Consider the following 461,373-nt stretch of genomic DNA (forward strand, 5'->3'; position numbering starts at 1 on the left):
ATGCTCCTCCAGCTCTCCGTCTTTTTCCCTGAACGGATCGGTCAGCACCTCCGTTAATTTTTGCTTCAAGAGCGTTTACACAAAATTATTGACAGACCCAAGATTGATGGTATTGCTGAGTTTTACACAAATGATTTAAATAGTGCAATGGGTTTTGAAATGGATCTTGTAGAACATCCAGACCTTGAATACTATCGTTCTAATATTATTCCTAACTCGTTTGGAGAAATATCTCATAATGTAAGTGAGGATTTTCTTGAGGCAATTCTGGAAAAACCAATTGGCCCTAGTAAATACGATTATTATGAAAGATGATATACTGTCGCTACTATACTCATAATAATTCAACTTAAACCAACAAAACTCAAAAGCCCTGCCAGCCTAATGGCTGACAGGGCTTTTGTAAATACTATCCTTTTAATTTTAGAACAATGTCAAATATTGATCTCTTTCCCACTGGTGGACTTGCGTTTTGTACATATCCCACTCAATTTCTTTCAGCTCATAGAAGTGAGCCAGAGCGTGCTCGCCGAGCGCGCTGCAGATGACATCGCTGCGGAGCAGCTCATCCAACGCTTCTTTAAGATCAACTGGCAAGCTAGGCACGCCGGATTCGATGCGCTCTTCTTCAGTCATAATGTAGATGTTGCGGTCTGTTGGAGCTGGAAGAGCTGTTTTGTTCTTGATTCCATCAAGGCCAGCTTTCAGCATAACAGCAAGTGCCAAATATGGATTAGCAGCAGGGTCTGGGTTACGCACTTCAACGCGCGTGCTCAGTCCTCTTGATGCTGGAATACGAATCATTGGCGAGCGGTTGCTTGCGGACCATGCCACATAGCAAGGCGCTTCATATCCTGGCACAAGACGCTTGTACGAGTTGATTGTTGGGTTCGTGATCGCAGCCATTGCGCGAGCATGCTCCAAAATACCTGCCATATAATAACGAGCGGTTGCGCTAAGGCCCAGCTTGTCGCTCTCGTCATAAAATACGTTAGTGCTGCCTTGGAACAACGATTGGTGGCAGTGCATACCCGATCCGTTAACGCCGAACAATGGCTTAGGCATAAATGTAGCATGCAGGCCATGCTCTCTCGCAATCGTTTTAACAACGAGCTTGAACGTTTGAATTTGGTCAGCCGCTTTAATCGCGTCTGCGTATTTAAAGTCAATTTCATGCTGTCCTGGAGCAACCTCATGGTGAGATGCTTCGATTTCAAAACCCATTTCCTCCAGCGTCAACACGATTTCGCGACGACAGTTTTCGCCCAAGTCCATAGGTGCAAGGTCAAAGTAACCGCCTTGGTCATTCAGTTCCATTGTAGGCTCGCCACGCTCATCGGTTTTGAAAAGGAAAAATTCCGGTTCAGGACCGACGTTCATCGCCGTATAACCCATTTCTTCCGCTTCCTTCAGCGCACGTTTCAGAATACCGCGCGGGTCTCCTGCGAACGGTGTGCCGTCAGGCATATAAATATCACAGATGAGACGAGCTACACGATCTTGTGCAACCCATGGGAATACGACCCATGTATCTAAATCCGGGTAAAGGTACATGTCAGATTCTTCAATACGTACATAACCTTCGATGGAAGAACCGTCAAACATCATTTTATTATCAAGCGCTTTATCCAATTGGCTCATTGGAATCTCAACGTTTTTAATCGTTCCCAGCAAATCTGTAAATTGAAGGCGAATGAATCTTACGTTCTGTTCCTCGGCAATTCTCTTGATATCCTCTTTAGTATAGCTCACTAAAAGTCATCTCCCTTGTTTGCTTGATTATAATCGTACGATTGCACCCTAGCGCTTGTGCAAGAAACGCGACAGCTGACCCTGTATAAGCGAGGCCTGACCAGGCCGTTTCTCCAATAGCTGCTGCTTGAGCATGCGGTGAAGCTGGGCATCAGACAGTTCCTTGCGTGTAACCTCCGACTGCTCGCTAACGATAGTCGCATCATCGGATTCTTTGGAAACCGGATTCATAACCTGCTTAATTCCGGCAATATTGACACCCTTCTCAATCAACGATTTAATTTCCAACAGCCGTTCCACATCATTAAAGGAAAAAAGCCGTTGGTTACCAGCCGTTCTCGCCGGTACGATCAGCTCATGCTGCTCGTAATAGCGGATTTGGCGGGCGGTCAAATCAGTTAGCTTCATTACAATGCCTATTGGAAATAAGGCCATATTTCTACGTATCTCGTCAGCCATATCACATCAACCTTCCAGTCGCTCATTTACATCTATTTTAACGTCCTACCAAGGAAGTGTCAAGTCATGTGAGGTTTAATTACAATTAATCCATTTTCAACGAGACGCTTCAGTGCCGTCAAAATACCGAATTTCGCGTGGGCAAACGTAAGCCCACCCTGCATGTAAGCGATATAAGGCTCGCGAATAGGCGCATCTGCAGATAACTCGAGGCTGCCGCCTTGAATAAACGTTCCTGCCGCCATTATGACAGGATGTTCATAACCAGGCATGTCCCAAGGCTCTGGTGTAACATGGGAGTCAACTGCCGCTGCCTGCTGAATGCCCTGTACAAAAGCAATCAGATGCTCTGCGCTGCCAAATTTGACTGCTTGAATTAAATCCGTACGCGGCGTATCCCAGTGAGGCTGCGTATCAAATCCAAGCTGCGTGAATAATGCAGAAGCAAGCACGCTGCCTTTAACCGCTTGTCCCACTAAATGAGGGGCCAGAAACAGCCCTTGGTAAATCGAGCGCAGCGTCCCAAGCATAGCGCCTACCTCGCCACCAATTCCTGGAGCGGTCAAGCGATAAGCTGCCGCTTCAACCGCTGCCGCTGTTCCAGCAATATAGCCGCCGGTCGAGGCAAGGCCGCCGCCAGGATTTTTGATCAATGAACCTGCCATTATATCAACTCCAACCTGGGTCGGCTCCAAAAGCTCGGTAAATTCACCATAGCAATTGTCTACGAACACCAGCACATCAGGCTTGATCTGCTTGACACGGCTCGTTATTTCACCAATTTGCTGCACAGTAAAAGAAGCACGCCAGCTGTAGCCGCGAGAGCGCTGGATGCCAATTACTTTAGTTTGTGCTGTAATGGCTGCTTCAATTCCTGCCCAGTCAAGGCCGCCGTCATCCAGCAGCGCCACCTCATTGTATTGGATGCCAAAATCCTGCAAGGAGCCTTTTCCATCGCCCGGCTTGCCAATGACTTTATGCAGCGTATCATAAGGCTTGCCTGTAACGTATAAAAGCTCGTCTCCTGGTCTTAATACCCCGAATAAGGCACAGCTAATCGTATGTGTCCCAGATACAAAATGCGGGCGAACGAGCGCCGCCTCCGCACCGAAAATATCTGCATATACCAAATCAAGCACTTCACGCCCACGATCATTATAGCCATAGCCAGTGGAGCCGCTAAAATGATAGTCGCTGACCCGATGCTTCTGAAAAGCCTGAATGACCTTCCACTGATTGCGTTCCGCAATGCGGTCAACCGCCTTCATTCGATCGCCTGCAAGCTCCTCAGCTTCCTCAGCAAGCTCCTCAAGCCGTTTCCATACCAAGTCTTCTTCCTTGCCGCTCCGTCCATTTTCAAATCCGCTATTTCCGTTCATTGCTGCTGTAGTCTCTCCCTTTTGTCGATCGGCTCCGAGGCATCCTTATACGATATAAGGATGCAGGCGGTGCCCATTCACTTCATAATCCTGTTTGCTTAGTTGAATCGTCAGACGAAGCAGTTCTCCCTCTTCGCCGTCCACCTCTTGCTCAATTACTTCCCCCGTACGATAGGCAAGCGCGATTAAATCGCCTCTGGAAGCTGGCAGCGCAAAAACAATGGTATCCCCCATCAGCTTTTCCTGAATCGTATCGCAAAGCAGCTTCAAGTCGGCTTCCTTGTACGCATTAATGATTAGAGAATCTCCACCAGAACGAAGCGTGTAGGCTTCCTCAGGCGAACAAAGATCGATTTTATTATAAATCGTCAGCGTCGGTTTGCCTGCAGCCCCAAGATCGTTCAGAATGCGGTCTACAACCGCCATTTGCTCATCGCGCATCGGCGAACTGCTGTCTACAACATGCAGCACTAAATCCGCCTCGTTCACTTCCTCAAGCGTCGCGCGGAAAGCGGCAACGAGATCATGTGGGAGATTTTGAATAAAGCCTACCGTATCAGTCAAAATTACTTCGCGGCCGTTAGGCAGCTCAAGCGTGCGTGAAGTTGGGTCTAGTGTGGCGAACAGCTGATTCTCCACATATACATCGGCATCCGTCAACTGACGCAGCAGCGTCGACTTGCCCGCATTCGTATAGCCGACTAGCGCCACTTGAATGATGCCGGATTTCTTTCTGCGCTCGCGGTACAAATGCCGATGGCGAACAACTTCGTCCAACTGGGCTTTAAGATCAGAGATACGCCCCCGAATATGGCGCCGATCTGTCTCCAGTTTGGACTCGCCGGGACCGCGCGTACCGATGCCGCCGCCAAGACGCGACAAGTTTTTGCCGTGTCCTGACAAGCGCGGCAGCAAATAACTGAGCTGTGCCAGCTCAACTTGTATATTCCCTTCGCGCGTTCCCGCACGCTGGGCAAAAATATCTAAAATAAGCTGCGTCCGGTCTACAATTTTCACATCCAGCATCTCTTCGAGATTGCGCACCTGCGCCCCGGAAAGCTCTTGATCGAAAATAGCAGTCGTCGCACCCATTTCATCGGCCACCAGACGAAGCTCCTCCGCCTTGCCTTTGCCGATAAACCATTTTGTATCAGGCTTTTCACGGTTTTGCGTTAATGTTGTAAGCACTTCAACGCCTGCTGTTTCAGCAAGCTTCACCAGTTCCTGAAGCGAATGCTCCGGGTCACTGGAACCGCGTTTAATTTGTTGTGTAACCAAAGTGACCAATATAGCCCGGTCCTGGATGTCAGTCTGTGTATCGTGCGTCTTTTCTCGCATATGTTTACCCTCTCAATCATTCATTGTGGCTCCATCAAGCTTTCGGCTCCCATTTGAAGTCCTCTGGCCTGATGGTCAATAGCTCTTGCTTTGGCGGTACACCGCTTGCATAATGATTCAGAAGCCGCACCGCCTGATGGCGAATCGCCTTTTCCAAAATATTTCTAACGTATCTTGCATTGCTGAAGGAAAAAATGTCATTTTGTTTCTCCGTCATTAAATGCTGCCTTAACTTAAATATGGACTGCTGCGCCAAATGATAATCACGATCCTTGGACATCAGCTCGGAAATTTGAATCAATTGGTCCACCGAATAGTCAGGAAAATCAATCTGAATCGGGAACCGCGAAGGCAAGCCGGGATTCGTCAGTAAAAAATGCTCGATCTCGGCCGGGTAGCCGGCAAGAATCAGTACAAAATCATTGCGCCGGTCTTCCATGCACTTCACAAGCGTATCAATCGCTTCTTTGCCAAAATCCTTTTCCCCGCCTCTGGCTAGACTGTAAGCCTCATCGACAAACAACACGCCGCCCATGGCCTTGCGTACCAAATCGCGCGTTTTCTGAGCCGTATGGCCAATGTATTCGCCTACAAGATCAGCACGCTCTACCTCAAGCAGATGGCCTTTCGACAGCACGCCCATTTTTTGAAACAGCTTGGCGACGATGCGCGCAATCGTTGTTTTTCCGGTACCGGGATTGCCTTTGAAAATCATATGATACACATGCGAGCCGCCAAAAAGACCAGCTTCCGACCTCATGCGGCTTATATAGAGAAGGGCATAAATTTCATAAATCAGCGTTTTCACATTTTCCATCCCGACCATTGGCTCAAGCTCTTTCTGAATTTCAGCAAAATGGTCGCTCGCAGGCAAAGGCTTCACCGCTGACAAAGACTCGCTTTCAGTGAGGGGCGCAGAAGCTGCGACTGCATACGTCTCATGGCTTCTGAGAATAACGTTAATTTGCCTTGAAGGCCTGGGTCCGCTATTTGTGCCCGATTTGACATGTCCGCTCATCTGACGCATCACCTATCCTTCGCACTTGTCATTAGGAATGAGCGCATTTGCATAAGCGCCGCATTCAAGCAGGAACCGCTCCCATGCAGCAGTCTCGCTGCTTGGGCATTGTTCCGCTTTACAAGTGTATTCAGGCATAAACGGTCCTATTAACAGATTTTATAACTATACCTGTCATAGGATCAGCCCAGCCAGAGCATCAGGGCGTCAAGCTTCCATTTCGTATAGGCCAGAACCTCGCGTCCTTCAGCGTTCCACGGCTTCAATACCTGTGATGGTGTACCCTCAGCTTCAACTGACGCATAGTTCAAAAATTGCGCAATTTCCAGTGCCCTAGGCGCATGGAATTGATGGGTAATAATTAAAGCGCTCGCAAAACCTTCGCGCTCCATAATGGTTTTGCTGAACAGCAGATTTTCATACGTGCTCGTCGATTTGTCCTCCAGCAGCACCTTGTCCTCTGGAATGCCTTTATTGACCAGATACGTCTTCATTCCCGCCGCTTCTGTCACAACTGCGCCCCCTGCATCAAGACCACCGCTCATAATGAGCTTGTCCACCTTGCCTTGCTCATACAGCTTATACGCTAGGTTCAGACGCTCTTTAAGCGCCGGACTTGGCACATTGTCCCAAAGCGCGGCGCCGAGCACGATACCGACATCCGCTTTCTCGCGCTCTTTAGGAGCATTATAACTGTTAATAACCCATAACACATAACCACACCAGAACACCCCTGCAACGATGCACCAGGCCAACATACGAAACAGGAGCAGCCCCGGACGCTTATTCGTCCGCCGCTTGCGCCGGCTGCTCCTTGTCCTTAGCATTTGCTTCATGACTCGCTTAACTCTCCTGTCTTCTCCGCCAAACTTTTGCGATGCTTCAAGCTAAGCGTAAAATAACGGAAACGCCCATTGCGTATATTGGACAGCAGCCTGCCGGCTGTCTTGCGTGCCATAGCAGCCTCCTTGCCTGTTACATCGCCTTGACGCAGCGCATCCTCAAGCTCATCCTCATCGAGCAGAAACACTTCACCGCTTGGCAGCACGACCACATCAAGAAACAGATCGTCAAACCAGGGAACCTGTTGATCCGTCAGTCCCTGTGTCTTGCAAATGTCAATGTACCACTGCACAACACGGCCCTTGTCATCAAACATCGTCGTCACGACAAAATGCTCGCCACGAGGAAAATGCTGCATCCACAAATAACCTCGATCTGCCAGACAAAGCCGGCGTCCGTTGTACTCTTTCCAAAGCGGCTCACGCAATTCGTGAATGCGGTAAAAGGTTACCAAGCCTCGGAACTCATCATTGTCCAGCGTGATGCAAGAGTAGCTCTTGCGCAAAATGCGACGCCAGTTCGCACGGTCAGAAAATTTTCGTTTCATACGGAACGTACCTTTCCGTTGAGATAAGCCCTAAAGTAACGGCTTTCGATGGTAAAGGATAGCTTTGTAAAAAGCTTACCATAACCAGCCGCTCATCTCCACCCGACTTGAAAAATAAACCAAGCTTAGCCTTTTTACACTGCAAAATCGCCGCCCCAGTAACGGGACGGCGATGGCAAAGCTATTTTTCCTGGATGATTACATTTTGAATAATGATTTCTTCAAGCGGCTCATTATTTTCAACTGGCGTCTTCGCAATTTCAAGCACCGTGTCCATACCGCTTACAACTTTGCCGAAAATGGAATAATTCGGGTTCTGATTCAAATTCTCGGAGCCAGAGCCTGTGCAAATGAAAAATTGGCTGCCGCCGGTATTCGGCTTTCCAGCATTCGCCATTGCAACGATACCAGACTCATACTTAATTTCCGTATCCAGCTCGTCGGGAATCGAATAACCAGGCGTCCCAACACCATTGCCTTGCGGATCGCCACCCTGAATCATAAACGACTCAATAATGCGATGAAACGTCAAACCGTCATAAAAGCCATGGCGAGCCAGAAATACAAAGTTATTTACCGTAATAGGCGCTTCGTTCGCATACAGCTTCACAGTAAAATTCCCTTTATTCGTTGTAAAAACGGCGGAATACGATTTATTGAGATCCAGTTCCATCTCCGGCATGCGCTCCCAGCGCATCACCTTCTCGGCATTGCCTGATTCCGCCGCCGTTCCTTTACCGGTCAAGCTTCCTTTCGCTCCACAGCCGGCAAGCAATGTCATTATGAGAAGTGCCATTACAAAAGCACTGCATACCGACCACTGTTTCCTGCTCATTCCTGTAACCAGCTCCTTACGTATTGCCGCTTGCTACCCGGCTTCGTTAGTCGTTCCATCCCCTTGGGCGGGGTCCGGCGTCGCGTTCGCCGGATTATCCCCTCCATCTACATTGCCGCCATTTTGCCCACCCTCCTCAACTGGAGGGCTAGCCATGTTATCCGTAGGCTCGGGACTAACTGTCCCTGGGTCGACGGTTTCAATTGGAGGTGTCTCCATGCTAGGCGTCGGGGTTGGCGTCATACCGCTGTCAGGACTAAAGGATGGCAGTTCAATCCCCCCTTCATCAGGATCAAGGGAATCCATCGGAACGTCTGGAACATCAATGACCGTCTCGGGAATTTGTACGGTTATCGTCTCAGACTGCTTGCTTGTCAGATTGTTTTCCGCATCGATTGCTATGACATAATAGTCGTACGTCATGCCTGGTGCAACGGACATATCATCAACGGTTGTTCCAGCAGCATCAACAAACAAGCTGAAATCCGCTTGATCCATCGCTTTGCGATAAACCTTATACGAAATGTTGCTGCTTGCTGCCCCTTGCCATGACAAAGCAACTTTCATTTGCTCTGGAACAAACACAGCGTTAAAATTCGTTACTGCACCGACATCTTTAACCGGCTCTTTCACGCCCTGTGGCTTCTTAAAGCTGGACTTCGGCATGTCTGCCATCGCCTGCTTCATAACCTTGGAGAACATGGCAGCCGACTGGGCACTGCTCTTCTTGAGCACATGCTGCTCATCTGTTCGATCGTAACCCATCCATACAGCGGCTGTCCACTCCGGTGTATAGCCTACAAACCAAGCATCACGGTTTGCGCTGGAGTTAAAGCCGGGAATACCGTGCTGGGTCGTGCCCGTCTTGCCGGCAACCGGGCGGTCTATTGCCGCACCTGTTCCCGTACCTCCGGATTGGACAACGGTCTGCAGCATTTCAGTCATATACCAAGCGGTATCCACATTCATAACCTGCTCAGTTGACGGAGCGTTGTACGTATAGACAGCCGTATTGCTGCTCGTCGTAATTTCTCTAATGGTATGGGAAACAACGGTTTGTCCACTATTGGCAAAAGTACTGTAAGCTGTCGCCATTTGCAGCGGTGTAACACCTTCCGTCAATCCGCCAAGCGCAATCGCAAGATTGCGATCCTGGTCGCTCAGTTCAAAACCAAGCTTTTTCGCAAATTTCACGCCGTTGCTAACGCCAATTTCATTCAGCGTCCATACGGCAGGCAAGTTGCGGGAATGCTTAACCGCTTCCTGCATCGTAATCGGCGTTGCACCTCTTGAATCTTTAGGACAATAGTTGCCGAAGCACGTTTTATCATTTTTCAAAACCGTCCACGGGAAATATTGACCGGTTTCCAGCGCCGGGCCGTAAGAAGTAATCGGCTTGAACGCCGATCCCGGCTGACGCGGCAATTCGACGCGATTCAAGCCTTTGCGTTCATAATCGCGGCCGCCTGCGATGGCTTGGATAGCCCCGTCCCGATGGTCGATAATAACCATTGCGCCTTGAACCTTCTTATCGTCGACGCTTTCCTCGAAGTTGGAGTCGTCGGCAAATTCTTTCTCAACGACGCTTTGCGCTGTTGGGTTGAGCGTCGTATAGATCCGGTAACCGCCAATACGCAGATCCGTTTCGGTCATATCCGGCATAACTCTCAATGCTTCTTCTACTGCGTAGTCAACGAACGCTTTATAAGGCTCGTCCTTGCTTTGCTCTACGGTAGGCGGAGTCACGTAATCGACGGCCTTCGCCTCGTCCATTTCGTCCTTCGTAATGTAGCCCTGATCGTACATCAGCTGAAGCACAACTCCACGGCGCACCTTGGAGCCTTCCGCATCATTAACCGGGTTGTAGCGGCTTGGCGCTTTCGGCATGCCGGCGAGCGTCGCCATTTGCCACAGCTTCAAGTCTTTCAGCTCGGTATTGAAATAATATTTTGCAGCTCCCTTGACGCCGTAAATGCCTTTGCCGAAGTAAATCCGGTTTAAATAAAGCGTCAATATTTCTTCCTTCGTATTGTTGTTTTCCAATGCGACAGCAATCGAAGCTTCCGTTGCTTTCCGGAACAACGTTTTATCCGAGGATAAAAACATATTTTTAGCTAGCTGCTGGGTAATCGTACTTCCGCCCTCGACCGCGCTGCGAGCGATAACGTCCTTGACGAGTGCCCGGCCAATTGCAAAAAAGTCGATGCCGGCATGCTCGTAAAAACGCTGATCCTCCGTCGCCACTACGGCGTTCATCATTTCTTTCGGAATTTCATCATATTCGGCAATTTCACGATTTTCTTCCGGTGTGGACAATCGAGAAATTTCATCTCCATTCGCATCATAAACAATAGATGCTTCGCCCATAACCATCATATCGGCTCTTTCCTTCAGCAGCCGCTCACCATTCAAAATAATAAGCGAATACCCGATGATCCCGCACACGATAGCTATAACTACAGTGAAAAATAACAGGAAAAACCAGGTTTTCCCCGACATTCTTCTTTTCTTCTTAGGCCCCGTTTTCTTCTCAGGTTGTGTTCTTTGCCTGCGATCAGCCATTGTGACTCCCCTCCTGCGCTTCTTCTTAGAAGCTGTCTGTCTTCTTATTTATACCCCTGGAATGAAAAGGACAACCCCTGTTAAAGCGGGCTGCCCTTTCCTTCCGCTATCTAGTTAAACGCAGATCGCTATTAGAAAGTTTCACTAATAACGTGCGCCTTACGAGTCAGAGCTGCTGTTGTCCTGCATGAGAGATACATTTCGCTGCGGAGTAAACGTCGAAATGGCATGCTTGTACACCATTTGTTGACGGCCTTCGCTGTCAATAATAATGGTGAAGTTGTCAAACGCTTTAATAACGCCCCGGATTTGGAACCCGTTCATCAGGAAGACTGTAACGGGAATGTTATCTTTACGCAATTGGTTCAAGAACGTATCTTGAATGTTGATGGATTTGTTCATTGGACGTTACCTCCGTCTACAAAAGATTGATTAGAAGTATATTCAAGATGGACTTGAAACTTTCCTGCTATTATACCATGAATCCGATGCAAATTGTTGTGAAAATTTTCCCCCATATCGATCCATTCGATATCTTTCATGTGACGAAACCATGACAATTGGCGCTTGGCAAAGCGTCTCGTGTCCCGTTTCAGCAAAGTTACCGCAGCCTCAAGCGTACATTCTCCCCGTAAAAATGACGCTATTTCCTTATAGCCGAGTCCTTGCATAGCTACAGCATGAGGCGGAACGCCGCGCGACAGCAGCGCCTTCACTTCCTCGACCAGCCCCTGCTCCAGCATTTGGTCAATTCTCAGCTCAATCCGGCGGTACAGCTCCGCCCGATCCATCGTCAGCCCGATGATACACAATTCGTAGGGGGATTCTTTTTTCTGACCCTTGAGCTGCTCTGATTGCTTGATTCCTGTTAAATGAAACACTTCAAGCGCGCGTATGACGCGCCTTTGGTCATTCGGATGCAGGCGTTCCGCGGACTTCGGGTCAATAAGCGCAAGCTTCGCATGCAGCGCCTCAGCACCGTGCGCAAGAGCAAACTGCTCCTGCTCCTGGCGAAAGGCCTCGTCTGAGCCGCTCTCTGAAAATTCAAAGCCGTAGCATACGGCTTCCACATATAGTCCCGTGCCGCCAACGATGAAGGGCAGCTTCCCCCTAGCAGCAATCTCTTCAATGCTGCTTCCGCAGCCTGCCTGAAAGTCTGCCACCGAATAGGGGTCATCCGGATCGCGAATATCAATTAAATGATGCGGGATGCCCTCTCGCTCTTCCAGTGGAAGCTTCGCTGTTCCAATGTCCATGCCGCGATAAACCTGCATCGAATCGCCCGAAATGATTTCCGCCTGCCAAGCTTTGGCCAGCTCTAGGCTTAAATTGGTTTTGCCAACTGCCGTAGGGCCAATTAATACGAGCAAAGGCTGCTTTTTGCCCAGCGCAGTTACCCGCTTATTCTCTTGTTCTGGCAACCTCTATCACTCCATAAGCAATTTTTGAAGAATGTAAATGCCGCCGCTCAAAGCCGAGTCTTGCAAACTCCTCGCTATGGCGGTGCTCCTTAAGCACGACGGTTTTGCGCGCCACTCGCAGTGCTTCGGTCACTGCCTCGATAGACAAGGCGTTGTCATTGACCAATTGGCGCAGCGGCTGAATCGAGCTCGACTCATGAATCGGCTGCCGGAACATCGGGTCAAAATACACGACGTCGACGCTTCGATCCGGCAGTTGCCGCAAGTAGTCCAGATGGTTCATGCTGATCATTCGGATTCTGCGCATCGCCGCATCCACATCAGCAAGCCCCGATTCGTAGACGGCAAGCCCTTCGCGCACCAAGGCGCATAGTACCCGCTCGCTTTCGATGGCAGTTACTTGTCCGGACGTACCGGCCGCATAAGCGAATACGAGCGAATCTGAGGCGAGTCCAGCTGTACAATCTACTATCGTATCGCCTTCCTCGCAGCCGGAGAGCGTAATGAGCGGATCTGTTTCTCCCCTTCGAAGCCGCTTGACTCTTACAAAAGCCATACTGGGATGAAAAAATAACGGCGTATCCGTCTGTCCTTCATAATACCTGACTTCGCGATCCGTCACAACAAACAGGCGAATCTCGGCCATTTCGGCGCCGATTTGCCGCAGCGTCATTCGGCCCCTCGCCCGATAAGGGACGGACAGCTCGCCTGCAATTCTTCTCGCCTTGGCGACCGTCGCCTCAGACGGACGATCGGCGGTTGTCACGATCATGACATCACCCGCTTAAACATTTTTTCGAGCTGATAGGTGGACATATGCACGACTATCGGGCGTCCATGCGGGCAAGTATACGGTTGATGGCATGCACCAAGCCGGGAAAGCAGCGCTTCTCCCTCTTCCCTTGTCAGCCTGTCATTCGCTTTAATAGATGCCTTGCAAGAGCACATAATGGCCGCCTTCTCGCGCAGCTTGGCAATATTGATTGATTTGCGCTCGGCCAGCAGCAAATCGGCCATCTCTTCAATAATATCCTTCTCCTCGCCATCCGGCAGCCACTGCGGATACGCGCGTACAAGAAACGTTTGGGAGCCAAATGGCTCAAGCTCGACGCCCGCTTCGTTAAATAGGGGCAGCAGGCCGCGCAGCTGCTCTGCCTCACCCGGCGTAAACTCCAGCGTAAGCGGCACTAGCAGCTGCTGGCTAGCAGCCTCGGGCATGCCAAACTTGGCGTAATAATATTCATAATTGATCCGTTCATGCGCCGCATGCTGGTCAATTAAATACAGTCCTTCCTCGGATTGCGCCACAATATATGTGCCATGCAGCTGGCCAATCCAATGCAGCTCGGGAAAACCCGCTTCATTGGCTGCTGAAGGCTGCTCCGGAGCAGTCGGCACTTGGCCTCCTTGACCGAAATGAATGTCGGGCAAGGAGGCCGTATGAACAGTAGCAGCAACTCCACTGCTTAAATCAGCAGTTGCAGCCCCTGAGCTTTCCAATCCGTTGCCGGGCTCGCTTCCGTTAGCCACAGTCTGCGAGCTAGCCGTGCTAGCTGCGTCTTGGCGTATCCATGAAGGCTCGGATGGAAGCGGAGCGTCTTCGCTTTGCGAAGGAGAACTATTCGCCGCTGCACGTGCAAGGGGCTGCACAGCCTCAGAGGCAAGGTTCCCCCATGCTGTGCTTGCTTCACGCGCCAAGCTATTTCCAGTTTGGGCAGGCTTGTACAAACGTTCAGCCGCATCCTTCGGCACAAATTCTCTGGAAGCACCTTGGCCAAATGGGGAATAAGGCGCTTGTGCTATCGACCGCTCCCCTTTGTTTTCCTTCTCTGGTACAGGCGGTGTTTTGGGCTCCGGACGATGAAAGGACATGGCGCCCTGAACGAATACAGGACCTGACCTTTTCTGATTATGTATAGAATCCGGACCAGGAATGTGACGTTCTTTGCCAAGTGCAGCCTGAATAGCCGACTCAACGAGCGTCCGCAGCTCTGCCTCCTTGCTGAAGCGAACCTCCATTTTGGAAGGGTGTACGTTTACATCAAGCAAGCTCGGATGCATGCCAATTTCAATAATCGCAAGTGGAAAACGATTGATAGGCAGCAGCGTATGGTAAGCCTGAAGCATCGCCTGATTAACGGCATGGCTGCGAATATACCGCCCATTTACAATGACGGTTATGCCATTGCGATTCGAACGTGTCAGCTCAGGCTTGGAAATATAGCCTAACAGCTCATAATCCGGGCTTTCGCCTTGTATCGCCATCATTGCTTTGGCCGTATTCGAGCCGTAAATAGCAGCAATAACCTGCAGACGGTCGCCTGTACCGAGCGTTCGCAGCAGCGTATTGCCATTGTGCTTTAGTGTAAAAGCAATACCGGGATGCGCAAGCGCAATGCGGTAAATATAATCTGAAATATGTCCAAGCTCGGTTTGCACCGCCTTCATATATTTCAACCGGGCTGGCGTATTGTAAAACAAGTCGCGCACCGTCATATCCGTACCTTGCGGCGTAGCAGCCGGAATACTGGCCGTAATCGTCCCGCCTTCAATGCTCAGCTTATGCCCTAAGCCAGTCTGTCCGGTAGAGGACAAGCATTCCAGCCGTGATACGGCCGCGATACTTGGCAGCGCCTCGCCGCGGAAGCCTAGGCTTGCGATGCGGAACAAGTCGCTGCTCGTTGCAATTTTGCTCGTAGCGTGGCGCTGGAATGCCGTTTCGATTTCTTCAGCGGGAATGCCCGAGCCATTGTCTGTCACACGGATAAGGTTCAAGCCGCCCTCTTCCACTGTGATGTCGATTGTGGAGCTGCCGGCATCGACAGCATTTTCGACTAGCTCCTTAATGACAGAAGCAGGTCTTTCTACCACTTCGCCTGCGGCAATCTGGTTCGCGAGCTGCTCGTCCAGTACGAGAATTTTACCCATATCTGTTTTCCTCCTTCCCACACGGACACGCCGCTTCTAGTCGTTCATTTTGCGTTTCATGTCATTTAGCCACTGCATCGCCTGCATTGGCGTCATATTGAACAGGTCGAGCTTGCGCAGCTGATCAGCAAGCTGCTCGGATTTGGGGCTGCCTTTACGGCGGCCCGAATCAGCCTGCGCGGCAGCTGGCTCATCCCAAATGGACAGCTGAATGGCCGCCGCAGTTTCGCGAACACCAGCATTCGATGCTTGGCTGGCCGAAGGATCGAATGCAGATGGAATGCTGCTATTTTCATGGTCGGAAGCATTTGACAAAGTATCACCAGACTGCAAGGCTGCATACGAATACTCTGGTTTATTTTTATTAGAAGCGGATTTCTCCTCAGCAGTGCGACTATCTGTTTCAACAACAGCAGCTGTGCTCATCTTGATACTCGCATTTTTTTCAACCAATGCATCCGAAACTTCCAATAGCTCATAGGATCGGGAAATAATGGACTCCGGCAAGCCAGCAAGCTTTGCGCAATAAATGCCGTAGCTCGTCCCTGCTGCGCCGGGTATCATCTTGCGCAAAAAGGTAACATGATCGCCGCTTTCCTGTACCGCCATACATGCATTGGTCAGCTGAGGCAAGGAATCCTCCAAATGCGACAGCTCGTGAAAATGGGTCGATACGAGCGCCTTGCAGCGAATCTGATGATGCACATATTCAATAACCGCTTGGGCTATGGCCATGCCTTCGCCCGTAGAAGTACCGCGCCCAAGCTCGTCAATAATGACAAGGCTGTTCTCCGTTGCCTTCTCGGTCATAATTTGAATATCCTTCATCTCCACCATGAACGTACTTTGTCCGCCAATCAGATCATCCGCCGCGCCAATCCGCGTGAAAATCCGGTCGGTCAGTGGAATTTGTGCCGATTTTGCCGGAACAAAGCAGCCGATTTGCGCCATAATGCCTATCAAGGCCACTTGGCGCATGTAGGTGCTTTTGCCCGCCATATTCGGTCCGGTAATGAGCAGCATCGAGTTATGCTCTTTATGTAGCTGCGTCGCATTTGCAATGAACGCTGCCCCATTTTCCATAACGGCCTCCACAACGGGATGCCTGCCTTCTTCGATGACCATATCGAACGAATCGGTAATCGAGGGGCGGGTAAATCTGCGCTCTGCGCTGACCGTCGCAAATGCCTGATACACATCAAGCTCTGCTATGGCTTCAGCAAGCCGCTGCAGACGGTGAAGCTGCCCTGCTAAATGCTCGCGAAGCTCCAGAAAACGTTCATATTCGATATCGACCATCTTTTCCTCGGCCTCAAGAATTAGGCGTTCCTTTTCCTTCAGCTCCGGCGTTACGAAACGCTCGGCATTGGAAAGCGTCTGTTTTCTTTCGTAGCGGCCCTCCGGCAGCATCGCGAGATTGGCTTTGGAAACTTCGAGATAATAACCGAATATTTTATTGTAGCCGATTTTGAGCGAGCGAATGCCAGTTGCTTCGCGCTCTGCGCGCTCCAGCTCGGCGAGCCATTTTTTTCCATTGGTACTAGCTTCTTTAAGCTGGTCCAAATAATCATCGTAGCCTGCACGAATAATTCCGCCTTCGCGAATCGAGACTGGCGGCTCGTCTACGACTACTGTCGCAATCATATCTGCCAAATCAGCGCAATCGTCCAGTCCGTCAACCAGCTTCTGCAGCCGCTGCGAACCCGAGGCTTTGCATAGCTGTACTAGTTGCGGAACGCGCTGAATCGACGTTTTGAGGGCATTCATATCGCGACCGTTGGCACTGCCAAACGCCACTCTTCCGACCAGACGCTCCAAATCATAAATATCATTCAGCTCAGAGCGAATATCATCGCGCAAAATCAAGTTGCGGTACAACGTATCCACCGCATCCAGCCTTGCTTCAATCGCGTTGCGCGACAGCAACGGCTTGTCGATCCAGCGGCGCATCAGCCTTGCACCCATTGAGGTTTGACTGCGGTCCAGCAGCCAAAGCAGCGAGCCCTTCTTCGAGCGGTCGCGCACAGTTTCAGTCAGCTCCAGGTTTCGGCGGGTATAATGATCAAGGATCATATATTGACCCGGCTCATAGCTGCGAATTGCGCGAACATGACCGAGGGAGCGCTTTTGCGTATCATCCAAATAGCCAATTAGCAGGCTCACTGCGCGCATGCATGCTTCATTCAGCTGTACAAGCTCCTGCTTTCCGAACTGGTCGAGCAGCTTTTGCTCCGGCACAGGCTCGCGCTTTGTCAGCAATATCGGGCGATTCCAAGCATCTGATGCTTGCAGCTTGTCCAGCAATTCCTCATCGCCAACAATTTCCGCAGGCTGATAAACGTTAATTTCATCGATCAGCGCTTCCATCTGAAGCGGGAACGAAGTGACGTACAGCTCGCCTGTAGACAAATCGCATGAGGAAATCGATACTTTCCCGTTTAAAAGAGCAATCGCTGAAATAAAGTTATTCGTTTTATCCGCGAGCGCTTTCGACTCCATGACCGTTCCCGGGGTAATGACCTGAACAATTTCACGTCGTACGACGCCTTTGGCAGCCGCTGGGTCCTCGACCTGCTCGCAAATGGCAACCTTGAAGCCTTTTTCAACGAGTCTTGCGATATAGTTTTGCGCAGAATGATAGGGTACGCCGCACATTGGAATTTTTTCCGTGCCGCCTCCTTCTCTTCCGGTTAGTGTAATTTCAAGCTCTCGCGAGGCCGCAATCGCGTCTTCAAAAAACATTTCATAGAAATCGCCCAGACGAAAAAAAAGAAACGCATCCTTCGCTTCTTCTTTAATCGCAAGGTATTGCATAATCATCGGGGTATAGCTTGCCACTGTTGCCCCTCCTTTATTGTGGTAAGCGAACGCGGGCGTTCGCAATCTATGTTTATCGTATCATCAGAGCCGCAAATTTCGCCAAATCTCCGAAATTCTTCCGAAATTCTAATGAAGCAACTTTCTACTATTATATCAAGCGTTGGCTTTCCGCGCCAACTTGTCTATTTTTCCTGATGTTCATATAGGGAGATAAACCGGGGAAATTAGCAAAAAAAGAGTGAAATGAAGCGAGAAATAAGAAGAGAAATAAACAGTGAGGCAAGGGGGAAAGGGCCTGTTTGCTTGGGAAACAAGCCGGGGTGAAAGTGCAGGATAGCTCTTTTGTCGGATAAGCTTGGGAAATAGAAGGCAATTTGAAAATAGTGAATTCGCTTCGTTGGTTTGGGGAAATTTTGTGGAGCTAATAAGCTGGCAGCGCTTTGTCGCTACGTTATGTGGGCACCGTACAGGCTGGATTTCATGTCAGCTTCGTTTGCTTCCATTATAGAGCTGAGGTGAAGCATGTAATGAACATTAAAGATTAAATAATAAAAATTATGTCGTCTATTTGTTTCGCGGCTTGTTAGAAGCTGGAGCTGGCATAGGGATGCGCCATTTGTGGCGGATGTCAGCCCGCTCATCCCAGGTTATGCCGCGCCGCGCTGCATCGAGCAAAGGCTCGATATCGGCCGCAAGGGCCGCATAGCTTGGCGTCGCCGCCAGCGCTGAGGCAAGCGGGTCCAGACACCCGGCCAGCTCTGCTCGGTCGCCGGAGTAGAAGGCTTCGACATACCGCTCGTCAAGAGCCGGTATGTCGGTGAGGACTCTAGTCTCGCGCGCGCATAGCAGCGCGAGCGCGAGCGCGGCTTTTGCCGCTGCTGGCGAGATGAGCCAGCTCGGCAGCGTGCGGTATTCGAAGCCGCCATGCGTCTGCTGGCGGTATTCGCCAAGGGCGCCGTAACGGGGGCGTCTGCCCCGGCCGGCCGGGTCTTCGACGAGCGCGAGCGGAAACGCCGCGTAGCTGTCGAGCAGCCGCAGCAGTCGGCTGGATAGCGGCGTGCCGCTGAGATGGATGTGCCCGCCGAGCGGCAGCCCCGGCACGGGCATGGCTCCGGCGACCCAGCAGAGGCTGGGGTCGCTTATGCGTTCGGCGGCGCGCAGCAGCAGCCGACGGAGATGCGCGGTCAGCGCGGCCGGGCTTTCAGCCGGCTCGGGCCGCAGCTCGGCGACGGGATAGACGATCCGTCGCCCAATGAGCATGGCGTCGCTGCCCGCGGCCCCTTGGGCGCCATCGCCAAAAAAGCGCGAAGCCGGCACGATCCGCCCATCCGGCCGCACCAGCGCAAACTCCGGGTCGGCGCCCAGCATCAGCTTGGGCGCCGTTCCCGGCATAGGCGCTGCTGCCGCCTCATACCAGGCGGCCATCCGCGCCAAGCCCACTGCGCGCAGCTTCGCATCGCGCACAGCCCCCGCTGCGCGGACGGCGGCACGCCCGCCTTCGCCCAGCACAACCTCGGCCTCGCCCATATCGAGGCCGAGTGCATACAAAGCGGCGACTGCGGCGCGGATGACCCGCCGCAGAGCCGCATCCCGCGGCCATGGCACTGCCGCATGGCCGCCTGGCTCCGCCCGCAGCAGCGGCTGCCCCGCTGCGGGCCTGCCCCACCGATCGAGGCGCTGCAGCTCGATCGGCTCCAAATGCGCAATAGCGACCTTATACAATCGGTCGCTATCTCCCAGCTCCTGCCGCCGGAGCAAGCCTGCCCGGCGCAGCCTTTGCTGCTGCTCGGCGGCAGACATCGCCGCAAAGCCGATCTCCCCCTCATTCAGCAGCCAGATGCCGCTTGGCAAAGCAGGCAGCACCTGCTTTTCACAGCCTTCACGTTTTTCACTCATATGCTGTTTTTCCGCAATTACCTTCTGTTCCCTCAAGCCCCGCTTTTCTTTAACGCCCTGCTGTTCCCACCTACTCTGCCCTTGCCCGCTCTCGCCTTGCTGACCTGTCTCTCCCTGCTGACCTGTCTCTCCCTGCCTAGATTCACTACCCTTCTTTTTCTCAGCAACACAGCCGCTCACGATAACCGCGTCCCCAGCCTTGACCTCTGCAAGCAGGCTTGCAGTTGGAGCTGATTCAGCGGCAGCGGCATTCTCTTTGCCCGCCAACTCCAATCGCCCTGTACTGCTGTTCCACAGCCATACTGCCGCCATCTCATTGCTCCTTTCTACTAAAACCCACTCACCCTACTCAAACCTGGCTTATAGGGCATACGCCCGATTATGTTTAATTCCAACAAAAAGAGGGCTTTCGCCCTCAAGTTTGCGGACATCGCCGCATATCATACCGTACAGAAGCCGAGGCACAATGGAGTTAAGCTACCGTGGAGAAGATTTAAGCTTCCGTGCCGGGAAGTTTCAATCCACATAAGCCACATGGCCGTCAGGCTGCCAGATTAAAGCTCGTCGTCGAGCAAATCCGGATCAAGATCTTCGTAGTCGTCATCGCCGAGACCGAACTCGTATTCCTTGGCATCAAGGCCGTCCAAACCTCCAGGGATACAAGCAACCGTCACTTTTGTCTCGGCAACCAGCTCTACCGAAAATTCGCGTTCAACCCGGATGACAACGCCGGAGCCGCTCGATGAAACATTCGCTTCGATACAATTCGGCTCCTGAAGCGCGTCTGCTGAAACTTCCACGGTTGTAGCGCGATGCTTCGGATCGACAAACGAAAGCGGAACATTTTCTACATAATGAACGGATTCCTTCGCAACCTCGGTTTGCGAGTTTTTGCTGTACGAGTACCAGATGTTAATGTCGTAAGTACCGATGACCTCAATCCCATCGCCCGAACGAACCGCTTCATATTGATGGTTGATAATCCATGCGCCCAAAATACTGGTCGGATGTTGAGGCGGCGTAACGGTATGGGTTACAGTGGAAAACTTACGACCTTTGCCGCAGACAGCTTTGGTGATAATTTCTCTGTACTGAAGCTGTTTATCTGCATTAGCCATTGATTTAACCTCCTCCATGCAATCATTCACTTAAAGTGTATGCAGGACGTGGGCGAATGTTGATAAAACGAATGCAGACAAAGAGAGATTGTTTTAAAAAACACCCACAAAACCCGCTGCAAAACGTAAATCCACGTTTCCCCAAGACCTTCGCTCCCCATTTCCCCGCCTTTAGTTGGCCGCTATATACGAGCAGCTTGCGGGAGGCTCGCCGCAAAATCTTTTTTCACCCTTGCAGCTCCCGCTCCTATTACGAAAGCGCCAGCTAAAATCGAACTATACTCATAGTTATGAAGGTGCCCTAGCCATTATGCCAAAGCCTGTATTTGTACCTATTGTTATCTACGAACTAGCTCAAAAAATGACATAAAAAACGTTTTGCCATATGCCCTACTGCTCACGATATCCCGCCATCAGCCTGCGCTCCAGCGCCGAAACGGCTTTGTACATAACCGTCGCAACCGCAGCAATTACAAGGAGGCTGGAGAGAACGAGCGTAAAGTTGAACACTTGGAAGCCATAAATAATTAGGTAGCCCAGCCCAAGCTTCGCCACGAGAAACTCGCCTACAATAACGCCGATCCATGCCAAGCCCACATTCACTTTCAGCGTCGAAATAATAACCGGGAACGAAGCTGGCAAAATCACGCTGCGAAAAAGCTGTGACCGCCCCGCTCCGAACAGCCGGACGACTTTAATATAGCCTGCATCCACCTCACGAAACTGGTTATAGATGTTCAAGGTTGTAATAATAACCGTTACCGACAAGGTGACCGCTACAATGGAGAGAAAGCCAGGACCAAGACAAACGATAAAGATTGGCCCTAGCGCTACCTTCGGCATGCTGTTCAGCACGACCAAATAAGGGTCCGCAACCCGCGATACAAAAGGGAACCACCACAGCAGCGCCGCAAGGAGCGTGCCCAGCAGTGTGCCCAGTGCAAATCCGACAATCGTTTCTGATACGGTCACCCCGATATGCGGCCAGATTGAGCCGTCCGACATCGTCCCCCACAATTGATGGAACATCTTCGTTGGATAGCTGAACAGCAGCGGATCAACCCACCGATTACGTCCCGCGGCCTCCCACAGCCCAATAAAGAGTACTAAAATAATGAACTGCGTCACTCCGACTAACGCCGTCGTCCTTTTTGCCCGCCGCATATAAGCCTGGTGCAGCCAGTCTAGCCATACTGCTCTACCCTCTTTTACATCAGAAGGCAATTGTATCTGTTCCTGCCCTACTCGCTCCGGCTTACTATCTGTGTGTTGCTCCCTTTGCTGATTTGAACCCCCGTCATCCTTCATTGCTCTCGCTCCCTTCCCAGAGGGTCTTCTCGGCAGCGTCCAGCTCTGCCCATAATTGATCGAACAGCGGCTGAAATTCCGGCAGCTGTCGAGCTTTCATCGGTGATGCCTGCCGGATTGAATCGGGTATCGTCAGCTCGTAGCGAATTCGACCTGGATTTGCTGCCAGTACTATGACGCGATCACTCATCGCCACCGCTTCAGATAGATCATGCGTGACGAGCAGCGCCGTTTTCCCAAGCTTTCGCAGCGTTACCTGCACCAAATCCTCCAATTGAAGCTTAATGTGCAAATCCAGCGCAGAAAAAGGCTCATCCAGCAGCAATACTTCCGGCTCAGTTGCCAGCGTCCGCGCCAAGGCGACCCGCTGCCTCATACCGCCCGACAGCTCATGCGGATAACGGGCTCCCGCTCCGGGCAGGCCGAGCTCAGCCAGCAATTCAGCTACGGTTTCAAGCGCAGCCTGCGTCTTATTCCCCGTCAATTCCAGCCCCAGCGCCGCATTATCCAAAATCGTCCGCCATGGAAACAAATAATCCTGCTGGAGCATATAACCGACAAGGGTTGACGGTTGTTTAACCTGTCGATTGTTCAGGAGCACTTCGCCGCGTGTCGGTAAAAACAAGCCCGCCAGCATGCTGAGCACCGTCGTTTTTCCGCATCCGCTTGGGCCAACCAGACTGACGAACTCGCCGCGCTGAACGGTCAAGTTCATATCCTCCACAGCAAGCGAGGCGCCCTTGTCATTCACATATACATGAGTCACTTGCCGCAGCGTAAGCGCGGGGTCACTATTCGCCATCTTTTTTCCTCCTCGCAGCCATCGCTACTTCACGGCTTCAATCGCAGCTTCCGCAAAGGCCGTGTTTACGATGGCATCATGCTCGGTTCGCGCCTTCAGTTCGCCGGCCGAGGTCATGACGTCCAGCAAATTGTTCCATTCCTCCTGGTCAATAATCGGGTCGGTCGCGAAAGAGCCTTGCTGCTTATAACGATCGATCGAGCTAATCAAAATGCCGCGATCTACATTTTCAAAATAAGGCAGGACAACGTCCGCAATGGTTTCGGCACTATTTTCAGCCACCCATAATTGTGCCCGATGAATCGCATTGGTGAAAGATTGCAGCGCCGACTTGTTTTTGTTTGTAAAGCTTTGCTTCGCCATATAAACGGTGTACGGCAAATGCCCGCTCTCCGCACCAAAGGAAGCCACAACCTTGCCACGGCCCTCTTTCTCAAAAATAGAAGCCGTCGGCTCAAAAAGCTGCACGAAATCGCCTGTCCCTGAAGCATAAGCTGCCGAAATATTGGCAAAATCGACATTTTGGATCAGCTCCAAATCCTTCTGCGGGTCAATTCCGAATTTTTTTAGTGTAAATTCTCCAGCCATCTGCGGCATTCCACCCTTCCGCTGTCCAAGGAAAGTTTTTCCTTTCAATGACTGCCAATCAAAGGTGGGCTCCGGCTCGCGAGCAACTAGAAACGTCCCATCGGTCTGCGTCAATTGGGCAAAATTGATGACCGGGTCCTCAGCTCCCTGCTGGTACACATAAATCGAAGTTTCCGAGCCGACAAGCGCCACATCGATTACGCCCGACAGAAGGGCCGTCATCGTCTTGTCACCGCCAGCCGTTGTTGTCAGTTCAATGTTCAGCCCTTCCTCTTCAAAAAAGCCCTTCTCCAGCGCTACATATTGTGGCGCATAAAAGAGAGAGCGCGTGACCTCGCCGACTTTCAGCGTTGTTTTCTCGCTTTTGCCGCCGCAGCCTGCCAGCGCAGCGGTTGCAGCCAGCGTGACAACTAGCAGCAACGTTGTCCATCTTCTCCTCATCTTTCTTTCTCCTCCCGCTATTTACAGCTTGCGTGTTGTACTCCAGCCTATGCGTGCATATCGTCGGCGGTGATTGCCGCTAACGGCTTTTTGGGCATGAAAAAGCCGTTATTCCACCTGCTCCGGAATAACGGCTCTACTAGGGCATGTATGTGAACGCAAGCGAGCTATATCTCGAAAGAAGCCAGCGTTCAAACGTCTTCCCTCTACTACCGAGAATGGCACAACTCATAAATGTGAACCTACTTACCAAAAGGCAGCTTCATGCTGCTCTTTTTGGAGCTTTGCTCCCTGCACAAACAGACAAAAATAGACTTGGAGGACGCAGCAGCCGCTATTTGTACCGAATCACTGGTTTTGGCACAGGCTGCGGACTCAGGAGCCGCTAATGCGCTGCCCATCGTCATTTTGAGAGGATTATGAAGGTAATAGCGGCTCTCCTGTCCGCTTAAGGCCCAAAATGGGAGTGAAATCCAGAATAACGGAAACTCAGTCCTTCAAAAAAGGAATAAGTTTCCAAATATATATATCCTAAGCCACAGTGGTCTCTGTGACTGTACTCTAAGTAACAATCGCATGCTGTGCTTCCTTAAGCCTTGAACAGTCAGAGGAGATTGGTCTCGAATACGTACTTAGCAAGGTGCAGCAGGAAGAGCTTCCGTTTGCATACACATCATCGGAAGCAATAAAATAAATTTGCATTTTATATAAATTAATAAACATTTCAATCCACGCTCCCGCACGGGGAGCGACGGTGGATGGATCACGATTGAAGAATACGCCATCAAGTTTCAATCCACGCTCCCGCACGGGGAGCGACTGACTATTGCGCAGGCGGGACATGAGACAGGATGGTTTCAATCCACGCTCCCGCACGGGGAGCGACCCGGCTTTTGAACCAGTTAACGCAATTCCACGTGTGTTTCAATCCACGCTCCCGCACGGGGAGCGACTTAATGCAGGGGATGCAACACTACCTTTTCAGCCGAGTTTCAATCCACGCTCCCGCACGGGGAGCGACGAATGAGATGGCGGACCTTAATAAAACCGAGCAGGTTTCAATCCACGCTCCCGCACGGGGAGCGACTCAACTCGTGTGGACCACACGTATAAACCAAATAGTTTCAATCCACGCTCCCGCACGGGGAGCGACCGTTATGGCGCGAACATCCCGCAACGGAGATGCAAGTTTCAATCCACGCTCCCGCACGGGGAGCGACTTAGCGGCCAGCGCAGACGGACGCGGTAAACTCCTAGTTTCAATCCACGCTCCCGCACGGGGAGCGACTCAATCTGTTCGTGCTCTATTTCTTCTACTTTAAGTTTCAATCCACGCTCCCGCACGGGGAGCGACATATAAGGACGCAGTCGAACGCGTAAAAGCGCTAGTTTCAATCCACGCTCCCGCACGGGGAGCGACGTTGTCCGTTCCGCTCGTAACCGATATCGTAATTGTTTCAATCCACGCTCCCGCACGGGGAGCGACTAACGTACCTAGTGTAAATATGAGCATGTCACCCGTTTCAATCCACGCTCCCGCACGGGGAGCGACGGGGAGAGGTTATGAATATACCAGCCGATCTAAACGTTTCAATCCACGCTCCCGCACGGGGAGCGACACAACCTCCCTCCTCTTCCATGTATTGACGGGGGGTTTCAATCCACGCTCCCGCACGGGGAGCGACGGGATATTCTTGACATACATCCTCATATGGTGTAGTTTCAATCCACGCTCCCGCACGGGGAGCGACATGGAGTATCATTTTATTGAATGGTTGATTATAGAGTTTCAATCCACGCTCCCGCACGGGGAGCGACCTCCATCATTTCAATTTATTATCATCGACGACAAGTTTCAATCCACGCTCCCGCACGGGGAGCGACTTCACACAGCGACCGTCAACAACCGCACGATTACGGTTTCAATCCACGCTCCCGCACGGGGAGCGACTCGAACGCACGTTGATGTTACCGCCTTTGACGCAAGGTTTCAATCCACGCTCCCGCACGGGGAGCGACAATTACACGCTGCCCGTCATGGGTAGTAGTAAGTTGTTTCAATCCACGCTCCCGCACGGGGAGCGACCAGTTTTTTTTCGCACTTGTCGCTGGTTTTTTCCGTTTCAATCCACGCTCCCGCACGGGGAGCGACAGCACCCTCAAAAACTCCTTACCTAGCAAGGAAAAAAAGGCCCATTTTCGCGAACCTCATTTTCCTCTCCCTTATCCACCCGTTTAGCTAATCCAAAATCCGCATTACCCCTTACGGGGAGCGGAGTGCGAACGTGCCGGGGTTTTCATGGGAGCTTCCGGTTCGCGTGGAGGTAAGTCGCTTCCTATAATAGCACGGCTCCCTTCCCCCACTAACCAAACCTTCCTTACCAGCTACAACTATTCCCTTACTAAAGCTTATAAATCTCGCTATACTTCTTCTCCAAATATTTCACCAAATATTGCGGGTCCAGCGGCTTGCCGGTTACATTTTGGATCAACTCGGAAGGTGTTCTGAGCTTGCCGTATTTGTAAATGCGTTCGCTGAGCCATTCTTTGATCGGCAGCAGATTCCCTGTGCTTACAAGCTCCCAGAAGTTCGGCAGCTCGCGCTCCAGTGTATCGGCGAATTGCGCTGCATACATGTTGCCCAGAGAATAGGACGGGAAGTAGCCGAATGCGCCGCCGGACCAGTGTACATCCTGCAGGACGCCTTCTGCATTCGTCGGTGGTTCAATACCCAGATATTCCTTATATTTATCATTCCAAATAGCGGGAAGATCCGCGGCCTTCGCGCCTTCGTTAAATATCATTTTCTCAATTTCATAGCGGATAATAATATGAAGATTATACGTCAGTTCATCGGCTTCAATGCGAATGAGTGACGGCTGAACGACGTTATTTCCCCGATAAAACTGATCCAGCGTCACATCAAGCTGACCCGGGAACTGCTGCTGCAAAGCGGCAAAATTATGCTGCCAGAACGGCTTGCTGCGGCCAATGACATTTTCCCAGAAACGTGATTGCGACTCATGGATGCCCATCGATGTGCCTGTGCTTAGCGTCGTTCCATCCAGCTCAGCCATAATATTTTGCTCATACAGCGCATGGCCACCCTCGTGAATGGTGCCGAACAAGGCGCTCGTCACATCATCTTCCAAATAACGTGTCGTAATTCGCACGTCGCCTGTGTTGAGTCCTGTTGCGAATGGATGCGTGCTTTCATCAAGTCTGCCCGCTTCAAAATCGTAGCCCATCTGCTTCAAAATCCGCAGGCTGAACGCTTTTTGAGCTTGCTTATCATAGTTTTGACGCAGGAAGGACGTATCCGGTTGATGCTTGGAAGCCGCAATTGCTGCTGCTAGTGGAACCAGCTGCTCGCGCAAGCCGCCGAACACTTTGTCCAGCTCCTTCACGGTCATGCCCGGCTCATATTGGTCAAGCAGCGTGTCATAGCGGGTTTCTTTCGGCCCCCATAAGTCGATAAACTGCTGCGTATAATCGATGACTTTTTCCAAATAAGGCTGGAAGCCCTCATAATCGTTAGCTGCCTTCGCTTCTTCCCATTTGGATTCTGCCTGGGAGCAAATAACGACATGCTCCTCATAAAGCTTCGGCGGAATTTTGACGCTGCGGTCGTATTCTTCCCTCGTATCGGTTACAAGCTTGCGCTCTATTTCGCTTAGTTTGCCAAACGTTTCCGGCTGTTCCAGCTCACTCAGCCATTCACCTAATTCAGGCGATGTGGAAAGCTTGAACATGTCGCCGGACAAAGATCCGATGACCTCCGAACGCATATCCATGCCTTTGCGCGGAGCGCCGGTGCGCAGGTCCCAATACAGCACGCCTAGCGCCTCACCGTAAGCTTTCAATTTTTTCACCGTTTCCAGAAACGGAGCAAGTGCCTTCGAATTATGTACGGTCATTTCTCATCACCCTTTCCAAATAAATAAAAGATCAGCCTGTTTCACCATAAAATGAGCGATTTCAGCAAAAGAATAACGTCATTCCTTCATCTTTCATCTGATCTTAACTTGATCTTAACGATTACTGTACGTATAATCAACTTTAATCTAAACATCATTAAAGTGCGATTTGAAATGGAAGAGAGGCATCACCTATGTTTATAACTTTTTCGCCATCGGCAGTTGAGCAGCTTTCTCCTTATTTAGAGGACGGCGTTCATCAGCTTAAGCTGCTGCATGATACAGAAGGCTGCGGCTGCGTTGTCAGCGGCGTCCCTGCCCTCCAGCTTGTAAAGGAACCTAGTTCAGACGACCGATTAACACAAGGTCAGCCCTTCTCCTTTTTGTATGAGCCCCGCCATGAAGTTTTTTTTGAGCCTCAACTGCGTATCGGTTACGATACAGATCGTGGAACATTCAGTTTGAAAAGCGACGGACAAATCTATTCCCTTAATTTGCGATTTCTGACGGCCTGAAGGCTCCAGCCTATGCACACTGTGTTTTATGAGGATTCAACTAAGATTAATCTGCAACACCAGATATAGGAGGAGCCTATGAACAACGTTGATCAAATCATGAACGATAATACAGCTTTTGTTGAGCGCAAAGATTATGAGCAATACATAACGAGCCGTTTTCCCGATCGAAAAATGGTTATCGTCACCTGCATGGATACGCGACTCACCGAAATGCTGCCTAAAGCGATGAACCTGCGCAACGGAGACGCCAAAATTATTAAAAACGCTGGCGGCATCGTCACCCAACCGTTCGGCAATATTATGAGGAGCGTCTTAATCGCCATCTACGAGCTGCAAGCCGATGAAGTGTTTGTTATCGGGCATCATGGCTGCGGCATGACCGGGCTTAATCCCGAGGTCATCGTCCAGCATATGACGGATCGCGGCGTACCTGAGCAGACGGTTGAAACGCTGAGGCATTCCGGGCTCAATTTTATGCGCTGGCTGACTGGATTCGACAATGTGAAAGAAAGCGTGGAGAAAAGCGTAGGCATTATCCGCAACCACCCTCTGCTTCCGCCAAACGTTCCCGTTCATGGCATGACGATAGAGCCGGAAACAGGCCAACTTGATCTCATTGTCAACGGCTATGACAAGCTGAAGCAGCCATAAACGCAAGCCTTTCCTAAATAAACCTATTGATTTGAAAAAGTAGCCGTTCCCGCACAAAAGGGAAGTTGAACCGATAGCTGCCTGCGCACAATCATTCAACGATTGTGCGTGGACGGCTTCTTTGTTCTCGCGGCAATCGCTTCTGCTCTTGCGGCAATGACATCGCTGCGATCCCGCAACGTATGACGATGGATAAGCGCTTCGTCTGTCATATCGCTTGGCAACCCCCACTGCTTCTGGGTTATTCCTCTTTCCGTGCATTCCTGCTCACATAACACTTGCAGTTCAGCATCGACAATCTCGAGAGTCATATCTTGATAGACAGGCGAAATGACATCTTCCTGAGGCTTGGCCCTCGCGAGCACAGCTTCCAGTTCCACAACTGCCTTAGCGCCATTTAGTCCGAGACTGTCCAGAGCTACGGCGGTCAGCTTGCCGAGCGCTTGCTCGTACATTTTTGCTGCGCCTGCGAGATTGCCCCGCCGCTCATGATATTGGCCAACAGCCAGCTGGATCAGCCCTACCCAGATTAACGCCCGCTCATCTTCTGGATGTTCCTTCCAATACTCCTCCAACAGCTCATGGCATTCGAAAAAATCTCGCGTTGCATGAAACTCAACTAAATACGATACGTAATGTCCTGGATATTTCATACCAATCTTTCCCTTCTGCCTTTCTCCTCATTGTAGCGTTTTGTGTTGAGGATGTGCAACTGACTAATCAGGCCACAGCGAATGCCATTCAAACGATAATTTCTCTGGCGATCATGCAACAATATTCGCCCAAGCTCAGTCTAAATAAAATACGGCTACCAATACTTTACAATGGAATGAATTAGATTTATTTTTAAAAAAAAAGCAAGTGGATAACTTTAACAGATTTTTTATAAACCATAGATCCAGGTGATACAGGCACGATGATCGGAGCTACTGCTTCAAGTAATTTTAAATAAAACTTTATTATACGATGACAATATGAATAATAAGGCCAAGATAACCAGCTGTTTTCGATGCATTAATGGAAACAGCTGATTTATTTTTTAGACTCATTGACTGTTTTAGTAGCTATCGATCATTTTATGACGTGCCCTAATTTCCGTAGACGGTTGAACTTATAAAAATATAGCTAACGATAAAATAGAAAGCTACATATTCTCGTCATGCTACCTACTAACGAAAGCTATATAAAGTAATCATTCTGCCAATGTGCCAATGTGCTAACATGCTTTATTTTTTAATCCCTCGAAATTGCTCCTCTGATGCTAGTTAATGGATTTTTCAATCATACGGTTTGTACTTATGCCTTTTCTTTAAAAGAATAGTGTAAAGCACAAAGAAACCGACTCCCTCAAGAGCAGGTCTCTTTGGCTTAGCCATCTTTCAATATAAAAAGCCTCTAGACTTACTGTTCCTATAAAAAAAAGACGCTCCCAGCAGCTTAAGCCGCAGGAGCCTCTGTAAAAGCACACCTAATCTATTCGTTATCAGCTAAGTATTTGCTCCATCCTTCAATAGATCGAGCCTCTCCTCAGCGCTGATCTTTGGGCAAGTACTGCAATACCCATGCACCTGCTGTCCCTCCCGCCGCAGCCGGTAAGCTAAGCAGCAATATCGCCGTAAAAGAACCGAAGCCCCTCCATATTGGCGATGCTGAAATTCTTTAAATGAAACATCCAGCGGATTACCATGCCTTTTTTGGAACAAAACATGCCGGTCAGCCTTTATAAGCTGCAATCGCTGTTCCGTTTGCCAAATACTCGTATTGTGCTCGAGTTGGGCATAACATTTTTGAACATAATGCGAAATCAGCGACCACATGACGCTAACCTTTGCTCCAGTATGCGAGGATACCGCCGTCAAAATCTTTTCCGTATGCTGAAGCAAACGATCTGTCCAATTTTCAACCTCTACTTTGCGTTGTTCCAGCTCAAAAACGGGCGGCCATGGACGCACGGCCAACGTTGCCTGATACTCCATCGCTGCTAGATTCATTATTCGAAATCGCACATTTGCAGCCGATGTTTCCAGTAGACAGTCAAATAAACTAACAGCAGACAGCATGCCCATAAAAAATACAGCGTAACGTTTGGCAAACAAGGTTCCTACTACAATACCACCCGGATCTCCCAATTGTCTGGACTGGAGCTTCATAATGTGAGAGCATTTAGCAGGATCTAGAAGCTCTGCAGCAGAGAATGGATAAGCTTCTTCCGCCAATTCCCCTATGGATATCCGAAAATGGTCTTGTAAAAAGTTAGCCGCCTGTTCCCGCTGAGAACAATCCTCCATCTTCTTACTCAATCATCTTCAATACTTCATCTATGATTTGTCCGCGTCCAATGACGCCCCAGCCTTTAAAGAGCCAAAACGAGTCTGTTTCATACACCTTATTGTTTTGCACCGCAGAAACCTTATTCCAAAAAGAGCTATCGTTGATGCTCTTGAGATTATCCTGTCCATTAGGATCAACCTCAAGCACGATATAATCGGCGTCTAAGCCCGAAATCACTTCTAAAGACAGCTCGCCGCGCTGCTCCTCAGGCGTCAATGACGTTTTCGTAAAGCCGAGATCGTGGTACAACAACGTATTTGTTGGATGGCCTTTTTCCGCATAAATTTGCAGGTTTTTCTCTCTGACTCTTAAATAAGCAAGGTTATGGTTGTCGATAGCCTTAATTTTCTCACTGGCTTGTTTAGTCTTTGCATCAAGCTCGGCAATTTTCACTTTAGCCAAATCCACTTTGTCGTACAATTCGGCCACCTTCAATAAATCCGCAGTCCAGTAGGTCGTATCATCGCCATACTCCAGCCACTCCGTACCAAGCACAAGCGTTGGCGCGATCTTTGCCAGCTGATCATACGTATTTTCCGCGGTCCGGCTCTCTATGAGAATGACATCCGGCTCCAGTTGAACAATTGCTTCCAAATTGGGACTATCCGCAGAGCCTACTAATTGTACACCTTCCAGCTCGCTTGCCAAATAAGGCAGGTAATCTCCACCATAACGGGTCTCTACATTTACGCCAACTGGTTTTTCGCCGATAGTCAGCAGATGATCGATATAAGCAGCGGAAAGCACGACTATTTTGTCGATCTTAGCTGGAACGATGGCCTCCCCTTTTAGGTGGGTAACGGTTCGAGTCGCTTTTTCCACAGGTTGATTTGCAGATTGATTCGTTTGTTCAGACTCGCTCGCTTGACCTTCTGCTTTACCGCAAGCCGTCACTGCAAGCAGCAGCATAGCCCATAATACGAGGTACATCATTCGGTGCTTATTCATTTGTTGTTAACCCTCTCTTTATAGTAATAATAATCATTATCACTAATCATAAAGAAAGGCCCTTCCAATAACCATGGATTATTCCATGCGATTAGGTTGGATCATTTCATTCTATTATTCCCAGCTTTAATGCTGCATAGTTCATCGCCCACATTCTCCCGGAAGGGCCCAGCGCTTTGAAAAATAAATCACTAGCATCATATACATGATGGCGACGTACCGCATCAAGGGATTGCCACTCTTCCGATTGAAGCAACTGCTGCAAGCGCTTCTTCGAGCCTTTAGTTGGATCAGCCATCAGAAAAATATGCTGTGAATTAAATAATGGCAGTTCATTCAGCTGGATATCGAGTGCCCATTCGTGAGCAGGGAACCGATCCGGAAGCGTTAAACCCAGATCATCATAAAAAAGGCTGCCCGTTTGATTTTTTCGCCCATATACCCGATAAAAGTTCTGGCTCACCCTTATAAAATAAACGCTCTGTTCTCCCAAGCAGGCCTTCATTCGTTCCTTCAGCTTTTCCGTTCTCTCGCCATAGCTGCTTATCCATGCTGCGGCCTGCTGCTCTCTGCCTAATAGGCCAGCAAGCTGCTCCAGCGTCTGTCCATACTTGTTCGAATGCTTTAGTACGGCAGTTGGCGCAATCTGATTTAGCAGCTCATCTCGCTCCAGACGATCACTTGTCAGCATCAGATCCGGCTTTGTTCGGAGCAGCTTATCGTAATTCGTGTGACCGCCTTGGAGCATAGAGCTTTGCTGGCTGTACGCATTCAGCCTCGGAATGGTGTAGGTGGAGGAAACCCGGTCCGTATAGGACAGCGCAGCAACTGGCTTATAGCCAAGCGTGATTAGATGGTCATCCAGTCCATAATATAAAGCCGCAATGCGATGGCATTTATTTTTAATATATAAGGTAGGAGCAACGCCTTCGGCTTTTTTGAAAACTCTGCTGAAATAATGCTCATCCTTGTAACCGACCTGCTCAGCTACACGCTTAGCTTTCATCGAGGAAACTAATAATTGCTTTGCTTTAGTAATCCGTTGCTTCATAAGATATTCGGTAGGTGTGGTGCCCATTTGGTGTTTAAAAATTTTCGTAAAATGATTCGGACTGAAGCCTGCCATTTCCGCCAATTGGCTGACCTGCAAATCCTTCGTGTAATTTTCATTCATATAGGCCAGCACCTGCTCCATGCCTACAGTCTGCTGCTCCGCTGGTTTGCTTGTGCCCATCATCAGCAACAGCAGCTTAGAAAGATTGTAGTGGATCGTATGACTCTCTTGTACTCTGGCTTGCCGATTTAATTCAAACAATTGCTGAATTAGCCCTTCAACCGCAGCAAGATCGTCAACTCCCTCCATCTTCCCCTTCAATGGAAATATAGGCCGCTTCACTGACCAGCCTTCTCGCTGCCTGCTCAACTGCATACAGGAGAACACGATCAATGAATACTGAATCGGATCGGTGGAGTCCGAATATCCTTCGACCATCATTTCAGGCTGTAGAAAAAATAAATCGCCTGGCTTGACTTGAGCAGCATGACCGTTCATTTTCATTAAGCCCTTGCCAGCAGTTACATAGACTATGGCATAGGTATGGATAATTTTAGGGGTTAATGGATCGTCCGCTTGACCCCGAAAAGAATAGCAGTGAACCGAAGTAAAAATCAGTCTCTTTAACAAATTTGCTAGATCATTCATGAGCCGCGACGCCGCCAACCAAAAACGCGTACATGCACAATGCCCTTCGTCACCCAATGGGCTAAAATATACAGCACAATAAATAGAATTAGGAGCGGTTTAAAAAAGAACACCGCCACTAGCCAGCTGACGAGAATCTGCCAGCGTTTCATGCGCCGGATAACCTTCATTGGTGCTAAAAAAATACGGTACAGCTTATGGCTGTTTTGCAAAGCATTCAAATATTCATCCTGATATTGCTTATCCTCTGGATTGAGCCTGACGGCACTTTGCATATACTTTTCCTGCAGCGTATAATCGCCGCGGTGGCCTGCCGCCCAAGCGAGATGCAGCAGCACACCTGGATCTTCCGCCTCGATCTGAATAGCCTGCTTGTCCAGCTGCTCCGATTCCTCAAAATGACCCAGCAGCGCTTCCGTATAGCTCAGCACAGCCAAATAAAGCGGCGAATCCGCATTCAGCTGGAGCGCTTGCAGCAGATACTCCTTCGCTTGCTTTAATTTTCCCATTTTGTTCATTTGACTAGCAAGCAAATAGTAGTAATGGGCTCTGTATGGTTCAATTCGCAAAGCTTCATAAGCAGCCTCAAGAAAGGCATTCACATCATCCATATCGTAATAGGTGACAACCCGCACATACCAAGCATCCGTATGGTCCGGATCTCGCTTCAACACTTCACCGGACCAATACAAGCTTTTCTCGTAATCTTCCATTAATAAATAAATCTGTGCTATAAGGGCTAATGCATCTGTATCTTCCGGGTTATGGCGCAAAAGCTGCTCCGTTTGCTCCAGAGCTTCCTTATACCGTTTCCACTCGATCAGCTGATATACAGCAGCATAAGTATTTTGCTCAAAATCTCTGTCTTCCGCCAAAGCTTTTCCTTGCTCCTTCCTGCTATTTAATGCCGTGCTTCTTCATATAATCTAGCACAACCTGGTAATCACGGTTTACATCACTGAAGGTCGCATAGTTTTTCGCGGTGGAGAACCATTCCAGTGTTGTCGCTTTGCGGGATTTTACTGCAGCTTTCACATCATTTTGAGAAATAGGCTGCACTTCACCCGTCTCCAGCATGCGCTCCATCGCCGATTCCACCGCATCGCTAACGACCTGCTCCAAATCAGCTCCGGAAAAATATTTCGTCTCGGCAGCAATCCGCTCCAAATTCAGCGAATCCATCGGCTTGCCTTTCAGCTTCAGCCCCAAAATCGTTTGGCGCTCCGCTTCCTCTGGCGGCGGTACAAAGACAAGGTGATTAAAGCGTCCGGGACGTCTGAGAGCGGAATCCAAATACCATGGCGTATTGGTTGCGCCAATTACAAATACGTTCTCGTTCTCCGCTTGCAGACCGTCCAGCTCTAGCAGCAGTTGGTTGACCAGCATGCGGTCGTGATGCTGGCGCATTTGGTTCCGGCTGCCGCCCATTGCATCAAGCTCATCTATGAAAATGACACAAGGCCTGCACTGGCGCGCTTTTTCAAAAAAGTCATGCAAATTATGCTCGCTCTGGCCTGTGTACATTGAAAGAATCGCCTGCAGCTCAATATGGATAAAATTTGCTTCAATTTCGCCCGCCACTGCTCGTGCCAGAAACGTTTTGCCACAGCCTGGAGGTCCAAACAGCAGCAAGCTTCCTCCAGCTGATTTGCCATAGGCGGCAAACAATTCCGGCTGCTTTAGCGGCAAAATGAAGTTCATGCGAATTTTCTTCTTAACATCCTCTAGTCCGCCTACATCATCGAACGTTTCCGCTGGCTTATCCGACTCGACAAGCGATTGATCCTCTTGATTGAATTGAATAAGCTTTAGATTTTTGCGCCTTTGCGCTGCGAGATCATCAAAATCAGACATTAGGCTCTCTCCTCTACTAATCTAGCATGCTGAATTTACGCTATTTATCCAGAATAATGAAATATATTGTCGTTTGCAAGGGAAGTGGGCCATTCTACTCTTCCTCCACTACCTCTTCCCATGCAGCATCCTGCCCCTGCCTTTCAAACGCCGAGCCAAGCTCCCCCTTAAAAGGCACTAATAAACTAGCATCCCGGTCTACCATTTCATAAACCTGCACCCTGAAAATATTATCGGCGTTAATATAGCTGTCTTCCTCATCGCCTGCGAACAAACGCCAGCCGCTGTCCTGCTCATTGTCGCCAGCTTCACGGTACATCCAGCACACGGCATCGCCCTGCTCCAAGCATCTCCTAGAAACGAGCGCCATTTTTTCGCCATCCGCAAGCCATCTTTCATCGCCTTCCCGCAGGATCGTTCTGGCAATATGCTGCGGCTCGAACATTAGGCTGTCTCCTAGCTTCAAGGTTTTCAAATAGACTGGCTGGTTCGTCAGCACCCCGGTGTATTGCTCAGTCGCTTGGTTAAAGCCTGTAACCTCCACCCACATCCGTTCGGCTCTCGGCTCATTTTCACCCGGGTTTGCCAGTGTAAAATGCAATCGGACCCGCCTACCTACTTCTTGCGACCGTCGCTCCTTCGCAGGCGGGATAAAGAAGCTGTCTGGATACAGCTTGCTTGTCTGCTCTACATCTTCAAGCGTCCATTCCATCATTCATTCCCCTTTCTCTCTTATATTCTTCATATCCCCAAAAGGCTTCCTCTGTTCCGCCGTCCTCCAGCAGGATCATTACCGCATAAGAGATGATGCTCAGCCATTCCTCCATCTCCTTCGTTTGCTCTGCCGTAATGATGCCGTTACTCCGCAGCATGCCATCCGGCTCTACCGCCCAGGCTCTGCCCAAATGGCAAATGCTCCATAAACAGGCCATGATTTCACTGCTGACCGATTTACTCGCTAATTCGGGCGACAGCACATCAAGGATTGTCATTACCTCATGAAAATTATCCTCTACGAGCTGACCGCTAAAGGGGCGGAGCATGCCGAGAAACCCTTTCGTCATTTTCTCCTGCTCGATATCGTCAAACGCAAAGGCATGGCATTTTAATAAGAGTAAAGCGTCTTCCCTATTCATTGGCCTCTCCTTAACTTTCAAGCTTCGCGCTGAAATAGAATTGTTTTTATAAAAAAAGCTGTCCCCGCACCAATCAGAAAGTTGTGCTGTGAGCTGCAATAGCCCCTCAGTTCCATTCTTGTGCTTGGACAGCTTTATAGGTTTCGGGCAAAAGGAAGAGGCTTAAAGCTCTTTCGACGCCTGCTCCAAATATTTCGTTAATTGCGAATAATCAGGGGTATCCTTTTCCTGAATTTTTATCGTTTTTCGTTCCTCAGGCCCTTCAAACAGCTCCGCTGGCAAATCCAGACTCGCCGTGTTGAAAATCGTGAAGGAAACCGCTTTTTTGGAAGGCGAAATGACCGCCGCATACTTGCCATTTTTCAAAAAGTGAGGTTTCTTATATTGCAGCCGCTCCTGAACGTCAGGAATGACCCCGTGTACGAGGCTGCGCAGCTGATTGGATATTTCCACCTGCCAAGGCACATCCAGCGCTTCTATAAAAGCAGTAATTTCTTCTGTTTTCGACAAAACGTTTCCACCTCTCGCCTATCAGATGAATTTCGACAATGATTCACAAGCTTGTTTTTTCCTGCTGTCGTTCCCTGAGTGTATTATGCAGGATTATGGAAGCGATGTCCATATTCGTGTATTTACGTTCCGCAATAAGTGCGGTAAGCACGGCCTGAAGGCTCAGGCAATGTCGCATATTCAGCCTGCTTTGGAGAATGTGCATACGGATCAGCTAGCACCTCAAGCAGCCGCTCCATTACACTGTAATCGCCTTTTACCGCTGCTTCCAGCGCCTCTTCTACCCGATGATTGCGGGGAATTACGGCAGGATTGCTGCTGCGCATGAGCTGATCCGCTTCCTCTACGGACTGCTCCTGCCTGCCCAGCCTATTCTGCCAGCGCTCATGCCACTCTGTATATTCGGTGCTGCTAAACAGAGCCGAGTCATCCGGCTTGTTAAACGTTAACGCCACAAATGTATTCGTATAATCCGCGCCATGCTTCTCCATCAAAGTGAGCAGGTCTTTCATCAGCTCGTCGTCCTGCTCCTCCTCATTGAAAATACCCAGCTTTCCACGCATGCCTGCAAGCCAATGACGATGGTATTGGTCTGTAAAATCAGCTAAAGCTTGCTCGGCAAGCTTTAGCGCCTGCTCCTCATCATCATGCAGCAGCGACAATAGCGATTCAGCTAATCTTGCCAAATTCCAGACCGCGATGTAAGGCTGATTTCCATAGGCATAACGCCCCTGACTATCGATGGAGCTGAACACTGTCGCCAGATTAAAAGCATCCATAAAAGCACATGGGCCATAATCAATCGTTTCGCCACTAAGCGCCATGTTGTCCGTATTCATGACGCCATGAATAAAACCGACGAGCTGCCATTTGGCAATCAGCGATGCCTGACGCTTAATTACTTCCTGCAGCAAGGAGAGATAGCAATTGTCATCCCCAGCAATATGCGGAAAATGTCTTTGCACGGTGTAATCCGCCAGTGCTCGCAGCTCCTCTGCTGTTCCCCATTGCGCAGCAAATTGAAACGTTCCGACACGGATATGGCTCGCCGCTACGCGGGTTAAAATAGCACCCTGCTGCGTATCCTCTCGGTAAACAGGCTCGCCCGTTTTCACGACCGCCAAGCTGCGGGTAGTGGGAATACCTAGCCCATGCATGGCTTCGCTAATGATGTATTCACGCAGCATCGGCCCAACCCCCGCACGGCCATCTCCACCGCGAGAATAGGGCGTGCGGCCTGCGCCTTTTAACTGAATGTCGACTCGCTCGCCTGAGGGTGATATTTGTTCGCCCAGCAGCAAAGCCCGTCCGTCACCCAAGCGGTTAAAATGTCCAAATTGATGCCCTGCATAAGCCTCAGCAAGCGGCAAAGCACCTTCGGGAATTTGGTTGCCTGCAAGCATGGCGACACCTTCATCATTTTGCAGCCCCTCAGCATTTAACCCTAGTGATGCAGCTAACGCTTCATTGCATACAATCAGCTCCGGTGAGCGCACTGGGGTTGGGTTTGTTGCTGTAAACAATCCGTCTGGCAACCTTGCATAGCTGTTGTCAAAGTTCCATCCGATATATATATTGGCTTGCTTCTCGCTCATATTCGATCGCCTACTTTTTCATCAATTTGCATGCTTCTTCATTATACTACATCTTGAAACTACATCCTGCATTCCCGCTTAGCCGCTTATGAATTAGCCAGCCGCCTTCGTCTCAGGATATAATTAACAATATATCATAAAAGATATGAGCATTTCATAATGAGGAGTGAAGCATACTTATGGACCAGCAGCTTCTGGCACAAATCAACCTTTGGCATGACGAAGAAGCATTCGAGAGCATCGTTGATCGATTGCAGCAAATCCCTGAAACCGACAGAGATTATGAGGTCATCATCCAGCTTGCCCGCGCCCTTAACAATACAGATCGTTACCGTGAGGCACTACAGCAGCTTTCCTTAATCGCCGAGCCAGGCAAAAACGACCCTTTATGGCATTTTCGCCAAGGCTATGCTTATTATTTTCTAGCGCGTTATGTGGATGCCTTACAAGCTTTTGACCTGTCCAGCCGCTTGGACCCCCAATCGGAACCAACCTTGGAGTTTTTGGAGTGGACCAAGCCGCTCGCTGAAAAAATGGTGCTCCAGCATAAGCGCTATGTAGAGGAAAGCACAGCGGTCGGGCAAAATCGCGGCACCGGGAATGACGCGCCCTTTGCCTCGTTCGATTTACAAAGCTTTTGGGAGGACAGCGATTACGCCCGCAAGTCTTATGTGCTGCCCCCTCCAACCACTGAGCTGATCTCATCCATTGAGCAGGAGCTTGGCTACAAACTGCCAGCCTCCTACATTGCTCTCATGAACAGCCAAAACGGCGGGGTTCCCGTCAATTGCCGTTTCCGATCGGAGGAGCCGACCTCCTGGTCAGAGGATCATGTCGCGATTACGGGCATTATGGGCATTGGACGCAATAAATCCTACACGCTTGGCGGAGATTTAGGGAGCCGGTTCATGATCGAAGAATGGGGCTATCCAGACCTTGGGATCGTCATTTGCGACTGTCCATCCGCAGGCCATGACGTCATTATGCTGGATTACCGCTTCTGCGGGCCAGAAGGCGAACCTGCCGTCGTTCACGTTGATCAAGAGGACGAATATAACATTACTTATTTGGCATGCAGCTTTGAGCAATTTATTATAGGGCTCGTTCACGATGACGTGTTCGATAGATCTGCTGAGGAGAAGGAAGCGGATCTGGTGAAGGTGGCTGAAGGCGCATTTTCCCCTTTATTGACTGAGCTTTGTGCTGCTGTGACGGAAACGGATAATCTGGAAGGAAAAATCCGGTCGATTTGCACCCAGATTACCGAGGAGAAAGGGTATTTCGTCTTTCAGGCTGACGAGCTGTCTACCTTGATGTATGATTTGCAATTTTGGCTCTATACGAAAACTTATCCGAATCCTGCACGGAAAAAATATATTGACGACTATGATAAGTTGATCGCATTCGGCGAAGGCGAGTTTAGCACAGGCGGCTATGCGCCAGCCTTTATTACGGACTGGCTCGATGATCGCATCAAGCTGGGAAAAATCATCGTAATGGATCGTACACTCGCCATGACGGATGAAGCTATCGAGCAGGTGCTTGAGCAGTTAAACGACTATGCAGTTCCTAACAATAAAGCAGTGCTTCATACAGAGTCTGACGGGATTACAGCACAATTGCAGCCTTTTATCTTTATTGACCACGATAATAAATCATGGTCTGTTATTCTAAATGCCGGTACCTACAAACAGGAACTGTTTGATACGAGGGTGGATGAAGGTTTTGAAGGCAGCGGCTATGACTGGAGCTCGCTCGCCGCTGTATTTTTGGAGGAAAAAATGCCTGAGCTTGCCGAGCATATCCACTTCGACTCAGAGGCAGATATGTTCTGCGTGTACGCCAGCAATCGGGAAGCCATGGTGAGTTTTGCATTGGCCTTCAAAGCAGCTTGCGAGGATCATGATTTAATCAGCGATCTATTTACTCGCGCCGAGCTGGATTAATTTTATGTAACGACTTGCCTTTATTATTAAGCGTTGCTAACTCCCTTTTGTTTCATAATCGGTAATCCAAAAATGCCCGATGCGCTCCTATAAAGAAGCCTTCGGGCATTTTTCCTAGCTTGTTAAGTTTATTTAGTTCGTTTTGCGAGAATTATAATATAGCTCCGCTCACCAAATTTCCTTTATACCACACGGCCTGCCGCTGCGCTTTTCGGGTAATAGCCTCCGCCGAGCAGCTTGCGTGAAGCAATACAAAACTGGCGGCATCGCCAACCTTAGGCCAAACCTGCTCGCCTTGAGCATTGAGCGGTGTAATTCCGCCTGTAATTAAGGCAAGAGTCTGGGACAAGGAGGCTTCCTCTTGGCAACCATACAATTCTGCGAATCGTCCTGCCTTATCCAGCAAATCCCCGCTCCCAAATGGCGACCAGTGATCCGTGAGACTATCGGTTACCAGCTTCACCTTTACGCCTTGACGGCTCAGCATTGGTAGCGGCATATTCATTTTCCCAATCGGTACCGTGGAAGCGATGGACATGCCAAGCTGAGCCATCCGCCCAGCCATTTCTTTTGTCTCCTGCGGCTCAGCGCCTGCAAACCAAAAGGCATGACTTACGGTTACTTTTCCGTGCAGATCCGCTTCTTCAGCCAGCTCCGCTAGGCGGTTCAAAGTTTGCCGACCAGCTTCGTGTCCATCATGCAAATGAATATCGATGCCCGCACCATGATAAACAGCCAATTCAATGATCGTTTGCAGCGATTTTTCGATATCGCCATCTACTGTATACGGATCTACCCCACCTACATGGGTAGCGCCTTCAGCCAGCGATTGTTTCACGAGCGCAACCGAATCAGAGCGAAGCAGGCCATGCTGGGGAAAAGCTACAATTTCGGCCGAAATTTTACCAGAAAACGTCTCCAAAGCTTGCTTCGTAGCTTCTAATCGCTTGAGTCCACTGACGGGTTCAATATTGCAATGGCTGCGCACATGCGTGGCGCCAAATCGTTGAATCAATGACAAAATACGCTCCGCTTGCAGCTTAGCCGTCGGCAGCAGCTTGGGTAATAAAACCTTTTCTTCCTCTATCCGTTCGAAAATACTCGCTACAGGCTTAACCGCTTTCCATGGGCCGCCAAAATAGGTTTTGTCTAAATGAATATGACCTTCTTCAAACGAGGGCAGCAGCAATAATCCTTTTGCATCATATTTCGGCAGAGGGCTGATTAGCTCCACTCCATCCTCCAAAATTTCAGCAATGGTTCCGTCTTCTATCCGCAAATGGCAGCTGCGTGTCTTAGTGCCTGCTATCTGGCCAGCCTCAAACTCATACCCTTGCTCCAGCCTTGCATTGGTTAACCAATAAGATGTATTCACCATGTCAGCCCCGCTTTCCTATCCAATTAAAACTATGGTAACATAGCATTCACTATACTAAAAATATTTAAAAAATTCGTTTTCCATACTTTTTTCGTTTGGAATGGGAAGGATTAACCGAATGGATATTCGCCAGCTTCGTTATTTCATCGCGATCGCAGAAGAGAAACAAATTACAGCGGCCGCTGAAAGGCTGCATATGACACAGCCTCCGCTTGGCCAACAGCTGAAAGGGCTGGAGGAAGAGCTCGGGGTACAGCTTTTTGTAAGAAGCGGGAAATGGCTGGAGCTTACTGACGCTGGAGAAGCGTTATATAAACGCGCCATATTTTTAACAAAAGCGCTCGAAGAGACCAAGCTGGAGGTGAAGGAAATTGGCAGCGGCACGCGGGGCAAATTAATGCTGGGTATTAATACGCTGTCATCCGTCATTTTGCCACAGGTGCTGCACGAGTTTAAAGAAGCTTACCCGCTTATCACTTATAAAATCCAGCAAAATGAATCGGCCCAAATTGTTCGGCTGCTCAAGGAACGTTCCATTGAGCTTGGAATCGTGCGGCTTCCGCTGGAGCTAGTTGAATTCGAAGTGCTGGAGCTTCCTTCGGAGCCCTTTTATTTCGTGACCGCGAGCAATGTCCTGCACCCCGCAGACAAATGCTCCTACCGTGATATTCAGCGTTATCCGCTTATTTTACCTAGTGCGGAAGGGCTTGGCCTATATAAAAGCATTATTCAGCAATTTACCGAACGCGGCTTGCATGCCAATGTAATAGGAGAATGCTCCGATATTTCCCTATTGTTGAAGTGGGTAGCCTACGGGGATGGAGCAACCATTGTGCCGCAGTCCGTTCTTGAGCTGCATCAAGGCTATAACATTCAATCGTTTGCCATATCAGACAGTGAACTGCATTTTGCCACCGGACTCATCTGGCTAAAAGACCGTTATTTGACCAAAGCGGCACAACGCTTTATTGAATTAATGAAGCAGGAAATCGTTCATCTTCGATTGTGATTTTCCCATGCTCCAGCACCATAATACGGCTGCACATAAGCTGTACGGCTGCCAAATCATGCGAAATAAACAAGCAGGCAAAACCAAGCTGCTGCTGCAACCTCTGCAGTAGCTTTAAAATCTGGGCTTGGATAATCATATCCAGGCTTGCGGTCGGCTCATCCAAAATAATAAAGTCAGGCGCAATGCTGATCGCCCTGGCTATGCATACCCGCTGCTTCTGGCCTCCGCTCAGCTCATGGGGATATTGCCGCATGACGCTAGCTGGAAGTCCAACCCTATCAAGCAACAGAGCAGCCGCTTCATCCCGTTTATATCGGCTATCACCTAAAAATGCAGGTGCTTTGTCCTTGAATATATCGAGCGGCTCCATTAACGAATCCACAATCATCAGCCTCGGGTTCAAACTAGCTGCTGGATTTTGAAATACCGCTTGAATACGTCCGCTTATGAACGACCTCGCAGCAGCTTTCCGGTTATGCAGCGGCATTTGCTGGAATAGGAGCTGGCCTTGGTCAAGCGGCTCCATAAGCATCAAGCATCTAGCCAATGTGCTTTTACCACTGCCGCTCTCACCGACCAGCCCTAAACATTCCCCTGCTTTCAGCGTAAAAGATACTTGATCCAGCACCTTCATGCCTTTGCCTTTCGGGTATGTTTTGACTAGATTTTGGGCGACGAGCAAGCTATTCGCTCTGCTGGCCTCTAGACTTCCCCCCTGCTCCCGCATCGTTTGCTGGGCGTCTACTGGCTGTAACTGTAGCATCAGTTCTCGTTCAGACTTTACGGTTGGTGATGACCATGAGCTGGGCTCAGCCGCAAGAAGCTGCTTCGTATAGGGATGGGTTGGCGCTTCCAGCACTGCCCGCACATTACCCGATTCCAGCATACAGCCCTCGCGCATAACAGTCACTTCATCCGCATAACGCCTGACATGCTTTAAGTCATGTGTAATAAACAGAATAGCGCAGCCGATTCGTTCCTTCATCTCCATGAGCAAACGGAGTATTTCCTCTCCCGTTGCATAATCCAGCGCAGTCGTTGGTTCATCGGCAATAAGCAGCTTTGGCTTAAGCAGCAGCGCTGCTGCGATGGAGACCCGCTGCAATTGTCCGCCACTCAGCTCAAAGGGATAGCTGTTATATACGCGCTCTGCCGGCAGACGCACCTCGCCTAAGCTGGACAATATTTGCACTTTCCGCTCCTTGCGGCCTAAGCGGCTATGCGCTTGCAGCGTCTCATCCAGCTGCTTCCCGAGTCGAATAAAGGGACTGAACATGCCCGCATAGTCTTGAAAAATATAAGCAATCTCCTTGCCCCGCAAGCTGCTTAGTTGTTGGGCTGGAAGCTCTGAAAGAGATTGCCCCTCGAACAAAATCTGCCCTTTCGTCACGCGCACAGCATGAGGCAGCAAGCCGCCAATCGCGAGGCCGGTCAGCGTTTTTCCGCTGCCGCTTTCACCAATTAAAGCAAGCCATTGCTGCTTTTCAATAGATAGATGAAGGTCATGAACAAGCTGCTGCTGCCCTGCGTTTAAGCTAAGTCCTGTTATTTTCAATATGCTCATTGCTTGTTCTCCTTTACTCTCTGCTACGTTTCACATCCAGCCGATCACGTATCCGGTCACCCCACGCATTGGACAGTAGGACAACGAGCATAATGGCAAGTCCCGGTGCTAGCATTAAATAAGGGGCCTGGTGAAAATAGGCGCGGCCTTCATTCAGCATCGCTCCCCATTCTGGTGATGGCGGCTGAACGCCAAGTCCAATGTAGGAAAAAGACGCAATCATCAAAATGACTTTGCCCACATCCAGCGAAGCAATGACGATGACGTTACTGAACGTTTGCGGCAGCAAATGCTTGATCACGATATGGAGCGGGCTTAGTCCGTTCAAGCGGGCAATCGCTATATAATCCTTATGTTTTTCAGACCTAACACTATTGCGCACGATGCGCGAGTAAGCGATCCATTTGACCGCCGCAATGGCAATGATTAGATTGTATATATCCGGCCCTAGCAGGCCGCTTAACACAATGGCAATCATGAAATCCGGGAAGGCGAGGAAGGAATCCGACACCCGCATAAATAGGCGATCCACGAAGCCGCCCGCATATCCCGACAGCAGACCAACAGGAATACCGATACTCAGCGCTGCCACAAGCACGATCAGACTCGCGCCGATCGTATTCCGCCCTCCAATGAGCAGGCGCGAAAACAGATCTCTGCCCAGTCCATCTGTTCCGAGCCAATACTGTGCGCTCGGCGGCAGCAAGCGATCATGAAGATTCACTGCATACGGATCATGCGGAACGAGGAACACCGAGAAAACAAGCACAGTAAAGAACAGCAGGGCCATATATCCTGCAAGGCTTACCTTTTTCATCGGCTCTCCCCTTTCAAACGCATTTCCGGGTTTAGAGCATGATTCACCAAATCTACCAGCAAATGAATAAGCGTCACGGTAATTCCCATCACGACCATATAACCTTGAATGACCGGATAATCTCTGCTCTGAATGGCATCCACAATGAATTTGCCCATGCCCGGATAAGCAAACAGCACCTCAATGACAACCGTGCCGCCAAGCAAGCTGCCTATGCTGACACCGAACATCGTCACAACGGGCGTAAGCGCATGGCGAAAAGCATGGCGGAGCAAAATTTTTCTGCTGCCAATGCCGCGCGACCGTGCTCCCCTTATAAAATCCTGCGTTAAGCTGTCCATAAGACTGGAACGAATCAAGCGGACATAAACGGCTGACATCGTCAGACCGAGCGTCAGCGAAGGCAGCACAAGATGCCAGGGCGTCCCCGTTCCCATGGACGGCAATAAGCCCGACCTTACGGATAGCCCTTCTATTAAAAGAAGCCCTAGCCAAAAGCTAGGGCTAGAAGTACCCATTACAGCAAGGAGACGGCTTGCGCGGTCAATGAATCGGTTGGGATAAAGGGCCGACAAAGCGCCCAGCGGCACCGCAATGAGCAATAAAATGAGCAGCGAGCTCCCGGCAAGCAGCAGCGTTGCTGGCATTTTACGAAGCAGTTCCTCGCTTACGGGCCGATTCGTCATGTACGACTTTCCCAAATCGAGTTGTGCCAGCCCGGCAAGCCAGTTGCCATACTGAACCAATACTGGCTCGTTTAGTCCCAGCTCTTCCCTCTGTTGCTTGATTTCTGAGCTTGTGATGGCAACGTCATCTGAGCGAAGCATTTGCTTAACGGCATCTCCCGGAGCAAGCTTGACGAACACGAAGCTGACGAAGGAGAGCAGCAAAATAAACAGGACAAGCTCTACACCCCTTTTCCAAACGATGCTCATTTCCCTTCCACATCCAATTGGTTCGTCAGCATATAATATTCGCTTTTACTCGTTACCCAGTTTTTCACCTTATCCCGGTACACAACGAGCGTATTCGGATGTACAAGGTAGGAATAGTACGTTTCTTCATCAATACGGGTAAGCGCCTGTTTGATTAAAGCATTGCGCTCATTCACGCCCACCGTTTGATCCAGTTCCTCAATCCAAGCGCTCAGATCTTGGTCGTTGATTTTACCGAAATTCAGCGAGCCCTCCGGCTTAAAGGCTACATTTAGAAAATAACTCGCATCCCCGCGCGGCGCAATTAACGGACTGTAGGTGCCCAAATCCCAATCGTCCTTCTCGAGCAAATAATCCTCATATTTATCGACTTGTGCGATCGTAATGGCAATGCCTAGCTCCTTCGCTTGCGATTGCAGCACTTGCGCCAGCAATGGAAATTCCGCACGGGAAGCGTACGTTACCAGCTTGAGTGAAAGCGGCTGGCCCCCCTTGGTCACCTTGCCCTGCTCGACCTCATAGCCTGCTTGCTTAAACCATTTGCGAGCAGCGTCCACTCCGCTTTCCTTCGGGTCATAGGCGGGCACGAACGGAAATTGTGGCAAAAAAGGACCGCTGGCGACCGTCGCTTGGCCGCCCATAATGGCGTCCTTGAGTTCATCGCGATTGACGAGCGCATCGAAAGCTTTGCGAACGTAGCTGTTTTGAAAATCCGCATGGTTCGTATTGAAAATAAGCTCATGCGTCCGCAAACTGACGACTGAATCCAAATGCAGGCTGGCGTCGCTTTTCATCGTTTCGATGCTTTCTACTGGCGGCCGGTACACAATATCTGCATCCCCAGCCATAAGCGCTGACAAGCGGGCATTGGCATCTTCATTAAAGCTGAAGGTCGCATGGCTGAGCTTTGCTGCACCGTCCCAATATTCATCGTAGCGATCCAGCTTTAGCGAGCTGCCCGAAGTGAACGCGGCCACTTGAAACGGACCGGTTCCGATTGGCTTTTTATCCGGATCTGGTGCAGATACGTCAATAATCGCTGTATTCGGATGTACTAGCTCTGACGGAAACTGAGGAAACGGCTGCTCCGTCGTAATTTGCAGGCTTTGTCCGCTCGCCTCCATTTGCTTGATTTTCAAAACCTGCTTCACGCCCGGATTTTGCTCCATCGCCCGTTCTAGTGATAGCTTGACGGCATTTGCATCGAGCGCCTTGCCATTTTGGAACGTAACCTTTTCCCGGATTTTAAACGTCCAATGCTGCCCATCCGAGGTGCTCCACTCCTCCGCCAGCCAAGGCTGGATTTGGAGGTCTTCGCCCAGCTTGACCAGCGTTTCCACGACACCTGCTCGGAGCGGGGTATAATCCAGATGGGGGTCTATCGTTTGGCTCGCAAAGTTAAAAAGGAAGGTCAGCTCCTTCTCGGGCGGCTTGGCTTGTTCTCCGTTCGTGCTTGACCCGTTCGAACAGGCTGCCGCGAGCAGCAGCAAGCTAATGAGAAGAAATAAGGGGATGATTTTTCGCATAGGCAATGTAAGCTAACCTCCATATTTTCAAATGATACAAGATTACCTGCCTCATCGTACCTTAAGAAGCTATGAATGGTAATAGCCCGATCGAGCTATTGAAGCCCGGAAAATGTGACAATAATAAGCCAAGCCATCGTTCATTTACAGCACAAACATGCTGTGCTATGCTCAAATTTAGAGATTTTAAACTATGCAAAACAGAAAGGCGGCGTTCCATGATCCTCGTAAGCTCCTGCCTCGCAGGCATGAAGGTGAGATATAACGGGACGGATTGTTTAGACGAAACCGTTCGCAAGCTGCTGGATGATGAGCAAGCGATAGCGGTATGTCCAGAGCTGCTTGGGGGCTTCTCCACCCCTCGGGAATCAGCAGAAATTGTAGGCGGGAATGGGGAGGATGTGTTAGCTGGCACAGCCTCTGTCATCGACAAATCAGGTACGGACGTGACGGACCTCTATATAAAAGGTGCATATGAAACGCTTCACCAAGCGCTTGAATTAGAAGCCACAGTAGTTGTGCTTAAAGAGAACAGTCCCTCCTGCTGCAGTACAATGATTTACAATGGACAATTTTCGGGTGAAAAGAAAGCTGGAAATGGCGTGACATCAGCGCTGCTCCGCCAGCATGGCATCAAGGTCGTTTCTGAAGATGGGCTGCAGACTCTGACGCTCCCTTGAACATGAACGCCATTGCCTTTTGCAAAGGCTGATCACAATTGAATTTTTAATGCAGACAGGCTAACGTTTAGCCTATCAAGTTTTTATAAGCGTCAAGGAGGAGTATGTTATGCAATATGCAACATTCGCGGGCGGCTGTTTTTGGTGTATGGTTACCCCTTTCGAGGAGCTGCCAGGCATTCATAGTATTATTTCTGGCTATATGGGCGGTCATCAGGAGAATCCGACTTATGAGCAGGTGAAAACAGGCGAAACAGGACATGCCGAGGTTGTGCAAATTGCCTTCGATCCGCAGCTGTTTCCTTATGAGCGTCTGCTTGAGTTATATTGGCCGCAAATTGATCCGACAGATGAAGGCGGACAATTTCAAGATCGCGGCAGCCAGTATCGCACGGCGATTTTTTATCATAATGAAGAGCAGCAGGCTTTGGCGCTCGCTTCCAAGCAGGAACTGGAGAGCAGCGGACGCTTCGACAAACCGATCGTAACGGAAATTCGGGCGGCGGATACGTTTTATGTGGCGGAGGAGTATCATCAAAATTTCCACAAGAAAAATCCGAAGCATTACAAAGAGGATCGCGCACAATCAGGCCGCGACGAGTTTATTGAGCAAAAGTGGAAATAAAGCTTGTAATAGTGGCATGAACATCAAACACCTCGTCAGGAAATTGCTGGCGGGGTGTTTGGATTTACAGGCTTGCTTTCGTAGACCATACGTTAGACTGCAATGGAGTTCTCTCCTTGCTAGCCATTTGCCCGCTGCTGCTTATTAGCTACAGCGACAGCTTGGGCACAGCGCAGCATCAGCAGGCAAAAAGACCGGTTATGTCCAATATAAAAAGAGGACAGGTCATAGCGGTTCCGAGCCGGCTCGAACGTTACGAGCAGACGATGCTTCATCCGCTGCATCGCCAGCTGAATGAAACACTCCGTCTGCTCACAAGCCGGAAATGTAATATATGCGTACAAAGAATGATCCTCCGGCTCATCCAGCGCACTAACGCCAGCGCATGAAAACTCCGTCGGTATGCCCTGCTCTTTGAGCAGCGTGAGCGCAGGAAGCAGCTCCGCATCGATCGCGACATGCCCCAGCAGCAGCGTTTGCTTTGACCGCTTCGTTATTTTTTCACGCTCCAGCCAGCTGTGCAGCTCCCGCTCACGCTGCTGCCAGCGCTGTGCGGTATGCATGCTTATTACCTTTTCCGCTTCGCAGTCTAGAATTGTCTTCTGCGACATGCTTTCTCACCTTCCTCGATACATTTGGCATACGCCGAGTCTGCCCTTATCATTACTCAAAAAAGCTTACGTTACACCGCGATGATTTTCGGCTTATATTCGGTCAAGGCCTCTTGTATATGAGACTGGAGCAGCGAGCTGCCCTCAATAATCGCTTTACGCTTTGCCTTAAGCACGATTTGCTCCATATCCGCAAAGCTGCACCCAGCAAGCAGACTGGCGGCCGTATCATAAATAGGCTCCTGCTGTTCAAAGTCTCCAATTAACAACGATATATATTCGTACCTACTGCGATCATCCGGCATGCCGTAATGCATTTTCGTATCGAAGCGCCGCCATATCGCATTGTCCAGCTCCTCCTCCAAATTGGTTGCCGCAATAAAAACACTTTCGCAATCAAATTCGTCCAAGCATTGCAGCAGCGTATTAACGACGCGCGCCATTTCCTTCACTTCATCATTGTTTTCACGCGTCCTCGCTATCGCATCGAACTCATCGAGAAATAAGACGCAGGGCGTCGCTTTGGCGTAATCGAATATTTTGCGGACATTGCTCGCCGTCTCTCCTAGATGGCTGTGGATAATCGCATCGAGCCTGACCAAAATAAGCGGAACATCCAGCCGCTGCGCGATGTAGAAAGCAGTCAAAGTTTTGCCCGTGCCTGGCGGCCCGTACATGACAACTTTGTTCGGAATCGGCACATCATGCTCCTCAAACTTCTCCTTCATGCCCATAATCGTGAAAAACTCTTCTACGATTTGCCGATTCATCGGCGGCAGCACGATGCGTTTCACCTTTTTCGCACAATCCTTCGGGCTGTAAAAGCTAGCCATATCCGTTCCCTTGGCTCTTGGCAGGCGGTGATTGCCCTGATTTTTGCTCATATTGGGAAGCTCCTTCGTTTCATGTTACACACGAAAAGCCCGACATAGCGGTCGGGCCATTGCGCTAAATGGTGGCCTTGCGTTTAAGAAATCCAGAAGATGCCCTCCTGATCGATTTCAACCTGCTCCAGCTGCTGCTCGAAATGAGGATGCGGTGCAATCGCGGATGCTGGCCTCCAGCCGCCATTGCCGTCAGTGGCATACACATGCCACTGGCTTTGCTTCCATTGGAACTGGACGATAGGTGCTCCTGTCCATATCCGATTTTCAAAATCCGGAAGCTCCTCGGTCAAAGTAAGCCGATTACCCTCCCACTCATAGGTTAAACGAACAGCTGAACGCACATTCGGGGGGATTTTGCGGCTAATGTAGCCGTTCAGTATTTTTTCCAGCCTGCGGGTCGTAAATGGGTCCATGCCCTCCCCCCTTTCGAACAAATTTTCATTTCCTTTTATATTGGCTTACCTACGTTACCAGCTTGCTTTCTTGATGCCGGGAATTTGCCCTTTGTAGGCAAGCTCGCGAAATGCGATACGCGACACTTTAAATTTACGCAAGTAGCCATGCGGCCTGCCCGTCAGCTCGCAGCGGTGATGCAGCCGGGTTGGCGATGCGTCGCGCGGAAGCTTGCTCAGTCCGATATAATCCTTGTTGTCCTTGAGCTGCCTGCGAAGCTCGGCATAACGCGCAACCGTCCCCTGTCTTTTTCTTTCCCTAACTACTTTTGATTTTTTAGCCATTCTTGTCGTCTCCTTTTGTTTATTCGTAAACTTTACGATTTATTATAACGCATGGGCTAGGTTTTGGAAAGGGGGTATGAAAGCCTTATTGGCTCACATACTCCTCCCCCGCCTGCTGCACCCATTGCACGAACAGCTTTGCCCCTTCCGTCAGCACCTCTTCATCTATATCGAATAAGGGATGATGCACCGGATACACCGTTTTGGCTGTCGGGTTGGCTATGCCAATAAACGCGAATGCTCCCGGCACCTCGTGTACATACAGCGCAAAATCCTCCCCAGCAAGGCTAGGCTTGTCCAAAATAACAACCTTATCGTCACCCAAGGCGATTCGCCCAGCCCGAACAGTCAGTTGAACGGCTTCTGCATCATTAAGCAGCGGCGTTCCTAGCCGATATTGCGACGTATAGGTGCCGCCATATGTACTGGCTACGGCATCTGCTCTCTTTTCCAGCAACTGATGTATTTGTGCAGTCAGATCTGGGTGAAAAACGCGATACGTCCCGCTCAGCTTGCTTTCCCCCGCAATGGCATTAATCGCAGTACCAGCGTGCAACGTACCGAATGCGAACACCTTCGTCTCCCATGGATCCGTTTCCACTGCAAGCGCAAATTTAACATCAGAAACGAATTGCACCGCCATCGACAGCGCATCTACAGCCAAATGCGGCGTACTATGATGACCGTTCAATCCTTGAAAAGCGATATGGAAATGCGAGGATGCCGCCATAGCCTCCTTGCGATGAATGCCAACAACACCCGTAGGCAGCTCGGGCCATACATGCATGGCAAAGCATAGGTCAACACCTTCCAGCACCCCAGCCTCAATCATATCTCGGCCTCCGCTAATCATCCGCCCATCTATTGGGCTAGGAAGCGCACTTTCCTCCGCAGGCTGAAACACAAACTTAATCGTTCCGGACCATATGTCTCTGTGCCGACTGAGCGCCTTCGCTGCTCCGAGCAGCATCGTCATATGGGCATCATGCCCACAGGCATGCATAGCCCCTTCGCTTGTTGAACGATAGGCAAACGTATTTTCCTCCGTGATCGCCAAGGCGTCCATATCTGCTCGCAGTACGATCGTCGGTCCCGGCTTATCGCTGGTGAGAATACCTACAACGCCTTTGCCAAAATGCTTTCCGACATGCCGTTGAACCTGCAAGCCCCATTCCGATAAATAATCCGCTACCTTCTCTGCTGTTCGGTCCACCTCGAATAATACCTCGGGATGCTTGTGAAAATCTCTGCGCAGTGCGATCAATTCCTCCCGCAACGTGTCTACATAGGCAAGAGCAGCTTGTGCATTCATAATAATGGCCTCCTTATATAGAAATCTTTTTTTATCCTAGATCGACATACGCAAAAAAGCGGAAACATCCCTTGTAAAAGGATGTTTCCGCTTGTACGGTCAACTCTATTTTCAATAATAGGTATGCCCTAGCCATAAGTCAATGCCCGGTACATTTTAATACTGGCGAAAAGCAAGCACGGCGTTGACTCCGCCAAAGCCGTAGGAGTTGGACACCGCAGCAGCGGACTTCACCGCACGAGGATTTTTGACGACCAAATCTAGCTGCGCCTCTGGGTCGGGCTCGTCCAAATTCGTAGTTGGCGGCAGCCAGCCATTGCGCAGTGCTAGCAGCGTAATGGCCGCCTCAATAGCGCCTGACGCTCCAAGCGGATGACCGTACAAGCCTTTCGTGCCGCTGACGGCTACCGGATGATTGCCAAACACTTGGCGTATGACCCGCGATTCCGTCACATCATTGAGCAGCGTCGAAGAGCCGTGGGCATTGACATAGTTAATGTCCTCCGGCGCCATATCCGCGCTCGTCAGCGCCTGGCGCAAGGCCCGTGCTGCCTGCGTGCCGCAAGGCAGCGGTGCGCTCATATGATGCGCATCGTTAGTCAGCCCGAAGCCTGCTAGCTCGCCATATATTTTCGCGCCTCGCGCCCTTGCATGATGCTCGGCTTCAATGACGAGCACGGCGCTGCCCTCGCCCATGACGAAGCCGTCGCGATTGCGGTCGAATGGCCGGCTTGCCATATCCGGAGATTCATTGCGAGTAGACATCGCCCGCAACATGTCGAAGGCGCCGAAGGAGAGCGGTGCAAGCGGGGCTTCCGAACCGCCCGCCATAATGACGTCCGCTTCGCCGCGCCGGATTGCTTGCAGCGCCCGGCCAATGGCGACGGCACCGGACGCGCAGGACATCGCGTTCGTCTCATTTAAGCCCGTCATGCCAAATTCCATGGCAAGATTGCACGAGGCAGCGCCGCCGAAGACGGAAAATCCGAGCGTCGGCGATACGGCCCGGAAGCCGCCATTATGGTAGCGGCTGCACTGCTCTTCCGCATAGGCAATACCGCCCAGTGCGCTGCCCATAAATACGCCCGCCCGATCCGCATCGAGATCGGCGGGATTCAGACCAGCGTCGCGCAGCGCCAGAGCGCCGCTGGCAACGGCAAGCTGCGAATAGCGGTCCATGCGATGCGCACGCTTTTTATCCATATAATGCTCCGCTTGAAAATCTGGAATTTGTGCAGCTATTCGGCTGCGCAGCCCTTCCGGTACAAAACGCTCAATTTCCCTCACTGCGCTTTTCCCCCGAACTAGACCTTCCCATAGCTGCTCCACGCCTGCGCCAATCGGCGTTACACAGCCTATTCCCGTTATGACCGCTTTAATCGCATTAGCCATTGCGCCCACCTGCCTCTCTTTGTTGAAAAATGGCTTGCTCTGCTGCTTCGTTTGCAAACTGCTCAGCTACCTGCTCTCTCAGTGCCTCCCATTGCAGATCCGTCCATTGCTGGGAATCAGGGTGTTCTTCTTGTACGGCTTGTTTCTTGGCATCCAGCGCGGCTTCGAGCTCGGCCTGCTGCTTCAAGCCTTGCAGCGTTCTCTCCGCAATGGCATAAACGAACCAATTGCCGATAAAACTGGCGAAAAGCCTGCGGCTCCATGGAGGAGCATTCCAGCGATGCACGATCGATACGGAAACCTTCTCGCCAGCCGGTACAATGCGCCATTCCACCTCCATGCCTTTCGTCACACCGCGCACATGGCGGTAGCCAACCATCAGTTCTTCCTCGCTGATAACCATTTCACTTTCCCACCATACCGGCCACTGAAACCGTTTGAACGGCCGAACGGCAGCCATTTTGACGAGCCCACCCCGCTCGCTGCCGCCATAGCGGAACTGGATCTGGCGATAATGTGGAAGCAGTTGCGGCCAATTTTCGATTTTCCGTGCATAGTGGAACGCGGTCAACGGCTCACAGCGCATCGTTACCTCATTGTAGGTATGCATGTATTTCAGTCCTCCTTGTATGTACATCAATTTACAAGCAACCCTATCTTTACAAGCAATCGCCAATCACTGCTACAAGGCGGCTGCGGGCGGCTGGCAGCGAGCCAAGTCCGCGCAAAGCGGAGTGCCACAGCAGCTCATGCCTGCTCGTCCATTCGATCAGCTTCTGCAGCCGAATAGCTGGAGCGAAGCGGCTTTGCTGAATCGCTGCATAATGAACGAGCGGCGCATCGCTGCCGCTCTCCAGCGCTTGCAGCAGCAGCGGCGCAGCAAGCTCAGCACTGCTAAGCGCGCGGTAAATGCCTTGGCCTGTCAGCGGATCGTAATAACCTGCAGCATCGCCTATGAGCAGCAGCCCTCCTTGCTGCGTTGCCCGCACCCGGCGGTCAAACGGCCCACAAGCGAGCACCTCGCCTGTGCAAGCCGCCCCCTGCAAACGCTCCGCAAGCTCGGGCAGCTCTCTCGCTTTTCCCAGCAGCCACGCGCTGCGCCTCTCCTTGCTCGCAACAGGTGCAGCCCTGTTACCCGCTTCAGCATAAGCAGGAGCTTTTCCCCTTGCATTGACTTTGAACGATGCGGCTTCAAGCATCGCAATTTCCGTATCTGTATCTTTATTCGTATCCATATGACCAGCTACTTTCTTAACAGCACCGCTTTCTTTCAAGTCTGCGGCTAAAGCTGCCGCACTCCCGCTCCCTGACAGCTGCGCCAGCGTCATATTGGCTTCACCGCCGCCAATCGGTGCCAGCCCGACAACGATGCCTCGCCCGGTGAACAGCTCGACGCGCGGCTGCAGCTCCCGCACACCGCTCACCCGCGCTGTGAACGCTGTTTTGCGCAGCGGGCCGAAGCTGCTCAGCCCCGCGCAGCGGGCCACTGCCGAGCGAATGCCATCCGCGCCAATGACGAGGCGCGCCCGAAATTCCGCTGCGGTCCCCACTGCGGAATATGCGACGACGCCAGCCACTCGGCCCTTCTCCCAAATCAGGCGCTGCACCCGCATTTGTTCAATGACCTGCGCACCGGCCTCGCAAGCATGCAGCGCAAGCGCATAATCCAGCTTTTCGCGGGCGCAGGCCATTCCGAATTGGCCTGCGGGAAAAGCCGCCAGCAGCTCTGCCTTTCCGCTTGTCAGCCGCCAGCCATGAATGAGCGAATGCTCCATGCTGCTGCGGATCGCTGCGAATTTGCCGGCAGGCAGCACGCGCGCAAGCGCGGCGACTGCGCCTGGATTCAGCGACTCGCCGCAGGGTTTGCGCCGCGGGAGCGATTCTCGCTCCAGCAGCAGCACCTTTACACCCGAGGCAGCTAGCAGTGCTGCCAGTACGCTGCCGGCTGGCCCCGCACCGACAATGATAACGTCATGCATGGCATACTAGCGCCAAGCGAAATGGAAAATGCCGATGCACGACAGCAGCGGGAACACCTGCCTGTGCCAGCAGCTCCTTCGCTTCGCGCGCTGTATAGGAGCGCTGGACGGACATTGGCCCATCATGCTTCGTCACCGGGCTGCGCCAGATGAACTTCGCAAGCATTCGTGCGGACAGCAGCGCCAGCCGGTGCCGCTCCAAATCGGTGACGACCCATCCGACCCGCGCGACCCGATCGATTTCCCCCAGCATGCGGCTCGCTTCCCCATCATCCAAATGATGCAGCGCCAAATTGCTAAACACGATGTCAAAGCTGTTATCCTCAAATGGCAAAGCCGTACCATCCGCTTGCAGTACCTGAATGGCCTTTTGATGAGCGGTGCGTTTCCCCGCAAGCTCCACCATTTTAGGATGGATATCGACGCCGACAATTTCGACTGCCATACCGCGCTTGCTGCACCATTTCTCTAAAGCCATCGGAATATCCGCTAGCCCTGTCGCCACATCGAGCAGCTTTATTTTCACCCTATCGACTTGCACAGAACCAGGCCCTGACCCGGTCCATCCCCTCTGTTTTCCTTGCGAATTCTGCGCTGCTCCTTGCTCTAGTCCTGTTCTTTGCTCCAGTACTGCTCTTTGCTCTAGCCCCGCCCCTTGCCCAAATTTCAACTCCAGCTCCTGTGCCCGCCGCGCGATAGCCGTTTGTCTGAGCAGCCGCTCCAGATGCTTGAACAGCACCGGATTGCCGCCCAAATAACGATTGACCTGCCATACCTCGGAGAGACTCCTCTCCAGCTCCTCCAGTTCCACCTCTTCCTCGTCGAGCTTTTCCTTCGCATACAGCCGCTTCATAACTGCCACCTCCTGCTTTGCTGTCCTTATTGTTATTGTTTTCCACCTTTTTTATCCACCCATATTTATTTCATTTTTTTACCTGATGGAATAAGGCAGCTGTCTTCGCAACCTCCAGCCTCCCGTTGCGTCTAATAGAGTAGAGAAACTAGAGGAGAGTGATAGAACGATTATGAAATTCAAAATGAGAAAGCTGACCGCTTTGCTGGTGCTGCTTATGCTGAGCCAGGCTTTTGCTGCGGGAAGCAGCATGGCCGCGAGCTCCGCGACGAAGTACCGGGTGTATCAGAACGATGCGTCGCTCAAGGAGTTTGCAACCGAGAAGCAGGCGATTGCCTATGCCCAGAGCTTTGCCTACAGCCATGTCGAGCAAATAGCGGGCCGGGTGTGGGTATGGGACAATTTCCCGAGGTATAAGGTATATCAAGGCGGCGCCTCCAATCCCAAATGGGAATATCGCACCTACGAGCAAGCACAGGCCGCAGCGAAGCAGCTAGGTCAAGTACATATTCGAGATTTGCAGCAGCCGGGCTGGGTGTACGAATCTTATGCCAAATTCCAGCTCTATCAGGGCGAAAATACGAAAAACAGCTGGGGCTTTGCTACTCTTGCAGCCGCTAAGAAGGAAGCTGCCAATTGGGGCAATGCCCATATTATTAAACGTTCCACGAATGAGTGGGTATGGGACAATGTGACGGCGGCGCAAAAGAAAGAGCAGCGTGCAGGCAAAGCCGTGTACACGATCACGAAGGATGGCGGGCAAATTTCCGGCACCAAAACATACGCTTACCTCTATGACGCTGTTCAAGCAGCAGCTAAGCAAGAGGGCAGTGAAGTAACCAATACTGCGAAAGGCAAGGTCGTTTTCTCAAATGTACGCAGCTATGAAGTACAGCAAAACGGCAAAACCGTAAAAGCTTTTATTAGTATGGAAGCCGCGATACCCTTTGCCAAAAAATATGCAGGCGCCGATGTCGTATACAATAACGTCGTCTGGTGGACCAACAAGCCTTATTTATCCGTTTATCAAAACGATAAAATCATTAAAAGCGTACACACCAAAGAATCCGCCGTCACACTCGCCAAAAGCTACGCGAACGCCACCGTTCGTAACGCGGATGGACGAGTATTATGGAGCAATGTCACAAAGCTGATTTATATGGGCTGGAATGGCTCTTCGAACAGCCAGACGATTTTGGGGCATGTTGCGGGGACACAAGGGCTCGATATTGATTCACCGACTTGGTTCGAGCTAGGCGATGCGAGTGGCAAGCTGAACGATATGTCCGATGCGGCGACGGCCAGTACCTTGAAGGCGCAGGGCATTCTCGTCATGCCGCTCCTGCACAACCAGTTTGATAAAAAGATGACGAGTGCCTTTCTTGCCAATTCGGCAGCTCAGTCTGCTTTCATTAACAGCCTTGTCACCAAGCTTGCGGCCCTTCGCGTCTATGGACTCAATATTGATTTTGAAGAGGTAGCTGGGACAGACCGGGCAAGCTATACCGCTTTTGTCAAAGCGCTGACGAAAGCTGTTCATGCCAAAGGCATGAAAGTATCGATCGACCTGCCGCGCGGCAGCGCCAGCTGGAATCAGGCGACGGCGTATGACCACACTGCACTGGCAGGCATTGTCGATACGATTATTATTATGGCTTATGACGAGCACTGGAGCACAGGTCCGGAAGCGGGCTCCGTATCCAGCTTGGCGTGGGCTGAAGAAGGTGTAAAGCAGTTTCTTGATTACGGCATTCCCCGCAAAAAGCTGATGCTCGGCATTCCTTTCTACGTTCGCGAGTGGAAGCTGGACAACTCGGGTGCCCTCATCAGTAATCGTGCGATTTATATGAAGGAAGTGCCGCAGCTCATTAAAGATACGAACGCTGTAGCTACGCCGGATGTAGCATCCGGTCAAACGAAATACACGTATGTAAAAGATGGTTTCACCTACGTATTCTGGGCAGAGACCGCTTCAACCGTGCAAGCCCGCATCAATATGGCGAAAAAATATGATCTCGCAGGTGTTGCAGCGTGGCGCCTTGGCTACGAAAGCGCCGATTTGTGGACGATGATGCTGCGTTTGAAATAATTTGTTTTTTTTACTTAATTATTGAGAAAGGTCAAGCTACGGGCTAATAGTCCCTTGGCTTGACCTTTTTTTATGAAAACTGTATTAGTTTGGCTACACTTAAATCCTTGAAGCTGCTGGCCTATCATACTATACTACTCATCACATACTACCTCTACATGAGAATCCTATAACATCTTATATACATAAGCAGGAGAAGCCGCCCTCCAATTAGTTGGAGGGCGGCTTCTCGAGTACGGTTTTATATTAACCGTTCTAGGCTTCTCTTGATATCCTGACCGAATTCAACAAGAAACTATACTTGAATGAGAGCCTTCACAACACGTTTTACGGCATCATTGGCCGCTTCCTCGATCGAAGAGCTGTTTACAGCAACATCGATTGGCAAAAAGGCTTGGCCGATTATTTCTTGCGCAATGGCTTGATCGTTGTCGTTCGCAGAACCGGCCAGTACCAATGCAATAAGTCCCGCATCATTTAGCAATGTCGCATAACCCGCGATTTGCCGCACAGATTCTCCTAAGCTGTTATCGATTAGCATCGTATGATAGCCTCTCGCTACCAACCGTTTCTCGATTCCCTTCGCAAGAGCCAAGTTGCCCGAAACTGATCCAGGAAGCCAAAGCGTTAATGGCTGCTGTCCTTTTTGCTGGGCACGAACATCTCTTGTGATTTCCGTATCGATCTGGCCCGCACTATCAGAGCTTTGAAGAGCTTCGTCAATGACGCCGCAAGCGGATGTCATATTCGTTACACGATCGATGAGAATAAATCCACCGATGCTTTTATTTTTTTCAAACGCATCAAAAACAATACCATCCGATAATGAAATTTCACATTTAGCCACTTCATTCTTAACCACATGATCGGCTGTAACTGTATTGCCTGTATTAATATCAATTTTGTAATTAATCGCCGTCACAGTACCAGGAAGAACCTTTGTACCTACCTTCACCAGAGCATTTTTTCCCGGCGTCAGGACAGAATCATCCATCCAAAGAATCGTGGCGCTAAAGCTGTCGGCCTCTTGGAGCTGATTGTCCTTCGTAAATACACAACCTCGTGAAACGTCGACTTCCCGATCTAATTGAATTGTGACAGGTTGTCCGGCATGAGCCGAATTTCTGTCTTGGTCTGTTACAAAGATTCGTTTAACCTTCGCCTTCTCACGGCTAGGCAGAGTTGTCAGTTCATCGCCAACTGCGATGCTGCCGGCTTCAATCTGACCTTGGAATCCGCGGAATGTGTGGTCTGGCCTGCATACCCGCTGAATGGGCATCATAAACGGCAACACGACATCATTCGAATGAACATCAACACCCTCCAAATAGGGTAGCAAAGGAAGACCCTTGTACCAAGGCGTATTCGGCGATTTCTTCGTAATGTTATCCCCTTCTGTTGCAGAAACAGGGATCACCTGAATGCTTTCAAACTGGAATTCAGCGGAGATGCGAGAGAAGTCTTCTTTGATTTCATCAAAAATCTTCGTATCAAAATCCACCAAATCCATTTTGTTTACCGCCAACACCAGATGCTTAATCCCCATGAGGGCGCAAATCCGGGTATGGCGCTTCGTTTGAGTAATAATCCCTTTCGTTGCGTCCACCAGAATAATGGCAAGATCCGCAAAAGATGCGCCTACGGCCATGTTGCGTGTATATTCTTCGTGCCCCGGCGTGTCCGCTACTATGAACGAACGGTGATCCGTCGTAAAATACCGATAAGCGACATCAATCGTAATCCCTTGCTCACGTTCGGCTATCAGCCCGTCAAGAAGCAAGGAGTAGTCAATTTTGCCGCCGCGGCTGCCCAGCCTGCTGTCCAGCTCCAATGCTCTCTCCTGGTCGGCGAACAAAAGCTTAGCCTCATAAAGCATATGTCCAATCAATGTGGATTTGCCGTCATCCACACTGCCACAAGTAATAAATTTAAGCAGACTCTTCATCTTAGAAATAGCCCTCCCGTTTACGTCTTTCCATGCTTCCCGCTTCTTCCTGGTCGATCACCCTTGTTGTCCGTTCGGATGATACCGCACCAAGTGTTTCTTCAATAATAGCATCCAGCGTGTCCGCATCTGACTGGGCGCCGCCAGTCAGCGGATAGCAGCCTAATGTGCGAAATCTCATCTTCATCATTTCAATCTTCTCACCCGGCTCGAGCTTCATCCGCTCATCATCCGCCATGATGATCTGTCCATCGCGATTAACGACAGGCCTTTCTTTCGCTAAATAGAGCGGAACAATATCAATGTTCTCTCTGCGAATGTATTGCCAAATATCTTTTTCTGTCCAGTTGGAAATCGGGAATACGCGGATGCTTTCACCCTTATTAATTCTTGTGTTGAAAAGCTTCCACATTTCCGGCCGCTGGTTTTTCGGATCCCAGGCATGATTTTTATTACGGAATGAGAAAATCCGCTCCTTCGCACGTGACTTTTCCTCATCACGTCTTCCACCGCCAAAAGCAGCTGTAAATCCGTATTTGTCTAGGCCCTGCTTCAGGGCTTGGGTTTTCATAATATCCGTATAGGCGGAGCCATGATCGAAGGGGTTGATCCCTTGCTCAATCCCTTCCTGATTGGAGTGAACAAGCATGTTGATTCCGAATTCTTTCGCCTTGCGGTCGCGGAATTCAATCATCTCTTTGAATTTCCACGTTGTATCAATATGCATGAAAGGAAACGGCGGCTTCTCCGGATAAAATGCTTTCAGCGCCAAATGCAGCATCACGGAGCTATCCTTACCGATCGAGTACAGCATCACGGGATTTTCACTTTCCGCCGCTACTTCTCGAATAATATAAATCGCCTCAGCCTCGAGTTGATCCAGATGTGTCATTGCATCTATGGAATCAAGCATCAATTTGTCCATGAAAAAAGTGCCTCCCTTTAATCCTTACTAAATCTATAGACTATAATATATATCGTATCAGATTTTCACTTTTATGCAAAGTGGAATAAAGTGAATTCTTTTATTTTTTTAATCCATCCGTTTTCATCAAAAAGCACAATGGAACTACACACAATTGGATTGGATAATTCCATTTTAGAAAAAATGTAGGGATGATGTGCATCAAGCTATGATTTGCCGCGAATTATTGAAAGCTCTCGCTCGCTTTGAAGACGTAATTTTTTTGCACCTTACTTAACCACCTGCTCAAACGCCAGCCTCCCCAGCGGCAGCTCCATGAATTTCGCATAAGCTTCTGCACGCTGTTCAATGCCCTCCTTAAATTCATCAAGAGGCTCGAAGGGATGAATGACGACATCGACTCCCTTCTTCTTAACGGTTCGTTTCCAAGTGCCTACGACTTGTCCATTAACCACAACCATCGGCAGAAAAACGCCATTATTGCCAGGAACAATCCGCTGAGCAATTTCAGGCTTCAACACGGCGCTGCGTTCCTTGTAGCCTAAAATATATTCATCAAAGCCCGGCAGCAAATAAACGGCAGAAGCTTTGTCTTCCTGCTTCTCCTCCTTCGAAGGCCTCTTTTCCCCCTGCTCTGTCCAAGCACCATCTGTCTGCTTTACCATCCAATAGTCGCTGCCGTCGATTCGCTCCCTATCCAGCTGGCCTTTTATGGCTTCCAGTCCTTCCCTTGCATCGCCAAGCGTCATCCCTGACCACCAGGCAAAATCATGAACGGTAGCAGGGCCATGAGCGGTAAAATAGCGCAAAGCGAGCTTGGCAAGCGCATGTTCACGCGTCAATTGCTGCGCATCTGGTACCCATTCATCAAGCAAAACGAACGTTTGCTGCTTGCCGCTTATCGGTCCAAAGCAAATCAGCCCTTTATAGGCGCTATGCCATAAAATGTGATAACCCCGCTGGCTGTCCGTGCGTATGCCCGCCCGCTCCAATTGCTCTAGCAGTTCTCCGCGCGAAACCTGTACTCCCCCTTGCAGCCTGTTGCGAATCAAGCTTTCGCTGCGCGCAAGCGTAGCATCATCTAACTCCAGCTGCTCTCTCCGCCGTCTTGACTGCTGAAGCAAGCGTGGAGCAGCAAGGGACAACCGCCATAATACATCCTCTGTTGGCACAAAATGAATCGTTCCGCGCTGCGTCCAGGTCAGTACCATCTCGCGGTCCTTAATGCTCTGCTCCACCTTGGACAATGTCGCCCCAGGCGAGCGCAGGCCAATCGCCCACATGGCCTGCATATAATCCTGGGCCTGCACTGCACCGAGCTGCCCTACTACCTGTTTAGGCGACCAATTGCTTTCAGCTGATGCGATTCCTTGATTTTGCAGCCGAAGCCCTGCTATCCTGTTTATATTCATCCGGCACCCCTCTTGCACATAATGCGTACATTAATGCTTCCATTTTACCATAGGGTACGAACGGTGTTTCAGCTTGACTGAAACACGCTCATGCTTTTACGGATAAAAATGTTACAATTTCGATACATTTTCTGCATTTTTCGAAACAAGTACCCGTTATAATTCGTCATAGGGATCACATGAGGAGGCGTTTTTAAACATGAGGATGAAAAGGACAGGACAAGCTTTGATGGTTCTGCTGCTGCTGTTTGCCTTTGGCTGCACTGGCGCGCAGGAAACCGTATCGCCTATAGCGAGCCAATCGCCAGCAAGCAATACGAATACCGATGCTGCTGGGGAAGCGGGGGATACCGCCGTGCAGGAAACGTCAGGTACGGTTGACGATTTGCTTGTCGTAGCGAACCCTACGGCAGCCGTCGTGCTCGTAAATAAGCAATACAGCTTGCCAGAAGGCTACGAGCCGCAGGATTTGGTATATCCCGATGTAGCGTTCACCTTCACTGAGAAAATCGACAAGCGCATGCTGCGCAAGGAAGCGGCTGACGCTTTGGAGCAATTATTCGCCGGAGCATCTGGTGATGGCATTCAACTCGCTGGCGTTTCCGGCTACCGTTCTTATGATCGCCAGAAAACGCTGTTCGACAATTATGTGAAAAAAGATGGCGAAGAAGCCGCTCGCATGTACAGCGCTGTTCCAGGCACGAGTGAGCATCAGACCGGCCTTGCAATTGATGTTACGGGAGCGGATGGCAAATGTGCTGCGGAGGATTGTTTTGCGGGTACGCCTGAAGCAGGCTGGCTCGCTGATCATGCCTGGGAGTATGGCTACATTATTCGTTATCCCGAAGGGAAAGACAGCTTGACCGGCTACAAATATGAGCCTTGGCACATCCGCTACGTCGGCAAGGAGCTGGCTAAAGAGCTGAACGAGCGCGAAATTACGCTCGATGAATATTACAATGCGGTTCCGGTATCCGAGAAACGTTAATGAACATACAAAAAAGCGGCCAAGCGGCCGCTTTTTTTGTATGCTCCCCCCTCAAATTCTCTCAAATATACTGCTCGTCCGTTGCCAGAATAGAATCCAGCAGCCCTGGAAAACATAAGTCCAGATTATCCCGACGAATCGAATAATAATGCTGCTTGCCTTCAATTCGCGGCTGAATGATTCCTCCTTCGCGCAGTATTTTGACATGATGCGACAACGTCGATTTGGACAGATGCTCGACCTCGAAAGAAGAACAGTTTTTCTCTCCTGTCCGAGCCAAACATAAAACAATTTTAAGCCGCACAGGGTCGCTCAGCGCGTGAAGCACCGTTGTGAGCTTCATTTCATTGGCTTCTGGTACTCTCATCGTTCTCATACTGCCCAAGGTACCATATCCTGTGGGATGTTTCAATGCCCGATTTTCAAACTATTCCTTGCATTATTTCAGCGGGATGTGCTAAGCTGTCATCCGTTCGATGAACATCGAACTAAAAATCAAAACCTGCGTAATATGCACAAGAATTAGGAGCCATGATGATGACCAACACGACACACACAGCTGTTTTAGATGTTTATTTCCAACTTTTTGACGCCTCCCGCACGGACGAGCGGGCTATGGAGAAGCTGCTGGCTCTCTTCACACCTGATGTAGAGATTGTTTTAAATGGTACGAAACGTACCGGCTTCGAAAGCTTCATTAAAGCCTTCCACCAATTCAATAATGACATTAAGCATATGTGGGATAGCTGGGAGCTGCAAGGCAACGGCTCTTACCAGACGAATTGGGCGGTATGCGGTAAAACAGTCGAAGGCGCTGTATACGCAAAAACTGGAATCGATATCGCCAAACTAACAGACGACGGAAAAATCATATATTTGGAAAACGTCCAGGATGACAAAAACGCGTTTAAAAAATATGAATAAACAAACGAATCAGCCCTCTCGCTTTCCTCTTTGGAAACGACAGGGCTGATTCGTTTAAGGCTGCTAATGCTGCAAATCTAAATCCCAATCGAGATTTTTCCAATAACTGTAAGGATGGTAAAGGCTGGAGTATAGGTTTCTTAATATGCCCTCTTCAAAATCTTTACCGCTGCAAAATAGAGCTCCAACTGCGCAAGACAAGGCGAACTGCTCAAAGCTCGTAAAATATTGCCGTGCAAGCGAGGAGGATAATTTCAACCTCTCGAATACCTCCTCCTCCGTTAAATAGTCCAAAAATGCGCCTAGGCGGCACAACAGGACGTAATTCGCAATATGGTAACCGCGGATGCCTGCTGGTGGAAGCGTTAAATCATATTGCGCAACGATAGAAACAGAAGCCGACGAGGCAGCTTCTTCATCGGTTATTCCCTCCAGCATTCGGTCTCTTTCCCGAAGCGGCATCGCTGATATCATGCGTCTTTTATCATCAAATAAGGAAATGTCTACAATATCGCTTTCTAATTGATCAAGCTTTTTGTATAATTGAATTTTATCTGGAATTTCGAAATCATCACGCAAATAGATCCGGATTCCCTCTTTCTGACTTGCCCTCCTTACCCCTTGAGCAGCAGGCATACCGTAGAGCAGCTCTGGGCTGAAAGTCGCTTCACCGAGCTCTACCTTCTTCCAAAAATGCTGATCGCTGCACAAAACTTCCAAGTCATCGGCTGAGCCATAAGACGATGTCATACTTAGCGAAAGCTGCCAGAGACGTTGTTTGATCATAATAGGTTTACCTTTCTAATTTGTCTATATAGTAGATTAATGTGATTAGAAAAAGGATCGGCAAAACGATAAGCAAATATGGAATTATTGAAATATCCCATAGGAGCGAAAACACATGTATAACCAAGCCTACATTTACTAAAAAACCAATGCCAAAAAGAATGATTTTCGGCACAACTTCGCTATTCCTCTCCAGATAAGTCATAAAGTTTTCCTTTGGCGGCGGCTCGGGCCACACCAATAAATGCTCATTGCACTTATATAACAGGCCTGTCTCTAAGTCGCTTCCTTTCATTGCATACGGTAGAAGATTACTTGATGAACTTCCCTTATTCAGCTGATTCATGACGTAGAGAGATAAATTCAGGCCTTTGCGGGCTTCCGCATGCCACGCATCATTTTTAATGACCAGCTTAAAATCCGCAACAGCTTCTTCAAACAAACCTATATGGTGATACGCATACCCCCGATAAATAAGGGCATCCTCATGCTCTGGGATTCTATCAAGCATTCGCGTAAAAGCGCTAATAGCTTGCTCGTATTCTGACCGTCTATAATAGGCCATACCCAACAGACGATGAAGCACAGGATCATCTGCATACAGCAGCGTTGCTTCCAACCCAAGCTTGATACTTTCCGTATATTGCATTTGCTGAAGCAGTTGGAACACTTGAAACCGTAAATCAGCAAAATGCTCAAAATCACAAGCTGCATGAGGATCCAAGTAATCTAAGGACAATTCGTGGTCATACCGTATGAGTGCTTCCCAAGGGAAATTCGTTTTATCCAATAAAGAAAATTCCTCATTTAAATAGCTCCAAATCTCATGCGGCAAATGGCCGTGCTGCTTCAAAAAACGGAGAACCTCCGCTTCGACATTGTCGCGTTGAGCCAAGGAAACCTGCAGAAACAGTTTTCTCCATTCATAAATATCTCTTCGTTTAAAAACGTCTTTATAGAGAATGCTCAGCTGCTCATAAACCATATCTGAACGGCTCCTTGCATCTGCCAAAGGTTCCTCTAGATGAATATATTCATATCCAAATCCAGAGCCTTTATCTGTTGATCGGTATGCCGTTTCCTCTTCCTCTATTTCGACAATCACACTTTGCTCTTCACTGCTCTCCGTAAGTGAATCCTTGTCTAAATCGTGTGCAAAATGCTGTGTTTGAACCTTCTCTGCAAGCTTTAAAGCTTGTTCGTAGGCGCTTCTAAGCCGCATAAACCCAATCGGGTCATCTTCGGGATGGCATTTCTTAAGCAAGGCAGAATACGCACTGCGGATTTCTTTTTTATTACTCGTCGGATCAATACCTAAAATATCCCATTCAGTCATCGTTCAGGCCAATCCTCCACACTGCGCAAATGCTGTTCAAACGTTAGCGCTGCCTTATTGATTTCAAGCGGGTTCTGCCGATCTAAAACATGTTCAAACTTTTCGATTTCCAGAGCCAGTTGATGCCGTTTGTCCGACAGCATCTCTTCATACAATCGTTCACCCTTAGCCAGCAAAAACCGATTTTTATGATCTTCCCTAGGGTGAATTTTAAGTTTTTCTATTTCCTTCAAGCGAATGCTGATTTCTTCATCCGTTAAGGACGTATTGCTATTCATAATAATAAGGGACTTCTTCTCCTTCGTTATTCGCGAAACAACCTCGACCTCCAAAATCCCATTAATATCGTATGTAAATCTAACATCAATAACTGATTCACCCGCTCTTTTTGCCGGCGGGAAGTCGATTGTAATTTCGCCCAACTTTAGATTATTTGCCACTTTGCGACTTTCGCCTTGAAAAATATTAACTTTAATGACACTCTGACCTTCATGCACATTGCAAAATGTATCTACTTTACTAAATGGAATAACCGTGTTGCGTTCAATAATGGGAGAAAACCGCTCGCCTATTATTTCTATCCCTAGCGTATATGGACATACATCCGTCAGTACCGTTTCCCGCAGACTCTCATTACGCTCCTTCATCGCCGCATAAATGCCTGCACCTATACCGACTACCTCGTCAGGATTCAAATGACTAAGCGGAAGCTGGCCAAACAATCTTGCCGTGAACAATCGAATAACTGGCATTTTGGTCGAGCCGCCAACCAGAACGACATGATCGAGCTCTTCAGGAGCGATATCAGCATCCTTTAAAGCTTTTTGTAATGGCTTTTTAAGCTTAGCCAGCAATTCCATTGCCAGTTTCTCAAAGTCTTGTGCCGTAATCTCCAATGTGTAAGTCGTTTCATTAATGGTACAGGTCATTTCAGAGCAGTTCTGTGTCGTTAATGCTAGTTTGCAGGATTCTGCCTGCTTTTTAAGCATAGCGTACACTTTGCTCGTTTGACCGCCCAATTTTAATTGATGCTTCTCCAGAAAATAACGAATTAATGCTTCATCAAAATCCTCTCCGCCGAGAAAATTATCCCCTGCTACTGCTCGAATCTCCATAACATTATCAAACATATCGAGTACGGAAACGTCAAAAGTACCGCCACCAAGGTCGAAAATGAGCAACTGCTGTTCTTCCTCCACTTGATTAAGTCCATAAGCAACTGCTGCTGCCGTTGGTTCGTTAATAAGCCTCTCTACCTTCAAGCCCGCTAATTGCCCCGCCTCTTTCGTAGCGCGCCGTTGGTGGTCATTGAAATAAGCGGGTACGCTAATAATGGCTTCTGTAACTTCACTCCCCAGAAAGCTTTCCGCATCTGCTTTCAGCGCTCTCAATACAATGGCGGAAAGCTCTGTTGGCGTGAAAATATATTTCTCCAAATCGTAATTTTTCACTGTCCCCATATGCCGCTTGAATACAGCCGCCGTCAAATGCGGATGCGTGACCAGACGTTCTTTTGCGGCACTTCCCGTAATGATTTCTCCCGTTTCCAATACGCTTACAACGGAAGGCGTTAATTTTTCTCCTAAAGCATTAGGAATAATGACACACTCACCATTCACATAACAAGTAACAAGACTATTTGTCGTTCCCAGATCAATTCCGATAATCGGCACATTCTCAGCTCCATCAACATATAAATTCACCCATAAATACATAAAAAAATAAATGAAAAGACATCTTTAGCTAACAGTCTTTTTCTAGGATAAGGATACTTATCTCATTTATATCGGTTAAAAGGGTAAATTTGTTTGATGATAAAATCGAATGGAACTTAATATCCCTCTCAAAAAAATAATTTAGACATAATAACAATATATACATATGCCTCCATTTAAGGAGGTCATCATCATAAATTTCACAATTGCCTCCTTTTAAAAATCTTTCCCTTGGGCAACATATAAGCGCAACGGAATTAATGAATGAAAGGAGCCGCAAACGCATGCTGCTCGTTTATGCTGTCGCCCTACTGCTTGGAGGATTATTCGCGGTGAATGCCGTATTCGCTTATCAAAGCAAGCATATTGATCCCGTTTTCTGGGCCACGATTTGGTACCAGTTCAAGCTGCTGCCCGTCATTTTTGCTGCAAATGTCATGATTGGCTTCGGCGTCAAATTTATGTATAAAGGGTTTGGCAATTTGACCTTCGCCCTCACCTTGTCGAAAGGCATTGAAATTTTGGTCTGTGTCATCATTGGCATGATGTTTTTGCGGGAAATGCCCAATTGGAAAACGATCGCCGGGCTCGCCGTCGTCGTGCTTGGCTTCTGGATTACGAAGCTCAAATGAGTACTTTCTCTCCCAAGCATTACACGAGGAAAAAGCAAACAGCCTAAAGCCGCCCCCTTGCAGAAGGCATCAGCTTTAGACTGTTTCATTTATTATTCCATCATTATTCTTTCATAATTTCTTCATTCTGTACGCTGCTCTCGCTAATCAATTCGAATGCGGTACGGATTTTCTCAATGTAAGCAGCATCATTGCCGGTACACATAAAGCGAACGCTGCCGCTTCGTACGCCGCCTACCATGCCAACACGGCTTAGCAGCGCCATAAGACGTTTTACCGTTCCCACATTGCCATCTATAATTTGAATGTGCGGCGGCAATATTTCGCGGAGCAGCCCTTTGTAGAAAGGATAATGGGTACAACCCAGCACAATCATGCCATAACGGTCCAAATCATAGTCAGCAAGCTTGGAGCGGAAATAGTCGCTCATAATGCTTTTGTCAAACTGCAGCTCCTCACAATAATGGACGAGCTCTGGAAGGGGCAAGGAATCTACTATCCCCTCATCGTCCACACGTGAGACAAGGGCATAATATTTTGGCTGCTGAAGCGTCAACGGTGTCGCGAACACCAGCACCCTCTTCCCTGTCTTGCGGTTCATCTCAACGGCTGGTTTGACTGCCGGCTCCATACCGACAATAGGAAAAGAGTACATCGTTCGCAGCTCGGCAACAGCAATACTAGTGGCCGTATTGCAAGCTACAACCAGCGCATCCATCCCCTCGCCAACCATCGTCTCAACGGCCTCCAAAATATAGGCTCTGACTTCTTCCTTCGACTTCGTTCCATAGGGGACGTGCAAATTATCAGCCATAAAAAGATAATCCTGGGCAGGAAGCATTTGAATCGCCGTTGCCATGACGGTTAGACCTCCAATGCCCGAATCCAAAAATCCGATTTTCATTTTTATCGATCCTTAACTTATGTAATAAATACTAATACAAGCATAGCGCGATAGTTGGTTATAGGCAAGAGCAGCCAAGAAGATAATGCGCAGCTTTTCATGATGTAGCTTATAAATTTTTTCCATAAAAAGGACCAACCAGAAGTTTCTGATTGGCCTTTCTTTCCTATTCTATTTCATTGTACTTCTATTCTATTAATATACGCCTACCGCATTATAAGCTTGTTTAACCGATGCTACTTGCGTAGAAGTTGCGCCGTACAGCTCTGTTGCCGATTGGATGACTGCTGCACGCGTAGCGGAGAAATTAGAGAAGGTCGACAAATAGTACACCAGCGCATTGTAGTAAATTTGTACCGCTTGCTCCCTGCCGATACCCGTAACACTCACCCCACTGAACGTTCCGCCTTGTGCAAGCAAATAAAACGCCTTATTGTTAATGCCGCTATTGATATGCACGCCGGCATTGTCAGCGGAACCCGTATAGCGGTTGCTGTAATGTGCGGGCTGATTATACAAAGTCGGATCAGCAAGCGAGCGAATCGCATCGCCTGAAATGTTTGGCGTGTATACATCATCCCCGATCAGCCAGTTATCCCCTTCAATGGAATTGCCGATAATATCGGAGATCGATTCGTTAATAGCTCCCGACTCGCCGTAATACTCCAAATTAGCCGTATATTCGGTTACGCCATGCGTGAACTCATGACCAACTACATCCAAATCGCCAGACAACGGCTTAAAGGTTACGCCATCGCCATCGCCGTACACCATTTGTACGCCATTCCAGAAGGCATTGTTATAGTTCGTATAATAATGTACGGTGGAACGGAGCTGAAGACCATTGTTGTTCAAGCTGTTGCGGCCAAATTTCTGCCAATAATAATCATAGGTTTTTGCTGCATAAGCATGAGCGTCAACAGCAGCCCCATCCGTCCAAATGTTCGTTGATCGGGAGAAGAGCGTCCCCGGTAGCGAGATTCCATTATTTGCATTGTAGGTTGCAATGCCACCCCCGCGCGTTGCATCGTACAGCTGATAAGAGGAACCCACGAGCCTCGTTTCAAACGTTTTGCTATCGCCGTTCACACCTGTTCCCGAACCTGTTATTTCATGTAAAATATTATATTTAAACAATACGCTGCCTGTCTCTGCCGCGATAAAATATCTAACCCGCAGCGGCTCAGGCTCCAGCACGTTCACTTCTGTAATATAAGACAGCACCGGTTCGCCATCCTGCACAAAATAATATAATTCTGCTTTAGGAGTCGTTTGCGGCTCGCCAAGCGTTCCATACTCCTGCGATACATCAGCCTCGGCAGCGGCAATCGCATCTGCTTCGCTAATCGGAATGACCGGAGCGATCGTTTGCGGAAGCTTGTCCTGCACATTTTCAACAACGCTTCCAAGCAGTGAAGTCACTTGCCCCTCACTGTCAACATGAAGCGTTTGATCGGCACCATATACAGGAATGCCTGATGCATATTGGCTCAGCCTAAAATGGATCGTTCCCGTTGAACTATTGGTCTGCTGTTCTACAATACGGAAATGATCACGAATATTGCCCTCTTCGCCAACATTTAATTGGTCTCTTACACTTTCCAAATAGCCCCATACCTTTTCCTCAGGCGATACAGCTAAAGGAGCTACCCAATCAGGCGCCGTAATGAAAATTTGCGAGGAATCAGCGAAAAAATCACTTGAATCGTTATTTTCTTCCGCTGCGACAATCGAAGCGAATGAACCAAATACGAGCATACCTGCAACAATAGAAGCTACTTTCTTTTTCATAAAAATACACTCCTCCAATATGAATACTAGGTTATAAGCGCGAGCGAATTCCTGTTGATTGTTCATTCAGGCGGATGCCAAAGCTGTTATCTGGGATGAGAGACGATTGCGACGGACCGTTTACCTTTTTTTGCTGGCAGTCTAGTTAAAACCTATCACCCACCTAATAAGGAAATATTTGCAAACCCTTGGAGCTGATTTCATATTACTACGAGAGTCTATCATTTGTGAAGCTTTTTTTGAGATTTTTGGAAATTTCTTCTAACCTTCTATGTTAGATTACGCTAATTCATTTGCTCTTTGTCTCCCATAATCATGGCGTTTACTAAATCTATTCTTGTTTAATGGCAGTCTAGTTTAGTAGCAAGCTAATATAAAATAATATAAATAAAAAATAATTATCCCAAAAAAGGATTTTGGAAAACTTTGACGAATGTTGAAAGGTATAGAGAGACTATATAACTATAGATGGGAGTCCTATTCTTGCAAACACCGCCTAGAAGACCAGGAACGACGACCTATAGACCTGGGCAACCCTCGGCAGCGCGACCTACCAGTGCCCAAACAGGGCGGCCAGTTGCCAATCCGCGAGTTGCTGCCGGACAAGCAACTGCAGCAGCACGTCAAGCCGCTCCTCCAGCTGCTGGGCAACCCGCACCACAGGCTGCACCAGCAGCGAACAAGAATCAGCCAAAAAATAGGCTGGCCTTAGCGATTATATCGCTTATTTTTGGCATTATCAGCGTATTGCTGTGCGTTGGAGGCTTGTTTAGTTTTATCGGAACGGCACTAAATCCCTATGCCAGTGATACAGCTGGAATGGCAAGCGTCATAATTTCTGCTATTCTCATTTTCATTTTCAGCCTGCTCGGATTTATATTCGGTTTGGCCTCCAAACGTTCCTCCAGCGGCAAAGGCATGGCGATTGCAGGCATTATTTTATCCGCTCCTCCACTGTTTCTGACGGTGCTTGGCGTAGGTGGCTTTATTTTTGCTGCGATATTCGCAATGTACTAAGATAACACTTGGCAGTACTTCTCTTGAAATAAAACAAGCCTTCGCGTTCCATATGGAATGCAAAGGCTTGTTTTATTTATTGAGCTCGCTATAAATCCTTTAAGCTGCTATTGCTTCAAAATCCCCGGCAGCAATTCAATACCTCCAGGTGAACGGCGAGCCCAACGCTCGTCGTTCTTGTTGTTCCCAAACCATCATATTGGACCTTAAACCTCATGCGACCACCTTACCTTCAGGCTCTGGAACTATACAGCTTAGTTAACCTGCTCATGAAGCCTGCTTGGCAGCGGATTGTGCATTAGGAATGCTTTGCCTGCCTGGGCCTGCAACGAAGGCCGCCACAATGCCAAGAACAGCGAAGACAATACTTAGCATAAATCCATGGTTTATCGCGGTTCCCAAAGAATCACGCACGAAAGCAACAATATCTTGCGGAACATTGCCGGCCCCTCGTACAAGTTGCTCTGGATTCGCCAGCGTCGCAATCTGATCCTGTGGAATATGGTGCTCAGCCGCTCCATCCGACAGCAGCGTCTTCAAGTTATTGTTGACTATGGTCGCCATGATTGATGCGCCGAGAACGCCGCCAATGCTGCGCCAGAAACCAACGATGGACGAGCTAATACCGATGTATTTGCGTTCCACGCTTGCCGCCATAGCTGTCTGTGACATGCTCATCAAAGGGCCGATAGCTCCGAGCCCAAGCAGTATCATAAGACCCATCATATACCACTTGGAAGCATCATGGCTAACCGTACTGAGCAAGTAGCTGACGATAACTCCCGCTGTCATTGTGAAAGCAATAAGCGTTCGATAAGCAAATTTGGATTGCAAAAAGCCAAACAAAACCGCTCCGGATATTAACGAAACCATCATCGGAGTCAACAAAGCGTTGGAGTTTTCCTGCCCTAATACGGCAGTTGAGAAAATCGGCAAATAAGCAATGGCCGAAAACATAATCGCTCCCTGACAGAGACAGGCGAGACATAGCCCGACGACCATCCGATTTTTGAACAAAACTAATGGCAATATCGGCTCCTCTGCACGCAGCTCAACGGATATAAACAGCATGCCCACGATAATTGACACCGCAAACAGCGATAAAATTTGCCAAGACGTCCAGGCGTAGTCCTTCCCACCCCACTCCAAAGCGAGCATCAAGGAGATGGTGCAAATAATGAGGAAAGCCGTACCTAAATAATCGATTTTTGGCTTTCGCTCCGAACGGGATTCCTTGAGGGCAAAGAGCAATACAAGGAAGGACAAGATCCCAATCGGAACATTGACGTAAAAGCACCATCTCCAGCCCCACGCCTCTGATAACAGCGTCCCGATTTGCGGTCCTGCAACTGAAGACAAGCCGAAGATACCTGCAAAAACGCCGGCCATTTTGGAAGCTTGCTTCGGATCGGCAAATACCGTGTAAATAATCGTAAAGCTGATCGGCAGCAGCGCTCCCGCACCAATTCCTTGAATAGCACGGAACACGATTAGTTGGGTAATATCCTGCGCCATGCCGCATAAGGCTGAACCAAGGAGGAATATCGATATGCCAATGAGATAAAATAGTTTGCGGCCAAATAAATCGGACATTTTGCCAAAAACGAGCATCATGCTCGTTGAAGCGAGCATATAGGCGGTAAATACCCAGCTGACCTGCTCAAATCCGCCAATGTCTTTAATAATATGGCTCAGTGCCGCAGAGGTAATCGTGTTGTCGAGAGACGACATTAGCAGGCCGAGTGCCATTGCCAATACGATCAGCCCTGTTTTTTCCTTGTTCATGTTGAACCCCTTCTCCTTATAATTGAGCTTTCAGCTTTTGCAATCCTTCTACTAAAATTCGATGGGAGCTCTCCTGATTGGCAATACCGATTGTGATACACAGTTCTTGGGTGGCATTCATGTTGGGTTTCCAATTTGCATAATCAGCCGTTAATTGGGCAATCTCTTCCTCCTGTTTGGCAATCGTTTTCTCGAGCCATTGAATCACTTGCTCCTGATCTGCCCATTTTCCAAAAACGAGCCTCACCATAAAATCGGATTTCGTTTCCACAGCCTGGATATCGCTTTTTAAATACAGCATAAACTGTTCCCGGCCCGCTTCCGTAATCGTATACACATTTTTATTTGGCTTGCCATCCTGCAAAATGCTCTCCTTCGTAATTAATCCCTGCTTCTCCATCTTGCCGAGCGTCGGATAAATCGTCCCATAGCTGGCATTGTAAAAATACGAAAACAGCGTTTCAAATTTGTGCTTGATTTCGTAGCCCGAACAATTTTCATCCATTAAAATTCCTAAAATCACATCTTGGCTGTTCAAAAAATTCCCCACCTTCTTTGCAAATCTCTTTACGCAAGTTTATATTAACATAAAGTATATATCAGTTCAATATATGAATTTTAATCATATATCGATGAACAATATGAACAGTAGTCAAGCAGCTTCATGGCTAAATTCGTTATGCATTCAGCAGTCAGCCTTAAATTACAAAGCGGGAATCAGAGAGCCCGTACCTAATCGCTCATCCTTCCATTTGTTTCTTTTCCGCTAACCCCCTATAATCGAAAGAACGAGATGGATGAGGAAAGTAGGGAAAAACAGATGAACCTGTCATCACTGCTCCCGGCTATTGAGCCGCTGGACTTAAGGAGCTGCCTGGTGTCTTATAATGGCAAGCTTATTATCGAGCATTACCGAAATGATCGTACGAGAGAAGAAATTGCAAAAGTTAATTCCTGTACAAAAAGCGTCGTTTCTGCCCTGATTTGTATCGCGATGGACAAGCAGCTGCTGCCAGAGGCATCGACGCCAGCCGCTTTATTTTTCCCCCAGCTTGCCGAAGATTCTGACCCGCGAAAACAAACGATTACGCTGGAGCATCTATTGACGATGTCTGCCGGCTTCAACTGGACGGAGTTCGGCGGACAAAACTCCTTCCCCCGCATGACGCAAACGTCAAACTGGATTCAATTTGCCTTGGAGCAGCCGTTATCGGATGAGCCTGGCTCGCGCATGGAATACAACTCCGGCATCTCACAAATGCTGTCTGCCATTCTCGTACAAGCAAGCGAGATGACCACTGCTGCATTTGCCGAACGCTACCTGTTCCAGCCGCTAGGCATTTCCCAATATGAATGGGAGCATGATCCGCAGGGCATTCATACAGGCGGCTTTGGACTGCGGCTGCTTCCAGCCGATATGCTGAAGCTGGGCCAGCTGTATTTGCAGCAAGGTACATGGAATGGGCAGCAGCTTATCCCCCAAACTTTAATAGAGCGCTCCGTCTATCCTGCAATAGCCGCTGAATCTCCTCGCCCTGGCCAGTACGGCTGGCATTGGTGGGTCGATTCTTTTGCTGCAGGTTCGGAATCCGCTTCGCCTTCTGCTTTCGATTTTTATTATGCTTTAGGCTTCGGCGGACAGACGATTACCGTCATCCCCCGCCTCAATATCGTCGCAGTCGTCACCAATGACAGGCTAAAAAGAGGCAAGCCTCCCGCAGATGTTTTCCGTCATCACATTGCCCCGCTGCTCGCGCAGCAATAATTTAAAAATCAAGACAACTCCCCTGCGGGCGTTGTCTTTTTATGTCGTATAGTTTTCCAGGCGGCAAGCCATACTGGTAAATGTAAGAAACCAGGACATGGAAACTAGGTGAACGCACATGACAACCGAGAATAGCCATACGGGGACAAGCACCCAGGAAACGATGCCAACCGTACCACAAAGTGGTCAATCAGGCAGTGGCGATGGGAAGCATCCGCTCACCTCCATACTGGAGGATAATCTTCGTTATCTGGAATCTGTCTTTGACCGCAGCTCCGACATCATCTTTATGCATTGGCATTACGGTCCCGATATGTTGCATAAAGCATGCTCGATCTATTACAGCTCGCTTATTCAAGACGATACCATTAACTATATGAAAATATCGCTGCAAGATCTTGTAACGCATGAGGTCGGACCTGGAATGGAAGCTGGCATTGAGGACGTCCGCTTTTTTTTCGAGAATCATGGCCCTTCCGGTAAAAAAGTACAGCTCGTAAACGATTTAGATGCTGTCGTAGACGGTATTTCCAGCGGACAGCTGCTGATTTTATTCGACGGCTGGAATCAGGCACTCAGCTTTAAAGCCCAGTCCGTTGAGACAAGACAGGTCAATGAGCCCGTCAATGAATCGGTCGTGCAAGGGCCGCGGGAAAGCACCGTTGAAAACTTGCAGAAAAATTTAGGACTGCTGCGGCTGCGGCTGAAGACGCCAAAATTCAAAATTGAGCTAATGAGCGGTGGCGGCGATACCAACACAACCGTCGCCTTCGGATATTTGGAAGGCAAAGTGGATACTGAGATGCTCGCCGAGTTTAAGAAGCGAATGGAGCTCATTAAGACGGTAGATGTTTTGGAAACGTCCTATATTGAGCAGCTTATTGAAGATTCCAGCTACTCCCCCTTTCCTCAACATCGTTATACAGAAAGAACCGATATGGCTGTAGCCGGTTTGCTAAAGGGAAAAATCGTCGTGCTGGTGCAGGGAACAGGCGGCATGCTGCTTTGTCCCGGGTTGTTCACCGAGTTTTTCCAATCGAGCGAGGATTATTACCAACGGACGATCATCTCTACGATGATTCGCTGGCTGCGCATTCTCGCTTTTATTATCGCCTTATCGCTGCCAAGCATTTATATTGCGCTATCTACCTTTCATCCTGAGCTGATTCCTACCGTGCTTCTATTAGCAGTATTGAATGCACGCGAGGGTCTGCCGCTGCCAGCCTTTTTCGAAGCGCTGCTGATGGAGTTCTTTTTTGAGCTTATGCGTGAGGCAGGCGTTCGCTTGCCCCGGACTGTCGGCTCCGCTGTGAGCATCGTTGGAGCCCTTGTCATTGGAGATGCCGCGATTAGTGCAGGAATTGCATCACCGATTATGGTTATCGTGGTGGCGCTGACGGGTATCGCCTCCTTCTCTATTCCGCAATATGGCATCGCGATTGCGCTCCGTATTTTGCGGTTTCCGCTCATGCTTTGCGCTGCGCTGCTCGGGGGCTTCGGCATGATGATTTGCTTCTTGTTCATTTTGCTGCATCTGTGCAAGCTTAGGTCGCTTGGTCAGCCTTATATGGCTCCGCTCGCTCCTTTTCGGCTGGTCGAGCTTCGAGATGTCATTATGAGAATCTCGCTCAAAAAGCTGCTGCGCAAGCCGCAAAATTTGCATAAGCATTAAGAAGCTCAAAAAATCAAAGAGATGGGATCTGCATGAAAAAACAAACCGGCATTTTACTGATTGCCTCTCTATTCATGAGTTTCATGCTGCTAACGGGCTGCTGGAGCAAATACGAGCTGACCGAGCGCGGTTTTGTGATGGGCGTTGCCCTCGACGAAACGAAGGACGGAAAAATCGAAATGCTCACCCAAATTTATCGTCCCGCCTCCGTAGAAACCGGCAAATCCGCAACCACGCAAACGTCCAGCGTAAGCATTCATACGCAAGATGATACCGTAATGGAGGCGATACGCGATATTCCGATCCATTTGGGCCGTAAAGCCCAATGGAGCCATACGCGAGTCATTATCGTCGGTGAGAAGCTGGCGAGAAATCAGGATCTCGGAAAAACACTCGATATTTTTTATCGTGACCATGAACCGCGCAGCAGCGTCAAGCTGCTTATATCCAAAGGACCCGCTCACAAGCTGCTCGAGAAGCAGCCGCTCATTGAGCAGACGACAGCGCAGCAAATTCTTCGAACAGAAGAGTTCTCCTATCTCAATGCGGCGAAAACAATGGACACCTCCCTGCTCGATTTGCTTCTTCAACAGGAAAGCGCGCATCCAGACACGGTAATCTCCTATGTTTACAGAAATTCTAATCCGGAGCAGACGTTGTCCACAGCGGGGCTTGCCTTAATCAAGAACGGAAAAATGAAGAAGGTAATGCCTCCCGATAAGGTAGAGGGGCTGCTCGCTTTACGAAATGAATACCATTCCGGTGTGCTGGAGATTCCTTGCGAAGGCATGAAGGGCGAGAAAGAAACAGCGGAAGTGCTGGCTCTGCGTACAGCAAGCAAAGTAACAATGAAGGATGGAAATCCCATAGTCAGCTACCGAATTAAAGGGGAGCTAGCCATTACAGAGCTAAAATGCACAGCTATTGTTTCCAAAAAGGATGAGCAAGCCTTCCTCGAAAAATTTAGCGCTGCTCTATTGAGACAAACTTCAGCGACGTTAAAATTTTTGCAAAAAAATAAGCTGGAGGTTATCGGCATCGGCAACCAAATATACCGCCAGAGCCCGGGGGCGTGGCACAAGCTTCAGCCAGACTGGGATGAGCGCTTTGCGGAGCTGCCGATTGATGTGAAGGTAGAGTTTAAACTCGTTACGGGCGGGACGATGAACAGCAAACCTGCATCGTAGCAAGGCGGGAAGGATGATGTTGATGTGGGAGCGGGCACTGATTGCTACAGTTTTATTCGGGGGCATGCTGCTGTATGACAGCCTCACTCTACGCGGGAAGATGAAAGGCCCCGCAGTTTGGCTCTATTCATTTATTACAGCGGCATGCCTGTATATGAGTATAGATTATGTCTTGAACAAAGACTGGTTCGATTATTTCGACGTCGTTGAGCAGCTATTGGGCGGGCCTGCCAAACAGATTAGCAGCATGCTGGGGGTGAAAGGCTAGGTTGGGCGAGGAAAGGAGCAGAATCAGCTTGAATAAACAAAAGGTCAGTGCTTTTCAAATGGGCGTGCTTTTATTCGTATTCTTGACCGGCTCCTCGATTATTTTTGTGCCTGGCCCGCTGATTGGAAAAGCAGGTGCCGCCGCTTGGCTTTCCCTGCTGCTGTCTGGAGCGATCGGGTTTGGCATCCTAATGATGCTGCTGTATTTAAATCGCCGATTTCCCGGCCAGGATTACATTGATTACAGCCGCAAGATGATTGGCAACGTACTGACGGTGCTGTTAGGGCTGCTGACTATCTCGTATTTATTGCAAATGCAGGCAGCTATTGTTGTAGGCGTAGGCCAGTTCATGATTGGGGCGATGATGAGGGAAACACCGATGTACGCCTTTACTTCCCTTATTTTTATCATTTCTGCTGTGACGGCCCGCGCAGGAATAGAAGTGATTGCACGAATGTTCACTCTGATTATGCTATTAACATCCTTTTTCATTTTCATCGTACTGCTGTTTGCGATCCCTGAATACCGTCCTGAGCAGCTGCTTCCGCTGCTGCCTAAAGGACTGACGCCTGTAGCGGCTGGAGCTTATTATACGTTTGGCTTCCCGTTCTCCGAAGTATTTTTATTCGGCATGCTGCTGCCCTTCGCCGCAGGGCACAAGCTGAACAAGAAGCTGATGACGACGATGTCCATCTCCTTCGCAGCCAGCTTGCTAGTACTCTGCGCTGTGACGGTGTGTGCATTAATGGTATTCGGTCCGGTTGCAGGGGCGGGGCCCTATATGCTATTTTCCGTAGCCCGGCTTATTGAATTTCAGGAAATAATCCAACGCATTGAGTCCGTTATCGGCATGTCGCTCATTCTCGGCTCTTATATGAAAGCTACGCTTTCCCTCTATGTGCTCAGCCTCTTTATGGCCAAGCTTTGCGGCATAAAGGACAACAATGTCATCATTATGCCGCTGGCACTGGCGGGTTTTCTGATGGGGCTCGTCACTTATGACAGCAACACCCAGTGGGCTCGCATTGTCACAGAAATTCATCCGATATGGACGGGGCTGGTGCTGTTCGTTCCGCTGCTTGTGGTAATGGTTGTAGCAATGTTTCGCCCGACTAAGGCTTAGAGGAACGCAAAACTTCTTTGATATAACCCGCCAGCTCACTGGCTGCTTTCGCATGGGCTAATCTGCCGGGATGCTGTCTTGCGCCTAATGTGTCATCCGTCGTATTGGGAAGCTGAAAAATGGATACCTGCTTATCCCCTGTTTGCATCCGATAAGCATTTACAGCACGGTAGATAGCCGGCATCATCGGTTGACCCAGCATGCCGTAGGCCCATATGATAGGGGCATTTGGGTTATATTTTCTAATTTTGATTAGAAAGCTCACCGCTGCCTCCTCAATTGCCGCTAAATCCTCCTCGTCATACGTGCCATCAGCCTTTAACCGCTGTTTGTAAGCTTTGCCAGTAGCTGTATCTACCCATTCCGGAGAATGAAAAGCGCCGTCATCATTCGTTCCCAAATTCACGACGACGACATCCGGCTGCCAGGAGTCAAAATCATTTTTTTCGTGCGCGCCTAAAGCTTTATTGTTCTCCCCGGTAAGAAGACCGCAAACCTGTTCGTAATAATCAGGAAGATTGGCATGCGGGTTGTTATCCCAGCTCGTAAGTACGCCCCATCCGCTTTGTGAAAGGACACGGTAGTCAGCATTCAGCGCTTCCGCTGTCATCGCCGTATAATTGTCAATGGCGCTAAACCACATCGGAATCCAGTCCGTCTCCGCTTTCGCTCCGATGGTCCCTTCTCCAGAAGTAATGCTGTCGCCTATAAATTCGATGCGATAGGGTTTGGCTGCAATCGGTGTAAATTCACCGTCAAACTTCACAGCGTGAATCTGCAGGAGGCAGCCCGAATCCGCGCTCATCGCCTGTACATCCTTTACGATACGAACATTTTTAATGGCGGCCTTAGTCATGCCTCTAAAAATACAAATCCAGTACCTGCCCGCCGTTAACATTTGTCTGCTGACCGGCACACCGTTAATCAGGATGCTGATCCAAGGCTCATACTGGTCGTAATTCACCTCGACTTCAACCCAAAGCTCAGATCCTTGCGCATTTAATTCCACCGAGCTTCCCGTCCAAAATAACGTTAACGGATCAAGTTGGCCAGTCGTCCGGCCATGAACCTTAAGATGAGCGATTTCGGATAACGGATGTACCTTTAAGCGAACCACTTGTGGCATCACACACTCCTCCTCATTTCTATAAATTTTTTCGTAGATATCAATTTGATTATTGTGATTGTCCAAACCATCGCTGATTTTATGAAACCCATTCTTATTCCAAAATGAAGCCCCGTTATGGTTGCCAAGCTGAACACAAAGTCTGACTTTGTCTATGCACTGTTCTACCCATTCTTCTTCTAACAATTTCAATGCAAGCGTTCCGATTCCTGCCCCTTCATGCTCCTTATGAATAATAAGCAGTCCAATCCACGGATGATGATCATTAGGATTTTGCGGAAGATACGTCATAATTCCAACGCATTCGTTATTTTCAATCAAGTGAAACATTTTTTCGCCATGTTCGAGATTTTTCTTGTTTTCTTCCCTAATCTCTTCGTCCGTTTGGAGTCGTTTACCAAGGACTAAGAGATTAAACAGAGGCTGTGAATTCATAATCGCCTTTTGAATGTTTATACTTTCTGTCGAGAGCGGATCAGATACTAACTTTAAGTGAATCAGCTTCTACACCTTCTTTAGCTTAAAATAGAGCATATTCTCACGCTAGATTTTCCCATTTCGCCCACATCTCAGGCGGGTTCAATTCGTAAATTTCGTTTTCTCTGAACATGAATTGGTGCATGATAAATTCCCTGCGTATGGTGGCGAAATCTTCATGATAACTTTTAATGAATGCATTGATTTCCTTTTCGCTGTATTTGCGCCCGGTCTCAAGTCGAGACACTAGGTGCTCCAATACGATCAGCTTTTTCTTAAGCTGCGCGGGTACGTGCTTTAATTTATTGTCTAATGTGAAAAAGTTTTTAACGACAGACTGCTGAAGCCGCTTGTTTTTGTCATCCTCCAAAATATCCCCACCTCCTTTTACTTTTGTGTTTTTGTAAATTAACTCCGCAGCAGCAGTGGCACTACTTTTGATGAAGTAGTGATTTAAAGAAAAGAAGATCGTATTTTTATCTCTTCGCTCATTAATCAAGCTTGCTTCACGCAGCTTTGCAGCATGATGGGTTATCGTAGCTGGAGAGACACCTAGCTTTTCGGCTAAAACCTGGCCATTAAGCTCTCCTTCCGATAGCAAAATTAATAGTTTGATCCTGGTTGGATCTGCAAGCGCTTTATGGTAAGCGACTACTTTTTCCAATTGCATCTACTTCCACCTCCAGACCGAATGTCAGACGCGTCTTATTTAGCTCATATCTAATTTAATGATTATCTAATTAAATGATATCCTAATTAGATTCACAAAGTCAACAGGCTAGGACATTTATGTGAATCTTTTAGGCGGCCTGTTTTGCTTTTAGCTCTGATCGTTTACTATAAGAGTAGAATCCATTTCATAACCACAAATTAACCAACAGGTCGGAGGTACACTGCCGGATGAACATTCCTGAAGCCTTTATTAAGCCGTTTCCCGCTTATGAGGATGTTTTTTATGACGATATTGAAAAGCATCGCCAGCACTTTTTGCCCCTTTGCTCGATTCATTTAAAATGCATCGATCCCGAGCTTGATGAGTGGCTGCATATTATATCAGCCAAGGAAATTTATGATGGCTGTGTGGGTGACAGCACGAAAAACTACCATACCCTTTTCACGAAAGAAGATATGCTAGGTTTTGATGTAATAGATGGGAAATACAAATTTGAGGCAGACTGGAATTACTTCACCCTGCATCAGCAGGAGCATTCAGCAGACAGTGAAATCGATGAGGATTTGAAGGCTGCCTATGCGCAAAATGATTTGGATTATCATATCCGCAAGCAATTTTACCAAAACAATCAGAAGATTTACCCTTACTCCCGATTTAGCGAACAATTCACCTCTGCTGAGGAACTGCTAGCGGATTTTAACAAGAAGCAAGCGGATGGGTGGGGACTAAGCTATCCCGAAATTAATGGCATATGGGACGATATCGCGTTTATGTCCAATGAAGCCCAAGGATTTATGCAAAAATATAATGAATCGATAGAAGAGCTCCGCAAGTTTGAAAACACCAATCTATTTCATGTCCCCAAAAAAGCAAACGGGGAAGTCTTTGATTATATCGGCTCCTTAACCGGGTATTATTTTCAGGCTTATGGCGCGGATAATATATTTTTGTTCTATGATAAAGAGCTGCGCAAGGCTGTCATTTGTTTTGAATACACCTAAGCCAGCCCACTTCGTTCAGCAGCAAATGCGGCGACCTTCGCCTCCATCTGCTCTCTCGCATCAGCGAACTGCTTGTGTCGGTGGCCATTGGCTCCCGAAGGATGGGGAAATCCCCATAAGCAGCGCTTATCCTCTAGCGTATCCCCCAGTTCCTTGCTGCTAACAAGCTCTTTAAGCATCGTTTCCACCGTTTTGCCTAAAGGAATAATAAGCGGCTTATGCAACAGCTTTAGCTCAGCCTTAATAAATTTCAGCGCAAAATTATGCAGAAAAGCATTGCCGGCAAGCGGGGGCTTATGCCCCGTGTAGTTTTTCCCAGCTACAAATACCGGATATTTGAGCAGCGAAGTCGTATGCAGGAGCGGATTATTTTCAGCAAACAAAGCCTCGCTGTCTGGAAGTCCAAAATACTCCGGCAGCTTCAGGCTGTCCAGCATTTGCATCAGGTTGCGGCGCATCGCACCGGAAAATCTGGCGGCGATTTTGGCAGCTTTGCACACCTCGTCCGCCGATTTATTTTGCTCCAAAGCGAGCTTTGCCGTCCGGTAGGCCAGCTCCATCTGTGTCCAGCCGGGCGTGATGCCGACAATTAAAAGGCTCGCCGAGCTGTTCCGGTATTCATTATGCGGCGCGTAGAACATTTCAAGCTCTCCCTCACGGTCTATAAGCAAATCCGGAACGGGCAAATCAGCAGGCTCATATCGAGACTTCAGCGGCAGCGATTTAATAAACGGCTCATAGTGCAAATACTCAGTGGATAAAGACAATGGCAAACCTCTCCTCTCCATTCCGCTGTAACCCTCCTGCTTACTTCATCACCTTAAATGACACAGTTGTACCTTGGCCAGATACACTTTGAATAAACAAGCCTTGTCCATACATTTGCTTCAATCGCCGATCCACGTTTAGCAGCCCAATTCCCTGCTGCTCGCTGGAACTTCTATCCAATAGCTTATCCAATACCTCCGCATCCATGCCGACACCGTCGTCTATTATCGCAACCTCCACCTGATCATCGCGTTCGAACACTTGCACTGAAATACTTCCGCCCGCAGCACGCTTCATCACGCCATGCCTCACCGCATTTTCGACTAATGGCTGGATCGTCAACGGCGGAAGCATACTTTTCAGACTGGCCTCCACCTGCCAATGTAGCTGCAATTTATTGCCGAAGCGCTGCTGCTCAATATATAAATAGGAACGGACAAAATCCAGCTCCCGCTCCAGAGGAATCAGCTGCTCTGAATTTCTAAAATCAAAGCTCGACCGCAAGTAGTTGCTGAACTCCAAGAGCAGCACATGCATTTTGTCCAAATCAATTACACTCAGAGCCGCAATCGCATTCAACGAATTCAGTAAAAAATGGGGCTGGATTTGCGCCTGCAGCCAGGCCGCTTCCATACGAAGCCGCTCATTCATCGATCGATTCACATGGATTAAAGCCATTACCCGCGATTTCAGCTCCAGCGCATTAGACGGCTTCGTTACATAATCATTCGCTCCCGACTGGAAGCCTGCGGCAATATCCTCCGCCCGATTGCGTGCGGTCAACTGAAGAATCGGCAGCTCCGAGAGCGCATAACGCTCGCGAATGAGGCGCGTGAGCTCATATCCCGACATATGAGGCATCATAATATCGGTAATAACCAAATCCCACTTTCTCGAATCCAGCAGAGCTAGTGCTTCCTTGCCGCTTGTGAGCGACACAATGTCAAAATCTCGCACGCCAAGCATATTTTCGAGCACCTGCAAATTAACCGTGTCATCATCTACCACTAATATAGCTGGACGATCTTTCGCTTGGGTTGGTAGAGGCCTATCGCCAGTGTGCTCTAGCGATTGCTCCCCTAGATAGGCTGTGTTTGTGACATTGGCATCGGCATCGGCAGCGGCAGCGAGCATTTCCGCAGCTGGAACAGACGGCAGCAGCTCATGGTCATGGTCGCTACTCACTTCTACGGCAGCACCCATTTCTGCCAGCGGCAGCGTAAAAGTAAACATCGAGCCCTGCCCCGGCTGCGAACGGACCTCAAGCGTTCCGCCATGCAGCTCGACCAAATGCTTGCAAATGCTAAGTCCAAGCCCAATTCCGCCGCCAGGTGCAGCGGTCATGCCCGAATCTCCCTGCTCATACGGTTCAAAAATCGTGCGCTGCGTCTCCTCATCCATTCCCATGCCTGTATCGGCAATGCTTATGTACGCCATTCCCCCCTGCTGAACGGCATGAATCGCAATATGTCCTTCGCTCGTAAATTTAATCGCATTATGCAGCAGGTTAAACAAAATTTGAATGAGACGATTTTCATCCGCAAGGACATGGGGAAATACATCTGGAATCGTACTCGCGAGGCGAATAGGCTTGCCTTCCACCATATAATGGAGCATGTCGATTACGCCAGCAGCGACGCTCTGTACCTGCTGGCTGCCTCGATTCAGCCGAATACGCTGTTCTTTCAGTTGGGTCAAGTCTATCAGATCATTCAACATAAATGACATCCGGCGGCCGACCGTTAAAATAAGCTCCAATTGCTTCACGCTTTGATCACTGAGCGCCTGCTTGTCTCTATCCAGCACAATTTGCGTCATATTCAGCATGCCGTGCAGCGGATTTCGCAGCTCATGGGACGTGTTCGCCAGAAAATCATCCTTTTGCTTGTCCGCCTGCTGCAGCTCCTCGGATAACTGCTTCGACTGGGCGAAGGTATGAATGTATTGCTTAAACCAATACGCTACGAACCCGAGAAAAGAGACGACCAGATCGACTGGGTAGTAGGAGCTTTCTACGCCAATTGTATCCTTCGCAACGCTCCAAATGATATTGTTCGACATCGCAGCCACACCGAGCAGCAGCGCAATCGCATCCTTATCGCTTCTCATCGCGGTTCGCAAGGTGATGACCGGATTGACGAGGAAGGGAAGCAAAATATAAATACCGAGCAAGCCAGCTACCGCTAATACATAAGAGGCTGGCGCAAACAGCACATATACCGCAAACAACATGCCGAGCGATGTATACCAGCGAAAAATTCGCACATTCCGGTATTCGGTTAATAAGCGCTTCGTAAATTCCAGCATAAATATTGCAGCACCCATATAGGAAAGAAACTGGATCTTTAAGCTCCAATCATTGTTCATTGGCAGCCAGACCATCAGCAGCATATCATCCGATACTAGGAGCCAAAGTGCAGAGAAGAACATAGCGCCGGCGAAAAACAGCAACCCCCGCTGCCGCAAGCCAATAAAATACAAAATAAAAGCATACACGGTATGCAGTAAATAAATAATAACGACTATTATTTGCAAATGGAGGCTAACTGCCGTTTCCTTGCTTACCACTTTCTCCGTGCCAAATGAAATGAAGCCAAGAATGCCTCCCGAGCTCGCTGAATCATAGTTCGCGACTTGAATAGCAATATCGATCACTGGCTTGTCGGATATGAAGGACGCTGAATAAGGCACGTTGCGTGCTATGTAGCCTTCCTCCTCTGGTGCTGGCTGTCCTGCTTGAGCCACAAGCTCTCCGTCCACATACACGGCGGAAGCCGACGGAATGTTCTTCAAGCGGATGCCGTACGTTTGGCTTTTAACTGAATCGATGAATATACGCAGACGATACGTTCCGTAACCATACGCTGAATCCGCCTGCGGGGATAACACCGTATTCCAGTTTCCAGGCACCTGAATGAACGCCTGCCCTTTGGCTGCTTCCGCATTTTCTGGGCCGCGTATTCGTAATTGATGAGCATAAAATTCCCATTCGCCATCCAGCCTGATGGCCTCCGAGTCTGCCAGGTTATACCCCCGCAAATCCAATTGCCCTTGCACGATCGCAGGATGATCGGGAGGGAGGGTCATATAAATCCAAATTAAACGGATCGATATGAGCAGACAGAGGAACAGGCCGGTGACGAGAATTATTTTTCGTTTAGTTAGCATAATTTCACAGATATTCGACAGATTTTGCTGAATCCCTTCTCGTTAGCCTGCCTCCATTAGAATTACTTTTGACCTATTAATAAACAGCCGTTGTTCAATGAACCTTTACATCTGGAAGCAGCTTTTCATAAATGCTCCAGCCACTCGCTTCGCCTTTGTACGTATAACCACATTGCTTGTAGAAGCGGTTAAGCTTCTCATTGTTTGCGATACAATCCAGCTTGATCCGGTCTTTGCCGGAATACTGGATACCCCCTTCAACCCAAGCCATCATTTCGCTGCCAAGTCCCTTGCCGGAAAACTGACGATTAACGACTAACCGGTGCAAAAAGATCGCGCTTCCCTTGCCCACTTCCGTATCACCCCAAAGCTTACGATCCCATTCGCTAGGCTGCTGCTGTAAAATAACCGAGCCCGCGAGCCCCTCTTCCCCTGCTTTGCGAAACGCAAAAACCTCGCCACGCGCAATCGCTCCCGCAAGATTATGGCTATCCTCACCTTGAAGCAGGCCGCCCCACTGCGTGGAGCCCATGCTGCTAAGCCAGCGAGCCGTTTCCATAATCAGCTCACGTACCGCCTCCTCGTCCTCGGGACCCGCTTGAAAAGCATATATGTCGTCGTTAACGGACGGATTTAATATTTTTAAGCTTGCCATTGTGCACCTCGTTAGTAGAAATTTTTGTAGTTATAACTATGTACATGGAATAGGAGTTTACTATAACATAAGACGGTCAATGAATAAATTACTTATCCTTTTTGTCTGGCGTATCGTCTTTCTTCTCATCCTGTTTTTCAAGCTGCTCAGCAAATTGCTGTTCAATTTCCTCATTAATTTCTTTGATTTGCTGCTCGCTTAACTGATTGACTTTATTCAGTTCTGCCTCAATTTTAAAATCCTCTGCTTCTTCCTTGCCCATCAAACCTAAATGGCTTCTAATTTCCTGCAAATTTTTGTGGATGTGAAGGGTTTTGCGATAATTCAAAATCACTATAGCAAAAGTGATGCTCCAGATCAAAATCGCACCCATGGGCACCAAGCTTGAAAGGAGCAGTCCAATTAAGGTTAACACCACTATATAGAACATAAGCATTCACCTCAATTTCCTTTTGAATGTTAGTTTAACTTAATTTATATGCAGGAACTACCCCTTTCCTTACGGAGCAAAAAAAACGATAGCAGGCAAAAAGAGGCCACCGCCTCCTTCTGCCTGCTATCGTTCATCTTTATATTATGATGGCATGGAATACATAAACTATACGATCGTTTTATACTCGGTATTAACGGTAAACGTGTTCACGCCGGTATATTTGCCTGAAGCCGTTTCGGTTGTTTTCCCATTCGGGTACTCCACTTCAAACGTCACCGTATAGGGCACATCGATAACGCCCTGCAATAAAATAGCGGAAACCTCGATAGTTGCACCTGCTGGCAAAACGACTGGGACCTGCAGCGAAACCTCCTGGGACTCGTCTTGTGTCTTGGTTTCCGAATAGCTGCGCGAGCCCTCTACCGAGATTTTCACACCCGTATCGCCTACAAGCGGCAGCCCTGCTTTAAATTCAAGCGTTTCCGATACCTTGAGCCCTCTCTCCCATTTGAAATTATACGTATGGCTTTTGGAAAATTTCAATGTAACTTGCTGCGTTTGCTGAATATTCGAATGGTTGGTCACAAGCTGTTTGGCTGCTACGATCGGCACACTATTAATCACAATTGAGCTGTCCATTTGAAATTCCATTTTCTTGACCGTAATCTTCTTGCGATCGGGTACGAAAACCCATAATTCATTTATCTGACCGTGGCACCATTCCCACGTCACAAGCGAGTCGCCGCTTTTAAATGGGCCGTTGCCAGGAATATTGAGCTTCTGCTCCCAATCCACATAGCTGTTAATCGCATTGTGCGTTCCCGCAACATTGTCGTCACGCCATACCATGAGACCATTGACGTCCGCTTCTGTAACGAGCGCCTGATAAATCTTCGAGCCCTGAGTGGAGTCCTTTCTTCCAATGCACTTGCCCGTCGCTTTGTTAACGAGCGCATAGGCATTGTCATCTCCAGCGCGCACCTTTCTTTTTTCCCACAATTGATGTTCATTTCCGTACACCTGTGGCAATATCGTTATGCCTTCCCCACTCTCAGCCGCTGTAATAACAAGCAGCTTATTATCCGAAGTCCTCGCCTTAGAAACAATTACCTGATATTCAATTACATCCGCCATAACCTTCATCCACCTTCCACTCGATTTGATAAAGCTTCCCCGTAGTCATCTATTCAACGTTTGCAATCGTGGATGCTCGCAGCTCTTTGACTTCTTATCATTAGCTACATCTTGGAGTAGATCACTTAGAGGATCTAGCTACTACAGAATAAAGGTAGAATGTGTCAGGCGTATGGCAAAAAAATAGAAGGTATTAATTTTCATGATTGGTATAAAACTGGTACCCCGTTCTCCGCAAGGTACGAATTTCTCCTTCTTCTGGAGGCAAATGCAGCAGCGCCTGTCGCAAGCGTTTAATCGCATGATCCACAGCCCGGTCACTCCCATCATAGCCAATTCCCCATACCTGCTCGATCATTTGCTCCCGATTAAAAATTTGATTAGGATGCTCCATTAAAAAATGCAGCAGTGCAAAGTCTTTCGGCGTTATCGATAGACATACTTCATTCAAATAAACGCTTCTGTCGTTTAAATTGATTTTCAGACTGCCGTACTGGATCTGATTTCCCGCAATTAATGCATGCGTACCTCTGCGCAATACAGCTTGAATCCGTGCTACCACCTCCTGTGGCTCGAACGGCTTGGTGATGTAATCATCTGCGCCGCTGTTCAGCCCAGCCAGGCGGTCACCAATCTCCCCTTTAGCTGTGAGCATAATGACCGGACAGACGCTGCGCCGCCGTACTTCCTGCAGCACCTCCCAGCCATCCATTTCCGGCAGCATGACATCAAGCAAAATAAGCGCGGGCTGAAGCACGGCCAGCTTCTCCACCGCCTCTTTCCCTCGGTCAAAAATAATGCTCGCAAAGCCTGCCTTTCGTATATACGCCGCCAAAACGCGGGAAATAGCCGGCTCGTCTTCGACGATCATAATCGTTTGCAAGGTTAGGCCTCCTTGGGGGAGTAGGATTTCTTTTGGCAGCAATGGCAGGGTTGGCGTATGGATGAAGTTAGTTTCTCCAATCGATGCTTACTGGAATGTTTCAGCCCTTTGTGTTGTGCGAAAAATAGGCAGCCAATATACTAAGACTTTCCTCCCGTAATATCCCAGCTGTGATATCAGGCTTATGGTGAGAATTTTCAAATACAATTTGAGAGCAAGGACTTCCCTGCTCGCCCAATATACTGCACAACTCCATGTTGCTCGCGCTATAAACCAGTCGCCCCACATTTGTCCAAACCATCGCACCGCTGCACATATAACAAGGCTCACAGCTCGAATATAAGGTGTATTCATGCAAATCCGTAATGTGGGTTTCTTCGCAAAATCGCCGCAGCAGCCCAGCCTCTGCATGGAAAGTTGGGTCGGTTGCTGAATAAATTTGATTTTCATTTGTGAATACAATTTCCCCGTCTTTAACGAGTATGGCTCCAAAAGGTTCGTTTCCGTGCTCAACCGCAAGCTTAGAAAGCTTAATTGCTTCTCTCATAAAAAGCTCGTCTTGACTCATATTCATTTCTCCTTTTATGTGGCGTTCCATCACAATATAATCTTTGCCGCTTTTACTGAAGGTGGCGTCCGTTTTAGAAAGCCCGAATTTCTCATAAAACGTTGCTTTATCCATTCTTGCATTGCAATATATCCGTTTAACGCCTAGGCGCTCTGATTCACTGAGTGCGTAATTCAGAAGTTTGCTTCCATAGCCTTTATTTTGATGACGGGATAGAGTAGCAAATTTTCTAAACTGAGCCTGAACGCCATGAATAAAAATGGACACCACTGAGACCAGTTCTTCCTCTTCAAAAAGTCCATAGTGAGTGCCCTCGCCATCCTCTTTAAGCTTTATAAAATCAAAATCCTTATCCGGCCACATGACCTGATGACGCAATTGCCAAGCTTGCTCCTTCTCTATGATTCTAATTTCCAAGTTAAATCAAACCTTTCATTGAGCTCAAATACTATCTATTTTAACACATACAAACCATAAAAAAATAAGGAGCCTTCTTGGCCCCCCGCGTAATACTTAATTTATATGCCAATCCTCTTATCCGACAATTTCAATGATTTTAATATCATCAAACTTGCTAAGATCAATAAACTCGTGGTTTTCAAGCGCTATAAATGGTCGAGTCGGGTAGTTATAGTTGTTCAGCAAAATAGTTCCTCGTCTGTTGTCCGATAAAACAACCTCACAACCGATTTGGGTGGAGAGCAGCATATCCAGCAGCGTGAGCCCAATTACCGAATCAAAGCGATTTAAAATAATTTGTTGATGAATTTCTTCGATGGCTTCAAAAAATTGCAGCGCAGCCCTATAAGGTCTTTCTGAGATGATAGCCATATAGAAATCTGTCAAACCTACAATTTTGCTAAAACGATCCAGCTCATCCCCCTTCAGAGCACTTGGATAACCGCTGCCGTCCTCTCGTTCATGATGCTGAAGAGCGACCAGAGCAACCCGAGGTTCAACGTCCGATTGGAGTAGTAGCTCGTTTCCGAGAATGGTATGCTGCTTTAAAATCGCGTATTCATGAGTGTCTAACCTTGACTGTTTGGAAACGATTGCAGTTGGCAGCTTAACCAGTCCAATATCATAGAGACTCGCCGCAGTTGTAAGCATATCCAATTCGTTTTCTTTCAAACCAAGCCGCTTACCTAAGGAGGTCGCAATAACGGCCGTTCCTATACATTGCCTGTACCTGTAATCGTCCTGTTCCTTAAGCTCGGAAAATAACTGAAATAGATTATATCGCTTCGCTATTTCCTTTATAAAGGGAAGAACTTCCCGTTCAAGCTCCTCGACAGGAACAATTCCGTTTTGACGAACGAACTGATCCATATCGTTAAAATGCTGCTTAGCCCTTTCATATGAATCTCGGAAGGAGGGCTTTTGTTTCGGTGTATGATCAGAAATTTCCTGATTCAGCTCAGAAGCATTCGCATCGATAGTTGTGACTTCCCCGATTTGGATCTTAAATTTAGCAAGTCTCTCGGTGTGACTTTTTAGAAGAATAGTTCCCTTTCTGATTAAAAGCGTTCCCTTTGTATCGCGGATGCTTTTCGTTAGTATTTTACCGATTAATTGTTCATAATCTTTAACTAACAATGATAGTTCCTCCCTAAGTGGATTACCTATTCTCTAATATGGATTCCTGAATACAGGATAAAAAAATATTCGGAAATATATCTGGAATACATTAGAAAAATAATGAAAATGATCTTTAAGGATTATTTTTCTAAAATTAATCATTAGTTAGATCATGACTTTATAATCATACCCGTATTTATCCTTCTAGGTATTAAGACCCGATTCATAAATTAGAAAGCCTCTTAGTAAGTATGATTTCCAGAGGCTCATCTTCAAGTATTAAGCACCCTGAATCTCGATAACCTAATTTTCTATAAAAATGCTGAGCCTCTTCATTTGCTAAAGTAGAGGTCATAACCAAGTTAAAACGGAGCTTCTTCATTTCATCCTCCCAAAAAAGAACGGCTTTCTTCCCTAATCCTTTACTTCGATAGGTATCATCGATCCAAATCATATTCAAAAAAGGCGTGTTGTCCCAAAAATAGCTGTGCCGCATCCACCCAACGATACGATATTCTTCATTCTGCAAAATGTAGATCTCATTCCCTCTAATTTTCGGTAAGATTAAGTTTTCTGAGATGTGATGGTCATGTTTTCTAATATATTCGAAGTGCGAATCATTTGCAGCAATAATCCTCATTATAATTACTCCTCTAAACTATTTAATTACATTATTATACACCTGTTCACTTCCCTAGAGGACATCATATTAATTTTCTGCTCAAATAAAAAAGCTCCTGCTCAGACTACGGGCAGAAGCTTTAATACCATATTCTTGATCATTTGTTCTGTGGTGCATTCGTCAGCCAATCAGCCAATTCTTCTGTCTGCATTAATATCGACAGCGGGTCAATAAAATAAGAGCGAATGTTAGACCAGGCATAAAGTCTGCCATTTTTGACTGCTTCCAGCCGTCCCCAGATTGGATCCTCGCGAAGCTCCTCCAATGACCTCTCCGTAGTCAGGATGATATAGTCCCCGGCATATTGCTCCAATACTTCCATTGAAATATCCTTGTATTTATCTTCCTTAACTGCTTCATCATAGGCTGGGGGCGATACCCGTCCTAGATTCTCATAAATAACTTTTCCCCCACGGCCAAACTCACTGCCATAAATACTTAATGTTTTGTCTGTCTCCTGCATGATACTAAAGGTTGCATCTGCGGGTATCACTGCTTGGACCTTGGCACTCGCAGCCGCGATTCGCGCATTATAATCGGCTATCCATGAAGAGGCCTCCTCGTCCCGCCCAAGCAGATCTCCAAAGAACTTAACTTCCTCCTCAATGGATGTGAAGTTTCCATAGGGAATGGCAATCGTTGGAGCAATTTTACTGTACTTTTTATATTCTTCCTCCTCCGAGGTCATGACGACAATCAGATCAGGATTAAGCTCAATCAGCTTTTCAAAGGAAACATCACTGCCGGAAGAACCGACAATCTCAATATTGTCCGTTAAACCGTTGAAATACGGATTATCCATAATGCGTGTTGTAGAGGCGATTGGATTAGCCTTCACGGCTAGCAGACTGCTCAAATATTGAATCGCCACAATGCGTTCAGGCTTTTTGGAAACTTCCACTTCGCCGAAGGCGGTATTCACGATCTTGGTGTCTGTTATTGGCGTCGCTTTCTGAGTTAGTGCTGAAGAATTAGAGCCAGCAGCGGCGGTTTCCGATGGGGACTGCAGATTCGTATTTCCCCCTCCGCAAGCTGTAATCAATAAGGCCATACAGATAAGAAGTGCTGCCATCATATTTTTTCTGGATGTTCGGTACATGTAAGACTCTCCCTTTTCTTTATAGTGATAACAATTATCATTATCACTATAGCATGGAGCGATGGACTCTGACATGGATAATCCCCACTTTTTATATGGATTAAACCGAACACCCTCCTTATCCGACAGCTTTTTTTTGAAATGGCTGGGAGAAAGGCCAACGTTCTTTTTGAAAATGCGGTTGAAATAAAACACATCCTCATAACCTACACTCTGGGCAATGTCACCAATCGAAGCATCTGTGTTTTGCAGCATATGACATGCTTTTTCAATACGAAGCCCTATTAGATAATCAATCGGACTGTGCATCGTCAATTCCTTGAATCTGCGGGCCAAATATTGGGGATTGTAGCCAAACCTCTTCCCTAGCAGCTCCAGCGTCAATGGCTCATCCACATGCTCATGCATATACTGAGCTACTTGCTTAACAACCTCTGTAGGAAGCAGGTCCATTCCTAGCTGCTGCTTTTGCTGAAGCATTTCCAGAATAAATGGAAAGAAGAGTGTTTTCGCTAAAAATTTTTCTTTCTCCGTCGATCGATTCCATGCAGCCTCCATCCGCTGTAGAATCTGATAAAGCCCTATAGGCTGCGCGGGAGCAAAAGCAAATATTTGCTGAAACGGCGGGATTCCTCCCTTGTCCAGAAAATGCCTTCGGCGCAGCGGAAACTCGCCACGATAAAGCACCATATAATATTCCAAATATTCCGCTGCTTCAATATCCAGCCGCATTCCCTTGCAGCCATGCAGACAATGAAAATGTTCAACAGGATGAATAATTCCATCCATCCGTATCGTTGCTTTGCCTTTGTATAGAAATATAAAAGCACTTGCAGGCAAACGGTAGCCTATGCTGGACTCTCCCTCAGAAAGAGCATGCAGACGGATGTCAGCCAGTTCAATATGTAGGTGATTCCAAAGCTTGTACTCTTCTTGCTGCTTCATCCTATGACAAATACTCCTTCCGTAATCGCTTATTGATGCACGTTCTCTTTAGAAATAGACACTGGCTTCTATATTAACTTGGATGGCTGAGACTTGCATACCTGCCCTGAGTATAGCAGTTTCAGCAAGTCTCTTAAAGACTTCGCTCATATACTGTTATTCGACTACATTATTTAATAAAAATCTTCATTAATTTATTATAGATTGGATTAATCATATAACCGGTTGGATTAATCGAATACCTTTTGCCTCTATTCAGCTGGTTGATCTGTTCCAATTCATCGCTAGTAAGCTCAAAATCAAATATCTCGCTATTTTCTTTCATTCTTTTAGGGCTCGATGATTTTGGAATGAAAATAATGCCTCGCTCCAAGTGCCAACGTAAAATGACTTGCGCCACTGTTTTATGATGATAAGACGCAATTTTTTTTAACCCCGGATGCTCCAATAACGCTTTATTCCCTTGCCCTAGCGGCCCCCATGCCTCATGCAAAATCTGATGTTCATTAAGATATTGGTGCAGGTCATTTTGCGCAAACTCGGGATGCGTCTCAATCTGATTGATCATCGGCGGGATTGTGGCATGCTTCATTAAATGCTCCAGATGCTGAATCTCAAAATTTGCAACGCCAATCACTTTGATTTTCCCTTCGGAGTACAGATCTTCCATTGCTCGCCACGCTTCCAAATAATTTGGTGCAGCAAAATGAATCAAATACATATCCAGGTAAGCTACATTCAGCTTTTTGCAAGTTTGTTCAAAAGCCTTTATGGTCGCTTCATAACCAAGATCCGTATTCCACACTTTAGACGTGATAAAAAAAGCCTCGCGAGGCAGCCCGCTTTTCTGAATCTCTCTTCCTAAAGCTTGCTCATTGCCGTAAATTTTAGCGGTATCAAAATGCCGATATCCGATTCGAATAGCCTCGCTGATCGCCATCTCAAATTCTCGTTCTTTCGTTATTTTGTATACCCCAAACCCCAATTGCGGAATTTCAACGCCATTGCTCGCTTTTACTGCTCTATTTTCAAAAGTCATGTTATTGCCCCTTTCGGTTGTTTAAAATTAAAAGAGAGGAATGTAATATATTAAATATTCATTATATCTAGTTATCTCAAAAAAAGAGAAGGCAACCGTCGTTTAGTTCAAAAAGTCGGTTAACCTCACTTCTTTCAAATGATTGTGCATAGACATCTCAACGGTTTGTAGACTAAAGGCTATCTTTTGTTTGACTGCGTCGACTTCTTTTCCTTGCAGTGTGGTATCGGTATGGAGCTTGAACAGCGCTTTGCCAGGTTCGACTGCTAGAAAAACATCCAATAACGTAATTTCTGCTAGCGGCCTTGCCAGCAGTATGCCTCCCTTCGCTCCTTCTTTTGCAACCGTCAGCCTAGCATTATTCAGATTCCTGATGACCTTAACCGTTGTCGGAACCGGAATATTTAATTGCTCAGAAATCACTTTAGTGGACAAAAAATTAGAGCAGTTCTCCTCCGCAATGCTGTGAATATAGAGCAATATGGCAATTCCTTGTGATAGAGCTGTTGAGTATGACATTTTTAACTCATCCTAACTATTCAGCGATCTGATCATACTATATATCATTTATATTTAGTTTTCAATAAAACTTTTTAAGCAATTGAAGTTAAAGATGCGGAAGCAGCGGGCTATCGAGAAAATATCCTTACACAGACCACAGCTAGGGCTGTCTAATATTCAGCCCATTACTCCTCATTAATCCCTGTTATCACAATAGTAGGCTGCGTCTCTATGGAGACATTGCCTGCCAAAGCTCTGGAGATCATACAGGACTCTTCTGCCCGATGTGCCAGACGCTCGGCTTTCGTCCGCTCAGCCTCTGATGCATCCGCTTTGAGCACAATTCGCGGTTTGTGTATTATCCGTTCGTACGTAAATACATTATTCGTTACATCGACAATTGCTTCAGACTCCAGAGCCAGCTCCTGCGGTGTAAGATCCGAACGCTCGAGCATCGCTGCTAAGGTAATCAGATAACAGGTCGCTGCTGCCCCCAAAAGCATTTCGTCAGGGTTGGTACCTGTTCCTGGCCCTCCCATCTCCTGTGGAATCGAAATAATCGTTTTTAATCCGCCGGCATCGATATGTCCTTCACTGTTACGCCCGCCATTCCATACCGCTTTCAGATAAAAAGGATGTTTCATCTCCCTCATTCCTTTCAATATCTTCAATTCAATCTCGGATACATGGGTTAGATTGTTATTTCCATTCCATCCTATCATAACGCTCCCTGAGGTATAATTTCAAAACAGCGCAAAAAAGGCCGCCTCTATGAAGGCAGCCCTGTATTCCTGTTTTTCTGTTTTACCATCTAAAACACTTTCGTCGTCCAATTTTCGCAGTTCCACGTATCCGTCACAATATCGCGATAAAATTCGGGTTCATGGGAAATCAGCAAAATGCTTCCCTTATAGGCTTTAAGCGCACGCTGCAGCTCATCTTTGGCATCCACGTCGAGATGGTTCGTAGGCTCGTCGAGCACGAGCAAATTCGTCTCATGGTTGATCAGCTTGCACAAGCGGACTTTCGCTTTCTCTCCGCCGCTTAGCACCACGATTTTGCTCTCGATATGCTTCGTTGTCAGACCGCATTTGGCAAGAGCCGCCCGAATTTCAAACTGTGTAAAGGAAGGGAACTCGCTCCAAACCTCTTCAATACAGGTGTTGTTGTTCGTTTCCTTCATTTCCTGCTCGAAATAGCCGATTTCCAGCAGATCCCCTAGCCTTGCTGAACCTGAAATAGCCGGTATTTGGCCGAGGATGCTGCGCAGCAGCGTTGTTTTACCAATCCCGTTTGAACCGACCAACGCTATTTTTTGTCCTCTTTCCATGCTTAAATTCAAAGGCTTCGACAGTGGTGAATCGTAGCCGATGACGAGATCCTTCGTTTCAAAAATCACCTTGCCGGAAGTGCGCGCCGGCTTGAAGTTGAACTGCGGCTTCGGTTTTTCCCTAGCGAGTTCGATAACGTCCATCTTATCCAGCTTCTTCTGACGGGACATCGCCATATTACGCGTAGCCACGCTGGCCTTGTTGCGTGCAACAAAGTCCTTCAATTCCGAAATTTCCTGCTGCTGCCGCTTAAAGGCGGATTCAAGCTGTTGCTTTTTCGCCTCGTACACCTGCTGGAAATACTCATAATCCCCCACATAGCGCGACAGCGACTGATTTTCCATATGGTAAATCAGGTTAATGACGCTGTTCAAGAACGGAATATCATGCGAGATTAAAATAAAGGCATTTTCGTATTCCTGTAAATATCGGGTAAGCCATACGATATGCTGCTCGTCGAGATAGTTGGTAGGCTCGTCAAGCAATAGGATATCCGGTTTCTCTAGCAGCAATTTGGCGAGCAGTACCTTGGTACGCTGACCTCCGCTGAGATCATGAACATCCTTGTCTAAACCGATATCAGTAAGTCCAAGCCCGCGAGCCGTTTCATCGATTTTGGCGTCGATCATATAAAAATCCTGATTCGTTAGCGTGTCCTGAATCGTTCCGACATCCTCCAGCAGCTGCTCCAGCTCCTCCGGAGAGACATCACCCATTCTCCCGTACATATCGTTCATTTCCTGCTCCATATCGAACAGATATTGGAACGCACCGCGCAAAACATCGCGCATCGACTGTCCCTTTGACAGCACAGCGTGCTGATCCAGATAGCCCGTCCGCACGCGTCTTGCCCACTCAACTTTACCATCGTCCGGCTGAAGCTTGCCTGTGATAATGTTCATGAAGGTGGACTTCCCTTCACCGTTGGCCCCTATTAGACCGATATGTTCGCCCTTTAGAAGGCGGAAGGATACATCGCTGAAAATTGCCCGGTCTCCGAAACCGTGACTCAGCCGCTCTACATTTAATATGCTCATGAATAACACCTATTCCTTTATTAAAGTATTCTCGTCAAATTATAAAGGTTATAGCGCCACAACTCCATACCGATTTTAAAAATAATATAGAATCTGGGCCAAGGTGAAACGGCTTTCGCCGTCCTCTGGCGGCGCGGCGCGTTTCATTCCGAGAAATATAGAGAAAGGATGGAAAAATCATATACTTTCCTATATTTTAAAAAAACCAGAACCGCACACGCACGGTTCTTGTTTCTACCCGTCAAACACCCATTATTCCCCAATAAAACTCTCCACAACAAACGCCAACTGAGCGTCCAAAGACACAGGGTCGCTGAACATAAAGCCTCTGCCTTTTTCGCGGAAAACGCGATTGTTTTTGACTGCGTCCAGTTGCTCCCACATGCTGCCTTCAAAAACAGCCTCTGGATTGTCCTTGCCTGTCCACTCGTTAATAAAAATATAATCTCCTGCATATTCGGGCAGCAGCTCCAAAGACAGCTTCGCCCAGCCTGTACCGCTGTCGATCGCTTCCTTCTGAATAATGGGCGGCGCCTTCAACTGGAATTCCCCATAAATAATTTCGCCGCCTCTTCCCAGCTTATTGCCGTAAGCATAAAACTCTTTAGCACTGCCAGAGTCAAAGATAGCAACGGTTTTGTCACCCACAGCCGCTTGCACCTTCGGTTTGTAATCGGCTATCTTTTTATCCCAAGCCGTAATCCAGGCATTAGCCTGATCCTCCCGGCCCGTCATTTTCCCGAATTCCAGCAGCTGCTGCCTTACAGGCACGCCATAATCGACAACTACCGTCGGAGCAATCTGGTTCAGCTGCTCGAGAACAGCCGGGTCATTCCATACGATAATGAGATCAGGCTGCAGCTCCAAAATCTTTTCATACGCGATGCCATCGCCTATACTTTCGACCCCATCCAGCTTTCCTTCCGTATAGCTGTTGAAAGCTTCTTCCCCCGCACCAACCGGCTTAATGCCGAGCGCCAGCAAATGGCCAACAAAGGCGCCCGCTATGATAACGATACGCTGCGGATTTTTGGGAATTTTAACTTCGCCATTCACTGCCGAATAAGTCACCATTTCCGCTGCGCTCGCTGCACCACCGTTTGATGCTGAGGCCTGCACTTGAGCGTTTCCATCTGCCGTTGCTGCTGGTGCAGGTGACGCAACTGATCCATTATTGGAGCTGCCTGCTCCTGAGCAAGCGCTAAGTAGCAGCGTAAGACATAATAGTAAAGTGACCCCCATAGCTGATTTGTTTCTGTACATCGATAAATCTCCCTCTCTTTTATATCGATAATGATTCTCATATCCTCTACCAATATAACGTTGCAGCCTGCGCGGGAATAGGGACGATCCAACCCTAATGATAGGATAATCGAACCCTGCTTTCTTTGCTTTATCCTGATCCTTAAATTGCTTGGGAGTCATTCCGGTATATTTTTTGAAAATCCTCGTGAAATAGGATACATCTTCATAACCTACACTGGCAGAAGCCTCTTGCACGGTCATATCTGTTTTGCGCAGGTATTCCATGGCTTTGTTAATACGCTCTTTTATCACATAATCAATCATGCTTATGCCCGTTTCCTGTCTAAATTGTCTGGATACATAGGGGACGCTGTAGTGAAAAATCTGCGCAATTGATTCCCGGGTTAAAGGCTCCCTGTAATGCTCCTGAATATAACGAATGACCTGGGCTGCGAGATTAGGTCTTTTCATGCCAATTTGCTGCTGCTCCAGCTGCCATAGCAGTTCATAAACAAATTGATAAAACAACGTTTTAACATGAAATTTTTCTAACGTGCGCGAGCTCTGCCATTCTTTCAGCATATTATCCACCTTGTCAAATAAAACAGCAGAACGCAGTGGAGCCAAACTATATTGCAGTTGAAACGGATTATACCGCTCCATGAGATGCAGGATTTCCCGCCTGCCAGTCGATGGAATCGTTGCTCTATAAAAGATCAAATAATATTCAAACTCCGCTTCCGTTGGAAAAATATCCAGACAGGTTCCTTTTCCACCGTGCCATAAATGGAATCGCTTCGCGGAATGTTCGATCCCGTCCAGCAGCACCTGAGCCTCGCCGCGAATGGCATATAGGAAGACACTTGACGGAAATAGGTACGACCGCAATTCCTCGCCATGCATCATGGTGAAGTGCCTTACGTCAATAACCTTGATAGCAGCAGCATTCCATAGCTGGATATGCTCTTCCTCATTGATCGTGACAGTCAAGTGATAAGCCCCTTTTTATGTAGAATCTTATGCCGCATTTTTAATTATTGAGAACTATTATCAACAACGAAAATTATAATTCATTTATCCGCAAACCTCAATGGATTTGGCTGGGTGCAAACGAAAAAAGACCCCCTATCTCCTTGTCATTTCGTTATCTTGCTATTCCATTCCAAATTACACACAAATACCCCCGCTCACGGTTATACTAATCTTAGAGGTGAACGAGCATGTCCAATGAATGGAAAGCGAATCTGGATCAGATTCCTCGCAGTCTGCGCGATAAGGACGAGCCAATCCTTCCCGCACCTGTATCTGAAGAACAATGGCGAGCCATTGTAGGCAATGACCCTTCATATGACGGTCAATTTTATTACGCGGTCAAAACGACGGGCATCTTTTGCCGGCCATCCTGCAAATCTAGACCACCCAATAGAGAGAATATCGGATTTTTCCGAACCGCTGAACAAGCGCTGGCTGCCCAATTTCGTCCCTGCAAACGATGTAAACCGACTGGGCAACGATTGCCTGATGAAGAATGGATCGCGATGGTGACCGAATATATAGATCGAAACTACAAGGAAAAGCTAACGCTGGCTGCGCTTGCAGCCATTTGTCATGGCACGCCGTATCATTTGCACCGAACCTTCAAAAAAGTAACGGGCAAAACTCCCGTCGACTATATCCAGCAAATAAGAATCGAAAAGGCTAAGGCGATGCTTCTATCTTCTCCTGTATCCATTGCAGAAGCAGGCGAATGTGTCGGCTTGTCCAATACGCCATATTTTATTACCCTGTTCAAGCAGAAAACCGGATATACACCCGAAAGCTATCGACAGCAGCATAGCAAAGATGACATAACATAAATAAAGGAGATCATCCAAAATGACGAATTCAATTAATAGGGCCATATACTGGTCGCTGTTTAGTTATGAAAATTGGAATATGTACGTCGCTGCTACCGACGAAGGGCTTTGCTTTGTCGGTTCACAAAACCAGCCATTTGAAGAGTTGGCGAAATGGGCTGCATCGCGGTTTTCACATAGCCCTTTGATCCAAGATGATGAAAAGCTGCTTCCGTATAAGGCTGAGCTAGCCCAATATTTGCAAGGAACGCTTGAAAACTTTACAGTTCCTACCGTATTTCAAGGAACGCCTTTTCAAGAGGCCGTATGGCAGGCTCTTTGCAGCATTCCATATGGGCATACCTGGTCCTATTCAGATATTGCCAACCATATTCAAAAGCCTGCAGCGGTTCGAGCAGTTGGTGCGGCCATTGGCGCAAATCCAGTGCTCATTACCGTTCCGTGCCATCGCGTAATCGGCAAAAACGGGGCACTCACGGGCTATCGTGGTGGATTAGTGATGAAAACAAGATTACTGGAGCTGGAGGGTCTCCGCATCAATGGGAAAAAGAACATTCGACATGGCACAATATCGTTTTAGAAATGAGGTGTTAATTATGACAAAATGCCCATATTGCGATATCTCAAACAATGGAGATAAACACGAAATAATAATTAAAAATGATAGCTGTACCTACTCTCTTTTAGAAAATCAAGAAATAAGAGGTGCCGGAATCATTGTACCGCATATACACAGGGAGTCGGTATTTGATTTATCGGAAGAAGAATGGAATGCTACATATCACTTGCTTATCAAGGTAAAGCAGTATGTGGACCAAAATTATTCACCTGATGGGTACAATATCGGATGGAATTGTGGAGATGTCGGTGGTCAACATATTTTTCATGCTCATCTACACGTTATTCCTCGTTATTCCAATGAGAAGATGGCTGGAAAAGGGATTAGGTACTTATTTAAAAATAATCAGATAATCGATTAAGCTAAAACTCACCCTCTCATGTATATTGCCGGCACCCCTAAGCACTGCTCATAGTTCCATAACATCGCTTGTTATGCGAGATCTGTTCGTCTCAACCAGCTTNGATTATGCTGAAAACAAAATGGATGTCCAAAGGGCTGGCCTTTGTCTAAGAAAACTTGTCCATCACTTTTACCTTTTGAAATATCCAGGCCAATGACTGGATTCATGAAAAACTCACCCTCTCATGTATATTGCCGGCACCCCTAAGCACTGCTCATAGTTCCATAACATCGCTTGTTATGCGAGATCTGTTCGTCTCAACCAGCTTAAACATGGTTTCTATAAGTAGGGGGGCGATCAGTTTTAGCGACGGGTTACGGACCCAGGGGAACGACCGATCTGCCCCGGCTACTGACAAATACACCACCAAAATAAAAAGTGGTCAACCAGTAATAACTGGCTGACCTCATAATACGATGGGACCCAGGGGAACGACCGATCTGCCCCGGCTACTGACAAATACACCACCAAAATAAAAAGTGGTCAACCAGTAATAACTGGCTGACCTCATAATACGACAGGTAACGATAGTTTAGCGACCCCGTTGAGGTGTTTGCGAAGTTCGCAAGGAGCATGAACTGATAAAAAATAGGTCTTGTTTTCAAGGAGGTAAATCATGGATTACACTTCACTAATTGAAGCGGCGTTAATGGAGAAGCGGTGGCCTAAAAATACCATAGCAGCTGGTCGGCGTCATTCTGTTGGTCTTAAATCGGACGGCATGGTGACGGCTGTGGGCGATAATAAATATGGCCAATGTGATGTGAGCAGCTGGCGCGATATGGTGGCGGTTGCGGCGGGTAATGTGCATATGGCAACGAACACGGGTAATGCTCATACCATCGGGCTTATATCGGACGGCACGGTGACAGCTGTAGGTTGGAATAAGCATGACCAATGCGATGTAAATGACTGGCGCGATATTGTAGCGGTAGCAGCGGGTTGGCGTCGTACCATTGGGCTTAAATTGGATGGCACGGTGGTGGCCGTGGGTCGAAATAATGAAGGCCAATGCAATATAAGCGGCTGGCGGGATATGGTGGCGCTAGCGGCGGGTGACTGGCATACTGTCGGGCTTAAGTCAGATGGCACGGTGGTGGCCGTGGGTAATAATCGATATGACCAATGTAATGTAAGCGGCTGGCGCGACATAGTGGTGACGGCAGCGGGTTACCTTCATACCGTTGGGCTTAAATCGGATGGCACGGTGGCAGCTGTGGGTTGGAATAAGCATGACCAATGCGATGTGAGCGGCTGGCACAGTATGGTCGCGATTGCGACGGGGAGTAATCATACAATCGGGCTTAAATCGGACGGCACAGTGGCGGCTGTGGGTTGGAATGAGCATGGCCAATGCAATGTAAGTGGCTGGCGGGATATAGTGGCGGTTGCGGCAGGTTGCGCTCATACTCTTGGCCTTAAATCGGATGGCACAGTTGTAGCTGTGGGTGATAATGAATACGGCCAGTGCGATGTAAGCGGCTGGCATGGAATCCAACTTCCCGGCAATTAGTTGAACAGAATAAGGTGCAGTTACTAAGGTAGCTGCACCTTATTTCTATTAAGCTATCGAGAAAACGGGTCCCCTGACAGCAGGAGGACCCGTTTCAACTATTCTAGCGATGCTGCGGCAATTGCTCCGAATGCCCAATGAGAAGCTGGAACATCCTTCCATAACAACTGTACCGAAGCGTTCGCATTTGGCCTACCCAGCACCTTGTTGATAATGGTAGCTGCTTCCGCGCGTGTTAGCGCCTGATTCGGCTTGAACGTGCCATCGTTATAGCCGTTAATAAAGCCGTAGGACTGAACCTTCATAATATCGCTTTGCGCCCAATGCCCCGCTACATCGCTAAAACCTTTGCTGGATTGCGAGTCCGAATCGCTCACAAGCAATTGCGACACAAGCCGTGCCATCTCCGCACGCGTAACAGATTGGTCAGCTCTAAATGTCCCATTGTTATATCCCTTCATTAAACCGATCTGGGTCATGTCGGCTATATACTCCTTAGCCCAATACCCTGCAGCTACATCCGCGTAATTTATATTCGCCGTATCCGCCTTATGGCGCGTCAGTACACGGGACAGGATGGCGGCCATCTCCGCCCTTGTAATCCGATTGTCCGGCTTGAACGTGTCATCCTCGTAGCCTTTCATATAAGCGATGCCTAGACTAGACTGGTCCAGCCCCGATATATGAAGCAGCGTGAACAAGCTGAATTGGGTTACGGTAAATGCAAGCCCTTTGTCGCCCTGATCGTTGTAGGGTACGACAGTCCCCCTGAGCAGCTCCTTCGTTCCGTCGCTATGCTCGATATACACGGCTAGATTTTGCCACTCTGCTTCATCAAGCTTAATGCCCTTTAACGGTAAAATAATCGTAACTTCCGCATTTTGCAAATTAGTTTCAATGTTCATCGGACGACCAACAACCGTCGCCTCACCATCACCCGTGACAATGCTGACGGCTGCTTGGCGATTCGCCTGACCAGCAAGCTCCTGCTGCTTAACGACGTCCTTCATTGGTGCCAGCTTAAAATACAGCTCCTCCTGCAACCCCGCTAATGTGCCGCTGCCGACCGCAATAACAGCATTAGCAGTAGATAACTGCAGCCCAACCTCTGCTGTCGTCAAGGTTTTGACCGCATCCTTGGGAAGCTTAAACGCTGTTTCACCAACTTCATCCAGCGTGTCTGGAATGCTAATGTTCACAGCCTTCGCACCTGATGCCGCCGCGCTTGCCGCCGCTTTGCTAGCCTCCTCTGCTGTCAGCGCAAGCTCATCTTGCTTGCTGCCGCCCACCTGCTTCGTTCTGTTGATGGTCTTTTTGATTCCATTCCCTACCTCAACTGTAATTAGCTCCGATGATGGAGCCGTACCGTTTCCCCCCGATGCGGGAGGAGCATTGGTTGCGCCTCCCCCTCCGGCTGGTGATGGTGTTGGCGTCGCAGGTTCTATAGATGATGATGGTGTTGGCGTCACTGTTGGCTCCGTTGACGGTACTGTTGTCGGCGCACTGGTTGGCGTCGTTGTAGGCTCCGTCGACGGTACGATTGATGGCGTACTAGTTGGCGTTGCCGATGGCTGCGGCTGACCACTCACTGCAAACTTAACGCCGTCCAGCAGCATGTAATCCCCTGATTTTTTCATCGCTTTAATCGTATGAACGGTGTCAGCCAGGTCGGTCACGGCGTAAATCTCCTGCTGCGTCAATCGGCTTGCATGGACTGCGCTAACCGTTTGTTGGAAGATGTTATCGATGTAAATATCAACATCTCCCTGAACGGATGATTTTGGCGCAATCAAGGCAACACCTGTACCTGTAAACGAAAACTCGGCATAATCCCCATTGTTCATTGTACGGTGCAGATCGTTGTGGTAATCGCCACGGTAAGAGATGGCTAAGCTCACAGCTCCATCAGGCTGCGATGCCAAATATTCCTTCTTGATCGTAATGTCACTGCCCGACACGGTATAGTCCACACCAGCGGTGAGCATTGCATTGCCATTTTTCACACCCAGCAGATTGCTTCCATCGACCTGAAGCGTTGTTGTTATATCCGACTGCGCGGTTTTGTCAAAGCTGCCCGTATCCGGGGTAATCATATCCGCCATTCGGAATTTCAATTGGTCGAGCAGCATGTAGTAGCCGGATTTTTTGACCGCTTTGAGCGTATGCTCGCCCAGTGTCAGGCCTTCGGCAACAAATACGGTCTGATTCACCTGGCGGCTAGGATAATACGTGCTGACCGTTTGCTGGAATACGCCATCGATATAGATGTCCATATCGCCTTGGGACGAATCTTTTTCGGTTATGAACGTAATGCCTGTGCCCTCAAACGTATATTCCAAATAATCGCCCGTCGTCTCCGTGTAATGGACGTCGTCCTTATAATCACCAAGACCTCTGTTGCGACTATGCTGCCAGGCGCCCTTATACGACATCTCGCTGTCATCGTTGTTGACTGCCACATAGCGGCCTCTGGAAGAATCGCTAATGGCAACTGCCAGCGTTTGCTCAGCACCGCCACTGAAGGACAACGCCAAATTCGTCATGCCATTTGGCATTTGGGCAAGATAGCCCTTGCGTATCGTGAGCTGGTCGCCGAAAAGCTGGTAGTCTGTTCCCTCTTGCAGCGCTGTCGCGCCATTAGCAATTCCAGTTAGCGTATTGCCGTTCAAACTAACCGTCGTCGCAATATCTGCTTGTGCCGCCGCTTTATGATCAAAGCTTAGTGTGCTTGGGCTAATCGTACTGTTCTGCCCAGTGGTGTCGGTGATCTCGACGGCCAGCGTCTGCGGAGCCCCCGCACTAAAATCAAAGCGCAAGCTCGCTGTACCTAACGGCTGGTTGGCAAGGTAAGCCTTGTGAATGATCACATCGTTGCCGAATACGATGTAGTCCGTACCCTCTGTCAGTGCTGCTGCGTTGTTGCTAATGCCCGATAACGTGTTTCCGTTCAGCGTCAATGCCACAGCAACGTCGGCCTGCGCGGAAGCTTTTTTGTCAAAGCTCGCCTCTAACGGGCTAATCGTGCTGTTCGCCGCCGACGAATCGCTAACAGCTACAGCGAGCGTCTGCACAGCCCCTTCTGCGAACGAGAATGTCAAGCTTGTTGTACCAATTGGCTGTCCCGCCATATATTCCTTCTTCACAGTAATGTCATTGCCGGACACTGTGTAATCCGTACCCTCTGTCAGAGCTGCTTCGCCGTTCGAAATGCCGCCGAAGCCGCTGCGAGCTCCTGTCGTCGTAAAGATCAAGTCTGCCTGCTGCCCCGCTGCCTTGTCGAATCCGCCAACTGCTCCGCTTACAAGATCAGGCAATAGTACCCGCAGCTTGTCGAGCAGGAGGAAATAACCTGATTTTTTCACCGCTTTAAGCGTATGCGTGCCGTCAGCCAGTCCTGTAATGTTAAACACAGGCTTCTGCGCCAGCCTTCCGATATGGTACGTGCTGATCGTACGTTGGAATTGATCGTCGATATAAATGTCGATTGCACCCTGGGACGGGTCAAGCTCCGTAATAAATTCAATCCCCGTGCCTGTGAACGTATACGAAAAATAATCGTTGTCATTCGCTTCGGCATAGTGCACATCATCCATATAATCGCCGAGTCCACGATTCCAGCTGCGATTCCAACCACCTGTGTACACGATGGATGGATCATCATCGTTCAGAGAGATTGATCCGCCAACTGCTGTATCCTGAATGACAAGCGATACCGTCTGTTCCGCTCCCGCACTAAAGGTGAAGGTGAGTGCCTTCGTTCCCGCCTGCTGCGCAGCAAGCCACGGTTTCTTGAGCGTCAGCGTATTGCCGCTTACGGTATAGTCAGTTCCTGCTGCGAGCGTATTGCCATCATGCTTGACGTCTGTCAGCGTATTGCCATTGAGCGCCGTTGTGAGCGTTACATCCGTTTGCGCAGACGGCAACAAATCGAAGCTGACCGTTGACGGAGTCACCCGGCTGTCTCTAATGGTCGAATCATTAATCGCAATAGATAGCGTCTGCGGCAATCCGCCGCTAAATGCAAAGGAGAGATTCAGCGTACCAACTGCCTTGCTCGCCAAATACTCCTTTTTAATCGTCACCTCGTTCCCGTTCACCACATAATCCGTACCTGCCGTTAACGCTGTCCCGCCCGCCGAAATACTGGCCAGCGTGTTGCCATTCAGCGTCAATGTCGTTGTGACATCAGCCTGCTCGGATTGCTTTTTATTGAAGCTGGCCGTTGAAGGAGCGATGCTGCTGCTCTGTGCTGCCGCATTGCCTACATCGATAACGAGGTTTTGTGCGCCGCCGGCAAGCTCCTGCCCTCCATTGCGCGTCCAATCCCCCGTATACTTAAAGCCAGTATCGTCATCGTTAGCGATTGAAGTTCCGCCAAGCGACGTAACCTTCAGCAATCTCGAACCATGCGAAGCCAAATTTGCCGAACTGTAGCCTGAGTTAAATGTACCTAAATCCTGATGCGTCCACAGATCGCGTACCTTGGCTGGCCCCTCCAGTCCGATATCGCTCCAGTCCACGTTTACCGTTGCCGCCGAATTTCCCAGATTGAACAGTCCAACGGTATAGGTGCCATCGCCATTGTTGGCATACCATACTTGCTGCTCGGCAGCTGTAGATACGGGATGTCCCGGTCTGCCCGCCTGATTAACAGCGATGACCTCTTCATTGGTCAATAGCTCAAGTCCATAAGCATCGAGGTTGGTCATGTCATTGCCAATGTACAATTGCGCGGATGACAGTGCCCAGAACGACATGGCCGTTCTGCGCTCATCCTGCGTCAGGCCATCCATCGAGCCATTTCCAACATTCAAGGAATCGAAGTCATTCCAGCCGCCCGGCCCGGCATGGCGCCAAAATTGCTCGGCTTTCGGGAAGAGACGGGCAATGCTTGACCATACCGTCAAGCCGCCAGTGCCGCAATAACACTCCACATCCCAATCTACGCGCCAGCCGTTGGCGTATTTTTTCCAGTAATCGATGTATTTGATGTCCAGCGCCCATGAAAGCTCCAGCCAAATATTGTGCGGCTTAAGCGCCTGCGACCATGCTTTGACGTCATCGCGCGCATCAAGCGACAGGTCCGATATGCCAGAACCCGGCGTCACACTGTCGAACTTGAGGAAGTCAATTCCCCATTCGCCATATAAATTGGCAATCGAATCAATATACTTCTGTGCGCACGGCTGATTGAAATCGATTTTGTAGCCGAGACCCCAGTAGTCCGACTCTTGCAGCGGCTGCGTAGCAATATCCTGCATGGTGCAGCCCGGCGCATCGTAAATCGGCAAATCCTGATCATACGCCTGCGGCGACATGCCCGGAATACCGTACAACCCTACCTTTTGTCCGTTGTCGTGAATATGGTCGATCACTTCCTGCAAGCCGTTTGGATAAAGGGTCGTACTTGGAATCGGCCGCCCGTAGCCATCCATGTCACCGTTCCAGGCCGCATCGATATTAATGTATTCATAGCCGTAAGGCTGCAGCTTCTCGTGCATCGCATCGGACTGCGCCTTGATTTGATCAGCGGTAATCCAGTGGCCGTTGTTCGTATACACCTGCATGCTGTAGCTGCTCCAGCCCATATAAGGCTTCTGGGCAAGTCCATTGTCCGCAGCTTTCGCTACATTTCCGTAAGGCGCTACCAGTCCAAGCTGCATCGTGAGCAGAACGACAACGAGCAGCCAAGGCTGTATTTTTTTCATGAATGGGATCATAATTAAGCTCCTTTTTCAGAAAATAGGACCAGGCCATTATCTCGCAATAATAACCTGATCCTGTCCGTTCTATGTTGCTAATTAATCCGCTGTATCCGCTGTATTATTTAAACGACGCGTCATATGCTTTCTGCAAAATTTCCAGATAACGATCGATTTTCAGATCCTTCAAGCCTTTCACATAAGCGTCCCAGTCCTTCTCCAAGCTTTTGTTGCCGGTAATAAATTGCAAAGCGTTCTGCTCAATGTAAGATTTAATGTTCGTTTGCAAAATGCTTACTTCGTCCACCTCGTTCTGATCGACCCAGATCGACCACAGCGGGAACAGCTCCTTCGGCTCATGGCCTTGGTACAGCAGTGTCGCCTGATACAATCTGCGCTCGTAGCTGGCGGAATCATAAATATCCGTCCCTTGAACGAAGCTGTCCCGGTACTCCTTCGGCATATAGAAATGGGCGGTTCCGCTCCAGCCCGCGTTGCGAGGGGCTTCGCCTTCAGCGGCAGGAATCGTGGCAATTTGCGGTATTACGCCTTCGCCAAGCGCAACCTCGCCATCCTTCGGCTTTCTCCAGTCAATGCCTTCCATGCCGGAGGCGCCATTGGTCTGGCCTTCTTGCGTGAACATATAATCGACTAGCTTAATCAAGGCGATTTTCTGCTCTTCGGATGCTTTATTCGTAATGACAAACTTGGCGCCAGGAGCCACGCCTCCCCCATCATGCGTTGCATAGGAGCCATGTGGTCCAGTAAGCGGCGGTACCGGATTGTAATCGGCCGAATTTTTGTTGCCAGCGTCGATATTTATGAAAATAGCTGGGTGCATGCCCGCTCCCGCGCCCAAAATTTGCGAATCGCCGTTTTCGCCGATTTTTTTGAACGCTTCCGCGTTTTGCGCGAATGCGCCCGGGTCAATCAGCCCTTCATCATACAGGGATTTGATATAGCTCAGCCCTTCTTTCCATTCCGGCTTCACCGCCGCCGATTCCACCTTGCCGCCCGTCATGTTCAAATAGTTGCGATCATCATCGTAGACGAAGCCGTTCATTAGGAATGGAATAACACGTACGCCAAAATCCTCGATCGAGCCGCTGAGCGGCACTTCGTCGGCAACTCCGTTGCCATTTGGATCTTGGGTTTTGAACGCCTTCAGCACCGCTTTAAATTCCTCCGGTGTCTTCGGCATTTCAAGCTGGAGTTTATCCAGCCATTTCGTGTTGATCCACATTTTGTTCGGATACGAGCAATGGAAACATTGGCTGTATGCAACAAGACCATAAATATTGCCGTCAGGGGCAGTATTAAACGCTTTCAAATCTGCGTCCTTTTCCATGGCAGCTTTGATGTTCGGCGCATATTGCTCAATCAGGTCGTTCAACGGTACAATCACGCCCTGCTTGCCGTACTTCAATACATCAGCCTGCGAAAATTGATCGATATAGCCCGGAAGCATGTAAGCATCCGGATAATCGCCGCTTGCGAGCGAAATTTGGCGTTTTTCCTTTGCCCCGTCCGGTGGTGTCGTATCAAACTTAAACTTCATATTGAACTTCTCTTCAACGAATTTGGTGAACTTGTTAGTCGTCAGATCAATGCCCGACTCCTGCACGGCAAACATCGTAATTTCAACCGGTGCGGTGCTTCCCGTCTCTTCCGATTGCGAATCAGGCGCAGTCGTCGCGCTGCCCGCGGGCTTATTGTTCTGCGAGCATGAAGCAAGCATCATGCTAACTACCACTGCAATGGCGAGCAGGCCTAACAGTCTCTTCTTCATTGTTGTTCGCTCCCTTTTCATCTCATAATAATGGCTGTCTGCCTTGCATTCGCGCTTCCGATCCCAAGCCTCACCTCCCTTCATTCTCCAGTTGAGCATCAGCCCTTGACCGAGCCGACAAGCATGCCTTGCACAAAATACCTCTGTACGAACGGATAAATGATAAGCACCGGCAGCGTAGCTACGACGATCAGCGAGTATTTCAGCAGCTCGGATAGCTGCTGGCGCTCCACTTGCTTCAGGGCGTCCGTCACGCCTGCGGTATTATTCATAATGATGATGCTGCGCAGCACAAGCTGGAGCGGAAACAGATTGGCTGACTTCAAATAAATAAGCGCATCGAAATAGGCGTTCCACTGGCCTACCCCATACATCAAGAACAGCACGGCGAGTATCGGCTTGGACAAGGGAATGACGACGCTGCGCATAAACCGGAGATCGCTGCAGCCATCAATTTCGGCCGCTTCCATCAACTCATCGGGAATCGACGACTGGAAGAAAGAACGGGCGATGATCACCTGCCATACCCAGATCGCATTCGGAATGAGCAGCGCCCAACGCGAGTCGATCATGCCGAATTCTTTGACTACCATATAAGTTGGAATGAGGCCGCCGCTGAATAACATGGTGAACGTGATCAGCATCATAATAACGCCACGGCCAAAAAAGGTTTTGCGCGACATCGGATACGCGATCATAACCGTCAGCGCTACGCTAATCAGCGTTCCCGCCGTCGTATAGAACAACGAATTGCCATAGCCCGTCATAATTTGCGGGGTATTGAACAACACCTCAAAGCCGCGGAAGGAAATATCGACGGGCCACAGCCAGACACGTCCAGAAGTCACCGCGGCCGGGCTGCTGATCGAGCTGCTCAAAATATAAATAAGTGGATAAATGACTGCGAGCAGCACAAGTGAAAGCACCGTATAAATGATGAACAGGAGCAGCCTGTCACCAGCCGATTCTCTGATTTTCAGCCTGAACGGCCGTTGCTGCCCTGCTGGTTTTGTTGCTGCCATAGGCGTACTCCCCTTCTTCTACCAGATACTCGATTTCGTTAAGCGTTTGGCCAAGCCATTCACCGTAACCAACAACACCAAATTAATAAGCGAGTTGAACAAGCCGACTGCGGTTGCAAAGCTGTAATTGGCATTAAGCAGCCCAATTCGATATACATAAGTGGCAATAATTTCTGAATGAACCATATTCAGCGGATTTTGCAGCAAATATATTTTCTCGAACCCAATCGCCATCACGCTGCCCACATTCAAAATGAGGATTATCGTAATCGTCGGCAGCAGGCCGGGAATGTCCACATGCACAATCTTTTGAAAGCGCGAAGCGCCGTCCACCTTGGCTGCCTCATATAACGTTGGATCGATGCCCGCCAGCGCCGCCAAATAAATGACCGCCGAATAGCCTGCCGTCTGCCAAATATCAGACCATACATAGATGGAACGGAACATGCTGGCCTCGCCGAGAAAGTTGATGGAATCCAAACCAAAAAAATTCAGAGCCACATTGGCAAAGCCAAGCCGCGGCGCAAGAAACAGCATAATGATCGATACCATGACGACCGTCGAGATAAAATACGGCGCGAAAGTAACGAGCTGGACCAGCCGCTTGAATCTGCCACTGCCCACCTCATTTAACATAAGTGCCAGCAAAATCGGCACCGGGAAACCGGCGAGCAGCAAATAGCCGCTGACGAAAATGGTGTTTTTGACGAGCGGCCAGAACATTGGATTATCAAAAAACAGCTGAAAGTTTTTGAAGCCTACCCACGGACTGCCCCAGATCCCTTTAATGACGTTATAGTCCTTGAACGCCAGCACCGCATTAAGCATCGGATAATATTTGAATATAAGGAAAAACAACACCGGCGGTATAACAATCAAATAGAGCTGCCAATGTTTCCTTAAGCTTCTTGCCGCTTCCTCCGTCACTCTTCGCTTAACACCGCCGTTTAACATTTGATGCTCCAGTACAACCTCTTTCTCCAGAACAATCCCCCCTAAGTCACTGCCTGATGATGAATGATAGCGCTTTCTATACGCTTGATCATAGGGGATTCAGCCTCGCTTGCGACAGGTACACTTGCGTCGTTTAGCGTACAATAACGCCATTTTCAGGGGGACAATTGGCTGTGGGGCGTACATTTTGCGGCAGCTTCGGGGGAAGCAAGTGAGGATAGGCTTAATCTAAAGCAGTTGGTCTGAACTAACCTTTTGTCCTGACCTATTCAATAACAACGGACATACGAAAAAAAACCGGCTCAACCATCAGCCGGTTTACAAATTTTATTTTTTATATAGATCATAAGCCCTTTGCATAATCTCCACGTACCGCTGAATTCTCATATCACGCAAGCCTGCTACATAGCCGTCCCAATCGTTGTCTAAATCCCAATCGCCTGTAATGAAGCGCAATGTGCTTTGTTCGATATAATTAGTTAAATTCGTATGCAATATGCCAGCCTCGTCCGCTTCGGCCGGGTCCAGCCATAACATCCAGAAGGGAAAAATATCTTTAGGCTCATGCCCTTCATACAGCCTCGTGGCTTCATAGAGCCGGCGCTCATAGCCATCAGGCGTATACATATCGCTGCCTGCTACCCAGCTATCGCGATACTCCCGAGGCATATATAGATGCGCCATCCCGCTCCAGCCGGAATTGGTCGACTCTGCTTCATTGATTAGAATGAGGCTTGTGAACAACGGCTTGACGTCTGCACCAAGCGCCTGTTCCCCGGCTTGCGGCTTGCGCCAGCCAATGCCTTCCAAACCGTTTTGCGACGTCGTTTGTCCTTCTGGGGTGTACATATAGTTAATGATTTCGATTAATTTGCGCTGCGCCTCCTTGCTCGCCCGGTTCGTGATGACAAACTTGGCTCCAGGCTGCATACCGCCCCCTTGATAGGTAGCATAGGAAGCATAAGGTCCCGCAAGCGGTGGAATCGGCACATAATCGTTCATGCTCTCGCCTGCGAAAATAGCGGGATGCATCCCAGCCGCCACTCCCAGCATAGGTGCACCATCATTGTCGCCGATTCTTTTTAAAGCTTCCGCATTTTGAATAAAAGCTCCCGGATCAATCAGCCCCTCCTTGTAAAGCGATCTGATATAGGCCAGCCCATCCTTCCAACGCGGCTTATCCGCAGCCGTCTCAACCTTGCCACCTTCCAGCATTAAATAATGGCGATCCTCATCATAAATAAAACCGTTCATTAAATACGGAATAATACGCACGCCAAAATCCTCGGTCGAGCCGCTGAGCGGAACCTCATCAGCCAAACCATTGCCGTTGGGATCCGAGCTTTTGAACGCCTCGAGCATTTCCTTAAATGCCTCGGTTGTCGTCGGTACGTCCATCCCTAGCTTCGCGAGCCATTTGACATTTACCCACATTTTGTTCGGATAGGAGCAATGGAAGCATTCGCTGTAGGCTGGCAGCCCGTAAATGTTCCCATCAGGAGCTGTGCTGAGCGCTTTGAGCTCCGAATGCTCCGTCATAGCAGCTAACACATGGGGAGCATATTTCGCAATTAACTCATTTAAGGGCAGGATAATGCCTTGCTTGCCGTACTTCAGCAGATCCGATTGCGAGAATTGATCCATATAGGCAGTCAGAAAATAGGCATCCGGATAGTCGCCGCCTGCAAGCGATATTTGCCGCTTTTCCCTTGCCCCGTCTGGTGAAATAACTTCCCAATTGAAATGCACGTTAAATTTTTGCTCCAGATAACGAGTGAAATCATTTGTCTGAAGCTCAATTCCCGGCTCCTGCAAGGCAAATACATGCAGCTCTGTCGGCGCTTCCTCATGCGTGCCTTCATCTCCGCTCACAGGTTTACTCTCTTTAGCAGAGCATGAGACGAGGAGCAACAGCCCCACAAGCATAAGCACAAGGACAGCCATGCCGGTCCGGATCTTCATTTCTCCTTCACTCCCTCCACGCCTGATGGGCGCCTAGATATGAATGGACTGCCTATAGGAGCTTGGCGCAACGCCCATTACCCGCTTGAAAGCTCTGCGGAAGGAATGCGAGCTGTTATAGCCGACGCGCGAGGCAATTTCGTCAACTGTGCAGCCTTCTGTGCGCAGCAAAGAGGCAGCGCGCTCGATTCGGACCATCTCCAGGTAATCGGACACATTCATATCCGTCACCTCTTTGAATAGCTGTGAAATATACTTCTCAGGACGTTCAACCTTCTCGGCGATTCGGTATAAGGTCAGCTCTGAGTCGCTATAACTTTCGGCAATAAATCGTTTGATGTCACCCGCGGTCTGAATATGGGCACTATTTTTCTTGCTGTTAATAATGCCGCACAACGCTTCGATAATGCCGTTGATCTCTTGCTGAATATCCGGCAGCATATCTGCTGCCTGGATGCCAATCATTTGATTTTTCAACGTATGAAGCAGCTCCGATTGGACGAGCGCCTTCTGATCCAGCAGCTTGAGCAGCGTTCCCTTCAGCTCGCCGACAAGCTGCTGCTTCATTTCCGGAGACAGCTGGTGCTGATCCGAGTTTTTGTCCATCACCGTCGATACGATCCGCTTGGCTTCCTCCGGCTCTCCTGCACGAATCGTACTAATCAGCCGCTGCTCCATGTCTAGCGGATAATAATAGGTCGCCGTTTCCCGGCTGGAATCACTGAACCACAGTATGCTTTGCATGCCGGATAGCTCTGTATACTCCAGCGTTTGTCCGGCCTGCTCGTACGAATGGCTGACATCCATCAGCGTGTGGAAGCATTCTCCAAATGCAGCTGACAAGGAAACCTTGTATTCGGAGTAGGCTGTTCGTGCGAGCCCCGTCAGCCCTTCATCTAACCGTTTACGGAAATCGGTCCCGCTCGTCTGCTCCCCCTGCTCCAACCAGATCATAACTAAACGATCTGATCCAAGCTCGGTCATCAGCAAATTCCCCTCGGTTTCGGACAATGCCTGCTTCATAATCAGCCTTGCCGCAGAAAGCTCCTTTAATATATCGATGCTATCCATGCCAGAATAGCCGTTTATTCGCAATATACCCACGTAACCTTCCCCACCTGCAAGGCTAACGTCCGCTTGCGCCGCCGCAGCCGCAATTTCCTCCAGCGTATGAAATTCGCCTGCCAGCAGGCGCTTGAGAAAGCCGTCTCGAACGAGCGGCAGTTGACGCTCAAGCTCCAGCTCCAATTGCCGATTGCTCGTAATCATTTTCGAAATATTGCCCTGCAAAAAATCATATTCATTGCGCTCCGCCAAACCGTCCTTGCCGAAATGCTCCTTCATCACGCCAAGCAGCCGGTTAATTGGCACACTGTTGCGATAGGCGAGCAAGAGCCCCGCCAGCAGCCCAAGCACCAATGCAATGCCGGTTACCATCCAGGTCATATGCTTAATCTGATTTGCATTTTCCATTAGCACCTGACGCGGTATGCCTGCGCGATAAGTCCAGCCGCTCGTATCGGATTGAATCGTTATGACAAGATCGTCATGGTAAAATTGGCTGCGCTTCGTCTGATCAAGTTCAGTGGACGTGGACAGCTGTCTTGCCGCTGCTTCCGTAATTCCCCGCACCCCTATCGTATTTCCTTGCGCATCACTAATGTGAGCCCAGCCGCCGTAGCGGTCTTCCAGTCCAGCAAGCAGATTGGAAATATGCTCCTCATCGATCATAACAACGACTGTAGCTGGCGACGAGCCATTGAAGCTGTCGAGCGGCAGCGACTGCATGTAGGTGACGACCGAGCTTTGCTTCTTATTGCTCAAAAACGAACGGAGCGGCATCATCTCGCTGCTATGCGTTTTTCCGAGCACCTCATCCTTCCACTCATCGAGCGAAAGATCCGTGTAGTGGAAATTTTGGTAATAATGCTCTGGCCGGAAGTAGGCTGAGCCTTGGGTGAATATAACGTCATAATTTTTTAGATATATAAAATAATTTTGCAGAAAATCATTCGTCTGGCTAAATGGCGTAACCTGCTTCACCATGCTCCAGATACCATAGACGTTGATTTCGTCTCCCTTTTTCTGCTCATTCATGAGCTTATTCAGGTCGGGATTCAAAGCAAGCTGGCGGGTGAAGCCTTCCACCTCTACCATTCTTCGCTCCAATATTTCTTGGCTGCGCTGCAGCTGGGTCACGCTATTCTCGATGGAAATGGATTGCGTAACCGAAATCGAAGTGCGATACGACACATAACCCGCTATGCTTGGAATGATCAGTATAATTAAATAAGACACCAGAAACTTGCGAAAAATAGTCGTATATTTGGGCACAGCCAACCCACCCCTCTATATAATAGCGCTTTCATAAAAAGCGAAAGCATTGCCATCCCATTCTAAAAACGGCCGCACCTACATCATAACCTAACGAAGCGAAAAGACAACTACTTTATACTAAAGCGTAGTTGTCTTTTCTTTTATAGAATGGACTACCCAGGCTGCTGCTTTATTGCTCTACCGCCATACGCTCCGGTATTTGCAGCTCGGCATCAAGCCTGTAAGCCTGACCGGCCTCAAGCTCAACCTTCACAGCAAGCTCACCGAACCGAACGACCACCTGTGCCGAGGCATGTGCGTATAATGTAGCTTCTGTAAGCCGATTGTTGCCCCATGCGGCATCCACCTCAATGCTGCCTTTCGCACGCAGGCCCTTGAAGGAGCCTGACCGCCAAGCCGAAGGCAAGGCCGGGAGCAGATGAATGTTTCCTGCATGGCTATGCAGCAGCATATCTGCCACCGCCGCCGTACCGCCGTAATTGCCGTCAGCAATAAAAATATTCGTATCTGCCCCGGCAACTCCCGCCTTGGAATAGGTTAGCAGGTTATCAAAGCATAGCTCGCTAATTAGATGGGCAATATGCCACAATGCACGGTCGCCATCATACAGGCGGGAAAAGCCGGTTGCAAACAATACCGCCGTAAATTCAATATCCTCCAGCTCATCAGTCATACGACCTAGCAGCGTCTGCCTCGCGGCTGCGCTTAGCTCAGGCGTATCGCGCGGATTGATCTGGCTGCTTGGATAAAGGGCAAACAGATGGGCAAGATGGCGATGCTCGGGCTGTGCCTCTTCGTAATCCTCCAGCCATTCCTGCAGTTGTCCTCTGCTGCCAATCTTCAGTGGAGGCAGCAGGGAAATCGCATGCTCCAGCTTCGCTTGAAGCTCAATATCCGTTCCGAGTAATTTCGCCGCAGCCAGACAGAAGTCGAATAAATCCCGCACCAGCACCTGATCCATCGTCGAGCCCATCGACAGCTGCTGCGGTCCCTGCTCCCGATCCGCGGGATAAAAGCTGTTCTCAGGCGAGTTGGATGGCCCGGTCACAAGCCAGCCCTTGGCTGGATGGATGGCCATATAATCAAGGAAAAAGGCGGCTGCCTCCTTCATCACCGGATAAGCATGTTCCGTCAAGAAGGTGCGATCCAGCCCATATTCATAATGCTCCTTGAGGTGCATGGCAATCCATAATCCGCCTGTGACATTAAGCCCCCAGCCAGTCTCCCAGCCAGGTGCCGCGAAGCCCCACGCATTGGAGAATACATGAGCGACCCAGCCCTCGCAGTCGTAAAAATCCTTGGCAGCCAGTCTCCCCGCTTCCGCCAGCCGCTCAATGTAGTGCATGAGCGGAACATGGCATTCTGCCAAATTGACGATTTCCGTCGGATAATAATTCATCTGCGTATTAATGTCCAGATGGTAATCGCAGCTCCAGGCCATCCGGTTCGCCTCGCCGTCATTCCATATGCCTTGCAAATGCAGCGGCAGCGGCGAATTTGCGCGTGATCCGGCTATCGTCAAATAACGGCCATATTGGAAAAACAAAGAGATAAGCTCCGGATCGTCATGTCCCTCCTGCCGCAGCAGCCGCATGCGCTCATCCGTCGGAAGCGCAGCAGCCTCGGATGCTCCGAGGTCCAGAGCTACACGGGAATACAGCGAGCGGTAATCCGCTACATGGTCGGCTTTCAATTGATCATAGCCTTTGGCAATAGCGGCTGCGAGCTGTTCCCCGCTTCGCGCTTTCCAGTTCTCATCCGTTTGGCCGTAATCCGTATGCATGGCAAAATAAAGATAGGCTTCGTCTGCGCCTGTCACAACAAGCTTATCCGCCCTTGACTGGACGCTGCCGCCTTGTACGACCAGCTTCACCAGCCCGTCGCACCAAACACCGCATGTGCCGTCGCTATGCATATCCTCTATTGCTTGCCCACGAAAGGCGATAGAATCATCACCTACTGCGACTGCCGCAAACTGTCCTGAGCGGCCGGTAACCCTGAGCGTGAAGCTGACGCTTTCTGCCTGCTCGCCCGCAAACCGCGCTGCAACGATGCCGTCGACATTAGTTGCAAAAGCTTCGCGGGTGAACGTCTGGCCTTCGCTTGAATAAGACATCGCTGCCGTAGCTTGCTCCACGTCGAGCTCGCGAATGATATCTTCACTCTGATGTCCGAACCGCAGCACCATATCGCAAACGGAAAGGTTAGTGCCGAAATTTTGCTTCTTCGGCTGCAGTTGCTCCTTAGCGAGCCGATCTCCCTCATTATAATCGCCTCGGTAGAAGGCTTCCCTCATCCGGTTAAGCCCCGCTTTCCCTCCTCCGTTTCCGGCTATCCGCTCCTTCTTCCCAGACCAATACGTCAGCTCCGTCATACACCAAGTTTCCCGCTCGCTGCCGCCATAAATAACTGCGCCAATCCGGCCGTTGCCAATCGGCAATCCCTGCTTCCAGTCCTCCCCCGGACCGTCGTACCAAAGCTTCGCTTGACTCACTATGCATCACCCTTCAGCTATATCGTTATGTCCCATTAAAGATCTGCCCCTGCTAAGCCTCGCTTACAAATCGGTTGGTCAAGCTGCCTAAGCCTTCAATTTCAATCGTTACCGTATCGCCATGGCGCAAGTAAACCCGCTGCTCCTCTGGCAGGCCGAGCACAACACCCTCCGGCGTTCCGGTCAAAATAATATCGCCCGGCGACAGCGTCATATGCTGTGAAATATAGCTTACAATTTCGGCGCAGGAAAATATCATATCGCTCGTATGGGAATGCTGCCTGACCTCCCCATTGACGGTACACTTTATATCGAGCGCATTGGGGTCCAGGATTTCATCGGCTGTTACCAGATAAGGACCAAGGGGACTGAAGTCATCGCAGCTTTTGCCGAGCAGCCATTGTGCCGTCCGCATTTGAAGATCCCGTGCCGACAAATCATTGACACAGCAATAACCGAACACATGCCGGGGCGCCTCTTCCTCTCTAATGTATTTCGCCGTTTGGCCGATGACGATAACAAGCTCCGCTTCATAATCGACCTGTGTCGTTACCCGCTCCGGCAATGCAATATCCCTGCCATGACCAGTAAGCGTGTTGTTAAACTTGTTGAACAGAATGGGGTAGTCTGGAACCCGCGCATTGGTCTCCGCTGCATGCTTTCTATAATTCAAGCCAACGCAAATGATTTTGCCCGGACGGGTGACGCAAGGCCCCCATCTTACCTCGTCTTCAGCCAGAATAATTTCTCCACACGCCACACCCGGCTGCTCTGCCGCTTTCATGACGCGCTTTGCGTAAGACTCCAGCTGCGCAAGCGCCTGTGAACCGCCCGCAATAACCTGCATAACATCGGTTGGAACAGCGGCGCCCGGCAGCCATCGCAGTGCCGCTTGAATATCCAATATGCCCTCGTTCACCTTAAGACCGAGACGATACATTCCGTCCGTATCAATCGTTACCAGCTTCATTTTATCCAACCGCCTTTATAACAAAATGGTTTACGCATCGATTATGCATCCTTGCCGAAGACGACGCCTCCATCGATATACAGCGGAGAGCCCATCATGAAGGAAGACTCATCAGAGGCCAGAAATAATACCGCGCTCGCTACATCCTCCGGCTTACCCAATTGTCCGCCAAGCTGTCTCAGCTTGATGGCTGCAATTGCCGCATCCGGGTCCTCGTAGGAGCTTTTCAAATATTGCTCTACAAACGGCGTCATGATCGTTCCAGGCAGCACAGCATTCACCCGGATATTGTATTTGGCATAATCGACCTGCATCGATTTGGCGAGTGACAGCACCGCCCCTTTGGTAGCCGAATAGGAAGCTCTTCGCGCGAGGCCCATCTCCGCAATACAGGAGGACATATGAATGATATTGCCGCTTCTGCGTTCCATCATATAGGGCAGCACGTATTTGGAGGGCAGGAACACGCCGCGCAGATTGACCCGAACGACACGGTCCCAATCCTCCGGTTCTATTTCATGTATAGCCCCTACCCCGCTAATCCCTGCGTTATTGAATAAAATATCGATGACGCCATATGCCGCTATCGCCTGCTCTACCATGGAACGCACGGAAGGTGCGTCCGTCACGTCAGCGTGCAGGAACAATGCCTCACCTCCAGCAGCTTGAATCGCTTTGACGGTATCTCGTCCCTTTGCTTCATCAATGTCATTAACGATAACCGCAGCCCCTTCACTCGCGAACCGCTCTGCCGTCACTTTTCCGATGCCGGAGCCCGCTCCTGTCAACAGCGCTATTTTGCCATGCAGTCTCATCGCTTTGCTCCTTTCGGTTATCTGATGCGATATTGGTCAAAATAACGAGGAATAATCTCAGTCGAAGCTCCCGGCAGCTCCGGCAGCGCATAAAACCCATTTTTGACCGTAGCCGGCTCTACAAAAATCGTCCTGATCCACGGAATATACTCCAGCATGATCGCTCCAGATGTCGCTGCGACCAAATGCTGATGAATTTGCCCCATATCTCCCACATGCGGACAAATCGGGATATCATAGGATGCGGCAAGCCCCGCTACCTGCAGCCACTCCGTAATGCCCGCGACACGGGTCACATCGACCTGGCAATATTCAATCGCCCCCTGATGGATATAATCGCGGAACGCATATTTGGAATAGACATGCTCGCCAAGAGCGATCGGCACATTGAGCGCATCGGCCAGCTTCCGGTGGCCCATAATATCGTCCGGGTTAAGCGGCTCCTCCAGCCAAAACAGGTCGAATTGCTCCAGCTTTTTGCCCCACGTCATCGCCGTGTTGATATTCCATTGCTGGTTTACGTCTATCATAAAAATAGTTTTGTCGCCAATGGCCTGACGGACCGCCTTCACCCGCTCGTAATCCTCATGCGGATCGGCCTTGCCCACTTTAATTTTCACCCCAGTGAAGCCCTGCTCGACAATGTCCGTTACATCCTTCAGCAAACGCTCCAAAGACCAGTTCAGCCAGCCGCCATTCGTGTTATAAGCTTTAATTCCCGTTGACTTATGCCCGCCAAGATACTGCCACAGCGGTTTGTTCGAGGCTTTCGCCATAATATCCCAAAGCGCAATATCTACTGCCGCAAGTGCCATATGGGCAATACCCGCGCGGCCAATCCAATGCATTTTGCCGTAACGCAGCGTATCCCATATTTCCTTCACCATAAAAGGGTCCTTGCCGATTAGCTCAGGAGCGTAATAACGCTCGATTGTATCGACGATCATATCGTCACCATGCGCACAAGTGCCTGTGTAGCCATAACCAACATAACCTTCATCTGTAAAAATCCGAACGCCAGCCAGCCCCCAATGCTGCGCCACGTTAATCGCATCGGTTATTGGCGGATCAATCGGCACATGCAGCACGAATGTTTCTACTTTTGTAATTTTCATCTTCACATCTCCTGCCATGTCAGTTAGTAGCCTAGCGATGCGCCGCCTTCGACCGGAAGCGCCACACCCGTAATAAAGGAAGCTTGCTCTGATGCTAAATAGAGTACTGCCTGGGCAATCTCCGAAGAATGGGCCGGACGTCCGAGCGGGTGCATCTCGTCCAAAGTGCGCTGCGCTGCGGCAGGATCGGCCTGCTGCTGCACCCACTCTTCCAGCAGCGGCGTCATTACGCCTGCCGGACATACGCAGTTGATTCTGACGCCGCTTGGGGAAAAATCAAGAGCCAGCGATTTGGTCATAGCGATAACCGCCCCCTTGGATGCGGCGTATACGGCATTGTTCCGCTGACCGACTAGGCCATTGAGCGATGCCAGATTGACAATATTGCCTTTCGTGCTGCGTAAATGTGGGATGGCGTGCTTGATCATCAGAAAGACGCCCTTCACATTAACCGCATAGAGCCGGTCGAAAGCCTGTTCGTCGATGTCCTCTATGGGCTTGGGACAGATGATAGCAGCGTTATTGATGAGCACATCCAGCTGTCCATACGTTTGCAGCGTGGCCTCCATAAGCGAAGTGACCGAATCCTCCTGCGAGACATCGGCTTGGAGCGCCAATATTTTTGGAAGCCCTTTCAAAAATCTATATTTTTGCAGCAGACCTTCCGCCACTCGCTGAGCCTCCGAAGCATTCAAATCTGCTATGACAACATGCGCCCCTTCAGCGGCGAACATCTCCACACATGCCTCACCGATACCGGAGCCGCCGCCCGTGACCAGTACGACCTTTTGGTTAAATCGCAATAGCTTCCCTCCTTGGACGGGATCACATCTCGAAGCGTAGATCCTAAGCGTTTCTGTTGTTTTCTGTTGTTAATTTATCCACTCATATATCAATAGCGCTATGCTTAACATTGCAGTTATTGTATCATTGATGTAGATATTCGTATTTGATCAGGCATCCATTAATTTGACGATTCATCCGCTAATTTTCAGATGCTATAATCTAAAACGAGGTGCTCGCATGAAGCTTTTGAACGAGATGACCCCCTATGTCGGCGACTGCATGAATTACTTATATGATGGCAGCTCCAACGAGAAGCTCCGCGTCTGCAGCGTGTATGCATTTCATTTATTTACCGACGGACCAGGGGAGATGGAGATTAACGGAGTGCGTTACCCATTCGACAGCAGAACGCTTATTTTTCTGAAGCCGGATGAGCCCCATGCCTTTCATATTACGCCCAGCCAGCCGCTGCAATCCTATAATCTCTATGCCGATCTATGGGATGACAAGGAGCCGGTTTCCGTCAATCGAACCTTTATTTATGCGCCCGAACCGTTTGAGCTGCACGAAACCTCACGCAACCTTCCTTGTGACGAGCTGGACCGTTTGCCACGCGTCTATTCGCTGCAGCCCTATCCTGAGCTGTATGATTCGTTCGTTATGCTCGCCAAGCTTTATCATAATGCGGCGTTCTACCGGACAGAGATGATTAATAGTCTGTTCTATGCATGGATGCTGAACTGGTACAATACGGTTCACACGCATCAGCCAACCGATTACCGGATTGTCCGTTTGCTCAACCACTTGAATGACCATCCAGAGCAGCGCGAGCCTGTCGAAACCTGGTGGACATTTTGCGGCTTGAAGCGAACTTACTTCCACGCGCTTTTTCTGCGCGAGACCGGCCTAACACCGAAAGCCTACCATCATAAGCTTCTGATGAGGCGGGCCTCCAATCTCTTGCTGGAAACCGAGCTGAGTGTAACAGCCATCGCTGAGCGGCTCGGCTACCCCTCCATCCACCCGTTCACGCGCCATTTCAGCGCCTCCTATGGCGTCAGTCCTAAACAGTATCGACTGCAGCCGCAAGCAAGAGTAATGGTGCTCTAACGTTGGGGCTACCTGTCTTACGCGAATAGGCCACCGTTTGCGCGGTGGCCTGCTGCGTTGGTTTATTATTTAGTATAGAGCTGTAACGGTACTATACCTCATACAGCTGTATATGTGAGGACAATCGGATTGATTAGCAGCCCTCCACGTTTCCAAATAATCAGGTGCGGCAAAATAAATTAAGTACATATCCCAGTAATCTACGTTCAGCTTTTTACAAGTTTGTTCAAAAGCCTTCTTGGTCGCTTCATATCCAAGATCCGTATTCCACACTTTAGACGTGATAAAAAATCCCTCGCGCGATAGCCCGCTTTTCTGAATCTCTCTTCCTAATTCTGCTCATTGCCATAAATTTTAGCAGTATCAAAATGCCGATATCCGATTCGAATAGCCTCACTGATCGCCGTTTCAAACTATCTTGCTTTCGTTATTTTGTATACCCCAAACCCCAATTGTGGACTTTCAACCCTATTGATTGCTTTTACTACTCTCGTATCCAGTTCCCAATGTCCAAAAGCTTCTCGCTTGGCTCTAGCGGACCATCCCAATTGATAGAGCACTTCTAGCTGACTTCGCTCTCTTGTGGTAAGATGTTTGTAGCTCATGGCCGATTCTCTTGTGTAGGGGTGGTGTGATAACTTCATTCTACACACGAATCTGTCTTGGGTCATTTTTATGTGTCGCACTTCATATTACAATCCGTCTATTCATTCTTGGGGATCGATCATTTTGGAATAACGATGTTGCCCCGTTGCTTGCCCAGCGCCCCCCCAGCCTCACAAGCCTAATCCTTTGTTCCGGCCATAAAGCCGCGCCCGTTAGTGCCAATATAGACTTTTCCGTATTCCTGACGGTCCGCCACCATAACCTGAGGCTCATTTCCGATTTGCATTTGCGGCGAATTAATCTGTATCCATGTGCTTCCCATGTCATCCGAACGGAATATGCCCTTCATCCCGCCGACCTCTCCATATATAAAAGCTGCTGGCTGTGTCTGTCCCGGGGCCGCTTTGCCGAATGCAAACAATCTCGCTTCCTTAATCTGATCCAGCTTGGTAAAAGAGGCTCCTGAATTGGCTGAGACATACAAGCCATTGGCTCCTAAGCTAATCCAGAGCACGCCTTCCATTCCGGGAGCAGCCTCAACCTTCACAGGGCTTCCCCCTGGCAGCGGAGTTTGGTTAGCTATGGACCAGCTTTGTCCTGCGTCCGAGCTCACATGCAGATAGCCCGATTTATAGGCATAAAATTTGCTTCCGTTCACCCGATCAGCAGCTACGGGATGATTGTATGAAAATATCATACTCCCGCCCACCGTTCCCGTCGGCGCTCCCGTCATGGCCTCCCATGTAGCTCCCCTGTCAGTTGTCCTCACTGGACTGCCGGATTGGGGAAACCATAGGATCGTATTGAGGTCTGTAGCCGAATAAGCAAGTCTGCCCAGCTTAGAGCCCGCAGGTACGGGGCGGGCTTCCAGTGTTTGTCCATTATCCGATGAAACGAACATGCGGGTAACCGTTCCATACCAGTCATCACTCCCGATAAAGGCCACATATTGTGGATTAGCTTCGTGATAGTCGACACTAACCATCTCTCGCATCGAACTCATCTCCAGCCTCGTTGCAGGTGAAGCATTCACATCCATATGACGAAAGCCAATAACATGGGCTACGCCGGTGAATAGCGCCGCTCCGTCTGGCGGCGTAGCTCCTGTGAGGGCAACCACCTCTTCATGGCCTTTGGATAAGGTCTCCCATTTTGTCCACAACGTCCCAATGTCTCTTGTTCTGTAGACGCCAAACCAGTCAGCGGAATAAACGGTTCCGGCATGATGCGGGTCAAACACGACAGTAGAAGTGGCTGAAAAAAACATATTGGGCTGCCACCAACCGGGTTTGGAAGTTTGAGCCTTGTTCACTAACGTCCAGCTCTCTCCCCTGTCTATGGAACGGTACAGCGGAAGCTGGCCTCCGCTTGTCCTGACCGCTGCCAGGAGATGGCTATCGTTATGCGGATCAATATCAATGCCGTAATAGGACGTATATGCTGCATTAGGCGTAATATTGCTCCAGCTTCCGTCCTTATACCTATGCACTCCGTTATTAGGCGTGGTCACATACAACGACCCATCCTGCCCTGTGGCCAAACGAGCCGGATGGGTAGGGCTTCCCGGAATCAGATTCCAAATAGAGCCCTCGCCTCGTGTCTCATAAATCCCGACTCCCATTACACCGACATAGAGTGCTGTCTCCAGGTTAGTTGCCCCGGGAACGCTCCCGAAGATCAGGCTGCGAATCCCTTTGCCACTTGTCCCGGCGGGAACCTCATTTACTTTGGACCAGGTTTGTCCTGCATCCTGGCTTCTATACAACCCGTCATACCGGGTACCCGCATACACAATGTTAGATAGATTGGGGTGAACTGCAATACTCTCCCCCATGGCCCGCTCCACATTGCCATTAGCCTCATTGCGCTTATTCAAATTTGTTCTGGACCACGTATTCCCGCGGTCGGTAGATTTCAGAATATCACTTGGAGATGCACTCCCTGTTTTTCCAGCTGCTACATAGACGATATCAGGGTTTTGTGGATCAAGCGCAATACCGTCAATCCCATACAAATTGCTTTGCTCCGGGCCCAGTCCGTCCATTAGCGGAATCCAGCTTGAATCATTAGGGTCCAGACGGTATGCCCCGCCAACGTCAGTGCGGATATACACCAGATCCGGTTCAGACGGATGAATCACAATTCCTGTCACATACCCTCCTCCCCCGATCGATACATTCTTCCACGTATAGCTTTCCGATGATACAGCATACGCTGTGTTGCCGGGCAGCAACAAAACAACAAAGGTCAACAACGTACCAAGCATTTTTCTCCAGTCCAAATCGGTTCCCTCAATTCCTGCAATATTAGAACGCCAGCACGTTCCCTGCCAATCACATTATGCATACCTCTTTATATCGGTCTATTAACCCCAAACCCTACAACGGTTCCCTCGCCAACCTTGCTCTCAATATTCAGCCCTCGACCGTAAAGCCGAGTCAATCGGCTATGTGTATTCAACAGACCAATCCCACGATTTTCTCTGCCTGCCGGGCTTAGCAGCCTGCTAAGCTGCTCCTCATCCATGCCACTCCCCGTATCACTCACATAAAAAACCACAGTATCGGCTTCTTTCTCAATCCGAATCGTAAGCGTCCCGCCCTTGCGCTGGCTCAACAGTCCGTGCCTGACCGCATTTTCCACTAACGGCTGGATGGTAAGCGGAGGAATCGGCATTTCCTTATTAACGTCCGCCTGTACTTCCCACTCCACCTTAAGCCGCTCTCCAAAACGCTGCTGTTCAATAAATAAATAGTTTTCTACCAGCTCAAGCTCCCGTGACAGCGGTACAAGCTTTCCAGCGGTAAGAAAGTCAAAGCTAATACGCAGGTATGACGTAAACGCCTCTGCTAAGTTTCTCATCTTGTCCGCATCAATTTCGCTTAGCGCCAATATCGAGTTCAAAGCATTAAACAGAAAATGCGGCTGGATTTGCGCCTGCAAATAAGCAGCTTCCATGCTCAGCCGTTCATTCACCGCCTGCTTGAGCGAGGAAAGCGATCCCGCCCGATATCTCAGCTCAAGTGCATCTACGGGCTTGGTGACATAATCGTTCGCTCCTGCCACGAAGCCGGCATAAATATCTTCCGGCTCGCTGCGCGCGGTCAGCAAAATAATCGGCAGCTCATACAGCGTAAACCGCTCGCGAATTAATCGCGTCAGCTCGTAACCTGACATGCCAGGCATCATCACGTCTGCAATAACGAGGTCCCACTGCTCTAGGTGGAGCTTTTCTAATGCTTCCTGCGCGGAAAACGCCATTTCAATATGGTACATATCCGCTGATAAAATATGAACCAGCACCTTCAGATTGACGGGATCATCATCAACAGCCAACACACGAATCCGTTCAGCACTTCCTTCGGACTTGGCAGCAGGCGGATCGACTTCGGTTAAATCATAACGGGCGGCTGCCATGGCGTCCGCAGCTGCTGACAATTGTGCGCCGACAGACGCAAGCGTTTCTGCTTCCTTTTTCATATGAATCATCGGCCGAGGCAGGGCGTCCTCCACACGCTCATCAAACACCGACAATTTAAAGCTGAACATACTGCCCTTGCCTAGCTGGGATTGAACGAACAGCTCGCCGCCATGCAATTCGACCAAGTCCTTGCATATACTTAGCCCGAGCCCAATGCCCCCGACCCCAGAAGCTCCTTGCTCATAACGCTTGAAAGCACGCTTCTGCATCGCCTCATCCATACCTACTCCGGTATCCGTTACACGTATCCATACTTGTCCGTTTACGAGCTCAGCAGCCAGCTCTACGCTTCCCTCTTGGGTGTACTTCAGCGCATTATGCACCAAATTAATAATAATTTGCACTAATCGTTCTTCATCGGCATAAACACGCGGCAAATCTTCCTTTATGTCCATCCGCAGCTTAACCTTCGTCCCCTCGGTCAAAAACCGCAGCATATCCAGCACGCCAGCAGCAACGGACTGGATGTTGACCGCGGACATGCGAACTTGAATCCTTTTATCCTGCAGCCTGACAACGTCGAGCAGGTCCCCTAGCATGAGCGACATTCGGCGGCTGACCATAATAAGCAGCTCCATATCACGCTGGCTCTGCTCATCCAGCACATGTTTTTTTCTTGTCAGCACGCTTTGGGCAATGTTCATAATGCCGTGCAGCGGCGTGCGCAGCTCATGCGACGTATTGGCGAGAAAACGATCCTTGAGCTGGTTAGACTCCGCCAATTGGGCGTTGAGGGAAACATTTTCATGCCAATTGTGATAATATCTTTTAAACCAATGGGCCGAGAGAAGCTCGTAATTGCAGCAATTAAATCCACCGGATAAAACATATATTGCGACGTTCCGGCGTAATACACCGTTCCCCACAAAATATTATTAATGACACATACGACGGAAAATAACAGAAACAATGCGCCTTCTGCCTGATTTAACACCATTTTCATAAAATAATAGGTCGTCCAGAACAAAGGGAGGTAATACAGCAGCATGAATAGCCCCGATTCTATCGAATAAAGCACCGGCTCTAGCGGACCTATTGCGACAAAAATCGTATACGCCGCGAGTAGGCAGACGTAGCTATTAAACAACAGGCCTTTGCGGTTAACTCCAATAAAAGCCCTTCCCATCATGAGCAGAAAGAAAGAGAACCATGCGTACGCATAAGCTTTCAGCTTCAACGTCCATACAAATTCAGCAGGGATTAACTGGAATAAAAGCCCATGGTGATGGGCGGCAACCGTCATTGCCGATGCAATCATCATGAGAAAAAACATAATAAATTCGGTTTTCTGAACATTAATCAAATAAATGATCAACGCATATAACGCATGAAGCAGGAAAATGACAATGACGATTAGCTGAAAAGCACTGGAATAGGTATAGATTTGGTCAATCTCTTCTTCCGTGCCAATCTGTACAGAACGAATAATGCCGCCGTTCAGCGGCGCTTCATAATTGGAGGCTCGAACGAACAAATCCAGCTCCACTTGATTTTCACCGTCATAGCTCACCTTGAATGACTTATTTTCAGAAACATGTCCTTCCTGCCCCTCGGCAAGCTCGCCGAACTTGGCTAGCAGCTCCCCGTTAATCTCCACCTCCGAAGCGGTATAAATCGATTGAAACCACACGCTAAACGGCTCCACTAAAGGTCGATCGAGCAAAATACGCACATAATACGTTCCATATCCGTATGCCTCTTGATCAGCATGCTCAAAGGCGGCATTCCATTTGCCCGGCACCTGCAGCAGATGTCCCTGAACAGCGCTTTCAACATTAGACGCCCCAACCCATTGCCCCGCATAAAATAACCACTCTCCGTCCAGCGGGAACGGCTTGGATTCATCCAAATCTACACCGCGCAAATCCAGCACGCCTTGCTTTACCGTTGGCGGATTCTCTACGGTGAGCTGGTTTTGCCAGCTCCAGCGCACAGCAATGAGCAGCAAAACAAAAAATACCAAGTAAATCACATGGCTTAACTGAATCTGTTTTCTCAAAATGATTATAAACCCCTCATTTACCGTTACATTCTAATTCTCTCAAATATAGCTCATGCCGCCACAAATGAAAATAGTCCGAATCATCGTGCTGCCGAAAGCCATGCCTATAACCTTGATTCAGCAATTTCAATGAATGCAAAAAGGGAAGCACGATTCCTTCCGGCTTCCCTTTCTTTTTATGCTGCGTCAATCGCTACTGTCTTCCATTCGCTTCCTGACCGGTATCCATATCTCGCTTTTAAACGTCGCGGATGTGATGTCCTTATGCTCATTCCACAAAATCTCCGGCCCCTCTACTTGCTCATAGCTGGAAGACGGGAACCACTCCGAATAAAGCCGGCCCCAAATTTCTTGAAGCGTACCCGGGAATGGCCCGACTGCTTCAAATACAGCCCAGGATGATGCAGCAACCTCAATTTGTGAAAATGGCTCTGGACACGCGAGCGTTGTGGCCACGCCAATATAATGGTCCAGCTCGCCCTTCTCCTCCATCCGGCCTTCCGAGAAATTCGCCGAGCCGCTGATCATGCCATAGGGCTCGGTATTGGACAGCTGCTTGAGCGCAGCTATCTTTTGCTCATCCAAGCTTTGCCACATCGCCGCGATTTCCGGATTCACCCCGTTAAACTGGATGGGCACCCGCTTGTGAATGCCGACGATGCGAAAACCCGCTTTTTCCTCGATGCGATAATTCATTTCGACTCCTCCTTTAACGATTAGCTGGAAGGTCATGCGAGGGCAAACCTTTAACGATGGACCGCTGCTTCTTGCTTCGGATGGCGTAACCCCATGGTAAAGCTGAAACGCCTTCGTAAATGCGTCTGGTGATTGATAGCCATATTTCATCGCAACATCGATCACTCTAACCTGGCTTTGCTGCAGCTCAAAGGCAGCGAGCGTTAGACGCCTGCGGCGAATATACTCTGACATCGTAAGCCCGGCAAGGAATGAGAACATTCGCTTAAAATGATATTCCGAGCATAACGCCCGCCTTGCCGCCTCTTTAAAATCAATCTCCTCCGTCAAATGCTCCTCCATATAGGCCAATGCCCGGTTCATATGCTCAAGCATCTTGAGTTGCCCTCCCTTCCCCATTTGTAGAGTATCAAATTCGCCACGAAGGAGTCCGACAGTTCATGCACCAAATTGACGGGTTAGTTTAAGGATTTAACTGTCAAACGTAATTATAAGCCGCATATTTGATGGATTTTCCCTAGCAACCAAACGTTTGACGACATCCAAAAAAGCACGGCTACATTCCATATAATTTACAGTATCAATAAAAACTTTTCCGTCCATCGTTTCGTCTTCGAACTCAAACACTTGGTTCCAATCATATTCTAAGATTTCTTTGGCGGTAAACCAAGTAGTGCTATGGTACTCACCATATTTCATTTGAAGCCGAATTTCTGGACTAACATCGTCAGGCAATCCGCGCGGTTCACTGATAAAAGGCATTTGTTCAGAATTCCGAATATTAGCCAGAATGGCGAAGAGATAATAATTCCTATCTTTAAAAATCATATCCTCCCTCTCGACAACCCAAGGCGCCTCTTCGTTACGTTCCGGATAAAGAATGGCCCAACGGCTTTTAGTCCATTTATCAATTGAAATCCATATTCCTGTATCATCTAGGCCCGCATACCGATACATTTTTTGCTCTACGAAACAATGAATATCCGTCCCCATTTATTCCCTCCATATCTAAGGCTTCAAGTGTAACAAAAGATAATAATGCGCATAAGCCTTCTCGGACAGCTTGTCCTCATCCTCCCAAAACTGCTCTTCCTGCTCTTCGAGCGTATCGCCCTCCTCCTCTGTCAGCACCTTCGGAATGTCCCAAAGCGCTTCCAAACGCGGATCATCCTTATAAACATCGATCACCGCATAGCAGCCTGTGAGAATATCCAGCGCTTTTGGCGCTGTAATGGAATTTAAGGCACGAACGGCGTGTAAATAAGCTTCATATCCCCAGTTGCAAAAAAACTGCAGAAACCCGCCGTTATACATATCGGCTTCCAGCAGCCATAAAGCTGCAACTTCCTGCTCCGCCTCCGTTAAGGAGCCCCAATCTCCGCCAGCCTGATTTTTCTTATCCACAAATTGCATGGCAAAATCAAACCATACGTCCGAAACATTTTTCTCCACTGGACTTCCGCCTCTCCTATCCGTTTCCCCTCACCACTCCAAAAAACAATCCTCTATCAGCGCCTCAAACGAGTCTGCCAATGGCTTCATTTCCCCGTTATCGTGATAACAAATGAGAACCTGCCCAGCAGGATTAATGATAATAGGATCGCCTGAGCCATCCATCGATATGACATAACTGCTCTCCAAAACCTCGGCAAATGGGCTGCCTTCGTATTGTTCTCGAAAATCCAGCGTCAAATCGACAACCGTTTCTTTTCCTATGCTGGAGCCGTTGGAGAACGCATGTACAGCTAGACCTGCATACGCACCGCCAAACGTTTGGATAAAATGAATATAGTCCGCATGAAAGCTCACATTCAGCCGCTGCTGCGCACTTGCGATTTCTTCTTGGCTGGCAGCAATGCCAACTAACGTACTATTATCCTCCCGATGAAGGAACGCCTTTAGTCGTCCCATAAGCTTCTCATTCATATCATCCATCTCCTCCTTGCCGATAATAACTAGCTTTTAAGCCATATTAGCTTCTACCATTCCTGCTTCCTACTCACTCTGCTCTTGCTTCCTATTGTACCATCCGATTAGCGTATTCTACCAATTGTTCCTCCCCGATTTGCATTGGCCATGCGTTGCTATTAATCTTATATTTGAACAGCATTCACCTTTAATTCTAATAGACAAGGAGTCTACATAATGGATAAAAAACTGCTGAAAGCGCTCAAAAAGCTGTATAAATATAACAATTCCAAATACGATCGTGAGCGCAGCATCAGCCTGTATAACACGGATATTTTGGAGCCAAGCGAGCGCGAGCTGCTTGAACATCATAAGTGGGAAGCTAATAAAATCGAGCTGCTTACCCATGACGAGCTGAACCGCAAGCTCATTGCGCTTCAATCCACCGAATCATTTTCATGGGCCAGCATTGCTGGTATTTTCGTTGCTGGTGTGGGTGGAAGCTTTCCAGCAGGCATCTCCTCTTTAATCAACTATAAACAAATGATCCATATGCAGGAGCATCCTTATGAGCAGGCAGAGCGTTTCATGTGCTGCAAATATTGCGGATTCACCAGTGACCAGTACGAGCATATTGCCTATATTCGCTACGCCATTCATTTGGGTAATGCCTATGATTCAACAGTTGGCGCTTACGCCCATTTAACTGAGTTAGCTGAGCTGACTGCGCAGGGCCCAATTATTCCAACCACTGAGGATATGCAAAAATTCGTCCAGCTGCTGCACTTAATAGATGAAGCAGAAGTGGGTGAAACACCCGGCAAATTGGAGAAGCGCCTTACCGCAGCGAAGCTTCTGAAAGGAACGCCCGGGATGCGCCGCAGCATTTTGCAATCCCTCGCATGGGTAGGTATACTGCCCAATACGGTTCTCCCCCTCGCTCCTGACTCCTGGACGAATATCGAGGACGTTTTGAACGGCGGGCTCCAGCTAAGCAATACGAAAGGACGCTCCGATATGGAGATGCCATGGGCAGGCTGGAAGGGCGAGCTAGGCGTAGACTGGAATAAAGCGCATCAGCTGTTCGGGGAATATATTTAAGGCCAATAATATGCAAAAATATCAGGTAGCGACTAAAATATGCCGAGTAAGCAGGGGGTAAACATGCAGGTGCAACGAATAGAAAAAATGATTGCGGAGTGGGCGTCCGCAAACGCCGCTGCCATTGGTTTAGACCCGAATGCTATTCGGGCGTCATACATCTATAATCCTGGGGGCTTCGACAACTTGTCTATCCGTCTGACGGACGGCCGCACTCAGCTTCACGTCAAGCTGGCTCCACCTGACAATGCCCCGCGGCTGCGCCAGTGGGCTGGCGTCAGTGATTATCTTGCTGAGTCCTACACCGCGCCAAGCTTGGTCTATGAGATTGACCGCGAGATCGTGCCGGGATACCCCTATGGACTAGTATTTGAATATATCGCGGATGCGATCCCGCTTATGGAAACACCGAATCCCGAGGTTGCGCTAACGGGTGTCTTAGAGACCATTGCTAAGCTCCATTGCGACGAGCGTCTTCGTGAAATGCTGCCTCGAGCTGAGACTCGCACTTATGCGGAGGCATTTGAGGACGAGTAGATTTCCCGTTTTACGGAGGATCTCGACGGAATTCTAAGCTCGCGCGATTTGATCAGGGATTTCGTGTCGGACGAGACGATTTTGTGGTTCGGTGAAGAGATTGGGAGACTGAGGGACACCGTCCTGCGCACACCTGCATTTTTACTCCCTGCAAGCGATGTTGTTCATAACGACATGAACAGCAACAATGTACTGACCTCCAGCAGGCATGGCTTCAGAATAATTGACTGGGATGACCTATCCGGTCAGGGCGATGCGGCGATGGACTACTCGGTACTGCTTTGGCCACTATTGCATGATCCATCTTGCCCGTTATGGAAAGAAAAGGTGCTGGCAGGAGCAGGAGCTGAGGTTATTGAACGACTGGAGCTGTATTTTCGGGCGAAGCTTCTAGATGACGTTATTGACGTGCTGGCTGACTATGTCGAGGCTGAGCAGGTGCCGGAGCATCGGGAGGAAGCTCAGCGCAAGGCCAAGGCTATCCATCTTCATGCTTACCCGCAGTATCTCGCCAAATATGGCCCCGGTTAAAGCGATTGCACCGTGGTCAGCTCGTCCCCGCAAGAAAATAGATGTTTTCGTCTCATAGCGTTCTTCCTCTGTATAAGGCTATAATATAATCGAACACAAATGTTTATATTTTGTCATCGCGGAGGGCTTATGAAGCAGCTGTTCGAACCTGTTATTTTTCAAAATCAGCAGTCGCTCGTGTGGAATTATAATATGTACACGGATGACCACTACAAAGGTTATTACCACTGGCATCAATGCTGTGAAATCATGTACATCCATCGCGGCCAGGGGCATATTGTCGTCAACCAGCAAATGTACGATATTCGCGGAGGCATGCTGTTTTTCTTTCAGCCGTATCAGCTGCACCGCATTTATTCGGACGTATCGCCGGAAAATCCGTTTCAGCGCTCGATTTTTTACATTGACCCCCATGCTGCCGAGAAGCTGCTGCTCGGTTTTCCGAATCGCAAAACGATTTTTTCGGCGTTATGGCAAGGGTCAAACGATCGCTGCGGCTTTGATCTGAGCGAGCGTGCCACGGTTATGGAATGGATGCTCCAGGCTTACGACTGCACGCAACAGCCCAGTGGTTCTATTCATCGTGAAAATGTTGAAAATATAACAATGCTGCTGCTTCAGCTCGTAAGCTGCCTGGAGCTTGGCGACAGCACCCTGCTGCCTGCCGAGCAGCATCGTTCGCTGCGCTATTCCGAGCGCATGATGAGCTGGATTGAGGACCATTACCATGAAGAAATTCATTTGGAGCAGCTTGCGGCAGCTATGCATTTGTCCAAATCGTATATTTCCAGACTGTTTCATCAGGAAACGGGAAGCCGGCTTGTCGATTATTTGACCGCTCGGCGCATTAAACAGGCTTGCCGGCTGCTGCGCACGACCGATTTGTCTGTCGAGCAAATTGGCATTGCCAGCGGTTTTCCTAATGCCTCTTATTTTAACCAGCTATTCCGCAAGGCGCTCGGAACCACTCCGCTCAAATACCGCAAAAATCAGTAGCAACCCGTACAAAGTAAACCTAAGCGGCGCCAAAGCTTTGCAGCGCAATGACAAAATATAAACATTTCTTTATATTCAATTGCAACTTTCTATGTCTCATACGGGCTATACTCAGGTCACCACATATTCAAAGTGATGGAGGCCTGTACAATGACTACAACCTATTGGCAAGAAATAATGAATCGGCTGGATGGCAAGGCTGAGCGAATGGTTCAGCAGATCGGAGCGAAATGTCCGCATTTCGCTGGCAAGGACGGGAAATTTGACGATATTGGGTCCGACTGGTGGACGACGGGCTTCTGGCCGGGGCTGCTCTGGATTATGCACGATATGACGGGCAAGCCAGAATACAAGGATGCTGCTTGGCATTGGGATGAAACGCTAGAGCAATGGTTTATTAAGCCGACGGTTGAGCTGCATCATGATGTTGGCTTTCAGTTTTTGCCGACTGCGGTGATTAAGCATACGCTCACGGGCGATGAGGATGCTTTGCGCCGAGGAATCGAAGCGGCGAACTTCCTCGCTGCCCGCTACAACCCGGTTGGCAAATTCATCCGTGCCTGGAATGAGGACAAATATGGCTGGGTCATTATCGACTGCATGCTGAACATCTCCCTCTTGTTCTGGGCGAGCAAGGTGACCGGAGATCCGCGCTACAAGCATATTGCGATCAGCCACGCGGAGACGACGCTGCAATACGGCATCCGTCCAGACGGCTCAACGAAGCATATTATTTCCTTCGATGCTGAAACTGGCGCCTACCTCGAAAACTTTGGCGGTCAAGGCTATTCGCCGGAATCGTCGTGGAGCCGCGGCACCGCTTGGGGGCTGTACGGCTTTACGAATACGTATCGCCATACCGGAGATGAGCGTTTTCTCGATGCGGCGAAGCGGATCGCCCATTACTTTATCGCGGGCCTGCCGGGTGATCAGGTGCCGTATTGGGATTTCCGTCTCGGAGACGATGAGCGCCTGTTCCGGGATAGCTCGGCGGCAAGCATCGCCGCATCTGGTCTGCTGGAGCTGGCAGAGCTTGTGGCCCCCGGCGAGAAAAGCTTGTATGCGAATGCCGCGGAGCGGATTTTGCGTTCGCTGACGGAAAATTATGCGACATGGGAGCAGCCGGAGCATGAGGCGATTTTGCTGCACGGAACAGGCAGCGGCACCAGCTTTATCGATGTATCGCTTATCTATGGCGATTATTATTATGTCGAAGCGATTGCCAAGCTGAATGGCTGGAAGCACCGCATTTTTTAACGGCTGGCAGCCCTCCCCCAAAAAACGATTCGAATGAATCAAAAAGAATGCCCTCCGGACATTCATTGCAACGCCCACAAGGGCATTGCAATGAGCTTCCAGAGGGCATTTTACTTAAATAGGAGCGACAGCGAGAACAGGTGCGCCGGGTTTAACGCTAGCTGTTAAATAGTGTCGTCATTTCCGCAGCGCTGAGCGCTCGATTGTATATACGGAAATCGTCGAGTCCTCCATTTAAATACGGGTCTCCCGTATATTGCGAACGTCCCAAATAGTTAAGCGTCGTGTTGCCAAGACTGGAAGGCTTAAGCGTCATATTCGCATTGGTGCCAACGAGGACGCCATCTACATACAGACTTGCCGTATTGCCCGAGAGGGTAACTCCGACATGCTTCCATACCCCTGTCGGGAATGCCGTCGTCGTTGAAATTCGCTGTTCCCCTCCGCTGCCGCTATTCGTAATGGCAAATCTTAAGCCTGCACCGCCTGGACTTGGCGTTAAGAACATGTTGGCCGTTGTTCCTGTGCCAAAATCAAAAATTCGCGTCCAATCGGATACCGAATTCAGCTTCACCCAAGTCGCAATCGTAAAATCATTCAAGCTGCTTACGATGCCGGCTGGCAAGCTGCCGTAGCCAGTGGTACCGTTAAAATTGACCGCGCCCGACGCATGCCCTGCGGCCCAAGTGATGCCGCCGCTCAGCGTGGCTGTTTTTCCATTGCCTGATGCATCAGCGGCCGAAGCTCCGCTTGTTTCATTGAATAAATATTGGGCCACGACATCGCTGACTGTCCCGCCTCCGCCTAAATTAATCGTAAACGATTTGGTGACAGGCGTGCTTTGCGCGTCATAATCCCTCAACTGAACGGTGAACGTATAGCTGCCTTGCGGCGCATTATTGTCAATCGTTCCAGTTAAAGTGCCTTTGAAGCGATCTAACGTCAGTCCTGGCGGCAGCGAACCGCTCGTTACATTCCAATCATAGAATGGCACACCGCCCTTGGCAGTAAGCTGCTGCGAATAAGCAGCACCCTTCGTTCCGCTTGGCAGCGAGGTTGTTACGATGGACGGCGCTACGAACGGCGACAGGTTTTTATTCAGCTTCCAGCCCGCATTTTCAGCGATCAACAGGCTCAGCTTCGTCATCATCCAGCGCTGGGAAGGAAACTTGTGGTTTCTGCCTCCGCTTTGGCCGCTGATTCGATCCCAATAAAGGGAATTGGCATCCGAAATATGATAGCTGGAATCTAGCGGAACCGCGTTCCCTTGATATGCGATGACTTCTGCATCATTGCTGCCGCCGGCGCTATGGTAATTCACCATGCCGTTCCAACTGCTGTGGAAGGCAACCGCATGGCCAAATTCATGAGCGATTAAGCCTAATACATCGGTCTGGCAGTTTGAGGTACAAGCAGATCCCGGCATTTGAGCCAAATAATACTCTTCATCATTCAAAGAGGAGAACGGTGTAAACCCTGAGTAAAAGTCCAAAATCAGTCCATATGAGCGGTGAATCGGACCTTGAACCCCTGCCCGCTTGTGGAACTTGCCGTTATCTGCAGGATAGCCCGTAGAATATGGATCATTTAAGCCGCGCAGAAACACCCATACGCCGTTGTAGGCGGCATTGTTGGTAGCCGTAATGGGATTCAGCCAGTTGTCGCCCGGAATTGAAATATTTTCAGCTCCTGCAGCTACTGTGTCATAAGGCGTCTCATCAAAGAAATAAAACCAGTCCTTGATGCCCTGCTCCGTGGCAGCCTTCACCCCTGCATCGGCAAATATGCCCGTAATCGTATCAAAACGATAATCAAAGTTAATAGGCAGCGACGGTTCTGCATTATCATCCTGATCCAGCACCCGAATCGGAATCGTCTGCGTGCTCTGGGTATTATTGTTTTGGATGACCTGCATGCTCAGCGTATAATTTTCGATTTCATTCGGCCCGCCAATACGATCGGGGTGAATCTCTAATTCAAAGTCTAGCTGCTGGGATGCATTAGTAAAAGTTAACGTTTTGGCCGAGCCCGTTGCCGATAGCGTACTCGGCTTATTCATCATCAGCCTGGTCGTTCCCTGTGTACGCAGGTTAATCGTAACGGGGAAAACAGCGCTCGATGGCGGCTTAACCGTGAGCTTAACAGAAGGATTCGCAAGATATCCCTGCCAATCGACCAAGTCAATGCCGTTGTCATTAACGGTCCGCCCGAATATATCCACTACTTCCGCAAAATTGGCTGCCGCATACACCGGTTTTTGCGGAATCGTGCCTATTACGCCTAACAGCAAGGCCAAACAAACAACTGCTGACATCATTTTTTTAATGGATATGCGGTTCGTACCTCTTTTCAACATCGCCAAGCCTCCCTTTTATTTGTGGATTGCCTGCCTTCTGTGTATAATCCAGCCTAATCTGTTTCTGTCACGCGAATGACCTTCCACTGCTCAATGCCCGTTGAAGTTGTTGGCTTTGCTTTCATCGTTAGCCGAATTTTGGTCGTCGTCACCGGATCAAAGGTGGTCACATTATACTGGTCCGGCAAAACGCCATATGCAGACGGATTGGACACATGCGCCCAATTCGTCCCATCCCAATATTGGATGTAGAACGACTCCGGCAAATCAATGCCGTCATTATCATCAAACCAATACACTTCACTTGATGAAAGGGTAAAAGGCTGGTCAAAATCATACTGCACCCATTGCTCGGTTCCGTGCGTGTCCCAGTTGCCATATACCGGATGGCCTCGGTCTGCGGAGCTCTCCGGTTCGTACTCGTCATTCAGCCCTACCAAGCTCTCCCATGGCGAGACGTAGGAAGTCGTAATGCTTCCTTCAATCGCCACATTAGGGTTTGCGGGCTCTGGCGGATCAACAACTGGAGGCACTGGCTCATCTGCTGCAAGGCTGGCAATCTCAGCGGCAGACAAAGCGCGATTATAAAGCTTGATCTCATCCAAAATGCCATTCCAATACCGTTCATCGCTTTGAGACTTGCCAATGTAATGGTGCTCGCCCTTTAAAAGGGATTCGATCGCTCCCAGGGTCAAATTAGAGGTCCTCGCTACTTCCGTCCCATTTACATAAAGGACCGCCGTATTACCCGATGCTGTCACCGCCACATGCTGCCATTTTCCAGAGGTTATGCCGCCCCCTGAGATGATTGCTTCCTCCTTGCCCCCTTTTCTCGAAACCTTAAAGCTCAAGGCGCCTTGGGAATCTGTGGATAGTGCCATATACTTCGCATCCGATGTGCCAAAATCAAAAATCCGCGAGCTCGTGTCATAGACCGAATTCGTCACGCCAACTGAGCTTGGAGAATAGACGCTATCCGTCACATTCACCCATGAAGAGAACGAGAACGCTTTTGCTTTTTTTAGCATGTCACGTGGCAGTTCAACATAATTGGAAGCCCCATTTAAGGCTATCCCACCCCCTCTCGCCCCATCTGTTCTGCTTGCATGCAAGGTCGAGACATCGTGCCCCGCTCCCGAATAATCTAGGGCGATCTCCCCGTCTGCTTCATCAAACAAATAGCTTCCTAAAAGCTCGCCTTGGCCCACATTTAATGTGAATGTCTTTTGAACGGGGGTTCCAAGCTCATCGTAATCGCGAAGCTGTACCGTAAACGAATAGCTTCCTTCTGCTTGCCCAGACACTTTTCCCGCGATTTTGCCGGTGAAGCGGTCCAAGGTCAGCCCTTGAGGCAGCGAGCCATCTACAATCGTCCAATCGTAAAAAGGAACGCCGCCCTCCGCCTGCAGCTGCAACTCGTAATTTTTCCCCTGCTTCGCATTTGGAATCGGCATGTTTTTAATGGATGGGCTCAGGAATGGAGTCAGCTTATCGTTCAGCTTCCATCCTGCTTTTTCTGCAATCAGCAGCGTCAGCTTCGTCAGCATCCAGCGCTTATTGTGAAAAAGATGCGTCCGTCCGCCATTTTGACCGCTGATCCGGTCCCAATAAGGCTCCTCTCCCGGAATATGATAGGTGCCGTCGAGCGGAACGGGCCCGCCTTGATAGGCGACGATATTGTCTGCCGTGCCCCCGCTTCGCTTATAAGCAGCTACCCCTTTCCAGTTGCCGGAAAATACGAGCGCATGGCCAAACTCATGCATAATGAGGCCATACACATCGGTAGACGTATTGGACATTTCCGTGAGGTACCACTCCTCATCATCCATAGAGGTAAATGGCGTCGCCGTATCGTAAAAATCAAGAATCGTCATTAATGAACGATGAAGCTTATCCGGAATCGTAATGCCGCCGCGCTTATGATATTTTCCATTGTCCGTCGGAGCGCCTGTTGAATAAGGGCCACTCAGCCCTCTTAGAAAAATCCACATCCCGTTGAATGGCTCATCATTCGTTACTTCAATATGGCCGTCAAAGTTATCTTCGGGAAGCATGCTTACTTCGGAGTTTGCAGGAACGGTATCAAATGGCTCCATATCAAAAAAATAAAACCAATCCTTAATGGCCTGCTCGCCCGCCTCGCGGATAGCAGGATCACTAAAATAAGGCTGTATCGTATCGAATCGGTAATCGAATTTTAAAGGAAGCTCGGGCTCCTTCTCGTCATCCTGATCCAATACGCGAATAGGCGTCGTCTGCGAGCGAACGGCTCCTAGCGCATCGGTAATCGTCAGCTCAAGCGTATAATGCTCGATTTCGCCATTGCCGCCTATTCGATCCGGATGAATTTCCAGCAAAAACGGTTTGCGCTCGCCAGCAGTATCAAAGGCCAGCGTTTTTTGGGCACCTGTTGCGCTGAGTGTACTTGGCCGATCCATCATCAAGCGTGACGTGCCTTTAGCTTTAATGTCTATGGTGAGCGGATAAGCAGCATCGGCAGGCGGAATGACGTTCAACTTTACATAGGGGTTGGCAATATAGCCTTGCCAGTCAACCAGCTCCACACCGTAATGATTGACGGTTCTGCCAAAAATATCTTCGAGCTTCGCTTCGCCGCTCGTTGGTTCCGGCTGAACAGGCTTAGGCTTCGCAGCAGCGGGCATAGCAAAAAGCGAAACGAATAACATACAGCAAATGACGAAAGAAATCCCTTTTTTCATCAACAAGCCTCCCTCTACTTCCGCATATTAGCTTTCCCGAATCCACACCGCCATTTCTCCTTCACCACGATTCGCCCAAGCATAATAAGGGATAGCTTCAAATATCGCTCCTGCCCCGTTGCGCTATAAAGCTTCATTAAGGCAAGCTCTATTTCCTGATGTCCGGGATAGCCGCGCAGCTTGCCCTGCTCTTCGCCATACACCGAATCGATATGATCCGCCAGCTTGCAGGCGATATCCAGCAGCTTGCGCTTACACGTCGTCTCATAATAAGCAATAGCTGCTTCAATCAGATGGCCTGCGCAGTAGGTTTCATGATTATCGCGTTCATTCGTCCAGCGCTGGTCCTGATTATGAATCGTAAAATAAGTATTAAGATAGCCGTCCGGCTGCTGGGCTTTCCCTAGCAACTCTATCGTTTCATCCGCAAGCTTTTCCAGCTCCGCATTTGGATCGGCTTGCAAGCTGTAAGCGACAGCCTCTAGCCATTTGGTTACATCGCTATCTTGAAAAACATAACCGTAAAACGCTCCTTCCGCTTCGCCAGCCGCTATGCGGTAATTTTGCAGCGCATGGCTGGGAGAAGCGCCCTCAACCCGGTCATTGATGGCCTTCCATTGATAGGGAATGACCTCATCACGAACGAGGCTTCTATAATGGGACCAAAAGGGATCATGAATTTTGACCGACTTATATGAAACCTTTCGCCATTTTTCTGTGTTTTCAGTTATTTTCAACATTGCCACAGCCTTTCGTCCACATTTTGTAGACTTGCTCTCTCGCCTTTGGAATGCCCGGATGAAATTGAATTAAAGCGGAAGCCCGCACTTGCTGAACCTTCTGCTTCGCCTCTGCTAGTTTGGTAGCGCTTTGCTCGCCAAGCAGCCCAACATCTCTGCAAATGGAAGTGGCTGCAAGCTGTCCCTGGGCCATCGCTACAAGCGCACTTTCGACACCGGTAATATTGCCGGCTACATACAGCCCTGCCATAGGCGTCTGCATCGCTTCGCTATGAAGCGGAATATGGCCGCCGAGCTCTTTCATATAAACAAATGGACAGCCGGCCACCGAAGCTAGCTCAGCTAATGGATATAATCCGCCCGCAAGAGCGACGAAATCAACCGCTTCCTCCCGCTCGCTTCCGGCAATCGTTTCACCGCATCCATTTACGTCGGCAAGCGTCACGGATTCCACCTGATCTTTGCCATTGATAGCTACAGCCGTTGTCCGCAGCTTTAAGGGAATATCCCACAGCTTGATCCCTCTTCGCGGAAAAAAATGGGATACTACCCCCGCCATTTTTAGCGAATGGGCAGCTCGGCCTCCCATTCTCATAAACGCGGACGGGGCTAAATGGGACAAGCTGAGCAGCTTTTCTACATTTTCTTTAGGCAAAGCGTCTGTTCCAGAAAGCGGGCTTTGCGAAGGCAGCACGATGGCTGCAATGGATACCCCGCTTATAGACAGCTCACGAGCGATTGCCATCGCTAGCACGTTAACCCCGATAATAAGGCCGCGACGTCCGGGTTTAACGAAATGTACGTTAGCCATAACCTGCGCCGCGCCAATGGACATGACGCCAGGCAGTGTCCACCCGGGAGACGGCTGCGGAATTTCGGCACCGCCCGTTGCCAGCAATACGTTAGCTGCCGTGATGGAACCGTCTGACGTTCTAATCACCCAATGCTGATCGTTTTTCCACATGCCGTGAACCGATACGCCGCAGCGGATATGAACACCTAATGCGCAGCACTGCTCGATGAGATGATGGGCAACCTGCTTCCCTACCCACCAGTGGCCCTTCTCTTCATGAAACTGGCCGAGCATGCGTCCGCCGGGTTCGGGAAATTCATCCAATATGGTGACGGCTAGGCCGTGTTCGGCAGCTACAACAGCTGCCGACAAGCCAGCTGGCCCAGCACCGACAATAATGAGATCAGGCTCTCTCTCCTTCGTCATAGCAGCTTCCTCCCTGTTATTTCGTTTGGAAGCTGCAGCCCTTCAGCTATACACATTCCTTCTTCAAGCGGAGTAAGACAGGAACGTACCATTCCTTTTCCTGCTACGCTCAGCCGGCATTCCATGCAATGGCCAATGGCACAATAAAGCCCGCGAGCATGCCCCGATTCCTCATGCCTGCGCAGCGTGCGAATATCTGCTGCGAGCAGTGCCGCCGCTATTGGCTCTCCCTTTAGCCCTGTCATTGGCTTCCCATTAAAGGAAAAGGCAACAGGTTCATGCGGCGTCTGCCAACGGCCGAGTAACGGATGGTTCTCAATCCTTTCCATTACACTTCATCCTTTGCTAGCTGGCCAAACGTTATAGGCCGAATAGGCGGACGGTACGATAATAATTCAGCGTCTCGAGGACCATCTGGATTTTTCACATGAATCCATGTTTCTACAAGGGCTCGGCAAACCCGTCCCTGGCAAGCGCCCATCGTAGCCCTTGTTTTCATCTTCAATTGACGTGAAGTGCAGCATCCAGACGCATAAGCTTCTTCCAATTGCTCCATGGTCACTTCTTCACAGCGGCAAACGACTAAGGATGGATGCTTCATCGCAAAAGCCCCCCAAGCGTAAACGGCTTTCGACGTCCTCTGGCGGCAAAGCACCGTTTCGCGATGAAATATAGAGAAAGGATGACACTAGGATATCCTTTCCTATATTTCAAGGTGAAACGGCTGCCGCCTTCCTTTGGCGGCACAGCGCGTTTCAGTCCGAGAAATAGAAGAACAAGTATGGAAAAACTTATACTTTCCTATATTTCAAGGTGAAACGGCTGCCGCCTTCCTCTGGCGGCGCGGCGCGTTTCAGTCCGAGAAATATAGAGAAAGGATGGAGAAATCTCATATCTATCTATATTTTAAAAATAACGGATAGCGCATGTTTTTAATTCGGTATAGAAATCCAAAGCCGCTTGCCCTTGCTCGCGCGAATGCGAGCTGGAAAGCTTCATTCCGCCGAATGGGGACTGATATTCCACACCCGCTGTTTCCTGATTCACGCGAACCATGCCCGCCTGCGCTTCGTCCAAAAACCGATGGGCGTAGGATAAATTTTGCGTAAACAGCGAAGCGCTCAGCCCAAAAATCGATTGATTGCATAAAGCGATAGCTTCTTCAAAATCGGATGCCTGAAGCAGCGCTGCAACTGGCCCAAAAACCTCTTCCTGAATGAGAGGATGCCCCGCATCCAAGCCTGCGGCCACGATCGGCTGAATGTAATATCCCTCGTTTTGCTCAGCTGCAGCTACAGCTGGACCTTGGGCAACAATCTCCGCCTGCTGCTGGGCCATATGGACATAAGACATGACCGTTTCATACTGGCTTGCAGAAGCAACGGGGCCTAAATAAGCGGCAGGATCGAGAGCAGGTGCCAGCTTAATTTGCGATACTGCCGTGCTGAGCGCTTTCGTAAACGAAGCATAAATGCCTGATTCAACGATAATTCGGCTCGTTGCTGTACATTTCTGACCTGCCGAACGGAAGGCTCCGCTGACAATGAGCGGAATCGTCTTTTCAAGATCAGCATCGTTTAAAACAACAGCGGCATTTTTCCCGCCCATTTCGGTCTGATATTTAATATTTCGCTTGGCACAAAGCTGGGCAATATGAGTGCCCGTTGATGTGGAGCCGGTAAAGCTTACCGCATCGAGCGAAATTTGCTCTAGTAATACGTCTCCGATTTTGCTGCCCTTGCCAATAACGAGATTAATGACGCCTGCAGGAAGTCCTGCCTCTGCAAAAATCTCAATGAGCTTCGTTGCCGTTAAGGAGGCAAATTCCGCAGGCTTCCATATAACGGTGTTGCCGCAAATAAGCGCAGGCGCGATTTTCCAAATAGGTATGGCAACCGGGAAATTCCATGGGGTAATAATGCCCACGACGCCCAAAGGAACCTTTTTCGTATGCTGCAAAACGTTTGGCTCGCTCGAAGGTATGACAACCCCATTGGCTCGTACCCCTTCCGCCGCGTAATAACGGAGCAGATTTACTCCACGCATCACTTCGCCGCGCATTTCCGTAATCGGTTTGCCCATTTCCAAGCTTGCGAGATTCGCTACCTCAGCCAGCTTGGCTTCCAGTGCGGCAGCAAGCTTATACACATGCTCTGCTCGAGCAGCACCTGTTAAACGAGACCAAACTTCAAACGCTTTACGCGCTGCCTGCTGCGCCTGTATAACATGCGACTGATCAGATAGATGAAGAATGCCAACCTCCTCTTTGATGTTCGATGGATTTTTAACGACAGATTCGCCTGCTGCTGGCGTAATCCACTCGCCTCCGATCCAATTTCGACTGCTCTTCATTTTGCGATCCCTCCTGTTCGGACTAGGCTACTTTAAACTCATCATTCCGTTAATTTGCTGGCTGATTAGGTCTAACCGCGTATTCAAAAGCTTCTCTAATGAGCTGGTAATCTGCTTCTGGCAAAGGCAGGCGCGGCGGACGTGTAGGACCGACCGGGAATCCCGCCAACTCCATCATATATTTAATCGATTGAACGAGCTGAGGGCTGGCATCCATATGGAACAAAGGCAGCAGACGGCGATAAAGCGCGCTTGCCTCTTGCATTTTCCCTTGTCTGGCAAGGTTAAACAACTCTACGCCTTCCTTCGGCAGCGCATTGGGCACACCGGAAATCCAGCCTGTTGCGCCAAACAGCGGGCCTTCCATCGCCAAATCATCTACGCCGATCATAACTTCAAGATTGGTTTGGGCCAAAATATCATGCACGCGGCGGATGTCGCCGGAAAACTCTTTTACCGCAACGACATGATCAAATTTGGAAAGCTTCGCAAGAAACTGCGGCGTCAAATCTACTTTATAATCATGAGGATTGTTGTACGCTACAATTGGAAGTCCTACCTCATTCAGCGCTTCGTAATGAGCGACAACTTCATGCTCAAGCGGCTTGTAATTAATAGGAGGCAGCGCCATAACCCCTGCCGCACCTGAATCTTTGGCATGCTGAACCCATGCGACCGCCTGCTTCGTAGAAGGCGCGGCCGAACCAACAACGACGGGCACCCGCCCTGCTGCGGCTTCTATGACCGTCTCCACTACCTGTGCTCGTTCCTCATTGCTCATCGTTGCATATTCGCCAAGAGATCCAGTAGGAACAAGCCCGCTTATGCCATTTGCGATAAGCCAATCGCAATGCTCCGTCAATCGCTTATAGTCGACTTCATAGGAAGCAGTGAAAGGGGTAACGATTGCCACATAAACACCTTCAAATTTTGCCATTTCAAAATTGCTCCTCTCGAATATTAATCGTTTAGATTTTTGACCTTCTAAACCCTATATGCAAAAAGCAGCTTCATGCTGCTCGTTTCAGGTGGATGCTCCCTGCACGAAGACACAAAGATAGACTTCGTGGACACAGCTTGGAGGACACAGCAGCCGTTATTTCAATCGAATCACTGGTTTTGGCATAGTCTGCGGACTCAGGTGCCGCTAATGCGCTGTCCATCGTCATTTTCAGAGGATTATGAAGGCAATAGCGGATCTCCTGTCCGCTTAAGGCCTAAAATGGGATTAAAATCCAGAATAGCGGAACCTCAGTCCGCGAAAAAAGGAATGAACTTCCAAAACGGCGTATTCTGAGCCGCATTGCTCTCTGCAACTGTGTTCTAAGCCACAATCGCATACTGTGGTTCTTTACTGTGGTTCCTTAAGCCTTGAATTGTCAGAAGAAATTGGCATCGAATAGGCACAAAGCAAGGAGCAGCAGCAAGGGCCCCCTTTTTCATACACGTTCTAGTACAGTACGAATCCATCAGCCAGCGGATCGTTAGAATCGAGTACAAAATTCATAAAGCCCAGCACATAAGCACTTCCTGTTAGCTGTGGAATGACGGCTTTTTGCCCGAACGCACATATTTCCTCCTCCACGCTGCCAACTGCACGCGTTCCAGCGCTGCCTTCATAAACAACCTGCTGCCCGCGCTTCAGCAGCCCCTTATGGTTCAGAACCGTCATATGGGCGCAGGCCCCCGCTCCTCCGGGAGAGCGATCAAGCTGTTCGCCAGCAAATATGGACCAGCTGCGATAGACCGGATTAACCGAATCGCCCTCAGCCTTTTCATAAAAAAACACGCCATGAATGCCAGTAATCCCTTCCTGCACCGGGTGCTTAACCTCCAGCTTCGCTTCAATGGCTTTGCGGATTAACCCTCCGCATGCTTGAAGCTCAGGGATTGACCGTCTATCGCCAAGTCCGGCAGCATCGACAACCGCATAAAACTCCCCGCTGAAAGCAATATCGACACGTAGTTCAATGTCTTGGATGGTCAATGCAAGAGACTCCGCATAGACGAAACTCGGAACATTGTGGAAGGATACCGTTCGTACTTCCTGCCCTTCGCAGCTAGCAATAGCTTTTACCTTTCCCGCTGGGCAGTCAATTAATATACCTTCGGCGGCAATAGCCGCATCCAGCTGCCCCGTCGCAATCCATGCCGTTACGACCGCGAAGATTCCATGTCCGCTTATAGCTGCATATCCTTCTTGATTCAAAAACAACAAGCCGAACTGGGCTTCCTCCGATACGGGAGCTGTAACGATGGCGCCTGTCATGCCGTAATGTCCTCGCGGTTCAGCCATAAGCAGTTTTCTTATGGAATCATGATGATGCTTGAAAACTACCGACTTGGCTTGCTGTGAGGCGCCCGCCATTTGCGGCAGGCCGCCTGTCAGGATGCGAAGAGGCTCCCCGCCGGAATGCGTATCAATCGCTGCATACCATTTGTTAATTTCCATATCCAAGCCTCCATCAAACCAGCGTTAGAGCAAATTCAGAGTAGAATTAAAGCAAGAAAAAACCGCTACCCAGCTCATCCTGATCGTGAAAAACAAACTGGTGAAAGCCTGTTACCCAGGCTGACCCTGATATTTGCGGGATGACGGCCGGCAAGCCGCCTACCGTTGTTTCCTCCAAAATTTTAGCCCGGAACACGGAGCCTACAATGCTTTCATGCACAAATTCCTGCTCCTTGGAAAGCTCGCCCTTGGCATGCAGCACAGCTACCTTCGCCGAGGTTCCCGTCCCGCATGGCGAACGGTCAATTCCTCCCGGAGGCACGACGACCGTATTGCGGCAATGGGCAGCAGGCGATACGGGATCGCTGTAAAACTCAATATGGGTCAGCCCGCGAATGACTGGAATTTCGGGATGAACCACTTCGATGCTTTCGTTAATCGCCTCCCGAATTTTGATCGCCAAGCGGACGATTTCCGAAGCCCGATTTGGCACTAAGGGCAACTGCAGCAGACGCGCATCAACCAAGCCGTAAAAATTGCCGCCATACGCAATATCAACGGAAATTTCTCCAATTCCTTCCACTTGGAGCCGCACATCCTTTTTGTACAAAAAAGAAGCAATATTCGTGAACGTCACTTCTTTGACTTTTCCCTGCGCGATGTCAAGCTGGGCTTCCACAAGCCCCGCTGGCGTATCCAGCCGAATGACGTTTTTGCTTTCAGGGTAGATCCCGCCCTCAATCAGCGCCGTGCAAAGGCCAATCGTATCATGCCCGCACATCGGCAAATAGCCGCCCGTCTCAATAAAAACGACGCCGATATCGGCTGTTTTATCACACGGTGGAGTCAAAATACAACCGGACATCACTTCATGGCCCCGGGGCTCAAACATCAACGCTTTGCGAAAATGGTCAAAATGCTCGGACATATAAACCATCTTCTCGGTCATCGTGCTTCCGATCAGCTCCGGCGCTCCGCTCGTAACGGTGCGGGTCGGATTGCCTCCCGTATGGGTATCGATGGTGGTCACCAGTTTGGAAAGCTTCATAGGACTACCTCCTGATTAACGTCGCCACGACGGAATCGGTCATAGCGCAGCGGCTGGGCCGGAATGCAGGTCTCGGCTTCGCTTAACATTTCACTGATGACCTTCCCCGTAACCGCGGCGAGGCTGATTCCATCCCCTTCATGACCGGCTGCTACATAAAAACCTGGTATTTCGTCGATTGGTGAAACGATAGGCAAATGATCGGCTGTCCATGGCCTTAGGCCAGCGTACGTTCGAAGCATCGGAATATGCTCCATGACCGGAAAGAAACGGATCGCTCTCTGCGCAATAAGCCGAATGACCTCCTGATCCACGCGGGTATCCATACCGGCAAATTGGCGGCTCGATCCGATTAAAAAGTTTTGGGAAGCGGTTGGTTCGAATACGAGGGCAATGCCATACGCTTCGAACTTGGGATCTACTTGCCGCTTCCCGCCAAACTTGCTAATCAAATAGCCGAATTCCATCACCTTCCGTTTCCCAATGTTGGCTGAGCGGGCAGCGACGAGGATATGGCCTTTTCGCGGCTCAATTGGAATATCGATACCTACCATTTGTCCAATAAGCTTCGACCATACGCCAGCCGCATTAATGACGATTTTCGCTTTAATCGTGCCTGCCGCTGTCTCTACTCCCCGAATTCTCCGCTTCTCATCGAGCAAAATCGCTGTCACCGCCGTATGCGTTCGAAAACGGGCACCATGACGGCGAGCGGTTGCAGCCAAGGAGTAGGTTAGCAATACGGGGTTAACCGTAGAATCCGTTGCACACTCTAAACCGCCTAATAAATCCTCGGCCATATAAGGCCATTCGTCTCTGAGGTCCTTCTGATCGAGCATCCGAAAGGGGAGTCCTGCCTGCTTTTGCCGGGAAACCCAGCGCTCAGCAGCGATCATCTCTTCCTCCGTCTCGCAGACGAGAATGCTTCCGGGTGCCCGATACTCGAACTCCTCATCAAGCTCCTGCACCAGTTCAGCGACTAATTGCTGGGATTTCAAGGACATTTGGCTGTCGAAGCCGGGGTCTTTATCAATGGCTAAAATGTTGCCGTCGCATTTGGAGGAGGTTCCCCCCGCAATCTCCCCGCGCTCGACAACGAGAACGTCCATCCCTAATTTGGCCGTATAATAGGCGATGGCCATCCCAATGATGCCTCCGCCAATGATGACGACTTCCGCAGATTCAGCATGCATGGACGAGGCCACCTCCTTCTACATTACAAAACGATTAATTCCTTATTCGACTTCGTCAGCACTTCAATGCCTGTGTCTGTGATCAAAATATCATCCTCGATACGGACGCCTCCAAAATCAGGGATATAAATGCCAGGCTCGACTGTCAAAATCATCCCCGGCTGCAAAACATCATCCGACTTCTGGGAAAAGCCCATCCATTCATGGATTTCCAAGCCGAATGCATGACCGAGCCCATGGCCAAAATACTCCCCGTATCCGTAGCCAGCAATACAGTCCCGTCCCAGCGAATCGCCTTCTTTGCCCGTCATGCCTGGCCTTAGTCCATTTAAGGTGGTCTCGTTTGCTTCCAATACAATCTTATAAATTTCTTTATGCCGCTGCTCTGGCTTGCCGATAAACACCGTCCTTGTCAAGTCGGAGCAATAGCCTTCATAGCTCGCTCCAAAATCAAGGGTAACGAATTCGTTCGTTCCCAGCAGCTTGTCGCTCGCGAGCCCATGCGGCAATGCCGAACGCAAGCCGGAGGCTACAATCGTAGCGTAAGCCGAAGAGGTCGCCCCATTTTTACGCATAAAATATTCGAGCTCGGCAGATACGTCCTTCTCAGATAGGCCCGGCTTCATGAAGCCTAAAATATGCTCAAACGCCTTTTCCGTAATGTCGATCGCCTTGCGAATATGCCCTTGCTCGCGCTCATCTTTAATGCCGCGCAGCTTTTCAACGATATTTTGGGTCGGGACAAGCTCGAGTCCGTTAAAAGATTCCTCGTAGGCTTCATAGCCTGCCAATGTCACATGAGTTTTCTCAAACCCGAGCTTGCGGGCTCCCACCGCGTCCAGCTTTTCCCGAATAAGCTCAAATGGCTTGCCTGCATACTGGATAACCTCGTATTCAACCGCCTGCTGCGCCGCTTGACGCGTATAGCGAAAATCAGTGATTAGCAGTGCCTGATCCTTCGTAATCGCCACAAATCCCGCTGTACCCGTAAATCCGGTCAAATATCTGCGATTGTATGGACTTGCAATCAATATCCCGTCTAGCTGCTCGCGTTCCAGCTGTTCCCTAATCCTCTTGAGCCGCTGGGCTTCCATTTGCTTCACGCTCCCTCCAGTCCGATCTTTCATTCCGCGTCGCCTGTTCAACATGCTTTTAAATAGAGTCGCTTTGCACGCCCAACTGCTTATATTGCTCGCGATCCACAATTCTAAGGCCGAATACGCGGCGAATGCGTTTTCCTTCTTTGCCTTGGAATGTAACGGTTACCTTCTCGGCACCAGCAAGTGCTGCAGCCGGGAGCGGGAAGTTTACATTATAGAACTTATCCTCTTCCGTAAAACCTTCCTCCACCTCTGTCAGCAGCTCGCCATTCAAACAGACATCAAACTCGCAATTCGGCATCTCTTGTGCCGATGTATAAGTCACGACCAGCATCATTTCGTTTTCGGGCTTCACCTTCAAATCGAACGAGAACCACCCGCCTTGGCCCGCCATGCGGAATGGCCTGCGGTTCAACATGCCGACGCGAGTCGAGCTGTCGCCTTTAAAATCATGGTCACGCTCCGGCTGCATTTCTCCTGGCTGCGCATAATCAATTGTGCATTGCTCCAGCCTTTGCATCTTTTCCATCACTTTTCTGTAATCCGCTTCCGCTATTGCCCAGCCATCCGGCGTGAACAAGTCCCAATAAACGGTATAGGAACGGTCAACCATTTGGTAAAATGGCGCAAGCTCCACATTGCGGGGGTAACCGACCAATTTGCTTTGGAAAGCCAAGCTTTTGCCAGGCACAGCTTCCAGCCATGTATCCAGCGGCTTCTCTTTTGCCAGCAAAACAGGCGCATAAAGATACTCGGAAGCATGGGGATCATCATGGCTCCCCAGATCACCCGCAAGCAGCACAGGTCCATAAAAAATCGCTGCGCGATCGGCATTGTCTGCCATAGCCTCCAGCCTTAGCGACTTCGGAATAACAACCCGAATCAAGTCCCCGTCGATCCATAAACGGTTGATCGCAATAAAGGAGCCGGGGGATTGGTCAACCGCTATCGGTTCACCATTAATTTCAACGGAGACCCCTTGCTCCGCCCAGCCCGGATAGCGAATGTTGAGACTGAACTGCACAGGCTTCGCGCACGATAGTTTGAGCCCTATCACATCGTCCAACGGATATTCCGTCTCCTGCAGCAGCGTTACGCCCTTTTCCGTCCACGCCAGCTCGGAATGGATAAACTGGTTCACAAACAGTTGGTCTTCCCCTTTAAAATAAATCGCGCTGCCATAGCTGGCCTGGCTTTCCATTCCTGTGCCGATGCAGCAGGTGAAATCGTCGAATTTGTCATCAAAAATTTTATGCCCGCCCATTGCCAGCGACAAAAAATACGTCATGCCGCCAGACTCCGGATGCTGGGACGCGAGTATATGATTAAACAGCGCCCGTTCATAATAGTCGGCTTCCGCAGCTGATGCTTTCCACTCAAACAGATGCTTCGTCAGCTTCAGCATATTGTAGGTGTTGCACGTTTCCGTCGTTTGCGGCCCCAGCCTGTCATTAAACGAATCCGCATCGCCAAAATATTCGCCAAAGCTATTACCGCCATTCGCATAGGAATGGTGATGAACGACGCTGTTCCAGAAAAACTCAGCCGTATCCCGGCGCTTCTCGTCGCTAGTCCATTCATATTCCTTCGCTAGGCCAATCAGCTTCGGAATTTGGGTATTCGCATGCTTTCCGGGCAGGCAGTCCACATGCTCAGCAAGCGGATCAAGGACAAGCTTATGCCAAAATTTCTCGGCTAACGTTAAATATTTGTATTCATTCGTATCGGCATATAGATCAGCTAAAACCTCGTTCATGCCGCCATACTCGCAGATCATCATTTCTTCCATTTGCTCTGTAGACAGCGGGGCGAGAATCCCTTCAACCCAGTCGGCAAGCTTCCTTTCCACAACGAGCGCTTTCTCATTGCCGGTTAGCCGGTAAGCATCCCTCAGTCCCGCAAACAACTTATGCAGCGTGTACAAGGGCGCCCAGGCCCCATTCAAGTCAAATCCCTTGGATTGAATATTTCCGGAAGCCACTTCATGGAAAACTTCCTTGCCGCGCGGAATGCCAGAAACATAACCATCCCCATGCTTATTTTGGCAAAGCTCAAGCTCATCCGTTATATAATCGACTCTTTCCTTGAATTCCGCCTCTGCCAAAGAGCTATACATCATCGAGCACGCGGATAAATAATGCCCTAACGTATGTCCCGACAAGCTCTCTGCTTCCCAGCCCCCATATTGCGGCGCTCGCGGCTCAAGTCCTGCATATTCTCTAAATCTAGCCAGCAGTCTGTCTGGCTCAAGCTCCAGAAGATAACGGCGATTCGTTTCCATCGCATGCTTAAATGGCCCCTCCAACAGCTTAACCTCGCCTAATGCGAAAGCTTGAGCCGCTTGTTTAATTCTCATGCTTGCTTTCATTTGGTTATCACCCTTTCATACCGGTTAACGTAATACCTTCAATAAAATAACGCTGCCCTATAAAAAACACGATGATGACAGGCATAATGACAAAGGTGGAAGCAGCCATTAGCAAATGCCACTGCGCACTGTGCAGCGACTGAAACATTTGGAGGCCAAGCGCCATCGTAAATTTGCTTTCCTCGTTCAAATAAACGAGCGGCCCCATAAAATCATTCCAGGAATTCATAAACGAAAACAGTCCAATGACGATTAAAGCCGGCTTAGACAAAGGGATAATGATGCGGTAAAAAATAGTCCAGGGGCCCGCTCCATCGACATACGCCGCTTCATCCAAATCTTTTGGAATGCTCGAATAAAACTGTCTGAGCAGAAAAATATCAAACGCTGAGCCAAACCAGACCGGCATAATAAGCGGAAAATACGTATTAATGAGATCTACCAATCGCCAGCCAATAAAGGTAGGAATCAAGGTGACTGCACTAGGCAGCATCATGCTGGCTAACAGCAAGGAGAAAAAAATATTTCTCCCCGGCCAGCTCAGTCTGGCATAGCTATACGCGCCTAGAGAGCTGCTGATCAGCGCTCCTGCCAAGCAGCTCACCGTAATGGTCAGCGTATTTCGGAAAAAGCGGAAGAAATCGATTGATGTCAGCGCCTCCACATAGTTTTGAAATTGAAACGGGGCAGGAATCCACTTGGGCGGCATTTCAAAAATTTGCAACGACGTCATGAGCGAGCTGCGTATGAGCCAGAATAGCGGCAGCAGGCAGAAAGCGGCTCCTATGAGCAGGAAAAAATAGACGATTATTTGCGAAATTCGGCGGCTTCTCAGCATATGGGCTACACCTCGCTTTCATAAAATACCCATGATTTCGAAGTCCGGAAAAAAATCGCCGTCACGATGAGAATGATGATAAAGAGAATCCAGGCAATCGCCGAAGCATGCCCCATTTCCCCAAATAAAAAGGCCTCCCGATAAATGTAATAGTTATAGAACAAGCTCGCATTGTTTGGTCCGCCTTGTGTCATAATGAGCGCTTCGGTGAACACCTGAAAGGCGCCAATCGACCCCATAATCAAATTAAAGAAAATAATCGGCGTCATCATCGGTATCGTAATGTGCAGAAATTTGCGCATGGCGCCTGCACCATCGACGATAGCCGCCTCGTACAACGATCTCGGCACACCTTGCAAGCCCGCCAGAAAAATGATGATCGTGCTCCCCATTCCCCAAAGGCTCATAAGAACAATAGAAGGAACGACCGTCTCCTCTGAATAAAGCCAGTTTAAAGTTGGGAGATTGAGCGCTTCCAGAAAGCTGTTGAATAGTCCCAAGTCAGGACTGAACAACCAAATCCAAATCATTGAAGAAGCGACAGCAGGCACAATCACGGGCAAATAAAAGATCGTTCGAAAAATCGACTTGCCGCGAATAAACTCCATATTAAGCAAAAAGGCGACGATAAATGAAAACATAAGCCCGAGAGGAACTCTTAAAATCACATACTTAAAAGTAACCGCTAAAGAGTTGTAAAAATATTGATCCGTGCCATCAAAAAGCCTCGTATAATTGTCGAACCCGATAAATTTCGGCGTATTCACAATGCGATAATCCGTGAAGCTTAGCAATAAGCTTGATAGCATCGGCAAAATGGTGAAAGTGAGCAGGCCCAAAATGCTGGGCAAGGCAAACAGGATGCCAGCAAGCGCAATACGGCGTTTACGAGTGATAAAAAAAACCTCCTCTCCGGGCGAATGGCTATCCCCCTGGCTACCTTCCGTAATAGCCCTGAATCAGCGGCTCCACTTTAGGTTCAACCCCTTTTAACGCTTGCTCGGCCGTTTCTTTGCCCGTCCATACCAAATCAAGGGCAGGCGTGACAAGCGCATTGATTTTAGCTAGATTTTTCACCTCAAAGCCTGGCGTCCGTATGCCGTTCTCCAGCGTTTGCTTCATAAAGGATTCCGTATAGCCCTCTGGATGCGCCTTGTTTCCTGAAGCCCATTTGCTGATCAGCTCTGGATCGGTATACCACGCTTTTTTGAGCGGCATCCACAATCCGCCTGCGATCAGCGGCAGCACCGATTCCGGATCAGCCATATATTTATAAAGCAGCCATGCTTCCTCAGGATGTTTGGTTGAGCTGAATATGACCGTCGGTGCGCCATCCAGCAGCGTATTGCTATCTTTTAATTTGGGAAGAACGCCTACGCCTAGATTAAAGTCCTGTTCGGCGAATGCTTGCAGAGCCCAGTTTCCAGATACGGTCATGGCGACTTTTTTCGTCTGCAGCGCCATATCGGGAAGGCTTTTCGTTTGAAGCGGGGTTGGTGAAACATGGTGTACATACATCAGGTCAGCAAGCTTTTGAATTGCTTCGATCGCTTCCGGCTCCACTAGTCCAAAGCCCTTGCCGTCTTCCGTTAAGAAGTTGCCGCCATTGGACACAACCGCTGCCATCATGTTGTATGGATCATATTGAAAGCCGTACTGTTTGATTTTATTTGGATTAAAGGCAGGGTCCAGCGCATTTTTTCCCGTGTCATCCAGCGTTAATTTTTTTGAATATTCGATAAACGTATCCCAGTCCCATGCCTTGCCTGCTTCTGTCGGAGGCAGCTCCACGCCCGCGTCCAGCAGCATATCCTTGTTGTACATGAGTCCGTAGCCTTCTACTGCCGTGCTCATTCCGATCGTCTTGCCAGGCGCGTAGTCGTACCAAATTTGATCTAAATAATCTTCCTTCTTAAAATCGGGATCGCTTTCAATGAGCGGGGTGAGATTAAGCAGCTTTCCATCCTCTGCCCAGGTGAGCGCCGCGCCAGAAGACAAATAACCGAGATCGGGTGCCACATTTCCGGCTACCATCGTCGTCAGCTTCGTCAAATAATCCGATGGCACATGCATAGGCTCGACGATAATGCCCGTTTCTTGCTCAAAACGCTTAAGCGCCTCCGTAACCGTCTTCTTCTCGATCGTATCGCCCCAAAAGGAAAATTTAAGCGTAACCTGCTCGCCGTCTTTCGGTGGTTTTACGCCGGATTGATTTTCAGGAGACCCTTCATCGCTGGAGCAGGCTGTCAGTATGACTGTCATGGTGAAAACTGCCGACAAAGCTAATGCGGTTAAACGTTTAGCTTTCTTCATTGGCTCGCCCTCCATCATATTTACAAATGGTTTATAGTTTTATTGTAAATAAGAGCCGCTATAAAAAGAATTCGAACATTTTTGTATTGGTGGAGGATCTTCGCTTTTTCTATATAGGCAAATGAATTTTCACCACCGTGCCCTGTTGGGGCTGGGAATGAATGGTAACGCCATATGAATCTCCGTAGATAAGCTTTATTCGTTTGTCGACATTTTGAATGCCGATCGAGCTGCTTTCCGTTTCGGTCAAAGACGCAATTTGGCTCTCTGGAATGCCGATGCCGTTATCTTCGACCGTGAAGCAGCGCTGCTTGTCCTCCAGCCAGCCGCGAATGTGAATAAGCCCGCCGCGATGAATATGGGCAAAGCCATGCACGATCGCATTTTCAACAAAGGGCTGTAAAAAAAGCTTGGGCACCGTGTATGTATAAAGCTCGGGAGCAATGTCATAGGTAACGGCAAATTTCCCTTCAAAGCGTTGATCCGTGATAAAAATATAATGCTTGAGCCAATTTAAATCATCATTGAAATCGCCTATGTCCTGGCTATTTGCAGATGTGTATTGCAGCATCGCAGATAAGCTGACGATCATGCTGCTTAATTCCTTCTGATTATTTTCCAAAGCGGTCCAATTCATAATGTTTAAGGTGTTATACAAAAAATGAGGGTTAAGCTGTATATTCAGCGACATAATTTGCGTTTCTTTCTCCCTTAGCTTGACGATGTAATTTTCTTCGATTAATCGATTAATTTTCACATTCATTTGATTGTATTTATGAATCAGATAGCCCATTTCGTTATAGGACTCGACGGGAATTCTAGTATCAAATTCGCCCTCTCCTGTCTTTTTTATCGCTTTCAGCAGCTGATGAATAGGCTTCGTAATGGAGCTCGCGAATATATAAGCCAGCAGAAGCGATACGATAAGCAGAAATACAGCCAAGTACAGCGTATAGGATTTAATTTCCGGCAAAAAAGAGGCCATGAGCTTTCCTGGGGAAATCGTAATGCCCGATATCCAGCCCGTTACTTTAGACGTATCAAAGCAAACGATCAGCGGCTTTCCATCCTGCATAACGGTTATCGTGCCGCTTTTCATCGCTGCGATCTCATCGAGCCATGCGGGCTTGCCGAGGCGGGCTTCTTTAAACATATCCGTGCCAGATATGGGCTCGCCTTCCGCACTCAAAATAAAATAAGAAGCGCCATCAGCAGGAAGTGCTCCCGACAAATGTGCGCCGTACATCTCAGGATTATAGGTCACGACCAGCACCGGCAGCTCAGCCTTCCCTTGCAGCTCGATCACTTCGCTATTATTAATCTGAAACAACTTGAGCAGGCGTACACCCGACAATAGATGGGCATATTCTGGCGGCCTCACTTGGCTCGTTTTCCGGTCAAACATCCGATCGAATGAAAAAGTCGGCACCCATGCCATCCCCCCTTTTCCTGCCCATGCCCTTTGATATAAAGCGGTCTTATTAAAATCCTGATACGGAATAAAAGTAGACGTGCCGATATTCGCATAGCTCGTCATCAAATGAATCGAGTAGATTTGATTTAAATCGAGGAAATATTTGCTGATGACTTGATTCACTTTTTTCTCCATCGTAATCATGCTGTATTCGTCCTTTGGGTCCGCATGCAAGTATTGCTCATACAGCACCTGATCGGCGAACATGGCCAGACTGCTTTCTTCCACCCGCGAAAGCTCTTCATCAATGATTTCATTGTTCTGCTTCACGATCGAATAAAGGTTTTGCCGGGCAAAATCCGAAACAAATTCCCTGCTGGAATAAAAATATTTTGAGCTCAATATGACGAGCGGCAGCGTGACGATGAGCGCATAGGTGAGCAAAAGCTTAGACCGAAAGCTAAAATACTTTTGAAAGCGATGTAAAAAATAAGGCGTACGCAGCTAAACCCCCTCCTTTAACGAGAAGCAGATAAATGACGATATTCCTCTGGACTGCTGCCATATTCCTTGCGGAACAGCCGGATGAAATATTTTACATCCTTGTATCCGACGTTTTCGGCAATTTGGTACACCTTTTGCGAGGTTTGCAACAATTGTCCGGCGGCAGCCTTCATTCTCGTTTGCATAATATATTGGTTAATGGTCGTATGGGTATGCGTTTTGAATAACAAACAAAAGTAAGAAGCATTAAAATGAAATTTCGCAGCGATCGTACTGAGGGACAATTCTTCGTCATAGTGGTTTTCAATATAGGCTTTGCAGGCAACAATGATAGCTTCGCTGCGATAAGAGGTTCGATTATCCAAACAATCGGCCAACTCGAAAATCCATGCCTGAGCCGCATTTTTTAATTGCTCGACGGTATGGCATTGCAGCAGCGCTTCCTCCAATGCCGTGCTATTGAAAGAAAGCAGCCCTTTTTCCATTAAGCAGGAGGTTAAATGATGGATAGCAGCAGCGATGGCATATACTAGCTTTTCAGGCTGGGGGAAGCTGCTTGCGGTCGCTTGATTAATGATGGAATCCAAATACGAACGAATGCCGGGCTTATCGCCCGATACAACAGCGTCTGTCAAAAAACGCACCTCTAGCTTCAGCAGCGCCCGATGACTGCTGTCATTCATTTGCTCGGCTTCGAGCAGAACGCCTCCGCCCTTGTAAAATCGCGTTTGTAAGGCGAGATTAGCTTGTTTAAAAGATTCCCTGGCTTCATGCTCCCAACTGGTGAAGCTGCTCCCCAAGCCAAACGTTAATTCGGCTGCATGCTGGGCAGAGAAATGGCGGATGAGCATTCGCAGCCTGCCTTCCCATTCGGGGGTGACGATTGGTGCGTTTTCCCCGCTAATGATCATGGTGTGAAGCACCTTATCAGACTGGTAGAAAGCGAATGAAAATCCTTGCGCCTTCAAGGCTGCTTCCAGCTTCGCTTTGAGCTCACTCAGCATCCATTTGCGATCGCCAGTCCCGATTTTCGAATTCAGCACTGCGGCCATAACCATACCCTGCTTAACAGCGGGAAAGGCTCTTTCAAGCCGCTGATAATCGTCCTTATCCGGCAATCCTTCAAACAATTCGGCAAGGGAAGCCTCCACGGAGGCGAGGCGTATAGTGTGCATTTTATTTTCGGTTTTCGCGAGCAGCTGGACGATTTTTTGTTCTTCAACCGGCTTCAGCAAATAATCGCTAGCTCCTAATTGCAGAGCACGCTGCGCGTATTCGAAGTCCGAATAAGCGCTCATTATAATAATGCATTCGCTTCCCCCGCGTTCGATGAGATGCTCCATAAATTCGAGGCCATCCATAATCGGCATCTGAATATCTGTGAACACCAAATCAATGGGATGCACGCTCATGCTTTGCAGCGCCTCCGCCCCATCCATCGCATCATAAATGGTATATTCCGGCCTTAAATGTTTAAGCATTCGGGATAACCCTCTTCTGTGCTTTGGTTCATCATCCACTACTAAAACGTTCAACATCTTCCATCCCCCTTCATTTCAATAGCTTTTCTATAGCAATATCAACGGGATGTTTCTAGCTGTTTTCGTTTACACGTCCTATTCTATATACAATCTTAATAATTACAATAAAGATTCAGAAGCAATACTTTCATTTTTTCAACCAATTGCGTTTATAAGCGTTCCTTTGCCCGGTTATGCAAACAGCGAACAGCGGCAAGGCTGCGCACCTTATCCCACTCGGAGGGATGAAGATGCGGCTGCTTTGCCGCTGTTTTAGCTGATTGACTTGATTTACCTGGTGGATTGAACGCATACGTAGCTGCCTACCTGCCTGTCCTTATCCTTTAACCGAACCGAGCATAACGCCCTTGGCAAAATGCTTTTGCAAAAACGGATACACGAGCAAAATCGGAATCGTAGCAAATACGATGACCGCCATCCGAATCGTTTGCGGCTGAATCGCCGTCTCATCGAATCCGGTATCGCCGATCCGGCTTTGCGCCAAAATAACGATTTCCCGCAGCAGCACCTGTACCGGCCATTTATCGCTGTCATTAATATAAATGATGGCGCTGAAAAACTGGTTCCAATGCGATACCGCATAAAACATGCCAAAGGTCGCAATGGCAGGCATCGATAGTGGGATAACAATTCGGAACAGCACGCCGACATCCGTACAGCCGTCGATTCGCGCAGAATCCTCCAGCCCATCGGGAATTTGCTGAAAAAAGTTTTTCAGCACAATCAGATTAAACGCGCTTATGGCATTCGGGATCATCAGCGACCACAGCGTATTCGTCAGCCCCATGCCGCTTACGACAAAATAAGTCGGAATGAGCCCGCCGCTGAACAGCATCGTAAACAGCACCGCCATTAAAATCGGCTGCCGCCCGCGCAGCGTCTGCTTTGCAAGCGGATAGGCCATCAGGCAGGTCAACAGCAGATTGATGGCCGTGCCGAGCGTTGTCACATAAATCGAGACGAGCAGGCTGCGCATCAGCGTATCGGTCGAGAAAATATATTGATAAGCCGACAGCGAGAACGACTTCGGGAAAAGAATAAAGCCCCCTTTTGCCGCCTCCTCTGGACTCGTAAAAGATACAGCCAAAATATAAATGAACGGCAGTACCGTCACCAAAGCAATAATCGTCAGCACGATGAAATTGGCGCCGTCAAACAATTTGTTGCCCAGCGTATTGTCAACGCGAACATAAGACTGATCCTGGCTCATTGTCCTCTCCTCCTGCTCTCATAATGGCGCTAGTAAACCCCTTCCTGCCCAAACTTCTTGGCCATCCAGTTCGCTCCCAGCACCAGAATGAGGCCGATAAAGGATTTGAACAAGCCAACTGCCGCGCTGTAGCTGTACTGGGCCTGCGTCAAGCCTTTCACGTACACATACGTGTCGAATACTTCGCCTACATCGCGGTTCGTCGGAGCAAGCATGAGGAAAATATGCTCGAACCCGGAATCGAGAAACGTGCCGAGCCGCAAAATAAGCAAAATGACGATTGTGCTGCGAATAGCTGGCAGTGTAATATGCCACAACTGTCTTAGCCGATTGGCTCCGTCCATTCGCGCTGCTTCATACAGCTGCACATCAACACCCGACAGCGCTGCGAGAAAAATAATCGTGCCCCAGCCTACTTCCTTCCAGATCGACTGCGACATAATAATCGTTCGGAACCAGCTCGGCTCCAGCAAAAAGGCGATTTTATGCCCGGTTAGCGCAAACAGCATTTCATTGATAATGCCGCCTTCCGTCGTCAGTATAATGTAGAATACCCCTACGACGACGACCCAAGAGACGAAATGGGGAATATAGATCATCGTCTGCACAAACCGCTTGAAGCGCTCGACCCGTACTTCATTCAGCATTAAAGCAAGCACAATCGGCAGCGGAAAGAAGAAGACGATGTTGTAAACTGCCAGCAGCAGCGTATTGCGGAACAGCTGCCAAAACTGCGGCTCCGAGAAAAATCGTTCGAAATGCTTAAGTCCCGCCCAGCTGCTCCCCAGCACGCCCTGAAAGGGCTGATAATCCTGAAACGCGATAATGACGCCGTACATCGGGACGTATTTGAAAATGATGAAAAATAGTACGCCTGGAAGCAGCATCGCATACATCCATTTATCCTTGATCAGCTCTCGCAGCCACTCGCTGCGCCTGCTTACCCGCTCCTTGCCAAGCGTTGATCCGCCTGGCCTGCTACTGCTGCTGCCCGTCGTGCGGATTTGTGCGTTCATGCGCGTCCCTCCCTTGTTAGCCTCCAAGCTCTACGAAGGACGACTCATATTCCTTCACGACGGCATCGCCGCCAGCCTTCGCCCATTTGTCTACTTCCGCCTGAAAGCCTGCATCGTCAATTTGGCCCATAATATATTTCGTTTCCGCATCGCGAATAATGAGATCAAGCTCTACTCCACGTTCATTATACGTTGGCGAATTGAGCGTCAGCGCGGGATTCGGCACCGCATATTGAACGTTATCCCTCGCCATTTTTGTCCCTTTTAGAGCGATTGGCGTATCATCAATTTCCGGTACATTGTAGCCTTCAATGTTAAGCAGTCCGTCACGATATGGCTTGACCTCCCGCTGGAACAAAGCAAAATCTGTAAACTTCGTTTTAGTGCCATCCACAACCTCATAATGCTTGCCTTCAATGCCGCGCATTTGCAGCGTGGACATCGGCTCATCCATCAGCTTGTCGAGGAAGGTCAGCACGCGCTTCAGCTCCGCCTCATCCTTGACTGCCGATTTGGGAATCGCCAAAAATCCAAAGTTGCCCGGCTCGCCCGCGATGCGCGGACCATCTGGCCCAGCAAACGGGGCAATATCCCATTCTGCCGTCGGAATCGTATCCTTCATGGCGACAGAGTAGCTCTGTACATTTTGCGCCGACACATTCAACCGCATGCCGACCCTGCCGTCATACATCGCCTTATCCAGCTCCGTTACATCGTAGACGGCAAAATCCTGATTAATCAGCTTGTCAGCATACAGCTTGCGGAACAGCTGGAGCACATCCATATATGGCTGTGTCTTAAACTCCGGCGTGAATTTGCCGTTGTCCTCTCCCCAGCGATTGACGCCGCCAATGCTGACCGCCAGCCTTGTAATGACGGGCTGCGTTCCAGCGTTGTAATTTTTGAACAGCATCGTGCCGTAAGAATCCTGCTTGCCATTGCCGTCTGGATCACTTTCAGAAAACGCTTTCATAACGTTATACCAATCATCCATCGTTGCGGGTAGTGTTAGCCCGGCTTTATCAAACCAATCTTTGCGGTAGACGACGGCTGCCCGCCCAATGTCGCGGTAGTTCGGGATGCCGAACAGCTTTCCGTCAATTTTTATATTGTCATAGTAGCGCTGATCCTGCGCCGCCAAATTCGGATAATCCTTCAAATACGGCCCCAGCTCCCAAAACAAGCCGTTGCGCGCGGCATTCATTACGTTTGGCACATAGTTGACCTTTAAAATTTGCGGAAGCTCATTGGAAGCAATCATGACGTTGATTTTATCATCGAATGCTGCTTGCGGAATCCACTGAATCGCAAGCTCCGTATTCGTATACTTTTCAATCGCCTGCTCCACCTCATTGCCCTTTGCTGGAATATCGCCCACCTGGCGCAGCGCAATCGACAGCTTATATGGCTTGCCCACACCTGCATTTTCTCCGGAATTTTCCCCGCTGCTGCTGGCTTTCTCTCCTGTTCCCGCACAGCCCGCGGCGAGCCCCAGCGTCAATACGCCGGAGCAGATGAGGTTCACCCACCGCTTGCTGCTGCTGCTTGCTAAAGGCTGAATCGGCTTGCTTGTCATGAGTCGTCTCCCCTTTTAATTAGGAATGCTTGCCACAGCTTGCCTCTGCTGTTCTCTGCTGTTCTCTGCTGTTCTCTGCTGCTCTTTACAACCTTTTACTGCTTCGTTTGCGACGTGCGGTCCTGCAGCTGATGGACGGATACCGCTCCCCAGCTTAAATCCGGTACACGGTATTGCTCGATTTTATCCGGGTCCAGCTCCATCCCAAGCCCTGGCTTGTCAGCCCCTGGCACGATCAGGTAACCTTCCTCATAACGAACCGACTCCTTAACCACATCGCCGACATATAGCTCCGGTCCCGTCGGGTCCGACGTATAATTCAGATTGACGAGCGTGCTGCCGAGATGCGCCATGGCGGCTGTGCCGATCGACAGCTCCTGCGTCGTGCCCAGCAGGCAGCCTTTGCCAGCTACTTCCGCGGCTGCTGCCGCTTTCCGGGCAGAGGTCAGGCCGCCAATGAATATCGGCGAAATATTGAAAATATCTACGCTGTCCTGCCGCAGCATCTCATGCTGCTGGCGGAAGCTCCACACATGCTCGCTCACGGGATAATCCGATTTCATGCGAACTTGCCGCAGCCCTTCGAAATCATTTTGCGGAGCCGGGCTCTCGACCATTTCAAAGTCATAAGCAGATAAGCGGCGTATCGCCTTAAGCGATGCCTTCCAGTCCAGCAAATGGCTGAAATCGAGCGATTTAATTTTCACCCGTGAGCCGAACTCGCGCTGCACCCCGTCCAGAAACGCCTCATCCGCATCAAGGTTTTTGCCGACATACAGCCGGAATACGTCAAACCCCTGTGCCAGCCGCTCGCGGACGACAGCGATATTTTCCTCAACCTCCTCCATAAACCGGTGTCGGAAGATCGGAAAGCATACTTTAATTTTGTCCTGAATAGCCCCGCCCATAAATTCTGACACCGACATATTCAGTGCCTTCGCGCACAAATCATGCAGCGCGGCATCAATGCCATTGCGGATAAAATTACCTTTCTCGTAATAAAAGTTGGCTTCGGGAAAATGGCTTTTCAGCTCCATATTGATGCGCGACAGCTGGAAGGGATTTTGTCCGATCAGGATGCCCTTGAGAACTGTCGCCAGGTCATTCAAATCAATCGAATAATAAGGAAGATGGGAAAAATCCGACATTTCGCCGATGCCCGTCAAGCCTTCATCGGTCATTAGCTCCACTATGACATGCTTGCTGACAAAGCCGGTAGAACGCGGCACGCCAACGACGGTTAAGCGCAAATCAGACAGCTTCATGAATCGAAACACTCCCTTTTTTGTTAGGCTGTAGTCCTTCTTGAAGGGCAAGCAATGCCAAACCTTGCGTAAACGGTGTAATTTCATACGGGATTTGGTTATAGGCTTCGGCATCCGCCTTCACCGGGGTACCTGATGAGCCGCCTGTTACATAACCTTCTTCATCAATGCTTGCCACTACTGCATCAAGCGCCCGCTCCGCCACCTCGCGGTATTGCTCCGAAATGAGGCCTAGCCTGATCCCTTTCAGCAAGCCATAAGCAATGCCCGCGGTAGCGGACGTTTCTGTATACGTGTCCTTCCGGTTCAGCACTGTTCTCCACAGCCCTGAAGCCTCTTGCAGCTCAGCTAGCCTCTTTACTTGCGCATGGAGCGTTTCCAAAATCGCCTCCCGCTCCGCAAACTCGGACGGCAGCAGCTCCAAAATATCAACGATGCCCGCCGTCATCCACGCATTGCCTCGGCCCCAATGAACGCCGATCCACTTCCGCTGCTTATCGTTCCAGCCATGATAAAACAGCTTCTCTTCAGGGTCGAACAGCAGCTTGCAATGCAGAGCGAGCTGTCTTCCGGCTTCCAGCCTGAACCGCTCATCATGGAGGAGCGCTCCCCGCTGCGCCATATAAAGCAAGCTCATAAACAGCGTATCGGCCCACACCTGATCCGACCAGTCATTGTCCAGCACCGTATGCTCCAGAGCTCCTGAATCGGTGCGCGGCCCGCTATTCAGCAAATAATCGTCAAATGTCTGAAAAAAACTCGCATATTGGCCCTCATCGTCCTGATCCCGCAAATGCAGCATCGTCAGAAGCAGCGAGTTGGAGTTTACGCAAACTTTCTCAAAATGCGCTTTTATTCGCCCATCAATCCAGCCTTTCAGCATCAGGTCATAGGGTGCATCTCCCGCTGCCTCTCCTGCCTTCACTACCCCATAGAAGGCAACCCCGATGCTCCAATCCCAGCGCCGCCAGCGAATGCCTCCGGGTTCATCCGAAAAGGTATGGCTAAGCGCCAGCGTCCGCTCAGCGGTTCGACTTAGCAGCAATTGCAGTTCTGATCTGTTTTGCCCCGCCATTCAACTTCCTCCTTTTTGATTAAAATCCATTTAATGCGCTTACACAAGGTGAAACGGCTGTCTCCGTCTTTTGGCGGCGCGGCGCGTTACATTCCGAGAAATATAGAGAGGAGATGGGAAAATCATATACTCCCTATATTTTATAAAAAGAATTGCCCTTATACGGGCTGCAGCAAGCCCCATTCCCTCAGCATGCCTGCTACCTCTTCACATTCCTTGCTCGTTAATGTGCTGATAGGCGGGCGCACCGCTCTCGTTGCTATCAGCCCCAGCTGGTACATCGCTTCCTTGACTACGCTTACATTATTGCCGTTTCGATGGCTTTCCCTCAGCTGCTCGAATGGAAGCACCTCGCGCCAAATTTCCATCGCCCGCTCATAGTTTCCTGCATTCAGCGCCTCCAGCATCGCAAACGATCTTTGGGTATCCACATTGACCATTCCCGACGTAAAGCCCTTCGCCCCGGCCGCATAAAACGTCGGTGCCCACATTTCAGCCGTTCCGCATATCCACACGATGTCGTCCTCCACAGCTTGTACTGCGCGGCTAAAGGATGGCGGATGATTAATCGCATATTTGATGCCCACGACATTCGGTATGGCAGCAGCCTGTACAATCGCCTCATGCGTAATTTGCTCGCTGCGGATATAAAGCACCATGGGCAGCGAGGTTGCGGCCGCGATTTGCTTGTAATAATCGACTACGCCCTGCGCCAGCAAATAGGGATGAACTGGCTGATGCACCATAATGCCGTCGGCGCCGCATTTTTCCGCATGAAGGGCTAGCTCGGAAGCTGTACTCGCATCATAGCCCACCCCGGCAATGACCAAACTTTCGTGGTTAACGGTGTCTGTCACAAACCGCGTAACCTCCTTAGCCTCCTCCACGCTCAGCGCATAAAACTCGCCTGTGTTACCGCATGGATAAATCGCTTGAATGCCTTGGTCAAGCAAATAGCGAATGTTGCCTTGCAGCGATGTCCAATCAATGCCGAGCTGTCCATCAAATGGTGTCACATTAATCGCATTGATGCCTCTTAGTTTAGCTTTAATGCCTTCATGCATCGTCACAGCATCTCCTTTCTCTTAATCTTCTATTGTTTGCTCCAGCGGTTTGCCTGCGGAATGAAGATCAGCCATCGTTTCATCCCGCCCGCTGCCGAAGCTGCTATTGCTTGGTGCCTGTCCCGTCTACTCCCAGCATGCTAGCTCTTCGCTTTCGCCGCCGCCTTGCTTTCCTTCACAAACTCAATCGTCCGGCGAATATGCCCAATCATCAGCTTCTCGGCAAGATCAGCATCTTTCGCCACAATGGCCTGATAGATGGCATAATGCTCCTGAAAGCCCCGCTCCAGCTCATCCTCATGCGACAGCGCCTTTTTACGGAAGGAACGGTCAAAGGAATGAATCGCTTCAATCTGTTGAAAAATATAATTATTTTTCGCATACGTTCGGATCAATTTGTGAAAATGTCCATTAAGCGCAATGAGCTGCTCTGTATTTTTCGCTTCGGTATAAATGCGCATCTGCTCCGTTGTTTCCGTTAGCACACTGGCTTCCTCGTCCGTTATTTTGAGCGCCGCGAGCCTTGCGGCTACACCCTCCAGAGCCGATCGCGCCCAGTTGATTTCCTCAACCGAATTCATAATGTCGCTGGAGACGAACGTTCCCCGTCTGGCGCTTGTCGTAACAAGCCCCTCCTGCTCCAGCCTTCGCAGCGCTTCCTTCAGCGGCGTTGTGCTGATGCCGAACTGCTTGGCCAGCTCCCGTTCCTTCAAATGATGGCCCGCCTTATATTGCTCGGACAAAATCGCTTCCTTCAGCTTCTCGTATATGACGTCGCGAATCGAGCGCGTCTGCAAAGCTATATCTTCCTCTTGACCATGTATGCTCATCATTACCGCCCCCTAATTTTGCAGCAGGCCTCGCGCCTGTTTCTCAGGATTTAATAAATACGGTTTTGATAGAGGTGAAAAATTCTATCGCTGCCTGCCCTTGTTCCCGCGAATGCGAGCTGGACTGCTTCATGCCGCCAAACGGCGCTTGCAGCTCCACACCCGCACTCTCCGAATTGATTCGAATAAGGCCCGCATCCATGTCCTGAATAAAGGATAGCATATGAGCGATATTTTGCGTAAATATGGAAGCGCTTAAGCCAAATTCCGTATCATTTGCAATCGCTAACGCTTCCTCTATCGTATCAAATCGCATAAGCGCCAGCACTGGGCCAAAAATTTCCTCCCGCGCAATCGCCATACCCGCATCTACCTGATCAAAAATCGCTGGCTCAATGTAATAGCCTTCCTGATCAAGCCCTTCCGGCTGCCCGCCACCATGCAGCAGCAACGCACCTTCCTCTACGCCTTGGCGAATATAGGAAGCAACATTATTATATTGCTGCTCGCTGGCGCAAGGCCCCATCCATGTATCGGGCGCCAGCGCGCTGCCGACTTTAAGCTCCTTCGTTCGGGCCAGCAGCTTCGCCACAAAAGGCTCGAAAATATCATTCGCGATAATAACCCGGCTCGTAGCCGTGCATTTCTGACCGGTTGAGCGGAAGCCGCCGTTTACAGCCGCTTCTACCGCTTGATCGAGATCAGCGTCAGCAGCGACGATTAGCGGATTTTTGCCGCCCATCTCCAGCTGATATTTCGCTCCCCGGGCGAGCGCCGCCATGCCAATCCGTTTTCCCGTCTGGTTCGAGCCGGTGAACGTAATTCCTTGGATGAATGGATGCTCAGCCATCGCTTGACCAACGACGGAGCCTTTGCCCGTTACGAGATTGACCGTCCCGGCTGGAAAACCCGCTTCTGCCAAGCATTCCATCAGTTTGACAGCGGTTACAGCAGTTTCCGTAGCTGGCTTAAGCACAACCGTATTGCCATATATTAGGGCGGGAGCCATCTTCCAAAGTGGAATAGCTATTGGAAAGTTCCACGGCGTAATGACGCCGACGACGCCAAGCGGAACACGAGTTGTCAGCATAAGCGCTTCGCTGTCCGTTGACGGAATGACATCGCCTGTCTTGCGCATGCCCTCGCCAGCGTAATACCGCAATATCGCCACGCCTCTTGCCGTCTCGCCCTTTGCCTCTGGCAGCGTCTTGCCCATCTCGCGTGCCATCGTTTCAGCAACTTCATCGAGCCTTCGCTCAAGTGCCGCTGCTGCCTTAAACAAATATTCGCCTCTTGCCGGAGCGGCCAGCTTGCGCCATATGGGCTGGGCTTCTTTCGCGGCCAGCACTGCTGCATTCAAATCATCGGTTCCGGAGCTTTGCACCCAGCCGACAATTTCGCCTTTGGCAGAAGGATTCAAGCTCGCTTCTACTTCGCCCGACGAGGAAGATATCCACTCTCCCCCAATGTAATTGAAAGCGGTATGCGTAGACATAGTTACCAATCGCCTCACCTCTGCAATTTTATATTTGATATCTGATATATCAGATATTATATTGAATCTCTTTAATCGTCAACCCCTTTCACGAAAAAAAAACTCCCGCCAGCGAAATGGCAGGAGCTTCTTATCATTTTTCACAAGCTAATATTAGCTGCTTACGGCTATGCTTGAACAATTGCTATCCTTATTCAAATTCATGAATCCGATAGCCTGCACGCAGCGCGAGCGCTTGAAGCTTGCTAATCTCATCGGTAGGAACGGTGATCAGCACGTAGCAGTCACTATTAATATCCATGCAGGCGAGCGTGATCGAATGCACTTGAAGCAGCTTGAACATTTTCACTAAAAAATCGTAGGTTGGGATGATTTCTTCCACTTCATTTTCCCAATTCCACTCTTCTTCAGGCAGCAGCTGCTTTCTTGCAAGCAAATCTTCAATGACGCTAGCCACCTCATAGCTGTCCTCTTTCCAGTCGATTTCCCTTGCAAGACCTTCCGCTTGCAAGGAATCGACGAGCGCAAACCATGGAAGCTCAGGAATTGGGCAGCTAATTCCACGCTCATCCAGCCGATCAAACCACCGCACAAAATAGTCCTCTTCATGCAGCATAGCCTCAGTCACTTCGTCCACGATCTGCAACTGCCCAAAGGCCAGCCGTCTGCTCAGCTCCAGCAGCGCTGTGTTGCGAAGCTGCGGATCATCCTTTTCAGCCGGAGAGGCTTGCTCCAGCCTTTGCTGCTTCAATCCTTTTTTCCGCGCAAAACCGAATCCAAACCATCCCACACTGCTCGCCCTCCCTTTACAATCGGATTATACGTCTAAAACGCAAATTTCCGATAATATCCTCGAAGTCTAGCTCAAACGCATTCGGATCTCGATAATAGACCGCTGCCGCTGGCAAATAACCTACAACTGGGCCTGTTCCGCCGCATACTAGACTGCCTCCATCTCCGCCCTTTGGAAAAAACTCCGCATCCTTCAGCGTCATTTCATATTGATAAGGATCACCTGAGAAGCAAATGCCGAAAGCATTCGGCAGCTCCAAATCGTAAGGCCTGCTCTCGCCTTCGGCGAGCTCCTCAAAATGCCTGAGCTTCATCCCATAGTCAAAGCTGTCGCCCCATGGATACAACGTCCGGCAGCCGCCGCCGTAAAGATATTCCCACTCATCCTCCGTAGGCAGGCTAAAGCCGGATTGCTCGATTTGCTCAGCGACGCTATCCGCGTCCAGCTCATCGTTAAACAAATAAGCGATAATTTCCTCTCCATCGCGTACGAAGCGGAAATTTTGGTGACGCTCATATTCTGAATAGGTGCTCAGCTTGAATTTTTTCAATTCCTCCTGAAAATCTTCATCCTCCGCCAAATCCTCGTCATCAAGCTCTACCTCGTACCAGCCTAGCGAATGCGTCTCGCATTCGACGAGCAAAGCGCCAATTTGCGCCTCGCGGACCAGCGACATTTGATCACGAATAAAGGCATCCCGATCCTCTACGCCAAAATCATCTAGCGTCGCTTGAAAATCTTCAGCTGTTGCAGCATCCAAGCCTTGCTCCCAGCGATCCCAGCCCAGCGTCGCTTTATCTCCTGGCACATAAACGAACTTATAGCCCTCATATTCATAGACACCCGTTTCCATCCGGCTGCCATAACGTTCGAACGTTTCCAATCCTTTATATTCAAAGCCTTCCGGAAGCTTTTCCAGCAGCATTTTCAAGACAATTTCCTTCTCCTGGCTCGGCAGTCCGTTCCAGATCGATCGATTTAATGTTTCCATTGTGCGCCCACCTTTTCCATTAAGTTAACAATTTGCAATTATGAGCTACCAAAAAAGCGGTTATTTGTTGCAAAAGCGGCTCCTGCCCCTCCTCATAGAAAACGGCAACCTCCAGCCTGTAAGCATAATTAAACCGAATATATCCGCCCAAACGCTGCAAAAACAAAGTGCACGTATAGGCATTTTCAATTTGAAAATCCGGCTGGAAGCTTTCCTTGCACTCACGTGCCAGCTCCGGCAGCTCATATCCGGCCTTATCCGGGGCAAAATGAAAAAATTGATGCTTACGCGTTTGTGTCCATGGCTCAAAATAAGGCGGAGCCGCCGCTTCCTGAGCAAGCTTTTCGCTATAAATCTGATCCAGAAGCTCCGTATAGTCGGCATGCTCATTCGCAACCTCAGCATACAGCTCAATGATTTCCGAATGCCGCGGCAGCCAGAGAATGCCCTTTACATCGGAATGCACCGCGAGAAAATCGCCATCAATGGTCGTGCCAATCGACACGCATTCGGCAATTTGCTGCTGCGTAATCGGGGAGGCATCATTATGCTCCCAAAACTCCTCCTCGGCAAACGGCTCCAGCACGCCGGAATCCGGCACTTCAATATTAAACCAGCCGCGATAAGTGCCGGGCCCGTTAAGAGTCAAAAAGCGCACATACGCTTCAGGCAGTGTCAACTGCCGCTCCTGTTCCAGCTGATGCAGCTTCGCTGCCGATATAGGTGAACCATTAGTCGATACGATATACATGGGCAGGCCTCCTTTTATAAAAAACGCTTCATATAGCTCATTGCTCATTACTCATTTGCTCCCGCTCCTGCATGCGCTGCTCGCGTTGTATTAATAGGCGGCTTGCAGCAGCTGCTCCATAAGCGGCTGGCGCGTATCCTTCGTTTTGCGAGCTGCTGCTTTCAGCTTGTCGGTCCCGCCCCAGATCAAATAAATGAGATGCTCCACTTCATAATTTTGCAGCCCCGCCGCTTGCTCCAGCAGCAGCTCCAAATTGACTTCCTCTTCAAAGGCCGGCTTGATTTTGAGCTTGAGCTCCTCCGTGCTATGCAGCATGCAAACAACGAGCGTTGCAATAGAATCGGCATTAACACCATAGCGGGCCGCGAACTCGGCGGTAAATTTATTTTGTACGGATTGATGCTCTACATCAACCAGCTTCATATACTGCTCGACTAGCGAAAAATACCGTGGATCGGCTAGGCCCAAGCCGAAAACAGCATAGCTACCCGGCATGCAGCTTTTCTCATCCTCCGCATCGCCATACCATTCGAACTCCTCCATTGCCTCGCGCGCATATTGCTCCAGCTGCGAATGCAGCTCATCAAAGGCGAGTGCATTTGCAAAGAAACGGTGCGTATCCGATTTGGCCAGCCCTTTCAGCGGCAAATAGTGCTTCTCGCTCGACTTAAGCTTGATCTTATAGCTTTTGGGGAAGCCCTGCTGCAGCAATCGAAGGATGAACGACACCGCTCGTCCGTAGCTCTGCTGCTCCTCCTGCTTGATGACGATCGTAATCGTTGAAAATACATCATTAGCTTTACAATGTACAAACGCATCACTATAATCGCTATCTTCCTTCGGATAGGCGCCGCTGCCTTCTTCAAGCAGCTGTGTTGCTTTGTCGCTTCCTAGTTGCCGAGCACAATCGATAAAGCTGAGCCCTCTTGACTTGCTATAGCTTGGCTCGAAGCACAGAATAGCGACAGCCGCATAAAGCAGCAGCGTGATCAGCCCAGGCTGTACGGAGTCGTCAGCAGCCTCAGGCTTCAATATATACTGCTTCTGTCCATCCTCGCCCTCCTCTATGGCGAAATACGTAGGCAGCAGTTGGTTTTCCACCCAGGCTTTCAGCATCATAATGATATAGCTGCGATGTTCTTGGAGCGCTTCTTTACGGGATTTATTGAGCTCTAAAATTTTCTCGAATTTGGCAATGATCCATTCGCCGTCCAGCTGCGGGAAAAGCTGCTCACTCAGCAGGTGCCGCACCAGAAAAAACGTATCCAGCGGCTTCGTCGGAAATTTGCCGGCATCCAGCTTTTGCGCCACATAAGTTTGAATATGTCCCAGCAGCTCCTGCTTTTTCGCCTCATTCACGTATTCTACGAGCGTGAGCTCGAAGACGCTTTCCACAGCCCGGAACTTCCCGCAAAAAGTAAAGCGGTAATCCGTAACAGGTGAAGCCGCCAGCAATTCCAAACGTTCCCCGGTTGCTTCCGCCAGTTGAGGCTTAATGAGCGTCTGGATCTGCTCTATCGTAAACAGCGCATGCGGATCAGGCTGCTCATCCTTTTCATCCGGCCAACCAAATCCCAGATCGTGATCTACAATTTGTATAGGCTCCGCCGTACAGTCTATTAACGCGTAATCAGAGACGCCTACTTGCAGCTTCGTACGTTTAACAGTATCCGCTGCATCCTGCTTCTCCAATTGGTCGAACCATTGGTGAATCTCTCGTTTCATCTCATCTATTGCCGCTCGTTGTGCTGCTTCCATCCAACTGTTCACCTTCCACTTTCCATATTTAAAGTTAAAGCAATAACCGTTATGTATCCCATCCATTAAATACCCGATTTCATTAAACCTGAACAGCCCGCTTTTAAAAAAATGAAAGGGCACCCGCTGCGGGTACCCGGCTTTTAAGCACAGCTATGATTATCTTCAGGGGCATGCTTCCAGCGTCAACTGCAAACGAAGCTTGTCCTCTTATTTTATCTGCGGCAGATGCCGGGAACAATAAGTCTTATGGACGGTTTTCCCCTAATTGCTGGTAAAGAAGCCCTCAGCTTAGCTGCACAGATTCCAAGTTTGAACATGCTCGGTTTAATGATACAATAGGAGCGTAATTGACCAAGCTTAACCCCAACTCAAATCTACGAAGGAGTGACGTAAGTGGCTGTTCAGGCGTATTTGAATTTTAATGGCAACTGTCGTGAAGCGGTATTGTTTTATGCAGAGGTTTTCGGAACGGACAAGCCTGAAATTATGACATTCGGGGATTCTCCTCCAAATCCGGAGTATGAGATGCCGGAAGCAGTAAAACCTTTGGTTATGCATACGCGGCTGAAAATAATGGGCAGCACAATTATGTTTTCTGATGTATTTCCAGACTCTCCTTACGTTGAAGGCACAAACATCAGCCTCTCCGTCGTCAGCAAGGACCTTGAAGAACTGCAGTCAGTCTTCAACAAGCTCAAAGAAGGCGGCACTGTAGAGATGGAGTTACAGCAAACCTTCTGGTCTAAAGGCTACGGCAGCCTGAAGGATAAATTTGGCATTCAATGGCTCATCAACCAATCCGACGAAGAGCTTTAATCAAGCCTCATTCATAAGGCTTTGCATATAAATACCCGCCTGCCCTGTTTGGAGTTCGTCCAAGCAGCGGCAGGCGGGTATTTTTCTGACATTTACTTGAACGTTTGTGGTCTTGCACAGTGAGCAGAATATCGTATAGCCTCATTCCTGTTTCAAGGGAACGCTGAATTTAGCGTGATTTATCAAAAGCCGGTTTCAAGCTTTCGCCGACATCTTCAAGAAATGTGTCCATATGCCACTTCAGCCTCGTGCCGAGCTGCCTTCCATAAGGCGTTTCTGGCGGAAGAGCGCAGGGCCTCAGTCGATTTTAACCTTCCGCACTCTCGATTTTGCCGATGACACCTGTGAGCGATTCAATGTGCTCGGCGTTTGTCCAACCGGAGAGACCTCTTCTCCATACCATGAGCATCTGCCAGTCGACCTGCCGCGTTTCTATCGCCCAAAGCAGCTCGTTCGTCCGCATCGGCGTTAGCGGCATGCCGTTCTCTGCCGGTATCCAAAGTGTATCGTCCGAATTGGAGACGATCGGCATTGCTCGAACGTTGGAATAGGATGCGTCGTAGGCGTAACGGATCGGGCAGTCATCCGCCTCCAAAGCCTCCAAATACAGCCTGATATCGTCCAGTAATTTCTTTGCGGTTGATACATATTCCACAGGACCCTCCAGCAGCGGCGCTCCTCCCGCAGTAATGCTGCGGTCCGTCATTTCAAGCTCCGCATTTCTCAGCGCCGACCAGCTCCAATTCACTGGCGGGTAATCGTCCTTTTTCCACTGCACGCCGCGCGATTCGACAACCATACCGTAACGCCCCGACTTGAAATTGCGAGGATACACGATCCCATGGACCAAACTGGTATGGCCGATTGAATAATGGCTCCGTATTTTGTCCAGCTTTTTCGGCGACAGCGAAGCGCCCGCCGAAAAATGAGGGGTCCACTGATGCCGCGAGCAAAGCTCGCGCAAATACAGCTCGTCAACCCTGGCGTCGAGGCTGGACGGTTCCAACAACAGTGAACCGCCGTTAACGCCGAGATCGATTATTTCGCCGCTATCGTCTCCTTCAAGAACAATCATTTCCTCGACAAGCGGTACCTTCACCGCTTTAATCTTATCCACGCGTTGAACGGCTAGCTTCTGTATTTCCCGCAGCATTTCCTCCAGCAGATATGCCGACATTCCTTCCCTCGTATTGACGCTTTCGTATTTCGAGAAATAGACGGTTTTTTCGTTACGGGCCTTTATATCCAAATGAACATAAGCCTCCCAGGAACAACGATAACGAAACCACAATATTTTTTCATACAATGCCGTATCGGTTACGACAAGACTGTCTTTTGCACTGTTCATTAAGGATTGATCCAATACAGCGACGATGGTTTCGCTAGAGGGAATGCGATGCGCTCGCCGTATAGCCGGCTCCTTATTCGCCGGAATCTTACTCCAGTAATGCTTGTAGCCTTGCATATAACGGTCGAAAACCGCTCTCAGCTCGTTCTGCCATTCCATGCTTGTTTCGTCCACGATCCCCCCTCCTTTCGAACACTATACGGATAAAGAATTTTTACGATCGGCGCGTTTCTGACTCAGGTTTTGGAAATACGTGATAGAAAATGCGATAGCGATAGGAATGCTAATAAGCATAATCCACAACGTCATTCCTATCGCAATAATCGTAAAGCTTCTGGCCGAGCGAAGCGGGTTGGCAATCCAATAGCGGTAACGCACCTCGCCAGGTGTAAGATTCGATACTTGCTGAACCCACGCTTCAACTTGCGGGTGACCAGGATGCCGTTCCGAGCATTGCTTGAAATGCGCAATCGCTTGTTGGTAAAACTTACCCTTATACAGTATATTTCCGTAATGCAGGCTCATTTCCAAATCATTGGGATGCTTCTTCAAGTATTCCTTCAACAACGTATTCGGACTAATTTTCTTCTCTAATTGTGCGATCCTGATGCCCCGTAACAGTATTGCCGGATCGTTGTCGTTCAGTTTGGCGAGCACAAAGGTTTCGCTGAATAGACTGCGTAAATAATGGATATATCGTTCTTGGTTTTTGCGAACGCTATCGTGCGTGCCAACGACGAACTTGTTGAACGGATCGAGCTCCACAGCCGACTCTACCACCTGTACAGCCTCCTCAAGCCTGCCCAAATTTTGCAGCACGACTGCATGCTCCGCCAAAAATTCGGCGTTTTGCGGTTCAAGCTGAAGTGCGGTTACAATGAGCTTCTCCGATTCTTCCATCCTTCCTACTATCCGAAGCACATAGGAGAGGTAGGCATACGACCAACTGTATTCTGGATCGAGACGAATGCTCGTCCGCAGCAGCTTGCATGACTCGTCCAGCCGTTCCTTCAATCTTTTTTTCCAACTGACACGAAACCAAACTCTCTGGTATGGCTTTCTGCCGTAACGATATACTGCCTGTTCGCAGAATGTAACGGCCAAATGATAGTTGGATGGCGCATCGTTCGGGTCCAGCTCCAGGCTGCGCGTCAACGACTCTACCGATTCTTCGAATCTTGTAAGCTTTCTATAAATAAAGCCAAACAATCGATGCACATACAAATCGTCGGGCTGCTGCTTGATTAACAGTCTGCCAAACTCCAATGCCTCGCCGTATCTTGCTAGCTCGTAACAATTCCATCCGCAGGTGTACAAGGCGTCGTAATGCTCAGGATCGATTCGCAGCGCTTCGGCTGCTTGCTCCAACGCGGCCTCATGCTTGTTCATGTCCCAATAGTTTCTCGCAAGCTCCATTATCTTATCGATTTGACGTTCCTGATTTGTCATATGCTTATCTTGCCTTTCTGTTCCGTTAGTAAAATATCTAGTCCGTACGCGGCTTCCATTAAATCAATCTCCCGAATTGCCGCAGATAATGCTCCACCTCGTTGTAGATACCGCTCTGATTGGAATATTTGACGTAGTTTTTCGCCGTGCGTAGCCATTCCAGCGTCGTCGGACGAATTTCTCCGAGCGCCTGCTCCATATCCTTTATTCCGATCGGCCGCTCGACGCCCGTCTCGAGAATATGCTCCAGCACGATTTCCGTCGCTCTTTCGACGACGTTGTCGATATCGGCGCCCGAATAAAACTCCGTGGACGCGGCCAGCTTTGCGATATCCATTTGCTTGACGTAACGGCCATGCAGCTTCATTTCGAACGTACGTTTTCTCGCTTCCACATCAGGCGGTGCCACAAATACCATCCGATCGAACCGGCCCGGCCGCTTCAGCGCGCCGTCCACATCCCACGGCAAATTCGTCGCTCCAAGAATAAGCACTTGATCTGTGTTCGTATCGATTCCCTCCATCTCCGTAAGGAAGGTGTCGATCACGCCTCGCATCGAGCTGCTTGAAGATTTAGAACGATTGTATCCTAACGTATCGATTTCATCGAAAAACATAATGCTGGGCTTTTGAGAACGGGCCTTATCGAACATGTCTTTTAAGTTTCGTTCGCTGACGCCTATGTAAGGATCCAAAATATCCGTAATATGGACGGGAATGAAGGACGCCCGGCACTCTCCCGCCGTCGCTCTCGCGATATATGTTTTGCCACAGCCGGGCGGGCCATACAGCAGTACGCCTCCGCCGATTTTTTTACGAAACTTGGAAAAGAGCCCTTGATTGTAAAACGGACTAATAATGCGGATATGAATCGACTTCTTGAGCTCGGTCAAGCCTGCGACATCCTCGAACGTAATTTTGGGCACGCTGACCGCTTCCTGCTTCGGGTCCACTTGTCCACCGTCAATCACCTTCAATCCGATATGTCCCTTTGTTAAAAAAGACCTGCCGTCCGCTCCCGGCTGTTCGGCGATACCACGATCTTCGTCGTTTTCACCATCTTGTCCATCTTCCTCGAACTCTTCTTCATCGTCGCTTGCTACAATACTATCGGATTTGTCCGTCCATCCGCTTGCTGAATTCTGATTCTGTTCGCTCTTCGCTTCGCTAGCGGCAGCAGCTAGCGCCACCGCGCCACCTTGTAGGCGCATCGACGCATGAGTAAGCTCCTGCAGCAGTTGAGCGCGAAGCTCTTCTTGCCCCGTACAGCATGAAAGCCCTGCGGAATAAGCGCCAATTGCTTCCACGTACTGTCCGCCTGCGGCATATTCCATCCCCAGCCAATAATGGGTTTGAGGGTCTTCCGGTCTTTCGGACGCCATCTGGCGCAGCCAATCGATTTTGTTCATCTGTGTATGCTCCCCACTCCTGAAAAATAGTCTCTCTATATATGTCGTATACTTTCTGTCCAATTTCAATAGATGCACAAAAATGGACCTTAATTTCCACCTGAACTCCATCATCATTCAAAAGGATACAATAGCGTTTCATTCATGATTTCTGATTTTTTATACTTTCTATCTCAACTTAAGCAGCATGAAATCGGTAAACAAGCCTTGATATAGCTATCCTGAAAATGTGTTCACGTTTACCATAAGTAGAGCGCAAGTTTTTTCCTATTATTCGATCCATCTAATATTTATATCAACCTTTCGTATGAAGGTATAAGTAATATCGGTAAAATATGGATGTATTATTATATTAAATGACGAAGATGAGCGCAATACGGGGAAAACCTTCTTTTAGCTTCATTCAGGCCTCAAAACAAAGAGAAACCCAAGCGTCTTGAGACAAGACGTAGGGTTTCTCTACAATTTGACAAGAAAAGCCGTCAAAACGGCGACTTTTTTTGTTAGCACTATTACAGTACACTCGCTTCCAGATTCTGCTCTACAGCCTGTTTCTCCTCTTCCAATAAGCTGACTAACACATCCGATAGCATTTCAATCGTGTTGCCGCTGAGAAGATCGCCCACCATTGGCGCACAGCCAAATTCGCTAGTAATGCGATTACGGAGTTTAATAGCCATCATAGAGTCGAGGCCAAGCTCCGGAAGGCTGCGTGTCGTTTCAAGAAATTCCTGATCGTAGCGAAGCAGCTCCGCGATAATTGCCGTGAGCTGTGCCAATACAGCAGCCGCTCTTCCTGCTGGCTCTAATGCTGCCAATTTCTCTGACCAGTTAATGGTTTCCTCAATCTGCTGCCCCTCGCTGCGCGCCTTTTGTTCTAGCAGATTAAGCAGCGGCGTGTCCGGGTACAGCATGCGGACGGAATTCCATTCTGCGGAAAGCACAGCCACCTGAGCAATCGGTTGACCGAGCAAATGCTCCAGCAGTCGCTCCCCTTCTCCATCGAGAATGCAGTCTATTCCATTTTCCTGAAAATGGGCTGCTAAGTTCAGTCTGGTGACCATACCAGACAGCCATGGCCCCCAGTTAATGCTCATAGCTGGCAGCCCTTGACTAAGACGATAATGGGCCAATCCATCCATGAATGCATTGCCTGCGGCATAATTCCCCTGTCCCGCTGGCGGAAGCAGCGCGGCAATGGAGGAGAACATCACGAAAAATTCCAGCGGCTCGGAGCGTGTTGCTTCATGCAGATTCCAAGCCCCTTTCACCTTCGGTTCATAGGCTTCATCGAAAATATGTGCCGGCATTTGTCTCAGCAGCATATCTTGGACGGTGCCTGCACTATGAATGACGCCTCGAACTGGTGGGTGGCCACTGCTGATATAATTCTCCATAAAAGCTTTTAGGCTCTGCTGATCTGTAATGTCGATGCAAAGGGTCTGCACATAAACACCAGCAGCTTCCAGCTCGAGTACGAAAGCGATTCGCTCCGCTTGCACAGCCTTTGTCGGATCATCGGCAAGGTTCGCCAAATAGCCTTTCCATTCATGCCTTTCCGGCAGCGGGCTCCGACCGAGTAAAATCAACCTTCTAGCCCCCCGCTTGACAAGCAAGCGCGCAGCATTCTGGCCGAGCGAGCCGAAGGCGCCAGTAATGAGATATGCGCCGTCCTCACGGCAGCGCAGCGGAAGTGCCGTTCCTGGAATGCGAGTTGCCTGATTGAGGCGAAGCACATGGCGCCCACCATCCCGGAAGGCCAGCTGATCCTCGCGTCCCGCTTCTTCACTGACCAGCTCCCGAACAAGCTGCTGCGCCGCTTCTGCAGCGGCCGCATTCGGATCGATATCGCAAATGCCGCCCCAATAATCACGAAACTCTTGTGCGATCGATCGTCCAAGCCCCCATGCTGCGGACTGGAAGACTGCTGGCGGCTTTGTAACGGCGAGTTCATCCAAGCGATGGACGAGCTGTGCACCGCGCGTCAGCGTCCAGAGACGTACCCTCGCATGATGACTGGCTATGCTCTGCACCGCATAAAGCATGGAATAAAGGGATAGCGCTTTATGCGGTGTAAAGCTCTCATTCCCTTCCATCCATGGACTGCTCCAGCACCTGCTGCCCTGCTCAGCTTCCGCTTCAAGAGCATGCAAATGCATGCTCACCGGTTCAGGAATATCCAAATTCCAGGCATGAACAATGCCGCGAAGACGGCTTCCAAATGCCTGTAGTGCATCCTTCACCATGCTGTCGTAATGCTGCTTCGTGCCAGGGTGTATTTTACTCCCATTCAAAGCAGGCACAAAATGATATTCTCCTTCAACAGCGGGCCATACAATAACCGCCTCAAAATTCTGCTGTCGCAGTATTGTGCTTGCTGCCTCCGCCACACCGCTGTCATCGGCGAGAAACAGCCAGACATCCTTCTTTGTCACGCGCAGCGGCGAGTCGCTCAGCTCAGGAGCAGGCTGCCACTGCGGCTCATAGAACCAGCGCTTTAATTGTGCACTCCTGATCTTTCCTACTCCCGCATCCACCGCCTGTTTGACGAAGCCGAGAAACTCGGCTACCAGGCGTCCATCTTCGTCATAGACGCGCAGGTCTCCCTTTGTTATCTTATCGTTGCGCTCCGTCAATCGGCTGTGAGCCCATAGTTTCCCTTCTACCTTTCGATAAAAGCGAATTTCCCCAATTCGCACGGGCAGACGAAACTCATCTCTCGTTTCCTTTGGCGCCTCGCCTTCAAGCGGGAATTCAGCAGCCAGCATCGCCTGAAAACAGGAGTCCATTATCTGAGGATGGAAGATGTAACCCTCTGTCTCCGCTGCCGCTAGGTCCATTTTAATTTCTGCCCAGGCCTCATCCATTCCAATATAAGCTTGTTGCAAGCCTTGGAACATGGCTCCGTAATCAAAACCCATACGGTTTAAAATCTGGTAGGCCTGATCGCGCCCTACGGTACGGCGCATCGTTTGACTCGCAAGCTTCGGATTCTGCTGTGCCGCTGGCGCGACCGGCTGGAGCTGCCTTACCCGACCGGAGGCATGTAGCGTATATGGACTTCCTGACGTATCTGCCGCCGAATAAATTTGGAACGTGCCGTTCTCCACGTCGAGATAGTGCTGGGTAAGCATGACCGTGGAGAGCTGAGGTAGCGTAAGACTGCGGTGCAGTTCGATCTGCTCAAGCGCATACCCGCTTCCGCCCAAGGTGTGCTGAACCGCCGCCATTGACGCTTCAATATATGCTGCCGCCGGGAAAACCGTCTGATCCAGTACCCGGTGGTCACGCAAATAGGGAAAACGAATGAGCGAGACCTCACCCTCCCAAGCTGCCGCTGCGCCAAGCAATGGCCTGCCAAGCAGCGGATGATCACGCAATCCTAGACGAATTAGCCGGATGACCTCCGGCTCATGCCAGTAGGCCTCCTTCCGCCATGGATAGGCCGGAAGCTTCGTCCACTGCGCTTGCGGATAAAGGGCGGTCCAGTTCGGCTCAAATCCCCAAGCATAAAGCTCAGCAAGCGACAGCAGCATTGCTTCATGCTCGTCCTCCTTGCGGCGGATGGAGGCAACAGCCAAGGCCCGGCGGGCACCAAAGCATTCATTCAGCGCTCCAGTAAGAACAGGATGCGCTCCGATTTCCACAAAAACCGTATAGCCACTCTGCAGCATTTGTTCAATGGCCGGTGCGAAGCGCACCGGTTCACGAACATTGCGCCACCAATAATGAGCATCTACAGACGCGCCGTCAACAAGCTCAGCAGTGACGCTCGAAAAAAGCGGGACGGACGCTGACTGTGACGGAATCCCCTGCAGGCTGTCCAGCAGCTCCTCCTCAATCTCCTTCATGAAATGGCTGTGAAAAGGGGCTCGCACCTTCAATTTTCGGTTGAATAATTTCTGCTCTGCCGCCAAGGCCAAAACATTGTCCAATGACTGAATTGTTCCTGCAAGCGTGACCGATGAAGGGCTGTTAATCGCAGCAATGCTCACCGTTTCTTCAAAGTCCTCCACTAGCTTCTTCGCTTCCTCCTCGCTGGCGCCGACAGCCGCCATGCCGCCTCTTCCACTTAAGCGCTGAAGAAGTCGGCTGCGGTGGTAAACGATCTGAAGCGCATGCTTTAAGGGATAAACGCCCGCCGCATAAAATGCAGCAACCTCGCCTGCACTATGGCCTACGATGGACTCCGGCACGATTCCCCATGAGCGCCAAAGCTCTGCCAATGCGATCTGGAGAGCACAGCTGATCGGCATTGAAATTTCGGTTTCGTCCATCAGACTGTCCGCTTCATCCTTCTCGAGCTCAGCCAGCATCGACCAGCCGGCAATTTCTTCAAACAAGCGGTCACACTGCTCCATCGTCTCTCGGAACACAGGTTCAAGCTTCAGCAGCTGCCTTCCCATGCCGTACCACTGCGGGCCCATACCTGAGAAAACCCAAGCAAGCCGCGGCTTGTCGCTTGGCCTATTCATGCCGGTGATGACGCCCTGTGCCGCTTTTCCTTCGCCAGCTGCAGCCAAAAGCTCTGCCAGCACATCACTGTCTTTCGCAATACTCGCTTGACGGTGAGCGTGATGCTCGCGGCGCTCGCCAGCGCTCCAGCACAGGTCTTCCAGCGCTAAGCCGGGACTGCTAAGCCGATGCAAGTAGCTTTTGCTGAGCAACTGCAGTCCTTCCGCTCGCCTTGCCGAGAACGGCAGCAAATACGAGCGCTGTGCAGCAAATCCTTTTTGCTCCACAACGGCTGATGGACCTGCTGCTGCCCTTGTGTCAACATCTGCCGCTGCCTGCCGCTCGCCATCACGGCGATAGCCAGCTTGAACGGCTATCAAGGACGCCTCTTCTTGCGGCAAAATATCCTTTTCGCTCACAGATGGCTCCCGGACGATCACATGCGCATTTGTGCCGCCATAACCGAATGAATTGACTGCCGCAATGGCTTCACCGTCATGCGAAGGCCACGGCTCAAGCTTGACGGGCACGCGGATGCCCCATTCATCAAATCGAATGGCCGGGTTCGGATTATGAAAATGCAGGTTCGGCGGAATTTGCTTATGCTGGAGGCAAAGCACCGTTTTTATTAGACCAGCTACACCGGCCGCTGCTTCGGTATGGCCTATATTCGTTTTACAGGAGCCAATGAACAGCTTTTCCGATTCCGTCCGCCCTTCTCCATAGGCTGCGGCAATGGCCCGCGCCTCGATTGGATCTCCGACCGGCGTGCCTGTTCCGTGCGCTTCAACATATTGCACGTCCGCTGCAGAAATGCCCGCCTTGCCCAGCGTTTTTCGAATCAGCCGCTCCTGCGCCTCGGAGCTGGGAACGGTAATGCTAGCCGTATGTCCATCCTGGTTGACACTGCTTGCCATAATAACCGCCTGAATCGGATCGCCATCTGCTAGAGCATCCTCCAATCGTTTCAGCACGAGCATACCAACGCCTTCGCCCCGGACATAGCCGTCCGCAGAGTTGTCAAAAGTTTTGCACCGGCCTTCCGGCGACAGAAATCCGCCTCTGCTTTCTACCAGCGTGTATTGCGGGGTGAAAATCAGCACAACGCCACCAGCAACCGCAAGCTCACTCTCGCCCTTACGCAGGCTTTCGCAAGCCAAATGCAGCGAAACAAGTGAAGACGAGCAGGCTGTATCAATGGTCATGGACGGGCCGCAAAAATCATAAATATATGAAATCCGGTTTGAAATCATCGTGGTCATACTGCTTGCGGCGGTATACGGCCCGGCGTCCCGCTGGAATGGATCGCCGAATTGCAGCGCGTGATAATCGAGCGCGAATGCCCCTACGAACACACCTACCTCCCGGCCGCGAAGAAGGGCGGGGCGCTGCCCGCCGTCCTCCAGCGCTTCCCATGTAACCTCAAGCAAATGCCGCTGCTGTGGGTCCATATGATGCGCTTCATGCGGCGATATGCCGAAGAACTCTGGGTCAAACCGGTCGATGCCGTCAATAAAACCGCCGTGCCTAGTTACCATTTTACCCGGTTTGTCACGATCGGGATGATAGAAATCCGTGTTCTTCCATCGCTCTGGCGGAACCTCCACGATCGCGTCTGTACCATTTTTGAGCAGCTCCCAGAATTGTTCCGGATTGTTCACCCCGCCGGGAAAACGACATCCCATGCCGATAATCGCAATGGCCTCCTCATTAGTGTGAGTCTGCTCCTTCGCGAACTGCTGATGCTTTTGCTTAGACATCGTGATAGCCTTCCTTTCCAACCTCAAGTCGTTATCGGCGTCCATACCCGAATGGCAGGACTTGTATCTCCCTGCGGCCCTTGCATTAGGCTGTAGTCGAGCGCATATAAATTCCGCCATTCATCTACGGCAATTTTCGCTGCATTTACGCCCTCCGTTGAAGAAAGAAGCGCTCCCTGCCAGCTGTACACGTCAAGCAAATACTGACTTGCCTGATTTCCGCCGCCGGAATAAGACAGCACATACATATTGCCGTCCACATCGATATCTAGATCAATGTACGATATACCAGACGTCTGGCGAAGCTGCAGCACAGGGGACATAGCGAAATAATTCTGGCTGTTGCCGAACACGTCGAAGGCCTGCAGCCGCTTGTTCCCTGCCTCCAGTACGATAAGGGTACCGTCAGGTGCAGCTGCAACTGCTACGGGCTGCTGCATAAGCCCGGGCCGTGTCCCCACTCCACCGACCGAATAAGGTCCCGGAGCTGCGCTGTCCGCCACCGGCTGCGCGCTTAGCTGCACAATTTGCAGCATGCTTGCGGCTGTGCTGACTGCAGCCGCAAATCCAGCTGGATGAGCGGTCAAATCATCCACTGTACTAAGCGTTAAATACCCTCGGCACGTTCCCGTAGGGAACTGAAAAACGCCAGCATCTCCGAGCGCGATGTTCCTGAGCGCATATGGCTCCGTACGTGTATCGAAGAACAGATTATTATCACAGTTGTGGCCAGCTGCAATGGTCGTCATCGTATAGAAGCCGCATGATGCGGGCTTAAGCGAATGGGCAGGCGATGACGAAACCGAAATGGCTTGGAGCCTGTACATTTGCGCCCCTGCCCCGCCGCCGCTGCATGGCGCACACGTCTGGCCCGATGCCCTCCAGCCATACACAAGCGCCGAAGCAGCAGCATTAAATGAAATGCCAGTAAGTTGACATAGATTGGTTCCGACATTGCTGCAGTCCAAACTTGCAATCGTCGAGGGGTCTGCCTCAGTTGCCGGCTGCCAATTGAAACCCGCCTCAGGGCTAAAGGCCAGCGCCATCGTTTGCCGATAGCCCTTTGCTGCTGCAGCTGGGGCATTTTCTTGAATCACGATGCTGAGAGTGGAGGATGCTATTCCACTTGCTTCACCCTGCCCAACTAAAGCTCCAGAAGCGTCGTAGATGAACGCCTGCGCGGACACGGCAGCATTATGTGGAACATTGGCAAACGACGACTTTAACAGCGGATCACTCCAAATGCCGTTTATCAATCCGCTCTCTGTTTGCACATCGCCATTTCCTGTCCATTTAACTGTATATGAAGCAGCTGTAAGCGGCCATGTGCCATGGGCTGGGTCAGGATATACCTCAACCGTTGAAACCACGATCATATTCATGCTATAAACCTGCGCGAAAGTTGCAGGAACAGACAGTGTCTCTACCACACCGCTTACTGCGCCGCTCTGCAGAGAAGATAACATGCCCGCTAGCGGCCAATATGTGCTTTGGGCTGCCTGAATAAGAACATCGTCTTTGTATTTGAGACGCAGCGCAGCGAGCAGCTTAGGCAACGAGCCGCCGAACAACAGCTTGCCTGTCTGCGCACAGAGCAGATTGATTGCATCCAATGTTGAGACGGCAGATGACAAAATCCCTGCTGTCTTTTCCAATTCCATTACAATTCCGCTGTCGCTAAACAGCTCGTAATACCATGCCGCTGTCGCCGAAGTATACTCGCCGGCGGACTTCATGATCCATGGAACAGCGTAGCCGAGCACAGCTGAGAAAAAAAATGGCAGCGGATTGGCAACGCTGTTCCATCCAAGCGCACCCAATGTTCCGAAGGTAAGCCGGACAGATACCGCTGCACTCGGGATTTGAAATGACTGCGTCGTCTGCTGGGCAGCGGCAGGCATACCTGCTATCCCGAGTGTTGGCGGCACCAGTCCTATGAATTTCAACGTTGCTGTTTCAAAGGGCGAGCCTGATTGGAGTCTTGATGTCCATTCCCCAGCTTCAAGCGTAATGAGCGCACCGGAAGCATCGAGAAATTCCGTGTATAGACTGTAGAAAGCCGGAAAACTATTTTGCAGAACAATTTGGAACTGCTTCGATTGAGGGTCGGCGCTGACTGATTGCACCGTAATGCCGCATTGCGGCTGGAAATTATCCGCCGTCCACTGAAAACCAGCAGCTGGCGGAATAACCGGCTGATAAGCACCGGTGACGCCCTGCTGAACAGACCATAGCCTATTTAGCAAATTGTCGTCCTGTTTGACGAGTACAAGCGTTCCTTCAATAAGCGGGCCAACTGCCGAGGTGATTGCAGAAGACAGCGTATATTGATAAACGGCATTCGTGCCGAGCTTCCCGATCTGCTCTATTGTGGCCCAGCCTCCGCTAGACGAAGCCGGCCCCTGTTTGCTGATCGCTGTCGCGAGTCCATAGAGCAGATTGGTCTGGCTGTTGATCAAGCTGTTGACCTCGGTTTGAATAACCGGATCCGGTGAAGACAGCTCCGGATGCGCCCCCGCAAGCAGAACCGCGTAATCCATCGGTGCTGGGATGACCTGGCTTGCCATTTTATAGACCTCCTTATAGGTTTAATTGCACCAATGAAACGGGTCCGGCACACATGCTGGCGGCTTCGGCGGCGCAGCAGCCGTCATCATCTGCTCCCATGTAATATGCTGCGGAGGCAGCTGATTCAAATACTGCTTCAGCTTTTGCCCATTCGGACAAGTCGTCGTGCCGTCCATGACATCCTGAGTCATCTGTGTCGTAGCCAGCACGATTCGGACCTGTTCCAGCGTATGGGTATCATCGGGACGAATGACCATCAGCACCGATCCGTATATATGAAGCGTTTGATCTTCGTTTGCAATAATATAAAATTCCACATAGCCCTGCTGTAATTGTGAAGTATCCGTGCTGATATTACTTAAATGCCATTTGCTGCCCGGGATGATGACTTGGTCGATGCTTGCAGAGGATACGAGCGGATATCCCGCGCTGCTGAAAGCGTTTTGAATGTCAGAGGCCAAATTTTTCGCATCAAGCTCCTTGCTCATGGACTGAGGCAAATTAAACAGATGAACGCCAATCGGGCCGCCGGATACGTATAACTGCGTACCTATTTTGACTATGGAATAGATCGGATAAATGGGATTAGAAGCGTTTTTAATCGTCCAATAGCTGCCCAGCGTTACAACTGTCACAGTCGCCCCCGGGTCCAGCGGAAAATGGTTGGTTTGGAACTGGCTGCGCAGCGCTGCTGATATCGTCTGATTGTCCAGATCGACGGCATACGATGACGCCAGTGTAAAAAAAGGCCCTTCGTTCAGCGATACCGCTGCATTCGTTAATACAGCATTCTGCAGCTGCGCCTGCTGGAAAACTGCACCTTGAATATTGGCAAAAGCAAGCGAAGCCTGCTTCTTGTTAATCGATGGCGTCAAATACGTGCCGTTCAACGTCGCTGCGATCAGATTGGCTGAATCCAAATTGCAGCCGTACATCCGGGCCTGCGAGAAATCCATGCTGCCAAGATTGGCATTGGCGAGATCAGCTTCCTCCAGATCGGCGTTATCCGCTTTTGCCGAGCTTCCGTACCAGTTGACGCCCGACATATTGACCGCATACAGGTTCGCATCGGTGAAAATGGCATTAGGCATATAAGCCCCCGCTAGAACGGCAGCATCATTGCTTGATACATAAAGCCATACGTTCAGGACAGCCCCGCCGTTCGTAATGGTATATACCGTGTTGTTATCGGTGATGATCCAGTTCTGGCTCGGAATGCGGACCGTAATGGTCGCGGCTTTCGAAAGCGGATACCCTGCATTCTGAAAAGCCTGACTGATCGCAGACGTGACGGCGCCGCCGTTCAAATCGGAGATGAGCGAGGTGCTAAGCGTAAATGCTTCCTGCTTGGCTCCAAGCTGCGCACCCGTCAAGTTTGCGCCTGTCAGCGTCGCATTGGACAATGAAGCGCTGAACAGGGCGACCCCGTTTTGCAGGGAAGCATTGGTCAGTGTCGCGAAGCTGAGATCAGCGCCGGTCAGATTGCTGCCGTCCAGCAGTGCGCCGGTCAAATCCGCATGCGTGAAGGTTACGTTCTTTAACGAACATTTGTTGAGACGAACCTTTTGCATGCTAGCCCCCGTAAAGTTCGTTTGGGCATCGATGATGGCTGTCGTCAAATCCTGGTTGTTTAGTGTCGAATTAGTCAACGTAGCCCCCGGAATTTGAATGCTGTCCAGATTCGCCAGCAGCAGATTCGCACCGGTCAGGTCGGCTTTCGTCAGGTTGGAATGAATCAGCACCGTGCCATAAAGGTTTGCACTTGCCAGGCATGCTCCTGTCAGGTCAACTCCGTCTACAGAAGCACTAGACAGGTTGGCAGATGTAAAATCACAGCCAGCCAGGCTCGCATCGGAAAGCGATACAAATTTCATAGTGGCGTTGCTAAAATCGACGCTCACAGCCGTACATTTATCCAGAATGGCGTAGCTCATCGACGCGCTTGCAAAGCTCGAATAAGAAATAATCGTATCCGGTCCTTGGAATGTCGCTTCAAACAAGTTGCAGGAGTCTAAATTTGCACCGCTAAGATTGGAGCCAGAAAAATCAATTTGGCTGAGATCCGCTCCAGCTAAGTAAACCCACGACAAATCGGCCGAATGAATAACCGAGGCCTGCTGAATTTGCACCAGACCAGGTGTGATTGACTGCTGATGGAATAAAGCCGTCGCTGGCGGATTGTTCGATGCTATTCTGCTAATCGTGCCTCCGCTCATATTAATGTCATACTGTATGCCCGATACTTGCTCGACGAGCAAGACAGCATTGCCGCTTGAAACTAATGTAAACAGAGCAGGAGCCCCACTCCGATCCTCTGTTGCCGCATAACCGCTTCCAGCATAGACAACATATTTGCCATTATTGGCCTGCAGCCAAAAACCGGTACCCATATCCCCATAAGTATTGAATCGCTGGTCAGGAGAGGCGGCGGTAGCCTGGACAGCCACCAACTGAGAGGTAGATCCATCCAGGCTCATATACGTGCTTCCAGCTGTATCGCTGAATATCCATTTTCCAATAAATGTCATCATGGTCGAGGACATTCGGATTCCCCCCGCCGATTATTAATTAAGTTTGACTGCCTTCCTTGATTGAGACTTTACCGTTTGCGCCCGAATTACCGTTCACGCCAGGTGCTCCGTTCGTTCCGGAAGCTCCATTATCCGCATTGGACGGATTTTGCCCCGGTGCCGTGCCATTCGCGCCGCCTACCCCGCCTACGCCTGCAAAGCCCGCACTGCCTCCTTGCCCGCCAATAGCACCGTTTGATTGGGCAATAACCGGGACGGTAAGCGATGCGCTCACATAACGGACGGTAATATCGCCGCCGTTGCCGCCATTTCCGCCATACCCCCCGTTTCCACCGTTGCTCCCATTACCGCCATTGCCTCCTGTAGCTGGGGGTATGGAGCTGGAGCATTTGGAATTTTGCTGGCCTGCGCTGCCGCCGTTGCTGCCATTTCCGCCGTTTCCTCCATTACCGCCATTTCCGCCGCTGCCTCCTGCGCTGTAGATGGTAATGGGACTCTGAGCTACAATGGATTGACACTTGAAAATGAAATCGGAGGCTGAGGCGCCTGCGCTGCCCTGCTCGCCATTTTGACCCGAGCTTACCGCATTCTGTCCCTGCTGACCGTTCGTAGCACTGATACAATGCGGTGTATCCAATTTGTTATACGTCCCATTCGTGCCGTTGCTGCCGCTTGCGGCCGCACTCTCACCTTGCGCGCCATCCGCCCCATTGGTTCCGCTTGCCCCTTGAATGACAATATCGTAGCTTGCACTCATGATCTGCTGACCTCCTTATATATAAATAACGATTATTGCTGAGGGACGTTGTTAATATACACCGTTCCATTCGTGCCGTTTTTGCCGTTTGCCCCTGGCGATCCCGCCGTGCCGCCGCCGCCGTTTGGATTTCCTTGACCGCCGTTGCCGCCGTTTCCTGCCGCTCCTCCTTGGCCGCCTTGTCCTTTCGTCGGAACACCAAGGGAGATAGAGCCGTTCGGTCCAAGCGATTGATACGTACAATAAATATTTTGGCCATTGCCAGAATCACCGCCACTGCCGCCGTCCGCACCGTTGCCGCCTTGACCTCCTTTGCCTTGCGCGCCTGCCGAACAATGAGAGGTCGAGCTGCCACCCGTGCCGCCTACACCGCCAGCTCCGGCATTGCCACCTACGCCGCCAGCCCCGCCATTCCCGCCGCAGGACATTAGCGATATCGGCCCTTGCACAACAGTTAGAGTAGCTTTGACCACTTGAGAGTCAGAGCCGCGAGAGCCGTTGCCACCTTGCGTACCCGGATTGCCCGTTCCCCCCGTGCCGCCTTGTCCCGCTTGCGTATCGCAGGAATTTTTACCGTCAGAGCCTGCGCTGCCCTGGCTGCCCGGATTGCCGTTGCCGCCGTTGCCGCCTGCCGCCCCGCTTTGCCCGTCAGCTCCGATGCTTACAAAGCTGTTGGTCGGCTGCGTGTCCCCCAGCTGGGTACCGCCCTCTTCTTGAATAAGCGTATCCACAAGCAATGTGGCATTAGCCTGGCTAATGATTTGACCGCCCGGCTGAATCGTAATGGTATTAAAGCTGTAGGTGATCGGATTATCGCCATCGCCAGCCAGAATTAGCGGATTGCCTGGCGTGACAACGACATCTTGCCCTGCACAGACGGCAAGCTGCGCCGGAAAGAAATGCTTCTGCAGCACAGCCTTATAAGATTTGACTTTGCTCGAGTTGCCGTAGATATAGGTCTGATAGGCGCTGCAGACAGCCGATTTCTCAAGTACGGACAGCTCCGAGTAAGCCTTTTCATTCTTGCTTGCATCCCATTCTGCGAGCGCTTCATGATGCTCTTGAAGCGTATTGTTCGCGTAATGCTCGTCGGAATTCCCGCCAAATGCCTTGAAATCGTCAATAGATTCTACCGTTACATAGAACGGCTTAATAGCAGTGTCATGATTGGGATTGGCCGAGATGTACGTGCCGCCTCCGCTCGTTGTTAGCGTTCCTTGTTGTATAATCTCCTCGGTCAAATTGAATTTCGCCATAAAACGGTTGCGGATATCTTGTGCAGTCAGCATTTTTTAGTTCCTCCTAAGTTATCGGGCGTGCCCGCTAGTTTTTGATAAACGTATTGCAGGTCAGAATAACCGGTGCTTCGCAGATGATTTGGCCGCCTTGCTCCAGCGTCAGCGTATTGCATGTGACCGACACTGGATCGTGCCCTTGAGGGGATATAATAAGCGGGCTGCCTGCCGAAACGACTATGTCTTGAGTAGTGAAAACGCTTAAGCTCATTGGAAAATACCGTGCGTTCAAAATATCAGCGTAGCTCTGCACCTCGTTTTGTCGACCAGCCAGGCAGGCACGAAGCGCGTCATAGAGCTGCCGCTCATCCAACTCGGTCAGATCCTGAGTCTTCATGCCAGATTTGCTTGCCGGCCACGGCTTAGGAATATCAAGCTCCCCGCCGTTCGAATCGTTTGCCCCGATAATCGACTGCAACTGTTCCAAACTTTTCACAATAATCCTCTTGGCGGACAAGGCGGATTCATATTCCGGCCGCGTGGATAGATAGTTTGGCCCTGGCTTATCCCCTGTTCTAAGTGTGCCTTTGCTTACATCCGCTTCGGTCAAACCGAGTTGTTGCAGCGTTTGGCTAAATAAATCCCCCATGTTCATTCCTCCCGTTCCTCTGCCCATTAGTCTTGCAGACTGGCGCCATACAGCTATAGTATAAAAAGCTGTATGCGCTCAAGCTGCATCACATGCTCTTGCAATACTTCAATAGCTGCTATTAAAGCGAAGATTGCTCTTAGGTTACTGGAATGGAATAAACCTCAAGATTCGATCCGCTGCGGATGACATCATACGTCTGTGTCGAATCGGATACCTTCCAGTAGCCACTTGGATTTATCGTTTGGATCGTAGTCGGATTCGCCAGCGTAATGCCGTTTGCTGAGAAATCAGCCTGAACTGCCGCTACATTGGCATTATTGAAATCCGACTGGTCGCTAAGCGGCAAATCGAACAGCGGCGGAGTCGGAATCCAATGACTGATCGACGGCTCCGTCGTATTGTTCGGGCCGATAATAGGCTCGTAGTTCAGCGTATAGACATTGCGCCATACGTCAACGACAAGCTTCGCTGCGCTGATAAACTGCGGTCTCGTCGGCTGTAATTGCGAATCCGGTGTACGGACAAGGAACGTGCCGTCTGGGTTATAGATATCCAAAAAGTAGTCACTTGGCTCCTTGCCGCCGGCTACATAAGAAAGCACGTAGAGATAGCCTTTCGCTTCAACAGCTACATCCAAATACGTAATGTCGGTGCGGTTCTCAGGGTTGTAAAGCAGCATGAAGGACAAATAGCGATTGACGTTAAGAGTCTGGCTGTCCGCTGCATCGGTGGAGATGTAATACGATTGCGCGCCGTTCCAATCCTCTACCACCCAGCTGCTGCCCTTCGCGCGGACATCAACGGTCACATTGTTCAGCACATCAAATACGTTGAGAACCAGGTCGTTTTTCTTAATATTGTAAACTGCATTCTTGTTCGGGTCGGTAATCGTCCATGCCGCTCCAGAAGTTACGACCGTGACGTACGTACTGACCTCATGATTGCTCATTTGATCGCTTTCGTAGGTCAGGAACACACCTTGGAAAGCGAAGGCATTGATGATATTGTCCGAGAGTTGGCCTTGATTCAAACTCGCGACAAGAGATTCATCCAGATCAAAAATATGTGTAAGGCCATTTTCCTGAAACTGGAGCTGCAGCGCATCCGAGAATATGCCATTATCCAGGTCTGATGAATAGACCGAAGCCTCAAGCGTGAACAGCTTATCACCCAGGAAGCTGGAAACCGGATTGCCTTTCGTATCGAAAGCTTGAATCCGCTTATTAAGCGTTTCCAGAATAAGCACGCGACCGTCTGGTGTTACGGAGATGGATTTTGGCCCCTGCAGCAGCCCTTGGCGAACCCCAAGCCCGGATACCATCTGAGCGTCAGGCGCATGCGCATCATCGGTCGGCGCATCTGGAATTTGAAGAATTTCCATCTTGCTGTCTTTCCAGCTGACTGCAATGACCGCTCCATCCGGATGAACGACCATCGCGTCGATATTGGACAGATTGAACCGTCCCCAGCTCTTCAAATTCGGATCATTCAAACCGAATCCGCTTTCGCCGTCCATCAGGTTAACCTGGCGCAAATTCATTTGGCTATTGCGGGTATCTAGAATGAAATTGTTCAGGCTGACAGTCTCCTGTCCACTTCCATCTGGCTCAAGACCAAATTGGTCATAGGCGATATAAGGCTGCACCGTGAGTTGAACCTCGGACGACTTGTAGCGTGACTGCGGATCAGCCAGCACCGAGACGTTCTGGGCCATATAATTCTGACCTGAGGCGCTCCATACATAGCCAATCTGGTAAGCTTGGTCATTCAGCGTAATATCGACCGGCTTGCAAATGTAATGGCCGCCGCTGCTGCAGTCCAGACTGGATAGGGTGGCCGTTGGCAGATCACCGGCATGCCACACATGCTTGTCCGAGTTTTGGTCGTATATGATTTTCTCTTTGTAGTTGTACTGTGTATCCTGGGTAAGCGGCACTAGAATTTCGGTAATATCCGCACTCAGCGAAAGGGAAGAGGATCCACTGCTCGGGAAGGCGTCCATCCATTCACTCTGGTATTTGCCACAGAGCCAGACGTTGGCCGAATAGATGCCGGCTGTGATTTGAATGCTCCCGCCGACAGGCAGATCCGCGAAGGTCAGCTGCAGCGGCGTGTTCGAGGTTGTGGCAGGCATGTTGCCGCTAAGAACGAAGTTCGTGCCGCCCTTGTATTGCACCGTCACTTGGTAATGGTCAGACACGGCGGGCCATACGGCTGTCTCGGGATGCCCGGGCTCGCCATGGGTCGGATCCGGATGAAGCGTGAAATTCAAATTCATCGAACGGCAGATGTCAATGGAAAGAGTAGCCGGCGAGGACAGAATTTCTCCAGTCGTAACGGCCATTTCCGCAAAGTTGATCGCCATGTTGGCCGCACGAAGCGCCCAGCCGACAAACGGAACTTCATCCTCCAGCTCCGCAACCGTGATCTGGCCCGTTATATAAAGCGCCAGTTTCTCAAGCCCCTTAGCAAGCAGAATGCCGGCCATAGCGTCCGCAAAGCTGAATAGCACGGATTTTGCATTGGTTAAGGCTGCTGCTGTTGCAACGCCCCCGCCGACAATTGGGAAAGCAACCGCAAGGGCAGCTACGACATTTTCAGTGTCAGACACAAACTCATTAAACCATTTGGAGCTCGTAATCGCTGCCCCAGCAATTAGAAACACCGAAGGAATTCCGTATTGGAAAATACCTGTCAGTATTGCGCCTGAAGGGTCGACGTCTCCATCCCATTTTGAAGTGCCGAGACACCCGAAGAGCAGCTTAAGCTGAGTTGCTTCCTCCGGAAAGACGAACGAGAGCGTCTTCGGATCGGTCGGCATCGGAATGCCAAGAATCGTATTGACGGCGGATACGCTTGAGATATACTTCTTCTTGTCCGTCTCGAACCAGCTGGAAATCGAGGATGGCAGTTGATCCACCCAGCCTGACGGGTTGGAGATCGCATCCCCGTTCTCATTGAAAAATTCCGCATAGGCAGTCAATGTGCGCAAATACGTATTTTTCACCTGTATCGAAAACTTGCCGTCGTCGCTAAAGGAAATCGTATCGGCATAAACGCCTAAGCCGTGATGCGGGGTCTCTTCTTTTACCGTCCATTTGAACGTCTGATCTCCCACCGCTGCGAGTTTTGCACGGGACGCCGAGAACGATTTTTCAACCGAGCCCGTTGTGGATCCTCCATCCTGCTGGTAGGCCGTCTTGCCCTGATTGACCGTCCATGTCTGATTTTGAAGGGAATTGTCGTTGCTTGCACTTTGCATGGCGCCAGTCATTGGTGAGGTTGCATTTTGTACGGTTAAATCTGACCAGCTGTAAATGAGGATTGGATCCCCCGCTTTATGCGTACCCATGTCATAGCCATAAGTAAGCGGAGTGCCGTTCTGGTCAACCGAATTTGTAATTTTAGCCCAGCCGCCTGTGGAGGATGCAGGACCCTGTTTGCTGATGATTGTCGCTAGATTGTACACTTGGTTATACTGGGCCGGATTAACATTTTGAGGTGGTGCGATGTGATCGTTCATCACGATATTCGCTGTATAAGGCTTATTAGAGGATAGCTCTGGGTAGTGGAACAGAATCGCTGTTGCAATATCCCATGGGCTTAACAGATCTTCGGCATCAAGATTGACCTGAAGGGCATCAAAGGTGTTAAGCTGGGCGACACCAAGACTTGTTAGTTTGGGATGTAAATGCAGCGAGTTTGCGGCAAGCTTGCTCTTTATGTGATTGACTCGGTGTACTTTCGGAATGTGAAAGGAAACATGATGCAGCTTGGGGAGGTATACATTCGGATCGTGATCAGGAGAGGTTACACGGATGCGGGTTAGACGATCACTTTGGAACAGCGACTCGGAAATTTCAACAAAATGCGTGAATTTCTGTCTCTGCTGTTCAGGTATTAGTGCGAGAGCACTATTGGTCCGTGTCGAATCGAGCAGCGTCTGCGGCGTGTGATTGTGCAGCGCATACTTGTACTGCCCGATATGCAAGGTGAGCGGTACCTCCGTAGAATTAGATACGAGCTCAAAATGCAAGGTTTTGTTCATGGCTTCAGTCTCCTCTGAAAAATTAGTTATTTCCAAAAAAACTAGCATTTTCTGACTGCGCCATGCTGTTATGAAATTGGGGTGCGAATACTGACATCCGCCTTCTTCGTGGAAGAGTATTGCAGGTACTAGGAATGAAAGTCTCTTGCCCATTCGCAAGGAATATTATATCAAATTATATCGAATTTTGGAATAAAATATAAAAAATATCCTTGTAAATTTTTTACTATAATTCAACCCATACTCAGAAAGGCGCACAAAAAGACAGCTCTAAATACTTGCCGCTCTAGGAGCGTTTATTTTTGCATTGCATCCAATACCCGAAGCATCAGCCTATAGGACAAACTCGGAGTGGAAACCTGATTGACCGTACCTGTCAAATACAAATCCTTCTCTGGACAATAATACGCGAATGCTCCCGATAAACCGGAATGTCCGATTAGCTCTGGAATGGATCGCAGCGGCGAGAAAAACCTAGGAAGCTTGAATTTCGCGATTCCAATGCCGTACTGTAACGGAAAAAGATTTTATTCCAAACATAAAGCTCGCTCAAATCGTGTTTAGGAAATAATTCACCTTCAAAAAAAGCCCTCAGAAAGCGCATCAGCTCGTCTGCAGTGGAGACAATCCCTCCATCCGGTCCGAAGGAGGCCATGGCCTCTGGTACATGCAAGGAAGATTTTTTATAGTAAAGAGGCTTGGGAGTTTGATCATGGTTGTTTGTATAGATGTAGGTTTCGGATAAAGCCAAGGGCTCGTAAATGAACAACTTGAAAACATCTTCTAATTTACTATTCATTACGTTCTCGATAATCTTGCCAAGCAATTGATAGTTGGTATCGGAATATAATGCCTTGCCTTTCTTACCAGGCGGGAAGTGTGAATTCATTTGCTTCACGTCCTCCATCACCTTGTCGAACGACCATGAAGTATCGTATCCGGCAAGGAGTTCAACCTTTAGACTCTTACTGTTTTGTCTTACTTGCTCAAAGTAATCCGGCAGACCCGAAGTATGGGCCATCAATTGTCGAATCGTAATGTCGTAGGAATATTCGGTTCCTTGGTAGCGATGGATTCCCGAGAGAATCTCCTTGTCTAGGTAACGGCTTATTTGGTCAGTCAACTGGATTTTTTTCAGCTCTCTTAGCTTTAATATGGTTGCGGTTACAAAAAGTTTGGTCGTGCTCGCGATAAAAAACTGATTATTTTGATTCATATCGCCAGCCGCTCCGGTCCATATCAACTGTTTATTTCCCGATTCCATTCTCAGAACCGTCCCAAATATGTTTTTATGATCTACAGAAGAGACAAGAATCTCCTCAAGCTGTTGATGCAATCGTTTCTTTATTGAAACCAACTCCTTCCCATGCTAATTTATAACGTGTACTGGTTAAGCTTATGTTATAGATAGAAGCAAAATACTGGATAGTAGGGCAACCATTTATTTTGTCATCCCTTATGATACTGTTTATCGCTCATGCTCTTAAACTTTCACTTAAACTTTCTTTTAAATGTCAGAAAAATACCCGCATGCCCTGATTAGAATTCGTCCAAGCAGTGGCAGGCGGGTATTTTTTACTCGATACGATTAAGGCTGAAAAGACCTTGTGCTTTCCAACGTTCGCATAAAAGCCTCTATATTGTCTTTAATAAACCCCGTATTATCAAAACCGGCATTGGCAGTGATGTCCTTGATATCTTTGACGAACGCAGTCAAGCTGGCAGTAGAGGCCTTCTCGAATCTGTTCTCACCGGCAATGTCCCCGATCGGTTTGGCAGCTTCCTCTCTGTATGCCTTCAGCCAATCCGTATTTGTCGATGCTTTCTTAGCGAAGGTTTGCAAGATGCTGTTCCAGTCTTTTCCGTTCACAATTGCATCTTGCAGCTTGTCCAGCGTATTCGGCTCGAATTTCTTCATCATATAGTTCAAATCAATATAATCGTCTGGAGCCCCAATAGGCCTTTGCGGCGGGGTTTCGTAATGGAATTCATTCGTTTCAGGGTCTACCGTTCTCGTTTGGGAGATGGCGCCGATTTGACGAATCGTATTCATAAATTCCGCAGCTTCATCATCCTTCATATAGTTGTCCGCGATATACTTAGCTTGGGTAAGTCCCAATTCTAATAAGGCTGCTCTTTCCTCTTCTCCAGCTACATCTGTAATGATATTGGATTGAATGATGCCATAAACAGCTTCCCTCACCTCCGCGGGCTGATCTGTGAGAAGGCGGTTCAGCGAATCATTGATTTGCACAGTTCCAAAGTATTTAGCCGAATGATTCACAATATCAGATTGCGCCAACTGTCTGGCAGCCGGGCTGATCTCCACTGTATCGGTATCATGCGAAAGCCCGGGTATCGTGCCTGTAACCAAGGCCGGTTTATCGGCCTGCTGTTTCGAATTGGTGTATAAATTCAAGTCGTACTGGGTTGAGCTATAAATCCTCATCCTTAACGCACCCCTATTCCATTCATTTATTTCGGTTATTCACTTCTATTTATAGTATCGGAATATTCTTTTGTATTTTTTATATTAATTTACAAAAAAGGAGGTGAATAATTGGTAGATCGTAGATTCAATTTGTTAAAATGTGATAATATAAGTGGAGTCAATATTGGGCGGTGAGAAGAAAGAAATGGACAAATTAAAAAATAGCGGCTTTTATAAGCTTAAATTTTTCATAACACCGGAAGAGTTTAAAAGCATTTTGATGCTTTTTGAGCATAAGCAAGTGCAGTTCCATCGTACCGATTATGCCCAAACGAAGCATGATTACGATCTGGTGTATGCCGCTTATGAAGCTTTTTATAAATATTTTACGGCAGAGGAACAAAGAATGGATTATCACCCCTTCTTTGTTTATTCCATTTCTGTTAAGTCTGATCATGAAAGCACCGGTTTTTTTGCGAGAAATGAAGGTATCTCATTTCCCTACTACGGACAATGGTCGGAGGATGAGCTGCCTTGCATCATGCTTTCCTTTCCTAAAGGCTTTCAAATTAATATGGCGGATGAGCAAGGAAATTATTATTTTTATGAGGATATTCGGGAGCATCAGCCGTTAGCATATGCTTTTTTTAATGAAATCACAAAAGATATTAAAAAAATGACAAAACCGCTTCGTTTTTCGGTACATGCAGCAACAGCAGATGTTTCGCAAGAGCAAAAACCACCTGCGCGCATAAGCAAACATGCAATGACTGACTTGGTTAACTCTTGGATTTTCAAGAAATATAAGCTTATGATGAATGGCAAATAGGCTGCAACCGCTTAAAGCGGCTGCAGCCAGTGTTTATTTTTTACTATTTAAAGCCGCTCCGCTAAAATGCGAACCACTTTTTCCAAATGGTTGATCCAATCCGGATCTCCATCCCACAGTTCATACAGCTCGCGTTCCCCGCCCTTATTATCCAACACCTGCTGAACCAATTGCTTTAGCTCAAGCAGATCTTCCTTATTCCAGACGATCTCCGCCAAACCACTCAGTTCTTCGTACTGCGTCCTACCGTTTTCGATATAGACGCACACAATTTCTGCTAGAGCAATCGCTGTATTATCGTAAAGGAAATCCACCTCTTCCGGATCTTCCGCAAGGAATCCGAGATCTCTATAATGAGCTAGAAGCTCTTTCAATTTAATAGACTGGCGGTCCACTGCATATTTGCCTAAAGCATCAAGAACATCAAGACCTTCATCGCTTTCCAGCGCTGCTGTTCCCCAAGATCCCATCGTATTTCTCACCTTTCTATTCGTAATTCTACCATTTTAACATGGATTGGAATTGGAATTAATCACCCTTAAGCAACAATAATATGTTTGAATATGAGCAATTAGGCATACATATATCTACCAAAAGGTGGATAAGACGAGCGTTTATCATCTATTTTGCACTTAGGCGGTTGCTTCTGAGTTCCAGCAGCAGGAATCGTTTGCATAAAGGTCTCAGACTGCCGCTACTTTATTAAATAAACTATGGTATCTGTTAGCTCAGTGATGAATTACAGAACTCATATGTTTCAATTGAATGATTAGTAGTAAGTCGATTTGCAGGCTAAACGATGGCTTCAAAAGGGTTTACACAGTTGTATCCATAGATCTGCATGGGGTCTGAAAATTTGCCTTGCCCTCTAACACATCAGCTAAAAATGTTTTTGATGTTTGCAATTTTGCTTCTAGCTCCTGGATCTGTTGAATTTTTTCCATCACCAATACTTTCTTTTCTATATAGAAATTTTCGTTTTCGTTTATGAGCAGGATTAATTCCTGAATAGTAAAACTTACGGTGAGCAAAGTTTTCACATCCTCCAGAAAACCAATCACACCCTCATGATATACGCGATAATTATTTTCATCTCTTGATACAAACTGCTCCGGAATCAACTGTTTGCGTTCATAGAATCGCAAGGTGGATACTGGCAGCCCTGTCAACTTGGACACTTCACTCGCTTTCATAGCCTATTCCCTTCTGAACACTAGAATAATTTATATTTGCTATAAACCAAGGTTCATAGTTCATAATAAAAACATGATAACCAGTGACATCACTTATGTCAAAAAAACTGGTCACATCAAAAGGAGAGATTACATGCTGGAACATATCCAAAATAACGATTTTGTCAACATTATTACTGGCCGGCGTTCCGTACGCCATTATGATGAGCAGGTCAAGATTTCAAAGGAAGAATTGCATGATATCATTAATGAAGCAAGTTTAGCGCCTTCTTCTGCAAATATACAACCATGGCGTGTTATCGTAGTTCATACCCCTGAAGGGAAAAACAAGCTTCGGCCACTTGTACAATTCAATACGCAACAAAATGATACATCAGCCGCTATGCTAATTATTTTGGGCGATACTCAGAGTGAACGGTATGTAGAAGAGATTTATAATGCAGCTGTGGAACAAGGGAAAATGCCGAAGGAGGTGCGCGACAAGCAGGTAACACAAATATTAAGTATGTTTCCTCTACTACCTCGAGAAGTAAAGATTGAGGTGGCCAAAATCGATGCAAGTTTATTTGCCATGCAACTTATGCTGGTAGCCCGCGCGCATGGGTATGACACCAATCCTATGGCAGGTTTTGAACGTGATAAGGTTGTTAACACATTTGATCTGGACGACGAACGGTATGTTCCGGTCATGATCCTTTCAATCGGCAAGGCTCAAGAAGAAGGACATGAATCGGTGCGTTTGCCTAGTGAGAAAATTACCTTTTGGCGCTGATATCCATTTATTTTGGGAATTCTATGATAGATATATTCCTTAGCCCATTGATGTCGATATGTTGACTGATATGCAGCCGCAGGTATTAGGAACATTGCAAATCCTTATGGTTACAGGTATTTAAAACGGCTTCGACATTCAAAAGAACATAACAATACAAGGTATGTCCGGATATGACTTCATAGTCACCTTCGGCATAAGGGCGTCTGGGCGGGCTCGTTCACATTGCCCGCCTAGACGCCCTCTTTCATACACGCTATCCTTGCCTGTTAGCTTAACGAGCATACTTTGAACGCTAAGCCGTTGTTTTGGCAAATACGATAAAGAACAGCACTAGCTCCAGAAGCACGACCGTCGGCGGCACTACAACGAGCAAGTTCACGCTGAATAAAACAAGCAGCAGCAGCAACAGCAGCGAAATATGCTTCACGGTCGGGCGCAAATGCTCAAAGCGGTAGCTGTATAACACGCACATAACCGACAGAAAATAAATGAACACAGAGCCAAAAACAAATCCGAGCATAAAACCATATTCCAGTTTGTTCAAAAACACAAGCTGAATCGAAGCAGCGATCATGCAAAGCGACAAATAGATAAACAAGTGGCCGTAAATAATCGTCTGCCCTGCCGTTCGCTTCGTTTTGTCCACGTTTTTCTCCATGTTCTCAAAATATTGCCACCAAATCGCAATGACGAGTATAAAGGAGAGCGCAACGAATGCAATAGAAGTAAAGCTCATATCTCCGGCATCCAATATCGAAAGCAGGCTAACGACCGATTCACCGAGCAAAATTAGCGTAAACAGCGAAAAACGCTCCAGTAAATGCGGGGTATGGATTGGCGTGACAACGAGATGCTTGCGGCCAATTAACGGAACAATAATGTCCAAAATTATGCCCGCATACAAAATAGCGTAACGCAGCCACGAGTCAAAAAACAAGGAACAAGACGATATTGCTATCCCCAGCCAAAAATAGGTGCCGAAAAATCGAGCGGTTTGCAGCTTATGCAGCACCTCTGAACGCGCCGTCAGCAAATATTGCACGGCCGTTATAATCCGAAGCCCTATATATCCAATAAAAAAGGGCACATAATACGCGTCAAAATCAACATTCAAGCTTGCCGTCATAATCAGGACGAAGAACATTTGTACTACGATAAATAATCGGTGCTTGGGCGTATCCTGGCCAAAACGATTGTTGTACATCGTCTGTCCAACCCATGCCCACCAAATCGGCACAAAAATCAAGATGAATTTGGACAAATGCTCCCAAGTAATGCTGCTGTGCTCCACATGAAGCAGCACATGAGTAGCCTTGGAAACGGCCGCGACAAACAATAAATCATAAAACAGCTCCAGCCACGTTACTTTTTTCTCTGGCATCATCGCTATGATGTGCTCCTCTCTTGGCATTCGTTCAATTTCACTCTCTATCTCTACTTCGACTCAATTATTATAAACATCCAGCCGCTCATTAGGCAATAAGCGAAATAAGGCCTGGAGCAAATGCCCCAGACCTTATTTCCTATCTATCGTTTTGAGAAAAAGCAAGCGCCTTTAATCGTGGAAATTGAGCCCTGACGTCGTCGCCTTCACATAGCCATTGCGAATGACGAAATCGCCGAAATGCTCGCCCTGCTCGCGCTCTTTCGCGAAGCGGTTAATAATAGGCGTCAGCGTGCTGATGATTTCCGTTTCATCAATATTTTCTTTGTACATCTTATTCAAACGGTCGCCGTTGAAGCTTGCTCCCAAGTACATATTGTATTTGCCCGGCGATTTACCAATAAATGAAATTTCCCCAAGCGCAGGACGTCCGCAGCCATTCGGGCAGCCCGTCATCCGAATTACGATGGACTCGTCACGCAGACCCGCTTCATCCATAACCACATCGAGCTTGTCGATCAAAGTCGGCAAGTACCGTTCCGCTTCCGCCATGGCAAGGCCACAGGTCGGCAGCGCTACGCAGGAAATCGAGCTGCGGCGCAAAGCCGAATAATGCAAGCCATCTGTCAGCTTGTATTGCTCGATGAGCTCTAGGATTTTGCGTTTTTTCTGCGTCGTAATATTGGCAATAACAAGATTCTGGTTCGGCGAAAGGCGGAAGTCTCCCGTATGGATCTTCGCAATTTCACGCAGGCCCGTCATTAGCTTGTAGTCGCCTTCATCTTGAATCCGTCCGCTTTGAATGTAAAGCGTCAGATTCCATTTGCCGTTGGTGCCTTTAATCCAGCCGTAACGGTCGCCATTGCTGTCGAAGTGGAATTCGCGCGGCGCTTCCAGCTTCCAGCCCATTCTATTATGCAGCTCGTCAACAAACCAGTCCAGACCGTGGCGGTCAATCGTGTATTTGAAACGGGCATTTTTACGAACGGAGCGATTGCCGTAATCGCGTTGAATCATAACGGTCTTCTCGGCAACGTCAATCGTTTGCTCAGGCGTACAGAAGCCAATGACGCGGCCAAGCTGCGGATAAGTCGCCGTATCGCCATGTGTCATGCCCATGCCGCCGCCAACGGTTACGTTGAAGCCGACAAGCTTGCCATTTTCCAAAATCGCAATATAGCCAAGATCCTGGGAATAAACATCTACATCATTGGACGGCGGAACCGCCATCCCGATTTTGAATTTACGCGGCAAGTAAACCGGTCCGTAGATCGGCTCCACTTCGCCAGCAGCTTCCGAGCTTTCTACCTTCTCGCCATCCAGCCAAATTTCATGATACGCAGGCGTGCGCGGCGCTAGATGATTATTGATGCGTCTCGCCCACTCATTCACCTGCTCATGTGCTTCGGACAGATGCGGATTCGGATTGCTCATCACGTTGCGGTTAACGTCGCCGCAAGCAGCAAGCGTCGTCAACAGCTTGTCGTTGATCGTACGGATCGTCTTTTTCAAATTCCATTTCAGCACGCCGTGCATTTGGAAAGCCTGGCGCGTCGTCAGACGCAGCGTCCCATTGCCGTACTTGTGCGCTAATTCATCCATAACCAGCCATTGCTCTGGTGTGGCTACGCCGCCGGGCGCAACTACACGAAGCATGAACTGATAGGCAGCCTCAAGCTTTTGCTTCTCACGTTCATTACGCAAATCCCGGTCGTCCTGCATGTAGCTGCCGTGGAATTTCATCAACCGGTTTTCGTCTTCTGGCAGGCTGCCCGTAATTGGATTGCGCAAATTCTCTACGAGCGCTCCCCGCAAGTAATTGCTCTCAATTTTGATAATTTCAACGTCGCTCGGCGGGCCGCCGATCGGCTTTACGATTTGATCATTTGCCATTGCTGCTTTCTCCTCTCGCACTCGCTTTGGTCCGTTTAGTACACGTCGCGCTGGTAGCGCTGCTGCTGCTGCATATCGGCGAGATAAGCTTCCGCCTTCTCACGGCTGATGCCGCCTTCCTGTTCAATAACCGTGATAAGCGCGGAATGCACATCATGTGCCATATGCTTCTCGTCGCCGCATACATAAACATGGGCACCGGCTTGCAGCCACTCATACAGCTCCGCTGCTTGCTCCAAAATGCGGTGCTGCACATAAACTTTTTCTTCTGAATCGCGCGAGAACGCGAGGTCCAGCTTCGTCAGAACGCCGTCCTTCAGCATGCGCTGCCAGTCCGTTTGATAGAGGAAGTCCGTTACGAAATGGCGGTCACCGTAAAACAACCATGATTTCCCTTCCGCCCCCGTTTCCTCGCGCTCCTCCATAAATGCACGGAAAGGGGCTACGCCTGTGCCTGGACCGATCATAACAATCGGCGTTTCGGCGCTTGCCGGCAGCTTGAAATTTGGATTGTTTTGAATATAGATCGGCACCGTATCACCTGGCTCCAGGCGCTCTGCCGTATGAATCGAGCATACGCCGTAACGCTCACGGCCATTTGCCTCGTAACGCACAGCGCGAATCGTCAAATGCACCTCGTCCGGATTAGCCTGGAAGCTGCTTGCAATGGAATAAAGACGTGCGGGCAGCTTGCGCAACATGCCGACGAATGCAGCAGGCGTGAAGTTCCAAGGCGCAAAATCCTGCACCAGATCAAGCAAATCGCGGCCGTTGATATATTCCTTCAGCTCTTTCTCTTTGCCTGGCGCTGCAAGCTCCTGCAGTCCGCTGTTAGCCGAAAGCTTCGCAGCCTGCTCCAGCAGCGGCTTCGTCAATACTGTAATTTCATAATGCTTCAGAAGCGCTTCGCGCAGCGAGCCTTCTTCGCCTTTTTTATTAAATGGAACCTTCTCGTCCGCGCTCCAGCCTAATGCCTGAATGAGCTCATCGACTAGCTTCGGATGATTTTCCGGAAAAAGACCTAGGCAATCGCCGGGCTCATATTGCAAGCTTGATCCGTCAAGCGAAAGCTCCAGATGGCGCGTCTCGCGGTCTGAACCGCGTCCGTTCAAGTTAATGTTCGCGAGCACTTCCGCTTGAAACGGATTCGTACGCGAATATTCGGATTCAGCCATGCCAATCGAGGCAGTTGTGGATACAGCTGCTGGCTGAGCAGATGCCGATCCATTCACACGCTCGCTTAACGCAGCGGCAACCTGATTGAACCACTCTGCTGCCAGCTCATCATAATCGAGATCGCAGTCCACACGCGGCGTCAGGCGCTTGCCGCCCAGTTCTTCAAGACGAACGTCGAAATCTTTACCCGTCTGGCAAAAGAATTCATAAGACGTATCGCCGAGCGACAGAACGGAGAAATACAATTCATCCAGCTGCGGCGCTCTTTTGCTATATAGGAACTCATGGAACGATATTGCATTATCCGGCGGTTCGCCTTCTCCATGGGTACTTGCAATAATCAATAAATTTTCAACCTTCTTCAAGCCATTTGGCTTGAATTTGTTCATGGCGGACAAGGTAACCTGAAAGCCGTTTGCCTCTAGCTTGCTTGCAAGCTTGCCAGACAGACGCTGGCTGTTGCCTGTCTGTGATCCGAATAAAATCGTCACTTCGCGCGAGCCTGCCGGCTGGGCGGGTGCTGACAGCGCTTCCTCTGCTACAGCAAGCGCCGCGCTTAATTGCGGCTCTGCACTAATAGGGGAAAAAGCTGCTGTGCTCTGAACTGCGGACAAATATCCGCATAACCATATATGCTGCGATTCCGTCAAAGTTGGCAGAAGGCGGTTAAGAAGCTCAACCTGCTCCTGATTAAAAGGACTGTTCGTCACCTGAAGTTGCAACAAAATCCACCTCTCATAAACATGAAATCATACTGTTTTTAAAATATAGGAAAGGATATGATTTTCTCATCCTTTCTCTATATTTCTCGGACTGAAACGCGCCGCACCGCCAAAGGACGGCTTTCGGCCGTTTCACCTTGTAATCTGCGTTTACACACTTTAGTCCATCATTAATATTCAAACTAACATATTAAGTGCAATCGGGCAATGCACACATGATGACCTAATTTTTACCAATTCATCGTTTCGGAAGCAAAATACAGCTAAATCCGAGTAAAATGGGGGTAATTCACCCTGTTTTAGCTGTATAAATTAAGAATTATGATGATTTCTATTAGAAAAAGTGATAGACGATTATGATGTTTTTTTGCAAGGTGAAACGGCTGCCGCCATCCTTTGGTGGCACGGGGCGTTTCATTCCGAGAAATATAGAGAAAGGATTACATTAGGATATCCTTTCCTATATTTCAAGCGTAAACGGCTGTTGCCGTCCTGTAGAGGCAAAGCCACCGTTTCGCGATGAAATATAAGCCCATTATATGGGGTAACTTATACATGCTTATATTTCAAAAAAAACCACGCTTCTGGAGGAAGCGTGGTTGGATGGCCTAGGCCGGGTACTTTATGAAATCAGCCGCCGATATGGGACATCTCGATTTTAGCTGGCGACTGGGTACGGGTAGCCCGTTCCTCCGAATAACGATCATTGCGATTTGTCCAAATGCGGGCGATGGATTCACGAACCGACTCATCCGTTTCATCAGCTCGCAGCAGCTCCATTAAATCGTAGCCCTTCGAGGCAAACAGGCAGGTGTACAGCTTGCCCTCAGCGGATATGCGCGCCCGTGTGCAGGTGCTGCAAAAAGCGTCGCTTACGGAGGAAATAAAACCGATCTCACCCGATCCATCCTGATAGCGATAGCGGGAAGCAACCTCGCCTGCATAATGGGCTTCCACTGGCACAAGCGGCAGGTGTTCTTCTAGAAGCTGCAAAATCTGCTTGCTAGAAAAAACGTGATCCCACTTCCAGCCATTTGAATTGCCGACATCCATATATTCAATAAACCGCAAAATATGCCCCTTCTCGCGAAAATAAGCAGCCATCGGCCATATGTCCTGATCATTGGCACCCTTCTGGACAACCATATTGATTTTGACTGGCATCCCTGCCGCAGCTGCCGCATCAATACCAGCCAGCACGGCCTGCACGCCGCTGCGGTTTCCGTTCATTAATCGGAACCGCTCGTCATTTAGCGAATCCAGACTGACCGTTACCCGACGCAATCCAGCTTCCGCAAGCGCAGCGGCCGATTTGGGCAGCAGAACCCCATTGGTCGTCAGTGCAATATCTTCAACACCAGCGATTGCATTCAAACGCTTGATCAGCGTCGGCAAATCTTTTCTAAGCAGCGGCTCTCCGCCGGTAATTCTAAGCTTCTTGACGCCCAATGATACAAATATCTTTACGAGCCGTTCTATCTCATTAAAGCTAAGCACCTTGTCTTCAGCCAAAAAGGGATAGTCCTTGCCAAAAATTTCGGCCGGCATACAATAACGGCAGCGGAAATTACAACGGTCGGTAACAGATAGGCGCAGGTCCCGCAAACCACGGTTCAATTGATCCTTTATTGAATGCTCCAAGCTCCTCACCTCAGGTTATGCAAAAGAGAATGTTGTTAAATGATAGCTTCATACTTTACACTATGGTAAATAGCGAACAAGTTCCTTACATTATGAACAGAGGTCAAGTGTTTGTCAATGTTCCTGACATCAATGATTATGGAAAGCAAGGTGACGAAGGATGAACCTGGAAGCTATCGTGCTTGCCGGAGGAGAAAGCCGCCGTATGCAGCAGCGTAAAGAGTTGCTCCTTATTAATGGCAAGCCCGTTATTCAAATGATAACCGAGCAGCTTGCTGTTCTAACAGACCGCATTTCTATCATTACGAATGAGCCTGAATTATATCCCTTCCTTGCTCCCTCTATTACGATTAAACCCGATATTTTTCCTAGCCTTGGCCCGATTGCCGGTCTGCATGCCGGAATGAGCGACCAAGAACCGGACACGATTTACATAGTGGCAGCCTGTGACTATCCGCTGCTTACCGCTTTGCCTTTTATTGAAATGCTGGCCCTGCTTGGCAGTCATCCGACCAAAGATGCTGTCGTCCCGATTATCGACGAGCGAAGCCACCCTTTGTTTGCCGTCTTTCATGGACGAACGCTGGGCAAATGGGCAGCCGCGCTCTACAGCCGAAATCTGAAGGTCATGGATGTGCTTCCTCAATTGTCCATCATTCATTACCTGCCCAATAATCCGGCGATTGCTGAGCAATTCATTAATATGAATACGCCGGAGGATTACCAGGCCATTCTAATGAAAAAACAGCTTTCGCCGTAATGGCTACACCGTGCTGTATTGCGCTTGATGCAGTTTGCTGTAAATGCCGCCGGCCGCAACCAGCTCTTGATGTCTTCCTTGCTCAGCAATGCCGCTCTCGTCGACGACAATGATGCGATCCGCATTTTTGATCGTCGTCAGGCGGTGGGCAATGACCAGCGTCGTTCTGCCGACGGACAGGTCGGACAGCGATTTCTGAATCGCGACTTCCGTCTCCGTATCCAGTGCCGACGTCGCTTCATCGAGGATGAGGATCGGCGGGTTTTTCAAAAACATGCGAGCAATCGACAGGCGCTGCTTCTGGCCGCCCGACAGTTTGACTCCGCGCTCTCCAATAATCGTATCCAGCCCTTCGGGCATTTTTTTGATCAAATCTTCAAGCGATGCCCGGCGCGCCGCTTCCCAAATTTCTTCCTCCGTCGCCAACAAATTGCCATAAGCGATGTTTTCGCGAATGGAGCCCGAAAACAGGAACACGTCCTGCTGCACGATTCCAATATTTTTGCGCAGCGATTCCAGCTTAATATCCCGAATATCTTTGCCGTCCACCGTAATGCTGCCTGCGAGCACATCATAAAACCTTGGCAACAGGCTGCAAATTGTCGTTTTCCCCGCTCCAGATGGGCCTACGAATGCCACAGTCTCTCCAGCATTAATATCCAAATTAATTTTCTGCAAAATCATATTGTTTGTTTCATAACCAAAGCTCACGTCATGAAAACGAACATTGCCGACGACTTTTTTGAGTTCCGTTGCATTTGGCCGATCTTCAATGTCAGGCTCTGTATCAATGATCTCCGTGTAACGTCTGAAGCCGGCGATGCCTTTTGGATAGCTTTCGATAACTGCGTTGATTTTCTCAATCGGGCGGAAGAAAATGTTCGAAAGCAAAATGAACGCCATAAATTCACCCATATCCAGCTTGCCCTGAATAAAGAAATAAGCGCCGCAAATCATCACAAAAATCGTAACGAGCCGCATCATCATATAGCTGACGGAAATGCTTTTCGCCATCGTTTTGTAAGCGAGCAGCTTCGTCAGGCGGAAGTTTTGGTTGTCTACGGAAAACAGTTTTTTCTCATGCTCTTCGTTTGCGAACGATTGAACGACACGAATGCCGCCGACGTTGTCTTCAATACGGGCATTAAAGTTGCCGACATCGCCGAACAAACGACGGTACGTTTTGCTCATTTTGCCGCCGAAGACGATAATAAGCCAAGCCATAACCGGAATAATGATGAAGGTTATAAGAGCAAGCTCCAAGTTAATGTAGGCCATTAGCGAGAAGGAGCCGATAAGCGTCATAACCGCAATAAATACATCCTCCGGCCCGTGATGCGCTACTTCGCCAATATCGTTCAGGTCATTCGTAATACGGCCGATCAAATGCCCCGTCTTGTGATTGTCGAAGAAGCGGAAGCTAAGCTTCTGGATATGGTCGAACATTTTGCGCCGCATATCCGTCTCGATGTTAATGCCTAGCATATGCCCCCAGTAGGTAACTACATAATTAAGCGCCGTATTGAGCGCATAAACAGCAAGCAGCCCCGCACAAGCAGCAACGATCAGCGTCCAGTTCTGGCTGGGAAGCAAATCGTTAATAAATTGGCTGACCGCAAGCGGGAAAGCCAGCTCCAGCAATCCGGCAAGAATGGCGCAGCCGAAATCAAGAAAGAACAGTCCCTTATAGGGACGATAATACGAAAAAAATCGACGCAGCATTTCAAAATCACTCTCTCATCTCTAGATTAGGTTCACAAGCGTATTCCTGCTAATCCGAATCATCCCCATCAACCCATGACCCAATTATAACATGATTGCAGTGGACTGGCGTGTGAATCTCCCTATAGATTTCCAAAATGACCGTGCGCATCGCCCACCTTCCTGCCTTGTCCTTTGCTTAAACGATGAGATGTCCCTGACGATCTGCTGGCCCAATTGTCGCCTCAAGCCCGGAATGAAAGTTAAGGAAATCACTCTCTACCCCATCGCTGAAAATAACACCGTCGTCCGGCATTTGCGATGTGATCCGCAGCTTGCGCTGCCCGTTGATTTGCCCGAAAACGATCGAGGCTGCGGTCGTCCGGCTTGGAAATGGCTCTCTGACCGTAAAATAGAGCGAATCCGCCGACCAATCCAGCCGACCTTTCTCCTGTTCCTCAGCCGCGTCTAGATCTTCAGGCATGAGCGTCAGCGGCTGACGCGTCGCGCTGCTCACAATGCCGGCTGCCCCGGCAAGCACGCTTCGCAGCCAGCCGCTTGCGCCGAGGCCGGTCGATACAATAATGCCACTGGAGGACTGCTGCTCGGCATGCTCCTCCAGCTTAATTTCATACCGCGCCGACACATGGGTTTTGCGCCCGATAAACAAATCGTTAACGCCGTAGAGGCACTGGCCATTGTTGATCTGCGCCATTGCCAGTGTAACCGGCTGAACCCGGCGCTTCCCACGCAGCACCTCGGGAATAAGCAGGCGCAAATCTCCAACCGTGAAGGGCAGCAGCACGCCATCCCAGCGCTGCGGCTCCGGATTGACGCCAATGAGCGGCTGGCGGTCCAAATATTTGAGCGTACCCGCGACTAGCCCATCCGGGCCAATTGCGACAACGATATCGTGGTCGCCGAATAGGAAGCTGGGCACATGCTCGCGATCCAGCACTTGGACTCTGCCCTGCTGCTCCAGCTCGCTTACCGCCAATGAGACAGCATTTTGATACACTTCATTTTCCAGCCAATAGTCCCCAAAGTCCGCGCCAAGCCGTTCAATGTAAAACTTCGCCTGCTGCACCGTATTGTAGCGAACGAGCAGCTCCTCCAGCCTCGTCTTCCGCTTCACGACGATAAATTTTGCATCTGCACCCGCTGCCCGGCTCATCGTCCTGCCCCTCCTCTGGCTTCCGACTTGCCCAAGCTCGCCCCGTTCCCAGTCCCAGGAATCAGGCTTTGCAGCAGATCCGGCGAAATATTCAGCTGTCCAATCCGCTCCGCTTTTTCCGCCATCTCCTGAAATGCAATCGCAATAAGTTTATTCGAATCCATGCCCATATTTGTCATCGCTTGCAGCACATATGGCTGGGTATCATGTAGTGATTTCATAACAGCAGCGAGCTCATACGCCTTGGCATCCGCCTCAGACCGCCTGTTCGCAGCAGCGAGCTCAATCATCGCTTGCTTCTTCTCCTCAAGCTGCGTATCAAATTGCAGCTGCACCTCTTTAAGCTCGTTTTGCTTCTGGCGCACCGAGCGCTCCGCATCAAGCTGCGCTTCGCGAATTTGCCTCTTCTTCTGCTCAACCGCAATATCCGTGTTCAGCTCGTTTTCCTTCACGCGCCGCTCCTGCTCAATGGAGGAATTACGACGCACGTACAGCGCCTCATCCGCATCCTGAAGCATTTGCTCACGCGACTGCGCTTCAAGTGCCCGCATCGTCTCCTTGTTCGGCAGTACCGCCAAAATGGACAAGCCCATCAGCTCGATGCCCAGCTTAGCCAGCTCCTCATGCTGGCTGATCTCCTGTCTAATCATTTTCGCCAGCCGTTCGCTCGATTGGATCGCTTCCTTAAGCGGCAGCTGCGCCAGCTGTTTCTTCGTCAGCACCTTGGCAAGTTGAATCATGCGTTGGGACAGCTTGACCGGATCGTCGGAAATATAAGCTTTTTTCTTTATATTGTACGTATAATTCATAATTTCCATCATTTTGCGGTAGTCCACAATCCGGTAGGTCAGTTGTCCCTGCACCGTTACCGTCTGGTAATCGCGAGTAATCTCTTCAAACATAAACGACACATCGATCGAGGAAATCGGAATGACGACCACCGAGGACGCCCGCTCATAATAATAGAAGGACAGACCAACGCCCTCTTTCACAACCTTCCCGTTCTTCACCTGAATAATATAATCGCTCGGTTGAAACTTAACGAATTCAAATCCAAACATGGCTCGTTCCCCGCTCTCACTTTTAATAATGTCGATTTGATAATATCTAAATGATAATTGATAAAATCCATACTGTCAAACCGACATTATAAAAACAAGCCCCGCCGTCACAACCCAAGCGACGTTGGAGCTCTATAGCGAAAAGGTAACGGCTCTATAAAAAATACACCCAATAATGCAGCTGCGACTGCTCATCATGCGAGACAAAGCGCGGTCCAGTCGGCGTCTGCTCCAGCAGCGTATGCTTCTCATCAAACACCGGAACCGACAGAAACTGCTCCTTGTTAAAATAAAACAACAGCTGTGATCCATCACTTGCCGCCGCCACCTTAAACAGCGTATATGGCTTCGGCAGTGTTTGCTGCTCTCCTGAGCGATCCTCCATCCATACTTTGATGCGGGCGCCCGCATACGGCATCAACTCATCGACCAAGCGCTGCATCGCCATCATGAGACAGCTCCTGCTTCAGCATTTTTACGAGCCGCTTGCTCGCCGCAGTGCTGGCATTCCTCAGGACGCTTCAAATCCAGCTCCAGCCTATAGCCCTGAATCCAATCCCAAAATTCCGGGGGTGCCTGCTCCTCAATAAACAACAGCACCTCCTCATCCTTCTCCCAGTCGCTGTAGCCTTTCACCGCCGCATTGACGACCTGAAGCTCCCCCTCCTGCTTCTCTTCCAGAAACCAGGAGGATTTCTTAGCAAACAGCTGCTGGAGCAGCGCTTCAATTGATTTAGTAAATGAGCTCCCCTGCTCCTGCTTGCGGATGAAGCATAAATCCAGCATAAATTCCGATTTCATCGTCAATCCCTCCCTGAGCATCTATAAAATGAAGCCTGACCTGTAACCTTTAAGATTTGACCATATCGCCCGGCAGCCTATTTCTTGTGCTATGGTCGTTTTGAACATTTTGAGCGTTTTGCTGAATCAAGCGCTCAGCCTGACCAAGCTTCTCTTGATAGAACAGCCAAATGACGAGTATTAGGCTCGCCAGCGCAACCTCGGACAGCGCCATAAATCCAATGGCGTAATGCCCCGTCCATTTGAACAGCACGGACAGCAGCAGCGGCGGAAAAAATCCGCCAAGCCCGCCCATAGCGGAGATCAGGCCGTTTGCAATGCCCGCCTGCTTGACGAAATACAGCGGTACCAGCTTGAAAATCGTCCCGTTGCCTGTACCGGCACAAAGCGCAATAATGAGGCAGCCGACCGTATACATGCCGATGGATGGTGCGAACGACAGGACAACCGCTGACAGCGTAAGTCCGCCAAACACGAACATCAAAATCACAAATGGATTGAAACGGTCACCGAGCCAGCCACCGACAGGCCGCATGATGGTCGCCAGTACGATGAAGCCAGCTGTGCGCAGCCCCGCATCCACCTTGCTCAGCTCAAAATGCGAGACGAGGAAGTTTGGCAAATAGACCGTAAAAGCGACGAAAGAGCCGAAGGTAATAAAATAAAACAAACAAAGTGCCCACAGCTTTTCATTGCGGTATACCCCTTTGATCTGCTCCGACAAAGAAGCCATCACCTTCGGCTCATTGCGGTCTCCCAGCATAAAATTAATCAAGATGAATATGGCCAGCAGCACCAGATACAGCAGCACTGTTTTGCTCCACCCCAGATAGTTAGCCGCTACGGGAGCGGTAAAAGCCGTAATCGCCGTACCCAAATTTCCGATGCCATAAATGCCGTTCACAAAGCCATGCCGTTCCTTCGGGTAATATTTCGGCAGAGAAGTGACGCCAACCGAAAACACCGCGCCCCCGATGCCAAGGAAAATCCCGCCGATAATCAGATCGGCAAAGCTGTCTGCCAGGCTGACCCAATAGACGGGTGCAAGCAAAATGAGAAAACTAAACCCAAACAGCTTGCGCGCGCCGTAGCGATTTGTCCAATAGCCGACCGGAATCCGAAGCACTGAGCCGAACAGCACCGGAATGGCCGTCACCCAGGCAAGCTGGCCTGACGTCAGCTGGATATCCTCCTTAATAAACGGAATGAGCGATGAAAGAATTACCCAAACCATAAACCCAAGAATCAGGCTTCCCGTCTGAATGGATAGCTGCGTTTTATTTCCGTTCATCTGCGTACCTCCTTCTTATAAATCCATAGTGCAAGCGGGAATAGCAGCACATTCAGCAAAGCAAATACGAGGACAAGCTCATATTTTTCATGAAAATAATGATTAACGACATTCTGCGTACAGACGATATTCAGAAAAAGCACGACGCTCAGCAAAATGACGCCTCTGTAGCTACGTTTCATACCGCTTCACCCCTGTCGCATAAATCGCTCCACCTTCGATTTCAACCAATACCTCAGGCAGCGCTCTCCTCGGCGGTCCTGCTGTCGGCTTGCCCGATTGGGGGTCGAAAAAGCCATGATGGCAAGGGCAGACGAGCTGATCCTCCTCCCGGCTCCAGAACACCGGGCATTTCAAGTGCGTACAAGCATTTTGATAAGCCTTGTATTTATTGTCGCCCAGACGGATCAGCAGTGCTGATTCATGGTCGCCGGGGTAGTGGAATTCCACCGCCTCTCCTACTTTGAGCGCCTGCACATCGGCGATTTTCTTCTTCGGATGGCTGCTTTTTCCAAAGCCCATCAGCTCCTTTGCGGCAAGTCCGCCCCACGGAAGCGTGGACACGGCGAACACACCGGCTGCGCCAACCATCGTTTTCAGAAAGCCCCTGCGGTCCAGCTGGCGTTCATTGTTTTTGTGGATGTTATGCGTGTAATTATCCTCTTCAAATGGCACTTTATTGTTTTTGCCTGCCTCATTGTCCATTGCATCTGAGCCTCCTTCTACTAGCTAACCTTCTAAACAGCATGACAAGGTGAAACGGCTTTCGCCGTCCTCTGGCGGCGCGCGGCGTTTCAGTCCAAGAAATATAGAGAAAGTATGGCGAAAGCATATACTTTCCTATATTTTAAAAAATTAGATCCAGCTCTATCGTTTAAAATAGTTTTTGGACGCCCTGCAAAATGCCGGGAAGGCTGATCTTCACATTCGTCTCGCCTTCAAGCGGCTCGAACGGCTGGTGGCTGGAAACCCATTTGCCAAGTCTGTGGCGTTCCTGCTTCTCTGCCAGCTCCTCCTCGGTAATCCATTGCAGCGTATTGGTTGGGCAGACGGAAGCGCACATCGGCGGGATGCCTTCCTTCGTCCGGTCGTAACAGAGGTCACATTTATACATTAAATTTTGCTCTTCATCAAATTTCGGAATGCCGTAAGGGCAAGCAATCGTGCAGTTCTGGCAGCCGATGCATTTCTCGACAAGCGCGGACAGCACTGCGCCTTCCTCGGTAATTTGAATCGCTTGCGCCGGACAGCTTCTCGCACATGCCGGATTGACACAGTGCAGGCACATGAGCGGGATCGTCTGCCGATCCACCAGCGGGTTGACGTCATACACATAGTTGCGGTTGCGCTCGTCGTGTCCGCCGCATTGCGTACAAGCGGCGAGGCAGCTTCGGCAGCCGATGCAGTTGTCCATTTCGATATACAGCAGCTTCTTCATCGTACCGCCTCCTTTGCAGCGTCAGGCAATTTCGTGATTTGTGCGGCACAGACTTTAAATTCCGGCATACGCGACATCGGATCAAGCGCAGCAATCGTCAGCAAATTGACCGACTGCTCATAGCCATAGTGATAGGGCACGAATACGGTATCCTTACGAATCGCTTCAATCACCTTCACTTTATAAAAGCATTCGCCGCGGCGGGTGAACAGTCTGACAACCTCGTCATGTGCAATGCCATACTGCTGCGCCGTCTCGGGATGAACCTCGACGTACGGCTCTGGGCACATATCCCGCAAAAACGGAATCCGCCGTGTCTGATTGCCGGATAAATAATGATAGACGACCCGGCCTGTCGTCAGGCGGAGCGGATATTCCTCGCATGGCTCCTCCGCTGAAGGGCGGTATGGCAGCGCGCAAATTTTCGCCCGTCCATCGGGATGAAAATATTTGTGATCCTCGAACATATAAGGCGTTCCGGTATCCGCTTCGTCCTTGCAGGGCCAGAACACGCCATCCTGCCGGTCAATTTTGTCCCAAGTGGCGCCGTAATAGTCGGCGTAGCCGCCCTTGGAAGCGAGGCGAAACTCATCTGCAACCTGGCTTGCCGTCTGCAAATGCCGGAAATAGTCACCGCGTCCAAGCCGCTCTGCCAGCTCTACATGAATGAGCCAATCCGGCTTCGATTCGCCTAGCGGCTCCTGCGCCTTGTTGATTTTAATAATGCGGCCCTCCAAATTCGTCACCGTGCCTTCATCCTCCGACCACGTCACCGATGGCAGCACGACATCGGCAAATTCCGCTGATTCCGACAAGAAGAAGTCGGCGCATACCATGAAGTCCAGATCCTTCAATACCGAGCGCACATAATTGAGATGCGGCGCTGACACGGCGGGGTTCGAGCACAGCAGATACATGCCGCGAATCGTCTTCTGCTCCATCAGCTCAAACATTTCAAAGGCCGAGACGCCCGGCAGCGGCATTTCCTCCGGCGTGATGCCCCACACCTCGCATACCTCCTGCACATGCTTCGGATTCGTCAGCTTGCGATAGCCCGGCAGCAGATCGGATTTTTGCCCATGCTCGCGTCCGCCTTGACCGTTACCCTGTCCCGTAAGCGTCGCTACACCCGATTTCGGCCGTCCGATTTTTCCAGTAACGAGGCACATATTCGTGTAGGCCGAGACGTTGTCCGCGCCTTTAACTTGCTGCTCAATGCCTCTGGCGAACATGACGATCGCATTCGGCGCCTTGCCGAAAATTTCCGCTGCCCGTATCAGCTTCTCCGGCGCTACCCCCGTAATTTCACTCGTATATTCTGGTGTGAAAGTCTTCACAATCTCAAGCGTCTCCTCAAAGCCGCTCGTGTAATTAGCGATATATTCATGATCGGCATGGCCGTTTTGAATGAGCAAATTCACCATGCAGTTGGCAAGCGCCAAATCCGTCCCCGGCCTTAGATCGAGATGGACATCCGCCCTTCTTGCAATCGGCGTTTCCCTTGGATCGACGACGATAAGATAGCCGCCGCGGTTTTGAACCTCCCAGACACGGAACATGGAGGTTGGATGGCATTCCGCCGTATTGCTGCCCGCGATGAACAAGCAATCCGTCTGATGAATATCCGTCCATGGCAGCGTTGAGCCGCGATCAATCCCAAAACTCCGAAGGAAGCCCGCTGCTGCGCTTGCCATACAAAATCTTCCATTGTAATCGATGTATCTCGTTTGCAGCCCGACTCGGGCGAATTTCCCGGTCAAATAACATTTTTCATTCGTCATCGAAACGCCGCTGAATACGGACAGCGTGTCCTTCCCATATTCGGATTGTAGCTCCTTGAAGCGGCGGGCGATTAAATCATAGGCTTCGTCCCAGCTGGCTTCGCGGAAGCCTTCCTTCGTCCCTTTTTTCGAAGCGTCGTCCCGAATGAGCGGCTTCAGCAGCCGGTCCTGATGGTTCGTCTGCTGATAGGCGGTCACGCCTTTCGGGCACATTTTGCCGCGTGTGACGGGCCAGTCGTACCTTGGCTCCACGCCGATAATCGTATTTTTGTCGGTATCGACCCGCAAATTCATTCCGCACTGCATGCCGCAGTAGGAGCAGTGGGTTTTAACCAGCTTTTCCTTCGGATGATGCTTGTTCGCAATATTTTGCAGAAACTTATCCTTTAGCATGCTGGTTCGCCTCCTTGACCTTGATTTCATGTGTCGGAATGCCCGTAAAACGGGACATCCGGTATTTGCGCCTGCAAGGCAGACAAAGCTCGGCCAGATGGAAGCCTTCCTTCATCTCGAAGGAAATATCGTTTTGAGCCAGCACGTGAATGACATCGCTGGATTGCTCCGTCGATACGAAGCTGCTGCCGCATACTTTGCAGGCTTTCATTTGCTGCTCGCCGAAAGCTTCACGATAGTTTTTGGCGAGTACGCTCATCGGACGGAATGGAATATGCGCCAGCTTGCCAAAAGGCAAATAAATCAGCGTAAGGATGACCGACCATTGGTGGATTAGCGAGATAACCGGATGGCCCCAGCCATGCAGGAATATGTTACTGAACGTCAGCAGCAGCCCCGTAATGCTAATGAAGAGCAGCAAATACAGCGGCAGAAAATCATAGGTAAACGTCTGCTCAGCCTTCGCTTGCATATTGTTAAGCCTGCGATACAACGCCATGCACACCCCGGCAATAACCATAAAGGCGGTAATATTCAGCGCGTTGTAGAACAGAAAGGCGATCCAGCCGTCCGCCTTCACCTGCATCACATCAATACCGAAGGCGACGACGGTGTACAGGCCATTTTCCCCCATCGTAAAATACATCCATCCAAACACGAGCGGGAATGTGACGCAGCAGGATAGAATACAGCCCCAGCCGAGCAGCACATGCTGTGTCCAGCGGTAAACGCCGCGTTTGAAAATGAAACGGTAAGTTGCGAGATGCTCAACGGACGTTTGGGGCGTGCTTTTGCGAAACAGCAGCTTAAGCCCCTTCTTCATAATCAGCTTCGTTGGCGGACGCTCGGCCCAGGCGATAAAGCGGTAAAAAAATCCCCCGATAAAAACGAACGTGCCCACCATATAGCCATAAAGAGCAAGGTCGATATGGGTGAAAAATCGGGTGCCGACGTACACAAGAATCAGCAGCGCTACTACGGTCATGAAATACATTTTCGCAAATTTGGAAGCAAAGGCTCGATCCATGGCAAATTCTCCTTCTTCGATGTTTTCTGCCCTCATTAAATCATTCCGGCATGGTACATCGCTGTGATTGCCATCACAATAGCTCCTCTGTCACCTTTTGTTCAAAAAAAAAAAAACAATTTCCCTCAGCTCTTCGCAGCGTTAAGGAAAATTGAATTCAAAGTGGCTGCCGATGGCAGGCCTTTTAAGTTTGAGAGGCTGAGGCGGCGTCATACAAGCTGAGGATGCGCTCATATTCCTCAGGCGTGTTCACATTCGTCACACAACTGAGCTGTTCATCCGTCTGTTCGAGCTGCTGCGTATCTACACCGTAATAGCAAATCCGATTCAAAAACGTCATCACTCGGTATTCTTTTATATCGAGCAGCTTCTCAATTTCACCAGCGCTTCGCTTATCATAGACGCCATGCAGCGGATGCAGCTTGCCAGCCGCAGATGGAATCGCCGCCGCAGAGCGACGCTCCCGCTTCACCTTCCACAGCTGCTCGGCCACCGTACTTGAAATAAGCGGCATGTCGCAGCCCACGACCCAGATGTCCGAATGCGTCGCTAAGGTTAAGGCGGCATGCATGCCGCTAAGCGGACCTTTGCCTGGAATATAATCCGTAATGATGCGAATGCTGCTGCCTAGAATAGGCAAAAAGCTTCGCGGGTCATTCGTTACCAAAATGACTTCAGCGCAAAGCTGCTTCATCGTACGGATCTGCCGCTCAACAATGCTTTCGTTTACAAAAGGAAGCAGACCTTTATGGCGACCGCCCATTCTGCGGCTTTGCCCGCCGGCTAATATGGCTCCCGTCAGCATATATGTCCCTCCGTTCTGTAGTGGACACCCTTTTCTGGCTACATTATAGAAGTTTTTATAAGGCGATACTGTTACAAATATCACTCTCTTAGGCCTTATTTACAATTTTTATGGCCAAAGTGTGATTTTAGTCACTCTGACAGTGATGGACTTCTGTTACATTGGGAGTAAGCTATTTCAAGCGGATAGTCCCGCTATACTAGCAGCAAAGGCGGTAATTGGGGATGAAACCAATGACAGTTGCGAGACCTTACACACAAACGGTATACAATACGTTTTGTTTTTCAGAGACCAGTTTTGAGAAACTCAATGAAATTATGTATACACACCATATTCCGGCAGGCAGCCATATTTTCTGGGAGGGCGATGCCGACGACAAGCTCTATTACATAATGGAAGGCCGCGTTAAGCTGATCAAACACAATACCGCCGGCAAGGAATTTGTCTTCTCGCAATATCAAACAGGTGATATTCTGGGTCAGTTCGATCCTTTCAAGCCTACTTGCCACAGCTCAAGCGCAAAGGCCGTGCTGGACTGCACCATTGGGGTTATTCAAAAAAGCGATTTGGAAATATTATTGTGGCAGCATGGCGATTTGGCGATTGAATTCATGAAGTGGATGGGACTTATGCATCGCCTGACCCAGACCAAATTCCGCGACCTCGTCATTTATGGGAAGCAGGGAGCTTTAGCCTCGACGCTTATTCGGCTGGCGAACTCTTTCGGGAAGCAAACGGAGGATGGCGTGCTGATTTCTGAAAAAATAACGAATACCGAGCTTTCGGACTATATCGGCGCTGCTAGGGAAAGCGTCAACCGTATGCTCGGCGAGCTAAAAAAACAAGAGGTACTGTCATTCGATCACGGTTATATCGTGCTGAAAGACATTGATCATCTGAAATCGATTTGCAATTGCGAGCAATGTCCGAAGGAAGTTTGCCGCATATAATAAAGCCTTCCTGCAATGGTTCAACCTGTAGGAAGGCTTTTTTTCTATTCTATTCAAATGCAGTTATGCAATCTGAAGAACGCGCGGGAACAAAATATTATTTTCCAAGTGAATGTGCTGGAATAGATCGGTTTCTAGTTCCTCCAGCTTCTGAAAGGTTAGCGTATACGTGCGGCACGCCCCTTCAGGAAGCTCGTAATGATGCGTAACCGCACGCATTTCCTTGAGCAGATCGCCGACCTGGCTGTGCTCGGACTCAAGCTCCGTTATCGCCGCTGTCAGCTTCTGATGCAGCTCGGGGGATGGCTCCTGTTCATATTGGCGGATGAGTGGAAAGATTTGCTCTTCTTCGTCGATTAAATGCTGCTCCAGCTCCAGCTTCATTTCGTGGAACAGTCGGTGCAGCCGGGGCAGCACATCAGCCTGCTTGTGTCCATGCACCCGCAAAATTTTCGTCGTAAACTCGCTAAGCAGCGGAAGCTCCTGCTGGACATAGACATGATGCGTCTGAATCACATGCTCGATCAGCTCCGTATAAGATCTGCTGCTCCAGTCAATATCCTCGCCCTTATGCTTGCTGGCCTCGGCATAATTTTCATTGAGTGCGGATAAAAATAAAGCTGCATCCGTTCCCTGCTGCCGCAGCACCGTATGCAGCGAGCGATTGCCCCCGCAGCAAAAATCAATGTTATAGGCTCGCAGCAAGTTGCTTGCCCCCGGATAACGCGTCACTATTTCACCAATTTTCTCTGTACCGTTAAATATGGTCATTTGTCGCACCTCCATAAAATAATGTTGCAGCTCCTGCCTTTTAAGATGATGAAGCTTGAGCTGCTGTTAGTATAGCGCAGGCTGGCTAGCGTGTTTGTGATGAGGATCACTGCTTGAAAAATGGCAGCAGCGCTTCAGCCGCTCGCCTTCCCTGTCCGATACAATCCGGCAGCCCGACTCCCTCATAGCCGGAGCCGCATAATAATAAGCCGGGATGGCTAAGCGCCAGCCCCTCGCGCTGCTTGGCCAGCTGCTCCAGATGCCCCACCGGATACTGCGGCATCGACCGTTCCCACCTGGTCAGCTCCGTAAAAAGCGGCTCAGCTGCAATGCCCATTATCGCCTGCAAATCTTGGCGGACGGCGTCCAGCAATTGACGATCCGTGAGCTTCGTCCAGGCTTGCGCCCCCGCATGTCCGATATAAGCCCGCAATAAAATATGACCATTCGGTGCCGTATGCAGCCATTTCGACGACGTCCAGGTGCATGCGGTTATCATTCGTCCCTCGCTTCGCGGCACTACAAATCCGGAGCCGTTCAGCGGAAGCTTAATGTCCTGCGGCTTGTAGGCTAACGCGATATTGGCAACCGATACATAGGGAATGTCGCGCAGTGCCTGTAATTGTCCCGGCATCTTCGCTGGCATTCCCGCACTTCCTTCCAGCAAAATGGCCGCCTCGTAAGCAGGCAGCGCAATAATAACGCCTTCCGCCTGCAGCTCCTCCCCATGCTCAAGCCGAACCTGATAACCCCGCCCTTCCCTCTTCACTTCCGTGACCGCCTGTCCTGTCAGCCGGCGGATCGAGCTCAGTTGCTCGTCCAGACGCTCAACCAGGCTTCCAAGCCCGCCTTTAAACGTGAGAAATAGGCTGCGGCGAGCTATCTCCGGCAGCTCCTTCGGCATTTCACGCGCCTGCTTCTTGCTCGCGAGCATGCCTAAAATCAAGCTGCGATGCCGCTGCTCCAGCTGTCGAAATTGCGGGAAGGTCGCTTGCAGGCTGAGCGCTTTGGCATCTCCAGCATAAATGCCTGCCAGCAGCGGCTCCGTAACCTGCTCCAGCACCTCCCGTCCAAGCCGCCGCTCAATGAAGCCGCCCAAGGATTCATCCCCTGTCGCCTCCCGCTTCGGCAGCCATAAATCAAAGGCTGCACGCAGCTTGCCCAGCGGCGACAACAGCCCGGTTTTCATAAACGGAGTCACTTCCGTCGGAATGCCGAGCATAAGGCCCATGGGCATTTGATGCAGCCTGCCCTTATGCAAAATATAGTTCGCCCTCGCTTTCGGATTCGCCGCAACCAGCTCCGATTCAAGGCCAAGCTCCCTCGTCAAATCCAGTATGGGCTGCTTGCGCGCCATAAACGAATCCGGCCCCTGCTCGATGAGGAAGCCATCCCGGCGCAGCGTTTTTATTTTTCCGCCAAGGCTGCCGCTTTTTTCAATAAGGGTTATTTCTGCCGATATTTGCTGCCCATCCAGCAGCTTTCGCATGTAGAAGGCGGCGCTGAGGCCTGTTATGCCGCCCCCAATTATGATGATTTGCTTAGGTGCTTCTCCCACTTCTGCCATCCCCCTTCTTCCGTCCAGCTTACGATACCATGCGGGAAACGGAGCGGATGTGATATGCGTCATAGCTTGATAAATGGAATCGATGATCGACTAGACCTGTGACTAGCGTCACATAACGTCTAAATCGTCTAAGGTATAATGGAAAAAACGGAGGTGTACGGCGATGCAGCAGCAAATGGAGCTTTTGCGCCAAATTTCTTTATTTCGCGATTTGACGCCGGATGAGCTGGCCCGGATATGGGCCATCGTCATTCCTCGGTCATACCGCAAGCGGACCGCTATTTTTACGGAGGGCAGCCATAAAGAAGCCGTGTTTTTCGTCCAGAACGGGCTGATCAAAACATATAAAACCGATGAAAACGGCAATGAGCATATTATGTCCTTCCTCAAAACAGGGGATATGTTCCCTCATACCGGCTTTTTCAACCAGCACCCTTACCCGGCAACGGCCGAGGCGATTATGGAGACGCAACTGCTCGCCATTCCTATTCATGCATTCGAGCAGCTCATGATGAATACGCCGGCGATTGCGATTAAAGTGATGCGGGTGCTCAGTGGTAAAATTATAGAGCTTCAGGAAAAATTGCAGGAGCTAACTGGTCAAGATGTGCAAGACCGCGGCGTATCTTTCCTGCTCAAGCTTGCAGAAAATTATGGAACGGATCACGGCGGCATCGTCCATGTCGAGGTGCCGATGACCAATCAGGAGTTTGCCAATACGATTGGCACGACGAGGGAAACGGTCAACCGGCTCATTAACCAGCTGCGTAAGGAAGGGATTTTGGAGCCGCAGCGGAGCGGCTACCTGATTCATGACTATGAAGCATTAAAAACCTGGTCGCACAAGTGAAGGCGGTTAGCCTTACACTTGCGCGGCCTTTCTTTTTCCCCAGAATAAGGCGATGCCCGTCACCATAATCAGGCTTGCCGCCCAGACGGCTTCCTGTACGAATACAAGCGCCCCATGCCCCGTCCAATCGAATAAGCCTTGTAAAAATAACGTCAGCTCGTTCAGCATAAAACCAGCAATAAAGCTCATATAGCCAATATACGCTATCCTCCCCCTCCCATTCAGCCAGCCCTGCTGGAGAAAAAGCGCTAGGCAGAGGCAGCTTACAAAACCGAGCAGCGTCAGATGCAAATAGCCGATGACGATGCTGCGCGACTGATAAATCGCCTCCGCCAGCTGCGGTACGATAAGGCCCAGCTCAAGCGTCGCCTTAATCGCCGCGAGCAGCAGCGCAAGCACGAGCAAACGTGCCGCCCAGCCTGTGAATACGGCGGATAAGGCGAAGCGGGCTTTGAGCAGGACGGCGCAGAAAAGCAAAATAGCCGCCCACTGAATGACGGCAGCGAGCGCTGCGGCGAGCTGGGCGGCCAGCCCTATTTTCAGCCAGAGCACCGATAATAGAAATGCAGGCGGCATTGCCAGCGCGTACATCCAAAAAAGCAGCCTGACGATTTTCACAGAATAAGTGATTTGCCGCTGTTCCATCAGCCGCAGCAGCACCGCGAACAAGCCGAGCGTAAACCAACCGTTATATTGAAAATGCAAATAAAAATAAATCGCCGCTTCATACAGCGGACTGCCCTTCAATCCATTGGCACTCAGCATGGCAAGCCCCCAGGGGCCAAGCGAGGAAATGACGAGACAAAGCAGACTGCCTTTGACGAACAGAAAGGAGAGCGGCTGTCTTGTGCTTGGATGCGAGCCTGTTCCTTGTACTTGCTGCAATTCCGAATGCACTCCTCGTTCCGGTTTTGCTCCTTCTCTTGCAATTACTGCTAAGCGTCTCCATGCCCATCCGGCGAACCAGTAGGACAGCAAAATTTGCAGCGTCGAAAAGCTGATCGATACGGCGGCATATCCTTGGATACAGAACGCAAAAAACATTCCGGCTAGTGTCAGCTGTGTTATCACCAGCATCACGCGGATTTTCTTTTCCTTGAAGACGCCCCCTGCCCTGCCACTGGCTGAGTTAAAAAAGACAGCGAGAAACAATAAAAACAGCGCCATATATCCCCAGCCGAGCAGTGCCAGATGGGAATGGGCATGCAGCAAATAATCGTAACGCAGTCCAGGCAGCGAGACATATGCCATACTGCGCATCAGCAGGCCGGTTACCGCCGTTACGAGGAAATAACCAATCGTTAGATGAATCCAGCTTTTGGGCAAGCTTTCCCCCTCCTTCGTTTAAAATGGGCCGGCAAGCAGCGATTCGCCCGCTGCTTGCCAGCAAACCAGCATTCCACTTTCCAGCATTAGCGAAAGTCTAGCTTACGTCCGACTTATAGGATCGGCCCGTCGCCAAACCGATGACAAAAATAACAATGCCTACTACACCAAGCGCAAAAATCGTATCGCCGACAGCCCTCAGCCAGACGAGATTTTGCATCGTGCGGGTATGAAGGAATTCGGCAGAGCGCGCATACCACATCCCATGCTCCATGCTCGCCAGCGTTTGGAGTATTCCTACGGGCAGCAGGCTTGCCAGACCCATCATCATCAAGCCGATATTAAACGACCAGAAGGAAAACCTCAGCAGCTTCGTCCGCCATTCCTTCTCTCCGGTGAGCCCGCGCATACAGAACAGCATAAGCCCGATTCCAAGCATGCCATAAACGCCGAACAGAGCGGTATGTGCATGAAGCGCCGTCGTATTAAGCCCCTGCATATAATATAGCGCAATGGGCGGATTGATAAGGAAGCCAAAGAGACCCGCTCCGACCAAATTCCAGAATGATACGGCGACGAAGAAAAAGATCGGCCATTTATAGCGCTTTACCCACGGTTTTGCCCGGCCATGACGCAAATTTTCATAAGCCTCAAACCCAATCAATAGCAGCGGCACAACCTCTAGCGCACTGAACGATGCGCCGAAAGCGAGCACTCCAATCGGCGTCCCGGCAAAATATAAATGATGAAACGTGCCAATAATGCCGCCCGCGAGAAAAATAACGGTCGAGAACAGCACCGTTGCCGTCGCGGTTGCCGTGCGTATAAGCCCCATGCGAGAAAACAGAAATGCGATAACGACCGCAGCGAACACCTCGAAAAAGCCCTCCACCCATAAATGAACGACCCACCAGCGCCAGTAGGTCACAATGGTCAAGTGCGCCTGAGGCCCCCACATTAAGCCCGGAATGTAAAACGTCGGAATCGCAACCGAAGCGATTAGAAACAGCGTCAGCAGATGGCGGCTTTCCCCCTTCTTCTTCAGAGCCGGCCAGATTGCCCGCGCCATGAGGAAAAACCAAATAAATAAGCCGGCCGTCAGAAAAACTTGCCATGCCCGGCCCAAATCGACATATTCATAGCCCTGATGTCCAAAATAAAAATTATGCGTCGCGCTTGTAATATAGCCTTTGACCGCAAGCCATTCGCCCGCCATTGAACCGGCAACGATCAGCAGCAGGCAGCAAAACAGCACGTTCACCCCTAAACGCTGGAATTTGGGCTCATGCCCAGAAATCGCTGGTCCGATATATAGGCCGGTTGCGAGCCATGCGGTCGCAATCCAAAATACCGCGAGCTGCTGATGCCAGGTGCGCGTGACGCTATAAGGAAACCATTCCGCGATCGGGATGCCGTAAAAGCCATTCCCCTCCACCGCATAATGGGCGGTAATCGCGCCGAGACCTGCCTGGACGGCGATCAGCGTCGTCACTATCCAGAAATATTTCATCGTCGCCCGCATGGAAGGCGTCGATTTCACTTGCAGGAGCGGATCTTTCTCCGGTATATGCCCGCTCTCATCCTGCTCCTTGCTCCGCTGTACGGCGTAATACCAAGCAAGCGCCCCTACTCCGGCAAGCAGCAAAACCACGCTCACAATGGACCAAAGCAGCGACGCGCTGGTCGGTTCATTATCAATGAGCGGCTCGCCCGGCCAGTTATTCGTATACGTAATGTCTGAGCCTAACCGATTCGTCGAGGTTGACCAAGTCGCCCACCAGAAAAAGGCATTCAGCTTCTCGCGATCGTCCAGTGAGCCTACCGTATTGGCTGGCAGAGCGATTTGCTCGCGATACGCGGCCCATTCAGGTGCATCTCCGAATACACCTGAATAATAGTCGCCCAGTTCAGAAGCCGTCAACGCCCGCAATGAAGTAATCACAATGTCACCCGTCTCCGGATCATACGTATTCGTGCGGATTTCACGCTTGAGCGTGGCTTTAAGCTCAGCCTGCTGCTCCTCTGTCAGGTGGTCATAAGGCAGCTGGTATTTTTGCTGCGCGTTATAATCATTCATAAACACAAGCTGCCGATGCAAATAGTCGGCCGTCCAATCCGGCGCTACATAGGAGCCATGGCCCCAGATGCTGCCCAGCTCCTGACCGCCCATTCGCTGCCAGACCTGCTGGCCCTCCATAATATCGGCTTTTGTAAAAATCGCATCTCCCTGCTCCGTGACCACCCGCTCCGGAATCGGCGGCTTCTCCTGAATAATCTCTCCGCCATAATAGAGCAATACGCCAAAGGATAAAACAAATACGAGCGCCAATGCCGCCCATAGCTTTTTATAAGGCATGAACTCCCCGCCTTTACCTATTTATTTTAACTCGGTATATAAGCACAATAAGGATCACTCTCCAAATAATCGCCGGTGAGGGCATAGGCCCTCGCCCTTGAGCCGCCGCATATTTGCTTGAAGGGGCAGATTCCACATTTACCCTTTAAAAGCGATTTATCCCTCAGCTGCTTCATAATGGGCGAATGCCGGTAAATTTCCGCGAGCGGCCGCTCGCGTACGTTGCCGCATACGATTGGCAGAAAACCGCTCGGATAAACATCCCCCGTATGGCTAATAAAAACAAAGCCGTCCCCATCATTAACGCCTTTGGGAGCACGTCCCAGCATGTCGGCATGTTTGCCCATGCCCCCGCCCGCACCTGCGCTTCCGCTTCGACTACCGCTTGCGCTTGTGTCATGTTCCTCCACTTCCTCACCGGCGTGCTTTCGCTGTTCCAGCTGGTCCTGTTTTTGCTGCTTTTGCTGTTGCAAAAAAACTCTGCGATAATGCGGTGCCTCCGTCGCTTTCACCCCGTAAGGCATCATTCGCTGAGTCTGGCACAGCCACATCATCACAGCCTCATGCTGCTCCGGCGAAATCATGTCTGCCTCCATTCCGCGTCCCGTCGGTACGAGAAAAAACACGCTCCACAGGACGGCGCCCATTTCCTTCACCTTCTCGGCGATTGCAGGCAAATCACCAACATTGTAGCGCGACACGGTCGTGTTCACCTGCAGTGGAATTTGCTGCTCCTGCAAATACGCGATTCCTTTCATCGTCTGGTCAAATGAGCCCCTCGTTCCGCGAAAATGATCATGAATCGCCGCTGTCGAGCCATCCAGACTGAACGCCCAGCGCGACAATCCCGCCTCCTTCGCCTTGCAAATCGCCTCATACGTAACCTTAGGCGTAGCGCTAGGTGTCATCGAAACCGGCAGTCCCTGCTCCTCGGACGCATACTTCGCAAGCTCGAACAAGTCCTGCCGCATTAGCGGATCACCGCCTGTAAAAACAAATAACGGCCGTTCCATCGCCGCGATCTCATCAATCAGCCGCTTGCCTTCAGCAAGTGTTAGCTGACGGGGATCTGCCTTGTACTGCGCCTCCGCTCGGCAATGCAGGCATTTGAGCGCACAGGCGCGGGTCACCTCCCAAATGACGATAAATGGATTAACCTTATAATCGCGCTCCTGCTTGGTTAATGTCGTGCTCATGCTTCTCCCTCCTTTCCTTAGCAAATTAGAAACTGTCCTTATTTTAGAAAACATTCTGGAGCACAACTGTGCGTCCCGTCACATTCGCACGCGGCACCTTGCTTTATTGTTGAGGTATACCGTAGCACTTTAGGCATCTACTGGATTGAAAGGAAGGATGACCATGCTGAATGTGAGGCATATGATTATTGTGATCGCAATTCTGGGAGCAATCGCTGTTTTCTGCGCGTACATCCCTGCGGAGGAAAATGATGCGGCGGCAATCGCGGAAGCGGCGGAAACGTTGAATCAACCACCTATAGCACCGAGTATTCACCGGAAGGGAAGCACAGTGACGATTGAAATGACCGCTCAGGTAACCGACGTGGAAATTTCCAAAGGCGTCTATTACAATGCATGGACGTTCAATGGGACGGTACCCGGCCCGGTGCTGCGCGTGAACGAAGGTGACACGATTGATTTTACGCTAAAAAATATGGACCCGAATGTGCCCCATTCGATGGATTTTCACGCCGTTCATGCTGCGCCAAGCAAAAAATTCATCGATGTGATGCCGAATGAAGCGGGCCATTTCAGTTATAAAGCGGAGTCGCCAGGCGTGTTTATGTATCATTGCGGGACAAGCCCAGCGCTCGCCCATATCGCCAATGGCATGTACGGCATGATTATTGTGGCGCCTGCGGATGGTTATCCCAGCGATGCAGACATTGACCGGGAATATACGATTGTGCAAAGCGAGTGGTATAAGGAGCATGACTATCAAGCCTTTTTAAATGATGAGCCCACCTATGTCGTATTTAATGGCAATGACTTTGGACTTAAAGAGCAGCCTTTCCTTGCCAAAGTCGGAGATAAGGTGCGGTTTTATGTCAATAACGCCGGTCCCAACGAGGTCAGCTCGTTTCATATTGTAGGCACCCTGCTGGACCGGGTTTATATCGACGGCAATCCGCGAAATGTGCTGTACGGCCTGCAAACCTATTTGCTTCCGGCAAGCGGTGGTGCTGTTGTCGAGGTGACTGTAACTGAGGAAGGCGACTATCCGATTGTGACTCATCAGTTTAATGATGCCGCTAAGGGAGCTACCGCGATTTTACGCGTAACAAAAGATGGCAAGGATACGCATGAGCCAGCGATGAAGCATTAGCGCAGAAGCGCAATTTTCTGCTTCATGCCCTCTCTCGTTCGATTGACGATATTCGTAATCTCGCTGCGAGTCGGCTGCTCCAGATGAATGCCCACGACCACTGTAGCGGTTACGCCGAGAGTGCTTGCCGCCAGCATCGCCAGTTCCGCTGCCAGCTCTCCTTCCCGATGCCCTGGCAGTGTAATCGTTTCGCATTTGGGTGCAGCTAAATGAGCGCCCCATGCTGTCCAATATGCGGTAGCTGACGCTCCGATATGGGCGGCTCCCCCGGTGATGAGAAAGACTAGATCGCTGCCCATTGGCAGCACCCGAATGTCCACCTGCTGCTTGATTTGATGCTCCATTTGAGAATCCATATTCCCCTCCGGCTTGGCCGCGTGCAATTAGCGCGGCCTTTTTTATTTGTATAAGGCGAGTCTACAGCAAACCAGGCAGGATGGCTGTGACAGCCATCACCTGCAGCATCTCCGCCCTTCACGCACTTTTTCACAAAAAAACGCCCCTGCTTCACACAATGTGATGCTCGTCACAAAGCCGCCTCCCGCTTTCGATTATGCTTTAGACATAGCCAAAACCAATCTTTTCGAGGAGGAATGTTTTATGCAAGCTTTCACTGCAACTGTCAACGCTACGGAATATCCGCCGCAATTAAAGCACAAAGTTATTTTTCAAACGTTTCAGGAGCTAAAGCCTTCCGAAGCGATGCTGCTCATTAACGATCATGATCCCGTGCCGCTCCGCTTCCAATTCGAATCGATGTACAAGAACCAGTTTGATTGGGAATATATCGAGCAGGGTCCTGAACTATTTCGCGTCAAAATCGGGAAGCTTGCGCTGTAACAGCAAAAGCTTCGTAGAATAGCTTCGATAAGGAGGCAAGCACATGGCCGAAGTGACTATCGTCAATGAAAAAACGATTAAAATTGCGGTCCAGCTGGAGGATGCGCTGACCATGATCCGCGATGCCCAGACCCATATTACGGAATATGCGTTTGACATCGTCACCATGGTGGAAAAAATGCCGCAGTTCAACTATACGTATTTTTGCTTCTATGCTTACGACAGCGCCGCGCTTTTCGAGCGGATGCTGGATACGGATCCCAAGCAGTACACTTCCTTTTCACTCGATGCGCCGGATTCCTTTTTCTATGCTTTGTATGGAGGTATGACAGGACTTTACGAGGAAGCGAGGCTTTACCTTTAACGACTGGAGGAGGAGAGCAGCCATGCTAGCTAAGCAAACCCGAATTGTGGAGCTTGATGTTAGGCCTTATTTACGCCAAAAGCTGGAGCCCTTCCAGCTTATTATGGATCAGGTGAAGGAGCTGGAAACTCATGATGTGCTTGTGCTCCATGCTACCTTCAAGCCTACCCCGCTGCTTGGTTTGATGAAGGTAAAAGGCTACGCTAATAAAGTTCAGCAGGTAGGCCCTGAGCACTGGAGCGTCACTTTCGTCAACAAGAAAAATAAAAGCTTCCTGCAGGCATGGGACGCAGAGCCCGATGCGGCGATGGAGGAGGCTGTACGGGAAGAGGCAGCAGATACAGAAGCGGCAGCCTCCCCAGCTTCTTCAGAGCATTCCGGCAAAAAAATCATTCGGCTGGACAACCGCGGACTGGAGCCGCCTCAGCCGATGATTCGCACCTTGAATGCGCTGGAGAAGCTGGGCACCTGCGATGAAGTCATCATTCATAATGATAGAGTTCCCGTCTTCCTCATTGAGGAACTAAACTCGCTTGGATATGCCTTTACAATTGAAGAGCAGGAAGATGGCTCTGCACAAGTTTTCATTCAAAAAAGCTAGGAGGCCTCAGCTTATGTTGCGTCTCCCTTTTCTCTTTATCGCAACAGGCATCGCCGGGTTCACCTTGTTCCACCTCACCTCCCTGCTGTCGCTTGCCGACTGGACCCTAGATCCTGTTCGCGGGCCCACAGGATGGTTCAACATCCATCTCATCATCCTTGGCTGGGCAACGATGATTGCCATGGGCGCCGTGTATCAGCTCATTCATGTTATTTTACAATCAAAAATTTATAGCGAACGGCTCGCTTACGTCCATTACGGCTGCTTCACCGCCGGGGTATGCGGACTGCTTTACGGGTTCATTAAAGGCGAGGTTGCCTGGATTGCCGGCTTTGCGGTACTCGCTCTAATCGGTCTGCTGCTGTTCGCCTTTAATGTCACCTATACCCTATGGCGCGCCGCACAGTGGAATGCCATTACGCTCAGCACTGCTTGCGCCGTTTTGTATTTGACGCTGACGGGGCTGTCCGGCATGGGCATGGGACTGAACTTCGCCCTAAACGCCTGGAGCGGACTGCATGAACGTTTGTTCGGCGCCCATATTTGGCTCGGCACCTTAGGCTGGTTCGGGCTGCTCATTACCGGCTTCAGCTATAAAATGCTGCCGATGTTTTATTTGGCGCACAGCTTTCCCGCCCGCCTGTCCTATGTCACGCTCGGCTTATGGAATGCTGGCGTGCTGATGGGTGCTGCCTCCTTCCTGTTTGGCTGGGGCTTCTGGGCAAAATGGACTGCGCTGCTCTTTCTCGTGCTTGCGCTGCTTGCATACAATGTTCACCTTGCGCAAATTCGCAAGCATAGGCACAAGCGCCATCCGGGTGCAGGCATCGTATGGTCGGTGAACAGCTGCCGCGCTATCGCTCTGTTTGCCATCGGTGCGCTCATCTATACGGCGTTTTATCCACAGGCGTTCGAGTCTGCTGCGCTGGCAACAGCTGCGGGCTGGATTTATTTAGGCGGCTGGGTAGCTTTTATGATTTTATGCTACTTGTCCAAAATCGTCCCCTTTCTATGGTGGACGCAAAAATACGGCCCGCAGGTCGGCAAAACAGGCATACCTACCATGGCTGCTTTGCTGGGTGATAACGGCGTCAATCTTGGGCTTACCGGCATCGCTTTTTCCCTGCTGCTGCTGTTTGCGGGGCTGCTGCTTGGCCTGCCGTTTCTAGCGCTTGTAGGCGGGCTTGGCTTTTCTTTATTTTCACTCGGTTACATTTCATTAATCGCCTTGGTTTTTACACGGTAATGAACGGCACTTTGGAGAGGAGAGGAGCAGAATGGAAGAACGTACGAAGGAGCAAATATGGGAATTGCTGCGCAAGGTGCATGATCCCGAGCTGGGCGTTAATATTGTCGATCTTGGCCTCGTATACGACCTGAATTGGAAAGATGAGCATATTACAGTGGAAATGACGCTGACAACGACAGGCTGCCCGATGCATGATATGATCGCTGGCGGCGTCCGGCATGTGCTGCTGGGGGAGCTGGGCTTCACCTCCGTCGACGTTAATGTCGTCTGGGAGCCTGCATGGCAGCCTGCCATGATGTCAGAAGAGGCGAAGGAATTTTTAGGCTATTGCTAGGCGCAAGCGTAAACGGCTGCCGCCGTCCTTTGGCGGCAAAGCTACCGTTTCGCGATGAAATATAAGCCCATTATAAGGGTGATACTTATAAATGCTTATATTTCAAGCGTAAACGGCTGTCGCCGTCCTCTGGCGGCGCCGCGCGTTTCAGTCCGAGAAATAGAAGCACAGTATGGCAAAAACTTATACTTTCTTATATTTAAATAAATAGGCAAGCTGCTGATGACTCTCATCGCGGCTTGCCTATTCGTGCTGTTGTCCATTGTTCGTAGCACCACGAGCGTCTCACGGAGCGATACGAACTCTAGCGGGCATTTGCTTTAATTTACCTTTCCCCGCTTATACGCTTACGTCGGTTCCTCCAGCACGAATGCTCCCTTGCCGCGTTCCTCCCGTATCCAAGCTGCCATACCCGCGCTGTCCTCAACAGTGAATACCGGAAGCCCATCGAAACTCACCGGATACCATGATGCAACCGCAACGACCTGCTCTAATTGCATAACGAGCGCCTCATCCTCCTCCTTGCGGATCAAGACAATTTTTGGATAGCGCTCTTGTTTAAAGCCTTCGACAATGACCCAGTCCATTTCACGGAACTGCTGAAGCAGCTCATTCAGCGGCGTTGGCCTTTGCTCCATAATTGCCGTGCGATGCGGCGAGGTGATGGCGATTTTATGCGCACCCGCCTCGCGATGCTGCCATGTATCGGTACCCGGATGATCAATGTCAAAATCATGTCCGTCATGCTTAACCGTGCCGACGCGGCAACCGGCTTCGGCAAGCTGCTTGACCAGCGCTGCGGTCAGCGTCGTTTTCCCGGTATTTTTAAAGCCGACAATTTGAATAATGGAAGTTGGCAATGGTCCCTCTCCTTCTTTTTCTCACGCTGCTGTGATCCCTATCACTTCACGACTACCATATGTTGTATTACTATTAACTCCTGAAACTAAATGTAGTTATTCCAGTGGGAAGGAGAATATGATGCTGACCTTCTACCCCCGGTTCATCCGTACCTTTACAGATTTGCCCGGGCATCTCTCCCTGCTGATCCACGCCTGGAACGGCTGTAATATGCGCTGCTACGGCTGCCATAATGATGCGGAATTAATCGCGCAGAAGCCGATTCCGCACTTGTTATTAACCGCAGAGGAGACGCTTGATCGGCTGAGCGGCAGCGACGGGCTGTTCGACGCCGTGCTGTTCAGCGGGGGCGAATTTTTAATCGGCAGCGCGGCGGAGCTGGAAAGCTTCCTGCGGCGTGTACGCCTTATTTTCAGAGGGAAAATCATTATTATGACTAATGGCACGTTCCCAGGCAAACTGAAGCGTCTGCTGGAACTGGCGCTGATCGACGGCGTTCATATCGATATGAAGCTGCCCTTTCACCTGTTGGACCCTGCGGAGGATGCCGAGGTGTTCGAGGCGATTATCGGCGCCCAGCCTTCCGTCCGCTTCTGTCAGGACATCCTCGACTCCGTCGATCTCGTCATTCGCCACAACAGCAGGCTGAGCCAAGTAAGGACCGTTCGTTACCCGCTGCTGAGCGAGGAGTTTTTCGTCCAGATTGCCTCCTATGTTGAGCATTTGAAAGACAAGTATGACAGCATTGTACCTTATTCCCTGAATCCCTACCATCCACCGCAAAAATAGAACGGAGGCCGATGATGTTTAGCCAATCTACCGATATTATCCGCACGTTTACTTCCGGGTCCGAAACGAAGCAAGCCGACTATTTGAAAAGAGAGAACAGCAACTTCGTCTACTCGCTGCCGCTGCTGCGCCATAATCTGAACAATTTTGCCGAGGAGGAGTACTTGCTGAAGCATATTTTGCCGCCTGCTCTTACCGAGCTATACTGGGACGGAGTTGTGTACATTCACGACAAGCAGCTTAGCCCCTATTGCCTAAGTGTAGGCTGCAAAGATATTGCAACAAGCGGCATCCCTACACTGGCAAAAAATATGATGTCCTCGCACCCGACGAAAAAGCTGGAAACGCTGCTGCGTCATTTCAGCAATCTCGTCGTCCTGATGTCGCAGCAGGTGTCCGGCGCCGTCATGCTCTCGCAGATGACGACAGTGTCTGCCTCCTATCTCTATTATGAGGAGACGGTCAAGGGGCACATCTTTAAGGCAGAGGAGCTTCAGCAGCTGTTCCAAAGCTTGATCTGGGAAATGAACATGCCGCTGCGCGGCGGCTCGCAATCTGCCTTCACCAATATAACGCTGGAATTTGGCAAGCCTTCTGATGAAATCAAGGATGATTTTGTAGTCATTGGCGGCTCGCCGCTGGACAAGCGCTACAAGGAAATTCCATCCGCCTACTTTGACCGGATTAATGAGGCGGTGATTGCGGTGATGAAGCAGGGTACAGGCAATGGCATCCCGTTCACCTTTCCGCTCTTGACAGTGCCGATTGACGATCATTTTGACTACAGCAACCCGTTGTTTCTGGAGCTGCTGGACGGCATGTACCAATGGGGCGGCGTTTATTTCGAAAACTTCCGCAGCAAGCCGTTCGAAAGCGAGCATTATCGCCGTCTGAACCCTTATATTAAGCCGCGTGATCCAGAGGTCAGCCGCAGCCTATGCTGCCGACTGCAAATTGATTTAACGGTATTGTCACGTCTCGGAAGCGGGATTTTTGGCAGCTCCACTGGCTCTACCGGTGCCGTACAAGTTCTTAATCTAAACATGAACCGCGTCCTGATGGAATACGGCGGAAATGAAGATACGCTGCTTGCGAAAATGGGCGAGCTGCTGAACATTATGCAGGAAGGCCATATGGCCAAGCGGCAGTGGATTGAGCAAAACAAAGAGCTGTATCCGACCTTTTTCGCTTTAAACCGTGACTTGTCCAATTATTTCAATGTGTTCGCCGTTACCGGGATGCATGAGGGGCTAATCAATATCGGCTATGAGGGCGGGATGAATAATGAGGCAGGCAAGCAGCTCGCCCACCGGATTATGCAGTTTATGACAGAAACGATCAATACTTTTATCGTCCGCGATCAGGTCGCCTGCGGCATCGAATATGCACCGGGTGAAAATGCTGCCATCAAGCTGGCCCGCCATGATGTCAAATGGGCGAAAAACCATGACCGCACTATTTTTGTACAGGGCACTGGGGAAAACGTTTATTTGACCTCAGGCTGCATGCTGCCGTTCAGCGAGGATGACTTTCTGCGCCAGGTGGAGAACAGCGCCGAATTCCAGGCTTATGCGACCTCCGGCAGCATTTTGCACCATTTCCTTGAAACGAAGCTGGCTCCGGAGAGGCTGGCCGATTATTTAAGGAAAATTTTTGAGAAGCCTATTCAATATATTACGCTTACTCCGACTCTGACTAGCTGTCTCGCTTGCAGCCAGCAAATCGTCGCCGAGGACGGAAAAAACATCCACACCTGTCCCGTTTGCGGCAGCGACGATATCGCCACCTTCAGCCGCGTCATTGGTTATGTCAAAATGATTGCCCGCAAAAAGCTGGAGGTAGATGAGCAGGGCTACTATACAGGAGAATATAATTTTTGGAGCAATGCGCGGCGTTTTGACTGGAATACGCGCAAACGCATGAAGGAAGAGGCTGTTAACAGCGTTAGCACAGCCGCTGCCGTCTCTGCAGCAGACTCTTGATTTAGAAGATAGGCGCGTTAGAAACGTTAATTAGAGCTATAAAGGCTATGTAGGCTTAGAAGCTTTGCAGACTTTGCAAAAATAATAACCGTGTGTATACCTGCTCGGCAAACCACGCCTTGTGCCGATTACAGCCTCCCTTTCCCCTTTCGATTGATAGCGCTGGAAGGGGGAAAGGGAGCTTTTTCATAGCAGGTTTCCCCCTGCCTTACAACTTAGCAGCAGCAAGAGGAATGACCGTAACAAGCGTCCCCGCCTTGATGCCTGTCTTCGTAGGCGGAATGACTATCAGGCAGTTTGCATCCTTTAACGTAACCAGCGCGCTCGACATATCCATGCCCTCCTGCTTCACGTACACCAGTCCGTTGTTGAAATAACGAATGCCCCGCACATAACGGGGATAAGCATTTACCTTGTTATAATCGGCTGCAAGAAAAGCATCATGTGCTTGAACATCTGCCGCCTTGTGCTCCCCCTGCATCGCGAGCAAAACGGGACGCACCAATAATTCACAGCCGATAAAGCATGCTGCCGGATTGCCGGACAATCCAAAGAAAAGTTTGTTATTCCATACGCCAGCGCTCGTTGGGCTGCCTGGGCGCATCGCAATTTTATTAAACAGCGTTTCCCCTTCCCACAGCAGGAAAAAATCAGCGATAATATCATAATCTCCGACAGACACGCCTCCAGTTGCAATAACCATATCCACATCGCTTGCGAGCAGCTTGTACAGCATGTTTTCAGCGTTTGTATAATCATCAGCAATATGCTCCACAAAAAGCGGTTCAGCGCCGCATGCGCGCACTTGGGCCGCCAGCATATAAATGTTGCTGTTTCTGATTTTGGCGCCTTCCAGCGGATCATCAATGGACAACAGTTCGCTCCCTGTTGAAACGATGGCAACGAGCGGCTTGCGGTGCACGCGAACCTCCGCGAAGCCAAGTGCGCTCAGCAGTGCCATCTGCCCCGGTCCAATCGTCTCGCCCGCCACCAGCAGCAGCTCCTGAGCGCGCGCTTCCTCGCCGATTGGCGAAATATTCGCGCCGATCGGCACCGCTTTGCGCAGCTTGACATAAGGCCGGCCGGCTTCTGTGGCCTCCTCGGTCATTTCCAGCATGATGACGGCATCGGCACCATCTGGCACCATCCCGCCTGTCATAATCCGCGATGCTGTACCGGATGTAACCGTTTTTGTCGGCACAGTGCCGCATGGCAGCTGTTCTATGACTTCCAGCATAACAGGAAGCTGCTGCAAATCAGCCGTTCGAATCGCGTAACCATCCATGCCGGAACGGCGAAAATGCGGAATTGCTTCGCGCGCGCGAATATTCTCGGCCAAGCGATAGCCTGCTGCATCGGCCAGTGCTATTTTAACCGTACCCGATTGATGAACCCGTTCCAGCAAAGCCTGCTGCGCGTCGCCTAGCGTTACCGCTTTTCTCTGAAGTTTGCTATCGTTTGTTTCCTTGTGTATGTTCATTAGAAGCCCGTCCTTTCAAAAGCTGTTCTCGTTTATTTGAATGTACCAGTATAATGCGCCGAACCACTGTGAGATAGGTCACTAAAGAATAGCTTAGGAATGTCCAAATTGCAAAAAAAGACCAATCAGCCTGGAACTGATTGATCCCGTCTATAAAAAGCCGCTATAATTTACATATAAGAAATACAGTATGGAAAGGAAGTTGCTCTTTATGCTGCTTCATAAAGGAGAAACGCTGTTCCGCCAAGGAGAACTTGGGCCCCTCTACCATATTAAAAGCGGCATGCTCAAAATTATTCGCCTGCATGAGGATGGCAGTCCGATTCTAATGAATATTATTACCGCTGGCGAAACGATTCCCCATCATTCTCTCATCACTCAGCAGGCGTATCACGGGACAGCTGTAGCGCTGGTTACCTGCGATATTGAGGTGCTGCCATCGCAGGAGTGGTACCAAGCGCTGGAGAGCGAGCCGGAAAAATGCCGCGATATTGCGCTGCTGCTGCAAAACAAGCTGCGCATGATGCAGCAGCGCATCGATCAATTGACACAGGCCGCTCCAATTGATAAGCTCCGCAAGCTGGAGCAGTGGTTCGATCAGCATATTTCACCGGCTACCCTTTGCGATGTACTGACGCAGGATGAAATTGGTCAGCTGATCGGGCTGCGCCGCGAAACGGTCAATCGTCTTCTGCGGGCAAAGGCCGCCGAGAGCGCACTGAAAGAAGCATCCGTCTAATTAAACGGTATCGGCTGTTTCCTGCTGCTCTCCCTGCCCGTCGTTCAAGCTTTCTGCCGGGCCAAAAAACTCAAAATGAATATCGGAAACCTGAACTTCAAACACCCGCAAAGCGCGATTGATCATTTTCATAAACGGCTGCGGTCCGCAAAAATAGAAGCTGGCATCCGTCGTCGGAATAACTGTACGCAGCCATGGGAAATTGATCAGACCTTCCTTGTGGTAATCTTTAAGCGCCTTGTCATGCGCCGTCGGCTGCGTATAGCAGTAGAAGACGGACAACTGCGGATGACGGCCGGCAAGCGCCGATACCTGCTCCTTCATCGCATGCGTGTCACCATTCGTGGTCGCATGGATAAAGGTAACCGGGCGCTCTGGACTGGCTTCCAATACAGCATGCAGCATACTCATCATCGGTGTCAGCCCAACGCCGCCGCTAATGAGCACGACAGGCCGCGTATCCTCCAAATCAACGGTAAAATCGCCCGCCGGTGCTGACAAATGAACGATATCTCCCTCGCGCAAATGCTCATGCAGAGACACAGACACTTTGCCAGCAGGCCGGTCATCCTGCCCATCCTCGCGTTTGACCGAAATGCGGTAATAAGGCTTGCTTGGCGAATCCGATAAACTATATTGGCGAATATGGGTATAGGCATCATTCGGCAGTTCCCTTTTCATACTCACATATTGCCCAGCTTTAAAGCTTGCAATCGCACCGCCGTCCTCCGGAACGAGGTAGAAGGATGTAATGTTGTCGCTCTCCTGAACCTTTTTATTGACCACAAAAGCCCGGAACCCTTCCCAGCCGCCATGCTGCTGCTCCGCCTGCTTATACATCTCTTTCTCCACACCTATAAACGCATCGGCAATAAGACCATATGCTTCTGCCCACGCCTGCAAAATATCATCAGTAGCCGCATCGCCCAGCACATCCTTGATGGCAGCAAGCAAATATTTTCCGACGATCGGATAATGCTCTGGCAAAATCCCCAAGCTTCTATGCTTATGGGCAATTTGCTTCACAACTGGCAAAATAGCAGCCAAATTATCAATATGAAGAGCGGCAGCGTAAACCGCATTTGCGAGCGCCGCTTGCTGCTTGCCTTGTTTTTGATTGGCATGGTTGAAAATATGAAGCAGCTCCGGATGAGCCGCAAACATCGTCTCATAGAAACGCTTCGTAATTGTCGTGCCGTGGACTTCCAATACAGGAACGGTAGATTTAATTGTGGCAATGGTTTTCTCACTCAGCATCATCGCACTCTCCTCACGGGTCTAAGTATCCTTCAAACTTGATCTTCACCAGTATAAACAAGGAATACGTTTTTGATTGTGATTGAAATCACAATAAAAGATGCTGAATTGTGACAGTTGCCCAGGGATTAATCGACAAAAGCGAAAAACTAAGAAAAACGCCTGGCGGCAAAGCTACCGTTTCGCGGGTGAAATATAAGCCCATTATAAGGGTGAAACTGATAATAGTATTATATTTCAAAAAAATCCAGATAAAGCAAGGGCTTCAGCTGAATTTGAGCTTTTTTTCAACCTTATAGCGCCTTTTGTCACATTTGACGTCAATCATTCACGTTTTAGACAATCGTTAGACAAAGTTCTTTAAGGTTCGACTAAGGTTTTGTTTATATAATAATAACTATCAACCCCACAGTTGATCATATAACTAGGACAGGCCCACAGAGATGTGGGCCACTTTTTTTATTTAACCTTTACTCCAGATATTAAAATCAGGTCTGCCATCCTTCGACCAATGCAGCTGCTTGATGAATGTATGACGATTCGGATCATTTAGCGGGTCGCCCTCAATCTCCTTATAGGTGCGGGCATGGTACACGAATACATCCGTCTCGCCATCCTCCGCTACAGTGAAGCCGTTATGGCCCGGTCCATACTGCCCACGTTCCTCATCCGTCTTAAATACCGGCTCCGGCGATTTCGTCCATGAAGCCGCATCGAGCAGATCGCTATCCTCAGATGCCGTCAGCAAACCGACGCAATAATTAAAATCGGTAGCGCTTGCAGAATAGCTGATGAAAATGCTGCCGCCCCGTTTAATGATCGCGGGCCCCTCATTAACCAAATAGCCGATTTTTTCCCAATCGTATTCAGGGGTTGCGATCATAATCTGAGTCCCGCGAATCGTCCAAGGGTTTTCCATCGCCGCGATGTACAGGTTTGTATTTCCTTTGATCGCTGGATCATTTTGCGCCCAAACCAGATAGCGCTCTCCCTTATGCTCAAACGTCGTAGCATCCAGATTGAAGGACTCCCAGTTCATTATGATTTTGCCCTTCTCCGTCCATGCGCCCTCCAGCGGATTAGCGCTTTCATTTTCAAGCACATAGGTGCGGTGGGCAAAGCCTGCATCCGTCCGCCCCGAAGCAAAATAAATGTACCAACGGCCATTGATAAAATGAATTTCCGGGGCCCAAATTTTCTCGCTCATCTCGCCGCTTTCATGCTTGTGCCAAATTGCAGCCGGCTCCGCATCAGCAAGCCCCGCAATCGTCTGCGAGCGGCGCAGCTCGATATAATTATAATCCGGCTCTGTCGCCGTGAAATAATACCAGCCGTCTACATGCTTATAAATCCAAGGGTCTGCGCGCTGCAAGATAATCGCTTTCCCCTCATTTTGCGTGATTTGCGTTGTAATCGGCTGTAAACTCTTCGATGATTTTGTCTCCGCCGTCTTTTCTCCATTTTGCAACTGCATCATTCCAACCTTTCTCGTCAAGCTCACCCATTACGTATTTGGTCTGTGCATCGGTTATTGCTGTTTTGAGCTCATTGCCCTTCTGCACATTGGTGTCGGACAACAACGATGCGCGTAAATCAACCACAGCAAGCTCCAAATTATCCTCATAATAGCTTCTCCAGCTTGACGTTCAACTCCTTCTTTTCACCCTGCATCGCAATGTTGGTCAACATCTGCCTGAATGAGACTCCGCTTGCCATACAAAAGGTAAATGATGGCGGCTAAGATATTGAACAAACCGTCATACAATTGGAAAAGATAAAACAATTGGCCGAAGGGACGTTCATGGCGGTTATTGCTGAAACATTTGAATAAAATGACGGGCAGCATTGGACAGATAACGATTCCTGAGCCATACGATGCCGACATCCGATTGAAAATCCGTGTCCGTGATGGCCAGCATGCGAATCGTTGGCAGCGGAAAAGAAGCCATAACCGATTTAGGAAAGACGGTTACGCCGATTCCTGCTGCCACTAGCGCCATTATTATGGCGACGCTCGAGCATTCGCAGATGATTTTCGGCTCAAAGCCGTGGGCGCGGCACTCAATCATTACCTTCTCATGCATGGCCGTTGTCCGCTCTGTCTTAAGGGCAAGAAACGGCAAATCCTTAAGCTCGCTCATCTGCATCGATTGCTTTTGCGGATCTGTGCTCCACTTTGAAGGCAGCACCGCAACGAATGGGTCGGATGGCAGCGGCAATATCGAATAAGGCTGCGAATCAGAAGCTGATTCAAACGGCAGCCTGGCAACAACAAGCTCAATGCTGCGCTTTTCCAGCTGGCTGCCCAGCATATAATGATCGCCTTCCCAAATTTTGAACGTCACCTCGGGATGCTTGTCCCGAAACCGCTCAATGACAGGCGGCAGCAGCGAAATGCAGGACACGACCGAGCCAATCGGCAGTACGCCCTGAATGCCCGCATCGAGCTCGCGTACCTCCTGCATCGTTTCATTAAATTGATTAACCAAGCTTTCGGCCTTATCGCGCAGCAGCTCTCCCGCATGAGTCAGCACAAGGCTTTTGCCATTGCGGTCAAATAAAGTGACGTTCAGCTCCTGCTCCATTTGCTTTAATTGGCGGCTTAGTGGGGGCTGCTCCATATTCAACAGCTTGGCGGCGCGCGTAATTTGCCCCTCCTTGGCGATAGCCAGGAAGTATTTAAGCTGACGTATATCCATATGCATTCTCCTATACCTAAAAAGTATGATGATCCGATAAAACAGATATTATCAATATACTTCGTTAAGTGGTACGATTCAACTAAACGAATATTACGAATATATGTGGGAGGATTCTGAAATGAGCCAACCGATTGCCATTGAACTAGCAGCTACCAAAAAAACAAAGCCCCAATCCGATCAATTAGGGTTTGGAAAATATTATACCGATCATATGTTTATTATGGACTATGAAACATCGAAAGGCTGGCATAGCCCAAGAATCGTTCCTTACCAACCAATTACGCTCGACCCTGCCTCCAAGGTATTCCACTACGGACAAACGGTATTCGAAGGGTTGAAAGCGTATCGCACGGATAACGGCAGCATTTTGCTGTTCCGTCCAGAGGAAAATTTTAAACGGCTAAACCGTTCTAACGAGCGTCTGAGCATTCCGCATCTTGATGAGGAAATTGCGCTGGAAGCTTTGAAGCAGCTCATTGCTGTTGATCAGGACTGGATTCCTGATGAGGATAAAACGTCCCTTTACGTCCGTCCGTTCATAATTGCGAACGAATCATCACTTGGTGTAGCGCCTTCTCAAAACTATATGTTTATGATTATCCTTTCGCCGGTCGGCTCGTATTACGCAGAGGGTATTCATCCGGTGAAAATTTTTGTAGAATCCGAATATGTACGTGCGGTTAAAGGTGGCGTCGGCAATGCCAAGACAGCTGGCAACTATGCTGCTGGCTTGAAAGCCCAGGAAGAAGCATCAGCCAAAGGCTGCACGCAAGTATTGTGGCTGGATGGTGTTGAGCGCAAATACATCGAGGAAGTCGGCAGCATGAACGTCTTTTTCAGCATCAACGGCACGATTGTCACTCCGGCGCTGAATGGCAGCATTCTTGACGGCATTACGCGCAAATCGATTATTGAGCTGCTTAAATCGTGGAACATTCCTGTTGAGGAGCGCAAGCTGTCCATTGACGAGCTCGTGGAAGCTTATCATAATGATACGCTGGAGGAAGCTTTCGGAACAGGTACGGCAGCGGTTATTTCGCCAATTGGAGAGCTGCATTACCTTGATGAGCAGCTGCTGCTTCGCGGTGGCGAGACAGGCCCGCTGTCGCGCAAGCTGTATGAGACGTTAACAGGCATCCAAACGGGCGTCATTGCCGATCCATTCGGCTGGACCGTTGAACTGCCAAGTGCCCAATATACCGCTGGAACAAAATAAAACATAGCGGCGCTCATTTGGCGCACAGCATGCCCCCTATACACATAAAACGAACCCCGTGCATTCTTAACAAGATCACGGGGTTCGTTTTATTTTTTATATTTCCGTTTTATTTCTTATCGTATTCAGCGTATGTGGCGATTAACTTTCTCCTGACGAAGCAGCAAATACCTATCAATAGCTGCGATTCGTCAGCTGATCCAAGCTTTTGAATGTATAGCCTTGCGCCCTCGCGCCATCTATAATCGCCCCTAAAGCTTGGGCATTGTCGCTTGAAACCGAATGCAGCAATATTACAGCTCCCGGATGGAGCTGGCGCATCACTTGATCTAGGGCGTATGCTGCACCCTTCTGGCTCTTAATGTCCCAATCCTTGTAGGCAACCGACCAAAAAACGCTTGTATATCCAGCCTGCTTGCTGACAGCAAGCACCTGTTTGCTGAAAATCCCCCTCGGCGGCCGCAAATACGCCATTTGCTGCTGGCCGGTCAGCAGTGCCGACTGCTCCTCCACCTTTTTGAGCTCGGTCTGAATTTGTCCTGAGCTGAGCTGTGTCATATCCGGATGGCTCCATGAATGGTTGCCAACGATATGTCCTTCTGACGCCATACGTTTCACCAACTCCGGCTGATCCTTAATAAAATGGCCTGTTACAAAAAAAGCAGCAGGCACACCCTTCGCTTTTAGCGTATCCAGCACCTTAGCTGTATAGCCGTTTTCATAGCCATTATCGAAGGTCAAATACAGCTCCTTTTGCTTCGTATCGCCGAGGAAAATCGCCCCATTTTGCTGGACGATGCCTTTGAAACCTTCCTCATTTATCGAAGGCAGCTGTCCTCCAGCGCTTTTCTTAAACCCAAAATGATACACGCCCGGCTGCGCCATTACGCTGTCCATCCCCAGGCAGCCTAGCCATACAGCCAGACACAGGCTCAGCAGCCGGAGTGCTATTCGCTTCATCATGCTGTTCCCCCTCATTCATATGCTGCTTACTCGACCTTATGTTCTGCATCCAGCAAGCAAATTATGAGTGGAACCTTACATTAAATAAACGATAGCTTATCCGGGTTATACATCACATAAATTCGCTTTATACGGCTGCCTTCCTCCGTTTGCACCCATTCTAGGCACATGACCGCCTGAACCTCTTTTCCCCGGCGGAAAATGAGCGCTGGCTGTCCGTTCAACATAGAAATGGATATGTTCGTACCGTGCAGGCTGTGCGTGGACATTCTCCGCAGCAGTATTACAGCGCGGCGTGCGCTAATAACGGGCCGTCTCACTGCAGTAACTTTGCCGCCGCCGTCGGTGATAAACACAGCATCTTGACGCATCAGAGCAAGCAGCTTCCCAATATCGGCCTGTTCAAATGCCGCAACAAATGGCTCCAATGCTGCTGCGTCCACTGTTAGCTCTTGTTCCTCAGCATCCGATTGTGGAAGCAGGCGGTACTGGTCAAGCGCCAGCTTGGCACGACTTAAAATTTTGCGGCAGTTTGACTCAGACTTGCCTACCAGCTCAGCAAGCTCATCGTAGCCATAGCCATAGCCTTCACGCAGCACAAATACCGCACGCTCTAATGGGGATAAATGCTCCAGCATGACGAGCATGGCATAGCTGATCGTTTCCCTGCGCGCGAGCTGCTCCAAAGGCTCATCGCCATAATCGCCGCTCCATGGCTCCGGCAGCCATTCGCCGACATAAGCTTCTCGCTTGTGGCGGGCAGATTGCAGCACATTCATGCAGCGGTTGACCGTCATTTTGCACAGATAGGCTTTGACATTGCGCAGCGGAGAAGGCTCTGCCGACTGAAGCGTCACAAAAACATCCTGGACGACATCGTCCGCCTCCTGCCGTGATCCAAGCAGCTTGTATGCAAGCGAGCTAAGCAGCGACTTATAATCCGCATACCACTCTGCTACTTTCCACAACACCTGAGTATCCGCCATCTCGCTTCCAAAACTTCCTTTCCCGTAAACAAATAACCAAATTTATAATTTCCTATAACGTCCTTTTAGTCGAAGCAGCCGGGGAACATGCTAGTTGAAATGGCAATCCGATTCCAGCTGTTGATCGTAATAATCGCCAAAATTAATGCTGCATATTCCGCTTCATCATAATAGTCTCTCACGCGATTGTACAGCTCATCCGGCACTCCCGCTGAAGAAACCTGAGTCACGTGCTCGGTCAATTCCAAAACGGCACATTCCTTTTCCGTATAAATAGGCGCTTCTCGCCATACGCTTAGCAGCATAATTCGCTGCAAACTTTCGCCTTTGTTCATCAAATCCTCACTATGCATATCCAGACAAAAAGCACAGCCATTGATTTGCGACGCCCGCAGCTTAATAAGCTCATAGGTGATAGGATCAATGCCGGAGCTTGACGCTGCTTTCTCCAATTCCATCAACGCTTTAAATACTGCAGGGTTCGCCGTGCGATAGTTTACTCTTAATTTCATTTTAAATTCCTCCCAGTAGGTTGGTGTTTTTCGGTTCTCATAAGATAAGACAAAGAAGCCGCCCCTTTTGTGACAAGCATAAGCAAAAAAAGCCAAACTCTACGCATAAAGCGTAAAATCCAGCTTTTTTACTCTTATTTCCATACTCTGAAACAACATCGTTTGCAATGCTTGATTGCACAGAGGCCCGTTCGGTGCCCTTTCTTGCAAGCTATTGCTTCTCTAATCGGTAAGTATGGCCGCAGAAAGAGCATTTGAACAACATCCCAGTATCGCCCATGATCCAGCTGATGCGATCATCGTCCTCTGCTTCTAAATATTCGCGCCCCTGTTCGTCTCGATCTCCGGTTGCGAACAATCCGGTTTGATTGCCGCAAACACATTCAAAGGTTAGTACCACGGTTTGTTTCCCCTCCCCTAAACACAGTTGTTTCCTGCTATTTTCGCCAAAACTATTGACAATGATACATTTTGTATCATAAATTAATAGTTAAGCTTGTATTATTATTTCAGCTTTTTTGAAGGAGCCACTAAAAATGACGATGGGAGACCGCTTGAAGGAACTCCGCCTACAAAAAAATCTTTCGCAAGAAGCCGTTGCCCGTGCGATCGGGATCACCCGCTCCGCTTACAGTCATTACGAAATTAACAATCGCCAGCCGGTATATGAAACGCTGATTAAGCTCGCCTTCTTTTTTCATGTGACGACGGATTATATTATTGAAGGTGAGACCCGCCAGCAAGTGGCTGGGCTCGCCAGGGAAGAAACGCACGAGCTGCTGCAGCTGCTGAATCATATGGATGAAGACAAACGAAAAGCATCGATTCATAAATTGCTTAATGTCATTCGCGAGTCGGAGTAATCCTTTGCCGGCTTGCTGCCCTGCTGCTTTCTTTAGCGGCGAGCCGTCAGAACGGTCATCATCAGTGCAAGGATGGCAAAGCTCGCTGCATACCCGCCAATAATGTCCGTTGCGTAGTGGACGCTGAAATAAAGTCTTGAAGCGCCCATTAATACAATAAGCAATCCGGCGAGTACATAGCTGGCCCGCTTCATCGTTTGACTAAACCAGGCATCCCTTCCAATCCAAATAGCTGCAAGCCCATAAAGCGCCATCGCCATCATGGCATTTCCGCTTGGAAAGCTTGCGCCAGCTGCCTCTAATCCCCAAGCCTCCTCTGGCCGGCCCCGGTCAAAGGCCATTTTGGCCAACGTATTCGTTATGTATACAAGTCCAGTACCTACTATAATCGGAGCTGCTTTCAGCCAGCCGCTGCGCCAACCGAACCATAGAAAAAGCGCAAAAGTCGCTGCGATAATAAATAGAGAAGAACCCATATAAGACAGCGCCTTGAAAAAAGCCGTCCATCCTTCTCCCCGCATTTGCTCAGCGAATGCGGCTGTTTCTTTGTCGAGCTGTGACAGCTCTGGACGTGCTGCAATCGCTGTAGTTAACGCAAATAATACCAGGCTTGCGGCAAGCCCGGCGACCCATCCCCAAAATACCTTTCGAATAAATATCCTCTCCCAATTGCTTCAACTTGTTTGCTTCGCTATAATTAGCGTTGACCTTAATATTATAATACAAATTTTGAAATTGGGAAGGAACGCTAAAATCATGTACGTATCAGATAAATGGAGAGATTACGAGGTAATAGATACAGGGAATGGAGATAAGCTGGAGCGTTGGGGCTCTTATATTCTTCGCAGGCCGGACCCGCAAATTATTTGGCCAATAGCGAAGGAAGACGGCTTGTGGAAAAAAACAGACGGCCACTACCACCGCAGCTCCTCTGGCGGCGGCGAATGGCAGTTCAATTCCCAGCTGCCGGAGCGCTGGACCATATCCTATGGAGAGCTGTCCTTCCATATTAAGCCGACCAGCTTCAAGCATACGGGGCTCTTTCCTGAGCAAGCGGTGAACTGGAGCTGGATGATGGATAAAATCCGCACGGCGGACCGTCCGATTCGCGTACTCAATCTTTTCGCCTATTCCGGTGGAGCTACGGTTGCGGCTGCCGCAGCAGGCGCAGAGGTTGTTCACGTGGATGCTTCCAAAGGCATGGTGCAGTGGGCGAAAGAAAATGCCCAGCTTTCCGGGCTGTCCGACAAGCCGATCCGCTTCATTACCGACGATGTATTCAAGTTTGTTCAACGCGAGCAGCGCCGGGGCCGTCAATATGACGCTATTATTATGGACCCGCCGTCCTACGGACGCGGACCGAACGGCGAGACGTGGAAGCTGGAAGAGAACCTGTTCCCGTTCCTTGAGTTCTGCACGACGATTTTATCCGATAATCCATTGTTTATGCTAATTAATTCGTACACGACAGGTCTATCCCCATCCGTGCTGCATAATCTGCTTCATATGACGATGGCGAAGCGCTTCGGCGGTGCGATACATTGCGGCGAAATCGGTCTGCCTATTACTGCATCCGGACTGAACCTGCCTTGCGGCATATTGGGCCGCTGGGAGTCTGTCTAATGGCTGGCTACTCTCTAGATGGCATCGGCGAAATTCCGGTGCTGTTTGAAGACAATCATATTTTGGCAGTTGTGAAGCAGCCGGGCATTCCCTCCCAAGAGGATCACACGGGTACGCCGGATATGCTGACACTGCTCAAACGCGATTTAAAAAAACGCCACGATAAGCCGGGAAATGTGTTTCTCGGCCTTATTCACCGACTGGATCAGCCTGTGGGCGGCGCCATGCTGTTCGCCAAAACCTCGAAAGCGGCCTCACGGCTCTCCGAGGCAGTCCGCAGCAGAAATTTTGGCAAAACCTATGTGTGCGTCGTACATGGCAAGCCTCATGCGGCAAGCGGCAAGCTTCGCCACTTTATCCGCAAGGATGCGAAGCTTAATCAGGTGACCGTATTCAAGCAGGAAGCACCGGAAGCGAAGGAGGCTGTGCTCGAATATACGGTTATAGCCAGTACAGACCGTTATGCTCTCATAGCTGTCATGCTGCATACGGGACGGCCCCATCAAATTCGGGCGCAAATGGCCTTTATCGGCTGCCCGCTGGTGGCCGACCGCAAATATGGAGCGCCGCAAACGGGCGGTGTTAACGATATCGCGCTTTGGTCTACTTCCGTTTCGGTTTCCCATCCCATAACGAAGGAACACGTCTGCTTCCGCTCCATCCCTTATGGGTCGAAAGCTTGGGGCTGGTGGCCGCAAGCCGAGCTGGAAGCCGCAGCAGACGTCTACCTGGCTGAAGGAGAATCCGTCCATGCGCCGAAGGACTAAAATTCATCTCGCCGTCAATATGATCCTGCTGCTGATGGCAGCAGCAGGACTCCTTATTATTTTTTTCCCGCCGCTAGCAGGCTCATTACCGTTTACCGCTAACAGCGTCGATTCCACGATGCAAGTGGAGTCGGAATCGAGCGCCAGCGCACAATCGGCTACAGCTCCTAGTGCAACGACCTCCCCTGTGCTATCATCTGAGCCATCACCCGAGCCCACTACAACGCAGGAAGCCAGTGTTCCCCCATCCAGCCCTTCTAACAGCTATCAGGAAGCGCTATGGGTCGCCGTTGGCGATATTATGATGCATTCCCCGGAGCTGCCGGGTGCTTATAACAAAAAGACGAAAAGCTATAACTTCGATCCTTTCTTTCAAGATGTAGCGTCGATATTGAAAGAAGGCGACTGGGTTTTGGCGAATTTAGAAACGCCTGTAGCCGGATCCGCGTTCGCTTATACGGGTTACCCGACGTTTAATGCGCCCGTTGCCCTGCTCGATGCGCTGCAAAACGCCGGCTTCAACATATTGACCAATGCCAACAATCATATGCTCGACAAAGGCGAGAAAGGGCTGCTGCTGACGCTGAAGCATATGAAAGAGAAAGAGTTTATAATAAAAGGCTCCGCCGCCACACAAAAGGAAGCGGATACAAACATCATCGTCGAAAAAAACGGGATTCGCATGGGGCTGCTCGCTTACACGTATGGTACGAACGGCATCGCTATTCCTAAAGGAAAGCCATATATGGTTCCGCTAATTGATGAGCAAAAAATGATTGCCGATATTAAGAAGCTTAAGAAAGCAGGCGCCGATTTTGTTACGGTAGCGCTCCATTTTGGAACGGAGTACCAGACGAAGCCCAATGAGGAGCAGAAGACGCTTGCCCGCAAGCTGATTGCGGAAGGCGCCGACATTATCGCAGGCTCGCATACGCATGTCATTCAGCCCTATGAGGTGCTGGAGGCAACGGATGACGACGGCCGCGAGCGCCAAGGACTTATCATTTATTCGATGGGCAATTTTATTTCCAACCAGCGTGGAGACACGAAGGATTATGGCGTCATTTATCAAGTGCTTATTCGCAAAAATAACGGGGACGGCAGCATCCAGCTTGCCGATATTGAAGCCATTCCGACTTGGGTTTACCGCTACAAACCGGATCATAATTATCGCTATCGCATATTGCCTGTTGAGCAAACGCTTGCGGAGCAGTCGAGCAAGCTGCTTACACCAGATCTATATGCCTCTCTGAAAAAAAATCTCAGCCTGCTGCGCACCCGGCTCGAATCGATGTCCTAATCGCGGCTGTTCAGGGCAGAATGGGTAACAGGATAAGCAAACATAAAAGGGCGTTGCCGTCTTAGGACAGCAACGCCCTTTTTGTGCAGAATATAGCGGCGTCTTGCCTTAAGCCGCCTGTTCCACCTGCACCCTGCATTAGCGGAACTATCTATTGGCTACCTTGCCTAATAAGTAAACAAGCAGCTGCTGATTATGGGAGGAGATCCGGTCTAGCGCTTCGGAAATGAGCTTCGTTCGTACTTCCTTGCCACGCTGTGCCTCTGATTTCCCTTTGCCTGATACGGATACCCATACAATTCGTCTATCGGCTGTATCTCTTGTACGTACAATTAGTTCATTGCGCTCCATACGATCGAGCAAAGTAGTAATCGCTGCTGGAGTCGTTGCCAAATGCTGCAGCAGATCGGATGGCTTCATCGGTTGGTGTTGCAGCAATAAATCCAGCACATTCAGCTGGCCTTCCGTGAGCGGCGCCAGTCCCTCTTCCAGACCTGTCCTCCATTCTCTGCTTAGCTTCGTCCACAATCGAGTAAATTCATCAGAAACCATTCATACACCCGCTTCCTGTCCAATTTCTCTTTAATTCCAATTATACCATCCGAGATTGTCGAATAAAAGGTTAACCCGATTAATAATTTCCCTCACAAACTGCGATATACCCGAACGTTTTGACAAGAGTAGACATACAATGAATCTGGGCGCTTTCCCTATTTCGCCATCCTCACCTCATAAGGAGTGAACCTCAATGGACAACGAGAAAGCCGAAATTATTCGCAAAATTAAAGCTTATGGCATCATAAAAAACCCACAATGGCTCGATCGCCCGGATGAGCTCGTACCATTGTGGGTTATGTTGGATGCGATGATCCAGTTAATTGAACGCTTTGATCCGCCTAATCGCCCTTATGATTGAAGGACATCAGACGGACGGACAATGACTGCCGTTAAAACATCATTTTTTTCGAGCGGAACGATAGTCCGCCCTATCGATCTGCGATCATCTATCGGTGATTTCTCCGTCGTCATCGGCAGCTTAGCCCCAGATGAGGCTAGCGCGATGAGATCAATCGCATCCTTGCAATAAACGGCATAAACAAGTGCTGAGCCATTCGGCTTCACGCGCTTGCCTTCTTTAAATTCGAACGTCTGAACCCCTTTGCCGCCTCTGCCCTGAACAGGGTAATCCAGCAGCAGCGAGCGTTTGGCATAGCCAAGGTCAGAGATGACGAACAATTCTCCTTCATCCTCGCCTACCCAGTCTGCCGCAATCAGTTCGTCGTCTTCCTTCAGCTGCATGCCGCGCACGCCTCCAGCGACACGCCCCATAGGGTTTACTTCGCTTTCGGAGAACCGGATGCTCCAGCCTTGCTTGCTCACGAGCATCAGCTGCTTCGTACCGTCGCTCGGCAAAATTTTAATAACCTCGTCGCCTTCAGCTACTTTGCAGGCTGCAATCGCTGTCGAGCGCGTTGACATATAGTCCTTCAGCTCAGTCCGCTTCACCTGTCCGCGTTTGGTAACAAAGACGAGCGAAGCGCCTGGAACATTAAAGTCCTTCACTGGGATGACGCTAATGATCGCATCATCCTTCGGAATCGGAACGATATTGACGACTGCGGTCCCCGTATCCTTCCATTTGAACTCGGGAATTTGATGGACGGGCAGCGTGTAATATTGTCCCTTTTTCGTGAAGAGCAGCAAATTATCAATCGTGTTGACCGCGTACAAGCCGCGAATGATATCGCCATCCTTCACGCCCGCGTTGCCAACTTCACCGCCGGAGCGCGTAAACGAAAGCATGCTTGTCCGCTTCATGTAACCTTCATTGCTCAGTGTAACGAGCACTTCCTCAGGCGTTACCATCACCTCAAGGTTAACCTTAAGCTCTTCTACTTCTCCCTGGATGTCTGAACGGCGGTCAATGCCGAACTTCGCATGAATTTCCATCAGCTCATCACGAATGACACCGATCAGCTTCTTATTGCTGTTCAAGATGCTGCTCAAATAAGCGATGCGCTTCATCACTTCTTTATGCTCTTTCTCCAGCGACGTAATTTCCAAATTCGTCAGACGATACAGCTGCAACGTTAAAATCGCATCCGCCTGGCGCTCGCTGAACGCGAACTTCTGGACGAGATTTTGCTGCGCATCGGCACGGTTTTTGGAAGCTTTAATCGCCGCAATCACTTCATCAAGCAAATTCAGTGCCTTAACGAGACCTTCCAGCACATGGGCACGATCTTCCGCTTTTTCCAGATCATATTGCGTACGGAATGTGACAACTTCCTTCTGATGTGCAATATACGCATCCAGCATTTGGCGAATGCCGAGCTGCTGCGGCGTTTTATTAACGATAGCCACCATATTAAAGCTGTAGGCCACCTGCAAATCCGTCTTTTTGAGCAAATAAGCCAAAATGCCGTTTGCATCTGTTTCCTTCTTCAGCTCGATCACGATCCGAAGGCCGTTTCGTCCACTCTCATCGCGCACCTCGGCGATACCTTCGACCTTTTTCTCCAGTCGAATATTTTCCATCGCCGTCACAAGGCGTGATTTGACAACCTGATAAGGAATTTCGGTAATGACAATTTGCTGGCGTCCGCCGCGCATGTCCTCGATTGCTGTCTTGGCGCGCAAATAAATGCGGCCTTTGCCAGTCGCATAAGCATCGCGTATGCCTTCCTCACCCATGATGAGGCCGCCCGTCGGAAAATCAGGCCCTTTAATAATTTGCATCAGCTCTTCGAGCGTCGTCTCTGGGCGGTTCATAACGGTGATACAGCCATCAATAACTTCACGCAAGTTATGGGGCGGTATTTCAGTCGCAAAGCCGGCAGAGATGCCGCTGGCCCCATTTACGAGTAAATTGGGGTAGCGAGACGGCAGCACAACCGGCTCTTTCGTCGTATTATCGAAATTATCCTTGAACATGACCGTACGCTTATCAATATCTCTCAGCAGCTCAATGGCTAGCGGAGATAATCTAGCTTCCGTATAACGCATGGCCGCAGCGGGATCATCATCCATCGAGCCCCAGTTGCCGTGGCCGTCAACGAGGATATGCCCCATTTTCCAAGGCTGCGCCATCCGCACCATGCCCTCGTATATCGAAGAATCGCCATGTGGATGATAATTGCCCATTACATCGCCGACCGTTTTCGCAGATTTGCGATATGGCTTGTCCGGCGTATTGCCGGAATCGTACATCGCGTACAATATACGTCGTTGTACCGGCTTCAAGCCATCCCGTACATCGGGTATGGCACGGTCCTGAATAATATATTTAGAGTAGCGGCCGAAGCGGTCGCCCACGATTTCTTCAAGAAATGCTGGAAGAAACTGTTCCAAAATGCTCATGCTGCTTGCCTCCTATTCCTCATATTCCGCAAAATCAACATTTTCCAAAATCCAGCGCTTGCGTGGATCAACTTTGTCGCCCATAAGCGCAGACACTCGGCGCTCCGCCTTCGCAGCATCCTCGATCTGCACCTGCAGCATCGTCCGCGTCTCCGGATTCATCGTCGTTTCCCACAGCTGGTCGGGATTCATCTCGCCAAGTCCTTTATAGCGCTGAAGCTCAAAGTTTTTGCCGAATTCCTTTAAATAATTTTGCAGCTGCTCATCCGTCCATGCATAACGCACCGTCTCCAGCTTGCCGGATTTTCGCGTCAGCTTGTAAAGCGGCGGTTGAGCAATATATACGCGTCCGCTGTCTATAAGCGGCTTCATATAGCGATAGAAGAACGTTAGAAGCAGCACCTGGATATGGGCTCCGTCCGTATCGGCATCCGTCATAATAATGATTTTGTGATAGTTGCATTCCTCGGATTCAAATTCCGGGCCTACGCCCGCGCCAATAGCGGCGATAATCATTTTGTACTCGTCGTTTTTCAAAATATCATGCAGCTTGGCTTTCTCCGGATTCATCGGCTTGCCCTTGAGCGGCAAAATCGCCTGATGCTTCGAATCACGCCCCTGCTTGGCCGAGCCGCCCGCCGAATCGCCTTCGACGATAAACAGCTCATTGCGCGTAACATCCTTCGATTGCGCTGGCGTCAGCTTGCCGCCAAGATTGGAGCTTTCGCTCTTCTTCTTGCCGCTGCGCATATCTTCCCGCGCCTTGCGCGCCGCTTCCCGCGCCCTTGAAGCCTGAACAGCCTTCTTGAGCAGCAGCTGGGCAACCTGCGGATTTTCTTCGAGAAACACTTGCATTTTCTCCGTCACAATCGCATCAACGACGCCGCGTGCAGAAGCGCTGCCGAGCTGGTCCTTCGTCTGGCCGACGAACTCCACCTCAGACATCTTAATGTTGATGACCGCCATCATGCCTTCGCGGAGATCATTGCCTTCCAGATTTTTGTCCTTTTCCTTCAGCATCGCGGCTTTGCGGGCATAATCGTTCATGACGCGCGTATATGCGGTTTTGAAGCCCGTTTCATGCGTACCGCCGCCCCGTGTAGGAATGGCATTAACGAATGAAGCCAGTGTTTCCGTGTAGCCGTCATTGTACTGAAGCGCCACTTCAACCTCAATATCCTCACGCTCGCCAGTAAAATGAATGACGTCATGCAGCACCGACTTGTCCTCATTGAGAAACTCGACGAACTGGCGCGCTCCGCCTTCATAATGGAACACATCGAGCTTGCCGCTGCGATCATCCTTGATCGTCACTTTCAGCCCCGAGTTGAGAAAAGCGATTTCCTGCAGCCGTTCTGCCAGCGTATCGTAATTCAGCGTAGTTCCCGTCTGAAACACGCGTCCATCCGGCTTAAATGTAACCTTCGTGCCTGTCCGCGACGTCGTTCCCGTTACTTCAAGTCCCGTTGTCGGCTCGCCGACATGCTCCTTGCCATCCGCATCTACCCAATATTCGAACCGAAGCTTATGTATTTTTCCATCACGGAAAATTTCCACTTCCAGCCATTCGGATAGCGCATTCGTTACCGAAGCGCCGACGCCGTGCAGGCCGCCTGATTTTTTATATCCCCCGCCGCCGAACTTTCCCCCAGCGTGAAGGATCGTAAATACGACTTGCGGCGTTGGAATTCCGCTTTTATGCATCCCTGTCGGAATGCCTCGTCCATTGTCATAGACCGTAATGGAACCGTTTTTGTGCAAAGTTACCTCAATGGCGGAACAAAATTTCGCCAAATGCTCATCGACAGCATTGTCTACGATTTCCCAAACGAGATGATGCAGCCCTGAGCTGCTCGTAGAGCCTATATACATTCCCGGACGTTTCCGTACGGCTGTCAAGCCTTCAAGAATCTGTATATCATCGGCCTCATAATTCCGATCCGCGGCCGGTGCTTGTGTAAAAACATCTGCATGCTCTGCCATATGCGCCCCCCTTATCTGCAGCACTTGTTACATTGTTACCGTATCTTCAAGCTATTTTAATTCAAGATGTCCTGTTTAGTAAAGACGCTGAACGAGACAATAAGCCCCGCAATCGCCCAAATCGCAAGCACGATAAGGGAAAAAGAAAATGACATGCCCTCAATCGGCGGCGGCGAACCTTCCAAATATGTCGGCAAATTGAGGTTCACGGCGAATAAATATTTGGCATTTTCCCACGAGGAGGACATGCTCGAAAGAATTGTTCCGGCAATGACAGAAGCCATCATGATCACCATGCTTGCCGCCGTGCTTCTGACAAGAACCGATACCATCAAAGCGAGAATCGCTACCGTCATGGCGGACAGCCATACGAGTCCCGTCTGCATGAGCATGTACAGCCACTGAGGAACAATGTGCACAAAGCTCGTGTCGACCTCGCTGCCGTTGATCGTAAAACCGGTAAAGATCGGCAAGCCCCAGCCTCCATAGCCGAAGAACATGCCCGATATTAAATAACACAGCAGCACCATCACCCCGACAAGCAGCGATACATAAAGAGTAAGCGCCGCGAGCTTGCTGAACAGCACCTTCCATCTGCGGACCGGCTTGGTAAGCAGCATTTTGATCGTTCCGGTGCCGCGCTCGCCAGATACGAGATCAGAACCAATGGTCAAAACGAGCAGCGGAATAAACAACCCTACCGCATTATTCATAAATTCCCGAGTAAAAGTGACGCCATTCGGGCTGCTAGGATTGACATCATGATCCAAATAATATTGAAGCTGCTGTACCGCAATGCGCTGCTGCTTCTTCCATTCCTCAGGAATCCGATTGCTGGACAGCCTGTTTTGCATATCCGTAATTTGCTGCAGCACCTCGTTGCGCCAGTCGGCAAATTTGTCTTTATTGTTCTGTGCTACGGTTAACTGAGCATACGTGAACATTGGAATAATAACAAGGAGAACAAGGACAATGACGAGAAACCTTCTTTTTTTCCACATTTTCAAGGTTTCATTTTCAATAAGGAGCAGTAGTTTATGCAAGGCTTTTCCCCTCCGTCATGTTCAGAAACAATTCTTCCAGTGTAGGAGCCGCTTTGTGCACCCCTTCAACGCTTATACCTTCCGCTACCAGCCGGCTGACGGTACCTGCAATATCCTCTAGCGGCATCGTTGTGACGACGGCGCCCGGCATGCTCGCAAGCACGCTCTCATCAATACGGTGCTCCTCTTCCGAAACGATTGCGGCCTTGCCATCTTGCAGCAGCAAAGCAATGCCTTTCTCCCGAGGCTCCAGCTGCCATAATACATACGTTCCAGCCTGCTGAACCAGCTCGTCCACCGAACCGACGGCCAACACTCTGCCCTTGTCAATAATGGCCACTCTATCGCACATCAATTGAATTTCACTGAGCAAATGGCTCGATATGAACAGGCTAATGCCTTCTCCGGCAAGCATCCGCACAAACGCCCTCAGCTCCTTGATCCCAAGCGGATCAAGCCCATTCGTCGGTTCATCAAGAATAAGCAGCTTCGGACGTCCAAGCAAAGCTTGGGCAATGCCTAAACGCTGCTTCATGCCAAGCGAATATGTTTTGACTTTCTCATGAATGCGCTGCGTCAGGCTGACGATTTCGACGACCTCGCTTATTCTGGCCTCATCCACATCATCAAGCATATTGGCAAAATATTGCAAATTATCCCAGCCCGTCATATAGCCATACATTTCAGGGTTTTCTACAATGCTCCCGATATGACGGAGCGCCTGCTCCGGCTGCTTCTGGACATCATGTCCGCAAATCCGGATTTGCCCAGAGGTTGGCTTAATAAGATCGACCAGCATGCGAATCGTCGTCGTTTTGCCAGAGCCATTGGGTCCAAGAAAACCAAAAATTTCACCTGCCCGCACCTCAAAGCTGACATCGTGAATAATTTGCTTGCCGCGAATTTTTTTGCTTAAATTTGTCACTTGCAGCACTACATTTGACTGTTCCATAGCGCCTCCTTCTGCTACAACGCCTGCACGACCCGCTGCGCAATTTGTTTGTAACCTTCATGATTCGGGTGAAAATGGTCTGATGACAAGTAGCTGCCAATCCGTTCCTCAAACAAATCGAATGTCGGTACCATCGTCATATTTGAGTATTCATGAAGCATGTCATAGGCTTTCTCGTTCCACTTCTGAACCTCCAAGCTGCCATCCCGCAGCTCTTTTACATCAAAAAACGGATTATAGAGGCCAATATAAATGATGCGGGCATCCGGATTAATCCGGTGCAGCTCCGAAAGCACATTATCCAGCCGCTTCAAGCCTTCCTCAAGTCCCTTCTCCACCTGCGCGAGCGACATGTTTGGTTCAGCTGCTGCAGTTCCATTGGAATCCTGAGCGCCTTGCAGCGATTGAAACAGGTCGTTGCCGCCAATCGTCAGCAAAATGACATTTGCCTGCTGCAGCGCATAAGCCATGCCTTTATCCGTCTTTAAATTTTCCGCAAGCTGGTCGGCGCGCAGCCCGCTAATGCCCAAATTATTGACGAGCTCCGCCTGCTTGTCCGGATCAGCAGCCAAGCTGTCTACGACCTGCTTGACATAACCCCCGCCTGCCGAATCGCCAACTCCCTTGGTCAGAGAATCGCCTATTGCGACAATGCGAAGCTGATTTTTCTCAGCCGTCTGCTCTGGCAATGCTGTAACCTGCGGCTGTACGGATACAGAGGGAAACAGCTGATCCTTAATGGCATAGCCAATACCAACGAGCATCAATATCGTGATCAATAGGGAGCAGGCGCCAATCATAATGCCTAATCTTTTGGATGAACGCATCGCTTGTCTCTCTCCTTTTTCACAATCATTTACAAATTACAGGCAATGTATAAGTTTTTCGCTCCAATTGCCGTACACACAAGCCATTTTCAAACTTGTTTCATGTTCATACGTTAACCATAAAAAAGAAAAGGACTGTGATTATGAGCAATAATACACCAAAAGAGATGTATTTGGAAATGTTGAAAAAAGCAATATTATTTGAAATTTGGCTGGAGCGTGAGCCTGGCGCTACGAAGGAAAACCGCTTTTAAGGCCTCGATTGGCCCCTCATTGCACATAGTATGATTGGGCGTATTCGCATGAACCATCTGCATCAGCTTATGAATGCCGTCGTTAGCAACAACATCGAGGGCGATTTCATTGAAACTGGCGTATGGCGCGGCGGAACTTGCATTTTCATGCGCGGCTTTCTGAAAGTACATGGCATAACGAACCGGAAAGTGATCGTCGCCGATTCCTTTGAAGGGCTGCCAGCGCCGGAGGCCCGCTGTCCGATCGACGAAACCTCGAAATTTCACGAGCAGGACTTTTTGCGCGTTTCCTTGCCTGAGGTCGTCAGCAATTTTCAAAAATATGATCTATATGACGATGGCATTATCTTTCTTAAAGGCTGGTTCAAGGATACGCTGCCGGCGGCGCCAACGAATAAAATAGCGATAGCCCGCCTCGATGGCGACATGTATTCCTCGACGATGGATGCGCTGACTCATCTATATCCTAAAGTATCCATTGGCGGCTTTATCGTCATTGACGATTACTCCATTGGCTATTGCGCCGCAGCTGTTACCGACTTCCGCAATGCCTATCACATTACCGATCCGCTCGTGACGATAGATTCAACGGGCGTGTACTGGAAAAAAACAAAATAGGCAAGGTGAAACGGCTATCGCCGTCCTTTGGCGGCAAGGCGCGTTTCACTCCGAGAAATATAAGCCTAATGATAAGTGGGAAACTTATAAATTCTTATATTTCGAGAAGGAAGGGCTGCTGCGCCCATGCGATAACTGGACGCGGCAGCCCTTCTGCAGCCTATTCTCCGTATGTAATATGCAGCAGATCCGCCGCTTGGCGCGCCGTTTCCCGTGCCTGCTCTACATCTGCAGCCGTACTGAGCGCAACAGCCATCCGGCGTCCGACTTTCGTCTCCGGCTTGCCGAATACCCGCACCTGCGTATGCGGCAGCGCCAGCGCTTCCTGCACGCCGCCAATACGGAACTGATTGCTTTCACGATCCGCTTTGAGCGTATGCGAGGCACCTGGCGACAGCAGCCTGATCGTTGGAATCGGGAACCCCAATACAGCGCGAACATGCAGCGCAAACTCTGACAAATCCTGCGTCGCCATCGTAACCATGCCTGTATCATGCGGACGTGGAGAAACCTCGCTAAACAGCACGCCATCCTGCGTAAGGAACAATTCGACGCCATAGAGGCCATAACCGCCCAGCTCTTCGGTCACTTTGCGGGCAATGTCCTCCGCCTGCTCGATTTGCTCAGTGCTCATCGCATGCGGCTGCCACGATTCGATGTAATCGCCATCCTTCTGTACGTGGCCAATAGGTGCGCAGAAGCTCGTGCCTGATACGGAGCGAATCGTAAGCAGCGTAATTTCCGATTCAAACTTAATAAAGCCTTCGACGATAATCCGCTGCTTCTTCGCGCGACCGCCCTCCATAGCGTAGCTCCAGCAAGCTTCAATTTCCGCTTCACTGCGGCAGACGCTTTGCCCTTTGCCAGACGAGCTCATGATCGGCTTAATGACACATGGGAAACCTAGCGCTGCTGTCGCTTCACGCAGCTCCTCCAGCGTATCGGCAAAACGGTAGGCGGCCGTCGGCAAGCCAAGCTGCTCGGCAGCAAGGCGGCGAATGCCTTCCCGGTCCATTGTCAGCCATGCAGCGCGAGCCGTTGGAATGACGCGGAAGCCCTCCTGTTCAAGCTCCAGCAGCGTTTCGGTTGCAATCGCTTCAATTTCCGGCACGATATAGTCCGGGCGCTCCTGTTCAATGATTCGTCTTAGAGCCGCTCCATCCAGCATATCAGCTACATAAGAGCGATGAGCGACCTGCATCGCCGGCGCGTTCTCATAGCGATCTACCGCAATGGTCTCAGCGCCGAGACGCTGCGCTTCAAGCGCTACCTCCTTGCCAAGCTCTCCTGATCCGAGCAGCATAAGCTTGCGCGACGCTCCGGACAATGGTGATCCATACATAATAAAAAGAACCTCCTGGAAGCAAACCGGATAATTGTCGGCGGCTGCCTTAAGGGACAGCGATACCGATTCCGAATTGTTTTTTCTTCCATTGTGGAGGTTCCTGCACTAAAAATCAAGACCTTAACCGCTTTGATTCGACTTAAGCTGACAAGAAACGATATTGGGCTTCAATCAGCCCATTGTATATGCCCTTTTGCGCAATAAGCGCTTCGTGCTTGCCCCGCTCGACGATGCGGCCATGGTCCAGCACGATAATTTCATCGGCATTGCGAATCGTTGACAGGCGATGGGCAATCATGAAGGAGGTCCGTCCAGCAAGCAGCGCCTTTAGCGCCTCCTGGATTTTCAGCTCCGTATCGGTATCAATGCTTGCCGTCGCTTCATCGAGAATGAGAATGCGCGGATTCGCAAGCAATGCTCTGGCGAAGGAAAGCAGCTGGCGCTGGCCCATCGACAAAATGTTGCCGCGCTCCTCTACTTCCGTATCGTAGCCATCCGGCAAATTCATAATGAAATCATGGGCATGAACCGCTTTAGCCGCTTCCACAATATCCGCATCCGATGCATCAAGTCTGCCGTAACGAATATTGTCGCGAATCGTTCCCGAGAATATAAACGTATCCTGCATTACGATGCCGACTTGGGAGCGCAAGCTTTCAATCGTTACGTCGCGAATATCCTTCCCGTCGATCTTCACGCTGCCGCTAACGGGATCATAGAACCGGCAAAGCAGGTTGATGATCGTACTTTTGCCTGAGCCCGTATGCCCAACGAGAGCGATCGATTGGCCTGCTTTGGCTTCCAGGCTAATGCCTTTAAGTGCTTGGCGCCCTTTTTCATATTCAAAAATAATGTTGTCAAATACGACGTCGCCGCGAATATTCGGCAGTGCCTTCGCTGCGCCCTTCTCGTGTACCGTTGGCTCTTCATCGATAAATTCAAAAATGCGCTCGGAAGATGCCATTGCAATAAGCAGCTGGGAATACATTTGGCCAAGCCGGTTAATCGGGTCCCAGAAGTTGCCGATATAGTTGGCGAAGCCGACGAGCAAGCCGATTGTAATCGCACCTTGCTGAATCAAATGGGCGCCGTACCAGAACAAAATAAATGTCCCGATAGCTGACGTAATTTCAATAACCGGACCGAACGCTTGGTTGAGCGCCGAGGCCTTATTCCATGATTTCACATTGACCGTATTCATGTAGTCAAAGAAACGCATATTGTCTTTTTCCTGAACGTAGGCTTGCGTTACTTTCATCCCCTGGATGCTTTCGTTCAAGTGGGCATTAATTCGCGACTGCTTCATCCGAACGTCCTGCCAAGCAAAACGAATCCGCTTGCGCAGCGCAGTCGAAACGATAAACATGAGCGGTACCGTCACCATGATTGCAAGCCCCAGCTTGAAATTCCAGATCAGCAAAATGACAACAATCCCCAGCAGTTGCACGCAGTCCATCAGCAAGTTGACGACACCGTTCGTAAACAAGTCCTGAAGGGCGTTAACGTCATTCGTAATCCGCACAAGCACGGAGCCTGCCGGACGCTTGTCGAAGAAGCGGAAGCTAAGCTTCTGGATATGCTTGAACAGATCATGCCGCAGGTCATAAATGACCTTTTGCCCAATAATATTCGTGTATTTGATCCGGTAGCTGTTGGCAGCCCATTGCACCACATACAGCAAGAGCATTAAGCCGGCATACAAGTACAGCTTTGGCAAGCTTGCCGCGCCATCAGCTGGCTGAATGGCTTCGTCAATCGCGAGGATGACGAGTGCGGGAGTCGCGAGCCGCGTAAGCGTGCCAATAATCATCATGAAGATGGCCGGGATCAGCTGGCGCTTATAGGGCTTCATGTAAACGAACAATCTGCCCACCTGCGCCCAGTTAAACGGCTTCTCGATCGCATCATCATCTTTGTAAATAAAACGTTCTTTTTTATCGTATTTATCCGTGCCGGAAGTGCTGCTCATTATAGCGCCCCCTCCTTCCGCTGCGAACCCGCCTGCTCAAGCTCTTCGAGCGGAAAGTCGGCGTATTGAATTTTGTAAGTATCACGATAAGGGCCAGGCTGCGCAAGCAATTGCTGATGCGTGCCGCGCTGCACAATTATGCCTTGATCCAAAACGATAATTTCATCCGCATGGCGCAGCGAGGAGATGCGGTGGGCAATAATGAATGTCGTGCGACCCGCCATAAGCTCCTTGAAGCCCGCCTGAATTTCATGCTCCGTTTCCATATCTACAGCGCTCGTAGCGTCGTCCAGAATGAGAATATGCGGATTTTTAATAAGGGCGCGGGCAATCGCAATCCGCTGCTTCTGTCCGCCGGACAATCCCATTCCTCTTTCACCTACAATCGTATCGTAGCCTTCCGGCATTTCCATAATAAAATCATGTGCCTTCGCCAGCTTCGCTGCACGTTCAATTTGCTCATCCGTTACATCCTGCATGCCATATGCCAAATTCGTGCGGATAGAGGCGGAGAACAGGAACGTTTCCTGAAAAACAGGAGCCATCTGTCTGCGCAGGCTGTTCACGTCAATGTCGCGAATGTCCATGCCATCCAGCGTAATGCTGCCCTCTTTCACATTATAGGCGCGCATGAGCAGCTGGATAACCGTCGATTTTCCTGAGCCTGTAGCTCCTAGGAAACCGATTACGGAGCCCGCCGGGGCATCAATCGAAATATTCGTTAATGCCGGAGCATTGTCAGGATAATTAAACGTTACGTTGTTGAAACGGACATGCCCTTTAACCAATTGCTCGTCAAGCACGATGGCATGTTCGAGGTTTTTCACATGGACATGCTCGTTCAATAGATTCAGCACCCGTTCGCCGGAAGCTTTGGATTGCGTGTAGTTGTTAATATGGAACCCAATCCCCCACATCGGGCCGATAATGTACCAAGTTAAGCTGAAAAAGGCAACCAGCTCGCCTAGCTTGAGCTCTCCTCTAATGACGAGCATTCCACCTGCTAGAAGCAGAATAACTGCGCTTATGTTGGCGCATAATTCCATAATAGGGAAATAACGAGCCCATATTATTGCAGCACCGATCTGATTCGTCTGATAAGCTTCATTTTTCACTGAAAATTTGTTCACTTCATGCGGCTCGCGGGCAAAGGATTTCACCGTGCGAACACCCGTAATGTTTTCTTGAACAGCCGTCGTCAGGCTGCTGAGCGCGCGGCGCATTTCTTGAAAGGCCGGGTGGATTTTGCGCTCGAAGCGCAAAGCCGTAAACACGAGCAGCGGGATGGTAACCAAAGTAATAAGCGTCAGCTGCCAGTGGATGGACAGCATCATCGCTCCGCCGAATACGACCATCAGCACCACGTTCAAAATTTGGGCAAAGCCAAAGCCGATAAAGTTGCGAATCGCTTCCAAATCCGCAGTCAAACGCGACATGAGATCGCCTGTTTTCGCTTTGTCATAATATTGAAAAGATAGCGATTGCAACTTGTCATAACAAGCATTGCGAAGCCTAAAAGCTACTCGGTTGCCGAGCCTTCCTCCGAAAAAACCATGCAAAAATTGCATCAATCCCTTTAACGTCACAACCCCCACAACAGTTAGCGCTAACGCAGGCACCTTGCCATACTGCTCTTCTTTAATAACATCGTCGATTAAGATGCGAAGCAAATTCGGATATACGAGCCCGAGCGCTGTCGCAAACATCAGGCAGACGATGGAGGTCAAAAGAAATTTTCGTTCGACCCAGTAAAATCGTTTGAGTTGCCTAAAGACGTCCAAGCAAATCCCACTCCCTGTTCTTTTTTGTAAGCATGAATGAATATTATCAGCATCCTATGACAGGAGCAATCTGAGTAAATTTCCGTATATTACATTGAAACAGCCGATTAAGGCAATTTGGAAACACTAACTAACCTATGCTCAAGTATCGTCTTAAATCATCCCTAAAGTGTGCGTCTTACGCCATTTTTGCACAGAAACACACAAAACAAGCCTAAACAATTTTTCATAAATACTTATATTAAAAAAAATGCTTTCAAAGGCTCATACCCGCCCTTGAAAGCATTCAGATTATTATTAGATGAAAGCTTATGCAATTGTTGCGCTATGCAGATGAATCAATTGCTCATGCAGCTCGCGCAATTGCCCCACATCAGCATTGTCCGCTAGCGAGATGCGCTTGCCCTCTACATAGTTGACAACGTCTTGCTGAAGCTGCTCGCCTGACTGCTCGGCGTACTTTTTCCAAAGCGCGCTGTAGCGTTCGGTCCACTGTCCATTTTGGACAGCCATCCACTGCTGGAGCGATGGAATGAGCAGCGCCTCAAGCTCCTTGCGCAGCTGGCCTTTGCCGTCGCCTTCGAAAAATTGCCGCGGCGATTTAAAGCGGCTCCACAGCCATTTGCCGGTAATATCCGTCGTCGTCCAATCGACATCGATTTCCGGAGTAGGAATGGCCGCTGTCTCATACGGGATCGATTGATAGCCCGCCAGCAGAGCGGCAAGCTCCGACGCGCAGCTGTCAAATTGCTTGCGCAAAAGGCCGTTCAAAATTCGCTCCAGACGCAGCGAAGTCGCTTGCAGCTCCTGCGCCAGCTCCATCTGAATTTGCCGCTGCAAATCAAGCCAAGCCGTCCAAATCATCTTCTTCAAATCGCGACCATCATCCTGCAAGACAGAAGGATTAAAGGCGTAGTTGTAAAATTCTCCGAATCGAAGCTGCTGGCGCTGTACGACATAATAGAGCAGCTCGCTTAGCTCCTGTGCCTGCTGAGGCGGCGCCTCGCTGGACCGGTAGGACGCAAGCAGCAGCTGTGCCTGCTCTTGCAGCGCAGCCAGCTGGCTGCGTTCCTGCTCTCTCGTAGCCGCATCGCCTGTAGCACTGTTCAGCCAGCCATTTACGGTAGCCGCCGCCCTGACAATTTCCTGCTCCGCTGCGTCGATCGCAAGCCGCCCTAAATCCTCGCTCACAAAATGCAGGAAGGAGCGCTCGAACGCGTCAATGCCTGAGCGCGCTAACAGTTCGCCATCGCCGCTTTGCTTCGCGTCGAGACCATCCAAGCTTGAAACCGGATAAAGACGCGGCGAACGAATGCCGTGCTGAAGCAAATTAAGCTCCACATGCTTCAGGACGCCCGCAAGCTCCTCCTGATCGGCTGCCAAATCAGCCGCATTGACGAGGAAAAACATTTTATCGAGCTCGAACTGGTCCTTGACCCGCCCCAGCTGCATAAGAAACTGACGGTCTGCCTGTGAAAAAGCATGGTTGTAATAAGTGACGAACAGGACAGCGTCGGCATTTTTAATGTAATTGAACGCTACGCCCGTATGCCGGGCGTTCACGGAATCGGCTCCCGGCGTATCGACGAGAACGATGCCCTGCCGCGTCAGCTCGCAATCGTAATAAAGCTCGATTTCGCTGACGTAGCAGGAGCGAGATTCCTCCGCTACGAAGCGCTCGTATTCCGCTTGGGAGACGGTGAGGCGCTGGCCAAGCAGCGACTCATGCGCTTCCCAGCCTGCGCGTGCAGCACGCAGGAAGCTGTAGTGCGGCCGTCCGCCGGCGTGAATCGCATCCGGCGACAGGCGGTCGATCGCGCGCATAAGTGCGGCAGCGTCCGGCAGCGCAGCGTCAGTAGCGTCTTCGCCGAGCAAAGCGAGCGAATAGCGCAGGTCTTCCAGGACGGCGTCACGGGATTTCATGACGACGCCTGCCGTTCCATGCTCGCGGCCGCCCGATGGCGGCACGAGACGGTTGATCGCCGCCGTCGTCGGATTCGGCGACACCGGCAGTACCGGCTCGCCAATAAGCGCATTGGCGAGCGAGGATTTGCCCGCGCTGAACGCTCCGAACAGCGCGATTGTGAACCGGCTGCTGCGGAGCCGGTTCGCCTTGTCCTGCATCGCCTGCGCGGCCGCGGCTAGCGGCGCGTGCGGCGTCAGCAGCGCGGCTGCGCTGAGCAAGCGCGCTGCTGCGCCATGCTGCTGCGACAGCGCTTCGCCGCTGCCGAGCGCAGCTTGCGCTCGTGGCGCGTGCTGCGGCGCGCCACTGGCACTTGCGGCAGCAGCGTCGCCCGCTGCCGCCCTATCGCCGCGCTGCGCAGCTTCGCTCGCGCGGCGAGGCCCGGCGGCGGCATCTGCCGCGCCGCCGTCTACACCTGCGCGCGCGCTGGCATCCGCCGCTGCGCGCTTCGGCGCCGGCAGCGCCGGCCGCGCCACTGGCTGCGGCAGCGCCCTTACGACCTGCGCCGCATGCTGCGCGGCGCGCTCCGCCAGCGCCGCAAGCAGCCCTAGCGCCCCGGCTTGCGCATCAAGCGCCGCAAGCCGGCCTCTCACGTCTGCAGCGGCTGCCTCGCTCGCCGCTGCCACATGCGCCGTCAGCGCGTCAATCAGCTCATTGCCGCGCTTCCGGTAAAGCTCCTTCACCTCCGCGGCTAACTCGCGCGTATACGTCATCGTATATTCGTTGCCGAATACGGCTCCCGTATTTACGCGCTGAATGAGCCAGGAAGCATCCGGCTTCCAGCTAAACTGCTCGGCAAGCTGCTGCTCCAGCGTTTCCGCTGCGTAGCCGACTCGCTCAGCGGCACGGCGAAGCAAATCCTTTACATGCCAATCGACAGCCGCGCCCACTTGGCCAGCAAAATCATGGCAGAACAGCTCGGCACGCCGCTCCTGCTCAGCCGCCGTCTTTGCGCCCGCGAACAATAGCCCCGTCTTGAAGCCCGGCTTTCTGCTTTCCAGAAACGAATGCGCCAAATCACGCACCGGAGCTGGCGTAATGATCGCATTGTCTACCAGCGCCTGCATTTCACGGCGCAGCTCCAGACGCAGCCGTTCCGGTTCAGCCTTGAGCTGCTCCACCTGAACAGTCAGCTCGCCTTGCTCCGCCTTCACCCGCTGTGCTTCCTCTTCTCCGCCTGCCTCGGCAAGCAGCCGTTCCTTCTCCGGCTCATCCTGCATCTCGCACCATTTCAAATGCTCTGCTGCAAGATGGCGCAGCGAAGCGTCGACGCTGTAAGCAGCGAGCGGCTCACGCAATTCCTTCAGCTCGTCAAGCAGCTGCGTAAGCGCCTCCCATTCCTGATGCGGATGATCCGGCTGGCGCAACGACAAATAAACGATTCCCGCTGGCTCCAAATGCCATGCTTGAAACGCCTCTTCTACGCTTTTGCGGTAATCGGCAAACGTTAGCTCGCGTTCCCTGTGTTTATCAATCTGATTAACGATAAAATATAACGGCTTGCCCCAATCCTTAAGCTGCTTCGCAAACGCAAAATTAATTTCCGATTGCACATGATTGTAATCCATCACATAAAACACGACATCCGCCAAATGCAGCGCTGACTCCGTTGCCATCCGGTGTGCATCATCCGTAGAATCAATGCCCGGCGTATCCAGAAGTACCGTATGATTGCCTAATCTTTCTGTTGGATACGTAATCAAGACCGATTGGAACTGCTCCCCGTCTACGCAATAGCGATCCAGATCCTCCAAAGGCACACTAAGACTAGAGGCCTCGCCGTCCCTCTCCGTGATGATGCTTGCCAGCGCCTCTGCTCCGCCTCTTATGGACACTACGTTCGCGCTAGTCGGAATCGGACTGGAAGGCAGAAGCTGAGCCCCGCACAGCCGATTGATCAGCGTGGACTTGCCTGCGGAAAAATGACCGCAAAAAGCAACAGTAAGCCGACCTTCGGCCAGCTTACTGTTTACTTCCATAACTTGTTTGGCGTGCAGCGCATCACCTGCGTCCGCCATTTCGCGGGCCGCCAGGATTGTTGCTTCTTCAATGCGTTGTACCGTCATTTCAGCCATAACCTATGCAATTTCCTCGTCATCGGAAGGCAGGCAAATTTCGAATACATTGCCATGCTGCAAAATCATAATGTTACGCTCTTTTTCACGCATAACAACGACTTCCGGTTTTTGGCGCATACGCTCGATGTATTGGTCAGGCACGTCGCCGGAGCCGCTAACGGTTACGCCTTCCACTACGATATCTTCGTTTTCTTCTGGCGGGGAGCTAAGCACTTGCTCATAAATATCGGAGAAAAGCTCAAAACTATTTGTATACACAGAAATACACTTCACTGTCATCATCCTTCATTTTAAAAGTATTTGTCTCTCAGCCAACCTTATTTAGCCACTCTCTTAACAGTCTTCTTGTTTAAGCCTGGCTTCATACGTTGTTTTCCTTCTTTGCACATATCCAGCAGCGGACATACCTCGCATTGCGGGTTTTGCGCCTTGCAATGATAGCGGCCGAAAAAAATGAGCCGATGATGGGTAAGGGTCCATTCCTCTTTGGGAACAAGCTTCATGAGCCTCTTCTCAACTTCCAGCACAGAATCATCAGGCTTCGCTACCCTAAGGCGCTTGGATACACGCTCGACGTGAGTATCGACGGCAATTGCCGGCACATTAAACGCATTAGACATGACAACATTAGCCGTCTTGCGTCCAACGCCCGGCAGCTCGACCAGCTGCTCATGCGTGGAAGGAGTTTCTCCATCATATTTATCAATGAGAATACGGCACAATTTTTGAATATTGGAAGCTTTGCTTCGGAATAGACCGATTCTTCGAATATCCTGCTCCAGCTCCTCCAGCGGAACCGCCACATAGTCCTCTGGCTGCTTATACTTCTGAAATAAGTTAGCGGTTACTTTGTTCACCATTTCATCGGTGCATTGTGCAGACATTAGAACGGCAATCGTCAGCTCAAACGGATTAGAATGGTTCAGCTCGCAGTGTGCGTCCGGAAACATCTCCGCAAGAGTATCCAATATGTGTCGCATCTTCTGCTTCGCATTCATCGTCCTCTCTCCCATTCCAAACACTATCGTTCAAAGTGTAGCGAAAAACGTCCCGCCATGCAACTATAATCCACCATAAATATTGAAAAAAGCATAAAAAAACTGCCCCGTAGGGCAGTTTGTCACATAACCTTACCAATTTACACTTTTACAATTTCCACGGCTTTATTTTTGAAAGCATAAACGATGATCTGATCGCCGTATTTAATATCCTGCAGCGAAATCGTTTTCCCATCTTTTAGCAGCTTTGTTGAGCCTGTCACGTAAAAATAATTGGCGTTGTCGGCATCGGTCGTTTTGAGCGTCCACAGCTGTCCAGCCGTAGCGTCATACTGCCAAAATGTTCTCGTCTGGCCAACAGCGACAGTAACCAGCACGACATCATTTTCATTTTTGCTCAGTTGAATCCGGTCTCCAGTTGCAAGCGTCGACGTAGTCGCAGAAGTTGATGTGCCCTTAGTAATTAGGAAGGATTGGCCAAGTGCAGCCGTTGTTGTCTGGCCACTCTCATTGGTCAGCGTAATGCTGTTCGTGCCTACCGATTGAACGGTTCCATAAGAAACGACGATGGATTTCACGGCAGTTATTTGCTTGCCAATGTAGCTAACATTAATGAAAGTGCCCGGAACAAGTGTATCGATCGCCACTTTGCTTCCTGTCTCATTCGTAATGTCGATTCCCGACAGCACTAGATCTGTCTGGACATTTTGCGCATTAACGACCGTAACCTTTTTGGTTCCAGTGTTGACAGCACGTACTTCATATTGGATAGGACGATGAACCTGAATGAGCGTTGCCCGATCCTGATTCACATTCATAACCGTTGTAATCGTATCGCCAACTTTGAGATCAGTCAGAGATGCTGCTGCAATGCCCGGAACTTCTACCGTTGGCGCCGAATAAGTAACCGTAACATCTACGCCGCCAGGCACGCTCATCGTAACGGAATTGCTCGAAGCATTAATAGAGACGAGCTTGCCTGTATATTTGCTTGCAATCGACAAGGACACAACCTTATCGCCGCTGTAAGTAATCGTCAGTTTGCGGTTTTTAGTCAGCCAAGTGCCGATGTCCTCCAGCTTGATTGCATTGCCGTTGTTGTCAATTCTCGTTTTGTCAGTCAAATAAAGCGGATAGGCTTTTGACCCTGCAGAGTCAAAAACGACAAGGAATTTTTTGTCCGCATTATAGCTTTCCACCTGAGCACCAACGAGCGTCTGAACGTTGCGGTTTACGACCTCGATTTTTGTAATCTGGTCCTGGTCATTCGTTGTAATTTGCAGTTGATCCACATCTTTAATCAAATCGCCAATCGTTGGCCCAACGATGCCTTCGATTATAATTTCAACCGTGCTGCTCAAAAATTTGGAATTGAGCTTTCCAGCGCTGTCTTCATAAGTAAGGACGCTTGCATCGCCGGAAATAAACGTGCCTTTGAGCACAGCCGCTCCTGTTTGTTGGTCAACTGTAATTTTCAGCGCTTTAGGAGATGTACGGAACGTATCCTGCGTCACTGTAATTGCGCTGTTTTCTTTCAAGTCGCTAATGGCAATCGTCTTGCCAGACGTTTCGGTTAAGATAAGCGAGTCGTCATAATAAACCTCTACCGGCTTATTATCTATCCACACATACAGCATCTTCTGATCCGGCAGCACGCGGCCAACCGTACCTGTTATCGTTTTAATTTGCGGCTTGTCATCCTGGAGCTCCACGTAAGCAGCCCCGCCCGATTTCGTAATGACCGTTACATTTGCATATTGCACAAGATCTTTGGCTGCAATTGGCGTTTCTGAGTCATAACGATAGATGACCGTATCCGGGCTGAGCGTATACACAGCTGATTGAGACTTGCTATAAATCGTTATGCCCGTATCGCTTGCTTGCAGCAGCACACCCGTTGCTTGGCCTGCATATTCCACCGGATACAGCTTCTCAGCACGGCTGAACAGCGTTGCAAGGCTTGCACGGTTTACATTCGCTTTAGGGTCGAACTTGACGGCCGTTACCCCTTTAACCAAATCTAGTGAAACAGCCGCATTGACATAGCCACGGTAGCTGCTAGCAATTTGATCTGCATCATTAAACGATGAAACAGCGTTCTGCAGGCTGTCCGCTGTGCTCTTCTGGTTAATAGCACGAATGAGCAGCTTCGTCACCCATTCACGAGTGGCAGGGCGTTGTCCCCAGCCTACAGCTTGATCGCCGGAAGCGGCAAGCGCATATTCTTCAGCCTGATCCAGCAAGCCTTTATCGAAAGCAAGCTTCACTTCGCCTTTAAAGTCGCTCTTAACGACAAACGTTTCTGGGAAAGCAACGGTATCATCAGCCGGAGCTTCACTTGCTGCGCCAATAAAACGCAAAGCCATAAGAACGGCTTCCTGCTGCGTTACATTATCAGCCGGACGGAACAGGCCGTTAGAGCCATTAATGATGCCTTGAAGCGACAGCTTCGTAATATGCTTTTGCGCCCAGTGATTCGATGCAACATCGCTAAACGGGTTGGAGCTGACCGACGCCGCATACGAAATAGGGGCGGGAACCGCAAAAGGCCCCGCCAAAATGGAAAATGCAATTGTGCCTGCAATGATAGATTTAGATGATCGTGACAATGCCATCGTTATCGTTCCCCCCAAATAGTTTCAAAACGTATTAAATGGAATTTCTATTTTATTACACTCTTTTATTCATTATCTATCATTTTCTTTCTATCAAGCGTAAACGGCTGAAGACGTCCTCTGGCCGCTGAGCTACGGCTTTAGTGTTGGATGCTCAAGCTCAACATGGCCCATCAGCGTATCTGCGCTGTCTCCATCGACAAGCAAATCATAGGATTTTACAAAGTCGAACTGGAACAATGTTTTTTGGAGCGTCTCCAGCACTAATACTTCGCCAGGCGAACCAAGCCGGGACTCGTCAGACAGATGAAGATCAATCGTCACCTGTCCATCGCTTCCCAGCAACACCGATTTAATTTCGATCAGCTTCCACAGCGATACAGCGCCTTCGCCTTCCGCATGCTGCAGGGCTGTGATTGCGTTTTGAACTAACTCCAGATCTGAGCTGTATGCAACCTGAACCTGCTGCTCCACTATGCCATCCAGCTCTTCACTTCCCGCGTATACCTTTATTTCTGCTGTCTGTTTTTCAGGCTCAATTGACGGCTCAGCCGTCGGAGCAGCGGATGGCTGAATAGAAGGCGACGGGCTGCTGCCCGCGCCTGATTCAGCTGGCTTGTTTACCGCCGCACAGCCCGCAACGAGTCCAACTATACATAAAGTCAACATGAATCGGCTCACTGTTCGCAGCATCTGTTATCCCCCTGTCTCTACGATAGCTTCAAATAATCCTTGATTCCTGCTACAATTCCGGCAGCGATTTTATTTTGCACGGATTCATCAAACAGCTTCTTGTAATCGTCTGCGTTAGACAAAAATCCTGCTTCAAGCAAAATGGCCGGCATCGTCGTTTCTCTCGTCACATGCAAGCTCTGCTGCTTGACACCGCGATCCTTAAGGCCTGTTGCTTTCGCAAACTGCTTGTGTACCGCATCGGCAAACGCTTTGCTGCTAGCTCTTGTGTAGTAGGTTTCCGTGCCTGTTGCGGCGCTGCTCGGATTGCTATTGGCATGAATAGACAGGAATAGATTGGCTTTAAGATTTTCAGCAAACTTTACCCGATCCTCCAGCTTGACATAGTTGTCATCGGGACGGGATAAATACGCTTTTATTTTCGACTCCTGATCAAGCAGAGCCTTCACTTTCAAAGAAAGGCTGAGATTAAATTCTTTCTCCCATCTGCCGTTAATTCCTTTTGCTCCTGGATCAGAGCCGCCATGTCCCGCGTCAATTACGATAGAATAAACACCGTTTGCTGGCAGTGTCGGACCGGCAGTTGGCGTTGGCGTCGCAGAAGGCGTCGGTGTTGGCGTAGGAGTGGCTTGCACTGGCAGCGGATCAATGACATTGATGCGAATTTCGCCTAGCGCACTGTTCATCACATCCACATCGGCATCTGCTTTCAGATCAAGCACGATGCGTACAGTTGCCGGGCTTGACGAGAATAAGGAATAGCGGATACCGCTCAAATAAGGATGCTCGCCTACCTCGAGATTGATCTGTCCTGAGCCCAGCTGTGCTAAAAGCGTATCCGAATAGGAAACCTTTGGAATGTCCATTACGATTCGTTTCGGGCTTTCAAGCTTGAAAGGCTGATTATAGACAGCGCTTCCCTCGTAATGAATAATAATCACATTTTCATTGTCATACGAAATGTCTGTTACAACGCCATCAGGCTGTGTGACAACCGGATCTGTTGATGGAGTTGGTGTAGGCGTTGGCTCCGCTTCTTTAAACAATTGGACGGATTTTGTCGTTTGGTCCCAATTGACCTGCATTCCGAGAGATTCCCCAACGAATCGCAGCGGAATAAGGGTTGTCCCTTTTTGCAGCAAAGCTGGCGTATCCAGCTTCACCTGCTCATTGTTAACAAAAGCGACATCCTGGTTAATAGTAAGTACAATTGAATCAGAGCCATTATGTACAGTAACTGTCTGTGTAGCTGACGACCAGCCTACTTTGTAGCCGATACTCTCCGACACGAGCCGAATCGGTACAAGCGTATACTTGTTGTCTACGATTTGCGGCGCTACCTTCGAATCCAGTAAAGCCCCATTCAAATAAAGCTTTGGCACAACCTCGGCAGCATGTCCTGCACTAGAAAACAGCGTGAACAAAAACGACATGAGCAACAAAATCGGTACAAATTTCTTCATTTTCCACCTCGATGACTGAAATTGCCCTCATCGAATGGGGTGCATTCGACTTAAACAGACTAAAATATTAGACGCATAGCGTCAGAAAAAGTTGCGTATAGAGGAAAAAAGAGGACAATTTTTCCGACAGGAAATTGCCCTCTTTTTAAAATATAGGAAAGTATATCGTTTTTCCATCCTTCTCTATATTTCTCGTAATGAAACGGCTGTCGCCGCCAGAAGGCGGCAACAGCCGTTTTTTCTTATTTACAGCTTATGCGTGCGATTTTGCAGCGCGTTTTTGCTCGTAAGCTGTAATTTTATCTTCATGCATCAGCGTAAGGCCGATATCATCAAGACCTTGCAGCAAAAACTGGCGACGGTGCTCATCCAGCTCAAAGTTGATTTCCAGACCATAATCATCAGTCAGACGATTGTTTTCCAGATCAACATTCAGCTTGTAGCCATCATGCTTCGCCGTGCGCTGGAACAGATCTTCAACCTGCTCTTCGCTCAGCTTAAGCGGCAAAATGCCGTTTTTGAAACAGTTATTGTAGAAAATATCTGCATAAGACGGTGCAATAACGACTTTGTAGCCATAGTCGAGAATGGCCCATGGCGCATGCTCACGTGAAGAGCCGCAGCCGAAGTTAGCACGAGATATAAGAACGGAAGCGCCTTGATAACGAGGCTTATTCGGTTCAAAATCAACGTTTACTTCACCGTTCTCATGAAAACGCCATTCGAAAAATAGAAATTGTCCAAAGCCGCTGCGCTCAATACGCTTCAAAAATTGCTTAGGAATAATCGCATCCGTATCTACGTTAACGCGATCGACTGGAGCAACAATGCCCGTAAACTGTTTAAATGGTTCCATATCGGTAATACCCCTCTCACACGTCCTGATTAGTTCAATACTTCTGTTTTGACATTCCAATCACGCACATCTGTAAAACGGCCCATAACAGCTGCAGCAACAGCCATTGCTGGAGATACGAGATGCGTACGGCCTCCGCGGCCTTGGCGGCCTTCGAAGTTACGGTTCGATGTCGAAGCACAGCGCTGTCCTGGCTGCAGAACGTCCGGATTCATTGCCAGACACATCGAGCAGCCTGCTTCACGCCATTCGAAACCTGCTTCGATAAATACTTTATCAAGGCCTTCTTTCTCAGCCTGAATTTTAACGCGGCCCGAGCCTGGAACGACGATTGCTGTCACTTTATCACTAACTTTGTAGCCGCGAGCGATTTCAGCAGCAGCACGAAGATCCTCAATACGTCCATTTGTACAAGAACCGATAAATACATAGTCGATCTCGATTTCATTCATAGGCGTACCTGGCTTCAGATCCATATATTCAAGTGCTTTCTCAGCAGCTTTACGCTCATTTTCCGTAGGGAGCTGTTCTGGGTAAGGAACGGAAGAAGTAATATCCGTACCCATGCCAGGACTTGTACCCCAGGTTACTTGCGGAATCAGGGAATCCACATCAAAATCAACAATCGTATCATAAGTTGCGCCTTCGTCAGTGGACAGCAATTTCCACTCTTCTACAGCTGCATCATAATCTGCTGGAGCATATTCGCGTCCGCGAAGATAGTTGAAAGTCGTTTCGTCAGGAGCGATCAGACCTGCGCGAGCGCCGCCTTCGATCGACATGTTGCAAACCGTCATACGCTCTTCCATCGTCAGCGAGCGGATCGACTCACCTGTGTACTCGATAACGTAGCCGGTAGCGAAGTCCGTGCCGTATTTTGCGATAACGCCCAAAATCATATCTTTTGCCGTTACGCCCGGTTTGCGGTTGCCTGTGAAGCGAACTTCCATCGTTTTTGCTTTCGATTGCTGCAAGCATTGTGTTGCCATTACGTGCTCAACCTCGGAAGTACCGATACCAAATGCAAGCGCGCCGAACGCACCATGCGTGGACGTGTGGCTGTCGCCGCAAACGATCGTTTTGCCCGGATGCGTGAGGCCAATTTCAGGCCCCATAACGTGTACAACGCCTTGGTCAATATTGTCAAGATCAAACAGCTTTACGCCGAAATCCTTACAGTTTTGCGTCAGCGTATCGATTTGTTGCTTGGAAATAGGATCTTTAATATTAAAGCGGTCTTTCGTAGGAACGTTGTGATCCATCGTTGCAAATGTCAAATCCGGACGACGTAATTTACGACCAGACATGCGAAGGCCTTCGAAAGCTTGCGGCGAAGTTACTTCGTGAACCAGTTGAAGATCGATATAAATAATACTTGGTTTGCCTTCTTCTTGATTAATGACGTGATTATCCCAAATCTTCTCAAACATCGTTCTTTTAGCCATTAAATTCACCCCATCGTTCGACTTCTCTTCAAAAATGATGCTCTAAGCATAACATCTGGCACTTGATTGATCCAAGATATAATATCTATAATGTCTATAGGTAACAACTATAACGGTAAATGAAGAAGCTCTTCCCAGAAAAATAGAAAGCGAAGGATGCCCATGGAGCTCAGACAACTGCAGTATGTGCTGCAAATCGCAATTGAAAAAAACTTCTCCCGCGCAGCGGAAAAGCTGCATATCGCCCAGCCTTCGCTCAGCCAGCAGCTGTCTAAGCTGGAGCAGGAGCTTGGCGTGCTGCTGTTTCGGCGCACGACCAACTCGGTTGAGCTTACGCAGGCTGGTCAGGTATTTGTTGACAAGTCCCAAACGATTCTCGATGCGATTGAACAATTAAAGCAGGAAATGGATGATATGGCGCAAATGCGGCGCGGGCGGCTCGTCGTCGGAACGCTGCCGATTACGGGCTCGCATATTTTGCCGCTCGTCCTGCCGGTATTCGGCGCCCAGTATCCACAAATTGAAGTGGTGCTCGTAGAGGATACATCGGCAAAGCTGGAGCAGCTTACGGCAAGCGGCGGCACCGACCTCAGCTTGCTGTCCCTTCCGCTTGCCGACACCACACTTGCATGGGAGCCTTTAATGGAAGAAGAAATTTGCCTGGCGATTCCGCCGCAGCATCCGCTTGCGGAAAGCACGGAGCCTGTACCGATAAGCATATTGCGCAATGAACCCTTTATCGGATTAAAAAAAGGCCAGGGCTTTCGGCAAATTACGGTCGAGCTGTGCCAGGCTTCCGGCTTTACGCCGCAAATCGTATTTGAAAGCAGCAATATTGAAACCGTCCAATCGCTCGTCGCGGGCGGCATGGGCATCGCCTTCGTCCCGAAAATGCTGACACGGCAAAGAGGGAGCGAATTCGCCCCCATCTACTTGCCCCTGTCCCCCAAAGCGTCACGGACACTAGTCATCGCCAGCCGCAAGGGGCGCTACCTGTCCAAAGCTACGGAAGCCTTCATTCGAACGATGAACAAAACGATCGTCCATTATAAATAAATGATCCGCTAAAAAATGGTATTAAACAGAAACGGCTAGATGTAAAAAGGTTGGGCTGCCCGAGGGCTATTTAACCCCAACCTTTTCACTTCTCTTGACTTTTTATCCAAGCTTTTAATACAAATTTGGCCGACGATCTTCAAATACGGGGATTTTCCCGCGTACCGCATCAACGAGTGAAAGGTCGATTTCCGCATAAATAATCGCTTCGTCCTCTCCACCCTCAGCAATGGTTTCTCCCCACGGATCAAGGACGAGTGAATGCCCGAAAAAGCTCGTTTCGCCGCTTTGCCCTACCCGATTGCAGGCAATGACGAACATTTGATTTTCAATCGCTCTTGCGCTCAGCAGCGTTTTCCAGTGATGCAGGCGCGGATTCGGCCACTCAGCTGGAACGAACAGCAGCTTTGCGCCTCCAAGCGCCAGCTTGCGAGCAAGCTCAGGGAAGCGGATATCATAACAAATCATCATGCCGGCTTCCTGTCCGCCAAGCTGAAACAAACCAAGCTTATCGCCAGCTTGCAAATATTTTTCCTCATCCATTAAACGGAACAGATGGATTTTAGAATAATCCGCAATCGTTTCCCCCGCACGGTCGAAAGCAAAAATCGTATTGTAAACGCCATCCGCCTTGCTTTCCGCAATCGAGCCCGCAACAATATTTACTTGATGCTTAGCCGAAAAGGCTGACAAAAGCTGTTTCGTCCGCTCCCCATTCGCATCAGCCAGCGTTTCGATTTCCGTCAGCGCATAGCCTGTGTTCCACATTTCAGGAAACACGATGACATCAAGCTTGCGATCCCCGCTTACCGCTTGCTCCAGCATTTGCGCAAGCTTGGCAAAGTTCGCCTCCGGATTTCCTGCATTTATGTCCATTTGCAGCAGCGCAATGTTTAATTTTTCATTATTCATTTTCGTCAGGCCTCCTGTATGTTGCAACCATTCATTTTCCCTAATGATACCTTCACATGGTTCTGTGTCAAGATGGGGATGATAACTCAAGTACAATTACCAATCCATATACAGACAAGGAGCATGCATAACATGAAGCTGCAAAAATGGATAGCTGCCCTGTGCGCAGCTTGCTCATTATTTATTTTTGCCTCCACCGGATTTGCCCAGGAGACAGCAAAAGAGCAACATACGGTGGGACCCGTTCAAGTTTTTGATGTTAAAGCTGGCAAGGTCGTGCTGACTGTACCGAATGACAAGGACTATCAAAAGATGGCAAACAGCTGGCTTGGCTCCATTACAGGTCTTGCACCCCAATTAACGAATGACAACACCTGTACCTATGTATATCGCGTTCCTCTAGCTAAACCTTACAAGCTGAGCACGAACAATATTTCGCTCAATGCAACCGAAGTATTTTTGTTCGTATGCGAAGGCAAAGCGCCGCAGCTGTTAGTTTTTGATGATCAGCGCAGGCCGCTGCTGCTGTTATTTACAGCTGATATCGCAGCTTTTGTTAAAAAAGTCGGCATTCCGGCCGCTTAAGAATCCATTCCAACTGAATCACTCGACATAAATGGTTTTTGCGTGCTACAGTAATGCTTAACGGCTTATTGTTCATGAGCAACTATTGGATGTGGAGTGTGAATAAAATGGAAACAAAGCTGGAACAGCATATCATTAAACCAGCAGATCGTATGACTGGCTTGCCTACGCAATTTTTTGCTAAATTGGTTGCTAAGGCTAATGCCCAAGTCGCGAAAGGCCGCGACGTTATTAACCTTGGACAAGGCAATCCCGATCAGCCGACTCCGCCGCACATTGTGGCCAAGCTACAGGAAGCAGCCGCAAACCCCATGTATCACCGTTATCCGCCTTTTAGCGGCTACCCTTTTCTCAAGGAAGCCGTCGCAAAGCGTTATAAGGAAGATTATAACGTCGATATAGACCCAACGACAGAAGTTGCCATTTTGTTTGGCGGCAAGACAGGTCTGGTGGAACTTAGCCAGTGCCTGCTTAATCCAGGCGATGTCTGCCTCGTGCCTGACCCGGGCTATCCCGATTATTGGTCAGGCGTGGCGCTCGCCGGAGCGGATATGCATTTTATGCCGCTAACGGCGGAAAACCGCTTTTTGCCTGATTATGGCGCCATTGACGAAGCCGCCCTTAGGCGTGCTAAGCTCATGTTTATGAACTATCCGAACAATCCGACCGGAGCGGTAGCGAATGCTGAATTTTATGAACAGACGGTAGAATTCGCCCGCCGCACAGGCGTCGTTGTCGCAAGTGATTTTGCTTATGGCGCGATTGGCTTTGATGGCGAGCGTCCCGTCAGCTTCCTGCAAACGCCGGGAGCAAAGGAAGTAGGCATAGAGTTTTATACATTGTCCAAATCCTACAATATGGCGGGCTGGCGCGTAGGTTTTGCACTAGGCAACCCGCAGGTCATCTCTTTAATCAATCTTATGCAGGATCATTATTATTGCAGCCTGTTTGGCGGCATACAGGAAGCGGCTGCTGAGGCACTAACCGGACCTCAGCAATGCGTAACAGAGCTGAATGCCACCTATGAGCGCAGACGTGAAGCGTTGTTCGGCGCGCTGGATCGCATCGGCTGGAAAGCAGAGCGTCCAGGAGGCTCCTTCTTCTGCTGGCTGCCTGTTCCAGAAGGCTATACATCTGAATCGTTCGCGGATCTCGTATTGCAGGAAGCAGATGTCGTTGTCGCGCCTGGAGTCGGCTTCGGCACATTCGGCGAAGGCTATGTCCGGCTTGGATTGCTTACGAGCGAAGCACGGCTGGAGGAAGCGGTTGAACGTATTGGAAAGCTCGGCATTTTCAAAGCCTAACCGCCTGCAAATGCCTCTCTTTACAGCACCCGTCGATCATGATATGCTTACATCAACTGAACATGAAACGTTATGACGGGACCAGTAAGCTTGACTAGGTCGTGCCCAGAGAGTGAATTCCAGAGGCTGCAAGAATTTACCTCGACTGCTCGCTGAACCTGCCCCTGAACGGCCGATGATGAATCGGACAGCACCTCCTGTTACGAGGCCCAAGCAGGATTGTTTGCCTTAACCGGCCTACAGTCAATTAAGGTGGTACCGCGGAAGCATATAAGACTTTCGTCCTTTACGGACGGGAGTCTTTTTTATTTTGTCAGGAAATGGGATGATGGGAAAATGGCGGAACGAATCATTGTAAAAATCGGCAGCAGCTCGCTAACCTCCGAGGAAGGCGGACTGAACAAAGAACGCATCGCTTATTTTGTCTCCGAGCTTGCCGCGCTGCATGCAGCAGGCTGCTCGGTCATATTAGTCACCTCCGGTGCCGTTGCCGCAGGCTTTCGCCAAATAGGCTATGAGTCAAGGCCCAAAGCGGTTCACGAGAAGCAAGCGGCCGCCGCAGTTGGGCAAGCGCTGCTCATGCAAGCTTATCAGGAAGCTTTTAGCCAGTTCGGTATCGGAGCGGCACAAATTTTGCTGACGCGGGCAGACTTCTCTAACCGCAAGCGAATTCAGAACGCTTTGATGACCATTGAAGAGCTGCTCAGGCTGCGCACGATACCGATTATTAACGAGAACGATACCGTCGCAACCGATGAGCTGAAATTTGGCGACAATGACAATTTGTCAGCACTGGTCGCAACAATGACGAAAGCCGGACAGCTCATTATTATTACGGATATGGACGGCTTGTATACGGAAGATCCGCGGAAAAATCCGCAAGCAGTCAAAATCGAGCGAGTCGGCAGCATTTCCGCAGACATTATGAAATTCGCCGGCGGTGCCGGCTCAGCAGTCGGAACGGGCGGAATGCGCTCCAAAATTGAAGCCGCCCGAATTGCCATGCGCGGCGGCGTACCCGCTTTTATCGGGAAAGTGCAGCAGCCTGGCGATCTGTCGCTTGCGACAAACGGCTCCGGCAAAGGCACGTATTTCGATACGGAGATGCATAGCCTGCCGATGAAGAAGCAATGGCTGGGCTTCCACTCGATGCCTCAGGGCACGATTACAGTCGATGCAGGAGCTGAGCTTGCGCTGCTTACAGGGGGCAAAAGCCTCCTCCCTGCCGGCATTACAGGCAGCAGCGGAGATTTCCATCCCGGCGATATCGTGGAGGTGCTTAGCGCTGGCGGCGAAACGATTGGGCGCGGCGTCGTCAATTACGCTGCTTGGCAGACTAAGGCCGCAGCCGGACTTGGCAGCGAAGAAGTAAAGCGCAGAATTGACGTGAGCCGGATTGAAGTCATCCACCGGGATGAATGGGTTTCATTAAAATAAGCCCTTGTTCATTAATAGGGCCAGTCGTTTTTCATTACTTAATTATTAGGAGGAACAAACCTATGACAAGCGAAGTTGTCCAAAAAGCCACATTGGCAAAACGTGCTGCAAGTATTATGAACACCGTAACGACCGACCAGAAAAATGCCGCACTGCTTACGATCGCTGACGCTTTAATTAAGCATACAGCTGATATTATTGAAGCGAACAAGCTCGATTTGAAAAATGGAGAAGCAGCCGGCACTAGCCGCTCCCTGCTCGACCGTCTCGCTCTCGATGAGGCAAGAATTGAAGCAATTGCCCAAGCGCTCCGTGAAATCGCTGATCTGCCGGACCCAGTTGGCGAGCTGCTGGAGCAATTCGATCGTCCGAATGGGCTGCATATTGAAAAATCGCGTGTTCCGCTCGGCGTTGTTGGCATCATTTATGAAGCACGTCCGAATGTGACGGTCGATGCTGCCGGATTATGTCTCAAAACAAGCAACTGCGTCGTGCTCCGCGGCGGCTCGGCAGCACTTGAATCGAATCGCAAAATTATCGAGGTGCTGCGCCAGGCGCTTGAGTCGACGGCATTGCCAGCCGATGCCCTCCAGCTCATTGAAGATTCCGATCGCGCGTCGGTCAATGAAATGCTCAAGCTGAACGGACTGCTCGATGTTATTATTCCACGCGGCGGGTCAACACTCATTCGCACCGTCGTTGAAAATGCTACCGTTCCGGTTATTGAAACCGGCGCAGGCATTTGCCATACTTATATTGATGCGAGTGCAAACGTGGAGATGGCGGCCAGCATTTCGCTCAATGCCAAAGCACAGCGTCCATCCGTCTGCAACTCCATGGAAACGCTGCTTGTACACGAAGCTTTTGCCAGCGAGTCGCTTCTCTCCATTGCTGAGCAGTTTACAGCAGCAAAGGTGGAGCTTCGCGGCTGCGAGCGCGTTATGAAGCTTATTCCGCACGCCAAGCAAGCGACGAATGAGGATTACGCGACAGAGTATAATGACTATATTCTGAACGTGAAAATCGTAGATAATCTGGATGAGGCCATCGCTCATATTAGCAACTACGGGACGCAGCATTCCGAATGCATCGTTACCGAGGACGCAGGCAATGCAGCCCGCTTTATGCAAGAAATTGATGCGGCTGCCGTCTATCACAATGCTTCCACTCGCTTCACGGATGGCTTTGAATTCGGCTTTGGCGCCGAAATTGGCATTAGTACGCAGAAGCTTCATGCACGCGGGCCTATGGGCTTGCCTGCACTCACATCAACCAAATACCGGATTACCGGCTCTGGACAAATTCGCGGCTAATTAAGCGTTCACTTTACGATTTCGAAAATATGGGAGGAAACCGTTATGCCAATAGATACAGACACCAAGACGATTGATCGCATTCAGTCGCTGCAAATCGCTTTCTACGGCGCAGGCTCCATGGCGGAAGCCATCGCCCGGGGCATGATTAATCAGAACCTGACGCAGCCGAAACGCATTGCAATGCTCAACCGGCAAAATGCCGATCGTTTGAACGAGCTTAACAGCCAGTATGGTGTTCAGACGATTTTGCAAGGCTCCTCGAACGAAGCTTTTCTGAAGGAAGCCGATATTATTTTTCTCGCCATGAAGCCAAAAGATGCAGCCGAAGCCATTGCAGGCATTAAGCCTTTTATTTCGGAGCATCAGCTTATTATTTCGGTCATTGCCGGACTATCGATTTCTTCGATTGAGCTGCTTCTTGGCCGCAAGCTGCCTATCGTACGCACGATGCCGAATACGTCCTGCACGATCGGGCTCGGTGTTACAGGCATCAGTTATTCCGAAGCGGTGACGAAGGAGCAGCAGCTGCTGGCGGAAGCTATTTTCCAATCCGTTGGCATCACCTCCGTCGTTGAGGAGAACTATCAAGACGCCATTACCGGCGTATCGGGCAGCGGTCCGGCTTATGTGTATTATTTTATGGAATCGATGATTGATGCGGCGAAGGCAATGGGCCTTAGCGAAACGGCTGCCAAGGCGCTTGTCACGCAGACGGTGCTTGGTGCCGCGGAAATGGTCCGTGCAACTGGCGAGGAGCCTGCCGAATTGCGCCGCAAAGTGACATCCCCGAATGGGACGACGCAAGCAGCGCTTGAGCTGATGAGCCAGCAAGGTTTGGCTGAGACAATTGCTAGCGGCATGAAGCGTTCCGCCGAACGCGCAGCCGAAATCGGAGCCGATATTGAAAGGAGCTTGAAATAATGAGTGAATATTGCATTGCTACCTACCGCAGCTTTGACGATAAAGCGGATTTTGATAAAAAAGCGTTATCCATTGCCGTCGGCCTGACGGTTGGAAGCTGGACCGATTTGCCGGAAGCGCGCAAATCCGAAATGGAGAAGCATCTCGGCAAAGTATTGTCCGTTGAGGTGCATGAAGGCGGAGAAGGCAATCGCTACGCTGATATTCGCATCGCCTATCCAGATATCAATTTCAGCCGCGATATCCCTGCCCTGCTCGTTACGATTTTCGGCAAGCTGTCGATGGACGGACGCATTAAACTGATTGATATTGAAGTTTCACAGTCGTTCGGCTCTGCTTTTCCGGGTCCGAAGTTTGGCTTGCAAGGCGTTCGCGGCCTACTCGGCGTACAGGAGCGTCCGCTGCTGATGAGCATCTTCAAATCTGTTGTCGGCCATGATCTGGCGAACTTGCAGGAGCAGTTTTATAAGCAGGCGCTTGGCGGCGTTGATCTGATTAAAGACGATGAAATTTTGTTTGAAAATCCGCTGACCCCGCTGGAAAAACGCGTTGAGGCTTGTATGGAAGCTGCCGAGCGCGCCCAGCAGGAAACGGGCCAAAAGCTGCTGTATGCTGTCAATTTGACGGGCCCTACTTCGCAGCTTGCTTCTCAGGCGCGCAAAGCGATTGCTGCTGGAGCTAACGCCCTGCTCTTTAATGTGCTGGCTTACGGCTACGATGTGCTGCATGAGCTGAGCAAAGATCCGTCGATCAGCGTACCGATTGCTGCGCATCCGGCTATGGCAGGCGCGATGTATCCTTCGCCGCACTATGGCATTGGCGCTTCCGTGCTTCTGGGCAAGCTTATGCGCCTTGCGGGAGCTGATCTCGTGCTGTTCCCTTCTCCTTACGGCTCGGTCGTCATGCCGAAGGAAGAAAATCTCGCCGTCAAGGAAGCGCTGCTTGCCCCATCCAGCGAGCTGCTCACCAGCTTCCCTGTTCCATCCGCGGGCATTCATCCGGGCCTCGTGCCGCTTATTTTGCGCGACTTCGGCACCGATGTAGTCGTCAACGCTGGCGGAGGCATTCACGGCCATCCGATGGGCACCGCTGCTGGCGGACAAGCCTTCCGCCTCGCGATTGATGCAGCGATGAATGGCATTCATCTGCGCGATGCTGCCGCAGCTCCTGGCGGTGAAGCACTGCAAGCTGCTATTGACGCTTGGGGGATTAAAGAATGACAGCAGCAAAAAAACGCATCGTGTTCTGCGATTTCGACGGAACGATTACGGTAAATGATAATATTATTGCGATCATCCGCCATTTTAACCCGCCAGGCTGGGAGCCGATTGTGGAGCAGACGATTTCACAGCAAATATCCATTCGTGAAGGGGTAGGCAAGCTGTTCCGCCTCCTCCCTTCTTCTATGCAAAAAGAAGTTGTCCATTTCGGCATTACGAATGCGCGCATTCGCGAAGGGTTTGGCGAGTTCCTCTCCTACTGCCGGAAAAATGATATTGAATTTTACGTGACAAGCGGCGGCATAGACTTTTTCGTCTATCCGGTGCTTGAGCCATTCGATATTCCACAGGATCATATTTATTGCAATGGCCATGATTTTAGCGGTGCTAATATTGAAATTACATGGCCGCATCCGTGCGACGGACAATGCAGCAATGAATGCGGCATGTGCAAAACGACGATTATGCGCAGCTTCCCCGCTGAGCAATATGAACGTATTGTCATTGGCGACAGCGTGACGGACTTTGAAGGCGCAAAGCTGGCGGATGCTGTTTTTTCCCGCTCGCACCTGACGACGAAATGCCAGGAGCTTGGCCTGCCTCATTCCGAATATGAGACGTTCCATGATATTATTCGCGTGCTTGACAAGGGAAAGGATGAATCGTAATGACATTTGAGCAAATTACAACCGAGCAGAAACAGAAGGCGCTCGCTGATCTGCGTGAAGTAAAGGAGCTGTTTGCCTCGCGCGGCTGGTTCCCTGGCACAAGCGGCAATCTGTCCGTGCGCGTAGGGGATTTCGACCCCGAGCAGTTCCATTTTGCCATTACGGCAAGCGGCAAGGATAAGACGGTTCATACACCAGAAGACTACCTATTCGTCGATAAAGAAGGCAAAGCTGTCGAAGCGACTAAGCTGAAGCCTTCGGCGGAAACGCTGATCCACTGCGAAATTTACCGCCAGACGGGCGCAGGCGCTATTTTTCATGTGCATACCGTCTTTAACAGCGTCATCTCGGAATGGTTCTGGGATCGCAAATCCGTGCCGGTTGACGGCGTAGAATTAATTAAGGCGTTCAATATTTGGGACGAGGAAGCGCATATCGACATTCCGATTGTGTCCAACTTCGCCAACATTCCGCAAATCGTTCCTGAAGTAATGGAGCGCCTGCAGCCCGAAATTCCCGGCATTTTGCTGCGCAAGCACGGCATTTATGCTTGGGGTGCGAATCCGTTTGAAGCGAAGCGCCATTTGGAGGCGTTTGAATTCATTTTTGAATACGTGTATCGCTGGGAGCTGTTGAACGGCCGCAAATAAAGCGCTGTTTCAACGGTAGGCTATATTAGGATCATACTAATAAATAAGACTAAGAGCTGTCTCGATGCACACCCCTGCAGAGGCGGCTCTTTTTTCAAGACGTAACCAGCTGTAGAATGAATGAGCAATTTTGAAAAAAGCTTGACCTTTACGTTAGGGAAAGGTTCATGCTTAGTAAAGGAGGGATGACGGTGAAAGTATTTGAAGCTGCACGGCTGCTGGATACAACTCCGCGTACGCTGCGATTTTATGAGGAAAAAGGGCTCGTTACGCCCACGAAAGCGCGCGAAAACGGCTATCGCCTGTATAGTGAGGAAGATATAGAGCGGCTGCGATGGATTATTGCGCTCCGCGAGCTTGGCATGCCGCTGGCTGCCATTGGCGAGGTGCTGCAAACGGCACGCCAGCCTGATGATTTTCTGCGATTAGCCGATCGTGCGCGGGCTCTCCTCTATGAGGAATGGGTCGCAGCGGGGCAAAAGCTGCAGGCGCTTGATGATACGATAGCCAAATGGCGGAGCCAACCACAGCCTGAGCTTGGCGCCGCTGAGGATGCAGCGGAAAAGATGAAGCATTCCCGCTCCCAGCGAAGCAGCTGGAATGATCGCTGGGATTATGATCGTCTAGCGCTGGAGCATGGCGAGGCTGCCCCAATGGCTGCATTGGCAAAGGTGCTGACTCCCTTCAGCTATGAACAAGCGTTAATGAAGACGCTGGAATGGATTGATCCGATTGCAGGCGAGTACGGCGCCGAGCTTGGAGCGGGAACCGGCAATCTGTCTGTCAAGCTCGCAGAAGCAGGTGTACGCTTAACAGCAATTGAGCAATCGGTGCAAATGCTGAGCATTTTGCGCCGGCGTCTGCCGCATGTGGATGCAAAGCTCGGCAACCTGCTCACCATACCACTGCCGGATCGAGTATGCGCCTTCATTGCTTGCAGCTTTGCAATGCATCATTTGAATGATTCCCAGCAGCTGCTCGCTCTGGCTGAGATGGATCGAATTTTGCTGCCTGGAGGACGAATGGCCATTATCGATATTAGCAAGGATAGCGAAGCAGCAGCAGACTCAACTAAATTTGCCGCTGCCGGGCAGCCTCTTGCTGCAGCTATTGAGCCTTTCCGTTTGCATGAGCTTCAAAGCTGGCTCCAGTCGCGCCGCTACTCCATCTTCGTTGAGCGCTTGGAGAGCGCTGCGGTCATGCTTTTTGCGGTAAAATCGGAACAGTCATAATATACCGGCGTAGGCCCGTTATTTAAATCCATTCCTTTTGCTTTAGCAATTGCTGTGTCTCTTTCCATAGCCTAGACTGCATTGCAGGATCTCCGCCAGGGTGCACAGGAAGGATCGACTTGCCTGTCCCAACGTTATAATATCCGCCAGTAACGTCTTCATATTGCGTATCAACCACTAGGCGGGTAATAATCTCGGCACCTTTGCGCGGATCTCCAATTCGCAGCCATTTTAAAATTCGTTCAAGCAGCGGGGCAAACCAGAGCTCGCGGCCAAGTCCGGTTACATTAAATCCGGGATTGAGCGTATGAACAGCTACACTCGTGCCAGATAATTGACGGGAAAGCTCTCCTGCAAACATAATGTTCAACAGCTTCGTTTTTCCATAGATGGCTGACGAGCCCCTCGCTGTAAAATCAGCGGTATCCGTCAAATCTTCAGGCAGCGTCAGCACCCCATGATTGCGGGACGCTTCTGATGCCACATTGACAATTCTCGCTTTGTTTGAAGCCTTGAGCGACGGCAGCAAAATCTTCGACAATAGCCAGGGAGCCAAATAGTTGACGGCCATCATTTCCGAGAAGCCTTCGGAGGTGATCCGCTGTTTAAAAGCATGCAGACCCGCATTATTTACGAGCACATCGATTTTGGGATAGGTTGACTTGATTTCTTCCCCTATCCGTTTCACATCCGCCATAATAGATAAGTCACCGTAAAAAAAGACCATTTCTGAATGAGGCGCAACCTCATTAATCCTTCTGGCTGTTTCCTCCGCTCGTTCTCTGCTTCTGGCAGTTAATGCAAGCTTCATGCCGCGCTTGGCTAAATCCATGGCCGCAATCTGTCCAATGCCGCTGGTCGCTCCTGTTATGACAGCCACTGATTTCGTATCCATTCGTTTCTCCTCCATCACGCTGAATTTATTTTGACACCTTCTAGGCAAAATCATATAATTGACATAAATCAACTATATGATTTTATTTGATATATGTCAATTATATTCAAGTGTAAATCTATGGAGCCAACGGAGATGATTATTATGGACAATAACCCATCAGAGCAGCTTGCACCGAGAACACAGCTTGAGCTAAAGCTTGGTGAGCAGCTTAATGCGCTTATCAGCGCCTCCCACGCCTTGAATGTCAGAGCTGCTGCGCGGTTCGACTCTAGCTTGCAGCCCGCCGCTTTTTTAATTGTACGGTGGCTCCTCTCCTATGGGGCAACTAGCGCCACTGCTTTAGCCGAAGCAACAGCTATGGACCGCAGCTCCGTCAGCCGTCTGGTCAACCAGCTTAAGGGGCTGCACTATGTACAAAGTGAAACGGCTCCTGAGGATCGCCGCGGCGTACGCTTATCCTTAACCGAGCTTGGACGGGAACGAACTTTAGAAGCCTTGAAGGAAAAAGAATCCGCCTTCTATGCCAGCATTTCACAATGGGATGATGCCACGCTGCAGCATTTCACCGAAATGCTCCAAAATTTCAATAGCTACAATTTGAAATAGCACATGTACAATTGAAATAAACGATTAGACCAGCCTGACTATAAGAAAAATCGGTTGCCATGGACGAAAAAAATAGGCCAACCAGAAATCTGGTTGACCTATTAGAATAACAATACAGCTGGACCAACGCATTTTTATTGAAATAACGTTACTCGATAGCAGAAAATGTTTTGCCTAAACGAATTTAGTTCAACAAGCTATTCCCTTCATCCAATCCAAGCATGAGATTCATATTTTGCACTGCAGCCCCTGATGCACCTTTTCCTAAATTATCGTACCTTGAAATAATATTCACCTTGCCCTTTTGTCCAAAAACAAAAATTTCCAATCGGTTCGTGTTATTGCACTCCGAAATCATGAAGTGTCCTTCATCAAGGTTTGCTTCTGAATCGTATGGCATGACATGTACAAAACGCTCCGATTCAAAATACGCGGACAATGCTTCATGCACCTCTTTTGCAGAAGCGTTTTTGGACAAAATCCTGCTAATTAAGGGGACTGACATCGCGAGTCCTTGTGCATAATTAGCTTTTATGGGCGTGAATAATGGTTCATATAAAAGTCCTGAATACATCAACATCTCAGGTATATGCTTATGATTATGCTGCAGCGCATAATGCCTTGGAACATGGAGCTTTCTTTCAGCTGCTAATACTGAATTCTCATATTCCTCTATTCCGCTTTTGCCAGCTCCGGAATAGCCAGTCAAGGAATAACACGTTACAGGGTAATCTTCTGGAAGTATGCCTGCTTCAATTAGCGGTCTAATCGTAAGAATAAAACCAGTTGCATGACAGCCTGGAACGGATACTCTCGATGCGGACTGTATGAGTTCTCTTTGATTTTTCAACTCAGGCAGACCATATACCCAGCTTTTATCCGTTCTAAAGGCAGTGCTGGTATTAATGATTCTTGTTTTGTCATTTTTCACAAGCTCAATTGACTCTTTAGCAGCCGAATCGGGCAGACAAAGAAATACGATATCTGCACTATTAAGGAACTTACTTCGTTCTTCAGGATTTTTTCTTTTGTCAGAGTCAATTCTGAGAACTTCAATGTCCGACACCTTAGACAGATACTCAAAAATCTTTAAGCCCGTCGTGCCTTCTTGTCCGTCAACAAATACCTTATATGTCATAAAGCTCTCCCCTACCATGCATATATATTCTTTATAATGAATAATTATACACAGCTATATTGCTTTAATCAACTTTCATTTGCAAAGTTTATGACACGTCTTCCCCGATCCATCAATATGCTGCTTCCTCATACAAATTCGCAGGCAATGACTGCATGAACGGCGACCAATTGCCCGTCGTATAAAGGTGAAGCCGATGCATGGCCCGCGTACATGCCGTATAAAGAAGCTTGCGTTCGTTTTCCTGTCCATAAGCTTCGGGCGAAGCATCATAGATCAAAACTGCATCGAACTCGACACCCTTGGCGAGATACACGGGAATGACCATCACTCCTTTTTCAAAGCCCAGCGTCTCCTTCGTAATGAGCTGCAGAGCTGCGCCTCCATATATCCGCAACGATTCATGAGCCTCCCGGCTTTCGGCTGCGGTCTTCGTAATGACGGCGATGGAATCGAAGCCCTCAGCCCTGAGCGCTGCGATGTCTGCCATCATTTGCGCATCACGCTTCTCCTCGCTGGCCCTTCTCGTCAGAAGGGGCTTGTGGCCTCGCCTTTCAAAAGGTGCAATTTCTTCCCCGCCTGGAAGCATCGATCTCGTAAATTCAACTATCTCCCTGGTTGAACGATAACTGCGTACAAGGCATACTAGGCTCGTTTCGGCTTCGCCATAAAGGCGGACCAGCGGCGAGTCGGATGCGGACAAACTTGTAGCCTGCATGAAGATCGCTTGCCCAAAATCACCGAGCACCGTCATCCGAGCACGTGGAAACAGCTTTTTTAAATATTCATATTGAAAAGGCGAATAATCCTGACCCTCGTCTACGAACACATACCGGATTTCCTTGTTCGTCCGGACGCCTTCGATCAGTTCTTTTACATACAAATAAGGAGTCGCATCCTCGTAGAATAGCTCATTGCGAAGCAGCGATTCCTTCGTTTGCCTGCATATTTCAGGCCACAGCGGTGGGATGACAGCCCCATTCGTTTTCTCTTGATAAGCGGCTTCGTCAACAAACAGTTGGCCATATATGCCTTTAATATCTACGAACGAGAGCTTCTTCACCATTTTCCTTAGCGGTTTAAAGCATTCTTTCACGATCCTGCGGCGGTGCAGCTCTTCCTCCCTTGTGGCGAAGTCAAAGTCGCCTTCATCTTCCCGAAGCTTGTTGCTTATTTTCTCGCGAACTACCGCGTATTGTTCCGCAATGTCGAATACTTCCTTATCTTTGTGCAGCATTCCGAAAACTTCCGCGTACTGCTCGGCATCGAGATAATTCAGCTCTTCCTGCACCCAAGGCGCTTCCCGCTCCTTACGTTCCAGCAAAGCCAGTTCTTTCAGCAGCCATTCCTGTAAAAGTTCGATACGATTGAGCAACGGCTGAGAACGGTCATATTCGTAAAATTTCGCTTTTATTCGCTCTGCGGCAATCAGATCGCGTTCCCGAAACCGGATACCGTTGAATCGCATGCCTTTTTGTCCCAACCACACGCCATAGTCCTTCAGGGCTTGCAGGAAAACCTCGGAAGCTTTATATTCGATCCCCTGAAGTCGAGCCTCATACCCCGGCACCCCTTGTGCGGTCAGTACATATTCAATTTGATCAAAAGCATCCTCCGGCCGTAACGAAGAACCTAGCCAATAGTCGAGATATTCTTGAAAAGTCGTCTGCTGTATGTTCTCTTCACCAAGCTCCGGTAGGACGGTGGAGATATAACTGGTAAACATCGGATTCGGCGAAAAAAGAACGATTTGATCGGCCTTGATCGACTGGCGATGTTTGTACAGCAAATACGCCACTCGCTGCAATGCCGCTGAAGTTTTGCCACTGCCGGCCGCCCCCTGTACGATAAGCATCCGGCTTTTTTCATTGCGGATGATGATGTTTTGTTCCCTCTGTATGGTGGCCACGATACTCTTCATTTGCGAGTCCGCCCCTTTGCCGAGCACTTGCTGCAGCAATTCGTCTCCGATCGTCTCGCTCGCGTCAAACATGCTCTGGATTTGCCCGCTTTGAATCTGAAACTGGCGCTTGAGCTCCATCGTCCCTTCGATTTGTCCAGCTGGCGTGACATAAGACGCTAAGCCAGGGGAATAGTCGTAGTAAAGGCTCGCGATGGGCGTACGCCAGTCATAAATCAGAAAGCTCAAACCGTCATCGTCGATGAAGGAAGATACGCCAATATAGATTTGCTCGCTGAAGCCCAGACCATCCTCCTGAAAGTCGAGGCGTCCGAAATAAGGAGATGGATGCAGACGTTTCATGCTGTCCCATTGCTGCGCCAATAGCTTGCGGCCCCGCTCCCGTTCGGCCAATACCGCGGACTGCTGGTTAATCGTGTAGAAGGTTTCTTCGAAATCTTCTTGCGTGCTTGTGTTGATCGTAACCTCTTCCCAAAACCGCTTGCGGATGTCCGCAGCTTGATCGCGCAGCCCGGCAACCTCCGGCTCCAATTCAGCGATCCTCGCCTGCAGCTTGTTCCTGATCCATTCCAGTCTCTCCTGTTCTTGCCGCCAATCCTTCGTATCCATTCTCCTGAACACACTCCTTTTTCCGTTTTTCCGGGATAAAAAAGAGCATTGACAAATCAAAGTTCCAGATGTACAATTAAAGTGGGAATAAAATTGGATACATCTTTAATCTGCATTGTCAATGACGCTATCGATTATATCATGGCGTTATTTTGCGTTCAATCTATTTTTTTGTTACCCCTCCGGTAGAGCAGATCACTGGCCCGAATTCTAGACCGTTTAAACAAACTACCGCGGAATTAAGCGGCCATGAGAGGAGCCTTGCATTTAGCAGGGGTCCTCTTTTTTATTTCAAGCCTGATACGAAATGATTCTGCTACTTCATAATTTAGGTTAGCGGTATCGTCTAATAAACTCGACAGCTTTGCGAATATCCTCCTCTGGCTGCGTACCAACCTCGCGCTCAATCGTCAAATAGCCCTGATACCCGATCGTCTGTATCATCTTAAAATAAGCATCAAAATTTACGCGGCCCTCGCCAAGCGGCAGCTCTGAAAAGTCCGGGCCTTCGGACGCCATTTGCGCGATTTGCCCATGGTCCATTTTTTCATAGCCTAGCGCTCCATATACTTGCCGGGGATCCACAACACGGTGGCGGACGCCATCCTTCACATGCGTATGCATAACATAATCCCTTAGGAGGTACAGCCCATTCACAGGATCATCTCCAGTAACCATGACCATATTCGCCGGATCAAAATTAACCGAGACGCCCCGCGAGCCTAGCGTATCAAGGAATGCCTTCAGATGCGCCGCTGTTTCCGGCCCCGTCTCAATCGCAAAATACGCCTGTTGGCTAGTTGCATAATTCGCCAGCTCCTCGCACGCCTGCTGCATGGACGCATACACTTCGCTATTCGGATCGTCCGGTACGATGCCAATATGGGTCGTAACAATGTTTGTCCCCAGTTCAACCGCTAAATCCAGAATGCGTTTGGATTTTTCGATTTTTAACGGATTGGCCCGTTTATCCTGAAAACCATGTCCACCTAAATCGCCGCATAACGCCGATATTTCAAGCCCTAGCTGGGCAATTTCGTCCTTGAGCTGCTTGCGTTTGACTCCTGTCAGTACAGCAGGGTCCATTTCTCCATCCACTGCATATATTTGTACACCCTCCGCTCCAACATCCTTTGCCAGTCGCAAGCCTTCGCTTACGCCGACGCCAAAGCTATCGACAATTACTCCAATTTTGTTTGTAAGCTGCACGCTCTGCTCATCTCCTTTAATCAAGTTACTTCTTAAATTCGCTTCTCACTAGCGGAGTTCCTACCTCTCGTAAATAAGCAACCAAAAAGCCTAAAAAAAACAGCCGCCACCCTATAAAGGATGACGGCCGCCGCTATATTCAATCCATAGACGCATTGATTCACTTCACTTGCATAATAACCAGACGCTTCCTGCGCTTATCCCCTGCCGCCGCGAAAACGCTGCGCATGGGCGCGAGCTTCATCCTCGTTCGTTACACGATTGCGGCTCCACTCGATTAAGATGCGGTCAATGTAGCGGAAGCTTAGCTTCCCGGCAAATACCGCTTCCTTAAGGGCAAAGCGAATAAGCTCTTCCGCATATTTATCCTCGTCCATCCACCCGCTAATGGTCTCGCATTCGATGGGGGATAGCAGCCGGCCAAATTCCTGTTCAAAAATATTAAACAGATTGACCGGATTTGCAACGCGCTGCACCGGCTGGCGCTGTGCTTTCTCCGCTTTTTTCGACTCGCGTTTTTCCAGAGCTGCCCATTCCGCTGCCTTTAGCAGCCAGCCGCTCCAATTATACTGCTCGGATTGGATACCTGTTTGGGAGTCCAAGTGCTCATCTATCGCTAGGAAACCTTCTTTCATCAGCTTCCCAAGCTGCTCGACAATGCTGCGCTCGCTTGCGCCCATACGCTCCGCCAGCTCGTCTGGCGTCGGGAAACCATTTTCCTCCGTTTCCCGAAATGCCTTAAGCTGCAGCAGCAGCAGCAGCTCGCTATCCGTCAGCCCAAGCTGCCGATAAGAACGCAGCAGCACGGCGTAAATATGCACACCGCCCTCCTCCATTACAGCCGCCATACCGCGCGAGTAAGCTTTCCAGATGTCATCATTGCTCACTGCTTGCCCGCCTTTCCGTTAAACCCGCTTTCTTTAAACGTTTGTTTCTCCAGCAGCCTGTGCTTGTACCAGTGTATACGTATCGCGAGCGATCAAGAGCTCTTCATTCGTAGGAACAACCAGCACCTTCACGCGCGAAGCCTCTGTCGAAATAACCCGCGCTTCCTTGCTGCGCTTTGCATTTTTCTCTTCATCCAACTCAATGCCAAGGAAAGTAATGCCATCGCATACCGCTTTGCGAAGCGCCGAAGAGTTTTCGCCAACGCCTGCTGTAAACAGCAGGACGTCAATGCCGTTCATCGCAGCTGCATAAGCACCGATATATTTACGAACGCGATACGTGTACATATCAAAAGCAAGCTTCGCATTACGGTCGCCTTCCTCCATCGCTTCCGTTACTTCGCGCATGTCGCTGCTGATGCCTGAAATCGCCAGCATGCCGCTATGCTTATTCAGCATGGAATTAACTTCGCTAAGCGTCAGCTCTTCTTTATTCATGACGAAAGGAACGATCGCCGGGTCAAGATCGCCGCTGCGCGTACCCATCATTAAACCTTCAAGCGGGGTCATGCCCATGCTCGTATCAAACGATTTGCCATCCAAAATCGCCGTGCAGCTTGCGCCGTTTCCAATATGCGCTGTAACCATTTTAAGCGACTCCAGCGGCTTTCCAAGCAGCTCTGCACCTTGCTGGCTCACATATTGGTGCGATGTGCCGTGGAAGCCGTAGCGGCGTACCTTGTGGCGACGGTAGAGCACCTGCGGGATTGGGTATAGGTAAGAGGTGTTCGGCATCGACTGGTGGAACGCTGTATCGAATACAACAGCCTGTGGAACTCCCGGCATATTCGCCTCAACCGCCGTAATCCCCATCATATGGGCTGGATTATGCAGCGGCGCCAGATCAAACAAGCGGCGAATTTCAAGCTTAACCTCAGGTGTAACAAGCGTGGAGCTGTTGAATACTTCCCCGCCATGCACAACGCGGTGTCCGACCGCCTCTATTTCATCCATTGTCGCAACTGCGCCATGTTCCGGATGAGTCAGCATGTCGATAACCTTTTTAACTGCCGTCACATGGTCCAAAATTTCGCTCACATCGCGCACTTCCGGCTTGTCCGCTGGTTCATGCGTTACGATAGAGGAATCCATGCCGATCCGTTCAACTCGGCCGCTTGCCAGCACCGATTCATTGCGCATGTCATAAAGCTGATATTTTAGAGAAGAGCTTCCTGCATTAATAACGAGTACTTTCATTAGATCCGATCCCCATCCTTGTCATATTTGAAAAAGCCAACGCCAGTTTTCGCACCCAGTTGGCCAGCACGCACCATTTTTTTCAAGACGATGGAAGGGCGGTATTTGAGCTCGCCATATTCGCGGAACATGCGGTCCAGTGCAGCAAGCACCGAATCGAGACCGAAGCGGTCTGCCATCTCGAAAGGACCGTGCTGGAAGGAATAGCCGATACGCATCGCGCTGTCGATGTCTTCCGCAGAAGCAACGCCTTCCTCCAATACGTGCAGAGCTTCGTTTATGAACAAGCAAATAAGGCGGGATGTTACGAATCCGGGAGATTCAAATACCATGACGCCTTTTTTATGAATAATTTCTTCAACGAAATGTTTCGTGCTCGTAAAGGTATCCTCGCTCGTTTTAAGACCACGAACAATTTCTACCAAATCGATTTTGAGTACCGGATAGATGAAATGAAGTCCAATCACCCGTTCCGGATGTGCAGATGCGCTAGCCAGCTCCGTCAAGCTGAGCGTCGACGTATTGCTCGCCAAAATAACATCAGCGCCGCAAATGTCGTCTATTTGGCTAATGACAGCCTTCTTGCTTTCCAAGTCCTCGGTAACCGTCTCAATGACCAGTTCGCATTCGGCCAGTGCATCATAAGACAAAGTCATATGAATACGATTCATAATCAGCTTCTTCTCCGCCTGTGTCAAAGCCCATTTCTCGATTTGTTTGTCCAGGCTAAGCTCGATCATTTGCCTGCCATATGTCAATCGCTCTTCCGAAATCTCGATTAAATGAACGTCCAGCCCATTAGAGGCCAACATTTCAGCAATACCCTGGCCCATTGTTCCTGCGCCAACTACGCCAACTTTTTTAATAGACATGATTCTCTCCTTGTCGTTTCCCTACAGCATGTAAATGAGAAACATTCTCTTTATAGTTATGTTCAATGTTTATTATAACGGTTTTCTGAAAAAAAAGAAGACAGACATGTCGTCTGCCTTCAAATTGTAATAAATTGAGGATTATTCATGCTGAATTATTATGCGCTATGTGACAACTTCTTAAGCAATTCACGAAATTCAATGCCGCTGAGCGTTTCTTCACGGATCAGGACATCAAGCGCGTCCAGAAAAACTTGACGCTTCGTCGCCAGCATCGCAGTCGTCTTGGCCATTAAATCGTCAAGGATGGAGCGATTGATCTTCGCCCAGGCGTCAGGCGTCATCATTTCGGGATGAATAATGCCGAGCTCCGTTAAGCCTGATTCGACGAGCGTACGAACAATGTTCATCGCCTGATCAAAGTCGCCACGCGACCCTGTGCTGCGATTGCCGTAGAAGATTTCCTCAGCCGCCGCCCCACCAAGCGCAATCATAATTTGCCCATTCAGAAAATCCCTCGTATATAAATAACGGTCCTGCTCTGGATTATGACGCACATAGCCTAGCGCCTGACCACGTGGGGACAAGGCAACCTGAGATACGCTGCCCGGGCGGAGCAGCTCTGCTGATATCGCATGGCCGAGCTCATGCAGCGCCACACGCTCGCGCTCCTCCTTCGTCGCCTCGCGATCCGTCTTCTCGCCCATCATGACCTTGTCAATCGCCATAGCCAGATGCTGCTCTTCAATGACCTCGCTTTGCTCCCGCATCGCATAAATGGCGCCTTCGTTCATGACGCTCTCAAGCTGTGCGCCGGAGAAGCCGAACGACTCAGCAGCTACTTTCTCCAGCTCCACTGTATCGGCAAGCGGCTTGTTGGCCGCATGGATATTCAATATTTGATAGCGTGCTTTTTTGTCCGGCAGCTCCACACCAATATGGCGGTCGAATCGTCCGGGCCTCAGCAGTGCGCTGTCGAGCATTTCCTTACGGTTCGTTGCCGCAATAATGAGCAGCCGCGGTGCCGTATCCGCATGAATGCCGTCCATTTCCGTAAGCAGCTGATTAAGCGTTTGATCATATTCCCGATGCTGTCCGCCATCGCGCTTGCCGCCGATAACCTCGATCTCATCGATAAAAATAACGGCGCTTTCCTTGCCCGCTTTCTTCGCTTTCGTCCGCGCTTCTTTGAATAAGTCACGAATCCGGCCTGCCCCGACGCCGACGTACATCTCCACAAATTCACTGCCGGAGGCAGCCAAATAAATCGAATCGGTATATTGCGCGGCTGCCTTCGCCATTAGCGTCTTCCCGGTTCCCGGCGGTCCCGTCAGCAAAATTCCCTTCAACGGCCGAATGCCGAGCTTGCTCAGTTCCTCATGCCGGACTAGAAAATCGAGCGCCTCGATCAACTCCTGCTTGGCACGCTCCTGTCCGCCAATTTGCTCAAAGGAGAATGGCACGCTGTCCGATACCTTCCGCCGCTTCGTACCTGAAGCATGTGCAAGCTTTCCTCTGCCGGTCGCTAAATAAACGACAGCAGCTGCGATAATGACAAGCAGCACAAAAGGCATTAAATTCACATTCACAAATAAAAGAAAGGCAATCAATACCGGAATAAAACCAATTGCCATTTCGATGCCGTATTTACGCATAACTGGACACCTCCAGCTGTGCGGCTACACGCGGAAGCACGATATACTTCGTAGCCGTACCATCTTTCAGCGTAATGTATATATTGGTGTCATCCATATCGGTAACGGCGTGAACACCTGAATGTTCATCCGCCAAAGCTTTCAACGTCTCAGGAATAGTCGAATAGTTTTTGTGCTCCATCGCTTCAGCCACTTTGAATAGAGACGATGACCAAAGCTGATCCAGCTTGGCGTTCGAGCTTGTATTCGCAATATCGAGCTGAATGTCGCGGCCTCCAATGACAGATTTGCTTTGCCCCGCTATCGTTTCATATACATGCTTTAAATCCGCTCCAGCTGAAAGCGTCAGCGGGAAAGTAATACGGTCCGTATCCATAATAGGTGTCTCGGATGAAGCAATGCCTTCTATTGAATCAACCGCCTTGGCAAGCGGAGCTGCGAATGCAACCTGATGATAAATAAGCCAGCCTCCAAATAAAACGAGGGCGGACGCAGCAGCTGTTAGCAAAATCGGCATAATCTTGAGTTTGAACATCGTAAAAATCCCCCTCTCAAAATGACGGTGATATACCAAACGCATATCCACTCCGATACACGAAAGTATATCACATCGCCTGTTGAATAAGGGGGTGTAATAATAGCCAGCAATTCCAACTGTTACAGCTAAGGCATCCATTACAGCTAGGACGCCTTGTCACCTACTAAACTATATTTCTTCAAAAATGCGCCATCGCGGAACGAATAATACGCATAATAATATTTCGTTATCGCTTCATCACGGCTATAAAAAATTTCCCATACCGGCTCGCCGTTCAGCAAACCCGGCTGTGTTCTTTTAATATCCGCATCCGGCTCGCTGCCCAGTAAAGCAGTATCCGCCTGCTCTTGAGTAATATGCTCGGTCGCTTTCACCGTGAGCACAGGACCTTCCGCTGTCGTTAGAAATACATAAACGTCTTGTTCATCAGCCGTATTCCCTTTTACAACCCAGGAAATGCCATCCCACACCTGCTTCGTCATCCCGGTGACTTCCGTCAACTGCGCGGCTTCAATAGCATGCGCTTTAATAGGGGCTTCCTCTGCCCATAAATCCTTATGCACAGTTCGGTAATAAACAATCGTAACGGTCAGCAATGCGATAACAAAAATAACTGAAATAAAGACAGCCCGTTTTACCGTCCAAAACGGCTTTCTCGTTCTCGCCCGCATTATGCCTTCAACAGCCTCTCGAAGCTCGCCTGAGCATCGTGACGAATTTTCTCCTCATCAAGCAGCGTGCATTCGCCATCCCGTACAACTTGGCGGCCGTCCACCCATACATGCTTAACGTCGCGGCCAGAGCCGGCATATACCAAATGGGACACAATATCCGTCTGTGGATAATAATGCGGCTGTTCAATATCGATCGCGATGAAGTCAGCCTTCATGCCAACGCGCAGGCGGCCAATGGAATCCTCCTGCCAAATGGAGCGAGCGCCGTATACCGTTCCCATACGCAAAGCTTCAATGGCTGGCACAACCGTAGGATCGCCAGAAACACCTTTATGCAGCAAAGCCGCAAGATTGATTTCCTTGAATAGATCAAGATTGTTGTTGCTCGCCGCGCTGTCCGTGCCTAATGATACAGTTACACCTGCGCGAAGCAAAGCAGGCACGCGGGCAATGCCGCTTGCCAGCTTGAGGTTGCTGACCGGGTTATGCGATACGGCTACTTTGCGTTCAGCCAGCAGCGCAATTTCCTCGTCATTCAAATGCACCGCATGAGCAACGAGCGCCGGACGCGAGAAGAAGCCTAAATTGTCGAGATGCTGAACGGGACGAACGCCATAATCGCGAACGTTCTGCTCTACTTCGGCAATCGATTCTGACATATGCGTATGCAGTGGCAAATCATAATCATGAGCGGCCTGAACAAATTTCTCAATATAATCTGGCGGGCATGTATAAGGCGCATGCGGCGAAATCATCGTCGTAATCCGGCCATCGGCCTTGCCGTTCCAATCGCGTGCGAAAGCAATCGCTTCCGCCAGCTTAGCTTGCTGTACATCCTCCGGGCAAAGGCCGATGACGCCGCGCGTCAGACAGCCGCGAATGCCGGACTGTTCAACAACTTCGGCCAGCTGGTCCATGCGGTCATACATATCCACGAAAGCTGTCGTACCGGATTTAAGCATTTCCACCACGGCAAGCGCGCTGCCCGCACGGGTATCAAGGTCGATGTATTTGCCTTCCATCGGCCACATTTTTTGCTCCAGCCATACTTGCAGGTTTTGATCATCGGAATAGCCGCGCAGCAAAGTCATAGCCGCATGTCCATGCGTGTTTACTAGACCCGGCATAAAAGCAAGCTTGCTGCCATCCAGCTTTTGCACATCGGCTTGCAGCCCAGTTGGAGCTTCTGCTCCGATATATGTAATGCGATCATCGGTTACAACCATATGCCCTTGCAGCACATGCTCGCCATCCTCCATCGTTACAAAACGTCCATTTTCAATCCAAATTTGGCTCATTTTCGTCATCCCTTTCCCTCTCCAAGTAATAGGCCAGACTTAGCAGCTCTTTCGTAAAGTCAGCATGATGTATGCGAATTTCCTCAGGTACCTTCAATATCGCTGGGGCAAAATTAAGCAAGCCTTCAATGCCGGCGTCAATAAATTGATTAGCGACGTTTTGCGCTTCAAATCCGGGAACGGTTATAATGCCGATCCGGATATTGTTTTCCTCCACCGTTTGTTTCAGCATATCCATCGGCATAACGGTCAAATTATTAATTTGCGAGCCGATTTTAGATGGATGCACATCAAACACCGCGATGATTTTCATATTGTCTTTGGAGTATTTATTATAATTGCAAAGCGCATGGCCTAAATTACCCGCACCGACAAGCGCGACATTTATCGTCTGATCAAGCTTGAGAATTTGGCGAATTTTTTCAATTAAATACGTCACATCATAGCCGATGCCTTTACGGCCAAAATCGCCGAAATACGCCAAGTCCTTACGGATTTGCGCCGGATTCAAATCCAGCTTGACGCCAAGCTCCTGGGACGAAACGGTCTGCACCTCCCGGTTGTTCAGCTCGTTTAGCACTTGCAGGTAAATGGGGAGGCGTCTTACGACGGCCTCCGATATTTTCGTCTGCTTCACCCGTTCTCCTCCTCCCTCTCGGCACCAAGCCATTCTTTCATTCTCGGTACAATTTGCTCTATATGCATATGCTCAATTTTCGGGCCAGGCAAGGAATACAGAAAATGCTTGCCATAATACGTTTCAATCACTCGCGTATCATAAATAATGACAATGCCTTTATCCTTCGCCGTTCGCACGAGCCTGCCGAATCCCTGCTTGAAGCGAATAACCGCTTGCGGAATTGACAGCTTCATAAATGGATTTTGCTTTTGGCGCTGCAGCAATTCCGACTTCGCTTCCAACAGCGGATGATTGGGCGGTTGGAACGGCAATCGGACGATGGCAAGGCAAGTCAAGGCTTCGCCTGGAATATCTACGCCTTCCCAAAAGCTGCTTGTACCAAGCAGTACGGACTCTGGCTGCTGCAAAAAACGCCGCGTCAGCTTCGTACGATTGCCGCTGTCGATGCCTTGGCCCAGCACTTGAATGCTGGTGGCCGCGAGCGCCGCTTTAAGCGGGTCATATACCTGCTTGAGCATTCGGTAAGAGGTGAACAGCACCAGCATTCTGCCATTGGTCTGCTGCACTGCATCTGCCAAAGAAGAGACGAGCATTGAAATAAATGCGGGCTCGCCCGCCGAGCCTTTAAGAACAGGGAAATTGCGCGGAATAATGACGAGCGCCTGCTCCCGGTAATTAAACGGCGATGCCAGCTGTACGGTGCGCAGTCTGCCCGCCTCTTCAAAGCCGCTAAGTCCAAGCTGCTCTTCGGCGAACTGGAATGACTTTTGCACCGAAAGGGTGGCTGACGTTAAAATAATGCTGTCCTTCACATCAAATAAATACTGCTGAAGCTGGCTGCTCACATCAATCGGCACCGCATAAAGATGCAGCGAGCGATGCTTGTAGGTCATGTTGGCTTCCAGCCAGAATACGTCAGTCGTCTGATCGACTTTCATAAAGCTGCGCAGATCATCCTTAACTCTCGTCAAATCGCGCAAAACGCCATTCAGATCCGTTACAAGCGCCTGTACGGCCAGCTCATCGATGCGGTCTTTAATTTCCTCAGACATTTTCTCAGCTGTCTTCAGCACGCGAATGAGCTCCGTATGAATATTGGTCTCTTCGGCGAGCACTTCGGACCAGCCTTCAGGCAGACTGTCGCCTCGCAGGCGATAAACGGATTGATTGTTTTCACCCGTCGCGTCAGGAGAAGCTTGCACGAAGCTGTACAGCATTTCAAAGAGCCTCTCCCAATGCTCCTTCACTTCCGTGAAGGTCGGGATAATGGTGTCAATCGTCTCAAGCCAGCCTTGAACCCGCTCATCGCTTTCCTGCTGAAGATGAATGCGCAACGATGGCAGCAAGCCGGAACGACTATCCTTGAACATCCGCGTAATCGCATTCGTTATCGAATAATAGCCCAGCTGCATGCCCAAATGCTTGCTTGCTACTTCCTCCACATGATGTGCTTCATCGACAATCAAATGGCTGTAAGTCGGCAGCAGCCGATGATCCGCTTGAATGTCTGTAAACAGCATGGAGTGATTCGTAATGCACACATCGGCAATATTAGCTTCATGCTTCGCACGATGGTAATAGCAGCGTTTGAACCAAGGACAAGCCCGGTTCAGACAGGAATCTGCATCACTGGCAACGGTCGACCAGAAATCAGTCCCCTTGTTGCTGAAATTCAGCTCTTCCTGATCGCCTGTTTCCGTCTCGCCCAGCCAAACGACCATTTGTGAGGCAGTAATTGCATCATCAACGGGGGACATCATATCCCTCGTATTTATTTTACTTTCAAATTTGCGCAGGCACAAATAATTCCCTCTGCCCTTGAAAATAGAAGCTCGGAACTCTATCGGCAAAATCTGTTTTAGCAGCGGCACATCGCGATGCCTTAGCTGCTCTTGCAAATTAATGGTATGCGTGCTGACGACTATCTTCTCATCTTGACGGATACCATAATAGAGCGCTGGAATCAGATAGCCGAGAGACTTTCCTGTACCTGTTCCCGCTTCAATGAGCAAATGGCGTTTGCTATCCAGCGAATCAAACACTTCATGGAACATCGTCGTCTGCGCTTCGCGTTCTTCATAATTCGGGAATTGCTCAATAAAACGCTGCTTGATTTCATCCAAATATTGCTCGAATGACATATCCTGCAAAGGCGAGGCTCCCTCTTCGCTTCGCGCGGGCTTTTCCTCTGTCCATTCTCTGGCTTTCAACGCAAACTGGTTGAAAAAATCATAATCCGGAACACCCATAACGATGTTCTGTTCCACCTGCTTAAGCGTCAGCGTAATAAACCAGCTTAAATCGCTGCCATTGTCTACAAGCGAAGATAACCGCTGCAAAGTCAGCAGCGGCAAGCTCCGTAGCTTTTGAACTGATTTGGCAAATATAACGGCGGTCGCCATCGCATCGCTATCAGCGCGATGATGATGATCATGCGTAATGCCGAACTGCTCAGACACAGCACCAAGCTGGTAAGACGTAATCGATGGAAAAAGAATGCGCAGCAGCTCAATCGTATCGAGCCTGCGCCCTGCAAACGTGTGGTAGCCGCTGCGATCAAGCGCTTGGTTCAGAAAACCAGCGTCAAAATTGACATTATGCGCGACAAGCACCGCATCATCAAGCAGCGGAATCATATCCATCAGCACATCAGACAGCTCAGGAGCATCCGCCACCATTGCCTCGTCAATGCCCGTTAGCTGCGTAATAAACGGTGGTATCGCAATCGTTGGCTTTACAAACGAATTATACGTATGAATAACTTCAAGATCATCATCAAGGAGGACCAGCCCCACCTGCAAAATATCATCGGAGGCGCTGTGTCCGGTCGTTTCCAAATCAAGCACTGCATATTTCATAAAATAAATCCGATCCTCTCACAAGCAGCATAGCTCCGTGCTGCCGAACAATAATGACAACTGCTGCGGACGTTCCCGGCAGCTCTGCAAATTATTCAGCGGATCCTTAAAGCTTGGGTCCAGCTCATAGGCTTTAAGGAAAAATTGCTCTGCCTGCTCCAAGTTTAAATGAACCGCTTGAATGCACCCAAGGGCATTATAGCTTAAAGCGAGCCATTTCGGATAGTCCGTAAGTCCAATTAGCAGTTGAAAATGACGCTGCGCCTCACTCCAATTTTGCAGGTGCATATTCGTCATAGCCAAAAACAGCCTTGCTAAATTGCATTCCGGCAGGTGGTTTACAGCAAGCTGGAACTGCTTTGCAGCATGGGAAAACATAAATAATTGATAATAGCCTTGTCCTTTGGATATGAGCTCCGCTTGCTCCACAGTCATGCCAGAAATAGGCTGCTGTGAGACGTTTGGCTTTTCTGCTTGCTGCGGCGGCAATGGCTGCACAGCCGCTGGCGCTTGTCCTACATACTCCGCTGCTGCTGTAAGCAGTGAAGCATTTGAAGGCTCGGCCTCTTCCTCTGTGAAAACGGCAAATTTTTCTTCAAAATCAATCCATTGCTCAATTAAAGAATCGCTGATTTGCTTCAAAGCGTAAAGCTGCTCGTCATAATATTGCTTCTGTTCCTCCGCCGCCAGAGGGTAGGAATCAATAATGTTGTCGAGCATTTCGTTCATCGTCGCAAACATATGCTGGAACATCATGCATCCCGCCTTCACCAAAGAATTGAGGAGTGATAACCTCATTCTTTGTTAAGCGGGTGCTTTTCATACTTGGAACCAGCCTTTACATAACGGAGGAACTGACTTGCGCCTGCTTACAAAATCGTCGCATGAATTTCTTCCGTCATTTGCGACACCGGACGGTTCGCCTCATCCAAAATAACGACGCGCGGCTTGTAATTTCTAGCCTCTTCCTCCGTCATCGATGCATAAGAAATAATAATGACCGTATCTCCTGGCTGTACGAGTCGGGCAGCTGCGCCATTGAGGCAAATAACGCCAGAGCCTCGCTCCCCTTTTATAACGTATGTTTCAAGGCGGGCACCATTATTATTGTTTACGATTTGCACCTTTTCATTGGCCCAAAGATCCGCCGCATCCATTAAATCCTCATCAATGGTAATGCTGCCGACGTAATTGAGGTTTGCCTCCGTTACCGTCGCGCGGTGCAGCTTTGATTTCATCATCGTTCTAAACATTGCCATTCACCTCCAAAGGTTCAAACAGCTCATTATCAATTAAACGGGTCGCCCCGAATTTTACGGCTAAAGCCAAAATGTAATGCTTGCGGGTACTTTGAAAAGGAACGTCAGCAACAGGTGTGGCAAGTGCAGGGTATTCCAGTACTTCGACATAATCGATATTGGCAAGCGGTGCTTCGCTAATCGCAGCACGCACTTTGTTCACAAGCTCTGCTGGCGTTAGCGAGGCGTCCTTCATCCATTCCCGCGCCTTTGCAAGCGATGAAGAAAGGGCAACAGCTTGCGACCGCTGCTCCGCATTCAAATATACGTTGCGCGAGCTAAGCGCAAGGCCATCCGGCTCCCGCACAATCGGGCATGGCACGATCGTAACAGGGAAATTCAAGTCATCGGTCATTTGCTGAATGACTGCGACTTGCTGGGCATCCTTCATGCCAAAGTAGGCCCGGTCTGGCTGCACCAGATGAAACAGCTTGCTGACGACCGTTCCAACGCCGTCAAAATGACCAGGGCGCGATGCGCCGCATAAGCGGTCTGTTACATCGCTGACGAGCACCTTCGTCAGCACCTTGCGCGGATACATTTCGCTGACCGATGGCATAAATACGATATCAATGCCGTTTTCAGCAGCGATGGATAAATCGCGCTGCTCATTGCGCGGATACGTTTCAAAATCCTCGTTCGGCCCAAATTGCAGCGGGTTGACGAAAATCGACAGCACGCTAATATCATTTTCTGCTGCTGCCTGCCGCATTAAACTGGCATGTCCTTCATGCAAATAACCCATCGTTGGCACAAAACCGATGCTTGGCTTGCTGCCGCCGCTCCACATCTTCTTTTGCTGCTCTTTTAGCTCATCTATGGTTCGGCACAAAATCACGCTGCTCATTCCCCTCTCCAGCCTGCTGGCTTTCACCCGCACCTTTGACACCATTAGTCTGCTCGCGGGTCGCTGAACCGCCATAGAGGCTGTCTACAGCGTCCTCAGACCTTTTGCCGAACACATGCTCCTCCGCTGGAAACTCACCGGATTTGACTTCACTTACAAAAGCTCCGATGGCATCGCGAATCGTCGAGCCTATGTCTGCGTACACTTTAACCATTTTTTTCTTAATGACCGGTGATGAATATTGCAAAATATCGTGATACACAAGCACCTGTCCATCGCATCCGCGGCCAGCCCCAATCCCAATCGTTGGAATCGACAGTTCGCGGCTAATACGGTCCGCAATCGTCTCCGTTACAAGCTCCAGTACGATGGCGTAAGCGCCTGCCTGTTCAAGTGCCTTGGCATCCTGCAGGATTTGCTCTGCTTCCGCCTCCTGCTTTCCTTGTACCTTAAAACCGCCATGCGTGTGAATCGATTGCGGCTTGAGCCCGATATGTCCCATCACCGGAATGCCCGCTTTGACCAGAGCCGCCACTTCGCCCGCAATTTCGACGCCGCCCTCAAGCTTAAGCGACTGGCCGCCGCCCTCCTGCATCATTCTGGCTGCATTGCGCAGCGTAGCTTCACGCCCAATTCCGTATGTCATGAAGGGCATATCCGTCACAATAAACGTATTGCGTGCCCCGCGTGCTACCGCTTTCGTATGATAAATCATATCGTCTAAAGTGACCGGAAGCGTCGTATCGTAGCCGAGCACCACATTGCCAAGCGAATCCCCTACAAGAATAATATCGACGCCAGCCTCCTCCGAAAGCATAGCTGACGGATAATCGTAAGCAGTCATGACGGTAAGCTTATTGCTCTCCTCTTTCATTTGCTGCAAATTCGTTATCGTTAAACGTTTCCTCATCTTGGCCTCATCCCTTCTTCAATTCTGTTTTAGGATAAACACAAAAAAACCTTTTAGCCGTCGCTAAAAAGGTCCCCAAACGAAAAAGGAAACGTATATCACTTTATTGCTTCCTTCTGTCTCGGTCCTTTCGGCTCAGAGCAGACTACTTGTACTTCCAACAAAACTTTCTTGCAATTCCATGCCGATGCTGGCATGAGGTTTAGCACAGTGCAGCTCTTTTCAGATACCGCCCGTTAACCCCATACTAGCAAAAATATGTCGATCCGTAAATATTACTCGCCCCGCGGCTCGCCCATTTCTGCAGAAAAAATAAGCGCCTGGCTGCCATCCAGCTTTTCTACGATAAGCGCTCCGCTAGCATCAAGCCCTCTCGGCGTGCCTTCAACGACACCTTGCGGCGTTAAAAGCGTAGCTGGCTTGTGAAGCGAAACCGAAAGCGACTCCCATAGCGTAACAATCGGGGCAAAGCCCTCGCTTTGATACAGCTCATACAGCTGCTCCCACTCCAGCAAAAAATCGGCAATTATCGCTTCGCGTATTTGTTTCTCGCCGCTTGCCATACGCAGGGAGGTCGCTTTTTCCAAAAGCTCCTCGGGATAATCGGCCTGCTGCAAATTAACGCTGATGCCGATTCCGGCAATGACATAGCGCAGCCGCTCATCCTCTGCGGCGGATTCGAGCAATATGCCGCTGATTTTTTTGCCATTAATGAGCAGATCGTTGGGCCATTTGATGCCGATGTCGAGCTTCGTCAGCCGCTTAAGGCTGCGACAAAGCGCTACTGCCGTAAGCAGCGTTAGCTGCGGAGCAAAATAAATCGGCACCGTTGGACGCATGACCATGCTCATCCAAATGCCTTTGCCCAGAGGCGATATCCAGCCTCGGCCCATGCGGCCCCGACCGCTCAGCTGCTGCTCAGCAACAACGAGCATACCTTCCTCCGCCCCGCCTTCCGCTAGCGCTTGCGCAATATTTTGCGTCGATTCGACCGATTCCAGCACCTGCAGCTTTTGACCAAATTTTTTGGTTTTAAGATTGGTTAGCAAAGCAGCCATGTCCAGCTTGTCCGGCATGGAAAGCAGACGATAACCGAGCCGGCGTGAAGCTTCAAATTCAAATCCTTGTGACTCCAGCTTGCGTATTTGCTTCCATACTGCCGTGCGGCTCACTTTCAGCTCGCGGCTAATATGCTCGCCAGATACATATTCGCCGTCGCGATCTGCAAACAAACGCAGCAAGTTTTCATGACTCATCCGTCTCTTCCTTCCATCTGTCAACTTGTTTCAGCAGCTGTTCCTGCGAATTAGAAAGCTCGCCAAGGGCGACTAGCAGCAGCAGCCGTTTCAGCGTCTTGCCCATCCAGGCGCCCGGTTTGCGATCCCAATAGGCCGCAAGCTGATTGCCGTCTAGCGCCAGCTCCTTGAGCGAGGAAATTTCCATTTGCGACAGCCAAAGCTTCATCCGCGGCACATCCGCCCAAAAAGCGTGCTCCCGCCCAGATGCTTCTGCAATATGCAGCCAGCTTGCTGCTGCTACCTGTCCGTAGCGCAGAACGGCCTCAATCCAGCTTACACGAAGCTTCTCTTCGTTCGGGCTCCGGTTAACGACCATATCATGATGAAGCGACACAATCGCCATAATGACGCCGCTGCGGCTTCCTGACATCCGCAGCGCCTGCAGCGTTGCTTTTGCCTCCTGAGGGGTAACGCTTGGCTGCGTCATCAATGCTGCATAACGAATGTCCACCCCATGTAGCGCAGGCAAATAGTCAAGCTGAATACGCTCCGTCTTCGCTGCCTCAGCAAGCAAGGCACGAGCGGCCGGCAAAGGCTCAAGGGTGTAAGCAAGAAGGCCGCTGCCAGCGAGCAGCGCTGCTGCATAATGCGGAGCCGGTCCGCCAATCATTTTATCAAGCTCGGCCTGCACACGCTCCATCGCTACGTAGCGCAGCAGCTCGCGGTGCTTGAGCAGCGCCCGCCAAGTGCGGTACACGATGCGAAAGCTGAACTGCGAAGCGAAGCGGAGAGCACGCAGCATGCGAAGCGCATCCTCCTGAAACCTGGCTTCCGCGTCCCCTACACAGCGCACCTGCTTCGACTGTATGTCGCTCATGCCGCCATACGGATCGTAATAATCTCCGCTTAAACGCATCGCCATCGCATTAATCGTCAAATCCCGCCGCAGCAAATCTTCTTTAAGATCCGAAATAAAAGCCACACTTTCTGGCCTGCGATGCTTCTCGTATACGGATTCCTTGCGATACGTTGTTACCTCATACCCTGTTCCATCCTGCATCACCGTCACCGTCCCATGCTGCAGGCCAGTTGGAATACAATACGCAAATAAGGCAACAACCTGCTCCGGTGTCGCCGACGTCGCAATATCTACATCCTTAAGCGCGAGGCCCATAACGGTATCCCTCACGCAGCCTCCAACGAACACGGCTTCATGGCCGTGCCCGTTCAAGGTTGCGAGAATGGGCAGCGCCTCTCGCATTGCTTGCGGAATCGAGGTGCAGCGCTCCATCTTCTCACCCTCTATCCTCTTATTCGCAAACGACCGCAGACGCAGGAAGCTCAGCTTCCATGCCCAGCACGCGATAATATATTTCTTCATATTCAGCCGTAATGCGATCATTACAGAAAGCATGGCAGGCGCGGTATATGCAAGCTTCCTTAAACTTCGCATGCAGCTCTTCGTCTGTCAGCAAACGAATCGCATTGGCGGCCATGCTGTCCACATCGCCTATCGGGCTAAGGAAGCCCGTCTCTCCATGCGTCACCAGCTCAGGGATACCGCCAGCAGTCGAGCCAATCGTCGGTACGCCGCAAGCCATGGCCTCCAGCGCTACTAGACCGAAGCTCTCTTTCTCCGAAGGGAGCAGCAGCACATCAGCAAGCGATATCACCTGCGCCACATCCTCCTGCTTGCCCAGAAATACGACGCGATCCTCCAGTCCCATTTCACGGATTTTACACTGGATTTTCGAAAGCTCAGGACCTTCCCCAACGAGCAGCAGCTTCGAAGGCACTTTTTTAGCAACCTGCTGAAAAATTTCAATGACGTCAGATACCCGCTTAACAGGACGGAAATTGGAAATATGCATTAATATTTTTTCATTCGGGCTGGCATAATCCAGGCGCAGCGAAGCGACGTCCCGAGGATAATAAATGCGCTTGTCAACGAAATTATAGGTCAGATCAATCGGCTTCGTAATATCTAGCAGTTTTCTCGTCTCCTGGATCAAATCCTGAGAAACCGCCGTTACAGCATCACTTTTGTTAATGGCAAGCCTAATCAAGTCCTTAAGCGACTCATCCTGGGCAAGCACCGTGATATCCGTTCCATGCAGCGTAGTAACCGTCTTGAGCTCATCGCCGATCATCTGCTTGGCGAGATGGGCACAGACGGCGTGAGGAACCGCATAATGCACATGAAGCAAATCCAGCTTCTCCATCTTGGCAACCTGTGCCATCTTGCTTGCCAGTGATAAATCATAAGGCGGATACCGAAATACATAATAATCATTGACTTCAACTTCATGGAAAAAAATATTTTTATTAAAATGGCCTAGCCGGAACGGAATGCTGTGCGTTATAAAATGAATTTCATGTCCCCGCTCAGCAAGCAGCTTGCCGAGCTCAGTCGCAACGACACCAGAGCCGCCAAGCGTAGGATAACAGGTTATCCCGATTTTCAACTTACGTGCCATGTCATGCTCACTCCTGCCGTCTCTAGCTTTTATAATCAATACTATTCCTAATGGTTTGTATATCTTGCCAAACCGGTTGCCCGGCCTTCTAAAATAATTTCACCTCATGCGGCCGCTTTAAAGCAAATCCTTCCGCATACTGCCAGGAGCGTGCCTGACCGAGCAGCATATCCCTTGCTTCTACTCGTTCCACATAGCGGTCGGTGAGCGGCGTCGAAACGCGGTCTTCCGATTGGGAAACCGCTTGAAACTGCGAGCGGTAAGCTAGTAGCGATTGGCGCTTCGTTTCGTATTGCTCACTAACGTCTACGACGAGCGAAACCTGCTCCATGTCATTTATGTAGTAATAAATGAGCTGCTGCACCTGAACAGGCGGCAGCTCCGGCATATATTTTCGCAGCTTGGCATTGAATACAGCTTCCTCAACCAGCTGGCTGCATGCAATATGATCGGGATGCCGATCAACCCAATACGGCGCAAATACGATGCGCGGGCTGGTGCGGCGGATTTCTGCCACGATGCTGTCGATATTGCTGCGTGTTAGCTCAAGGCCGCGATCCGGCAGCTGCAGATTGGTCCGTGAATAAAGACCAAGCACCGCAGCAGCTTCATCGGCTTCGCGCCTTCGCTGCTCTACGGTGCCATTCGAAGACATCTCCGCTTCGGTCAAATCACAAATGCCAACCAGCATGCCTGCCATCGTATGCTTGGCAATAGTGCCGCCCATTCCGATTTCAGCATCATCTGCATGAGCGCCAAATACGAGAATATCTAAGCGCTCACTCATAACGGCAATTCAGGCTTGTACTTATGAACAAGCTCTCTCCAGGCAAAATCGCCGCGTTCCAGCGCCTTGACGAGCAATTCGGCTGTCGCCACGTTCGTCGCGACTGGAATGCCCTGCACATCGCAAAGGCGAAGCAGCGCAATAATATCCGGCTCATGAGGCTGTGCCATTAGGGGATCACGCAAAAAGATAATCAAATCCATTTCATTTTGGGCAACAAGGGCGCCGATTTGCTGGTCGCCGCCGAGCGGTCCCGACATAAAACGGTGAATGCTCAAATTCGTTTGCTCCATAATTCTCGTACCAGTCGTACCTGTTGAATAGAGCTCGTGGCCAACAAACACCTGCTCATAGGCAATAACAAAGTTGACGATTTCTTCTTTTTTTCGGTCATGCGCGATGAATGCAATTTTCATAGGTGAGGCCCCTCTTCCGCTGTCTAGTTCAAACCTTCTACTAATCCATTAAATGCTCGAAACCGTATATTAAGCCGCTGTACCCCATCACTTTCTTGATCGCTACATTAACACCTGGCATATAGCCCGCACGGTCATAGGAGTCATGGCGAATTTTGAGCGATTGGCCATAACCGCCAAATACAACTTCCTGCTGCGCAAATACGCCCGGAAGTCTCACACTATGTATACGGAAGCCATTGTAGTAACCGCCTCTTGCTCCTTCAATCGTTTCTTTCTCGTTAGGATTGCCTTGGCGCAGCTCCTGACGAGCCTCGGCAATGAGCTCTGCCGTTTTGATTGATGTGCCTGAAGGAGCATCAAGCTTGTGGTCGCCATGATATTCAATAATTTCAACATGCGGCATATATTTCGATGCCTGTGCTGCAAATTTCATCATCAGAATAGCGCCAATCGAAAAGTTAGGCGCGATGAGCCCGCCAAGCTGCTTCTCGATACAACGCCCGTTAAGCTCTTCAATTTGCTCAGGGGTAAAACCTGTCGTTCCCATAATAGGACGAACCCCAAATTCTATCGCTGTTTTTGTATGTTCATAGGCTGCATGCGGAGCCGTAAAATCGACCATAACATCGGCCTTTGCACTGCTGAGCGCCTCTTCAATCGTCTTGCAAGCGATGACGCCGGTATTCGGCTTGTTCGCAAAGCTTCCTGCATCTACAGCGCCTGCTGAAGGCGCGACGGCGGATACAAGCTCCAGCGCCTCATCCTCCAGCACCATTTTTACCACTTCACGGCCCATAAGACCGCCTGCTCCGATTACTGCTACTTTAATTGTATCCACTTATCCATCACCTGTTCCTTCGTCTATGTTGTCCGTTGATTCGGTAGCGCATCAAGCGCCGCCGACGGCTCACATCAGCAAACAGCCTTCTGGCAGCTGAATGCTCCGGGTCAAGCCGAATCGCTTCTCGCGCATGGACAGCAGCTTCATCCAGCTGCCCAAGTTCAGCGTACGTCATGGCGATCCAGTAAAAAGCGTCAAAGCACAGCGGATCAAGCTCCACCGCCTTCTTTAGCATCAACAGCGCCTCTTCCAATGCCGGAGGTTCTTGTATCAGCTGTTGCTGCGCACCGGAGAGCTGCAGCCTCGCTTCAATCGTCTGCAAATGATAAATATATTCCGGCTCATCCCTCGCCAGCTCAAGCGCACGGCGGGCATGGTCATAAGCTTTCGCCCATTTCCCGCTGCGCGCGCATGAAATAGCGCACTTATGATAATAACTGGCATTGTCAGGCTCTGCGGCAATCGCTTGCTCAAACCAGACAATAGCCTGTTCAAAATCGCTGGTTAAAATGAAAGCATACGCCTTTTTGATACAAGCATCCCCGTTCATTACCGCCCATCCTCCTTGTACACAGGTTGATGGTACAGCATATGTGAGATGCGGTATTACTGTTCAGCGTTTTTTAAAGTCCAGCGGTTTTTATCCCGTGTATTGAATTTGTCCATTACTTTATTATGTGCTTCCGTTAAATCAATATCGAGCGAATTGGCGAAGCAGGATAATAGAAATAAAATATCGCCAAGCTCCATCTCGATGGAGTTGTCAGCTTCATCCGCCTTCTTGCGCTTCTCGCCGTAGGAATGGTTCACTTCACGCGCAAGCTCGCCGACTTCCTCGCTCATTCTTGCCATCAGCGCCAGCGGACTGAAGTAGCCTTCTTTAAATTGAGAAATATAATCATCCACTTCTTGCTGGATATGTGCCAACGTTTTTTGAGACATACGTGAAATTCCCTTCTTTCAAGACTAGCGTTTTCCCCATCTATAGCAGTTGGAAAACAAGCCTAAAACTTATTGTTGTCAATAATTCATATGTTAACGCAAAGAGACGATGAAAACAATGTTTTTGAACGATGAAAATTGCGCTATACTACAGAATGGAAACCGCCTTCCGATCAACATCGGCGTTTTCCGGCCATCCCAAGTATAAGATTAATCGCAAGCAGTGGACACCGAAGCGAATAAGTGAAATAATGGCTTCTTTATGCTTATCATTCAAGCGTAAACGACAATCGCCGCCCTTGGCCGGCAAAACTTCGTTTTGCGCTGAAATATAAGCCCGATATAAAAGGAAAACTTATATGCTTATATTTAAAAAAAGGGGAATGCTAATGATGCTTCGAAAAGTGACTAAACAATTGCAAATTATTTTGCCTATTCTGCTAGGCACAGCCATATATGCTTTCGGGCTGCACTATTTCCTTATTCCGAACATGCTTATGGAGGGCGGTGTAACCGGCATAGCGGTTCTGCTCAATTATGCAGCCGGATGGCCGCTGTCCATTACGACGCTTGTCCTCAACATTCCGCTGTTTCTGCTTGGCTGGAAGACGCTTGGCCGTACCGAGATGCTTTATACGCTCGCTGGCATCGTATCGCTCTCCTTCTTCCTTGCTGTAATGGAGCAGCTTATTGCCAGAGGCTGGGTCATTACCTTCCACACTTCAACCGATTACATACTTGCCGCTCTGTATGCAGGCGTTACGCTCGGCGCAGGGCTTGGCATCGTCTTTCGCTTTGGCGGGACAACTGGCGGCGTGGATATTATAGCCCGAATCGTATCACGTCGCAAAACGCTGAGCATGGGGCAAATTATTCTTATACTCGATATTGTCATTATCGGAGGCTCGCTCTTTTTTATTCCTATCGAAAAAGTACTGTATACGCTCGTAACGGTATTCGTTTCCGCCAAGCTCATTGATTTTATTCAAGACGGTGCCTATGCCGCCAAATCCTTCTCTATTATTACAGACAAAGGCACGCCGATGGCGCAGCGCATTACGATTGAGATGGAACGCGGCGTGACGCTGATGCCGGCAAAAGGTGCTTTCTCCGGCCAGCAAAAGGAAATCGTTTATTGCGTCGTCCAGCGGCAGGAGCTGCGCCGCCTCAAAGCAATCGTACGCAGCGTAGATCCTCGTGCTTTCGTCATCATTAATGATGTCCACGATGTGCTGGGCGAAGGATTTAACGAGGAATAAAAGCCGCTCCCATCATGGGAGCGGCTTTATGCCGTAAGGCTGCTGCTTGTATTTACGCCAGCTCTTATAAGCAAGCACAGCCATAATAATAGCGCCAAGCAGCAGCGTCCAGCTTACCGGATTAGCCGATGCGGGAGGCGCGAGCGCGGGCTCCTCCACAACAGCTTGCGGCTTGTCCGTAAACAATCTGCTTACCGCCGCTCCAAGCTGCGTCAGCGCCTCGTCCACTCGGCCGGCTTGCGCTTGATCCTTAGGCCCAGCGGATAACAGCACGTTTGTGTAGCGTATCCGCTCTTGCAGCTCTGCTGCCCGTCCTTCCGGACGCAGCATAAAGGCGGGACCCTCAACGAGCGCCAAATGCGCGCTTAAGTTGTCCATCGCCGCTCTTGCAGCATTCGCCCGTTCCTCATAAGGGCGCTTCCACGCTTTCCTCACACGGCTTACATCTTCGAGCATAACCCGTTCATATTGCATCCACAAACCGCTAGCCGGCCTAAGCATCGCATCCGCTGTTAGATGAATCCGGGCAGATGCCTCCATCCACGCTACGGACTGCTTTTTGCTCAAAAGCTCATCGGAGACAGCCCTGATGCTCTGCTGCAGCTTTGCCCAACCAGCTGGGCGGCCTTCTATGCCTGTTTCCAGCTGCGGCACAAGGCGCTCCAGCTGCTGGACATATTTATAGCCGGCCTGGCGGTTATCTGCATAAGAAGCCTTATATAATGAATGAGCCGCTTCCTCGAAACGACGCAGTAGCTCTTCAGCATCGGCAGCCTGCGCTTGTCTCGCGCCAAGCGGCTGTTCACCAGCATAAGCCCAAGTTGCAGAGACGGAGCCTAGCAACATCGCTATACATAATACAATGGGTATTGCAATACGCGTTCTCATGGACATCCCCCCATAATCCAGCTTATGAGGGGATGTCCATCGTTATGCTTTTTTAAAGTTGTTTTCTTGCTCGGAGCGCCAGCCAGCCGGCCATAAAGCTGAAGATGGTTAAGCCATATGTAAACAAACGGACTTGCGGCAAATCGTCCATCAGCTCATCAGCAAGCCAAGGGAACACGCCGAACGTATAATCAATCGTGTCATTCAGCAGCAGCCAGGCGGTGCCTATGACGACGGCCTTGAATCCTGCTCTCATAAAGCGAGCATACAGAAGCACCTCTACAGCCATACCTAGATGGGAAAATACAAGCATGCCATGCTGCCAATTCAGCTCTCCGCCTTGCGCTCCCGTAGCCACTATCATTGATACCGCCCACAAGCCGTATTTCACTGACGTTACGACCGCAAGGCCTTCTATAATCATTCTAGTGACCTGAACGAATCTAGATGCCGATTCAGGCGGCGGGAACAGCAAGTAAAGCAGCGCAAGCGTGAAAAACAAACTAGCCGTCGGACTGTCCGGCACAAATACAAGCAGCCAAGATGGAAACCGTTCGTAGGTATAAACCAATTGATTCCAATACCAGATGTAGCCATAAACGGTCCCGAAAAAATTAACGATAAACAGCAGCCACAATATCGTACGGTTCATCCACAGCATGCGGCTCCATAACCATGACAATCCCATTATTTTCAACCCCTATATTCCTAGCCTTGTTATAGCGTCCGTACATTGTCCTAATAAGTTTGAAAAGAACCTGATTGCAATAAAGCAATCAGGTTCTTGCTGTTACTCGTTATTCAGTTGAAGCTTTCTGCTTGGAAAGCCACGTTGCAATTTGATCAATCTGCTCAGCGCTCAGGCTGTCTTTGAAAGAAGGCATATTGCCGTTGCCGTTCGTGACGGTCGCTACAATCTCTTCTTTAGATAATACATCGCCAATTCCCCGAAGTGCAGGAATTTGCGGTGGGTTACCTTTCATATCAGCTGCGTGGCAGGTCAAGCATTTGGATTGCTCCATCAGCTTGTGTGCTGGATCATCCGCTTCTACAATTGCAACAGATGCGGTTTCAGGCTTCTTCGTTGTGCTAGGAGCCTCTTCACCTTTAGCCGCTGCTTCTCTTGCTTTCTCTTCACGAATGTGATGCTCAGGTATCGTATTGGTAATTTCCAGCTGGTGCTGGTAGTGGTCCCAAGATATAACCGTCAAATACACACAGGCGATCAATGATAAAATCATCAGCGAGGAAGCAATCGGACGACGGTAAAATCTGCGCTCTTTGCCTGTATCGAGGAAAGGAGCAAGCAGCAAGCCGCCGAACATGACACCAGGAATACCCATTGTACCGAGTACAATGTAATCCTGTGATACATATGGATATTTCAAAAATTGATACAGGAACAAGAAATACCAGTCCGGCATCGGAATAAACGATGCGTTTGTCGGATCTGCCGGATAGCCTAGCGGAGCCGGCTCTGCAATCGTCCATACGAGAAACCCGACGAGTACGACGCAGCCAACCATCCACTCTTTCAGCAGGAAGTTAGGAATAAACGCTTCTGACTTCCCTGGAAAAGACGTGTAGTCCGGCGGAATATTCGGATGGTTGTTTTTCTTCACCCGCGAATCTCCGACGAATACAACCTTTTCGTCTGATTTGTGACCATGTGCCATCATAAAGTCCTCCCTTCGCTTAAAGTGGTCCCGAAATACCTTGTTTCCGAATCATCAGGAAGTGAGCTGCCAGCATAGCAAGAAGCGCACCTGGCAGGAAGAAAACGTGAATCGCGAAGAAGCGAGTTAACGTTTGAGCTCCTACGATGTCGCCGCCATACAGGAACTGCCCGATGTAAGGTCCGATGTACGGAACGGATTCCGCGATTTGAACGCCGACCTTTGTTGCGAAGTAAGCTTTGTTATCCCATGGAAGAAGGTAGCCTGTGAAACCAAGGCCCAACATAATGAAGAAAATAAGCATACCCACTACCCAGTTCATTTCGCGCGGCGCTTTATAAGAGCCGGTGAAGAACACGCGCAGCGTATGTAAAAACATCATAACAATAACGAGACTCGCACCAAAGTGATGCATACCGCGAACGATGCCGCCGAATGCGACCTTGTGGTTCAAATAGTCAACGCTTGCATAAGCATTCAAAATGTCCGGAACATAATACATCGTCAGAAACATACCAGACAAAATTTGAATAACGGTAATAAAAAACGTCAAGCCGCCAAAGCAGTAGACAAATGCCGAGAAATGATGTGCAGGGTTAACGTGCTCCGGTACTTCGTGATCCGCAACATCCCTCCACAACGGCGTAATGTCAAGACGTTCATCAATCCAATTGTATACACTTTTAAACATCTGATCATTCGCCTCCTTAGCCTACCCGTGAATTTGGCTTAACTGGACCCAAGTAAACAAATCCATTCTCAAGCTTCACTTCGTATTCATCCAATGGATTTGGAGCAACTGCAAGGTTCTTGCCGTCTTTCGTATAACGTGCGTCGTGACACGGGCAGTCATACTCGTCTTTACCTTTCGCATTCCAAGCAATTGTACAGCCCAGATGTTTGCAGATCGGTGAAAGCGCAAAAATTTTGTTGTTTGCGTCTTTGGACACCCAAGCAGACAACTCAGGATCGCTGACGTACCATCCATCAACTTGGTGAATTTGGAACTTAAACTCTTGCGGATCTGTCGTAATTTTGCTCTCTTCTACTACTTTAACAAAGGTGCCCTCGGTTTTTTTCTCTAATAATGGGTCTACCGCAAAACGCACCATTGGAAGCACGGCTCCGCCCATCATAAATGCGGTTGTTCCACCGAGCGTATACGACAAAAACTGCCGTCTTGACATCTCTTTGCGTTGAAGCGGCTTATGTGCCGATTCTTGATGTTCGTGGTTACTCATCTTCTGTTCTACCCCCTTTGCCAACCATTTCTTGTGTTTTAGCCCATGGCAAAACACATGACGAACTAGGACATACTTATAATAGCCTAGGTGCTTAGGAGCGTCAAGAATATGGCTGATGATTGTCTGCCTAATAAAATGTTGATTTTTAATTTGTAATTAATTTGTCACATTTAACCTTGCATGGCATTTGTTTTCCCCAAAAAACTTCCCGATTATGCAAAATTGAAAAATCAGGATGGCTCCTTTGGATTCCACATAAGCGAAACGCGCTCCTTCACGTCGGCACCAGAAGGCAGCTCGCCGGCTTGATCCGGTTCCAGCAGCAAATCGGCCTGAATATGGGCCAAATCCAGCTTGCCGGATGCGGTCGCTACAATTATATATCGGAATCCCGATGCTCTAAGTGAAGCGCATACATCATTAATCATATCAACAGCCGCATGGGCCCCTACATAATGAAGCGCCGGATAAGTGACGACTCGCCCTTTAAAAGGTATTTCTATCAGATCCATTACATCACGCAGACGCTCCAGGGCAGCGGTCGCCTCATAAGGCTGCTCTTCGCCGTTCATGCCTGTCACAGGCAGCATGCAAGTGTCCAAATAAGGACGCAGCTCTTCCCACTGCTCTTCTTGCACATCGCTAAATTTCATTGCTAAGGACTCCTTCCGCTTGCAGCTTCAGCTGGCTTATCGCAGCTTGCGAAAGCTAGCTAGCTTCCTTTTTATAGATCAAACCTTTGTCTATGTTAACGGTTTATTGTCCTTTTGCCAATGGGTCTTCTCCATCTGCCTGCTTATTTTGCTTGATGCGCAGCAAAATAAGCTTCTACCTCAGCTCGCGAGTTTTCTCGCCAGAGCCTGTGATGGAAGCTTATTTAACCCTTCTCCTTGCTTTCCACGTTATGCCTTCACTTCATTTCGTTCAATTCTTTAGCTAAGCGATAAAACGTATCCTCATCGCCAGCCGCAAGCGACTGGTCAATTTCGCGGTAAATACGTTCCGCACGGAATTTTCGCACCGCTTCATCCAAGGCCATTTCTGCTGCAAGCGACAGCATCGCTTCATACGTTACTTTCATTTTATCCATAGGATACACCTCCACACCGGCGTTAAGAGATCCTATATTCTTCGCCTTTCTTCACGTAGCTTTCCATCGTTCGTTTCATTCGCAGCAAATCGTCCTCTGTAAGCTCTCTAACGACTTTAGCAGGTGAACCAAGAGAAAGCGTATAGGGTGGTATCTTCTTATTCTCCGTAACAATCGAACCGGCTCCTACTAAAGCATATTCACCAAGCTGCGCGCCGTTAAGTACGATTGCCCCCATTCCAATTAATGTGCCTTTGCCTATCGTACAGCCATGGATAATAGCCGCGTGCCCAATGGAAACTTCATCTTCCAAAATGAGCGGCTGGTTCGTATTCACATGACCGACAACTCCATCTTGTATGTTGCAGCTATGTCCAATGTGTATCGGAGCCAAATCTCCGCGAAGCACAGCGTTAAACCATACCGTGCTGCTGTGGCCGATTGTTACATCACCAATCAGCTTCGCTCCTTCCCCGATATAAACACTGGAATGAATCGTTGGTCTTACTCCCAAATAAGGCAGCAGCATCTCGTAAATTCCCCTCTCATTTGCACTGGAAATCAGCATTCAGTTGCTATGCATCCATTCCTTTACATTAACGTGGGGTGATTCTATCAACTGCCGCAGCCATTGTCAATACATGAACAATCGGTTCTGCTCTTCCAGACTGATGCCTAGCATTACCGCTTTGCCCGCTTTCGTCGTTTTGATGACCATACCGTGTTGCTCATGCTCTCCTAGGCGTATTAAACCAAGATGGACGAGCATGCCAAGCAATCTGTGCTGAAAAATCCGCTCCGCATCATCATAATAGAAAGGTTTAATGAGCGGGACGAGCACTTGGCTGAGCGATTGTGCCGTTACCCACTGATCCGACAGTCCGCCAATCCATTGTACGAGCGCTAAAATGTTCGGAATGGGCCCTTTATACTGCTTAAGCCAGCATTTGTACAGCTGCTGCAATTCATTTGCCGGAGCGCTAAGCAGCCTTTCCTGCCCACCTGGCGTAAGCCTGAGGCCCAGAGGCTCCTCTAGAAAATAGTTCATTTGCACACAGTAGTCATACAGCAGCGACATTCGATTCGGATAATGGTGAAAATATTTGCCGTAGCCGAATCGCCATTCTCCCTTGCCCGGCAGCTCCTCCTTGATCGAAAACATATCAAGCAGTTGCAAGCTGAAGCGCTTGTATAAGGAGCCGTCAGCCGCCATCGTCACTTCGTTGTGATGGATGTAATGCAGCAATTGACGAATATCGGCTTGCAGCAACTCCTGCTCATCACGATACACATGAGGCTCGTCTGTATACACAAGCTGTGCTGCAAATTTGCGCTTCAACGTTTCACGAAACCGCTGCTTCAAATCCTCTGGCACCTGAAACAAATAACGGTTCGGCCCAGTGAAGCCGTTAAACAGCCAGCCCTGATGCTTGAATTTGACGATTGTATCCCGGGGGCTGCTCTCTTTCATGACAGGCGTTTTCTTAGAACGGCGCTTCGGTTGTGTTGCTTTGGCCGGCTTCTGAATAGAAGAAGCTTTCTCTCCAGAAACCTGCTGCTGCACCTTCGCTTCCTTCTGGGCAACGCTCGCCGTCTCCGGGCTGCTGAACTTGCTCTGCTGCGCACGAGCCAGAAGCTCCTCCAGACTAAAAGCGTCTCTCGTCTCGAACAGCAGCGAGTTTAAAAAACGCAAATCCTCAATTGCCATGCTGCTGATCTGTTGCTCGAAAACATCATTTCTGCTTACTGCGCCAAGAATCGACTGAATCAATTCATTTTTGGAGTTGCTATTGCACTCGCATTGATAGACGGAGGCAATGCGGCTGAGCTGCCCGATATCTGCGCAGCCGAGCATATCCGATAAATTCATAGTCTCTCCTCCTTCGCGCTTAACTGCTGCTTTAATGAACAGTTTGCTTGCACTCATGATTGTAGAGCAGCCTTTTTTTATTACCATTATGGGAAGAAACTCAGATTTTATAACCGCAGTTCCGGAAAAAATAGTTTTTATGCTTCTTTTTCGGAAAAAGCACCTCTAACAGCAACCATAAAAAAACGCCATTCCTCCAGTAGGAGAAATGGCGCTGCCATCAATTGAACCCAGCTGCCCCTGCAATTATTAAAGCAGCTTTCACGCTTATTTTAAACGCCGACTTGATCAAGTTGTTGCAAATGCCGGCTGCAATTGTACAACAAGGATTCCCATTCATTTTCGTTGAATTGGAGAATCGAGTAGGACATATTATCGAGAAACTGCTTATCAAGTCCCGAGCAGAGCTCGTCCAGCAGCTGGGCAAGAAAGCTCCCATGCGTGACGACTAGCAAGCGCCCCTGGGGATTGCCTCGCCGCCATTCCTCTACAAAAGAACGCCCACGCCCGCGCACAGTCTCGTCAGACTCCTGTCCAACTTCAGCTTGGCGCCATTGCTCACCCCAGCGTGCTATTCGCTCCTGCTCCGTCGTTCCTTCTATGTCGCCATAAAAACGTTCACGCAGCCGCTCATCCGGCGCAAGCAGCGGAATACCCAGCTTATCCGCGACAATTCGGGCTGTCTCACGGGCACGCTGCAAATCACTGGAAATGACAGCATCCCACAGCTTCTGATCTTCGCTTAGACGGTTAGCGAGCGCAGCAGCTTGCGCGACTCCCCGCTCATTCAAGGGAATATCGGTCTGCCCTTGTATTTTCCCAAGCTTATTCCAATCCGTATTGCCGTGACGTACCAGACCTATTATCATCCCGCCAGCCTCCCCAGCTTAGTTGCAATCTATTACCGCAACGTAACGCAAAACAAGGGCTCCTGTCAAGGAGCCCTTCGCATTAGCTGCGTGTTCTTGATAACCAATTCAGCATAAGCAGCGTCATGACCATGCCAAGCAGCGACAGCGCTACCCAATACTGTGGAAAAGCCGGAACGACCTTAAGCACGAAAGGATCGCTGATGCTCGCAACCGGCACTTCATATTCAGCGCTAATGACGAGCCCGCTGCCAGAAGCATTAGCTGTGTCCATAAAACCAGTCAACTGGGCCAATTGATCCGGACTTGTACTCGTTTCGTTGCCCACGACGAAAAATACGAGCGCACAAACGAACATCGCCATGCAGCCTGCCACAATAAGGGCCACATTGCGACGAAAGGAAGGAGAAAACTGATAGCTTTTGTGTGTAACCGGCATAAGCCAGGAATCCTCTGCATAAATGCGATCCATGACTCCGCGCGTCACATGATCCATTGGCGGCAATTGTACAGAATCATCCTCGGCAATGCAGCGAATCAGCTCCTCGCTCTCTTCCCACAAACGGAGCTGCTCCATGCAATGCTCACAATCAAGCAGATGGGCCTCTATCTCCTGCCGCTGCGGATCTTCCTCCGGCAGCTCCCAGCAAATATGGAGTTTGTGTTGAACGTCTTCGCATTTCATCGCGTTTTCATCCCTTCAAATTCTTCCACTCCGAGAGCTTCGCCAAAATAAGGCTCCAATTGCACCTTCACACTGGCTCTGGCTCTGAATAACAAGGATTTCACAGAACTGACCGTCTGCCCTAAAATGCTGGCAATTTCCTGGTAGTCCATTTGGTCATATTCTCTAAGGATAAGTGCGGACCGTTGTTTTTCAGGCAAATTATTAATAGCTTCGCGAACCATCGCCATTCGCTCATTTCGAAGCACGAGCTGCTCCGGACCTGCATCAGGGGCCGTTACAGGCACAATACCCGATTCATCTAGAGACAAATTTGCAGCTTTCTGCTTGCGCAGCTCGCTAAGCACGGTATTGCGGGCAATCGTATAAAGCCACGTGGAGAAAGAAGCATCCACCTCACGAAACGAGTGCAGGCTGCGATAGGCTTTATAAAACGTTTCCGAGCATAAATCCTCTGCCAGCAGCTCAAGCTTCGCGCTTTTGAGCATATGAAAAATAAAAGATAATATTTTGCGCTGATAACGGCTCATTAGCTCTGAATAAAGCTCAATGTTGCCATCTTTAATTTCCCTTATTAATTGGGAATCAGTCATGACAGGCGAACCTCCCCACCTGCGAATTCATCTTCCCGGCCCTGTTATCATTCAATTGTACCAAGCCGGAAGCAAAAAGTTGCGGTATGTATAATAAAAATTATGAATCGCTAGTCTAACAACATAAATTCGCGCCGCATAATCAAAATCCTGCTTTATTCGACAAAAGGATAAATGAGGAATTTTTTAGAAAAAGGTGCTTGCTATTGATAAATCCCCCTCCTTTTACCCTATAGAACAAAAGAAAAGTGGTTAAGCAGGCAACTAATCCTGCTCAGCCACTATCCCGTTTGCCTATTCTTCATCCTCCTTCAGGTCATGCTCAAAGGGCGAAAATAACGTATAACGACGGCAGCTCAAGGTTATGATATTTATGTTTCACCGCCTGTAAGCCCTTAATATAAAAAATTCCACTTATCACGCTTACATGCAAGGTGGTGTTTTTGCTCTTGTACTACTATTAAATTTTAGTGAAGTGAGGAATATATATGAATGAGAAAAAAAAATGGGATTTATCGGCTCTCGCGACTATCCCGCTTATTATGACGCTTGCGAATTCCATGCTCATTCCTATCCTTCCTCTTATTCAAAAAAAATTGCATATCTCTTCTCTTCAATCCAGCCTCATTATTACAGTTTACGCTGCGATATCCATCTTATGTATCCCTTTGGCCGGTTATCTTTCCGATCGTTTCGGAAGAAAACGAATTATCGTCATCGGGCTATGTATTGCGGCTGTCGGTGGTTTAATCTCAGGTTTAGCAGCATGGTTATTGCATGATCATGTTTACGCATTCATTTTAACAGGCAGACTCATTCAAGGGATTGGAGCCGCTGGCGCATTCCCGATCGTTATGCCATTGGTTGGCGATATGTATAAAAGCGAGGAAGAGGTTAGCAATGGACTTGGCATTATTGAAACCTCTAATACTTTAGGCAAGGTTTTAAGTCCCATTCTAGGTTCTGCATTGGCGCTAATTATTTGGTTTCTACCTTTGGCTGTCATACCCTTCATTTCAACCGTATCTATTGTAGCCGTTATTTTTCTCGTTAAAGCACCAAAACAGCAAAATAAAACAAAGCTAAATTTTAAAAATTTTCTTGCTTCCCTTAAAGGCATTTTCTCCGAAAATGGGAAATGGCTGTATGTCATATTTGCACTCGGCGGAAGTGCCATGTTTATGATGTTCGGTTTTCTTTATTATTTATCATCCGTTCTTGAGGAAAGCTATCATATAGAAGGTATTTGGAAAGGTGCACTGCTGGCAATCCCGCTCAGCGCTATTTGCATCGCTTCTTTCGCCTCGGGGAAATGGATTGGAAAAAATAAATTGAAAATGAAATGGTTTACCGTGGTCGGATTTGTATTTATCGCCTCAGCCATGCTGATTTGTGGATTAGCCAATACAAAGAGCTTATTTCTCCTAATATCTCTCATGTTTATTAGCGGATTAGGCATCGGTCTTGTTCTGCCCAGCTTAGATGCGTTAATTACGGAAGGAATAGACAAAAAACAACGTGGGACTATCACTTCTTTTTACAGCAGTACAAGGTTTATAGGCGTTGCCTGTGGACCATTAGTCGCTTCCATGCTTTTACGTCACATCGAATGGTTGTTTTATATTTTTGTAGCAATTGCTGGCGTGTGCTGCTTAATTGCTTTGTTTTTTATAAAACCAGATCAAATTAATATATAGAAAAATAGCAGCTAAATCATTAAGCATGAAGCATGAATTAGATAATTATGCATATTGAATTTGTCATTTGTGTATTTGAATCTGTTAAAATCCTTGCTAAACTAAAATTCGATAATGAGAATCATTATTATAATAACATCCTCAAGAGCCTAAGTGAGACCGGAGTGCTTTTTTAGGAGTCATTCTTTTTTTATAAGAAAGGTTGGTTGAATTGACTGCAAATAGACCATTATGTATTGGATTATGCTTAAATGCAACATGGACGAAAGGCGAGGGCTGGCGGCAACCAGATAGCGAAGTAGAAAGAATGGGATCCATTGATTATTACATTAATTGGGCAAAGATGGCGGAGAAGTCAAAACTCGATTTTCTTTTCAGGGCGGATTATCTTTATGTCAGCCCGCAGATGATTGGCGATACCGCTAGTTTTGGCAGTCCTGACCCTACTATGATGTTTGCTGCCATTGCCCGTGAAACCGAGCGAATCGGTCTTGTTACAACCATTTCTACGACTTTTAATCCGCCATATGTTGTTGCCAGGCAGCTTCAGTCTTTGCATTGGCTGAGCAATGGGCGTGCAGGCTGGAATATTGTAACTTCTATTGAAGGGGCAGAAAACTTTGGCGATTCCCCAATGCCTTCCCCACAAGAAAGATATGCAAAGGCAGTGGAGTTTACGGATGTTGTACGCAAGCTATGGGACAGCTTTCCGCAAGAAGCCATTGTTATTGACCGCAAGTCCGGCATGTTTTCTGATAAGGATAAAGTGACTGCCATTAATCATTCCAGTGAATTTTTCAGTGTAAAAGGTCCTCTTACTTTACCTTCTCATAAATCGGGAACGATCCCTTTATTTCAAGCTGGCGCTTCCGATATTGGGCGGAATTTCGCCTCTTCTGTAGCTAATGCTATTTTTGCGGCAATGCCGGATGTTGAATCAGGAGTGGAATTAAGAAATGATTTGAGAAGAAGAGCCGCAGAGCATGGACGCGATCCGAACGCCATCCGAGTATTGCCAGGCTTATATTTTTTCCTAGCCGATACACACGAAGAAGCGCTGGAATTGCATAAGACTGCGCATGCGAATTTAAGTATTGCACGCAGACATGCCTCTCTGAAATCGGTGCTAGGTCTTGATTTAAGCGATTTGCCTTTGGAGCAACGCGTAACTGCCGAGATGCTTCCCGATCCTAATCAGGCCGTCCGCAGCCGGACACATGCTGAGCTGCTGCGCCGTTACATTACAAAATATCAGCCTACAGTGGAAGAGGTACTCGCAAGGCCGGAGATTGTAGGATCTGCCCATTGGGTATCTGTTGGAACGGTTGAAACGGTGCTAAACGATATTATTGAACGATTTGAGGCTGGAGCTATAGATGGATTTATAGCCCTTCCAGGCGGTTCAGAAAAATCTATGGAAATATTTTTTGAACAGCTGGTGCCGGAGTTGGTTGAAAGAGGCTTGTTCCGAAGCGAATATACGGAAAGCACATTGCGTGAGCATTTGGGAATTACATAATCTATTATTAATCACTAATGTGCAGGCATAATATAACGTGTTGTCAATCTAGCTTTTGATAAAACGCAAGATTGCACCATATGGACTAATGCTGGTAAGATGGTCGATTCTTTTTTTTGTTATAGGTTTCCCCTTAAAGGTGCTCCTTTCTTTGGTTGATGGTGTTCAGTCGAACCCTGTTCTACCAAAGACAAGGGCGCTTTTTTATTTTTATGAGGCGCTACTTTCATCATTCAGGGTACATATTACTTTTGAAAAAGCGGTACTATAACAACACTGTGTTTTTTCCTCAAACAAGCTTTTTTGGTGACATTTTGGTACAACCCAATATTGTCAAGTGGGATGACGAGTATCAAGGAAACCCCATTACAATAAAGCAATGTTGCCATCTTTAATTTCCCTTATTAATTGGGAATCAGTCATGACAGGCACCCCCCCACCTGCGAATTCATCTTCCCGGACCTGTTATCATTAATTTGTACCGAGCCGGAAGCAAAAAATTGCGGTACGTATAATAAAAAATCCGAATCGTTCGTTTATCAAATCGCCTAATACAGTTAGCAAGGCCTCCATTATTACCCCCTTGACAATCCATTCTATTAAAAAAAGGGCTATCATCTATCGTTATTCGCCCTTCTTGCACAAAAATAGATATCAGTCTAGTAAAACTTGGGTTTTTACCCTTCCAAATTTCCAAGTCCAACGTATGATATCTCAAATCTTAGGAGGTGTATTCATTGAGTTGTATTATTAATAAAAACAAGAAAAAGAAAAACTGTCATAAAAAAATCATTACTGTATGTAAACCTAAACGAAAAAAGAATGTTATTATAAAGAAAAAAATCGTTAAAGTAACGTGTCCTGCCCCTAAAGTTAAAGTTAATGTTACCCCTACACCTGGCCCACAAGGACCACAAGGGCCGGCTGGTGCTACAGGGCTGACGGGTCCACAAGGGCCAGCAGGAACTGCTGGGCTAACAGGTCCACAAGGGCCAGCTGGAGCTACAGGACTAACAGGTCCACAAGGGCCGGCTGGCGCCACAGGACTAACAGGGCTAACAGGCCCACAAGGGCCGGTTGGAGCCACAGGACTAACTGGACTAACAGGTCCAACTGGACCAACAGGGCCTCAAGGGCCGGCTGGCGGCATATCTTCCTTCGCCTTCCTATGCAGCACGGAAGCACAAAATGTTGCGCAAGCAGCGGCACCAGGAGGGCAAGGCGGCGCAGTGACCTTTAACGATATGGTGATTAGCGCAACTGCGCTTACTTTCTCCCCACCAAGCAATATTATCATTAACGAAAACGGCTTTTATAACATTAGCTGGGAAGTGTTCCCAACACCTGGAAACTCTGCATTTGGTTTATTCTTCGATCCAGACGGTGCAGGTCCAGCTCCAGCAACACTTGTGGATTGCAGCAACTACGGTACAGGCGCAGGCAACAATCCTTACCAAGGTCAAGTCGTTGCTCAATTAACCGCTGGCGGCGTATTGACTTTAAATCGTATTGATAACATGGGCAATCTGGTATTGCAAAACGCTATCGGCGGCGGAACACCAACCGTGAGCGCATCAATTGTCATTGAAAAACTAGCATAATCTTGTTCGCTCTTCGGGGCTGTCACCAGCTGTCATTCGTAATGGCTGCTGGTGACAGCCTTTTTATGAAGCACTTTGGAAATAGAAAAAAAAACTTCGCCATATAGGCGGTCCCAGATTGTCGAGAAACGCTACGTCTTGGGAAGCGGTTAAGCGCTCTCAAATTTAATTTCGAAAAAATGAAAACGCTTATTGACATATTGGAAGCGTATACATATAATAAAAGTACAGTATGGTTTCTCTCCACTCCTATCCAAAACTTATGTTCTGAGAATGAACATGGACCGCCTCTATGGCGGTCTTTTTTTTTGCCCTTGCTTAGTTTGAATATACATTGTTTCTGTATTTATTTCCTTAGCCTATACAAGTTGAACTAATGTCCCTAAATCAAAAAGCCCCGCAGCAGCTCAAAAGCTGCTCGGGGCATTGCTATATGTTACTGATGAACCGCGAAGCCGGCATCCGCAAGCACAAGCTGAGCCTGATCCAAATCCTCCTGCGTGCGGAAGGACAGCCTCAGAACGCCCGGAACATCCTCCCTGCTCTCGATAATATGGATGTTGCTCAAATTGATGCGCTCCTTGCCAAGGTCGCTGGCGATTTTACCAATAATGCCGGGATGATCGGGTACGTCTACATAACAATCATAAATCGAATGCAGCATGCCCTTGCGGCGCTCAGGCAGCTTGCTGCGGAATTCGCCTGCTGTACGGAACGCTTCCTCTATGCCTTCGCCATCTTCCCGCTCCAGCAGGTCCGCGAATGTTGCGATTTCTGCATTCCAATCTTTCAGCAGCTTTAGCAGCACGCCTTTATTATTAACCAAAATGTCGCGCCATACGACCGGGTCGCCTGAGGCGATACGGGTAATATCGCGGAACCCCCCTGCTGCAAGCGAAGCATACAGCTGATCCTGCTCATTGTAGCCGCGAATCTGGTTGACCAGTGCAACTGCAATCATATGCGGCAGATGGCTGATCGCGCCCACGATTTCATCATGCGACTTCGCGTCCACACTGACAATGTGCGCTTTCGTCAGCGCAAGCAGTTCAATGAGCTTGTCCAGCTGTCCCTGCGGCGTCGACGCGTCGGGCGTGAGGACGTAAAACGCATTTTCGAACAAATGGGTCGATGCCGCTTCAACACCCGAGCGCTCCGATCCCGCCATCGGATGGCCGCCGATAAACGAAACGCCCGGCTGGCTTTCCAGCCTGCGTCCGCATAAAGCAACGGAAGCTTTCGTGCTGCCGACATCCGTCACAATACAGCCCGGCTTCAGCGGCAGCTGGCTCAGCTCATCTACATACTCCTCCAGCTTGCCTACAGGCACGCAGAGGAATATAAAATCAGCGTCAACAGCCGCCTCCCGAACAGACGTCGTTGCTGAATCTACGACGCCACGATTGACATATTTCTCTGCGGAGGACGCCCGGTTTGAATAACCGACAACCGTTACGTCCGGCTTCCCCTTAAAACAAAGGGCAAGCGATCCGCCAATTAATCCTACGCCAAAAATCGCTATTTTCACCATAACCTTATGACTGCACCGCCACTTCCTGCAAAACCTGCTCCAAAGCAGCTATAAACTGCTCATTTTGCTGCTTTGTGCCTACGCTGACCCGAATATAGGTCGGGTAATACGTCCAACGGGAACGAATAATAAAGCCTTTGCGCAGCAGCGCATCAAATACTTCCGGAGAAGGACGCTTGACATCGACCATAATAAAATTGCCATGCGCCGGATAATAAGCAAGGCCAAGCCGGTCAAACTGCGCAGCAAAATAAGCGATGCCCGCTGCATTTTGCTGCACAACATGCTGAATAAAAGCTTGATCGGACACGGCCGCCTTCGCCGCTGCCTGTGCGATTCTTGACGTATTAAACGGCTCCCGGACCTGATTAATGAAGCGAAGCACGTCCGCGTCGCCTACGCCATAGCCAATTCGCAGCGCTGCCAAGCCATACACCTTCGAGAACGTGCGCAATACGATCAGATTCCGGTAGCTGCTTAGCAGTTCAATGCCGTTCGGGAAAGCAGGATCTGTTACTAGCTCGCAATACGCCTCATCCAGCACAACGAGCACATGGCTCGGTACCTGCTGTAAAAAGGAAGTCAGCTCATCCTTCGTCACAATCGTGCCAGTCGGGTTGTTCGGGTTGCAAATCCAGATGATTTTCGTACGCTCTGTTACCTTCGCCAGCATAGCAGGAAGATCATGCTTGCCCTCCTTCAGCGGCACCTCGATGATGCGAGCGTTCTCAATTTCGGCGTTATGCTTATACTGCGGGAAGGTCTCGTCCGCCATAATCGTTTCGTCGCCGGCAACAAGAAATGCGCGGGCCAGCATTAAAATAATTTCACTGGAGCCTGTGCCGAAAATCAGCTGCTCCGGCTTTACGTTAAGATGGTTTGCAAGTGCTGCTGCAAGCTCAATGCTGGCGCCATCAGGATAAATATTCGTTTGGTTTATTTCTTCCAACATTGCCGCTTTAGCCTGCTCGGAACAACCATGTGGATTTTCATTGGAAGCCAGCTTCGTAACTTCAGTTAGCCCAAGCTCTCTCTTCACATCTTCAACCGGCTTGCCAGGCTGATAGACAGGGAGATGTAAAATATTGTTTTTTGGCTGCATGCTGCCGATCACCTCTTCTTAATATATCAACACATTAATTGATATATAAATATCAATTGCATAAAGCTTATTGTCTCACATCTTGTCCCGCTTTAAAAGATGTTCTATTGCAATTGATCGAGCCAGCCCCAAAGAAAAAATCTAAAATCCCATCTCAGCAAGCCAGGATGACAATTTTGCCTCCCGCTCCTTCAATTCGGCCTGTCCGAGCTGACCGAGCCGGCGTTCGCCAACGATGCATCCGTCCAACATAAATAGCACACGCTGTGTTTTGGCAGCTACCTTCGCATCATGGGTTACCAGCATAATCGTCGTCCCTGCAGCATTCATTTCCGCTAAAATATCCATGACCTCATCGCTCGCCTTGGAATTAAGCGCCCCCGTCGGCTCATCGCCAAACACCAATTGCGGCCTGTTGATGAGCGCCCGGCAAATGGCCGCCCGCTGGAGCTGTCCACCTGATACTTGCGACTTGTCCACATGGGCCAGCTGCGCAATGCCTGTCCGCTTCATCAGCTCGCTGGCACGCCTGTTGATAGCAGCCCGGCTCTCTTCTTTCGCCATATAAGCGGGCAAAATAATATTGTCAAGCAGACTGAGATTTTTCAAAAAACCGCTCTGCTGAAAAATAAATCCCATTTTGCTCAAGCGAAGCTGGGCCAACCGCTCTTCGGATAGACTGCCGATCTCTTGCCCTTGTATGGCAACGCTGCCGGACGTCATTTTATCCATCCCGCTAATGATCTGCAGCAGGGTCGACTTGCCGCAGCCAGAAGGCCCCATTATAGATACGAACTCACCTGCCTGCAATTCCAAATTCACATTTTTCAGCACAGGCTGTTCGTTATTTTTGCCTAAGGAGTAGCTTTTGTTAACCTTTTTCGCCTCTAACACATTTGTCATCACAATGCCCTCATTTCAAAATGATTTTGCTGCGCCAGCGCCTTTGCCAGCTCCCGTTACAGCTAAACTGCTGAATAATGTTGTTATGATTACGACAACGATAAGTGCCAGCGGAATCCATATGTAAGCCACAAGCGGATTTACGACAAACGCGACGCGGGCTGCGCCCATAAAGGACATCAGCACGCTGACTGCACCCTGCCCAAGGGTTCCTGCTGCTGCGGTGCCTAACACCATTCCCGCCAGTAATACGACCAGCGAGCGGATAATGTATTGCAGTCTGATCTGTTTCAAGGAAAATCCAAGGCTTCTCATAATGACGATGTCGGAAGCGTCTTTCACGATTAGCATGTTGAAAAATAAGGCGGTAATCAGTATCGCGATCACGAGAGCTGCTGTCGAGGTGAGCACCGTTATTTTTTGCAGCTGGCTTATGGTGGAGCTTAACGTCTGGGACAAATAATCTTCCATAAGCGTCACCTTTGCCGGATGAAAGGCCGCTGCGTATTCCGCTGTTTTCTCACCAATGGCCACGCCCGGCTTTACATTCAGGCTGACCATGTACCAGAGAACGGACTGTGCTTCGTAAGGCAGCAGCGCCTTCGCCGTCTTGCCGCCATTGGTCACATCCTGATAAATGCCCGTAATCTTCAGCTCTCGTTCTTTCCCGGCTGCGAGGAGCGTTAGCGTGTCGCCAAGCTGCTTGCCGCGCTCCTTCGCATGGAGATAAGAAAGAGCCATTTCATCATTTTGAGCAGGCGCAGCCCCGCTTAAATAGGCTAGCGGGAACAGCGAAAAATCGCCCGTTTGCACGCTCACATTTTCATAGACGCCATCCTCGCTGCGCAGCTTATAAGAGCTCGTTACGAGCGGCGAATACTTTTCTACATCGCTGTCGTTTTGTATATAGGCGAGCATATCGTTGTACCGCTGCGCTGCGTCGCTTGTCTGCCGCATATCGATTTGAATATCACTCCTCCCGGCTCCCATATATGTTATAAAATCAGGCGATTTCATCGTATTCAAAAAATTTGCCGGCACAATGATAAGGAAGAAACAAAGCGTAAACACGAGGCCCAGCAAGCCGAAGGTTCTAATCCGGACGAACACATCCTGCATGCCGACAAATAGATGGACAGGGATAACCCGGCTGCGATGGAGCTTCAACAGTCCTGACATCCCTCCTTTGGACGGAATGCTGCCTGAACGCAGAGCTTCAACGGCCGATATTCGCTTAAATCTCCGCAAAACGAAGCGGCAGAACATCATCACTAGTAGAAAAATACAGACCGCTCCCAGCAAGGGGACGGTGTAGCTAAGCGCATTTTTTTCAGCTGTGCCCATATATAGGCTCCGATTCGCTATGAAAGCCCGCTCTGTAAATAGGGACAGCACATACCCTGCCAAACTAGCCAGCAAAGCGATCATCCGATATTTCATTAAATATAGCCGGCGGATATGCTCTCCAGCCATCCCAATCGCCTTCATAACGCCAATCTCATAAAAATCCTCCTCCATCGCAGCAAGCATCGTGAACCGCAGGCAGAGAAAGGCGATCGCAATCAGCAGCAAGCTGGCTAAAAGAATAACAACGGCCGCAACGCCGTCGGTCAGCGCATTCAATAGCCGAAATTGGGCGGATGTAATGGCGGGTCCTTGGTGGGGAAGTCCAGATGATTGATAAAGCTGTTCAAATTCGCTAGTTCGCTCCCCATCATGCAGCAGAAATTCGATCAAATATTCTTTTTCGGCAAAGTAGCCCTTAAGCGTCTCCCAATCCGAATCGCTCACAACGATACGCTTCGAGCTGACAATAGACGGATTCATCTGGGCATCCCTAACAAAATCCGCTATCGTAAAAGTCATGCTAAAGGAACCTTTGGCAATCCGCATCGTATCCCCGATTTCCAGTCCCTGCTGCTGCTTAAAATAAATCGGCACCGCTATTTCGCCTGGAAGCACATCCAGCCTGTTATTGGTTAAATCAAGTAAAAAATCAAACGCTTTATTTTGCTTTACAATGCTCATTTCCATGACGCTGCCTGCCTCTGACTCACCGCTCGCGCCAAAATAAACATGAGCCGGCTCAATAGAAATCATCTCGACCGTTTGCTGATCCTTCACTAGCTTACTGCCGTTTGCAAAAGCCTCTATTTCCCGCTGGTCGATTTCCCCGGCATGCATTTGGACAAAATGGGGGACAGCCGCTTTCTCAAACCAGTCATCCACCGAACGGAACAGCTCCAGCAGCATGCTTGCACTGCTTGCCACGAGCAGCGAGGAAATCATAATAAATATAAATAAAATAGCGGTAATCAGCTTATTGTTAGCGATATCTTTTCTCCACATCGTTCCTAGCATCTTGCTCTTCCTCCCCTATTTGATTTTGATAAAACCTCTTTGTCAACCAAGCTGTTAAAAGCAGGGCTGCGAACATAAGCAGGGCAGGAATATACACCTGTAAGCTGAATATTTCAAACAGCTCTCCGTATACGATTTGCCCAACAGGAGCTGCTATTTGGGCAACCGCCATAATAATGGCCATCACCTTGCCAAGCAGCTCATTAGGTGTCTGCTTTTGCACCCGGGTCAGCACAAAAATTGAAATCATCGTCAACGCCATCGCGATGGGAACAACGCTTGCCATAAACAGCATATAAGCGGGATAATAGCCGAGCCCCAGCATCCATGGCGTCAGCGACAATGACATTGGCAGCAGCCATGCGGCTATGACGAGCAGCCACCGGTATAAGGTGCTCATTTGCATTTTTCTCGCGAAAAAGCCAATCGTCAGTGCGCCCAAAATCGTGCTGCATTCCACAATGCCCATGCCAACTCCGTAAAGCGTATCGCTGCTTTGCATCGTAACCCGCAAAATAATCGGCCCGCCCACAACGAAAAACGGCGTTAAAATAAAATTGAGCAGCGCCGCTAATACCATCGCTTTCAAGATCGGGCGCCGCTGGACTACATAGGCCATCCCTGCTTTCATATCGGCTGCAAGCGTTGCGACGATATTTCCCTTCTGCTCGCGTTTCACAAACGGGATTTTAATAAATAGCTGCATGAGAGCTGACAGCAAAAAAGCGATACCGCTTCCGATCATCAATGTGTGCAGGCCAAGAACACCATACAGAATGCCGCCAAGCACCGGGGCAGCCATTTGGGCCAAAGCGCCGATGCCATTCACCATTCCATTGGCCTGCTCCAGCTGGCTCTCCTGCACCAGCTGCGGGATGCTCGCCTGCACAGCAGGCTGGTACATCGCGCTGATCAGTGAAAGCAGCACCATCACAATACCAATAACAACAACAGGCGCGTCCCCTGCTGCCAATAGGAGCATAAAGCCCAGAACGACGATGCCGCCTCCAAAATCGAATAGAACGATTAAATTACGGCGATTGAAGCGGTCAGCGATGGCCCCGCCAATTGGCGACAGCAGCAGCGGGATGCTGGACACCGCATAAAGAGTCCCATAAATATCTGCTCGCCCTGTAAGGTCTAGCGCATACAGCGACAGCCCAAAGCGCAGCAGCGCGCTGCCCAGAATGGAAATCATTTGCCCTAAAATAAGCAGCTGAAAGCTTCGCGTGAACGGCACCCTTTTTACGTTATTTTGTATCATTTTTCAGCTCCTCCTTAGGAAAAATAAATGGATTCGCATTATAGACTGACCGTCAGTCTATAAAGTTCGAAAAAATAAGCCAGCATCCAAACGTCCCCCGCCATTTGACGGTTTCGGAATACTGGGCACGCTAACAGCTCACCTGCAAGGTGGGACTCGGGTGCGGCAAAAAATCAGGTCATTCCCCGTTCGTCAGCATTTCATATATAAAATCAAAGCTGCCTTTTTTCGCGCCTAGCGTCGTTTCCATCACATGAATAAAAGCTTTCGCCTTCTGGATGATTTCCGCAGGCTGCCATTCGAATAAACCTTCATCGAACAGAAAAGTGGAGGATACGATTAAAAATTCCACTGTCTCCTGTGGAAATTCGGTTTGAAAAATATGCTCCTCTATGCCTTGCTCAATGACTGCTGTTAACACTGGCGTCAAGTGAATAATTGTCTGCACAAGGCTTTTCTGATGCATTTCTGCATTGCCGACCTGATGGAATTGCTCCAGCAGCTGTTCCTTACGGTCACCATGCTTAGGCTTCTGAGCCATCAAAATTTGAAATAATTTGACCAAGGTCGGCAGCTCCGGGTTAGAGGCTATCCCCCTTGCAGCGGCAACATCCGCTGCGACGATCCGCATAATGATCGCATCCATAACTTCCTCTTTGGATTTAAAGTAATAATAAAACGTCCCCTTCGCAATGCCAATCTCCTGAAGGATGTCATTGATCGTCGTTTTATTGTAGCCCTTCGTATAAAAAAGCATTTCTGCTGTATCTAAAATTTCATTTTTGCGCTCTTCCGGGTCTTTCAGTATACGCATCGTCCGCTTAGTCGCTCCCTTCTATAGACCGTCGGTCGGTCTATGTGTAGTATATGCCATTTTTTGAGCATAATCAATGTTATTTTTGAGATGACACAAGCGTAAACGGCTTTCGCCGTCCTCTGGCGGCAAAGCTTCCGTTTCGAGGGTGGAATATAAGCCGATTATAAGAGTGAAACTTATAATTTCTTATATTTTAAGAAAAACGCCTGGCGGCATCCTTTCTATTAGACGCCATCGTTTTGGCGATACGTATAGAGAAAGGATGAGAACATTCATATCCTTTCCTATATTTAAAAAAAGAGATGCAGAATACGTTCGTATTCTGCACCTCTTAAACTATGCCTCCCGATAAGAGGTTAAGTATGCCCTAGCCTTTCAGCGCGGCTACAAACTCGCCGATCTGCTTCAAGCCTGCTGCGCGAGTGCTCTCCTCTTCGAGCAGCGGAATGGATTCTTCAATTTTGCGTACGATCGCGCTGCCAACGACAACCCCGTCGCATTGCTTGGAGAAACGCTCTACTTGCTCGCGGCTCGAAATGCCGAAGCCAACTGCGATCGGCAGATCGGTCGCTTCCCGCACGGTAGCGAGGAAATCGTCGATCCCACTGTGGAATTCAGCCCGCACGCCCGTTACGCCCAGCGAGGAGACGCAATACACGAAGCCTTTAGCTTTTTGCGAAATACGTACGACGCGATCCTTGGAGGTCGGAGCTACGAGCGGAATGAGATGAATGCCTGCCGCTTCCGCCAACTGGCGAACCTCGGCATCCTCTTCGATCGGCAGGTCGGGAATGATTAGACCGCTGATTTCTTTATTTTTGACCAGCTCCATAAAAGCTTCCAGACCGAATTGGAGCACCGGATTGAAATAAGTAAATAAAATGAATGGCAGCTTCACGCCAGCTTCGCGCGCTTGCGCCGCAGCTTCAATGCAGTCGCGCAGCGTAATGCTGCTTCTCAAAGCACGCTCGGATGCCCGTTGAATAACGGGACCATCGGCAAGCGGATCAGAATAAGGAACGCCCAGCTCGATTAGATCGGCGCCAGACTCCTCTAGCTGCTTAATAATGGCCAGCGACGTGTTCAAGTCAGGATCGCCCACTGTTAAAAAAGGGATCAGCGCGGTACGCTTCTCCTCCCGTAGCTTTGCAAATACCGTATCAATGAGATTCATCGACTGCGCCTCCCAGCTTGCTCATAATCGTCTCTACATCTTTATCGCCGCGTCCCGACAGGCTGACAACGATAATTTTATCTTTAGCAAGCGTTGGAGCCAGCTTGACCGTCTGGGCAATCGCATGTGCCGACTCAAGCGCCGGAATGATGCCTTCTGTCCGCGACAGCAATTGCAAGGCATCCATCGCCTCGTCATCGGTAATCGGGAAATATTCCGCACGGCCCGAATCCTTCAAATAGGAATGCTCAGGGCCAATGCCCGGATAGTCAAGACCAGCCGAAATCGAATGCGCAGGCAGCACTTGTCCGTTATCATCCTGCAGCACATAGCTCAGCGAGCCTTGGAATACGCCATGGCGGCCTTTCGTCATTGTAGCCGCATGCTCCTCTGTCTCTACTCCACGTCCCGCTGCTTCTACACCAATTAAACGCACATCCGCATCTTCAATGAACGGGTAGAAAATACCGATCGCATTGCTGCCGCCGCCAACCGCTGCTACTACATAATCCGGCAGACGTCCTTCTTCTGCCACAATTTGCTTGCGCGATTCGTCACCGATAATCCGCTGAAAATCGCGGACGATCATCGGATATGGATGCGGCCCTGTCGCCGAACCCAAAATATAATACGTATCGTCTACATGGCTAACCCAGTAGCGGAGCGTTTCATTACAGGCATCCTTAAGCGTGCGCGTTCCCGAAAGAACGGGCACGACTTCCGCCCCAAGCAGCTGCATGCGGAATACGTTGAGCTGCTGGCGCTTCATATCTTCCTCGCCCATAAATACTTTGCATTCCAGTCCAAGCAAAGCTGCAATCGTTGCCGAAGCAACGCCGTGCTGGCCTGCGCCCGTTTCAGCAATAATTTTCGTTTTGCCCATGCGCTTCGCCAGGACGCCCTGACCAATTGTGTTGTTGATTTTGTGGGCGCCCGTATGGTTCAAATCCTCGCGCTTCAAATAAATTTTAGCGCCGCCAAGCTGCTCGCTCAGGCGCTCTGCATAATAGAGCGATGTAGGTCTTCCCGAATATTTATGCAGTAGATTGCGGATTTCCTCTTGGAATGATTCATCCTTGGAATAGTGGTTGTACGCTTCCTCCAGCTCAAGCAGTGCGTTCATCAACGTCTCGGGAACATAACGGCCGCCAAACTTGCCGAAACGACCATTTTCATCCGGTACTCGGTTCATCGTTGCATCACCTTTCTGACGAATAATCTAATTTTCTCGATATCTTTAACGCCGTCCGTCTCTACTCCGCTGGACACATCAAGGCCACTGGGAGCATGCGCAGCTAACAATTCATGTACATTGTCCGGGTTCAGACCGCCCGCTACATAAAGTGGCACATTCAGCTGCGCTGCCGCAGCCTGGTAGTCATCAATAACTTGCCAGTTGAACGCTTTGCCCGTTCCGCCCCCGGCCGTGTCGATCAGCACAGCATCAACTTTGCCGCTATATGGAGCAAGGCGGGCTGCTGCCTCATTCGCACTAGCATGATCGCCCGTACCCTTGTCGGCTCCCGTGCCTGTGTCCTCCTCAGACTGAACAACCGTTTCATTGCGTATAGAAAATACCTTCCACACCTTCACCGCAAATTGCTCACGCACCGTTTGGCAAAAAGCAGGCGTTTCGCTGCCATGCAGCTGCACCACATCAAGCGGAGCGATAGCGAGCGTCTCGCGCAGTTCCTCCAGCTCAGGATTTACGAATACGCCGACGGTTTGGGGACGCTGCCCATCTGCCGCCTTCAAGGCGTGTACAGCCTCAATCAGCTCCGCTGCTTGCGCAGGCAGCACTTGACGCTTGCTAGGTGCAAATACAAATCCAATGTCATGGAACGGCAGCCCGTCCATTTGCTGAATCGTCTCGGCAATCTTCAGGCCGCAAATTTTGATCCGAGGTGTCGTCTGCGTCTGCACTAGCGGCTCACCGGCCCCATCAGATCGATAATAGCCTGGCCAGCATCGGGTTGGCGCATAAAATGTTCGCCAATGAGAACGCCCTGCGCACCAACGCCTTGCAAATAATCCATATCTGCCGGGCCAGCAATGCCGCTCTCGCTAATAACGGTCACACCTTGCGGCATCAGGCCGATCAGCTGCTCCGTCGTACGCAAATCGGTGACAAAGCTTTTCAGATCGCGATTGTTCACCCCGATAAGCGTCGCTTTATTCAGCTCAAGCACCGTCTCCAGCTCCTCGCGGTTATGCACCTCGACCAGCACATCCATGCCAAGCGCCGTTGCCGTATCATACAGCTCCGCCATTTGCTGCTTCGTCAATATCGCCGCAATGAGCAAAATCGCATCCGCGCCAATGACTCTCGCCTCATACACTTGGCGGTAATCAATAATGAAGTCCTTGCGAAGCAGCGGAATGCCGACCGTATCCTTCACGAGCGTCAAATACGCATTGGCCCCTTGAAAATATTGCTGGTCCGTCAGCACAGAAATACAATCCGCGCCGGCCTGCTCATATGCAGCTGCCAGTTCCACCGGATGAAATTCAGGGCGAATCAGACCTTTAGACGGCGAAGCTTTTTTCACCTCGGCAATGAGTCCAACCGTGCGCTTGCGGCCCGCAGTCAATGCGCGCTCAAAGCCGCGACACGGAGCAAGCTCGGCAATCGTCCGCTCATATTCCGCTAATTGGAAAGTGGCGGACAACGCTTCTACCTCTTCGCGCTTCGTTACTACGATTTTATCCAAAAACATGGGTCAGCTCTCCTGTCGTTTGAATCAGGCCCAGCAGCTTTTGCTCGGCTAATCCGGAATCAATCATATCCGCCGCAATTTTAACACCATCTGTCAAGCTCGCAGCAGCTCCGCCCACATAAATGCAAGCCCCTGCATTCGCAAGCACGATATCGCGATAAGCACCGCGCTGCTCGCCGCTGAATATGCCGCGAATAATCGCCGCATTGGCCGCAGGATCACCGCCCAGCACCTCGCTGATCGGATAGCGGGTCAAGCCCAGTTCCTCCGGCGTAATTTCATACGTGCGAACCTCGCCACTTCGCAGCTCCGAGACTCTAGTCGGCGCCGAAATGCTGATTTCGTCCAGCCCGTCATTGCTGCTGACGACCATCGCGCGTTTGACGCCAAGCTCTGCCAGCACCGAAGCGACGGTGTCCGTTTTCTTATAATCATACAAGCCGATTAGCTGGCGATCAGCACCAGCAGGATTCGTTAGCGGGCCCAGCATATTAAAAATCGTGCGGATGCCCAGCTCTTTACGCGGAACAGAAGCATGGCGAAGCGATGGATGGTACAGCTGCGCGAACATGAAGCAGATGCCCACTTGCTGCAAGCATTCCTCCGCTTGCTCAGGCGTAAGCGTAATTTGGACGCCCAGCGCCTCCAGCACATCAGCGCTTCCCGCTTTGCCGGACATTGCGCGATTGCCATGCTTGGCTACGCGAATGCCAGCCGCAGCCGCAATAATTGCCGATGACGTTGAAATATTGAACTTATGAATGCCGGAGCCGCCTGTGCCGCACGTATCAAGCAGCCCTTCCTGCTCGGTCTGCACATGGCTCGAATGCGCACGCATCGCCTGGGCAAAGCCTGTAATTTCGTCCTTCGTCTCGCCTTTCATGCGCAGCGCGGTCACGACGCCTGCAATTTGAACTGGCGTCGCTTCCCCGCTCATAATAATATCCATGACGGAGCGGGCTTCTTCCCGTGACAAATGCTCGCTGCCGATTAATTTGGTTAACGCGCTTTGCATCGTAATCGGTGTTAGGCTGTTTGTCATTGTACGAAACCCTCCCCTGCTTTAATGTAATAATCGCTATTGATGGCATTGAAGCTCTGGTCGCGAGCGTCTCCAGGCTTGCCGAACAGCTGCTCAGCGGCCCGAATGGCCGTCAGCAGCGCTTTCGCTTTATTCACCGTTTCGGTATATTCGCTTTCCGGAACAGAATCCCAGACGATGCCTGCCCCGCTCTGCACGTAGGCTTTGCCATTTTTGAAAATGATCGTGCGAATCGTGATGCAGGTGTCGAGCGTACCGCCGAAGCCTAAGTAACCAATCGCTCCAGCGTAAGCGCCGCGAGCTTCATTTTCAAGCTCCGCAATAATTTCCATCGCCCGCAGCTTCGGTGCGCCGGATACGGTTCCAGCAGGCAGACAGGAGAGGAATGCATCGTAAAAATCTTTGTCCTCCCGCAGCTTGCCCGTCACATTCGAGACGATATGCATAACGTGGGAATAACGCTCGATTTCCATGAAGGAATCGCATTTCACCGAGCCGAACTCGGATACACGGCCGATGTCGTTGCGGCCTAAGTCGACGAGCATCAGATGCTCCGCGCGCTCCTTCTCGTCTGCCAGCAAATCCTGCTCCAGCGCAAGATCCTCCTCCGGCGTTTTGCCGCGAGGGCGCGTTCCGGCGATTGGGCGGGTTTCCACCTTGCTGCCATCTACTTTAACGAGCGCCTCCGGCGACGTTCCCACAATCACCTCTTCACCCATTTTCAAATAATACATGTATGGTGAAGGGTTCATCGTGCGCAATACGCGGTACACATGCAGCGGATCAACATCCGTCTCAATGCTGAAGCGCTGGGACAGCACCACCTGGAAAATATCGCCGGCGCGAATATACTCCTTCGCTTTGTCGACATTGGCAATGAACTGCTCCTTCGTCAAATTGGACTGCACATCGCCAACCTCAGGCATCGTCGGCACGCCAGCACCGATTGGCACCGGAATTTTCACTTGCTGCTGCAGGCGCTCGACCGTCGCTTCGATTTTGGCAACTGCTGCGTTGTATGCCTCCTCGACGCCGTAAGACTGAACAATGCCCGTCTGCGTCGTCTCCTTCGGCACATGCACATTGCCGATAATTTGCAGCTGCTGCTTGAAGTGGTCGAAGACGATGACCTGATCGCAGAACATAAACTGCAAATCATTCATTTCCAAATCATCAATGCGGTGGGGTGGGAGCTTCTCATAATATTGCAGCAAATCATAGCCGAAAAATCCGATAGCCCCGCCCGTAAATGGTGGAAGATGGGACATCGCCGGACTGCGATAGTAACGAAGATGATCCTTCAGCAAGCTTAGCGGCTTATCGTCGAAGCTGATTTTTTCACCATTTTTCTCAAAAATCATTTCGCCGTTTTTGCCGTACAGCATCATAAACGGATCGGTTCCAATGAACGAATACCGCGCCCATTTCACGCCGCCCTCTACACTTTCAAGCAGAAATGCATGCTTTTCCTTGGCAAAATGCTGAAACAGCCGAATCGGCGTCTCCGTATCCGCCATCATATAACGAACGATTGGAATGAGATTGTATTCCTCAGAGAGCTTGACCACTTGCTGTAATTCACTATTCATCGTTACGTCCCCCTTCTCGATATGTGTAGTCACATTCAAAATAAAAAGCCCCTGCCAAGGCAGGGGCGTTGATTTAAGATGAGGACAAAAAAGTAAAGGCTAGCCAACAAATAAACCTATAGCAGCATCTTGTACAAACATACGCAATGGAAAACAGCTGTCGCCATCTGAAAAGATGGATAGGCTCTTCCCGCAACGAAATAGAATATGATTATAAGCGCTAAACTTATACATCATCTATATTTCATCATCACGCACTCTGCTCTATAGTCTTTATATTCGTAACTTGGCTATGCTCGTCTCTGCTCTGCTCATCTAATTTCAACTAAAACCTGCTCACTTGCTACTCAACTAGTCTCATTCACTTCATCCAATATACAACATCTTGTGCCTGATCGTCAATTAGATTAGGATTGCGATAAATCTGGACGAAGCACTTGGGCTCCTCCCAAGTACACATGTTTAATCTCGGCTTGCGTTTTGTCCGTATTTACAGTAACCATCAGCCTAATGCAGCGAGCAAGGCTTCCCTTGACGGGCACTTCCAGCGCGCACATCAGTGGAACAAGCTCCCACCCGCTCATTTGGCGAATAGCCACGGCCGGAAAAGCATCGTCCAAATCATTCGTCACCGTAATAAATACGCTGCAAATATCGTCAGGCTGAACGTCATTGTCTGCGACAATGGCATGCAGCATTTCAAGTGTTGCTTTTAAAATAGGCTCTTTCTCGTTTGTATCAACGGTAATTGCCCCGCGAATTCCCCTAACGCTCATATTACTCGGCCTCCTGTTTCAATTCCTCCACGATTTCCCGAACCCATGACGCCGGTACATCCTTCTTGATTTCCACTTTGCCGATCGCCGTCGGAACCACGAAAATCATTGTGCTTTCGCTGAACTTTTTGTCATGCATCATCGCATCCATAATCGCGTCCACGTCAAAGTGCTCCGGCAGCTTCACCGGAAGCCCGCATTTAGCAAGCACTCGTTTCGTTGTTGTATAGACGTCCTCAGGCGCTCCATAACGCAGTCCAAGCTTGGCCGAGCCAATCATGCCTATCGAAATCGCCTCGCCATGAAGCAGCTCCCCATAGCCAGCTACAGCCTCCAGAGCATGTCCAATCGTATGGCCCAAATTCAAAATCGCACGCAGGTCATTTTCGCGCTCATCCTTGGATACGACAGCCGCTTTTACACTGCATCCTTTGTACAAGGCATAGCCGAGTGCTTCTGGTTCAAGCGCCAGCAGACGCTCAGAGTTTTCATCGCACCACTGCACGAAAGCGTCGTCCCAGATGAAGCCGTGTTTGACCACTTCTGACAAGCCTGCACGAACGTCGCGCGGCGGCAGCGTCTGAAGCGTATTAAGATCATACAGCACCATTTCCGGTTGATGGAAAGCGCCGATAATATTTTTCGCCAGCGGGTGATTGACTGCCACTTTGCCGCCAACGCTGCTGTCATGCGCCAAAATCGTCGTCGGAATTTGAATAAACTTCACGCCGCGCATATAAGACGCTGCTACGAATCCAGCCAAATCGCCAACTACGCCGCCGCCAAGGGCTACGATCGCCGATTTGCGGTCAAGCCCTGCCTTAAGCGCATGCGTGACCAAATCTTCCAGCATCGCTAAAGACTTCGAGCTTTCACCTGACGGAACGATTGCTGTCGACGGCTGGAAGCCCGCTGCGCTTAGCGTGTTTGCAAGCGGCTCCAAATAATGGGGTGCCACTTTGTCATCGGAGATGATCAGCAGCGGCGATTTTTTGCTAATGCCGTGCTTTTCGAAAAAAGAGGGAGCCTCCTGCAGGAGACCCTCCCCAATATAGATCGGATAAGAGCGTTCGCCTAAATCAACCGTTAGCTCTCTCATCCTTTAGTACCTGCCTATTTGCTCAAGGTATTGATTCAGGTTCGAGCGGATTTCCTCAATGGAATCGCCGCCGAACTTCTCCAGAAATGCTTTCGCTACTTCAAAAGCCACAACATGCTCCATCACAACGCTCGCTGCCGGAACTGCACAGCTATCGGAACGTTCGACTTGCGCCGTGAACGGCTCCTTCGTGTCAATGTCCACGCTGCGAAGCGGCTTGTAAAGCGTTGGAATCGGCTTCATTACGCCGCGGACGACGATTTGCTCGCCATTGGTCATACCGCCCTCGAATCCGCCCAGACGGTTCGTCGCTCTCGTATAACCTTCCTGCGCTGTGTACAAAATCTCGTCATGCACCTGCGAGCCGCGCAGCTTCGCCGCTTCAAAGCCAATGCCGATTTCACAGCCTTTGAAGGCATTAATCGAAACGACAGCGCCCGCGATGCGCGCATCCAGCTTGCGGTCCCATTGCACATGGCTTCCAAGCCCAATTGGCACGCCTTCAATAATGCACTCGACTACGCCGCCGATAGAATCGCCTTCGGCTTTAATTTGGTCAATGTACGCGGTCATTTTTTCTTCGGTTTCTTTATCAACAACGCGTACAGGCGATTCTTCCGTAATGCGAATAAGCTCATCCAGCGGCAATTGGTTCGCCGGCGCTTCGATTTCGCCAATACGGATAACCTGTCCGCCCACTTTAATGCCGAATTCAGCAAGAAGCTGGCGTGCAACCGCGCCTACCGCTACGCGTGCTGCTGTCTCGCGGGCACTGGAGCGCTCCAGTACGTTGCGAAGATCCTTCAAATTATATTTCAAACCGCCGTTCAAATCCGCATGCCCAGGACGCGGACGGTGTACCCGGCGCTTCTCTTCATCTCCGCCTTCAATCGGGGCGATGTTCATTACGCTCGTCCAATGCTTCCAGTCATTGTTCTCAACGATTAGCGCTACAGGAGCGCCAGTCGTCCGACCATGACGAACGCCGCCGACAATGTTCGCCGTATCCTTCTCAATTTGCATGCGACGACCCCGGCCATGGCCTTTCTGACGACGGTGAAGCTGAAAATTAATTTCCTCAAAATCAATAGTTAAATTGCTAGGAAGACCCTCAATAATGGCGGTCAATTGGGGACCATGTGTTTCCCCCGCTGTCAAATAACGTAAACTCAACCTAAAGCTCCTCCTTCAACGCAAACAACCTAATATGGCCTGGGGCGCTGCAAGCGTGCGCATTTGGCCGATTATTAGGCGCATGCTATCATCAGCTACCCTAAACATCTTTGCTCATTATAGTACAGCCTTGCGGGTTTGACAAGAAATGCGCACCGCCAATCCGCGCTCAAACGCCATTTTTATCTCAAGCGTAAACGGCTGTCGCCGTCCTCTGGCGGCAAAGCTACCGTTTCGAGGGTGGAATATAGAGAAAGGATCGAAAAATCATATCCTTTCCTAATATGTTTAAAAAAAGCAGGATCAGATGCCTGGTATGGCACCTGATCCTGCTTTTTTTCAAACGATGGCCTTCTATGGGCCTTCCCTTAGCTATTCACCGTGCGCTTGCTCTGCGAATCCGCATAGTCGGAAGCGAATTGTTGGGCTTTCAATAATCCAGGCAATTGCCCGCTGTCCAGTCCCAAAATCTGCGCGCACTCCTGAATCGATATAATGCCAAGCTTATAGGCTTGAATCACTTTGCGTTTATCCATCTTTCGTTCCGCCTCCAAATGGTGTTGACTACCACTAGTATAGGAGAACAAGGAAGACGATATACATTAATTGCTCGTTTTTCTGTAAAAGAACGTATCCGCCGTATCAAAGCCATACTGGGCTGGCGAAAAAATCTGCTCCGTGCTGCCGACGAACAAAATGCCGCCCGGCTTCAATGCTTTTGCAAACTTGTGGTACAAAATGCGCTTCGCATCCTCGGTAAAATAAATCATAACATTGCGGCAAACAATGAGGTCGAATCCGCTGTCAAACGTATCATGCAGCATATTTTGCTGCTTGAATTGGATCGATTTTTTCAAATCGTTCGAGACGGCAAAAGCCCCATGATCTGGAGCAAAATATTTTTGACGGAACGCTGGCGGCACATCCTTAAGCGAACGCTCTAAATAAATGCCTTCCTGCGCCTTCTGCAGCACGATATTATCAAGATCCGTCGCCAAAATCGACGATTTGCCAATGGCACCAATCTCCGTCAAAATCATCGCCAGCGTATAAGGCTCCTCGCCCGTCGAACACGCTGCGCTCCAAATTTTCAACCGGCTGTTGTTTTTCAGCATTTCCGGAAAAAACTGATTTTTCAGCACTTCCCACCGGTTCGGGTTACGCCAAAACTCCGAGACGTTAATCGTCATCCGGTCGAGAAATTCATTCATCAAAGTACGGTCATTCTCCAGCTTTCTCCAGTATTCATCGAATGTCTGGAATCCATGCTTCATACGCAGCGTCGTGAGCCTGCGTTTCATTTGCGCTTCCTTATATTGCGATAAATCAATGTTGGTCTTATCTCTCATCTTCTGGATAAACGTTGCAAAATCCCGATCGTCCGTCATTAAGCCTTCAGCCTCCGTTTGTATTGCAGCTGGCTAAACCCAGCGCTGCATCGTTTGTTCGTATTCCACAAGCTGTTCAGGAGTGAAGAAAATGGAAATTTCCCGCACGGCATTTTCGGGAGAATCGGAGCCATGAATCAAATTATAATTCGTATGTACAGCAAAATCAGAGCGAATGGTGCCTGGAAGCGCATCCACTGCATTCGTCTTGCCAATTAAAGCGCGGGTTAGCGCAATGACGTTATCGCCTTGCCACACCATCGCAAATACGGGGCCAGACGTAATAAAATCCAGAAGCGGCTCATAAAAAGGCTTGCCTTCATGCTCCTCGTAATGCTTTTGTGCCAGCTCGTTGCTCACGGTCATAAACTTGGCTGCAACCAATTGAAGCCCTTTACGCTCAAAGCGAGACATAATTTCTCCAATGAGGCCACGTTGAACACCGTCAGGCTTAATCATCAAAAAAGTTCTTTCCACTAGTAGCAGCTCCTTTTCGCATCTTGATTAATAATTGCGTTTGCCGACAAAATGTGCGATATCGGATAAGTTCTTCTTCGCCGGAAGGGATGGCAAATCCTTCAAGGCAGCGAGCGCTTTCTCTACATACTTTGCAGCGAGCTGCTCAGCGACATGAATGCCTTTGCTATTTTTGATCAAATCGATCGCTTCTCGCGTATCTACATTGCCATTATGCTCGCGAATACGGGCGATTTCCACAAGCAGCCGCTCGCGGGTCGCCTCATCCTGCAAAGCCAAAATAACGGGCAATGTAATGTTTCCCTGTCTAATGTCAGAGCCTGGCGGCTTGCCGATCTGCTTCTCGGTTCCGAACAAATCAAGCAAATCATCGCGGATTTGAAACGCCATTCCCACATTGTAGCCATATTCATAAAGCCGGTTTGCCGTCTCTCTGTCCCCATCTGCTGCAATCGCTCCAAGCTGGCAGCTTACTGCAATGAGCAATGCGGTTTTGCGCCTGATACGCAGCAAATAATGGCGGATGGTTTGGTCCGTATTGAAAAAATATCGGATTTGCTCCATTTCACCAATGCCCATTTGCACAATTGCTTTGGACAGCACCTGATGAATTTGCGGGTTGCCCAGTTCAGTAGCGATAACGAGCGCTCTTCCGAAAATATAATCTCCGGTATACATCGCAACCCGATTATCCCATTTAGCCTTGACCGTTGGCTGGCCGCGCCTGGTAGCCGCGTCATCTATCACATCGTCATGGACAAGCGAGGCCATATGGATCAGTTCAAGAGGCACGGCGATTTTTTTCATGACCTCCAGATTGTAGCGCCCAAACTTGCCGGCAAGCAGCACAAAAACAGGACGCAGCCTTTTGCCGCCTGCCTTGAGCAGATGAAGGGATGCCTCGCTCAGCAGCTTATGCTCGAAAGTGACGCTGCGTTCAAGCTCCTTCTCTATTTGCGTTATATCGCCTTTTAATTTTGCGTACATATCTAATAGTTTCATTCTTTCACCTATTCGGCAGAATTGTCTTCGTAGAACGCCAGCTGAACCTCATGGTCCAGCAGACCTAATTGTGTCGCATAACGGAAATACAGCGCCAGTCCCTCGCGCAGCTTCTGTCCGAAATCATATTGCAGACATGTAAAATAGTCCAACCAATACGCGCGTTCGCCGCCAAGCTCCTCGCAAGCCTTGTCCACAAGCGGTGACAAGTCGGCAAGATTGTGGCGCTTAGTCGCAAGCATCGCCTGATGCAGCTCATGAATTTCCCGAGGAAAGGCAGCTGCCGCCTCCTTATGAACCGCCACAACCGCAAAGGTCATCCCAAGGCCCGTCCAGCGATGCCATAGCTCACCAAGATCGATGATGTGCAGTTCTTCACTTCTCCACGAGGCATGAATAGCTGGGTCGCCAATGATAAGCGCCCCATCCGCACTTTCAAGCATCTGATCAAGCATCGGTTCAGCAGCGATATATTCCGCATCAAGATCGTAATAAAGCTTCATCACAATTTTGAGCAAATTAACGGAAGTGGCTGAAGCGGTTGTTACCGCAATTCGCTGTGGACGCACTTGCTCAATCGGCTGCTTAAGGAACAGCAGAACCGAATTAACCCGGCCCTCCGATCCTACGCAAAGCTCCGGCAGCAGCAAATAGTCTTTGCTGTTTAAGCCGTAAGCATAGGATGAGACAGCCGAAGCCTGAAGCTCTCCTTCGCGCAGCTTGCGGTTCAGCTCTGCTGGAATGCGGGAGCACAGCCCCAGCTCAGAAGCGTCAAGTCGCTGATCAAGGCCAACAAAGAGCGGCCATGCATTCGCGTAATCAATTTCTCCAATCATTAGGGGCAAGCTGTCTTTAGTCAGCATCAGGCCCATCCCCCCATCTTGTAAACAAAGCATGCTCAATTCCCATGCAGTCTAATAATTTGCCAACCAGAAAATCAATCATGTCTTCCATCGATTGCGGCTTATAATAAAAGGCCGGCATAGCTGGAACAATCGTTACGCCCAGTTTTGCAAGCTTCAGCATGTTTTCCAGATGAATCGCATGCAGCGGTGTCTCCCGAGGCAGCAGCAGCAGCTTGCGTCCTTCCTTCAGCATTACATCCGCTGCCCTGGATAGCAAATCATCGGATATGCCGTGAGCGATGGAAGCGAGCGTCCCCATAGAGCATGGCGCAACGACCATTCCCTGTACCCGGAAAGAGCCGCTGGCAATGCTTGCTCCAATATCTGAATTCGGATGCAAAACAAGCCGCTTCGCCTGCACTGCCTCTGCAAAATGCAGCTCGACAGCAGCTTGTCTGCGGCTCGTCATCCAGCCCAGCTCTTCCTTAAGCACCCGCCAGCCAGCCTCGGTCACCACGAGATGGACGTCAAAGCCCGTTCTAAGCAGTTCCTCTGTCAGCCGAATGCCGTAGATCGAGCCGCTCGCCCCGGTAATGCCGACAACCCATCTGCCTGCCGCGCCAGCAGTTCCGCCCCCTACCATTTGTGCAATACCATCAAATCAACAATGGCAAACAAAAACAGAACGACGCTTAATGTGCCATTCATTCCGAAAAACGAAAGCTGAACGCGGGAAAGATCGTTTGGACGCACCAGCCAGTGCTGATAGAACAGCATAACGATGGCAAGCAGCGTTCCGAGCAAATAAACCCAGCTCAAATTTGTCAAAATAAATAACGTAATAAAACCGACTGCTGTCACTATATGGAAACTGCGGGCAATCCACAGCGCCTTCGCTACGCCAAACCGGGCAGGAATGGAGTTTAAGCCTTCCTTGCGGTCAAACTCGTAATCCTGCGTTGCATAGACGATATCGAAACCGGCAATCCACAGCGCAATCGTCACATAGAAAACCCATGCTGCCGTGTTAAAACCGCCCGTAACAGCTACCCAGCCGCCAAGTGGCGACAGCCCGATCGTCAAACCGAGAAAAACATGGCACAACCAAGTGAAACGCTTCGTATAAGAGTAGAGCACCAGTAATACGACAGCAATTGGAAGCAGCTTCATCGCAAGCGGAGCCAGATTGGCCGCAGCAATAAACAATAGGACGAAGGATACAATCGTAAACAAAAGCACCTCCGCTGACTTCAGCAAGCCTGCCGGAATGGCGCGGTTGCTAGTGCGAGGGTTGCGCAGATCGATCGCCGCATCAATGAGTCGATTGAGGCACATCGCAGCGCTTCGCGCGCCAACCATGGCTAATGTAACCCAGCCGATTTCCGCCCAAGAAGGAAGACGCTGCTCCATAACAACAGCGCCCAGAATCGCTCCCATAAAGGCGAAGGGAAGCGCAAATATCGTATGCTCAAATTTGATCATTTCAAGAATAATGCGTATTTTGCGAATCATGTTGGCTTCTTCTCCTTTATGCCTATATGCAGCGCAGCAATGCCTCCAGTCAGCGGGTAGCCTTTTACCTGCTCGAGCCCTGCTTCTTCAAACAAGGCGGACAGCTGCTTTAGGTCAGGAAAAAGCTTTAATGAGTCCGGCAGCCATTTGTATTCTTGGAATCGCTTGGCTACCAGCTTGCCGATCATTGGCAAAATCCGTTCAAAATATAAATAATATAAGGCCTTGAATGGCTGCCAGCCCGGCTTTGAAAGCTCCAAGCATACGACCTGTCCACCCGGCTTCACGACGCGGTGCATTTCCTTAAGCACCTGCAAATAGTCGGGTACGTTGCGCAGGCCGAAGCCAATCGTTACATAATCAAACGAATTATCCTCATAAGGCAATTGCATCGCATTGCCCTGCACGAGCGTAATTTGCTTGTCGAGCGACAGTTGCTTCACTTTCTCGTGGCCGACATTCAGCATATTTTGGCTGAAATCAAGGCCACTGATTGCCCCGCTCCCGCTGGCCTGAGCTAGTGATATTGTCCAGTCACAGGTGCCGCAGCACAAGTCAAGCGCAGTCTGGCCACGCTGTACATTCATTTTGCGCATGGTGAATTTCCGCCATGCCTTATGACGCCGAAAGCTTAGCAGGTCATTCATTAAATCATATTTGGGAGCAATGTTTTCAAATACAGCGTGTACATGCCCCTTGGAGTTTGCATCCATTCGTCTAAGGTCACCTCGTCTCGTTGAGAGCGGGAGCAAATCCCGCAATCTTGTAAAGCACTGCATCCGTAATGTGCTGCAGCTCCTGAACCAGCTTGTCTGACTCCAGCTTGGCCGCAATCATCTGGACATCTTCCACAGCCTGCTGCAGCAGCGCAGCAAGCTTGGCATGAATATCATATTTGTTATAAAGACCGCTAATGAAACCAGCCTCAATCTGCTGACCTTCCAGCGTTTGTTGCTCTTCCAACGTACCTACCTGCAGAACATGCCAGTAAGCCCAGCTCTGGTGAAAAAGTGCAGGCACCTTGCTGCGCGCAAGCTCCTCCAGTACAATCTCGCAGCGGCTTAAAGCGTGGAGCAGCTCCGTCCAATAAAGGGCCGCTGCACCTTCCAACAAATCCTGAAAGGCAAGAAACAATCCGCTTTTCAGCTGCACCATGCTGCTCAAATAATCGTCAGCCTGCATGACAGCCTGCTGCATACGTAAATAAAGGGTTATTTTCAGCCCGTTGACTTCGCATACCGCCTGGCTGATCTTGGCTATCATTGCTATTTCGCCTGCTTGTGCGAGCAGTTGATAGAATCGGCCGCTGAAATAATCGCCGGCCAGCACCTTGAGCTGCCTAGAACGCATTTCGCGCTCCGAGCGACTTCCATCCTCTACATCAATTTCATCATGCGTATCCAGCCCTAGCTGCAATAAAGACAGCACGAGCGCAAATAGCTCGGCCTTCTCGGCATAGAAGCTGGTTTCGCTAAGGAATGCTTGAAGCAGGTGCAGACGCGAATCGGGAAAAGCAGGAAGCTGCGTATGGTTTTGAATCATGTCATAATCGACGTACTTCTTCGCTAATTGTGGTACACGATACGGTTTCATGGGGTAAGCCTCCGAACAGAGAAGCAGATATTGCCGCTCAATAATCTAAACTATTATAGCACAACTTTATGTAAGACGCATATGAAGCTGCCCATAGGATTGGCATTTTTTCAAGCAGAAAGGCGGAGCAGGCCATTAACCTTTACTCCGCAGCAGGTCTAGTAGAATAAGTAGGCACCGGCCCATACCATTTCTTCCACTCCGATGTGCTGCTCATGCGCAGCCTCTCCCGCCATATTTCATCATGCAGCGGATCAGCGCTGCCAAGCTCCCCAAGGCTTGCAAGCCAGCTGTCTGTGCGCCGAATATCCGCCGCAAGCAGCAGCCGTGATTTCACTGAGATGTCTGCAAGCTCAGATTGCCCTTCCCTTGCTTTGCCGGCATTGCTCGGCAAAGCGGCCTTATCTGCTGGCACAGCGTAGCGGATCAGCACCCGGTTCACATTTTCCATCTTCACAAAAGAAAGCCGCAGCAGTTGCTCTACATCGCGAGTCCATTCGACTGGCAGCCCTTTTGCTGCGTTCACTTTAAACTCCACCGTAAGCAGTGAATTCTCCCACTCCACCCGTAAAATAGGCGTAGCCAGCTGCAAGCCAATCAGCAGATCAACAAGATTGCTGTTCGTCAGCCTTGTTGCAGCAGATGGCCGAAATACAGCCACTTCCGTCCCCGACTCGGATTTTCGCATATCCGGCAGCAGGGAAAGTCCCGCCATTACAGCAAGCACAAAAACCAGCGACAGCAAATAAGGCCTAGCCATACGCAATATTACCGCCCCTTTCAAGCGTAAACGGCTTTGTCAACTTAGTGACAAAAGCTCGTTTCGCGAAGAAATATAAGCATTATGATGAGCGACATGCCTCATTCATTCTTATATTTCAAGCGTAAACGGCTTTGCCAACTTAATGGCAAAAGCTCGTTTCGCGGAGAAATATAAGCATTATGATGAGCAGCACGCCTCATTCATTCTTATATTTCAAGCGTAAACGGCTTTGCCATCTTAGTGGCAAAAGCTCGTTTACACCCTTTTATACCAAGTGTGTACGCACGAATATGTCCTCATACCCATTGTACAAACATTTGGTCCCGCCTATGCCTGGAGCGGCTGCTTCCGCCATAAAAAAACTCCCGCCCTGCATCAAGGCAGAAGGGAGCGGCAGGTCGCTATTGGTCGGTCTCTATTTGGCCATGCTTCGTCATAATGACCGCTTTTCCCCGCACCTTAATGGCTGAAGTATGATCCGTGAATTGTACGATCAGCACTTCGTTGCGATCCAGCTTTTCGGTGTGATGAAACTTCGTATCTTGCCCGCGGGTCAGCCCGATAACCTGTACCCCTTGATCCTTCGCCTTAATGACGATAAAATCGCTGTTTGTCGGCTCCATTCTCCATCCCCCTTATCGTTCCTCTCTGATAGACAGGTCGTTTATAAGTGTCACACTTATAAACGCATATCTATGTGAACTACCAACCACCTAAGAGGTGGTGGCTTCTTGGTCAATGAAGCTACTGCTCCAAGTTTACCCAAGCTTACAGGCTAGATTCCTAACCCAATAGATGCCATTTACATGGCTAGTTTCAAAAGGTTTAGAGCAGCGTTCACGTCTCTGTCATGATGCGAATGACAATTTGGGCATGTCCATTCACGCAACGCAAGATTTTTCACCTCTGCATGTTTGTAACCGCAACATGAACACAACTGACTACTTGCGTAGTTCTTTGGTGCAACAATCAATTCTCTTCCATACCATGCAGACTTGTATGCAAGCATCGAACGGAACAGGCTCCAAGCTACTTCACTTATCGCTTTTGCAAGCTTGTGATTCTGCATCATGTTCTTCACACATAAGTCTTCCATCACGATGACTTGGTTATCGTTTATCATTTTGGCAGACGTTTTGTGCAAGAAGTCTTTACGCTGATGGCTAATTTTTTCATGTAGCTTGGCCACTTTCAGCCAGTCGAATTCTTGCTTGTATTGTGCTGGTGTATTTTTGAGCATCGTTTCCGTTTGCTTGTAATGTTCAATCTTATCTGCAAGCATTCTGTTGTAGATGAAGCGAACACAGCCGAATACTTTAGCTAGATATTGTTGTTGCTCATGGCTTGGGTAGATGCGGTATTTGTAGGCTTTCAGCAATTCCGATCATCCATTCATGCCTTGGTTTTCGATGTATGTTTTGATTTCGTCTATTGGCGCTTCACCCGTTGTAAGCAAGCAATAGGAACGTGACCAAAAATGCTCTTTCCATAGCGATTCTCGGAGGATAGGAAATTCTTTCTTAATAAGCCTAGGTGATAATTCTGACTACTAACAGTTAAAAAGCGCCCGAACGCTAACGTCCGGACGCCGATTTAACGAATGCTGCTGTTAGTTGGATACGAGATCCTTAAGCGATTTGCCTGGCTTGAAAGCCGGGATTTTGCTAGCCGGAATATCAATTTCCAAACCGGTTTGCGGATTGCGTCCTTTACGAGCTTGACGCTCGCGAACCTCGAAGTTGCCAAAGCCAACAAGTTGGACTTTGTCGCCGCCTTGAAGCGCATCAGAAATGGCATCAAATACAGCATCAACTGCTTTAGTCGCATCTTTCTTGGACAGATCGGATAATTCAGCAACCTTGTTGATCAAATCCGTTTTATTCATTCGTTTCACCTCCCTATTAGGCAAATGAAGAGTCATCTTATCCCTCTTATTAACGGAATTACCTAAAAATATACATGCCATAGTTTTCTATGCATTTACCAAACCTATAGTAATACAGCCGTTTAGCAATTTCAAGTATTTCAGCGTGTTTCAGCATTTTTTCACGATTCTCATTAAAATCAGCTAGCCATTTCGGCGTTTGTTCAGATGAATGAACGTAACGGCGAGCGCCAAAACGAGCACGACACCTTTAATAATATCATTGGAATAATACTGCACCTTCATCATCGTCAAACCGTTCAATAGCACCCCGATCAGCAGCGCTCCAAAAAAAGTACCAATCACATTCGGCTTGCCCGCGCCAAACACGGAATATCCAACAAATACGGCCGCGACGGCCTCCATCATCATAGGCGCTCTAGCGTCAATTTGCCCGGTTCCAACACGTGCGGCAAACAATACCCCGCCAATCGCAGCAAAGACCCCTGAAGCCACATAGGCGGCTGTACGAATGCGGCGAACGCGGATGCCGGACAAGCGTGCTGCTTCTTCATTGCCGCCTGTCGTTTGCATTTGACGTCCCCATTTGCTGTATTTGAAAAACAGATGGACGACTATAACAGCGATGACCATCAAAATAACAGGCACCGGAATTTGGCCGATTTTGCCTTGCCCCAGCCATAGGAACGAGCTGTTGAAAACGCCTGGCGCAGTCGAGCCGTCAGGCATCGGCATATTGTTGTAGATCGAGTAGCCCTTCGTATACGTTTTGTGAATGCCGGCAACAATGTACATCACAGCAAGCGTAGCGAGCAGATCCGGAATCCGGATGCGCACGATGAGCAGCGCGTTAAGCAGCCCTACCAAGGCGCCGATCGCGATTGCCACGATAAGCACAACAACAAGCGGCTGCTCAAACCACACCATCATAGCGGCGGTTACAACCGTCGTCAGCGACACCGTCGAGCCTACCGACAAGTCAAAGCCGTCTACTGTCAGCGAAAAGGTTACGCCAATCGCAACAAAGGTCACGATAGAAATCGAACGCAAAATATCAGAAAGATTGGCATAAGTGAAAAAATGCTCATCCCATAATGAGAAAAATAAAATGACAATTGCAATAACGATGAGCGAGCCATATTTACTCAACTTTCACAGACCAAAAATCGTGCTGTTCCGAAATCTTGCATGAGTTGAGGCCCGTTTAAGTACCGCCCTTGCCAACATAAAAAGACACCCCTTCATTTGGTAAAGTGAGAATACCGAAGCTTTCACTAAACCACAGAAGAGGTGTCCTCTCCATAATAAAGCAAAAGTTGATTCTAGATAACTCCACCCTAAATGAAGTCTGCTTCTCAGGAGCTCGGTGTACTGACTGAGGAAATCAAGATTCAAAAAGACTTTTTGCTATTCCTGCTCCCATCTGTTCATGCTCGTTTTTGTCCTACTGTTTCATCAAAAGAACCGGATTCGTCTACTCGAAAGTGCCAGGGTGAGGCCTTTCCTGGCAAAGATGCCTTCTACCGATTTCTAAATTACAGCGGCTTCGCTTGGCGGTGCTTCTTGACTTCGCTCAGCAGTGACGCACCCTGACTTTTGTTACGCGAACTTCCATATTTATTGTGGACGATTCTTGGGCTGGTCGGATAGCAATACGTTTCTCCCTCTGTACTTCGCAATGCTGAGTACCGTGAAAGCCGAACAAACCGGCATCGACAAGCGCTCCTACAGTTACAAACGCCGGAAAGAAGCTATATTATCTGCCCCGCATCTGGTTTCCGAACTGCAGATCGGGCCTTCGCTTCCTTGGTTTCTGTGGCTTACGCAATCAGGGATTGCTCATTCACATATACCCCCAAATTGGGCGGATTGTAGACCGAGGCCTTCATGTTATTGGCATGGTGAAAAATGACAACAAGCGTTATCTTGTCTATGGTCAGCAGGCGGATCACAAGGATCTTTATCGGTCAGCCTCGCTCGTCGAAGGAAAACTCCGGAATATTTCAAGTCTGATTCATACGGAAATAATTCCTGGTATTCCAGTCGTAGTGGTCTTTGTTCGCCATCGCTCAAAGAAAAACGATTAGTTCGCTATTTTAACGACCGATCTAACGTTGACGTCACAGAAAATCATTTAAACCTATGCTATTCGCTGGGACATCGAAGTCTTTTCAAATGCGCTAAATACTTGCTACGCCTCCAAAAAGAGTATCAAGGCCACTCCTGCGATCTGCTCATTAGCCATACAATAATTGTCTTTTCCCGCTACATTCTGCTGGTTTGGCAGCATCGGCAAAGCACTAATCAACGGACGCTCGAAGGACTATTTTATTTACTTTGCTATGAAGTCGCCACTTTGGACTGGGCTATGGCTTTACAACAACTGAAGGAATTGATGAACGAAATCTTCAATCAAATCAAGAGTCTGACAATAATTTTGTGTAAACTCTTTAGCTGGCATTTACTTCTCCATTGGGTTCAAAGCGATCTAATTTTCGAGTAAGGAAGCCTCTTCGGTTACCGCTTTTATCTTCTTGAGAACTCTGTAGGAGATGTAACGTAAGGAGTTGCGGATTAGGTGGATGATGCATTTCTGAATCTCGCGATGTAAGGATAGCAGGTGGAGATTGCCTGTGAGAAGCCGTGAGGTTATCCACACAGACGATCAAAATGCCCTGTACGCCACGGTTTTTAAGATCATATAATACAACTGAGCCAAAATTCAGCGGACTCTATCTCCCCCATCCACATCCCAAACACATGCTTGTTGCCATCTCAATCGATGCCAATGACCATGTAGGCTGCCTTTTTCAGAATTGCGCCATCATGCTTCACTATGTAATGAATAGCGTCCATAAATACGACCGCGCGTAGATGCCTTGCAAGGGCCGATTCCACTATTCTTTTAATGAGGGATACGATTTTGTTCGTCACGATTGAAATCATAGTTGAAGAGACGTCTTCTCCGTACAGATGATAGAGATGGTCTTGGATATCACTCGTACTGACACCTTTCGCGTACATCGCGATGATTGTGTCCTCAATGCCGGTGACGTTAGATTGATGCTTCCTCACACTAATGGGCTCAAACTCACCATAACGATCATGAGGAACTGAAATTTTCAATTCGCCATATTCATTCATTACCCTCTTTTTCGTTTTCCCATTACGACTGTTGTGCGTTGTTTTGCTCTTCACATCGTGCTTCTCATAGCCCAGCTCCGAGTCGAGCTCGGCCTCCAGCATGGATTGCAGCCTGTCTGCAAATAGATCCTTCAATGCCCACTGCACATTTTCCATCATCTTGAGGTTGTTTTCTTTCACAAATGCATTCACTTGTTCCTTATTGAATCTCGCCGTGGGTTCCTTCCTCTCAAACCATCCTTTCTTTTATTGTAATAGGGTTTGAGAATTTACAAAGAATATTTTACAGAACCCTAATCAATTCAGTAAGAAACTATCCACCATGATTAAAAGTCATCTCCAGCACTGGATCTCCGCCCTGAAAAATAATATCGAGGCGTACCCACCAATTTTCAGCTGTGAAAGTTGAGTAAATACTTATAATGCTAAAAAAGCAGACAGTTCACCTCAAAAAGCGAGAGACTCCATCTGCTTTGCAATAAAATTTTTCAATGATCTCATTAAAGTTTGGGGTTATGTTAATTTGCCCTAAACGCATCCACCACATCGTTTATTGATCGAATGAATTCCACCGCTACACGTTTGCTCTGTAACCTCACGGTAAACATACATTGGTGATGTTCCACCTGAACCATCAATAATATATTTTGTATTACAATGATCGTTCCAATCACAATATATTCTTGTCAAGCATGTCATCGCTTGTTCCTCCATTTTTTAGTTAGTTAAGTAGTTTTAAACGCATCCACCACATCGTTTATTGATCGAATGAATTCCACCGCTACACGTTTGTTCTGTAACCTCACGGTAAACATATATTTTCGCAAAAGACTACGTGAGCANAGAACGCAAAATGCTTCCGAAGATCGCCATAAGCGATATAAACTTCCAATCACAATATATTCTTGTCAAACATGTCATCGCTTGTTCCTCCATTTTTTAGTTAGTTAAGTAGTTTTAAACGCATCCACCACATCGTTTATTGATCGAATGAATTCCACCGCTACACGTTTGTTCTGTAACCTCACGGTAAACATACATTGGTGATGTCCCACCTGAACCATCAATAATATATTTTGTATTACAATGATCGTTCCAATCACAATATATTCTTGTCAAACATGTCATCGCTTGTTCCTCCATTTTTTAGTTAGTTAAGTAGTTTTAAACGCATCCACCACATCGTTTATTGATCGAATGAATTCCACCGCTACACGTNTGTAACCTCACGGTAAACATACATTGGTGATGTCCCACCTGAACCATCAATAATATATTTTGTATTACAATGATCGTTCCAATCACAATATATTCTTGTTAAGCATGTCATAGTCTCACCTCCTTTACATATTCAAGTAACTAAAGGTACCACTCAGATTGCATTTTAAACATTTCAGCATACTCACCATTCATTTTTACTAATTCTTCGTGAGTTCCTTGTTCAATTAACTTTCCATTATCTAAAACAAGAATATTATCTGCACTTTTACAACTACCTAGACGATGAGTTATAAATATTGCTGTTTTATCGCCAGAAAGTTCTAAAAACTTATCAAAAACTTCAACTTCTGTAATAGGATCTAATGCTGCTGTCGGCTCATCCAAGATTATAATTTCTGCTTCACTTATAAAAGCTCTGCTTAGTGATATTTTTTGCCATTGGCCTATCGACAAATCCACCCCACCATTAAAAATTGTACCAAGTTGAGTATCAAAACCTTTTTTAAATATTTTCTTCTCTAAGCCAGCCTTGTTGATTGAATTATTAAGAAGTGCTTCATCATCCATCTTCTCTACATTTCCAAATCCAATGTTTTCACGTAGCGTAAGTTGATATCTAACAAAATCTTGAAAGACTGAAGTTACTCTTTTAGTAAAAGACTGTCTCTCGATATCTCTTATTTCTAAATCATCATAATAAATTTCACCCTGACTTGGATTATATAAACCTAAAAGACATTTAGCTAAAGTACTTTTCCCAGCTCCATTGTGACCTACAATTGCTATTTTTTGACCTTTTTTTATTTCAAAACTCACATTTTCCAAACTGTATTTTCCCGTAGAATAACTAAAATAAAGATTTTTAACATAAATACCTTTTTCGATTCTTTCAGGAAAGATCTTTTCGGTATGATTACCTGTAATTTCATTTTTCTTCTCCAAGAAAGAGAATAATTCTTTTGCATAAAGCGCATTATTATATATTCTAGAGATTTGCATAGATAAAATTGAAATTGAACTTTGAGATGTTGTTATTGCTTGATTTACTGCTACAAATAGCCCTATAGAATATTGCTTTATGTAGCTTATTTGGGCCAAATAGAGTATAATTAAATTCACTGTAACTATAATAAACACATCTAAAATTGAAAGAATTAGTGTTGCCTTGATTTCTAGCTTTTGTTGATCAGAGTAACTTGACCAATATACTTTTTTCCACTTGTTCATTAGATAATTACTTAAGTCAAATGTTCTAATTTCTTTAGCAGCATCTTTACCAGTAAGCAAACTAAAGAAATAGTTCATTTTCCTATTTAGAGGAGTCTGGTTCATAATTTGGGTGAATTTTAAATGCCCTAATTTCATGTTAGCTATCAACGATATTACAAACAGGACACATATTATTCCTGCTAATCGCCAATCTAATAAAGTCCCAATTACGATGAGATATGAGATTAAGGTAAATATATCTTGGACAATTTGTACAGAAGCATCTACAAGGTCCAAACTTCTATCTCCTGTAGACGCTTTATAAATTTCGTCATATAGCTGAGGATTCTCGAAATTTTCATATGAAATTTGTGTTGTTTTCTTTCCTACTTCGTTCTGTATATAAAACTTTGTTTTAGCCTTTAATTGAAACATAACTATCCGTTCAATTGATTTTAAGATAGAATTTAGAATTAGCAGTCCTATTTGCAAGAGGACTATATGTATAATTGTATCAAAGAGTTCAGACGATGCTCCTGGTATTAAAAAACTTGTTATTCTATCAATAAGCCTTGTTACCAAAAACATTTGAAGTATAGGAATAAAAATTTGTAAAACTTTTAATATGATTAGTATGACTAAATGTAAAGAAGATACTTCCCATAATAATACAAACAATTTCAAAAGCACTTTAAATATTTGAAACGTTTTTTTATCATTAGATTCATCTTTATGTTGACTAACTAGCATGCTTTGTTTCCTTCATTTTTAGAAGTAATTCAAAATCAAATTCATTATTTATTACACCTTTTGAAACAACCTTCCCATTAGAAATGTAATAAGCAAATGGGAAAATAAAAGTCTTATAAAGATTCATTTCGTCTCTATTCAAAACGGAAACATGTACGTTCAAGTTGTAATCCTTAGCCACCTGAATTACCTCGTCCTCTTCACCTTGCATAAGTGTTATGAATTGAATGTTTCTATAAACCTGCTGCATTTTATTTAATATGGGATATAGCTCTTTACAGGAACCGCAATACGGAGAGGAAAAAATTATAACAGAATCATTATTGTAAACAGATAAATCCTCACTGTTTATTAATTTCAATATCTCTTTAGGAAAGGAAGAATTGAAATTCAAACCATGGTCTTGTTTAACCAGTTCTATTACATGATCGTCTTTTGTTTGATTCATTTTTTTGCTAAGCTCTACTAGCTTCTCATTCATCTTATAGACGTAGAAGCAAATAGCAAGTATTAATACAAATAACCCTATCATTCCAATAAGTAATAACATTCTATGACTCTCCTTATAATTTAATTTCATTTAAAGCTATTAAATTCTTATATATACCGTAGACAACTAAAACTACAGTTGAGACAATTACAGATACAACAATATTCTCAATCGGACCATTAAGTAATGTGTAATTTGAAGTATCTAACATTAGAAATGCATCAACTATAATGAGAAAACTTATTTTGTAAAAACTATCATAACCTAGTTTTTCCGGAATTAAATTCCCAAAGCAATTGCAACTTACTGACCTCTTTTTTGATATTGCGATAAAAGAGGCCACTAAAAATGCTCCCAATAACCCAAGAATTAATATTTTAGAAATCCATTTTGTATCAGCAAATAACATTAATGCTGCAGCAACAATTTCAAAAAAAGGTACAACAATTACTGTAATTCGAACGAGTTTTTTTGATTCCAAAAGAGATGAAACTGTTTTTCCAAACTCCTCCTTTGAAACTATCTTCGAAATTCCAGAAAAAATAAAAACTATAAAGCAGAAAACTTCCAAAATGAATATATAGTCCAATATTATCACCTCATTAGCAATCCTATATTTAGTCACCTTAGCTTCGTTTACCTTTTTGATCAAATATTAGGATTTTCTTTTAAATCACACCCAGCTAGAAATTTGAATGAAAACTCCTATTCTTTTTTCATCGTCATCTATTATTAACCATTCCTTTCATTGGATTTTCCGTTGCAATAAAAATATCCACTAATCTTCTTTTAATTTGACATAGAATAATGTATAATTAAAAAGTGGTATACCTTTATAATAAGGGCATCACGAACCGATGCACTTTATCAGGGCTCTTGGCGGGGCGAAATGATAAAGTGCATTTTTATTTTGTTTTTTCTTCCAAACCATCAATATCGTTTATTCTACAATATTTAATAAAATATTACAACTATAAATATAATCAATATTCGACATGAATAAAATGGAATATCAAATTTAATCCTGAATCCGCGATAGGTTGCTAACGAAAACCCTAAATTTATAGAGATATTGCGCGTAAAATAGCGTTAATGATGGTTTTACGCTATCTCTATTTTGCACCACTTAAGTGAACGTCAATGACTCCTAATTTCAAACTTGAAACTTCCAGCTATATATTCGGCGAAAAATAAATTGAATTAAGAGATCATTTCGGTTTAACCCCTTAAAATTGGACACTATCCCATTCATTCTCACAAAATCGCACTATAGCGCAAGGGTCTTAGGAGATAGAATTCTCATTTGTAACCTGCGTAGATATTCCGTTGGAGGCCAGTCATACAGACTGCCGTGAATACGATCATAATTGTAATATTGAACGAAACGGTCCACTTCGGCAAAGGCTTCTTCTTTCAGTTGCGCTGGTGCATTCCCGTTCCAAAATACTGTGGAACGACTCAATAAATGCATTTTTGTTCGGGGTCCGAGGCGGGATCCGCTCGTGTTCCACCCCAGCCTGCTCACAATACGCATGGAAGGCTTTACTGATGAATTGGGGACCAATGTCTGTGCGAAGAAATAGCAAGGGCTCTCCCTTGGACACACCTCGCGGGCTTCTATGGCCTTCTGAATGGTTTTCAGGATCTCTGGCGTGCGGCAGGTAGAACCCCGGTAGTATGCGACAATATTCCGGTCAAACTCATCGATGATACTAGCCAAAAAAAGTGTCTGTTCTGACCCTTTACGTATCCGTACTTAATATCCATCTGCCAAGGGCTGGTTGGCTCGGGTGACCACGCGGTTGTTTCTAATCTTTCGATGGACCACGTTTGTTTTCTCCCGCTTTGAAGCCAGCAGGCTCAGGGATTTACAGAGACGATACACCTTCTTAATTGTTAATGAGAAGCCCATGTTTCCGCTGTAAAAGGACGGTGAGCTTCCGGTAACTAAAAACCCCATTCGGTCCCTGTACCAAGCGCCGCATCCATGTCTGAATGCGACCATCCCTCATCTGCGTCCCTGTCTGATCGTGTGAAAATCCGAGTATCGGACGGCCTTTACCGGCAGGACGCTGAGGCTCTGGATGCAGGAGACGGTAATAGTAGGTCGAACGAGGAACCCCGCTAATCCGTAGCACGGTACGCCAAGGTTAGCCTTGTCAAATCCAATGGTTCGCTACTTCCAGTCGGGATACTTTGTATTATTAAGTCAGCCAGTTTTTACTGGTTGGCGTATTTTTGTGGTTGGATTAGGATGGCGGTAGCCGGGAGAACGTGGGGTTCTTAGGGGCAATCACCCCGTTAAAAAAACCGTTCTCCCACTACCCCCAATGACCATGTTTGAGCTGGTAGAGGCTTTTGACCTCGCATCACAAACGAAGCTATGGTTTTGGAACCATCGTGGGAGTGCCGGCGAATACAAATCGGGAGGGAGCTATGGAGCAAGTTTTAGGTGTAGATGTAGCGGAAGGTTCTAGCGTCGTATAAGCATTTTTGAAACGGAACGAGCCCGTACGGGAAGCCTACGAGCATCTCGCACGGAGAAGGTGGATTGGAACGTTTAGGCGAGCTGCTAGCAGCATTAAAGGAAGAAACCCAGATCGATCCAGTCGTTGTTCTCGAAGCAACAGGGCATTATCATCGCGGACTTGCCGCCTATCTAGAACGGAGTGGATCGACGTACTATAATCAATCCATTATAGTCTAAACGAGCAAAAGGGACACAGTTACGTAAGGTAAAGACGGATGCTGTAGATGCTTGGCATTTAGCGGAGATGTACTACCGAGGGGATGTCACCCCACATCGTATATGGGATGAGACATATACGGAGCTTCAGCATGTGACCAGACAACATGCATTTATAACGGGCATGTTCGTCCAAGCGAAATAAAACACGAGAGCTCTGTTAGACCAGGTCTTTCCGGCCTACGAGAAGGTCTTTCGTGCGGTGTTCTCTGTTACCTCTCTAAAGGTGCTGTCTCGTTGCCTCGAAGGCTATGTTGAAGATCTGGTCGGAGAGATCCAGATACACGCAGGGAAATCCCATTCCAAGCGGTGGGTAGAAGAAAAAGCGAAACGACTCATGACGGTTTTGTTTTCTAGGAACGAGCAACCAAAAAGTAGATCCCAAACCTTTATTTTGCACGGTATGATCCCCTTACTGCTTTCATTTGCTGAGCAACTAAGCGAGCTAGAGAAACAAATGAACCAGATGGCAGCGCGTCTCCCAGAGGTGGAATTGGTGAAAAGCATACCGGGCATTGGGGACAAACTTGCAGCAGCACTTGTCGATGAGATCGGGGATGTAAGGCAGTTTGAAAATCCGAAGCAGCTCGTTGCTTTTGCAGGCTTAGATCCGGGCATATTCAGCTCAGGTAAATTTACGGCAACCGTGTTCACGGATTACAATGCGTGGTTCTATGAGGCTACGTCTTGCTTTATATTTAGCAGTACAATGTGGTATTCACGGAAGCAGCAACTCTAAAATTCGAGCGTTCTACGACAAGAAAAAAGAAGGCAAGCCTTATAAGGTGGTCGTGATCGCTTGCGCCAACAAGCTTCTCCCTCACGTGTACGCCATCCTTAGTAAGGGCCAGCCCTTCCAAATCCAATAACCATATTTGCCCATAATCTTCACGCCAATGAAGGTTATTTGTCATACTTAAAAACAGTATACCAACAAAAGCACTCATAACCAATACACAATTACTTGACAATTATTAGCTGGTTTTTTAACCAGGTCTCGCAGGACATGGATCTCCAGTTTTTTTTCACCCAACTGCTTAACGGCGTCCTCGTATTTCTCTTGGAGGTCCTGAAACTCTGCAGCATCTTGCTGAAGCTGTTTGTCCTCTTTTTGCTTTTTTACCATAAGGTCATCCACCTCATGCTGTTACTTGGTGACTCCTACGATCGGATTTCCGAATTGACAGGACGGATAGGCGCACTCTTCTCCCCGAAACCAAAAGGTTTATCGAATACATTAAAGACCAAGGGATAGCCTTGATCGTATTCCGACCTTCCCTTAGCATCACAATGCTCCGGCCGTTTGGTGTTGTACTTACTGCCCGGCATCTCAGCGACATCATGGGTAAGCAAGGATTTTACATAATCGGCACCATCACCTTCCTATCTGCCGTATCATTCGGAAGCACTATGGAAAACAAACCAACAGGTCCCACGGACTCGAACAAACAATAGCATACATGCGGTACAAGATAAAAAATTTGGTTTGATTCGCTTTATTGAGCTGTACACCGATGGTAGCATTGGGATCAGTATAGTTTTTTTCACAAGCACATGCCTGTTGATTGAGGTAATCGCAGCGCTTGTGCTTGTAGCCATTGACATTCACCCAAATCGATCGTGAATTGAATCATGTCAGCATCGGTTACAAGTAATCCCTCAGCTCCAGCTCCTGCTCGTGAATCGTATAGAACAAGGGTAGCGTAACTTTCGCGCGAAAATGACTCAGGCAGCTGTGTGTAGGGACTTGCTCGATGACGCGGACACCAACACACATACGCCACGCATGTTTTTTCTCTTGAGTTGAGCATCAAGTTCCCGAAACGAGACGATTTTTGACCATGTGAAGTAAAGGTAGGGCATCTGAAAATATACACGCTGATCCTGGGTAGGCTGTCTGCCCTACTTGTAGAGGGAAGCGTTTTTTTAAGTACAACCCGGTCGTCCACATGATCAATCAGATCTGGAACAAATCCGAGTATACTATATTAGCAGTAGGAAAGCAGTTCTAACTACAATTCCACGAAAATGCACCTTTCGTATGATTAATTTAGTCGTTTTATCACTTCCATTTTCCCACTATTAGCGTATGTGTATTTTTATTTTTCAGGAAATTGAAGGCTTTTAGAACAGGCTCTTACTAAGTCAATTTTCCAAATTACGTCCACATTCTGACAAACCGCAGCAAACGCAGAACAGCCGTTGCTTGAAGACCAAATTGGCCTTTCAAGCAACGGCTGTTTCAACTATGTTTAAATGCGTTACAAAATTATGGCGATCAGGCCACCAGAGCCCTCGTTAATAATCCGGCCCAGCGTTTCCTGTAATTTGTAGCGCGCGTTGTCCGGCATCATCGCAATTTTGCCCTGAATGCCTTCTCTTACGAGCGAATGCAGCGAGCGGCCGAAAATGTCGGACTCCCAAATTTTGATGGGATCGCTCTCGAAATCCTGCATCAAATATCGTACGAGCTCTTCGGTCTGCTTCTCCGAGCCTATAATCGGCGCAAATTCCGATTCCACATCGACGCGGATCATATGGATAGATGGAGCTGTTGCTTTCAGCCTTACGCCGAATCTTGAGCCTTGGCGAATGAGCTCCGGCTCCTCGAGCGCCATCTCTGCAAGCGTCGGAGCTGCAATGCCGTAGCCCGTCGCCTTAACCATTTCCAGCGCTTCGGCGAATCGGTCATATTCCCGCTTCGCGTGGGAAAATTCCTGCATTAGCTGAAGCAAATGATCTTTGCCGCGAATTTCTACGCCGACCACTTCCATCAAAATCCGGTCATACAGCTCATCCGGCGCATACAGGTCGATCTCGGCTACGCCCTGCCCCATATTCATGCCGCTGAGTCCCGCCCGGGCGATAAAGTCGTAATCCATAAACTGCGCGACTACCCGGTCCACATCCCGTAAACGGCGAATATCCTTTACCGTATCGCGGACCGAGTTTTCATAGTTGCTGCGCAGCCAGTGATTTTCATTAAGTACCATTACCCAGCTTGGCAGATTCACATTGACTTCATGAACAGGGAACTCGTAAAGCACTTCGCGCAGTACCGAAATAACTTCCTCTTCCCCCATCGTTGCTACGCTGAGCGTAATGACCGGAATATCATATTTCGTTTGAAGCTCGGAGCGCAGCTGCAGCGCTTCCTCGCTGCGTGGACGCGTCGAATTAATAATCAGCACAAACGGCTTGCCTACTTCCTTCAGCTCGCTGATGACCCGCTCCTCGGCCTCTACATAGGAGCTGCGCGGGATTTCTGCGATAGAACCATCAGTCGTTACGACTACGCCTAATGTAGAGTGCTCCTGGATGACTTTGCGCGTGCCGATTTCCGCTGCTTCCTGGAAAGGAATCGGATCATCGAACCACGGCGTTGTAATCATCCGCGGCCCATTTTCATCCTCATAGCCTTTCGCACCTTCTACCGCATAGCCGACGCAATCGACCAGCCGTATATTTACTTCCAGCCCTTCGGCTACTTTCAATTGCACCGCTTGGTTTGGCACAAATTTTGGCTCGGTTGTCATGATGGTTTTGCCCGCGGCGCTTTGCGGCAGCTCGTCTACGGCTCGTATACGATCAGCCTCACTCGTAATGTTAGGGAGCACCACCGTTTCCATGAACCGCTTAATGAACGTTGATTTGCCCGTCCGGACAGCCCCTACAACACCGAGGTAAATATCCCCACCGGTACGTTCGGCTATGTCCTTGAAAATGTCTACTTTCTCCACTGAATATCCCCTCCCAATTGATTTCCCGGTTCGCCGCCTTCCACCGGACAAGAGGGCAGGCCAGCGACGCAACTCGTACAGCTTTTAGGACTAGTAATATCCTATTGTTCCAACTCTCCGATTATGACGATTGTTATGAAATCTTTTAAAGCTTCTTTCACGTTCTTGCCCTTCCAAGATTGAGTTATATGAGAAATGCCGCTGCAGTATGCCAATACAGCAAAAAATCCTCCAAACCGATTCTTGAGGAATCAAGCTTGGAGGATGCCAAAATCATAGCCTATGAACATCAATTGATATGAAATTTACGATACCGCCTGCGGCTGCCCGTCCACCCAATTATAGACGGGAGCCTTTACTGGCACAAATACATCCCGCTCGACCAACAGCCTGCGCAGGTCGAAATCGGCGGCGAAGGACGTTTCGCCATCCTTCTGGATCGCCTGCATGAGATCAGGGCCATAATCCGCATAAATCTGGCCTTTCTCGTCCAGCATTGCCGCCATCGTCAAGCCTGAGTAGCTGCTGACAATCGTAGGCGCTTTTTTGCCAAGCAAATTGTAATCCACATAATAAAAGCCCGGGTAAGCCTCGTCGCCCTTCGGCAGCTTGCCCGCATTAGCAGTGGAATACGCCTGCACCCAGCTCGAAATATCGTTAATCTGCTGATAAATGCGCAAATCCATCAATCGAACTTTAGGATCTGTTTCTTCATCCGTAATTAAAAAATAAAAATTGCCGCCCTTCTCAAATGCCGCGGACGGAATGTCACCCAAATACCCTTTTCCTTGCAGCGGAACGAAATCAAGGATGAACTTCTCATATAACGGCGTTTCAGGCGTGCTATTCTTAATTGGCAGTACACCCGTATCTGCCTTATACTCATCAATTGCGGCCTGTACATTGCGGACCGCCTCTTTCGGAGCGCCTTGATTTTGCGATAGGCGATCATTCGGATACATGCATCCAGTTAACACCAGCAGCACGGCGGCAGCTGCCAGCAGCGCTGCCCTCCGCGCCCATAGCCCGCGGCTAACTGGATGCGCAAGCACGAAATTAAACATTTTAACGCGTCCCCCTATCTCTCCAGCCTTACCAAAGCTTATCATCTTCCTCGGCCTGTTTTGCCAGCTGCCTAAGCACCGCTGCGCGCAGCGGGTCCATCGGAATTTCGGCCTGCACCTTGCCTTTCACGCGCGCCTGGCAAGACAGCCGTATGCCGTCTTCCATGCCTGCAAGCTTGCGCCGTTCCACTTCACCGATTGGCATCAGCTCGCTGCCTGGCTTTACTTCCATTTTGCACATAAAGCAAGCGGCATTGCCATCGCAGCGCGTTCTTACCGCAATACCCGCTTGTCTTGCAGCGTCCAGCAGCGTTGTACCAGGGCGCACCTTAATGGTTTTGCCAGCAGGCAGAAACGTCACCTCGGCGCTCATATCAGCTGCCCTACCCGCTGCTCCGCAATCCAGCGGCGCACTTCCGCTTTCAGCGCTGCACTGAGCTGATTGCAGCTTTCCAATTGCTCTAGCGCTGGTTTATGGCGGGCTTCATCCTCGCAATACGCTTCAATAATCAGTTCATAACGATCTGGACGATCACGAAGCACATTAAACCATAGCTCATGGGCCAGCGGCACAACAGACACGGTCGCAGCGGGTGCAGAGCCGCCTCTGCCAACCTTTATCTGCTCTGCGTAAGGCAGCAGCAGCGAACGCACCTGCGTCTCGTAGCAGCTGTCGTGTGCTCGCACAACAAATCCGCCTACAAGCTCAACGGGTACCCCGTCGATGAGATAGTGGCTCAGCCTGGAACGGTAAATACCCGTCTCATCCAATACAGGCATATCTGTGGAAAAAGGCTGCAGCAAGGCATGAAGACGAGCGACGTCAGCCTCATCGGTGTATAAATCCAAATCTCTAGGTTCGCTGTTCAGCGCCGTGCCTCTCAGCATAAGCCCTGCGCTGCCCCCAACGATCCAAGGAGCACCGCTTCCGGCTGTCAGCTGGGCAATGGAGGTTAACGCTTGCTCGATTTGTCCTCTAATGCTCATCACTTGCACTTCCTTCATCAAATTAATGGCGGCGCACTCTGCTCTATCAACTCCAACTACCCGTTAAAGCAACAAATGACGAGGTGGTGAAACTTATAAATGCTTATATTTTAAAAATAAGGCTTGTTAACCGCTTTAATGTTCACATCAACCGACTTTACAATCGCCTGGCAAGCAAGGCGATAGCCTTCTTCAAACTCTTCCGGGTCCATACGATCCCATTCCTGATCCGTTATCCCTTCAAGCCCGCTAGCCCCTTCAATCACATGACAGCGACAACGGGCGCAGGTGCCCCGTGTGCAAGAGAAAGCAAAATCCACATTATGCTTCATGGCCAAATCCAGCAGCGACAGCCCGTCCTCCGCTTCTACAATCGCCGTTTTCGTTCTCCCCGTAAGCTCAATCATAAACGCAACCGTCCCCTTCTCTATCTGGATGTATGTATGCCCCTCGTATAACCGTTAAATAATGGAAATGACTCCGCAAATAAAACCAATGACCAGCAAAACAAAAGCAATCAGCGATAAAATAAATTTGACGATCCCCTTCGTCTTAATCCGGGCAAATGTAATGATAACCGCCGAAATGGCCATTAAGCCGATGCCGATCAGCGAAACCCACATTTTCATCATAGCATCCATAGTCGACTCTTCTCCCACTCTTCACCAATGTAATAAATGCAACCCATATTATATCATTGACTGCAAAAAAGGACAAAAGGCGCAAAATTGCCGCTGCGGAATCGCTCCGCTGCAGCAAAGCTTTGCGCTTTTGCCCAAATATAAGGATTTGTTACTTCTTGATCATCATTTTGACAAGCGATTCCATGCTGCCCATATTCATGCCGGTCGCCTTAACGGCTTTGACAATATCGTTTATAGTCGATTCCGCAACAGGCACCTTCGCCATCTCTGCCACTTGCTTGATCAGCTTGCGTAGTTCGGCTTCGTTCTGCATTGTCGAATCCGTTACACCGCTGGCCAGCTTCTTGACCGAGTTTTCGGAAATATTTTTGCCCGTTTTTTTATTGATTGCGCCGAGCACGTCTTTTGAAATATTTTTTCCCATGCACTAACCTCCCATCGCAATCGCTTCAGCTCGTTGCTCTTAAGCTTTAGCTCCGATGGGATATCATATGAGCAAGGAAATCGTTTGGTGTAGGCGCCTGTCTTAGCCGATGCTTTCAATCTCATGGGTTTTTAACCGGCCCATAAGATGCTCAACGGCTGCTTTTGGCGAAAACTCCTCAAACAGCACCTTATACAATTGCGAGGTAATCGGCATTTCAACCTCATAGCGCTTCGCCAGCTCAAACGCGGCACGCGTCGTACGCACGCCTTCAACGACCATGCCCATCTTGGTGAGCACGTCGCCAAGCGGCGTACCATCCGCCAGCATATGCCCCGCACGCCAGTTGCGGCTGTGCTGGCTCGTACAAGTAACGACCAGATCGCCAACGCCGGCAAGCCCAGCGAAGGTGAGCGGATTGGCGCCCATGGCAGCGCCTAAGCGTCCAATCTCTGCAAGGCCTCGCGTCAGCAGTGCCGCTTTGGCGTTATCGCCGAAGCCGAGCCCGTCGGATAAGCCAGCACCGAGCGCGATAATATTTTTAATCGCGCCAGCTACTTCAACGCCTACGACATCCGGATTCGTATATACGCGAAAATCGGAGCTCATGAAAGCATCCTGTGCTTGCTCGGCAGCTTTCATGTCCGCCGAAGCGACAACAACGGTTGTAGGCTGGCGTTTTATGACTTCCTCCGCATGGCTCGGGCCAGACAGCACCACAATTTGCTCAGTTGTACGGCCTAGCTCTTCGGAAAGCACCGTCGTCATCCGCTTCAGCGTATCGGCTTCAAAGCCTTTTGTCGCATGGACGCAAAGCGTCTGAGCTGGAAGATAAGGAGCAGCCTGCTTCGCCACTTCCCGCATGGCGCCGGATGGAGCAACGAATAGGGCAAGCTCCGCTCCGCTGAGCGCTTCTTGCAAGTCGGTCGTTGCCTTAAGACCTTCAGGAAGCGTTACGCCTGGCAAATATTTAGCATTCATGCGGCTTTCATTGATGCCGCTAGCCTGCTCCGCATTACGCGTCCACAACAGCACCTCATAGCCGTTGCGAGCCAGAACGGAAGCAAGCGCTGTTCCCCAGCTTCCCGCTACAAGCACCGCAGCGCGGCGCGCTTGTTCGGTCTTTGCTTTTGCCATATTGGACTCACATTCCTTTCTTTGCGCCAAGCTTGTTCTCCGTTCCCTTCAGCAGCTTCACAATATTCGCCTTATGACGAACAAACGCGAAAACGCATAATACAAGGCTCGCGCAAAGCAGCGGCAAAGAGTAAGTAAGCAAAGCAATAAAGATCGGCGTCAATGCTGCGAACAGCAAGGAACCAAGCGATACGAAGCGCGTAATCGCAATAGCAAGTATAGCGACGATACCCGCAAGCAGCGCTGGCAAGAAAGCAAGCGTTAAAATGACACCAACGGTTGTCGCGATGCCTTTGCCGCCTTTAAAACGAAACCAAATCGGCCAGTTATGGCCAATAATGGCTGCAAGGCCGCATAAAGCAGGCGTCCAGCTTGCCGCGTCGCCTCCGCTGAGCCACTCTCCCAGCAGTACAGCTACTACCCCTTTTGCAATATCCAGCAAAAAGACCGTAATACCCGGCCCTTTACCAAGCACGCGAATCGTATTCGTCGCCCCTGCATTGCCGCTGCCATGCTCGCGAATGTCAATGCCTTTCAGCCATTTCGCGATGACGATGCTGAATGAAACGGAACCTAATAAATAACTGATAATAACTGCAATGGCTGAGTACAGCACGCCTCTTCTCCCCTAATCCTCGTCTGACTTGCGACGTGTAAATAACCGTAGCGGCGTGCCTTCGAAATTAAACGCTGCCCGTATTTTATTTTCCAAATAACGCTCATATGAGAAATGCATCATCTCTGGCTCATTGACGAAAATGACAATCGTCGGCGGTTTTGTCGCCACTTGTGTCACATAGTTGATTTTCAGACGTTTGCCTTTGTCGGTCGGCGGCGGGTTGTAAGCAACCGCATCTCCAACAATATCATTCAGCAAATGCGTCTGAATACGCAAAGCATGCTGCTCCGAAACGTGATTCACGACAGGCAGCAGCTTATGCAGACGGGACTTCGTAAGCGCGGATAAATAAACGATCGGCGCATACGACATAAACAGGAAGTGGTCGCGAATCGTCTGGGAGAAAGCTTGCATCGTTTTCTCGTCCTTCTCGACGACATCCCATTTGTTGACGACAAAAATAGATGCTTTGCCCGCTTCGTGCGCATAGCCTGCAATATGCTTGTCCTGCTCGATAATGCCTTCCTCGCCATTAATTAGGATGAGGGCAACGTCAGCGCGTTCAATTGCTTTCATCGCACGCATAACGCTGTATTTTTCCGTGGATTCGTACACTTTGCCGCGCTTGCGCATACCAGCCGTGTCGATCAGCACGTACTTCTGTCCATCGCGCTCGAAAGGCGTATCAATAGCGTCGCGAGTTGTACCTGCTACATTGCTGACGATCACGCGTTCTTCGCCAAGCAGCGCATTTACAAGCGAGGATTTGCCAACGTTTGGACGTCCAATCAACGCAACGCGAATAACATCTTCCTCGTATTCAACATCTTCGATTTCTGGCAGCTTCGATACGGCAGCATCCAGCAAATCGCCAATGCCCATGCCGTGGGAGCCGGAAATGGCAATCGGTTCGCCAAAGCCTAAGCCATAAAACTCGTATACCTCGTCCATACGTCCCGCATTGTCTACCTTGTTAATAGCGAGTACGATAGGCTTGCGGGAGCGAAACAGCATTTGTCCCACTTCCTCATCCGAATGGGTGAGGCCCGCTTTCGCATCTGCCATAAAAATAATGACATCTGCCTCTTCAATTGCCAGTTCGGCTTGCATCCGAACCGATTTCATAATTTCATCTTCACCATCAATTTCAATGCCGCCTGTATCTACAATATTAAAGGCTATGCCATTCCATTCTCCGGTGCCGTACAGCCGATCCCTCGTAACCCCCGGCTTATCTTCTACAATTGCCAGCCTGTCGCCGACTATCCGATTAAATATGGTAGACTTACCCACATTCGGGCGCCCGACGATGGCGATAACAGGTCTTGCCATAGTTATCGATTCACTCCTTCAGTAATTCTCACGCTTACCATCATAGCAAAAAACAGCCGCCTTGGCTAACTTTTCATGTTAAAGGTGATTAACGAGGATAATGACGCCATTTTTTAGATTATGGGCATTGGCATTCAAAATCTTCTCCAGCAGAAAAGCTGTCTGCTCCAGTTCCTGTTCATTGTCTGCAAAAAAGATCGGTGCACCGCCTCCTGCGACATCCCGGTTGCTCGAAACGACTGCAACAATATTCGCCATGTTCAGCCCTCCTGCTTATTGACTTTCGCTTCTGTAGGCATGCGCACAGCCGATTCGAGAATCGGAACGCGTCCGATCACCTTGAGCGCCTTGCTCTTGTCCCTGTCCTGCGGAAGCATAAATACGGCAAGCCTGCCGTCCTTCATATCGAGCTTCGCCATTGGAATTAAGGCCGGTTCGCCATCATCCCGGTAAACGCCCAGCATCGTAGCCAAATCGTACAAAATCGCTTGGCGCTGGCCCAAATTACCCATTGTAACCTTGCTGTTCGCGTTGAGAGGCGTCAATATAAAGCCCATTCCGCGCTCGCGAATGATATCCTGATTTGACTTAAGCCCCACATTCATAATATAAATGTCGCCAACGAGCAGATCCGGCCCATCCATACGCACTTCCGCTGTTTCCGCCGAAATAATATGGGACAGCGTTTTGCCCGAACGAAAATGATGGACGATCAGCAGCGATAAGCCTCCTGCCAGCAGGCCGACCCAGAGATTGACCATTACCGCAAAAAGGCTGGTAAGCAGCGAGGACATGATTACGAGGTAATTGCGCCCTTCAAATACCATCGCGATGCCCTCGATATAAGTCGCTCCGCGGCTGACGAGCTCCAAGCTGTCGATTTTCGTCAGCGTCTCGCGCTCCATTTTTCTGACATCCCGAAATTGCTGTGCTGCTAATGATAAAAAGGTAATAGCCGTATAGTCTTTACTATATAGCGCAGGAACGGCTACTGCACCGAGTGCCGCCGCAATAACGCCTAGCGAAATATGGATAATTCGGCCGTGAGGATAAGTCGGATATTGGCGATAATCGGTTCTTAGCATCAGCAGCCTCGCAATAATACCGAATGCCATTCCAAGCAATACGCCAAGCAAATGCTTATTCGCAATTAAATAATGGCTCATTTTGGGGAGCTCCCTCCTTTATTTCTCCAGCCCGCTTCCGCTCCCGCCACCTTGCTGTAAGAAGCTCGGAGCAAGTGGAAAGCTATACTGATGAGCCTCGCACAGGCAAAAGCGAGCCAAAAGCTGTCCCACCAAGCCAAGGAGCCAATGCGAGCCATGTAAGTGCCACTTGATAAGAGCCCATTCGCCAATTCCGCCATAGCAGCCGCCAGCAGCAAAATACCAAATTGATGGCCCGGCTTCACTGAAAAAGCGGCTACGAGCAAACCGCCGAGCAGCCCTCCATCCCAAGCGGGGTCAAGCCAAAAAAACACCGGATCAAGCCGGTATAGCTTTTGGATGGCACCCAAAATAATACCGGTCAAGCAAGCACACAACAGCAGATATCGCCTCGATTCTCCGCCTGCCCCTCTGCGAAACGACCAGCAGACAGCGACTGCCACAATCATTATGCTTGCATAAATCTCAACGGCCGTCCCATAAATGGTTACATGATAATGAAACGGCTGGGCAAACAGACATAAAACGGCAACGATCAGCTTTGAACGCCCTGCTCCGACATATTCCGCCCAGCCAGTCGTCATTAATATGAATGCCATAATCATAATCCAGAACGACAAATATCCTTCGTTCACAGCCAAATCACCCCACGTGAAGCTATTATGCGCCAAAAAAAAGAGGCTATTCCTCATTATGAAACATAAGGAACAACCTCTTCTTCACCTTATTCACGGACTCCTTACAAATGTTTACCTAATAATGCTCTAACCTGTACCAAAGAGGATGGCAGCAACTTATCCATTTGCTTCTTGGATTTGAACTGAAACTCCTCCAGTCTCCGAAGCACGTTGGAGCGAATATAATCTTTGTCTGTCTGGTGCCGCTCCAGCAAACGCTCATAAATAGGCAAAAGCGCGGGATCTATTATCCCTGTCAGTGCCTGTAGAGCAATAAGCTTTACTCGTACTTCTGAATCGTCGAGCCTCTGGATAAGTTCGCTTGCATACATCCCTTTTTTGCTAGATTGGCCTGCCTGGTAAACAGCATGAACTCGAATTTCCACATCCGGATAAGTGAAAAAAGGCAGCAGCATAGGCAGCATTTCAACTTCCGCTGCATGAAGAATGTAGCAGATGAACCGAAACGTTTCAGCATCTGCCGCCGCTGGCAGCATGCTTATGAGCTCTTCATTAAATTGCTGATCCCCTTTGGGCATATACCAGTGAATGGCCTGGATGGCACACAATCGATTTTCAGCACTGCTGCTCGTTAATTCTTCATGAATGAGCCTCGCGGCCTCGGCAAAATTTTTCTTGGCCAAAATTTGCAGACATAATTGGCTTACTTCGTTTGAAGAGCTTTCATATTGCGAGACCAGAAAAGCAATCGTCTCAGCCGTTATATTTTTCAGCTTGAACATTCCGTTTAATGCCTCAAGCTTTACAGACTCATCTAATGTAGATTGATAGAGCTCGGTGAGTTCCCGTTCATCTCCGCCACGCCGCATACCGAACCAGCTGGTTTCATAGCCAGCAATGATTTCATCGAGCCAACGCTCATACCAATCCAGAAAATTTGCTTCAAAGGTAACGACTGGCTTTTGGTAGTCGAGATCGATATAAACGACCTTACCGCGATGCTCGCCTGTTATCATTAACATCGTCTCATACGTGCAGCCCTGCTCCCCAATGTTCAGCAAGCCTTGAAAAGCTTTCGCCTGCTCTTCTTCATACTGCTCGTCACTTATATTGCTATCATCATGCAGCGCAGGGTAGTCAGCTTTCCATTGCTCCTTGGTCAATTCAGGACGTATAGAAGATGGCTTATCCATTCGCCCAAGCTCAATGGACTGTTTTTCCCCTAGAGGGTGAATGCCATAATAAGGCCCTGCTCCCCCGTTGCCAATATTCGTCAAAAAAGCGGCATATTCCGCAGGCAAAACGATGCCGTGTTTTTGCTCAAATTCGCGGAGCTCCTCTAGTCCAAGCGGTTCATGCAAACGATATTGATGACTGTTAGCTCCAAATAGCTGATGGTTTGCATCCACCTTAGCCGCGTCCTTTAGCTTCCGCTTAATACGCTCTAATTGATTATGTATCGTCATTTTATTCCACCTTTTCGAGAAGGCTGCCCGGCTGTATTCTGAAATGTTAAAATGCAAAAGGCCAAGCTGCTGCTTGGCCTTTTGAGCGAACATATATACGTCAATGCTCGCTGTAAAACGCAATAACGTATTATTTCAATTTATTCAGTTTGTCGCCGAAACGCTCAGCCAGCGAGTAGCTCATGCTTTGGCTGTTCAAGCTAACATTAGGATTGTTCAGTTCCTCTTGTTTAGGAGCGCGCTCGCGTTGTTGTCTTTCTGGCTTTTGCGGTTGCTCAGGAGCTTCTTCTGTTTCCTTGATGCTCAGGCTAACGCGTTTTTCAGCAGGGTTGAAGTCAAGAACTTTCGCTTGAACTTCTTGCCCTTCTTGCAATACCTCGAAAGGAGTCGCAATATGACGGTGAGCGATTTGGGAAATGTGTACCAAACCTTCAACGCCTGGAGCAATTTCAACAAATGCGCCGAAAGTAACGAGGCGACGAACTGTACCTGTTACGATATCGCCAATGTTGAATTGGCTTCCAGCTGTTTCCCAAGGACCTGGTTGAGCAGCTTTCATGCTCAGGCTGATTTTACCAGCAGCCGGATCAACTTTAAGAACTTTAACCGTTACCGCTTGACCTTCAGCTACTACATCTTTAGGATGAGCAACGTGCTGCCATGAAAGCTCAGAAACGTGAACGAGACCGTCAACGCCGCCGATATCAATGAATGCGCCAAATGGTGTCAAACGTTGAACAGTACCTTCAAGCTGCTGGCCTGGCTCAAGAGCCGCGATCAATTTTTGTTTGTTGCCTTCAAATTCTGCGTCCAATACTTCTTTCGCAGACAAAATGACTTTGCCGTTCTCTTGGTCGATTTCTTTCACTTTTACGCGAAGTGTGCGGCCTTTGTAGTCGCTGAAATCTTCTACAAAATGACGCTCAACCATCGAAGCCGGGATAAAGCCGCGTACGCCAACATCAGCGACAAGGCCGCCTTTTACAACGTCAGCTACGACAACTTCAAATACTTCGCCGCTCTCGAAACGAGCTTGCAGCGAATCCCAAGCGCGCTCGCCATCTACGCTTTTCTTGGAAAGAACAAGCTTTTCTTTCTCGTCATCAATGCTGATAACTTTAAGCTCAACTTCTTGGCCTACTTGTACGGCATCGTTTGCATTATCCAATTGAACTGCGGACAGTTCGCGAATCGGGATAACACCGTCATATTTATATCCAAGGCTTACGTAAGCTTGGTTATCTTCGATTTTGACGATCGAACCTTTAACTGTATCCCCTTTTTTCAAGGATACGAAATTATCCATAGCCTCTTGATTTTCCGCTACTGCGGACTCTTGCACATTGGTTTCTTCTGACATTGAAATAACCTCCTCAATTCATCCAACAACTTTTCAACTTACAAATTTATTTAAATCCGCCAACGTTCTAAAGTGAAACATTAAGCAGCATTTAAAACAGCTATGTTTATTTGTTCGCTGCAATAAGGGCGCGAACATCCTTCATAATCGCATCCGTAAGGCGGTCCAGCTTATCCGGTGAAGAATCATCAATAAATGCGGTAAAATCAACCGGCTTGCCATAATAAACCGTTACTTTGCGAAACAAGGAATAATTACCCACAATTGCCACAGGTATAACAACCGCATTGCTGCGAAGCGCAATCATTGCCGCCCCCTTCTTCGCTTCCCCGCCTTGATTGCGGCGAGAGCCTTCCGGGAAAATACCCATTACATTGCCTTCCTTCAGCAGGGTGATCGCTGATTTGATCGCCTCTTTGCTTACGCCTCCGCGCTTAACTGGAAAAGCTCCAAATGCCCGAATGAGCGGTCCGAAAACCGGAATTTTAAACAATTCCGCTTTCGCCATATAATGGACTTTCCGTGGAACCTTGACGCCGACCGTAGGCGGGTCAAAATTGCTGACGTGATTGGCGCATAAGATGACCGGCCCGTCAGCAGGTATATTCTCAAGCCCTTTGGCTTCAAGACGGAATAGGCATATATAAAGCACGCGGAGAAGAAATCGGAACAACAGGTATAACATAGTTTACTTCGCCCCCGCCAATTTGGTTCTGCTTAATTTGACAATAGCTTGAGCGACCTCTTCAATCGACATCGCCGTGCTGTCCAGCAGGATTGCGTCTTCAGCGCGGACGAGCGGTGAAATTTCCCGCTGTTCATCCAGTTGGTCACGCTGCGAAATTTCTTCTGCAAGCTGTTCCAGCGTCACCGGCTGCTTGCCGGCTAGCTCCTTGTACCTGCGAAGCGCACGCTCCTCAACGGATGCTGTTAAAAAAACCTTCAACTCAGCGTTCGGAAGCACATGGGAACCGATGTCCCTGCCATCCATTACAACACCTTTTTCCTCAGCCAGCCTGCGCTGCGCTGCGCCAAGAAATTGTCTGACCGCTTCATTCGCCGCATAATGAGACACATTCAGCGTCACATCGCGTGAACGGATTTGTTCGGTGACATTTTCCCCATTCAAAAATACAGTCTGTCCATTGTCGCCTGCCTGCAGCTTAATGTCCAGATGCGTCACATGGTCAGCAAGCTTGCCAGCTTCCTGCGGCTTAATGCCCGCCTGCTGCGAACTATAGGTCACGGCTCGATACATAGCACCTGTATCAATGTATACATATCCTAATTGTTCGGCAACTTTACGCGCTACTGTGCTTTTCCCTGCCCCAGCAGGTCCATCGATAGCAATGTTGATCCGCTCGCCGTCACCGTCTTGCTGCATCACTAAAAGTCAACCCCCCTTATGTCGAGATGGCTGGCTTGATACACCGTGACAGATGCGACGCTAACCTCTCAATAAAAAAGCAGGCTTTGCCTGCGGACGTGAAAATTATACCACACTATACGAGCGGATGCAAAAACACCCTCCACCTTGCTTTCAGGTATTTGAACGCATTATGAAGAAACCTGTCCTTGCAGACGGGTTCCTTCCATGCGCTCGGCTCCCGACAGCAAGTGTCTGACCGTGCTGCTTTGCAGCACTGTTTGCGCAAGCAAACATGCGATAAGCAGCGCGGCAGCCACGATGCCGAGCCCTTTTCCTATTTTATCAAACGGAACTGAAAAAGACTGGTTAGGAGCTTGTCCCTCCAGCCGTTTCCAGCTTTGCCCAGACGCGCGAGCCATGCAATCATTCCCTTCTATCCCTGTTAAAGGATAGCATGCGTAGAGGGCGGCCCAGCTATTCAGCGGTTGCGGAATTCCAGCTGGCGCTCAAAGCAATAGCGAATAATCCGCTGACGGTCTGAATCATTAATGCCGGCAAATTTAATCATCACCTGATTGCGCCCCGTTTCAAGCTTTACAACCCGCACGATTTCCGCATTGAATGACGCATGCTCGATGGACCCATTTTTATAAGGAACAAGCAGCCAGCACTCCAGCACCTGACCTTGGGAAATCGGCCATTTCCCATCGCAAATGAACGAAATTCCGCCGCCCCCAACATCATCTGTAAGCGCCACGAAGCGGACCTGATCCGGCGTTTTCACTGCGATTTCAAGCTCGGCAGCTACCCGCAGAAAATTGCGCCGCTGCACCTTTGTAATCTGATCAAGGTCCGGCTTCCGAATTTTGACCAGCTTGACGACGTCTTCCCGGAAACCAAGAACGTGGGAATTAAAGAAATGCTTGATTCCATCCTCCGATACAAAATAGACCGAAAGCTCGTCTCCCAAAAACATTCTTTTCATTCTGCCATTTTGGCTATTTATCGGGTTCTCAATCAAAAAACCTTCATCCAGCACCTCGGCAATACGCGCCTTGTACTCGATGGCAGCTTCTGCTTCATCAGAAGAAGCAATTTGGAAAAATAACATTTGATTAATTTTCGGCAACAAGTTGGCTCCCCCCTATAATGCTGTCATTATAACACGACATATAGAGAGGAGCCATATGGTTATTTACCGGAACTTGCCACTTTGTCAAGCGAAGACAGCACTTCAATCGATTCTTCCATGCCGCTTTCTGCATTAATGTAAATGCGGTAATCGCTATCATTGATCCGGCCCGTATATTCATAGCACAGCACTTCATTGCCATCATCATTTTTGATCAGCGCCATCTGCTCTTTGGACACTTTCATATCCGGGTTCAGCGCCTTGCGCGCGTCTGCTTTGGAGATGCCTGCCTTCGGCAGCGTCCGCTTATGATGCTCGAACACATATTCATTCGCTTGCAGCGCCGCTATATCTCCATTATCAAGCGCAACCTTGACCGTCAGCTTGTCTGGATAAATCAGCACATCGTCCTGGTTGCCGACAAAGCCGAACGTTCCTGCATTATCATAGGCGTCATAGCTAACCGCCTTCATGCCGTCAAAGCCATGCTCTTTCAAAAACTTTTCAGCCGCAGCCCGCGCCTGCTCAATGTCCAGCTGCTTCTCTCCAATTTCACGGGGATCCATATAAGCGATCAGTTGGCCGCCCTTTTGCGAAAAATCCATATGGATCGTATTGCCCGACTTATGCTCGGACAACACTGCGGAATACGAAGCATATTCCGTGCCTTTGCCATTTTCAGCAACGCGAATTTCTTTGCCATCGCCTTTTTTGCCGGCAAACTTGGCAGCGCGCTGCTTAATTTCTTCCGGCGTAACAGCTTTACCGCTCAGCATGCTGATTGGGCGCTTCTCGTACATGCTTGAAACCGAAGGACCCCAGTTAATTTCCGGATAGCTACTTACCTTCTTATCGACACCTTTGAAGCCGTCGACAATTGTCTGATCGCCCTTGGCTTCCTTCGCAGCCAATGACAGCTCAACGTCCATCCAGCGCAAATGATTCGAGAGCACTTTTTCCTGCATGCCCTGCAAATCTTTTGAAATATCCTTGGAGTTGGCGTACAGCGTTTTGAGGGTTTTGAATTCATCCTCAGACAGCGGCTGCTTCGTCAAATCGCGAACGGAAGTTTTATAGGCAAAATTGGAAATGCGCGACAAAAACTCCTCCGCCTTGTCAAATGGAAGCATCGAAAGCGGCAGCTGGCTAATTTCGTTCTGCGCCTCGCTTGTTAGCCGCCATACGTTAACGAGCCCTTTTCGGTGATACGCTTGTGAGGTGGAATTGACGGCTAACGTATTGCCAAGCTGCTGATGCAGCTTATCCACATGGTAAGTTAAATTATGGAACGCCCGTTGATACTGATTTTCCGCCTTCATCAATACAGCGTTTTTCTCCTGATGCTCCTGATAGCCCCAATAGAGCGAACCTACAAGCAAAATAGCCGCAATTGGGAACAGCACCGCGCTTATCCGTCTATAAACCATACAAAAAGCTCCTTTCTTGTGCAAACCTGGTGTTAGTTTGGTTTGCTGAAAGGAGCTTTATGCATTCAATTTGTTTAAAAGCTATGTTCTTCAATATCAAGATCGTCGATGTTGTTGCAAATGCACTGCTTGAAACCAGTATCTACGCCGCTGCTTTCGCGCTTGCCCCGCAAAACAAACTTCTCGCCACATACATTGCAGCGAATGGTCACTTTCACTCTGACTGCTTCCATCCCTACCTCCAGCTTACCCTAAAAATGTACTCTAGCTTTCAGTATGGACGGCTGCTTTACAATTTAACCTCTTCATCGCGCTTCAAAAAACGAAATGGCGATCGCGAGTTGGCCCGCTGCATTTTTCGGAGGCCAACGACCCATAGCACCGCCATGAACGGAATGATGAACCAGATCCAGCTGGAACGCATCGTGATCATAATCCAGTCATAGCTGCCGTGCAGCATTATCGGCAGCAGAAACGATACGATAATATAATTTCTGCGTTTTTTGCCATTGCTCTCGAACTTCGCTTTGCCTACGTAATAGCCCATCATAATGCCGAAGAGGGCATGTCCCGATACGGGAAGCAGCGCCCTCATAACGAGCGAGCCGAACGATGCGGGAGCCAGGAAGGCATACATCACATTTTCGAGCGTCGCAAATCCTAGCGATATGGAACCGGCGTACACGATGCCGTCGTAAGGTTCGTCAAACTCCGTATGATTGTAAATAAAATGATAAAGAACGAACCATTTTATAAATTCCTCTACGCCAGCCGATTGAATAAATGAAAAGACGACTGGATTATCGCCCCACCAAAGCTGCAAGCCGCGCTGCACAACCATAATCGGCAGCACGATCAGCACGCCCAGCAAGAACATCCGGACGACCATATGAATAGGCTCCGTATCGTATTTATCCTTTAAATATAAATATGTCAGCAGTGCTATTCCTGGTGCCACCGCTGCTGTCAAGACAGAGATCCACATCATCGCCGTTCTTCACCCCCCCATGCCGTGCCTGCTGCAACCACCCTCAATAACGGGAGGCCGCATATCTATTTCTACATCATCCCTGTAATAGCCCTCATTATTTTGCATCCATTCAGTATAGACCAAGATTTCGTGTCCTATTGCCCAGCGAATCCTGCTTGTCCAACCAATCAGGGATGTCCAGTTCCTCTTCATTATACAACGCTATAGACACATCGGATATACCTTTTATTATATTGACAACACCTCGCGCCATTGCCGTTTCCCTGACTCTGGAGCAGGCCAGCGCTTGTACGATTACATAAAAAGAAGAAGAGCATCAGCAGGCTTGACAGCTCCTGCAGATGCTCCGTTCATTGCGCCCTCTTCGCTTAAGCATTGCCTAGTTGAAAAAATGAGTGCATATTTCTTTCACAGCCTCGGAAGGCATGATTACTTTCCCGTATTCCTCCAACATCGCATAAGTGACCGATGTGGCTTCGCCGTATTCAGCCAGCAGGGCGATAACGGCATTGTGGCGGGACGTTTCAATCAAAGCCGGTTCCAGCGCCAGTATATATTTATTATTGTAAGCATACAGGCGCCCATCTTCTGTCAGGGCAGCGGCTTGCAGCTGTCTGCAAACCTGTATAACATCCTCGAAATCCCGAAAGGAATACATGACGATATCGCTTTGCTCAAGCGTCACTTCCATTTCGTAAATTTCGTCATCTGCGTCATCATCATCGGACGTTCTCTCTTCCGAGCTTCCGTTCATTTTGCCGCGAGTGACAATCACGACCATACCTTGGGCCGGTAGGGCAAACACTTCGACCGCTAACGGTCCGCTGGCATCGAATCCAAGTTCACTGTATGCTTGATCCATCATTTCACTGAATAGTTCGTGCACCTTTGGAATTTCGCGCCACATGTCGTCCTTCTGGATCCCTCGTTCCAGCAGGTCGTCGAACGTCAGAAATATTTTTATCTTGTCCTGACTAAGTCGTTCGATCTTCATGACAGGATCCTCCTCTGCAGCATCTGTTGTAACAGCGTATGAAATTTATAAGAAGATGTGACCAAAATGGTCAAATCAAACTATGTAACTACTTTATCATGTTCAAACTCGGATTGCACCTAAAATAGGCAAAAAGAATCGTTCGAATCTGCACTTTTTCAGTGCCTCGTTCAAACGATTCCTTCCAGAAACTGTTGGTTAATGTGTCTTGTTCGACGATTCCGCCATGATCTCCTCGGCTTGCTGTTTCAGCTCTGGATCACTGTTCATCATTGCTTCAATCTGAACCCAGCCGTCTCCGAATTTTCCGGCGGTATCGTCTGTACGCTTTGGGCCCTTGTTTACAGCCTTTTTCGTCCAATCGTTATTCCACAAGGACATCGCCTTGTGGCCAATCGTTGAACAAGCGCTCGCCAGCACGCCAGCTGCAAGTGCAGCTGTACCTGGACGCTTGCGGGCAACATAGAGAGCAGCGGCTGCCCCGGCAAGCCCTCCGAGAAGAAATCCTCTTAGCCTCATAGTAGGACAAAACCTCCTTGATTTAGGGCCCTAAAAAATCCCCATTCAATATTCGATTTCACCCTTTAGTGTGGCTTGCCTCCTCTTATTTATCCTGCTTAATAAAGGAAATCCCGCGGCCTGCAAAACACAGCATGATTGATTATGCTACAATAATACCCATTGACAACTACAACATAAATGGAGGTTCATTATGTTTAAACGAATGACCGCATCGCTCGCTGTTCTTTTGGGAGCTGCATTAGTTGCTGCGGCTTGCAGCCAGCAAAGCGTCCCGTCTGGCAGCAATCTGCCGCAGGAAAGTGCTTTGGCACAGGAAAGCCCAGCAGCCGACCAGTCGCCTGCCGCTTCTCCTGTCCTTCAGCAAGAGGAGCCAACGGCTTCGCCCCTTGCAGAAGAAGCAACGCCGTCTCCAAGCGAGGCTCCGACTGCCAAGCTGTACAAAATGGACAGCGTATACCGCTTCAAACCGCTTGACAAAGGAACGACCGATAAAGTTGTGCTGCTGACCTTTGATGATGGCCCGCACAACAAGGAGGTGCTGACCAGCCTGCTCGATACGCTCGGCAAGCATAAGGCTAAAGCGATCTTTTTCGTGAACGGCTACCGAGTTAAAGCGAACCCTGATTTGCTGACGCTCATTCATGAGCGCGGACAGACGATCGGCAACCACTCCTGGGACCACATCAACTTGAAAAAAGAATCTGCCGCCAAAGTGGAGCAGCAGGTTGCTGATGTACAGGATAGCGTCATGAAGCTGACCGGCGAAGCGCCAAAGTTTTTCCGGCCCCCTTATGGCTCCGGCAACGATAGCGTTAAAGAAATCGTCAAAAACCACGGCATGCTGTACATGACGTGGTCCAATGGTTCGCTTGACTGGGAACAGAAATCTCCCGGAGATCCTGACAAAGTTGTCGCGAGTGTGCTGGAACAGCTTCACCCAGGCGCCAACATTTTAATGCATGAGCTGGCCTGGACCGCTGAAGCGCTTGACAAGCTGCTGACGCAGCTTGAAGACAAGGGCTATGGCTTCATCGATCCGGCTGCAATTGATACGGACCTCACGAATTAGAAGCTTGGGGCAGCTAAGTGCTCCGGCAGCTTAATTCGCATATTTCAATCCGTACCAGAACAATCCTGCGACCAAACTCAAAAAGAGAAAAAACAATACATTATAATACCATCTCGTTACTTTGCTAGCGCCCGAAGGGAACTTTTTCCGTCTTGGGGGAAGGATCTCCCTTCCCTCTTCATCGATTCGGGGAGCTTCCGTTTTCTCGGGCGACGGCCCTTTGCGCGTGGCTTTCCCGAATTTTTGTACCCTGCTCATAATTGCCCTTTCGGTTCCCTCCTGAATCTGATAATAAAGCCCATAATCATATCTATCGCAAAGTGTGCAAGAATTGGGGCCCATAAGCTGCCAGTTTGTATATAAATCCATCCTAAGCCGTAACTGATGGAAAACACAAGTCCAGTTGGAATCCAATGCTTTAAATACCGGACATGAATGGCTGCAAAGATGATGCTTGTCCAATATGGCCCGAAAGCGTGCTGCAAAGCGCCCCTGAAGAGCAGCTCCTCGCATACCGAGACAACGAACGACAATACGATAATATGCCAAATCGGGCGTTCCCGGAAAATCCGGTCATTTACGCCGCCATCATCGGCTGCTTCATCAGGCACAAAGCGGGAAATGGACAAATCTACTATGAGTACAACCGCCGCTAACCCTAGTCCAAACCATACGACGGCAAGCTCTTTTGGAAAATGAAATAAATGAATTATGCTCTGACGCTGAAATAAAACCCATATCAAGCCGATAATAAAAGTAAGTGCTTGCGTCATGTACAAATTAATGAGCAGCATGCGATCGTCAAGCTCGTCAACGGTCACCTTGCGCACTCGTATTTTACGGATGTCGAATTTTTTCATAACTTCCCGCCCGTCCTGGAGGTTCGTATTTTTGATGTAAATTCACCTGTACGCACAGGCAGCAAAAGAGAGCAATAATGAATACATACATAAAAGGGAGTTTTGTTATGGAAAAGCAGCTAACCCGTTCCGCCATGTTTTACAGCATTGGTTTTATTTTTATGCTGGTTTGCGCAGTCGGCGCATTTTTCTACGGAGTACAGTACGGCAGTGAGCAGACTAAAACCAGCTACGAAATGAAACAGTTAAACAGTGAGGCTAAATCCAAGTCGACTCCATACCAGCAGCAAGATCTTGTCTCCTACTATCATACTGTATTTCTGCCCTACCGTGAATTCCAAAACGAATGGTTCAATGCTTTGAAAAAACTGGAGCAGGATGATTCAGCCGATGGCAACGCCATGTTTAAGGATTTGTCCAAGCTAGCCAAGAAAAAAGCCGGCGAGGTCGCTTCCTTCAATATGCAGCAATCGCCACTGCTCGGTGAAGCACAGACGAGCGTTATTAAAAGCCTTGAATTGTTTGAGCAAACGTCAAACAGAGCGGTGAACAAAGCGAAGACGCTCAATACTGCGAAGCTCATCGCAGCCGTTAATGACGATTCCATTTACCAGGCAGCTGTGAAGCAATCCCTTTCCTCGCAGCAATCGTATTACAGCGCGATGATGAAATGGGCAGCTACCGTAAACAGCGACATTCCTAACGAATACAAGTTCCCGAATATTTTGGAAATCAGTAAATGGAATAAGCTGCCCCTTATTGTAAAAAATAAATTGATGGCTGACCATTTGTTGTCGCATAAGCAATTAACGAACTTCTATCCACAGGATCTGGTTATCCGGATCGATGAATTTATTAAGACGGGGCAAGCGAGCAAAATGAAAATTCGCTCCATCGCTGCCATTGCTGAGCTGCTGATGAATACAGCCGCCGTGCGCAACGGCGACTACAGCAGCGGCTTCGAGCAAATGTACAGCAAGGAAGTGCTGCCGCTGCTGCCTTTCTTCACTACTACCTCGTCTTAAAAGACTGCTTGTGCTAGTCGTATTGAAACCCTTGAAGCAGGGCTATGGCCGCCATTCCTCCGGTTACATTGTGGAGGCTGCCATAGCCCTGCTTTTCTAAATATCCGCATACATTAGCGCTGCGTACGCCATGTGCGCATACGATATAAAGCGGCTTGTCATCCGCTAATTGTCCCAAGTGATGAGGAATCGTATTCATCGGAATAAGCGTAGATTGCTCCAGATGATAATAGTCCCATTCAAACGACTCCCGAACGTCAATGACTTGCCTTGCCTCTATATGTCCTTTCTCCAAAAGCTGCAAAAAAACATCCGCTTCGATCTCTTCCCAATTGTTCATGTCTCGTCTCTCCCCTTTATCTATTTAAGCAGGCAATGCATGAATCATATCAAAAAATTTCACATTTGATCAAGTTTGAGGATTGCAATTGTCCATGTTAATGCTTTAAAATGATAAAGGCTATCCTTTCTGTCATTCGACATGAATCGAGGAGCCGTTTGACTATATGAAACTCTCGCCTCGCATGCGCATGTGTGCAAGGGCGGTTTTTATTTTAGTATCACACCTGATGTAGCTTACGAAATGATTTTTACATTCGCAAAAATTTTAGGGGGCAATCTACTTATGTTTAAAGTGCTAGTATCCGATCCCATCAGCGATCTGGGCATCCAACAGCTTGTAGACGCGGAAGATATCATTGTCGATAAAAAACCAGGTTTAAGCGAGGATGAGCTCGTAGCCATTATTGGCGAATACGACGCTCTGCTCGTTCGCAGCCAAACGCGTGTAACAGCACGCATTATGGAAGCCGGCAAGCTTCTTAAAGTCGTTGGACGCGCAGGCGTTGGCGTAGACAACATTGATCTGGACGCTGCAACGCAGCGCGGAATTATCGTTATTAACGCTCCTGACGGCAATACGATTACAACTAGCGAGCACACTTTTGCCATGATGATGGCTGTAGCCCGCCATATTCCTCAAGCCTATATGAAAACGGTCAATGGCGTTTGGGATCGCAAATCCTTCCTTGGCGTAGAACTTCGCAACAAAGTGCTTGGCGTTCTTGGCATGGGTCGTATCGGCAGCGAAGTTGCAAAACGTGCAAAAGCTTTCGGCATGGACATTCTCGGCTACGATCCGTTTATGACAGAAGAGCGTGCAGAAAAGCTTGGCATCAAGCTTGCATCGGTGGACGAAATTGTCCGTAACGCGGATTTTATGACGGTGCACACCCCGCTTACACCTGAAACTCATCATATGATTGGCAAAGACCAATTTGCTGTTATGAAGCCTGGCATGCGCATCGTAAACTGCGCTCGCGGCGGCATCATTGATGAAATTGCTCTGGTTGATGCGGTTGACCAAGGTATCGTCGCTGGAGCAGCATTCGACGTATTTGAAGTTGAGCCTCCGGCTGAGGACCACCCGTTCCTGAAGCATCCGAAAATCATCGTAACGCCTCACCTTGGCGCATCGACAGTTGAAGCGCAAGAAAACGTTGCGATCGACGTTTCGGAGCAAGTGCTGCACATTTTGCGCGATGAGCCGTTCAGCAATGCCGTTAACATGCCGCCAATTCCGGCTGGCCTGCAAAGCAAGCTTCAACCGTATTTCATTCTTGGAGAGAAGCTGGGCAGCTTCATTTCCCAAATGACAGACGGTCCGGTACAGGAAATCGTTGTCGGTTACTCCGGTGATCTTGCAGAAGTAGATACACAGCCACTGACTCGCTACGTTGTCAAAGGCATTCTGTCCCACCACCTTGGTACGGAGCAAGTGAATGTCGTCAACTCGATGCATCTTGCGAAAGAGCGCGATGTTAACATCGTCGTTCAAAAATCGCATATTGCAAAAGACTTTACGAATCTCGTAACCGTATCGCTGCGCACGAAGAAGGAAGATCGCACTGTTGCCGGCACGCTGCTTACTGGCTATGGCCCGCGTATCGTTCAAATTGACAATTTCCCTGTCGATGTTACGCCAGAAGGCAATCTAATCCTGATCTCGCATAACGATAAGCCTGGAATTATCGGCCGCGTAGGTACGTTGCTTGGAACGAATGACGTGAATATTGCAACGATGCAGGTTGGTCGTCAGCTAGAGGGCGGCTCCGCGATTATGGTATTGCGTGTTGACAAAGGAACGCCTAAAGAGGTTCTTGAGCAGCTTACGAACTTGACTGAGCTGAACACTGCAAAAGAAATCAAAATCTAATACGGACTTCTGTCCATGCGAAAAACCCCGGAGTGGTCGTTGTTGACCGCTTTGGGGTTTTTGTTTGCCACTGGCTTGCTATACCCTGCACTATTCTACTCCTACTCCTATATTCCATGCCTATACCTGACAAAAGGCTGCTATACACCTTCTGATCAGCTTCTACAGCCTTAAAAGTCTTGGCGTGCTTGGGTATAGCAATGCTCCGATATCGACGAGATTGAGCGCCTCAGGTCCCGTGACAACTCTATTCCATTTATTCAAATGTTTCACGAGCAACAAGATTTAATGCTTCTTTTCAACAAAAAATAGCGCTCCTATCGGAGCGCCTTGACAGCTAATGCTTTGTTTCGACAGGCAGCAGCAGCGTAAAGGTCGTCCCTTTGCCGAGTATGCTGTCTACTTCTATTTGTCCATTATGCTGGGTGATGATGTTTTTGACGATCGCAAGGCCGAGTCCTGTTCCTACAGAGGTGCCGCGCTTTCGCGATTTATCTGCTTTGTAAAAGCGTTCGAAGATATACGGCAAGTCCTCGCTAGGAATGCCTTGTCCCTCGTCTTTAATTTGCATTTGGATATAATCGGTATGGTTAATCGTCATTGGGCTTGCTGCAATCGTCACAGATTTGCCAAGCGGCGTATGCCGCAGCGCATTATCGAGCAAATTCGTCAGCACCTGTTCAAGCCGGTCTTCATCCGCCCCTAGCAGCAGCAGCGGCATATCAGGCAGCTCGGTCTTGAACATGACTTCCCGCTCCTTGGCAAATACTTGGAACTTGCGATGCACACGCCTGATTATTTGCTGCAAATCGAACTGCCGCAAATTCAGCTCCACATGCCCGGCTTCCATGCGCGCCATATCCAGAAAATCATTGACCAGCCTGCCCATGCGCAGCGATTCATCATAAATGACCTGCACAAGCTCCTTGCGCTCCTCTGGGGAAGCCACAATATCGTCTAGCAGCGCTTCGCTGTAGCCTTGCATCATTGAAAGCGGCGTTCTAATCTCATGGGAAACATTCGCCACAAAGTCACGCCGCAGCTTCTCCAGCTTATGTTCCTCCGTCACGTTCCGAATGACCGCGACCGCTCCGCGGGCAACGCCATCCAGCAGCAGCGGAGCCATGACGACAGACCACATGCTGTTGTGCACGTATACTTTATTCGAAACATCGCGGCCTTCGTCCATGACCTTCTCGAATATATCAAGCAGCGGCCCAGGAACAGAAGAGTATGGCTTTGTGCTATCGTAAAAAGCATCGCCCCACTCCTGATTCAGATCAGCCCAGCGGTTTATAAGCAAATGTCCCGGCGGATTTGTCAAAATTATTTCGCCTTCAGCATCGAACGTAATAACTCCGTCACCCATACTGCGCAGGATGCTCGACAAATGCTCCTTCTCATGATTAAGATCATGAATGAGCTTATCGACCTGCTCAGTCATATTATTGAACGTATTCGCCAGCTCGCCAATTTCATCATTTGAGCGAATTTTCACCCGCATCTGATAATTTCCTTGCGATATCGAATCCGCAGCTTCCTTCAGCTCAAGCAGCGGCTGCTGAATTTTACGCGATAGAAAAAAGGCAAAGAAGGTCGACATCAGAAAACCGATAACTGCAACGATGACGAACAGCAGCATCACTTCATGGCTGGCATCATTTTCAAATAAATATCCGATATACGGAATAAGAAATACGCCAAGCGTCAGCAGCACGACGGCCACGAGCAAAATAATCGTCACCCACAGCTTGCCAACGACGCTATGCCACAGTAGAAAAGGAGAGTACTTCCTCCAGTTCATTACTTTGGCACCTCAAGCTTGTAGCCGACGCCCCATACCGTCGTAATCATGGCAGCTGCGTCGCCCGACACCTTGTTCAGCTTCTCGCGCAGACGCTTGACATGCGTATCAACGGTTCGGAGATCACCGAAAAACTCATAGTTCCATACATCCTTAAGCAATTCCTCACGGGAAAACACTTTATCCGGAGAAACAGCCAAATAGTGCAAGAGCTCATATTCCTTTGGCGTCAAGCTCACTTCCTGGCCTGCCGCTGTTACGCGGTGGGCATCATGCTCAATGACCAAATGCGGGAATACGATATTGTTGCTGGAATTGACTTCCTTCGTCAGAAAAGCAGTAGCCGAGGAGCGGCGCAAAATCGCCTTCACCCGATAAATGACTTCGCGCGGGCTGAATGGCTTAACAACATAATCGTCAGCACCAACTTCAAATCCTTGCACCCGGTTCATTTCCTCGCCTTTCGCCGTCAGCATAATGACAGGCGTCGCTTTCACTTGACGAAGACGGGAGCACATTTCCACGCCGTCAATGCCCGGAAGCATAACGTCGAGCAAAATAAGCGCATAGTCCGTAGCCGTAGCCATTTGCAGCGCAGATTCTCCATCTTCCGCTTCATCAATGACGTAGCCTTCCTTTTCCAAATACATTTTGAGCAAACGGCGAATCCGTTCTTCATCGTCAACAACCAAAATTCGGCTGGCGAAATTGGACATATTCATTAACCCCTTTCCCAATCGCGATTAATTCGTTCCCGCGTAAGAATGAAGGCCCGCTATTACCAGATTTACGCCAATCAGCGTAAATAAAATAACGACGAAGCCGATGACCGCGAGCCAAGAGGACCGCAGGCCCTGCCAACCGCGCGACAATCTGAAATGCAAATAAGCACTGTAGTAAAGCCAGGAAATAAGCGCCCAAACTTCCTTCGGGTCCCAACCCCAGAATCGGCCCCAGGCAATATTGGCCCAAATCATGGCAAAGATGAGCGCACCGAGCGTGAAAATCGGAAAGCCTATCGCAATGGCACGATAGCTGATTTCATCCAGATCATCCGGGTCAACACCCTCCATGACTGGATGAATGACTGCGCCAAGCGGCTTGCGGAATACAAGGCGAAGCAAGCCATACAAAATCGTTCCGGCAATAATCGACCAAATAACCGTATTGAGCTTGCGGCCGGCATTAACGCCGTTCATCCATGATGGTGCCTCAAGCTTCGTATCCGTCATGCCGAGGAAGCTGTCAGCATGGACGACCTGGCTGTTATAAGGCTTCACAATTGGGGGCAGCGTATAATCAACCGTTTCGACTTTAGATGACTCAATCCCTTTAGAATCGATTGTCGACAGCTCTTGCGAGAACTGCGCTTCATAACCAGCGGAGCGGAAACCAAATACCGCAACGAGAAAACCAATAATAATAATAATCGTATATAGCGAGAATTCGACCCAAAATCGTGATCTCCGCGCTTCCTTCGTCTCGCTTTTAAAATCAACAACCCGCAGCAAATACATAAGCCCGGCAGCAAAACCGACGGCAAAAAAGGCTTCGCCGAGCGCAGCTGTCGTGACATGCACTTTCAGCCAAATCGAGTTAAGCGCTGGAATAAGCGGCTGAACCTCCTGTGGAAAAACCGAAGCATAAGCCACGATAATAACAGTTAGCGGCAGGGAGAACATGCCCAGCAGCGCTTTACGATAAATCGCATATATAATCGTAAAAGCAATCATAATCGCCATGCCGAGGAAGGTCATAAATTCGTACATATTACTCGTTGGAATTTGACCGCTTCCTGCCCATCGTGTGAAGAAGAAGGTCAGATGGGCAGCCAGCCCCAAGCTTGAAGTGATAAACGCAATGCGTCCCCAGCGCTTCTCATGCTGAAACGGATCGCGGTTGCTCCACTTTTTCCCCGCAATCGCAATGACATAAAATAAAAAGGCAAAGCAATACAGAAAAAAAGCGGCTATAAAAGCATCACTGCTCAAATCAACTAAACTCACGCGTTATTCCCTCCGTTATCTAGCGACTTTGGATCTACGGTCACGCCATTTTTTTGAAGCGCGCCCGCCACATCCGCCCGCATGCCGTACCAGTTTTTATTCGTGTGTGCGCCAAGAGACAGCTGGCCATCATCAATGCGCAGCCAAATTCTACGATGCTGCCAATAGGAGCCCATCAATAGGCCAATCATTGAAATAGCTGCGCCGACCCAGACGAAGTTCAATGCCTTGTCCACACGAACGTTAAGCGAGGTAGAAGCTTCTGAGAAGTTGACATTTTGCATTCCGTCGACCTTGATCTCAAACTTGCTTGCTAAAGCGCCATTAATTTGATCTTGCCCGAACTTCTCCTTGTCCTTCTGCATCGGGAAATACATGTAAGGCTGCCCGGCTTCAGGCAGTCCCGGCCCGGTAATCAGAAAGACGAATGCAGGCGCATTCGGCTCACGTCCAAGCGTCGTCGGTTCGCCGTTCTCGCCAACTGCAAAATCCATGTAATTGGCGATCAGCCGCATCTTGTAAGGACCGAGCTCATAATTAAGCTCCGCATCCTTCATCATCAGCTCGAACGGCCCGTATTTCTCGCCGGTCTCTTTGTTGATCAGCATCGGCTTGACACTGATCAGCTTGGGCGTCAGGTCGAAGTCAAACTGATAAAGCTTCAAGCCCTTATACTTCAGCGGGCTGTTGACGATAATATCATGTTTGGCTACTTCCTCAAGCACCGGCGTCTCGCCAGCCTCGCAGCCGCTTGTACATGTATAAAGGACAGCCGCCGTTTCATAGAGCTTTGCCCTAGCTTGTCCCTTCAGCTCTGGCGGAAGCTCGTCATCCGTATAAAAATCAACGGTAAACTTTTCATTTTTGACAAAATAGTTGGTGCCTTCAATCGGTACGGTCGCGCCGTCAGCAACGGAAATATAGCTGTCCATTTGCCAGCCTGGCAAGCTGCGGGCGAGTATCGAGAGCAGAAACAAAATAAGGCCGATATGATTAATATAAGGCCCCCATCTACTAAATCGGTTTTTCTCCGCAAGCAGCGCTGAACCGTCCATATGAACGCGGTAGCGCTTCCGCTTTAGCTGAGCCGCAAACTGCTCCACCCAAGCTTCGGCAGGCTCGTCCACTTTTGCGGAATAAACCGTCTTCTGCCGATTGATGAACTGGAGATGCTTGCGAATTTGCTGCTTGCTCAGTGCCCGATATAACGGCAAAATCCGGTCCAGGCTGCAAATGACGAGCGACGTTCCGATCATTACAAGCAGCGTAATGAACCACCAGGACTCATAAGTGTGCGACAACCCCAGCATATGATAAATCTTCCCTGGGGTGCCGTATGTACTTTCATAATAAGCCGCAATATCAAAATTGTTAATAAACGTGTTTTCCTGCGGGTAAATCGTTCCTAGAGTAGCGCCGAGAAACGTCAGCACGATCAAATAAATCGCAATTTTGACGGAAGAAAAAAAGCTCCAAATCCGATCGATCGGATTTTGGTTTTTCTTCTGCGAACGCCGGGCAATGCCGTCATAACGCATTTCCAGCGGCTCACTTTGCTGCTGGTCCTCCATAAGCGGCTTGCCGCAGCTTTCGCACAGCACAGTTCCAACCGCGTTCTGATGCCCGCATTCACACTTGGTGTTATGTATAGATAACACGGAAGAAACCTCCTAATACGTTAACAGCTTCTCAATACGCTCATCGATATATTCCTCTGTCATTCCGCCAACTGTAATATCCATAATGGTGCCATCCGGCTTTACGAAAAAAGTAGTCGGATACGACTTAAGTCCATACTTTCGCTCCGTCTTCCTGTCAACATCGCGCAATATCGGATAGTTCAGCTCAAACTGGCGGACGAAATTATTGACGGTGAGTGTATCCTCACTCAAATTAATAGCCAGAATTTCGAGGCCATCGTTTTGCCATTTGGCAAATTGACGTTCGAATTCCGGCATTTCCTTCACGCATGGCGGGCAGAACGTTCCCCAGAAATTAACGACGATCGCTTTGCCCTTATAATCGGACAACTGATGCACGTTGCCCTGCAAATCTACAAGCTTAAACTCCGGCGGTGTGCCGCCCACCTTCGGAATGCCCCCGCTTTCGCCCGAAGCAAACAAAGTTGTTCCAATCGCATACCCCCCGATTATGAGCACGGCTGACAATATGACGATTTGCATAATTTTGCGTGACGATTTCATAGGGCTTTCATCACCTGCATTTCGGTTAGTGTGTCAACATAGATAGTTCCATTATAACGAAAAGCTGGCGGCAATTGCCGCTGCCGCCGTCTACTTTTTATGAACTTTATGTGACTTGCGAGCAGCTTCGCGCAGCTCCTTCACTTCTACAGGCGTCAGATGGCGGAATTGCCCCCTTGCCAAATTGTGCAAGCCCAGCTCGCCGAACTTCACCCTTCTCAAGCGAACGACAGGATGGTTAATCGCTTCGAACATCCGTCTAACCTGGCGATTGCGGCCTTCATAAATGGTAATACGGACAGTCGATGTATTCTCTTCCGTATTAACATCCTGGTACTCAACCTCAGCAGGAGCGGTCATGCCGTCTTCAAGCTTAACGCCCTTCTTCAATTGGTCCAGCAGCGTTCCGTGAGGCACGCCCTTTACTGTCGCATAATAGGTTTTCGGTACATGATGGCTCGGATGCGTCAGAAGATTGGCGAACTCGCCGTCATTCGTCAGCAGCAGCAGCCCTTCCGTATCATAGTCCAAGCGGCCTACCGGATACACGCGCTCCCTGATGCCTGGCAAATAGTCAGAGACGATTTTGCGGCCTTGCGGATCGCTCGCACTCGTAATAACGCCCTTCGGCTTATTCAGCATCACATACACTTTCTTCTCATTTCGGATCGGCTTGCCATTCACGAGAATGACATCGACAGCTGGGTCTGCTTTCACACCAAGCTCGGTCACTTTCTCGCCATTGACTTCCACCACTCCGGCCAAAATCATTTCCTCGCATTTTCTTCGGGATGCGATGCCCGCTTGCGCTAATATTTTCTGTAAACGTTCCAATACTTTCACCTCAAACTTTATCATACCGATATGAGGCGCAAAGCACAAGCACTGTTAACCGAATATGTACATGCAAATGAAAATTGCCGCTAAAAAACCGATCAGATCGGAAAACAAGCCCACTTTAAGCGCATATTTGGTTTTTCGAATGCCGATAGCGCCAAAATAAACGGTCAGCACATAAAGCGTCGTATCCGTGCTTCCTTGAATGGTAGACGCAATCCGGCCAATCATCGAATCCGGCCCATAGGTTTGAATCAGGTCTGCGGTAAAAGCAAGCGACCCTGCCCCCGTTAGCGGCCTGAGCACCGCAAGCGGCAATACCTCGCTCGGTATGCTGAGCCAATCGAACAACGGACGAACGGCGCCAATCATAAAATCCATCGCGCCAGAAGCGCGAAACATGCTGATCGCGACCATCATCCCAACGAGATGGGGAATAATTGCAATGGCCGTACCGAAGCCGTCCTTGGCTCCTTCTGTGAAGGTCTCATAGACGGGCACTTTGCGAAAAGCCGCATAAAGCGGAATAAATACGATAATAGCGGGTATCAACCATGCCGATGCTCTTGTAAAAGCGTCAAGCAACGCCGCCACCTCCCCCCGAAGCTGCCGCAGCTCCCGGCTTGGCTGGAGGAGCAAGAGGCTGGGATGGGCCTTTAATAATAGGCGGCTTTTGCCTGCTGCGGTACCAGCGATCAGCTGCAATCGCCGCGGTGGTGGCAATAAACGTTGCGGCGAGCGTCGTGCCGACGATTTCCGCCGGATTCGCCGAGCCGTAATTCATGCGAATCGCAATTAATGTCGTAGGAATAAGCGTAATGCTGGACGTATTTAGCGCCAGCAGCGTGCACATGGCTGGAGTGGCTACAGCCGGATCTGGGCTCAGCTTCTGCAGCTCCTGCATCGCCTTAATGCCCATCGGCGTTGCTGCATTGCCTAATCCGAAGAGGTTGGCGCTGAGGTTGCTCATAATATAGCCGAGTGCCGGATGGTTTTTGGGCACATCGGGAAATAGAAAGCGGACGATGGGACCGAGCAGCTGTGCCATTTTCTTCAACAGCCCGGCATCCTCCGCTATTCGCATCATGCCAAGCCAGAACACCATAATGCTGATCAGCCCAAAGCTGATCGTCACGCCGGCCTGCGCTCCTGTGAACGCGGCTCCGGCTACTGCATCGATTTTGCCATTGAAAGCACCGACAACGACGCTAATGACAATTAAAAACAGCCAAATAAAATTAACCATGCTTCCCGCCTCCCCAAGCAGTCAAGCGTAAACGGCGGCTTTCATCTTCATCACGAAGCAGCCGTTTCAGATTCCATTTAAAGTGGTATACTGCAGACTTATATCAACTAAACAACGCCCGAATGGCTTCGCCAGCCGCCGCCAAATAACTTTCTTTCCTTAGCCCATCGTTGAAAAAGGCATCCGCTTCGGCCTTTTTGCGCTCCGGAAGCGTAAGTCTGCTGCTTCCCGTATCATAGATTGGTACAGCTCCTATTTTCGCCCCGTTCATATACCACTCCAGCGTTCCTCTTTCGCCTAATGCATAACGCGTCGTTGCCGCATTTACCACGACAAGCCGCGAAGTCAGCTGGCCTTTTTCCTCCTCCGTTAAGGGGTAGCTGAAGCTTTGCCCTACAGCGTAAGGATAGCCGGCAAGCGCCTGTCCTTTACCCGCTATTTGGGCTAGCGGATAATGCTCGAAGCCCCAATCAAGCATATGGCGATGATCCGCCCAATCGTCTCCATCGCTAAGTGTGACAGCTGCCAGCTGCTGACCGTCACGGGTGGCGGAGCTGACAAGGCAGCGCAGCGCCTGCTTGGTGTAGCCGGTTTTAACACCATCTGCACCCTCATACATTTGGAGCATTTTATTTTTGTTCACCCATTTGTACTGCCACTGCTCATGCGGATTTGGAACCTGCTTGACCGGTGTGCTGACAATTTTGGCAAACACGGGATTGCGCAGCGCATAAGCTGCCAGCTTAGCAAGATCGTTAGCAGAGGAATAATGCCCCTCCTCATCAAGGCCATGCGGGTTTTTAAATTGGGAGTTTTTCATTCCCAGAAAAGCAGCTTTTTCATTCATCAGCACAACGAAGCCATCCTCTGAACCGCCGACATGCTCGGCAATTGCGGTTGCTGCATCATTTCCCGAGCGCAGCATGAGGCCATAGAGCATGTCCTGCAATTTCATTTCTTCATTAAGCTGCAAATAAATCGAGGACCCTTCCTTGCCTACTGCACGCTTGCCCGTCTTGACGGTGCCTGACAGGTTGCCATGCTCTATCGCTACGATTGCGGTCATAATTTTGGTTAAGCTGGCTATAAGCATCGGCTTGTCACCGTCCTCGCTGTAGAGCAATCTGCCTGAGGTGACATCAATCAGCGCCGACGCTGATGCATGTGTGCTCAGCGGTTCTGGTTCAGCCGCGTAGCCTGGCGCTGGCAGGCTTGTCTCTGTCAAGCAGAGCGCCAAACCTAACAAGAGCAGTAATCGAGCTATTTTCACATTGCTAATCATTCTTCGCGGCCCCTTTCCTATGTGTAAGTCTGATATACAAGGAAGGACTTTCCTACAGACTTTTAAACGCCTTGTACACTATATGCTTGTCTCGGCAAAATAAGACTGTAAAGTGTAGCCCGCTTACGCCCTAGCTGACGTTCCAGTACCTAACGAGCGCAGCAATATTACAATATCTATATAGGCTTAACTTTTAAAATTTATACTTTAAACGAAAAACTGCCCTTGCGGGCAGCTCTGGCCTTAAATAATGGTTGTGTCAGTTGTGCTCATATAGCCTGAGTTCATAGTGGTGCCAGTTAATTGGCTTGCACCACTGGACGAGCTTCGCATCATCGATTGCACCTTGTCAAATACATATGGTGTCGAATCAATAATTCGCTCCAGCAAATGCGTGTTGTTGTCGAGCGGCACGATTTTGACGCCTTGGGTGCCGACAACGAGGAAGGCAATTGGTGTAATGGATACGCCGCCGCCGCTTCCTCCGCCGAAAGGAGTTGCTACGGTAGCTTTGTGACTGTCATCGGAGCTGCTGGACGAAGCCGAGCTGTCACCGCTGAACCGCATATCACTACCTCCGGCTACAAAACCGAAGCCAACTTTACTGATCGGCATAATAATGCTGCCGTCTGGCGTTTGCACAGGGTCGCCTACAATCGTATTGACGTCGACCATTTCTTTAATATTTTCCATTGCTGTCTGCATAAGGCCCTGTATTGGATGCTCTTGCACAACATCTCCTCCTAATTGTCCAAATCAATTTAACGCAGGCTACGCTAATAATGTTTCCCGCGGCCGCGTATTGTATGTAATTAAAAAAAAGCAAAACCACGCCCCTTTTGAAGGAGGTGGTTTTGCTTGCCCATGAAATATTTAGCTATGCTCATCCATTATTTAAACAATATATGGTGCCACACATGAATGCCGTGCGAGCCTTTTTTGAGTCTCAGCAGCAAAGCCAGCCAAGATCTCACCGCATGGAACATGCTGAGCTTAGCCGTACAATGCCATTCCGTCTGAAAATAAGTTCCTTGGTATACCGGCTGCACCTGGAGCACCGGATCGGCTTTAAGCAGCACGAATTGTGAAATGACGCCCAGCATCGTCGTTTTAATCGACCATACTGCCCCCGTCGTCATGGCCGTCCACATCGCGTCTCCAACGCCTACCGTTGTCGACCATTTCCATTCGGTCAATTGCACCTTTTTCAGCAGCTGCTTGACCCAGCCTCGCAAATTATCGGTAACTTCCACCGCATGCTTCAGTTTTTCTATAAACCGCTGTACATTTTCGGCGTCAATTTTCCCCTGCTGCTCTTTGGAATGCTGTACGCCCGCACGGTTGGTACTAATTTGCTCATGCAGCCGAATCATGGCCCCCTGCAATTTCATCTGCGGGATCTTCACCTTATAGTGCAGCAGCCCGTACAGCCCTACAATTCGCACATCGATATGGTCAAGCTCGCCCTTCCTAGTCAGCTTTCCATATACACGCACCGGCGAAGCAAGGGCCAGCAGCAATAAGAACAAAAAAAAGAGACCTGCCGCCGTCATCAAGCCGTAAAGGTTTCCGGGCATTTTGCTTCCTCCGTTTTCCTATTATGGATTGAATATAGTATGACCCGGCGGTCAAATCTCATTCTCTGCAAGCTTGATTAATTCGGCGGAATCTCGTCAATGGTCATTTGCCGCTCGCCGATGCGTTCAAACAGCATTTGCGTCTGTTCTTCAAGGGCGTCTTCTACATCGATGTGCTTCGGCTCTGGCAAAGCTTTAATGCTCGACAAGCCGAAATAATCGAGGAACGCTTTGGTCGTGCCGTACAAAATAGGACGTCCTATTGCTTCCGCGCGGCCCACCTCTTCAATTAAATCTTTAGAGACGAGCGACTGAATCGCTCTATCGGTTTTGACACCGCGAATTTCCTCGATATCAATTCGGGTAATCGGCTGGCGGTAGGCAACGATTGATAACGTCTCCAGCGCTGCCTGCGACAGCTGCGAACGTGTTGGCGTATAGGCCATCCGCTCAAAATAAGCTGCGTGATCAGGATGCGTCGTCAACCGATAAGCACCAGCAACCTCCGTTACCTGAACGCCCCGCTCCTCACGCGCCAAATCCCGGTGCAGCTCATACACCAAATCGGCAGCAAGCTCGGCATCAAACTGCATAATATCAGCAATTTGCCGCTTCGTCAGTCCTTCATCTCCTGCCATGAACAGCAGGCCCTCAATAATCGACTTCAACTTCTGATAATCCACTGTCCTCTGCATCCCCTCTCCAATGAATGACAATATCATCAAACAGCTGATGCTGAAAACAACGAATATGCTTCATCTTCATCAACTCCAAAATCGCCAAAAACGTTACGACGATTTCATGCTTGTCCATATTTTCACGAATCAGCTTTGAAAACTGCACCGTCTCATACTGCCGCAGTACTTCAACAATGTCGCGAATCCGATCCTTTACGGAAATTTCGTCCCGCTGCACGGTCGCCACAAATTGGCGCCTCGCTGCCTTTTTGAGCGCACGCTGAAAAGCCGCTACCAGATCAGACACATGCAGGCCCTCAAGCGGGTTAATGTCCTGCTCCTGCAAAAAGGGGGTCATGTCCTCCGGCTCACGCGAAAAAACGAGGCTCCGCTGCGTTTCCTTCTCGCGCAGCTGCTCGGCAATTTGCTTGAATTTGCGGTATTCCACGAGCTTCTGAATGAGCTCATCACGAGGATCAAGGCCATCATCCGGCCAGTCCTCATATTCTTCCTCAAACACGGGCGGCTTCGGCAGCAGCTGCCTGCTCTTGATGGCCAGCAGCGTAGCTGCCATCACCAAAAACTCGCTGGTCACCTCAAGCTCCATCTCCGTCATTGCGTTCAAATAGTCCATATACTGATCTGTAATCTCATTGATCGATACCTCATGAATATCGATTTCTGCTTTATCAATCAAATGCAGCAGCAAATCCAGAGGCCCTTCGAAAGATTCCAGCTTGTAAAGCACTGACACTGCCATTTCCTCCCGACTAATCTTCCGATAAAATCGCTGCGCCACCCGTAAGCGTAAACAGCTGCTGCCAACACACACTAGCGGCATCCATCCGTTACGCTGAAAATATAGAAAGGCCTCTTCTCAGAGGCCCATCTCGCGAGCTGCAAGCCTTAAGCTTAATTATGCAGCAATTTTGTCAAATTAGCCATCTCTATTGCACTAGCAGCTGCTTCATACCCTTTATTTCCAGCTTTTGTTCCTGCGCGTTCAATCGCTTGCTCGATGGAATCAACCGTCAATACGCCAAAAATCGTCGGTACGCCCGTTTTCAAGCCAACAGCCGCTACCCCTTTGGCCGCCTCATTGCACACATAATCAAAATGCGGCGTTGATCCTCTAATAACGGCGCCAAGCGTAATAACCGCATCGTATTTGCCGCTCTCTGCCATTTTTTGCGCGATAAGCGGAATTTCAAAAGCTCCTGGCACCCAAGCAACCTCAACCTCATTATCCAAAGCGCCATGGCGTTTAAACGCATCAAGCGCTCCGCTCAGCAGCTTGCCGGCAATAAATTCGTTAAACCTTCCAACAACGATTCCGTAACGCAAGCCTTCCGATACTAAATGTCCCTCATATACATGCGGCATAATTAAATTCCTCCCAAATGGTTTTTATAATATTTTTAATATTACTGTTGTTCCTGGTTTTGATCCTGAAAATCGAACAGATGGCCCAGCTTCGCCTGCTTCGTCCGCAAATAACGATCATTGTCCTTATTCGCTTCCATTTGAATCGGCACACGCTCGGTGACTTCAAGGCCATAGCCTTCCAGCCCTTTAATTTTGCGCGGGTTGTTGGTGAGCAGGCGCATTTTGCGAATGCCGAGATCGCGCAAAATTTGTGCGCCAATACCGTAGTCCCGCAAGTCCGGCGCAAATCCAAGCTGCAAATTGGCATCGACCGTATCCAGCCCCTGCTCCTGAAGCACATAAGCTTTCAGCTTGTTGATCAGACCGATTCCGCGTCCTTCCTGGCGCATATAGAGCAGCACGCCATTGCCCGCTTCCTCAATTTGCGACAGCGCTGCCGCAAGCTGCGGCCCGCAATCACAACGATGCGAATGGAACACATCGCCCGTCAAGCATTCCGAGTGCACGCGCACAAGCAGCGGAGTTCCTGGATCAATCTCGCCTTTGACAAAAGCAACATGCTCCTTGCCGTCTACATCATTCGTAAAACCAATCGCTTTAAAATCGCCGAAATCCGTTGGCATATTAACCTCAACGACACGCTCGACGAGCTTTTCCTTCGCATTGCGGTATATAATCAGCTCTTGGATTGTAATAAGCTTGAGATCATGCTCATGCTTAAACGCCACGAGATCCGGCAATCTTGCCATCGTGCCATCTTCATTAATGACCTCGCAAATGACCGCTGCCGGTTCCGAGCCGCACATCAGGGCCAGATCGATACCTGCCTCTGTATGGCCTGCCCGTCTGAGCACACCGCCATCTTTCGCAATTAGCGGGAAAATGTGGCCCGGCTTGCGGAAATCTGCCGCCTTCGTGTTCGGGTCAATGAGCGACTTGACCGTCTCGGAGCGCTCATGCGCGGAGATGCCGGTCGTTGTGGAAATATGGTCAACGGAAACGGTAAACGCCGTTCCATGAAAATCCGTGTTGCGCGCTACCATCGGCGGCAGCTCCAATTGCTCCGCCCGCTCTGCGGTAATCGGAACACACACAAGCCCCCGCGCCTTTGTAATCATAAAATTGATGACTTCAGGCGTCGCCATGGAGGCCAGCGCAATGAGGTCGCCCTCATTTTCCCGATCCTCATCATCTACAACGATAACGGGCTTGCCAAGCAGCAAATCCTCAAGCGCTTCCTCAATCGTATTGAACAAAGATTTCTCTAAAGGCTGATCCTGCTGTCCCATAAAGCTTCCCTCCCTGATCATTCACCACTTCAACTAGCCACTACCTGGTTATTACATAAATCCATTTTCACTTAAAAAAGCAGCGCTCAGCTTTGCTCCGCCAGCCTTGCCGGCTTTGCCGCCGGAAGCCGCACCAGCCTCGCGTGCTGGCTTGAAATGCAGCAAATGCTCCACATATTTGCCAATCATATCGCATTCGATATTAACCGAATCGCCTATGCGCTTATCCAGTAATGCCGTTTCTCCCAGCGTATGTGGGATGACCGACACCGAGAAGCCAGAATCATTCGTCCCGACAACCGTCAAGCTGATGCCATCAATAGCGATCGAACCTTTAGGAATGACATATTTCAGCGTTGCCGCATCATGGAGCTTTATGCTGAATATGACAGCATTAGCGTCGGTTTCCCTTTTGGCAATGATGCCTGTACCGTCAATATGCCCCTGCACCATATGACCGCCGAAGCGCCCTCCTGCCAGCATCGCCCGCTCCAGGTTGACCTGCTCCCCGGGCTTCAGCTGGTGAAGATTGGAGCGCCGGTACGTTTCTGGCATTACATCGGCATCAAAGGTGCTGCCTGTAAAGGAGATGACTGTCAGACAAACGCCGTTTACCGCTATGCTGTCACCCAGCGCTACGCCTTCGAGAACGCGGGAAGCAGCAATCGTTACTACCATAGCCTCACCCTGCTTGACCACCCGTTTCAGCTTACCGACTTCTTCAATCAGACCTGTAAACACGGCCAGCCCTCCTCTCTAAACATCGCGATAGACAGGGTAGCCGCTAATGCAAATATCAGCTCCCGCTTGTTCCACCTGCATACGCTCCAGCTCAATAGCCTGTGCCATTTTCTCGAAGCCTTCAAAATCAAAGGTGCCGGGAGCGGCTGCCCCGCCAATAATTTTAGGTGCCATATAAAGCATGATTTTGTCGATGAGTCCGGCTGTCAGCATCGCGCCATTAAGCTTGCCGCCACCTTCCAGCAAAACCGAACCAATTTCCAGCTCGCCAAGCTTTCTCATCGCTTCTGGCAAATCCACCTGCTTGCCAGTGCCTGCCCGAATGAGCTCAACGCCAGCTGCCAGCAGCTCCTGCGCCTTGGCATCATCCGCCTGCTCAGTTGCGATGACGATCGTCCTTGCCGTCCGATCCGTCACCACACGCGCGGTAAGCGGCAGCTTAAGGCTGCTGTCGATGACTATACGCACCGGATGCAGCGCCGGAACGTCCGCTCTCGTCGTCAGCTGCGGATCATCGGCAAGCACGGTGCCGATACCGACCATGATGCCCATATGCTGATGGCGCAGCGTGTGCACCTGCTCCCTTGCCGCACTGCCCGTTACCCATCTGCTGTCGCCGGTGCGGGAAGCGATTTTGCCGTCGAGCGTGCTCGCTGTCTTAAGGGTGACAAACGGCAGCTTCGTCGTAATGTATTTGTTGAATTTCTCATTCATTTGGTTGGAGCGGTCTCCGAGAAGGCCTACTTCAACCTCAATGCCGCATTCCTTCAGCCGTTCAAGGCCACGCCCAGCTACCTGCGGGTTCGGATCGGTCGTAGCCACGACTACCCGTGCGACCTTGGCATCAATTAGCCGTTCGCAGCAAGGAGGCGTCTTGCCAAAATGGCTGCAAGGCTCCAGCGTCACATAAGCGGTGGCGCCTTCCGCTTCCTCTCCCGCCATTTGCAGCGCATGCACCTCGGCATGCCCGGTTCCCCGCTTGAGATGCGTGCCAAGGCCAATAATCCGGCCATCCTTTACAACGACGCAGCCGACGACGGGATTAATATCCGTCTGCCCCGCCGCTTTCTCTGCCATATCCAGTGCCAAGCTCATATAATAACTGTCATTCAAAATATCCATGAACGCAAAAAACCTCCATTAGCAACATAGCCAACGGAGATGAGAGTATACCTTAGAGACCCGCTTTCAAGTACACAAATAATCGATTTTAACAGACCTAATTGCCCAGCAAAAAAAAGTGCAAGCAAATAAGCATGAAATCACGCCTTGAAAGTGTCTCCTTCTCCCATCCAGACTGTACTGTCGGTCCCGGAATTGCACCAGGTCAGCCGTATACAAACCGCTCATGCGTTCACACGCTCTGAATGGAATGTACACGGGTCACGGACTGACAGGCAGCAGCTATGTCGCTTCATCGTTCAAAGCGCTTAGACAGCCTCCTGATCACCGCCGGTTGGGAATTTCACCCGACCCCGAAGGAAAGTCACTGTATTATTTTTATAAAATATTGGTCACTTACTTTTAAAATGTAACTCTGATGAAATGTTACCACCGCAAAATTGAAAAAGCAAGAAATTTCGATTTTAATTCTCAGGTTAGCAGCCACACTGTCCTATTCTTTTGTAAAAAAGCCGCTTGTTTTTCCGACGAATCGAAAAAACAAACGGCCTTCCCGCAACGATTAAACCGTTACGATTTCAACTTTTTCCATTTTTTCGCCTTGGCGGAACGTGTCAACATGCTCCATGCCTTTAGCGACTTTGCCAAATACAGTGTGTCCGCCATCCAAATGCGGCTGTGGAGCATAGCCGATGTAGAATTGGCTTCCGCCTGTGTTGCGTCCAGCATGTGCCATTGCAAGCGTACCGCGCTCATGCTTATTCGGGTTGATTTCACAGTTGATTGTGTAGCCAGGTCCGCCAGTGCCGTTGCCTGTAGGGCAGCCGCCTTGAGCAACGAAGCCCGGAATTACGCGGTGGAAAGTCAAACCATTATAAAAACCATCGTTTGCAAGCTTCTCAAAGTTTGCAACTGTGTTAGGCGCATCTTGATCAAAAAGGTCAATAATAACCTCTGCTCCGTTTGCCATTGTAATTTTCGCTTGTTTTGCCATCTATTAAACATCTACCTTTCTATATCCGAATAAGACTACGTTACCAAATTTAACCCTTATTTCGCAAGGGCTGTTTTGCGAAGTCTTGCCGGAAGCAAGTCATTGCCGACAATATTGTCCAAAGATTCGCGCTGAACGACGAGATCAGACACGCCATCTTTGACAAATACGACGGCTGGACGGCGGAAACGGTTGTAGTTGCTCGCCATCGAATAATTATAAGCGCCCGTGCAAAATACTGCAAGCAGATCGCCGCTGTTTGCTTTCGGCAATTCCAGATCAATAATGAGCTTGTCGCCGCTTTCGCAAGCTTTGCCCGCTACGGTAACGGTCTCTTCGTTCGCTTCGTTCGCACGATTCGCTAGCATCGCTTCATAAACGGATTGATACAGCGCCGGACGCGGGTTATCCATCATGCCGCCGTCTACAGCGATATATTTGCGCACGCCTGGTATTTCTTTGCTCGTTCCAACGGTATAAAGCGTTGTGCCTGCATCGCCAACCATGCTGCGGCCTGGCTCAACCCAAATTTCAGGAAGCGGGAAATCCGCTGCCGTAAAGCTGGAAATAAGCGTATCCGTGATCGCTGCCACGTATTGAGCAACTGGAAGCGGGGAATCTCCGTCAACATAACGGATGCCGAAGCCTCCGCCAAGGTTGATAACCTGGAACGTCAAGCCAAGGTCTTGGCGAATTTCAATCGCAAACGCCGACATTTTCTCAACAGCCATCTGGAAGCCGTCTACTTCAAAAATTTGCGAGCCGATGTGGGAATGAACGCCAAGCACATCCAGATTGGACAGCTCCATCGCTTCTTTAATCGCCTGCTTAGCCGCGCCATTCGTCAAGTCGAAGCCGAACTTGGAATCCTGTTGGCCTGTGGAAATATAGTCATGCGTATGCGCCTCAACACCCGGCGTAATCCGCAGCAAAATTTTAACTGTCAAGCCTTTGTCCTTCGCCAGCGCATTAAGCACTTTAAGCTCAATAGAATTGTCTACTACGAAGCAGCCGATGCCTGCATCAAGCGCCATGTTGATTTCATCCGGCGATTTATTGTTGCCGTGAAAGTGGATGCGCGCTGCCGGGAAGCCCGCTTTCAGCGCCGTATGAAGCTCTCCGTCGGAAACGACGTCAAGTGACAGGTTTTCCTGCTCGGCAAGCGCACACATGGCCATTGTGCTGAATGCTTTGCTTGCATAGGCCACTTGGAATTGCAGGCCGGATTGTTGAAAAGCAGTCACATATTCATTCGCACGCTTACGCACAAGCGCCTCATCGACAATATATAGCGGCGTACCATATTCTTTCGCCAGCTCCGTTACATCGCAGCCACCGATTTCCAAATGCCCCTGGGCATTAACTTTGCTCGTTCCATGCAAGTACATTGTTATTATTCCTCCATACGTGAATAGATTCGATTTGCACCAATAGCAACAGTATATCGTAATCTACCCGCAAGCGTAATGGATAATTTAACATGTCATTTGCATTTTTTCCGATTTCACTCCGTTTTAGGCATTTTATCGAGCTGCTGCGGCCGCAGCAGATTGGGCCGCTTGCGATTTTGCAGCACGGGCGTCCGGAAAATAATACTCATCATCGCTCTGAAGTCGAACGGGATGAACGGCCACATGTAAGGGCGGTTGAATGAACGCTCCATGCACAAAAACAGCAAGATGACCGTCGTCCCGACAATAAAGCCAGGAACCTGGAGAGCAGCTACAAGCGTAATGAGCACAAGTCTGATAATCCGGTTCGCCAGGCCCAGCTCATAGCTCGGCGTCGCAAACATGCCAATAGCCGCAACCGACATGTACAAAATGACCTCGTTGACGAAAATGCCTGTCTTCACTGCAATATCCCCAATGAGAATAGCCGATACGAGCGACATCGCCGTTGCCAGCGAAGTTGGTGTATGCACCGAGGCGAGGCGCAGCAGATCGACGCCGACCTCTGCCAGCAAAAACTGCACGAGCAGCGGCAGCTTGCCGGTTTTTGAAGGTCCGAGAAATTCCAGCGCCTGCGGCTTTAGCTCAGGATGGATAACGAACAGCAGCCAGAGCGGCAGCAGAAAAAGCGAGGCGAATATGCCAATAAATCGTACCCAGCGCAGATAGGTACCGATAAACGGCGTCTGGCGATTTTCCTCGACATGCTGGATAAGATCGAAATACGTCGTCGGCAAAATCATGACGCTCGGCGACGTATCCACGAAGACGACAACTGCCCCTTCAAGCAAATGTGAGGCTACGACGTCTGGACGCTCAGAGTAACGCACAAGCGGGAATGGGCTCCAGCCCCGTTTAACGGTCGCCTCCTCCAGCTGCTTGTCGGCAAGCGGAAGGCCGTCAACCTTGACGATCGAAATTTTTTCCTTAATGGATTTAAGCAATTCCTTGTCTACCAGATCGTCAATGTAGGCGATACAGACATCCGTCTGCGTTCGCTCGCCGATCTGCACCAGCTCGTAACGAAGCTGCGGGTCGCGCAGTCTGCGCCGTACAAGCGATATATTCATCATCAACGTTTCGACGAAACCGTCACGGCTGCCCCTGACGGCCCGCTCCAGGCTCGGCTCGTCCGGCGAGCGGGCCGGGTAGTTTTTGGCGTCAATGAGCAGCGCCGTCGCTTCCTTGTCGATGAACAGCGCCGTTCCCCCAGAGAGAATGCCCGTCAGCAGCTTGTTCCAATCCTGCTCAGACCTAACTTGAGTCGCTGGCACATACATATCTAGAAAGGCATGCAGCGCATCGGATGACAAATCGTCCGGCTGCAAATAGGTCAGCCGCTTAAGCACTTCTGTTTGCAGCGTATCCTTTGCCAAACCGTTCATAAACACGAAGGCAACCCGCCGCTCGCCGAAGATCATTTCCCGAACGACAACATCGAAGCTGGTGCCGTAGCCAAGCTCATTTTTCAGCCGCTCCAGCACGTCATCCAAATCAGAAGGTATTCGTTCCTCTCGGCCATCCTGCCCTTGCTTGCTGCCCTGCCCTTTGCCTTGCGACTTCCTTCGTCCCAGCGTTTTAGAACGGGCATGCAGCGGCTGGCCGTGGCCATGCTGCCCTTCCTCCCTATTTTGCTGCTGGTCGCTTCTACTCTCCTCGCGTCGCTCCTGATGCTCCCCTCCAACAAGCTGCTTGGCGTGAATAAACTCCTTCACCTGCCGCCAGCCTCGTTTTCTTTTGCCGGATGAATGGATGTCCCTATCTGTATCCGTGCCACGCTCATTTCCCAGCTTCATCATGTCAGGAATACTAGCGTGCTTGTAATCTTGTCCCGGTTCATTATGCTGCTCCTGATCCTTATCCATCTTCTTCCTTCACCTCACTCAGTTCTCCAGCATTGCCATCTTATTTCTCTGCCATTTTCCTACCATTGATACCAAAGCCAGTCCAGCAGCGATCCCAATGTTTTGCCAAGCACCATCGCCATCACAAGGCCAACTAAATAGTCCGACAAATGGATGCGTTTGGCGAGGATGGGGAAGACGTTCAGCACCTCCGTAAGCGCCGCCGCAAGCAAGCCGACGAAAATGCCGTTCAGCAGCCCGGCAGCCATTTGTGATGTAATGCCTGCAAGCGAAAGCTTCCAATCGAAAAAATCTGCGAATGTCCAATAGACCGCCCCGCTTATAACGGCCGTCTCAAACCAAATGGACAGGCTATAGGCATAAGCGATCTGCGCAAGCCGCGGAATAAGATCCAGCACCGTTAGCAGCGCCACCAGTCCGCTGCCTACTGCAAGTCCTCCCGATAAGCCCAGCATGACAATAAATGCATGAATCGGCCAATCAAGCATCGTCCTCACTCCGAGCGGTTTGGCGATCATTTTTTTTACGCATCTCGTCGGCGATGACGTAGGCGTTCACATTTTCCTGGTAGGTGAACAGCTCTACCTCAAGCGGATTCGGCTCTTCATTGAACCTTTTTCGGAACAGATGGTTGAAAAACAGCACCATGCCCAGCCCTATGCCGAAGGAATATGGAATTTGAAACCACAGCGGATGCTCGTTATGCTCTCCGGTAATCAGCTCGACGATCCGAATATGGACCTCCTTCATGCTGACGTCGGTATGGAAGTTCATAATTGCCAGACCCGCGCCAAAAAACAGCAGCAGCCACGAAAAAATAAGCAGCGGAATCCGCGGCTTGGGCGGCTTGTCCGCAATCATGACCAACACCTGCGGATCGCCATAGGCTTCAATAGACAAGCCTGGCTCAAGCTCCCGCAGCCGGCTGACGATTTGCAGCAAATCGATGACGACGCGGTTGCCGTCTGGCTTGCTGTGACGATATAGAACGAGCTGGCCCAAGCGGCGTTCCTGCTCTTCGGACTCGCCAAGCAGCCTCGCCGCCTGCCCGAGCGTCACTTCTTTCCCGGGGCGTATTCCAATCCGCTTGCGCAAGCGCAAATAGAGAGGCTGCCGCTGCATCGTATCCATCCGTCATCAGTCCTTTATCTGTACTTGGGTTCGTTTCCCTTTTAGTATGAGAAAAACAGGAATAAGATAGTCACGCTGCAGCAGGTAAAAACAAGAAAAAAAGATCAAACCGCCTACAAGGCGATTTGATCTTTGATGGACTGCAATATTTTTTTCTCCAGACGCGACACCTGTACTTGTGAAATGCCTAGACGACTCGCTACTTCTGATTGCGTCTTGTCCCGGTAATAACGCAAATACACGATGAGCCGTTCCCGCTCGCTAAGGCCTTCGATAGCCTCGGTAAGCGCAAGCTTGTCGAACCAGCGCTCCTGCGAATCATCAGCAATTTGATCCATCAGCGTAATGGGATCGCCGTCATTTTCAAATACCGTCTCATGAATCGAGGTTGGCGGCTTATTCGCTTCCTGCGCAAATACGACATCCTCCGGCGTAATGCCCAGCCGTTCCGCTACTTCACTAATAGTCGGCAGCCGTCCCAGCACCTTGGAAAGCTCGTCTTTCATTTTGCGCACCTTATTCGCCGTTTCCTTGAGCGAGCGGCTGACCTTAAGCGTACCGTCATCTCGCAAAAACCGCTGGATTTCACCGATAATCATCGGCACGGCATAGGTGGAAAATTTAACATCATAGGAAAGGTCGAATTTGTCAACCGATTTGAGCAGACCAATACAGCCGATCTGAAACAGATCGTCAGGCTCATAGCCCCGGTTGATGAAACGTTGAACTACTGACCATACCAAACGAATATTGCATCCTACAAGCGTGTCCCTTGCCAACGTGTCGCCAGACTGGCTTAACGCAATAAGCCGCTTTACTTCCGCATCATCCAAATACGGCTGAGCCGTTTGTTTCAACCCGGAATCCATGAGGTTCAACCCCTATGCGCTAGTTGTATAGCGCTTTTTTCGATTCAATTCGTTTCAGCATGCTGACGCGCGTACCGCCGCCAAGCTCGCTGACAACCTCGAATCGGTCCATAAAATTTTCCATGATCGTAAAACCCATGCCCGAGCGCTCAAGCTCCGGCTTGGAAGTGTAAAGCGGCTGGCGAGCCAAGTCCAAATCTTCAATACCGCGTCCATGGTCAATAACCGTCAAGGAGATCGTTTCTCCTTCAATATAACCCTCTATCGTCACTTTGCCGGCTGCGTCGCTATCATAGCCGTGAATAATCGCATTGGTTACCGCTTCCGAGATTGCTGTCTTTAAATCATTCAGCTCCCCAAGCGTCGGATCGAGCTGGGAGACGAAGGCTGACACCGCTACGCGGGCAAAAGCCTCGTTCTCTGAGCGGGCGCTGAAGGTTAATGTCATTTCATTGCTTCGCTTCACGATACCACCTCCAGACTTGAAATCGCCATCCGTTCATTATCATGAATTTCCAAAATTTTAAACAAGCCCGACATTTCAAAAAGCCGGTGAACGCTTGGACTAACGGCGCAGACAACCATTTTCCCGCCTCTTGCCTTCACCTGCTTATACCTGCCCAGAATGACGCCTAGCCCCGAGCTGTCCATGAATTGCAAATCCTTCAAGCTGAGAATGATGTGGTCGCTGCTTCCTCGTAAAATCGCATCCTCCATCTTGACCTTGACGACGTCGGCTGTATGATGATCCAGCTCTCCGCGCAGACGTACAATAAGCACATTGCGATAATGCTCCAGTTCAGCTTGCAAATTCATAATTGCTGTTCATCTCCTTTAAGCTGTGCATTTGGATAGAACTAGCATTTCTCCAGCGGGGCATGCGTTTCCTGCACGGCGACAAAACTAGAAGCAGAGCCCTAAGAGGTGACAAAATATGCAGCTTAAGCTCGCTATTTTCTGGCAAAACGCACGGAATGAATCCAGATAAACCCTGTTCAATCCGATTTAATCCGGTTTAAGCGAACAATCCGCCAAACGAGCGCTTCAGCATTTTCCACCAGCCAGCCCGTTCAATCGTCTGCGGCGCATCAACGGGGAATTCCTTCAGCAGCTTGTCTCCCTGATAGACGAGAAGCTTGCCGATCGGCGCACCAATCGCAACAGGCGCTTTAAGCGAGCCGTCGATTTTCAGCTCATAGCGGATATCGCTCGTGTTTGCCCCTTTTTTGAGCAGCACGCTGTATGCATGGGGAGCGACCAGTTCAAGCTCGGACACCACGCCCTTCTCCACATGCACCTTGCCCATGGCATCGCCCTCTTTAATAATCGGATGCGTCATATATTGGGCAAACGCATAATCAAACATTTGCGACACTTCCGTATTGCGTGTCTTCGTATTCGGCTCGCCCATTACGACTGCAATGATGCGAAGCCCATCCCGTCTTGCCGTGGCCGACAAGCAAAACTTAGCTTCATTCGTAAATCCGGTTTTCAGGCCGTCTGCACCGCTATAGAACCGCACAAGCTTATTTGTGTTGACGAGCCAGAATGGCTTCTCTGACGTTTTACGCAAATAATCCTGATACATTCCCGTGTATTTCGTAATATTCGTATGCTTGAGCAGCTCACGCGACATAACCGCAATGTCATGGGCCGACGAATAATGGTCCTTTGAAGGCAAGCCGTTGCAATTGGCAAAATGGGTTTCCTTCAGCCCGAGCTGCTTCGCTTTCTCATTCATCATCGCCACAAATTGCTCCTCGGTGCCTCCAAGCTTCTCTGCCATCGCAACAGAAGCATCATTGCCAGAGGCTAGAGCAATTCCTTTAATCATGTCGTCAACGGTCATTTCCTCGCCGGGCTCCAGAAAAATTTGCGAGCCGCCCATGGAAGACGCATATTCGCTCGTCTGCACCTTGTCGGTCAGCTTGAGCTTGCCGTCAGCCAGCGCCTCCATAATAAGCAGCATCGTCATAATTTTGGTGATGCTTGCCGGAGGCAGCTGATCATGGCTGTTTTTCTCGTAAATAATCGTTCCACTGTCCGCATCCATAAGAATGGCAGAACGGGCCGATGGCGCCAAATGAGGCTCCGCGCTTCCGGACTGCTCCGCTGCTGGCAGCGATGGGAAGAGCGGTGTCTCAGCCGCTTCTGCCGCGAATACAGCGGTTGGCAAAGAGACAGCTAGCGCAAGGATGCATAAGCACAGTTTATTCCGTAGTTTTTTCAAGAACAGATTCCCTCCTATGAAGCTGCGGCATGCCCGTACTCCGCAAAATGTTCGGTTCACGGGAATTCGCCGCAATTCGGCTATATTTAAATATAAGAATTTATAAGTTTTACACTTATAAAAGAGCTTATATTTCACCCGCGAAACGGAAGCTTTGCCGCCAAAGGACGGCTTCAGCCGTTTACGCTTGTCTTCCACAGTGTCGCCTGTTTTTATGTAAATTATTCCAAAATGCTTATATTCGTAAAAAAAACCGCCCTCGCAGAAGCTTTCGCTTCCTGCAAGAACGGTTTTTGAATTTTTTTACGTCATTACCTGCTAATTAAATCTAATTACCCCTTTTTATTGCGACAGTCGCCTTCGCTAAGCATCATATGGCAGATCTCAACCTATGTTTCATGCCACTTGCTCTGTTTATTTATGGCTGGAAACGGTCCGTCGCTCTTCCTGCGCACGCACGATTAAAACGTCTAGCGATTGGCTTAGCCGCAGTACCTCTCGGTGAAGAAAAGTTTGTTTGATAAGCGCCGTCTCAACCATTTTATCGCGCAACTTCTCCATCTCCAAGAGCAATTGCTTGTCCATTTAACTCCACTCCATTTTTCTATAATTACGGACATTATACGACGATGGCGTTTTAAAATACTGTCACAATGAGTCGAGCCAATTGTTACAATTGTGTTACAAGTTTGCGGACAAAATAACACCAATTTCCAGTTTATTTAAACTACTTAAGCTGTAAACTGTTCTTTAAATGAGCGGAACCAAACCTTTTACAAGGTCTAAAAATTGAGATTTCACGCGCTCTGCCGTCTCCATAACCTCTGCGTGGTTAAGCGGTTGATCCAAAATCCCCGCAGCCATATTCGTAATACAAGAAATGCCAAGAACTTCAATTCCCGCATGTCTTGCGGTAATCACTTCCGCAACGGTCGACATTCCGACAGCATCTGCCCCCAAAACGCGCAGCATGCGAATTTCCGCAGGCGTTTCATACGTTGGTCCGAGCAGTCCAGCGTATACTCCCTCAGCTAGTGCAAGCCCTTGGCTTGCCGCAAGTTCACGGGCAATACCGCGCAGACGTTTGCTGTAAGCCTCCGACATATCAGGGAAACGAACGCCCAGCTCGTTATCATTAGGGCCGATGAGCGGGTTTTTGCCTGTCATGTTCAGGTGGTCAGAAATCAGCATCAGGTTGCCGGATTCAAACGCAAGGTTGACGCCGCCAGCCGCATTCGTCACAAGCAGCGTTGATACGCCAAGCGCCTTCATTACGCGAACCGGAAATGCCGTCAGCTCCGGGCCGTAGCCTTCATACATATGAAAGCGGCCGCGCATCAATAGTACCGGCCGGCCGGACAAGGTACCAATAAGCAGCTCTCCTGCATGTCCTTCCACTGTGGATACCGGGAAATGCGGAATATCGTGGTACGCAATCGTCACTGGATTTTCCAAATGATCGCCTAAAACACCAAGACCGGAGCCCATAATCAGGCCAACCTCTGGTAACAAGTTCGTACGTCCGGCAATGTAGGATGCCGCTTCTTTAATTTGTGCTGCTGTAATTACGTTCATAGTTATAGCCTCCAAGTCGTTAGTTCATTAATTCTTTAGTTCATTCGTTCATTCAATCATTAGTTGATTCATTCATTCGTTCGTTATTTAATTTAGATAATTCAATTAAGCTTCAAGCAATTCGAGAAAGCTTGTGCCGTTTGGCGGAGTCTTTACGTTAAAGTTGTCGGCAATCGTCGCTCCTAAATCGGAGAAGGTTGCTCGCGACGCTAGCTGTCCAGGCTGCTTGAATGCTGGGCTATAAAGCAGCAGCGGCACATATTCCCGCGTATGGTCCGTACCCGGATGAACGGGATCATTGCCGTGATCTGCGGTAATGACTAGCAAATCGCGCGGTCCAATCGTTTGCGTAAGCTCAGGCAAAGCGCGGTCAAACTCTTCTAGTGCGGCGGCATAGCCTTCTGGGTCTCTGCGATGTCCGTACAAGGAATCAAAATCAACGAGATTCGTAAACAGCAAGCCCTTAAAAGGCTCCTTCAAAGCAGCTATCGTACGGGCGATGCCATCAGCGTTGCTCTTCGTGGGCGTAGAAGCATTAATGCCCTCTCCATCAAAAATATCATTGATTTTCCCGATGGAAATCGTGTCGAGTCCGCCATCTTGCAGGGCATTAAGCACCGTAGGCTCCGGCGGCTTGACTGCATAATCATGGCGATTAGGCGTACGCTTGAACGCGCCCGGCTCCCCTTCATAGGGTCTGGCGATAACCCGCCCTACCGTATATCGCTCATCCATCGTCAGCTCACGCGCAATTTCGCAAGCGCGGTATAGTTCGTCTAGCGGGATGATGCCTTCATGCGCTGCAATTTGAAAAACGCTGTCAGCAGAAGTGTAGACGATCCATGCTCCCGTCTCCATTTGCTCAGCGCCCAGCTCGTCCAAAATTTCCGTACCGCTTGCCGGCTTATTGCCGATGACCTTGCGTCCTGTGCGCTCCTCGAATAAAGCGATCAGCTCATCCGGGAACCCGCCTGGAAACGTCTGAAAAGGGTCCGTCAGCTTCAGCCCCATCAGCTCCCAATGCCCGGTCATCGTATCTTTGCCAACCGATACCTCCTGCATTTTTCCATAGTAAGCGCCAGACTGTCCCTCTGCCGGCTTCCAATCGCCGAGCGGCGCAATACGGTCAAGGCCAAGCTGGCGCAAATTTGGCAGGCTTGTCCCCTTTACTCTTTCTACGATATGCCCAAGCGTATGCGAGCCAACGTCGCCGAACGCCTCCGCATCCGGCTGTTCGCCAATTCCAACGCTATCGAGCACAATAACGGCAATACGATCAAATTTACTCATGTAGTCCCAACCTTTCTGGTATTATATCTGGTGAAAAACAATGTGCTTATGTGAAAGGTTTGACTTTCCACCAACATTCGGTGCGCATCCGCGCTGCCTGACCTAGTCTTATGCAGCCGCTGACTTCGCTATCTTTCAAGCGCGTGGATGCGCGCTGTTGTATACGTCTTTCATTTTCACCTTTGTCAGCTTGGAATATTTCTGGGTTGTAGCAACGTCGGCGTGGCCCAGCAGCGCTTGTACGGTACGCACATCAGCACCGTTCTCGAGCAAATGGGCAGCGAACGAATGGCGCAGCGTATGCGGCGTAATATCCGCTTCAATGCCGGCCTCTTTTGCATACTTTTTGACCGTCTTCCAGAAGCCCTGCCGCGTCATCCGCGTCCCCAAATGGTTCAAAAAGAGCGCGTCCTCCTGCTTGCCGTGCCGCTGCAGCCCGACTCGCCCATGCTCCAAATAATCTTCCAGCGCTTCTGCAGCTTTTCTTCCAAATGGAACAATACGCTCCTTCCGGTTGCTGCCTACACACTGAATAAAGCCGAGCTGTTGGTTGACGCTTGGCACATCCAGCGAAATCAGCTCCGACACGCGCATGCCAGTCGCATACAGCAGCTCCAGCATCGCCTTGTCCCGCTTTCCTGCAGTCGTCACGCATTGCGGCGTATCCAGCAGCAGACTTGTATGCTCCATCGATAAAATTTGCGGCGGCTTCGTTTCCTGCTTCGGCGATTCAATATAGATGGAAGGGTCGCGATCAATGAAACCTTCAACCAGCAAATAATGAAAGAAAGCGCGTATCGACACGATGTGCCGCGATAAAGTAGACGGCTTGCGCCCATCCTCCTTTAATTGCAGCAAATAATGCGCCAAATGATGCTTTTGCACAGCCGATGCTGACTCGATATTCTGGCTTTCCATATAATCCAGTAGAAACAGCAAATCCCGCCCGTACGACTCCAATGTATTTTTCGACAAGGAGCGTTCCACGCTTAAAAAACGAATAAATGAGTTCACCAAAGATTTCATCCTGTTTCCTTTCATGCTTCCAGCCTTTGCACGCCATTAAAGCGTACTTCGGTATTTCCACACCAAGGATCATAAATCCTGCTTGGCGAGCTTTTTATCCTGCCCAGCTATTCGCCGTACCAATAGAAAAAGCGCAGCCTATCCGCTATATTACCATTATCCCACTCATATGTACTATGCCAAATGGCCTTAACGGCCTCGCCTTGCGGAACTTCATAAGGATTGCTTGGCGACACGACATCAACGAGCCAATCATAGCCGCCAGTGGCGACGATGAACAAACCGATGAACAGCAGCATAAATACGAAGCGGCTGAACCATTTGCGCGCAGACAATACCATTAGCCTCTCGCCCCTCTCTATATATGCGAGCAGGTTTGTCCCGCCCATTTTACCATATGATGAGAGAGGGGCTTATATGCTCAAGCAAGCAGTGTTTGAATCGGTGTAAATGGCAGTTCCAGTGCCGCCGCCACCTGCTCATAGGTTAATTTGCCGCTATGCGTATTGACGCCTTTCTGCAGAGGCTCGCTGAGCTTTATCGCCGCCAGCCCGTCATTTGCGAGCAGCAGCGCGTAAGGCATGGTGACATTCGTCAGCGCAAAGGTCGAGGTGCGCGGCACAGCACCCGGAATGTTCGCTACCGCATAATGGATGACGCCATGTTTGACGTAAACTGGGTCCTTATGCGTAGTAGCCCGGTCAACCGTTGCAATGGAGCCGCCCTGGTCAACGGCGACATCGACGATGACTGCGCCTTTTTTCATCGTTTTGACCATTTCCTCCGTCACCAGATGAGGCGCCTTCGCCCCCGGAATCAGCACAGCGCCAATAAGCAAATCCGCCTTCGCCACCGCCTCGGCAATATGATACGTGCTCGACATTACGGTCTGAATGCGGCCGCCAAATATATCATCCAAGTAACGCATTCGATCAAGACTGCGCTCAAGCAGCACGACGGTTGCTCCCATGCCAAGCGCAACCTTCGCGGCATTCGTACCGACGATGCCGCCCCCGATAATGACGACCTCCCCCGGTGCTACCCCAGGCACACCGCCCAGGAGGACACCTCTGCCGCCGTTAAACGCCTCCAGAAACTGGGCGCCAACTTGTACTGCCATACGTCCTGCAACCTCGCTCATTGGCGTCAGCAGCGGCAGACTGCCATTTTGAAGCTGAATCGTTTCATAGGCTATAGCAGTAACCTCGCTGTCCATTAAAGCTTTCGCCAGCTCCGGCGCAGCCGCAAGATGCAAATAGGTGAACAAAAGCTGCCCTTTGCGGAAAAATCCATATTCCTCTGGGAGAGGCTCCTTTACTTTCATAATCATTTCTGCGCGTTCCCATACTCCAGCAGCCGAGTCTACGATTACGGCACCCTCGCTTGCATAATCGCCGTCTTGAAAGCCGCTGCCATCTCCTGCCCCTGTCTGTACTAGCACTTGATGTCCCGCTGCTTTAAGCATGGTGACGCCTGCTGGCGTCAATGCTACCCGGTATTCACTCGTTTTTATTTCTTTGGGAACGCCAATGATCATGAAAAAACCTCCTAAAGAAAATAATGGGGATATAGCCATATTGTACGTCAAAGGCTTGTCCTAAGCGATACAATTTCCATCTGCTGCAAAAAATATGTACTTGGGGACGAATACCCAGTCCACACCTCGCCCTCCTCCATACACTACACAAGTAGTCTCATGTCTGCCTAATAAATGGAGGAGGAGCCCATCATGCCTCGATTAGATAACCTGATCGCTTCCTGTTCTGCCTATAAACCTTCTAAACATACAGAACGCCAGCTCATCAGCTTTACTACGCACAGCTCCTATAAACGCTGCTTGCGCCTGCTCGAATCGCGCGGCATTCATCCATTCAAAACGATGCCTGGCTGCAAAATGATCGGTTTTCTGCTTGACCGGCGCAGCTCGTGGAAACATATTATCCGGCATCCTGAGGTTAAGCTAATGGAGCGGGATGTTAAAATCCGCAAGCATGATACCGCTCCCCAAATGGCAACCCGCACCATAAAGCCAAATCTCCCCATTATAAAAACGACTGTAGACGCCAATAAGGTGCCTTGGAATATTAAAAGAGTACAGGCGCCGCTTGCTTGGAAGCGCACACTTGGCAGACCTGTCAAGCTTGCCATTATTGATACCGGCATTGCCAAGCATCCCGATCTGCGCATATCGGGCGGTGTCAATACGATGGGTGGCACAAGCTATTACGATGACAATGGCCATGGCACTCATGTTGCCGGCATTGCGGCAGGCAGAGGCTTAACAGGACTGTATGGCGTAGCTCCCAATATTAAGCTGTATGCCGTGAAGGCATTGGACCTTTACGGTTCAGGCTACGTGTCCGACATTGTAGATGCCATTGAATGGTGCATTCGCAACAAAATGAATGTCATTAATATGAGCTTTGGCATCGTCAGCGGCCAGCACAGCGATTTGCTGCGCCAAGCGATCAAGCGGGCAGCGAAGCAGGGCATCGTCATTACTGCCTCAGCTGGCAATGAGGGGCCAAATACGACGACGATCGACGAGCCAGCTTCCTTTCCGGAGACGATCGCTGTCGCTGCTACCAATCGGCTCAACCAGATCGCCGATTACAGCAATCGAGGAATGGGCATTGATGTTGCCGCGCCGGGAACAGAAATCATCTCTACTTGGCTGAATGGCAAATATGCCATCATGTCAGGAACGAGCATGTCGTCTCCCCATGTGGCTGGCGGTGCTGCTTTATTGCTGTCCGTAAGGCCAAAGCTAAGCTCCGCCCGTGTATCGACTGTTCTTCGCAAGTGGTCTGTACCGTTAAAAGGCTATTTGCCCACTGCGCAAGGCTCCGGCCTGCTGCGGCTCGGGCGCATTCGCAATGTAAGCTCCTGATCCAGCGGGCCACGCTATACTCCAACCCGAACGTCTTTCCTCATATGTAACGCCAAAACGGCTTCGCCGTCCAGAAACACTGGGCAGCAAAGCCGTTTATGATTCGTCTTTTTTCGCATTCGCATTCTTCTCATTGCATTTACGACAAATGCCCTGGAAGTCCAATCGATGGTCGAGAACCGAAAAACCATATTCCTCTTCCAATCGTTCCTCAAGTGGCAGCAGCCAATCGTCCTTAATCTCATCCATCGATCCGCATTGCACACAAATAAGATGATGATGATGGTGCTTGCTGCTGTCCGTTCTCAGATCGTATCTGGCAACCCCGTCGCCAAAATTAAGCTTCTCCACTACATGCATTTCGCTTAATAGCTCAAGTGTCCGATACACTGTTGCAAGGCCAATTTCTGGCGCCTTGTCCTTCACAAGCATGAACACATCTTCCGCGCTCAAGTGATCTTCCTCATTCTCAAGCAATACACGTACTGTTGCTTCACGCTGCGGGGTTAATTTGTAGCCCTGCGACTGCAACTGTTGTTTAATCTTATCAATCCGGGCTTCCATGATTTCCCCCCTACCACACATGTCTGCGCCAACATCAGAAAACGTTTGCTTTCATTATAGAGTCAAACCCTTGTGAAAGTCAAACATTTTGGCGTGGATTGGGCATCAGATTGCCGCGGCGGAAGCGTCTAAAATCGGTGCTGCCCAGCTCATTAACAGTGGAGAGACGTAAGCTTCAAGCAAAGCGGCTCCGATTAAAACCATCAGCATCAGCATCGCTGTCGTCGTAAAGCTCAGCATTTGCGGGGCAAGTGTGCCGTTTTGCCGCATCAGCCTATTTTTCACCACATACAACGAAAAAGACAGCGCCGAAGCGCTCGCCATCAAAATGGCCGGCACAATAATTAAATTAGGCGGCGCAATCGAGACGAGCGAAAACAGCACGCCCTTCCATGAATATTGTGTAATGAGCGTACCGAGCGCAAAGCCGACAAGCACGCCTTTTAGAAAATCCATAGCCAGCACCAGCGGTATGCCGACAACGGTAATGCCAAGGAACCACAGCACCAGCAGCCATTTTCCATGAAAAAAAACGCGCTCCCAAAACGTAGCCGCGCTATCCGCAACCGCCCCGCCATGCATAAGCTGTACATACTGGCTCATATCCGAAGCCAAATCCTGCTGCTGCTCAAAGGTGAGCGCATTTACCATCAACCCGCCAAAAATGACGCCCACGACAAACAGCACGCCCACAAACACATACAGCGTCAGCTGCCTCCCTGCGGGCCCCTTCCCCATTCGCGAACGCATAGCCTTCCCCCTCTTGTCCCATGTGATAAAGTGTATGTTCCTTTAAGCACACCTATGACGGGAGAGAAGGAGCTTATACGCTTCCTCTTTCTAAATGGGCAGCTTGCCTGTCAGCAAATACAGCTTCCATACGTAGACAGCCATAATCGTCTTGGCATCACTGATGCGGCCTTCGGAGATATAGGCTTCTGCTTCCTCAAGCGTAATCGCCATCACTTCCAGAAACTCATCCTCATCCGTCTGCTGCTTGCCAGAAACGACCTGATCCGTGAAATAAACATACAGCTTCTCATCCGCAAAGCCCGGCGACGTATAAAAAGCGCTAACAAGCTGCAGCGTATCCGCTTTGTAGCCCGTCTCCTCTTCCAGCTCGCGCCTCGCCGCCTCGAGTGGATCCTCACCAGCATCCAGCTTGCCTGCCGGCAGCTCAATCTGAAATTTCTCCAGCGGCTTGCGGTATTGCTCAACGACGAGCAGCTTGCCATTTAATAGAGCGATGACGGCCGCAGCGCCCGGATGCTTGACGATTTCCCTAGTCGCCGTACTGCCATCCGGCAAGGCGACCGTATCTACCTGCAGCGAAATGATTTTGCCAGAAAAAATCGGTTCGGTATGGGTTGTTTCTTCTTTCCAGCGATTAATTTCCTCATTCATGAATGAATATTCCCCTTTGCGTGTAAGAATAAAGTAACGTGCATAACTTGTCCGATATCCGCATACCTATCCTTATCCAAATATTTTTGATAGTGAAGGAGCTTAGGTAACGATGAAAACCTATACAAGCGTCAGCCATCTTCGCCTTGTCGGCAAAGGATGGGAAATTCGCCATCAACTGCGCCTCATGTCCTGCAAGGCAGCAAGCGGAGCTTCTGAACCGTTAGCAAGCTTTTTGACGCGAACTAGCTCATAATAATGGGTTCTGAATCATAAAAGCGCCAGCAGACTGCCGCCTAAATACATGGAAAACAAGCGATACGCCCGGGAAAATGCTCTTTTCCTGACCTATCGCTTGTTTGGTTTCTCTACTGCTATGCTGCAGGGCCTATTAAGCTTTAGCTGCCTGCTTCATAATCTCAACGACCAATTCCGTCGTTTTGACTAGATCGGCTACTTTAATTTGTTCCTGCGTCGTATGAATATGCTCGTAGCCAACAGCCAAGTTAACCGTCGGCACGCCGAGTCCATTAAACACATTGGCATCGCTGCCGCCGCCGGAGTGGAAGGTTTTTGGCGTCAATCCGATCGCCTTAATCGCCGTTTGGGCAAGCTGCACAACAGCATCGCTCTCATCGTACGAATAAGACGGGTAAATGACCTCGCTGCTGAACACGCCTTTGGCGCCAAACTCCGCTGCTGCACTTTCTACCGCTTCACGCATAGCATCCAGCTGGGCATCCAGCTTATGCTGCACAATACTGCGTGCTTCCGCATTCAGCTTCACATAATCAACGACGATATTCGTAGCGCCGCCGCCTTCAAAAGAGCCAATATTCGCTGTCGTTTCCTTATCGATGCGGCCGAGCGGCATTCTTGCAATCGCTTTTCCTGCCACTTGGATCGCACTGATTCCCGCTTCCGGGTTAACGCCAGCATGAGCTGACTTGCCGTGAAACTCAATGGTGACTCTCGCCTGTGTTGGCGCAGCAACCGCAATTTCGCCTACTGAGCCATTTGAATCGAGCGCGTAGCCGAATTTCGCCTTCAGCTTGGACGCATCCAGCGCGCGAGCTCCGAGCAGTCCCGACTCCTCGCCTACGGTAATGACAAACTGGATAGGACCATGCGGAATCGATTGTTCCTTAAGCACACGAATCGCCTCAAACATCGCGGCAAGACCCGCTTTATCGTCCGCTCCAAGAATGGTAGTGCCATCGCTGCGTATGTACCCATCTGCATCAATTTGCGGCTTAATGCCTACACCAGGCGTTACCGTATCCATATGGGAAGTAAAAAAGATAGTCGGAGCATTTTCCACACCGGATGCTTCCAGATAGGCAAATAGATTACCCGCGCCATGACCTGTTTTGGCTGCCGCATCATCCTCTTCCAGCGAAAGTCCCAGCTCTCCGAATTTTTTCTTAAGCTCAACGCTTATAAGCTGCTCATGCTTCGTTTCACTATCAATTTTCACCAATTGTACAAATTCATCTACTAACCGTTGCTCATTAATCATTAACGTTTCCTCCGTTCGTCATTTTCGACTATAATAGGGCTTATAGAAATGTTTAGAAAGGAGATCTGCCTTGTGAATCCTTCCAAGTATGTTCGAATTGTAGCCATCGTGGTTATTGCTGCCATGCTGTTATCCAGCTTGGTTGCCGGCATCGGCATGCTGTTCTCTTATTAGAACAGCATCCTGCGCAAAACCAAATACATCGCAGAAATGCGGCAGCAGCTGCTGCGCCGCTTCACTTACCGACAGCTCGCGGCCCGTCAGCGTATTAAATGAAGTGACGCCGAACTGTTCGATGCCGCACGGCACAATGCCGCTAAAGCCACTCTCCGCAATGCCCGCCTCTATATTTAGCGCAAATCCATGACTCGTCACAAATCCGCCGCGCTTTCGCGCCCGATTAAATTTCACACCGATAGCCGCAATTTTCTCATCCCCTACCCACACGCCGGTGTACTCGGGCTTCCTGCCTGATTCAATGCCATAATCCTTCAGCCAATTGATGATGACTTGTTCGACGTTGCGCAAATAAGCATGCAGATCGAGGCCGACCGCATCCAGATAAAGCAGCGGATATCCGACAAGCTGACCAGGCCCATGATAAGTAATATCCCCACCGCGGTCGATTTCAAATACAGAAATGCCCCGCTCTGCAAGCTCCTTCTCATCCAGCAGCAAATGCTCGGGATGGCGGTCTGAGCCAAGCGTATAGGTCGGCGGATGTTGAAGAAGGAGAAGCGTCTCCGGACGCTCCTCCTGATCAACTTGCTTCACCATCGATTTTTGCAGCTCCCATGCCTCCGCATAGCCAAGCATGGAAATATAACGGGCTTCAAGCGGTTTCTTCCCATAAGGTACATGAGTAGAGTCAGTCATAGCGGCGTCCCTCATTTCTAATACAATTTCGTATCGTTGTTGAAGCTCTCCAAATTCTCCTTCACCTTTTGCATAAAACGACCGCAAATAATGCCGTCCAAAATGCGGTGATCCAGCGACAAGCAGAGGTTTGCCATCGAGCGAATCGCGAGCATGTCATTAATGACAACCGGACGCTTCACAATCGATTCAAACGTCATAATGGCCGCTTGCGGATAGTTAATGATCGGATGCGTAATAATCGAGCCGAAGGAGCCCGTATTGTTAACGGTAAACGTACCGCCCTGCATGTCAGCCAGCGTTAAGCGCCCTTCGCGTCCACGGCGAGCCAAGTCGTCGATTTCTTTCGCAAGTCCCGAGATCGTTTTGTGATCGGCGTTTTTTATGACGGGAGTCGCAACCGATTCCTCGGTACCTACCGCAAGCGATATGTTAATGTCGCGCTTCACGATGATTTTATCGACCGCCCACATGGAGTTCATAATCGGGAATTCCTTGATCGCATTAACGACTGCTTTCAACACGAAAGCGAGATAGGTCAAATTAATGCCCTCGCGCTTCATAAATTCATCTTTCACCTTGTTGCGCAGCACGACGAGATTCGTAACATCAACCTCAATCATCATCCACCCATGCGGAATTTCGGTGACGCTCTGTTTCATATTACGTGCGATTGCGCCGCGAATCGGCGTAACCTCAATATAATCTTCGCCTCGTCCAGGCACCCCTGAAACGGGAGAATCATATTGCTGAATCGTTGGCAGGCGCGGCGTCTCGGTCAAATGCAAGCCAGTTGAACGAACTTGCTCAATACTTGGCTCCCGGCCGGTTTGCGGGCTGGCTTTGCTCACAGAACTGCCTGCCGCTCCGCTCGATTCGACGAAGGTAAGCACGTCTTTACGGGTAATACGACCGCCAAGACCAGTCCCCGGAACGTCGCTCAAACGAATATTATGCTCGGCTGCCAGCCTCTGAACAGCTGGAGAGAAGCGATTGCGCATCGACATATCTCCTTCCGCCTCCTGTGCACCGCCTTGCTGAGCTGTAGACAAGCCCGCGCCTTGCGCTGCTTCACTATAACCCGATGGCGCCCCGCCAGTAGCCTGCATTTCTGCTGCGCCTTCCGTTTCGATTAGGCATACCGGCGTCCCAACAGGAACCGTTTCACCGTTGCCAACCAAAATTTTAACCATCGTACCCGATACCGTAGAAGGCAGCTCCGCGCTAACCTTGTCCGTAATGAGCTCGCAAATGGGCTCATACATGTCAATGTGGTCGCCAGGCTGCTTAAGCCACTTATCGATCGTTGCCGATACGAGCGATTCCGCCAGCTGCGGAATAACAATCTCCGTCACCGATTTCATCAATTATCCATCTCCCTAAAGGCTTGTGCTACGTGGACTGGCTTTCGTCCAAATTAACGCATTGCAGCGAAATAACTGCTTCGAGCAAGCATTAATACAAAGCCAAATTGCGCATAGCCTCTTTCACTTTTTCTTTATTCAGCAGGAAAAACTTCTCGCCAGGCGGATTAATAGGCATCGCCGGAGCGTCCGGTCCGCATAAACGCATAATAGGAGCGTCCAGCTCATATAACAGCTGCTCCGCAATAATAGCCGACACTTCGGCGCCAACGCCGCCCGTCTTATTATCCTCGTGAATGATTAACACTTTGCCTGTCTTGCGAACAGACTCCAAAATAGCCTCTTGATCAAGCGGCTGCAGCGTGCGCAAATCAAGTATATGAGTGCTGATGCCTTCCTGGGCAAGCTCCTGCGCTGCCTGTTCAACGAACAGCAGCGGCATGCTGTAGCTGATGACGGTAATATCGTCGCCTTCACGCAATACATTTGCTTTGCCAATCGGCACAATATAATCGTCATCTGGTACTTCGCCGGTAATCAGCTTGTAGCATTTTTTATTTTCAAAAAAGAGAACCGGGTCCGGGTCGCGTACAGCAGCCTTTAGCAGCCCTTTCGCATCGTAAGCCCGGTATGGCGCTACAATTTTCAAGCCAGGCGTCCCGAAAAATACCGATTCCGGACACTGGGAATGATACAGCCCGCCAAAAACCCCGCCGCCAATTGGGGCGCGAATAACGATCGGACAGCTCCAGTCATTGTTGGAGCGGTAACGAATTTTAGCCGCTTCGCTTATGATTTGATTCGTTGCGGGAAACATGAAGTCCGAATACTGCATTTCTGCAATTGGCTTCATCCCGTACATAGCTGCACCAATAGCTACACCGGCAATTGCCGATTCCGCTAGGGGCGTATCCATAACGCGCTGCTCTCCGAACTGGTCAATTAAACCTTTCGTCGTTGTAAAAACGCCGCCCTTGACGCCAACATCCTCGCCAAGCACGAACACGTCTTCATCGCGCTCTAGCTCTTCCTTCATGCCAAGCCTAATCGCTTCAATATATTCAATAACAGCCACTAAATGTCGCCTCCTTGCCCAGCATCTCCTGCATACACATGGTCAAGCACCGATTCCGGCGTTGGGAATGCTGCCTTGTCGCCGTATTCAGTCGCTTCGTCGATTTGCTTCTTAATGCCCGCAAGCAGCTCGGCATCCTTCTCCTCGGTAAGGAGTCCACAGTCGATCAAATACTGTCTATATTTTGGCAGTCCATCCTTCGCCCGGTTCTCATCGACCTCTTCCTTCGTCCGATAAGCAAGATCATTATCCGAAGTCGAATGCGGAGACAAGCGATAAACCATAGCCTCAATAAGCGTCGGCCCCTCGCCAGCAATCGCACGCTCGCGCGCCTCTTTCACGGTGCGGAACACTTCCAGCGCATCATTGCCATCAACTTGCACGCCAGGGAAGCCATAACCAAGCGCCCGATCCGCAACGCGGCCTGCAAGCTGCTTGTGAACGGGTACAGAGATTGCATATTGATTATTTTCACACATAAAAATGACCGGAAGCTTATGAACGCCTGCAAAATTGCAGCCTTCATGGAAATCGCCCTGATTGCTCGAGCCTTCTCCAAACGTTACGAAGCTTACGAGCTCCTGCTTCTTCATCTTTGCAGCGAGTGCAATGCCTACAGCATGCGGAACCTGGGTCGTTACAGGACTTGAGCCTGTGACAATACGCAGTCTTTTGCTGCCAAAATGCCCTGGCATCTGCCTGCCGCCGCTATTGGGATCTTCCGCTTTCGCAAACACGGACAGCATTAGCTCCTTCACCGTCATTCCGACGGACAATACAAAACCGTAATCCCGATAATAAGGCAAGTAATAATCGACTGTACGATCAAGAGCAAATGCCGCGGCTACCTGTGCCACCTCTTGACCCACACCCGATACGTGGAAGTTGATTTTTCCTGCCCGCTGCAGCAGCAAATTGCGCTCATCAAACTTGCGCGCCAGCTGCATCATGGCATACATTTCGACAGCCTGCTCATCCGTTAAGCCAACTGCGGCATGACGGGATTGCTGCTCAATTGAACCGGATTTCCCCATGAGAATTCGGCCTCCTTTAAAAATGCAAGAGTGTTTAAGCTACGCGCTTATACTCGGCTTCTATTTTACCGCGAAACGTGCTTTTGCCGCCAAAGTACGAGGGCAACCGTCTACGCCTGACTACAATTAAAACCAGGTACTAATACTTGATATTACCCATTATAACCTCTTTTTACGGAAAAAGAAAACCCATGCTTTAAGCAAGCATGGGCAGCTGCTAAATCGCAGTCGCCTTTCCGTCTATCGCCAGCATCGCCTCACCCAGCGCTTCAGACAGCGTTGGATGCGGGTGAATCAATTGCCCGACTTCCCAAGGTGTTGCATTGAGAAATCCAGCAAGCGCAGCTTCCGAAATAAGATCGGTCGCATGCGGGCCTATCATATGGACGCCCAATATGTCGCCCGTTGTACGGTCGGCTATCACTTTCACGAAGCCGTCGGCATCTCCAAGCACGAGTGCTTTGGCAATCGCTTGAAACGGGATTTTACTCGTCTTAATGTCATGGCCTTTCGTTCTCGCCCCATCCTCCGTCAATCCGTAGGAGGCAATTTCCGGACGCGAGTATACACAGCGGGTTATGAGATGAGGCTCTATCGCCGCATGACCCTGTCCGCCCATATGCTCCACAGCAGCAATTCCTTCATGCGCTGCTGCATGCGCAAGCTGGACTCCGCCGATGCAATCGCCGATCGCATAAATATGCGGCTCATTCGTCTGGCCAAATTCATTAATTTGAATAAAGCCGTCCTTCGTGCGAATATCGGTATTTTCAAGCCCGATTCCTTCCACATTTGCTTGACGGCCTACGGCCAGCAGCAGCTTGCTTGCACTTAGCAGCACATCGCCATCCGCAGTCGTAGCCGGTATCGAAACTTCCCCGTCTCCCACACTTAGCTCAGTCGTGCTGAGCTGCACGCTTGTAAGTACACGAACGCCGCGGCGCTTGAGCAATCGCGTAAGCTCAGCCGACACCTCGGCATCCTCGCCAGGAAGCAGCCTTGCTCCCGCTTCAACGAGCGTCACCTGCACGCCAAAGTCCTGCATCATCGATGCCCATTCCACGCCAATTACACCGCCGCCAACGATCAGAATCGAAGCCGGAAGCTCTTCTAATGCAAGCGCGTCATCGCTTGTGAGAATATACTCGCTATCTGGCGTTAGGCCAGGCAAAGAACGCGGTCTGGAGCCTGTTGCAATAATCAGGTTTTTGGAAACGACCTGCTCCATTTCTCCATCTGCCAGCTCAACAGCAAGCGATCCGCTGCGAGGCGAGAAAATGGAAGGGCCAATGACGCGGCCTCTGCCTTTAATGACTTGAATGCTATGTTTTTTCATTAAATATTGCAGCCCTTTATAAAGCTGTTCCACCGTCTGCTCCTTGCGGCTTTGCACTTTATCGAATTGCAGCGAGATCGCTCCGTCAGCTATTGCAATGCCATAGGCATCAGACTCCAGCAAGGTGGCGTATACTTCTGCGCTTCTAAGCAGCGATTTGCTAGGAATACAACCTTTATGCAGACAAGTTCCGCCAAGGTTGTCCGCTTCGACGATCGCTACGCTTTTCCCCATTTGGGCCGCGCGGATTGCCGCCGTATAACCTCCCGGGCCGCCGCCCAGCACAGCTACATCTACTTCTATCGCCATCTATTTTAACCTCCACCTGTATTTCTATATGTATGCTAGCAAATGATGTCCTTGATTAGTCACCATCTCCGCTATATTTAAGAGCGTCGTTTGTTTGCATCATTATTATTGTAACCTTTTTAGCAGCGGTTTTCATCGTAAACTTTTCGGAAATAGACACTTTTCCCTGAAAAGGGTATCATAATAGCACAAGCCTATCTCACTATTATTAAGGAGTCATTCGATTATGAAGCTAGTTACAGCAAGGCTGATTGCTATTTTGCTGCTCGTCATTCCAGGCATACTTGCCTGCATTGGATTTTTGAAAATGAAAAATGCTGTCTACAACTATTTTGTATCCTTCGGCTACGATGATATTCAGCCAAACTTTGAATGGCTGCCCTTCCTGCTGGGCCTGCTGATGTTCGCCATTGGTGTCGGCTTTATCGGCGGCTGGACTTTTTTTCGCGACCGCAAGCGCAACTATGTTGCTTCCCGTTTCCGTCCAAAGCGCCCCAAGCCGCCAAAGCCAACCGCTTAGCCGCTTAAACGCTGCAATCATTGCTCCCTTGCATCAAAACAAGCTCCTGCTGGAATGCCACGTTTCATCTAGTGGTCCGTGGGGGCTTTTGTTTTTTTTGCAGAGTATAGCGTGTAGCGATCATCCACCCCACAATGTGTAAACCTTGACGAAGCTGATAGCTGTATTGTAAAAATCTATAATAAATTTTTGTTTTTCCGTCATATATATTATTTTCGTTTCCATTATTTCCGATATAACCATTAGGCAATCATCATAATCAATAAAAGGGGGTGCTTTCCATTTCTGCAATATCGTCTGCCTCATCAGCATCACGGTCAAAATCCGCTTCAACTGCTTCATTGCGAGAAACCACATCCGCTTCGCCTCGCGAAAAAGAAATTCAGGCACTCATGAAGCAAAAAGCAAGATTAAACGAAGAAATGCAATCCGTCAAAACGAATGAAAAGCTCGACACGAAGCTGAAAATGGAACGCGTTAAAGCGTTAACCGCTTCTATTTCCCAAATTGACGCACAAATTTCACAGATTCGCGCGGAAGAAATTCAGGAAAAAACTAAAATGGGCGCCTCTAAGGACGACCAGCCTAAAAAAAGCACTTCGGACAATCCTGAGAAAAATATGGACCAGGCTGTTAAAAACAGCATGACCTATGATCATCTCGGCAAGCTCGCCGGCGTTCGCGAAAAACTGCAAGGCTCCAACGTCACAATGGAAAGCGGCATTCGTTTTGATCGCATGGTCATAGAATCGAATCCGCACAACGACGCTGGAAAATTCGCTATGCTGGAAAACGCCGAGCAAACCGTATTCAAGCTGAAACGGGAAATGATGGCCAAAACTACTCGCCAAATCCATGTCGTGGATCAAAAAATGAAAGAACTGGTTGACGATTTGGGAACAACGGATGACAGCTCTTCAGAGAATGAGACGGAAACTGTTGGTGGCAAAATGCTCGTAGGTTCAGTCGCAAATCAAGACAAGGTAAGGGAACGCAACAATAGGCAAACAGAGGAAGAACCCCAAGCTTCTGCACAGAAAGCAAACGTACCGTCATCTGCAGCTGCGCAATCCATCGATATTAGGGTATAACGATTGAACAGCTTATACGTCCATGAGGTTAATGGATAATCCCGCTCCTTTACTGGTTCTCTGTAACCAATAGAGGAGCGGTTTTTTTATCGTAGCACTTCCTTAAAAAGAAGGATGATGTCCACTATGTTCTAGACTTCGATTTGTTGCGCTTTGGGTTTCCACATTGGATAGCGCGGTACATTCACGGAATACAAAGTGCTGACATCCCAAACATTTATTCGAATCCAGATGGATCAAGGCACAGCCGATCGCTTCACCAGTATGATCAAAGAAGTGATGAGCCCCGATCCGCTCATATAAACCTGTTTTTTTGAGCACTTGCAACGGCTGCGGCTGGACCCCTGTCATCAGTACGATTCCTCCGAGCTTCTGGAACGCCTTGACTATAGTAGTCAGATTGGCTGCTCCTGTCGTATCCATAAAGGGCACTTTCCCGAGACGCAGCAGCAAAATGGTACACCTCTGTTGAACCGTATCCCTCATATCCTGTTCAAACTTATTCGCCGCCCCAAAAAACAAAGGTCCGTCAATCGTATATATACTGATTTGGGGACAATCATGACCTTCATATACCATATTTGCTCTGACTTTTTCATGTTTATGGTTAGGATCTGGCAGCACCTTCTCGACCGTTAAGGATTGGCTCATACGTTTCACAAATAAAAGCAGAGCCATCAGTAATCCCACTTCTACTGCTGTTGTCAAATTCGTAAATACGGTGAGAATAAAAGTGATGGCAAGTAAAAGGGAATCACTCGTTTTCGTTTTTAAAATATGCATAAAAGCGCTTCGTTCACTCATGTTCCACGCAACTACCATTAAGATTGGAGCCATGCTAGCAAGCGGGATATCGGACGCATAAGGCGCAAACAGTATAAGCACCAGCAAAACGACGAAGCCATGAACGATGCCCGAAATCGGTGAGACCGCTCCGCTTTTAATATTAGCAGCTGTTCGTGCAATGGCTCCCGTTGCCGGTATTCCACCAAAAAACGGCGTTATCATATTGGCAATTCCCTGCCCAATAAGCTCGCGATTGCTGTTGTGCCGATTGCCAGTCATGCCGTCGGCTACTACAGCGGACAGCAGCGATTCAATCCCGCCCAACATAGCAATAATAAAAGCAGGCTTAAGCAAATTCACTATTCGCTCCCACGTCATGTCAGGTATACGAAAAGCAGGCAGCGTGCTCGGAATCGTTCCATAAGCAGAACCTATAGTTGCCACCTCCCCGTTGAAAAATAAAGCAGCGACGAAGCTCGAAACAACGAGCCCCAGCAATGACCCAGGCAACTTAGGCATAAATCTCGGAGCCAGCAAAATAATCATCAAACAAATTCCGGCCGTCAGCAGACTGTAGCTATTTATAGTCGAAGCATGTAACCCGATTTCTTTCATATTGGACAAAAAATCCTCATGCTTTTCGATCCCCTTCAAACCCAAAAAGCTAGCCATTTGTCCACTGAAGATGATTACGGCAATGCCCGCGGTAAACCCAATTGTAACAGGCCGAGGTATGAAGGCAATCAACGAGCCTAGCTTAAAAAGGCCCATAGCCACAAGCATAATGCCAGCCAGAAAACCGGCAAGCAATAAATTTTCGTACCCATATTGCAGTACAATAGCGAACAAAATAGGAATAAAAGCACCCGTTGGGCCACCAATCTGAAATTTTGAACCTCCGAAAGTCGAGATAAGGATGCCCGCTATAACGGTCGTATATAGTCCATATTCAGGCCTGACGCCTGAAGCAATAGCAAACGCCATTCCGAGTGGAATGGCGATAATACCGACAATGACACCCGAGACCATGTCCTTGCGAAGCGCAGATAAATGATATCCATCAAATCTCCCTCTCCCCTTCATTTTTCATAACCTTCTTTTCTTCATATATTTGATTATTTGAATATAAAGAAAAGATACTCCTGTGCTCCCTTTATGTCAAACACACGAATCAGTCAAGGATGCGTATAAGTCGTTATAAAAAGCAAAAAAACAAGGTTTTCCTATTTGATGCTCACGGATTCCCTTGTTTTTTCAACTATGGTTCTTTACGAATATTTTCCAATAAGGAAATAGCGTCGACGAGATGATTGTCAAAAATCTGTTTCGTTACCGACAATAAATCCTTAATTAATGGATCACGCAAGGAGTAAATGACCGAGGTGCCTTCTTTCACACTGTGGACAACGTTTTTGTTGCGTAATACAGCAAGTTGCTGCGATACGGCGGAACCTTCCGATCCTAAAATGCTTTGCAGCTCATTTACGTTCTTTTCCCCTTCGCTTAACACTTCAAGGATGCGAATTCTCATTGGATGAGCCAAAGCTTTATAAAAATCGGCTTTAAACTGTTGAATGTGCTGATTCATAAACTGCTCCTTAATAATAAACTTTTGAATATATGAATATCATAGCATACATCCAGAAATGATTGATAATGAACTGTAGGCTTGTTGATTATTTTCATGGCGCGTATAATACTTAATATATTCATACTTTTGAATATTTGATTTTAAAATGATTCACAGGAGAGGAAAGGATTCGAATGCCCGGCTTTACGATTCAACAACCATCTAGAGAAAATTCGCTAATCCTTGATGAAGGACCACAAAAAATAAGCAAGCAAGTGGTCATTGACCTTGGAATGGCCTCCCTGCAAGCGATAGGTTCTGACCATATTTGCAAAGTTTGCATTTCAAATAGCGGTTCCTGCTGCAGCGGCTGCCGACATCTTTCAGATCGGGTTGGATGCCAGCGCCGCAATACAAGCTGTACCGCATGGTTATGTGGGTTTATTAAATATGTCCTTTATGAAACGGGATATTTGCAGCAGTGGAACGATTTTTGGGAGCAAGTGCCTGGACAGGACTTCCGCGTAGATTACACACCAGACTCCTTTTCCATTCATCATTCTTTAAAGCTTCCAAACATGCGCAGCTTAAGCGAAGCGCTTGCTGCCGATTTGCAGGAATTGGCTCAAACCCATATCGCGATCGGTTTTATTTTAACACTTAGAGAGAAGCTGGATAAAAATATAGATCAATTCATGTTTTATCATGATGAACCGGCGAAACAAGCTCGCATTAGAAAAAGAATCGAATTTTTATCTCTCCCGTTTGAACGCTTCCATCTAGCCTTACATGATTTTATGGAGAAGCGCAGCGCTCTGACTGATGAAAAAGACGGATTATCGAGCTAAGTGAGAAAATCTAACTTTGATTAGGGACGGGCAAGCGGAAGCCCAGATTCTCTAGTTAATCAAATTCGATTTCTCTGAGATGGGAGCAGCTCATGCTGGGTTCTGCTGAATACTATGTTTGTTGTGCGGCAACTTACGTTTTATTCGAACTCACATGGGCTTTTTTTCTGCTGTTGCACCTCGTAACATTAACTATCCAATTTATGAATCATCCCCAATCATAATCAATGATTTTAACAAATTGACCCGTCTCGGTATTTCGTTCATATGCAGAAAACGGTTCGTCATCTACAAATGCTAAAAAAGAATCGTCAATATTAAGCGCCGCTCCAAGTGATACAATTTGGTAATTTTCCAGATTCCCATTGTATCCTTCAGGTTCATGGCCGCTAAAAAAGATCCAGCCTAAATGATTTTCTTCATTCGGCTCATCTTTCAGCATGAGATTGAAGCTTCTCTTTTCTAGAGCATCTCGGGTCATTACGATTTTTGTATCCATATAATAATTCCATTTGCTCGCTTCTGGATCTTCCAGCTTCGTATCGCATATATGCTCATAAGTAAATTGAATTTCTTGTCCATAGCTTAGTTCAGTTATGTAAGATGGTATATTTCTGAGTAAGCCCTTGAAGTTGTCCTCATTACGCTCCACAATTTCAACCCACATTCTTTCGCCAATAAATTGCTCGTGCTCCTCATCGGACAAAAAAATCAATTTTACAAGATCCCCGGCCTGTAACAGCTTTAACATTGGAGGGCTAGGCAAATAAAAAGTGTAAGGCGCTTCTTTGTTTCGATCATATACGCTATCAAGCGTCCAAGTCATGAATATTCCACCTTATTCATTCGTAGTATTTAGCAGCCGTATGCCCATAATGCCATTATAACAATAGTTTAATTGTGCGACTACAAGCGAGAAATTTTTTGAAAAATAAAATACCGTTTGTTATTGGACTATCACAATCCAATAACAAACGGTATAGGCAATTCGCTATTGGTCGGTTTCGACTTGCTGATGTTAATCGTATAGCCGAAGATAAATGAAATCGAATCAATGTTGCCGAAGCCCTGTGCATCAAGAGTATTGAGGGAGTGAAGTCATTATTTGGGACTTACTTCTTTAATGATAGACAACCTACCAAAACCAAATATTTATCGGGTTCCAGTAGGATTAATTACGGGCAAAATCGCCTAAGAACAAGTTAAGCGATTTTCGTAGTAATGTCAAATCCCTTCATTGCATTTCTTATTACTTGATATACTTTGTCTTATATGTAAATCGACGCGATTCAAGCGGGAGCAAAGACTTTATTGTAATACCATTCAACAAAGATAGGGTGTCGGAATTCGATGGGTCAATTTGTCGCTGTAGAATAAAATAAAGAAACCGTCCAACAACACGCCGTTAAACGGTTCTGCTATGTGAAAAGAAGTCTCGGAGGGTAATCCACGAGTTCGACAATACATCGTATTCGGAACGGGTTGGATTCGTGACGTTATTTCATATACGCTTGAATAAGCTGAGAACCAACTTTTTTTATTGAAAATCTGTCCTTCACTGTTTTCGCACCAAATTCACCTAATAATCGAGCCCTACGGGGTCTACTTAATATGCTATTGACATCTTCCGATAGCTTTTTAACAGTGATAGATACAATAGCTCCATGATCTCCAAAGTGAACTCGAATTATTTCGTTTATATTCTTAGGCTCTACTACACCGCAGTATCCCGCAACTCCTGTCGCGATAACTGGTCTTGCACACGCCATGGCTTCAAGTGCAACACGCCCTGTCCCCACAATGACATCTGCTGCATAATAAGCATGTTGTATGTCTGGTAAGGGAGGACGAATATATATTGCTCGTCTACCAAGACGGCGGTTAGCTTTAGCAGCAAGTTCTTCGAGTTTTGATCTCGTCACGGAAGAACCAGGGCCAAATAAAACAGCTACAAAATTAAGGTTATTTTTTGCAACAATCTCTGATGCCAAGATCACTTTTTTTGCTATGGGCAATTTATCAGATGAGAATCTTCCAGCATAAACAAGAATCTGGGCAGATAGTGGTAAAGTAAGTGCTTTTCTCCACTTTTTTTTATTAGATATCGAATTGAATGTTAGAGTATCGATCCCATTAGGTATCATTAGGATTTTATTGGAAGAAATTTTCATGTGTCTAACCAACCAGTTTGATAAATTTGGCGAAACAGCAATGAGATGTTTTGCCACTTTTGACGTAGCTAACAAAGCAGATTGTTTATGATAAGTACCATGCACAGTAGCAATCAATGGTATTTTATATTGTCGATGCAAAATTGCTGCATATCGAAATGACATAGAATCATGGGCGTGTAAAAGCCCGTACCTTCCTTTGGAAATGATCAAGGATAATAAGGATATTCGTTCTACTAACGATTTTTTTTGGGGGGATAGAAGGTGAACAGTAATCCCTGCTTTTTTAAACGAATTTAAAAGTGGCCCTCCCATAGTAACAACGCCAATTCGAAACCCTTTTGATATTAAATATCGGGAAACAGAATGAATGTATTTTTCGGTTCCTCCAGTATTTAACTGCGAAACGAACATTAAAATATTCACATTTTCACCAACCTCACTTAAGACTCTAACAGTGGAGATCAATAACTTACTGACCGTTTGGTCTATTCAGTAACATCGGTTATGTGCTTTTTTAGCAGTACATCAATTGGTTTGGATTTACCGCCCTGGCAAACGTTAGTTACAATCTTTTTCGGATGGCCTAATCGACCGATCACACCTGTCGTTTCCCATTTGCCTTTTGGGTTTTTCTGCACCATAATCCTAAGGTCAAAAAGTCGGTTGTTGTGCCGCAGTAAATGGATTCCATATTGAATGACATATTTTTCGCTTTTCGTTTTCTTATGGATGGAACTAGTCATACTATTAATGGAGTTGAACGTCCTTGTGACAGTATTTAGTTGGTATTTATAAGAACCTTGCCCTAGCATTTCCACACCTATGATGCCCTTGCCACCAGTTCCCCTATTTGGCTTGACATAGACCATTTTGTACTTGTTTTGTAACGATTTGCTTACATTCTTTTTTAATTATAAGTCCAACCATATTCAGCCGACCCCTTTTACATAATGAGTATCCGTATCAAAGTATGTGCCTTTACTAAAGGCTGCTTGTGCTAATGTCCGTAGCATAGGGGCTGATTGGTGTGTACATTAGTCACTATATCTGAGGAGGTGACTTCTGCAAATGCAAATATCGACTCATCAACTAGCAAAAGGCACTAAGTTCGAAACGCATATTACATTATCAAGGGTAACTCCGTGGGAAATACAGTCATGATAAAAGCGGGGGTACAAGAAGACGAAACGGCAAACATCCTAGCGGCAAAAAAACTGTTGGATTTACTACAGAAGGACATCCTCCACATCGAAAACGGAATGTTGATTATCGTTCCAATCGTTAATCAGATCGCCTATAAACGGCGTATCAGGGATATTCCCGATTTGAATCGGACAATCCTGCGTAAACCCAATCAAGCAGCGAGTCACCCACTTTCGGCCGCATTATTTCGGTTAACGACTGAGTAGTATATTGATCTACATGAAGCTAGAGGCATTTTTCGGTCCGTGTCCAGCTTCACCAGCACGAGCAAACAGCATGCGATGAGTGCGATCCAAATCTGTTACGGCGTAGTCAATGTAGCCACCCTTCTTGATTTCTTCTGCCGTCAAAATTTTCTTGACCTTCCGCTGAACCTTTGGGTTCTCTACGCTTTCGACTGGATTCTTCGGTATCTCGCGTTCGACCTCGTAAAGATAATTGAAAAACACTTTGATGTTGCGAACGTAATTTGCAATGGTTGTCATTGACACTTCTTTTTTTGTAGTCGTTGCGATTCTCTGGGTGGTTTTTGTCTTTTGACTCAGCATTGTTTACGAGTGCGCACTTGCTCCTCTAAAGAACATACTTGATGTATTGTCGAACATGACCCGACTGAACTTTTTTAACATCTTCATCTGGAATTCTTCAAGCAAGTACTTTCCGAACAGCTTCAACGTCTGCTCATAACTTGCCAAGGTTTTACGCGAAAGGTTTTTGGATGAACAGTAAAGCATGAAATTATCCAGTTGAAAGTCAAAATCGATCATAAGAAATACCACTTATTTATTGGTTTCGAAGAACCAATAAATAAGTGGTATCAGTTGGTTTGCTATTCAAAAGTTTATCGGCTCAAATTACCCATTTTCGGATATTTATAGCCATCCCTGTTTTTGACATTGACACTCTCAAACCCTTGATACAACAGCAATTAACTCACCTTATGCTCAATCCGCAGCTTATCGGCAACCATCGCGATAAATTCAGAGTTCGTTGGTTTCGACTTGCTAATATTAATCGTATAGCCAAACAGGTGGCTGATGCTGTCGATGTTGCCGCGCGTCCAAGCGACTTCAATAGCGTGGCGAATCGCTCGTTCGACGCGGGAAGGTGTCGTTTTGAATTTTTCGGCGATTGCTGGATATAGCGTTTTTGTAATCGCACCCAAAATTTCGATATTGTTATACACCATTGTGATAGCTTCGCGCAAATACTGGTAGCCTTTAATATGAGCAGGCACGCCAATTTCATGAATGATACTTGTAATATTGGCATCCAGATTTTTGCCTTTAGCAAGCGGAACAACATTCGATTTCACTGTTGACGAACTCGAATTGTAAGAAGATGATGCCGAGTACGAAGAATTCCCGAACAGCTGGCGAATCCGGTTAGCCAAAATATCCATATCAAATGGCTTAAGAATATAATAAGAAGCACCCAATTGAACTGCTTTTTGTGTAATATTTTCTTGACCAAAGGCGGTCAACATAATGATTTTAGGCATTGGCGAGATATTCATTTCCCGCAAGCGCTCCAAAACGCCAAGTCCGTCCAAATGAGGCATAATAATATCAAGAATGAGTACATCCGGTATTTTACGGGATTCTTCCAAGTGCCTCAGCACTTCTTCACCGTTATACGCTACACCACTCACATTCATATCACTTTGATCGGATATGTATTCCGATAACAAATTAGTAAATTCTCTGTTGTCATCTGCCAATAATACATCAATTTTTTGCAAGATATTATCCTCCCTCAAATGATAATCCAATTTTCACTCTTGAACCTTCCCCTAGTTGTCTTGAGTAACATTTTCGACACGCTGATATAAATTCCTTCTGTCGAAAATTATTTTTCTTTATTTTTTTTCGCAATACCGTTATACTGATTATTTATTTACAATTAGCGCTTCGTTTCGCTGAGTTTCGACAAAAGAAGGTGTCCAACAAAAGTAAAACAACCGCCTGCAGCGTATTCGCTCCCTGCCGCTGGCGGTTGTTTTTATGCTGCTGTTTGACTGCCTTGCTGCAATGTAGATTTTAATAACACCCCTGCATCTTGAAGCATCCATTCAATGAAACATCCATAACCCGATGTAGGGTCATTTACGAACACATGGGTCACCGCTCCAACCAGCTTGCCATTTTGAATGATGGGGCTGCCCGACATACCTTGTACAATGCCACCTGTTTTATCAAGTAGACGCTTGTCCGTTATTTTAATAACCATTCCTTTAGTTGCCGGACTGTTCTGCTTCATAACATGAGCAATTTCAATATCAAATTTCTCAACCTTTTGACCATTTACTACGGTATAAATTTGAGCGGTGCCTTCAGCTACTTCCTCAGCAAAAGCAACCGGCATCGCATTGCTGTTATAGCTGTGGGTAGGATTTTCATTCATTTTGCCAAAAATGCCAAATGGGGTGTTTCGTTCCACATTGCCCAGCACTTTACTTTCCTTCACAAAATGGGCCCTTTTTTCGCCTGGCTCACCATTTTGGCTTTTGTTAATCGACGTTACGCTGGATTGAAGAATTTGGCCATCACCAACTTCAATAGCTGTTTGCGTGTCCATATCTGTAATGACATGTCCAAGCGCGCCGTAAACGCCCTGATCAGGGGCATAAAACGTCAGTGTGCCTACACCGGCAGCTGAGTCGCGTATATAAAGCCCTAGCCGCCACGTTCGATCCTCAGCATCATAAGAAGGATTCAAAACGGTTTTGCCTAAATGCCCGCCTCGCTTATATACAATATCAAGCGCTTTCTTGTTGTTGCCTGCATGATCAACGAGTTCTGCAACTTTCCTAACTTCAGAAACCTTTTGACCATTGATCTTGACGATTAAATCGCCCAGACGCAATCCTGCGAGCTCACCTGGAGATTGTTTACTGCCATTCTGACTAGTCACTTGATGATGACCGACGACTAAAATTCCGGCTGACTTCACCTTGACCCCAATGGTTTGACCACCAGGAATGACCTTTAAATCAGGTACAACATTGACTTTCACCGTCTTGAAAGGAATTTTACCGAATAATTTCACTTTCATCCTCGTCTCGCCGCTTTGCTGCGAATGTAAGGATAGCGGTTCGTTCAAATTGACTGATAAAGACCGGGTCGATGAGCCATTCACTTGAAGCATACGCGGGTCCACCGTAACTTGAGCATGAACAGGAACTCCATATTGTAATCGTTTCGATTGGCCAGTGAACAAACGCAGTTCATTCGGGATTGAGGCTAAGTGCTGAAACGGTGTGGAGAAGCCTACCATGCAAATCAAAATCACGAGAACCAGACCGAACCATCTCTTCCTCTTGCTGGAGTTCAATGATTTCACGCTCCCTGTAATTCCATCGCATGACGATAAAGGATTAATCGCCATTGGCGTACCTTTAAGTTACCCCGCCCCCACCGTTTTATGACCACAAAAAACTTCCCTTAATGCCCTCCATTAGGCTCCTTTCTGCCGCAATGCCAAATCAAGCATTTCTTGTGCATGATGTCTCGTTTTCTCGGTCACTTCAACCCCGCCCAACATGCGGGCTAGCTCCTCTATTCGGGTATTGCTCATAATTTCTTTAATGGAGGTAGCTGTACGTTGATTAACGACTTGCTTGCGAATTTCATAATGGTGATCAGCCATACAAGCTACTTGCGGTAAATGCGTGATCGAGAAAATTTGGCAACGACGCGATAGTTGGGAAAGCTTCTCCGCAATCGATTGAGCTGCACGTCCGCTAACACCTGTATCCACCTCGTCAAATACGAGTACTGGAATTTGGTCATGCTCAGCAAATATCGCTTTCAGAGCCAGCATAACGCGCGACATCTCGCCGCCTGATGCGATTTTATTCAATGGCTTAAGCGGCTCTCCAGGGTTCGGAGCCAGCATAAATACCGCTTCGTCACAGCCATTGCTATTAAGCACAACAGCGGTTTCCTTTTGATCGTGCTGCTTGATTCTGTCCATTTGTACAGAAAAAATCGTGTTTGGCATTTGCAGTTGACGCAGCTCGCGCTCAATGGACTCAGCCAATCGTGTAGATGCATGATTGCGCAGCTTGGACAACTCCTCAGCAAGTTCAAGTGCTGACTTATACAACGTTGCTTCGCTATTACGCAGTTTTTCTAAATATTCATCGCGGTTTTCGATCTTGTCGCGTTCCACGACGATGCTTTTATAATAAACGAGAATATCCTCAATGCTCTCGCCATATTTGCGTTTCAAACCATGAATGAGATCGAGACGATCTTCGATAGTCGCAAGCTGCTCTGGATCTGATTCAATGGTATCTCTGTAATCTCTAAGTTGAAAAGCGGCATCCTCAGCTTGATAATATGCCGATTGGAGCTGTTCCAGCAATGGCCCGACAATAGTGGGATCATATGTCTGAATATCCGAAAGCTTAATAATCGCTTTGTTTAAAGCATCCAAGCCAGCATCGCCATACAATAAAGAATATGCTTCGGTTACATTGTCCATCCGTTTGCTGGCGAATTGCAGCTTGCGTTTCTCTTCAGCCAAGCTTTCATCTTCTCCAACCTTGAGCTGGGCGTTTGAAATTTCTTCGATTTGAAAACGGTACAAGTCCAGCATTTGCACATTATGGCGTGCTGAATCTTCAAGCTCACGCAGCGCCGCTCTTGCCTGCTGCAGCTCTTTATATACCGCTTTATAAGTCTGCTTGCGCTCAATGAGCAGGTCACCTGCGAACATGTCAAGCCATTCCAAATGCCTCTCTGTGCGCAGTAAAGATTGATGCTCATGCTGACCATGAATATTAACTAAGCATTCTCCAATTTCACGAAGCATCGTCATAGTAACCAGCTGTCCATTCACTCGGCTGCTGCTTTTGCCTTGGGAAGTGAGCTCACGACGAATGACGAGCATCTCGTCATGTGATGCCTCTACCCCTAGTCTCTCCAGCACATGCCATACGGGATGCATCCGCGGCAAATCAAACATCGCATCCATTTCCGCCTTCTGACAGCCATACCTGACCATATCTGCGGAGCCTCGCCCTCCAACAATTAAGCTAAGCGCGTCAATAATGATGGATTTACCCGCTCCCGTCTCCCCCGTCAAAACATGAAAGCCATGGTGGAACGAAACCGTCACCTGCTCAACTACAGCTAAATTTCGAATGGACAGCTCTCGCAACATAAACTGATGCCTCCTAAAATTGGTATGTTAGTTTAGTTCAACAGCTCCAGCAACCTTTCTACAACCTCATTGCTTTGAGCTTTCGTGCGGCAAATGATCAAAATCGTATCATCTCCGCAAATGGTTCCCATTACTTCCTGCCACTCCATATTGTCCAGCAGCGCGCAGATCGTATTGGCTGTGCCCGGCAAACACTTCATTACGACAAGATTGTCTGTGAAATCGATGTTCACGAAGTGATCGAGCAGTGCCCGCTTGAGCTTGTGAATCGGATTGATCCGTTGTTTCTCCTGCGGCAATGAATATCTGTATCGGCCATCCTCTGCTGGAACTTTAATGAGCATTAGCTCCTTAATATCACGTGATACTGTAGCTTGTGTTACCTGCAATCCGGTATTGCGAAGCGCTTCAACTAGCTCCTCCTGCGTCTCCACAACCTGATTCGTAATTATTTCCTTGATTTTAAATTGACGTATCCCTTTCATAAATAAAGCGCCTCCCAAACATGCTATTCTACAACTGAAAAACAACTTTTCTAATGGAGCGTTCCTTCACATTAATAAACAGGATGCCCTGGCATTTCGGCAGCAACAACGCGTATACAAGCAGCCTGTCTCTTATTCCGCTTCCCGTCCAATCCATCGGCATACGATCCCTTGCAGTCTTCACGATGTATAACTCTCCGTCAAGTTCTGCAATATAATCAATATACAAACGGCTGTCCAGTTCTTGGCCATCCAGGTCAATCTGAATGGGAATTCGGTGTTTGCCTGAGACGACATGATAGCCACTCTGTTCAAGAAACAAAATGTTCTCATCATTCGGATCAAGCGGGACACCTTTACCAAGCTTCAAGCGGTTGAAGGAGGCTGGCTCATGAAGCCAGCGATGAAACAATCGAAACAACCACAGGATTAACAAGGCTGAGGCAACTAGCATAATTAACCAGTCACCGTATTTGTCCATATGCAACCCTCCATCCAAAACATCCATATATGTAATGGTTCGAGATGGAGGGTGTATATTCCTGTCAATGTTTATAAAGCGAACGCATGTTTGGTTGAGTCCAGTGTATCAAAAAAGACCCAACTCTGTAAAGCAAAAAATAGGGGAACACCCGATCGCCTTAGCGATGCAGGCATTCCCCTCGCAGCTTGCTACTGTTTTTCAGCGGAAAAGGTGCCGCTCGCCTGCTTGACGAGCTCCATAATTGCCGCATCATCGGGAACCTGCTGATTAGGCTGGTTTTCCCAAATCCAGTAAGCCAAAAATTCAATATTGCCTTCTCCGCCTGTAATAGGAGAAAAGGAAAGATCACGCAGCGTATAACCCATCTCAGCGGCCGCCAGCGTTACATGCCTCAGCACCTCTGCATGCACCTTCGAATCCCTTATAACACCTGATTTCCCTACTTTATCGCGCCCTGCCTCAAATTGCGGTTTGATCAATGCCATCACGCCTGAGCCCGGATCAATCAATCCCGAAAGTGCAGGCAAAATGAGCTTCAATGAGATAAACGAAACATCAATGGTAGCAAAAGTAGGCTTGGGCCCAAGCAGCTCCTCAGGCTTCATATAACGGAAGTTAACACGCTCCATGACGTTCACGCGTGGGTCTTGGCGAAGCGACCAATCCAGCTGATTATAGCCGACGTCAATGGCATAGACGTATTCCGCTCCATTTTGCAAAGCGCAATCTGTAAAGCCGCCTGTTGAAGCACCAATGTCCAGCATCGTACGTCCAACGAGATCCAGCTCAAAGGCGCGAATTGCCTTCTCCAGCTTTAAGCCCCCACGACTGACATAGGCATGAATAGCCCCTTTTACTTTAATATCCGCCGTGCGGGCAACTTTCATTCCGCTCTTGTCGATCGGTTCGTTATCCACCAGAACAAGGCCTGCCATTAGCGCTTTCTTCGCCTTCTCCCTGCTTTCATAAAAACCGCGCTCGACGAGCAGCACATCTATTCGTTCTTTAGGTGTCGTCATTCTTTTACCTAGCCTTCTAATGCTGTCCGGTTACGCGCATTTTACTGCGAGGATGCATGTTTTTAAGCTCAGCTGCTATCCGTTCGCCCGTCAGGCCAACTTCAGCGCGCTGTTCTTTAATGGAACCATGTTCAATAAACTGGTCCGGAATACCAACGATACGAATCGGCAAACCATAAATGCCGCGCAGCGAATAAAATTCAAGAATCGCACTGCCCAAGCCGCCAAGCTCCGCGCCTTCTTCCAGCACGATGATGTTTTTACCTTCATTCGCAAGTGACAGAAGCATTTTCTCATCCATCGGCTTAATAAAACGTGCGTTTACAATGCGGACATTCATGCCGTCGCGCTTCAGCAGATCCGCTGCTTCTTCCGCCACTTGAAGCATGGGGCCAATAGCAATAATAACGGCTGAATCGCCTTCGCGAACCGTCTCCCATGAGCCTATAGGCAGCGGCAGAAGCTCAGCATCAATCGTTACGCCAAGTCCATTGATCCGCGGATAACGGACTGCAATCGGACCATCATTATAATCAACCGCCGTCTTCATCATCCGGCGAAGCTCATTTTCATCCTTAGGCATCATTAAGACCAGATTCGGCACATGGCGCAGGAAGGGAATATCATACACGCCATGATGGGTTTCTCCATCGGGACCTACAAAGCCTGCACGGTCGATAGCAAAAATAACATTCAGGTTCTGGCGGCAAATATCATGCACAACCTGATCATAAGCCCTTTGCAGGAAGGTAGAATAAACGGCAAATACCGGCTTCATTCCTTCGATCGCAAGTGCTGCAGACATCGTCGCCGCGTGCTGCTCGGCAATACCTACGTCGATCATGCGGCCTGGAAAACGCGCTGCGAATTCCATTAATCCCGATCCACCCGGCATAGCAGGTGTAACCGCTACGATACGCTTATCCTTCTCTGCGAGCTCAATCAGCACATCGCCAAATACTTGCGTATACATAGGCGAGCCAACGGCCTTGACGACCTGACCTGATTCGATTTTGTAGGGGGAGATGCCATGCCATTTATGGGAATCTGCTTCAGCAGGAGAGTAGCCTTTCCCCTTCACCGTCACGACATGCACAAGAACAGGGCCTGGAACTGAATCAGCCTGACGGAAAATATCAAGCAGCTGCTCCATATCATGCCCGTCAACCGGTCCTAAATAAGTAAGACCGAATTGTTCAAAAAGAATGCCCGTTACGAGCAAATATTTCAGGCTGTCTTTAAACTTTTCTGCCGTCTTGGCCAGCTTCCCGCCGACAGCAGGAATTTTGTTCAAGAAATGCTGCAGCTCTTCCTTCGCTTTCTGGTAATGGCGGTCTGAGCGAATTTTGCCCAAATATTGATGCATCGCGCCGACATTTGGCGCAATAGACATCTCATTGTCGTTCAGCACGACAATCATTTTCTTCTTTTCATGGCCGATATGATTAAGCGCCTCGAAGGCCATGCCGCCAGTCAAGGCTCCGTCGCCAATGACGGCTACGACACGATTGTCTTCGCCTTTAAAATCTCGCGCCATCGCCATGCCGATTGCTGCAGAAAGCGATGTGCTGCTATGTCCAGCTTCCCACACATCGTGCTCGCTCTCGTCGCGTTTCACAAACCCGCACATGCCTTTATATTGACGCAACGAATCGAAGCGATCCATGCGCCCTGTTAAAATTTTATGCACATAAGATTGATGGCCTACATCAAATACAAATTTGTCATTCGGGCTGTCAAATAAATAATGCAGAACGAGCGTTAGCTCCACAACTCCAAGATTGGAAGCAAGGTGACCACCCGTAACGGAAAGCTTCTCAATGAGAAACTGGCGCACTTCGCTTGCAAGCTGCTCCAGCTCTTTCTTGGATAACCCTTTTAAATCCTGAGGCCCGTTTATATGTTCAAGCAGCACAGTACTTCCTCGCTTTCGCGAACAGCAGCCTTCACTGTTCAATAGACGTCAAAATATTTAAACTATTATAACATAGGCATTGTTTTTTTCCCAATCCCCAAGGCATTAGAGCGAATTAATGATCCCTCTGCACCAGATAATCGGCGATTTGCAGCAGTCTGTCCGGTGCTGCAAGTCCTGCATCAAGCACAGCCGACTTCGCGTCCTGCGTCAAACGCTCTACTTGAGCCTTGCTCTCCTCAAGCCCCATCAGATAGGGATAGGTTACTTTTTGTTGCTCGACATCGCTGTTCGTCTTCTTGCCAAGCTTGCTCTCATCGCCAATCAAATCTAGAATGTCATCTTGAATTTGAAAAGCCAGCCCAATATTGCGGCCATATTGCTCGAGCAGCTTGATTTGCGCTTCTGTAGCACCGCCAATACGTGCGCCAGCTGTAACAGAGAACACAACCAAATCTCCGGTTTTGTGCAAATGAATATATTCAAGCTCTGCAAGCGACGTGATGCCCTGCTCACCCAGCATATCTGCTACTTGCCCGCCAACCATGCCTCTGGCTCCGGCAAGCATTGCCAAATCTTCCACGATATCGAGTGCAACCTGTGCACTGACTCCACCAGCTTTAGCCGCTTTAGGAATTAAATGAAACGCATGGGTCAGCAGCGCGTCACCAGCCAAAATCGCCATCGCCTCTCCGTACACCTTATGATTCGTGAGCTTGCCGCGGCGGTAATCGTCATCATCCATCGCTGGCAAATCATCATGGATTAAGGAGTACGTATGTATGCATTCAATTGCGCATGCAACAGGCAAAGCTTTGCTCACCGTATCTTCATTACCGCTAATAGCCTCAGCTACTGCAAGCACAAGAGCGGGCCGCAAGCGTTTTCCACCTGCTTCAAGGGAATACATCATGGATTCACGGAGCTTATCCGGAACCTGCCACTGCGCAGGCAGCACTTCGGTCAGTGCTTGTTCTACGATGGCGGCGCATTGCGCCAAATAGGATTTTACCAAAACCGTGTCGCTCAAGCGTTATTCTCCTTTGTCTTCGCTCGGTGGAGCAAACGTTTTTTTCTGAAAGCCCTGCTCTGTCTCAATAAGTGTCTCGATCTTCTGCTCCACCTGCTCCAGCTTGCCACTGCACAGCTTCGACAGACGCATGCCCTCTTGAAATAGATCAATCGCTGTTTCCAGCGGAACATCGCCGTTTTCAAGCTTTTCTACAATCGTGTCAAGCTGCTCCATTGCCTGTTCAAAACTAAGCTCGGCTGCTTCCTTTTTTGCCACTGCTGCTCTCTCCTTCCAACGACGATACTTCGCAGGTCATCTGCCCATCTGCTAGTTTAACCTTTACGGTATCCCCTGCCTTCACATCTGCTACTGACTTGACCAAGCGCTGCTCCGATTCTTCATAAACTAACCCGTATCCTCTCGCCATTACCTTCAGCGGACTAAGCGCATCAAGCTGGCGTATGGAGCTATGAAGCTTAAGCTGCTTCTCCTGCAGCGTTTGCTGGATAATCTGTTCCAGCCGTTTCGAAGTTCCTTTGAGCCTGCTTGCCGCAAACTGCACGCGCTGCCCTGGATGATGCCCGGCAAGCGTCGCTTGCAAACGCTCCAGCCTGCTTCGCCCGCGGTGTGCTGCCTTTTGCGTCCGCTGGCGCAAGCGTTCCTCCAGCAGATCAAGACGCTGCGCCTGCTCCAGCAAATATTTGCGAGGATAAAGAAAAAATGGCGAACGGCGCACACGCGCAAGCTGCTCCTTGCGGCTGCGAATGACCTGGCGCAGCGATTGCTCCAATTGCTGGCGCTGCCTGCTTAAATGCTTCTCCAGCTCGGCTGCATGCGGTACAGCCAGCTCGGCCGCTGCCGTAGGCGTCGCCGCCCGCAAGTCTGCAACGAAGTCAGCAATCGTGTAATCGGTCTCATGGCCGACGGCGCTAATGATTGGAATAGCGGATGCCGCTATGCTGCGCGCTACCTGCTCTTCATTAAACGCCCAGAGCTCTTCAAGCGAGCCGCCGCCGCGCCCTACAATTAATACGTCGATTTCTCCAAAACGGTTCATTGCTTCTATCGCATGTGAAATGGAAGGTGCTGCTTGCGCTCCTTGCACTAAAACCGGATAAACATAAATACGCGCAGCAGGATAGCGGCGCTGCAGCGTAATCATCATATCGCGGACTGCTGCCCCTGTCGGCGAAGTAATCAGACCGATCGCCCCAGGAAAGCGTGGAATCGGGCGTTTGCGCTCAGCGGCAAACAGCCCTTCTTTCTCCAGCTTGCTCTTCAGCTGCTCGAAAGCGAGGTACAAGCTCCCAATACCATCTGGCTGCATGGCAGAAACATAAAATTGATAGTTGCCATCCCGCTCATAGACAGAAATGTTTCCGCGCGCCATCACTTTAGCGCCTTCACGAGGAATAAAAGGCAGCCGCTGGTTATGCGATGCAAACATGACGCATTTCAACCGACTGTCTTTATCCTTGAGTGTAAAATACATATGGCCGCTGGAATGATGCGTAAAATTAGATATTTCTCCGCGCAGCCATACATCGCCAAGCACAGCGTCCGAGTCCATTTTCATCCGGATATATCGGTTAATGTCCTTTATCGAATAAACCCGCGGCTGTTCTTTCATCGCCTTACTCTCCGATTCCGTTTGCGCGTTTGGCTGCCTTAATCGTGTTCTGGATCAGCATCGTAATCGTCATCGGACCAACGCCGCCCGGTACTGGCGTAATATAACCAGCTGTTTCCAGGCAATCCTCGTAATCCACATCGCCCGCCAGCTTGCCATCAGGCAAACGGTTAATGCCAACATCAATAACGACTGCTCCTGGCTTCACAAACTTGCTGTCAATCGCTTTCGCTTTGCCAATGGCTACGACAAGAATGTCCGCCTGCTTTGCGATCTCTTCCATGTTGGCTGTTTTGGAATGGCAGATCGTCACCGTGGCATGCTCTCTAAGCAGCAGCATTGCGACAGGCTTTCCGACAATATTGCTTCTTCCAATGACAACGGCATGCTTGCCTGCAATATTAACGCCGCTGCGTTTAATCAGTTCAATAACGCCCGCTGGCGTACATGGCAGCAAGCTGTCATCGCCTATTACGAGATTACCCACACTTTCCGGATGGAAGCCGTCTACGTCCTTTTCCACGCGAATCGCGTCGATAACGGCTTTCTCGTTAATATGTTTAGGCAGCGGCAGCTGCACCAAAATACCATTAATGGTATCCTGAACATTAAGCTTGGCGATCAGCGCCAAAACTTCCTCTTCCGATGCCGATTCAGCCAGTCGGTGAACCTCGGAATATAACCCCAGCTGCTGGCAGGCTTTTTCCTTGGAACCGACGTATACTTTAGAAGCAGGATCATCTCCAACCAATACAACTGCAAGACCCGGAACAACACCCTTTTCTTTAAGCGAAGCTGTATCTGCCCCAATTTCCTCACGAATAAGATCCGAAATCTGTTTGCCTAAAATGATATGTGCGCTCATAA

The 461,373-nt window shown here is 49.2% G+C and carries 413 protein-coding genes, 9 pseudogenes, 1 CRISPR repeat array and 1 riboswitch; of the genes and pseudogenes, 77 read left to right on the plus strand and 345 right to left on the minus strand.

Annotation, left to right across the window (positions count from 1 at the left end; all coding sequences use genetic code 11):
- The first annotated feature begins 60 nt into the window (after positions 1–60).
- The gene (locus ASF12_RS34155; RefSeq protein ID WP_155972672.1) at positions 61–315 is read left to right on the plus strand and encodes a hypothetical protein; all 255 of its coding nucleotides are present in this window, start codon (positions 61–63) and stop codon (positions 313–315) included.
- 108 nt (positions 316–423) lie between these two features.
- Here ASF12_RS34155 and glnA read toward each other — a convergent pair whose 3' ends face one another.
- From glnA to ASF12_RS00100, 20 genes are all read right to left on the minus strand, one after another.
- Complete coding sequence (gene glnA / locus ASF12_RS00005) at positions 424–1,752, minus strand: type I glutamate--ammonia ligase (RefSeq protein WP_056028047.1); 1,329 nt, start codon at positions 1,750–1,752, stop codon at positions 424–426.
- A 48-nt stretch (positions 1,753–1,800) separates the two neighbouring features.
- A complete protein-coding gene (locus ASF12_RS00010) occupies positions 1,801–2,211 on the minus strand; it encodes a MerR family transcriptional regulator (RefSeq protein ID WP_046232536.1) in 411 nt (136 codons plus the stop codon).
- Between the two features lie 59 nt (positions 2,212–2,270).
- Positions 2,271–3,590 (minus strand): methionine gamma-lyase family protein, encoded by a 1,320-nt coding sequence (locus ASF12_RS00015; RefSeq protein ID WP_056028050.1) that lies wholly within the window; start codon positions 3,588–3,590, stop codon positions 2,271–2,273.
- A gap of 45 nt (positions 3,591–3,635) precedes the next feature.
- Positions 3,636–4,928, minus strand: coding sequence for a GTPase HflX (gene hflX, locus ASF12_RS00020; protein WP_056028060.1), 1,293 nt, complete (start codon positions 4,926–4,928; stop codon positions 3,636–3,638).
- A 34-nt stretch (positions 4,929–4,962) separates the two neighbouring features.
- Entirely contained in the window at positions 4,963–5,946 is a 984-nt protein-coding gene (locus tag ASF12_RS00025) for an AAA family ATPase (RefSeq protein ID WP_056032563.1), read from the minus strand.
- Positions 5,947–6,128: 182 nt separating this feature from the next.
- The gene (locus ASF12_RS00030) at positions 6,129–6,782 is read right to left on the minus strand and encodes a YdcF family protein (RefSeq protein ID WP_063892452.1); all 654 of its coding nucleotides are present in this window, start codon (positions 6,780–6,782) and stop codon (positions 6,129–6,131) included.
- The gene (locus ASF12_RS00035) at positions 6,779–7,336 is read right to left on the minus strand and encodes a DUF402 domain-containing protein (RefSeq protein ID WP_056028063.1); all 558 of its coding nucleotides are present in this window, start codon (positions 7,334–7,336) and stop codon (positions 6,779–6,781) included. Before ASF12_RS00035 ends, ASF12_RS00030 begins: the two co-directional genes overlap by 4 nt.
- A gap of 181 nt (positions 7,337–7,517) precedes the next feature.
- Positions 7,518–8,171, minus strand: coding sequence for a peptidylprolyl isomerase (locus tag ASF12_RS00040; protein WP_056028066.1), 654 nt, complete (start codon positions 8,169–8,171; stop codon positions 7,518–7,520).
- A 33-nt stretch (positions 8,172–8,204) separates the two neighbouring features.
- Complete coding sequence (locus ASF12_RS00045; protein ID WP_056028069.1) at positions 8,205–10,733, minus strand: transglycosylase domain-containing protein; 2,529 nt, start codon at positions 10,731–10,733, stop codon at positions 8,205–8,207.
- 159 nt (positions 10,734–10,892) lie between these two features.
- Positions 10,893–11,135, minus strand: a complete 243-nt coding sequence (gene hfq / locus ASF12_RS00050) for an RNA chaperone Hfq (RefSeq protein ID WP_056028072.1) — start codon at positions 11,133–11,135, stop codon at positions 10,893–10,895.
- Positions 11,132–12,154 (minus strand): tRNA (adenosine(37)-N6)-dimethylallyltransferase MiaA, encoded by a 1,023-nt coding sequence (miaA, locus tag ASF12_RS00055; protein ID WP_235532994.1) that lies wholly within the window; start codon positions 12,152–12,154, stop codon positions 11,132–11,134. Before miaA ends, hfq begins: the two co-directional genes overlap by 4 nt.
- Positions 12,135–12,926 (minus strand): class I SAM-dependent methyltransferase, encoded by a 792-nt coding sequence (locus ASF12_RS00060; protein ID WP_056028074.1) that lies wholly within the window; start codon positions 12,924–12,926, stop codon positions 12,135–12,137. The genes miaA and ASF12_RS00060 overlap by 20 nt, the downstream gene beginning before the upstream one ends.
- A complete protein-coding gene (mutL, locus tag ASF12_RS00065; RefSeq protein WP_056028077.1) occupies positions 12,923–15,082 on the minus strand; it encodes a DNA mismatch repair endonuclease MutL in 2,160 nt (719 codons plus the stop codon). Before mutL ends, ASF12_RS00060 begins: the two co-directional genes overlap by 4 nt.
- A 36-nt stretch (positions 15,083–15,118) precedes the next feature.
- Positions 15,119–17,920: a DNA mismatch repair protein MutS gene (gene mutS / locus ASF12_RS00070; RefSeq protein ID WP_155972675.1), complete on the minus strand. Its 2,802-nt coding sequence runs from the start codon at positions 17,918–17,920 to the stop codon at positions 15,119–15,121.
- 546 nt (positions 17,921–18,466) lie between these two features.
- Positions 18,467–20,110 (minus strand): putative amidoligase domain-containing protein, encoded by a 1,644-nt coding sequence (locus tag ASF12_RS00075; protein WP_056028080.1) that lies wholly within the window; start codon positions 20,108–20,110, stop codon positions 18,467–18,469.
- A gap of 242 nt (positions 20,111–20,352) precedes the next feature.
- A complete protein-coding gene (locus ASF12_RS00080; RefSeq protein WP_056028083.1) occupies positions 20,353–20,916 on the minus strand; it encodes an outer spore coat protein CotE in 564 nt (187 codons plus the stop codon).
- A 390-nt stretch (positions 20,917–21,306) separates the two neighbouring features.
- Entirely contained in the window at positions 21,307–22,080 is a 774-nt protein-coding gene (locus tag ASF12_RS00085) for an ABC transporter permease (RefSeq protein ID WP_155972906.1), read from the minus strand.
- A gap of 133 nt (positions 22,081–22,213) precedes the next feature.
- Positions 22,214–23,026: an ABC transporter ATP-binding protein gene (locus ASF12_RS00090; protein WP_056028086.1), complete on the minus strand. Its 813-nt coding sequence runs from the start codon at positions 23,024–23,026 to the stop codon at positions 22,214–22,216.
- A gap of 24 nt (positions 23,027–23,050) precedes the next feature.
- Positions 23,051–24,055 (minus strand): ABC transporter substrate-binding protein, encoded by a 1,005-nt coding sequence (locus tag ASF12_RS00095; protein ID WP_056028089.1) that lies wholly within the window; start codon positions 24,053–24,055, stop codon positions 23,051–23,053.
- 721 nt (positions 24,056–24,776) lie between these two features.
- Positions 24,777–26,207: direct repeats of the CRISPR family, unit length 32 nt; unit sequence GTTTCAATCCACGCTCCCGCACGGGGAGCGAC.
- Between the two features lie 250 nt (positions 26,208–26,457).
- Complete coding sequence (locus tag ASF12_RS00100; RefSeq protein ID WP_056028092.1) at positions 26,458–27,972, minus strand: carboxypeptidase M32; 1,515 nt, start codon at positions 27,970–27,972, stop codon at positions 26,458–26,460.
- A 194-nt stretch (positions 27,973–28,166) separates the two neighbouring features.
- Here ASF12_RS00100 and ASF12_RS00105 point away from each other — a divergent pair, with 194 nt between their 5' ends.
- Entirely contained in the window at positions 28,167–28,487 is a 321-nt protein-coding gene (locus ASF12_RS00105) for an iron-sulfur cluster biosynthesis family protein (protein ID WP_056028095.1), read from the plus strand.
- A gap of 78 nt (positions 28,488–28,565) precedes the next feature.
- Entirely contained in the window at positions 28,566–29,141 is a 576-nt protein-coding gene (locus ASF12_RS00110) for a beta-class carbonic anhydrase (protein WP_056028098.1), read from the plus strand.
- Between the two features lie 95 nt (positions 29,142–29,236).
- Here the strand turns inward: ASF12_RS00110 and ASF12_RS00115 are convergent, their stop codons facing one another.
- The 10 genes from ASF12_RS00115 to ASF12_RS00160 form a co-directional block, all read right to left on the minus strand.
- Positions 29,237–29,794: a DUF309 domain-containing protein gene (locus tag ASF12_RS00115; protein WP_056028101.1), complete on the minus strand. Its 558-nt coding sequence runs from the start codon at positions 29,792–29,794 to the stop codon at positions 29,237–29,239.
- An 834-nt stretch (positions 29,795–30,628) separates the two neighbouring features.
- The gene (locus ASF12_RS00120) at positions 30,629–31,441 is read right to left on the minus strand and encodes a hypothetical protein (RefSeq protein WP_235532995.1); all 813 of its coding nucleotides are present in this window, start codon (positions 31,439–31,441) and stop codon (positions 30,629–30,631) included.
- Entirely contained in the window at positions 31,434–32,420 is a 987-nt protein-coding gene (locus ASF12_RS00125) for an ABC transporter substrate-binding protein (protein ID WP_056028110.1), read from the minus strand. The genes ASF12_RS00120 and ASF12_RS00125 overlap by 8 nt, the downstream gene beginning before the upstream one ends.
- A 106-nt stretch (positions 32,421–32,526) precedes the next feature.
- Complete coding sequence (locus tag ASF12_RS00130; protein WP_056028112.1) at positions 32,527–34,122, minus strand: AraC family transcriptional regulator; 1,596 nt, start codon at positions 34,120–34,122, stop codon at positions 32,527–32,529.
- Positions 34,119–34,997, minus strand: a complete 879-nt coding sequence (locus tag ASF12_RS00135) for a tetratricopeptide repeat protein (RefSeq protein WP_056028115.1) — start codon at positions 34,995–34,997, stop codon at positions 34,119–34,121. Before ASF12_RS00135 ends, ASF12_RS00130 begins: the two co-directional genes overlap by 4 nt.
- Before the next feature lie 22 nt (positions 34,998–35,019).
- Complete coding sequence (locus ASF12_RS00140) at positions 35,020–35,976, minus strand: ATP-binding protein (RefSeq protein ID WP_056028118.1); 957 nt, start codon at positions 35,974–35,976, stop codon at positions 35,020–35,022.
- Positions 35,977–36,070: 94 nt separating this feature from the next.
- Positions 36,071–36,691, minus strand: coding sequence for an immunity protein Imm33 domain-containing protein (locus tag ASF12_RS00145; RefSeq protein WP_056028123.1), 621 nt, complete (start codon positions 36,689–36,691; stop codon positions 36,071–36,073).
- The gene (locus ASF12_RS00150) at positions 36,672–37,112 is read right to left on the minus strand and encodes a hypothetical protein (RefSeq protein WP_056028126.1); all 441 of its coding nucleotides are present in this window, start codon (positions 37,110–37,112) and stop codon (positions 36,672–36,674) included. The genes ASF12_RS00145 and ASF12_RS00150 overlap by 20 nt, the downstream gene beginning before the upstream one ends.
- A gap of 162 nt (positions 37,113–37,274) precedes the next feature.
- Positions 37,275–37,622, minus strand: a complete 348-nt coding sequence (locus ASF12_RS00155; protein WP_056028129.1) for a DUF1801 domain-containing protein — start codon at positions 37,620–37,622, stop codon at positions 37,275–37,277.
- Positions 37,623–37,744: 122 nt separating this feature from the next.
- Positions 37,745–39,217: a protein adenylyltransferase SelO gene (locus ASF12_RS00160; RefSeq protein WP_056028132.1), complete on the minus strand. Its 1,473-nt coding sequence runs from the start codon at positions 39,215–39,217 to the stop codon at positions 37,745–37,747.
- A 179-nt stretch (positions 39,218–39,396) separates the two neighbouring features.
- On the opposite strand from ASF12_RS00160, the gene ASF12_RS00165 reads away from it, so the two are divergent.
- Positions 39,397–41,163, plus strand: coding sequence for an Imm51 family immunity protein (locus ASF12_RS00165; protein ID WP_056028135.1), 1,767 nt, complete (start codon positions 39,397–39,399; stop codon positions 41,161–41,163).
- 151 nt (positions 41,164–41,314) lie between these two features.
- Here ASF12_RS00165 and ASF12_RS00170 read toward each other — a convergent pair whose 3' ends face one another.
- Positions 41,315–42,541, minus strand: a complete 1,227-nt coding sequence (locus ASF12_RS00170) for an amidohydrolase (RefSeq protein WP_056028138.1) — start codon at positions 42,539–42,541, stop codon at positions 41,315–41,317.
- A 118-nt stretch (positions 42,542–42,659) separates the two neighbouring features.
- Here ASF12_RS00170 and ASF12_RS00175 point away from each other — a divergent pair, with 118 nt between their 5' ends.
- Positions 42,660–43,550 (plus strand): LysR family transcriptional regulator, encoded by an 891-nt coding sequence (locus ASF12_RS00175; RefSeq protein WP_056028141.1) that lies wholly within the window; start codon positions 42,660–42,662, stop codon positions 43,548–43,550.
- Here the strand turns inward: ASF12_RS00175 and nikE are convergent.
- Genes nikE through nikA form a run of 4 tightly spaced genes read right to left on the minus strand, consistent with a single transcriptional unit; the run spans position 43,507 to position 48,395 of the window.
- Positions 43,507–45,117 carry a nickel ABC transporter ATP-binding protein NikE gene (gene nikE, locus ASF12_RS00180; RefSeq protein ID WP_056028148.1) on the minus strand — a complete coding sequence of 537 codons (1,611 nt, stop codon included), beginning with the start codon at positions 45,115–45,117 and terminating at the stop codon, positions 43,507–43,509. The genes ASF12_RS00175 and nikE overlap by 44 nt on opposite strands.
- Before the next feature lie 13 nt (positions 45,118–45,130).
- The gene (gene nikC / locus ASF12_RS00185; RefSeq protein ID WP_056028151.1) at positions 45,131–45,934 is read right to left on the minus strand and encodes a nickel transporter permease; all 804 of its coding nucleotides are present in this window, start codon (positions 45,932–45,934) and stop codon (positions 45,131–45,133) included.
- Positions 45,931–46,869 carry a nickel ABC transporter permease gene (nikB, locus tag ASF12_RS00190; protein WP_056028154.1) on the minus strand — a complete coding sequence of 313 codons (939 nt, stop codon included), beginning with the start codon at positions 46,867–46,869 and terminating at the stop codon, positions 45,931–45,933. The genes nikC and nikB overlap by 4 nt, the downstream gene beginning before the upstream one ends.
- A complete protein-coding gene (gene nikA, locus ASF12_RS00195) occupies positions 46,866–48,395 on the minus strand; it encodes a nickel ABC transporter substrate-binding protein (RefSeq protein WP_056032577.1) in 1,530 nt (509 codons plus the stop codon). The genes nikB and nikA overlap by 4 nt, the downstream gene beginning before the upstream one ends.
- Before the next feature lie 218 nt (positions 48,396–48,613).
- Here nikA and ASF12_RS00200 point away from each other — a divergent pair, with 218 nt between their 5' ends.
- Both ASF12_RS00200 and msrA read left to right on the plus strand, forming a co-directional pair.
- Positions 48,614–49,075, plus strand: coding sequence for a DUF523 domain-containing protein (locus ASF12_RS00200; protein ID WP_056028157.1), 462 nt, complete (start codon positions 48,614–48,616; stop codon positions 49,073–49,075).
- A gap of 109 nt (positions 49,076–49,184) precedes the next feature.
- Positions 49,185–49,700 (plus strand): peptide-methionine (S)-S-oxide reductase MsrA, encoded by a 516-nt coding sequence (gene msrA, locus ASF12_RS00205; RefSeq protein ID WP_056028160.1) that lies wholly within the window; start codon positions 49,185–49,187, stop codon positions 49,698–49,700.
- A 119-nt stretch (positions 49,701–49,819) separates the two neighbouring features.
- Here msrA and ASF12_RS00210 read toward each other — a convergent pair whose 3' ends face one another.
- The 9 genes from ASF12_RS00210 to ASF12_RS00250 all read right to left on the minus strand — a co-directional run bounded on the left by ASF12_RS00210 (position 49,820) and on the right by ASF12_RS00250 (position 57,471).
- Entirely contained in the window at positions 49,820–50,311 is a 492-nt protein-coding gene (locus ASF12_RS00210; protein ID WP_056028163.1) for a hypothetical protein, read from the minus strand.
- Between the two features lie 71 nt (positions 50,312–50,382).
- Positions 50,383–51,195 (minus strand): AAA family ATPase, encoded by an 813-nt coding sequence (locus tag ASF12_RS00215; RefSeq protein ID WP_056028166.1) that lies wholly within the window; start codon positions 51,193–51,195, stop codon positions 50,383–50,385.
- Positions 51,196–51,278: 83 nt separating this feature from the next.
- The gene (locus ASF12_RS00220; RefSeq protein ID WP_056028169.1) at positions 51,279–51,611 is read right to left on the minus strand and encodes a DUF3024 domain-containing protein; all 333 of its coding nucleotides are present in this window, start codon (positions 51,609–51,611) and stop codon (positions 51,279–51,281) included.
- Positions 51,612–51,665: 54 nt separating this feature from the next.
- Complete coding sequence (gene rpsN, locus ASF12_RS00225) at positions 51,666–51,935, minus strand: 30S ribosomal protein S14 (RefSeq protein ID WP_056028173.1); 270 nt, start codon at positions 51,933–51,935, stop codon at positions 51,666–51,668.
- 85 nt (positions 51,936–52,020) lie between these two features.
- Positions 52,021–53,247, minus strand: coding sequence for a M20 metallopeptidase family protein (locus ASF12_RS00230; RefSeq protein ID WP_056028176.1), 1,227 nt, complete (start codon positions 53,245–53,247; stop codon positions 52,021–52,023).
- A 156-nt stretch (positions 53,248–53,403) separates the two neighbouring features.
- Positions 53,404–54,639, minus strand: a complete 1,236-nt coding sequence (locus ASF12_RS00235; RefSeq protein ID WP_056028179.1) for a beta-ketoacyl-[acyl-carrier-protein] synthase family protein — start codon at positions 54,637–54,639, stop codon at positions 53,404–53,406.
- A complete protein-coding gene (locus ASF12_RS00240; RefSeq protein WP_056028182.1) occupies positions 54,632–55,249 on the minus strand; it encodes an SRPBCC family protein in 618 nt (205 codons plus the stop codon). The genes ASF12_RS00235 and ASF12_RS00240 overlap by 8 nt, the downstream gene beginning before the upstream one ends.
- Positions 55,250–55,298: 49 nt before the next feature.
- Positions 55,299–56,618: an NAD(P)/FAD-dependent oxidoreductase gene (locus tag ASF12_RS00245; protein WP_056028185.1), complete on the minus strand. Its 1,320-nt coding sequence runs from the start codon at positions 56,616–56,618 to the stop codon at positions 55,299–55,301.
- Entirely contained in the window at positions 56,611–57,471 is an 861-nt protein-coding gene (locus ASF12_RS00250; protein ID WP_056028187.1) for a methyltransferase domain-containing protein, read from the minus strand. The genes ASF12_RS00245 and ASF12_RS00250 overlap by 8 nt, the downstream gene beginning before the upstream one ends.
- Before the next feature lie 172 nt (positions 57,472–57,643).
- Here ASF12_RS00250 and ASF12_RS00255 point away from each other — a divergent pair, with 172 nt between their 5' ends.
- A complete protein-coding gene (locus ASF12_RS00255) occupies positions 57,644–59,560 on the plus strand; it encodes a glycosyl hydrolase family 18 protein (RefSeq protein ID WP_056028190.1) in 1,917 nt (638 codons plus the stop codon).
- A gap of 295 nt (positions 59,561–59,855) precedes the next feature.
- Here the strand turns inward: ASF12_RS00255 and ASF12_RS00260 are convergent, their stop codons facing one another.
- The 3 genes from ASF12_RS00260 to ASF12_RS00270 form a co-directional block, all read right to left on the minus strand.
- Entirely contained in the window at positions 59,856–61,505 is a 1,650-nt protein-coding gene (locus tag ASF12_RS00260; protein WP_063892453.1) for a GTP-binding protein, read from the minus strand.
- A gap of 1 nt (position 61,506) precedes the next feature.
- Positions 61,507–62,430 carry a sulfate adenylyltransferase subunit CysD gene (gene cysD, locus ASF12_RS00265; RefSeq protein ID WP_268795390.1) on the minus strand — a complete coding sequence of 308 codons (924 nt, stop codon included), beginning with the start codon at positions 62,428–62,430 and terminating at the stop codon, positions 61,507–61,509.
- Positions 62,431–62,699: 269 nt separating this feature from the next.
- On the minus strand, positions 62,700–63,842 hold the full coding sequence (locus tag ASF12_RS00270) for a winged helix DNA-binding domain-containing protein (RefSeq protein ID WP_056028192.1): 1,143 nt from the start codon (positions 63,840–63,842) through the stop codon (positions 62,700–62,702).
- A 199-nt stretch (positions 63,843–64,041) separates the two neighbouring features.
- On the opposite strand from ASF12_RS00270, the gene ASF12_RS00275 reads away from it, so the two are divergent.
- Complete coding sequence (locus ASF12_RS00275; RefSeq protein ID WP_056028195.1) at positions 64,042–64,830, plus strand: M15 family metallopeptidase; 789 nt, start codon at positions 64,042–64,044, stop codon at positions 64,828–64,830.
- Positions 64,831–64,891: 61 nt separating this feature from the next.
- Here the strand turns inward: ASF12_RS00275 and ASF12_RS00280 are convergent, their stop codons facing one another.
- Entirely contained in the window at positions 64,892–65,206 is a 315-nt protein-coding gene (locus ASF12_RS00280) for an ArsR/SmtB family transcription factor (protein ID WP_056032582.1), read from the minus strand.
- Positions 65,207–65,367: 161 nt separating this feature from the next.
- On the opposite strand from ASF12_RS00280, the gene ASF12_RS00285 reads away from it, so the two are divergent.
- Positions 65,368–65,754 (plus strand): hypothetical protein, encoded by a 387-nt coding sequence (locus tag ASF12_RS00285; RefSeq protein WP_056028198.1) that lies wholly within the window; start codon positions 65,368–65,370, stop codon positions 65,752–65,754.
- A 63-nt stretch (positions 65,755–65,817) separates the two neighbouring features.
- Here ASF12_RS00285 and ASF12_RS00290 read toward each other — a convergent pair whose 3' ends face one another.
- The 3 genes from ASF12_RS00290 to ASF12_RS00300 are packed head-to-tail and all read right to left on the minus strand — an operon-like array spanning position 65,818 to position 69,549.
- A complete protein-coding gene (locus ASF12_RS00290; protein ID WP_056028201.1) occupies positions 65,818–66,540 on the minus strand; it encodes a DUF1266 domain-containing protein in 723 nt (240 codons plus the stop codon).
- A 7-nt stretch (positions 66,541–66,547) separates the two neighbouring features.
- A complete protein-coding gene (locus tag ASF12_RS00295) occupies positions 66,548–67,876 on the minus strand; it encodes a tetratricopeptide repeat protein (RefSeq protein WP_056028204.1) in 1,329 nt (442 codons plus the stop codon).
- Positions 67,873–69,549: a molecular chaperone HscC gene (locus tag ASF12_RS00300; protein ID WP_063892483.1), complete on the minus strand. Its 1,677-nt coding sequence runs from the start codon at positions 69,547–69,549 to the stop codon at positions 67,873–67,875. Before ASF12_RS00300 ends, ASF12_RS00295 begins: the two co-directional genes overlap by 4 nt.
- Before the next feature lie 326 nt (positions 69,550–69,875).
- Between ASF12_RS00300 and ASF12_RS00305 the strand changes: the two genes are divergently transcribed.
- Positions 69,876–70,223 carry a hypothetical protein gene (locus ASF12_RS00305; protein WP_056028211.1) on the plus strand — a complete coding sequence of 116 codons (348 nt, stop codon included), beginning with the start codon at positions 69,876–69,878 and terminating at the stop codon, positions 70,221–70,223.
- Positions 70,224–70,326: 103 nt separating this feature from the next.
- Here the strand turns inward: ASF12_RS00305 and murI are convergent, their stop codons facing one another.
- Positions 70,327–71,127, minus strand: a complete 801-nt coding sequence (gene murI, locus ASF12_RS00310) for a glutamate racemase (RefSeq protein ID WP_056028214.1) — start codon at positions 71,125–71,127, stop codon at positions 70,327–70,329.
- 195 nt (positions 71,128–71,322) lie between these two features.
- Positions 71,323–72,918, minus strand: coding sequence for a M4 family metallopeptidase (locus tag ASF12_RS00315; protein ID WP_056028217.1), 1,596 nt, complete (start codon positions 72,916–72,918; stop codon positions 71,323–71,325).
- A gap of 483 nt (positions 72,919–73,401) precedes the next feature.
- On the opposite strand from ASF12_RS00315, the gene ASF12_RS00320 reads away from it, so the two are divergent.
- On the plus strand, positions 73,402–73,935 hold the full coding sequence (locus tag ASF12_RS00320) for a hypothetical protein (protein ID WP_056028220.1): 534 nt from the start codon (positions 73,402–73,404) through the stop codon (positions 73,933–73,935).
- A 267-nt stretch (positions 73,936–74,202) separates the two neighbouring features.
- On the opposite strand, the gene ASF12_RS00325 is transcribed toward ASF12_RS00320, so the two are convergent.
- Both ASF12_RS00325 and ASF12_RS00330 read right to left on the minus strand, forming a co-directional pair.
- Positions 74,203–75,720 carry a DHA2 family efflux MFS transporter permease subunit gene (locus tag ASF12_RS00325; protein WP_056028224.1) on the minus strand — a complete coding sequence of 506 codons (1,518 nt, stop codon included), beginning with the start codon at positions 75,718–75,720 and terminating at the stop codon, positions 74,203–74,205.
- Between the two features lie 16 nt (positions 75,721–75,736).
- The gene (locus ASF12_RS00330) at positions 75,737–76,258 is read right to left on the minus strand and encodes a PadR family transcriptional regulator (RefSeq protein WP_081418542.1); all 522 of its coding nucleotides are present in this window, start codon (positions 76,256–76,258) and stop codon (positions 75,737–75,739) included.
- Between the two features lie 282 nt (positions 76,259–76,540).
- On the opposite strand from ASF12_RS00330, the gene ASF12_RS00335 reads away from it, so the two are divergent.
- The 5 genes from ASF12_RS00335 (at position 76,541) to ASF12_RS00355 (ending at position 81,735) form a co-directional block, all read left to right on the plus strand.
- Complete coding sequence (locus tag ASF12_RS00335) at positions 76,541–77,485, plus strand: serine hydrolase domain-containing protein (RefSeq protein ID WP_056028226.1); 945 nt, start codon at positions 76,541–76,543, stop codon at positions 77,483–77,485.
- A 118-nt stretch (positions 77,486–77,603) separates the two neighbouring features.
- Positions 77,604–79,157, plus strand: a complete 1,554-nt coding sequence (locus ASF12_RS00340; protein WP_235532996.1) for a spore germination protein — start codon at positions 77,604–77,606, stop codon at positions 79,155–79,157.
- Between the two features lie 32 nt (positions 79,158–79,189).
- Positions 79,190–80,344, plus strand: coding sequence for a Ger(x)C family spore germination protein (locus ASF12_RS00345; RefSeq protein WP_056028229.1), 1,155 nt, complete (start codon positions 79,190–79,192; stop codon positions 80,342–80,344).
- A 13-nt stretch (positions 80,345–80,357) separates the two neighbouring features.
- Entirely contained in the window at positions 80,358–80,612 is a 255-nt protein-coding gene (locus tag ASF12_RS00350) for a hypothetical protein (protein ID WP_155972681.1), read from the plus strand.
- Between the two features lie 28 nt (positions 80,613–80,640).
- The gene (locus ASF12_RS00355; RefSeq protein WP_056032591.1) at positions 80,641–81,735 is read left to right on the plus strand and encodes a GerAB/ArcD/ProY family transporter; all 1,095 of its coding nucleotides are present in this window, start codon (positions 80,641–80,643) and stop codon (positions 81,733–81,735) included.
- Here ASF12_RS00355 and ASF12_RS00360 read toward each other — a convergent pair.
- The 3 genes and pseudogenes from ASF12_RS00360 to ASF12_RS00365 form a co-directional block, all read right to left on the minus strand.
- Complete coding sequence (locus ASF12_RS00360) at positions 81,725–82,861, minus strand: SGNH/GDSL hydrolase family protein (RefSeq protein WP_056032594.1); 1,137 nt, start codon at positions 82,859–82,861, stop codon at positions 81,725–81,727. The two genes, ASF12_RS00355 and ASF12_RS00360, sit on opposite strands and share 11 nt — an antisense overlap.
- Positions 82,862–82,957: 96 nt before the next feature.
- Positions 82,958–83,296: pseudogene (locus ASF12_RS36445) on the minus strand (GNAT family N-acetyltransferase); the annotation flags it as partial.
- A 103-nt stretch (positions 83,297–83,399) separates the two neighbouring features.
- Entirely contained in the window at positions 83,400–84,008 is a 609-nt protein-coding gene (locus ASF12_RS00365; protein ID WP_056028235.1) for a DUF2087 domain-containing protein, read from the minus strand.
- Between the two features lie 230 nt (positions 84,009–84,238).
- Between ASF12_RS00365 and ASF12_RS00370 the strand changes: the two genes are divergently transcribed.
- Positions 84,239–85,012 carry a hypothetical protein gene (locus ASF12_RS00370; protein WP_056028238.1) on the plus strand — a complete coding sequence of 258 codons (774 nt, stop codon included), beginning with the start codon at positions 84,239–84,241 and terminating at the stop codon, positions 85,010–85,012.
- Here the strand turns inward: ASF12_RS00370 and ASF12_RS00375 are convergent.
- The 15 genes from ASF12_RS00375 to ASF12_RS00450 form a co-directional block, all read right to left on the minus strand.
- Positions 85,009–85,779 carry a uracil-DNA glycosylase family protein gene (locus tag ASF12_RS00375; RefSeq protein ID WP_155972684.1) on the minus strand — a complete coding sequence of 257 codons (771 nt, stop codon included), beginning with the start codon at positions 85,777–85,779 and terminating at the stop codon, positions 85,009–85,011. The two genes, ASF12_RS00370 and ASF12_RS00375, sit on opposite strands and share 4 nt — an antisense overlap.
- Before the next feature lie 40 nt (positions 85,780–85,819).
- The gene (locus ASF12_RS00380; protein ID WP_056028243.1) at positions 85,820–88,948 is read right to left on the minus strand and encodes a hybrid sensor histidine kinase/response regulator; all 3,129 of its coding nucleotides are present in this window, start codon (positions 88,946–88,948) and stop codon (positions 85,820–85,822) included.
- Positions 88,949–89,042: 94 nt separating this feature from the next.
- Positions 89,043–89,603, minus strand: coding sequence for a GNAT family N-acetyltransferase (locus tag ASF12_RS00385; protein WP_056028247.1), 561 nt, complete (start codon positions 89,601–89,603; stop codon positions 89,043–89,045).
- An 88-nt stretch (positions 89,604–89,691) separates the two neighbouring features.
- Positions 89,692–90,033, minus strand: coding sequence for a hypothetical protein (locus ASF12_RS00390; RefSeq protein ID WP_155972687.1), 342 nt, complete (start codon positions 90,031–90,033; stop codon positions 89,692–89,694).
- Between the two features lie 168 nt (positions 90,034–90,201).
- On the minus strand, positions 90,202–91,170 hold the full coding sequence (locus ASF12_RS00395; protein ID WP_056028252.1) for an ETX/MTX2 family pore-forming toxin: 969 nt from the start codon (positions 91,168–91,170) through the stop codon (positions 90,202–90,204).
- 193 nt (positions 91,171–91,363) lie between these two features.
- The gene (locus tag ASF12_RS00400) at positions 91,364–92,053 is read right to left on the minus strand and encodes a response regulator transcription factor (RefSeq protein ID WP_056028255.1); all 690 of its coding nucleotides are present in this window, start codon (positions 92,051–92,053) and stop codon (positions 91,364–91,366) included.
- Between the two features lie 100 nt (positions 92,054–92,153).
- The gene (locus tag ASF12_RS36255; protein WP_327204884.1) at positions 92,154–93,038 is read right to left on the minus strand and encodes a GNAT family N-acetyltransferase; all 885 of its coding nucleotides are present in this window, start codon (positions 93,036–93,038) and stop codon (positions 92,154–92,156) included.
- A gap of 117 nt (positions 93,039–93,155) precedes the next feature.
- Complete coding sequence (locus tag ASF12_RS00415) at positions 93,156–94,217, minus strand: HD-GYP domain-containing protein (protein ID WP_056028257.1); 1,062 nt, start codon at positions 94,215–94,217, stop codon at positions 93,156–93,158.
- Positions 94,218–94,422: 205 nt separating this feature from the next.
- Positions 94,423–94,839 (minus strand): GNAT family N-acetyltransferase, encoded by a 417-nt coding sequence (locus tag ASF12_RS00420; protein WP_056028259.1) that lies wholly within the window; start codon positions 94,837–94,839, stop codon positions 94,423–94,425.
- Between the two features lie 139 nt (positions 94,840–94,978).
- Positions 94,979–96,925: an AraC family transcriptional regulator gene (locus ASF12_RS00425; RefSeq protein WP_056028261.1), complete on the minus strand. Its 1,947-nt coding sequence runs from the start codon at positions 96,923–96,925 to the stop codon at positions 94,979–94,981.
- A gap of 169 nt (positions 96,926–97,094) precedes the next feature.
- Positions 97,095–97,964, minus strand: a complete 870-nt coding sequence (locus ASF12_RS00430) for an aldo/keto reductase (RefSeq protein WP_056028264.1) — start codon at positions 97,962–97,964, stop codon at positions 97,095–97,097.
- 102 nt (positions 97,965–98,066) lie between these two features.
- Positions 98,067–98,483 (minus strand): RrF2 family transcriptional regulator, encoded by a 417-nt coding sequence (locus ASF12_RS00435; protein WP_056028266.1) that lies wholly within the window; start codon positions 98,481–98,483, stop codon positions 98,067–98,069.
- 167 nt (positions 98,484–98,650) lie between these two features.
- Positions 98,651–99,109, minus strand: a complete 459-nt coding sequence (locus ASF12_RS00440) for an OsmC family protein (protein WP_056032597.1) — start codon at positions 99,107–99,109, stop codon at positions 98,651–98,653.
- Between the two features lie 167 nt (positions 99,110–99,276).
- The gene (locus ASF12_RS00445; protein ID WP_056028269.1) at positions 99,277–100,833 is read right to left on the minus strand and encodes an ABC-F family ATP-binding cassette domain-containing protein; all 1,557 of its coding nucleotides are present in this window, start codon (positions 100,831–100,833) and stop codon (positions 99,277–99,279) included.
- Between the two features lie 252 nt (positions 100,834–101,085).
- Positions 101,086–103,068 (minus strand): AraC family transcriptional regulator, encoded by a 1,983-nt coding sequence (locus ASF12_RS00450; protein ID WP_056028272.1) that lies wholly within the window; start codon positions 103,066–103,068, stop codon positions 101,086–101,088.
- 230 nt (positions 103,069–103,298) lie between these two features.
- Here ASF12_RS00450 and ASF12_RS00455 point away from each other — a divergent pair, with 230 nt between their 5' ends.
- The 4 genes from ASF12_RS00455 (at position 103,299) to ASF12_RS00470 (ending at position 106,469) form a co-directional block, all read left to right on the plus strand.
- The gene (locus ASF12_RS00455) at positions 103,299–103,934 is read left to right on the plus strand and encodes a bifunctional transcriptional activator/DNA repair enzyme AdaA (protein ID WP_081418546.1); all 636 of its coding nucleotides are present in this window, start codon (positions 103,299–103,301) and stop codon (positions 103,932–103,934) included.
- Positions 103,935–103,953: 19 nt separating this feature from the next.
- On the plus strand, positions 103,954–104,514 hold the full coding sequence (locus tag ASF12_RS00460) for a methylated-DNA--[protein]-cysteine S-methyltransferase (RefSeq protein WP_056028275.1): 561 nt from the start codon (positions 103,954–103,956) through the stop codon (positions 104,512–104,514).
- Positions 104,474–104,914: an HIT family protein gene (locus ASF12_RS00465; RefSeq protein ID WP_327204885.1), complete on the plus strand. Its 441-nt coding sequence runs from the start codon at positions 104,474–104,476 to the stop codon at positions 104,912–104,914. The genes ASF12_RS00460 and ASF12_RS00465 overlap by 41 nt, the downstream gene beginning before the upstream one ends.
- 658 nt (positions 104,915–105,572) lie before the next feature.
- A complete protein-coding gene (locus ASF12_RS00470) occupies positions 105,573–106,469 on the plus strand; it encodes an RCC1 domain-containing protein (RefSeq protein WP_056028278.1) in 897 nt (298 codons plus the stop codon).
- 98 nt (positions 106,470–106,567) lie between these two features.
- Here ASF12_RS00470 and ASF12_RS00475 read toward each other — a convergent pair whose 3' ends face one another.
- From ASF12_RS00475 to ASF12_RS00525, 11 genes are all read right to left on the minus strand, one after another.
- Positions 106,568–112,189 carry a X2-like carbohydrate binding domain-containing protein gene (locus ASF12_RS00475; RefSeq protein ID WP_056028281.1) on the minus strand — a complete coding sequence of 1,874 codons (5,622 nt, stop codon included), beginning with the start codon at positions 112,187–112,189 and terminating at the stop codon, positions 106,568–106,570.
- A gap of 103 nt (positions 112,190–112,292) precedes the next feature.
- Positions 112,293–113,960 (minus strand): extracellular solute-binding protein, encoded by a 1,668-nt coding sequence (locus ASF12_RS00480; RefSeq protein WP_056032604.1) that lies wholly within the window; start codon positions 113,958–113,960, stop codon positions 112,293–112,295.
- Positions 113,961–114,058: 98 nt separating this feature from the next.
- On the minus strand, positions 114,059–114,982 hold the full coding sequence (locus ASF12_RS00485; RefSeq protein ID WP_056028284.1) for a carbohydrate ABC transporter permease: 924 nt from the start codon (positions 114,980–114,982) through the stop codon (positions 114,059–114,061).
- 18 nt (positions 114,983–115,000) lie between these two features.
- Positions 115,001–115,936: an ABC transporter permease gene (locus ASF12_RS00490; protein ID WP_081418547.1), complete on the minus strand. Its 936-nt coding sequence runs from the start codon at positions 115,934–115,936 to the stop codon at positions 115,001–115,003.
- 327 nt (positions 115,937–116,263) lie between these two features.
- Positions 116,264–117,898: an extracellular solute-binding protein gene (locus ASF12_RS00495; RefSeq protein WP_056028287.1), complete on the minus strand. Its 1,635-nt coding sequence runs from the start codon at positions 117,896–117,898 to the stop codon at positions 116,264–116,266.
- Positions 117,899–117,931: 33 nt separating this feature from the next.
- Complete coding sequence (locus ASF12_RS00500; protein ID WP_056032609.1) at positions 117,932–120,232, minus strand: helix-turn-helix domain-containing protein; 2,301 nt, start codon at positions 120,230–120,232, stop codon at positions 117,932–117,934.
- Between the two features lie 172 nt (positions 120,233–120,404).
- Positions 120,405–122,729: a glycoside hydrolase family 95 protein gene (locus ASF12_RS00505; protein WP_056028290.1), complete on the minus strand. Its 2,325-nt coding sequence runs from the start codon at positions 122,727–122,729 to the stop codon at positions 120,405–120,407.
- Positions 122,730–122,781: 52 nt separating this feature from the next.
- Positions 122,782–123,699, minus strand: coding sequence for a fumarylacetoacetate hydrolase family protein (locus tag ASF12_RS00510; protein ID WP_056028293.1), 918 nt, complete (start codon positions 123,697–123,699; stop codon positions 122,782–122,784).
- A 41-nt stretch (positions 123,700–123,740) separates the two neighbouring features.
- Positions 123,741–124,514 carry an SDR family NAD(P)-dependent oxidoreductase gene (locus ASF12_RS00515; protein WP_056028296.1) on the minus strand — a complete coding sequence of 258 codons (774 nt, stop codon included), beginning with the start codon at positions 124,512–124,514 and terminating at the stop codon, positions 123,741–123,743.
- A gap of 17 nt (positions 124,515–124,531) precedes the next feature.
- Positions 124,532–125,629 carry a mandelate racemase/muconate lactonizing enzyme family protein gene (locus tag ASF12_RS00520; RefSeq protein WP_056028299.1) on the minus strand — a complete coding sequence of 366 codons (1,098 nt, stop codon included), beginning with the start codon at positions 125,627–125,629 and terminating at the stop codon, positions 124,532–124,534.
- Positions 125,630–125,652: 23 nt separating this feature from the next.
- Positions 125,653–126,432, minus strand: a complete 780-nt coding sequence (locus ASF12_RS00525; protein ID WP_056028302.1) for an SDR family NAD(P)-dependent oxidoreductase — start codon at positions 126,430–126,432, stop codon at positions 125,653–125,655.
- Positions 126,433–126,652: 220 nt separating this feature from the next.
- Here ASF12_RS00525 and ASF12_RS00530 point away from each other — a divergent pair, with 220 nt between their 5' ends.
- Positions 126,653–127,525 carry a helix-turn-helix domain-containing protein gene (locus ASF12_RS00530; RefSeq protein WP_056028305.1) on the plus strand — a complete coding sequence of 291 codons (873 nt, stop codon included), beginning with the start codon at positions 126,653–126,655 and terminating at the stop codon, positions 127,523–127,525.
- Positions 127,526–127,594: 69 nt separating this feature from the next.
- Here ASF12_RS00530 and ASF12_RS35370 read toward each other — a convergent pair whose 3' ends face one another.
- The 8 genes from ASF12_RS35370 to ASF12_RS00570 form a co-directional block, all read right to left on the minus strand.
- On the minus strand, positions 127,595–127,798 hold the full coding sequence (locus tag ASF12_RS35370; protein WP_235532997.1) for a hypothetical protein: 204 nt from the start codon (positions 127,796–127,798) through the stop codon (positions 127,595–127,597).
- 511 nt (positions 127,799–128,309) lie between these two features.
- Positions 128,310–130,412: a WD40/YVTN/BNR-like repeat-containing protein gene (locus ASF12_RS00540; RefSeq protein ID WP_155972690.1), complete on the minus strand. Its 2,103-nt coding sequence runs from the start codon at positions 130,410–130,412 to the stop codon at positions 128,310–128,312.
- A 71-nt stretch (positions 130,413–130,483) separates the two neighbouring features.
- Positions 130,484–132,334 carry an ATP-binding response regulator gene (locus tag ASF12_RS35375; protein WP_235532998.1) on the minus strand — a complete coding sequence of 617 codons (1,851 nt, stop codon included), beginning with the start codon at positions 132,332–132,334 and terminating at the stop codon, positions 130,484–130,486.
- Positions 132,253–133,611 (minus strand): 7TM diverse intracellular signaling domain-containing protein, encoded by a 1,359-nt coding sequence (locus tag ASF12_RS35380; protein ID WP_056028317.1) that lies wholly within the window; start codon positions 133,609–133,611, stop codon positions 132,253–132,255. The genes ASF12_RS35375 and ASF12_RS35380 overlap by 82 nt, the downstream gene beginning before the upstream one ends.
- Before the next feature lie 189 nt (positions 133,612–133,800).
- Positions 133,801–134,685 carry an AraC family transcriptional regulator gene (locus ASF12_RS00555; RefSeq protein ID WP_235532999.1) on the minus strand — a complete coding sequence of 295 codons (885 nt, stop codon included), beginning with the start codon at positions 134,683–134,685 and terminating at the stop codon, positions 133,801–133,803.
- Positions 134,686–134,781: 96 nt separating this feature from the next.
- Positions 134,782–135,303 carry a hypothetical protein gene (locus tag ASF12_RS00560; RefSeq protein WP_056028323.1) on the minus strand — a complete coding sequence of 174 codons (522 nt, stop codon included), beginning with the start codon at positions 135,301–135,303 and terminating at the stop codon, positions 134,782–134,784.
- 15 nt (positions 135,304–135,318) lie between these two features.
- Complete coding sequence (locus ASF12_RS00565; protein ID WP_235533000.1) at positions 135,319–135,762, minus strand: DMP19 family protein; 444 nt, start codon at positions 135,760–135,762, stop codon at positions 135,319–135,321.
- A 30-nt stretch (positions 135,763–135,792) separates the two neighbouring features.
- A complete protein-coding gene (locus ASF12_RS00570; RefSeq protein WP_056028326.1) occupies positions 135,793–136,236 on the minus strand; it encodes an SMI1/KNR4 family protein in 444 nt (147 codons plus the stop codon).
- A 219-nt stretch (positions 136,237–136,455) separates the two neighbouring features.
- Between ASF12_RS00570 and ASF12_RS00575 the strand changes: the two genes are divergently transcribed.
- The 5 genes from ASF12_RS00575 to ASF12_RS00590 all read left to right on the plus strand — a co-directional run bounded on the left by ASF12_RS00575 (position 136,456) and on the right by ASF12_RS00590 (position 140,640).
- Complete coding sequence (locus ASF12_RS00575; protein ID WP_056028330.1) at positions 136,456–137,319, plus strand: hypothetical protein; 864 nt, start codon at positions 136,456–136,458, stop codon at positions 137,317–137,319.
- 63 nt (positions 137,320–137,382) lie between these two features.
- Positions 137,383–137,856 (plus strand): hypothetical protein, encoded by a 474-nt coding sequence (locus ASF12_RS35385; RefSeq protein WP_235533001.1) that lies wholly within the window; start codon positions 137,383–137,385, stop codon positions 137,854–137,856.
- Positions 137,857–137,919: 63 nt separating this feature from the next.
- Complete coding sequence (locus ASF12_RS35390) at positions 137,920–138,387, plus strand: phosphotransferase (protein ID WP_235533002.1); 468 nt, start codon at positions 137,920–137,922, stop codon at positions 138,385–138,387.
- A 129-nt stretch (positions 138,388–138,516) separates the two neighbouring features.
- Positions 138,517–139,383 carry an AraC family transcriptional regulator gene (locus ASF12_RS00585; protein ID WP_056028334.1) on the plus strand — a complete coding sequence of 289 codons (867 nt, stop codon included), beginning with the start codon at positions 138,517–138,519 and terminating at the stop codon, positions 139,381–139,383.
- Positions 139,384–139,533: 150 nt separating this feature from the next.
- Positions 139,534–140,640, plus strand: a complete 1,107-nt coding sequence (locus ASF12_RS00590; protein ID WP_056028337.1) for a glycoside hydrolase family 88 protein — start codon at positions 139,534–139,536, stop codon at positions 140,638–140,640.
- A 157-nt stretch (positions 140,641–140,797) separates the two neighbouring features.
- Here ASF12_RS00590 and ASF12_RS00595 read toward each other — a convergent pair whose 3' ends face one another.
- The 30 genes and pseudogenes from ASF12_RS00595 to ASF12_RS00740 form a co-directional block, all read right to left on the minus strand.
- Complete coding sequence (locus tag ASF12_RS00595) at positions 140,798–142,996, minus strand: LamG-like jellyroll fold domain-containing protein (protein WP_063892454.1); 2,199 nt, start codon at positions 142,994–142,996, stop codon at positions 140,798–140,800.
- Between the two features lie 53 nt (positions 142,997–143,049).
- A complete protein-coding gene (locus ASF12_RS35395; RefSeq protein WP_081418549.1) occupies positions 143,050–145,716 on the minus strand; it encodes a LamG-like jellyroll fold domain-containing protein in 2,667 nt (888 codons plus the stop codon).
- Positions 145,717–145,805: 89 nt separating this feature from the next.
- Positions 145,806–146,456: pseudogene (locus ASF12_RS00605) on the minus strand (beta-L-arabinofuranosidase domain-containing protein); the annotation flags it as partial.
- On the minus strand, positions 146,440–147,675 hold the full coding sequence (locus tag ASF12_RS00610; protein ID WP_056028343.1) for an NAD(P)/FAD-dependent oxidoreductase: 1,236 nt from the start codon (positions 147,673–147,675) through the stop codon (positions 146,440–146,442). The gene ASF12_RS00610 and the pseudogene ASF12_RS00605, both read right to left, overlap by 17 nt.
- Positions 147,672–148,004 (minus strand): (2Fe-2S)-binding protein, encoded by a 333-nt coding sequence (locus ASF12_RS00615; protein ID WP_056028346.1) that lies wholly within the window; start codon positions 148,002–148,004, stop codon positions 147,672–147,674. The genes ASF12_RS00610 and ASF12_RS00615 overlap by 4 nt, the downstream gene beginning before the upstream one ends.
- Positions 148,004–148,276 carry a (2Fe-2S)-binding protein gene (locus ASF12_RS00620; protein WP_056028350.1) on the minus strand — a complete coding sequence of 91 codons (273 nt, stop codon included), beginning with the start codon at positions 148,274–148,276 and terminating at the stop codon, positions 148,004–148,006. Before ASF12_RS00620 ends, ASF12_RS00615 begins: the two co-directional genes overlap by 1 nt.
- Before the next feature lie 305 nt (positions 148,277–148,581).
- The gene (locus tag ASF12_RS00625) at positions 148,582–150,027 is read right to left on the minus strand and encodes an aldehyde dehydrogenase family protein (protein ID WP_056028353.1); all 1,446 of its coding nucleotides are present in this window, start codon (positions 150,025–150,027) and stop codon (positions 148,582–148,584) included.
- 49 nt (positions 150,028–150,076) lie between these two features.
- The gene (locus ASF12_RS00630) at positions 150,077–150,964 is read right to left on the minus strand and encodes a dihydrodipicolinate synthase family protein (protein ID WP_056028356.1); all 888 of its coding nucleotides are present in this window, start codon (positions 150,962–150,964) and stop codon (positions 150,077–150,079) included.
- Between the two features lie 513 nt (positions 150,965–151,477).
- A complete protein-coding gene (locus tag ASF12_RS00635; RefSeq protein ID WP_056028359.1) occupies positions 151,478–152,479 on the minus strand; it encodes a proline racemase family protein in 1,002 nt (333 codons plus the stop codon).
- A gap of 46 nt (positions 152,480–152,525) precedes the next feature.
- The gene (locus tag ASF12_RS00640; RefSeq protein ID WP_056028362.1) at positions 152,526–153,527 is read right to left on the minus strand and encodes a proline racemase family protein; all 1,002 of its coding nucleotides are present in this window, start codon (positions 153,525–153,527) and stop codon (positions 152,526–152,528) included.
- On the minus strand, positions 153,524–154,720 hold the full coding sequence (locus ASF12_RS00645; protein ID WP_056028365.1) for an NAD(P)/FAD-dependent oxidoreductase: 1,197 nt from the start codon (positions 154,718–154,720) through the stop codon (positions 153,524–153,526). Before ASF12_RS00645 ends, ASF12_RS00640 begins: the two co-directional genes overlap by 4 nt.
- A 23-nt stretch (positions 154,721–154,743) precedes the next feature.
- On the minus strand, positions 154,744–155,814 hold the full coding sequence (locus ASF12_RS00650) for a M24 family metallopeptidase (RefSeq protein ID WP_056028368.1): 1,071 nt from the start codon (positions 155,812–155,814) through the stop codon (positions 154,744–154,746).
- Between the two features lie 58 nt (positions 155,815–155,872).
- On the minus strand, positions 155,873–158,188 hold the full coding sequence (locus tag ASF12_RS00655; RefSeq protein ID WP_200931575.1) for a glycoside hydrolase family 127 protein: 2,316 nt from the start codon (positions 158,186–158,188) through the stop codon (positions 155,873–155,875).
- Between the two features lie 7 nt (positions 158,189–158,195).
- Entirely contained in the window at positions 158,196–159,026 is an 831-nt protein-coding gene (locus ASF12_RS00660) for a carbohydrate ABC transporter permease (RefSeq protein ID WP_056028371.1), read from the minus strand.
- A gap of 5 nt (positions 159,027–159,031) precedes the next feature.
- A complete protein-coding gene (locus tag ASF12_RS00665) occupies positions 159,032–159,835 on the minus strand; it encodes a carbohydrate ABC transporter permease (protein ID WP_155972917.1) in 804 nt (267 codons plus the stop codon).
- A 127-nt stretch (positions 159,836–159,962) separates the two neighbouring features.
- A complete protein-coding gene (locus tag ASF12_RS00670) occupies positions 159,963–161,339 on the minus strand; it encodes an ABC transporter substrate-binding protein (protein WP_056028377.1) in 1,377 nt (458 codons plus the stop codon).
- A gap of 109 nt (positions 161,340–161,448) precedes the next feature.
- On the minus strand, positions 161,449–163,197 hold the full coding sequence (locus ASF12_RS00675) for a sensor histidine kinase (RefSeq protein WP_056028380.1): 1,749 nt from the start codon (positions 163,195–163,197) through the stop codon (positions 161,449–161,451).
- Between the two features lie 74 nt (positions 163,198–163,271).
- Positions 163,272–164,795, minus strand: a complete 1,524-nt coding sequence (locus ASF12_RS00680; RefSeq protein WP_081418550.1) for a response regulator — start codon at positions 164,793–164,795, stop codon at positions 163,272–163,274.
- Between the two features lie 319 nt (positions 164,796–165,114).
- The gene (locus ASF12_RS00685; protein ID WP_056028386.1) at positions 165,115–166,008 is read right to left on the minus strand and encodes a carbohydrate ABC transporter permease; all 894 of its coding nucleotides are present in this window, start codon (positions 166,006–166,008) and stop codon (positions 165,115–165,117) included.
- Positions 166,009–166,037: 29 nt separating this feature from the next.
- Positions 166,038–167,024, minus strand: coding sequence for an ABC transporter permease (locus ASF12_RS00690; RefSeq protein ID WP_056028389.1), 987 nt, complete (start codon positions 167,022–167,024; stop codon positions 166,038–166,040).
- A 16-nt stretch (positions 167,025–167,040) separates the two neighbouring features.
- Positions 167,041–168,600, minus strand: a complete 1,560-nt coding sequence (locus ASF12_RS00695; protein ID WP_056028392.1) for an extracellular solute-binding protein — start codon at positions 168,598–168,600, stop codon at positions 167,041–167,043.
- 95 nt (positions 168,601–168,695) lie between these two features.
- A complete protein-coding gene (locus ASF12_RS00700) occupies positions 168,696–169,865 on the minus strand; it encodes a mandelate racemase/muconate lactonizing enzyme family protein (RefSeq protein ID WP_056028395.1) in 1,170 nt (389 codons plus the stop codon).
- Entirely contained in the window at positions 169,852–170,940 is a 1,089-nt protein-coding gene (locus tag ASF12_RS00705; RefSeq protein WP_056028398.1) for a glycoside hydrolase family 88/105 protein, read from the minus strand. The genes ASF12_RS00700 and ASF12_RS00705 overlap by 14 nt, the downstream gene beginning before the upstream one ends.
- 158 nt (positions 170,941–171,098) lie before the next feature.
- Positions 171,099–172,004: a dihydrodipicolinate synthase family protein gene (locus ASF12_RS00710; RefSeq protein WP_056028401.1), complete on the minus strand. Its 906-nt coding sequence runs from the start codon at positions 172,002–172,004 to the stop codon at positions 171,099–171,101.
- 140 nt (positions 172,005–172,144) lie between these two features.
- A complete protein-coding gene (locus ASF12_RS00715; RefSeq protein WP_235533003.1) occupies positions 172,145–172,837 on the minus strand; it encodes a GntR family transcriptional regulator in 693 nt (230 codons plus the stop codon).
- A gap of 40 nt (positions 172,838–172,877) precedes the next feature.
- On the minus strand, positions 172,878–174,329 hold the full coding sequence (gene gucD, locus ASF12_RS00720; protein WP_056028407.1) for an alpha-ketoglutaric semialdehyde dehydrogenase GucD: 1,452 nt from the start codon (positions 174,327–174,329) through the stop codon (positions 172,878–172,880).
- Positions 174,330–174,519: 190 nt separating this feature from the next.
- Positions 174,520–175,119, minus strand: a complete 600-nt coding sequence (locus tag ASF12_RS00725) for a DUF6630 family protein (protein ID WP_056028410.1) — start codon at positions 175,117–175,119, stop codon at positions 174,520–174,522.
- Positions 175,120–175,135: 16 nt separating this feature from the next.
- Positions 175,136–176,113, minus strand: a complete 978-nt coding sequence (locus tag ASF12_RS00730; RefSeq protein WP_056028413.1) for a hypothetical protein — start codon at positions 176,111–176,113, stop codon at positions 175,136–175,138.
- A gap of 19 nt (positions 176,114–176,132) precedes the next feature.
- Positions 176,133–176,912: an SMI1/KNR4 family protein gene (locus ASF12_RS00735; RefSeq protein ID WP_155972693.1), complete on the minus strand. Its 780-nt coding sequence runs from the start codon at positions 176,910–176,912 to the stop codon at positions 176,133–176,135.
- A 42-nt stretch (positions 176,913–176,954) separates the two neighbouring features.
- The gene (locus ASF12_RS00740) at positions 176,955–178,622 is read right to left on the minus strand and encodes a DUF6138 family protein (protein WP_056028416.1); all 1,668 of its coding nucleotides are present in this window, start codon (positions 178,620–178,622) and stop codon (positions 176,955–176,957) included.
- 396 nt (positions 178,623–179,018) lie between these two features.
- Between ASF12_RS00740 and ASF12_RS00745 the strand changes: the two genes are divergently transcribed.
- Positions 179,019–179,441: a VOC family protein gene (locus ASF12_RS00745; RefSeq protein ID WP_056028419.1), complete on the plus strand. Its 423-nt coding sequence runs from the start codon at positions 179,019–179,021 to the stop codon at positions 179,439–179,441.
- Positions 179,442–179,748: 307 nt separating this feature from the next.
- Here ASF12_RS00745 and ASF12_RS00750 read toward each other — a convergent pair whose 3' ends face one another.
- From ASF12_RS00750 to ASF12_RS00805, 12 genes are all read right to left on the minus strand, one after another.
- The gene (locus tag ASF12_RS00750) at positions 179,749–180,963 is read right to left on the minus strand and encodes a hypothetical protein (protein ID WP_056028422.1); all 1,215 of its coding nucleotides are present in this window, start codon (positions 180,961–180,963) and stop codon (positions 179,749–179,751) included.
- Between the two features lie 21 nt (positions 180,964–180,984).
- Positions 180,985–182,238: a tetratricopeptide repeat protein gene (locus ASF12_RS00755; RefSeq protein ID WP_056028425.1), complete on the minus strand. Its 1,254-nt coding sequence runs from the start codon at positions 182,236–182,238 to the stop codon at positions 180,985–180,987.
- 58 nt (positions 182,239–182,296) lie between these two features.
- Positions 182,297–183,646 (minus strand): ATP-binding protein, encoded by a 1,350-nt coding sequence (locus ASF12_RS00760; protein ID WP_056028428.1) that lies wholly within the window; start codon positions 183,644–183,646, stop codon positions 182,297–182,299.
- Between the two features lie 512 nt (positions 183,647–184,158).
- Positions 184,159–189,861, minus strand: coding sequence for a type I polyketide synthase (locus ASF12_RS00765; protein ID WP_056028432.1), 5,703 nt, complete (start codon positions 189,859–189,861; stop codon positions 184,159–184,161).
- 23 nt (positions 189,862–189,884) lie between these two features.
- Positions 189,885–192,428: a hypothetical protein gene (locus ASF12_RS00770; protein ID WP_056028436.1), complete on the minus strand. Its 2,544-nt coding sequence runs from the start codon at positions 192,426–192,428 to the stop codon at positions 189,885–189,887.
- Between the two features lie 21 nt (positions 192,429–192,449).
- Complete coding sequence (locus ASF12_RS00775; RefSeq protein ID WP_056028439.1) at positions 192,450–194,972, minus strand: pentapeptide repeat-containing protein; 2,523 nt, start codon at positions 194,970–194,972, stop codon at positions 192,450–192,452.
- A 25-nt stretch (positions 194,973–194,997) separates the two neighbouring features.
- Positions 194,998–195,717: a hypothetical protein gene (locus ASF12_RS36105; RefSeq protein ID WP_056028442.1), complete on the minus strand. Its 720-nt coding sequence runs from the start codon at positions 195,715–195,717 to the stop codon at positions 194,998–195,000.
- A 32-nt stretch (positions 195,718–195,749) separates the two neighbouring features.
- The gene (locus tag ASF12_RS00785; RefSeq protein ID WP_056028445.1) at positions 195,750–197,006 is read right to left on the minus strand and encodes a hypothetical protein; all 1,257 of its coding nucleotides are present in this window, start codon (positions 197,004–197,006) and stop codon (positions 195,750–195,752) included.
- Between the two features lie 34 nt (positions 197,007–197,040).
- A complete protein-coding gene (locus ASF12_RS00790) occupies positions 197,041–197,601 on the minus strand; it encodes a hypothetical protein (protein WP_056028447.1) in 561 nt (186 codons plus the stop codon).
- 139 nt (positions 197,602–197,740) lie between these two features.
- Positions 197,741–201,652: a hypothetical protein gene (locus ASF12_RS00795; protein WP_056028450.1), complete on the minus strand. Its 3,912-nt coding sequence runs from the start codon at positions 201,650–201,652 to the stop codon at positions 197,741–197,743.
- A 439-nt stretch (positions 201,653–202,091) separates the two neighbouring features.
- On the minus strand, positions 202,092–202,916 hold the full coding sequence (locus ASF12_RS00800) for a serine hydrolase domain-containing protein (RefSeq protein WP_155972696.1): 825 nt from the start codon (positions 202,914–202,916) through the stop codon (positions 202,092–202,094).
- 324 nt (positions 202,917–203,240) lie between these two features.
- Entirely contained in the window at positions 203,241–204,101 is an 861-nt protein-coding gene (locus tag ASF12_RS00805) for a hypothetical protein (RefSeq protein WP_056028456.1), read from the minus strand.
- Positions 204,102–204,267: 166 nt separating this feature from the next.
- On the opposite strand from ASF12_RS00805, the gene ASF12_RS00810 reads away from it, so the two are divergent.
- Positions 204,268–204,912, plus strand: coding sequence for a hypothetical protein (locus tag ASF12_RS00810; protein ID WP_235533004.1), 645 nt, complete (start codon positions 204,268–204,270; stop codon positions 204,910–204,912).
- Between the two features lie 47 nt (positions 204,913–204,959).
- Here the strand turns inward: ASF12_RS00810 and ASF12_RS00815 are convergent, their stop codons facing one another.
- Together ASF12_RS00815 and ASF12_RS00820 are read right to left on the minus strand one after the other, a co-directional pair.
- The gene (locus ASF12_RS00815) at positions 204,960–205,382 is read right to left on the minus strand and encodes a DUF4259 domain-containing protein (RefSeq protein ID WP_056028459.1); all 423 of its coding nucleotides are present in this window, start codon (positions 205,380–205,382) and stop codon (positions 204,960–204,962) included.
- Between the two features lie 345 nt (positions 205,383–205,727).
- Positions 205,728–206,105 carry a MerR family DNA-binding transcriptional regulator gene (locus ASF12_RS00820; protein WP_056028462.1) on the minus strand — a complete coding sequence of 126 codons (378 nt, stop codon included), beginning with the start codon at positions 206,103–206,105 and terminating at the stop codon, positions 205,728–205,730.
- 133 nt (positions 206,106–206,238) lie between these two features.
- Between ASF12_RS00820 and ASF12_RS00825 the strand changes: the two genes are divergently transcribed.
- On the plus strand, positions 206,239–206,877 hold the full coding sequence (locus ASF12_RS00825) for a nitroreductase family protein (protein ID WP_056028465.1): 639 nt from the start codon (positions 206,239–206,241) through the stop codon (positions 206,875–206,877).
- A gap of 295 nt (positions 206,878–207,172) precedes the next feature.
- On the opposite strand, the gene ASF12_RS00830 is transcribed toward ASF12_RS00825, so the two are convergent.
- The 4 genes from ASF12_RS00830 to moaA all read right to left on the minus strand — a co-directional run bounded on the left by ASF12_RS00830 (position 207,173) and on the right by moaA (position 213,696).
- Positions 207,173–208,261 carry a low temperature requirement protein A gene (locus ASF12_RS00830; RefSeq protein ID WP_056032621.1) on the minus strand — a complete coding sequence of 363 codons (1,089 nt, stop codon included), beginning with the start codon at positions 208,259–208,261 and terminating at the stop codon, positions 207,173–207,175.
- Between the two features lie 174 nt (positions 208,262–208,435).
- Positions 208,436–210,157 carry an assimilatory sulfite reductase (NADPH) hemoprotein subunit gene (cysI, locus tag ASF12_RS00835; protein ID WP_056028469.1) on the minus strand — a complete coding sequence of 574 codons (1,722 nt, stop codon included), beginning with the start codon at positions 210,155–210,157 and terminating at the stop codon, positions 208,436–208,438.
- 35 nt (positions 210,158–210,192) lie between these two features.
- Entirely contained in the window at positions 210,193–212,055 is a 1,863-nt protein-coding gene (locus ASF12_RS00840; protein ID WP_056028473.1) for an assimilatory sulfite reductase (NADPH) flavoprotein subunit, read from the minus strand.
- 630 nt (positions 212,056–212,685) lie between these two features.
- Complete coding sequence (moaA, locus tag ASF12_RS00845; protein WP_056028476.1) at positions 212,686–213,696, minus strand: GTP 3',8-cyclase MoaA; 1,011 nt, start codon at positions 213,694–213,696, stop codon at positions 212,686–212,688.
- A 160-nt stretch (positions 213,697–213,856) separates the two neighbouring features.
- On the opposite strand from moaA, the gene mobA (ASF12_RS00850) reads away from it, so the two are divergent.
- Entirely contained in the window at positions 213,857–214,456 is a 600-nt protein-coding gene (mobA, locus tag ASF12_RS00850; RefSeq protein WP_056028479.1) for a molybdenum cofactor guanylyltransferase, read from the plus strand.
- Positions 214,457–214,459: 3 nt separating this feature from the next.
- Here mobA (ASF12_RS00850) and ASF12_RS00855 read toward each other — a convergent pair whose 3' ends face one another.
- From ASF12_RS00855 to mobA (ASF12_RS00910), 12 genes and pseudogenes are all read right to left on the minus strand, one after another.
- Entirely contained in the window at positions 214,460–216,178 is a 1,719-nt protein-coding gene (locus tag ASF12_RS00855; protein ID WP_056028482.1) for an ABC transporter ATP-binding protein, read from the minus strand.
- A 178-nt stretch (positions 216,179–216,356) separates the two neighbouring features.
- Positions 216,357–217,331: a hypothetical protein gene (locus tag ASF12_RS00860; protein WP_056028485.1), complete on the minus strand. Its 975-nt coding sequence runs from the start codon at positions 217,329–217,331 to the stop codon at positions 216,357–216,359.
- Positions 217,328–218,392, minus strand: a complete 1,065-nt coding sequence (locus ASF12_RS00865; RefSeq protein WP_056028488.1) for an SPFH domain-containing protein — start codon at positions 218,390–218,392, stop codon at positions 217,328–217,330. The genes ASF12_RS00860 and ASF12_RS00865 overlap by 4 nt, the downstream gene beginning before the upstream one ends.
- 154 nt (positions 218,393–218,546) lie before the next feature.
- Entirely contained in the window at positions 218,547–218,843 is a 297-nt protein-coding gene (locus tag ASF12_RS00870; protein WP_155972700.1) for a hypothetical protein, read from the minus strand.
- Complete coding sequence (locus tag ASF12_RS00875; RefSeq protein ID WP_056028494.1) at positions 218,840–219,193, minus strand: hypothetical protein; 354 nt, start codon at positions 219,191–219,193, stop codon at positions 218,840–218,842. The genes ASF12_RS00870 and ASF12_RS00875 overlap by 4 nt, the downstream gene beginning before the upstream one ends.
- Positions 219,194–219,338: 145 nt before the next feature.
- Positions 219,339–220,484, minus strand: a pseudogene (locus ASF12_RS00880) (nitrate/nitrite transporter); the annotation flags it as partial.
- A complete protein-coding gene (locus ASF12_RS00885) occupies positions 220,481–220,666 on the minus strand; it encodes a hypothetical protein (protein ID WP_056028499.1) in 186 nt (61 codons plus the stop codon). The pseudogene ASF12_RS00880 and the gene ASF12_RS00885, both read right to left, overlap by 4 nt.
- Positions 220,656–221,189, minus strand: coding sequence for a Rieske 2Fe-2S domain-containing protein (locus tag ASF12_RS00890; protein ID WP_056028502.1), 534 nt, complete (start codon positions 221,187–221,189; stop codon positions 220,656–220,658). Before ASF12_RS00890 ends, ASF12_RS00885 begins: the two co-directional genes overlap by 11 nt.
- Before the next feature lie 169 nt (positions 221,190–221,358).
- Complete coding sequence (locus tag ASF12_RS00895; RefSeq protein WP_046233445.1) at positions 221,359–221,922, minus strand: 4Fe-4S dicluster domain-containing protein; 564 nt, start codon at positions 221,920–221,922, stop codon at positions 221,359–221,361.
- The gene (locus ASF12_RS00900) at positions 221,919–224,096 is read right to left on the minus strand and encodes a molybdopterin oxidoreductase family protein (RefSeq protein ID WP_056028505.1); all 2,178 of its coding nucleotides are present in this window, start codon (positions 224,094–224,096) and stop codon (positions 221,919–221,921) included. The genes ASF12_RS00895 and ASF12_RS00900 overlap by 4 nt, the downstream gene beginning before the upstream one ends.
- Complete coding sequence (locus tag ASF12_RS00905; protein ID WP_056028508.1) at positions 224,083–225,123, minus strand: hypothetical protein; 1,041 nt, start codon at positions 225,121–225,123, stop codon at positions 224,083–224,085. The genes ASF12_RS00900 and ASF12_RS00905 overlap by 14 nt, the downstream gene beginning before the upstream one ends.
- 184 nt (positions 225,124–225,307) lie before the next feature.
- The gene (gene mobA, locus ASF12_RS00910) at positions 225,308–225,928 is read right to left on the minus strand and encodes a molybdenum cofactor guanylyltransferase (protein WP_056028511.1); all 621 of its coding nucleotides are present in this window, start codon (positions 225,926–225,928) and stop codon (positions 225,308–225,310) included.
- Between the two features lie 233 nt (positions 225,929–226,161).
- On the opposite strand from mobA (ASF12_RS00910), the gene ASF12_RS00915 reads away from it, so the two are divergent.
- Positions 226,162–226,878 carry a Crp/Fnr family transcriptional regulator gene (locus tag ASF12_RS00915; RefSeq protein ID WP_056032624.1) on the plus strand — a complete coding sequence of 239 codons (717 nt, stop codon included), beginning with the start codon at positions 226,162–226,164 and terminating at the stop codon, positions 226,876–226,878.
- Positions 226,879–226,941: 63 nt separating this feature from the next.
- On the opposite strand, the gene ric is transcribed toward ASF12_RS00915, so the two are convergent.
- Positions 226,942–227,649, minus strand: a complete 708-nt coding sequence (gene ric, locus ASF12_RS00920) for an iron-sulfur cluster repair di-iron protein (protein ID WP_056028514.1) — start codon at positions 227,647–227,649, stop codon at positions 226,942–226,944.
- A gap of 106 nt (positions 227,650–227,755) precedes the next feature.
- The gene (hemG, locus tag ASF12_RS00925; RefSeq protein ID WP_442952483.1) at positions 227,756–229,216 is read right to left on the minus strand and encodes a protoporphyrinogen oxidase; all 1,461 of its coding nucleotides are present in this window, start codon (positions 229,214–229,216) and stop codon (positions 227,756–227,758) included.
- 163 nt (positions 229,217–229,379) lie between these two features.
- On the opposite strand from hemG, the gene ASF12_RS00930 reads away from it, so the two are divergent.
- A complete protein-coding gene (locus ASF12_RS00930; RefSeq protein WP_056028519.1) occupies positions 229,380–230,066 on the plus strand; it encodes a Crp/Fnr family transcriptional regulator in 687 nt (228 codons plus the stop codon).
- Positions 230,067–230,078: 12 nt separating this feature from the next.
- Here the strand turns inward: ASF12_RS00930 and ASF12_RS00935 are convergent, their stop codons facing one another.
- The 3 genes from ASF12_RS00935 to ASF12_RS00945 all read right to left on the minus strand — a co-directional run bounded on the left by ASF12_RS00935 (position 230,079) and on the right by ASF12_RS00945 (position 234,944).
- Positions 230,079–231,392 (minus strand): hypothetical protein, encoded by a 1,314-nt coding sequence (locus tag ASF12_RS00935; RefSeq protein WP_056028522.1) that lies wholly within the window; start codon positions 231,390–231,392, stop codon positions 230,079–230,081.
- A gap of 97 nt (positions 231,393–231,489) precedes the next feature.
- Positions 231,490–233,748, minus strand: a complete 2,259-nt coding sequence (locus ASF12_RS00940; RefSeq protein ID WP_056028525.1) for a nitric-oxide reductase large subunit — start codon at positions 233,746–233,748, stop codon at positions 231,490–231,492.
- A gap of 26 nt (positions 233,749–233,774) precedes the next feature.
- Positions 233,775–234,944 (minus strand): TIGR04053 family radical SAM/SPASM domain-containing protein, encoded by a 1,170-nt coding sequence (locus tag ASF12_RS00945; protein WP_056028528.1) that lies wholly within the window; start codon positions 234,942–234,944, stop codon positions 233,775–233,777.
- Between the two features lie 181 nt (positions 234,945–235,125).
- Between ASF12_RS00945 and ASF12_RS00950 the strand changes: the two genes are divergently transcribed.
- On the plus strand, positions 235,126–236,091 hold the full coding sequence (locus ASF12_RS00950; RefSeq protein WP_442952508.1) for a multicopper oxidase domain-containing protein: 966 nt from the start codon (positions 235,126–235,128) through the stop codon (positions 236,089–236,091).
- On the opposite strand, the gene ASF12_RS00955 is transcribed toward ASF12_RS00950, so the two are convergent.
- A complete protein-coding gene (locus ASF12_RS00955) occupies positions 236,088–236,447 on the minus strand; it encodes a prenylated flavin chaperone LpdD (protein ID WP_056028534.1) in 360 nt (119 codons plus the stop codon). The two genes, ASF12_RS00950 and ASF12_RS00955, sit on opposite strands and share 4 nt — an antisense overlap.
- A 244-nt stretch (positions 236,448–236,691) precedes the next feature.
- On the opposite strand from ASF12_RS00955, the gene ASF12_RS00960 reads away from it, so the two are divergent.
- Genes ASF12_RS00960 through ASF12_RS00980 form a run of 5 tightly spaced genes read left to right on the plus strand, consistent with a single transcriptional unit; the run spans position 236,692 to position 239,479 of the window.
- Positions 236,692–236,931 carry a DUF2249 domain-containing protein gene (locus tag ASF12_RS00960; protein WP_056028537.1) on the plus strand — a complete coding sequence of 80 codons (240 nt, stop codon included), beginning with the start codon at positions 236,692–236,694 and terminating at the stop codon, positions 236,929–236,931.
- A 43-nt stretch (positions 236,932–236,974) separates the two neighbouring features.
- The gene (locus ASF12_RS00965) at positions 236,975–237,295 is read left to right on the plus strand and encodes a hypothetical protein (protein ID WP_046233434.1); all 321 of its coding nucleotides are present in this window, start codon (positions 236,975–236,977) and stop codon (positions 237,293–237,295) included.
- A gap of 22 nt (positions 237,296–237,317) precedes the next feature.
- A complete protein-coding gene (locus ASF12_RS00970; RefSeq protein ID WP_056028540.1) occupies positions 237,318–237,896 on the plus strand; it encodes a DUF2249 domain-containing protein in 579 nt (192 codons plus the stop codon).
- Positions 237,897–237,909: 13 nt separating this feature from the next.
- Positions 237,910–239,142 carry a hypothetical protein gene (locus ASF12_RS00975; RefSeq protein ID WP_056028543.1) on the plus strand — a complete coding sequence of 411 codons (1,233 nt, stop codon included), beginning with the start codon at positions 237,910–237,912 and terminating at the stop codon, positions 239,140–239,142.
- 31 nt (positions 239,143–239,173) lie between these two features.
- Positions 239,174–239,479 carry a metal-sulfur cluster assembly factor gene (locus ASF12_RS00980; protein ID WP_056028546.1) on the plus strand — a complete coding sequence of 102 codons (306 nt, stop codon included), beginning with the start codon at positions 239,174–239,176 and terminating at the stop codon, positions 239,477–239,479.
- 347 nt (positions 239,480–239,826) lie between these two features.
- Here ASF12_RS00980 and mobB read toward each other — a convergent pair whose 3' ends face one another.
- A complete protein-coding gene (gene mobB, locus ASF12_RS00985) occupies positions 239,827–240,339 on the minus strand; it encodes a molybdopterin-guanine dinucleotide biosynthesis protein B (RefSeq protein WP_056028548.1) in 513 nt (170 codons plus the stop codon).
- A gap of 118 nt (positions 240,340–240,457) precedes the next feature.
- Here mobB and ASF12_RS00990 point away from each other — a divergent pair, with 118 nt between their 5' ends.
- Together ASF12_RS00990 and nrdD are read left to right on the plus strand one after the other, a co-directional pair.
- Complete coding sequence (locus ASF12_RS00990) at positions 240,458–241,129, plus strand: radical SAM protein (RefSeq protein WP_235533006.1); 672 nt, start codon at positions 240,458–240,460, stop codon at positions 241,127–241,129.
- Between the two features lie 11 nt (positions 241,130–241,140).
- Entirely contained in the window at positions 241,141–243,111 is a 1,971-nt protein-coding gene (gene nrdD, locus ASF12_RS00995) for an anaerobic ribonucleoside-triphosphate reductase (protein WP_235533007.1), read from the plus strand.
- Positions 243,112–243,319: 208 nt separating this feature from the next.
- Here the strand turns inward: nrdD and ASF12_RS01000 are convergent, their stop codons facing one another.
- Positions 243,320–244,591 (minus strand): molybdopterin molybdotransferase MoeA, encoded by a 1,272-nt coding sequence (locus ASF12_RS01000; protein ID WP_056028557.1) that lies wholly within the window; start codon positions 244,589–244,591, stop codon positions 243,320–243,322.
- A 211-nt stretch (positions 244,592–244,802) separates the two neighbouring features.
- On the opposite strand from ASF12_RS01000, the gene ASF12_RS01005 reads away from it, so the two are divergent.
- The gene (locus tag ASF12_RS01005) at positions 244,803–245,330 is read left to right on the plus strand and encodes a Crp/Fnr family transcriptional regulator (protein ID WP_056028560.1); all 528 of its coding nucleotides are present in this window, start codon (positions 244,803–244,805) and stop codon (positions 245,328–245,330) included.
- On the opposite strand, the gene hmpA is transcribed toward ASF12_RS01005, so the two are convergent.
- From hmpA to ASF12_RS01025, 4 genes are all read right to left on the minus strand, one after another.
- A complete protein-coding gene (hmpA, locus tag ASF12_RS01010) occupies positions 245,331–246,587 on the minus strand; it encodes an NO-inducible flavohemoprotein (protein WP_056028564.1) in 1,257 nt (418 codons plus the stop codon).
- Between the two features lie 463 nt (positions 246,588–247,050).
- The gene (locus ASF12_RS01020; RefSeq protein WP_442952484.1) at positions 247,051–247,959 is read right to left on the minus strand and encodes a glycoside hydrolase family 43 protein; all 909 of its coding nucleotides are present in this window, start codon (positions 247,957–247,959) and stop codon (positions 247,051–247,053) included.
- A gap of 16 nt (positions 247,960–247,975) precedes the next feature.
- Complete coding sequence (locus ASF12_RS35000) at positions 247,976–248,200, minus strand: hypothetical protein (RefSeq protein WP_162241874.1); 225 nt, start codon at positions 248,198–248,200, stop codon at positions 247,976–247,978.
- 195 nt (positions 248,201–248,395) lie between these two features.
- Positions 248,396–249,286, minus strand: a complete 891-nt coding sequence (locus ASF12_RS01025; protein ID WP_056028574.1) for a LysR family transcriptional regulator — start codon at positions 249,284–249,286, stop codon at positions 248,396–248,398.
- A gap of 121 nt (positions 249,287–249,407) precedes the next feature.
- On the opposite strand from ASF12_RS01025, the gene ASF12_RS01030 reads away from it, so the two are divergent.
- Positions 249,408–250,505, plus strand: coding sequence for a branched-chain amino acid aminotransferase (locus ASF12_RS01030; RefSeq protein WP_056028576.1), 1,098 nt, complete (start codon positions 249,408–249,410; stop codon positions 250,503–250,505).
- A gap of 174 nt (positions 250,506–250,679) precedes the next feature.
- Here the strand turns inward: ASF12_RS01030 and pdaA are convergent, their stop codons facing one another.
- From pdaA to ASF12_RS01050, 4 genes are all read right to left on the minus strand, one after another.
- Positions 250,680–251,465 (minus strand): delta-lactam-biosynthetic de-N-acetylase, encoded by a 786-nt coding sequence (pdaA, locus tag ASF12_RS01035; RefSeq protein WP_056028580.1) that lies wholly within the window; start codon positions 251,463–251,465, stop codon positions 250,680–250,682.
- Between the two features lie 83 nt (positions 251,466–251,548).
- Positions 251,549–252,439, minus strand: coding sequence for a sigma-70 family RNA polymerase sigma factor (locus tag ASF12_RS01040; protein WP_235533008.1), 891 nt, complete (start codon positions 252,437–252,439; stop codon positions 251,549–251,551).
- 80 nt (positions 252,440–252,519) lie between these two features.
- Entirely contained in the window at positions 252,520–252,966 is a 447-nt protein-coding gene (locus ASF12_RS01045) for a carboxymuconolactone decarboxylase family protein (RefSeq protein WP_056028587.1), read from the minus strand.
- 211 nt (positions 252,967–253,177) lie between these two features.
- Positions 253,178–253,366, minus strand: a complete 189-nt coding sequence (locus ASF12_RS01050) for a hypothetical protein (protein ID WP_056028590.1) — start codon at positions 253,364–253,366, stop codon at positions 253,178–253,180.
- A gap of 136 nt (positions 253,367–253,502) precedes the next feature.
- On the opposite strand from ASF12_RS01050, the gene ASF12_RS01055 reads away from it, so the two are divergent.
- A complete protein-coding gene (locus tag ASF12_RS01055; protein ID WP_056028593.1) occupies positions 253,503–253,829 on the plus strand; it encodes a helix-turn-helix domain-containing protein in 327 nt (108 codons plus the stop codon).
- A 32-nt stretch (positions 253,830–253,861) separates the two neighbouring features.
- On the opposite strand, the gene ASF12_RS01060 is transcribed toward ASF12_RS01055, so the two are convergent.
- Positions 253,862–254,305 (minus strand): phosphatase PAP2 family protein, encoded by a 444-nt coding sequence (locus tag ASF12_RS01060; RefSeq protein ID WP_056028596.1) that lies wholly within the window; start codon positions 254,303–254,305, stop codon positions 253,862–253,864.
- A gap of 280 nt (positions 254,306–254,585) precedes the next feature.
- On the opposite strand from ASF12_RS01060, the gene ASF12_RS01065 reads away from it, so the two are divergent.
- Genes ASF12_RS01065 through ASF12_RS01075 form a run of 3 tightly spaced genes read left to right on the plus strand, consistent with a single transcriptional unit; the run spans position 254,586 to position 257,519 of the window.
- Positions 254,586–255,452 (plus strand): class I SAM-dependent methyltransferase, encoded by an 867-nt coding sequence (locus ASF12_RS01065; protein ID WP_056028599.1) that lies wholly within the window; start codon positions 254,586–254,588, stop codon positions 255,450–255,452.
- Positions 255,452–256,219 (plus strand): RluA family pseudouridine synthase, encoded by a 768-nt coding sequence (locus tag ASF12_RS01070; protein ID WP_056028602.1) that lies wholly within the window; start codon positions 255,452–255,454, stop codon positions 256,217–256,219. Before ASF12_RS01065 ends, ASF12_RS01070 begins: the two co-directional genes overlap by 1 nt.
- Complete coding sequence (locus ASF12_RS01075) at positions 256,203–257,519, plus strand: CapA family protein (protein WP_081418553.1); 1,317 nt, start codon at positions 256,203–256,205, stop codon at positions 257,517–257,519. The genes ASF12_RS01070 and ASF12_RS01075 overlap by 17 nt, the downstream gene beginning before the upstream one ends.
- A 147-nt stretch (positions 257,520–257,666) precedes the next feature.
- Here ASF12_RS01075 and ASF12_RS01080 read toward each other — a convergent pair whose 3' ends face one another.
- Positions 257,667–258,071 carry a MarR family winged helix-turn-helix transcriptional regulator gene (locus ASF12_RS01080; protein ID WP_046233412.1) on the minus strand — a complete coding sequence of 135 codons (405 nt, stop codon included), beginning with the start codon at positions 258,069–258,071 and terminating at the stop codon, positions 257,667–257,669.
- 196 nt (positions 258,072–258,267) lie between these two features.
- Here ASF12_RS01080 and ASF12_RS35150 point away from each other — a divergent pair, with 196 nt between their 5' ends.
- Complete coding sequence (locus ASF12_RS35150; RefSeq protein WP_172455590.1) at positions 258,268–258,435, plus strand: hypothetical protein; 168 nt, start codon at positions 258,268–258,270, stop codon at positions 258,433–258,435.
- Here the strand turns inward: ASF12_RS35150 and gyrA are convergent.
- The 5 genes from gyrA to ASF12_RS01105 are packed head-to-tail and all read right to left on the minus strand — an operon-like array spanning position 258,426 to position 265,684.
- Positions 258,426–260,879 (minus strand): DNA gyrase subunit A, encoded by a 2,454-nt coding sequence (gyrA, locus tag ASF12_RS01085; RefSeq protein ID WP_056028604.1) that lies wholly within the window; start codon positions 260,877–260,879, stop codon positions 258,426–258,428. The two genes, ASF12_RS35150 and gyrA, sit on opposite strands and share 10 nt — an antisense overlap.
- A 12-nt stretch (positions 260,880–260,891) precedes the next feature.
- Positions 260,892–262,862 carry a DNA topoisomerase IV subunit B gene (gene parE / locus ASF12_RS01090; RefSeq protein ID WP_056028607.1) on the minus strand — a complete coding sequence of 657 codons (1,971 nt, stop codon included), beginning with the start codon at positions 262,860–262,862 and terminating at the stop codon, positions 260,892–260,894.
- Between the two features lie 56 nt (positions 262,863–262,918).
- Entirely contained in the window at positions 262,919–263,905 is a 987-nt protein-coding gene (locus ASF12_RS01095; protein ID WP_081418554.1) for an ABC transporter permease, read from the minus strand.
- Complete coding sequence (locus tag ASF12_RS01100; RefSeq protein WP_056028610.1) at positions 263,898–264,857, minus strand: ABC transporter ATP-binding protein; 960 nt, start codon at positions 264,855–264,857, stop codon at positions 263,898–263,900. The genes ASF12_RS01095 and ASF12_RS01100 overlap by 8 nt, the downstream gene beginning before the upstream one ends.
- A gap of 14 nt (positions 264,858–264,871) precedes the next feature.
- Positions 264,872–265,684, minus strand: a complete 813-nt coding sequence (locus ASF12_RS01105) for a GDSL-type esterase/lipase family protein (protein WP_056028613.1) — start codon at positions 265,682–265,684, stop codon at positions 264,872–264,874.
- A 143-nt stretch (positions 265,685–265,827) separates the two neighbouring features.
- On the opposite strand from ASF12_RS01105, the pseudogene ASF12_RS01110 reads away from it, so the two are divergent.
- A pseudogene (locus tag ASF12_RS01110) lies at positions 265,828–266,556 on the plus strand (TylF/MycF family methyltransferase).
- Between the two features lie 160 nt (positions 266,557–266,716).
- Here ASF12_RS01110 and purT read toward each other — a convergent pair.
- The 11 genes from purT to leuC form a co-directional block, all read right to left on the minus strand.
- A complete protein-coding gene (purT, locus tag ASF12_RS01115) occupies positions 266,717–267,898 on the minus strand; it encodes a formate-dependent phosphoribosylglycinamide formyltransferase (RefSeq protein WP_056028616.1) in 1,182 nt (393 codons plus the stop codon).
- Positions 267,899–268,040: 142 nt separating this feature from the next.
- Positions 268,041–269,870, minus strand: coding sequence for an ABC transporter ATP-binding protein (locus ASF12_RS01120; RefSeq protein WP_056028619.1), 1,830 nt, complete (start codon positions 269,868–269,870; stop codon positions 268,041–268,043).
- Complete coding sequence (locus ASF12_RS01125) at positions 269,870–271,651, minus strand: ABC transporter ATP-binding protein (RefSeq protein WP_056028622.1); 1,782 nt, start codon at positions 271,649–271,651, stop codon at positions 269,870–269,872. The genes ASF12_RS01120 and ASF12_RS01125 overlap by 1 nt, the downstream gene beginning before the upstream one ends.
- 309 nt (positions 271,652–271,960) lie before the next feature.
- Entirely contained in the window at positions 271,961–275,689 is a 3,729-nt protein-coding gene (locus ASF12_RS01130; RefSeq protein ID WP_056028625.1) for a dynamin family protein, read from the minus strand.
- Between the two features lie 3 nt (positions 275,690–275,692).
- Positions 275,693–275,965, minus strand: a complete 273-nt coding sequence (locus ASF12_RS01135) for a hypothetical protein (protein ID WP_046234755.1) — start codon at positions 275,963–275,965, stop codon at positions 275,693–275,695.
- Between the two features lie 44 nt (positions 275,966–276,009).
- Positions 276,010–276,690: an endonuclease III gene (gene nth / locus ASF12_RS01140; RefSeq protein WP_056028628.1), complete on the minus strand. Its 681-nt coding sequence runs from the start codon at positions 276,688–276,690 to the stop codon at positions 276,010–276,012.
- 140 nt (positions 276,691–276,830) lie between these two features.
- Complete coding sequence (locus ASF12_RS01145; protein ID WP_056028631.1) at positions 276,831–279,305, minus strand: S-layer homology domain-containing protein; 2,475 nt, start codon at positions 279,303–279,305, stop codon at positions 276,831–276,833.
- 132 nt (positions 279,306–279,437) lie between these two features.
- Positions 279,438–279,998, minus strand: a complete 561-nt coding sequence (locus ASF12_RS01150) for a GerMN domain-containing protein (RefSeq protein WP_056028634.1) — start codon at positions 279,996–279,998, stop codon at positions 279,438–279,440.
- Positions 279,999–280,015: 17 nt separating this feature from the next.
- Positions 280,016–281,461, minus strand: coding sequence for an N-acetylmuramoyl-L-alanine amidase family protein (locus ASF12_RS01155; RefSeq protein WP_056028637.1), 1,446 nt, complete (start codon positions 281,459–281,461; stop codon positions 280,016–280,018).
- Between the two features lie 253 nt (positions 281,462–281,714).
- Positions 281,715–282,317: a 3-isopropylmalate dehydratase small subunit gene (gene leuD, locus ASF12_RS01160; RefSeq protein ID WP_056028640.1), complete on the minus strand. Its 603-nt coding sequence runs from the start codon at positions 282,315–282,317 to the stop codon at positions 281,715–281,717.
- Between the two features lie 29 nt (positions 282,318–282,346).
- On the minus strand, positions 282,347–283,762 hold the full coding sequence (gene leuC, locus ASF12_RS01165; RefSeq protein ID WP_056028644.1) for a 3-isopropylmalate dehydratase large subunit: 1,416 nt from the start codon (positions 283,760–283,762) through the stop codon (positions 282,347–282,349).
- Positions 283,763–283,924: 162 nt separating this feature from the next.
- On the opposite strand from leuC, the gene ASF12_RS01170 reads away from it, so the two are divergent.
- Positions 283,925–284,818, plus strand: coding sequence for a LysR family transcriptional regulator (locus ASF12_RS01170; protein ID WP_056028646.1), 894 nt, complete (start codon positions 283,925–283,927; stop codon positions 284,816–284,818).
- 114 nt (positions 284,819–284,932) lie between these two features.
- Here ASF12_RS01170 and ASF12_RS01175 read toward each other — a convergent pair whose 3' ends face one another.
- The gene (locus ASF12_RS01175; protein ID WP_056028649.1) at positions 284,933–285,730 is read right to left on the minus strand and encodes a carbon-nitrogen family hydrolase; all 798 of its coding nucleotides are present in this window, start codon (positions 285,728–285,730) and stop codon (positions 284,933–284,935) included.
- Between the two features lie 132 nt (positions 285,731–285,862).
- Between ASF12_RS01175 and ASF12_RS01180 the strand changes: the two genes are divergently transcribed.
- The 9 genes from ASF12_RS01180 (at position 285,863) to ASF12_RS01220 (ending at position 295,063) form a co-directional block, all read left to right on the plus strand.
- Positions 285,863–286,315, plus strand: a complete 453-nt coding sequence (locus tag ASF12_RS01180; protein ID WP_056028652.1) for a hypothetical protein — start codon at positions 285,863–285,865, stop codon at positions 286,313–286,315.
- 107 nt (positions 286,316–286,422) lie between these two features.
- A complete protein-coding gene (locus tag ASF12_RS01185; protein ID WP_056028655.1) occupies positions 286,423–287,619 on the plus strand; it encodes a pyridoxal phosphate-dependent aminotransferase in 1,197 nt (398 codons plus the stop codon).
- 336 nt (positions 287,620–287,955) lie between these two features.
- Positions 287,956–289,056 carry a glutamate 5-kinase gene (proB, locus tag ASF12_RS01190; protein ID WP_056028658.1) on the plus strand — a complete coding sequence of 367 codons (1,101 nt, stop codon included), beginning with the start codon at positions 287,956–287,958 and terminating at the stop codon, positions 289,054–289,056.
- Between the two features lie 62 nt (positions 289,057–289,118).
- Positions 289,119–290,369 (plus strand): glutamate-5-semialdehyde dehydrogenase, encoded by a 1,251-nt coding sequence (locus ASF12_RS01195; protein ID WP_056028661.1) that lies wholly within the window; start codon positions 289,119–289,121, stop codon positions 290,367–290,369.
- Between the two features lie 45 nt (positions 290,370–290,414).
- Positions 290,415–291,293, plus strand: a complete 879-nt coding sequence (gene proC, locus ASF12_RS01200) for a pyrroline-5-carboxylate reductase (protein WP_056028664.1) — start codon at positions 290,415–290,417, stop codon at positions 291,291–291,293.
- A complete protein-coding gene (locus ASF12_RS01205; RefSeq protein ID WP_056028667.1) occupies positions 291,293–292,513 on the plus strand; it encodes a 2,3-diketo-5-methylthiopentyl-1-phosphate enolase in 1,221 nt (406 codons plus the stop codon). Before proC ends, ASF12_RS01205 begins: the two co-directional genes overlap by 1 nt.
- The gene (locus ASF12_RS01210) at positions 292,510–293,181 is read left to right on the plus strand and encodes a 2-hydroxy-3-keto-5-methylthiopentenyl-1-phosphate phosphatase (RefSeq protein ID WP_056028670.1); all 672 of its coding nucleotides are present in this window, start codon (positions 292,510–292,512) and stop codon (positions 293,179–293,181) included. Before ASF12_RS01205 ends, ASF12_RS01210 begins: the two co-directional genes overlap by 4 nt.
- Positions 293,181–293,831 (plus strand): methylthioribulose 1-phosphate dehydratase, encoded by a 651-nt coding sequence (gene mtnB / locus ASF12_RS01215; RefSeq protein WP_056028674.1) that lies wholly within the window; start codon positions 293,181–293,183, stop codon positions 293,829–293,831. The genes ASF12_RS01210 and mtnB overlap by 1 nt, the downstream gene beginning before the upstream one ends.
- A 191-nt stretch (positions 293,832–294,022) precedes the next feature.
- Positions 294,023–295,063 carry a MerR family transcriptional regulator gene (locus tag ASF12_RS01220; protein ID WP_056028677.1) on the plus strand — a complete coding sequence of 347 codons (1,041 nt, stop codon included), beginning with the start codon at positions 294,023–294,025 and terminating at the stop codon, positions 295,061–295,063.
- 22 nt (positions 295,064–295,085) lie between these two features.
- Here ASF12_RS01220 and ASF12_RS01225 read toward each other — a convergent pair whose 3' ends face one another.
- A complete protein-coding gene (locus ASF12_RS01225; protein WP_056028680.1) occupies positions 295,086–295,958 on the minus strand; it encodes an SDR family NAD(P)-dependent oxidoreductase in 873 nt (290 codons plus the stop codon).
- A 144-nt stretch (positions 295,959–296,102) separates the two neighbouring features.
- On the opposite strand from ASF12_RS01225, the gene ASF12_RS01230 reads away from it, so the two are divergent.
- Positions 296,103–296,567, plus strand: a complete 465-nt coding sequence (locus ASF12_RS01230) for a MarR family winged helix-turn-helix transcriptional regulator (RefSeq protein ID WP_056032632.1) — start codon at positions 296,103–296,105, stop codon at positions 296,565–296,567.
- Between the two features lie 184 nt (positions 296,568–296,751).
- Here ASF12_RS01230 and argC read toward each other — a convergent pair whose 3' ends face one another.
- From argC to ASF12_RS01350, 24 genes are all read right to left on the minus strand, one after another.
- Entirely contained in the window at positions 296,752–297,705 is a 954-nt protein-coding gene (gene argC / locus ASF12_RS01235; protein WP_056028683.1) for an N-acetyl-gamma-glutamyl-phosphate reductase, read from the minus strand.
- Between the two features lie 112 nt (positions 297,706–297,817).
- On the minus strand, positions 297,818–300,235 hold the full coding sequence (gene helD, locus ASF12_RS01240) for an RNA polymerase recycling motor HelD (protein WP_056028685.1): 2,418 nt from the start codon (positions 300,233–300,235) through the stop codon (positions 297,818–297,820).
- 333 nt (positions 300,236–300,568) lie between these two features.
- A complete protein-coding gene (locus ASF12_RS01245) occupies positions 300,569–301,444 on the minus strand; it encodes a sugar phosphate isomerase/epimerase family protein (RefSeq protein ID WP_081418556.1) in 876 nt (291 codons plus the stop codon).
- Between the two features lie 197 nt (positions 301,445–301,641).
- Complete coding sequence (locus ASF12_RS01250) at positions 301,642–302,331, minus strand: DnaD domain protein (protein WP_081418557.1); 690 nt, start codon at positions 302,329–302,331, stop codon at positions 301,642–301,644.
- A 33-nt stretch (positions 302,332–302,364) separates the two neighbouring features.
- Positions 302,365–303,588 carry an acetate/propionate family kinase gene (locus tag ASF12_RS01255; RefSeq protein WP_056028687.1) on the minus strand — a complete coding sequence of 408 codons (1,224 nt, stop codon included), beginning with the start codon at positions 303,586–303,588 and terminating at the stop codon, positions 302,365–302,367.
- Positions 303,588–304,460, minus strand: coding sequence for a 3-hydroxyacyl-CoA dehydrogenase family protein (locus tag ASF12_RS01260; RefSeq protein ID WP_056028690.1), 873 nt, complete (start codon positions 304,458–304,460; stop codon positions 303,588–303,590). The genes ASF12_RS01255 and ASF12_RS01260 overlap by 1 nt, the downstream gene beginning before the upstream one ends.
- 158 nt (positions 304,461–304,618) lie before the next feature.
- Complete coding sequence (locus ASF12_RS01265) at positions 304,619–306,115, minus strand: AAA family ATPase (protein ID WP_056028693.1); 1,497 nt, start codon at positions 306,113–306,115, stop codon at positions 304,619–304,621.
- Entirely contained in the window at positions 306,108–306,650 is a 543-nt protein-coding gene (locus ASF12_RS01270) for a hypothetical protein (protein ID WP_056028696.1), read from the minus strand. The genes ASF12_RS01265 and ASF12_RS01270 overlap by 8 nt, the downstream gene beginning before the upstream one ends.
- A gap of 146 nt (positions 306,651–306,796) precedes the next feature.
- A complete protein-coding gene (locus ASF12_RS01275; protein ID WP_056028699.1) occupies positions 306,797–307,324 on the minus strand; it encodes a hypothetical protein in 528 nt (175 codons plus the stop codon).
- Positions 307,324–308,625, minus strand: a complete 1,302-nt coding sequence (locus ASF12_RS01280; protein WP_442952509.1) for an amidohydrolase — start codon at positions 308,623–308,625, stop codon at positions 307,324–307,326. The genes ASF12_RS01275 and ASF12_RS01280 overlap by 1 nt, the downstream gene beginning before the upstream one ends.
- On the minus strand, positions 308,606–309,262 hold the full coding sequence (locus ASF12_RS01285) for a redox-sensing transcriptional repressor Rex (RefSeq protein ID WP_046232083.1): 657 nt from the start codon (positions 309,260–309,262) through the stop codon (positions 308,606–308,608). Before ASF12_RS01285 ends, ASF12_RS01280 begins: the two co-directional genes overlap by 20 nt.
- Positions 309,259–312,123 (minus strand): ATP-dependent DNA helicase DinG, encoded by a 2,865-nt coding sequence (gene dinG / locus ASF12_RS01290; protein WP_056028706.1) that lies wholly within the window; start codon positions 312,121–312,123, stop codon positions 309,259–309,261. The genes ASF12_RS01285 and dinG overlap by 4 nt, the downstream gene beginning before the upstream one ends.
- An 18-nt stretch (positions 312,124–312,141) precedes the next feature.
- Positions 312,142–312,879 carry a hypothetical protein gene (locus ASF12_RS01295; protein WP_056028709.1) on the minus strand — a complete coding sequence of 246 codons (738 nt, stop codon included), beginning with the start codon at positions 312,877–312,879 and terminating at the stop codon, positions 312,142–312,144.
- A gap of 113 nt (positions 312,880–312,992) precedes the next feature.
- Positions 312,993–313,376 (minus strand): aspartate 1-decarboxylase, encoded by a 384-nt coding sequence (panD, locus tag ASF12_RS01300; RefSeq protein WP_056028712.1) that lies wholly within the window; start codon positions 313,374–313,376, stop codon positions 312,993–312,995.
- Positions 313,369–314,259: a pantoate--beta-alanine ligase gene (panC, locus tag ASF12_RS01305; protein ID WP_056032640.1), complete on the minus strand. Its 891-nt coding sequence runs from the start codon at positions 314,257–314,259 to the stop codon at positions 313,369–313,371. Before panC ends, panD begins: the two co-directional genes overlap by 8 nt.
- Complete coding sequence (gene panB, locus ASF12_RS01310) at positions 314,234–315,178, minus strand: 3-methyl-2-oxobutanoate hydroxymethyltransferase (RefSeq protein ID WP_056028715.1); 945 nt, start codon at positions 315,176–315,178, stop codon at positions 314,234–314,236. The genes panC and panB overlap by 26 nt, the downstream gene beginning before the upstream one ends.
- 275 nt (positions 315,179–315,453) lie before the next feature.
- Positions 315,454–316,434, minus strand: coding sequence for a biotin--[acetyl-CoA-carboxylase] ligase (locus ASF12_RS01315; protein WP_056028718.1), 981 nt, complete (start codon positions 316,432–316,434; stop codon positions 315,454–315,456).
- A complete protein-coding gene (locus tag ASF12_RS01320) occupies positions 316,424–317,707 on the minus strand; it encodes a CCA tRNA nucleotidyltransferase (RefSeq protein ID WP_056028721.1) in 1,284 nt (427 codons plus the stop codon). Before ASF12_RS01320 ends, ASF12_RS01315 begins: the two co-directional genes overlap by 11 nt.
- A gap of 19 nt (positions 317,708–317,726) precedes the next feature.
- A complete protein-coding gene (gene bshA, locus ASF12_RS01325; RefSeq protein ID WP_056028723.1) occupies positions 317,727–318,893 on the minus strand; it encodes an N-acetyl-alpha-D-glucosaminyl L-malate synthase BshA in 1,167 nt (388 codons plus the stop codon).
- Positions 318,894–318,981: 88 nt separating this feature from the next.
- Positions 318,982–319,680 (minus strand): bacillithiol biosynthesis deacetylase BshB1, encoded by a 699-nt coding sequence (gene bshB1 / locus ASF12_RS01330; protein ID WP_056028727.1) that lies wholly within the window; start codon positions 319,678–319,680, stop codon positions 318,982–318,984.
- A complete protein-coding gene (locus tag ASF12_RS01335; RefSeq protein ID WP_056028730.1) occupies positions 319,677–320,096 on the minus strand; it encodes a methylglyoxal synthase in 420 nt (139 codons plus the stop codon). The genes bshB1 and ASF12_RS01335 overlap by 4 nt, the downstream gene beginning before the upstream one ends.
- Before the next feature lie 40 nt (positions 320,097–320,136).
- Complete coding sequence (gene dapB, locus ASF12_RS01340) at positions 320,137–320,895, minus strand: 4-hydroxy-tetrahydrodipicolinate reductase (RefSeq protein WP_056032644.1); 759 nt, start codon at positions 320,893–320,895, stop codon at positions 320,137–320,139.
- Between the two features lie 49 nt (positions 320,896–320,944).
- The gene (locus tag ASF12_RS01345) at positions 320,945–321,490 is read right to left on the minus strand and encodes a tetratricopeptide repeat protein (protein ID WP_056028733.1); all 546 of its coding nucleotides are present in this window, start codon (positions 321,488–321,490) and stop codon (positions 320,945–320,947) included.
- A gap of 56 nt (positions 321,491–321,546) precedes the next feature.
- On the minus strand, positions 321,547–321,882 hold the full coding sequence (locus tag ASF12_RS01350; protein ID WP_056028735.1) for a nucleotide pyrophosphohydrolase: 336 nt from the start codon (positions 321,880–321,882) through the stop codon (positions 321,547–321,549).
- A gap of 389 nt (positions 321,883–322,271) precedes the next feature.
- Here ASF12_RS01350 and ASF12_RS01355 point away from each other — a divergent pair, with 389 nt between their 5' ends.
- On the plus strand, positions 322,272–323,141 hold the full coding sequence (locus ASF12_RS01355; protein WP_056032646.1) for a YitT family protein: 870 nt from the start codon (positions 322,272–322,274) through the stop codon (positions 323,139–323,141).
- 12 nt (positions 323,142–323,153) lie between these two features.
- On the opposite strand, the gene ASF12_RS01360 is transcribed toward ASF12_RS01355, so the two are convergent.
- The 12 genes from ASF12_RS01360 to ASF12_RS01415 form a co-directional block, all read right to left on the minus strand.
- Positions 323,154–324,029, minus strand: coding sequence for a sporulation protein YpjB (locus tag ASF12_RS01360; protein ID WP_056028738.1), 876 nt, complete (start codon positions 324,027–324,029; stop codon positions 323,154–323,156).
- Between the two features lie 52 nt (positions 324,030–324,081).
- Entirely contained in the window at positions 324,082–324,717 is a 636-nt protein-coding gene (locus ASF12_RS01365) for a DUF1405 domain-containing protein (protein WP_056028741.1), read from the minus strand.
- A 109-nt stretch (positions 324,718–324,826) separates the two neighbouring features.
- On the minus strand, positions 324,827–325,705 hold the full coding sequence (locus ASF12_RS01370) for a menaquinol-cytochrome c reductase cytochrome b/c subunit (RefSeq protein WP_056028744.1): 879 nt from the start codon (positions 325,703–325,705) through the stop codon (positions 324,827–324,829).
- A 19-nt stretch (positions 325,706–325,724) separates the two neighbouring features.
- Positions 325,725–326,396 carry a menaquinol-cytochrome c reductase cytochrome b subunit gene (gene qcrB, locus ASF12_RS01375; protein WP_046232067.1) on the minus strand — a complete coding sequence of 224 codons (672 nt, stop codon included), beginning with the start codon at positions 326,394–326,396 and terminating at the stop codon, positions 325,725–325,727.
- 16 nt (positions 326,397–326,412) lie between these two features.
- Positions 326,413–326,946, minus strand: coding sequence for a ubiquinol-cytochrome c reductase iron-sulfur subunit (locus tag ASF12_RS01380; protein WP_056028748.1), 534 nt, complete (start codon positions 326,944–326,946; stop codon positions 326,413–326,415).
- Between the two features lie 233 nt (positions 326,947–327,179).
- Complete coding sequence (locus ASF12_RS01385; protein WP_056028750.1) at positions 327,180–327,602, minus strand: DUF2487 family protein; 423 nt, start codon at positions 327,600–327,602, stop codon at positions 327,180–327,182.
- Between the two features lie 257 nt (positions 327,603–327,859).
- Complete coding sequence (locus tag ASF12_RS01390; RefSeq protein WP_056028751.1) at positions 327,860–328,039, minus strand: IDEAL domain-containing protein; 180 nt, start codon at positions 328,037–328,039, stop codon at positions 327,860–327,862.
- 22 nt (positions 328,040–328,061) lie between these two features.
- A complete protein-coding gene (locus tag ASF12_RS01395; RefSeq protein ID WP_056028753.1) occupies positions 328,062–328,568 on the minus strand; it encodes a gamma carbonic anhydrase family protein in 507 nt (168 codons plus the stop codon).
- Between the two features lie 105 nt (positions 328,569–328,673).
- Positions 328,674–329,909 (minus strand): hypothetical protein, encoded by a 1,236-nt coding sequence (locus ASF12_RS01400; RefSeq protein WP_056028755.1) that lies wholly within the window; start codon positions 329,907–329,909, stop codon positions 328,674–328,676.
- Between the two features lie 272 nt (positions 329,910–330,181).
- Positions 330,182–330,778 (minus strand): histidine phosphatase family protein, encoded by a 597-nt coding sequence (locus ASF12_RS01405; RefSeq protein ID WP_056028757.1) that lies wholly within the window; start codon positions 330,776–330,778, stop codon positions 330,182–330,184.
- Between the two features lie 82 nt (positions 330,779–330,860).
- Entirely contained in the window at positions 330,861–331,463 is a 603-nt protein-coding gene (locus ASF12_RS01410) for an anti-sigma factor (protein WP_056028758.1), read from the minus strand.
- Positions 331,460–332,056, minus strand: coding sequence for an RNA polymerase sigma factor (locus ASF12_RS01415; RefSeq protein ID WP_056028760.1), 597 nt, complete (start codon positions 332,054–332,056; stop codon positions 331,460–331,462). Before ASF12_RS01415 ends, ASF12_RS01410 begins: the two co-directional genes overlap by 4 nt.
- Before the next feature lie 488 nt (positions 332,057–332,544).
- On the opposite strand from ASF12_RS01415, the gene ASF12_RS01420 reads away from it, so the two are divergent.
- The 3 genes from ASF12_RS01420 to ASF12_RS36260 all read left to right on the plus strand — a co-directional run bounded on the left by ASF12_RS01420 (position 332,545) and on the right by ASF12_RS36260 (position 336,873).
- Entirely contained in the window at positions 332,545–333,753 is a 1,209-nt protein-coding gene (locus ASF12_RS01420) for an MFS transporter (RefSeq protein ID WP_056028762.1), read from the plus strand.
- A 211-nt stretch (positions 333,754–333,964) separates the two neighbouring features.
- The gene (locus tag ASF12_RS01425) at positions 333,965–335,272 is read left to right on the plus strand and encodes an NtaA/DmoA family FMN-dependent monooxygenase (RefSeq protein WP_056028764.1); all 1,308 of its coding nucleotides are present in this window, start codon (positions 333,965–333,967) and stop codon (positions 335,270–335,272) included.
- Positions 335,273–336,009: 737 nt separating this feature from the next.
- Positions 336,010–336,873 carry a collagen-like protein gene (locus tag ASF12_RS36260; protein ID WP_200931576.1) on the plus strand — a complete coding sequence of 288 codons (864 nt, stop codon included), beginning with the start codon at positions 336,010–336,012 and terminating at the stop codon, positions 336,871–336,873.
- A gap of 436 nt (positions 336,874–337,309) precedes the next feature.
- Here ASF12_RS36260 and ASF12_RS01435 read toward each other — a convergent pair whose 3' ends face one another.
- The 30 genes and pseudogenes from ASF12_RS01435 to ASF12_RS01570 form a co-directional block, all read right to left on the minus strand.
- Positions 337,310–338,404 (minus strand): prephenate dehydrogenase, encoded by a 1,095-nt coding sequence (locus tag ASF12_RS01435; RefSeq protein WP_056028766.1) that lies wholly within the window; start codon positions 338,402–338,404, stop codon positions 337,310–337,312.
- A 4-nt stretch (positions 338,405–338,408) separates the two neighbouring features.
- Positions 338,409–339,506: a histidinol-phosphate transaminase gene (gene hisC, locus ASF12_RS01440; protein WP_056028768.1), complete on the minus strand. Its 1,098-nt coding sequence runs from the start codon at positions 339,504–339,506 to the stop codon at positions 338,409–338,411.
- A 141-nt stretch (positions 339,507–339,647) separates the two neighbouring features.
- Positions 339,648–340,409: an ABC transporter ATP-binding protein gene (locus ASF12_RS01445; RefSeq protein WP_056028770.1), complete on the minus strand. Its 762-nt coding sequence runs from the start codon at positions 340,407–340,409 to the stop codon at positions 339,648–339,650.
- A gap of 15 nt (positions 340,410–340,424) precedes the next feature.
- A complete protein-coding gene (locus tag ASF12_RS01450; protein WP_056028772.1) occupies positions 340,425–342,770 on the minus strand; it encodes an ABC transporter permease in 2,346 nt (781 codons plus the stop codon).
- Complete coding sequence (locus ASF12_RS01455) at positions 342,736–344,034, minus strand: MFS transporter (RefSeq protein ID WP_056028774.1); 1,299 nt, start codon at positions 344,032–344,034, stop codon at positions 342,736–342,738. Before ASF12_RS01455 ends, ASF12_RS01450 begins: the two co-directional genes overlap by 35 nt.
- A 178-nt stretch (positions 344,035–344,212) precedes the next feature.
- The gene (locus ASF12_RS01460) at positions 344,213–344,848 is read right to left on the minus strand and encodes a TetR/AcrR family transcriptional regulator (RefSeq protein WP_056028776.1); all 636 of its coding nucleotides are present in this window, start codon (positions 344,846–344,848) and stop codon (positions 344,213–344,215) included.
- 370 nt (positions 344,849–345,218) lie between these two features.
- Entirely contained in the window at positions 345,219–346,025 is an 807-nt protein-coding gene (trpA, locus tag ASF12_RS01465) for a tryptophan synthase subunit alpha (protein WP_056028778.1), read from the minus strand.
- The gene (gene trpB / locus ASF12_RS01470) at positions 346,012–347,217 is read right to left on the minus strand and encodes a tryptophan synthase subunit beta (RefSeq protein WP_056028780.1); all 1,206 of its coding nucleotides are present in this window, start codon (positions 347,215–347,217) and stop codon (positions 346,012–346,014) included. The genes trpA and trpB overlap by 14 nt, the downstream gene beginning before the upstream one ends.
- The gene (locus ASF12_RS01475; RefSeq protein WP_063892456.1) at positions 347,214–347,948 is read right to left on the minus strand and encodes a phosphoribosylanthranilate isomerase; all 735 of its coding nucleotides are present in this window, start codon (positions 347,946–347,948) and stop codon (positions 347,214–347,216) included. The genes trpB and ASF12_RS01475 overlap by 4 nt, the downstream gene beginning before the upstream one ends.
- Positions 347,948–348,742, minus strand: a complete 795-nt coding sequence (trpC, locus tag ASF12_RS01480) for an indole-3-glycerol phosphate synthase TrpC (protein ID WP_056028782.1) — start codon at positions 348,740–348,742, stop codon at positions 347,948–347,950. The genes ASF12_RS01475 and trpC overlap by 1 nt, the downstream gene beginning before the upstream one ends.
- Positions 348,729–349,784 carry an anthranilate phosphoribosyltransferase gene (gene trpD / locus ASF12_RS01485; protein WP_056028784.1) on the minus strand — a complete coding sequence of 352 codons (1,056 nt, stop codon included), beginning with the start codon at positions 349,782–349,784 and terminating at the stop codon, positions 348,729–348,731. The genes trpC and trpD overlap by 14 nt, the downstream gene beginning before the upstream one ends.
- Positions 349,781–351,373 (minus strand): anthranilate synthase component I, encoded by a 1,593-nt coding sequence (trpE, locus tag ASF12_RS01490; RefSeq protein WP_056028786.1) that lies wholly within the window; start codon positions 351,371–351,373, stop codon positions 349,781–349,783. The genes trpD and trpE overlap by 4 nt, the downstream gene beginning before the upstream one ends.
- Positions 351,374–351,780: 407 nt before the next feature.
- Positions 351,781–352,149 (minus strand): chorismate mutase, encoded by a 369-nt coding sequence (gene aroH, locus ASF12_RS01495; protein ID WP_056028788.1) that lies wholly within the window; start codon positions 352,147–352,149, stop codon positions 351,781–351,783.
- 1 nt (position 352,150) lies between these two features.
- A complete protein-coding gene (gene aroB, locus ASF12_RS01500) occupies positions 352,151–353,248 on the minus strand; it encodes a 3-dehydroquinate synthase (protein WP_056028790.1) in 1,098 nt (365 codons plus the stop codon).
- A gap of 3 nt (positions 353,249–353,251) precedes the next feature.
- Complete coding sequence (gene aroC / locus ASF12_RS01505) at positions 353,252–354,421, minus strand: chorismate synthase (protein WP_056028792.1); 1,170 nt, start codon at positions 354,419–354,421, stop codon at positions 353,252–353,254.
- Positions 354,422–354,789: 368 nt separating this feature from the next.
- The gene (locus ASF12_RS34175; RefSeq protein WP_150131589.1) at positions 354,790–354,957 is read right to left on the minus strand and encodes a hypothetical protein; all 168 of its coding nucleotides are present in this window, start codon (positions 354,955–354,957) and stop codon (positions 354,790–354,792) included.
- A 66-nt stretch (positions 354,958–355,023) separates the two neighbouring features.
- Positions 355,024–355,809, minus strand: a complete 786-nt coding sequence (locus ASF12_RS01510; protein WP_056028794.1) for a CheR family methyltransferase — start codon at positions 355,807–355,809, stop codon at positions 355,024–355,026.
- 33 nt (positions 355,810–355,842) lie between these two features.
- Positions 355,843–356,286, minus strand: a complete 444-nt coding sequence (ndk, locus tag ASF12_RS01515; RefSeq protein WP_056028796.1) for a nucleoside-diphosphate kinase — start codon at positions 356,284–356,286, stop codon at positions 355,843–355,845.
- A gap of 27 nt (positions 356,287–356,313) precedes the next feature.
- Positions 356,314–357,288, minus strand: coding sequence for a polyprenyl synthetase family protein (locus ASF12_RS01520; protein WP_056028798.1), 975 nt, complete (start codon positions 357,286–357,288; stop codon positions 356,314–356,316).
- A gap of 8 nt (positions 357,289–357,296) precedes the next feature.
- The gene (locus ASF12_RS01525; RefSeq protein WP_056028800.1) at positions 357,297–358,151 is read right to left on the minus strand and encodes a menaquinone biosynthesis protein; all 855 of its coding nucleotides are present in this window, start codon (positions 358,149–358,151) and stop codon (positions 357,297–357,299) included.
- Entirely contained in the window at positions 358,141–358,776 is a 636-nt protein-coding gene (locus ASF12_RS01530; RefSeq protein WP_056028802.1) for a UbiX family flavin prenyltransferase, read from the minus strand. The genes ASF12_RS01525 and ASF12_RS01530 overlap by 11 nt, the downstream gene beginning before the upstream one ends.
- Entirely contained in the window at positions 358,770–359,645 is an 876-nt protein-coding gene (locus ASF12_RS01535) for a UbiA-like polyprenyltransferase (protein ID WP_056028804.1), read from the minus strand. Before ASF12_RS01535 ends, ASF12_RS01530 begins: the two co-directional genes overlap by 7 nt.
- Positions 359,642–360,358 (minus strand): demethylmenaquinone methyltransferase, encoded by a 717-nt coding sequence (locus ASF12_RS01540; protein ID WP_056028806.1) that lies wholly within the window; start codon positions 360,356–360,358, stop codon positions 359,642–359,644. Before ASF12_RS01540 ends, ASF12_RS01535 begins: the two co-directional genes overlap by 4 nt.
- A 10-nt stretch (positions 360,359–360,368) precedes the next feature.
- Entirely contained in the window at positions 360,369–361,238 is an 870-nt protein-coding gene (locus tag ASF12_RS01545; protein ID WP_056028808.1) for a heptaprenyl diphosphate synthase component 1, read from the minus strand.
- 142 nt (positions 361,239–361,380) lie between these two features.
- The gene (locus ASF12_RS01550) at positions 361,381–362,004 is read right to left on the minus strand and encodes a hypothetical protein (RefSeq protein ID WP_155972703.1); all 624 of its coding nucleotides are present in this window, start codon (positions 362,002–362,004) and stop codon (positions 361,381–361,383) included.
- 398 nt (positions 362,005–362,402) lie between these two features.
- Positions 362,403–362,624, minus strand: coding sequence for a trp RNA-binding attenuation protein MtrB (gene mtrB / locus ASF12_RS01555; protein WP_046232031.1), 222 nt, complete (start codon positions 362,622–362,624; stop codon positions 362,403–362,405).
- A gap of 179 nt (positions 362,625–362,803) precedes the next feature.
- Entirely contained in the window at positions 362,804–363,379 is a 576-nt protein-coding gene (locus ASF12_RS01560) for an RNA-guided endonuclease TnpB family protein (RefSeq protein ID WP_081418560.1), read from the minus strand.
- Between the two features lie 6 nt (positions 363,380–363,385).
- Positions 363,386–363,538, minus strand: a pseudogene (locus ASF12_RS33395) (transposase); the annotation flags it as partial.
- Positions 363,539–363,610: 72 nt separating this feature from the next.
- Positions 363,611–363,922, minus strand: a complete 312-nt coding sequence (locus tag ASF12_RS01565) for an HU family DNA-binding protein (RefSeq protein ID WP_074904845.1) — start codon at positions 363,920–363,922, stop codon at positions 363,611–363,613.
- Between the two features lie 147 nt (positions 363,923–364,069).
- Positions 364,070–365,035: an ABC transporter permease gene (locus tag ASF12_RS01570; RefSeq protein WP_056028812.1), complete on the minus strand. Its 966-nt coding sequence runs from the start codon at positions 365,033–365,035 to the stop codon at positions 364,070–364,072.
- Between the two features lie 226 nt (positions 365,036–365,261).
- Between ASF12_RS01570 and ASF12_RS36450 the strand changes: the two are divergent.
- Positions 365,262–366,389: pseudogene (locus ASF12_RS36450) on the plus strand (IS4 family transposase); the annotation flags it as partial.
- Here the strand turns inward: ASF12_RS36450 and ASF12_RS01580 are convergent.
- The 5 genes and pseudogenes from ASF12_RS01580 to ASF12_RS36455 all read right to left on the minus strand — a co-directional run.
- Positions 366,381–367,189: pseudogene (locus ASF12_RS01580) on the minus strand (IS256 family transposase); the annotation flags it as partial. The pseudogenes ASF12_RS36450 and ASF12_RS01580 overlap by 9 nt on opposite strands.
- A 1,200-nt stretch (positions 367,190–368,389) precedes the next feature.
- Positions 368,390–370,210 carry an ABC transporter ATP-binding protein gene (locus tag ASF12_RS01585; RefSeq protein WP_056028818.1) on the minus strand — a complete coding sequence of 607 codons (1,821 nt, stop codon included), beginning with the start codon at positions 370,208–370,210 and terminating at the stop codon, positions 368,390–368,392.
- Positions 370,200–370,760, minus strand: a complete 561-nt coding sequence (locus ASF12_RS01590) for a TlpA family protein disulfide reductase (RefSeq protein WP_056028820.1) — start codon at positions 370,758–370,760, stop codon at positions 370,200–370,202. Before ASF12_RS01590 ends, ASF12_RS01585 begins: the two co-directional genes overlap by 11 nt.
- A 13-nt stretch (positions 370,761–370,773) precedes the next feature.
- On the minus strand, positions 370,774–371,289 hold the full coding sequence (locus ASF12_RS01595; RefSeq protein WP_155972707.1) for a MauE/DoxX family redox-associated membrane protein: 516 nt from the start codon (positions 371,287–371,289) through the stop codon (positions 370,774–370,776).
- A gap of 772 nt (positions 371,290–372,061) precedes the next feature.
- Complete coding sequence (locus tag ASF12_RS36455; RefSeq protein WP_162241875.1) at positions 372,062–372,304, minus strand: integrase core domain-containing protein; 243 nt, start codon at positions 372,302–372,304, stop codon at positions 372,062–372,064.
- Between the two features lie 889 nt (positions 372,305–373,193).
- Here ASF12_RS36455 and ASF12_RS36460 point away from each other — a divergent pair.
- A pseudogene (locus ASF12_RS36460) lies at positions 373,194–374,315 on the plus strand (IS110 family transposase).
- Positions 374,316–374,389: 74 nt separating this feature from the next.
- Here ASF12_RS36460 and ASF12_RS01605 read toward each other — a convergent pair.
- From ASF12_RS01605 to ASF12_RS01720, 25 genes are all read right to left on the minus strand, one after another.
- Complete coding sequence (locus ASF12_RS01605) at positions 374,390–374,572, minus strand: hypothetical protein (protein ID WP_056028824.1); 183 nt, start codon at positions 374,570–374,572, stop codon at positions 374,390–374,392.
- 1,135 nt (positions 374,573–375,707) lie between these two features.
- Positions 375,708–377,186, minus strand: a complete 1,479-nt coding sequence (spoIVA, locus tag ASF12_RS01610) for a stage IV sporulation protein A (RefSeq protein WP_056028826.1) — start codon at positions 377,184–377,186, stop codon at positions 375,708–375,710.
- Between the two features lie 305 nt (positions 377,187–377,491).
- Positions 377,492–378,250 (minus strand): hypothetical protein, encoded by a 759-nt coding sequence (locus ASF12_RS01615; protein ID WP_056028828.1) that lies wholly within the window; start codon positions 378,248–378,250, stop codon positions 377,492–377,494.
- Between the two features lie 28 nt (positions 378,251–378,278).
- Entirely contained in the window at positions 378,279–378,623 is a 345-nt protein-coding gene (locus ASF12_RS01620) for a 2Fe-2S iron-sulfur cluster-binding protein (RefSeq protein ID WP_056028830.1), read from the minus strand.
- On the minus strand, positions 378,620–379,237 hold the full coding sequence (locus ASF12_RS01625; protein ID WP_056028832.1) for a hypothetical protein: 618 nt from the start codon (positions 379,235–379,237) through the stop codon (positions 378,620–378,622). Before ASF12_RS01625 ends, ASF12_RS01620 begins: the two co-directional genes overlap by 4 nt.
- A 110-nt stretch (positions 379,238–379,347) precedes the next feature.
- A complete protein-coding gene (locus ASF12_RS01630; protein WP_056028834.1) occupies positions 379,348–379,644 on the minus strand; it encodes a 2Fe-2S iron-sulfur cluster-binding protein in 297 nt (98 codons plus the stop codon).
- 54 nt (positions 379,645–379,698) lie between these two features.
- Positions 379,699–379,878, minus strand: coding sequence for a DUF2768 family protein (locus tag ASF12_RS01635; RefSeq protein WP_056028836.1), 180 nt, complete (start codon positions 379,876–379,878; stop codon positions 379,699–379,701).
- Positions 379,879–380,029: 151 nt separating this feature from the next.
- Entirely contained in the window at positions 380,030–380,305 is a 276-nt protein-coding gene (locus ASF12_RS01640) for a stage VI sporulation protein F (RefSeq protein ID WP_056028838.1), read from the minus strand.
- A gap of 102 nt (positions 380,306–380,407) precedes the next feature.
- Entirely contained in the window at positions 380,408–381,442 is a 1,035-nt protein-coding gene (locus tag ASF12_RS01645; RefSeq protein WP_056032655.1) for an NAD(P)H-dependent glycerol-3-phosphate dehydrogenase, read from the minus strand.
- A gap of 7 nt (positions 381,443–381,449) precedes the next feature.
- Positions 381,450–382,058, minus strand: a complete 609-nt coding sequence (plsY, locus tag ASF12_RS01650; protein WP_056028840.1) for a glycerol-3-phosphate 1-O-acyltransferase PlsY — start codon at positions 382,056–382,058, stop codon at positions 381,450–381,452.
- A gap of 12 nt (positions 382,059–382,070) precedes the next feature.
- Entirely contained in the window at positions 382,071–383,393 is a 1,323-nt protein-coding gene (der, locus tag ASF12_RS01655; protein ID WP_056028842.1) for a ribosome biogenesis GTPase Der, read from the minus strand.
- Positions 383,394–383,471: 78 nt separating this feature from the next.
- Complete coding sequence (locus ASF12_RS01660) at positions 383,472–383,651, minus strand: capping complex subunit for YIEGIA (RefSeq protein ID WP_056028844.1); 180 nt, start codon at positions 383,649–383,651, stop codon at positions 383,472–383,474.
- Positions 383,652–383,653: 2 nt separating this feature from the next.
- Complete coding sequence (locus tag ASF12_RS01665; protein WP_056028846.1) at positions 383,654–384,559, minus strand: YIEGIA family protein; 906 nt, start codon at positions 384,557–384,559, stop codon at positions 383,654–383,656.
- The gene (locus tag ASF12_RS01670) at positions 384,556–385,194 is read right to left on the minus strand and encodes a YphA family membrane protein (protein WP_155972710.1); all 639 of its coding nucleotides are present in this window, start codon (positions 385,192–385,194) and stop codon (positions 384,556–384,558) included. The genes ASF12_RS01665 and ASF12_RS01670 overlap by 4 nt, the downstream gene beginning before the upstream one ends.
- Positions 385,195–385,298: 104 nt before the next feature.
- Positions 385,299–386,663, minus strand: coding sequence for an SMI1/KNR4 family protein (locus ASF12_RS01675; protein WP_056032658.1), 1,365 nt, complete (start codon positions 386,661–386,663; stop codon positions 385,299–385,301).
- A 130-nt stretch (positions 386,664–386,793) separates the two neighbouring features.
- Positions 386,794–388,023, minus strand: a complete 1,230-nt coding sequence (gene rpsA / locus ASF12_RS01680) for a 30S ribosomal protein S1 (RefSeq protein WP_056028850.1) — start codon at positions 388,021–388,023, stop codon at positions 386,794–386,796.
- A 106-nt stretch (positions 388,024–388,129) separates the two neighbouring features.
- A complete protein-coding gene (locus ASF12_RS01685; protein WP_056028851.1) occupies positions 388,130–388,708 on the minus strand; it encodes a lysophospholipid acyltransferase family protein in 579 nt (192 codons plus the stop codon).
- A gap of 3 nt (positions 388,709–388,711) precedes the next feature.
- A complete protein-coding gene (cmk, locus tag ASF12_RS01690; protein WP_056028853.1) occupies positions 388,712–389,407 on the minus strand; it encodes a (d)CMP kinase in 696 nt (231 codons plus the stop codon).
- Between the two features lie 173 nt (positions 389,408–389,580).
- Positions 389,581–389,811 (minus strand): hypothetical protein, encoded by a 231-nt coding sequence (locus tag ASF12_RS01695; RefSeq protein ID WP_056028855.1) that lies wholly within the window; start codon positions 389,809–389,811, stop codon positions 389,581–389,583.
- A 59-nt stretch (positions 389,812–389,870) separates the two neighbouring features.
- Positions 389,871–390,524 carry a flagellar brake protein gene (locus ASF12_RS01700; protein WP_056028857.1) on the minus strand — a complete coding sequence of 218 codons (654 nt, stop codon included), beginning with the start codon at positions 390,522–390,524 and terminating at the stop codon, positions 389,871–389,873.
- Positions 390,525–390,583: 59 nt separating this feature from the next.
- Entirely contained in the window at positions 390,584–391,951 is a 1,368-nt protein-coding gene (gene ypeB / locus ASF12_RS01705) for a germination protein YpeB (RefSeq protein WP_056028860.1), read from the minus strand.
- A 74-nt stretch (positions 391,952–392,025) separates the two neighbouring features.
- Positions 392,026–392,184, minus strand: a complete 159-nt coding sequence (locus ASF12_RS35155; protein WP_200931577.1) for a hypothetical protein — start codon at positions 392,182–392,184, stop codon at positions 392,026–392,028.
- Positions 392,185–392,240: 56 nt separating this feature from the next.
- The gene (prsW, locus tag ASF12_RS01710; RefSeq protein WP_056028862.1) at positions 392,241–392,939 is read right to left on the minus strand and encodes a glutamic-type intramembrane protease PrsW; all 699 of its coding nucleotides are present in this window, start codon (positions 392,937–392,939) and stop codon (positions 392,241–392,243) included.
- A gap of 382 nt (positions 392,940–393,321) precedes the next feature.
- A complete protein-coding gene (locus tag ASF12_RS01715; RefSeq protein WP_046232007.1) occupies positions 393,322–393,936 on the minus strand; it encodes a genetic competence negative regulator in 615 nt (204 codons plus the stop codon).
- 198 nt (positions 393,937–394,134) lie between these two features.
- Positions 394,135–394,455: a hypothetical protein gene (locus ASF12_RS01720; protein WP_056028864.1), complete on the minus strand. Its 321-nt coding sequence runs from the start codon at positions 394,453–394,455 to the stop codon at positions 394,135–394,137.
- Between the two features lie 193 nt (positions 394,456–394,648).
- On the opposite strand from ASF12_RS01720, the gene ASF12_RS01725 reads away from it, so the two are divergent.
- Positions 394,649–395,527: a polysaccharide deacetylase family protein gene (locus ASF12_RS01725; RefSeq protein ID WP_056028866.1), complete on the plus strand. Its 879-nt coding sequence runs from the start codon at positions 394,649–394,651 to the stop codon at positions 395,525–395,527.
- 254 nt (positions 395,528–395,781) lie between these two features.
- On the opposite strand, the gene ASF12_RS01735 is transcribed toward ASF12_RS01725, so the two are convergent.
- Complete coding sequence (locus ASF12_RS01735) at positions 395,782–396,387, minus strand: CPBP family intramembrane glutamic endopeptidase (RefSeq protein ID WP_056028870.1); 606 nt, start codon at positions 396,385–396,387, stop codon at positions 395,782–395,784.
- A 107-nt stretch (positions 396,388–396,494) separates the two neighbouring features.
- Between ASF12_RS01735 and ASF12_RS01740 the strand changes: the two genes are divergently transcribed.
- Complete coding sequence (locus ASF12_RS01740) at positions 396,495–397,412, plus strand: hypothetical protein (RefSeq protein WP_056028872.1); 918 nt, start codon at positions 396,495–396,497, stop codon at positions 397,410–397,412.
- A 13-nt stretch (positions 397,413–397,425) separates the two neighbouring features.
- Here ASF12_RS01740 and ASF12_RS01745 read toward each other — a convergent pair whose 3' ends face one another.
- Positions 397,426–397,752, minus strand: coding sequence for a rhodanese-like domain-containing protein (locus ASF12_RS01745; RefSeq protein ID WP_056028874.1), 327 nt, complete (start codon positions 397,750–397,752; stop codon positions 397,426–397,428).
- 285 nt (positions 397,753–398,037) lie between these two features.
- Between ASF12_RS01745 and serA the strand changes: the two genes are divergently transcribed.
- The gene (gene serA, locus ASF12_RS01750; protein ID WP_056028876.1) at positions 398,038–399,627 is read left to right on the plus strand and encodes a phosphoglycerate dehydrogenase; all 1,590 of its coding nucleotides are present in this window, start codon (positions 398,038–398,040) and stop codon (positions 399,625–399,627) included.
- Positions 399,628–399,964: 337 nt separating this feature from the next.
- Here the strand turns inward: serA and ASF12_RS01755 are convergent, their stop codons facing one another.
- From ASF12_RS01755 to ald, 32 genes are all read right to left on the minus strand, one after another.
- Complete coding sequence (locus ASF12_RS01755; RefSeq protein ID WP_056028878.1) at positions 399,965–401,431, minus strand: ATP-binding protein; 1,467 nt, start codon at positions 401,429–401,431, stop codon at positions 399,965–399,967.
- Positions 401,431–402,147 (minus strand): response regulator transcription factor, encoded by a 717-nt coding sequence (locus ASF12_RS01760; protein WP_046231997.1) that lies wholly within the window; start codon positions 402,145–402,147, stop codon positions 401,431–401,433. Before ASF12_RS01760 ends, ASF12_RS01755 begins: the two co-directional genes overlap by 1 nt.
- A 27-nt stretch (positions 402,148–402,174) precedes the next feature.
- The gene (ccsA, locus tag ASF12_RS01765) at positions 402,175–403,437 is read right to left on the minus strand and encodes a cytochrome c biogenesis protein CcsA (protein WP_056028879.1); all 1,263 of its coding nucleotides are present in this window, start codon (positions 403,435–403,437) and stop codon (positions 402,175–402,177) included.
- On the minus strand, positions 403,434–405,095 hold the full coding sequence (gene resB / locus ASF12_RS01770; RefSeq protein WP_235533012.1) for a cytochrome c biogenesis protein ResB: 1,662 nt from the start codon (positions 405,093–405,095) through the stop codon (positions 403,434–403,436). The genes ccsA and resB overlap by 4 nt, the downstream gene beginning before the upstream one ends.
- A 12-nt stretch (positions 405,096–405,107) precedes the next feature.
- Positions 405,108–405,641 (minus strand): redoxin domain-containing protein, encoded by a 534-nt coding sequence (locus ASF12_RS01775; RefSeq protein WP_056028881.1) that lies wholly within the window; start codon positions 405,639–405,641, stop codon positions 405,108–405,110.
- A gap of 90 nt (positions 405,642–405,731) precedes the next feature.
- A complete protein-coding gene (locus ASF12_RS01780) occupies positions 405,732–406,475 on the minus strand; it encodes a pseudouridine synthase (RefSeq protein ID WP_046231994.1) in 744 nt (247 codons plus the stop codon).
- Positions 406,476–406,529: 54 nt separating this feature from the next.
- The gene (locus ASF12_RS01785; protein ID WP_056028883.1) at positions 406,530–407,063 is read right to left on the minus strand and encodes a spore maturation protein; all 534 of its coding nucleotides are present in this window, start codon (positions 407,061–407,063) and stop codon (positions 406,530–406,532) included.
- Complete coding sequence (locus ASF12_RS01790; RefSeq protein WP_056028885.1) at positions 407,056–407,724, minus strand: nucleoside recognition domain-containing protein; 669 nt, start codon at positions 407,722–407,724, stop codon at positions 407,056–407,058. Before ASF12_RS01790 ends, ASF12_RS01785 begins: the two co-directional genes overlap by 8 nt.
- A gap of 103 nt (positions 407,725–407,827) precedes the next feature.
- On the minus strand, positions 407,828–409,006 hold the full coding sequence (locus ASF12_RS01795; RefSeq protein WP_056028887.1) for a D-alanyl-D-alanine carboxypeptidase family protein: 1,179 nt from the start codon (positions 409,004–409,006) through the stop codon (positions 407,828–407,830).
- Positions 409,007–409,249: 243 nt separating this feature from the next.
- Positions 409,250–409,738 carry a GerW family sporulation protein gene (ytfJ, locus tag ASF12_RS01800; protein WP_056028889.1) on the minus strand — a complete coding sequence of 163 codons (489 nt, stop codon included), beginning with the start codon at positions 409,736–409,738 and terminating at the stop codon, positions 409,250–409,252.
- Positions 409,739–409,896: 158 nt separating this feature from the next.
- Positions 409,897–410,583, minus strand: a complete 687-nt coding sequence (locus tag ASF12_RS01805) for a DUF2953 domain-containing protein (RefSeq protein WP_056028891.1) — start codon at positions 410,581–410,583, stop codon at positions 409,897–409,899.
- Positions 410,584–410,660: 77 nt separating this feature from the next.
- Positions 410,661–411,266 carry an SMC-Scp complex subunit ScpB gene (gene scpB, locus ASF12_RS01810; protein WP_046231988.1) on the minus strand — a complete coding sequence of 202 codons (606 nt, stop codon included), beginning with the start codon at positions 411,264–411,266 and terminating at the stop codon, positions 410,661–410,663.
- Positions 411,235–412,014, minus strand: coding sequence for a segregation and condensation protein A (locus ASF12_RS01815; protein ID WP_056028893.1), 780 nt, complete (start codon positions 412,012–412,014; stop codon positions 411,235–411,237). Before ASF12_RS01815 ends, scpB begins: the two co-directional genes overlap by 32 nt.
- A 158-nt stretch (positions 412,015–412,172) precedes the next feature.
- Positions 412,173–412,643, minus strand: coding sequence for a 6,7-dimethyl-8-ribityllumazine synthase (ribH, locus tag ASF12_RS01820; protein WP_056028895.1), 471 nt, complete (start codon positions 412,641–412,643; stop codon positions 412,173–412,175).
- Positions 412,644–412,684: 41 nt separating this feature from the next.
- Positions 412,685–413,935 (minus strand): bifunctional 3,4-dihydroxy-2-butanone-4-phosphate synthase/GTP cyclohydrolase II, encoded by a 1,251-nt coding sequence (locus tag ASF12_RS01825; RefSeq protein ID WP_056028897.1) that lies wholly within the window; start codon positions 413,933–413,935, stop codon positions 412,685–412,687.
- A 51-nt stretch (positions 413,936–413,986) separates the two neighbouring features.
- Positions 413,987–414,676 (minus strand): riboflavin synthase, encoded by a 690-nt coding sequence (gene ribE / locus ASF12_RS01830; RefSeq protein ID WP_056028899.1) that lies wholly within the window; start codon positions 414,674–414,676, stop codon positions 413,987–413,989.
- A 15-nt stretch (positions 414,677–414,691) separates the two neighbouring features.
- Positions 414,692–415,798, minus strand: coding sequence for a bifunctional diaminohydroxyphosphoribosylaminopyrimidine deaminase/5-amino-6-(5-phosphoribosylamino)uracil reductase RibD (gene ribD / locus ASF12_RS01835; RefSeq protein ID WP_056028901.1), 1,107 nt, complete (start codon positions 415,796–415,798; stop codon positions 414,692–414,694).
- 154 nt (positions 415,799–415,952) lie between these two features.
- Positions 415,953–416,163: riboswitch (FMN riboswitch) on the minus strand.
- 197 nt (positions 416,164–416,360) lie between these two features.
- Complete coding sequence (locus tag ASF12_RS01840) at positions 416,361–416,792, minus strand: peptidylprolyl isomerase (protein ID WP_056028903.1); 432 nt, start codon at positions 416,790–416,792, stop codon at positions 416,361–416,363.
- Between the two features lie 56 nt (positions 416,793–416,848).
- Positions 416,849–418,180, minus strand: a complete 1,332-nt coding sequence (gene lysA, locus ASF12_RS01845) for a diaminopimelate decarboxylase (RefSeq protein ID WP_056028905.1) — start codon at positions 418,178–418,180, stop codon at positions 416,849–416,851.
- A 116-nt stretch (positions 418,181–418,296) separates the two neighbouring features.
- Entirely contained in the window at positions 418,297–420,108 is a 1,812-nt protein-coding gene (locus ASF12_RS01850; RefSeq protein WP_235533013.1) for a spore germination protein, read from the minus strand.
- A gap of 59 nt (positions 420,109–420,167) precedes the next feature.
- Entirely contained in the window at positions 420,168–420,596 is a 429-nt protein-coding gene (locus tag ASF12_RS01855) for a stage V sporulation protein AB (protein ID WP_056028907.1), read from the minus strand.
- On the minus strand, positions 420,589–421,239 hold the full coding sequence (locus ASF12_RS01860) for a stage V sporulation protein AA (RefSeq protein ID WP_155972713.1): 651 nt from the start codon (positions 421,237–421,239) through the stop codon (positions 420,589–420,591). The genes ASF12_RS01855 and ASF12_RS01860 overlap by 8 nt, the downstream gene beginning before the upstream one ends.
- A 113-nt stretch (positions 421,240–421,352) precedes the next feature.
- Positions 421,353–422,108 (minus strand): RNA polymerase sporulation sigma factor SigF, encoded by a 756-nt coding sequence (gene sigF, locus ASF12_RS01865; protein WP_046231980.1) that lies wholly within the window; start codon positions 422,106–422,108, stop codon positions 421,353–421,355.
- Between the two features lie 19 nt (positions 422,109–422,127).
- A complete protein-coding gene (gene spoIIAB, locus ASF12_RS01870) occupies positions 422,128–422,556 on the minus strand; it encodes an anti-sigma F factor (RefSeq protein ID WP_056032668.1) in 429 nt (142 codons plus the stop codon).
- 14 nt (positions 422,557–422,570) lie between these two features.
- Positions 422,571–422,924, minus strand: a complete 354-nt coding sequence (gene spoIIAA / locus ASF12_RS01875; protein WP_056028909.1) for an anti-sigma F factor antagonist — start codon at positions 422,922–422,924, stop codon at positions 422,571–422,573.
- A 199-nt stretch (positions 422,925–423,123) separates the two neighbouring features.
- Positions 423,124–424,338 carry a D-alanyl-D-alanine carboxypeptidase family protein gene (locus tag ASF12_RS01880; protein WP_056028911.1) on the minus strand — a complete coding sequence of 405 codons (1,215 nt, stop codon included), beginning with the start codon at positions 424,336–424,338 and terminating at the stop codon, positions 423,124–423,126.
- 414 nt (positions 424,339–424,752) lie between these two features.
- Positions 424,753–424,923 (minus strand): aspartyl-phosphate phosphatase Spo0E family protein, encoded by a 171-nt coding sequence (locus tag ASF12_RS33405; protein ID WP_081418563.1) that lies wholly within the window; start codon positions 424,921–424,923, stop codon positions 424,753–424,755.
- Positions 424,924–425,088: 165 nt separating this feature from the next.
- Entirely contained in the window at positions 425,089–425,913 is an 825-nt protein-coding gene (locus ASF12_RS01885; RefSeq protein ID WP_056028913.1) for a purine-nucleoside phosphorylase, read from the minus strand.
- A gap of 105 nt (positions 425,914–426,018) precedes the next feature.
- The gene (gene deoB, locus ASF12_RS01890) at positions 426,019–427,203 is read right to left on the minus strand and encodes a phosphopentomutase (RefSeq protein WP_056028915.1); all 1,185 of its coding nucleotides are present in this window, start codon (positions 427,201–427,203) and stop codon (positions 426,019–426,021) included.
- A 135-nt stretch (positions 427,204–427,338) separates the two neighbouring features.
- Complete coding sequence (xerD, locus tag ASF12_RS01895) at positions 427,339–428,229, minus strand: site-specific tyrosine recombinase XerD (protein ID WP_056028917.1); 891 nt, start codon at positions 428,227–428,229, stop codon at positions 427,339–427,341.
- 107 nt (positions 428,230–428,336) lie between these two features.
- Positions 428,337–428,570 (minus strand): DUF4227 family protein, encoded by a 234-nt coding sequence (locus ASF12_RS01900; RefSeq protein ID WP_056028919.1) that lies wholly within the window; start codon positions 428,568–428,570, stop codon positions 428,337–428,339.
- Between the two features lie 80 nt (positions 428,571–428,650).
- Positions 428,651–429,766 (minus strand): alanine dehydrogenase, encoded by a 1,116-nt coding sequence (ald, locus tag ASF12_RS01905; RefSeq protein WP_056028921.1) that lies wholly within the window; start codon positions 429,764–429,766, stop codon positions 428,651–428,653.
- Between the two features lie 192 nt (positions 429,767–429,958).
- Between ald and ASF12_RS01910 the strand changes: the two genes are divergently transcribed.
- A complete protein-coding gene (locus ASF12_RS01910) occupies positions 429,959–431,119 on the plus strand; it encodes a S8 family peptidase (RefSeq protein WP_056028923.1) in 1,161 nt (386 codons plus the stop codon).
- A gap of 96 nt (positions 431,120–431,215) precedes the next feature.
- Here the strand turns inward: ASF12_RS01910 and fur are convergent, their stop codons facing one another.
- From fur to ASF12_RS01925, 3 genes are all read right to left on the minus strand, one after another.
- Positions 431,216–431,683 (minus strand): ferric iron uptake transcriptional regulator, encoded by a 468-nt coding sequence (gene fur / locus ASF12_RS01915; protein ID WP_056028925.1) that lies wholly within the window; start codon positions 431,681–431,683, stop codon positions 431,216–431,218.
- Between the two features lie 105 nt (positions 431,684–431,788).
- Positions 431,789–432,433 (minus strand): stage II sporulation protein M, encoded by a 645-nt coding sequence (gene spoIIM, locus ASF12_RS01920; RefSeq protein ID WP_056028927.1) that lies wholly within the window; start codon positions 432,431–432,433, stop codon positions 431,789–431,791.
- 90 nt (positions 432,434–432,523) lie between these two features.
- Entirely contained in the window at positions 432,524–433,087 is a 564-nt protein-coding gene (locus ASF12_RS01925; RefSeq protein ID WP_056028929.1) for an NUDIX domain-containing protein, read from the minus strand.
- Positions 433,088–433,199: 112 nt separating this feature from the next.
- Between ASF12_RS01925 and mciZ the strand changes: the two genes are divergently transcribed.
- On the plus strand, positions 433,200–433,343 hold the full coding sequence (mciZ, locus tag ASF12_RS33410) for a Z-ring formation inhibitor MciZ (protein ID WP_081418565.1): 144 nt from the start codon (positions 433,200–433,202) through the stop codon (positions 433,341–433,343).
- 135 nt (positions 433,344–433,478) lie between these two features.
- Here the strand turns inward: mciZ and ASF12_RS01930 are convergent, their stop codons facing one another.
- Complete coding sequence (locus tag ASF12_RS01930) at positions 433,479–434,606, minus strand: M20/M25/M40 family metallo-hydrolase (RefSeq protein WP_056028931.1); 1,128 nt, start codon at positions 434,604–434,606, stop codon at positions 433,479–433,481.
- A 48-nt stretch (positions 434,607–434,654) separates the two neighbouring features.
- Between ASF12_RS01930 and prli42 the strand changes: the two genes are divergently transcribed.
- Positions 434,655–434,780: a stressosome-associated protein Prli42 gene (gene prli42, locus ASF12_RS34180; protein WP_150131586.1), complete on the plus strand. Its 126-nt coding sequence runs from the start codon at positions 434,655–434,657 to the stop codon at positions 434,778–434,780.
- Here the strand turns inward: prli42 and lipB are convergent.
- The 5 genes from lipB to lpdA form a co-directional block, all read right to left on the minus strand.
- A complete protein-coding gene (gene lipB, locus ASF12_RS01935) occupies positions 434,736–435,482 on the minus strand; it encodes a lipoyl(octanoyl) transferase LipB (RefSeq protein ID WP_056028933.1) in 747 nt (248 codons plus the stop codon). The genes prli42 and lipB overlap by 45 nt on opposite strands.
- Positions 435,483–435,499: 17 nt before the next feature.
- Positions 435,500–436,846: a dihydrolipoamide acetyltransferase family protein gene (locus tag ASF12_RS01940; protein ID WP_056028935.1), complete on the minus strand. Its 1,347-nt coding sequence runs from the start codon at positions 436,844–436,846 to the stop codon at positions 435,500–435,502.
- Positions 436,847–436,937: 91 nt separating this feature from the next.
- The gene (locus ASF12_RS01945; RefSeq protein WP_056028937.1) at positions 436,938–437,921 is read right to left on the minus strand and encodes an alpha-ketoacid dehydrogenase subunit beta; all 984 of its coding nucleotides are present in this window, start codon (positions 437,919–437,921) and stop codon (positions 436,938–436,940) included.
- Positions 437,921–438,955, minus strand: coding sequence for a thiamine pyrophosphate-dependent dehydrogenase E1 component subunit alpha (locus ASF12_RS01950; protein WP_056028939.1), 1,035 nt, complete (start codon positions 438,953–438,955; stop codon positions 437,921–437,923). The genes ASF12_RS01945 and ASF12_RS01950 overlap by 1 nt, the downstream gene beginning before the upstream one ends.
- A 217-nt stretch (positions 438,956–439,172) precedes the next feature.
- The gene (gene lpdA / locus ASF12_RS01955) at positions 439,173–440,600 is read right to left on the minus strand and encodes a dihydrolipoyl dehydrogenase (protein WP_056028941.1); all 1,428 of its coding nucleotides are present in this window, start codon (positions 440,598–440,600) and stop codon (positions 439,173–439,175) included.
- A 226-nt stretch (positions 440,601–440,826) separates the two neighbouring features.
- Between lpdA and ASF12_RS01960 the strand changes: the two genes are divergently transcribed.
- A complete protein-coding gene (locus tag ASF12_RS01960; protein WP_056028943.1) occupies positions 440,827–441,120 on the plus strand; it encodes a DUF2627 domain-containing protein in 294 nt (97 codons plus the stop codon).
- A 120-nt stretch (positions 441,121–441,240) separates the two neighbouring features.
- Here ASF12_RS01960 and ASF12_RS35005 read toward each other — a convergent pair whose 3' ends face one another.
- On the minus strand, positions 441,241–441,477 hold the full coding sequence (locus ASF12_RS35005) for a hypothetical protein (RefSeq protein ID WP_056028945.1): 237 nt from the start codon (positions 441,475–441,477) through the stop codon (positions 441,241–441,243).
- Positions 441,478–441,512: 35 nt separating this feature from the next.
- Between ASF12_RS35005 and ASF12_RS01970 the strand changes: the two genes are divergently transcribed.
- Positions 441,513–442,211 carry a hypothetical protein gene (locus tag ASF12_RS01970; protein WP_056028947.1) on the plus strand — a complete coding sequence of 233 codons (699 nt, stop codon included), beginning with the start codon at positions 441,513–441,515 and terminating at the stop codon, positions 442,209–442,211.
- A 102-nt stretch (positions 442,212–442,313) separates the two neighbouring features.
- Here ASF12_RS01970 and ASF12_RS01975 read toward each other — a convergent pair whose 3' ends face one another.
- Together ASF12_RS01975 and ASF12_RS01980 are read right to left on the minus strand one after the other, a co-directional pair.
- Positions 442,314–444,080 (minus strand): SulP family inorganic anion transporter, encoded by a 1,767-nt coding sequence (locus ASF12_RS01975; protein ID WP_056028949.1) that lies wholly within the window; start codon positions 444,078–444,080, stop codon positions 442,314–442,316.
- A gap of 175 nt (positions 444,081–444,255) precedes the next feature.
- A complete protein-coding gene (locus tag ASF12_RS01980) occupies positions 444,256–444,585 on the minus strand; it encodes an ArsR/SmtB family transcription factor (RefSeq protein ID WP_056028951.1) in 330 nt (109 codons plus the stop codon).
- Positions 444,586–444,761: 176 nt separating this feature from the next.
- Between ASF12_RS01980 and ASF12_RS01985 the strand changes: the two genes are divergently transcribed.
- Complete coding sequence (locus ASF12_RS01985; RefSeq protein WP_056028953.1) at positions 444,762–445,415, plus strand: hypothetical protein; 654 nt, start codon at positions 444,762–444,764, stop codon at positions 445,413–445,415.
- A gap of 208 nt (positions 445,416–445,623) precedes the next feature.
- Here the strand turns inward: ASF12_RS01985 and ASF12_RS01990 are convergent, their stop codons facing one another.
- The 3 genes and pseudogenes from ASF12_RS01990 to ASF12_RS02000 all read right to left on the minus strand — a co-directional run.
- Entirely contained in the window at positions 445,624–446,241 is a 618-nt protein-coding gene (locus tag ASF12_RS01990; protein ID WP_056028955.1) for an immunity protein Imm33 domain-containing protein, read from the minus strand.
- 670 nt (positions 446,242–446,911) lie between these two features.
- Positions 446,912–448,012, minus strand: coding sequence for a glycosyltransferase (locus tag ASF12_RS01995; protein WP_056028956.1), 1,101 nt, complete (start codon positions 448,010–448,012; stop codon positions 446,912–446,914).
- 62 nt (positions 448,013–448,074) lie between these two features.
- Positions 448,075–448,470 (minus strand): annotated as a pseudogene (locus ASF12_RS02000) (YheC/YheD family protein); the annotation flags it as partial.
- A gap of 276 nt (positions 448,471–448,746) precedes the next feature.
- Here ASF12_RS02000 and ASF12_RS36465 point away from each other — a divergent pair.
- Complete coding sequence (locus ASF12_RS36465; protein WP_056028960.1) at positions 448,747–448,998, plus strand: succinylglutamate desuccinylase/aspartoacylase family protein; 252 nt, start codon at positions 448,747–448,749, stop codon at positions 448,996–448,998.
- A 9-nt stretch (positions 448,999–449,007) separates the two neighbouring features.
- Here the strand turns inward: ASF12_RS36465 and ASF12_RS02010 are convergent, their stop codons facing one another.
- From ASF12_RS02010 to folD, 12 genes are all read right to left on the minus strand, one after another.
- Positions 449,008–449,277, minus strand: a complete 270-nt coding sequence (locus tag ASF12_RS02010; RefSeq protein ID WP_056028963.1) for a hypothetical protein — start codon at positions 449,275–449,277, stop codon at positions 449,008–449,010.
- Positions 449,278–449,720: 443 nt separating this feature from the next.
- Positions 449,721–450,533 (minus strand): sporulation transcription factor Spo0A, encoded by an 813-nt coding sequence (gene spo0A / locus ASF12_RS02020; protein WP_056028967.1) that lies wholly within the window; start codon positions 450,531–450,533, stop codon positions 449,721–449,723.
- 260 nt (positions 450,534–450,793) lie between these two features.
- Positions 450,794–452,125 carry a SpoIVB peptidase gene (spoIVB, locus tag ASF12_RS02025; protein ID WP_200931578.1) on the minus strand — a complete coding sequence of 444 codons (1,332 nt, stop codon included), beginning with the start codon at positions 452,123–452,125 and terminating at the stop codon, positions 450,794–450,796.
- A gap of 123 nt (positions 452,126–452,248) precedes the next feature.
- Positions 452,249–453,961 carry a DNA repair protein RecN gene (gene recN, locus ASF12_RS02030; RefSeq protein WP_056028971.1) on the minus strand — a complete coding sequence of 571 codons (1,713 nt, stop codon included), beginning with the start codon at positions 453,959–453,961 and terminating at the stop codon, positions 452,249–452,251.
- A gap of 32 nt (positions 453,962–453,993) precedes the next feature.
- The gene (gene ahrC, locus ASF12_RS02035; RefSeq protein ID WP_046231955.1) at positions 453,994–454,446 is read right to left on the minus strand and encodes a transcriptional regulator AhrC/ArgR; all 453 of its coding nucleotides are present in this window, start codon (positions 454,444–454,446) and stop codon (positions 453,994–453,996) included.
- A 28-nt stretch (positions 454,447–454,474) separates the two neighbouring features.
- The gene (locus tag ASF12_RS02040; RefSeq protein WP_056028973.1) at positions 454,475–454,927 is read right to left on the minus strand and encodes a hypothetical protein; all 453 of its coding nucleotides are present in this window, start codon (positions 454,925–454,927) and stop codon (positions 454,475–454,477) included.
- A gap of 191 nt (positions 454,928–455,118) precedes the next feature.
- Complete coding sequence (locus ASF12_RS02045; RefSeq protein ID WP_056028976.1) at positions 455,119–455,949, minus strand: TlyA family RNA methyltransferase; 831 nt, start codon at positions 455,947–455,949, stop codon at positions 455,119–455,121.
- A gap of 16 nt (positions 455,950–455,965) precedes the next feature.
- The gene (gene dxs, locus ASF12_RS02050; protein ID WP_056028978.1) at positions 455,966–457,864 is read right to left on the minus strand and encodes a 1-deoxy-D-xylulose-5-phosphate synthase; all 1,899 of its coding nucleotides are present in this window, start codon (positions 457,862–457,864) and stop codon (positions 455,966–455,968) included.
- A gap of 115 nt (positions 457,865–457,979) precedes the next feature.
- Positions 457,980–458,894 carry a polyprenyl synthetase family protein gene (locus tag ASF12_RS02055; RefSeq protein ID WP_056028980.1) on the minus strand — a complete coding sequence of 305 codons (915 nt, stop codon included), beginning with the start codon at positions 458,892–458,894 and terminating at the stop codon, positions 457,980–457,982.
- 3 nt (positions 458,895–458,897) lie between these two features.
- On the minus strand, positions 458,898–459,152 hold the full coding sequence (gene xseB / locus ASF12_RS02060) for an exodeoxyribonuclease VII small subunit (protein WP_150131581.1): 255 nt from the start codon (positions 459,150–459,152) through the stop codon (positions 458,898–458,900).
- Complete coding sequence (xseA, locus tag ASF12_RS02065) at positions 459,124–460,506, minus strand: exodeoxyribonuclease VII large subunit (RefSeq protein ID WP_056028982.1); 1,383 nt, start codon at positions 460,504–460,506, stop codon at positions 459,124–459,126. The genes xseB and xseA overlap by 29 nt, the downstream gene beginning before the upstream one ends.
- A gap of 4 nt (positions 460,507–460,510) precedes the next feature.
- Complete coding sequence (gene folD, locus ASF12_RS02070) at positions 460,511–461,371, minus strand: bifunctional methylenetetrahydrofolate dehydrogenase/methenyltetrahydrofolate cyclohydrolase FolD (RefSeq protein ID WP_056028984.1); 861 nt, start codon at positions 461,369–461,371, stop codon at positions 460,511–460,513.
- Positions 461,372–461,373 lie beyond the last annotated feature (2 nt).

This window comes from Paenibacillus sp. Leaf72, assembly GCF_001422685.1.
In the GTDB taxonomy this organism is placed as follows: Bacteria; Bacillota; Bacilli; order Paenibacillales; family Paenibacillaceae; genus Pristimantibacillus.

Bases quoted from the DNA above. Each gene is read 5' to 3' on its own strand.
- ASF12_RS00325 (WP_056028224.1), bottom strand. From the start codon at position 75,720: ATGAACAAGGAAAAAACAGGGCTGATCGTATTGGCAATGGCACTCGGC.
- ASF12_RS00945 (WP_056028528.1), bottom strand. From the start codon at position 234,944: ATGAGCACGACATTAACCAAGCAGGAGCGCGATTATAAGGTTAATCCA.
- ASF12_RS00700 (WP_056028395.1), bottom strand. From the start codon at position 169,865: ATGAAGCTGTCTGATTTGCGCTTAACCGTCGTTGGCGTGCCGCGTTCT.
- lipB (WP_056028933.1), bottom strand. From the start codon at position 435,482: ATGACTGACTCTACTCATGTACCTTATGGGAAGAAACCGCTTGAAGCC.
- ASF12_RS01350 (WP_056028735.1), bottom strand. From the start codon at position 321,882: ATGTCTCAAAAAACGTTGGCACATATCCAGCAAGAAGTGGATGATTAT.
- ASF12_RS01625 (WP_056028832.1), bottom strand. From the start codon at position 379,237: ATGAGCATTAGAGGACAAATCGAGCAAGCGTTAACCTCCATTGCCCAG.
- ASF12_RS00705 (WP_056028398.1), bottom strand. From the start codon at position 170,940: ATGGCGGGGCAAAACAGATCAGAACTGCAATTGCTGCTAAGTCGAACC.
- ASF12_RS00095 (WP_056028089.1), bottom strand. From the start codon at position 24,055: ATGAGGAGAAGATGGACAACGTTGCTGCTAGTTGTCACGCTGGCTGCA.
- ASF12_RS01620 (WP_056028830.1), bottom strand. From the start codon at position 378,623: ATGAGCGCCGAGGTGACGTTTCTGCCTGCTGGCAAAACCATTAAGGTG.
- xseA (WP_056028982.1), bottom strand. From the start codon at position 460,506: ATGAAAGAACAGCCGCGGGTTTATTCGATAAAGGACATTAACCGATAT.
- ASF12_RS00800 (WP_155972696.1), bottom strand. From the start codon at position 202,916: ATGGAATCGGGAAATAAACAGTTGATATGGACCGGAGCGGCTGGCGAT.
- ASF12_RS00640 (WP_056028362.1), bottom strand. From the start codon at position 153,527: ATGAAGCTTTCCAAACTGGTGACCACCATCGATACCCATACGGGAGGC.
- ASF12_RS00370 (WP_056028238.1), top strand. From the start codon at position 84,239: ATGAACATTCCTGAAGCCTTTATTAAGCCGTTTCCCGCTTATGAGGAT.
- ASF12_RS00210 (WP_056028163.1), bottom strand. From the start codon at position 50,311: ATGTCGCAGAAGACAATTCTAGACTGCGAAGCGGAAAAGGTAATAAGC.
- ASF12_RS01335 (WP_056028730.1), bottom strand. From the start codon at position 320,096: ATGAAAATTGCATTCATCGCGCATGACCGAAAAAAAGAAGAAATCGTC.
- ASF12_RS00990 (WP_235533006.1), top strand. From the start codon at position 240,458: ATGATGCTGACCTTCTACCCCCGGTTCATCCGTACCTTTACAGATTTG.
- ASF12_RS00805 (WP_056028456.1), bottom strand. From the start codon at position 204,101: ATGAGGATTTATAGCTCAACCCAGTACGACTTGAATTTATACACCAAT.
- ASF12_RS00030 (WP_063892452.1), bottom strand. From the start codon at position 6,782: ATGAAGCAAATGCTAAGGACAAGGAGCAGCCGGCGCAAGCGGCGGACG.
- ASF12_RS01295 (WP_056028709.1), bottom strand. From the start codon at position 312,879: ATGATGTTCCAGCATATGTTTGCGACGATGAACGAAATGCTCGACAAC.
- ASF12_RS01640 (WP_056028838.1), bottom strand. From the start codon at position 380,305: ATGGGAAAAAATATTTCAAAAGACGTGCTCGGCGCAATCAATAAAAAA.
- ASF12_RS00825 (WP_056028465.1), top strand. From the start codon at position 206,239: ATGCTGGAACATATCCAAAATAACGATTTTGTCAACATTATTACTGGC.
- ASF12_RS00760 (WP_056028428.1), bottom strand. From the start codon at position 183,646: ATGAACAAAATCGATTGGCTGCGCCAGATGGCGTCCGAAAGACCGGAA.
- ASF12_RS01270 (WP_056028696.1), bottom strand. From the start codon at position 306,650: ATGTTCAAACTCAAGATTATGCCGATTTTGCTAACAGCTGCTGCGTCC.
- ASF12_RS00905 (WP_056028508.1), bottom strand. From the start codon at position 225,123: ATGGATCGAGCCTTTGCTTCCAAATTTGCGAAAATGTATTTCATGACC.
- ASF12_RS01120 (WP_056028619.1), bottom strand. From the start codon at position 269,870: ATGAGCAGCACTTCCGGCACGGATAAATACGATAAAAAAGAACGTTTT.
- ASF12_RS00955 (WP_056028534.1), bottom strand. From the start codon at position 236,447: ATGGATTCTCAAATGGAGCATCAAATCAAGCAGCAGGTGGACATTCGG.
- ASF12_RS00815 (WP_056028459.1), bottom strand. From the start codon at position 205,382: ATGGGATCTTGGGGAACAGCAGCGCTGGAAAGCGATGAAGGTCTTGAT.
- spoIIM (WP_056028927.1), bottom strand. From the start codon at position 432,433: ATGCGTTCGCGAATGGGGAAGGGGCCCGCAGGGAGGCAGCTGACGCTG.
- ASF12_RS01255 (WP_056028687.1), bottom strand. From the start codon at position 303,588: ATGAAAGTACTCGTTATTAATGCAGGAAGCTCTTCTCTAAAATATCAG.
- ASF12_RS01460 (WP_056028776.1), bottom strand. From the start codon at position 344,848: ATGCGTATACTGAAAGACCCGGAAGAGCGCAAAAATGAAATTTTAGAT.
- ASF12_RS01990 (WP_056028955.1), bottom strand. From the start codon at position 446,241: ATGACTTGGACGCTTGATAGCGTATATGATCGAAACAAAGAAGCGCCT.
- xerD (WP_056028917.1), bottom strand. From the start codon at position 428,229: ATGAAATCTTTGGTGAACTCATTTATTCGTTTTTTAAGCGTGGAACGC.
- ASF12_RS01525 (WP_056028800.1), bottom strand. From the start codon at position 358,151: ATGCTGACTAAAGACAGCTTGCCCCTAATGATTGGAGAAATTGATTAC.
- ASF12_RS00395 (WP_056028252.1), bottom strand. From the start codon at position 91,170: ATGGCGGATGTAATTGAATATCAGGTAATTGTTTCTAAGGCGAGGACT.
- ASF12_RS33405 (WP_081418563.1), bottom strand. From the start codon at position 424,923: ATGGACAAGCAATTGCTCTTGGAGATGGAGAAGTTGCGCGATAAAATG.
- hmpA (WP_056028564.1), bottom strand. From the start codon at position 246,587: ATGCTGAGTGAGAAAACCATTGCCACAATTAAATCTACCGTTCCTGTA.
- hflX (WP_056028060.1), bottom strand. From the start codon at position 4,928: ATGCGAGAAAAGACGCACGATACACAGACTGACATCCAGGACCGGGCT.
- ASF12_RS00615 (WP_056028346.1), bottom strand. From the start codon at position 148,004: ATGGAAAGGATTGAGAACCATCCGTTACTCGGCCGTTGGCAGACGCCG.
- ASF12_RS01100 (WP_056028610.1), bottom strand. From the start codon at position 264,857: ATGGAACAGTCAAATGTAGTGCTGCAAGTGACAAATTTAAGCAAAAAA.
- ASF12_RS01790 (WP_056028885.1), bottom strand. From the start codon at position 407,724: ATGGTTAATTTTATTTGGCTGTTTTTAATTGTCATTAGCGTCGTTGTC.
- ASF12_RS00690 (WP_056028389.1), bottom strand. From the start codon at position 167,024: ATGAACGCACAAATCCGCACGACGGGCAGCAGCAGTAGCAGGCCAGGC.
- ASF12_RS01760 (WP_046231997.1), bottom strand. From the start codon at position 402,147: ATGTCCAATTTCGCCAGCCGAATTTTGGTTGTTGACGATGAAGAACGG.
- cysD (WP_268795390.1), bottom strand. From the start codon at position 62,430: ATGGACAAATTGATGCTTGATTCCATAGATGCAATGACACATCTGGAT.
- ASF12_RS01395 (WP_056028753.1), bottom strand. From the start codon at position 328,568: ATGCTGCTGCCTTATTTGGGAGTAAGACCAACGATTCATTCCAGTGTT.
- ASF12_RS01180 (WP_056028652.1), top strand. From the start codon at position 285,863: ATGAAGCTGCAAAAATGGATAGCTGCCCTGTGCGCAGCTTGCTCATTA.
- der (WP_056028842.1), bottom strand. From the start codon at position 383,393: ATGGCAAGACCTGTTATCGCCATCGTCGGGCGCCCGAATGTGGGTAAG.
- ASF12_RS01075 (WP_081418553.1), top strand. From the start codon at position 256,203: ATGCGCCGAAGGACTAAAATTCATCTCGCCGTCAATATGATCCTGCTG.
- ASF12_RS01615 (WP_056028828.1), bottom strand. From the start codon at position 378,250: ATGTTTAATTTCGTGCTTGCGCATCCAGTTAGCCGCGGGCTATGGGCG.
- ASF12_RS00235 (WP_056028179.1), bottom strand. From the start codon at position 54,639: ATGGCTAATGCGATTAAAGCGGTCATAACGGGAATAGGCTGTGTAACG.
- msrA (WP_056028160.1), top strand. From the start codon at position 49,185: ATGCAATATGCAACATTCGCGGGCGGCTGTTTTTGGTGTATGGTTACC.
- ASF12_RS00960 (WP_056028537.1), top strand. From the start codon at position 236,692: ATGCAAGCTTTCACTGCAACTGTCAACGCTACGGAATATCCGCCGCAA.
- ASF12_RS01000 (WP_056028557.1), bottom strand. From the start codon at position 244,591: ATGAACATACACAAGGAAACAAACGATAGCAAACTTCAGAGAAAAGCG.
- ASF12_RS01930 (WP_056028931.1), bottom strand. From the start codon at position 434,606: ATGATTAATGAGCAACGGTTAGTAGATGAATTTGTACAATTGGTGAAA.
- mutL (WP_056028077.1), bottom strand. From the start codon at position 15,082: ATGGGTAAAATTCTCGTACTGGACGAGCAGCTCGCGAACCAGATTGCC.
- ASF12_RS01315 (WP_056028718.1), bottom strand. From the start codon at position 316,434: ATGAGTCATGAAAACTTGCTGCGTTTGTTTGCAGATCGCGACGGCGAA.
- ASF12_RS00755 (WP_056028425.1), bottom strand. From the start codon at position 182,238: ATGACAAATCAGGAACGTCAAATCGATAAGATAATGGAGCTTGCGAGA.
- ASF12_RS34175 (WP_150131589.1), bottom strand. From the start codon at position 354,957: ATGGATAAACGCAAAGTGATTCAAGCCTATAAGCTTGGCATTATATCG.
- ASF12_RS01755 (WP_056028878.1), bottom strand. From the start codon at position 401,431: ATGAACTGGAGGAAGTACTCTCCTTTTCTACTGTGGCATAGCGTCGTT.
- pdaA (WP_056028580.1), bottom strand. From the start codon at position 251,465: ATGAAGCGAATAGCACTCCGGCTGCTGAGCCTGTGTCTGGCTGTATGG.
- ASF12_RS00140 (WP_056028118.1), bottom strand. From the start codon at position 35,976: ATGTCTGATTTTGATGATCTCGCAGCGCAAAGGCGCAAAAATCTAAAG.
- ASF12_RS01540 (WP_056028806.1), bottom strand. From the start codon at position 360,358: ATGGATGCAAACTCCAAGGGGCATGTACACGCTGTATTTGAAAACATT.
- ASF12_RS01585 (WP_056028818.1), bottom strand. From the start codon at position 370,210: ATGCTAGTTAGTCAACATAAAGATGAATCTAATGATAAAAAAACGTTT.
- helD (WP_056028685.1), bottom strand. From the start codon at position 300,235: ATGGATACGAAGGATTGGCGGCAAGAACAGGAGAGACTGGAATGGATC.
- ASF12_RS35395 (WP_081418549.1), bottom strand. From the start codon at position 145,716: ATGAAAAAAGGGATTTCTTTCGTCATTTGCTGTATGTTATTCGTTTCG.
- ASF12_RS01605 (WP_056028824.1), bottom strand. From the start codon at position 374,572: ATGGTAAAAAAGCAAAAAGAGGACAAACAGCTTCAGCAAGATGCTGCA.
- ASF12_RS02045 (WP_056028976.1), bottom strand. From the start codon at position 455,949: ATGACGACACCTAAAGAACGAATAGATGTGCTGCTCGTCGAGCGCGGT.
- hfq (WP_056028072.1), bottom strand. From the start codon at position 11,135: ATGAACAAATCCATCAACATTCAAGATACGTTCTTGAACCAATTGCGT.
- ribD (WP_056028901.1), bottom strand. From the start codon at position 415,798: ATGGATATTTTGAATGACAGTTATTATATGAGCTTGGCACTGGATATG.
- ric (WP_056028514.1), bottom strand. From the start codon at position 227,649: ATGACCATATTTAACGGTACAGAGAAAATTGGTGAAATAGTGACGCGT.
- ASF12_RS00035 (WP_056028063.1), bottom strand. From the start codon at position 7,336: ATGAAACGAAAATTTTCTGACCGTGCGAACTGGCGTCGCATTTTGCGC.
- ASF12_RS00125 (WP_056028110.1), bottom strand. From the start codon at position 32,420: ATGAATAAGCACCGAATGATGTACCTCGTATTATGGGCTATGCTGCTG.
- ASF12_RS00860 (WP_056028485.1), bottom strand. From the start codon at position 217,331: ATGAGCCGGGCAGCGGGTGCAGATGCAAAATTTATCGTCGTGAAGCGG.
- leuC (WP_056028644.1), bottom strand. From the start codon at position 283,762: ATGGCTAAAAGAACGATGTTTGAGAAGATTTGGGATAATCACGTCATT.
- ASF12_RS00730 (WP_056028413.1), bottom strand. From the start codon at position 176,113: ATGGAAACATTAAATCGATCGATCTGGAACGGACTGCCGAGCCAGGAG.
- ASF12_RS00080 (WP_056028083.1), bottom strand. From the start codon at position 20,916: ATGGCTAATGCAGATAAACAGCTTCAGTACAGAGAAATTATCACCAAA.
- murI (WP_056028214.1), bottom strand. From the start codon at position 71,127: ATGAAAATCGGATTTTTGGATTCGGGCATTGGAGGTCTAACCGTCATG.
- ASF12_RS00490 (WP_081418547.1), bottom strand. From the start codon at position 115,936: ATGTTAAACGGCGGTGTTAAGCGAAGAGTGACGGAGGAAGCGGCAAGA.
- ASF12_RS01745 (WP_056028874.1), bottom strand. From the start codon at position 397,752: ATGAACAATTGGGAAGAGATCGAAGCGGATGTTTTTTTGCAGCTTTTG.
- ASF12_RS00665 (WP_155972917.1), bottom strand. From the start codon at position 159,835: ATGCTATCAAGCTTATTGCTAAGCTTCACGGATTATCGCATTGTGAAT.
- ASF12_RS01060 (WP_056028596.1), bottom strand. From the start codon at position 254,305: ATGGGTTCTTCTCTATTTATTATCGCAGCGACTTTTGCGCTTTTTCTA.
- deoB (WP_056028915.1), bottom strand. From the start codon at position 427,203: ATGAGTAAATTTGATCGTATTGCCGTTATTGTGCTCGATAGCGTTGGA.
- ASF12_RS00435 (WP_056028266.1), bottom strand. From the start codon at position 98,483: ATGTCATACTCAACAGCTCTATCACAAGGAATTGCCATATTGCTCTAT.
- ASF12_RS01145 (WP_056028631.1), bottom strand. From the start codon at position 279,305: ATGGCATTGTCACGATCATCTAAATCTATCATTGCAGGCACAATTGCA.
- ASF12_RS00790 (WP_056028447.1), bottom strand. From the start codon at position 197,601: ATGGGGGATTTATTTAGCCAAACGCTGCAACAACTCGGTTTGACCGAA.
- ASF12_RS00680 (WP_081418550.1), bottom strand. From the start codon at position 164,795: ATGTTGAACGTTTTAGTAGTGGATGATGAACCAAAGCACAGAAGAGGG.
- ASF12_RS00250 (WP_056028187.1), bottom strand. From the start codon at position 57,471: ATGAAGCGGCTGTATGCGAAGGAAAAGCTCGACGAGGAAGAGGTGGAA.
- ASF12_RS01565 (WP_074904845.1), bottom strand. From the start codon at position 363,922: ATGACTCTTCATTTGCCTAATAGGGAGGTGAAACGAATGAATAAAACG.
- ASF12_RS00465 (WP_327204885.1), top strand. From the start codon at position 104,474: ATGGGAAAAAGAACATTCGACATGGCACAATATCGTTTTAGAAATGAG.
- ASF12_RS00915 (WP_056032624.1), top strand. From the start codon at position 226,162: ATGACAGTTGCGAGACCTTACACACAAACGGTATACAATACGTTTTGT.
- ASF12_RS00460 (WP_056028275.1), top strand. From the start codon at position 103,954: ATGACGAATTCAATTAATAGGGCCATATACTGGTCGCTGTTTAGTTAT.
- ASF12_RS01025 (WP_056028574.1), bottom strand. From the start codon at position 249,286: ATGGATATACGTCAGCTTAAATACTTCCTGGCTATCGCCAAGGAGGGG.
- ASF12_RS00385 (WP_056028247.1), bottom strand. From the start codon at position 89,603: ATGGCAAGCTTAAAAATATTAAATCCGTCCGTTAACGACGACATATAT.
- ASF12_RS00105 (WP_056028095.1), top strand. From the start codon at position 28,167: ATGTTTATAACTTTTTCGCCATCGGCAGTTGAGCAGCTTTCTCCTTAT.
- bshB1 (WP_056028727.1), bottom strand. From the start codon at position 319,680: ATGAGTGAGCGCTTAGATATTCTCGTATTTGGCGCTCATGCAGATGAT.
- ASF12_RS00240 (WP_056028182.1), bottom strand. From the start codon at position 55,249: ATGCATACCTACAATGAGGTAACGATGCGCTGTGAGCCGTTGACCGCG.
- ASF12_RS01740 (WP_056028872.1), top strand. From the start codon at position 396,495: ATGGAAAAGCAGCTAACCCGTTCCGCCATGTTTTACAGCATTGGTTTT.
- ASF12_RS00970 (WP_056028540.1), top strand. From the start codon at position 237,318: ATGCTAGCTAAGCAAACCCGAATTGTGGAGCTTGATGTTAGGCCTTAT.
- ASF12_RS01130 (WP_056028625.1), bottom strand. From the start codon at position 275,689: ATGGCTGAAATGACGGTACAACGCATTGAAGAAGCAACAATCCTGGCG.
- ASF12_RS01975 (WP_056028949.1), bottom strand. From the start codon at position 444,080: ATGAAGGGGAGAGGGAGATTTGATGGATATCATTTATCTGCGCTTCGC.
- ASF12_RS00715 (WP_235533003.1), bottom strand. From the start codon at position 172,837: ATGATGAGCATACATGGTCAAGAGGAAGATATAGCTTTGCAGACGCGC.
- ASF12_RS00710 (WP_056028401.1), bottom strand. From the start codon at position 172,004: ATGCATGAAGGCATTAAAGCTAAACTAAGAGGCATCAATGCGATTAAT.
- ASF12_RS00975 (WP_056028543.1), top strand. From the start codon at position 237,910: ATGTTGCGTCTCCCTTTTCTCTTTATCGCAACAGGCATCGCCGGGTTC.
- ASF12_RS00570 (WP_056028326.1), bottom strand. From the start codon at position 136,236: ATGAATGAGAAGCTTATGGGACGACTAAAGGCGTTCCTTCATCGGGAG.
- ASF12_RS01455 (WP_056028774.1), bottom strand. From the start codon at position 344,034: ATGATACAAAATAACGTAAAAAGGGTGCCGTTCACGCGAAGCTTTCAG.
- ASF12_RS00670 (WP_056028377.1), bottom strand. From the start codon at position 161,339: ATGAAGAAAGCTAAACGTTTAACCGCATTAGCTTTGTCGGCAGTTTTC.
- ASF12_RS01530 (WP_056028802.1), bottom strand. From the start codon at position 358,776: ATGGTAGGGGGCGGAACTGCTGGCGCGGCAGGCAGATGGGTTGTCGGC.
- aroB (WP_056028790.1), bottom strand. From the start codon at position 353,248: ATGAGAGAGCTAACGGTTGATTTAGGCGAACGCTCTTATCCGATCTAT.
- ASF12_RS01950 (WP_056028939.1), bottom strand. From the start codon at position 438,955: ATGGGGAAATCCGGTTCAATTGAGCAGCAATCCCGTCATGCCGCAGTT.
- ASF12_RS00575 (WP_056028330.1), top strand. From the start codon at position 136,456: ATGGATAAAAAACTGCTGAAAGCGCTCAAAAAGCTGTATAAATATAAC.
- ASF12_RS00795 (WP_056028450.1), bottom strand. From the start codon at position 201,652: ATGAACAAAACCTTGCATTTTGAGCTCGTATCTAATTCTACGGAGGTA.
- ASF12_RS00275 (WP_056028195.1), top strand. From the start codon at position 64,042: ATGAGGATGAAAAGGACAGGACAAGCTTTGATGGTTCTGCTGCTGCTG.
- parE (WP_056028607.1), bottom strand. From the start codon at position 262,862: ATGGCAGAGCATGCAGATGTTTTTACACAAGCACCGGCCGCGGATCGG.
- trpC (WP_056028782.1), bottom strand. From the start codon at position 348,742: ATGTTTTTGGATAAAATCGTAGTAACGAAGCGCGAAGAGGTAGAAGCG.
- ASF12_RS01265 (WP_056028693.1), bottom strand. From the start codon at position 306,115: ATGCGTAAATACGGCATCGAAATGGCAATTGGTTTTATTCCGGTATTG.
- ald (WP_056028921.1), bottom strand. From the start codon at position 429,766: ATGATCATTGGCGTTCCCAAAGAAATAAAAACGAGTGAATACCGGGTA.
- ASF12_RS00025 (WP_056032563.1), bottom strand. From the start codon at position 5,946: ATGAGCGGACATGTCAAATCGGGCACAAATAGCGGACCCAGGCCTTCA.
- ASF12_RS35155 (WP_200931577.1), bottom strand. From the start codon at position 392,184: ATGGAAGCAGTCAGAGTGAAAGTGACCATTCGCTGCAATGTATGTGGC.
- ASF12_RS01910 (WP_056028923.1), top strand. From the start codon at position 429,959: ATGCCTCGATTAGATAACCTGATCGCTTCCTGTTCTGCCTATAAACCT.
- ASF12_RS00510 (WP_056028293.1), bottom strand. From the start codon at position 123,699: ATGAAGCTGGTAACGATTGATACGGACGGAATGTATCGTCTCGGTCTT.
- ASF12_RS01925 (WP_056028929.1), bottom strand. From the start codon at position 433,087: ATGAATGAGGAAATTAATCGCTGGAAAGAAGAAACAACCCATACCGAA.
- ASF12_RS00075 (WP_056028080.1), bottom strand. From the start codon at position 20,110: ATGGCGGCAGTATGGCTGTGGAACAGCAGTACAGGGCGATTGGAGTTG.
- ASF12_RS01370 (WP_056028744.1), bottom strand. From the start codon at position 325,705: ATGGCACATGGTCACAAATCAGACGAAAAGGTTGTATTCGTCGGAGAT.
- panB (WP_056028715.1), bottom strand. From the start codon at position 315,178: ATGAGGAAACGTTTAACGATAACGAATTTGCAGCAAATGAAAGAGGAG.
- ASF12_RS00455 (WP_081418546.1), top strand. From the start codon at position 103,299: ATGTCCAATGAATGGAAAGCGAATCTGGATCAGATTCCTCGCAGTCTG.
- ASF12_RS00775 (WP_056028439.1), bottom strand. From the start codon at position 194,972: ATGTCCTCGACCATGATGACATTTATTGGAAAATGGATATTCAGCGAT.
- ASF12_RS01665 (WP_056028846.1), bottom strand. From the start codon at position 384,559: ATGAGCCATTATTTAATTGCGAATAAGCATTTGCTTGGCGTATTGCTT.
- ASF12_RS01065 (WP_056028599.1), top strand. From the start codon at position 254,586: ATGTACGTATCAGATAAATGGAGAGATTACGAGGTAATAGATACAGGG.
- ASF12_RS00380 (WP_056028243.1), bottom strand. From the start codon at position 88,948: ATGCTAACTAAACGAAAAATAATTCTCGTCACCGGCCTGTTCCTCTGT.
- ASF12_RS01275 (WP_056028699.1), bottom strand. From the start codon at position 307,324: ATGCGGGCGAGAACGAGAAAGCCGTTTTGGACGGTAAAACGGGCTGTC.
- rpsA (WP_056028850.1), bottom strand. From the start codon at position 388,023: ATGTCAGAAGAAACCAATGTGCAAGAGTCCGCAGTAGCGGAAAATCAA.
- ASF12_RS00010 (WP_046232536.1), bottom strand. From the start codon at position 2,211: ATGGCTGACGAGATACGTAGAAATATGGCCTTATTTCCAATAGGCATT.
- ASF12_RS00015 (WP_056028050.1), bottom strand. From the start codon at position 3,590: ATGAACGGAAATAGCGGATTTGAAAATGGACGGAGCGGCAAGGAAGAA.
- ASF12_RS01205 (WP_056028667.1), top strand. From the start codon at position 291,293: ATGAGTGAATATTGCATTGCTACCTACCGCAGCTTTGACGATAAAGCG.
- ASF12_RS01320 (WP_056028721.1), bottom strand. From the start codon at position 317,707: ATGGAGCGCTGCACCTCGATTCCGCAAGCAATGCGAGAGGCGCTGCCC.
- ASF12_RS00470 (WP_056028278.1), top strand. From the start codon at position 105,573: ATGGATTACACTTCACTAATTGAAGCGGCGTTAATGGAGAAGCGGTGG.
- ASF12_RS00245 (WP_056028185.1), bottom strand. From the start codon at position 56,618: ATGCATGACGTTATCATTGTCGGTGCGGGGCCAGCCGGCAGCGTACTG.
- ASF12_RS01825 (WP_056028897.1), bottom strand. From the start codon at position 413,935: ATGGGACAGCAGGATCAGCCTTTAGAGAAATCTTTGTTCAATACGATT.
- ASF12_RS00865 (WP_056028488.1), bottom strand. From the start codon at position 218,392: ATGTTTGGATTTGAATTCGTTAAGTTTCAACCGAGCGATTATATTATT.
- ASF12_RS01415 (WP_056028760.1), bottom strand. From the start codon at position 332,056: ATGACTGATTCCCAATTAATAAGGGAAATTAAAGATGGCAACATTGAG.
- ASF12_RS00430 (WP_056028264.1), bottom strand. From the start codon at position 97,964: ATGACTTTTGAAAATAGAGCAGTAAAAGCGAGCAATGGCGTTGAAATT.
- ASF12_RS01450 (WP_056028772.1), bottom strand. From the start codon at position 342,770: ATGCTAGGAACGATGTGGAGAAAAGATATCGCTAACAATAAGCTGATT.
- ASF12_RS01400 (WP_056028755.1), bottom strand. From the start codon at position 329,909: ATGAATTTATCGGATATGCTCGGCTGCGCAGATATCGGGCAGCTCAGC.
- ASF12_RS00350 (WP_155972681.1), top strand. From the start codon at position 80,358: ATGATGTTGATGTGGGAGCGGGCACTGATTGCTACAGTTTTATTCGGG.
- ASF12_RS01720 (WP_056028864.1), bottom strand. From the start codon at position 394,455: ATGAGGCTAAGAGGATTTCTTCTCGGAGGGCTTGCCGGGGCAGCCGCT.
- fur (WP_056028925.1), bottom strand. From the start codon at position 431,683: ATGGAAGCCCGGATTGATAAGATTAAACAACAGTTGCAGTCGCAGGGC.
- ASF12_RS36465 (WP_056028960.1), top strand. From the start codon at position 448,747: ATGATAAAAGCGGGGGTACAAGAAGACGAAACGGCAAACATCCTAGCG.
- ASF12_RS00965 (WP_046233434.1), top strand. From the start codon at position 236,975: ATGGCCGAAGTGACTATCGTCAATGAAAAAACGATTAAAATTGCGGTC.
- ASF12_RS00220 (WP_056028169.1), bottom strand. From the start codon at position 51,611: ATGGACCCATTTACGACCCGCAGGCTGGAAAAAATACTGAACGGCTAC.
- ASF12_RS01355 (WP_056032646.1), top strand. From the start codon at position 322,272: ATGATGCTTCGAAAAGTGACTAAACAATTGCAAATTATTTTGCCTATT.
- spoIIAA (WP_056028909.1), bottom strand. From the start codon at position 422,924: ATGAATTTGCAAGCTGAACTGGAGCATTATCGCAATGTGCTTATTGTA.
- ASF12_RS01510 (WP_056028794.1), bottom strand. From the start codon at position 355,809: ATGACGGACGATCGGGATTTTGCAACGTTTATCCAGAAGATGAGAGAT.
- ASF12_RS01385 (WP_056028750.1), bottom strand. From the start codon at position 327,602: ATGAAATTTAGCGATGTGCAAGAAGAGCAGTGGGAAGAGCTGCGTCCT.
- ASF12_RS00630 (WP_056028356.1), bottom strand. From the start codon at position 150,964: ATGGCAAAATTTGAAGGTGTTTATGTGGCAATCGTTACCCCTTTCACT.
- ASF12_RS00655 (WP_200931575.1), bottom strand. From the start codon at position 158,188: ATGAAAGCAAGCATGAGAATTAAACAAGCGGCTCAAGCTTTCGCATTA.
- ASF12_RS01805 (WP_056028891.1), bottom strand. From the start codon at position 410,583: ATGCCCGGAAACCTTTACGGCTTGATGACGGCGGCAGGTCTCTTTTTT.
- rpsN (WP_056028173.1), bottom strand. From the start codon at position 51,935: ATGGCTAAAAAATCAAAAGTAGTTAGGGAAAGAAAAAGACAGGGGACG.
- ASF12_RS01535 (WP_056028804.1), bottom strand. From the start codon at position 359,645: ATGATTCGCAAAATACGCATTATTCTTGAAATGATCAAATTTGAGCAT.
- ASF12_RS01840 (WP_056028903.1), bottom strand. From the start codon at position 416,792: ATGGCAAAACAAGCGAAAATTACAATGGCAAACGGAGCAGAGGTTATT.
- trpA (WP_056028778.1), bottom strand. From the start codon at position 346,025: ATGAATCTCATTGATACGGTATTTGCAAAGCTACGGGAGGAGAAGCGT.
- ASF12_RS00610 (WP_056028343.1), bottom strand. From the start codon at position 147,675: ATGACGAAGGAGAGAGAGCCTGATCTCATTATTGTCGGTGCTGGGCCA.
- lpdA (WP_056028941.1), bottom strand. From the start codon at position 440,600: ATGGCGATAGAAGTAGATGTAGCTGTGCTGGGCGGCGGCCCGGGAGGT.
- ASF12_RS00200 (WP_056028157.1), top strand. From the start codon at position 48,614: ATGATCCTCGTAAGCTCCTGCCTCGCAGGCATGAAGGTGAGATATAAC.
- mtnB (WP_056028674.1), top strand. From the start codon at position 293,181: ATGACATTTGAGCAAATTACAACCGAGCAGAAACAGAAGGCGCTCGCT.
- ribH (WP_056028895.1), bottom strand. From the start codon at position 412,643: ATGCCGCATGTATATGAGGGACATTTAGTATCGGAAGGCTTGCGTTAC.
- ASF12_RS01210 (WP_056028670.1), top strand. From the start codon at position 292,510: ATGACAGCAGCAAAAAAACGCATCGTGTTCTGCGATTTCGACGGAACG.
- leuD (WP_056028640.1), bottom strand. From the start codon at position 282,317: ATGGAACCATTTAAACAGTTTACGGGCATTGTTGCTCCAGTCGATCGC.
- ASF12_RS01080 (WP_046233412.1), bottom strand. From the start codon at position 258,071: ATGGTTTCTGATGAATTTACTCGATTGTGGACGAAGCTAAGCAGAGAA.
- ypeB (WP_056028860.1), bottom strand. From the start codon at position 391,951: ATGGTTTATAGACGGATAAGCGCGGTGCTGTTCCCAATTGCGGCTATT.
- bshA (WP_056028723.1), bottom strand. From the start codon at position 318,893: ATGGCACGTAAGTTGAAAATCGGGATAACCTGTTATCCTACGCTTGGC.
- ASF12_RS00445 (WP_056028269.1), bottom strand. From the start codon at position 100,833: ATGAGCATATTAAATGTAGAGCGGCTGAGTCACGGTTTCGGAGACCGG.
- ASF12_RS00890 (WP_056028502.1), bottom strand. From the start codon at position 221,189: ATGGACAATGAGGCAGGCAAAAACAATAAAGTGCCATTTGAAGAGGAT.
- mobA (WP_056028479.1), top strand. From the start codon at position 213,857: ATGAACCTGGAAGCTATCGTGCTTGCCGGAGGAGAAAGCCGCCGTATG.
- ASF12_RS00820 (WP_056028462.1), bottom strand. From the start codon at position 206,105: ATGAAAGCGAGTGAAGTGTCCAAGTTGACAGGGCTGCCAGTATCCACC.
- ASF12_RS00770 (WP_056028436.1), bottom strand. From the start codon at position 192,428: ATGGCAAGCCAGGTCATCCCAGCACCGATGGATTACGCGGTTCTGCTT.
- ASF12_RS00295 (WP_056028204.1), bottom strand. From the start codon at position 67,876: ATGACTGAATGGGATATTTTAGGTATTGATCCGACGAGTAATAAAAAA.
- hemG (WP_442952483.1), bottom strand. From the start codon at position 229,216: ATGGCAGAAGTGGGAGAAGCACCTAAGCAAATCATCATAATTGGGGGC.
- ASF12_RS00735 (WP_155972693.1), bottom strand. From the start codon at position 176,912: ATGAGCAATGAGCTATATGAAGCGTTTTTTATAAAAGGAGGCCTGCCC.
- ASF12_RS02010 (WP_056028963.1), bottom strand. From the start codon at position 449,277: ATGACAACCATTGCAAATTACGTTCGCAACATCAAAGTGTTTTTCAAT.
- mciZ (WP_081418565.1), top strand. From the start codon at position 433,200: ATGAAAACCTATACAAGCGTCAGCCATCTTCGCCTTGTCGGCAAAGGA.
- ASF12_RS01660 (WP_056028844.1), bottom strand. From the start codon at position 383,651: ATGGCGAATATTGTTGCAGTCGTTTCGAGCAACCGGGATGTCGCAGGA.
- ASF12_RS01155 (WP_056028637.1), bottom strand. From the start codon at position 281,461: ATGAAGAAATTTGTACCGATTTTGTTGCTCATGTCGTTTTTGTTCACG.
- ASF12_RS00595 (WP_063892454.1), bottom strand. From the start codon at position 142,996: ATGTTGAAAAGAGGTACGAACCGCATATCCATTAAAAAAATGATGTCA.
- proB (WP_056028658.1), top strand. From the start codon at position 287,956: ATGGCGGAACGAATCATTGTAAAAATCGGCAGCAGCTCGCTAACCTCC.
- qcrB (WP_046232067.1), bottom strand. From the start codon at position 326,396: ATGTTTAAAAGTGTATACAATTGGATTGATGAACGTCTTGACATTACG.
- ASF12_RS00520 (WP_056028299.1), bottom strand. From the start codon at position 125,629: ATGAAAATTACAAAAGTAGAAACATTCGTGCTGCATGTGCCGATTGAT.
- nth (WP_056028628.1), bottom strand. From the start codon at position 276,690: ATGAATGCGAAGCAGAAGATGCGACACATATTGGATACTCTTGCGGAG.
- ASF12_RS00635 (WP_056028359.1), bottom strand. From the start codon at position 152,479: ATGGAAATTAACAAATGGTATGCAGCGATTGATACGCATTCCGGCGGG.
- ASF12_RS01070 (WP_056028602.1), top strand. From the start codon at position 255,452: ATGGCTGGCTACTCTCTAGATGGCATCGGCGAAATTCCGGTGCTGTTT.
- panD (WP_056028712.1), bottom strand. From the start codon at position 313,376: ATGTTTAGAACGATGATGAAATCAAAGCTGCACCGCGCGACGGTAACG.
- lysA (WP_056028905.1), bottom strand. From the start codon at position 418,180: ATGTACTTGCATGGAACGAGCAAAGTTAATGCCCAGGGGCATTTGGAA.
- ASF12_RS00100 (WP_056028092.1), bottom strand. From the start codon at position 27,972: ATGACCGTACATAATTCGAAGGCACTTGCTCCGTTTCTGGAAACGGTG.
- ASF12_RS35005 (WP_056028945.1), bottom strand. From the start codon at position 441,477: ATGTGGTTTCTCGCAATGAAGCAGTTGAAGCGGATTTTGACCGTGATG.
- ASF12_RS00315 (WP_056028217.1), bottom strand. From the start codon at position 72,918: ATGAAAAAGAAAGTAGCTTCTATTGTTGCAGGTATGCTCGTATTTGGT.
- dapB (WP_056032644.1), bottom strand. From the start codon at position 320,895: ATGGGCCGTGAAGTGGTAAAAATGGTGCTGGAGGATGAGGCGCTGGAG.
- gucD (WP_056028407.1), bottom strand. From the start codon at position 174,329: ATGTCTACGCATACCGCTTTCAATTACATTGGGGGAGAGTGGATATCT.
- cysI (WP_056028469.1), bottom strand. From the start codon at position 210,157: ATGGCAAATGATCAAATCGTAAAGCCGATCGGCGGCCCGCCGAGCGAC.
- ASF12_RS01590 (WP_056028820.1), bottom strand. From the start codon at position 370,760: ATGTTATTACTTATTGGAATGATAGGGTTATTTGTATTAATACTTGCT.
- ASF12_RS00230 (WP_056028176.1), bottom strand. From the start codon at position 53,247: ATGAATGCACAAGCTGCTCTTGCCTATGTAGACACGTTGCGGGAGGAA.
- ASF12_RS01985 (WP_056028953.1), top strand. From the start codon at position 444,762: ATGCCCGGCTTTACGATTCAACAACCATCTAGAGAAAATTCGCTAATC.
- ASF12_RS01980 (WP_056028951.1), bottom strand. From the start codon at position 444,585: ATGAATCAGCACATTCAACAGTTTAAAGCCGATTTTTATAAAGCTTTG.
- ASF12_RS00150 (WP_056028126.1), bottom strand. From the start codon at position 37,112: ATGAATAGGGAAGACGCTTTACTCTTATTAAAATGCCATGCCTTTGCG.
- ASF12_RS01715 (WP_046232007.1), bottom strand. From the start codon at position 393,936: ATGAAGATCGAACGACTTAGTCAGGACAAGATAAAAATATTTCTGACG.
- ASF12_RS01735 (WP_056028870.1), bottom strand. From the start codon at position 396,387: ATGAAAAAATTCGACATCCGTAAAATACGAGTGCGCAAGGTGACCGTT.
- trpE (WP_056028786.1), bottom strand. From the start codon at position 351,373: ATGAATAGTGAATTACAGCAAGTGGTCAAGCTCTCTGAGGAATACAAT.
- cmk (WP_056028853.1), bottom strand. From the start codon at position 389,407: ATGCAGCAAGACGGTGACGGCGAGCGGATCAACATTGCTATCGATGGA.
- ASF12_RS00475 (WP_056028281.1), bottom strand. From the start codon at position 112,189: ATGATCCCATTCATGAAAAAAATACAGCCTTGGCTGCTCGTTGTCGTT.
- ASF12_RS00305 (WP_056028211.1), top strand. From the start codon at position 69,876: ATGCTGCTCGTTTATGCTGTCGCCCTACTGCTTGGAGGATTATTCGCG.
- ASF12_RS01795 (WP_056028887.1), bottom strand. From the start codon at position 409,006: ATGATTAGCAATGTGAAAATAGCTCGATTACTGCTCTTGTTAGGTTTG.
- ASF12_RS01420 (WP_056028762.1), top strand. From the start codon at position 332,545: ATGAATGAGAAAAAAAAATGGGATTTATCGGCTCTCGCGACTATCCCG.
- ASF12_RS02040 (WP_056028973.1), bottom strand. From the start codon at position 454,927: ATGGACAAATACGGTGACTGGTTAATTATGCTAGTTGCCTCAGCCTTG.
- nrdD (WP_235533007.1), top strand. From the start codon at position 241,141: ATGATGTTTAGCCAATCTACCGATATTATCCGCACGTTTACTTCCGGG.
- ASF12_RS36105 (WP_056028442.1), bottom strand. From the start codon at position 195,717: ATGAGTGCAAGCTACGATATTGTCATTCAAGGGGCAAGCGGAACCAAT.
- ASF12_RS00280 (WP_056032582.1), bottom strand. From the start codon at position 65,206: ATGAGAACGATGAGAGTACCAGAAGCCAATGAAATGAAGCTCACAACG.
- ASF12_RS01695 (WP_056028855.1), bottom strand. From the start codon at position 389,811: ATGGCTCGCGCGTCTGGGCAAAGCTGGAAACGGCTGGAGGGACAAGCT.
- ASF12_RS00980 (WP_056028546.1), top strand. From the start codon at position 239,174: ATGGAAGAACGTACGAAGGAGCAAATATGGGAATTGCTGCGCAAGGTG.
- serA (WP_056028876.1), top strand. From the start codon at position 398,038: ATGTTTAAAGTGCTAGTATCCGATCCCATCAGCGATCTGGGCATCCAA.
- ASF12_RS01885 (WP_056028913.1), bottom strand. From the start codon at position 425,913: ATGAACGTAATTACAGCAGCACAAATTAAAGAAGCGGCATCCTACATT.
- ASF12_RS01645 (WP_056032655.1), bottom strand. From the start codon at position 381,442: ATGGCAAAAGCAAAGACCGAACAAGCGCGCCGCGCTGCGGTGCTTGTA.
- ASF12_RS00255 (WP_056028190.1), top strand. From the start codon at position 57,644: ATGAAATTCAAAATGAGAAAGCTGACCGCTTTGCTGGTGCTGCTTATG.
- ASF12_RS00085 (WP_155972906.1), bottom strand. From the start codon at position 22,080: ATGCGGCGGGCAAAAAGGACGACGGCGTTAGTCGGAGTGACGCAGTTC.
- ahrC (WP_046231955.1), bottom strand. From the start codon at position 454,446: ATGAAAGGGATACGTCAATTTAAAATCAAGGAAATAATTACGAATCAG.
- ASF12_RS01940 (WP_056028935.1), bottom strand. From the start codon at position 436,846: ATGAAATCGGTGACGGAGATTGTTATTCCGCAGCTGGCGGAATCGCTC.
- ASF12_RS00785 (WP_056028445.1), bottom strand. From the start codon at position 197,006: ATGCTGACTGCACAAGATATCCGCAACCGTTTTATGGCGAAATTCAAT.
- ASF12_RS00365 (WP_056028235.1), bottom strand. From the start codon at position 84,008: ATGCAATTGGAAAAAGTAGTCGCTTACCATAAAGCGCTTGCAGATCCA.
- ASF12_RS00685 (WP_056028386.1), bottom strand. From the start codon at position 166,008: ATGAGCCAGGATCAGTCTTATGTTCGCGTTGACAATACGCTGGGCAAC.
- ASF12_RS01105 (WP_056028613.1), bottom strand. From the start codon at position 265,684: ATGCGTTCATCCAAAAGATTAGGCATTATGATTGGCGCCTGCTCCCTA.
- ASF12_RS00440 (WP_056032597.1), bottom strand. From the start codon at position 99,109: ATGAAACATCCTTTTTATCTGAAAGCGGTATGGAATGGCGGGCGTAAC.
- ASF12_RS01850 (WP_235533013.1), bottom strand. From the start codon at position 420,108: ATGGATAAGGATCAGGAGCAGCATAATGAACCGGGACAAGATTACAAG.
- ASF12_RS01185 (WP_056028655.1), top strand. From the start codon at position 286,423: ATGGAAACAAAGCTGGAACAGCATATCATTAAACCAGCAGATCGTATG.
- hisC (WP_056028768.1), bottom strand. From the start codon at position 339,506: ATGCAGCCAAAAAACAATATTTTACATCTCCCTGTCTATCAGCCTGGC.
- nikE (WP_056028148.1), bottom strand. From the start codon at position 45,117: ATGAGCATATTGAAAATAACAGGACTTAGCTTAAACGCAGGGCAGCAG.
- ASF12_RS35385 (WP_235533001.1), top strand. From the start codon at position 137,383: ATGCAGGTGCAACGAATAGAAAAAATGATTGCGGAGTGGGCGTCCGCA.
- ASF12_RS01280 (WP_442952509.1), bottom strand. From the start codon at position 308,625: ATGAGCCAAATTTGGATTGAAAATGGACGTTTTGTAACGATGGAGGAT.
- ASF12_RS01045 (WP_056028587.1), bottom strand. From the start codon at position 252,966: ATGAAATTAAGAGTAAACTATCGCACGGCGAACCCTGCAGTATTTAAA.
- ASF12_RS00585 (WP_056028334.1), top strand. From the start codon at position 138,517: ATGAAGCAGCTGTTCGAACCTGTTATTTTTCAAAATCAGCAGTCGCTC.
- trpD (WP_056028784.1), bottom strand. From the start codon at position 349,784: ATGACAAACAGCCTAACACCGATTACGATGCAAAGCGCGTTAACCAAA.
- ASF12_RS00765 (WP_056028432.1), bottom strand. From the start codon at position 189,861: ATGTCTAAGCAAAAGCATCAGCAGTTCGCGAAGGAGCAGACTCACACT.
- ASF12_RS00040 (WP_056028066.1), bottom strand. From the start codon at position 8,171: ATGAGCAGGAAACAGTGGTCGGTATGCAGTGCTTTTGTAATGGCACTT.
- ASF12_RS01685 (WP_056028851.1), bottom strand. From the start codon at position 388,708: ATGTTATACCTGTTGTTCCGATTTCTTCTCCGCGTGCTTTATATATGC.
- ASF12_RS00645 (WP_056028365.1), bottom strand. From the start codon at position 154,720: ATGCATGCTGAATCTGCGGAAGTCGTCATCATTGGCGGAGGCATCATT.
- ASF12_RS00650 (WP_056028368.1), bottom strand. From the start codon at position 155,814: ATGGAAGCCCAGCGGCTCAAGAGGATTAGGGAACAGCTGGAACGCGAG.
- folD (WP_056028984.1), bottom strand. From the start codon at position 461,371: ATGAGCGCACATATCATTTTAGGCAAACAGATTTCGGATCTTATTCGT.
- ASF12_RS00940 (WP_056028525.1), bottom strand. From the start codon at position 233,748: ATGCCTTATAAAAAGCTATGGGCGGCATTGGCGCTCGTATTTGTTTTA.
- ASF12_RS00870 (WP_155972700.1), bottom strand. From the start codon at position 218,843: ATGATGGCGATGCAGCGCTTGGTCGATGAGTTGATGCCGTATGCGGGC.
- ASF12_RS01260 (WP_056028690.1), bottom strand. From the start codon at position 304,460: ATGTCTATTAAAAAAGTTGGCGTAGTTGGCGCAGGAACAATGGGCCAG.
- gyrA (WP_056028604.1), bottom strand. From the start codon at position 260,879: ATGAGCATTTTGGAACAGTTTCTTCCAGCATTTCTTGAAGAAATCGTG.
- ASF12_RS01030 (WP_056028576.1), top strand. From the start codon at position 249,408: ATGAGCCAACCGATTGCCATTGAACTAGCAGCTACCAAAAAAACAAAG.
- argC (WP_056028683.1), bottom strand. From the start codon at position 297,705: ATGACATATAAGGTATTTGTTGACGGACAAGAAGGCACGACGGGCTTA.
- trpB (WP_056028780.1), bottom strand. From the start codon at position 347,217: ATGAACCGAGTACCGGATGAAAATGGTCGTTTCGGCAAGTTTGGCGGC.
- ASF12_RS00695 (WP_056028392.1), bottom strand. From the start codon at position 168,600: ATGACAAGCAAGCCGATTCAGCCTTTAGCAAGCAGCAGCAGCAAGCGG.
- ASF12_RS00530 (WP_056028305.1), top strand. From the start codon at position 126,653: ATGAAGCTTTTGAACGAGATGACCCCCTATGTCGGCGACTGCATGAAT.
- ASF12_RS00485 (WP_056028284.1), bottom strand. From the start codon at position 114,982: ATGGCAGCAACAAAACCAGCAGGGCAGCAACGGCCGTTCAGGCTGAAA.
- ASF12_RS00420 (WP_056028259.1), bottom strand. From the start codon at position 94,839: ATGAGGATTATTGCTGCAAATGATTCGCACTTCGAATATATTAGAAAA.
- ASF12_RS00885 (WP_056028499.1), bottom strand. From the start codon at position 220,666: ATGAAACGTAGCTACAGAGGCGTCATTTTGCTGAGCGTCGTGCTTTTT.
- nikB (WP_056028154.1), bottom strand. From the start codon at position 46,869: ATGAGCATCGTTTGGAAAAGGGGTGTAGAGCTTGTCCTGTTTATTTTG.
- ASF12_RS00515 (WP_056028296.1), bottom strand. From the start codon at position 124,514: ATGAGACTGCATGGCAAAATAGCGCTGTTGACAGGAGCGGGCTCCGGC.
- ASF12_RS00425 (WP_056028261.1), bottom strand. From the start codon at position 96,925: ATGAAGCAGCAAGAAGAGTACAAGCTTTGGAATCACCTACATATTGAA.
- ASF12_RS01970 (WP_056028947.1), top strand. From the start codon at position 441,513: ATGAAGCAAAAAGCAAGATTAAACGAAGAAATGCAATCCGTCAAAACG.
- aroH (WP_056028788.1), bottom strand. From the start codon at position 352,149: ATGAGCGTTAGGGGAATTCGCGGGGCAATTACCGTTGATACAAACGAG.
- ASF12_RS00270 (WP_056028192.1), bottom strand. From the start codon at position 63,842: ATGAATATAAACAGGATAGCAGGGCTTCGGCTGCAAAATCAAGGAATC.
- ASF12_RS00045 (WP_056028069.1), bottom strand. From the start codon at position 10,733: ATGGCTGATCGCAGGCAAAGAACACAACCTGAGAAGAAAACGGGGCCT.
- ASF12_RS00930 (WP_056028519.1), top strand. From the start codon at position 229,380: ATGCAGCAGCAAATGGAGCTTTTGCGCCAAATTTCTTTATTTCGCGAT.
- ASF12_RS00090 (WP_056028086.1), bottom strand. From the start codon at position 23,026: ATGGCGAATAGTGACCCCGCGCTTACGCTGCGGCAAGTGACTCATGTA.
- ASF12_RS00560 (WP_056028323.1), bottom strand. From the start codon at position 135,303: ATGGGGACGGATATTCATTGTTTCGTAGAGCAAAAAATGTATCGGTAT.
- ASF12_RS00260 (WP_063892453.1), bottom strand. From the start codon at position 61,505: ATGAAGAGTCTGCTTAAATTTATTACTTGTGGCAGTGTGGATGACGGC.
- ASF12_RS00590 (WP_056028337.1), top strand. From the start codon at position 139,534: ATGACTACAACCTATTGGCAAGAAATAATGAATCGGCTGGATGGCAAG.
- nikA (WP_056032577.1), bottom strand. From the start codon at position 48,395: ATGCGAAAAATCATCCCCTTATTTCTTCTCATTAGCTTGCTGCTGCTC.
- sigF (WP_046231980.1), bottom strand. From the start codon at position 422,108: ATGGATTCCGGGTTGAAACAAACGGCTCAGCCGTATTTGGATGATGCG.
- ASF12_RS01545 (WP_056028808.1), bottom strand. From the start codon at position 361,238: ATGAAACCGTATCGTGTACCACAATTAGCGAAGAAGTACGTCGATTAT.
- ASF12_RS00290 (WP_056028201.1), bottom strand. From the start codon at position 66,540: ATGATCAAACAACGTCTCTGGCAGCTTTCGCTAAGTATGACATCGTCT.
- mtrB (WP_046232031.1), bottom strand. From the start codon at position 362,624: ATGGAGCCGACAAACAGCGATTTTATCGTCATTAAGGCGAAGGATCAA.
- ASF12_RS01380 (WP_056028748.1), bottom strand. From the start codon at position 326,946: ATGAGTAACCACGAACATCAAGAATCGGCACATAAGCCGCTTCAACGC.
- ASF12_RS00740 (WP_056028416.1), bottom strand. From the start codon at position 178,622: ATGGAAGCAGCACAACGAGCGGCAATAGATGAGATGAAACGAGAGATT.
- ASF12_RS01225 (WP_056028680.1), bottom strand. From the start codon at position 295,958: ATGGATACGAAATCAGTGGCTGTCATAACAGGAGCGACCAGCGGCATT.
- ASF12_RS01410 (WP_056028758.1), bottom strand. From the start codon at position 331,463: ATGAAATGCGAAGACGTTCAACACAAACTCCATATTTGCTGGGAGCTG.
- ASF12_RS00145 (WP_056028123.1), bottom strand. From the start codon at position 36,691: ATGATGGAATGGACGCTTGAAGATGTAGAGCAGACAAGCAAGCTGTAT.
- ASF12_RS00360 (WP_056032594.1), bottom strand. From the start codon at position 82,861: ATGCCACAAGTGGTTCGCTTAAAGGTACATCCGTTATCCGAAATCGCT.
- ASF12_RS00830 (WP_056032621.1), bottom strand. From the start codon at position 208,261: ATGCCAGAGAAAAAAGTAACGTGGCTGGAGCTGTTTTATGATTTATTG.
- ASF12_RS00900 (WP_056028505.1), bottom strand. From the start codon at position 224,096: ATGCTAAAGGATAAGTTTCTGCAAAATATTGCGAACAAGCATCATCCG.
- ASF12_RS00175 (WP_056028141.1), top strand. From the start codon at position 42,660: ATGGATATTCGCCAGCTTCGTTATTTCATCGCGATCGCAGAAGAGAAA.
- ASF12_RS01345 (WP_056028733.1), bottom strand. From the start codon at position 321,490: ATGAACGGGGATGCTTGTATCAAAAAGGCGTATGCTTTCATTTTAACC.
- prli42 (WP_150131586.1), top strand. From the start codon at position 434,655: ATGTTTAGAAAGGAGATCTGCCTTGTGAATCCTTCCAAGTATGTTCGA.
- ASF12_RS01900 (WP_056028919.1), bottom strand. From the start codon at position 428,570: ATGGTATTGTCTGCGCGCAAATGGTTCAGCCGCTTCGTATTTATGCTG.
- ASF12_RS00660 (WP_056028371.1), bottom strand. From the start codon at position 159,026: ATGCTGAGAAGCCGCCGAATTTCGCAAATAATCGTCTATTTTTTCCTG.
- ASF12_RS00130 (WP_056028112.1), bottom strand. From the start codon at position 34,122: ATGAATGATCTAGCAAATTTGTTAAAGAGACTGATTTTTACTTCGGTT.
- ASF12_RS00620 (WP_056028350.1), bottom strand. From the start codon at position 148,276: ATGAAGCATCCATCCTTAGTCGTTTGCCGCTGTGAAGAAGTGACCATG.
- ASF12_RS00110 (WP_056028098.1), top strand. From the start codon at position 28,566: ATGAACAACGTTGATCAAATCATGAACGATAATACAGCTTTTGTTGAG.
- ASF12_RS00160 (WP_056028132.1), bottom strand. From the start codon at position 39,217: ATGAGCGAGAAGCAAGCCAATATATATATCGGATGGAACTTTGACAAC.
- ASF12_RS01635 (WP_056028836.1), bottom strand. From the start codon at position 379,878: ATGGATGCTATGATGAAAATGTGGGTTTCGCTGATCGGCATCGGCTTA.
- ASF12_RS01725 (WP_056028866.1), top strand. From the start codon at position 394,649: ATGTTTAAACGAATGACCGCATCGCTCGCTGTTCTTTTGGGAGCTGCA.
- ASF12_RS01195 (WP_056028661.1), top strand. From the start codon at position 289,119: ATGACAAGCGAAGTTGTCCAAAAAGCCACATTGGCAAAACGTGCTGCA.
- ASF12_RS00345 (WP_056028229.1), top strand. From the start codon at position 79,190: ATGAAAAAACAAACCGGCATTTTACTGATTGCCTCTCTATTCATGAGT.
- ASF12_RS01855 (WP_056028907.1), bottom strand. From the start codon at position 420,596: ATGCTTGATTGGCCGATTCATGCATTTATTGTCATGCTGGGCTTATCG.
- ASF12_RS01150 (WP_056028634.1), bottom strand. From the start codon at position 279,998: ATGCTGCGAACAGTGAGCCGATTCATGTTGACTTTATGTATAGTTGGA.
- ASF12_RS00555 (WP_235532999.1), bottom strand. From the start codon at position 134,685: ATGCTTGAGCATATGAACCGGGCATTGGCCTATATGGAGGAGCATTTG.
- ASF12_RS01630 (WP_056028834.1), bottom strand. From the start codon at position 379,644: ATGATTGAGCTTACGGGGAGAACGAAAACGGCGATTGTAGAAGCGGAG.
- spoIIAB (WP_056032668.1), bottom strand. From the start codon at position 422,556: ATGACATTAACCTTCAGCGCCCGCTCAGAGAACGAGGCTTTTGCCCGC.
- ASF12_RS00165 (WP_056028135.1), top strand. From the start codon at position 39,397: ATGGACCAGCAGCTTCTGGCACAAATCAACCTTTGGCATGACGAAGAA.
- ASF12_RS35150 (WP_172455590.1), top strand. From the start codon at position 258,268: ATGGACAACGAGAAAGCCGAAATTATTCGCAAAATTAAAGCTTATGGC.
- ASF12_RS00215 (WP_056028166.1), bottom strand. From the start codon at position 51,195: ATGAGCAAAAATCAGGGCAATCACCGCCTGCCAAGAGCCAAGGGAACG.
- ASF12_RS01860 (WP_155972713.1), bottom strand. From the start codon at position 421,239: ATGGATACGATGCAGCGGCAGCCTCTCTATTTGCGCTTGCGCAAGCGG.
- ASF12_RS01405 (WP_056028757.1), bottom strand. From the start codon at position 330,778: ATGATAATAGGTCTGGTACGTCACGGCAATACGGATTGGAATAAGCTT.
- mobA (WP_056028511.1), bottom strand. From the start codon at position 225,928: ATGCTGACGGGAGCCATATTAGCCGGCGGGCAAAGCCGCAGAATGGGC.
- ASF12_RS00480 (WP_056032604.1), bottom strand. From the start codon at position 113,960: ATGAAGAAGAGACTGTTAGGCCTGCTCGCCATTGCAGTGGTAGTTAGC.
- ASF12_RS01055 (WP_056028593.1), top strand. From the start codon at position 253,503: ATGACGATGGGAGACCGCTTGAAGGAACTCCGCCTACAAAAAAATCTT.
- proC (WP_056028664.1), top strand. From the start codon at position 290,415: ATGCCAATAGATACAGACACCAAGACGATTGATCGCATTCAGTCGCTG.
- ASF12_RS01390 (WP_056028751.1), bottom strand. From the start codon at position 328,039: ATGGATAAAATGAAAGTAACGTATGAAGCGATGCTGTCGCTTGCAGCA.
- ASF12_RS01360 (WP_056028738.1), bottom strand. From the start codon at position 324,029: ATGAGAACGCGTATTGCAATACCCATTGTATTATGTATAGCGATGTTG.
- ASF12_RS00285 (WP_056028198.1), top strand. From the start codon at position 65,368: ATGACCAACACGACACACACAGCTGTTTTAGATGTTTATTTCCAACTT.
- ASF12_RS00060 (WP_056028074.1), bottom strand. From the start codon at position 12,926: ATGATCGTGACAACCGCCGATCGTCCGTCTGAGGCGACGGTCGCCAAG.
- prsW (WP_056028862.1), bottom strand. From the start codon at position 392,939: ATGATGTGGATCTCTGTCTTGACAGCAGCGGTGGCACCAGGAATAGCA.
- ASF12_RS00335 (WP_056028226.1), top strand. From the start codon at position 76,541: ATGAACCTGTCATCACTGCTCCCGGCTATTGAGCCGCTGGACTTAAGG.
- ASF12_RS01005 (WP_056028560.1), top strand. From the start codon at position 244,803: ATGCTGCTTCATAAAGGAGAAACGCTGTTCCGCCAAGGAGAACTTGGG.
- ASF12_RS01230 (WP_056032632.1), top strand. From the start codon at position 296,103: ATGGACAATAACCCATCAGAGCAGCTTGCACCGAGAACACAGCTTGAG.
- ASF12_RS01960 (WP_056028943.1), top strand. From the start codon at position 440,827: ATGAAGCTAGTTACAGCAAGGCTGATTGCTATTTTGCTGCTCGTCATT.
- ASF12_RS01445 (WP_056028770.1), bottom strand. From the start codon at position 340,409: ATGACAAATGTGTTAGAGGCGAAAAAGGTTAACAAAAGCTACTCCTTA.
- ASF12_RS01675 (WP_056032658.1), bottom strand. From the start codon at position 386,663: ATGACGATACATAATCAATTAGAGCGTATTAAGCGGAAGCTAAAGGAC.
- ASF12_RS01365 (WP_056028741.1), bottom strand. From the start codon at position 324,717: ATGGGATTGTCATGGTTATGGAGCCGCATGCTGTGGATGAACCGTACG.
- ASF12_RS00495 (WP_056028287.1), bottom strand. From the start codon at position 117,898: ATGAAGATCCGGACCGGCATGGCTGTCCTTGTGCTTATGCTTGTGGGG.
- ASF12_RS00895 (WP_046233445.1), bottom strand. From the start codon at position 221,922: ATGAAGAAGCTGCTGTATATCGAAATGGACAACTGCATCGGCTGCCGA.
- ASF12_RS00115 (WP_056028101.1), bottom strand. From the start codon at position 29,794: ATGAAATATCCAGGACATTACGTATCGTATTTAGTTGAGTTTCATGCA.
- ASF12_RS00855 (WP_056028482.1), bottom strand. From the start codon at position 216,178: ATGCTGCGTCGATTTTTTTCGTATTATCGTCCCTATAAGGGACTGTTC.
- ASF12_RS00170 (WP_056028138.1), bottom strand. From the start codon at position 42,541: ATGGTGAATACATCTTATTGGTTAACCAATGCAAGGCTGGAGCAAGGG.
- ASF12_RS00950 (WP_442952508.1), top strand. From the start codon at position 235,126: ATGATTATTGTGATCGCAATTCTGGGAGCAATCGCTGTTTTCTGCGCG.
- nikC (WP_056028151.1), bottom strand. From the start codon at position 45,934: ATGAAAAAGGTAAGCCTTGCAGGATATATGGCCCTGCTGTTCTTTACT.
- purT (WP_056028616.1), bottom strand. From the start codon at position 267,898: ATGTATGGATCACCATTGTCCGGAGCGTCGCGCAAGCTTATGCTGCTC.
- ASF12_RS01775 (WP_056028881.1), bottom strand. From the start codon at position 405,641: ATGAAATCGTCACGCAAAATTATGCAAATCGTCATATTGTCAGCCGTG.
- ASF12_RS00340 (WP_235532996.1), top strand. From the start codon at position 77,604: ATGACAACCGAGAATAGCCATACGGGGACAAGCACCCAGGAAACGATG.
- ASF12_RS00875 (WP_056028494.1), bottom strand. From the start codon at position 219,193: ATGAAATCGGAATTTATGCTGGATTTATGCTTCATCCGCAAGCAGGAG.
- ASF12_RS01175 (WP_056028649.1), bottom strand. From the start codon at position 285,730: ATGAATAATGAAAAATTAAACATTGCGCTGCTGCAAATGGACATAAAT.
- dinG (WP_056028706.1), bottom strand. From the start codon at position 312,123: ATGAAATATGCAGTGCTTGATTTGGAAACGACCGGACACAGCGCCTCC.
- ASF12_RS01170 (WP_056028646.1), top strand. From the start codon at position 283,925: ATGGAGCTCAGACAACTGCAGTATGTGCTGCAAATCGCAATTGAAAAA.
- ASF12_RS00625 (WP_056028353.1), bottom strand. From the start codon at position 150,027: ATGAAGAGCAGTCGAAATTGGATCGGAGGCGAGTGGATTACGCCAGCA.
- recN (WP_056028971.1), bottom strand. From the start codon at position 453,961: ATGTTGCGAGAGCTGTCCATTCGAAATTTAGCTGTAGTTGAGCAGGTG.
- ASF12_RS01520 (WP_056028798.1), bottom strand. From the start codon at position 357,288: ATGAAACTATTAGATATGTACGCAAAATTAAAAGGCGATATAACGCAA.
- ASF12_RS00390 (WP_155972687.1), bottom strand. From the start codon at position 90,033: ATGTTCTATATAGTGGTGTTAACCTTAATTGGACTGCTCCTTTCAAGC.
- ASF12_RS01435 (WP_056028766.1), bottom strand. From the start codon at position 338,404: ATGGTGAAAATAGCGATTTTTGGCGTAGGATTAATTGGCGGATCGCTT.